The organism is Pseudomonas sp. LBUM1643 (genome assembly GCF_059716215.1).
Map to the genome: position 1 here is coordinate 6,106,191 of NZ_CP166813.1, position 360,326 is coordinate 6,466,516.

320 protein-coding genes, 1 other RNA gene and 4 pseudogenes (1 of these 325 only partly in view) are annotated in these 360,326 nt (G+C 58.5%); 128 read left to right on the forward strand and 197 right to left on the reverse strand.

Annotation, left to right across the window (positions count from 1 at the left end; all coding sequences use genetic code 11):
- The 3 genes from ACA063_RS27630 to ACA063_RS27640 form a co-directional block, all read left to right on the forward strand.
- A protein-coding gene (locus tag ACA063_RS27630) for a GMC family oxidoreductase (RefSeq protein WP_497664088.1) crosses the window boundary here: on the forward strand, positions 1–718 show its end. Its footprint begins 878 nt before the window's first position; only the last 718 of its 1,596 coding nucleotides appear in the window; the start codon falls outside the window, past its left edge; its stop codon occupies positions 716–718.
- 115 nt (positions 719–833) lie between these two features.
- Positions 834–1,313, forward strand: coding sequence for a pantetheine-phosphate adenylyltransferase (coaD, locus tag ACA063_RS27635; RefSeq protein WP_045059801.1), 480 nt, complete (start codon positions 834–836; stop codon positions 1,311–1,313).
- A gap of 102 nt (positions 1,314–1,415) precedes the next feature.
- On the forward strand, positions 1,416–1,667 hold the full coding sequence (locus ACA063_RS27640) for a YfhL family 4Fe-4S dicluster ferredoxin (protein ID WP_162439378.1): 252 nt from the start codon (positions 1,416–1,418) through the stop codon (positions 1,665–1,667).
- A gap of 134 nt (positions 1,668–1,801) precedes the next feature.
- On the opposite strand, the gene ACA063_RS27645 is transcribed toward ACA063_RS27640, so the two are convergent.
- Genes ACA063_RS27645 through ACA063_RS27655 form a run of 3 tightly spaced genes read right to left on the reverse strand, consistent with a single transcriptional unit; the run spans position 1,802 to position 3,850 of the window.
- Positions 1,802–2,125 carry a multidrug transporter gene (locus tag ACA063_RS27645; RefSeq protein ID WP_162439379.1) on the reverse strand — a complete coding sequence of 108 codons (324 nt, stop codon included), beginning with the start codon at positions 2,123–2,125 and terminating at the stop codon, positions 1,802–1,804.
- Between the two features lie 54 nt (positions 2,126–2,179).
- On the reverse strand, positions 2,180–2,992 hold the full coding sequence (gene mutM / locus ACA063_RS27650) for a bifunctional DNA-formamidopyrimidine glycosylase/DNA-(apurinic or apyrimidinic site) lyase (RefSeq protein ID WP_497664089.1): 813 nt from the start codon (positions 2,990–2,992) through the stop codon (positions 2,180–2,182).
- A 42-nt stretch (positions 2,993–3,034) separates the two neighbouring features.
- Positions 3,035–3,850: an HDOD domain-containing protein gene (locus ACA063_RS27655; RefSeq protein ID WP_194691118.1), complete on the reverse strand. Its 816-nt coding sequence runs from the start codon at positions 3,848–3,850 to the stop codon at positions 3,035–3,037.
- Between the two features lie 207 nt (positions 3,851–4,057).
- On the opposite strand from ACA063_RS27655, the gene ACA063_RS27660 reads away from it, so the two are divergent.
- The 4 genes from ACA063_RS27660 to ilvD all read left to right on the forward strand — a co-directional run bounded on the left by ACA063_RS27660 (position 4,058) and on the right by ilvD (position 9,609).
- Positions 4,058–4,603, forward strand: coding sequence for a type 1 glutamine amidotransferase domain-containing protein (locus tag ACA063_RS27660; RefSeq protein ID WP_497664090.1), 546 nt, complete (start codon positions 4,058–4,060; stop codon positions 4,601–4,603).
- Positions 4,604–4,821: 218 nt separating this feature from the next.
- Positions 4,822–6,018 (forward strand): class I SAM-dependent rRNA methyltransferase, encoded by a 1,197-nt coding sequence (locus ACA063_RS27665; protein WP_157712544.1) that lies wholly within the window; start codon positions 4,822–4,824, stop codon positions 6,016–6,018.
- Positions 6,019–6,309: 291 nt separating this feature from the next.
- On the forward strand, positions 6,310–7,509 hold the full coding sequence (locus ACA063_RS27670) for an MFS transporter (RefSeq protein ID WP_497664091.1): 1,200 nt from the start codon (positions 6,310–6,312) through the stop codon (positions 7,507–7,509).
- Positions 7,510–7,767: 258 nt separating this feature from the next.
- Positions 7,768–9,609: a dihydroxy-acid dehydratase gene (ilvD, locus tag ACA063_RS27675; protein WP_497664092.1), complete on the forward strand. Its 1,842-nt coding sequence runs from the start codon at positions 7,768–7,770 to the stop codon at positions 9,607–9,609.
- A 154-nt stretch (positions 9,610–9,763) separates the two neighbouring features.
- Here ilvD and ACA063_RS27680 read toward each other — a convergent pair whose 3' ends face one another.
- On the reverse strand, positions 9,764–10,819 hold the full coding sequence (locus ACA063_RS27680) for an HAD family hydrolase (RefSeq protein WP_490145812.1): 1,056 nt from the start codon (positions 10,817–10,819) through the stop codon (positions 9,764–9,766).
- A gap of 241 nt (positions 10,820–11,060) precedes the next feature.
- Here ACA063_RS27680 and ACA063_RS27685 point away from each other — a divergent pair, with 241 nt between their 5' ends.
- The gene (locus ACA063_RS27685; protein ID WP_497664093.1) at positions 11,061–12,452 is read left to right on the forward strand and encodes an L-cystine transporter; all 1,392 of its coding nucleotides are present in this window, start codon (positions 11,061–11,063) and stop codon (positions 12,450–12,452) included.
- Between the two features lie 41 nt (positions 12,453–12,493).
- On the opposite strand, the gene ACA063_RS27690 is transcribed toward ACA063_RS27685, so the two are convergent.
- Positions 12,494–13,006 carry a dihydrofolate reductase gene (locus ACA063_RS27690; RefSeq protein WP_497664094.1) on the reverse strand — a complete coding sequence of 171 codons (513 nt, stop codon included), beginning with the start codon at positions 13,004–13,006 and terminating at the stop codon, positions 12,494–12,496.
- 85 nt (positions 13,007–13,091) lie between these two features.
- On the opposite strand from ACA063_RS27690, the gene ACA063_RS27695 reads away from it, so the two are divergent.
- Both ACA063_RS27695 and ACA063_RS27700 read left to right on the forward strand, forming a co-directional pair.
- Complete coding sequence (locus ACA063_RS27695; RefSeq protein WP_497664095.1) at positions 13,092–14,462, forward strand: DUF2868 domain-containing protein; 1,371 nt, start codon at positions 13,092–13,094, stop codon at positions 14,460–14,462.
- The gene (locus tag ACA063_RS27700) at positions 14,455–15,828 is read left to right on the forward strand and encodes a GTPase/DUF3482 domain-containing protein (protein WP_497664096.1); all 1,374 of its coding nucleotides are present in this window, start codon (positions 14,455–14,457) and stop codon (positions 15,826–15,828) included. Before ACA063_RS27695 ends, ACA063_RS27700 begins: the two co-directional genes overlap by 8 nt.
- A gap of 167 nt (positions 15,829–15,995) precedes the next feature.
- Here ACA063_RS27700 and ACA063_RS27705 read toward each other — a convergent pair whose 3' ends face one another.
- The 7 genes from ACA063_RS27705 to ACA063_RS27735 form a co-directional block, all read right to left on the reverse strand.
- Positions 15,996–16,571: a phosphonate degradation HD-domain oxygenase gene (locus tag ACA063_RS27705; RefSeq protein WP_497664097.1), complete on the reverse strand. Its 576-nt coding sequence runs from the start codon at positions 16,569–16,571 to the stop codon at positions 15,996–15,998.
- Positions 16,571–17,704, reverse strand: coding sequence for a TIGR03364 family FAD-dependent oxidoreductase (locus ACA063_RS27710; RefSeq protein ID WP_497664098.1), 1,134 nt, complete (start codon positions 17,702–17,704; stop codon positions 16,571–16,573). The genes ACA063_RS27705 and ACA063_RS27710 overlap by 1 nt, the downstream gene beginning before the upstream one ends.
- Before the next feature lie 245 nt (positions 17,705–17,949).
- Positions 17,950–18,975 carry a putative 2-aminoethylphosphonate ABC transporter substrate-binding protein gene (locus ACA063_RS27715; protein ID WP_497664099.1) on the reverse strand — a complete coding sequence of 342 codons (1,026 nt, stop codon included), beginning with the start codon at positions 18,973–18,975 and terminating at the stop codon, positions 17,950–17,952.
- A gap of 32 nt (positions 18,976–19,007) precedes the next feature.
- A complete protein-coding gene (locus tag ACA063_RS27720; protein WP_497664100.1) occupies positions 19,008–20,732 on the reverse strand; it encodes a putative 2-aminoethylphosphonate ABC transporter permease subunit in 1,725 nt (574 codons plus the stop codon).
- Positions 20,732–21,808 (reverse strand): putative 2-aminoethylphosphonate ABC transporter ATP-binding protein, encoded by a 1,077-nt coding sequence (locus ACA063_RS27725; protein ID WP_497664101.1) that lies wholly within the window; start codon positions 21,806–21,808, stop codon positions 20,732–20,734. Before ACA063_RS27725 ends, ACA063_RS27720 begins: the two co-directional genes overlap by 1 nt.
- 244 nt (positions 21,809–22,052) lie before the next feature.
- Positions 22,053–22,916, reverse strand: coding sequence for a LysR family transcriptional regulator (locus ACA063_RS27730; RefSeq protein WP_497664102.1), 864 nt, complete (start codon positions 22,914–22,916; stop codon positions 22,053–22,055).
- 16 nt (positions 22,917–22,932) lie between these two features.
- On the reverse strand, positions 22,933–25,212 hold the full coding sequence (locus tag ACA063_RS27735; protein WP_497664103.1) for a heavy metal translocating P-type ATPase: 2,280 nt from the start codon (positions 25,210–25,212) through the stop codon (positions 22,933–22,935).
- A gap of 85 nt (positions 25,213–25,297) precedes the next feature.
- Between ACA063_RS27735 and cadR the strand changes: the two genes are divergently transcribed.
- Positions 25,298–25,747 carry a Cd(II)/Pb(II)-responsive transcriptional regulator gene (cadR, locus tag ACA063_RS27740; protein WP_497664104.1) on the forward strand — a complete coding sequence of 150 codons (450 nt, stop codon included), beginning with the start codon at positions 25,298–25,300 and terminating at the stop codon, positions 25,745–25,747.
- Between the two features lie 149 nt (positions 25,748–25,896).
- Here cadR and ACA063_RS27745 read toward each other — a convergent pair whose 3' ends face one another.
- The 3 genes from ACA063_RS27745 to ACA063_RS27755 all read right to left on the reverse strand — a co-directional run bounded on the left by ACA063_RS27745 (position 25,897) and on the right by ACA063_RS27755 (position 28,589).
- On the reverse strand, positions 25,897–26,868 hold the full coding sequence (locus tag ACA063_RS27745; protein WP_497664105.1) for a thymidylate synthase: 972 nt from the start codon (positions 26,866–26,868) through the stop codon (positions 25,897–25,899).
- A gap of 48 nt (positions 26,869–26,916) precedes the next feature.
- Positions 26,917–27,723, reverse strand: a complete 807-nt coding sequence (gene lgt / locus ACA063_RS27750; protein ID WP_497664106.1) for a prolipoprotein diacylglyceryl transferase — start codon at positions 27,721–27,723, stop codon at positions 26,917–26,919.
- An 83-nt stretch (positions 27,724–27,806) separates the two neighbouring features.
- Positions 27,807–28,589, reverse strand: a complete 783-nt coding sequence (locus tag ACA063_RS27755; protein ID WP_162438376.1) for a sulfite exporter TauE/SafE family protein — start codon at positions 28,587–28,589, stop codon at positions 27,807–27,809.
- A gap of 134 nt (positions 28,590–28,723) precedes the next feature.
- On the opposite strand from ACA063_RS27755, the gene ACA063_RS27760 reads away from it, so the two are divergent.
- Entirely contained in the window at positions 28,724–29,470 is a 747-nt protein-coding gene (locus ACA063_RS27760; RefSeq protein WP_497664107.1) for an NRDE family protein, read from the forward strand.
- Positions 29,471–29,637: 167 nt separating this feature from the next.
- Here ACA063_RS27760 and ptsP read toward each other — a convergent pair whose 3' ends face one another.
- Together ptsP and ACA063_RS27770 are read right to left on the reverse strand one after the other, a co-directional pair.
- Positions 29,638–31,917 (reverse strand): phosphoenolpyruvate--protein phosphotransferase, encoded by a 2,280-nt coding sequence (gene ptsP / locus ACA063_RS27765; protein WP_497664108.1) that lies wholly within the window; start codon positions 31,915–31,917, stop codon positions 29,638–29,640.
- A 22-nt stretch (positions 31,918–31,939) separates the two neighbouring features.
- On the reverse strand, positions 31,940–32,419 hold the full coding sequence (locus tag ACA063_RS27770) for an RNA pyrophosphohydrolase (protein ID WP_007945562.1): 480 nt from the start codon (positions 32,417–32,419) through the stop codon (positions 31,940–31,942).
- A 143-nt stretch (positions 32,420–32,562) separates the two neighbouring features.
- On the opposite strand from ACA063_RS27770, the gene ACA063_RS27775 reads away from it, so the two are divergent.
- Positions 32,563–33,219, forward strand: coding sequence for a histidinol-phosphatase (locus ACA063_RS27775; RefSeq protein WP_162438379.1), 657 nt, complete (start codon positions 32,563–32,565; stop codon positions 33,217–33,219).
- 112 nt (positions 33,220–33,331) lie between these two features.
- Here ACA063_RS27775 and ACA063_RS27780 read toward each other — a convergent pair whose 3' ends face one another.
- Both ACA063_RS27780 and ilvA read right to left on the reverse strand, forming a co-directional pair.
- Entirely contained in the window at positions 33,332–33,757 is a 426-nt protein-coding gene (locus tag ACA063_RS27780; RefSeq protein ID WP_497664109.1) for a DUF2269 domain-containing protein, read from the reverse strand.
- 39 nt (positions 33,758–33,796) lie between these two features.
- Entirely contained in the window at positions 33,797–35,311 is a 1,515-nt protein-coding gene (gene ilvA, locus ACA063_RS27785; RefSeq protein ID WP_497664110.1) for a threonine ammonia-lyase, biosynthetic, read from the reverse strand.
- 343 nt (positions 35,312–35,654) lie between these two features.
- Between ilvA and rpiA the strand changes: the two genes are divergently transcribed.
- On the forward strand, positions 35,655–36,329 hold the full coding sequence (gene rpiA, locus ACA063_RS27790) for a ribose-5-phosphate isomerase RpiA (RefSeq protein ID WP_497664111.1): 675 nt from the start codon (positions 35,655–35,657) through the stop codon (positions 36,327–36,329).
- A 145-nt stretch (positions 36,330–36,474) separates the two neighbouring features.
- On the opposite strand, the gene ACA063_RS27795 is transcribed toward rpiA, so the two are convergent.
- From ACA063_RS27795 to ACA063_RS27810, 4 genes are all read right to left on the reverse strand, one after another.
- Entirely contained in the window at positions 36,475–37,392 is a 918-nt protein-coding gene (locus ACA063_RS27795; protein ID WP_497664112.1) for an SdiA-regulated domain-containing protein, read from the reverse strand.
- 117 nt (positions 37,393–37,509) lie between these two features.
- Entirely contained in the window at positions 37,510–38,442 is a 933-nt protein-coding gene (locus tag ACA063_RS27800; protein WP_497664113.1) for an SdiA-regulated domain-containing protein, read from the reverse strand.
- A 130-nt stretch (positions 38,443–38,572) separates the two neighbouring features.
- A complete protein-coding gene (locus ACA063_RS27805; RefSeq protein WP_497664114.1) occupies positions 38,573–39,238 on the reverse strand; it encodes a fumarylacetoacetate hydrolase family protein in 666 nt (221 codons plus the stop codon).
- Between the two features lie 37 nt (positions 39,239–39,275).
- A complete protein-coding gene (locus tag ACA063_RS27810; protein ID WP_497664115.1) occupies positions 39,276–40,670 on the reverse strand; it encodes a D-2-hydroxyglutarate dehydrogenase in 1,395 nt (464 codons plus the stop codon).
- Positions 40,671–40,874: 204 nt separating this feature from the next.
- Between ACA063_RS27810 and serA the strand changes: the two genes are divergently transcribed.
- The gene (gene serA / locus ACA063_RS27815; RefSeq protein ID WP_162438387.1) at positions 40,875–42,104 is read left to right on the forward strand and encodes a phosphoglycerate dehydrogenase; all 1,230 of its coding nucleotides are present in this window, start codon (positions 40,875–40,877) and stop codon (positions 42,102–42,104) included.
- Positions 42,105–42,166: 62 nt separating this feature from the next.
- On the opposite strand, the gene ACA063_RS27820 is transcribed toward serA, so the two are convergent.
- Positions 42,167–42,592 carry a DUF4399 domain-containing protein gene (locus ACA063_RS27820; protein ID WP_497664116.1) on the reverse strand — a complete coding sequence of 142 codons (426 nt, stop codon included), beginning with the start codon at positions 42,590–42,592 and terminating at the stop codon, positions 42,167–42,169.
- Between the two features lie 133 nt (positions 42,593–42,725).
- Here ACA063_RS27820 and ACA063_RS27825 point away from each other — a divergent pair, with 133 nt between their 5' ends.
- Positions 42,726–43,313: a transporter substrate-binding domain-containing protein gene (locus ACA063_RS27825; RefSeq protein WP_497664117.1), complete on the forward strand. Its 588-nt coding sequence runs from the start codon at positions 42,726–42,728 to the stop codon at positions 43,311–43,313.
- Positions 43,314–43,414: 101 nt separating this feature from the next.
- On the opposite strand, the gene ACA063_RS27830 is transcribed toward ACA063_RS27825, so the two are convergent.
- Positions 43,415–43,900, reverse strand: a complete 486-nt coding sequence (locus ACA063_RS27830) for a 2-thiouracil desulfurase family protein (protein WP_497664118.1) — start codon at positions 43,898–43,900, stop codon at positions 43,415–43,417.
- 2 nt (positions 43,901–43,902) lie between these two features.
- Entirely contained in the window at positions 43,903–44,535 is a 633-nt protein-coding gene (locus ACA063_RS27835) for a 2OG-Fe(II) oxygenase (RefSeq protein WP_162438391.1), read from the reverse strand.
- Between the two features lie 108 nt (positions 44,536–44,643).
- Between ACA063_RS27835 and ACA063_RS27840 the strand changes: the two genes are divergently transcribed.
- Positions 44,644–45,381, forward strand: coding sequence for a DUF2059 domain-containing protein (locus ACA063_RS27840; RefSeq protein WP_497664119.1), 738 nt, complete (start codon positions 44,644–44,646; stop codon positions 45,379–45,381).
- A gap of 120 nt (positions 45,382–45,501) precedes the next feature.
- Here ACA063_RS27840 and bipL read toward each other — a convergent pair whose 3' ends face one another.
- Entirely contained in the window at positions 45,502–46,449 is a 948-nt protein-coding gene (bipL, locus tag ACA063_RS27845; RefSeq protein ID WP_497664120.1) for a phospholipase BipL, read from the reverse strand.
- Positions 46,450–46,545: 96 nt separating this feature from the next.
- On the opposite strand from bipL, the gene ACA063_RS27850 reads away from it, so the two are divergent.
- Both ACA063_RS27850 and ACA063_RS27855 read left to right on the forward strand, forming a co-directional pair.
- Positions 46,546–47,127 carry a DUF6436 domain-containing protein gene (locus ACA063_RS27850; protein ID WP_497664121.1) on the forward strand — a complete coding sequence of 194 codons (582 nt, stop codon included), beginning with the start codon at positions 46,546–46,548 and terminating at the stop codon, positions 47,125–47,127.
- A gap of 114 nt (positions 47,128–47,241) precedes the next feature.
- Positions 47,242–49,653 (forward strand): penicillin acylase family protein, encoded by a 2,412-nt coding sequence (locus tag ACA063_RS27855; protein WP_497664122.1) that lies wholly within the window; start codon positions 47,242–47,244, stop codon positions 49,651–49,653.
- Positions 49,654–49,779: 126 nt separating this feature from the next.
- Here the strand turns inward: ACA063_RS27855 and ACA063_RS27860 are convergent, their stop codons facing one another.
- On the reverse strand, positions 49,780–50,745 hold the full coding sequence (locus ACA063_RS27860) for a GlxA family transcriptional regulator (RefSeq protein ID WP_497664123.1): 966 nt from the start codon (positions 50,743–50,745) through the stop codon (positions 49,780–49,782).
- A gap of 319 nt (positions 50,746–51,064) precedes the next feature.
- On the opposite strand from ACA063_RS27860, the gene ACA063_RS27865 reads away from it, so the two are divergent.
- Complete coding sequence (locus ACA063_RS27865; RefSeq protein ID WP_497664124.1) at positions 51,065–51,706, forward strand: HD domain-containing protein; 642 nt, start codon at positions 51,065–51,067, stop codon at positions 51,704–51,706.
- Between the two features lie 125 nt (positions 51,707–51,831).
- On the opposite strand, the gene ACA063_RS27870 is transcribed toward ACA063_RS27865, so the two are convergent.
- The 8 genes and pseudogenes from ACA063_RS27870 to ACA063_RS27905 all read right to left on the reverse strand — a co-directional run.
- Entirely contained in the window at positions 51,832–52,722 is an 891-nt protein-coding gene (locus ACA063_RS27870; protein ID WP_194690991.1) for an ABC transporter permease subunit, read from the reverse strand.
- Positions 52,719–53,600, reverse strand: a complete 882-nt coding sequence (locus ACA063_RS27875) for an ABC transporter permease subunit (RefSeq protein ID WP_178114308.1) — start codon at positions 53,598–53,600, stop codon at positions 52,719–52,721. Before ACA063_RS27875 ends, ACA063_RS27870 begins: the two co-directional genes overlap by 4 nt.
- A gap of 35 nt (positions 53,601–53,635) precedes the next feature.
- On the reverse strand, positions 53,636–54,778 hold the full coding sequence (locus ACA063_RS27880; protein WP_162438400.1) for an ABC transporter ATP-binding protein: 1,143 nt from the start codon (positions 54,776–54,778) through the stop codon (positions 53,636–53,638).
- Positions 54,779–54,851: 73 nt separating this feature from the next.
- The gene (locus ACA063_RS27885; protein WP_162438401.1) at positions 54,852–55,949 is read right to left on the reverse strand and encodes a polyamine ABC transporter substrate-binding protein; all 1,098 of its coding nucleotides are present in this window, start codon (positions 55,947–55,949) and stop codon (positions 54,852–54,854) included.
- Between the two features lie 236 nt (positions 55,950–56,185).
- Positions 56,186–57,283 (reverse strand): polyamine ABC transporter substrate-binding protein, encoded by a 1,098-nt coding sequence (locus ACA063_RS27890; RefSeq protein WP_162438434.1) that lies wholly within the window; start codon positions 57,281–57,283, stop codon positions 56,186–56,188.
- Between the two features lie 196 nt (positions 57,284–57,479).
- Positions 57,480–58,844: an aspartate aminotransferase family protein gene (locus ACA063_RS27895; protein WP_497664125.1), complete on the reverse strand. Its 1,365-nt coding sequence runs from the start codon at positions 58,842–58,844 to the stop codon at positions 57,480–57,482.
- A gap of 58 nt (positions 58,845–58,902) precedes the next feature.
- Positions 58,903–60,261 carry a glutamine synthetase family protein gene (locus ACA063_RS27900; protein WP_494375917.1) on the reverse strand — a complete coding sequence of 453 codons (1,359 nt, stop codon included), beginning with the start codon at positions 60,259–60,261 and terminating at the stop codon, positions 58,903–58,905.
- A gap of 127 nt (positions 60,262–60,388) precedes the next feature.
- Positions 60,389–60,661 (reverse strand): annotated as a pseudogene (locus tag ACA063_RS27905) (gamma-glutamyl-gamma-aminobutyrate hydrolase family protein); the annotation flags it as partial.
- Between the two features lie 278 nt (positions 60,662–60,939).
- On the opposite strand from ACA063_RS27905, the gene ACA063_RS27910 reads away from it, so the two are divergent.
- On the forward strand, positions 60,940–62,316 hold the full coding sequence (locus ACA063_RS27910) for a glutamine synthetase family protein (RefSeq protein WP_010466681.1): 1,377 nt from the start codon (positions 60,940–60,942) through the stop codon (positions 62,314–62,316).
- Between the two features lie 226 nt (positions 62,317–62,542).
- Positions 62,543–63,181: a TetR/AcrR family transcriptional regulator gene (locus ACA063_RS27915; protein WP_497664126.1), complete on the forward strand. Its 639-nt coding sequence runs from the start codon at positions 62,543–62,545 to the stop codon at positions 63,179–63,181.
- 150 nt (positions 63,182–63,331) lie between these two features.
- On the opposite strand, the gene ACA063_RS27920 is transcribed toward ACA063_RS27915, so the two are convergent.
- The 9 genes from ACA063_RS27920 to ACA063_RS27960 form a co-directional block, all read right to left on the reverse strand.
- A complete protein-coding gene (locus tag ACA063_RS27920; protein WP_003229256.1) occupies positions 63,332–63,547 on the reverse strand; it encodes a TOBE domain-containing protein in 216 nt (71 codons plus the stop codon).
- Between the two features lie 35 nt (positions 63,548–63,582).
- The gene (ssuB, locus tag ACA063_RS27925) at positions 63,583–64,389 is read right to left on the reverse strand and encodes an aliphatic sulfonates ABC transporter ATP-binding protein (RefSeq protein WP_497664127.1); all 807 of its coding nucleotides are present in this window, start codon (positions 64,387–64,389) and stop codon (positions 63,583–63,585) included.
- Entirely contained in the window at positions 64,386–65,168 is a 783-nt protein-coding gene (gene ssuC / locus ACA063_RS27930) for an aliphatic sulfonate ABC transporter permease SsuC (protein ID WP_497664128.1), read from the reverse strand. Before ssuC ends, ssuB begins: the two co-directional genes overlap by 4 nt.
- 8 nt (positions 65,169–65,176) lie before the next feature.
- Positions 65,177–66,325 carry an FMNH2-dependent alkanesulfonate monooxygenase gene (gene ssuD, locus ACA063_RS27935; RefSeq protein WP_497664129.1) on the reverse strand — a complete coding sequence of 383 codons (1,149 nt, stop codon included), beginning with the start codon at positions 66,323–66,325 and terminating at the stop codon, positions 65,177–65,179.
- A 25-nt stretch (positions 66,326–66,350) separates the two neighbouring features.
- Positions 66,351–67,316, reverse strand: a complete 966-nt coding sequence (locus ACA063_RS27940) for a sulfonate ABC transporter substrate-binding protein (RefSeq protein WP_497664130.1) — start codon at positions 67,314–67,316, stop codon at positions 66,351–66,353.
- An 88-nt stretch (positions 67,317–67,404) separates the two neighbouring features.
- Positions 67,405–67,998, reverse strand: coding sequence for an NADPH-dependent FMN reductase (gene ssuE, locus ACA063_RS27945; RefSeq protein WP_497664131.1), 594 nt, complete (start codon positions 67,996–67,998; stop codon positions 67,405–67,407).
- Between the two features lie 353 nt (positions 67,999–68,351).
- Positions 68,352–68,990: a peroxiredoxin gene (locus ACA063_RS27950; protein WP_162438410.1), complete on the reverse strand. Its 639-nt coding sequence runs from the start codon at positions 68,988–68,990 to the stop codon at positions 68,352–68,354.
- Between the two features lie 182 nt (positions 68,991–69,172).
- Complete coding sequence (locus ACA063_RS27955; RefSeq protein ID WP_497664132.1) at positions 69,173–70,546, reverse strand: OprD family porin; 1,374 nt, start codon at positions 70,544–70,546, stop codon at positions 69,173–69,175.
- A 371-nt stretch (positions 70,547–70,917) separates the two neighbouring features.
- Complete coding sequence (locus tag ACA063_RS27960; protein WP_497664133.1) at positions 70,918–72,246, reverse strand: OprD family porin; 1,329 nt, start codon at positions 72,244–72,246, stop codon at positions 70,918–70,920.
- A 352-nt stretch (positions 72,247–72,598) separates the two neighbouring features.
- Here ACA063_RS27960 and tauA point away from each other — a divergent pair, with 352 nt between their 5' ends.
- On the forward strand, positions 72,599–73,588 hold the full coding sequence (gene tauA, locus ACA063_RS27965) for a taurine ABC transporter substrate-binding protein (RefSeq protein ID WP_497664134.1): 990 nt from the start codon (positions 72,599–72,601) through the stop codon (positions 73,586–73,588).
- A gap of 99 nt (positions 73,589–73,687) precedes the next feature.
- On the opposite strand, the gene argA is transcribed toward tauA, so the two are convergent.
- A complete protein-coding gene (gene argA / locus ACA063_RS27970) occupies positions 73,688–74,986 on the reverse strand; it encodes an amino-acid N-acetyltransferase (RefSeq protein WP_162438414.1) in 1,299 nt (432 codons plus the stop codon).
- Between the two features lie 267 nt (positions 74,987–75,253).
- A complete protein-coding gene (gene argE, locus ACA063_RS27975; RefSeq protein WP_497664135.1) occupies positions 75,254–76,417 on the reverse strand; it encodes an acetylornithine deacetylase in 1,164 nt (387 codons plus the stop codon).
- A 156-nt stretch (positions 76,418–76,573) separates the two neighbouring features.
- On the opposite strand from argE, the gene ACA063_RS27980 reads away from it, so the two are divergent.
- Positions 76,574–77,941: a CYTH domain-containing protein gene (locus ACA063_RS27980; RefSeq protein ID WP_497664136.1), complete on the forward strand. Its 1,368-nt coding sequence runs from the start codon at positions 76,574–76,576 to the stop codon at positions 77,939–77,941.
- Positions 77,942–78,048: 107 nt separating this feature from the next.
- On the opposite strand, the gene ACA063_RS27985 is transcribed toward ACA063_RS27980, so the two are convergent.
- Positions 78,049–78,513: an Lrp/AsnC family transcriptional regulator gene (locus ACA063_RS27985; protein WP_162438417.1), complete on the reverse strand. Its 465-nt coding sequence runs from the start codon at positions 78,511–78,513 to the stop codon at positions 78,049–78,051.
- Between the two features lie 126 nt (positions 78,514–78,639).
- Between ACA063_RS27985 and ACA063_RS27990 the strand changes: the two genes are divergently transcribed.
- The 5 genes from ACA063_RS27990 to ACA063_RS28010 all read left to right on the forward strand — a co-directional run bounded on the left by ACA063_RS27990 (position 78,640) and on the right by ACA063_RS28010 (position 82,728).
- Positions 78,640–78,978, forward strand: coding sequence for an ACT-like domain-containing protein (locus ACA063_RS27990; protein ID WP_497664137.1), 339 nt, complete (start codon positions 78,640–78,642; stop codon positions 78,976–78,978).
- Between the two features lie 90 nt (positions 78,979–79,068).
- Entirely contained in the window at positions 79,069–80,853 is a 1,785-nt protein-coding gene (gene tfpB / locus ACA063_RS27995; RefSeq protein WP_497664138.1) for a type IV pilus assembly ATPase TfpB, read from the forward strand.
- 110 nt (positions 80,854–80,963) lie between these two features.
- Positions 80,964–81,884, forward strand: coding sequence for an SPFH domain-containing protein (locus ACA063_RS28000; RefSeq protein WP_008150402.1), 921 nt, complete (start codon positions 80,964–80,966; stop codon positions 81,882–81,884).
- Positions 81,885–81,892: 8 nt separating this feature from the next.
- Positions 81,893–82,342: an NfeD family protein gene (locus ACA063_RS28005; protein ID WP_497664139.1), complete on the forward strand. Its 450-nt coding sequence runs from the start codon at positions 81,893–81,895 to the stop codon at positions 82,340–82,342.
- A gap of 68 nt (positions 82,343–82,410) precedes the next feature.
- Complete coding sequence (locus ACA063_RS28010; RefSeq protein ID WP_150712997.1) at positions 82,411–82,728, forward strand: DUF2388 domain-containing protein; 318 nt, start codon at positions 82,411–82,413, stop codon at positions 82,726–82,728.
- A gap of 227 nt (positions 82,729–82,955) precedes the next feature.
- Here the strand turns inward: ACA063_RS28010 and gcvP are convergent, their stop codons facing one another.
- The 10 genes from gcvP to ACA063_RS28060 form a co-directional block, all read right to left on the reverse strand.
- Positions 82,956–85,829 carry an aminomethyl-transferring glycine dehydrogenase gene (gene gcvP, locus ACA063_RS28015; RefSeq protein ID WP_497664140.1) on the reverse strand — a complete coding sequence of 958 codons (2,874 nt, stop codon included), beginning with the start codon at positions 85,827–85,829 and terminating at the stop codon, positions 82,956–82,958.
- Positions 85,830–86,121: 292 nt separating this feature from the next.
- Positions 86,122–86,505, reverse strand: a complete 384-nt coding sequence (gcvH, locus tag ACA063_RS28020) for a glycine cleavage system protein GcvH (protein WP_497664141.1) — start codon at positions 86,503–86,505, stop codon at positions 86,122–86,124.
- Between the two features lie 48 nt (positions 86,506–86,553).
- Complete coding sequence (gene gcvT / locus ACA063_RS28025) at positions 86,554–87,636, reverse strand: glycine cleavage system aminomethyltransferase GcvT (RefSeq protein WP_497664142.1); 1,083 nt, start codon at positions 87,634–87,636, stop codon at positions 86,554–86,556.
- A 156-nt stretch (positions 87,637–87,792) separates the two neighbouring features.
- Positions 87,793–89,409 (reverse strand): ABC transporter permease, encoded by a 1,617-nt coding sequence (locus tag ACA063_RS28030; protein ID WP_497664143.1) that lies wholly within the window; start codon positions 89,407–89,409, stop codon positions 87,793–87,795.
- 140 nt (positions 89,410–89,549) lie between these two features.
- Complete coding sequence (locus ACA063_RS28035) at positions 89,550–90,554, reverse strand: extracellular solute-binding protein (protein WP_162438425.1); 1,005 nt, start codon at positions 90,552–90,554, stop codon at positions 89,550–89,552.
- Positions 90,555–90,770: 216 nt separating this feature from the next.
- Positions 90,771–91,988 carry a 2-octaprenyl-3-methyl-6-methoxy-1,4-benzoquinol hydroxylase gene (locus ACA063_RS28040; protein WP_497666595.1) on the reverse strand — a complete coding sequence of 406 codons (1,218 nt, stop codon included), beginning with the start codon at positions 91,986–91,988 and terminating at the stop codon, positions 90,771–90,773.
- 9 nt (positions 91,989–91,997) lie between these two features.
- Complete coding sequence (locus ACA063_RS28045) at positions 91,998–92,483, reverse strand: DUF4442 domain-containing protein (RefSeq protein ID WP_162438427.1); 486 nt, start codon at positions 92,481–92,483, stop codon at positions 91,998–92,000.
- Complete coding sequence (gene ubiH / locus ACA063_RS28050) at positions 92,476–93,663, reverse strand: 2-octaprenyl-6-methoxyphenyl hydroxylase (RefSeq protein ID WP_497664144.1); 1,188 nt, start codon at positions 93,661–93,663, stop codon at positions 92,476–92,478. The genes ACA063_RS28045 and ubiH overlap by 8 nt, the downstream gene beginning before the upstream one ends.
- Positions 93,660–94,994, reverse strand: coding sequence for a Xaa-Pro aminopeptidase (pepP, locus tag ACA063_RS28055; protein WP_497664145.1), 1,335 nt, complete (start codon positions 94,992–94,994; stop codon positions 93,660–93,662). The genes ubiH and pepP overlap by 4 nt, the downstream gene beginning before the upstream one ends.
- Before the next feature lie 27 nt (positions 94,995–95,021).
- A complete protein-coding gene (locus ACA063_RS28060; RefSeq protein ID WP_162438430.1) occupies positions 95,022–95,582 on the reverse strand; it encodes a YecA/YgfB family protein in 561 nt (186 codons plus the stop codon).
- 128 nt (positions 95,583–95,710) lie between these two features.
- Between ACA063_RS28060 and ACA063_RS28065 the strand changes: the two genes are divergently transcribed.
- The 4 genes from ACA063_RS28065 to ACA063_RS28080 all read left to right on the forward strand — a co-directional run bounded on the left by ACA063_RS28065 (position 95,711) and on the right by ACA063_RS28080 (position 97,134).
- Positions 95,711–95,920: a TIGR02449 family protein gene (locus ACA063_RS28065; protein WP_003177365.1), complete on the forward strand. Its 210-nt coding sequence runs from the start codon at positions 95,711–95,713 to the stop codon at positions 95,918–95,920.
- A complete protein-coding gene (locus ACA063_RS28070; protein ID WP_007942435.1) occupies positions 95,917–96,234 on the forward strand; it encodes a cell division protein ZapA in 318 nt (105 codons plus the stop codon). The genes ACA063_RS28065 and ACA063_RS28070 overlap by 4 nt, the downstream gene beginning before the upstream one ends.
- A gap of 30 nt (positions 96,235–96,264) precedes the next feature.
- A non-coding RNA gene (gene ssrS, locus ACA063_RS28075) (6S RNA) lies at positions 96,265–96,443 on the forward strand.
- A gap of 85 nt (positions 96,444–96,528) precedes the next feature.
- The gene (locus tag ACA063_RS28080; protein WP_497664146.1) at positions 96,529–97,134 is read left to right on the forward strand and encodes a 5-formyltetrahydrofolate cyclo-ligase; all 606 of its coding nucleotides are present in this window, start codon (positions 96,529–96,531) and stop codon (positions 97,132–97,134) included.
- A gap of 34 nt (positions 97,135–97,168) precedes the next feature.
- On the opposite strand, the gene ACA063_RS28085 is transcribed toward ACA063_RS28080, so the two are convergent.
- Positions 97,169–97,321 (reverse strand): hypothetical protein, encoded by a 153-nt coding sequence (locus ACA063_RS28085; RefSeq protein ID WP_497664147.1) that lies wholly within the window; start codon positions 97,319–97,321, stop codon positions 97,169–97,171.
- A gap of 195 nt (positions 97,322–97,516) precedes the next feature.
- Here ACA063_RS28085 and ACA063_RS28090 point away from each other — a divergent pair, with 195 nt between their 5' ends.
- Positions 97,517–97,966: an EVE domain-containing protein gene (locus ACA063_RS28090; protein WP_497664148.1), complete on the forward strand. Its 450-nt coding sequence runs from the start codon at positions 97,517–97,519 to the stop codon at positions 97,964–97,966.
- A 74-nt stretch (positions 97,967–98,040) separates the two neighbouring features.
- Here ACA063_RS28090 and ACA063_RS28095 read toward each other — a convergent pair whose 3' ends face one another.
- Positions 98,041–98,448: a flagellar basal body-associated protein FliL gene (locus tag ACA063_RS28095; protein WP_497664149.1), complete on the reverse strand. Its 408-nt coding sequence runs from the start codon at positions 98,446–98,448 to the stop codon at positions 98,041–98,043.
- A 150-nt stretch (positions 98,449–98,598) separates the two neighbouring features.
- Here ACA063_RS28095 and ACA063_RS28100 point away from each other — a divergent pair, with 150 nt between their 5' ends.
- The gene (locus ACA063_RS28100) at positions 98,599–99,576 is read left to right on the forward strand and encodes an NADPH:quinone oxidoreductase family protein (protein WP_007899393.1); all 978 of its coding nucleotides are present in this window, start codon (positions 98,599–98,601) and stop codon (positions 99,574–99,576) included.
- Between the two features lie 64 nt (positions 99,577–99,640).
- Here the strand turns inward: ACA063_RS28100 and ACA063_RS28105 are convergent, their stop codons facing one another.
- Entirely contained in the window at positions 99,641–100,285 is a 645-nt protein-coding gene (locus ACA063_RS28105) for an energy transducer TonB (RefSeq protein WP_497664150.1), read from the reverse strand.
- Between the two features lie 295 nt (positions 100,286–100,580).
- Here ACA063_RS28105 and glpT point away from each other — a divergent pair, with 295 nt between their 5' ends.
- Positions 100,581–101,930: a glycerol-3-phosphate transporter gene (glpT, locus tag ACA063_RS28110; RefSeq protein WP_162440466.1), complete on the forward strand. Its 1,350-nt coding sequence runs from the start codon at positions 100,581–100,583 to the stop codon at positions 101,928–101,930.
- On the opposite strand, the gene ACA063_RS28115 is transcribed toward glpT, so the two are convergent.
- The 5 genes from ACA063_RS28115 to trxA form a co-directional block, all read right to left on the reverse strand.
- On the reverse strand, positions 101,906–102,574 hold the full coding sequence (locus tag ACA063_RS28115) for a gamma-glutamylcyclotransferase (protein WP_497664151.1): 669 nt from the start codon (positions 102,572–102,574) through the stop codon (positions 101,906–101,908). The two genes, glpT and ACA063_RS28115, sit on opposite strands and share 25 nt — an antisense overlap.
- Before the next feature lie 207 nt (positions 102,575–102,781).
- On the reverse strand, positions 102,782–103,750 hold the full coding sequence (locus ACA063_RS28120; protein WP_497664152.1) for a CDP-6-deoxy-delta-3,4-glucoseen reductase: 969 nt from the start codon (positions 103,748–103,750) through the stop codon (positions 102,782–102,784).
- Positions 103,750–105,216, reverse strand: coding sequence for a 4-hydroxy-3-polyprenylbenzoate decarboxylase (gene ubiD, locus ACA063_RS28125; RefSeq protein ID WP_497664153.1), 1,467 nt, complete (start codon positions 105,214–105,216; stop codon positions 103,750–103,752). The genes ACA063_RS28120 and ubiD overlap by 1 nt, the downstream gene beginning before the upstream one ends.
- A gap of 138 nt (positions 105,217–105,354) precedes the next feature.
- Positions 105,355–106,614: a transcription termination factor Rho gene (rho, locus tag ACA063_RS28130; protein WP_007942421.1), complete on the reverse strand. Its 1,260-nt coding sequence runs from the start codon at positions 106,612–106,614 to the stop codon at positions 105,355–105,357.
- A gap of 248 nt (positions 106,615–106,862) precedes the next feature.
- On the reverse strand, positions 106,863–107,192 hold the full coding sequence (trxA, locus tag ACA063_RS28135; RefSeq protein WP_003177349.1) for a thioredoxin TrxA: 330 nt from the start codon (positions 107,190–107,192) through the stop codon (positions 106,863–106,865).
- Between the two features lie 398 nt (positions 107,193–107,590).
- On the opposite strand from trxA, the gene ppx reads away from it, so the two are divergent.
- Positions 107,591–109,093 carry an exopolyphosphatase gene (gene ppx, locus ACA063_RS28140; RefSeq protein ID WP_497664154.1) on the forward strand — a complete coding sequence of 501 codons (1,503 nt, stop codon included), beginning with the start codon at positions 107,591–107,593 and terminating at the stop codon, positions 109,091–109,093.
- 221 nt (positions 109,094–109,314) lie between these two features.
- On the opposite strand, the gene ppk1 is transcribed toward ppx, so the two are convergent.
- Positions 109,315–111,537, reverse strand: coding sequence for a polyphosphate kinase 1 (gene ppk1 / locus ACA063_RS28145; protein WP_497664155.1), 2,223 nt, complete (start codon positions 111,535–111,537; stop codon positions 109,315–109,317).
- A 17-nt stretch (positions 111,538–111,554) separates the two neighbouring features.
- Entirely contained in the window at positions 111,555–112,568 is a 1,014-nt protein-coding gene (gene hemB, locus ACA063_RS28150) for a porphobilinogen synthase (RefSeq protein WP_497664156.1), read from the reverse strand.
- Between the two features lie 208 nt (positions 112,569–112,776).
- On the opposite strand from hemB, the gene ACA063_RS28155 reads away from it, so the two are divergent.
- A complete protein-coding gene (locus ACA063_RS28155) occupies positions 112,777–113,409 on the forward strand; it encodes a DedA family protein (RefSeq protein ID WP_497664157.1) in 633 nt (210 codons plus the stop codon).
- Here ACA063_RS28155 and ACA063_RS28160 read toward each other — a convergent pair.
- On the reverse strand, positions 113,390–114,625 hold the full coding sequence (locus tag ACA063_RS28160) for a sterol desaturase family protein (protein WP_497664158.1): 1,236 nt from the start codon (positions 114,623–114,625) through the stop codon (positions 113,390–113,392). The two genes, ACA063_RS28155 and ACA063_RS28160, sit on opposite strands and share 20 nt — an antisense overlap.
- A 115-nt stretch (positions 114,626–114,740) precedes the next feature.
- On the opposite strand from ACA063_RS28160, the gene elbB reads away from it, so the two are divergent.
- The gene (elbB, locus tag ACA063_RS28165; RefSeq protein WP_497664159.1) at positions 114,741–115,409 is read left to right on the forward strand and encodes an isoprenoid biosynthesis glyoxalase ElbB; all 669 of its coding nucleotides are present in this window, start codon (positions 114,741–114,743) and stop codon (positions 115,407–115,409) included.
- A 79-nt stretch (positions 115,410–115,488) separates the two neighbouring features.
- Here elbB and ACA063_RS28170 read toward each other — a convergent pair whose 3' ends face one another.
- The 5 genes from ACA063_RS28170 to ACA063_RS28190 all read right to left on the reverse strand — a co-directional run bounded on the left by ACA063_RS28170 (position 115,489) and on the right by ACA063_RS28190 (position 121,562).
- Positions 115,489–115,944: a YaiI/YqxD family protein gene (locus ACA063_RS28170; RefSeq protein WP_017341414.1), complete on the reverse strand. Its 456-nt coding sequence runs from the start codon at positions 115,942–115,944 to the stop codon at positions 115,489–115,491.
- Between the two features lie 97 nt (positions 115,945–116,041).
- Positions 116,042–117,940 carry an FTR1 family protein gene (locus ACA063_RS28175; RefSeq protein ID WP_497664160.1) on the reverse strand — a complete coding sequence of 633 codons (1,899 nt, stop codon included), beginning with the start codon at positions 117,938–117,940 and terminating at the stop codon, positions 116,042–116,044.
- Positions 117,941–118,223: 283 nt separating this feature from the next.
- Positions 118,224–118,856 (reverse strand): LysE family transporter, encoded by a 633-nt coding sequence (locus ACA063_RS28180; protein WP_497664161.1) that lies wholly within the window; start codon positions 118,854–118,856, stop codon positions 118,224–118,226.
- Positions 118,857–119,070: 214 nt separating this feature from the next.
- Entirely contained in the window at positions 119,071–119,652 is a 582-nt protein-coding gene (locus tag ACA063_RS28185; protein ID WP_497664162.1) for a mechanosensitive ion channel domain-containing protein, read from the reverse strand.
- Positions 119,652–121,562 (reverse strand): ATP-binding cassette domain-containing protein, encoded by a 1,911-nt coding sequence (locus ACA063_RS28190; protein WP_497664163.1) that lies wholly within the window; start codon positions 121,560–121,562, stop codon positions 119,652–119,654. The genes ACA063_RS28185 and ACA063_RS28190 overlap by 1 nt, the downstream gene beginning before the upstream one ends.
- A 50-nt stretch (positions 121,563–121,612) precedes the next feature.
- Here ACA063_RS28190 and ACA063_RS28195 point away from each other — a divergent pair, with 50 nt between their 5' ends.
- Positions 121,613–122,077 carry a TIGR02444 family protein gene (locus tag ACA063_RS28195; protein WP_497664164.1) on the forward strand — a complete coding sequence of 155 codons (465 nt, stop codon included), beginning with the start codon at positions 121,613–121,615 and terminating at the stop codon, positions 122,075–122,077.
- Here ACA063_RS28195 and ACA063_RS28200 read toward each other — a convergent pair.
- Positions 122,074–123,246, reverse strand: coding sequence for an AlgP family protein (locus ACA063_RS28200; protein WP_497664165.1), 1,173 nt, complete (start codon positions 123,244–123,246; stop codon positions 122,074–122,076). The genes ACA063_RS28195 and ACA063_RS28200 overlap by 4 nt on opposite strands.
- Positions 123,247–123,438: 192 nt before the next feature.
- Here ACA063_RS28200 and ACA063_RS28205 point away from each other — a divergent pair, with 192 nt between their 5' ends.
- A complete protein-coding gene (locus ACA063_RS28205) occupies positions 123,439–124,104 on the forward strand; it encodes an FKBP-type peptidyl-prolyl cis-trans isomerase (RefSeq protein ID WP_497664166.1) in 666 nt (221 codons plus the stop codon).
- 58 nt (positions 124,105–124,162) lie between these two features.
- Here ACA063_RS28205 and rsd read toward each other — a convergent pair whose 3' ends face one another.
- From rsd to ACA063_RS28240, 7 genes are all read right to left on the reverse strand, one after another.
- Positions 124,163–124,621 (reverse strand): sigma D regulator, encoded by a 459-nt coding sequence (gene rsd / locus ACA063_RS28210; protein ID WP_162436706.1) that lies wholly within the window; start codon positions 124,619–124,621, stop codon positions 124,163–124,165.
- A 178-nt stretch (positions 124,622–124,799) separates the two neighbouring features.
- A complete protein-coding gene (locus tag ACA063_RS28215) occupies positions 124,800–125,351 on the reverse strand; it encodes a disulfide bond formation protein B (RefSeq protein WP_497664167.1) in 552 nt (183 codons plus the stop codon).
- A 229-nt stretch (positions 125,352–125,580) separates the two neighbouring features.
- Complete coding sequence (locus ACA063_RS28220; RefSeq protein ID WP_497664168.1) at positions 125,581–126,819, reverse strand: heme biosynthesis protein HemY; 1,239 nt, start codon at positions 126,817–126,819, stop codon at positions 125,581–125,583.
- Positions 126,816–127,970: a uroporphyrinogen-III C-methyltransferase gene (locus ACA063_RS28225; RefSeq protein ID WP_497664169.1), complete on the reverse strand. Its 1,155-nt coding sequence runs from the start codon at positions 127,968–127,970 to the stop codon at positions 126,816–126,818. The genes ACA063_RS28220 and ACA063_RS28225 overlap by 4 nt, the downstream gene beginning before the upstream one ends.
- A 16-nt stretch (positions 127,971–127,986) precedes the next feature.
- Complete coding sequence (locus tag ACA063_RS28230; protein ID WP_497664170.1) at positions 127,987–128,754, reverse strand: uroporphyrinogen-III synthase; 768 nt, start codon at positions 128,752–128,754, stop codon at positions 127,987–127,989.
- The gene (gene hemC, locus ACA063_RS28235) at positions 128,751–129,692 is read right to left on the reverse strand and encodes a hydroxymethylbilane synthase (protein WP_497664171.1); all 942 of its coding nucleotides are present in this window, start codon (positions 129,690–129,692) and stop codon (positions 128,751–128,753) included. Before hemC ends, ACA063_RS28230 begins: the two co-directional genes overlap by 4 nt.
- A 137-nt stretch (positions 129,693–129,829) precedes the next feature.
- A complete protein-coding gene (locus ACA063_RS28240) occupies positions 129,830–130,576 on the reverse strand; it encodes a LytR/AlgR family response regulator transcription factor (RefSeq protein ID WP_162436695.1) in 747 nt (248 codons plus the stop codon).
- A 461-nt stretch (positions 130,577–131,037) separates the two neighbouring features.
- Here ACA063_RS28240 and argH point away from each other — a divergent pair, with 461 nt between their 5' ends.
- The gene (gene argH, locus ACA063_RS28245) at positions 131,038–132,432 is read left to right on the forward strand and encodes an argininosuccinate lyase (RefSeq protein WP_497664172.1); all 1,395 of its coding nucleotides are present in this window, start codon (positions 131,038–131,040) and stop codon (positions 132,430–132,432) included.
- Positions 132,433–132,539: 107 nt separating this feature from the next.
- Here the strand turns inward: argH and ACA063_RS28250 are convergent, their stop codons facing one another.
- A complete protein-coding gene (locus ACA063_RS28250; RefSeq protein ID WP_497664173.1) occupies positions 132,540–133,199 on the reverse strand; it encodes a glutathione S-transferase family protein in 660 nt (219 codons plus the stop codon).
- 125 nt (positions 133,200–133,324) lie between these two features.
- On the opposite strand from ACA063_RS28250, the gene ACA063_RS28255 reads away from it, so the two are divergent.
- The 3 genes from ACA063_RS28255 (at position 133,325) to ACA063_RS28265 (ending at position 137,128) form a co-directional block, all read left to right on the forward strand.
- Positions 133,325–133,609 carry a hypothetical protein gene (locus tag ACA063_RS28255; protein WP_008150274.1) on the forward strand — a complete coding sequence of 95 codons (285 nt, stop codon included), beginning with the start codon at positions 133,325–133,327 and terminating at the stop codon, positions 133,607–133,609.
- 228 nt (positions 133,610–133,837) lie between these two features.
- The gene (locus ACA063_RS28260) at positions 133,838–134,083 is read left to right on the forward strand and encodes a TIGR02647 family protein (protein ID WP_162436692.1); all 246 of its coding nucleotides are present in this window, start codon (positions 133,838–133,840) and stop codon (positions 134,081–134,083) included.
- Between the two features lie 207 nt (positions 134,084–134,290).
- On the forward strand, positions 134,291–137,128 hold the full coding sequence (locus ACA063_RS28265) for a class I adenylate cyclase (RefSeq protein ID WP_497664174.1): 2,838 nt from the start codon (positions 134,291–134,293) through the stop codon (positions 137,126–137,128).
- A 6-nt stretch (positions 137,129–137,134) separates the two neighbouring features.
- Here ACA063_RS28265 and rnk read toward each other — a convergent pair whose 3' ends face one another.
- The 3 genes from rnk to cyaY form a co-directional block, all read right to left on the reverse strand.
- Positions 137,135–137,545 (reverse strand): nucleoside diphosphate kinase regulator, encoded by a 411-nt coding sequence (rnk, locus tag ACA063_RS28270; RefSeq protein ID WP_162436690.1) that lies wholly within the window; start codon positions 137,543–137,545, stop codon positions 137,135–137,137.
- 156 nt (positions 137,546–137,701) lie between these two features.
- Entirely contained in the window at positions 137,702–137,920 is a 219-nt protein-coding gene (locus ACA063_RS28275) for a DUF1289 domain-containing protein (RefSeq protein ID WP_162436689.1), read from the reverse strand.
- 4 nt (positions 137,921–137,924) lie between these two features.
- The gene (gene cyaY / locus ACA063_RS28280; RefSeq protein ID WP_162436688.1) at positions 137,925–138,257 is read right to left on the reverse strand and encodes an iron donor protein CyaY; all 333 of its coding nucleotides are present in this window, start codon (positions 138,255–138,257) and stop codon (positions 137,925–137,927) included.
- Positions 138,258–138,643: 386 nt separating this feature from the next.
- Here cyaY and lptM point away from each other — a divergent pair, with 386 nt between their 5' ends.
- From lptM to ACA063_RS28310, 6 genes are read left to right on the forward strand one after another with little or no spacing between them, the layout of a single operon-like run.
- Complete coding sequence (lptM, locus tag ACA063_RS28285; RefSeq protein ID WP_497664175.1) at positions 138,644–138,817, forward strand: LPS translocon maturation chaperone LptM; 174 nt, start codon at positions 138,644–138,646, stop codon at positions 138,815–138,817.
- Between the two features lie 9 nt (positions 138,818–138,826).
- Positions 138,827–140,074, forward strand: a complete 1,248-nt coding sequence (gene lysA, locus ACA063_RS28290) for a diaminopimelate decarboxylase (RefSeq protein WP_052964521.1) — start codon at positions 138,827–138,829, stop codon at positions 140,072–140,074.
- A 4-nt stretch (positions 140,075–140,078) separates the two neighbouring features.
- Positions 140,079–140,909, forward strand: coding sequence for a diaminopimelate epimerase (gene dapF / locus ACA063_RS28295; protein WP_497664176.1), 831 nt, complete (start codon positions 140,079–140,081; stop codon positions 140,907–140,909).
- Between the two features lie 13 nt (positions 140,910–140,922).
- Positions 140,923–141,648, forward strand: a complete 726-nt coding sequence (locus ACA063_RS28300) for a DUF484 family protein (RefSeq protein ID WP_162436685.1) — start codon at positions 140,923–140,925, stop codon at positions 141,646–141,648.
- Positions 141,649–141,650: 2 nt separating this feature from the next.
- The gene (xerC, locus tag ACA063_RS28305; RefSeq protein ID WP_497664177.1) at positions 141,651–142,550 is read left to right on the forward strand and encodes a tyrosine recombinase XerC; all 900 of its coding nucleotides are present in this window, start codon (positions 141,651–141,653) and stop codon (positions 142,548–142,550) included.
- On the forward strand, positions 142,547–143,248 hold the full coding sequence (locus ACA063_RS28310) for an HAD family hydrolase (protein WP_497664178.1): 702 nt from the start codon (positions 142,547–142,549) through the stop codon (positions 143,246–143,248). The genes xerC and ACA063_RS28310 overlap by 4 nt, the downstream gene beginning before the upstream one ends.
- A 159-nt stretch (positions 143,249–143,407) precedes the next feature.
- Here ACA063_RS28310 and sutA read toward each other — a convergent pair whose 3' ends face one another.
- The 4 genes from sutA to glnK all read right to left on the reverse strand — a co-directional run bounded on the left by sutA (position 143,408) and on the right by glnK (position 146,185).
- Positions 143,408–143,731 (reverse strand): dormancy-specific transcriptional regulator SutA, encoded by a 324-nt coding sequence (sutA, locus tag ACA063_RS28315; RefSeq protein ID WP_094470027.1) that lies wholly within the window; start codon positions 143,729–143,731, stop codon positions 143,408–143,410.
- A gap of 102 nt (positions 143,732–143,833) precedes the next feature.
- Positions 143,834–144,259 (reverse strand): secondary thiamine-phosphate synthase enzyme YjbQ, encoded by a 426-nt coding sequence (locus tag ACA063_RS28320; protein WP_007989493.1) that lies wholly within the window; start codon positions 144,257–144,259, stop codon positions 143,834–143,836.
- Between the two features lie 211 nt (positions 144,260–144,470).
- Positions 144,471–145,808, reverse strand: coding sequence for an ammonium transporter (locus ACA063_RS28325; RefSeq protein WP_497664179.1), 1,338 nt, complete (start codon positions 145,806–145,808; stop codon positions 144,471–144,473).
- 38 nt (positions 145,809–145,846) lie between these two features.
- Positions 145,847–146,185, reverse strand: coding sequence for a P-II family nitrogen regulator (glnK, locus tag ACA063_RS28330; protein WP_002555808.1), 339 nt, complete (start codon positions 146,183–146,185; stop codon positions 145,847–145,849).
- Between the two features lie 417 nt (positions 146,186–146,602).
- Between glnK and ACA063_RS28335 the strand changes: the two genes are divergently transcribed.
- Together ACA063_RS28335 and ACA063_RS28340 are read left to right on the forward strand one after the other, a co-directional pair.
- Entirely contained in the window at positions 146,603–146,863 is a 261-nt protein-coding gene (locus tag ACA063_RS28335) for an accessory factor UbiK family protein (RefSeq protein WP_162436681.1), read from the forward strand.
- A gap of 428 nt (positions 146,864–147,291) precedes the next feature.
- Positions 147,292–147,813, forward strand: a complete 522-nt coding sequence (locus tag ACA063_RS28340; RefSeq protein WP_497664180.1) for a BRO-N domain-containing protein — start codon at positions 147,292–147,294, stop codon at positions 147,811–147,813.
- Positions 147,814–147,824: 11 nt separating this feature from the next.
- Here ACA063_RS28340 and ACA063_RS28345 read toward each other — a convergent pair whose 3' ends face one another.
- Positions 147,825–148,088, reverse strand: a complete 264-nt coding sequence (locus tag ACA063_RS28345) for a HigA family addiction module antitoxin (protein ID WP_497664181.1) — start codon at positions 148,086–148,088, stop codon at positions 147,825–147,827.
- 258 nt (positions 148,089–148,346) lie between these two features.
- On the opposite strand from ACA063_RS28345, the gene ACA063_RS28350 reads away from it, so the two are divergent.
- Complete coding sequence (locus ACA063_RS28350; protein ID WP_497664182.1) at positions 148,347–149,840, forward strand: YifB family Mg chelatase-like AAA ATPase; 1,494 nt, start codon at positions 148,347–148,349, stop codon at positions 149,838–149,840.
- A 130-nt stretch (positions 149,841–149,970) separates the two neighbouring features.
- Here the strand turns inward: ACA063_RS28350 and ACA063_RS28355 are convergent, their stop codons facing one another.
- Positions 149,971–151,947 carry a methyl-accepting chemotaxis protein gene (locus tag ACA063_RS28355; RefSeq protein WP_497664183.1) on the reverse strand — a complete coding sequence of 659 codons (1,977 nt, stop codon included), beginning with the start codon at positions 151,945–151,947 and terminating at the stop codon, positions 149,971–149,973.
- A gap of 185 nt (positions 151,948–152,132) precedes the next feature.
- Positions 152,133–153,053: a LysR substrate-binding domain-containing protein gene (locus tag ACA063_RS28360; RefSeq protein WP_497664184.1), complete on the reverse strand. Its 921-nt coding sequence runs from the start codon at positions 153,051–153,053 to the stop codon at positions 152,133–152,135.
- Positions 153,054–153,210: 157 nt separating this feature from the next.
- On the opposite strand from ACA063_RS28360, the gene ACA063_RS28365 reads away from it, so the two are divergent.
- Positions 153,211–154,605: a NorM family multidrug efflux MATE transporter gene (locus ACA063_RS28365; RefSeq protein ID WP_497664185.1), complete on the forward strand. Its 1,395-nt coding sequence runs from the start codon at positions 153,211–153,213 to the stop codon at positions 154,603–154,605.
- Positions 154,606–154,677: 72 nt separating this feature from the next.
- Here the strand turns inward: ACA063_RS28365 and ACA063_RS28370 are convergent, their stop codons facing one another.
- On the reverse strand, positions 154,678–156,351 hold the full coding sequence (locus ACA063_RS28370; protein WP_497664186.1) for a putative bifunctional diguanylate cyclase/phosphodiesterase: 1,674 nt from the start codon (positions 156,349–156,351) through the stop codon (positions 154,678–154,680).
- Positions 156,352–156,614: 263 nt separating this feature from the next.
- Between ACA063_RS28370 and rep the strand changes: the two genes are divergently transcribed.
- On the forward strand, positions 156,615–158,624 hold the full coding sequence (gene rep / locus ACA063_RS28375; RefSeq protein WP_497664187.1) for a DNA helicase Rep: 2,010 nt from the start codon (positions 156,615–156,617) through the stop codon (positions 158,622–158,624).
- Positions 158,625–158,693: 69 nt separating this feature from the next.
- Entirely contained in the window at positions 158,694–159,266 is a 573-nt protein-coding gene (locus tag ACA063_RS28380) for a xanthine phosphoribosyltransferase (RefSeq protein ID WP_150745167.1), read from the forward strand.
- A 129-nt stretch (positions 159,267–159,395) separates the two neighbouring features.
- Here ACA063_RS28380 and ACA063_RS28385 read toward each other — a convergent pair whose 3' ends face one another.
- The 6 genes from ACA063_RS28385 to dadA form a co-directional block, all read right to left on the reverse strand.
- A complete protein-coding gene (locus ACA063_RS28385; RefSeq protein WP_497664188.1) occupies positions 159,396–161,318 on the reverse strand; it encodes an acetyl-CoA hydrolase/transferase C-terminal domain-containing protein in 1,923 nt (640 codons plus the stop codon).
- A gap of 211 nt (positions 161,319–161,529) precedes the next feature.
- Positions 161,530–161,943 carry a c-type cytochrome gene (locus ACA063_RS28390; protein WP_497664189.1) on the reverse strand — a complete coding sequence of 138 codons (414 nt, stop codon included), beginning with the start codon at positions 161,941–161,943 and terminating at the stop codon, positions 161,530–161,532.
- A 182-nt stretch (positions 161,944–162,125) separates the two neighbouring features.
- A complete protein-coding gene (locus tag ACA063_RS28395; RefSeq protein WP_064680419.1) occupies positions 162,126–162,674 on the reverse strand; it encodes a cupin domain-containing protein in 549 nt (182 codons plus the stop codon).
- A gap of 126 nt (positions 162,675–162,800) precedes the next feature.
- Positions 162,801–163,874, reverse strand: a complete 1,074-nt coding sequence (gene alr / locus ACA063_RS28400; RefSeq protein ID WP_497664190.1) for an alanine racemase — start codon at positions 163,872–163,874, stop codon at positions 162,801–162,803.
- An 89-nt stretch (positions 163,875–163,963) separates the two neighbouring features.
- Positions 163,964–164,317 carry a RidA family protein gene (locus tag ACA063_RS28405; RefSeq protein WP_497664191.1) on the reverse strand — a complete coding sequence of 118 codons (354 nt, stop codon included), beginning with the start codon at positions 164,315–164,317 and terminating at the stop codon, positions 163,964–163,966.
- Positions 164,289–165,593: a D-amino acid dehydrogenase gene (gene dadA, locus ACA063_RS28410; RefSeq protein WP_497664192.1), complete on the reverse strand. Its 1,305-nt coding sequence runs from the start codon at positions 165,591–165,593 to the stop codon at positions 164,289–164,291. The genes ACA063_RS28405 and dadA overlap by 29 nt, the downstream gene beginning before the upstream one ends.
- Positions 165,594–165,749: 156 nt before the next feature.
- Between dadA and ACA063_RS28415 the strand changes: the two genes are divergently transcribed.
- The gene (locus ACA063_RS28415; protein ID WP_003177284.1) at positions 165,750–166,238 is read left to right on the forward strand and encodes an Lrp/AsnC ligand binding domain-containing protein; all 489 of its coding nucleotides are present in this window, start codon (positions 165,750–165,752) and stop codon (positions 166,236–166,238) included.
- A gap of 140 nt (positions 166,239–166,378) precedes the next feature.
- Here ACA063_RS28415 and ACA063_RS28420 read toward each other — a convergent pair whose 3' ends face one another.
- Complete coding sequence (locus ACA063_RS28420; RefSeq protein WP_007947437.1) at positions 166,379–166,732, reverse strand: YkgJ family cysteine cluster protein; 354 nt, start codon at positions 166,730–166,732, stop codon at positions 166,379–166,381.
- Positions 166,733–166,879: 147 nt separating this feature from the next.
- Between ACA063_RS28420 and ACA063_RS28425 the strand changes: the two genes are divergently transcribed.
- Positions 166,880–168,190 (forward strand): NAD(P)/FAD-dependent oxidoreductase, encoded by a 1,311-nt coding sequence (locus tag ACA063_RS28425; protein ID WP_497664193.1) that lies wholly within the window; start codon positions 166,880–166,882, stop codon positions 168,188–168,190.
- A gap of 131 nt (positions 168,191–168,321) precedes the next feature.
- Here ACA063_RS28425 and ACA063_RS28430 read toward each other — a convergent pair whose 3' ends face one another.
- Positions 168,322–168,567 (reverse strand): DUF1127 domain-containing protein, encoded by a 246-nt coding sequence (locus tag ACA063_RS28430; protein WP_497664194.1) that lies wholly within the window; start codon positions 168,565–168,567, stop codon positions 168,322–168,324.
- A gap of 179 nt (positions 168,568–168,746) precedes the next feature.
- Between ACA063_RS28430 and ACA063_RS28435 the strand changes: the two genes are divergently transcribed.
- Both ACA063_RS28435 and ACA063_RS28440 read left to right on the forward strand, forming a co-directional pair.
- Positions 168,747–170,180: an aminotransferase-like domain-containing protein gene (locus tag ACA063_RS28435; protein WP_497664195.1), complete on the forward strand. Its 1,434-nt coding sequence runs from the start codon at positions 168,747–168,749 to the stop codon at positions 170,178–170,180.
- A gap of 60 nt (positions 170,181–170,240) precedes the next feature.
- Positions 170,241–171,809 carry a phospholipase D family protein gene (locus tag ACA063_RS28440; RefSeq protein WP_497664196.1) on the forward strand — a complete coding sequence of 523 codons (1,569 nt, stop codon included), beginning with the start codon at positions 170,241–170,243 and terminating at the stop codon, positions 171,807–171,809.
- Between the two features lie 147 nt (positions 171,810–171,956).
- On the opposite strand, the gene ACA063_RS28445 is transcribed toward ACA063_RS28440, so the two are convergent.
- Positions 171,957–173,099 (reverse strand): MFS transporter, encoded by a 1,143-nt coding sequence (locus ACA063_RS28445; protein WP_497664197.1) that lies wholly within the window; start codon positions 173,097–173,099, stop codon positions 171,957–171,959.
- A gap of 263 nt (positions 173,100–173,362) precedes the next feature.
- A complete protein-coding gene (locus ACA063_RS28450; protein WP_497664198.1) occupies positions 173,363–174,856 on the reverse strand; it encodes an aldehyde dehydrogenase in 1,494 nt (497 codons plus the stop codon).
- A 228-nt stretch (positions 174,857–175,084) separates the two neighbouring features.
- On the opposite strand from ACA063_RS28450, the gene ACA063_RS28455 reads away from it, so the two are divergent.
- Positions 175,085–175,447, forward strand: coding sequence for a cupin domain-containing protein (locus tag ACA063_RS28455; RefSeq protein WP_497664199.1), 363 nt, complete (start codon positions 175,085–175,087; stop codon positions 175,445–175,447).
- 193 nt (positions 175,448–175,640) lie between these two features.
- Complete coding sequence (locus ACA063_RS28460) at positions 175,641–175,919, forward strand: peptidase inhibitor (protein ID WP_497664200.1); 279 nt, start codon at positions 175,641–175,643, stop codon at positions 175,917–175,919.
- An 82-nt stretch (positions 175,920–176,001) separates the two neighbouring features.
- On the opposite strand, the gene rpmG is transcribed toward ACA063_RS28460, so the two are convergent.
- A complete protein-coding gene (gene rpmG, locus ACA063_RS28465; RefSeq protein ID WP_007894709.1) occupies positions 176,002–176,157 on the reverse strand; it encodes a 50S ribosomal protein L33 in 156 nt (51 codons plus the stop codon).
- An 11-nt stretch (positions 176,158–176,168) separates the two neighbouring features.
- Positions 176,169–176,402: a 50S ribosomal protein L28 gene (gene rpmB / locus ACA063_RS28470; RefSeq protein WP_007894701.1), complete on the reverse strand. Its 234-nt coding sequence runs from the start codon at positions 176,400–176,402 to the stop codon at positions 176,169–176,171.
- 446 nt (positions 176,403–176,848) lie between these two features.
- Here rpmB and ACA063_RS28475 point away from each other — a divergent pair, with 446 nt between their 5' ends.
- The gene (locus ACA063_RS28475; protein WP_497664201.1) at positions 176,849–178,435 is read left to right on the forward strand and encodes an ABC transporter substrate-binding protein; all 1,587 of its coding nucleotides are present in this window, start codon (positions 176,849–176,851) and stop codon (positions 178,433–178,435) included.
- 66 nt (positions 178,436–178,501) lie between these two features.
- Here the strand turns inward: ACA063_RS28475 and radC are convergent, their stop codons facing one another.
- Positions 178,502–179,176, reverse strand: a complete 675-nt coding sequence (gene radC, locus ACA063_RS28480) for a RadC family protein (RefSeq protein ID WP_497664202.1) — start codon at positions 179,174–179,176, stop codon at positions 178,502–178,504.
- A 135-nt stretch (positions 179,177–179,311) separates the two neighbouring features.
- Here radC and coaBC point away from each other — a divergent pair, with 135 nt between their 5' ends.
- The 4 genes and pseudogenes from coaBC to argB all read left to right on the forward strand — a co-directional run bounded on the left by coaBC (position 179,312) and on the right by argB (position 183,652).
- Positions 179,312–180,520, forward strand: coding sequence for a bifunctional phosphopantothenoylcysteine decarboxylase/phosphopantothenate--cysteine ligase CoaBC (gene coaBC / locus ACA063_RS28485; protein WP_497664203.1), 1,209 nt, complete (start codon positions 179,312–179,314; stop codon positions 180,518–180,520).
- A 5-nt stretch (positions 180,521–180,525) separates the two neighbouring features.
- Positions 180,526–180,981 carry a dUTP diphosphatase gene (dut, locus tag ACA063_RS28490; protein ID WP_497664204.1) on the forward strand — a complete coding sequence of 152 codons (456 nt, stop codon included), beginning with the start codon at positions 180,526–180,528 and terminating at the stop codon, positions 180,979–180,981.
- A gap of 323 nt (positions 180,982–181,304) precedes the next feature.
- Positions 181,305–182,708, forward strand: a pseudogene (locus tag ACA063_RS28495) (phosphomannomutase/phosphoglucomutase); the annotation flags it as partial.
- Between the two features lie 38 nt (positions 182,709–182,746).
- Positions 182,747–183,652, forward strand: coding sequence for an acetylglutamate kinase (argB, locus tag ACA063_RS28500; RefSeq protein ID WP_010465204.1), 906 nt, complete (start codon positions 182,747–182,749; stop codon positions 183,650–183,652).
- A 202-nt stretch (positions 183,653–183,854) separates the two neighbouring features.
- Here the strand turns inward: argB and pyrE are convergent, their stop codons facing one another.
- Complete coding sequence (gene pyrE, locus ACA063_RS28505) at positions 183,855–184,499, reverse strand: orotate phosphoribosyltransferase (protein WP_054048446.1); 645 nt, start codon at positions 184,497–184,499, stop codon at positions 183,855–183,857.
- Positions 184,500–184,581: 82 nt separating this feature from the next.
- On the opposite strand from pyrE, the gene crc reads away from it, so the two are divergent.
- Positions 184,582–185,361, forward strand: a complete 780-nt coding sequence (crc, locus tag ACA063_RS28510) for a catabolite repression control protein Crc (protein WP_007934608.1) — start codon at positions 184,582–184,584, stop codon at positions 185,359–185,361.
- Positions 185,362–185,526: 165 nt separating this feature from the next.
- Here crc and gltS read toward each other — a convergent pair whose 3' ends face one another.
- The 3 genes from gltS to rph form a co-directional block, all read right to left on the reverse strand.
- On the reverse strand, positions 185,527–186,732 hold the full coding sequence (gltS, locus tag ACA063_RS28515; RefSeq protein ID WP_497664205.1) for a sodium/glutamate symporter: 1,206 nt from the start codon (positions 186,730–186,732) through the stop codon (positions 185,527–185,529).
- Between the two features lie 440 nt (positions 186,733–187,172).
- On the reverse strand, positions 187,173–187,541 hold the full coding sequence (locus tag ACA063_RS28520) for a DUF4870 domain-containing protein (protein WP_162436655.1): 369 nt from the start codon (positions 187,539–187,541) through the stop codon (positions 187,173–187,175).
- A 28-nt stretch (positions 187,542–187,569) separates the two neighbouring features.
- A complete protein-coding gene (gene rph, locus ACA063_RS28525; RefSeq protein WP_162436654.1) occupies positions 187,570–188,292 on the reverse strand; it encodes a ribonuclease PH in 723 nt (240 codons plus the stop codon).
- A 260-nt stretch (positions 188,293–188,552) separates the two neighbouring features.
- Between rph and ACA063_RS28530 the strand changes: the two genes are divergently transcribed.
- The 6 genes from ACA063_RS28530 to ACA063_RS28555 all read left to right on the forward strand — a co-directional run bounded on the left by ACA063_RS28530 (position 188,553) and on the right by ACA063_RS28555 (position 193,844).
- Positions 188,553–189,416: a YicC/YloC family endoribonuclease gene (locus tag ACA063_RS28530; protein WP_194690921.1), complete on the forward strand. Its 864-nt coding sequence runs from the start codon at positions 188,553–188,555 to the stop codon at positions 189,414–189,416.
- A 12-nt stretch (positions 189,417–189,428) separates the two neighbouring features.
- The gene (gene gmk / locus ACA063_RS28535) at positions 189,429–190,049 is read left to right on the forward strand and encodes a guanylate kinase (RefSeq protein WP_497664206.1); all 621 of its coding nucleotides are present in this window, start codon (positions 189,429–189,431) and stop codon (positions 190,047–190,049) included.
- Between the two features lie 167 nt (positions 190,050–190,216).
- The gene (gene rpoZ / locus ACA063_RS28540) at positions 190,217–190,480 is read left to right on the forward strand and encodes a DNA-directed RNA polymerase subunit omega (RefSeq protein WP_007894670.1); all 264 of its coding nucleotides are present in this window, start codon (positions 190,217–190,219) and stop codon (positions 190,478–190,480) included.
- Between the two features lie 57 nt (positions 190,481–190,537).
- Positions 190,538–192,643 (forward strand): bifunctional GTP diphosphokinase/guanosine-3',5'-bis pyrophosphate 3'-pyrophosphohydrolase, encoded by a 2,106-nt coding sequence (gene spoT, locus ACA063_RS28545; RefSeq protein ID WP_497664207.1) that lies wholly within the window; start codon positions 190,538–190,540, stop codon positions 192,641–192,643.
- A gap of 24 nt (positions 192,644–192,667) precedes the next feature.
- Positions 192,668–193,048 carry a RidA family protein gene (locus tag ACA063_RS28550; RefSeq protein WP_025130815.1) on the forward strand — a complete coding sequence of 127 codons (381 nt, stop codon included), beginning with the start codon at positions 192,668–192,670 and terminating at the stop codon, positions 193,046–193,048.
- A 55-nt stretch (positions 193,049–193,103) separates the two neighbouring features.
- Entirely contained in the window at positions 193,104–193,844 is a 741-nt protein-coding gene (locus ACA063_RS28555) for a hypothetical protein (protein ID WP_497664208.1), read from the forward strand.
- A 139-nt stretch (positions 193,845–193,983) separates the two neighbouring features.
- Here ACA063_RS28555 and ACA063_RS28560 read toward each other — a convergent pair whose 3' ends face one another.
- Positions 193,984–194,841 (reverse strand): SDR family oxidoreductase, encoded by an 858-nt coding sequence (locus ACA063_RS28560; RefSeq protein WP_497664209.1) that lies wholly within the window; start codon positions 194,839–194,841, stop codon positions 193,984–193,986.
- A 189-nt stretch (positions 194,842–195,030) separates the two neighbouring features.
- Here ACA063_RS28560 and exbB point away from each other — a divergent pair, with 189 nt between their 5' ends.
- From exbB to ACA063_RS28590, 6 genes are all read left to right on the forward strand, one after another.
- A complete protein-coding gene (gene exbB, locus ACA063_RS28565; RefSeq protein WP_497664210.1) occupies positions 195,031–196,005 on the forward strand; it encodes a tonB-system energizer ExbB in 975 nt (324 codons plus the stop codon).
- A gap of 6 nt (positions 196,006–196,011) precedes the next feature.
- Positions 196,012–196,440, forward strand: a complete 429-nt coding sequence (gene exbD / locus ACA063_RS28570) for a TonB system transport protein ExbD (RefSeq protein ID WP_419113980.1) — start codon at positions 196,012–196,014, stop codon at positions 196,438–196,440.
- Positions 196,437–197,186: a TonB family protein gene (locus tag ACA063_RS28575; RefSeq protein WP_162436646.1), complete on the forward strand. Its 750-nt coding sequence runs from the start codon at positions 196,437–196,439 to the stop codon at positions 197,184–197,186. The genes exbD and ACA063_RS28575 overlap by 4 nt, the downstream gene beginning before the upstream one ends.
- A gap of 301 nt (positions 197,187–197,487) precedes the next feature.
- Entirely contained in the window at positions 197,488–198,417 is a 930-nt protein-coding gene (locus ACA063_RS28580; protein ID WP_162436645.1) for a hydrogen peroxide-inducible genes activator, read from the forward strand.
- A 9-nt stretch (positions 198,418–198,426) separates the two neighbouring features.
- The gene (recG, locus tag ACA063_RS28585) at positions 198,427–200,502 is read left to right on the forward strand and encodes an ATP-dependent DNA helicase RecG (RefSeq protein ID WP_497664211.1); all 2,076 of its coding nucleotides are present in this window, start codon (positions 198,427–198,429) and stop codon (positions 200,500–200,502) included.
- Positions 200,503–200,580: 78 nt separating this feature from the next.
- Positions 200,581–201,981: an aminoacyl-tRNA deacylase and HDOD domain-containing protein gene (locus ACA063_RS28590; protein ID WP_497664212.1), complete on the forward strand. Its 1,401-nt coding sequence runs from the start codon at positions 200,581–200,583 to the stop codon at positions 201,979–201,981.
- Positions 201,982–202,201: 220 nt separating this feature from the next.
- Here the strand turns inward: ACA063_RS28590 and ACA063_RS28595 are convergent, their stop codons facing one another.
- Positions 202,202–202,585, reverse strand: a complete 384-nt coding sequence (locus tag ACA063_RS28595) for a helicase (protein WP_133835380.1) — start codon at positions 202,583–202,585, stop codon at positions 202,202–202,204.
- Positions 202,586–202,938: 353 nt separating this feature from the next.
- Between ACA063_RS28595 and ACA063_RS28600 the strand changes: the two genes are divergently transcribed.
- The 4 genes and pseudogenes from ACA063_RS28600 to ACA063_RS28615 all read left to right on the forward strand — a co-directional run bounded on the left by ACA063_RS28600 (position 202,939) and on the right by ACA063_RS28615 (position 206,115).
- Entirely contained in the window at positions 202,939–203,235 is a 297-nt protein-coding gene (locus ACA063_RS28600; protein WP_497664213.1) for a DUF6124 family protein, read from the forward strand.
- A gap of 207 nt (positions 203,236–203,442) precedes the next feature.
- Positions 203,443–204,791: pseudogene (locus tag ACA063_RS28605) on the forward strand (DUF6861 domain-containing protein).
- A gap of 11 nt (positions 204,792–204,802) precedes the next feature.
- The gene (locus tag ACA063_RS28610; RefSeq protein WP_497664214.1) at positions 204,803–205,420 is read left to right on the forward strand and encodes a GAD-like domain-containing protein; all 618 of its coding nucleotides are present in this window, start codon (positions 204,803–204,805) and stop codon (positions 205,418–205,420) included.
- Positions 205,421–205,497: 77 nt separating this feature from the next.
- Entirely contained in the window at positions 205,498–206,115 is a 618-nt protein-coding gene (locus tag ACA063_RS28615) for a GAD-like domain-containing protein (protein WP_497664215.1), read from the forward strand.
- Here the strand turns inward: ACA063_RS28615 and ACA063_RS28620 are convergent.
- The 19 genes and pseudogenes from ACA063_RS28620 to ACA063_RS28710 all read right to left on the reverse strand — a co-directional run.
- Positions 206,112–207,005 (reverse strand): annotated as a pseudogene (locus tag ACA063_RS28620) (serine/threonine-protein kinase); the annotation flags it as partial. The gene ACA063_RS28615 and the pseudogene ACA063_RS28620 overlap by 4 nt on opposite strands.
- A 29-nt stretch (positions 207,006–207,034) precedes the next feature.
- Positions 207,035–207,763: a PP2C family protein-serine/threonine phosphatase gene (locus tag ACA063_RS28625; RefSeq protein WP_497664216.1), complete on the reverse strand. Its 729-nt coding sequence runs from the start codon at positions 207,761–207,763 to the stop codon at positions 207,035–207,037.
- Positions 207,763–211,266, reverse strand: coding sequence for a type VI secretion system membrane subunit TssM (tssM, locus tag ACA063_RS28630; protein WP_497664217.1), 3,504 nt, complete (start codon positions 211,264–211,266; stop codon positions 207,763–207,765). Before tssM ends, ACA063_RS28625 begins: the two co-directional genes overlap by 1 nt.
- Positions 211,266–212,156: a type IVB secretion system protein IcmH/DotU gene (icmH, locus tag ACA063_RS28635; RefSeq protein ID WP_497664218.1), complete on the reverse strand. Its 891-nt coding sequence runs from the start codon at positions 212,154–212,156 to the stop codon at positions 211,266–211,268. Before icmH ends, tssM begins: the two co-directional genes overlap by 1 nt.
- A gap of 5 nt (positions 212,157–212,161) precedes the next feature.
- Complete coding sequence (tssK, locus tag ACA063_RS28640; protein WP_497664219.1) at positions 212,162–213,493, reverse strand: type VI secretion system baseplate subunit TssK; 1,332 nt, start codon at positions 213,491–213,493, stop codon at positions 212,162–212,164.
- A 2-nt stretch (positions 213,494–213,495) separates the two neighbouring features.
- A complete protein-coding gene (gene tssJ, locus ACA063_RS28645; protein WP_497664220.1) occupies positions 213,496–213,996 on the reverse strand; it encodes a type VI secretion system lipoprotein TssJ in 501 nt (166 codons plus the stop codon).
- A 5-nt stretch (positions 213,997–214,001) separates the two neighbouring features.
- The gene (gene tagH, locus ACA063_RS28650) at positions 214,002–215,192 is read right to left on the reverse strand and encodes a type VI secretion system-associated FHA domain protein TagH (protein WP_497664221.1); all 1,191 of its coding nucleotides are present in this window, start codon (positions 215,190–215,192) and stop codon (positions 214,002–214,004) included.
- Positions 215,193–215,209: 17 nt separating this feature from the next.
- Positions 215,210–215,350 carry a type VI secretion protein gene (locus ACA063_RS28655; protein ID WP_162436630.1) on the reverse strand — a complete coding sequence of 47 codons (141 nt, stop codon included), beginning with the start codon at positions 215,348–215,350 and terminating at the stop codon, positions 215,210–215,212.
- A 72-nt stretch (positions 215,351–215,422) separates the two neighbouring features.
- Positions 215,423–216,940, reverse strand: a complete 1,518-nt coding sequence (locus tag ACA063_RS28660) for a sigma 54-interacting transcriptional regulator (RefSeq protein WP_497664222.1) — start codon at positions 216,938–216,940, stop codon at positions 215,423–215,425.
- 8 nt (positions 216,941–216,948) lie between these two features.
- A complete protein-coding gene (gene tssH / locus ACA063_RS28665; RefSeq protein ID WP_497664223.1) occupies positions 216,949–219,549 on the reverse strand; it encodes a type VI secretion system ATPase TssH in 2,601 nt (866 codons plus the stop codon).
- Between the two features lie 13 nt (positions 219,550–219,562).
- The gene (gene tssG, locus ACA063_RS28670; RefSeq protein ID WP_497664224.1) at positions 219,563–220,570 is read right to left on the reverse strand and encodes a type VI secretion system baseplate subunit TssG; all 1,008 of its coding nucleotides are present in this window, start codon (positions 220,568–220,570) and stop codon (positions 219,563–219,565) included.
- Complete coding sequence (tssF, locus tag ACA063_RS28675; protein WP_497664225.1) at positions 220,534–222,321, reverse strand: type VI secretion system baseplate subunit TssF; 1,788 nt, start codon at positions 222,319–222,321, stop codon at positions 220,534–220,536. The genes tssG and tssF overlap by 37 nt, the downstream gene beginning before the upstream one ends.
- 19 nt (positions 222,322–222,340) lie before the next feature.
- Positions 222,341–222,748 carry a type VI secretion system baseplate subunit TssE gene (gene tssE, locus ACA063_RS28680; RefSeq protein WP_497664226.1) on the reverse strand — a complete coding sequence of 136 codons (408 nt, stop codon included), beginning with the start codon at positions 222,746–222,748 and terminating at the stop codon, positions 222,341–222,343.
- 13 nt (positions 222,749–222,761) lie between these two features.
- The gene (gene tssC / locus ACA063_RS28685) at positions 222,762–224,237 is read right to left on the reverse strand and encodes a type VI secretion system contractile sheath large subunit (RefSeq protein WP_497664227.1); all 1,476 of its coding nucleotides are present in this window, start codon (positions 224,235–224,237) and stop codon (positions 222,762–222,764) included.
- Between the two features lie 27 nt (positions 224,238–224,264).
- A complete protein-coding gene (gene tssB / locus ACA063_RS28690) occupies positions 224,265–224,768 on the reverse strand; it encodes a type VI secretion system contractile sheath small subunit (RefSeq protein ID WP_497664228.1) in 504 nt (167 codons plus the stop codon).
- Between the two features lie 32 nt (positions 224,769–224,800).
- Positions 224,801–226,357, reverse strand: coding sequence for a type VI secretion system protein TssA (gene tssA, locus ACA063_RS28695; RefSeq protein ID WP_497664229.1), 1,557 nt, complete (start codon positions 226,355–226,357; stop codon positions 224,801–224,803).
- Between the two features lie 440 nt (positions 226,358–226,797).
- On the reverse strand, positions 226,798–227,073 hold the full coding sequence (locus ACA063_RS28700) for an HU family DNA-binding protein (RefSeq protein ID WP_003213368.1): 276 nt from the start codon (positions 227,071–227,073) through the stop codon (positions 226,798–226,800).
- A 192-nt stretch (positions 227,074–227,265) separates the two neighbouring features.
- Complete coding sequence (locus ACA063_RS28705; protein ID WP_497664230.1) at positions 227,266–228,414, reverse strand: NAD(P)/FAD-dependent oxidoreductase; 1,149 nt, start codon at positions 228,412–228,414, stop codon at positions 227,266–227,268.
- A gap of 19 nt (positions 228,415–228,433) precedes the next feature.
- Positions 228,434–228,601: a rubredoxin gene (locus tag ACA063_RS28710; protein ID WP_007954349.1), complete on the reverse strand. Its 168-nt coding sequence runs from the start codon at positions 228,599–228,601 to the stop codon at positions 228,434–228,436.
- 200 nt (positions 228,602–228,801) lie between these two features.
- Here ACA063_RS28710 and ACA063_RS28715 point away from each other — a divergent pair, with 200 nt between their 5' ends.
- On the forward strand, positions 228,802–229,365 hold the full coding sequence (locus ACA063_RS28715; RefSeq protein ID WP_497664231.1) for a chorismate--pyruvate lyase family protein: 564 nt from the start codon (positions 228,802–228,804) through the stop codon (positions 229,363–229,365).
- Positions 229,365–230,255, forward strand: a complete 891-nt coding sequence (ubiA, locus tag ACA063_RS28720; protein WP_497664232.1) for a 4-hydroxybenzoate octaprenyltransferase — start codon at positions 229,365–229,367, stop codon at positions 230,253–230,255. The genes ACA063_RS28715 and ubiA overlap by 1 nt, the downstream gene beginning before the upstream one ends.
- Positions 230,256–230,400: 145 nt before the next feature.
- Here ubiA and ACA063_RS28725 read toward each other — a convergent pair whose 3' ends face one another.
- Positions 230,401–230,793, reverse strand: a complete 393-nt coding sequence (locus ACA063_RS28725; RefSeq protein WP_497664233.1) for a COG4315 family predicted lipoprotein — start codon at positions 230,791–230,793, stop codon at positions 230,401–230,403.
- Positions 230,794–230,945: 152 nt separating this feature from the next.
- On the opposite strand from ACA063_RS28725, the gene phoB reads away from it, so the two are divergent.
- The 3 genes from phoB (at position 230,946) to ACA063_RS28740 (ending at position 234,466) form a co-directional block, all read left to right on the forward strand.
- On the forward strand, positions 230,946–231,635 hold the full coding sequence (gene phoB / locus ACA063_RS28730) for a phosphate regulon transcriptional regulator PhoB (RefSeq protein ID WP_008007735.1): 690 nt from the start codon (positions 230,946–230,948) through the stop codon (positions 231,633–231,635).
- A gap of 80 nt (positions 231,636–231,715) precedes the next feature.
- Entirely contained in the window at positions 231,716–233,002 is a 1,287-nt protein-coding gene (gene phoR / locus ACA063_RS28735; protein WP_497666596.1) for a phosphate regulon sensor histidine kinase PhoR, read from the forward strand.
- Between the two features lie 123 nt (positions 233,003–233,125).
- Positions 233,126–234,466: a hemolysin family protein gene (locus tag ACA063_RS28740; RefSeq protein ID WP_497664234.1), complete on the forward strand. Its 1,341-nt coding sequence runs from the start codon at positions 233,126–233,128 to the stop codon at positions 234,464–234,466.
- Positions 234,467–234,707: 241 nt separating this feature from the next.
- Here ACA063_RS28740 and ACA063_RS28745 read toward each other — a convergent pair whose 3' ends face one another.
- The 8 genes from ACA063_RS28745 to ACA063_RS28780 all read right to left on the reverse strand — a co-directional run bounded on the left by ACA063_RS28745 (position 234,708) and on the right by ACA063_RS28780 (position 245,439).
- Positions 234,708–235,604 (reverse strand): peptidoglycan DD-metalloendopeptidase family protein, encoded by an 897-nt coding sequence (locus ACA063_RS28745; RefSeq protein WP_497664235.1) that lies wholly within the window; start codon positions 235,602–235,604, stop codon positions 234,708–234,710.
- 162 nt (positions 235,605–235,766) lie between these two features.
- Positions 235,767–236,666 carry a response regulator gene (locus ACA063_RS28750; protein ID WP_497664236.1) on the reverse strand — a complete coding sequence of 300 codons (900 nt, stop codon included), beginning with the start codon at positions 236,664–236,666 and terminating at the stop codon, positions 235,767–235,769.
- Positions 236,667–236,830: 164 nt separating this feature from the next.
- Positions 236,831–237,592 (reverse strand): phosphate signaling complex protein PhoU, encoded by a 762-nt coding sequence (gene phoU, locus ACA063_RS28755; RefSeq protein WP_084317714.1) that lies wholly within the window; start codon positions 237,590–237,592, stop codon positions 236,831–236,833.
- 71 nt (positions 237,593–237,663) lie between these two features.
- Complete coding sequence (pstB, locus tag ACA063_RS28760) at positions 237,664–238,497, reverse strand: phosphate ABC transporter ATP-binding protein PstB (RefSeq protein ID WP_060540210.1); 834 nt, start codon at positions 238,495–238,497, stop codon at positions 237,664–237,666.
- A 145-nt stretch (positions 238,498–238,642) separates the two neighbouring features.
- Positions 238,643–240,313 carry a phosphate ABC transporter permease PstA gene (pstA, locus tag ACA063_RS28765; RefSeq protein WP_497664237.1) on the reverse strand — a complete coding sequence of 557 codons (1,671 nt, stop codon included), beginning with the start codon at positions 240,311–240,313 and terminating at the stop codon, positions 238,643–238,645.
- Positions 240,314–240,328: 15 nt separating this feature from the next.
- Positions 240,329–242,611, reverse strand: a complete 2,283-nt coding sequence (locus tag ACA063_RS28770; protein WP_497664238.1) for an ABC transporter permease subunit — start codon at positions 242,609–242,611, stop codon at positions 240,329–240,331.
- Positions 242,612–242,907: 296 nt separating this feature from the next.
- Complete coding sequence (locus ACA063_RS28775; protein WP_497664239.1) at positions 242,908–243,909, reverse strand: phosphate ABC transporter substrate-binding protein PstS; 1,002 nt, start codon at positions 243,907–243,909, stop codon at positions 242,908–242,910.
- A gap of 231 nt (positions 243,910–244,140) precedes the next feature.
- Complete coding sequence (locus tag ACA063_RS28780) at positions 244,141–245,439, reverse strand: MFS transporter (protein WP_162436610.1); 1,299 nt, start codon at positions 245,437–245,439, stop codon at positions 244,141–244,143.
- A gap of 364 nt (positions 245,440–245,803) precedes the next feature.
- Between ACA063_RS28780 and ACA063_RS28785 the strand changes: the two genes are divergently transcribed.
- Together ACA063_RS28785 and ACA063_RS28790 are read left to right on the forward strand one after the other, a co-directional pair.
- The gene (locus tag ACA063_RS28785) at positions 245,804–246,208 is read left to right on the forward strand and encodes an acyl-CoA thioesterase (protein ID WP_007896491.1); all 405 of its coding nucleotides are present in this window, start codon (positions 245,804–245,806) and stop codon (positions 246,206–246,208) included.
- 73 nt (positions 246,209–246,281) lie between these two features.
- Positions 246,282–247,181, forward strand: coding sequence for a D-hexose-6-phosphate mutarotase (locus ACA063_RS28790; RefSeq protein WP_497664240.1), 900 nt, complete (start codon positions 246,282–246,284; stop codon positions 247,179–247,181).
- 101 nt (positions 247,182–247,282) lie between these two features.
- Here ACA063_RS28790 and ACA063_RS28795 read toward each other — a convergent pair whose 3' ends face one another.
- From ACA063_RS28795 to ACA063_RS28815, 5 genes are all read right to left on the reverse strand, one after another.
- Positions 247,283–247,819, reverse strand: coding sequence for a DUF3299 domain-containing protein (locus ACA063_RS28795; RefSeq protein ID WP_497664241.1), 537 nt, complete (start codon positions 247,817–247,819; stop codon positions 247,283–247,285).
- A gap of 88 nt (positions 247,820–247,907) precedes the next feature.
- Positions 247,908–248,153 (reverse strand): GlsB/YeaQ/YmgE family stress response membrane protein, encoded by a 246-nt coding sequence (locus tag ACA063_RS28800; RefSeq protein WP_027926291.1) that lies wholly within the window; start codon positions 248,151–248,153, stop codon positions 247,908–247,910.
- 101 nt (positions 248,154–248,254) lie between these two features.
- A complete protein-coding gene (locus tag ACA063_RS28805; protein WP_497664242.1) occupies positions 248,255–249,337 on the reverse strand; it encodes a 5-(carboxyamino)imidazole ribonucleotide synthase in 1,083 nt (360 codons plus the stop codon).
- Between the two features lie 11 nt (positions 249,338–249,348).
- Positions 249,349–249,840, reverse strand: coding sequence for a 5-(carboxyamino)imidazole ribonucleotide mutase (purE, locus tag ACA063_RS28810; protein ID WP_017341565.1), 492 nt, complete (start codon positions 249,838–249,840; stop codon positions 249,349–249,351).
- Between the two features lie 333 nt (positions 249,841–250,173).
- Positions 250,174–251,091: a LysR substrate-binding domain-containing protein gene (locus ACA063_RS28815; RefSeq protein WP_497664243.1), complete on the reverse strand. Its 918-nt coding sequence runs from the start codon at positions 251,089–251,091 to the stop codon at positions 250,174–250,176.
- Between the two features lie 180 nt (positions 251,092–251,271).
- On the opposite strand from ACA063_RS28815, the gene aspA reads away from it, so the two are divergent.
- From aspA to ACA063_RS28830, 3 genes are all read left to right on the forward strand, one after another.
- Positions 251,272–252,696, forward strand: coding sequence for an aspartate ammonia-lyase (gene aspA / locus ACA063_RS28820; RefSeq protein ID WP_162436605.1), 1,425 nt, complete (start codon positions 251,272–251,274; stop codon positions 252,694–252,696).
- 431 nt (positions 252,697–253,127) lie between these two features.
- The gene (locus ACA063_RS28825) at positions 253,128–254,579 is read left to right on the forward strand and encodes an alanine/glycine:cation symporter family protein (protein ID WP_497664244.1); all 1,452 of its coding nucleotides are present in this window, start codon (positions 253,128–253,130) and stop codon (positions 254,577–254,579) included.
- An 87-nt stretch (positions 254,580–254,666) separates the two neighbouring features.
- Positions 254,667–255,656: an asparaginase gene (locus tag ACA063_RS28830; protein ID WP_497664245.1), complete on the forward strand. Its 990-nt coding sequence runs from the start codon at positions 254,667–254,669 to the stop codon at positions 255,654–255,656.
- Between the two features lie 90 nt (positions 255,657–255,746).
- Here ACA063_RS28830 and ACA063_RS28835 read toward each other — a convergent pair whose 3' ends face one another.
- Positions 255,747–256,145 carry a hypothetical protein gene (locus ACA063_RS28835; protein ID WP_497664246.1) on the reverse strand — a complete coding sequence of 133 codons (399 nt, stop codon included), beginning with the start codon at positions 256,143–256,145 and terminating at the stop codon, positions 255,747–255,749.
- A 339-nt stretch (positions 256,146–256,484) separates the two neighbouring features.
- On the opposite strand from ACA063_RS28835, the gene ACA063_RS28840 reads away from it, so the two are divergent.
- The 5 genes from ACA063_RS28840 to ACA063_RS28860 all read left to right on the forward strand — a co-directional run bounded on the left by ACA063_RS28840 (position 256,485) and on the right by ACA063_RS28860 (position 269,341).
- Entirely contained in the window at positions 256,485–257,477 is a 993-nt protein-coding gene (locus tag ACA063_RS28840) for an AraC family transcriptional regulator (RefSeq protein WP_497664247.1), read from the forward strand.
- Between the two features lie 259 nt (positions 257,478–257,736).
- Positions 257,737–258,768: a histone deacetylase family protein gene (locus ACA063_RS28845; protein ID WP_497664248.1), complete on the forward strand. Its 1,032-nt coding sequence runs from the start codon at positions 257,737–257,739 to the stop codon at positions 258,766–258,768.
- Positions 258,769–258,780: 12 nt separating this feature from the next.
- A complete protein-coding gene (locus ACA063_RS28850; RefSeq protein ID WP_497664249.1) occupies positions 258,781–259,881 on the forward strand; it encodes a polyamine ABC transporter substrate-binding protein in 1,101 nt (366 codons plus the stop codon).
- A 184-nt stretch (positions 259,882–260,065) separates the two neighbouring features.
- Positions 260,066–264,613 carry a dermonecrotic toxin domain-containing protein gene (locus ACA063_RS28855; RefSeq protein WP_497664250.1) on the forward strand — a complete coding sequence of 1,516 codons (4,548 nt, stop codon included), beginning with the start codon at positions 260,066–260,068 and terminating at the stop codon, positions 264,611–264,613.
- A gap of 183 nt (positions 264,614–264,796) precedes the next feature.
- Complete coding sequence (locus tag ACA063_RS28860) at positions 264,797–269,341, forward strand: dermonecrotic toxin domain-containing protein (RefSeq protein WP_497664251.1); 4,545 nt, start codon at positions 264,797–264,799, stop codon at positions 269,339–269,341.
- A 17-nt stretch (positions 269,342–269,358) separates the two neighbouring features.
- On the opposite strand, the gene pdxR is transcribed toward ACA063_RS28860, so the two are convergent.
- Complete coding sequence (pdxR, locus tag ACA063_RS28865; protein WP_497664252.1) at positions 269,359–270,909, reverse strand: MocR-like pyridoxine biosynthesis transcription factor PdxR; 1,551 nt, start codon at positions 270,907–270,909, stop codon at positions 269,359–269,361.
- A gap of 92 nt (positions 270,910–271,001) precedes the next feature.
- Between pdxR and ACA063_RS28870 the strand changes: the two genes are divergently transcribed.
- The 3 genes from ACA063_RS28870 to ACA063_RS28880 are packed head-to-tail and all read left to right on the forward strand — an operon-like array spanning position 271,002 to position 272,771.
- On the forward strand, positions 271,002–271,625 hold the full coding sequence (locus tag ACA063_RS28870; RefSeq protein ID WP_497664253.1) for an FMN-binding negative transcriptional regulator: 624 nt from the start codon (positions 271,002–271,004) through the stop codon (positions 271,623–271,625).
- A 10-nt stretch (positions 271,626–271,635) separates the two neighbouring features.
- Positions 271,636–272,082, forward strand: a complete 447-nt coding sequence (locus tag ACA063_RS28875; RefSeq protein ID WP_497664254.1) for a GNAT family N-acetyltransferase — start codon at positions 271,636–271,638, stop codon at positions 272,080–272,082.
- A gap of 17 nt (positions 272,083–272,099) precedes the next feature.
- Positions 272,100–272,771, forward strand: coding sequence for a GNAT family N-acetyltransferase (locus ACA063_RS28880; protein ID WP_497664255.1), 672 nt, complete (start codon positions 272,100–272,102; stop codon positions 272,769–272,771).
- Between the two features lie 101 nt (positions 272,772–272,872).
- On the opposite strand, the gene ACA063_RS28885 is transcribed toward ACA063_RS28880, so the two are convergent.
- Positions 272,873–273,151 (reverse strand): helix-turn-helix domain-containing protein, encoded by a 279-nt coding sequence (locus tag ACA063_RS28885; protein ID WP_497664256.1) that lies wholly within the window; start codon positions 273,149–273,151, stop codon positions 272,873–272,875.
- Positions 273,148–274,500 (reverse strand): type II toxin-antitoxin system HipA family toxin, encoded by a 1,353-nt coding sequence (locus ACA063_RS28890; protein ID WP_497664257.1) that lies wholly within the window; start codon positions 274,498–274,500, stop codon positions 273,148–273,150. The genes ACA063_RS28885 and ACA063_RS28890 overlap by 4 nt, the downstream gene beginning before the upstream one ends.
- A gap of 240 nt (positions 274,501–274,740) precedes the next feature.
- Between ACA063_RS28890 and ACA063_RS28895 the strand changes: the two genes are divergently transcribed.
- On the forward strand, positions 274,741–277,698 hold the full coding sequence (locus ACA063_RS28895) for an autotransporter outer membrane beta-barrel domain-containing protein (RefSeq protein WP_497664258.1): 2,958 nt from the start codon (positions 274,741–274,743) through the stop codon (positions 277,696–277,698).
- A gap of 182 nt (positions 277,699–277,880) precedes the next feature.
- On the opposite strand, the gene oadA is transcribed toward ACA063_RS28895, so the two are convergent.
- Together oadA and ACA063_RS28905 are read right to left on the reverse strand one after the other, a co-directional pair.
- A complete protein-coding gene (oadA, locus tag ACA063_RS28900; protein ID WP_162436592.1) occupies positions 277,881–279,689 on the reverse strand; it encodes a sodium-extruding oxaloacetate decarboxylase subunit alpha in 1,809 nt (602 codons plus the stop codon).
- A gap of 11 nt (positions 279,690–279,700) precedes the next feature.
- The gene (locus ACA063_RS28905; RefSeq protein WP_247289726.1) at positions 279,701–281,116 is read right to left on the reverse strand and encodes an acetyl-CoA carboxylase biotin carboxylase subunit; all 1,416 of its coding nucleotides are present in this window, start codon (positions 281,114–281,116) and stop codon (positions 279,701–279,703) included.
- A 190-nt stretch (positions 281,117–281,306) separates the two neighbouring features.
- Here ACA063_RS28905 and ACA063_RS28910 point away from each other — a divergent pair, with 190 nt between their 5' ends.
- Positions 281,307–282,269 carry a LysR family transcriptional regulator gene (locus tag ACA063_RS28910; protein ID WP_497664259.1) on the forward strand — a complete coding sequence of 321 codons (963 nt, stop codon included), beginning with the start codon at positions 281,307–281,309 and terminating at the stop codon, positions 282,267–282,269.
- Here the strand turns inward: ACA063_RS28910 and ACA063_RS28915 are convergent.
- Both ACA063_RS28915 and hexR read right to left on the reverse strand, forming a co-directional pair.
- Positions 282,211–282,423 carry a PA3496 family putative envelope integrity protein gene (locus ACA063_RS28915; protein ID WP_497664260.1) on the reverse strand — a complete coding sequence of 71 codons (213 nt, stop codon included), beginning with the start codon at positions 282,421–282,423 and terminating at the stop codon, positions 282,211–282,213. The genes ACA063_RS28910 and ACA063_RS28915 overlap by 59 nt on opposite strands.
- 176 nt (positions 282,424–282,599) lie before the next feature.
- Positions 282,600–283,466 (reverse strand): transcriptional regulator HexR, encoded by an 867-nt coding sequence (gene hexR, locus ACA063_RS28920; RefSeq protein ID WP_028620399.1) that lies wholly within the window; start codon positions 283,464–283,466, stop codon positions 282,600–282,602.
- Between the two features lie 364 nt (positions 283,467–283,830).
- Here hexR and ACA063_RS28925 point away from each other — a divergent pair, with 364 nt between their 5' ends.
- Positions 283,831–284,145: a hypothetical protein gene (locus ACA063_RS28925; RefSeq protein ID WP_497664261.1), complete on the forward strand. Its 315-nt coding sequence runs from the start codon at positions 283,831–283,833 to the stop codon at positions 284,143–284,145.
- A gap of 55 nt (positions 284,146–284,200) precedes the next feature.
- On the opposite strand, the gene ACA063_RS28930 is transcribed toward ACA063_RS28925, so the two are convergent.
- Positions 284,201–287,077: an EAL domain-containing protein gene (locus tag ACA063_RS28930; RefSeq protein ID WP_497664262.1), complete on the reverse strand. Its 2,877-nt coding sequence runs from the start codon at positions 287,075–287,077 to the stop codon at positions 284,201–284,203.
- A 258-nt stretch (positions 287,078–287,335) separates the two neighbouring features.
- On the opposite strand from ACA063_RS28930, the gene uvrD reads away from it, so the two are divergent.
- From uvrD to ACA063_RS28945, 3 genes are all read left to right on the forward strand, one after another.
- Positions 287,336–289,519, forward strand: a complete 2,184-nt coding sequence (gene uvrD, locus ACA063_RS28935) for a DNA helicase II (protein WP_497664263.1) — start codon at positions 287,336–287,338, stop codon at positions 289,517–289,519.
- 222 nt (positions 289,520–289,741) lie between these two features.
- Positions 289,742–290,614 (forward strand): TIM44-like domain-containing protein, encoded by an 873-nt coding sequence (locus ACA063_RS28940; RefSeq protein WP_490145711.1) that lies wholly within the window; start codon positions 289,742–289,744, stop codon positions 290,612–290,614.
- A gap of 136 nt (positions 290,615–290,750) precedes the next feature.
- Positions 290,751–291,158: an SMI1/KNR4 family protein gene (locus tag ACA063_RS28945; protein WP_110657681.1), complete on the forward strand. Its 408-nt coding sequence runs from the start codon at positions 290,751–290,753 to the stop codon at positions 291,156–291,158.
- Between the two features lie 60 nt (positions 291,159–291,218).
- On the opposite strand, the gene ACA063_RS28950 is transcribed toward ACA063_RS28945, so the two are convergent.
- The gene (locus ACA063_RS28950) at positions 291,219–292,982 is read right to left on the reverse strand and encodes a cation:proton antiporter (RefSeq protein ID WP_497664264.1); all 1,764 of its coding nucleotides are present in this window, start codon (positions 292,980–292,982) and stop codon (positions 291,219–291,221) included.
- 200 nt (positions 292,983–293,182) lie between these two features.
- Here ACA063_RS28950 and ACA063_RS28955 point away from each other — a divergent pair, with 200 nt between their 5' ends.
- A complete protein-coding gene (locus ACA063_RS28955) occupies positions 293,183–293,665 on the forward strand; it encodes an acyl-CoA thioesterase (protein WP_016772447.1) in 483 nt (160 codons plus the stop codon).
- Between the two features lie 46 nt (positions 293,666–293,711).
- On the opposite strand, the gene pdxY is transcribed toward ACA063_RS28955, so the two are convergent.
- Positions 293,712–294,584, reverse strand: coding sequence for a pyridoxal kinase PdxY (pdxY, locus tag ACA063_RS28960; protein ID WP_162437649.1), 873 nt, complete (start codon positions 294,582–294,584; stop codon positions 293,712–293,714).
- A gap of 120 nt (positions 294,585–294,704) precedes the next feature.
- Between pdxY and ACA063_RS28965 the strand changes: the two genes are divergently transcribed.
- Positions 294,705–295,118: a DUF3301 domain-containing protein gene (locus tag ACA063_RS28965; RefSeq protein ID WP_497664265.1), complete on the forward strand. Its 414-nt coding sequence runs from the start codon at positions 294,705–294,707 to the stop codon at positions 295,116–295,118.
- 85 nt (positions 295,119–295,203) lie between these two features.
- Here the strand turns inward: ACA063_RS28965 and ACA063_RS28970 are convergent, their stop codons facing one another.
- The gene (locus ACA063_RS28970; RefSeq protein WP_497664266.1) at positions 295,204–296,169 is read right to left on the reverse strand and encodes a CobW family GTP-binding protein; all 966 of its coding nucleotides are present in this window, start codon (positions 296,167–296,169) and stop codon (positions 295,204–295,206) included.
- A gap of 26 nt (positions 296,170–296,195) precedes the next feature.
- Here ACA063_RS28970 and ACA063_RS28975 point away from each other — a divergent pair, with 26 nt between their 5' ends.
- Positions 296,196–296,552 (forward strand): NADH:ubiquinone oxidoreductase, encoded by a 357-nt coding sequence (locus ACA063_RS28975; protein ID WP_497664267.1) that lies wholly within the window; start codon positions 296,196–296,198, stop codon positions 296,550–296,552.
- A 3-nt stretch (positions 296,553–296,555) separates the two neighbouring features.
- Here ACA063_RS28975 and zigA read toward each other — a convergent pair whose 3' ends face one another.
- Positions 296,556–297,761: a zinc metallochaperone GTPase ZigA gene (gene zigA, locus ACA063_RS28980; protein ID WP_497664268.1), complete on the reverse strand. Its 1,206-nt coding sequence runs from the start codon at positions 297,759–297,761 to the stop codon at positions 296,556–296,558.
- Between the two features lie 115 nt (positions 297,762–297,876).
- On the opposite strand from zigA, the gene folE2 reads away from it, so the two are divergent.
- A complete protein-coding gene (folE2, locus tag ACA063_RS28985; protein WP_497664269.1) occupies positions 297,877–298,773 on the forward strand; it encodes a GTP cyclohydrolase FolE2 in 897 nt (298 codons plus the stop codon).
- A 42-nt stretch (positions 298,774–298,815) separates the two neighbouring features.
- Here the strand turns inward: folE2 and ACA063_RS28990 are convergent, their stop codons facing one another.
- Positions 298,816–299,337: a DUF3617 domain-containing protein gene (locus ACA063_RS28990; protein WP_497664270.1), complete on the reverse strand. Its 522-nt coding sequence runs from the start codon at positions 299,335–299,337 to the stop codon at positions 298,816–298,818.
- Positions 299,338–299,467: 130 nt separating this feature from the next.
- On the opposite strand from ACA063_RS28990, the gene cls reads away from it, so the two are divergent.
- Positions 299,468–300,907, forward strand: coding sequence for a cardiolipin synthase (gene cls, locus ACA063_RS28995; RefSeq protein ID WP_497664271.1), 1,440 nt, complete (start codon positions 299,468–299,470; stop codon positions 300,905–300,907).
- Here cls and cfaB read toward each other — a convergent pair.
- From cfaB to hflK (ACA063_RS29020), 5 genes are all read right to left on the reverse strand, one after another.
- Positions 300,904–302,091, reverse strand: coding sequence for a C17 cyclopropane fatty acid synthase CfaB (cfaB, locus tag ACA063_RS29000; protein ID WP_497664272.1), 1,188 nt, complete (start codon positions 302,089–302,091; stop codon positions 300,904–300,906). The two genes, cls and cfaB, sit on opposite strands and share 4 nt — an antisense overlap.
- 184 nt (positions 302,092–302,275) lie before the next feature.
- Positions 302,276–304,195, reverse strand: a complete 1,920-nt coding sequence (locus ACA063_RS29005; RefSeq protein ID WP_497664273.1) for a cation-translocating P-type ATPase — start codon at positions 304,193–304,195, stop codon at positions 302,276–302,278.
- Positions 304,192–305,250, reverse strand: coding sequence for a protease modulator HflK (gene hflK, locus ACA063_RS29010; RefSeq protein WP_497664274.1), 1,059 nt, complete (start codon positions 305,248–305,250; stop codon positions 304,192–304,194). The genes ACA063_RS29005 and hflK (ACA063_RS29010) overlap by 4 nt, the downstream gene beginning before the upstream one ends.
- Complete coding sequence (gene hflC / locus ACA063_RS29015; RefSeq protein WP_497664275.1) at positions 305,247–306,293, reverse strand: protease modulator HflC; 1,047 nt, start codon at positions 306,291–306,293, stop codon at positions 305,247–305,249. Before hflC ends, hflK (ACA063_RS29010) begins: the two co-directional genes overlap by 4 nt.
- Positions 306,290–308,254, reverse strand: coding sequence for a protease modulator HflK (gene hflK, locus ACA063_RS29020; RefSeq protein WP_497664276.1), 1,965 nt, complete (start codon positions 308,252–308,254; stop codon positions 306,290–306,292). The genes hflC and hflK (ACA063_RS29020) overlap by 4 nt, the downstream gene beginning before the upstream one ends.
- A gap of 213 nt (positions 308,255–308,467) precedes the next feature.
- Here hflK (ACA063_RS29020) and lpdA point away from each other — a divergent pair, with 213 nt between their 5' ends.
- Positions 308,468–309,868 carry a dihydrolipoyl dehydrogenase gene (gene lpdA, locus ACA063_RS29025; RefSeq protein ID WP_497664277.1) on the forward strand — a complete coding sequence of 467 codons (1,401 nt, stop codon included), beginning with the start codon at positions 308,468–308,470 and terminating at the stop codon, positions 309,866–309,868.
- A 115-nt stretch (positions 309,869–309,983) separates the two neighbouring features.
- On the opposite strand, the gene ACA063_RS29030 is transcribed toward lpdA, so the two are convergent.
- Complete coding sequence (locus ACA063_RS29030) at positions 309,984–310,457, reverse strand: Lrp/AsnC family transcriptional regulator (protein WP_497664278.1); 474 nt, start codon at positions 310,455–310,457, stop codon at positions 309,984–309,986.
- 144 nt (positions 310,458–310,601) lie between these two features.
- Here ACA063_RS29030 and ACA063_RS29035 point away from each other — a divergent pair, with 144 nt between their 5' ends.
- Positions 310,602–311,231, forward strand: a complete 630-nt coding sequence (locus ACA063_RS29035) for a LysE family translocator (protein WP_497664279.1) — start codon at positions 310,602–310,604, stop codon at positions 311,229–311,231.
- Here the strand turns inward: ACA063_RS29035 and ACA063_RS29040 are convergent, their stop codons facing one another.
- The 7 genes from ACA063_RS29040 to ACA063_RS29070 form a co-directional block, all read right to left on the reverse strand.
- Entirely contained in the window at positions 311,232–313,403 is a 2,172-nt protein-coding gene (locus tag ACA063_RS29040) for a hypothetical protein (protein WP_497664280.1), read from the reverse strand. It lies immediately after the preceding gene.
- Positions 313,390–314,586: a DUF3142 domain-containing protein gene (locus tag ACA063_RS29045; protein WP_497664281.1), complete on the reverse strand. Its 1,197-nt coding sequence runs from the start codon at positions 314,584–314,586 to the stop codon at positions 313,390–313,392. Before ACA063_RS29045 ends, ACA063_RS29040 begins: the two co-directional genes overlap by 14 nt.
- Before the next feature lie 180 nt (positions 314,587–314,766).
- Positions 314,767–315,615 carry a class I SAM-dependent methyltransferase gene (locus ACA063_RS29050; RefSeq protein ID WP_497664282.1) on the reverse strand — a complete coding sequence of 283 codons (849 nt, stop codon included), beginning with the start codon at positions 315,613–315,615 and terminating at the stop codon, positions 314,767–314,769.
- The gene (locus ACA063_RS29055) at positions 315,609–316,766 is read right to left on the reverse strand and encodes an acyltransferase family protein (protein ID WP_497664283.1); all 1,158 of its coding nucleotides are present in this window, start codon (positions 316,764–316,766) and stop codon (positions 315,609–315,611) included. Before ACA063_RS29055 ends, ACA063_RS29050 begins: the two co-directional genes overlap by 7 nt.
- A complete protein-coding gene (locus ACA063_RS29060; RefSeq protein WP_497664284.1) occupies positions 316,763–317,653 on the reverse strand; it encodes a class I SAM-dependent methyltransferase in 891 nt (296 codons plus the stop codon). The genes ACA063_RS29055 and ACA063_RS29060 overlap by 4 nt, the downstream gene beginning before the upstream one ends.
- Positions 317,650–318,954 carry a glycosyltransferase gene (locus ACA063_RS29065; protein ID WP_497664285.1) on the reverse strand — a complete coding sequence of 435 codons (1,305 nt, stop codon included), beginning with the start codon at positions 318,952–318,954 and terminating at the stop codon, positions 317,650–317,652. The genes ACA063_RS29060 and ACA063_RS29065 overlap by 4 nt, the downstream gene beginning before the upstream one ends.
- Positions 318,948–320,603, reverse strand: a complete 1,656-nt coding sequence (locus ACA063_RS29070; protein ID WP_497666597.1) for a glycosyltransferase — start codon at positions 320,601–320,603, stop codon at positions 318,948–318,950. Before ACA063_RS29070 ends, ACA063_RS29065 begins: the two co-directional genes overlap by 7 nt.
- Before the next feature lie 427 nt (positions 320,604–321,030).
- On the opposite strand from ACA063_RS29070, the gene ACA063_RS29075 reads away from it, so the two are divergent.
- Genes ACA063_RS29075 through ACA063_RS29110 form a run of 8 tightly spaced genes read left to right on the forward strand, consistent with a single transcriptional unit; the run spans position 321,031 to position 330,038 of the window.
- Positions 321,031–321,945, forward strand: a complete 915-nt coding sequence (locus ACA063_RS29075) for a GDP-mannose 4,6-dehydratase (RefSeq protein ID WP_497664286.1) — start codon at positions 321,031–321,033, stop codon at positions 321,943–321,945.
- Positions 321,942–322,913 (forward strand): GDP-mannose 4,6-dehydratase, encoded by a 972-nt coding sequence (gene gmd / locus ACA063_RS29080; protein WP_497664287.1) that lies wholly within the window; start codon positions 321,942–321,944, stop codon positions 322,911–322,913. Before ACA063_RS29075 ends, gmd begins: the two co-directional genes overlap by 4 nt.
- A gap of 3 nt (positions 322,914–322,916) precedes the next feature.
- On the forward strand, positions 322,917–324,359 hold the full coding sequence (locus tag ACA063_RS29085; RefSeq protein ID WP_497664288.1) for a mannose-1-phosphate guanylyltransferase/mannose-6-phosphate isomerase: 1,443 nt from the start codon (positions 322,917–322,919) through the stop codon (positions 324,357–324,359).
- Complete coding sequence (locus ACA063_RS29090; protein ID WP_162437625.1) at positions 324,360–325,157, forward strand: ABC transporter permease; 798 nt, start codon at positions 324,360–324,362, stop codon at positions 325,155–325,157.
- Positions 325,157–326,419 (forward strand): ABC transporter ATP-binding protein, encoded by a 1,263-nt coding sequence (locus tag ACA063_RS29095; RefSeq protein WP_497664289.1) that lies wholly within the window; start codon positions 325,157–325,159, stop codon positions 326,417–326,419. Before ACA063_RS29090 ends, ACA063_RS29095 begins: the two co-directional genes overlap by 1 nt.
- A complete protein-coding gene (locus tag ACA063_RS29100; protein ID WP_497664290.1) occupies positions 326,416–327,792 on the forward strand; it encodes a glycosyltransferase family 4 protein in 1,377 nt (458 codons plus the stop codon). The genes ACA063_RS29095 and ACA063_RS29100 overlap by 4 nt, the downstream gene beginning before the upstream one ends.
- On the forward strand, positions 327,776–328,906 hold the full coding sequence (locus ACA063_RS29105) for a glycosyltransferase family 4 protein (RefSeq protein ID WP_497664291.1): 1,131 nt from the start codon (positions 327,776–327,778) through the stop codon (positions 328,904–328,906). The genes ACA063_RS29100 and ACA063_RS29105 overlap by 17 nt, the downstream gene beginning before the upstream one ends.
- Position 328,907: 1 nt before the next feature.
- Positions 328,908–330,038 (forward strand): glycosyltransferase family 4 protein, encoded by a 1,131-nt coding sequence (locus ACA063_RS29110; RefSeq protein ID WP_497664292.1) that lies wholly within the window; start codon positions 328,908–328,910, stop codon positions 330,036–330,038.
- Between the two features lie 173 nt (positions 330,039–330,211).
- Here the strand turns inward: ACA063_RS29110 and ACA063_RS29115 are convergent, their stop codons facing one another.
- From ACA063_RS29115 to ACA063_RS29125, 3 genes are all read right to left on the reverse strand, one after another.
- The gene (locus ACA063_RS29115; RefSeq protein WP_497664293.1) at positions 330,212–332,242 is read right to left on the reverse strand and encodes a pyridoxamine 5'-phosphate oxidase family protein; all 2,031 of its coding nucleotides are present in this window, start codon (positions 332,240–332,242) and stop codon (positions 330,212–330,214) included.
- An 18-nt stretch (positions 332,243–332,260) separates the two neighbouring features.
- Positions 332,261–332,887, reverse strand: coding sequence for a glutathione S-transferase family protein (locus tag ACA063_RS29120; protein ID WP_497664294.1), 627 nt, complete (start codon positions 332,885–332,887; stop codon positions 332,261–332,263).
- 126 nt (positions 332,888–333,013) lie between these two features.
- Positions 333,014–333,916: a LysR family transcriptional regulator gene (locus tag ACA063_RS29125; protein ID WP_497664295.1), complete on the reverse strand. Its 903-nt coding sequence runs from the start codon at positions 333,914–333,916 to the stop codon at positions 333,014–333,016.
- Positions 333,917–334,089: 173 nt separating this feature from the next.
- On the opposite strand from ACA063_RS29125, the gene ACA063_RS29130 reads away from it, so the two are divergent.
- Entirely contained in the window at positions 334,090–335,208 is a 1,119-nt protein-coding gene (locus ACA063_RS29130; protein WP_497664296.1) for a hypothetical protein, read from the forward strand.
- 128 nt (positions 335,209–335,336) lie between these two features.
- On the opposite strand, the gene glmS is transcribed toward ACA063_RS29130, so the two are convergent.
- From glmS to mnmG, 16 genes are all read right to left on the reverse strand, one after another.
- A complete protein-coding gene (gene glmS / locus ACA063_RS29135) occupies positions 335,337–337,169 on the reverse strand; it encodes a glutamine--fructose-6-phosphate transaminase (isomerizing) (protein WP_497664297.1) in 1,833 nt (610 codons plus the stop codon).
- A gap of 1 nt (position 337,170) precedes the next feature.
- Positions 337,171–337,947 (reverse strand): DeoR/GlpR family DNA-binding transcription regulator, encoded by a 777-nt coding sequence (locus tag ACA063_RS29140; RefSeq protein ID WP_162437616.1) that lies wholly within the window; start codon positions 337,945–337,947, stop codon positions 337,171–337,173.
- A gap of 195 nt (positions 337,948–338,142) precedes the next feature.
- Complete coding sequence (gene glmU, locus ACA063_RS29145; RefSeq protein WP_497664298.1) at positions 338,143–339,510, reverse strand: bifunctional UDP-N-acetylglucosamine diphosphorylase/glucosamine-1-phosphate N-acetyltransferase GlmU; 1,368 nt, start codon at positions 339,508–339,510, stop codon at positions 338,143–338,145.
- Between the two features lie 117 nt (positions 339,511–339,627).
- A complete protein-coding gene (locus ACA063_RS29150) occupies positions 339,628–340,053 on the reverse strand; it encodes a F0F1 ATP synthase subunit epsilon (protein WP_007969909.1) in 426 nt (141 codons plus the stop codon).
- A gap of 45 nt (positions 340,054–340,098) precedes the next feature.
- Positions 340,099–341,478: a F0F1 ATP synthase subunit beta gene (gene atpD / locus ACA063_RS29155; RefSeq protein ID WP_150630634.1), complete on the reverse strand. Its 1,380-nt coding sequence runs from the start codon at positions 341,476–341,478 to the stop codon at positions 340,099–340,101.
- A gap of 27 nt (positions 341,479–341,505) precedes the next feature.
- Complete coding sequence (gene atpG, locus ACA063_RS29160) at positions 341,506–342,366, reverse strand: F0F1 ATP synthase subunit gamma (RefSeq protein WP_150582364.1); 861 nt, start codon at positions 342,364–342,366, stop codon at positions 341,506–341,508.
- A 50-nt stretch (positions 342,367–342,416) separates the two neighbouring features.
- The gene (gene atpA / locus ACA063_RS29165; protein ID WP_008155713.1) at positions 342,417–343,961 is read right to left on the reverse strand and encodes a F0F1 ATP synthase subunit alpha; all 1,545 of its coding nucleotides are present in this window, start codon (positions 343,959–343,961) and stop codon (positions 342,417–342,419) included.
- A 21-nt stretch (positions 343,962–343,982) separates the two neighbouring features.
- Positions 343,983–344,519, reverse strand: coding sequence for a F0F1 ATP synthase subunit delta (locus ACA063_RS29170; RefSeq protein ID WP_059403768.1), 537 nt, complete (start codon positions 344,517–344,519; stop codon positions 343,983–343,985).
- A 12-nt stretch (positions 344,520–344,531) separates the two neighbouring features.
- Positions 344,532–345,002 carry a F0F1 ATP synthase subunit B gene (locus ACA063_RS29175; protein ID WP_008027535.1) on the reverse strand — a complete coding sequence of 157 codons (471 nt, stop codon included), beginning with the start codon at positions 345,000–345,002 and terminating at the stop codon, positions 344,532–344,534.
- Positions 345,003–345,058: 56 nt separating this feature from the next.
- Complete coding sequence (atpE, locus tag ACA063_RS29180; protein WP_002555987.1) at positions 345,059–345,316, reverse strand: F0F1 ATP synthase subunit C; 258 nt, start codon at positions 345,314–345,316, stop codon at positions 345,059–345,061.
- Positions 345,317–345,449: 133 nt separating this feature from the next.
- The gene (atpB, locus tag ACA063_RS29185; protein ID WP_162437614.1) at positions 345,450–346,319 is read right to left on the reverse strand and encodes a F0F1 ATP synthase subunit A; all 870 of its coding nucleotides are present in this window, start codon (positions 346,317–346,319) and stop codon (positions 345,450–345,452) included.
- A 16-nt stretch (positions 346,320–346,335) separates the two neighbouring features.
- Complete coding sequence (locus ACA063_RS29190; protein WP_162437613.1) at positions 346,336–346,743, reverse strand: F0F1 ATP synthase subunit I; 408 nt, start codon at positions 346,741–346,743, stop codon at positions 346,336–346,338.
- A gap of 148 nt (positions 346,744–346,891) precedes the next feature.
- Positions 346,892–347,764: a ParB/RepB/Spo0J family partition protein gene (locus ACA063_RS29195; RefSeq protein ID WP_497664299.1), complete on the reverse strand. Its 873-nt coding sequence runs from the start codon at positions 347,762–347,764 to the stop codon at positions 346,892–346,894.
- Between the two features lie 9 nt (positions 347,765–347,773).
- Positions 347,774–348,571, reverse strand: a complete 798-nt coding sequence (locus ACA063_RS29200; protein ID WP_497664300.1) for a ParA family protein — start codon at positions 348,569–348,571, stop codon at positions 347,774–347,776.
- 18 nt (positions 348,572–348,589) lie between these two features.
- The gene (gene rsmG, locus ACA063_RS29205) at positions 348,590–349,234 is read right to left on the reverse strand and encodes a 16S rRNA (guanine(527)-N(7))-methyltransferase RsmG (RefSeq protein ID WP_497664301.1); all 645 of its coding nucleotides are present in this window, start codon (positions 349,232–349,234) and stop codon (positions 348,590–348,592) included.
- Positions 349,231–351,129, reverse strand: coding sequence for a tRNA uridine-5-carboxymethylaminomethyl(34) synthesis enzyme MnmG (gene mnmG / locus ACA063_RS29210; RefSeq protein WP_497664302.1), 1,899 nt, complete (start codon positions 351,127–351,129; stop codon positions 349,231–349,233). The genes rsmG and mnmG overlap by 4 nt, the downstream gene beginning before the upstream one ends.
- 592 nt (positions 351,130–351,721) lie before the next feature.
- Here mnmG and ACA063_RS29215 point away from each other — a divergent pair.
- The 3 genes from ACA063_RS29215 (at position 351,722) to ACA063_RS29225 (ending at position 355,730) form a co-directional block, all read left to right on the forward strand.
- A complete protein-coding gene (locus ACA063_RS29215) occupies positions 351,722–352,228 on the forward strand; it encodes a sigma-70 family RNA polymerase sigma factor (protein WP_497664303.1) in 507 nt (168 codons plus the stop codon).
- Positions 352,228–353,175 carry a FecR domain-containing protein gene (locus ACA063_RS29220; RefSeq protein WP_497664304.1) on the forward strand — a complete coding sequence of 316 codons (948 nt, stop codon included), beginning with the start codon at positions 352,228–352,230 and terminating at the stop codon, positions 353,173–353,175. Before ACA063_RS29215 ends, ACA063_RS29220 begins: the two co-directional genes overlap by 1 nt.
- Positions 353,176–353,294: 119 nt before the next feature.
- On the forward strand, positions 353,295–355,730 hold the full coding sequence (locus ACA063_RS29225) for a TonB-dependent siderophore receptor (RefSeq protein WP_497664305.1): 2,436 nt from the start codon (positions 353,295–353,297) through the stop codon (positions 355,728–355,730).
- A 101-nt stretch (positions 355,731–355,831) separates the two neighbouring features.
- On the opposite strand, the gene mnmE is transcribed toward ACA063_RS29225, so the two are convergent.
- From mnmE to rpmH, 5 genes are all read right to left on the reverse strand, one after another.
- A complete protein-coding gene (mnmE, locus tag ACA063_RS29230) occupies positions 355,832–357,202 on the reverse strand; it encodes a tRNA uridine-5-carboxymethylaminomethyl(34) synthesis GTPase MnmE (RefSeq protein ID WP_497664306.1) in 1,371 nt (456 codons plus the stop codon).
- Between the two features lie 79 nt (positions 357,203–357,281).
- The gene (gene yidC / locus ACA063_RS29235) at positions 357,282–358,967 is read right to left on the reverse strand and encodes a membrane protein insertase YidC (protein ID WP_162437607.1); all 1,686 of its coding nucleotides are present in this window, start codon (positions 358,965–358,967) and stop codon (positions 357,282–357,284) included.
- A gap of 2 nt (positions 358,968–358,969) precedes the next feature.
- Entirely contained in the window at positions 358,970–359,215 is a 246-nt protein-coding gene (yidD, locus tag ACA063_RS29240; RefSeq protein ID WP_052966011.1) for a membrane protein insertion efficiency factor YidD, read from the reverse strand.
- Positions 359,208–359,609, reverse strand: coding sequence for a ribonuclease P protein component (gene rnpA, locus ACA063_RS29245; RefSeq protein WP_202027651.1), 402 nt, complete (start codon positions 359,607–359,609; stop codon positions 359,208–359,210). The genes yidD and rnpA overlap by 8 nt, the downstream gene beginning before the upstream one ends.
- Before the next feature lie 16 nt (positions 359,610–359,625).
- Positions 359,626–359,760: a 50S ribosomal protein L34 gene (gene rpmH / locus ACA063_RS29250; RefSeq protein ID WP_003213577.1), complete on the reverse strand. Its 135-nt coding sequence runs from the start codon at positions 359,758–359,760 to the stop codon at positions 359,626–359,628.
- Positions 359,761–360,326 lie beyond the last annotated feature (566 nt).

Genomic DNA, 360,326 nt, shown 5'->3' on the forward strand with positions numbered 1-360,326 from the left:
CCTGCACCTGGTCAACATGTCCGCCGGGTTGTTTGACGAGGTGATCAACCCGTTCTACGGCGCGCCGCAGTCAATTTACTCCGACCATTTCCAGTGGCCGGACGGCGCCACCGGCAAGATGTCCTACAAACTCGAAGTACCGCCATTGCACCCGGCGCTGGCCGCCACCCTGCTCGGTGGCTTCGGCAAGGAAAGCGCGCAGCACATGGAAAACCTGCCGCACACCCACGCCATGCTCGCACTGCTGCGCGATGGCTTTCATCCGGACAGCCCTGGGGGCAGCGTCGAACTACGCGGTGACGACACGCCGGTGCTCGACTACCAGGTTTCAGCCTACGCCTGGGACGGGTTACGCCGGGCGTTCCACAGCATGGCCGAGATCCAGTTTGCCGGTGGCGCCAAGGCAGTCATGCCTATGCACGCCGACGCTCGTTACGTGAAGACCCTGGCCGAAGCGCGCACGCTGATCGACAGTTTGAGCCTTGAGCTGTATCGCACACGATTGGGCAGCGCCCATGTGATGGGCGGTTGCGCCATGGGCGAAGACCCGAAAAACGCCGTGACCGACAGCCTGGGTCGTCATCACCAGATCAGCAATCTGTCGATCCATGACGGTTCGCTATTCCCCACCAGCATTGGCGCAAACCCGCAGTTATCGGTCTATGGATTGACTGCGCAATTGGCGACTTCATTGGCGGATCGTTTAAAAAACCCATGAACACGAGGAATATTCCCATCGTCTATAGTGCTTTCTTACCGAACAGGCGACTTGGCCGACCGGGAATGCTGCGATACCATCCGACTCCCCAACGGACTCCCGCCAGGACGACGCGATGAACCGAGTGTTGTACCCAGGTACCTTCGACCCTATTACCAAGGGCCATGGCGATCTGGTCGAACGCGCCTCGCGCCTGTTCGATCACGTGATCATTGCTGTCGCTGCCAGCCCGAAGAAAAACCCGTTGTTTCCCCTGGAACAACGCGTGGAGCTGGCCCGCGAGGTCACCAAACATCTGCCGAACGTAGAAGTTGTCGGCTTTTCGACGCTCTTGGCGCATTTTGCCAAAGAGAAGAACGCCAACGTCTTCCTCCGTGGTTTGCGCGCGGTGTCGGACTTCGAATACGAGTTCCAGCTGGCCAACATGAACCGCCAACTGGCTCCGGACGTGGAAAGTCTTTTCCTGACACCGTCCGAGCGTTATTCGTTTATTTCCTCGACGCTGGTCCGTGAAATCGCAGCGCTCGGTGGCGACATCACCAAGTTTGTGCACCCCGCCGTCGCGGATGCCCTGACCGAACGCTTCAAGAAGTAACGACCGCTCAAGCGGCGCCCGCGTGCACTGCGGGCGCCAATGCGGCACAATTGCGCGCATTGGTTTATAGCGCCCGGGCTGTCCGCCCTGGCTGGAGTTAGCATGTCCCTGATCATCACCGACGATTGCATCAACTGCGACGTCTGCGAACCCGAGTGCCCGAACGCCGCCATTTCCCAAGGCGAAGAGATCTACGTGATCGATCCGAACCTGTGCACGCAGTGCGTCGGGCATTACGACGAACCTCAATGCCAGCAAGTCTGCCCGGTGGATTGCATTCCACTGGATGAGGCGCATCCGGAGACTGAAGAACAGTTGATGGAGAAGTATCGGGTGATTACCGGTAAGGCTTGAACATTACGGCGTCTGTCCTGACGCCATCGCGAGCAGGCTCGCTCCCACAGGGGTCTTGCGGTCGACGCAGATCAAGTGTGGGAGTGAGCCTGCTCGCGATGGGACCATCAGGTACACCGCTGAGGTAACTGAAGTCACTCCCGCTGCTCAAACCCCTCCCCGATACACCCAAGACACCGCACAAACGCCGCCTTCGCCGGATCAACCACCAGCGCCTGCCCCGCATCGCCAATCCCGCCACCCAGCGCGGTGAACGGCAACGACAGCACAAACGCTCCTGCACCGATGACCGTCGCCACAACCAGCAAAGGCCGGGCGATCAGCAAGTCACCAATCATGGCGTAAGCCGGGGGATTCTGGATGGTGTAACGGGGGTCACCGCTGCCGCTACTATCCGCCAGCACCGGCGCGGCGATGCTCAGCAGTAAAACGACTGCAAGGGTTCGAAACGAATTCATGGCACGGTCCTTCGGCTAGGCAGTGAGAACTGTGACTATAGACCGTTGACGTTTTCAGGTCTGGCAGCGTGGGCAAAAGACGCTGGCGCGCTGCCCCAGCTTCACGTCCCGCAGCCCGGTCCCGCAGACTTTGCAATGCTCGCCCGCTCGGCCGTAAACGAACAGTTCTTGCTGAAAATAACCGGGCTGACCGTCACCGCCGATGAAGTCCCGCAACGTCGTACCGCCGCGTTCGATGGCATGGATGAGGATGCGCTTGATCTCGATCGCGAGTTTCAAATAGCGCGCCCGGGAAATGCTCTTGGCCTCGCGTCGCGGGTCGATACCGGCAGCGAACAGTGCCTCGGTCGCGTAGATATTGCCCACGCCCACCACCACCGCGTTATCCATGATGAACGGTTTCACGGCCATCGACCGTCCGCGAGACTGCTGGAACAAGCGCTCGCCGTCGAACAGCTCGGTCAACGGCTCCGGCCCCAGGCGAATCAGCAGTTCGTGATTGAGTGGATCAAGACTCCAGAGCATCGCACCAAAGCGCCGTGGATCGGTGTAACGCAGCGCCAGACCGGACTCCAGCTCGATGTCCACATGCTCATGCTTGGCCGCTGGCGAACCGGCTTCCACCAGACGCAAATTCCCGGACATGCCCAAATGGCTGATCAGGGTGCCGACTTCGGCATTGATCAGCAGGTACTTGGCGCGGCGTTCCACCAGCACGATGCGCTGACCGGACAGCCGAACGTCCAGGTCTTCGGGAATCGGCCAACGCAGCCGGCGATCCCGCACAATGACCCGACTGACACGCTGTCCTTCCAGGTGCGGGGCAATCCCGCGGCGGGTGGTTTCGACTTCCGGCAGTTCAGGCATGGCGTTCTCGAATCAGGCTCTGGCTCAGAGGAGGTTCAATACTCAGCGGTGATTGCCGAGGTCGCGAATCGTTTGTTTGAGGGTTTCGAAGTCGTAGTCCGAGAGGCCGACGTAATCGAGCACCAGATGGCTGATGCTGTTCCACTCATGGTCAATCTTCTGGTTGCCCAGCACTCGGTAAGACGCGCAAATATGCTCGGCCATTTTCAGGATCGCCAACAGATTTTTCAGCTGACTGTTGCGTGAAGACTCGTCACTGAAAATCGCCAGGGCATTGTGGTGATTGGCGATGGCGTGGCTGACATGCTCTGGCAAACGCCATGATTTGGCCGTGTAGTAACCGACAACTGCATGGTTGGTATTGAACAGGCTGTTCTCGGTGTCCACTACCCGGCATTCCGGGCTGGCATTGGCGTAGGCCTTTTCCAGAACGCTCATGTAGTCAGGGAAGCGCTGGAGCATCAGCGGCACGCCACAATCGTGGAACAAACCCAGCGCGTAGGCTTCGTCACCGGCCTGGCCACCGATGCGCTTGGCGAGGGTCAGGCAGGTCATCGCCACGTCCTGAGCGGTGTCCCAGAAACGGTTCAACGTCACGATGGTGTCATCGTTCATCTCGCCCTTGATCGACATGGCGTTGATCAGGTTAATGACGGACCGGCTGCCCAGCAGGTTCACCGCGCGCTGGATCGAGGCGATCTTGTTGGAAAGACCGTAATAAGGCGAGTTGACGATTTTCAACAGGGAACCGGACAGGCCGGGATCCTGGGAGATCAGCTTGGCGATCACCTCCAGGTCCGGGTCCGGCATGTACTGCTCCATCTGCAAATCCACCATGATCTGCGGCTGGGCCGGCACGCTGATGCCTTGCAGGGTCTGTTGAATTTGTTCGGTGGTCAGCTCTTGGGACATAAGTACACGCTCTTGGACAGGCGGCGATTCTAACCTTTATGAAGTTGGATCCGACACACCAGCCGGCACATCGGAGGAACTTTCATTCAGGCACAGGCTTCGGACTGAGTAATGCCCTCGGGCATCCACTTACTCACGTCAGGAGCTGTATTCATGTCCAATTCCCTGAATGGCAAACGTGTCGCAATTCTGGTGACCGATGGTTTTGAGCAGGTCGAGCTCTCCGGGCCGAAGAAGGCCTTGGAAGAGGCCGGGGCTCAGGTCGATATCCTGTCGGCCGAGGAAGGCCAGGTCAAAGGCTGGAATCACGACAAACCCGCGGACGACTTCAAGGTTGACGGTACCTTCAAGGCCACCAGCATCGATCAATACGACGCCGTCGTTCTGCCGGGCGGCGTACAGAACTCCGACACCATCCGTATCGACCAGGACGCCCAACACCTGGTTAAGACCGGTACGTCGGCCGGCAAGCCCATTGCGGTGATCTGTCATGGCGGCTGGTTGCTGATATCGGCCGGATTGGTCAACGGCAAAACCATGACCAGCTACAAGACGCTCAAGGATGACCTGGTGAATGCCGGCGCCCACTGGGTGGACAAGGAGGTGGTCAAGGACGGCAATCTCATCAGCAGCCGTCAGCCGGATGATATTCCGGCGTTCAATCGGGAGTTGATCAGCGCGTTGTCGGCCATATCTTGAGTTCGGCATAAACCCCTGTGGCGAGGGGAATGCAGTTCACTTAATCCGGCACTGTAACTGTGGCGAGGGAGCTTGCTCCCGCTGGGTCGCGAAGCGGCCCCAAAAGAGGGACTGCTACGCAGCCCAGCGGGAGCAAGCTCCCTCGCCACAGGTCTATCAGTGGAACCGAGGCGCTGTACAACACGCTATACTCCCGCTCTTTTTTCCGGAGCGACGTCATGTCCCTGCCTAGCCTGCGCCTCAAAGCCAACGCCGACCGTCGCCTGCGAAACGGCCACTTGTGGGTCTACAGCAACGAAATCGATGTTGCAGCGACCCCTTTGCACGGTTTCAAGGCCGGCGATCAGGCGATCCTCGAAGCCGCCGGCGGCAAGCCATTGGGCATCGTTGCCATGAGCCCGAACAATCTTATCTGCGCCCGCCTGCTGTCGCGCGACATCAAGTTGCCGCTGGACAAATCGCTGCTGGTGCACCGCCTGAACGTTGCCCTGTCTCTGCGTGACCGCCTGTTCGACAAGCCGTTCTACCGCCTGGTGTACGGTGATTCCGACCTGCTGCCGGGTCTGGTGGTCGATCGCTTCGGTGACATCCTGGTCGTCCAGATCGCCTCGGCGACCATGGAAGCCCATAAAGAAGACGTGATCGCAGCATTGACCCAAGTGCTCAAGCCAAGCGGCATCCTGTTCAAGAACGACTCCGCTGCGCGCGATGCCGAAGGCCTCAACCGCTACGTCGAAACCGTTTTCGGCCTGGTGCCGGAGTGGGTTGCGCTGGAAGAGAACGGCGTGAAATTCGAAGCGCCGGTCATTCAGGGCCAGAAAACCGGCTGGTTCTACGACCACCGCATGAACCGCGCACGTCTGGCGCCGTATGCCAAAGGTAAACGCGTACTCGACCTGTACAGCTACATCGGCGGCTGGGGCGTACAAGCTGCCGCGTTCGGCGCCAGCGAAGTATTCTGCGTCGACGCTTCGGCCTTCGCCCTCGACGGTGTCGAGCGTAACGCCGCCCTGAACGGTTTCGCCGAAAAAATGACCTGCATCGAAGGCGACGTCTTCGAAGCCCTGAAAGAACTGAAAGCCAGCGAAGAGCGCTTCGACGTGATCGTGGCCGATCCACCGGCGTTCATCAAACGCAAGAAAGACATGAAAAACGGCGAAGGTGCCTACCGTCGCCTGAATGAGCAAGCCATGCGCCTGCTCAGCAAGGACGGCATCCTGGTGAGCGCCTCGTGTTCGATGCACCTGCCGGAAGACGACCTGCAAAACATCCTGCTGACCAGCGCCCGCCACCTGGATCGCAACATCCAGATGCTGGAACGTGGCGGTCAGGGCCCGGATCACCCGGTTCACCCGGCAATTGCTGAAACGCGCTACATCAAGAGCATTACTTGCCGGTTGTTGCCGAACAGCTAACCGGTCGCCCTGCGGACGTTGCGTTGTCGGCACTGAAAACCAGGGTCGCTGTGCAACCCGACGCAGGCTGCGCCAGCTGCTACAGGGGTGTACGCGGTTCCTGTAGCAGCTGCCGAAGGCTGCGTTCGGCGGCGAAGCAGTGGCCATCAAGGCGCATGCCGATCCCCCTGATTGCGGGAGCGAGTCAAATCGCTCCCGCGACAGATTTACAAAAGCCACACACCTCCTGCATTGACTTCCATCTTCAGCAAGTCAACTCTCGGCCCCCCTCACGGATCGAGAGCGTTGTCGATGAACCCTTCCACGCACACCTCGAACAAATCGTCGCTCATCCTGCTATTGATGGGCATGACGCTTCTCGGTGTCTTCCCGCTGGACGTCGTACTCCCCTCTTTTCCCGCACTCTCTGACTACTTCCAGACCTCAGCCTCAGACATTGCCCTTTCTGTAAGCCTGTTCGCCATTGGCCTGGCGTTATCGGTGGTCCTTGTCGGGCCGCTGTCGGATTTATGGGGGCGCAGGAAGCTTTTGCTGACAGGTATCGTCATCTCAATGGTCGGTGCGACGGGCTGCCTGATTTCCAGCGAGTACAGTTGGTTTCTTCTGTTTCGCGTCATTCAGGCAGTGGGCTGTGGATCCTTCGTGCACTCACAGGCGCTTATCCAGGACTTGTTCGTGGGCAAGGAGCAGGAGCGAATGAGGATCTGGATGACCACCGCCGGAGGCGTGTTCATTTCCATCTCGCCGCTGCTGGGAACCTGGTTGCAATTGCACCTGGGTTGGGAAGGCAGCTTCTATGTTTTCATCGCGCTCGCAGCCATCGTCTGGGTGAAGGCCAACGCGCTGCTGCGGGACACTCCACCCCGTCGCGATGCATCACCAGGGCGCTTTTTCAGCGCTTATTGGCGGCTCTGTTCCGACGTACGCTTCATGGGTTATTGGCTTATTTCGGGCCTGGCGTTCGCCTGCCATTTTTCATTCATCGTCATTTCGCCCATCATTTTCATGGAGCGCCTGGCACTCTCGCCCTACGAATTTGCCTGGGCCTTGTTGCTGTACGGCGTGGCGTATGTGTTTGGTGGAATCGTCGCCAGCGCGCTGCATCGGCGATTACAGGCCAACACCCAGATCATTGTTGGCCTCGGACTGATTGCCCTGTCGGGGGTGGTCATGTTGTGGCTGGCGAATCAGTTCGGGCTCACGGCGACGGCAGTGCTGATCCCCATGCTCATTTGTACGGCCGGGACCACCATTGCCAGGCCCATCGCCAATTCCAGAGCCATGACCCTTCATCCGGAAGATGCGGGCACGTCCTCTTCCGTCGGCGGTGTCATGATCTTCATGTGCGGCGGCGTGATCAGCGTGGTGATCAATCTCGTGTCCGACGACCTGACCACTGCCCTCTCCTTCTGTTTTTTGATCCTGAGTGCCGTGGGGCTCGCCTTGAACGCGCTGATCGTGCGGCGCAATGTTGCCCTGACAGCGAACTGATACACACCGATCGTCATTCAACACGCGCCGTGAGCGCTGGATCAGCGCTTCCCGGCATTCCCTCCCGCCGCCAGCCGTGTAGAATCGCCACATTCATCGCCAGTCATCCCCCGGCGGGTTTATGAGCTCAAGCTGAAGCGCGCGGCGATCCCGCAAAGTTATCGGCAACTTCCGGACACACGGCCATTTCTGAGTGTTCCAGACGTCAATAGAAGCTCACTTCCCTTTTGATACCTGATTAGCCGCCCGGAGTGCTTCATGCCTGATTACCGCTCGAAAACATCCACCCACGGCCGCAACATGGCCGGCGCCCGCGCACTGTGGCGCGCCACGGGGATGAAAGATGACGACTTCAAAAAGCCGATCATCGCCATTGCCAACTCCTTCACCCAGTTCGTACCGGGCCACGTCCACCTCAAGGACTTGGGCCAACTGGTCGCCCGCGAGATCGAACGCGCTGGCGGTGTGGCAAAAGAATTCAACACCATCGCCGTGGATGACGGCATCGCCATGGGCCACGACGGCATGCTGTACTCGCTGCCAAGCCGCGAGATCATTGCCGACTCCGTCGAGTACATGGTCAACGCCCACTGCGCCGACGCCATCGTCTGCATCTCCAACTGCGACAAGATCACCCCCGGCATGCTGATGGCGTCCCTGCGCCTGAACATCCCGGTGATTTTCGTTTCCGGCGGCCCGATGGAAGCCGGCAAGACCAAACTCGCCTCCCACGGCCTCGACCTCGTCGACGCCATGGTGATCGCTGCCGACTCCAGCGCTTCTGACGAGAAAGTCGCTGAGTACGAGCGCAGCGCCTGCCCGACCTGCGGTTCGTGCTCCGGCATGTTCACCGCCAACTCGATGAACTGCCTGGTTGAAGCCCTGGGCCTGGCATTGCCGGGCAACGGTTCGACTCTCGCCACCCACAGCGACCGCGAACAGCTGTTCCTGCAGGCCGGCCGCACCATCGTCGAGCTGTGCAAGCGTTACTACACCGAGAACGATGAGTCGGTGTTGCCGCGCAACATCGCCAACTTCAAGGCGTTTGAAAACGCCATGACCCTGGACATCGCCATGGGCGGTTCCACCAACACCATCCTGCACTTGCTGGCCGCCGCCCAGGAAGCCGAGATGGAGTTCGACTTGCGCGACATCGACCGTCTGTCCCGCTTCGTGCCGCAACTGTGCAAAGTTGCGCCGAACATCCAGAAGTACCACATGGAAGACGTGCACCGCGCCGGCGGGATCTTCAGCATCCTCGGCTCGCTGGCCCGTGGCGGTTTGCTGCACACCGACCTGCCGACCGTGCACAGCAAGACCCTGGCCGAAGGCATTGCCAAGTGGGACATCACCCAGACCGACGACGAAGCCGTGCATCACTTCTTCAAGGCCGGTCCTGCGGGCATCCCGACGCAAACCGCGTTCAGCCAGTCGACCCGTTGGGAAACCCTGGATGACGACCGTGAAAACGGCTGCATCCGCAGTGTCGAGCACGCTTATTCGAAAGAAGGCGGCCTGGCCGTTCTCTACGGCAACATTGCGCTGGACGGTTGTGTAGTGAAAACCGCTGGTGTCGACGAGTCGATCCACGTGTTCGAAGGCAACGCGAAGATCTTCGAAAGCCAGGACAGCGCCGTACGCGGCATCCTCGCGGATGAAGTGAAGGCCGGCGACATCGTGATCATTCGTTACGAAGGCCCGAAAGGTGGCCCGGGCATGCAGGAAATGCTGTACCCGACGTCCTACCTGAAATCCAAAGGCCTGGGCAAAGCATGCGCCCTGCTCACCGACGGTCGCTTCTCTGGCGGCACCTCGGGCCTGTCCATCGGCCACGCTTCGCCGGAAGCAGCTGCAGGCGGCGCGATTGGTCTGGTGCAGGATGGCGACAAGGTGCTGATCGACATTCCGAACCGTTCGATCAACCTGATGATCAGCGACGAAGAAATGGCCGGCCGCCGTGCTGAACAGGACCAGAAAGGCTGGAAACCGGTCGAGAAGCGTCCACGCAAAGTGACCACCGCTCTCAAGGCCTACGCGCTGCTGGCGACCAGTGCCGACAAGGGTGCTGTGCGTAACAAGGCGATGCTTGACGGGCTGTAAGGCTTAACCGTCAAACAAAAATGCCCCGCCAAGTGCGGGGCATTTTTATTCACGCTGATCTTCTGTAGGAGCTGCCGAAGGCTGCGATCTTTTGACTTTTAAAAGCAAGATCAACAGATCGCAGCCTTCGGCAGCTCCTACAGTTGAATCCGAGTTACTGAATTTCTTCAGGCTTCACAATCACCCAATTCTTGTCCGCCGTCACCGGCAACCCTTCCTTGGCCTGCGCCGCTGCGTGCTTGGCCATCATGCCGTTAATCTGGGTCATGTATTTGTCTTTGCGGTTGATCCACAAGTGGATGCCGCCCTTGGCCACGTCGACGCTGTGGAACAGCATGTAACCATCGCTGGTCGGGGTATCACCGCCAACGAGTACCGGTTTTTTCCATTCATCGATGTAGGTCAGGATCGCCGCCTGCTTGCCGGCCATCCAGGTTGCCGGGGTCCACAGGTACGGGGTCAGTTCAAGACCAAGGTTGGCCTTTTCGTCATACTTGCCTGCCGTGATCTGCTTGCGCGCCGTGGTCAATTCGCCGGTCTTGGTGTCCTTGAGCAGCAGGCTCACGCCGATCACGTTCTGCGGTTTGACGTTGTAACCGTATTGCGGGTCGGAAGCGACCATGCGCACCAGTTCTTCGGAGGCGGCGGTCATGACGTAGACCTCGATACCGTTCTCCATCAGCTTGTTGTAGAGCTCCTGCTGACCGGTGAATATTTTCGGCGGGTTGACGTCCATTTTCTTGACGACATCGCCTTCGAAGTAAGTCGCCGGCACCGGTTTGCCGGACGCCATCAATTCATCGACATAGCCTTTGAGCTCTTTGAGCGTGAAACCCGAGAACACCTGGGCGACCCATGGGTAGCACACCATGTCGTCGAGTTCGCAGAGGCGGTAGTAGTAACTGAACAGACTTTCCTTGTGGTCGGCGGTGTCTTTGAACGGGATCAGTTTCAGGGAAGGATCAAGCTTTTCACGGGTGATCAGGCCCTTGTTTTCCATGTACGGCAGTAACGATTCTTCGAGGTCGTAGCGGTAACTGGTGTTGTCCATGTCGAACACCGCGTAATTACCCTTGTTAGCGTTGGCGGCAATCATTGCGTCCAGCGCCTTGGCCTGATCGGCGGGCCAATGCTTCAAATCCGTGGCGAATGCCTGGCCTGCGAGGCCAAGGCAGAGTGCGGCGAGTAGAAATTTCGGTGCGAGCTTCATCGACAGTTCTCCCTGAGTCAAAGAAACCGACGCTAACAAATAAATATGACGGTCCTCGTCTGTCAGCGACCGTTACCGCACCCATTGCGCCAGATGCATCCCTGAGAGCGACGCGCGCTTATTCCAAAAACGACAGTTGCGATACGTTTTTGGTATTAAATCATTAGTTTTCAAGCTGTTAGGCTTGCCGGTTCGCAGCTGCCCCGGAAGGCCGCTGGCACAAGTCTTTATCGGAGTCTCAATGAATCTGCCACTGATCCTCAATCTGCTGGTATTCCTCGCCCTGCTCTTTGGCCTGGCACAAACCCGCCACACTACATGGAGCCTGGCCAAAAAAGTCCTGCTCGCACTGGTACTGGGCGTGGCGTTTGGTGTGGCTTTGCACAGCATTTACGGTGCCGGCAACCCGGTACTGAAAGCCTCGATCGGCTGGTTCGATCTGGTGGGCAACGGTTACGTACAGTTGCTGCAAATGATCGTCATCCCGCTGGTGTTCGCCTCGATCCTCAGTGCTGTGGCCCGTCTGCACAACGCGTCGTCGCTGGGCAAGATCAGCTTCCTGACCATCGGCACGCTGCTGTTCACCACCGCCATCGCTGCGTTGATCGGTATCGGCCTGACCAACCTGTTCGGCCTGACCGCTGAAGGCCTGGTGGCTGGCACGCAGGAAATCGCCCGTCTGCAAACCATTCAGACCGACTACGCGGGCAAGGTCGCGGACCTGAATGTGCCGCAGTTGCTGCTGTCGTTCATCCCGCAGAACCCGTTCGCCGACCTGGCGCGCGCCAAGCCGACATCGATCATCAGCGTGGTGATCTTTGCCGCGTTCCTTGGCGTCGCTGCGCTGCAGTTGTTGAAGGATGACGTCGAGAAAGGTCAGAAAGTGATCAACGCCATCGACACCCTGCAAGCCTGGGTGATGCGTCTGGTGCGTCTGGTCATGAAGTTGACGCCGTATGGCGTGTTGGCGCTGATGACCAAAGTGGTCGCCGGTTCGAACCTGCAAGACATCATTAAGCTCGGCAGTTTCGTGGTGGTGTCTTACATCGGCCTGGGTCTGATGTTTGTAGTGCATGGCCTGCTGGTTTCGGCAGCCGGGATCAACCCGCTACGCTTCTTCCGCAAGATCTGGCCGGTGCTGACGTTTGCGTTCACCAGCCGCTCCAGCGCCGCGACAATTCCGCTGAGCATCGAAGCGCAGACCAGCCGCTTGGGCATTCCACAAGCCATCGCCAGTTTCGCCGCGTCGTTCGGCGCGACCATAGGCCAAAACGGTTGTGCCGGTCTGTACCCGGCAATGTTGGCAGTGATGGTTGCTCCGACCGTGGGCATTAACCCGCTGGATCCGCTGTGGATCGCGACACTGGTGGCGATTGTGACGCTGAGCTCGGCGGGTGTGGCGGGTGTCGGTGGTGGCGCAACGTTCGCCGCGCTGATCGTGCTACCGGCGATGGGCTTGCCAGTGTCACTGGTGGCGCTGCTGATTTCGGTTGAGCCGCTGATCGACATGGGTCGTACGGCTTTGAACGTCAGCGGGTCGATTGCGGCCGGTGCGATTACCAGCCAGGTGATGCAGCAGACGGACAAAGCACTGCTGAATGCGGATGAGCATTCGGAGTTGGTGCAGGCTTAAACACAACTTTGTGGCGAGGGGATTTATCCCCTCGCCACAGATCAGGCTTTTTCCCAGACTTCGAAGTTGTACGCAGGCTTATCGTCCACCGCTGGATTTTCGATATTGGAAACCAGTTTCCACTGCTCCAAATCGAATTCCGGAAACCACGCATCTCCTTCCGGGCTCAGCGCCACTCGCGTCAAATACAGCCGATTCGCCTGCGCCAACCCCTGCGCATACAGCTGCGCTCCGCCGATCAGCATCACCTCATCGACGCCCTGCCCGTTCGCCCATTCTTCTGCGCGCACCACGGCCGCCTCAAGCGACGGATAAACCTCCGCCCCCTCCAACTGCAGATCAGTCTGACGGCTGACCACGATGTTCAATCGTCCCGGCAGTGGACGGCCCAGGGAGTCCCAGGTCTTGCGACCCATGATGATCGGCTTGCCCAGGGTGGTGGCCTTGAAGTATTTGAAGTCCCCCGGCAAGTGCCAGGGCATGCTGTTGTCGACGCCGATCACACGGTTTTCACCGAGGGCTGCGATCAGGCTGAGAGGGAGTGATTTAGTCATGCCGGCGAGGATACCAGAGCGTCCCGTACCCCGATAAGCGCCACAGCGGTTATGCTCACCGTTCAATTGAGCGACGGGATGCCGCGTGACTGAACTGAATAACCTCTGGCTGACGGAAACCATTCGTTTGCGCGAAGAACACGCCGGCCCTCTGGATGATCTGGAAGCCAATCGACTGGCCCGCAGCGCTGGCGGCGACCTGCCGGCACGGATTCAACGCCGGGCCCTGTGGCTGGCTGAACGCGATGGACTGGCCAACGCCCTCAAGCATTGGCTACAAGGCGCACGATTGGCGCTGATTGTTCTCGCCGTACTGGCCGTGATCAGCGGCGCCGGCCTGGCATTTGCCGCGCTGGGTGACGGGCAGACACCGGTGAATGTGTTCTGGGCCCTGGGCAGCCTGCTCGGGCTGAATCTGATTTTGTTGCTCAGCTGGGCGCTGGGCCTGGTGTTTGCCGGTGAACACGGCGCCAGCCTAGGGCGCTTGTGGTTATGGCTCAGTGAAAAACTCGCCCGCGACGCTAAAGCCGCACAACTCGCACCTGCCCTGCTGCTGTTACTGCAACGACAGAAACTCAATCGCTGGGCGATCGGAGTGCTGGTCAACGGCTTGTGGTTACTGGCGATGCTCAGTGCGCTGGTGATGCTGCTGACATTGATGGCGACCCGGCGCTACGGCTTCGTCTGGGAAACCACTCTGCTCAGCGCCGACACTTTTGTCGCCATGACCCGCACCCTTGGCGCCCTGCCTGCCTTGCTCGGCTTCAATATTCCGACAGTGGACATGATTCGGGCCAGCGGCGATGCGGCGCTGAATATCGAAAGCGCGCGGCAGGCATGGGCCACATGGCTGGTCGGCGTGCTGGTGGTTTATGGCGTTCTGCCGCGCCTGCTGTTAGCGCTGTTCTGTCTGTGGCGCTGGAAAACCGGTCAGGCGAAATTGCGCCTGGATCTGAACCTCCCCGGTTACGCCCAACTGCGGGAAAGGTTGATGCCCACCAGCGAACGCCTGGGCATCAGCGATGCCGCGCCCGAGCATTTGCATCGTGTCGAAAGCGGTATCAGCGACCTGCAAAGCGACGGTGCGCTGTTGGTCGCCATCGAGCTGGATGATCAGCGCCCGTGGCCGCCACTACTGCCAAAGAACGTGAGCGATGCAGGTGTCCTCGACAGTCGCGAATCGCGCCACAAACTCCTTGAACAACTGAGCCGTTTCCCGCCCGCGCGCCTGGCCATCGCGTGCGACCCTCGGCGCTCACCGGATCGAGGCAGCCTGGCGCTGATCGCCGAACTCGCACGCAATGCCAGCGACACCCGCGTCTGGTTGTTGCAAGCGCCGCCCGGTGAAGCACTGGATGCCGAGCGCCTGGGTGACTGGCACGCCGCGCTGCAACAACTGGAACTGCCATTCGCCGACAGCGCGCCGACGAACTGGCTGGAGAACGGTCATGACTAAACCTTTGAAACTGGCAGTCGTGGGCCACACCAACGTCGGAAAAACTTCGTTGTTGCGAACCCTGACCCGGGACGTCGGGTTCGGTGAAGTTTCCCATCGACCGAGCACTACACGACACGTCGAAGGCGCACGCCTGTCGGTGGATGGCGAGCCGCTGCTCGACCTCTTCGACACGCCTGGACTGGAAGATGCCATCGCCCTGCTCGACTTTCTGGAACGTATCGAGCGACCCGGTGAACGCCTCGACGGCCCCGCCCGGCTGGCACGTTTCCTTGAAGGCAGCGAAGCGCGGCAGCGGTTTGAGCAGGAAGCCAAAGTCCTGCGCCAACTGCTCACCTGTGATGCTGGCCTCTACGTGATCGACGCCCGCGAGCCGGTGCTATCCAAGTACCGCGACGAGCTGGAGGTGCTGGCGAGCTGCGGCAAACCGCTGCTGCCGGTGCTGAACTTCGTGAGCAGCGCCAACCACCGCGAGCCGTCCTGGCGTGAAGCGTTAGCGCGCCTGGGTTTGCACGCACTGGTGCGTTTCGACAGTGTCGCGCCGCCGGAGGATGGCGAACGTCGACTGTATGAAAGCCTTGCGCTGCTTCTTGAAAACGCTCGGCCACAACTTGAGCGCTTGATCGCCGATCAGCAGGCTCAGCGCCTGGCCCGTCAGCAAAGTGCAGCGCGGTTGATTGCCGAATTGTTGATCGATTGCGCCGCCTGCCGACGCAGTGTGGTCAGCGATCCCGAGCAGGAACAACAGGCGATCAGTGAACTGCGCAAAGCGGTACGCCAGCGTGAGCAACGCTGCGTCGAGGCGCTGCTGAAGTTGTATGCCTTCCGCCCGCAGGACGCGGCAGCCAGTGATTTGCCGTTGCTTGACGGGCGCTGGGGTGACGACTTGTTCAACCCCGAAACCCTCAAGCAGTTGGGTGTGCGGGTCGGCGGCGGAATTGCGGCGGGCGCGGCAGCCGGGGCCGGGGTGGATCTGCTGGTCGGAGGTCTGACATTGGGTGCGGCCGCATTAGCCGGCGCCATTGCCGGCGGCGCCCTGCAAACCGCCCGTAGTTATGGCAGCCGGTTAATGGGCAAGATCAGAGGTCACCGAGAGCTGACTGTTGATGACAGCGTGCTGAGGTTATTGGCATTGCGCCAACGGCAGTTGCTGCAAGCACTCAATGCCCGCGGGCATGCGGCGATGGACAGCATTCAGGTGGCCACGCCACAGGACAAGACCTGGCGCGAAGGCAAGCTGCCTGAAGCACTGAACAAGGCCCGGGCTTATCCGCAGTGGTCGTCGCTGAATCCTCAGGCCAAGTTGAATCAGGCGGACAGGCAGGAGCAGATCGAAGCGTTGGCCGAAAAAGTGTTCGAGCCCTAGAAACACCTGTAGCAGCTGTCGCATGTGTAGCAGCTGTCGAGCCTGCGAGGCTGCGTTCGAGGACGAAGTCCTCGCAATCCCTGTGTACGCGAGCATGCCTGAACAACCGCGTTGCTGGTTTTACGACGGCTGCGCCGTCGGACGCAGCCTCGCAGGCTCGACAGCTGCTACAGGACATCGTTGCTTCGGGATAACACGTCGGCAGCCTTGCGCTTCAGAATGTCGAGATCCAGCACTGGCACATTCATCTCCTTGGCCATCTCATCCCACTGCCGCATGCGCAAACTGACCTCACACAACGGATCCTGCTGGAAGGCTTGCGCCTCTTCGCTCGTCATCACCCCGCCCTGATACTCAAGGGTCCTGCGACTGGCTTCACTCAAGCGCTCGTAGTACCCAGGCTCCTTGAGCGTCAGATAGCGCTTGGCCTGGACGTGGTACTCCACCAGCCGCGCCATGCGCTCACTGAAGCCGGCGCGTCGCAGATAATCCGCGCCGAGGCGTTCATGACTCACCACGCCGAAACCGCCCATGTTCTCGGCGCTTTCGGCAAGGCAGATATGCCCGATGTCATGGAAGAACGCCGCCAGCACCACTTCATCGTCGTAGCCTTCAGCCATGGCCCACTCGGCGGCCTGGGACATGTGCTCGATCTGCGACACCGGTTCGCCGATGTAATCGCTGCCGCCAAAGCGCTCGTACAGCGCAAAGACCTCGTCGATCACCTGTTCATGGCGCTCCATCAGTCCTCTCCCAACAACGTCGCGACGTTTCGCTCGGCCATCGCCGGACCGACGCTCATGCCGACGCCCGTGTGCATCAACGCCACACTCACCCCCAGTGCCGGGCGCAAGAACGAGAACGGCCCCGACCCGCGAGAACCGTAGACACCTTGCCAGCGCTCGACCACCTGGATCTTGCAGGCCAAGGTTTGCTCGGCCAGTTCGATCATCCAGTTGTCCACCTGCTCGGCGTTGAACGGTGAAGGGTCAATGCCGTAATGGTGCGAATCGCCAATGATCAGTTCGCCGTAAGGCGTCGGGCTGATCAGCAGGTGGATGCCGTTCTCATGCAGGTGCGGTTCGTCTCGCAGGATCTGCGCTTGCACTTCCGCTGCTTCTGGCAGATCGGCAAAGGCGCCGTAGTGCACGCAACTCAATCCAGTGAGCACCGCGTGCTGCAAGTTGAGGTTGATCTGCGGTCGGGCGCGGAGCATTTGCAGGCGGCAGATTTGCGGGTTGAGCGCAGCGATCGGCTCAGCCAGCAGGGTCTGATAGTCGTGGCCGGAGCAGACGATGATCTGTTGCGCAGTGAAGGTCCCGGCGGTGCTGTGCAAGCGCCCCGGTTCAATGTCACGAACGAGTGTGGAGAAATGAAATTCGACACCGAGTTCGCGGCGCAGGTAATCGATCAGGGCCGGAATCGCTTCTCGGGAATACAGTTGCTGATCGTCCAGACCGTGCAACGCGGCGCGGTGATGGCGGAACTGACCACCGTAGAGGTCACGCAATGCGGCGCCGCGCAGCAGGTCGACGCGGTAATCATGCTCGATGGCGCGGCCTTCGCAGAAGACTTCCAGCAGGTGTTCTTCCGCTTCGGTACGTGCGAACAGGTATGAGCCGTTGCGCTTGAGTTGCAAGCCAGCCACTTGGGCCCAATGGCCCCAGATCTCGCGGCTGGCTTTGGCGAGTTCAAGCATCTGGCCTGGCGGTTGACCCGTGACCAGCGCCTGGCCGAAGTTGCGCACCGAGGCGCCTATGGGTGTTGCGCTGCGTTCGAAAACACGGACCTTGAGGCCGCGTCTGGCGGCGGCGTAAGCGTGGGACATTCCGAGGATGCCCGCGCCTACGATCAGCATGTCGTTTCGTTGTGTCATGGAGAATTTCCCTGAATGGGAGACCTCTATCGCTAGCAGGCTAGCTCCCACAGGAAATCAGGGGGCTTCACAAAGTGTGTGTCCACTGAAGATCCAATGTGGGAGATTTTCCCTGAATGGGGGACCTCTATCGCTAGCCAGCTAGCTCCCACAGGAAATCAGGGATCTTCACAAAATTTGCGTCCACTGAAGATCCAATGTGGGAGCTAGCCTGCTAGCGATGAGGCCCTGTCAGACTATGAGAATTACTTGGCAGCCACTTTCTCGGACTTGCCGTCATACCGCTTGCGCCACTCGGTCAGGATTTCATCGCGATTCTTCGAGGCCCAGGCAAAGTCATTCTTGATCAGACGCTGCTCATAATCCGCCGGCAGTTCGGTCTGCGGCTTGGCGATTCCTGGCTGAGCGAGCACCGCGAAGTTCTCTTTATAAAGCTCCATCGCCGCCGGGCTGGCGGAGAAGTCAGCAAGCTTCTTTGCCGCTTCTTCATGCTGCGTGCCCTTGATAACGGCGGTGGCTTCGATCTCCCAGCCAAGGCCTTCCTTCGGCAGGATGATGTCCAGCGGTGCGCCCTGGCGTTTCAACTGAACGGCCGGATATTCGAAGGAGATACCAATCGGAAACTCACCCGATGCCGCCAGCTTGCATGGCTTGGAACCGGAGTGAACGTACTGACCGATGTTCTGGTGCAGGTCGTCCATGTACTGCCAGCCCTGCTTCTCGCCGAAGGTTTGCAGCCAGGCGCTGACGTCGAGGAAACCGGTGCCGGACGAAGCCGGGTTAGGCATGACGATCTTGCCTTTGTACTCAGGCTTGGTCAGGTCTTGCCAGCTCACAGGCTTGGTCAACCCCTGCTTCTCGGCTTCGACGGTGTTGAAGCAAATGGTCGCGGCCCAGACGTCCATGCCGACCCAGGCTGGTGGGTTGGCGGCGTCGCGGTAGTTGCCGCCGATCTTGCTCAGGTCCTTCGGTGCGTAGCTTTGCAGCATGCCTTGTTGATCGAGAATCGCCAGGCTCGACGCGGCCAGGCCCCACACGGCGTCAGCCTGCGGGCGGGCTTTTTCGGCCAGCAGTTTGGCGGTGATGATGCCGGTGGAATCACGCACCCACTTGATCTCGACGTCTGGATTGGCTTTTTCAAAAGCCTCTTTGTAAGTCTTCAGTTGCTCGGCTTCGAGTGCGGTGTACACCGTCAACTCGGTTTTCGCCGCGAAGGCGTTCAGGCTGAAAGCGGTGAGGACAGCAGCGGCCAGGGCCAAAGGCTTGAACATGGTGCAATTCCTGTGTGAGTTGAGGGTATGAATCAATGACCAGGCGCGGTCTGCCGCCAGGCCTGGGAGCGGCGCAGCAAGCCGCGCGAAGCCCAGGCCAGCAGCAGGGACACGCCCGCCGAGGTGAACAGAATCAGGGTCGACATCGCTGCCGCGCCGCCCACGTTGCCAGCGTCATCCATGTTCAGCACCGCCACCGCCGCGAGGATGGTGTCGGGGCTGTAGAGGAAGATGGCTGCCGAAACGGTGGTCATGGCGGAGACGAACAGGTAGCGCACGATGTCCAGCAGCGCCGGCAGGCAGATCGGTACGGTTACCCGCAGGTAGTGCCGATACAGCGGCGCCTTGAGCGACAGCGCGGCGGCTTCGAACTCGGCGTCGAGCTGGCGCAGCGCGGTGGTCGCGGTCATTTGTGCAGTGGTCAAATAGTGAGCAATGGTGCACACCACCAGCAATGTCATGGTTCCGTACAGCACGTGGAGCGGGTTGCCGGTGAGGTTGAAAAAGAAGACATAACCCAAACCCAACACCAGGCCCGGCACCGCCATCGGTACGAAACTGAGCATGCGCAGCGCCAGATTCAGGCCACGCTGCCCCTTGGTTTTTTCCATCAGGTAGGCGCCGGTGAAGATCAGTACGCTGCCGATCAATGCCGTGCACAGCGCCATCTTCACGCTGTTGCCATAGGCCAGCCAGCCGCCGCCCGCCGTGTCATTGAACTGGTAATGGTTAAGCGATAGCGACAGGTTGTAAGGCCAGAATTTCACCAGCGACGAGTACACCGCCATGCCGAACACCAGCAGCAACACCGCGCAGATCAGCATCACGATCGCCAGGTAGCAGCCGTCCCGCAGCTTTGACGGCGCCGGCTGAAAGACCTGCGCACGGCCACTCATGGAATCGCCGTGACGTCGACGCAGCCAGGCGTCGACACCAAAGCTGAACAGCGCCGGCAACAGCAGGACCATGCCGATCAAAGCGCCGCGACCGAACTGCTGCTGGCCGACCACCGCCTTGTAGGCTTCCAGCGCCAGCACTTGATAGTCGCCACCGACCACCACAGGCACGCCGAAATCGGTGATTGTCAGGGTGAACACCAGGCAGAACGCGGCGAACACCGCCTGACGGGTCGCAGGCCAGGTGATGCTGCGAAAAGCTTTTGCAGGGCTGGCACCCATGCTGGAAGCGGCATCGAACAGGCGCGCATCCGCTAGAGAAAGGGCTGACAGCAAAATCATCAAGGCGTGTGGGAAGGTGTAGATGACCTCCCCCAGCACAATGCCCCAGAAGCCGTAGATATTGTCCGAGAGCAGGCCGCGCAGCATGCCCTGGTTGCCGAACAGATAAACCAGCGCAATACCCGGCAGCATCGACGGCGCCATCAACGGCAGCAGCGACATGCCGCGCCAGATGCCCTTGCCTGGAATCAATGTGCGTTGCAGGGCGTAGGCAAACAGGTAAGCCAGCGGGACGACAATGGCCGCGACGCTGAGGGAAACCTTCAGACTATTGCCCAACAGCCAATGAAAATTGGCACTGGTCACCAACTCACGGGCAGCGACCAGTCCGCCGCCCTGCCCGGCTTCAGAACTGAACCCGCGCCAGAAGATCGCCAGCAACGGCATCAATACCGCGACGCCAAGCAGCATCAGCAACAGTACTTTGCCGCCAACCACGAACACCCGGTCGCCAATCTCGGCACGGGAGGTCTGCCGAACCTGCTTATGCGGTATCGGCAGCGCGATGTTCGCGCTCATCAGGCAAACACCTGCAGGCTGCGTGGAGGCAAGGCGACCATGATGTGCTGTGCACCGAGACGCGGCATGGCTTCCGGTGCGAGTTCCGCCAGCAGCGCATGGCCCGGCAGTTGCTCGAGCTCGAAGCTCATCCGGCAACGATTGCCGAGGAAGGTGATTTCGCGAACCTTGGCCGCAAACATGTTTTCCTCATGCACCGGCGGGTTGACGTTGATGGCTTCAGGGCGGCAGAACAAACGGCCCGACGCGGTTTTGGCACTGCCGTCGGCCAGGCGCATGTTCATCCCGCCGACCTGCGCATGGCTGTCACTGTTGCGGCTGAACGGCAGCCAGTTACCCTGGCCGACGAACTCCGCCACAAACGGCGTCGCCGGGCGATCATAGATTTCTTGCGGGGAGGCGTACTGCTCGACCTTGCCGTTGTTCATCACAGCGATACGGTCGGCCATCAGCATGGCCTCGTCCTGATTGTGCGTGACCATCAAGGTGGTGACGCCGAGGTTGCGTTGCAGCTGGCGCAACTCGGTGCACAGGTGCTCGCGAACCCGGGCATCGAGGGCCGACATCGGCTCATCCAGCAGCAGTAACGAAGGGGCCGGCGCTAACGCTCGGGCCAGAGCGACGCGTTGTTGTTGGCCGCCGGACAATTGGCCGGGGTACTTTTTTTCACTGCCTAGCAGGCCGACCAGTTCCAGCATCTGGCCGACGCGCTTGCGCACTTCGTCGCGACCACTGCCCGCGAGGCCGTAGGCAATGTTCGCTTCGACGGTGAGATTGGGGAACAGCGCGTAGGACTGAAACAGAATGCCGTAGTCACGCGCCTGCGGCGCCAGGTGGGACACGTCGCGATCACCGAGGTACAACTCACCGCTGTCCTGTTTTTCAAGGCCGGCGATGCAACGCAGCAAAGTGGTTTTGCCACAGCCCGACGGGCCGAGCAGGCAGACCAATTCACCCGCGGCGACGTCGAGGGAAACGTTATCCAGTGCAGTGAAAGCGCCAAAGCGTTTCTGCACGCCGCGCACCTTCATCGGGGCGCCGGGGTTGGTCAGGGCAGTTGCGATCGCGTTGTTCATGGACAGGCCTCATCAAGCAGATGAAGGCCATCCTAGGGATGTAATGCGTCCGTCATGTGGCAGTGAGGCAAAAACGGCTGATAGTGGTATTCAAGGATTTTGGTTGGAGAGCACAGGCAGTGATTACCTGTGGCGAGGGGATTTATCGGAATGCCGCACCACCCCGTTCGGCTGCGGAGCAGTCGCAGATTTAAGGGCCGCTGCGCTGCCCAACGGGGATAAATCCCCTCACCACAGGGATCTGCTACGCCGGGGCCATTTCCTGCGCCAACCCCAGAAACGCCGCCGGCAGCCGCGCGCCTTTGCGTTCCTTGAGGCAATACAAATACTCGGAAATCTGCGGTGCATTCTCGATGGTCAACACGCGCAATTTCGGGTCATGGGGCACTTCCTGGCGGGCAATGATGCTGATGCCGATGTTGCGCAGTACCGCCTCACGGATCGATTCCCGACTGCCGATCTCCAGCAGCGGTCCGAAACTCACCCCGGCGCTGGACAGCAGTTCTTCGGTCAATCGCCGAGTGGTAGACCCGGACTCGCGCATCAGCAAGGTGTGCCCGGCCAGCGCACTCAGCGGCACATGGTCATGCATGGCCAGCGGATGATTGCGATGCACCGCCAGCACCAGCGGATCGCTACCGAGCACCCGGCGAATCAGCCGCGCATCATTGAGCAACTGCGATGACGCTGCGACATCCACCCGATACTCTTCCAGCGCTTCGAGCACCTGCTGGGAGTTGCCGATCTCTACCGACACCTCCACCTGGGGCAAGCGCTCACGGAAGGTTTTGACCAGATCGAGAATGTAATACGGTGCGGTAGCCGCTATGCGCAACGTGCCCTGCACCTGACCGCTGTTACGCAGGAAGAACTCGATGTCAGCCTCTTGCTGCATGAGCGCCTTGACCATGGGCAGCAGCCGCGCACCTTCCTCGCTGACGCTGAGGCGCCGGCCGCCACGGTAGAACAGCTCAACCGAATATTGGCTTTCCAGATGCCGAATCTGGGTCGTCACCGTTGGCTGACTCAGGCCGAGCTTTTTCGCTGCCAGGGTAATGCTGCCCAGGCGGGCTACCATGTAAAACGCCTTCAGCTCGGCACTCAGCACACCCTTTCCTCATCGCTTATTTGCGCAACAGGCGCAAGCCGTTGAATACCACCAACAGGCTGACGCCCATGTCGGCGAACACCGCCATCCACATGGTGGCGATCCCGGCGAAGGTTACCCCAAGAAAGATCGCTTTGATGACCAATGCCAGGGCAATGTTTTGTTTAAGGATGGTCGACGTCTGCCGCGACAGGCTGATGAAAGCCGGAATCTTGCGAAGATCGTCGTCCATCAGGGCTACATCAGCGGTTTCGATAGCGGTATCGGTGCCGGCTGCCGCCATGGCAAAACCGATCTCGGCCCGTGCCAGGGCAGGCGCATCGTTGATACCATCACCCACCATGCCCACTCGATGCCCCTGGGCATAAAGGGCTTCGATGGCTTGCAGTTTGTCGGTCGGCAGCAGATCGCCCTGGGCCTGATCGATGCCCACTTGAGCGGCAATCGCTTGCGCGGTGTGGACGTTATCCCCGGTCAACATCACGGTTTTGATGCCCAGGTCGTGCAGCTGCTGGATGGCTTCGCGGCTGGATTCTTTGACCGTATCCGCTACGGCAAACAATGCCAGTGGCCCGGACTTGTCGAGCAACAGCACCACGGATTTGCCCTGCTTTTCCAGCGCGAACAGCTTCTCTTCCAGCTCGGGCGAACACAGGCCCAGCTCTTCCACCAGGCGATGGTTGCCCAAGTGATACGTCTGCCCCTCGATCTCGCCACGAACACCGCGACCGGCCAGCGCTTCGAAGTTATCCACAATCAGCGGCGCGAATTGCTTATCCACCGCTGCATTGGCAATCGCCAGCGACACCGGGTGATCCGAACGACCGGCCAATGCGGCTGCGACGGCTGGGGCGGTACCATCGACCGAGGGGTCGAGCGACAGGTAATCGGTCTGCACCGGTTTGCCGTGGGTGATGGTGCCGGTCTTGTCCAGCGCCAGGTAATCGAGCTTGTAACCGCCCTCCAGGTAAACGCCGCCCTTGACCAGAATCCCTTTGCGCGCGGCCGCCGCGAGGCCACTGACGATGGTGACCGGTGTAGAAATCACCAGCGCACACGGACAGGCGACGACCAGCAGCACCAATGCCCGGTAGATCCAGTCGAACCACAGCGCCCCCATGAACAGCGGCGGAATAACCGCGACCGCCAGGGCGAAGATGAACACCGCCGGGGTATAGATTTTAGAAAACTGGTCGACGAACCGCTGGGTCGGCGCCCGCGAGCCCTGGGCCTGTTCGACGGCATGAATAATCCGCGCCAGCGTTGAATTGTTGGCGGCGGCGGTCACGGCATACTCGAGAGAACCTGCCTGATTGATCGTGCCGGCGAACACCTTATCGCCGACAGTTTTCTCCACCGGCAGGCTTTCGCCGGTGATCGGCGCCTGATCGATGGTAGAGCTGCCGGATACCACTTCGCCGTCCAGCCCGATTCGCTCGCCGGGACGCACCCGTACTCGCGCGCCCAGCTCGATGGCTTTGACGTCCTGCTCCATCCAGCTGCCGTCCGCCTGTTGCACCGTGGCCTTTTCAGGCGTCATCTGCATCAAGCCGCCGATGGCGTTACGCGCCCGGTCGAGAGATTTGGCCTCGATCAATTCGGCCACGGTAAACAGGAACATCACCATGGCTGCTTCCGGCCACTGGCCGATCAGGATCGCACCCGTTACTGCGATGCTCATCAGCGCGTTGATGTTCAAATTGAGGTTCTTGAGGGCAATCCAGCCTTTTTTGTAAGTGGTCAGGCCGCCGCTGAGGATCGAGATCAGCGCGATAACCGCCACCACCCAGTCCGGTGCAGCACTGGTGAAGTGGATGACTTCTGCCGCCAGGGCGGCAACGCCGGACAGGGCCAGCGGCCACCAGTGTTTTTTCTCGGCTGCGGGGGCTGGCGCTTCAGTGCCCTGCTCCAGCGGTTCGGCGACCATGCCCAGCGACTTGATCGCGTCGATGATTGGCGCGGTGCTCGGCAGGTCGTGCGTCACGCCCAACACCCGGTTGATCAGGTTGAATTCCAGCTGCTGGACGCCAGCGAGCTTGCCCAGCTTGTTCTGGATCAGCGTCTGCTCGGTCGGGCAGTCCATTGCGTCGATGCGGAAACTGCTCAGCCGTGCGCCGTCGGTCGGCGTATCGCTCAGCTTGATCAGCGACGGCGCGGCCACTTTGGAGGAGCAGCAGGAATCGCCGTGGCCGCCGTGGTCATGCTTCTGTGCAGGCTGCAACGTGTGGCTGTGATCGTGATCGTGATCGTGATCGTGATCAGTCTTGTGTTTGTGGGTGTGAAGGGAATCGCTCATCGGGTCGCGTCCATGAAGGTGCCTGTTGCCAAGTAAAGACCCTGTAGCCACTATAGGGTCAAGCACCCTTTTGGAGATTGCCATCATGAAGATCGGAGAACTGGCCAGACTCACTGACTGCGCCGTGGAAACCATCCGCTACTACGAGCGCGAACACCTGCTGCCAGAGCCGGCCCGCAGCGATGGCAATTATCGCGTTTACACCCAGGCCCACGCCGAGCGCCTGACCTTTATCCGCAATTGCCGCACCCTCGACATGACCCTCGAAGAGATCCGCAGCCTTCTCGCCTTGCGCGATAGTCCGCAGGACCAGTGCCAAAGCGTGAATGCGCTGGTGGATGAACACATTCATCACGTCAAGGCGCGGATCGATGGGCTGATGGCGTTACAGGCACAACTGATCGACCTGCGCCAACGCTGCGGCGAGGGGCCGGACAGCGAACAGTGCGGGATTTTGCAGCGGCTGGAAGTGAGTGGCGGGGTTGTGGCGACGGAAACGGAGCATTCGCATGTCGGCCGTAGTCACGGCCACTGAAACAGCCCTCCATGCTCGCCGCTGCATCGGCCACGAACACGGCCCCCTGTAGGAGCTGCCGAAGGCTGCGATCTTTTGATCTTGATCTTAAAAAACAAGATCAAAAGATCGCAGCCTTCGGCAGCTCCTACAGGGGACTGCGTGACGCGTTACACCGCCATCGGCGCGGTCATCGGCGGGTGATGCTCGTAGCCTTCCAGCGAGAAATCACTCGGCTCGATCTGCTCCAGCCACTCCGGCTGATAAACACCCGTTTTGGCGAACTCCGGCACACGATCACTGATGACCAGCTTCGGCATCGGGAACGGCTCGCGCTTGAGTTGTTCGTTCAGCATGTCCAGGTGGTTTTCGTAGACGTGGGCGTCGCCGATGAAATAGGTAAACCAGCGCGGTGTGTAACCGGTCAGGCGACCGATCAGGCTCAGCAGCGCGGCGCCTTCAGTCAGGTTGAACGGCGTGCCAAGGCCCAGATCGTTCGAGCGGATGTAGAGGGTCAGAGAGATCTCTTTGGTCTCGACATTCGGGTGGAACTGATAAAGCAGGTGGCAAGGCGGCAGGGCCATTTCATCGAGTTGGGCGACGTTCCAGCCATGGAACAGGATACGACGGCTGCCCGGGTCCTTGATGATGGTGTCGACGCACTGGCGAATCTGGTCGATTGCCTTGTACAGCACCACGTAGGCCTGACCGTCTTCTTCGCCTTCGGCGATCTGGCGGTAGCCCTGGCTCAAGGTCTGTTCGATAGCGGCTTTATTGCTGACCGGGATCTGCTTGTACGCCGGCCATTTGCGCCATTGCACCCCATAGATCTCGCCGAGGTCGTCTTGACCCTGACGGAACGGGTTAGCCAGCCATTGAGCGTTTTCGTTGGCGTTCTGATCCCAGACTTTACAGCCCAATTCGCGGAATTCGGCGGCGTTGTTCACGCCACGCAGAAAACCGCACATTTCACCGATAGCCGATTTGAACGCCATCTTGCGGGTGGTGATCGCCGGGAAACCTTCCTTCAGGTCATAACGCAGCATCGCGCCAGGAAAGCTGATGGTGTTCACGCCAGTGCGGTTGGCCTGCTTGGTGCCATTCTTGATGACGTGGGCGACCAGTTCGAGATATTGCTTCATGAATTACCTGTGTCCTTGAACCCGGAGCCGTCGCCCCGGGGTTCGAATTTATACGGCCGCCGCAGGCGTTGCCGGAGCGCGGTGATACGCCAGCCAGATCAGGAACAACCCGGCGAGAATCATCGGTACGCACAGTACCTGGCCCATGGTCAGCCAGTTCCAGGCCAGATAGCCCAGTTGCGCGTCCGGAACGCGGACGAATTCGACGATGAAACGGAAGATGCCATAGAACAGTGCGAACATGCCGGAAACCGCCATGGTCGGCCGCGGCTTGCGCGAGTACAGCCACAAGATCAGGAACAGCGCCACGCCTTCGAGCGCGAACTGATACAGCTGCGACGGGTGGCGTGCCAGTTGTGCCGGGTCGGTCGGGAAGACCATTGCCCATGACACGTCGGTTGCCTTGCCCCACAGTTCGGCATTGATGAAGTTGCCGATGCGCCCGGCGCCGAGACCAATCGGCACCATCGGCGCGACGAAGTCCATCAGCTGGAAGAACGACTTGCCGTTCTTTTTACCGAACCACAATGCCGCCAGCATCACGCCGATGAATCCGCCGTGGAACGACATGCCGCCCTTCCATACTTCAAAAATCAGTGTCGGATTAGCCAGATAAGCACTCAGGTCGTAGAAGAGCACATAGCCCAGACGGCCACCGACGATGACACCCATCGACATCCAGAAGACCATGTCGGAGAGTTTCTCCTTGGTCCAGGTCGGGTCGAACCGGTTCAGGCGACGGGACGCCAGCAGCCAGGCGCCGCCAATGCCGATCAGGTACATCAAGCCGTACCAGTGGATTTTCAGCGGACCGATGGCCAGGGCCACCGGATCGATCTGCGGGTAAGGCAGCATTGCGACTCCTCGTTAGAGTTGAAACGTTCGAAATTCCCGGGCGACGCTGTCACGCCAGGATTAAGCCAGTATTGCGGAATGCGTCAGAGCAGAAAGCTCAAACCGACGCAGAACAGCAAAGCGGCAAACAGTCTTTTCAGCAACTTCGGCGAAAGCTTGTGTGCCAATCGAGCGCCGACGCGGGCGAAAAACATGCTGGTCAGGGCAATCCCGAGCAGCGCCGGCAAATAAATAAAACCGAGACTATGGGCCGGCAACAACGGATCGTGCCAGCCCAGAATCATGAAACTCAACGCACTGGCCAATGCAATCGGCAGACCGCATGCAGACGATGTCGCCACCGCTTGCTGCATCGGTACGCTGCGCCAGGTCAAAAACGGCACCGTGAGCGAACCACCACCAATGCCAAAAATCGCCGAGGCCCAGCCGATAACGCTGCCGGCCACGGTCAGACCGACTTTGCCGGGCACCGTTCGGCTGGCCTTGGGTTTGACGTCCAGGGCGAGCTGCACGGCGATGATCAATGCGAACACGCCAATGATCTTCTGCAGATTCGGGCCGGAAATCGCTTCGGCCGTCAGCGCGCCGAAACCGGCGCCGATGAGAATGCCGAGGGTCATCCACGCAAATATCGGCCAGCGCACCGCGCCGCGACGGTGATGCTCACGTATCGCATTGACCGAGGTAAAAATAATGGTCGCCAGCGATGTGCCGACGGCGAGATGGGTCAGGATCGACGTATCGAAGCCCTGCAAGGTAAAGCTGAACACCAGCACCGGGACAATGATGATCCCGCCACCGACCCCGAAAAGCCCGGCCAGCACACCTGCGCAGGCACCCAGCGCCAGATAGAGCAGAAATTCCATGGCCGTTTCCCGCACATCCCGAAAATAGGAGCGGCATGGTAACGGATGGATGCCCTTGGGCTCCACTGTGCAAGGCGATGGATCGACAGACGATGACTGCGTAGAGTGGGCAAAAAACACACAAGGACCACCTTATGTGCCTGATTGTTTTCGCCTGGCGCCCAGGTCACGCCCAGCCGTTGATCGTGGCGGCCAACCGCGACGAATTCTATGCCCGTCCCAGCCTGCCCCTGGCCCAATGGCCGGAATCACCGCACGTGCATGCCGGGCGCGATCTGGAGGCCGGGGGCACCTGGCTTGGCGTCGGTGCCAACGGCCGATTCGCCGCGCTGACGAACATTCGCGATCCTCATCAACCGCCAGCACGGAAATCCCGCGGTGAACTGGTGGCGCGGTTTATCAATGGCGACATGCCAATTGATGACTATTTAACCGACGTTGTAGGACGTTCGGTCGAATATGCCGGATTTAACCTGCTCGCCGGCAATACTCACGAGCTCTGGCATTTCAACTCGCGGGAAACTGAAGCGGTGATGCTGCAGCCGGGTGTCTACGGGTTGTCGAACGCGGGTTTGGATACGCCCTGGCCCAAGTTGCTGAAGGCACGGGCGGCGCTGGAGGACGCGCTGAATGATCCGCAGCCTGGGGCGTTGCTGGCGTTGTTGAATGATTCGCAGACGGCGGCGTTCGCCGAGTTGCCGGACACCGGGGTCGGGCTTGCTACCGAAACGTTGCTGTCGAGCGTATTTATTGCCAGCCCGACTTACGGAACGCGGGCGAGTACGGCGTTGATTGTTCAGGCGGACGGGACGCGCGTGATGGTCGAAAGGAGTTTCGGGCCGTATGGCGGGCATCTTGGGGAAGTGGAGATCAGGGTTTGAATGCTGAGATATATTGTGGCGAGGGAGCTTGTCGAATCGTCGCACCGTCCCGCTCGGCTGCGCAGCAGTCGTAAAAAACTGCTGGCAGGGTTTGTCTGAAGAAATGCAGGGGAGCGCTTCGCACTCCATCGGGAGCAAGCTCCCTCGCCAAAAGGTCCATCAGCGTTTCAGAGGGTTTTCGCCGAAGCCGGATTGATCATCCGCGCCAACCCGAGATTCTTAAGCGCCAACTGCAACGAGCTGTGGATAACTTGCGGGTTGTCGATGGTCATCAACTCGGCCAACAACTCCTTGGCCTTGCTCAGGTTAATCTGACGCAACATCCACTTCACTTTCGGCAAGTTGGTGGCGTTCATCGACAAGCTGTCGAAACCCATCGCCATCAGCAGCACCGCCGCTGCCGGATCGCCGGCCATTTCACCGCAGATACTCACCGGCTTGCCTTCGGCATGGGCATCACGGACCACGTTCTGCAATGCCTGAAGCACGGCCGGGTGCAGATAGTCGTACAGGTCGGCTACCCGGGGGTTGTTACGGTCGACGGCCAAAAGGTACTGGGTCAGGTCGTTGGAGCCGACCGACAGGAAATCCACTTGCCGCGCCAGTTCCTTGGTCTGATACACCGCTGCCGGGATCTCGATCATCACGCCAATCGGCGGCATCGGCACGTCGGTGCCTTCGTCGCGGACCTCACCCCAGGCCCGGTGAATAAGGTGCAGGGCTTCTTCGAGTTCGTGGGTGCCGGAGATCATCGGCAGCAGAATCCGCAGGTTGTTCAGGCCTTCACTGGCCTTGAGCATTGCACGAGTCTGCACCAGGAAGATTTCCGGGTGATCGAGGGTGACGCGAATACCGCGCCAGCCAAGGAATGGGTTGTCTTCCTTGATCGGGAAGTACGACAGCGATTTGTCACCGCCGATGTCCAGGCTGCGCATGGTCACCGGTTGCGGATGGAACGCGGCGAGCTGTTCGCGGTAAATCGCCAACTGCTCTTTTTCGCTCGGGAAGCGCTGGTTGATCATGAACGGCACTTCGGTGCGGTACAGACCGACGCCTTCGGCACCCCGCTTCTGCGCCCGCGCCACGTCCGCCAGCAGGCCGGTGTTGACCCACAGCGGCATGCGATGGCCATCGAGCGTTACGCACGGCAGGTCCCGCAGCGCATCAAGCCCGAGGGCCAGCTGCTTCTCTTCCTCGACCACTTCGGCGAACTGCTTGCGCAGTACGTCGCTGGGGTTGGTGTAGACCTCGCCGTGGTAACCGTCGACGATCATCTGGATGCCGTCGACTTTTGAGTACGGCAGGTCGACCAGGCCCATCACCGTCGGGATGCCCATGGCGCGAGCCAGGATCGCCACGTGGGAGTTGCCGGAACCCAGCACAGAGACCAGACCCACCAGCTTGCCTTCCGGCACCTCGCCAAGCATGGCCGGCGTCAGTTCTTCGCTGATCAGAATGGTGTTATCGGGGTAGACCAGGGTCTGCTGGCGCTCTTCCTGCAAATAGGCGAGCAGGCGGCGGCCAAGGTCTTTGACGTCCGAGGCGCGCTCACGCAGGTAGGCGTCGTCCATCAGTTCGAAACGGTTGACGTGCTCGGTGACCACCTGGCGCAGCGCACCCTGGGCCCACTGGCCGGTCTTGATCACGGTGGTGATTTCGCTGCCCAGCGAGGCATCGTCAAGCATCATCAGGTAGACATCGAACAGCGCACGCTCTTCAGGGCGCAGCTGCGTCGCAAGCTTGGCGGACAAGGTACGCATGTCGGCGCGAACGCCTTCGATGGCGGTCTTGAACAGGCCCAGTTCGGCGTTGATGTCGGTAATGTTCTTGTCTGGCACCACGTCCAGATCCGCCGGAGGCAACATGACCACCGCGGTACCGACCGCCGCACCCGGCGAACCCGGTACGCCGACAAACTTTGCTTCCTGGATACCCTTGCCCTGACGGCCAAGTCCACGGATCGAACCGGTGGCTTCAGCGTGGGCGATAACGCCGGCGAGCTGCGCGCTCATGGTCACGAGGAAGGCTTCTTCACCCTCATCGAACTGACGACGTTCTTTCTGTTGAATGACCAACACGCCAACAACGCGGCGGTGGTGAATGATCGGCGCACCGAGGAACGAGGCGTAACGCTCTTCCCCGGTCTCGGCAAAGTAGCGATAGCGCGGGTGATCCGCTGCATTTTCGAGGTTCAGGGGTTCTTCACGCGTGCCGACCAGGCCAACCAGACCTTCGTTCGGCGCCATGCTGACCTTGCCGATCGAGCGCTTGTTCAAGCCCTCGGTGGCCATCAGTACAAAGCGATTGCTCTCGGGATCAAGCAGATAGACCGAACAGACCTGGCTGCCCATGGCCTCTTTGACGCGCAACACAATAATCCCCAACGCCGACTTGAGATCCTTGGCGGAGTTAACTTCCTGGACGATCTTGCGCAGCGTATTGAGCATGGCTCGGGGTCGAACTCCGTCGTCAGTCGCGCGTTAAAAGGCGCGGGGCAAGCTCTTTGAGAGCGCGTCGATACACCTCGCGCTTGAATGTCACCACCTGGCCCAACGGATACCAATAACTGACCCAGCGCCAGCCATCGAATTCCGGTTTACCGGTCAAATCCATCCGCACCCGCTGCTCGTTGGAGATCAGGCGCAGGAGAAACCATTTCTGTTTCTGGCCGATGCACAGCGGTTGGCTGTGAGTCCTGACCAGACGTTGCGGCAAACGATAGCGCAACCAGCCCCGGGTGCAGGCGAGAATTTCAACATCTTCGCGTTCCAGGCCCACTTCTTCGTTCAACTCGCGATACAAGGCGTCTTCCGGCGTCTCCTGGGGGTTGATCCCTCCCTGTGGAAACTGCCAGGCATCTTGATTGATACGGCGAGCCCATAGCACCTGTCCGGCATCATTCGTGAGAATGATCCCGACATTGGGGCGGAAACCATCGGGGTCGATCACGGCAACAACCTCGCAAACGCATGTCGCCGCATTGTTCCACAAAGGTTGTGAAGGCAGCAACGAGCCGGCCTACCTTATGTGCACTCTTGTGAAAAGTCCGTATTCTGGACGCCTTTCTACAGACTTTTCAGCGAGTAACTGCAATGCGGCTGGCTTTATTCGACTTGGACAACACCCTTCTGGGCGGCGACAGTGACCACGCCTGGGGCGATTACCTGTGCGAACGCGGTTTCCTCGATGCCGTTGCCTACAAGGCACGCAACGATGAGTTTTATCAGGATTACCTGGCGGGCAAGCTGGATAACGACGCCTACCTGAACTTTTGCCTGGAAATCCTCGGCCGCACCGAGATGGCCACGCTGGACCAATGGCATCTCGATTACATGCGCGATTGCATCGAACCCATCGTGCTGCCCCAGGCCATCGAGTTGCTGGCCAAGCACCGCGACGCTGGCGACAAACTGGTGATCATCACCGCGACCAACCGTTTTGTGACCGCACCGATTGCCCAGCGCCTGGGCGTTGAAACCCTGATCGCAACCGAATGCGAAATGGCGGACGGCCGATATACCGGGCGCAGCACCGACGTGCCGTGCTTCCGTGATGGCAAGGTGACCAGGCTGAATCGTTGGCTGGAAGAGACCGGCTATTCGCTGGAAGACAGTTACTTCTACAGCGACTCGATGAATGATTTGCCGCTGCTGGAGCAGGTGACGAATCCGATTGCTGTCGACCCGGATCCAAATCTGCGGGCCGAAGCCGAGAAGCGTGGCTGGCCAGTGATCAGTCTGCGCGACTGATTACGCTATCGCTGGCAAGCCAGCTCCCACAGGGAGCTTCAGTGAACACAGATTTTGTGAACACCCGAAAAACCTGTGGGAGCTGGCTTGCCAGCGATTGAAGCAACGCAGTCTAAACAGGCTTCGCGCCCATCAATCCCGCGATGGCGATAAAACAGACAAAGCTCAACAACGCGAGAGCGAAGGTGAACTTGCCGCCCCCTCCCGGCACCTTGCGCAACGTGTTCAGCCGCACCAGCAGCCAGAACCACGCCAACGCTGCCACGGTATAAAGCACACTCGACGCCAGCAACCACGTCTGCCCCAACGGCCAGCCCACCAGGTGCACCATCCACCAGCCGGTGAACGGCATGCTCAACAGCGCCAGTCCCATCAAGACCCACACGAAAACCCGTGGCCGCTGTAATGTGCGGGCGGGTGCCGTAGCGTCACCTTTACGCCGCGTTTGCCACACCCATATCCCCAGCCCCAGCGCACAGCCCAACAATATGGCCGTTGCCGCGGTGTGCGCCATTTTCAAGGCGGTTAACGTTTCCATTGTTCGATATCCTTATGACCTGCCCATCAGCGTAGCCCCTCAGCCCAGAAACAGCAGATAGGCCGGGTTGTCGCTTTCGTCCCAGTACGGGTAACCAATCTCTTCCAGTGCCGCCGGTACCAGATGACGCTCGTCGTGAGGCACTTGCAGACCTGCGACCACACGCCCATCGGCCGCGCCATGGTTGCGATAGTGGAACATCGAGATGTTCCAGCGCCCGCCCAGCTTGTTCAGGAAGTTGAACAGCGCGCCCGGACGTTCCGGGAATTCGAAGCGCAGAATCACTTCATCGACAACATGTGCCGCACGGCCGCCGACCATATGGCGGATGTGCAATTTCGCCAGTTCGTTGTCGGTGAGGTCGAGTACCGGAAAACCCTGATCGCTGAGACTGGCGATCAATGCACTGCGCGGGTCGGTGTCCGGATGCGTCTGCACGCCAACGAAAATATGGGCTTCGCTGCCGGTGTTGTAGCGGTAGTTGAACTCGGTGATCTGACGTTTGCCGACGGCTTCGCAGAACGCCTTGAAGCTGCCCGGCTTCTCGGGGATGGTCACGGCGATGATCGCTTCACGCCCTTCACCCAGTTCGGCGCGTTCGGCGACGTGACGCAGACGATCAAAATTGACATTGGCGCCGGAGTCGATGGCCACGAAGGTATGACCGGTCACACCGTTCAGTTCGACATACTTCTTGATCCCGGCCACGCCCAACGCACCCGCAGGCTCCGTGATCGAGCGAGTGTCATCGTAGATGTCCTTGATCGCCGCACAGATTTCATCGGTGCTGACAGTGATCACGTCATCGACGTAATCCTTGCAGATCTCGAAGGTGTGCTGACCGATCTGCGCCACCGCGACACCGTCGGCGAAGATACCCACGGTCGGTAGAACCACACGTTCGCCGGCCGCCATGGCCGCTTGCAGGCAGTTGGAATCGTCCGGTTCCACGCCGATGATCTTGATTTCAGGTCGCAGGTACTTCACGTACGCCGCGATCCCGGCGATCAGTCCGCCACCACCCACCGGAACGAATATCGCGTCCAGACGCCCCGGGTGTTGGCGCAAGATTTCCATGGCCACCGTGCCCTGCCCGGCAATGGTGTGGGGATCGTCATAGGGGTGGATGTAGACGTAGCCTTTTTCGTCGACCAGCTTCAGCGAGTACGCGAGGGCTTCCGGGAACGAATCCCCGTGCAGCACCACTTTGCCGCCTCGCGAGCGCACGCCTTCCACTTTGATTTCCGGGGTGGTCTTGGGCATGACGATCGTCGCTTTAACGCCCAGCACTTTGGCTGCAAGCGCCAGTCCCTGAGCGTGATTGCCCGCGGAAGCCGTCACCACGCCACGAGCGCGCTCTTCGTCGCTCAGTTGGGTCAGCTTGTTGTAGGCGCCGCGAATCTTGAACGAGAACACCGGCTGCAAGTCTTCGCGCTTGAGCCAAATGTTGTTGCCCAGCCGCTCGGAGAGCTGGCGAGCAGTCTGCAATGGGGTTTCTACGGCAACGTCATAAACGCGCGAGGTGAGGATCTTTTTGACGTACTGTTCGAGCATCGGAAAGCATCACTGAGCGGGTTGGGCAGGGCCAAGGAGTCTAACCCGGCTTTCGGGCGGGCGACCACACTAAACAGGTGGTTTTGAGCGCCGCATAACCATTGTGGCGAGGGAGCTTGCTCCCGTTCGGCTGCGAAGCAGTCGTAAAACCTGTTTCTGGAATATGCCTGAAGAATTGCAGGGGAGCGCTTCGCACTCCAGCGGGAGCAAGCTCCCTCGCCACAAAAGCCAATCTGCCCCGCCCGCCAATCAACCCCGTCTGCCAATCGGGCAATGACCTGCCACATAGCCAAGCCTATAATGCCGGCCTTTCGTTCCCCCTCTTCGGCACCTCGGAGCCCGCATGACCCAGGATCAACTCAAACAGGCAGTGGCTCAAGCCGCCGTCGACTTCATCCTCCCGAAACTCGACGACAAGAGCATCGTCGGGGTCGGCACCGGCTCCACCGCGAACTGCTTCATCGACGCCCTGGCGAAACATAAAGGTGCGTTCGACGGCGCGGTTGCCAGCTCCGAAGCCACCGCCGCCCGCCTCAAAGGCCACGGTATTCCGGTGTATGAACTGAATACGGTCAGCGACCTGGAGTTCTACGTCGACGGCGCCGATGAAAGTGACGAGCACCTGAACCTGATCAAGGGTGGCGGCGCGGCGCTGACCCGCGAGAAGATTGTCGCGGCCGTGGCCAAGACCTTTATCTGCATCGCCGACGCCAGCAAATTGGTGCCGGTACTCGGCGAGTTTCCGCTGCCGGTGGAAGTGATCCCGATGGCCCGCAGCCACGTCGCTCGCGAGCTGGTCAAGCTTGGCGGCGACCCGGTTTACCGTGAAGGCGTGCTGACCGACAACGGCAACATCATCCTCGACGTGTTCAACATGCAGATCACTAATCCGGTGGAACTGGAAAAACAGATCAATGCGATTGTTGGCGTGGTCACCAATGGCTTGTTCGCGGCACGCCCGGCGGACCTGTTGTTGCTGGGGACCAGTGAAGGTGTGAAGACCCTGCGCGCGAAGTAAGCACGGTCGTCCACCTTTCCGTGGGCAAATGAAATACCTGTGGGAGCGAGCCTGCTTGCGATAGCGGACTGTCAGTTGATATCAATGTCGACTGATCCACCGCTATCGCGAGCAAGCTCGCTCCCACAGGGTATGTGTTTGTGCTTCAGGGTTGTATCGGCTTCTTGAACACGTAAAACAGGTTCGGCTCGCTCACCAGGTACATCGTGCCGTCGTCGTCCATGGCAATACCTTCCGCCTGCGGCACCGACTTCTTCAGACCCTGACGCCCCTTGTTCAGCGACATGGTGCTCAGCGGTCGCCCGTCCACGTCCAGTTCCAGAATCAGCCGCGACTCGTCGGACAATGCCATTAAGTGACCGCTGCGCTCGTCGTATTGCAGGCTCGACAGGTCTCGCACAAACATTCCCGCATCGCGTTTCGGGTTGTTGACTACGTGCACTGCGTAGGACTTTTCCGGATCGTAATGGGGAAAACCCTGCACTTCGTAGATCAGCATCGGGTTACGTTCTTTCGCGACGAACAGCCGTTTGCCCACCGAATCGTAAGCCAGCCCTTCGAAACCCGTGTTGCCACTCATGTGCACGCCAAGAGTGATCTGCTCGGCATCTGCCGCATCAAGGAAGGTGGTACTGGGCTCCAGATGAATCTTGATCAACCGTTGCTCGTACTCGTCAGTGATCACATAGGTGTCGGCGCTGATGAATTCCACCGCTTCCGGATCACCAAAACCGACCAGCGCGATGCGCCGGATGATCTGACCATCCAGCGACAGCTCGATCAGTTCGGAATTCTTGTTGGTGACGGTAAACAGGCTTTTACGGATGGGATCGTAGGTGAGCGCCGACACATCGTCGTCCAGACCATCGATGACCCGCGCCTCGACCGTCACCTGATAACGATCCAGACCGATGGAGAGTTCGCTCTCTGGTTGCCAAAGCGTGTGCAGGTTGAACCAGCCGCGTTCGAACAAACGCAGGTATTGGCCGATTGCGACCAGGACGATCAGCGCAATGACTGAGAAGATCAGGATTAGAGGTTTGGGACGGACCAATCGACGCATTCTGGTGTGCTCGGATTCAAAACAGGCGGATGAAATACCACGCCTGTCTGAACTGAAGCTTAATGGCCACTTGCCCTGTCCCACAACCACACAGAAGCATTCCTACACGCTCGGTTATCAGCGTTGCTTCTCGAAGCGATAAAACAGGTTGGGCTCGCTCACCATGTACAGGTTGCCCGCTTCATCCATGGTCACGCCTTCAGCCCGTGGAATGGTCTTCTTCAGACCATTGAAGCCACCCAGCAAGGTCATGAAACTGACCTGTTCACCTTTTTCGTCCAGTTCCAGCAACAGGTGGGAATCAGCTGACAGCACCAGGGTATGCCCGGTGCGGGGGTCGATGGCCAAGGCAGACAGGTTGCGGATGTCCAGTTCGTCACTGTCGAGCTTCTGTTTATCGCCAGCAAGGGTTTGGCCGTTGTCGCTGCTTTTCCAGGTAAACAACGCCGGCGGACGTTCTTCACCCAACAGCATCTGCTGATTGCGCGCATCCCAGACGATGGCTTCGAAGGCTTTGTTCTGATCTTTGGAAGGGCCGAGGTCGTACTTCGGGAAGTCGGCAATGTTCAATTCACGGGTTTGCGCATCGACTTTGACAATGGACAGCAAGTGCTCGCGCTCATCGACAATAGCCAGAAGACCATTATCCATCACCGTCAGGCCTTCTGGATTGCTCCAGCCCACCAACGGCATTTTGCGCAACACATCGCCCTGCAACGTCAGTTCGACCAGGAAGGGGTTCTTGCCCATGACCGAGAAAAGGGTCTTGGTTTGCGGGTTGTAGGCCAGATCGGACGCCTCGTCCTTTTCCATGCCTGGCAGCAACTTGGCGTCGATCACCGTCTGGTAATCCGGCAGCCAGATACTTTCCTGGCGTTCAGCCGGGGTTTCGAAACGCTCAAGCAGCCAAAGCACACCCCGGTCATCCCAATGCATGGCGAAGGCGAGGCCATAGGCGGCGGCCGCGGCCAGCAAAAGCCAGGAATACCAACGCATGAAAAAGCGCGGGCGGCGGGCAGGTTTCAGCGTGGGCAGCGGTTGGGTGGGCATCGAAGGATGATTCCAGGGATTTTGAGATAGCCCCTCTGTAGGAGCTGCCGCAGGCTGCGATCTTTTGATCCTGAAAAAACCAGATCAACAGATCGCAGCCTGCGGCAGCTCCTACAGAGGCTTGCGGTGGTTAACGGACGCTGGTGGTAAAGCTGCTGACGCCCGGCAATTCGATGACCAGTTCGTCGCCCACATTCAGCGGACCTACGCCCACCGGCGTACCCGTCAGGATCACATCACCGGCCTGCAGCGAGAAGCAGCCTGCCATGTGCTGGATCATCGGCACGATCGGGTTGAGCATTGCGCTGCTGTTGCCGTCCTGGCGAACTTCACCGTTGATGGTCAGGCGAATGCCGATGTCGGTCAGGTCAGCGAAGGTGCTGCCGGACACGAATGGAGCAATCACAGCCGCGCCGTCGAACGACTTGGCGATTTCCCACGGCAGGCCTTTGGATTTCAGTTCGGCCTGCTTGTCACGCAAGGTCAAGTCCAGTGCCGGAGCGAAACCGGAGATCGCATCGAGCACTTCTTCACGACTCGGCTTGGTCGACAGCGGCTTACCGATCAACACAGCAATTTCCGCCTCGTAATGCACTGAACCGCGCTCGGTCGGAATGCAGAAACCGCCTTCCAGCGGCACCACGCAACTGCCCGGCTTGATGAACAACAGCGGCTCGGTAGGAACCGGATTGTCCAGCTCCTTGGCATGTTCAGCGTAGTTGCGTCCGATGCACACGACTTTACCAAGCGGGAAGTGAATACGCGTACCGTCGAGATACTGGTGCTGATAGCTCATTGACCGACTCCTGATTCGTAGCTCTTAAGTTCTAAAGTCAAACAGCGAAGATCTTGCCCGGGTTCATGATGCCATTCGGGTCGAACACTGCCTTGACGGCTTTCATGTACTCGATCTCAACCGGGGAACGGCTGTAGGTCAAGTAATCACGCTTGGTCATGCCTACGCCGTGCTCGGCGGAAATCGAACCGTTGTACTTCTCGACGGTTTCGAACACCCATTTGTTCACGGTCGCACACTTGGCGAAGAACTCGTCCTTGCTCAGGTTTTCCGGCTTGAGGATGTTCAGGTGCAGGTTGCCGTCGCCGATGTGGCCGAACCAGACAATTTCGAAGTCCGGATAGTGTTCGCCAACGATCGCGTCAATTTCCTTGAGGAACGCCGGGACTTTCGAGACGGTGACCGAAATGTCGTTCTTGTACGGCGTCCAGTGGGAGATGGTTTCGGAGATGTATTCGCGCAGCTTCCAGAGGTTCTGCAGTTGGGTTTCGCTCTGGCTCATCACGCCGTCCAGCACCCAGCCCTGCTCAACGCAATGCTCGAAGGTTTCGAGGGCGTGATTGGCCACTTCTTCGGTGGTCGCTTCGAATTCCAGCAACGCGTAGAACGGGCAATCGGTTTCGAACGGAGCCGGAACATCACCGCGGGCCATGATCTTGGCCAGTGCCTTGTCGGAGAAGAATTCAAACGCGGTCAGGTCGAGCTTGCCTTGAAAAGCGTGCAGAACTGGCATGATCGAGTCGAAATCCGCCGTGCCGAGAACCATCGCAGTGAGGTTTTTCGGCGCGCGATCGAGGCGCATGGTTGCTTCAACCACAAAACCAAGCGTGCCTTCAGCGCCAATAAACAACTGGCGCATGTCATAACCGGTGGCGTTCTTGATCAGGTCGCGGTTCAGTTCCAGCAGATCGCCCTTGCCCGTGACAACCTTCATGCCGGCCACCCAGTTGCGGGTCATGCCGTAGCGAATCACCTTGATCCCGCCGGCATTGGTGCCGATATTGCCGCCAATCTGGCTCGAACCCGCAGAAGCGAAGTCCACCGGGTAGTACAGGCCCTTCTCTTCGGCGACGTTCTGCAGGTATTCGGTCACCACGCCTGGCTGGCAAACCGCGGTGCGGTCGGTCAGGTTCACGTCGAGGATCTGGTTCATGTAGTCGAAGGACACGACCACTTCGCCATTCGCGGCCACTGCCGCAGCGGAAAGCCCGGTACGACCACCGGACGGCACCAGCGCCACCTTGCGTTCATTGGCCCAGCGGACGATGGCCTGCACCTGTTCGGTGGTCTTGGGAAACACAATGGCAGTCGGGGCCGGGGCGAAATGCTTGGTCCAATCCTTACCGTAAGCATTCAGGGAGTCGGCATCGGTCAGCACCTTGCCAGGCTCAACCAGGGTCTTCAGCTCATCAATCAGGGCAGGATTGGTCATCGACAGAACTCTCGAACAATTCATGGTCATCCTGAGAACGCTTCACGTCGCAGGAATGAGTGTTTAGCGGGGTGCGTATGCTAGCATACCGACCCCGCAGGGTAGTGCCCAAAGGCTATTCTGCGGTGACGGCATAGTTGCCGTCCGGGTCAGCATCTGCTGGCTACTTCCTGCCAATTTTCTCCGGGATACAGGTTTACGCAGATGAGCAAGACTTCTCTCGATAAGAGCAAGATCAAGTTCCTTCTTCTCGAAGGCGTCCACCAATCGGCTGTCGACGTTCTCAAGTCGGCGGGCTACACCAGCATCGAGTACCTCACTGGTTCTCTGCCGGAAGCCCAGCTGAAGGAAAAGATCGCTGATGCGCACTTCATCGGCATTCGCTCCCGCACTCAACTGACCGAAGAGATCTTCGATCACGCGAAGAAGCTCGTGGCTGTCGGTTGTTTCTGCATCGGCACCAACCAGGTCGATCTGAACGCAGCTCGCGAACGCGGCATCGCGGTGTTCAACGCCCCGTATTCCAACACCCGTTCCGTTGCCGAGCTGGTGCTGGCCGAAGCGATCCTGTTGCTGCGCGGCATCCCTGAGAAAAACGCTTCCTGCCACCGTGGCGGCTGGATCAAGAGCGCCGCCAACTCCTTCGAAATCCGGGGCAAGAAGCTGGGTATCGTCGGTTACGGTTCTATCGGTACTCAGCTGTCGGTCCTGGCTGAAGGCCTGGGCATGAAGGTGTACTTCTACGACACCGTGACCAAGCTGCCATTGGGCAACGCAACGCAAGTTGCCAGCCTGACCGAACTGCTGGGCATGTCCGACATCGTCACCCTGCACGTTCCGGAAACCGCTGCGACCCAGTGGATGATCGGCGAGAAGGAAATCCGCGCCATCAAGAAGGGCGGCATCCTGATCAACGCAGCCCGCGGGACCGTGGTCGAGCTCGACGCACTGGCAGATGCGATCAAGGACAAGCACCTGATCGGCGCGGCCATCGACGTATTCCCGGTGGAGCCTCGCTCCAACGACGAAGAGTTCGAAAGCCCGCTGCGTGGCCTGGACAACGTGATCCTGACCCCGCACATCGGTGGTTCCACCGCAGAGGCGCAAGCCAACATCGGTCTGGAAGTCGCTGAGAAACTGGTGAAGTACAGCGACAACGGTACCTCGGTATCGTCCGTCAACTTCCCGGAAGTGGCCCTGCCGGCTCACCCTGGCAAGCACCGTCTGCTGCACATCCACGAGAACATTCCGGGCGTGATGAGCGAGATCAACAAGGTCTTCGCCGAAAACGGCATCAACATTTCCGGTCAGTTCCTGCAGACCAACGAGAAAGTCGGTTACGTCGTGATTGACGTCGATGCAGATTACTCGGAAATCGCCCAGGAGAAACTGCAGCACATCAACGGCACCATTCGTTGCCGTGTGTTGTTCTGATAGTGACTTGAGTGAAAAAAAGGGAGCTCCTCGGAGCTCCCTTTTTCATGCCTGTGAAACAGTTACTTCACAGTCACGGTGATCTTCTTCGACACGATTGGCGGATCGAACGGCATGTGGCCGCTGTCGCCCAGTTCAAGCTGCAAAGTGTGCTTGCCCGGTGCCAGTTTGACCTCGGCCTGGGTTTGCGCCTTCCCGAAGTGCATGTGGTTGGCGTCCATCGGAATCGGTGCGCCGGCAGCTGGCAGGTCTTTCACATCAATCAGCAGATGGTGGTGACCGGTGTTTTTGGTAACGTCGCCGGCAGGGGCAAGGGACACGTCCTTGACGCCGAACTTGACGGTGAAGGTTTCCGGGACGGTGGCGCCGTCTTCGGGAGATACGATGAACACTTCTGCACCCTTGGGGGCCGGAGTCGCAGCCATTGCCATCATCGAAGCACTCAACAACAGGCCTGCGAATGCTGCTCGTGACATAAAGGTTTTCATTCTCTTCTCCAGTTTTTCCGTAAAATCTGTGCAGTCATGACAACTTCATGACCATTTGTTGTCGAAGGCACTCGACAACCATAGCAAAGCGAGCCAAACCAAAGACTCGCGATAATGAATTCAAGGAGTGACCATGCGCTTGTTGCCTGGCCTGATCTGCCTGTTACCTCTTCTGAGCCCATTGGCTCATGCCGAACTGATTGACGACGTGAACGACCGCGGCGAATTGCGCATTGCCCTTGAGGCTAATACACCGCCCTTCAATTTCAAGGACGACGGGAAACTAACAGGCTTTGAAGTCGAATTGGGTCAGCTGCTGGCGAATGAGCTGGACGTGCGCGCCGACTTCGTCATCGTCGATTCCAATGATCTGTTGCCCGGCGTCGAAAGCGGCAAGTACGACGTTGCCATCAACCACATAGCAGTGACCCCGGAACTCAAGGATCGTTTCGACTTCAGCGAACCTTACAGTTACGCCAAAGCGGATTTGATCGCGCAGAAAGAAGAAGAGCCGCGCTCGATGCTGCTGGTTCAGACACTGGCGCAGGAGAAGCCCAAAACAGCTGCGCCGGTGAGCCTGGCGATTCCGTTTCAGAAGGGAAATCCGGCGTTTCATGCCAGCCTGGAGAATGCACTGGCGCGGATCAAGGCGGATGGGCGCCTGGAGGCGCTGTCGCAGAAGTGGTTGGAGGCGGACACGAGCGTCGCGCCGAAACCATAATTTCAGACTGATGCGCACCACTGTAGGAGTGAGCCTGCTCGCGATGGGGCCATACCTGCCGACATCGATGCCGGATGACGGGATGGGTTTTGTCTATGGCGTTAGTTCAGGGATGCTAACGCCATTGCCGCTTCTGGCAATTCCAGCTCGCTGAAGACCTGAACACCATGGCGCTTGAGCAACGCAGCCGTCACCCCTTCGCCACTGACCTTCACCCCACTGAACGTCCCGTCATAGGTCAGCAAGTTCCCACAGGACGGGCTGTTCGCCTTGAGCACGGCAATCCGGATGCCGTGCTTTTGCACCAGTTCCAGCGCCTGATAGGCCCCGGACAGAAACTGCGCGCCGACGTCCTCGCCCTCGGTGGTGATGACCGACACTTGTCCATCGAGCACTTTAGCGCCCTGCCCGCCCGGGATTTCCGCCGCAGCCCTCGGGGTCGGCAATCCTCCGGCAACTTCCGGGCACAAGGGTACGACCCGACCCTCGTCGATCCATTGTTGAAGCTGATCGAAAGGTCCGCTGGCGCCGCCGTCATAACGAACCCGGTGACCCAGCAGGCAACGGCTTACCAGTATCTTTTGCATGATCAGAACGGCTCGTTGCCGCGACGTCGGAACCAGCCCGTCAATGACAGGCGATTCCGGGTGGCTGGCATCACTTCGTGGGGGACTTCACCCGACAGGAACACCACCAGGCATCCGCCGACCGGCACCACATCGTGTTCAGTGCCTCCATTCAGGTACATGCGCAACTGACCGCCGTGCTCTGGCAGCCAGGCGTCATTCAGATAAACCACCGCCGAGACCATGCGGCGATCATCGTCGCGAAAGCGATCAACGTGCCGGAGGTAGAAAGCACCGGGCGGATAAAGCGCAAAATGGCTTTCGAAGTCTTCCAGACCCAGGTACAGGCCCCGATTCAACGCTTCGCGCAGGCTGTCCATCAACTGCAAATAGCTGTCACACGCCAATGCCTGACCGGGTTCGATCCACTGGATACGGTCACCCCTGATGCCCTCGCGAATCTCCGATGTCGGTCCGCGACCCACGGCTGCCGGGGCCAATTCACCTTCGGCCGCACGTTTATGGCACTCAGCCGCCAGTTCCCGGGTCAGACCCAGAGGCAGGAAAATATTCTGCTGTGACCAACCCTGTGTAGCCAGGTCGTCGACGATACGTAACAGCAGCGGATGATCAGAGGGTATTTGCATGGCGCGCATAGTATTCCTGTGCCTGCAAATCCGACAGAGCCGCGCAGCGGCTTGATACGAATTCTCGACAAGTCCGGATACCACACGGAGAATAGTCGCCTGCTGACAGGAGTCCCTATGCGCCGTTTGCTTTTCTCACTGTTGATGTTCTGCGTAATGCCCGCCTGGGCAGACGGCCACGATCAGCTGTACAAGGTCGCCGGCTGGCCGGAACAACGCGCGCACTTTAACGACGCCCTCTCGGCCGCCCAGCAGCGGTACCAGAACAGCCTGCCACCGGCGGTGTTTCAGGCATTGGTCAACAACAGCAATCAGCGTTTTGCCCCCCAGGCTGTCGATCAGCGTGCAGAGGCACAACTGCGCAAGGTGCTGGCCGACCCCAAGCCCGCGCTAACCTTTTTCCAGTCGCCGCTGGGCAAGAAAATCGTCGCCGCTGAGTTACTCGCGACCCGTCGTGATCAACTGGCAAAAAACGCCAAGGGCTTGCCGAAAATCGAGGCCAGCGACAGTCGCTTGCTCATCATCGGCCACCTGGCTCAGGCACTACCTGCCCGCGAGGCTGGCGCCGAGGTCAGCCTGGCAATTGCCGGTGTCGCGGCCGACAGTTTGAGTTCGATGATTCCGGGCTTGCTCGGCGGCGGTCAGGCTCAAGGCATGTTGAATGGTCAGCGCCAGCGCTTGATGGATCAGATTGGCAGCGACCTGAACAACACGCTGCTCTACGTTTATCGCGACCTGTCGGATAACGAACTGGAAGAGTTCGCCACCTTTGCCGAGTCTGCTGAAGGCAAGGCTTACTACCAGGCGGCGCTCGCGGCGATTCGGGCGGGGTTGGCGGTGGGGCAGAATCCTTAGCATCTAACTAATAGTTTTGGTGTCTGAAAGGCCTCATCGCGGGCAAGCCCGCTCCCACAGTTGACCGAGTTGTCAGCACATGTGGGAGTGAGCCTGCTCGCGATGAGGTCATAGCCGACGCTACAAATTCCGGCCTTTTATCCGCTTCGTCAAAAACCCGAAATATTCCGCTCTCAATGCCAGCGTCTCATTCGCCAGGTGATGCCGCGCCTGCGGCAACATCAACACCTGCGGCCGATCAAACTTGGCCTTCAGTACCCCAAGGTTGTGTTCCCAATCCACCGTCATGTCCGCCTGCCCCTGCACAATCAGTGGCCGACGCTGGCTGCTGGGAGCCGCCTCGATACGCTTGATCCAGCGCGCCAGCGCACCCACCCAGGCGGTCGGCAGACGTAGCGGCTGCAGCGGATCGGCTTGCAGGAAGGGCAAGAAATCCGGGTCGCTGGAGTTTTCGCTGAAGCGCCGGGCGATGGCTTTAACGAAGGGTCTGAGCAGGTAGTAACTCAACTGCGACCAGCCCCAGGCGCGTGGCCGGACCAGCGGCGACAGCAGGATCACCTGGCCCTGCGCCGGGCTGTCAGCACCCTGATTGAGCACATGATCGATCACGATCGCTCCACCCGTGCTTTGCCCGCACAAGTGCCACGGCTGCGGCATATCAAGGGACAGCGCCTCTGCGAAAAGCCCTTGCAGCGTGTCCTGGTACTCCGAAAAATCCATGATGCTCGCCCGCTCGCCACTGGACAGACCATGCCCCGGCAGATCGCAGGCAATCACCGCGAAGCCCTGGTCCAGCGCCCACTCGATCACATGCCGATACAGCCCGGTGTGATCGTAGAAACCGTGAAACAGAAACAGCGTCGCCTTAGCCCGAGCTGGCCACCAGAACTGGCTGACCACCTGATACCCATCGACCGCAAAACGGCCCAAGCCACTGCGCAGTTCACGTCCCGGGAAATCGAGGCCATAAAAACGCTGATAGGCAAGCGCCTCCACCGACAACGGCTGACCCTCGGCCAATGGCCGCAGGCTGTCGCGCAAATGATCGGGGGCGAAAGTGGCAGACATGAGTAATTCCAGCAGGTGAAACGGACTTTATGGGGCTGCGATATTCATCTGTCGAGGCAAGCATGGCAAGCTAGCCGACCTCTAAGGATGATACCCATGCGCCCGGCCTACCGCACCACACTGTTCGCCAGCTTGCTCGCCCTCGTGTGTGCCGCCGTGTTGTGGGCTGCCTACGACTGGTTTCAGGGGCGCTACCTGCGTGCGTTCAGCGAGCACACCGCCGTGTTCTCCGGCGACCCGCTGCGCCTGCCCGACGACCTTGCCGGTCCCGGCGCCATTCGCCTTGTGCACTTCTGGGACCCGGCCTGCCCCTGCAACGTCGGCAATCAACAGCACCTCACCGAACTGGTGGCTCGCTATGTGCCGCAAGGTGTCGAGTTTTACTCGGTACAAAAGCCCGGCAGTCACGGCCAGTTACCGAGCACATTGAGCAACCTCAAGACCATCACCGTGCTGCCCGGCTCCGAACAGATCCCCGCCAGCCCGGCCGTGGCGATCTGGGATCGCACCGGCAAGCTGGCATATTTCGGCCCCTACAGCGAAGGCCTGACCTGTAACTCAAGTAACAGCTTCATCGAACCGATTCTCCAGGCATTGAACGAAGGCCGCCCGGTGAGTGCCACGCACACACTGGCGGTGGGGTGTTACTGCCCATGGCCGGTCGATACACCGAAGTAGGGACAAACAAGGCAACACGAATCCCTCCTACGGGCGATGGGCCTATTCAGTAAGCCGTGTTAAACAGTGACGCCAGGGAATAGCTGCCACTAATAACAAGAACAAGGAATCAACATGAAACGTCTCCTGACCGCCCTCGTCCTGCTCCTTGTCGTGCTTGCCGCGGGTGCCGGCTGGTACGTCTACAGCAAGCAGCCGACACGCCAGGGCATGGTTGAACTGCAACACCTGCAGGGTTCGGTCACCGTGCGCTACGACGAGCGCGGCATCCCGCACATCCGCGCCGAAAACCAAACCGACCTCTACCGCGCGCTCGGCTATGTGCATGCCCAGGACCGTCTGTTCCAGATGGAAATCCTGCGCCGGCTCGCCCGTGGCGAACTGGCCGAAGTTCTAGGCCCGAAACTGCTCGATACCGACAAGTTGATGCGCAGCCTGCGCATTCGCGAACGCGCCGAAACCTACCTCGCCAACCTGGATAAACAGTCACCGGCGTTCATTGCCATGCAGGCCTATCTGGACGGTATCAACCAGTATCAGGACACCCATGCGAAACCTGCAGAGTTCGACGTGCTGGGCATTCAAAAGCGTCCGTTCACAGCCCAGGACACCATCAGCATCGCCGGCTACATGGCGTACAGCTTTGCCGTCGCATTTCGCACCGAACCCTTGCTGACCTACGTGCGCGATCAACTCGGGCCCAATTACCTGAACGTCTTCGACCTCGACTGGCAGCCCAAAGGCGTGCTGGCGAACAGTCACGGCGGCGCGGCGCCGGCCCTTGGCAGCGCGGACTGGAAGGACCTCAACACCCTCGCCCGCTTGAGCGAACAGGCACTGGCCGACAATGGTTTGCCTCAGTTCGAGGGCAGTAACGCCTGGGTCGTCGCCGGCAACCGCACCAAAAGCGGCAAGCCGTTACTGGCAGGTGATCCGCACATCCGCTTCTCCGCGCCGTCGGTGTGGTACGAGGCGCAACTCTCGGCACCCGGTTTCGACCTCTACGGTCACTATCAGGCCTTGATGCCATTTGCTTCGCTGGGGATGAACCGCGATTTCGGCTGGAGCATCACCATGTTCCAGAACGATGACATGGACCTGATCGCCGAGAAGGTCAATCCGGACAATCCCAATCAGGTCTGGTATCGCGGCAAATGGGTCGACATGGTAACCAGCGAACAACAGATCGCCGTGAAGGGTCAGGCGCCGGTCACCCTGGTGCTGCGCCAGTCGCCACACGGTCCGATCGTCAACGATGCGCTGGGCGCCAGCGTTGGCAAAACCCCGATTGCCATGTGGTGGGGATTTCTGGAAAGCCAGAACCCGATCCTCGAAGGCTTCTACCAGCTCAACCGCGCCGACACCCTGGCCAAGGCGCGCAGTGCCGCTGCCAAGATCCAGGCACCTGGCCTGAACGTCGTGTGGGCCAATGCCAAGGGCGACATCGGTTGGTGGGCGGCGGCGCAACTGCCCAAGCGACCTGCCGGCGTCAACGGCAATTTCATTCTCGACGGCAGCACCGCCGAGTCGGACAAGGATGGCTTCTACCCGTTCAGCGCCAACCCGCAGGAAGAAAACCCGGCGCGCGGCTACATCGTCTCCGCCAACTTCCAGCCCGTATCACCGACCGGCATGGAGATTCCCGGCTATTACAACCTGCCCGACCGTGGGCAGCAGCTCAATCGCCAGCTCAGCGACAAAGCCATCAAGTGGGATCTGGACGCCAGCCAGAAGCTGCAACTGGGCACCACCACCGGCTATGGTCCGCGACTGTTGGCGCCGTTGCTGCCGGTGTTACGTGAAGTCGTGAGTGACCCCGCCGAACTCAAACTGGTGGAGCAACTGGCGCAGTGGAAAGGCGATTACCCACTCGATTCCACCAGTGCCACGCTGTTCAACCAGTTCCTGTTCAACCTCGCTGACGCGACGATGCACGACGAGCTGGGAGACGCTTTCTTCGAAACATTGCTCTCGACTCGGGTGATCGATGCCGCACTACCGCGTCTGGCCGCGACTGCCGACTCGCCGTGGTGGGACAACCGCACCACCCTCGGCAAGGAAGCCCGCGCCGACACGGTCAAGACGGCGTGGCAGGCGAGCCTTGCACACCTCAAAACGACCCTCGGTACGGATGTCACGCAATGGCAGTGGGGCAAGGCGCACACGCTGACCCACGGTCATCCGCTGGGGCAGCAGAAGCCACTGGACCGGATCTTCAATGTCGGCCCGTTCGCAGCACCGGGCAGCCATGAAGTGCCGAACAATCTCTCGGCCAAGATTGGGCCGGCGCCGTGGCCGGTCACTTATGGTCCCTCGACCCGCCGACTGATCGACTTCGCCGACCCGGCCCACAGCCTGACCGTCAACCCGGTCGGCCAGAGCGGCGTGCCGTTCGATGGCCATTATGAGGATCAGGCTGAGGCGTACATCGAAGGGCTCTACTTCCAGGCGCATCTCAATGATGAGGAAGTGACGGCGAATACGCGCAGTACGTTGAAGCTGCTGCCGGCGCGGGGTGCCCAGTAAAATCTACGGGCTGGACTGGCCCCATCGCCAGCAGGCTAGCTCCCACAATGGAACTGCGCGCACCGAACCAAATGTGGGAGCTAGCCTGCTGGCGATGGGGCCCATCAGAACAACACAGGTTCTGGATCAAACCATCGCCGCAAAATTCAACCTGAACTGCTGCGGCGTCACACCAAGCCGCCTATTGAACACACTGCGCATGTGCTGTGCATCGCGGAAACCGCACTGATACGCCACTGTCTTGAGTGGCGAAGTAGTGCTTTCGAGCATCACCCGCGCCGCGTCCACCCTCGCCCGCTCGACAAACTCCGCCGGGGTGATTTTTGCTTCCTTGGCAAACACCCGGGAAAAGTTGCGGGCGCTCATGTTGGCGGCATTGGCCAAGTCGGCGAGGCTTAGATCGCCATTGAGATTTGCCAGAACGTAAAGCTGAACCAATGCCACCGCCGATGTCGGTTCAGCGTGCGGGGTCAGGAACGGGCTGAATTGCGATTGCCCACCCGAGCGCTGCGTGAACACGACCAGTCGTTTCGCCACACTCAACGCGACTTCCGGGCCGTGATCCTGGGCCAGCAGATACAGTGACAAATCGATCCCTGCGGTGACCCCTGCCGACGTAAAGAGCTCGGCGTCCTGCACGTAAAGACGATCGGCTTCCACCTGTGTCGACGGACACAACGCAGCCAATGCCGCCGCATCGCCCCAATGCGTCGTCACGGTCCGCCCCTCCAGCAACCCTGCCCGGGCGAGCATGAAGGCGCCGTTGCAGATCGAACCAAAGCGTTTCGCCCGCGCGCAGGCGTCACGCAGCCAGGCATCGAAAGCCGGGCTGAAATTCATGAAGGGCAACTGCGGCCCACCGGCCACCAGCAACAGGTCGTAAGCTTCCAGCGCCTCGCTGAAATGGCGATGCGCATTGAGCGACAAGCCGTTGGAACAAGGCATCATCCCGCGCTCGACGCCGATGACATCCAGCCGGTAGTGATCCTGCGGAGGCAGGAAACGATTGGCCTCGGAAAACACATCCATGGGGCCGGTAACGTCCAGGGACTGAACGCCGGCGAATACCACGATTGCGACGGTTTTACTCATGGCGGGAAACACCCTCAAAGGCCCTGACTGCACTTAATACCTGTAGCAGCTGCCGAGGCACGAGGCTGCGTTGCGTGTCCGCAGGACCGCCCTAGGGGCCGCTACGCAGCCCAACGCAGCCTCGTGCCTCGGCAGCTGCTACAGGGATGTGTGTGATCTGGCTTCCACGTTAGCCAATCCCGGCCTGACAAGCGAGGTTGGCGCGATATGCATGCTCATTGGCAAGGATCGCAGCCATGCATCGATTGTCCGCTCAGGGGGGCGGGAACAGACTTGTTCCATCAGCGCCGCCACGGCGTTCCCCACGAGGAAAGCACCCATGAGCAGCACCATCGCCGGTATCAAAATCCCCGACAGCGCATTGGCCAGGGCCACTACCGAGTACATTCGCGACGTCGAATCAGACTTGCTGTACCACCACTCCCGCCGAGTGTTTTTATTCGGTGCCTTGAGCGGTGAACGCAAGCAGCTTGCTTACAATCCCGAGCTGCTTTACGTCGGCGCGATGTTCCATGACCTGGGGTTGGTGGAAGGTCATCGCACCGACGATGAGCGCTTTGAAGTCGACAGTGCCAATGCCGCCAAGGCATTCCTGAAACCTTACGGTCTTTCGGATGACGACATCGAACAAGTGTGGCTGTCGATTGCCCTGCACACCACGCCGGGCGTGCCGCAACACCTGCGACCTAATGTGGCGCTGGTCACTGCCGGAGTCGAGATGGATGTGCTGGGTATCGACTACGCGGCATTTCCCAACGTGCAGCGAGAGGCAGTGGTGCATGCGCATCCACGGGGTGACGGGTTCAAGGAGTGCATCCTGTGCGCTTTCGCCAACGGTTTCAAACACAAGCCGGACACGACGTTCGGCACGGTGAACGCGGACGTGCTGGTGGACAGCCAGCCAGGGTTCAAGCCGATGAACTTTGTCGAGATTATCCGCCAGTCGCCTTGGGTTTCCTGAACCAAAAATCAAAAGATCGCAGCCTGCGGCAGCTTCTACATGTTGACCATACATCCTCGAAATATCGGGTGTACCATCCTTTGTAGGAGCTGCCGCAGGCCGCGATCTTTTGATCTAAAGCGCTATCAAACCGCTTCCGGCGCCTGTGCGCGACGCACGTCCGGTTGCTTCCACGAATCCGCAGCACTTTCTTCGATCGCTTGCTGAATCGCCTTCTTGCGCGACTCTTCGGCACGGCGGCTGAAGAACCAGACCAGGAACGTCACCAGCGACACCGCCAGCAGAATCAGGCTGGCCACGGCGTTGATCTCAGGCTTCACGCCCAGACGCACCGCCGAGAACACTTCCATCGGCAAGGTCGTCGACCCCGGGCCGGACACGAAGCTCGCCAACACCAGGTCATCCAGCGACAACGCGAAGGACATCATGCCGCCCGCCGCCAGCGAAGGGGCGATCATCGGGATGGTGATCAGGAAGAACACCTTCCACGGCCGCGCACCCAGGTCCATGGCTGCCTCTTCGATGGACAGGTCCAGCTCACGCAAACGCGCCGACACCACGACCGCCACATACGCCGCACAGAACGTCGTGTGGGCAATCCAGATGGTGACGATGCCGCGTTCCTGCGGCCAGCCAATCATCTGCGCCATCGCCACGAACAGCAGCAACAGCGACAGACCGGTGATCACCTCGGGCATTACCAGCGGCGCGGTGACCAGGCCACCGAACAGCGTGCGACCCTTGAAGTGGGTGATACGGGTCAGCACGAATGCTGCCAGCGTACCCAGCGCGACAGCCGCAATCGCCGTGTAGCAGGCGATTTCCAGCGAGCGCACCACCGAGCCCATCAGTTGGGTGTTGTCCATCAGGCCGACGTACCACTTGATCGACCAGCCGCCCCACACCGTTACCAGTTTGGAAGCGTTGAACGAGTAGATCACCAGGATCAGCATCGGCGCGTAGATGAACAGCAGACCCACTACCAACATGAAGCTTGAGAAACGGAAGCGTTTCATTCTTTGCCCTCCATTTCTTTGGCCTGGCTACGGTTGAAAAGAATGATCGGCACAATCAGGATCGCCAGCATCACCACCGCCAGGGCAGACGCCACCGGCCAGTCACGGTTATTGAAGAACTCTTGCCAGAGCACTTTACCGATCATCAGGGTTTCCGGACCGCCCAGCAGTTCCGGGATGACGAACTCGCCCACGACGGGAATGAACACCAGCATGCAGCCAGCGACAATGCCGTTCTTGGACAGGGGAATGGTGATTTTCCAAAAGCTGTTGAACGTGCTCGAACCCAGGTCGGACGCGGCTTCCAGCAGGCTGTTGTCATGCTTCACCAGGTTGGCGTAGAGCGGCAGGATCATGAACGGCAGATAGGAATACACCACGCCGATATACACCGCCAGGTTGGTATTGAGGATCTGCAGCGGCTCATTGATCCAGCCCATGGTCATCAGGAAACCGTTGAGCAGACCGTTGTTGCTGAGGATGCCCATCCACGCATACACGCGGATCAGGATCGCGGTCCAGGTCGGCATCATGATCAGCAGCACCAGCACCGTTTGCATCTCTTTGCGGGCGCTGGCGATGGCGTAGGCCATTGGATAACCGATCAGCAGGCAGAGGACGGTGCTGATCAGCGCCATCTTCAACGAGCCCAGGTACGCGGCGATGTACAACTCGTCGTCGCCGAGCATCGCGTAGTTGCCCAGGTTGAGCAGCACCTGCAGCTTCTGGTCAACGAAGTTATAGATCTCGGTGTACGGCGGGATGGCCACGTCGGCTTCGGCGAAGCTGATCTTCAGAACGATGAAGAACGGCAGCATGAAGAACAGGAACAGCCAAATGAACGGAACCCCGATGACCAACTGGCGGCCACCGGGAATTATTCGATTGAGGCGGCGTTTGAATTTGCGCATGTTCATGAGCGAAGCACCACGCCGCTGTCGTCTTCCCAGTACACGTAGACCTGATCACCCCAGGTCGGACGCTGGCCACGGCGTTCGGCGTTAGCCACGAAGGACTGCACCAGCTTGCCGCTTGGCAATTCGACGTAGAACACCGAGTGACCGCCGAGGTAGGCGATGTCGTGGACCTTGCCGCTGGACCAGTTGTATTCGCAGGTCGGCATGTCCGCAGTGACCAGAAGTTTTTCCGGACGGATTGCGTAGGTGACCGACTTGTCCTGCACCGAGGTACTGATGCCGTGGCCGACGTAGATTTTCCGGTCCAGGTCCTTGCAGGTAATAATCGCGTGACCTTCCGCGTCGTCGATCACTTCGCCTTCGAAGATGTTGACGTTGCCGATGAATTCGCAGACCAGGCGGCTGGTCGGGGTTTCATAGATGTCGATCGGGCTGCCGATCTGGGCGATCCAGCCCAGGTGCATGATCGCGATACGCTCGGCCATGGTCATGGCCTCTTCCTGGTCGTGGGTCACCATGACGCAGGTTACGCCGACGCGCTCGATGATCTCGACCAGCTCCAGCTGCATTTGCGAACGCAGCTTCTTGTCCAGCGCACCCATCGGTTCGTCGAGCAGCAACAGCTTCGGTCGCTTGGCCAGGGAACGTGCGAGCGCCACACGCTGACGCTGACCGCCGGACAACTGGTGCGGCTTGCGCTTGGCGTACTGGCTCATCTGTACCAGCTTGAGCATTTCAGCCACGCGAGCATCGACTTCAGCGGCGGGAATCTTGTCCTGCTTGAGGCCGAAGGCGATGTTCTGCGCCACGGTCATGTGCGGAAACAGGGCGTAGGACTGGAACATCATGTTGATCGGCCGCTCGTAAGGCGGCATGTCGGTGATGTCTACGCCATCGAGAAAAATACGCCCCTCCGTAGGCCGCTCGAAACCTGCGAGCATGCGCAGTAACGTGGATTTGCCCGATCCCGAACCGCCGAGCAAGGCGAAAATCTCGCCTTTCTTGATCTCCAGGGACACATCGTCCACGGCAATCGTCTCGTCGAACTTCTTCGTGACCCGGTCGATTTTGACCAACACCTGTTTAGGTGTCTGGTCGCCCTCGAGGGCTTTCTTATAGGCGCCGGAGGCAACTGCCATTTACGAAACTCCCAGAAAAAAAGAGTGCAGTTCGCTCAAGGTGAGCCAACCTTGGATAGTTTGAGCCTTGAAGCTATTTACCCGACTTGACCTTGGTCCAGCTGCGGGTCATCAAACGTTGAATGTTTGGTGGTAACTCGATGGACACATAGGTCTTGTCGAGGACGGCTTGCGGTGGATAAACCGCTTCGTCGGTGCGAATGGATTGCTCCATCAGCTTGTCCGACCCCGGGTTAGGGTTGGCGTAGCCGACGTAATCACTGACCTGGGCGATCACCTCAGGTTTCAGCAGATAGTTGATGAACGCGTGAGCTTCCTTGACGTTGGACGAGTCCTTCGGAATCGCCAGCATGTCGAACCACAGCGCGCCACCTTCCTTCGGAATCGAGTAAGCGATGTTCACGCCTTTCTTCGCTTCGTCGGCGCGGTTCTTGGCCTGGAACATGTCGCCGGAAAAACCGATCGCGATGCAGATGTCGCCGTTGGCGAGGTCCCCAATGTATTTGGAAGAATGGAAGTACGTGACGTACGGCCGCACGGCCAGCAACTTGGCTTCAGCCTTTTTGTAATCTTCGGGGTTAGTGCTGTTGGCGTTCAGGCCCATGTAGTTGAGGACCGTCGGCATCATTTCATCGGCGGAATCCAGGAAGGCTACACCGCAACTTTGAAGCTTCTTGATGTTTTCCGGTTCGAACAGCACGCCCCACGAATCGATCTTGTCGACGCCAAGCACTGCCTTGATCTTGTCGACGTTGTAACCGATACCGTTAGTGCCCCACAGGTACGGCACGGCATACAGGTTGCCCGGATCGTTCTGTTCCAGGCGCTTGAGCAGCACCGGGTCGAGGTTCGAATAATTGGGCAGCTGCGACTTGTCGAGCTTCTGGAAAGCGCCGGCCTTGATCTGCTTGCCGAGGAAGTGGTTGGACGGCACAACGACGTCGTAACCCGTACGCCCGGCCAGCAACTTGCCTTCCAGGGTTTCATTGGAATCGAAGACGTCATACACCGGCTTGATGCCGGTTTCTTTCTGGAAGTCCGCCAGGGTGGTCTGACCGATATAGTCCGACCAGTTATAAATATGCACTGTACCGGCAGCCTGGACACTGACAGCAAGTGTCAGTCCGGCACCGACCAGCAGGGCATTGCGCAACAAAGAAAAAATAGGCAAGTGGAGGTCCTCTAAAATTAGTTGGGCCCAAGTTGCCCCGTGTTACATGACAGCATTAGCGGTCCTGCAACAAAACCGGCGCGCAACTTACCCTCGAAAAACCGTTCCAGCAAACTTTATGAAGATCTGTAGCAGCTGCCGCAGGCTGCGTTCAACTGCGGAGCAGTTGTGCTGTTGAAAACAGCGGAGGTCCTTCGGACCTCAACGCAGCCTTCGGCAGCTGCTACAGGGTTTTCTTATTTACCCGATTTGATCTTGGTCCAGCTGCGGGTCAGGATCCGCTGCGTCGCGGCCGGCAAGTCGGCAATCGCGTACAACTTGGCCAGAACATCCGCAGGCGGATAAACGCCCGGGTCGCTGGTGATGTCTTTATCAACCAACGGTGTTGCCGCGGAGTTACCGTTCGGGAAGCGTACGGCGTTAGTGATTTCAGCCATGATTTCCGGCTTCATCAGGAAGGTCATGAACTTGTAGGCACCTTCGACGTTCTCGGCATCTTTAGGGATGGCGACCATGTCATAGAAGCTGCCGGCACCTTCTTTCGGAATGTTGTAGCTGACTTTCACCTTGTCACCGGCTTCAGCGGCGCGGGACTTGGCCTGGTAGATATCACCCGAGTAACCGATGGCTACGCAGATGTTGCCGTTGGCCAGGTCAGAGATGTACTTGGACGAGTGGAAGTAGCCAATCGAAGGACGGACTTTAAGAAACAGTGCTTCGGCTTCAGCCAATTGCTTCTTGTCCTGGCTGTCGGTCGGATAGCCCAGGTAGTGCAGCGCCACCGGAATCATCTCGGTTGGCGAATCGAGGACGCTGATCCCGCACGCTTTCAACTTAGCGGCGTTTTCAGGTTTGAAAATCAGGTCCCAGGAATTTGTAGGTGCATCAGCCCCCAGTGCAGCCTTGACCTTCTCGGCGTTGAAACCGATACCGATCGAACCCCACATGTACGGGAACGCGTGTTCGTTGCCCGGGTCACTGACCGATACCGCTTTGAGCAGATCCGGGTTCAGGTTTTTCCACAGAGGCAGTTTGGATTTGTCGAGTGTCTGATAGACGCCGGCCTTGATTTGCTTGGCCAGGAAGTTGTTCGACGGTACGACGATGTCGTAGCCGGACTTGCCTGCCAGCAACTTGGCTTCAAGGGTTTCGTTACTGTCGAATACGTCGTAGACCACCTTGATCCCCGACTCGGCTTCGAACTTCTTGACGGTATCCGGTGCGATGTAATCGGACCAGTTGTACACGTGCAGAACCTTGTCGTCCGCCTGAACTGCGCCTGCCATCACGCCCATCAGGGACATGGCGAGGAGGGTCTTGCCAGCTATCTTCATACCTAATGCCTTCATGGGTAATGCTCCAATTATTCTTCTTAACCACGTTCTTGTTAACCAAGAGCCAGCGGCCTTTCCTGGGCAACTAAAACAACGGGTAGTCTGGCAAGATACAAGGCAGGCTTTCAAGGAAAGACCCATCCTTTGTTTGCTCTGAGCGAAATGCGAATTTCACACCCCGCTCAGAGCCTAGCACTTAGGCTTGCAACGCACTCAGGGTCAGGTCCAGACACTTGCGTGCCTTGGTCACCAGCTCATCGATTTCCGCCTTGGTAATGACCAGCGGCGGAGCAATGATCATGGTGTCGCCCACGGCGCGCATGATCAGGCCATTTTCAAAACAGAATGTCCGGCAAATCATGCCGACGCCACGGCCTTCGTAACGCTTGCGAGTGGCCTTGTCCTGAACCAGTTCGATTGCCCCCAACAGCCCTACACCGCGCACTTCACCCACCAACGGGTGATCGCTCAGTTCCCGTAGGCGACTCTGCAAGTAAGGTGCCGTTTCTTCGTGAACGCGGTCGATAATTTTTTCGTCGCGCATGATGCGGATGTTTTCCAGCGCCACCGCAGCGGCCACCGGGTGACCGGAATACGTGAAACCGTGGTTGAAATCGCCACCCTCGTTGAGCACCGCGACCACGTCGTCACGCACGATCAAGCCACCCATCGGGATGTAGCCCGAAGTCAGGCCTTTGGCGATGGTCATCATGTCCGGTTTGAGGTCGTAGAAATCGGAACCGAACCACTCACCGGTGCGGCCGAAACCACAGATCACTTCGTCCGCCACGAACAGGATGTCGTACTTGGCGAGGATTTCCTTGATGCGCGGCCAGTAGGTGTCTGGCGGAATGATCACGCCACCGGCACCCTGGATCGGCTCGGCAATAAAGGCACCGACGTTATCCACGCCGACTTCCAGAATCTTTTCTTCCAGCTGATTGGCAGCCCATACACCGAACTCTTCCGGCGTCATGTCCCCGCCTTCAGCGAACCAGTAAGGCTGGGCGATGTGGACAATGCCCGGGATCGGCAAGTCGCCTTGTTCGTGCATGTAGGTCATGCCACCCAGGCTCGCGCCGGCCACGGTGGAACCGTGATAACCGTTCTTGCGGCTGATGATGACTTTCTTTTGCGGCTGACCCTTGATCGCCCAGTAGTGACGAACCATACGCAGCATGGTGTCGTTACCTTCGGACCCGGAACCGGTGAAGAACACGTGATTCATGCCTTCAGGCGCGATGTCGGCGATGGCCTTGGCCAGCTCCAGAACAGGCGGGTGAGCGGTCTGGAAAAACAGGTTGTAGTAAGGCAGTTCGCGCATTTGCTTGCTGGCGGCATCGGCCAGTTCATCGCGACCGTAGCCGATGGCTACACACCACAGGCCGGCCATGCCGTCGAGGATCTTGTTGCCTTCACTGTCCCAGAGGTAAACGCCCTTTGCGCTGGTGATGATGCGCGGGCCTTTCTCTTTCAGTTGCTTGAAGTCACTGAATGGGGCCAGGTGGTGGTCGTTGCTCAGTGCTTGCCACTCACGGGTTTGCGGATTGTTATTGGTCATGCGAATTCTCCTAAGTTTGCAGTGAAGGCGCGACTATTTCCTGTCGCGCCGCAGCGCATCAGACGGCGAAGAGCAGGAATTCCCGTTCCCACGAACTGATCACGCGCTTGAAGTTTTCATGCTCGGCCCGCTTGACCGCGACGTAGCCAGTGATGAATTTTTTGCCCAGGTATTTCTCGACAGTCGCGCTGTTTTCCATGCGTTCCAGCGCGTCTTCGATGGTCAGTGGCAGGCGCAGGTTGCGGCGTTCATAGCCTCGCCCTACCACCGGCGCACTCGGGTTCAGCCCCTCGACCATGCCGATGTAACCGCAGAGCAGGCTCGCGGCGATCGCCAGGTACGGGTTGGCGTCAGCGCCCGGAAGGCGGTTCTCCACTCGACGGTTCTGCGGACCGGCATCCGGAACCCGCAGGCCCACGGTACGGTTCTCTTCGCCCCACTCCACGTTCACCGGTGCCGAGGTGTCCGGCAGGAAGCGGCGGAACGAGTTGACGTTCGGCGCGAACAGCGGCAACAACTCGGGGATCAGCTTCTGCAAGCCGCCGATGTGGTGCAGGAACAACTGGCTCATGGTCCCGTCTTCATTGGAGAAGACGTTCTTGCCGGTCTCGATGTCGATGATGCTCTGGTGCAAGTGCATCGCACTGCCTGGCTCGCCGGTCATGGGCTTGGCCATGAAGGTCGCGGCCACGTCGTGCTTGAGCGCGGCTTCACGCATGGTGCGTTTGAACACCAGAATCTGGTCCGCCAGGGACAGGGCATCGCCGTGACGGAAGTTGATTTCCATCTGCGCCGTGCCGTCCTCGTGGATCAGCGTGTCGAGGTCCAGCTCCTGCAGTTCGCACCAGTCGTAGACATCTTCGAACAGCGGATCGAATTCGTTGGCGGCTTCAATAGAGAACGACTGACGACCGATTTCCGGGCGACCGGAACGCCCGATAGGCGGTTGCAACGGGTAGTCCGGGTCGTCACTGCGCTTGGTCAGGTAGAACTCCATCTCCGGCGCCACAATCGGCTGCCAGCCTCGGTCGGAATAGAGTTTGAGGACCTTCTTGAGCACGTTGCGCGGCGACAGCTCGATCGGATTGCCTTGCTTGTCATAGGTATCGTGGATCACCTGGGCGGTCGGCTCGATGGCCCAAGGCACCAGGAACACCGCGTTCTGATCGGGGCGGCAGATCATGTCGATGTCCGCCGGGTCGAGCAGTTCGTAATAGATGTCGTCTTCGACATAGTCACCGGTCACGGTCTGCAATAGAACGCTCTCGGGCAGTCGCATGCCTTTTTCAGCAATGAACTTGTTGGTCGGCGAAATCTTGCCCCGGGTGATCCCGGTCAAGTCGGCGATCATGCATTCGACTTCTGTGATCTTGTGGTCTTTCAACCAATCGGTGAGCTGGTCGAGGTTGTTACTCATAAATGCCTCTAGGCTTTGAGTTTCCTGACTCTTGTAAGTCAGGCGATGTTTGACGCATCGGCGTCGCGTTGAAATGTGTGTCTGCGACAGGCTATCGTGCTTTTCCGTATCGCGCGGCAAATACCAGGCGTGCAGAATCGCAAGCGGTGCCCTGCGTGAAAGCCGGGCCGCCATTGTGAATCGGATCTATATTGAATGAAGTAACCGTAATGGGGGTGCCATCAAGGCTGTCCAGAATATCGGACGGGAACAGCCGGTTCGTCATGGACGCAAGAATCATCGGCAGACCCGAAGCCGCTGAGGCTACGGTGCGGACGTTAATATCGCCACTGATGTGATAAGCATGCAGACCGATATGCGCAGAGCAGTCGGTGACGCCGATTAACGGCAGGCGAGACATGAAGCACCCCGGTATTATTGCTGTTATGGGTTTGATTCGAGCTTAGCCTTGTTCATTTTTTTACACAACACCCCCGTAAAAAATACAACACGGCCCGCTCAAGCTTGCGGACGCCAAGACGTCCAAAGGCAAAAAAACGCCCCAAAGTGCCTCAAAAATGCCTTTCGAGCGCTTTTTTAGGGCAAAAAAGGCCTCGCTTGACTTCGGCATGCCGTTCGGGTTGACTGAAACCCGAAGAGATCAATGATTGATATTTTTAACAACAAAGGTGTTGCATCATGTCGGTACCCCCGCGTGCCGTTCAGCTTAACGAAGCGAACGCGTTCCTTAAGGAACATCCTGAGGTTCTGTACGTTGACCTTCTGATTGCAGATATGAATGGTGTGGTGCGCGGCAAGCGCATTGAACGCACCAGTCTCCACAAGGTTTACGAGAAAGGCATCAACCTGCCGGCCTCTCTATTTGCTCTGGATATCAATGGCTCGACGGTGGAAAGCACCGGTCTGGGTCTGGACATCGGTGATGCTGACCGAATCTGCTATCCAATCCCTGACACCCTGTGCAACGAGCCTTGGCAGAAGCGCCCTACCGCGCAACTGTTAATGACCATGCACGAACTCGAAGGTGAACCTTTCTTCGCGGATCCCCGTGAAGTCCTGCGCCAGGTTGTTACCAAGTTTGACGAGATGGGTCTGACGATCTGTGCCGCATTCGAGCTTGAGTTCTACCTGATCGACCAGGAAAACGTTAACGGTCGCCCACAGCCTCCTCGTTCGCCGATCTCCGGCAAACGTCCGCACTCGACACAGGTCTACCTGATCGACGACCTCGACGAATACGTCGACTGCCTCCAGGACATTCTGGAAGGTGCGAAAGAGCAAGGCATCCCTGCCGACGCCATCGTCAAGGAAAGTGCTCCGGCGCAGTTCGAAGTGAACCTGCACCACGTGGCCGACCCGATCAAAGCGTGCGATTACGCTGTATTGCTCAAGCGCCTGATCAAGAACATCGCCTACGACCATGAGATGGATACCACCTTCATGGCCAAGCCTTATCCAGGCCAGGCGGGTAATGGTCTGCACGTCCACATCTCGATTCTTGATAAAGATGGCAAGAATATTTTTGCCAGCGAGGATCCCGAGCAGAACGCCGCACTGCGTCACGCGATCGGCGGTGTGCTCGAGACCCTACCGGCGCAGATGGCTTTCCTCTGCCCGAACGTCAACTCCTACCGTCGTTTCGGCGCACAGTTCTACGTGCCGAACTCGCCGTGCTGGGGTCTGGACAACCGTACCGTAGCGATTCGGGTACCGACCGGCTCTTCCGATGCCGTTCGTATCGAACACCGCGTTGCGGGTGCCGATGCCAACCCGTATCTGTTGATGGCTTCGGTGCTGGCAGGCGTGCATCATGGCCTGACCAACAAGATCGAGCCGGGCGCACCCGTAGAAGGCAACTCCTACGAGCAGAACGAGCAAAGCCTGCCGAACAACCTGCGTGATGCACTGCGCGAGCTGGACGACAGCGAAGTCATGGCCAAGTACATCGATCCGAAATACATCGATATCTTCGTGGCCTGCAAGGAAAGTGAGCTGGAGGAGTTCGAACACTCCATCTCCGACCTTGAGTACAACTGGTACCTGCATACCGTTTAAGTGGTTGCAGCAAACAGAAACGCCGCCGGCTTTACAGTCAGCGGCGTTTTTTTATGGCCGCCTTCGGCGGATCGCTAGCAGGCTAGCTCCCACAGGGATTTTCGGTGTACACAGAATTCATGTTCACTGGAGATCAACTGTGGGAGCTAGCCTGCTAGCGATGGCGCCCGGGCAGACAATACAGATGCCTGCTCGTACAATGCCCGCTGCCCCGCAGGAGAGTTCAATGACGCGCCCCGCCACCATCCGCAAACCCCGCGCACGCAGCCAGGCGCGGATCGACTCGATCCTCGACGCCGCCCGTACGCTGCTGGCCGCCGAGGGCGTGGCCAGTTTGTCGATCTACAGCGTCGCCGAGCGCGCAGAAATCCCGCCCTCTTCCGTTTACCACTTCTTCGCCAGCGTCCCGGCCCTGCTCGAAGCGTTGACCGCGGACGTTCACGCCGCCTTCCGAGCCTGCCTGCAAGCGCCCATCGACCACCAGGCCCTAAACGGCTGGCGTGACCTGTCACGCCTGGTGGAACAGCGCATGCTCGCGATCTACGACGAAGACGCCGCCGCGCGCCAGTTGATCCTCGCGCAACACGGATTGACCGAAGTCACCCAGGCCGACCGTCAGCACGACATCGAACTCGGGGACCTGATGCACAAGCTGTTCGACCATCACTTCGAGCTGCCGAAGTTGCCGACCGATGTCGATGTGTTTGCACTGGCGATGGAGCTGGGGGATCGGGTGTATGCCCGCTCGGTGCAACAACACGGGCAAATCACGCCGCGCATGGCTGAGGAAGGGATGCGGGTGTTTGATGCGTATCTGGGTCTGTATTTGCCGCCGTATCTGCACAAGCGCGCTGTACTTGCCTGAAATTCATCCGCCTCACTGACCCCATCGCGAGCAGGCTCACTCCTGCATTTGATCTCAGGCGAACACAACATTTGTGTTCGACAAAATCCCCTGTAGGAGTGAGCCTGCTCGCGATGGCCGCGCTGCCGATCTCACTGACTGCCGACACCCTTACAACTTGGCGATCGACACCTCGGTGGATTTCACGAACGCGATCACTTCGCTGCCGACCACCAGCTCCAGCTCTTTCACGGAGCGCGTGGTGATTACCGATGTGACGATGCCCGAAGCTGTCTGAACGTCGATTTCAGAAAGTACGTCACCCAACACGATTTCCTTGATCGAGCCTTTGAACTGGTTACGAACGTTGATGGCTTTGATAGTCATGATGTTGATTCCTGTCAGTTGAGGTGAAATTTGAGTTATTGCGCCCAACGCAGTTGCGTGGGCAATGGTGAAACGGGTTCCGGTTCCGGCGGTTCACCGGGCAGTGCGAGCACACGATTGAGGACTTCGGTTTCCAGCGCTGCCAGCCGATGGGAGCCGCGGACGCGAGGTCGCGGCAGTTCCACATGCAGGTCGAGGCCGACTTCACCGTCTTCGATCAGGATCACCCGATCGGCGATCGCCACCGCTTCACTGACGTCATGGGTGACCAGCAGCACAGTGAATCCATGCTTCTGCCAGAGCCGTTCGATCAGTTGCTGCATTTCAATTCGCGTCAGCGCGTCCAGTGCGCCCAAGGGTTCGTCCAGCAGCAGCAAACGCGGTTGATGGATCAGCGCACGGGCCAGCGCCACACGTTGCTTCTGTCCACCGGACAGGGCCGCCGGCCACTCATTGGCGCGGTCCGCCAGGCCCACCGACTCCAGGGCTTCCAGTGCCTGTGGCCGCCAGTTGCCCGTCAGCCCGAGGCCGACGTTATCGATCACCTTCTTCCATGGCAGCAGACGCGCTTCCTGGAACATCAAGCGGGTGTCTTCCCGTGCATCGCTCAGCGGCGCGGAACCGGCCAGCAATTCACCGCCCGTGGGTTTGTCGAGACCGGCGAGCAAACGCAGCAAGGTGCTTTTGCCGCAACCGCTGCGACCGACCACGGCAACAAACTGACCTGCCGGAATATGCAGGTCTATCTCGCGCAATACTTGCCGCGAACCGAAGGTTTTCTGCAGCTTGCGCACTGCCAGCGGAATACCGCGCAGCAGGCGTGGAGGTTGTTGAGCGGTCATGCGGCACCTCCTTTATGGACCTGATAGGCCGGGTGCCAGCGCAGCCAGACACGCTCAAGTCCACGGGCCGCGAGGTCGGCCAGTTTGCCGAGCACTGCGTACAGCAGAATCGCCAGCACCACCACGTCGGTCTGCAAGAACTCCCGGGCATTCATTGCCAGGTAGCCAATACCGGAGCTGGCGGAAATGGTTTCTGCCACGATCAACGTCAACCACATGAAGCCCAGGGCGAAGCGCACGCCGACCAGAATCGAAGGCAATGCGCCCGGCAGGATCACCTGACGGAAGAGGCTGAAACCCGACAAGCCATAACTGCGCGCCATCTCCACCAGCGCCGGGTCGACGTTGCGGATACCGTGATAGGTGTTGAGGTAGATCGGGAACAACGTGCCCAACGCCACCAGGAAAATCTTCGCCGACTCGTCAATGCCGAACCACAGGATCACCAGCGGAATCAGCGCCAGGTGTGGCACGTTGCGGATCATCTGCACCGAACTGTCGAGCAAGCGCTCGCCCCATTTCGACAGGCCGGTGATGAAACCCAGCACCAGGCCGATGCTGCCGCCAATGGTGAAGCCCAGCGCCGCCCGCCAGCCGCTGATCGCCAGATGCGTCCAGATTTCGCCACTGCGAACCAGGCTCACGCCGGCTTCGATGACGGCAATGGGCGCCGGCAGAATCCGCGTCGATAACCAGCCCGCCGACACCGACAACTGCCATACCGCCAGCAGCAACACCGGCAACGCCCAAGGCGCCAGGTTGTGGATAACTTTCTTCATGGCGCGCCTCAGCTCTGCGACGCGGCTTTAGGGAGGATATCGTTGGCCACCATCTCGCCAAACGGGCTGACGTAGTTGGCACCCTGAGGCAGCTGCGGGCGTTCGATGTCCAGGTACGGGAACAACAGTTCCGCGACCCGGTAGGATTCTTCCAAGTGTGGATAACCGGAGAAGATAAACGTGTCGATGCCCAGGTCCGCGTATTCCTTCACGCGGGCAGCCACGGTCGGACCGTCACCCACCAGTGCCGTGCCGGCACCGCCACGCACCAGGCCAACACCGGCCCACAGGTTGGGGCTGACTTCGAGGTTGTCGCGGTTGCCACCGTGCAGGGCGGCCATGCGTTGCTGGCCGACCGAATCGAAGCGCGCCAATGATGCTTGAGCGCGAGCGATGGTGTCGTCATCGAGATGGGAGATCAGTCGATCCGCCGCTTGCCACGCTTCTTCGTTGGTTTCGCGGACGATCACGTGCAGGCGAATACCGAAGCGCACGGTACGCCCGAGCTTGGCGGCTTTGGCGCGAACCTGTTCGATCTTCTCGGCAACGGCGGCCGGCGGCTCGCCCCAGGTCAGGACCATTTCCACCTGTTCTGCGGCGAGGTCTTGTGCCGCTTCCGACGAGCCACCGAAGTACAGCGGCGGACGCGGTTGCTGGATCGGCGGATAGAGCAACTTGGCGCCCTTCACACTGATGTGTTGACCGTCGTAATCGACGGTTTCGCCTTCCAGTACACGACGCCAGATGCGGGTGAATTCCACCGAGGCCTGATAGCGCTCCTCGTGGGTCAGGAACAAACCATCGCCGGCCAATTCTTCCGGATCACCACCGGTTACCAGGTTGAACAGCGCACGACCGCCGGACAAGCGATCCAGGGTCGCGGCCTGACGCGCTGCCACCGTCGGGGAAATGATCCCGGGGCGCAGGGCGACGAGGAATTTCAAACGCTGGGTCACCGGAATCAGCGACGCTGCCACCAGCCACGAGTCTTCGCAGGAGCGACCGGTAGGAATCAGCACCCCGCCGAAGCCCAGACGATCCGCCGCTTGGGCGACTTGCTGCAGATAACCGTGATCAACGGCGCGAGCGCCTTCGGCGGTGCCAAGGTAATGGCCGTCGCCGTGGGTAGGCAGGAACCAGAAGATATTGAGGCTCATGGAGTGGTCTCCTTAGGAAATCGATTTACGGTGCTTTGGCAACGGCCGCCGGCGGCGTCCAGATCACGTCTTTGATGCTCAACGGCTTGGGAATCAGCTTGAGCTGGTAGAAGCTGTCGGCGATTTTCTGTTGGGCCGCGACCACTTCCGGGGTCAGGAACAAAGCGCCGTAGCCCTGGCGTTTCACCGAGGTCAGGGTGATGTCTGCCGACAGACCGAGCAGTGGCGAAACCTGTTTGGTTACGTCCTCAGGATTGGCTTTTGACCACTCGCCAACGGCGCGCACTTCTTCCACCAGGGTCTTGATCACCTCAGGATTTTTCTGTGCGTAAGGCTTGGTCGCGAGGTAGAACTGATGGTTGTCGACGATGCCTTGACCATCGCGCAGGGTGCGCGCTTGCAGTTGCTGTTCGGCGGCGGCCTGGTACGGGTCCCAGATCACCCAGGCATCGACACTGCCACGCTCGAACGCAGCGCGGGCGTCGGCAGGCGGCAGGAAGACGGTCTGGATGTCGGTGTATTTGAGGCCGGCGTCTTCGAGTGCACGGACCAGCAGGTAGTGAACGTTGGAGCCTTTGTTCAGGACGACTTTTTTGCCTTTGAGGTCCTGCACCGATTTGATCGGCGAATCTTTCGGCACCAGGATCGCTTCACTGCGTGGCGCCGGCGGTTCATAGGCGACGTAGAGCAGATCAGCGCCAGCAGCCTGGGCAAAAACCGGTGGGGTTTCGCCCGTCACGCCGAAGTCGATGGAGCCGACGTTCAGGCCTTCAAGCAGCTGCGGGCCACCGGGAAATTCAGTCCATTGCACGTCCACGCCTTGGGCCGAGAGGCGTTTTTCAAGCGTGCCTTTGGCCTTGAGCAGCACCAGGGTGCCGTACTTCTGATAACCGATTCGAAGCGTCTCGGCCTGAGCTTGAGTAATGGCGCCGAAGGTGACAGCCGCAGCAAACAGAGCGACCAGACCACGACGCAAAATGACAGTGCGCATAGCGCTCTCCTTTTGCAGTTGGGTTTTGGCTGCACCTGCTTGACCGTTAGCGGCTGAGTAAGGTGAGTACATCAAATTCAGATGGGACTTAAATGCTCCAGCGAGCACTCAACAAACGTTCATTCAACACGTTCGGATCAATGGGCTTCGGGCGTCGCGCCATGGCGCTGAAAAACAGTTCCAGCGACTCATTCAGGCGCTGTTCCAGTTCCGGTGCCAGTTGCGCCTGAGCGCTGCCTTCACCGTAAGCGATCTGGCTGTCTTCGGCGAAAATCCCGTGAAGCATTTCCTGGGCTTTCAATGCCGAGAGCACCGGTTTAAGCGCGTAATCCACCGCCAACATATGAGCGATGCTGCCGCCCGTTGCCATCGGCAACACCACTTTATGGGCCAGGGCCCGCTCGGGCAGCAGATCCAGTACGGTCTTCAACGCACCGGAAAACGATGCCTTGTACACCGGTGTGGCGATCAACAGGCCGTCGGCGTTTTCAATCTGTTGCAGCAGGTCGATCACCTTCGGACTGTCGAAGCGTGCGTGCAGCAAGTCTTCGGCCGGGAAGTCCCGCACCTGGTAACTCACCACTTCCACACCCTGCTCCTGCAACCAACGTTGAGAGCGGTCCAGCAGCACCCCGGAACGGGAGCGTTGGCTCGGACTGCCACCGAGTGAGACGACCAGCATTCGGATGATTCCTTGAGCGTTATTGGCGATTCGCAGTGTGCGATCTCGCTTTAATGGGGTGACCTTAACAGGTGATTGTTATATCCATAAATCATATTTATTCATTTGGTTATGCAATTAAGAGATATACAAGAACACGAACGCCAGGCGAAAAAAAAGGCCGTGGAAACGGCCTGAAATCCCCTGCTTTGTGGATGCTGTTCAATCTTGGCGCTGCGGCGTCTGGTAGACCGCCTTCGCGGGCAAGCCCGCTCCCACACGGGTTTGTGGTTTGCCAAATAGCTGTGATTCACCCCAATCCATTGTGGGAGCGGGCTTGCCCGCGATGGCGATATCACCAGCGCTGCAGATATTTACCTGTTCGGCTGCGGCGTCAGGCGCAGGTACGGCTTCACCGCGCGATAGCCCTTGGGAAAGCGTTTCCTGATTTCATCTTCGTCCTTGAGCGACGGCACGATCACCACTTCATCACCGTCCTGCCAGTTGGCCGGGGTCGCCACTTTGTAGTTATCGGTGAGCTGCAGCGAGTCGATTACCCGCAGGATTTCGTGGAAGTTGCGACCGGTGCTCGCCGGGTAGGTGATGGTCAGTCGCACTTTTTTGTTCGGGTCGATCACGAACAGCGAACGTACGGTCAGCGTGTCGTTGGCATTCGGATGGATCAGGTCGTAGAGGTCCGATACCTTGCGGTCGGCGTCGGCAAGAATCGGGAAATTCACGAGGGTATTTTGGGTCTCGTTGATGTCCTCGATCCATTTGTGGTGTGAGTCCACAGGGTCCACTGACAGCGCGATGGCCTTGACGCCGCGCTGGGCGAATTCGTCTTTCAACTTGGCGGTGAAGCCCAGCTCGGTCGTGCACACCGGGGTGAAGTCCGCCGGATGGGAGAACAGCACGCCCCAACTATCACCCAGCCATTCGTGGAAGCGAATGGTGCCGGCGCTGGAATCCTGTTCGAAATCGGGGGCGATGTCGCCAAGTCTGAGGCTCATGGTGCTGCTCCTGGTGAGTGCTTGATGAGCTCAACTGTGCCTGTGTTTTTTATCTATTAAAAAGAATAAATATCGATTTGTTTAGATCGTAAAAGAATATAAATCCCCGTTTGAAAAACGCAAAAAGCCCCGCCCGGCGTCATACCGGGCGGGGCTTTTTTCATCAGTTACGCGAGCGCTATTTACAGCAGCGGGAGCGAGTAGCTGAGGATCAGACGGTTTTCATCCTGGTCGCGTTGACCCGGGATGTCGTTGCGCCACATAGCGTTTTTCCACATCACGCCGAAGTTCTTCAGTGGGCCTTCTGGCACGACGTAAGCGACGGTCAGGTCGCGTTCCCACTCGGAACGGCCGCTGCCCGAAACACCACCACCTGCGGTAACGGTGTCGATGTTGTCGCCACGCAGGTAGACGATGCCGGCGGTTGCGCCTGGCAGGCCAACCTTGGCGAAGTCATACGAGTAGCGTGCTTGCCAGGTTTTCTCGCCGGCACGGCCGAACTTCTGGATTTGCATGTCGGTGATGGTGTAGTTCGACGAACCGTCGCCCTGGTTCAGCCACGGGAAGTCGCTGCTGCCGTTGCTGTACTGCCAACCGCCGCCGAAGGTGTGACCAGCAACGGTGTACAGGAACAGACCGCTGTACAGGTTGTTGTCGACGCTACCGCGACCGCTTGCTGCGCCGGAGTAATTACCGCTGCTGTAATAAGCAGGGGTATTAGCGTTGGCACCGTCATCGGAGCTGTTGAAGTAACGGAAATCCGACTTCAGAACGCCCGGGCCGATTGCCCAGTTGTGAACCAGACCCAGGAAGTGCTGCTTGTAGAAATCTTCCAGGTTGCCGTAGTAGTACTGGGCCGTCAGGTCTTTGGTGATCTTGTAGTCACCACCGGCGTAGATGAACTTGTTGCTGTCGCGACCGGTGATGGTCGGGCTGTTCGCGCCACCAATCGACAGTTGCTCATTGTTGCTGGAGTTACGACCCTTCACCGCTTCGATCTGACCGCCAACCAGCGTCAGGTCTTTGATATCGCCGGAAGTGATCTGACCGCCCTGCCAGGTTTGTGGCAACAGACGACCGTCGTTGGTCACGATCACCGGGTTCTTCGGCTGCAAGGTGCCCAGCTTCAGTTCGGTCTGGGAAATCTTGGCTTTGGCAGTCAGGCCCAGGCTGGAGAAGTTATCGACCGCTTCGCCGTTGGACTTGCTTGGGAATACGGTGCCGCCATAAGAGGTCGCCGTCGCGCCGTTGGTGCCACCACCGGAATCCAGTTTGATTCCCAGCAGGCCGATAGCGTCGAGACCGAAGCCAACAGTACCTTGGGTGTAACCGGAGATGAAGCGCAGGTCAAAGCCTTGGCCCCATTCTTCGTTCTTGCTTTGAACACCGGCAGCTTTGTTGGCAGGTGTGCCAGCAGCGCTGTCGCGGTTATCCGTGTTGATGTAGAAGTTACGCAGCCCCAGAGTGGCCTTGCTGTCTTCGATGAAACCAGCGGCGCCTGCGTGCTGCGCCACAACCCCTACGGCCACGGCCAGGGCCAAGGTCGACTTGTTCATTGTTTCGCTCCTCTCGTTCTAATTTTTTCGGTCCAGAATCGAATGCTCTGAATCCTGAAGTGCAGGGTGACCGCAAACCGCAAAAACACAGGTCAACGCGCTGATGCGTCTAGCTCGGGCGTTCGCCCAATGGAAACGGGCCCGCATGGTAAACGGATAATAATTTATTTCATTCTTTTTCATGCCATTTCGGAATTAACGAGTGGCATTTAATAGCGTCAGGACCCCTCTATCGGCCCCGGAGGGATGCACTTTAGGGGTTTGCACTAAAAGCTAAAAAGAATAATAAATTCCATAGCAAGACCAAATTGGAATATGAAAAAAATGCCGAAAAAAACCCCACCGCGAGGCAGGGCTTTTCCCGTATTGGATTACAGGAAGCTATACGTGTAGTTGAAGATCAGACGGGTCTGGTCTTGTGCGGAAATATTGGTATCGCCGCGGTAGGTCCCGTGACGCAGGGTAGTACCAAATCCTTTGAGTGCGCCGGTCTGGATCACATAATCCACCCGCAGGTCACGTTCCCACTCGGTCTGGTCTTTGCCAACGCCGTTGGTGGCCTTGATGTCCTCGCCACGCAGATAAGCCGCCGAGGCCTTCAGGCCTGGAACACCCAGAGAAGCGAAGTCAAAGGTGTACTGGCCGAATGTGGTGTTCTCGCCCGCACGTACGAAGCCGTTGATCATGGCGTCGGTGAACGAGTAAAAGCTCGCACCGCCGGCGCCTTCGTTGCGACCGTTGCCGTCGACTACGTTGCCCTGGTTCAGGTAGACGAAACCACCGTCATCGCTGACACGCTGATGGCCCAGCAAGAAAGCGTTCGGACCCAGGGTATAGGTGAACATGGCACTCCAGGTCTGGTTATCCACCTCGCCCGGGTTCTTCGCGTAACCGCCGTTATTGTTGAAGCGGTAACCCGCATCACCATTCTTGCCGTCGGAGCTGCTGTCGAAATAACGCAGGTCAGTCTTGAACGACTGGGTGGCGCTGATTGGGTAGACGTGTACCAGACCCAGGAAGTGCTGCTTGTAGTAGTCTTCCAGATTCGCGTAGTAGTACTGCAGCATCAGGTCTTTGGTGACCTTCCAGTCCGCACCGCCGTACTGGAATTTGTTGCTTTCTTCGGTGCCACCAGCCACCGCCAGGCCGGTGGTATTCGACGACGCGCGACCTGCCGCATGCTCAAGCTGGCCGACGTTGAACGTGACGTTGTCGATTTCCTTCGAGGTGATGGTGCCGCCTTCGAAGGTCTGTGGCAGCAGACGACTGTCGTTCGCGATCAGTACCGGCATGTTCGGTTGCAAGGCGCCACCAAGGTGGGCCTCGGTTTTCGAGATGCGTGCCTTGACGTTACCGGCTACGCGGCTCCACGGATCGGATGCCGAACCGTCAGTGTCACTGGGGAAGAATGAGTTGTTATCCGGGTGATGACCGCGACCACCGTCCAGATGGATGCCCACCAACGCCTGGGCGTCAAAGCCGAAGCCGACCGTGCCTTGAGTGAAACCCGACTGGTAATCGAATTTGAAGCCCTGAGCAGTTTCACGTTGGTCGTTGGCAGTGCCTTCGCGGGTGTCAGCGTTGTAATACATGGTGCGCGAACTGACGGAAGCCTTGCTGTCTTCAATGAAACCGGCGGCGCCTGCCTGCTGCGCCATTACCCCTACGGCCACGGCCAGGGCCAAGGTGGACTTGTTCATTTTTTAAGCTCCTCTCGTTTCTAATTGTTGTATTCCTGGCCCTGGGTCAAATGCCCGAGATCCTAGGATTGGCGATTAGCGCCAGACCGTGACCTGCAAGTCAATCGTAACCGTATGTGACTACGACCATGGTCTAATCCCTGTGCATCCGGTGCTTGCACATCGATGCGTCGTGCATAAATCCAACCGGAAGCTTCCGATGTTTTTTTATATCTTTTAGGAATTGAGCGCAGTGCGCCCGGCTCAGTGAAAGCGAACCTATAAGCTAATTCCTAAATGATATTTATTGGCTATTTTTTAGATCGATTAGATTTAACGGAAACCCGTATTTCCTCTCATCGAAGACCCGGCCATGACTATCAAGCGCGCACTATCCAATCGAATTGTTACAGTTTGTGTATCCACACTGTTTTCTTTCAGCGCTCTGGCGGCGGATCTCACCGTCGGCTACCAGACCGGTATCGACCCGAGCAAAGTGCCTCAGGCCGATGGCCTTTATGAGAAGACCATCGGCCAGAAAATCGACTGGCGTCGTTTCAACAGCGGCCCTGAAGTCGTCACCGCCATCGCGTCCGGTGACGTGCAGATCGGCAACCTCGGCTCCAGTCCGCTGGCGGCCGCCGCTTCGCGCAACCTGCCGATCGTGGCGTTCATTGTTTCTGCCCAGATCAATGCGGCTGAGGCGTTGGTCGTACGCAACGGCAGCGGCATCAACAAACCGGAAGATTTGATCGGCAAGACCATCGCCACGCCATTCGTTTCCACTTCCCACTACAGCTTGCTCGGCGCTTTGAAACACTGGGGGCTGAACACATCGCAGGTCAAAGTGGTGAACCTGCAACCCGCGGAAATCGCGGCCGCCTGGAGACGGGGTGACATCGACGGCGCGTTCGTCTGGTCCCCGGCCTTGGGAGAAATCCGCAAGACTGGCAAGACGTTGACGGATGCCGCACAGGTCGGCCAGTGGGGCGCGCCGACCTTCGAAGTGTGGGTTGCACGTAAGGACTACGCGGAGAAGCATCCTGACGTGATCGCAAAATTCGCCAAGGTCACCCTGGACTCGTTCGCTGATTATGCCGCGCACAAAGACAGCTGGACGGCTGACTCGGTGCCTGTACAAAAAATCGCCAAACTGACCGGTGCCAATGCCGCCGACGTTCCGGAGTTGCTGGCCGGTTCGGCGTTCCCGGACGCCAAGGCTCAACAAACCACTGCGCTGCTGGATGGCGGCACAGCCAAGGCGATTGGCGAGACGGCGAAGTTTTTGAAGGAACAAGGAAAGGTTGAAACGGTACTGCCCGATTACTCCGGGTACGTCAGCTCGAAGTACGTGCAGGAGTAAACAAAATCCCCTGTAGGAGCTGCCGCAGGCTGCGATCTTTTGATCTTTAAAGACAATCAAAAGATCGCAGCCTGCGGCAGCTCCTACATTGGATCGACGTTACAAGGTTTTTTCGAAGATCTTCGAATTACGCTGATAGTTGTACAGCGACGCTCGCGCCGATGGCAGACGCTCTACGCTGCTCGGCACAAAACCGCGCTCACGGAACCAGTGAGCGGTCCGGGTCGTGAGAACGAACAAGGTTTTCAGTCCCTGATCCCGGGCACGGGTTTCGATGCGCTCCAGCAGTTCATCGCCGCGACCGCCATGACGGTACTCCGGGTTCACCGCCAGACACGCCAACTCTCCCGCATCCGAATCGGCAATCTGATACAGCGCCGCGCACGCGATGATCATGCCTTCGCGCTCGACCACGCTGAATTGCTCGATCTCGCGCTCCAGCACCTCGCGGGAACGACGCACCAGAATCCCCTGCTCTTCCAGCGGACTGATCAGGTCCAGCAAACCGCCGACGTCTTCAATCGCCGCTTCGCGCACGATCTCGAATTGCTCCTGGGCCACCAGCGTACCGCCGCCGTCCCGGGTAAACAGTTCGGTCAGCAGCGCACCGTCTTCGGCGTAGCTGACGATATGACTGCGCGCCACGCCGCCACGGCAAGCCTCGGCGGCGGCATCGAGTAGTTCAGCCTGATAGTTGCTACCCAGACGCTGTAGATGCGCCGGCACTTGTTGAGGACGCAATTCACGCACCAGACGACCGTTTTCATCGATCAAGCCCAGATCGGCGCCGAACAGCAGCAGCTTGTCTGCAGCCAGTTCAATAGCCGCACGCGTCGCGACGTCTTCGCAAGCGAGGTTGAAAATCTCCCCGGTCGGCGAGTAGCCCAGCGGCGACAGCAGCACGATGGAGCGCTCGTCCAGCAGGCGATTGATGCCTTTGCGGTCGACCCGGCGCACTTCGCCGGTGTGGTGGTAGTCCACGCCTTCCAGTACACCGATCGGCCGTGCCGTGACGAGATTGCCGCTGGCGACCCGCAGACGTGAACCCTGCATAGGCGATGAAGCCATGTCCATGGACAACCGCGCCTCGATGGCGATGCGCAATTGGCCAACGGCATCAATCACACACTCAAGGGTCGCGGCATCGGTGATGCGCATCCCATGGTGGTAATGCGGCGTCAGGCCACGCGCGGCAAGGCGGGTTTCAATCTGCGGACGGGAACCGTGGACCAGCACCAGTCGCACGCCCAGGCTGTGCAACAACACCAGGTCGTGAACGATGTTGCCGAAGTTGGGGTGTTCAACCCCATCGCCGGGCAGCATGACGACAAAGGTGCAATCGCGGTGGGCATTGATGTAAGGCGAAGCGTGACGGAGCCAATTAACGTATTCGGGCATGAACCTGGGCCTGTAATAAATAGCAGCCAAAAAATGGGCGAAACAGAAAACGCACAGCGGGCTGGTGGTTATCGTCGGAACAGGCTTGGCGACACGCGCGCTCTCCTCATGAATACGGGTTTGATGACCGGCAATTTATACGGCTCGGTCGTTTACAACAACGAACCCTGTGGGAGCGAGCCTGCTCGCGATAGCGGTGTAACAGCCACTGGAATGATGACTGATGTACCGCTATCGCGAGCAGGCTCACTCCTACAGGGATTGCGCTCAACTGACTGGCGATGTGGCTGGAGTCAGGCAGTAATGTTCAATCAGTTGACGTAATAGATGCACCGTAGGCTGCAAACGTGACATTTCGAGGTATTCCCCCGGCTGGTGTGCGCAGGCGATATCACCTGGGCCCAGCACCAATGTTTCGCAGCCAAGGCGCTGAAGATAAGGCGCTTCGGTGCCGAACGCTACTGCTTCGGCCTGATGACCGGTGAGCTTTTGTGCAATCCGGACCAACTCGGCGTCCTCGTCCTGCTCGAAGGGCGGCACTTCAGGGAACAGCGGCGCGTAGTCGATCTTCACCTGATGGCGTTCGGCAACCGGTTTGAGCCTCGCCAGAATTTCCGCACGCAGCGCTTTGGGATCCATGCCCGGCAGCGGTCGCAGATCAAATTCCAGCGAACATTGGCCGCAGATGCGATTGGGGTTGTCGCCGCCATGAATGCAGCCGAAATTCATCGTCGGGGTCGGCACGCCAAACTGCGGATTACGGAACTCACGTTGCCACAGCAGGCGCAGGCCGCGCAGTTCGCCAATGGCATCGTGCATGGCTTCAAGGGCGCTGTGACCCAGACGCGGGTCCGAGGAGTGGCCGCTCTGGCCGAGAATATCGATGCGCTCCATCATGATGCCTTTGTGCATGCGGATCGGCTTCAGCCCGGTCGGCTCGCCAATAACCGCGGCACGACCCAATGGGCGTCCGGCTGCTGCCAGCGCGCGAGCGCCAGACATCGAGCTTTCTTCATCACACGTGGCAAGAATCAGCAGCGGTTGCTTGAATGGCTGGTCGAGCAACGGCAGGACCGCCTCGATGGCCAAAGCGAAAAACCCTTTCATGTCGCAACTGCCAAGTCCTACCCAGCGGCCATCGACTTCGGTCAGCTTCAACGGATCGGTCTGCCACAGCGCCTCGTCGTACGGCACGGTGTCACTGTGCCCGGCCAATACCAGCCCGCCGGGGCCGGAGCCAAAACTGGCGAGTAAATTGAATTTGCCGGGACTGACCTGTTGAATGTCGCAGGCGAAACCCAGGTCACCCAGCCATGTCGCCAGCAAATCGATCACCGGGCGGTTGGTTTGATCGAGCCTGGGCTGGGTGCAGCTGACAGACGGTGCAGCGATCAACGCGGCGAATTGATCTTTCATGGACGGCAAAGGCATCGCTGACTCCAACTCCCGAATAGATATCCATCATAGAACCATCCGGCGACAGGAATAAACCGTCGCGGCACGTACCAACTCTCACTCCTGTACACTGCACGGCCTTGGCAGCCACACATTCCCCCGGCTGCGCTCCCGATCCTGGATTTTCCGGCCATGCAGAAAGAAACCGAAATCAAACTCCGCGTCAGCCGCGAAACCCTCGCTGCTCTGCGCGAGCACCCGCTACTGAAAAAACGCAACAAAAGTGGCTGGGAACGCCGTGAACTGATGAACCAGTACTTCGACACGCCTGAGCGCGACCTGGCCCGTGCCAAGGTTGCCCTGCGCCTGCGCCGCGATGGCGAAGAAGTGATTCAGACGCTCAAGACCCGCGGCCAAAGCGTTGCCGGCCTGTCCGAGCGCAACGAGTACGACTGGAACCTGCCCAAAGCCAAGCTCGACGTGAAGAAACTCGACGGCGAATGCTGGCCCGAGGAACTGGCCGAGCTGGACAAGAAAACCCTGAAGCCGATTTTCACCACCGATTTCGTCCGCGAGCGCGCCGAGATTGCGTGGGGCCGTGGCAAGACCAAAGTGGTCATCGAGGCCGCACTGGACTTGGGCCATGTCGTTGTCGGCAAGCAGAAAGAAGAAATCTGCGAGCTGGAACTGGAATTGCGCGAAGGCGAACCGGCTGCCCTGCTTGAACTGGCCGCCGAGCTGGCCGCCACCCTGGCACTGATGCCGTGTGACATCAGCAAGGCCGAGCGTGGTTACCGTTTGTACGACGCCAACAGCTATTCGCTGAGCCTGCCAGCACCGCAGATCACTGCCGAAACACCACTGGATGATGCGTTTGCCGCCCTGAGCTGGCATCTGCTGGGCAGCAGCCAGCGCCTGGCTGAGCAGTATCGCTTCAATGGTCATTGGCGACTGCTGCAGGACTGGGTCGAGAACCTCGCTGAAATGCGCGCGCTGCTCAGCAGCCTGGGCCAGGCCGCGCCGCGTCAGTCGACTCACGATCTGCGTGTTGCGCTGGATGCCTTGCTGGAAGACTGGCGTCCGCTGGTACAAGCTGGTCAGGATGACGAAGACGTGCGCAAAGCGGCTCCGGAGCAGTTCCTCGAAGAACTGGAAGATCCGCGTTGGGGCTTGTTCTCGCTGAACACGTCGCGCTGGTTGCTTGCGCGTTCCTGGACGACTGATCGCAACGTTCGCGGCAATCGCCAGGGCGCTGCGCAACTGGGCAGCTGGCTGCCACGTTTGCTGGGTGAAGAGGCAACATCCCTTCAGTTGCAGCGCTACCAGCAACAACCGGAAGACCTGGCCGAACAACTCCCACGCATCGAGCGTATTCAGGCCTGGATGCACCATGCCCGCGGTGTGCTGGAGATCCCGGAAATGGATCGCCTGTACGGCGAGCTGAACAAACTCGCACAACTGGCGAACGAGCCGATTACCGATGAATCGCTGGACGCGCGCAAGCAGCAGGCGATTGCGGTGTATCAGAACCGCGCCTGGAAAATGTTGTTGCGCATGTAAGGCTTGTGGCGAGGGAGCTTGCTCCCGCTGGAGTGCGCAGCGCTCCCATCATTTTGGGGCTGCCCAGCGGGAGCAAGCTCCCTCGCCACACAAGCGCTCTGCCAGTCTTAAACTGGCAGGCTCGTTGTCGACTTGATCTCCGACAACGCCACAATCGAGTTCACCTCCTGTATCCCCGGCACCATCGATAGTTTTTCGAAGAAGAAACGCTCGTACGCCTCAATGTCCGCCGTGACGATCCTCAGCAAAAAATCCACCGACCCCATCAGCACATAACATTCCAGCACCTCGGGAAAGCCCCGAATGGCTTCAGTGAACTCAGTGAAGTTCGAACGCCCATGGGCGTTGAGTTTGATCTCGGCAAAAATCTGCGTGTTCAGCCCGATTTTCTTCCGATCAAGCAGGGTTACCTGCCCTCGAATGATCCCCTCCTCTTTCATCCGCTGAATACGCCGCCAGCACGGAGATTGCGACAGCCCTACCTGCTCGGCGATCTGCGCACTCGACAGGGAAGCGTCTTCTTGCAGCAACGCGAGAATCTTGCGGTCGTACCCATCCAGATCGCTGTGCATAAAAAAACCTGATCTCACTATGTTCTTGAATTGTTCGATTCGATCATTCTCAAATAAGCCCCATCATAGATAAGAAATGCCCCGCTTCGAATGTAAAAATTTCCCCAGTGATTTTGGAGAAAAAACATGCCGCATCTGGAAGCCGTCAACACCCCGTGCGTTCGCGCCGATGTCTGGAACGTCGGCAACGCTCACTGCCGGGTCCACTACCAACTGCTGGCCGAGGCCGAACCGGATTTGCTGTGTCGCGCCCTGAATCTGTTCGCCTTGCAGTTTCTGACGCCTGAGCAAGTCAACGTGCAACGGACCGACGATCTGCTGTCCATCGACATCGTCATGGAAGGTCTCAGCTGGCATCGCGCCCAAGTGATTGCGGAAAAATTACGCAACCTGATCAGTGTGTGTTCGGTCGATCTGCAAAGGGCTGATTCGGTCTGGGAGGCACCGGCTCAAGCGACAGGTTGAAAGAACTCGATACGGCTTCGTCGGGTAGTGGCCCAACGGTCGGCGGCAGCGCGACTATCCTTTGCGGACTGTTGTTCATGAGGAGCCCGCATGTCCGTTCAACTCGCCATTCAGGACCGCTGGCTGGATCTCAATGATTTGCTGCGCGAACTGGTCGCCCAGGGCTTTATCAGCCAGGACTCGGCCGAGCACGCGCTCAATGCCCGACGTCGCCATGCTGCCAATGGTCAACTGCATCCATTGGAGTTCATCGCCAGCCAACACCTCGACGATCTCAGCCGTCCCGGCAAACACCTCGATCTGGAAGGTCTGACCCTTTGGTTGTCGCAGCAGGCGGGCCAGCCTTACCTGCGCATCGACCCGCTGAAAATCAATGTCGCGGCCATTACACCGCTGATGTCCTACGCCTTTGCCCAACGCCACAAGATCCTCGCGGTTTCCATCGACCGCGACGCCGTGACCGTGGCCAGCGCCCAGCCTTACGTCAATGGCTGGGAAGCCGACCTGACCCATGTGCTGAAATTGCCGATCAAGCGTGTCGTCGCCAACCCGGTGGACATCCAGCGCTTCAGCGTGGAGTTTTTCCGCCTGGCCAAATCAGTCAGCGGCGCGAGCACAGGCGATGCACAGTCAAACACCCTGGGCAACTTCGAACAGTTGCTCAATCTCGGTGCCAGCGATCAGGAACCGGATGCCAATGACGCGCACATCGTCAACATCGTCGACTGGCTGTTCCAGTACGCTTTCCAGCAGCGCGCCAGCGATATCCACATCGAACCACGGCGCGAGCAAGGCACCGTACGTTTTCGCATCGACGGCGTGCTGCACAACGTCTATCAATTCCCGCCGCAGGTGACCATGGCGATCGTCAGCCGGCTGAAAAGCCTCGGACGGATGAACGTTGCGGAAAAACGCAAACCCCAGGACGGCCGGGTGAAAACCAAGACGCCGGACGGCGGCGAAGTCGAACTGCGCTTGTCGACGTTGCCGACGGCGTTCGGCGAAAAGATGGTCATGCGGATATTCGACCCGGAAGTGTTGCTCAAGGATTTCGACCAGCTGGGGTTTTCCGCCGAGGACTTGCGCCGCTGGCAGGACATGACCCGCCAGCCCAACGGCATCATCCTCGTGACCGGCCCGACCGGTTCCGGCAAGACCACGACGCTCTACACCACCCTCAAGAAACTGGCGACGCCCGAGGTCAACCTCTGCACCATCGAGGACCCGATTGAAATGGTCGAGCCGGCGTTCAACCAGATGCAGGTCCAACACAACATCGACCTGACCTTCGCCGCCGGTGTTCGTGCGCTGATGCGGCAAGACCCGGACATCATCATGATCGGCGAGATCCGTGACCTCGAAACTGCAGAAATGGCGATCCAGGCCGCACTCACCGGCCACCTGGTACTGTCGACGCTGCACACCAACGACGCGCCCAGCGCCATCAGCCGCCTGCTTGAACTCGGCGTGCCGCACTACCTGATCAAAGCCACGGTGCTCGGCGTCATGGCCCAGCGTCTGGTGCGAACCTTGTGCTCGCACTGCAAGGCACCGCTGACCCTGAGTGAAGAAGACTGGCAGACCTTGACCAAACCCTGGCAGGCGCCCTTACCGGGAAATGCGCAGCGCGCCATCGGCTGCCTCGAATGTCGCGACACCGGTTATCGCGGGCGTGCCGGGGTGTATGAAATCATGCAACTGACTGACGGCGTCAAAGCCCTGATCAACCTCGACACCGATTTGCTGGCCATTCGGCGCCAGGCCTTCAAGGAAGGCATGCGCAGCTTGCGACTGTCGGGCGCGCAGAAGGTAGCAGCAGGTTTGACGACCATCGAGGAAGTGCTTCGAGTCACCCCGCAGAGCGAGCAAAAATAAATCCTTTGTCGCTTGATGATGCAACGGCCGACTTACGGTACTTATCCCGACCCGGCACCGCTACACTTCTGCGATCGTAATTTCGTTGCTTCACTCAACAGGGAATCGTTATGCAGATTGGTAGCGTGCTTTTACTTTTTGTCGGCCTGGTGGTCGCCATTCTGTTCATGGGCTTCAAGGTCGTGCCCCAGGGTTATCAATGGACGGTCGAGCGTTTCGGCCGTTACACCAACACCCTCAAACCCGGCCTGAACATCATCATCCCGGTCATGGACCGCATCGGTCGCAAGATCAACGTGATGGAAAGCGTGCTGGATATCCCGCCTCAGGAAGTCATCACCGCCGACAACGCCACGGTGCAAATCGATGCGGTGTGCTTCTTTCAGGTGGTCAACACCGCCCAGGCCGCCTACGAGGTGAACAACCTCGAACACGCGATTCGCAACCTGCTGCAAACCAACATCCGTACCGTGCTGGGTTCCATGGAACTGGACGCGATGCTCAGCCAACGTGACGGCATTAATGAAAAGTTGCTGCGCACCGTCGATGAAGCCACCGCACCGTGGGGCATCAAGATCACCCGGATCGAGATCAAGGACATCAGTCCACCTGCCGACCTGATGGCGGCAATGTCGGGGCAGATGAAGGCCGAACGAATCAAGCGTGCACAGATTCTTGAAGCCGAAGGCCTGCGCGCCGCGGCGATCCTGACTGCAGAAGGCAAGAAGCAGGCACAGATCCTGGAAGCCGAAGGGGGTCGTCAGGCCGCATTCCTCGAAGCCGAAGCCCGTGAACGTCAAGCCGAAGCCGAAGCCCAGGCCACTAAAGTCGTTTCGGAAGCCATCGCCGGCGGGAATGTGCAAGCGGTCAACTATTTCGTTGCCCAGAAGTACATTGATGCGCTGGGCAAGCTGGCCTCGGCCAACAACAGCAAAGTGATTCTGATGCCACTCGAGGCCAGCTCGATGATCGGTGCAGTCGGCGGCATCGGAGAAATCGTCAAGGCCACGTTCGACAACAAGAAAGCCTGAGGCGCGCTATGTGGGCATTCCTGCAACATCTATCGTTCTGGGACTGGCTGGCATTAGGCACGTTGCTGCTAATTCTTGAAGTGTTCGGCGCGGGTGGCTACCTGCTGTGGATCGGCATGGCCGCAGCCGCAGTCGGTGTACTGACCTTTCTATTGCCGGGGATGACCTGGGAAATGCAGTTTCTGCTGTTTGGTCTGCTCTCGATCGCCACGGCACTGTATTGGTGGCACCGCCAGCGCAGCGCAGTGCGCCAGAGTGATCAGCCAAACCTGAATCTGCGGGGTCAGGAATTGATCGGTAAAACCTTTGTGGTGCATGAGGCGATTGTCGACGGACGCGGCAAGATCAAGGTCGCGGATGGCGTGTGGATGGCCAGAGGGGCAGACGCCGCTCTTGGCAGCCGTGTTCGGGTGATCGGCCAGCAAGGCGCTATTTTGCTGGTCGAACCGGAGCAATAGGCCGCTATGGAACTCGATTGCCTGATTGGCAATCCAACGCCGTAGTTAATCCAGTGGAGTCACCCATCATGCGTCTCAAACTTGCTGTCGCTACCATCGCTTTGTTGTCCCTTCCAGTCGGTTCAGCGATGGCTGACAGCTTTTGGCGTAACGTTCTCTCATCCGGTGCCACCACCGGCTCGACCTACCTGACATTCAAGGATCACAAGCTGATCATTGCAGCCCAGGACGATGCTGGCAGCTTCGTCGCCAGCGACGGCGGAATCCGCGGCCCGTACCTGGAAGCCGCCATGCAAAAAGTCCGGGCCGACAACCCAGGCCTGCAGGCCACGGACATGGAACTGGCCAATGCGATTCTGGCGAAAAATGCCGTAGCTTCTGAGTAATTGCTGCCAATAAAAATGCCGCTCACATGAGCGGCATTTTTTTGCACAACGCCTCGGGCCGCCTTTTGAGCAGAGCCTCACTACCCTGTAGGAGCTGTCGAGTGCAACGAGGCTGCGATCTTTTGACCCTGTTTTTAAAAGATTAAAAGATTAAAAGATCGCAGCCTCGTTGCACTCGACAGCTCCTACAGGTGCGAGGTTGCAACGGGATCGACCGGGCTGCAAATTCAGCGGTATTCATCCACCGGAACGCAGGCGCAGAACAGGTTTCGATCGCCATAAACGTTGTCCACCCGGTTCACTGCCGGCCAGTACTTGTGAGCCTTGGTGTGTGCATCCGGCGTCACTGCCTGCTCGATGGTATAGGGCCGTTCCCACACCCCTGTGACATCCGCCAACGTATGCGGCGCACCTTTGAGTGGGTTGTCCTCGGCCGGCCAGTTGCCGTTCTGCACTTCGGTGATTTCCGCGCGAATGCTCAACATCGCGCCGATAAACCGGTCCAGCTCGGCTTTTGACTCGCTTTCGGTCGGTTCGACCATCAAGGTCCCCGGGACCGGAAACGACATGGTCGGCGCATGGAAGCCATAATCCATCAGCCGCTTGGCGACGTCTTCTTCGGTGATTCCGGTCAGCGCCTTGAGTGGTCGTAAGTCGAGGATGCATTCGTGAGCCACACGCTCATTGCGTCCGGTGTAGAGCACTGGAAATGCGCCAGACAGATGCCGAGCCAGGTAATTGGCCGCGAGAATCGCCACCTCGCTGGCATCCGCCAGTTGCGGCCCCATCATGGCGATGTACATCCAGCTGATGGGCAGAATGCTTGCGCTGCCCCAAGGCGCGGCACTTACCGCGCCGTTCTGCGGCAGAGGACCGTCAATCGGTATCACCGGGTGGTTGGCCACGAACGGCGCCAGATGCGCCCGCACACCAATAGGCCCCATACCCGGGCCTCCACCGCCGTGCGGAATGCAAAAGGTTTTGTGCAAATTCATGTGAGAAACATCAGCGCCAATGTCCGCCGGCCGCGCCAGCCCGACCTGAGCGTTCAGGTTGGCGCCATCCATGTACACCTGGCCACCCTGGCTGTGGACAACCTCGCAAATCTCGCTGATGCCCTCCTCATACACGCCGTGGGTCGACGGATAAGTCGCCATCAGACAGGCGAGTTTATCGCCGGCGGTCGCTGCTTTGTCCTTCAGGTCATCCAGATCGACGTTGCCCGCCTGGTCACACTCGACGATCACCACGCGCATGCCGGCCATTTGTGCCGACGCGGGATTGGTGCCGTGTGCCGAGGACGGAATCAGGCAAATATCCCGTGCGCCCTCATGGCGGCTCTCGTGGTATTTGCGAATCGCCAGCAAGCCTGCGTACTCGCCCTGAGCGCCGGAGTTGGGCTGCATGCAGATCGCATCGAAACCGGTAATTGCGCAAAGCCAGCGCTCCAGCTCCTCGATCATCAGCGAATAACCGACGGCCTGCTCTTTGGGCGCAAACGGGTGCAGATTGGCGAACTGCGGCCAGGTGATCGGGATCATCTCGCTGGTGGCATTGAGTTTCATGGTGCAGGAACCCAGCGGAATCATCGACTGATTGAGTGCCAGGTCCTTGTTTTCCAGCTGTTTGAGATAGCGCAGCATCTCGGTTTCGCTGTGATGGGCGCTGAACACCGGGTGGCGCAGATAAGGCGAGGTGCGCAGCAGTGCGTCCGGAATGCCGACCGAGAGCGTTTCAGCATCCAGTTCATCGACCTTGAGCCCATGATCGGCACCTAGAAACACGTCAAACAGCTTGGCCACGATGGATTCGTCGCAAGTCTCGTCCAGGCTCAGGCCCAGTTTCCCGCGCCCCAGAATGCGCAAATTGATCCGGGCGGCGTTGGCACTTTCAATGATCGCGGTTTGAGTGCCACCGACCTCCAACGTCAGAGTGTCGAAGAAGTGTTGATTGATTCTCGTGATGCCATGTCTCTCAAGCCCCGTCGCCAGGATGCAGGTCAGGCGATGAACCCGCTGGGCAATTCGTTTAAGGCCTTCCGGACCATGGTAGACCGCGTAAAAGCTGGCGATATTGGCGAGTAATACTTGAGCAGTGCAAATGTTCGAGTTGGCTTTTTCCCGTCGGATATGTTGCTCGCGGGTTTGCAGGGCCATGCGCAAGGCGACGTTGCCGCGAGCGTCTTTGGAGACACCGATGATCCGTCCCGGAATTGCACGCTTGTATTCATCACGACTGGCGAAGAACGCCGCGTGTGGTCCACCGTACCCCATTGGCACGCCGAATCGCTGGGAGGAGCCGAAGACCACGTCTGCACCCAATTCCCCTGGCGGCGTCAGCAACAGCAGGCTTAGCAGGTCGGTTGCGACGCAAGCCAGCGCTTGCTGGGCATGCAACTGGTCGATCACCGGCCGCAGATCGCGAATTTCGCCATGGGTGTCGGGATACTGCAGCAGCGCACCAAACACCTGGTGCTGCTTCAAGTTGTCCACCGCGTCGATGATCAGCTCGAAACCGAAGCCTTCTGCACGGGTCTGCACCACAGAAATGGTCTGCGGATGGCAGTTTTCGTCGACGAAGAACAGATTGCTTTTGGACTTGGCAACCCGTTTGGCCAGCGCCATGGCTTCTGCTGCGGCGGTTGCTTCATCCAGCAGTGAAGCGTTGGCCAGTTCCAGACCCGTGAGGTCGATGATCAATTGCTGGAAATTCAGCAGCGCCTCCAGCCGTCCTTGGGCAATCTCTGGCTGATACGGCGTGTAGGCGGTGTACCAACCTGGATTTTCCAGAACGTTTCGCAAAATCACGGCCGGCGTGAGGGTGCCGTGGTAGCCCATGCCGATCAGGCTGGTCCAGACCTGGTTCTGTTCGGCGTAACCCCGAAGCTTGGCCAGGGCGGCCTCTTCGTCTAGGGCGGGCGGGAGATCGAGCTCCCGGTTCAGGCGAATTCCCGGTGGCACCGTCTGTTCGATGAGCTCTATCCGGCTGCCAACACCCAGACTGTCGAGCATCGCCTGTTGCTCAGCGGCATCAGGCCCGAGGTGGCGGCGAAGAAAGGCATTGGGGTCGCGTAACTGGCTCAAGGACGGCAACTGGGACATGACGGGCTCTCTCTTGACTGGCGCTCTGCGTCGATGCAACACGGTCAAACCAGCATAGCAGTCAGTGCCACAGTGCCCTTTGAAGATCAAAAGATCGCAGCCTGCGGCAGCTCCTACAGGGAATCGCATTTCAATGCGACGCCCTTTGTAGATCAAAAGATCGTCCGCAACACGGTAACGCCTACAGGTGAATGCATTCCCCGGTAGGAGCTGCCGCAGGCTGCGATCTTTTGATCTTGATCTGCACAAAAAAGCCCCGACAGGTCGGGGCTTTGGGGGTGACGCTAAACGCTTACTCGCCGATGGCAGCCTTGTAGCCAGCCGCGTCGAGCAGCTTGTCCAGGTCGGCAGTGTTGCCTGGCTTGAGTTTGAAGATCCAGGCGCCGTACGGGTCGGAGTTCAGCAGCTCCGGGTTAGCGCTCAGTTCTTCGTTGACTGCGATCACTTCACCGGCCACCGGGGAGTAAATGTCGGAGGCGGCTTTTACCGACTCAACGACCCCGGATTGATCGCCCGCAGCGAAGACGGTTCCGACTTCGGTCAGCTCTACAAACACCACATCGCCCAGCGCTTCCTGCGCGTGATCGCTGATGCCCACGGTGACGGTGCCATCGGCTTCCAGACGGGCCCATTCGTGACTTTCGGCAAAACGCAGGTCGGCAGGAATATCGCTCATGTTCTGTGTCCTCAAAAAATGGTCAGCGGTCATGCCCGCCGGAAAAGGTTAGATCAAGGTTTTGCCGTGGCGTACGAAGGTCGGTTTGACCACTCGGACCGGGTACCACTTGCCACGGATTTCCACTTCTGCGCGGTCGGCTGTCGCCATCGGCACGCGCGCCAGTGCAATAGACTTGCTTAGCGTAGGAGAGAAACTACCACTGGTTATCTCTCCTTCGCCAACATCGGCGATCCGAACCACCTGATGAGCGCGCAATACCCCGCGTTCTTCAAGCACCAGACCGACCAATTTGTGCTGAATACCACCGGCTCGCTCGGCTTCCAAAGCAGTACGGCCGATGAACTGGCGAGTGGCCGGCTCCCAGGCAATGCTCCAGGCCATATTGGACGCCAGCGGCGAAACATCCTGGTGAATGTCCTGGCCGTACAGGTTCATCCCGGCTTCGACCCGCAGGGTATCTCGCGCGCCGAGGCCGATCGGCGAAATTCCCGCGCCGACCAGATCGTTGAAGAATCCGGGTGCCTGACGGGCTGGCAGGATGATTTCCAGACCGTCTTCACCGGTGTAGCCGGTGCGCGCGATGAACCAGTCACCGTCCGGCAAACCTTCGAAAGGCTTGAGCATCTGGATCAGGTTGCCGCGAGACTGGGTGACGAGCTCGGAGATCTTGTGTCGGGCCTGTGGTCCCTGAATGGCCAGCATCGCCAGCTCCGAGCGCTCATTGAGCGTGACATCGAAGCCGCCGACATGGGACTGCATCCAGGCCAGGTCCTGATCGCGAGTGGACGCATTGACCACCAGACGATAACCGTCTTCAAGACGGTAGACGATCATGTCGTCGACGATGCCGCCATGCTCATTGAGCATAGTGCTGTACAGCGCGCGTCCCGGGCTGTGCAGTCGTCCGACGTCATTGCTCAGCAAATGCTGGAGCCAGGCTTTGGCCTGGGGGCCGCCGATATCGATCACGGTCATGTGGGATACATCGAAAACCCCGCAATCGCGGCGCACCTGATGGTGTTCCTCGACCTGCGAGCCGTAATGCAGAGGCATATCCCAACCGCCAAAATCGACCATCTTCGCGCCGAGGGCGAGATGAAGGTCATACAGAGGCGTACGCTGTCCCATGGGTTTCTCCTTCCGGGCGTGGCGAAGGTGCGGGCAAGTACTGCACGGAGTGAAAGCCTTGAAATAGAGGGCTTTCAGCCGATTTCAGCGACCTGGTCTGTAGGACATGCCGCACCGAATGCCGCGCATTGTAGCTGCAAGGTGTAGGACTGACACCTAGGCGTTTCGATGCGCTGAACGTCGGATCAATCCGATGACCGGTAACAACCCGACCAGAACCAGGGTCAGCGCCGGCAACGACGCACGCGCCCACTCACCCTCGCTGGTCATTTCAAAGATGCGAACCGCCAGCGTATCCCAGCCAAACGGGCGCATCAGCAGGGTTGCGGGCATTTCCTTGAGCACATCGACGAACACCAGCAACGCAGCGCTCAATGTTCCAGGCAGCAATAACGGCAGATACACTTTGAAAAATAGTCGAGGTCCACTGACGCCCAGGCTACGTGCCGCTTCGGGCAAAGATGGCCGTATTCGCGCCAGGCTACTTTCGAGCGGTCCGTAGGCCACCGCGATGAACCGAACCAGATACGCCAGCAACAATGCCGACAGACTGCCCAGCAGCAAGGGCTTTCCAGCGCCCCCCAACCAGCCTGACAACGGAATCACCAGTTCTCGATCCAGATAACTGAATGCCAGCATGATCGACACGGCCAATACCGAACCGGGCAGCGCATAGCCGAGGTTGGCCAGACTGACACCGGAGCGGATCGCCTGCGTGGGTGCCAGTCGACGGGCAAACGCCAAGACCAGGGCCACGCTGACGGTGATCAATGCAGCGATGCCGCCCAGGTAGAGGGTATGAAGGATCAGCCCGGCATATCGCTCATCCAGGTCAAAGCGTCCGCGCTGCCAGAACCACACGACCAGTTGCAGCATCGGAATGACAAAGGCGCACGCGAACACCAGGCCGCACCAGCTCATGGCCGCCATGGCTTTGAATCCGCGCAGGTGGTACAGCGCTTTGACGCGCGGTCGTTCGTTGCTCGCCCTGTTGGCCCCGCGTGCTCGACGCTCGCCGTACAGCACGACCATCACCACCAGCAGCAACAGGCTGGCCAATTGTGCCGCCGTGGAAAGGCTGAAGAATCCGTACCAGGTTTTGTAGATGGCAGTGGTGAACGTATCGAAGTTAAATACCGACACGGCACCGAAATCCGCCAGGGTTTCCATCAGCGCCAACGCCACGCCTGCACCGATTGCAGGTCGCGCCATCGGCAACGCGACTCGCCAGAATGCCTGCCACGGGGATTGTCCGAGAACACGGGCTGCTTCCATCAAGCCTTTGCCTTGGGCGAGGAATGCCGTGCGCGCCAACAGGTAAACGTAAGGATAGAAAACCAGCACCAGCACCAGAATCACGCCACCGGTCGAACGAACTCGGGGCAGCCGCAGACCCGTGCCGAACCATTCGCGCAGCAGGGTTTGCACGGGGCCTGCAAAATCCAGCAAGCCAACAAAGACAAATGCCAGAACATAGGCGGGAATCGCGAACGGCAGCATCAGTGCCCAATCCAGCCAGCGCCGACCGGGGAATTCGCAAAGACTGGTGAGCCAGGCGAGGCTGACACCGAGCAAGGTCACGCCGACACCCACACCGACCACCAGGGTTAAGGTGTTGGCCAGCAGCCGTGCCATCTGGGTGTCCCAGAGGTGGGACCAGATTTGAGTGTCGATGGTTTGCCAGGAGAGAAACAGGACGCTTAGTGGCAGCAGGACCAGCGCAGCGATGGCGAAGACCAGGGGATACCAGCGGCGTTGGGCGGGGTGGGCCAAGGAAGCGCTCTCGCGGGGAAATCGTGCAGTGTAGGGAAAACGCAAAAAGATCGCAGCCCCCGACAGCGCCTACAGGGTGTAGGTCATCCCATGTAGGCGCTGTTGGGGGCTGCGATCTTTTGCTCTTTACAACAACAGGCTCAGTTCCAGCCAGCGCGATCCATCATGCGAATCGCTTCAGCCTGACGCTTGCCCGCGATTTCCACCGGCAAGGTGTCCGCGACAAACTTGCCCCAACTCGCCACTTCAGCGGAGGGCTGAACAGCCGGGTTGGCCGGGAATTCCTGGTTTACGTCGGCAAAGATCTTCTGCGCTTCAGGTGTGGTCATCCACTCAACCAACGCCTTGGCTGCTTCTGGATGCGGCGCATGCTTGGTCAGGCCAATGCCCGACAAGTTGACGTGCACACCACGGTCACCCTGGTTTGGCCAGAACAGCTTCACCGCCAGATCCGGCTTCTGCTTGTGCAGGCGGCCGTAGTAGTAGGTGTTGACGATGCCGACGTCGCATTGGCCAGCGTTGATCGCTTCCAGCACCGCGATGTCGTCGGAGAACACGTCGGTGGACAGGTTATTCACCCAGCCTTTGAGGATTTTTTCGGTTTTGTCCGCGCCGTGGACTTCGATCATGGTGGCGGTCAGGGACTGGTTGTAGACCTTCTTCGCCGTACGCAAGCACAAGCGACCTTCCCAGTTTTTGTCGGCCAGGCCCTCGTACGTCGTCAACTCGCCCGGTTTCACGCGGTCGGTGGAGTAGGCGATAGTCCGGGCACGCAGGCTCAGGCCGGTCCAGGCATGGGCGGAAGAGCGGTATTGCAGCGGAATGTTGGCGTCGATCACCTTGGAGGTGAACGGTTGGAGGATGCCCATCTGCTCGGCTTGCCAGAGGTTCCCGGCATCGACGGTGAGCAGCAGGTCGGCGGTTGCGTTCTCGCCTTCGGCCTTGATGCGTTGCATCAGCGGCGCTTCCTTGTCGGTGATGAATTTGATTTTCACCCCGGTTTTGGCGGTGTAGGCATCGAAGACCGGCTTGATCAGCTCGTCGATCCGGGAGGAGTAAACCACCACTTCGTCGGCGGCCTGGGCGGCGGTGCTGCCAATCAGGGTCAGGGCGATTGCAGTCAGTAGACGCTTCGGTGCCAACATGGGAGCGATCCCTCGATAGAAAAGTGAGGGCAAATGATAAGGACTCACATTTACCATCTCAATCGATCCGTTGCTGGAGGAGTTACCAGATGTTGCACGCCCCAAAAATGGTGTTGGACCCGTTCACTGTAGGAGCTGCCGCAGGCTGCGATCTTTTGATTTTGATCTTAAAAAAATCAAAAGATCGCAGCCTTCGGCAGCTCCTACAGGGGTAAGTCAGGCCTTGGCCAGCGCTGGCAAATCCCCGGTCAACCCCAGAGCCTCACGCACAAAGAGCGCCTTGGCCTCTGGCATCTGATCAACCAGCTTCAACCCGGCATTGCGCAGCCAGCGCATCGGCAACGGATCGGCCTGGAACAACCGCTCGAAACCTTCCATCGCCGCCATCAGGGCCAGGTTATGAGGCATGCGTCGACGCTCGTATCGGCTCAGCACTTTGACATCCGCCAATTGCTCGCCGCGAGCGGCCGCTTGCAGCAGTACTTCGGCCAGCACGGCGGCATCAAGGAACCCAAGGTTCACGCCCTGCCCCGCCAGCGGGTGGATGGTGTGGGCCGCATCGCCGATCAGCGCCAGGCCTTGCTGGACATAACGCTTGGCATGGCGCTGACGCAAAGGCACGCACAAACGCGGATCAGCATTTATCACCTTGCCAAGCCGGCCTTCAAAGGCCCGCTCCAGCTCCCGACAAAAGCCTTCTTCATCCAGCGCCATCAAGCGCTCGGCTTCACTCGGGGTGGTCGACCAGACGATCGAACACCAGTCCTGCTGTCCATCGCGCTCCAGTGGCAGAAATGCCAGCGGCCCGTTATCGGTGAAGCGCTGCCAGGCGGTCATCTGATGGGGCTGGGTACTGCGTACGCTGGTGACGATGGCGTGGTGCAGATAATCCCATTCCCGCGTCGCCATGCCGGTCAGGCGCCGCACTGCCGAGTTGGCACCATCTGCAGCGATTACCAGGGGAGCCCGCAACGTGCGGCCATCAGCAAGGGTCAGCAGCCAGTCATCCCCGGAGCGACGCATCTGCTCCAGGCGAGCATTGGCCAGCATGCCCAGGTCGCAGTCATGCAAGCGGTCGAGCAAAGCGTCCTGAACCACGCGGTTCTCGACGATGTGCCCGAGTACTTCGGCATGCACGCTGGCGGCCGAAAAGTGAATTTGCCCGGTCCCGCTGCCGTCCCAGACATGCATGTCTGAATAAGGACTGCTGCGTCGGTTTTCGATGCCTTCCCAGACACCCAAACGTTGCAGAATCCGCTGGCTGGCGGTCGACAAGGCACTCACTCGCGGCTCGAACGGTGCCTCGCTGTCGAACGGTTTGACGCTCATGGGGCTGCCGTCCAGCAGCAGCACTTCCAGCCCGCTGTCCTGCAACGCGAGCGCCAGGGCGCTGCCGACCATTCCGGCCCCGACAATCAGCAGATCTGCGCGCATGTCCATGCTTTAAGCCTGTCTCGCTTGCGGCTTGAGCCGCACGTAAAGGGTTTTCCCGACCCGCGCCACCAAGTGACCCGCGCCGTCATGAATATCGACCTGCAATTGCGGCAGGTATTTTTCGCCATCGGCGGTCTGCCGGCGAATCTCATCGAGCAAGGTGTCGTCGATGGTGAAGCGGGCGAACACCGGACCTTTGCCCGGCGAAATGAAATCAATATCAGCGGCCTTGTCCCAAACGATGTAACGGTGGCCCAGGTTTTCCATGAGCATCAGCATGAAAAACGGGTCGACCATCGAGTACAGGCTGCCGCCGAACTGGGTGCCGACGTAATTGCGGTTGTACCAGCTCAGGCCCATGGACACCCGAACATCGCGAAAATCTTCGCTGATGTGCTGCACCCGCACACCGGCGCCGAGATACGGTGGGTAGAAAGTCATGGCCCAACGCATCAACCGCGCTTTTGCGAACCTGCTGGTGAGCCACTTAAGCATCTGGACGGGTACCCAAACCCATGGCCTGCCGGGCAAACCAGCGCTTGGCTGGCGGCAACAGATCGAGACCGAGCAGACCGAGGTTACGGCCCAGGGAAACCAGCGGCTGGGTGCTGCCGAAAAGACGGGTCACTTGATCGGAGAAGCCTACAGTCAGGTTTTGATCCAGACGCTGGCGCTCGCGGTACGCCTGCAATGTGGCGAAGTCGCCAGGCGCTGTCTCGCTCGCCAGCAACGCATCGGCCAGCGCCTGAGCATCACGCAGCGACAGGTTGAAGCCTTGTCCGGCAATCGGGTGCAGGCTGTGAGCGGCGTTGCCGAGAATCGCCAGATGCGGGCGCACCTGTTCTTCGGCTTCGATCAACGCCAACGGGTACAAATGCCGCGCGCCGACTTGTTTCAGCGTGCCGAGGCGATAACCGAACACCCCCTGCAATTCGCTGAGGAATGCGCGATCGTCCAGCGCCGCCAGCCGTTGCGCGTCCATGCCCAGACGCGTCCAGACCAGGGCGCAGCGATTGTCCGGCAGCGGTAGCAACGCCATCGGGCCGTCGTCGGTAAACCGCTCGAAGGCCACGCCGTTGTGGGATTCGCTCGGGGTAATGTTGGCGATCAGCGCACTCTGGTTGTACGGACGCTTCTTGATGCCGATGCCCAACTGCTCGCGCAGCCCGGAACGACCGCCATCCGCCAGGACTGCAAGGTCACATTCCAGGGTGGTTTCATCGTTGAGGGTCAGGCGATAGCCGTCGGTCAGCGGTTCCATCCGGGTGACTTCAGCAGGACAGCGCCAGCTGATCACGTCCTTGTCCAGACCTTGCCAGAGGCATTGACCGAGCCAGGCGTTTTCCACCACATACCCGAGTGCCGGAACGCCCTCTTCCATCGCCGACAACCGCGCGGTGGAAAAGCGTCCGCGATCTGAAACATGAATCTGCTTGATCGGCTCGGCGCGGCGGGAGATTTCCTGCCACACGCCCAGCCGCTGATAAATTTGTCGGGCGCCGAAAGATAGCGCCGACGACCGGGCGTCATAGCTCGGTTGATAGGTGTCACCCGGCGCAAACGGCTCGATCAGCACGATCTTCCAGCCTCGCGCCTTGGCCCCGGCCTGCAATGCCAACGCCAGACTGGCGCCGACCAGACCACCCCCGATGATTGCCAGATTGACCCGACTCATGCCGCTTGTGTCCGTGCAGCGGCCATCAAGGCCTCAATCTCGGCGACTGTTTTCGGCACACCTTGGGTCAGGATTTCACAACCGTTTTTGGTCACCACTACGTCGTCCTCGATGCGCACGCCAATGCCGCGCCATTTTTTCGCTACGTTCTGGTTGTTCGGGGCGATGTAGATACCCGGTTCCACCGTCAGCGCCATGCCGACCTCCAGCACGCGCCATTCACCGCCGACCCTATATTCGCCGACGTCATGCACATCCATGCCCAGCCAATGACCGGCGCGGTGCATGTAGAAAGCCTTGTAGGCTTCGCTGGCAATCAGCTCGTCTACGTCACCCTGCAACAGACCCAGCTTCACCAAACCCGAAGTGATCACCCGGACCGTGGCTTCATGGGCTTGATTCCAGTGTTTGTTCGGGGCGATTTCGGCAAAGGCGGCTTCCTGCGAAGCCAGCACCAACTCGTAGATCGCCTTTTGTTCAACTGAATACTTGCCGTTAACCGGCCAGGTACGAGTGATGTCGCTGGCGTAGCAATCGATTTCGCAACCGGCATCGATCAGTACCAGGTCACCATCCTTGAGGACGGCGTCATTTTGCTGGTAATGCAGGATGCAGCTATTGCGCCCCGCCGCGACAATCGAACCATAGGCCGGCATCTTCGCCCCGCCTTTGCGGAACTCGTAGTCGAGCTCGGCTTCGAGGCTGAACTCATACAACCCTGCCCGGCTGGTCTGCATCGCGCGGATGTGCGCCTGGGCGGAAATCCGCGCGGCCTCGCGCATCACCTTCACTTCTGCCGCCGATTTATACAGGCGCATGTCGTGCAGCAGATGATCCAGGGCAACGTATTCGTTCGGCGGCTGGGCGCCAAGGTGCGCTTTGGAGCGGATCACGTTGATCCAGTCCATCAGGTGCCGATCGAACTCAGGGTTACTGCCCATGGCCGAATAGACCCGGTCGCGGCCTTCAATAAGGCCCGGCAGGATGTCGTCGATGTCGGTGATGGGAAAGGCATCGTCAGCACCGAAGTCGCGAATGGCGCCTTCCTGACCGGCGCGCAGACCGTCCCACAACTCGCGTTCGGCGTTGCGCTCACGGCAGAACAGGATGTATTCGCCATGCAGGCGTCCGGGCATCAACACGAGAACAGCCTGGGGCTCGGGGAAACCGCTCAGGTACTGAAAATCGCTGTCCTGACGGTAGACGTGCTCGACGTCGCGATTGCGGATAGCAACCGCAGCGGCGGGCAGGATGGCGATGCTGTTGGGTTCCATCTGCGCCATCAAGGCCTTGCGGCGACGGCTGTATTCCGATTTCGGGATATGAATCATGGGCAGATGGCGTTCCCTGGCAGTCGATTAATGCAGTGACGGCTTGGCAGCAGCAGGCGCATCCGGCTTTTTGGTTTCGCTGAACAGCAGCAGCGGTGCAACGCGCAGGTACTCCATCACTTCCATGTAGTCGCTTTCACCGTCGTCGGACTCTTCCAGAGCGTCTTGCACCTGGGAAATGGCCGCCAGATCCTGCAGGACTTCCGTGGCTTCGGGGCTCAGCATGCTGCTGTCACGGCAGTTCAGGCCGAAACCGCTGAGGAAGCCCTGGCACCATTGGCCCAGTGCAGCGGCACGGTCAGCCAGCGGCTCGTCATCGGTGGGCAGCAACAACACGACGGTCACGTCGTCGCCGGTAAGCTCGCCTTTGACCATCTCCTGCAAGCCGATCAAGGCATTGCGGACGTTATCCTGCGGCTCGCTTTCGAGCAGTTCGGCGGCATCGACCAGCCAGCCTTCGGCATCGAAGCCGGCACCGGCGCAACTGCGACCGAGCAACAGGCCATGCAGTTCGGCAGGCGAGACGTTATGACCGCTGGAAGTCAGCAGGGTGGTGAAGGCTTGGTACGGGGAATTCTGAATGGGCATGGGCAGCTAGGCGCCAGACGGCGCTATGTCTAGAATGAAGGCCTTGTATCCTACATCGACAGACTCGCCAAGACTATTAAAGGCTGTCCGCCAGCTACCACACTCTAGACACAATCTCAGTGGACACAATGGAAGACACAGACCTGCAAGCGCTGATGGCGAGACTCGAGTTGCTAATTGACCGAGTCGAGCAACTAAAGAGCCAAAACGGACTCCTATTAGCTCAGGAAAAGACCTGGCGCGAGGAACGCGCGCACCTCATTGAAAAAAATGAAATCGCCCGGCGTAAGGTCGAATCGATGATTTCGCGCCTCAAGGCCCTGGAGCAAGACTCATGAGTTCAAGCAATAGCGTTACCGTGCAGATCCTCGATAAAGAATATTCGATCATCTGCCCCCAGGAAGAGCGCAGCAATCTGGTGAGCGCCGCCCGTTACCTGGACGGCAAGATGCGCGAAATCCGCAGCAGCGGCAAAGTCATCGGCGCCGACCGCATCGCCGTGATGGCTGCGCTGAACATCACCCACGATCTTCTGCACAAGGAAGAACGCCCGGATGTGCAGGCCAGCGGCTCGACGCGAGAGCAGGTTCGCGACCTTCTGGATCGTGTCGATCTGGTGCTCGCGACCGATCCGGACGTCACCAAGGGCTGAAACGTGAAACAGCTTGAGGTATACTCGCATCACTCCCTGGGGTGCTTGCCAGTTGACCACGTCCCTGAGCCGATTCGCACTACCCTGGAGGCTGCACGTTGGGCTGGTGTGCATGTCCGCTAGACGGAAAGCCTTAAAGCCTACTGCATCTTCCACCTTGAACTTTCGGGTTCAAGGGCTAAGTCAGCAGCGGTTCATCCGGGGAGCCTGATTCCAGTCCGATGCCGGTTTAAATACCGGCATCGGCTTTTTTACGGGTACGATTTGAGTATCCGCCCTCCCGAGCCCGAATTCATGACCGAACCTGCGCTGCTTCCCCGCCCGCAACTTCGACGCATGCTGCGCAAGGCCCGCCGCGCACTCACACCCAGTCAGCAACGCAAGGCCGCTCGCGGGCTGTACAAGCAATTGGCCCAGCACCCGCTGTTCCGCCGCGCCAGACACCTCTCTCTTTATCTACCCACCGATGGTGAAATAGACCCGCGCCTGCTGCTGCGTGCCGCTCAACGTCGGGGCAAAGCGACTTACCTGCCGGTGCTCAGTGCCTGGCCGCGAACCAAAATGGTGTTCCAGCGGATCCGTCCAGGCGAAAAGCTCATACCCAACCGCTTCCGCATTCTTGAACCCAGGCACAACGTTGCCCGACAACGAAAAGTCTGGACGCTGGACCTTGTGCTGTTGCCGTTGGTGGGGTTTGACGATGTCGGCGGACGACTCGGGATGGGTGGCGGCTTCTACGATCGAAGCCTGGCGTACATGGCCCGACGCAAAAACTGGCGCAAGCCGACGCTATTGGGACTGGCCCATGAATGTCAGAAGGTGGAGCGGCTGGCTCAGGCGAGCTGGGATGTGCCGTTGCAAGGAACGGTAACGGACAAGGCGTGGTATTTCGCAGGCTAGACGCCACTGGTATCAGCGGCGTCGAAAGACAGTTTTAGCGTTTGTAAGCCGACGGCTGTTGTTGCTGGGCGATTTCAATCGGCGCATCGGGAGTGTTGTTCCACAGGCTTTGGGCATAGCCGGTGGTCACGACGCCGAGACCGAACAAAATAACCAATATCCATAGTAAATCCGGTTTGCGTTTCATCGATTGCCCCCCAAAGGCACATCAACACGATGACAGCAGCGGTTTCCGTTGTAGGCCGTGCAGCAGCGTCAAGCTAAGAAGGCCGGCATTTTGCGACAACGTGACCCTACACGCAAACGCTGGCGTCAACCGACTGTCGGTTTGTCATAAAATTGCCTGACAACTTGCCCACTCAACCCGCAAGGAGCAAAAACCATGGCCTATTGGCTGATGAAATCCGAGCCCGACGAGCTCTCGATCAAAGATCTGGAGAAGCTTGGCAACGCGCGCTGGGACGGTGTTCGCAACTACCAGGCGCGCAATTTTCTGCGGGCCATGGCGGTGGGTGACGAGTTTTTCTTTTATCACTCCAGTTGCCCTGAGCCAGGTATTGCCGGGATCGGAAAGATTGTCGAAGCGGCGTATCCGGACCCGACTGCGCTGGAGCCAGAGAGTCATTATTACGACCCAAAGGCCAGCGCAGAGAAAAACGCCTGGAGCGCGATCGATGTCGCGCATGTCGAGACGTTTCCCAAGGTGCTTAAGCTGGATTACCTGAAACAGCAGACTGCGCTGGCCGAGATGCCGCTGGTGCAGAAAGGCTCGCGACTGTCGGTGATGCCGGTGACCGCTGAGCAGTGGGCCACGGTGCGAGCGCTTTTGTAGGAGCAAGGCTTGCCCGCGATGGCGATCTGGAGAACGCTACCGCGAGCAAGTTTTTGCTCCTACAGGATCCAGGATTACTGGATGATCAGGTTGTTGAACAACAAATCCTCGACCACCGGCTTGCCGGTCTCGTCATTCATGATTTGCTGGGTCTGCCTCAAGGCCTCCTGACGAAGCTTTTCCTTGGCATCCACATTGTTCATCGCCTCAGTCGTTTGCTGGGCAAACAACGCCACCAGTTGATTGCGAATCAACGGTTCATTGGCCTTGACCAGCTTGCTCGCCTCATCCCCCGTCACACGTAACGCTACATCAGCCTTGTAGACCTTGAGCTTCGGCGTCCCGTCCAACCCATAATTGCCCACGAACGGCGGGCTGAGGGTGACGTAGTTGACCTTCGGCGCTGCCTCTTCCTTGGCTTCTTCGGCAATGGCTGCAACAGGCAGCGACAAGGCCAACATCAACATGATCCACGCTTTCACAATTCGCTCCTTATCCGGTTTGCGGCCTAGCATAACGACCCCTTCCTCAAGCACAAGCTTATGGCTGGTTATCAGGGCGGGGCATGCTCGTTGACCCATCGACTCACACACCTACACTTATCGGCCATCACTCCCAAAGGAATAGCCCTGATGAAAGCCGTGCTGTGCAAAGCCTTCGGCCCTGCCGAATCGCTGGTGCTGGAAGACGTCGCCAGTCCTGTCGCGAAGAAGAATGAAATCCTGCTGGACGTACATGCCGCCGGGGTGAATTTTCCCGACACGCTGATCATCGAGGGTAAATATCAGTTCAAGCCGCCCTTCCCGTTTTCCCCGGGCGGTGAAGCGGCGGGAGTGGTCAGTGCGGTGGGCGAGAAAGTCAGCCATCTGAAAGTCGGCGACCGGGTCATGGCCCTGACCGGCTGGGGCAGCTTCGCCGAACAGGTGGCCGTTCCCGGCTACAACGTGTTACCGATTCCACCGTCCATGGACTTCAATACCGCCGCCGCCTTCAGCATGACCTACGGCACGTCGATGCACGCGCTCAAGCAACGAGGCAATCTGCAACCGGGTGAAACCCTGCTGGTGCTCGGCGCATCGGGCGGTGTCGGGCTGGCCGCTGTGGAAATCGGCAAGGCCATGGGCGCTCGTGTGATTGCCGCCGCCAGCAGCGCGGAGAAACTGGCCGTGGCCAAGGCGGCCGGTGCAGATGAATTGATCAACTACAGCGAAACCAGCCTCAAGGACGAAATCAAGCGCCTGACCGATGGTCAGGGTGCGGACGTGATTTACGATCCGGTCGGCGGCGACCTGTTTGACCAGGCCATCCGCGCCATTGCCTGGAACGGCCGCCTGCTGGTGGTGGGTTTCGCCAGCGGGCGCATTCCCGAATTGCCGGTAAATCTGGCCTTGCTCAAGGGTGCCGCGGTCGTCGGCGTATTCTGGGGTTCGTTCGCGCAACGTCAACCGCAGGACAATGCCGCGAACTTCCAGCAGTTGTTCGGCTGGTTCGCTGAAGGGAAGTTGAAGCCGTTGGTGTCGCAGGTGTACCCGCTGAGCAATGCCGCGCAGGCAATCAATGATCTCGGCCAGCGCAAGGCCGTCGGGAAAGTGGTGGTGCAGGTTCGTTAAGCTAACTCGAATGAGGTGATCCAGGCGGCGGCAAAGTAGTCCGGATCACCGATTCCTCACGCTACTAAAGCAACTTCCGAATCTCCTCCGGCAGCAAGCTCATGTACTTGCGCACAGGGCTTGCCCTGCATTGCTGGACAATCGTCGGTACACGCTTGTTCAGCTTTGCAATCCATTCCAGGCGCTGTTCCCTGGGAAGCTGGGTGGTATGAAATACGTTCGACAGATAAGCCCGGGTGTAATGAAACGGTCTGGCATCAATCCAGGCGTACTCCGGGGCATGGAGCAACTCTTCGTTAATGTCGCGGCACTTCAGTTCTTTGATCCACTGATTGGTGTGAATGGGCGAAGTCAGATCCAGTCGGAATAGCAGCGGCGCGACCACTTCCAGCTCAGACGGTCGATCACCTTCCACTGACCACGGCTTGAACCGCCACTTCTCTATCGCAACTTTGGAAGCTTCAGCCAGATCGGGATCGTCGGCCTTCAGAATCTTCACCCTGTTAACGGAACCATCGGCATTAACATAAAAGCTGACTCGAACATCGCCGGTAACCCCGGCCCGCTGTTGAGCCCTTGGGTAAACAGGCCTGGGGTTGTCCTCCGGAATCAACAGCACTTCCTGCGCCTTGATCTCCACTGCCAACACCAGCAAAAGCAAAATGGCTAACCGCCGCATACCGCTCTCCTCCATGAATAAAAATTCCACAACTGCTTCCTGCAAAGGTTACGGCTCCACGACCTGAAACAGAACGTCACGACTTCCTGTTTGAACGAAGGATCCTTCCGAGAAACGTCCGTTAAATCGAGAAGACGCAGGACTGAATGACGCCAAGGTAACGTTTCCCACAACGTCCTGTACTTACGTCTGAGCGACATGTTCGTAAAAGAACATGCGATCTTCAATATTTCCGCTGTTTGACCCATGCGAACCGGTGCTATTTTCGGTAACGAAACTGTAACATTCGCATCCGCAGTCAAAACAAGAAAACTGGAGCTCTTGAATGTTTGCTTTCTTTCGTCCTGCCGCACATCAGGCTCCATTGCCTGACGAAAAAATAGACAGCACCTACCGACGTCATCGCTGGCAAATTTTTGCCGGGATTTTCATCGGCTATGCGGGTTACTACCTGCTGCGCAAAAACTTCTCCTTGGCCATGCCCTATCTCATCGAAGAGGGTTACACCCGCGGTGAATTGGGCCTGGCGTTGTCGGCCATTGCCATTGCTTACGGCTTGTCCAAGTTCCTGATGGGCATCGTTTCCGACCGCTCCAACCCGCGCTTCTTCCTGCCGTTCGGCCTGCTGGTGTCGGCGGGGGTCATGTTCATTTTCGGCTTCGCTCCGTGGGCGACGTCAAGCGTGACCATCATGTTCATCCTGCTCTTCATCAATGGATGGGCGCAGGGCATGGGCTGGCCGCCGAGCGGGCGAACCATGGTTCACTGGTGGTCACAGAAAGAACGCGGTGGCGTGGTGTCACTGTGGAACGTGGCGCATAACGTTGGCGGAGGCCTGATTGGTCCGCTGTTCCTGCTCGGCATGGGCCTGTTCAATGACTGGCACGCCGCATTCTATGTGCCCGCCGCAGTCGCGTTGGCGGTAGCGGTATTTGCCTTCGCTACGATGCGCGATACCCCGCAATCGGTCGGCCTGCCGCCCATTGAGAAGTACAAGAACGATTACCCGGAAGGCTACGACGCCAGCCACGAAGAAGAATTCAGCGCCAAGGAAATCTTCGTCAAGTACGTGCTGCGCAACAAGATGCTCTGGTACATCGCCTTGGCCAACGTTTTCGTTTACCTGTTGCGCTACGGCGTACTGGACTGGGCGCCGACCTATCTGAAGGAGGCCAAGGGTTTCTCCGTGGATAAAACCTCCTGGGCGTATTTCTTCTACGAGTGGGCCGGTATTCCGGGCACGCTGCTGTGCGGCTGGATGTCGGACAAGATCTTCCGTGGCAACCGTGGCCTGACCGGCATGGTGTTCATGGCCCTGGTGACCGTGGCGACACTGGTGTACTGGCTGAATCCGGCCGGCAACCCAACGGTGGATATGATCGCGCTGGTTTCGATCGGCTTCCTGATCTACGGCCCGGTCATGCTGATCGGTTTGCAGGCACTGGAACTCGCGCCGAAAAAAGCGGCGGGTACTGCGGCAGGTTTCACGGGGCTGTTCGGCTATCTGGGCGGTTCGGTCGCGGCCAGTGCAGCGATGGGCTACACCGTGGACCATTTCGGCTGGGATGGCGGCTTCGTTCTACTGATCGGCTCGTGCCTGCTGGCAATGGCGTTCCTCGCCCCCACGCTGTGGCACAAACAAGTGGCCAGTCAGGGCCGTGAAGCGGTCGCCTGATCGCCCGATGACTTGCAGCGTTTGAGCCGCGCCTCCAGATTTCGGTCTGGCATGGCGTGGCTGCGCAGGGCGTGTGCGGTCTGCTCGACATAATCGCGAGTCGTGCCGTAACGTCCGCAAGCGCTTTCGAATACCTGGCTCAGCACATGATCCGGCAAGTTGCCGGCATAGCTGGGCAGGTGCCGCTCCAACACAAAGCTCAATGCCTGAACCTGGCTGCCGTCTTCGAGACGGCAGTTGAGCCAGTGTGGGCGATAGGACGGGAATGGCATTTCGCGTTGCCACAGGGCGTAAAGCGACGCATCAAGTTGCTCTTCGGGCAAGCGATAGGCGAAACCGCTGCAAGAGCCGCCACGATCCAGACCAAAGACCAGACCCGGCACTTCCGGTGTGCCGCGATGTTCGTGGGACCACAGGTACAGACCGCGATGATAGCCATGCACTCGGCCGCGCACACGTTCTACGGCCGGGCATTCAGGGCGCCAGATCAACGAACCATAAGCGAACAACCAGACCGGCCCGCCTTTGTGGCGCGCCATGGTCGACTGCATCGAGCTGAGCAATTGTTCGTGAGTGAGCTGCGGCCCCAGATCGAGCCGCGGAGGGTAAGCCAGATTCATAAAAGCAGATTCAATGGCGCTCATGGCGATTAGCGTTCAGCTCCCCGCGAGTGAAGAATTACTTAATAGAACGCACCGCTGTAACAATAAGGCACATATGTTTTAAGGCAATTTAAGTGCCATGGCACAGTTCTTTAAAAGTTGCCTTTGATAGATATAACCTACCGGTATTTACAAGATTCTATAAATACCGATCGGCTATATGGTGAGTTATAACGAATAGAGCGAGGATCAAGATCGAGGCGCGTACGCAAATACGTCGGCGCGCATCTGATGAGCATCCATCCCCGCTTCGACCAGCGCATCCAGCGTGCCATAGACCATCGCTGGAGAACCGCTCGCGTACACATGCAGTGGCTTCAGGTCCGAAAAGTCCTCGCATACCGCCTCATGCAGCATGCCGCAGCGCCCTTCCCAGCCGCATTGATCGCTAACGACTTTGTGCAGGAACAGGTTCGGCAATTTCAGCCATTCATCCCAATGCTCGATTTCATAGAAATCTTCGGGACGACGCACGCCCCAATACAGATGGACTGGATGTTTGAATCCCGCAGCCCGGCAATGCTCGATCAGGCTATGGATCTGACCCATGCCCGTGCCAGCGGCAATCAGCACCAGAGGACCATCCGGCAATTCCGCCAGATGCGTATCACCGAACGGCATCTCGATGCGCACCAACGGGTTGCGTTGCAACTGCTCGATCAGGTTGAGCGCACTACTTTCGCGCGCCAGCACATGGATTTGCAGGTCTCGTCCCGCGTGCGGAGCCGAGGCCAGGGAAAATGCGGATTTTTCGCCGTTCTCGCGCTCGATCATCAAATACTGACCGGCGTGGTAGCGAGGTGGTTTGCCGGCGGGCGCTCGCAGGCTGACTCGCCAGGTGTCACCGCCGACGTCCCTGCACTCAATGACCTGACACGCCAAACTGCGCACCGGCAATTCTCCCAGCGCGAGCACGCCATCCCACAGCACGATGCAGTCTTCCAGCGGCTCTGCTATGCAAGTGTAGAACTCGCCGTGGTCGCGCACATTGCCGGTCTGCTCGACCCGACCTTCCACCAACAGTGCAGCGCACACATGGCAATTGCCGTTGCGGCAGCTCTGCGGGCACTCATAGCCCAGGCGCCGCGCTCCATCAAGAATCCGCTCGCCGGGCAGAATCTCAAGCACTGCTCCGGAAGGCTGCAAGGTTACACGCATCAATCTATTCCTAACTGATTCCAGATGGCATCGATCCGTTGGGTCACGGCTTCGTCCTTGACGATAACCCGGCCCCACTCGCGGGTGGTTTCGCCCGGCCATTTATGCGTGGCATCGAGCCCCATCTTCGAACCCAGGCCGGACACCGGCGAGGCGAAGTCGAGGTAGTCGATCGGCGTGTTGTCGATCATCACCGTGTCGCGCTTGGGGTCCATGCGCGTGGTGATGGCCCAGATCACGTCGTTCCAGTCCCGTGCATTGATATCGTCGTCACAGACGATAACGAACTTGGTGTACATGAACTGTCGCAAAAACGACCAGACACCCAGCATTACCCGCTTCGCATGGCCGGGATAGGACTTCTTCATGGTCACAATGGCCATGCGGTACGAGCAACCTTCGGGCGGCAGGTAGAAGTCGGTGATCTCCGGGAACTGCTTCTGCAGGATCGGCACGAACACTTCGTTCAGGGCGACACCCAAAATCGCCGGCTCATCTGGGGGACGGCCGGTGTAAGTGCTGTGGTAGATCGGCTTGATGCGATGGGTAATGCGCTCGACGGTGAATACCGGGAAGCTGTCGACTTCGTTGTAGTAACCGGTGTGGTCGCCATACGGACCTTCGTCGGCCATTTCGCCCGGATGGATCACGCCCTCAAGGATGATCTCGGCGGTGGCCGGTACCTGCAGGTCGTTGCCACGGCATTTCACCAGTTCGGTGCGGTTGCCCCGCAGCAGACCGGCGAAGGCGTATTCGGAGAGGCTGTCAGGGACAGGCGTCACGGCACCGAGGATCGTTGCCGGATCAGCGCCCAGGGCCACAGACACCGGGAACGGCTGACCAGGATGCTTCTCGCACCACTCACGATAATCCAGCGCGCCGCCACGGTGGCTCAACCAGCGCATGACGACCTTGTTGCGACCGATCACTTGCTGACGGTAGATACCCAGGTTCTGGCGATCCTTGTTCGGACCTTTGGTGACCGTCAGGCCCCACGTGATCAGCGGGCCGACATCGCCGGGCCAGCAGGTCTGCACGGGCAGCATCGCAAGGTCGACGTCATCGCCTTCGATGACCACTTCCTGGCACACCGCGTCTTTGACGACTTTAGGCGCCATGGCGATGATCTTGCGAAAAATCGGCAGTTTGGACCAGGCGTCTTTCAGGCCTTTCGGTGGCTCGGGTTCCTTGAGGAACGCCAGCAGCTTGCCGATTTCGCGCAACTCGCTGACCGCTTCGGCGCCCATACCCAGCGCGACGCGCTCGGGGGTGCCAAACAGGTTGCCGAGTACAGGAATGTCGTAGCCCGTAGGGTTTTCGAAAAGCAGGGCCGGGCCCTTGGCGCGCAAGGTGCGATCGCACACTTCGGTCATTTCGAGCACTGGGGACACCGGAACCTGGATGCGCTTGAGTTCGCCGCGCTTTTCCAGACCGCTGATAAAGTCGCGCAAGTCGCGATACTGCATGCGTGAGCCTCGTATTGCCGTGGCGTTCGGGGTTGGCAGTTTAGCGCCGAACCCTACTGTTCAGAACAACGAACTGCCGTTCATCAAAAATCAGATAGCAAAAAGCCGGGTTTCCCCGGCTTTTGCTGGTCTATCGACTTACTTGCGTTTCATCGACAGGAAGAACTCATCGTTGGTCTTGGTCGTTTTCAACTTGTCGACCAGGAACTCGATGGCAGCGATTTCGTCCATCGGGTGCAGCAGCTTGCGCAGAATCCACATGCGCTGCAACTCGTCGTCGGCCGTCAGCAACTCTTCACGACGGGTGCCGGAACGGTTGATGTTGATGGCCGGGAAAACGCGTTTTTCAGCGATACGACGATCCAGAGGCAGTTCCATGTTGCCGGTGCCTTTGAATTCTTCGTAGATCACTTCGTCCATCTTCGAGCCGGTTTCAACCAGCGCGGTGGCGATGATGGTCAGCGAACCGCCTTCCTCGATGTTCCGCGCGGCGCCGAAGAAACGTTTCGGTTTCTCCAGGGCGTGGGCATCGACACCACCGGTGAGTACCTTGCCGGAGCTCGGGATCACGGTGTTGTAGGCGCGAGCCAGACGGGTGATGGAGTCAAGCAGGATCACCACGTCTTTCTTGTGTTCGACCAGGCGCTTGGCCTTTTCGATCACCATTTCGGCAACCTGCACGTGGCGGGTTGGCGGCTCGTCGAACGTCGAGGCAACTACTTCGCCGCGCACGGTGCGCTGCATTTCGGTTACTTCTTCCGGACGCTCATCGATCAGCAAAACGATCAGGTGAACTTCAGGGTTGTTACGAGCGATGTTCGCCGCGATGTTCTGCAGCATGATCGTCTTACCGGCTTTCGGCGGTGCAACGATCAGACCGCGCTGGCCTTTGCCGATCGGGGCGCACAGGTCGATTACGCGACCGGTCAAGTCTTCGGTGGAACCGTTGCCGGCTTCCATCTTCATGCGCACAGTCGGGAACAGCGGGGTCAGGTTCTCGAAGAGAATCTTGTTTTTCGCGTTCTCGGGACGATCGTAGTTGATCGTGTCGACCTTGAGCAGCGCGAAATAACGCTCGCCTTCCTTTGGAGGGCGGATCTTGCCAACGATGGTGTCACCGGTGCGCAAGTTGAAACGACGAATCTGGCTTGGCGAGACGTAGATATCGTCAGGGCCAGCGAGATAGGAAGCGTCAGCGGAGCGAAGGAAGCCGAAGCCGTCCTGGAGAATCTCCAGCACGCCATCACCGGAGATTTCCTCGCCGCTTTTAGCGTGCTTTTTGAGCAGGGAGAAAATCACGTCCTGCTTGCGCGAACGGGCCATATTTTCTATGCCCATCTGTTCGGCCAATTCGAGCAGTTCGGTAATCGGCTTTTGCTTGAGTTCAGTCAGATTCATATAGGAATGACGTAATCATTTATGGAGGGGGGAAATTAAGCTTTTGGCTTAATGAGGCCGCGCCGCAGAGAAGGCGACAGGATCGCGTACTTATTCGAAAAGGAGTGCGTCGGCGACGGCTAGCAGGGGGCAATGGAGAAACCAGTGCGGGGCCGAATGTACCACCTGAGTTTCGGAGCGTCTAGCCCTCAATAACGAAAAAGCCCCGCAATTAGCGGGGCCTTTTTTCGGACACTTTACATCGACACTTAGATGTTGGCGTCGAGGAAAGCAGCCAGTTGCGACTTCGACAGTGCGCCGACCTTGGTCGCTTCAACGTTTCCGTTCTTGAACAGCATCAGCGTCGGGATACCACGCACGCCATGCTTGGCCGGAGTTTCCTGGTTCTCGTCGATGTTCAGTTTGGCAATAGTCAGCTTGCCTTTGTAGGTTTCTGCAATCTCGTCCAGAACAGGAGCGATCATTTTGCAAGGGCCGCACCATTCAGCCCAGTAGTCGACCAGTACAGCGCCTTCGGCCTTGAGTACATCGGCCTCGAAGCTAGCGTCGCTAACGTGTTTGATAAGATCGCTGCTCATGGAAGTCTCCAGGTTGTAAGCAAAAAAACGTGGCCCATCATAGCTGCCCTTCCCTCGTTCAGGAAGGTGCAGATGATTGAGTCTCGCTATGGTGCTGCATGAGTTTGGGTATAGCTCAAGTCAAGGAGCGGTGGGAGCGAAGGTGGTCATTTCGGTAGGCTATTGAGCATTTGGTACTTTCGAGGCAGCCATCGCGAGCAGGCTCGCTCCCACAGTTGTTTTGCGCTGCCCCGGTATCGTGCAGCAACATGAAACCCTGCGGGAGCGAGCCTGCCCGCGATTGACCACCTTGCGGCCACCAGCTTTCCTGCGCCGGATCAATGCTTTGAACACTGCGCGTTGGCGGCAGCGTTTGATCGTGGCACGATGTCGAGGTTATCGACCGAGACCCCCTGACCATGCCGCAATCCCAAGCCAAGAATCTGTCCCTGATCGCCGCAATCGACCTGGGCTCTAACAGCTTTCACATGGTCGTGGCCAAGGCCCAGAACGTCGAAATCCGTATTCTCGAACGTCTCGGGGAGAAGGTTCAGCTGGCCGCCGGCATCGACGATGAACGCCAGCTCAACGAAGAATCCATGCAGCGCGGTCTGGACTGCCTGAAGCGCTTTGCCCAACTGATCAACGGTATGCCTTTGGGTGCCGTGCGAATCGTTGGCACCAACGCCCTGCGTGAAGCCCGCAACCGCGGCGAATTCATCCGCCGCGCCGAAGCCATTCTCGGACACCCGGTAGAAGTCATCTCCGGCCGTGAAGAAGCTCGCCTGATCTACCTTGGCGTGTCCCACACCCTCGCTGACACCCCGGGCAAACGCCTGGTGGCGGACATCGGCGGCGGCAGTACTGAATTCATCATCGGCCAGCGCTTCGAACCGTTGCTGCGCGAAAGCCTGCAAATGGGCTGCGTAAGCTTCACCCAGCGCTATTTCAAGGACGGCAAGATCACTCCGGCCCGCTACGCCCAGGCGTACACGGCGGCGCGCCTGGAGATCATGAGCATCGAACACGCCCTGCACCGCCTGACCTGGGATGAAGCCATCGGCTCCTCGGGCACCATCCGTGCCATCGGTCTTGCGCTGAAGGCCGGCGGTCATGGTACCGGCGAGGTGAACGCCGAAGGCCTCGCCTGGCTCAAGCGCAAGCTGTTCAAACTGGGCGATGTCGAGAAAATCGATTTCGAAGGCATCAAGCCCGACCGTCGGGCGATCTTCCCGGCCGGCCTGGCAATTCTTGAAGCGATCTTCGATGCCCTCGACTTGCAACGCATGGACCACTGTGAAGGCGCCCTTCGCGAAGGTGTGCTGTACGACCTGCTGGGCCGTCATCATCACGAAGACGTCCGTGAGCGCACGCTCAGCTCGTTGATGGAGCGTTATCACGTCGATCTGGAGCAGGCCGCACGGGTTGAACGCAAAGCGCTGCACGCGTTCGACCAAGTCGCCGAAGACTGGGATCTGGATGATGGCGTCTGGCGCGAATTGCTTGGCTGGGCAGCCAAGGTCCATGAAGTGGGCCTGGACATCGCTCATTATCATTACCACAAGCACGGTGCCTACCTGATCGAGCACTCCGACCTTGCCGGATTCTCCCGAGAAGACCAGCAAATGCTCGCGTTGCTGGTGCGTGGTCATCGACGCAACATTCCAAAAGACAAGTTTGCCGAGTTTGGTGATGACGGCATCAAGCTGATTCGCCTGTGCGTCCTGTTGCGCTTTGCGATTCTGTTCCATCACATTCGCGGCACCCAGGAAATGCCTCAGGTAATACTGCGCGCCAACGGCGATAGTCTGGATGTGTTGTTCCCGGCCAACTGGCTGGACGAAAACCAGCTGACTCAGGCTGATTTCGCGCTGGAAGCGGAATGGCTGACGCGGGTTGGGTTCGTGCTCAACGTCCGCTAAAGATTTTGATCGCCACCAAACACCTGTAGGAGCTGTCGAGTGAAACGAGGCTGCGATCTTTTGATCTTTATTTTACTGGGCGACTGAAAAGCAAGATCAAAAGATCGCAGCCTCGTTTCACTCGACAGCTCCTACAGGGAGCCAGTTCGACATGAACTCTCGGTGAAAACAAAAAGGGCGATCCATGTGGATCGCCCTTTTTTTGCCTCGACTAATGCGCGTTAACGCACTGCCAGAATCGGACTGCCCAGCCGCTCCAGCAATGTGGCCTGGGCACTGCGCGGGTTCTGGTTGCCGGTCGGCGTGTTGCGGATGTAGCGACCGTCAGACTGCAGGCTCCAGCTGTGAGTGTTATCGGTGAGATAAAGCTCCAGCTCTTTCTTGACCCGCATGACCAGCTTCTTGCCCTCCACCGGGAAACAGGTCTCGACGCGCTTGTCGAGGTTGCGCTCCATCCAGTCGGCACTGGACAGGAACATCTGTTCTTCGCCGCCATTGAGGAAGTAGAAGACCCGGGTGTGCTCCAGGAAGCGACCGATGATCGAGCGCACGTGAATGTTGTGCGAAACCCCGGCGATACCGGGACGCAGGCAGCACATGCCACGCACCACCAGATCGATACGCACCCCGGACTGGCTCGCCTTGTACAGTGCGCGAATGATCTTCGGATCGGTCAGCGAGTTGAACTTGGCGATGATGTGCGCCGGTTTGCCGTCGAGGGCGAACTGGGTTTCCCGGGCAATCATGTCAAGCATGCCCTTCTTCAGCGTGAAGGGTGCGTGCAGCAGCTTCTTCATGCGCAGGGTTTTACCCATGCCGATCAACTGACTGAACAACTTGCCGACGTCTTCGCACAAGGCGTCGTCCGACGTCAGCAGACTGTAGTCAGTGTACAAACGGGCGTTGGCCGCGTGGTAGTTACCAGTGCCCAAGTGCGCGTAACGCACGATTTCACCGGCTTCGCGGCGTAGGATCAGCATCATCTTGGCGTGCGTCTTGAAGCCGACCACACCGTAGATCACCACTGCGCCGGCTGCCTGTAGACGGCTGGCAAGTTGCAAGTTGGACTCTTCATCGAACCGCGCACGCAACTCGATTACCGCGGTGACTTCCTTGCCGTTCCGCGCGGCATCGACCAGTGCATCAACGATTTCCGAGTTCGCGCCGGAGCGGTACAGCGTCTGACGGACCGCCAGTACATGCGGGTCCTTCGCGGCCTGACGCAGCAGGTCGACGACCGGCGTGAAGGACTCGAACGGGTGCAGCAACAGGATGTCCTGCTTGCTGATCACGCTGAAGATGTTCTCGCTGTTCTGCAGCAGCTTCGGGATCTGCGGCGTGAACGGCATGTATTGCAGCTCGCGCTGGCTGTCCAGGCCGGTGATGCTGAACAGACGGGTCAGGTTGACCGGGCCGTTGACCTGATACAGCTCGGTTTCGTGCAGGTTGAACTGCTTGAGCAAGTAGTCGGACAGGTGTTTTGGGCAAGTGTCGGCCACTTCCAGACGCACCGCGTCACCGTAGCGACGGGAGAACAACTCGCCGCGCAGGGCGCGGGCCAGGTCTTCCACGTCTTCGGTATCAACCGCGAGGTCGGCGTTTCGGGTCAGGCGGAACTGGTAGCAGCCCTTGACCTTCATGCCCTGGAACAGGTCATCGGCGTGCGCGTGGATCATTGACGACAGGAACACATAATTGTCGCCAGCGCCGCCCACTTCTTCCGGCAACTTGATAACGCGTGGAAGAAGACGGGGTGCCGGAATGATCGCCAGACCGGAATCGCGACCGAAAGCGTCGATGCCTTCGAGCTCGACGATGAAGTTCAGGCTCTTGTTCACCAACAGTGGAAACGGGTGCGTCGGGTCGAGGCCGATCGGGGTAATGATCGGCGCGATCTCGTCGCGGAAATAACGGCGCACCCAGGTTTTGATCTTGGTGGTCCAGTGACGCCGACGGATGAAGCGGACCTGATGCTTTTCCAGCTCCGGCAACAGAATGTCGTTGAGGATCGCGTACTGGCGGTCGACGTGGCCGTGTACCAGCTCACTGATGCGCGCCAGAGCCTGATGGGGTTGCAGGCCGTCGGCACCGGCTTGTTCACGGGCGAAGGTGATCTGCTTCTTCAGGCCGGCAACACGAATCTCAAAGAACTCGTCCAGGTTGCTGGAGAAGATCAGCAGGAACTTCAGCCGCTCCAGCAATGGGTAGGACTCATCCAGCGCCTGCTCCAGCACGCGGATGTTGAACTGCAGTTGCGAGAGCTCGCGGTGGATGTACAGGCTGCTGTCATCCAGGCCGGGAATGGCAATCGCCGGCGCCGCCGAAACGGGCTCGGCCACTACCGTGGGGGGAGCAGGCTCAAGTTCCGGTGGCGTTTCGGCGATTTGCTCAACCACGGGTTGAGCTTCTTTTACGGCAACTTCAGTGAGTCCTTCGGTATTCATGACCTTTTCCTGGAGGGCTATTTTTGCTCTCGTAGCAATTGAGCGGCACGGACGGCAAAGTAAGTCAGGATGCCATCGGCGCCTGCACGTTTAAAAGCGGTCAGGGATTCGAGGATAACCCCTTCGCTCAACCAGCCATTCTGGATTGCCGCCATGTGCATGGCGTATTCGCCGCTGACTTGGTAAACAAACGTCGGTACTTTGAATTCTTCTTTGACCCGGTAAAGGATGTCCAGGTACGGCATGCCTGGCTTGACCATGACCATGTCCGCGCCTTCTGACAAGTCCGCCGCCACTTCGTGCAGGGCTTCGTTGCTGTTCGCCGGGTCCATCTGATAGGAGGCCTTGTTGGCCTTGCCCAGGTTCAGCGCCGAACCGACCGCATCGCGGAACGGCCCGTAGTACGCGCTGGCGTACTTCGCCGAGTAAGCCATGATCCGCACGTTGACGTGATCGGCCAGCTCCAGTGCTTCGCGGATCGCCTGGATCCGACCGTCCATCATGTCCGAGGGGGCCACCACCTGGGCGCCCGCTTCGGCGTGGGACAAGGCCTGTTTGACCAGTGCATCGACGGTGATGTCGTTCTGCACGTAGCCTTCTTCGTCGAGGATACCGTCCTGCCCGTGGGTGGTGAACGGGTCCAGGGCGACGTCGGTGATCACGCCAAGCTCCGGGAACTGCGCTCGTAGCGCTCGGGTGGCGCGCTGGGCAATACCGTTCGGGTTCCAGGCTTCGGCGGCGTCCAGGGACTTGAGTTCCGATGGTGTCACCGGAAACAGTGCCAGCGCCGGAATCCCCAGCTCGACCCACTTGGCCGCCTCTTCCAGCAACAGGTCGATGGTCAGGCGTTCTACGCCCGGCATCGAGGCCACCGCTTCACGGCGGTTTTCACCGTCCAGCACAAACACCGGCAGGATCAGGTCATCGACGGTCAGAACGTTTTCACGGACCAGTCGACGCGAAAAATCATCACGACGGTTGCGACGCAGGCGGGTTGCAGGAAACAAACGATTGGCGGGGGTGAAACTCACGGCAGACTCCTGAGCCCGTGCTGACGGGCGAGCGTGACAGTTATAAGCGGGCATTATGACCGTCGTGTGACAGTTATGTGCACTCCCATATTCTGTAGCCATATTCCATTGTCCTTGTAGGAAATGTTCACGTCGAGACACATTTGGACACTTTCATGAATGTGCACGAAGGGTTAGGCTGCGCGTTCATTTCGCCAGCACCCAGACAATGCTCCAGCAATTTCTTCAGGAATTCGGGTATTTCGCCCTCTTTCTCGGCACGTTCTTCGAAGGCGAAACCATTCTGGTGCTCGCGGGTTTCCTCGCGTTTCGCGGATACATGGATATCAAGATCGTCACCATCGTGGCGTTTTGTGGCAGTTACGCGGGTGATCAGCTGTGGTACTTCCTGGGGCGCAAGCACGGGCGTAAGTTGCTCGCGCGCAAACCACGCTGGCAATTGTTGGGTGATCGGGCGCTGGAGCATATCCGCAAGCACCCTGACATCTGGGTCCTGAGTTTTCGGTTTGTCTACGGTTTGCGCACCGTCATGCCCGTGGCGATTGGCCTGTCGGGCTATCCGCCGGGACGCTATCTGTTGCTGAACGGCATTGGCGCGGCGATCTGGGCAAGCGCGCTGGCAGCGGCGGCCTATCATTTCGGCGCGGTGCTTGAAGGCATGCTCGGCAGCGTCAAGAAATACGAGCTCTGGGTGCTCGGCGCCCTGCTGGTGCTGGGTGTCGGCCTGTGGCTGCGCCGGCGCTTCAAGAACGCTCGCCTGGCCAGGAAAGTCTACGCTGACGAACAAGCCCTGAAGGCCGAACAGGCCAAAGCTGACGTGACTAAGACGCCAACCGAGTAACCCGGTCTCTGCAACAGTAGAGCCCGATCCCGCTGAGCAGGCTGTAACTCAGCAGCGCGATCCAGCCCACTGCACTGGCGGGCCACAGCCCGACCATCGGCGCCAGCCATACCAGCGGCACGTTCGAAGCCAGCCTCAGCAGCTCAAGCTTCACCGCCCACGGCCGATTCTCCAGGGCGACGCCCAACGTGAACAATCCCAACGCCACCGCGCCCCAGCCGAGCACCAGTGCGGCGGTCGACAGGCTTCGCTCCATATTCATCAAGTAGCTGCCAAGCGCGATGTAGACGCAAAACTGCAGCGCCACATACACCTGCTGACGCCCGTCCAGAGGCACTTCAAACTTGCGGAACTGACTCAGGTCCGGCTTGCTCATCGGGTAGCTTGCCGCGACATCTGCCGGGCGCCATCCGGTGCGCATGAACCAGATGCGCAGCTTGTCCCACTTGCTCTGCGTCCGTCGCGCGTCATCCCACAACTGCACGTAAAACTGCACGTTCGCCCACAGTGGATTCCAGCTCGCGAGCGGTGTTGTCACACCGAAGATAACCGGCTCGTTGTCGTCTTCTTCCTGGAACGAGCCAAACAGACGGTCCCAAATAATGAACACACCGCCATAGTTGCGATCCATGTAGAGAGCGTTCTGTGCATGGTGAGCCCGATGATTGGATGGCGTGACAAAAAACCACTCGTACCAGCCAAGCTTGGGGATGTGTCGGGTATGCACCCAGAATTGGTAAAGCAGGTTCAGCGCCGCGACGCTGATGAACACCAGCAGCGGTACGCCCAGCACGGCCATGGGCAGGTAGAAAATCCAGCTCAGCAAAAAGCCGGTGCTGGTTTGGCGCAAAGCCGTGGAGAGGTTGTAGTCCTCGCTCTGGTGATGCACCGAATGCGCGGCCCAGAGGATGTTGCGTTCATGGCCCATGCGATGCAGCCAGTAGTAGCAGAAATCGTAAAGGACAAAGGCAAACACCCAGACCCAGACGCTGTCGGCAGACAGCTCGAACAGTGCCAGATGCTTGAGCGCATAGGCATAAGTCAACAGCCCGACACCCTTGGTCAGCAGGCCCGTGGTGGTCGACAAAACACCGGTACTGATGCTGTTGATCGCGTCGGCGATCCGGTAATTGCTCATCCCGCGCCAACGGTCAGCCAACAGCTCTACGGCGATCAGCACCAGGAAAAACGGAACGGCATACAGAATGAGGTCCATGACGCGTCCTGATCGGGATCTTGAACACAGATCCTAGGTGTAGCCGCCCATTATCCCTATGGCAACCGATGACAAATTAGTGGACATTTAGCGCCATAAATCAGGAGAAAAGCCCATGAGCAAAAAAATTGCAGTGATCCTTTCCGGCTGTGGCGTTTACGACGGCGCCGAAATCCACGAGAGCGTGATCACTCTACTGCGATTGGACCAGCGCGGCGCTCAGGTGCAGTGCTTTGCCCCAAACATCGCGCAGCTGCATGTGATCAACCATCTGACGGGGGAAGAAATGCCCGAGTCGCGCAATGTGCTGGTGGAATCCGCGCGAATTGCACGGGGCAATATCAAGGACATTCGCGAAGCCAGTGTCGATGACTTCGACGCGTTGATCGTGCCGGGCGGTTTCGGAGCGGCGAAGAATCTGTCGAACTTTGCCATCGAAGGCGCCGGCTGCACGGTGCACCCGGACGTTCTGGCACTGACCGAAGCCTTCGCCGAAGCCGGTAAGCCAGTCGGGCTGATCTGCATTTCTCCGGCGCTTGCGGCGAAAATCTATGGTCCTGGCGTGACCTGCACCATCGGCAACGATGCCGAGACTGCTGCCGCCATGAACAAAATGGGTGCGACGCACGCGGATTGCGCGGTGACTGACATCGTTGAGGACAAGGCGCGCAAACTGGTGAGCACTCCGGCTTACATGCTGGCGCAAAGCATTGGTGAAGCTGCATCGGGAATCAACAAACTGGTCGACCGCGTGCTTGAACTGACCCACGAAAACGATGTTTAAAGGAAAGATCAAAAGATCGCAGGCTGCGCCAGCTCCTACGTGGACCGGATGCGCACCTTTTTAGGAGCCTGCGATCGTTTCAGGGCTTGCGGGTAAGGCGTGTCAGTATTCGATCCAGCGCATTGGCAAACGCTTGCTTCTCGCGCTCGCCAAACGGCGCTGGACCACCGCTCATCTGGCCTTGCTCACGCAGATCGGTAAACAGGTTACGCACCGCCAGTCGATCGCCCATGTTCTGTGCATCGAATTCCTTGCCACGAGGATCCAGCGCAGCGACGCCCTTCTTCACCAGCCGGTCAGCCAGCGGAACATCACTGCAGATCACCAGCTCGCCAGGCACCGCGTGTTCCACCAGGTAATCATCTGCCGCATCCGGGCCACTGGGCACCACAATTAATTTCACGAGGGCCAGCCCCGGTTTGATTTGCGGCTGTCCAGCCACGAGCACCACTTCGAACTGGCGCTTGAGGGCGAACTTCACGACCAGGTCTTTTGCCGCTCGAGGGCAGGCGTCGGCATCGATCCAGACACGCATTGGGTGTTCTCCTGTAAAAAGCATCTCGGGCAAGCGTTGTTCCTACAGATACGACCTGTGGGAGGGCTTGCCCGCGATTGTGAGCGCAGCGAATGCTTTAGGAAACCTGAACCCGCCGCTTCTCCGCCAACCAACTACGGCCATACAGGACAATAATCGCAATGATCGCCGCCGCCTGCGCACTCAGCGAATAGGCGTCAGCGTGGATGCCCAGCCAGTCGAAGTCAAAGAACGGCACGGGATGGGTGCCAAAGATGCCGGCTTCCTGCAATGCCTTCACGCCATGCCCGGCGAACACCACTGACAACGCGCACAGCAGACCAGCGTTGATGCCAAAGAACAACGACAGCGGCAGTTTTGCCGAGCCTCGCAGGATCACCCAGGCCAACCCGACCAGCAGCACCAGCGCCGTTGCTCCGCCGGCCAGCACCGCGTTATGACCGGCAGGGCCCGCCTGCAACCACAAGGTTTCGTAGAACAGAATGACCTCGAACAACTCGCGGTACACGGAGAAGAACGCCAGCGTCGCGAACCCGAAACGCCCACCACCGCCCACCAGGCTGCTCTTGATGTAATCCTGCCAGGCCGCAGCATGACGGCGATCGTGCATCCAAACGCCGAGCCACAGCACCATGACGCTGGCAAACAGCGCCGTCGCACCTTCGAGCAATTCGCGCTGGGAACCGCTGACATCGATCACATACGCCGCCAGCGCCCACGTGGCCAGACCCGCCAGCAGCGCCAGGCCCCAACCCACGTTGACGCTGCGCACGGCAGATTGCTGGCCGGTGTTACGCAGGAACGCGAGGATCGCCGCCAGCACCAGAATCGCTTCCAGGCCTTCGCGCAACAGAATCAACAGACCGGAAATGTAGCTCAGGGACCAACTCAGGCCGTCACTGCCCAACAGACCGGCCGATTCCTTCAATTTGGTTTTCGCCATGTCCAGACGCTGCTGAACCTGGGCCACTGGCAAACCATCCTGCAACGCCTGGCGGTACGCCATCAGCGATTTTTCAGTGTCCTTGCGGACGTTGGCGTCGACGTTGTCCAGGGAGCTCTCGACCAGTTCGAAGCCCTCCAGGTAAGCCGCTACCGACAAGTCATACGCCTGATCGTGATCGCCCGCACGGTAGGCCGCGATGCTCTTGTCCAGAGTCGCTGCCGTGTAGTCGAGCAGTTGCGCCGGCCCGCGCTTGGCCTGCGGTGGCTGAGCTCGCTGCGCACGATAGACCCCTGCGGCTTGCAGTCCTTCGGCGGCCTGCACTTCAGCGGGCGTTTGCCGGGACAGGTCAGCAATGTTGTAGGTTTTCTCAGAGGTCGCAGCAGCCGGATCGGCGCTGAAGCTGGCGATATAGGTCGCCAGGTCCCAGCGCTGACGATCGTCCAGTTGATCTGCAAAGGCTGGCATATCGGTGCCTTCGATACCCAGGCCCAGCGTGCTGTAGATCGCGTAGAGACTCAGGTGATCCATGCGTGCGCTGTCGCGCAAATTGGATGGCGGCGGCGTCAGACCAACGCCCGCCGGACCGTCGCCTGCGCCCGCATCACCGTGGCAGACCGAACAATGCTGTGCATACAGCGGCGCACCCCGGGTCGGATCGGGTGTAATGATCGGCGCCTGACTGACTTCGTAAGTGACGGCGAGTTTTGCACCGAGCTGCCGCGCCTGACGGCTGACATCTGCGCCGTCCTGACGATCTGTAACGGCACTGCGCAATGCGCGGAGGCCCTGCTCCAGCCCGGCTTGCTCCGACTTGGCGGGCATCGCGACGATCAGGCCTTGCAGCGCTTTTATGGAATCCAGCTGCGCGTGGTATTTGGATTCATTGATGACCTTGCCCGCCTGGACCGTTTGCGGATAGTCGGCGCCAATGTAATCGAGCATGTGCAGCGCTTGTGGCGCGCCTTCCACCGTGTCGGCCAGCAGTTGGGAACTGCCGAACGCCGCGAGCGATAACACGAGCCAGGCCAGTAGTCGTGATGGGGCAATCATGAATGAATCTCAATTGGAAATACGAAGTTACACATTGTTCACTTCGAATCCCATTCACTCAAGCTTTGTTCGCTGATACCGGACGTTCTGCGCAGATTCGGAGCAAGGGTCAATGCACAGTTGGCGTAGTTTTTTGTGGCGAGGGAGCTTGCTCCCGCTGGGCAGCGAAGCGGCCCTAAAAAACGGGCCTGCTGCGCAGTCCAGCGGGAGCAAGCTCCCTCGCCACAGGCTTCGCGTAAGGCTTAACTGTATGCAGTGACCACCTTATTCAGGCCCGCAGGCTTTACACCGCCGCCTTGCGCAGCGTCGCCATGAACGCAGCCGCGCCAATGAAAAGTCCGGCAAACGTACGATTCATGCGTTTTTGCTGCGTGGGTGTGCGCAGCAGTCGCAGCACCTTCGATGCCAGGCCTGTGTAGCCGGCCATGACGATCAGATCCACGCAGACCATGGTGACGCCGATGATCAGGTATTGAGCCAACAGCGGCGCATGCGGGTCAATGAACTGCGGCAGCACCGCCAGCATGAATATCAGTGCCTTGGGGTTGCTGATGTTGACCAGGAAGCCGCGGAACACCAGGGCCATCGGCTTGCCGATCTGACGTATCGCCGCATCGTCGCTCATGTCACTGGGCAGCGCGCGCCATTGCTTGATCGCGAGGTAAACCAGGTAGGCAACGCCGAACCATTTGATGGCATAGAACGCCGTGGCCGACGCGGTGAGGATCGCACCTACACCCGCACCGACGATTGCAATCTGCACCGCCAGGCCCAGCTGCAAGCCGAGAGCGTTCCAGTAACCGCGCCAGAAACCGTATTGCAGACCACTGGACATCGACGCAATAGCGCCGGCACCGGGGGACAGGCTGATCACCCAGCAGGCGGCAAAGAACGCCAGCCATGTTTGAAGCTCCATTGCACACCTCGACTCAGACTCGTGACAGACGTCTAAGCTAATGCGGCTCTGGGCTGATGACTAATGATTTTTTTGCAGGATGTTGCGACTACGGGACGTGCTGAGGGCCTGGAGGGGGCGTCGTCTGACAGACCGTCATCGCGAGCGTGATCGACGCGCTCCCGTTGTGGGAGCGAGCCTGCTCGCGATGACGGAATGTCATGCAACGGAAAAGCTATTTTTCAAACCCGCTCGAAGGAAACACATCACTTCCGCGCCAGCGTCGAACCGAGCGCTGGAAGAACAGGCTATTGGGTACTTGCACCATTGCGCTGCCGGTACCGAGTTCTTCGGCCTCGATCAACGTGGTGTAGAGCAGGTTGATTGCCACCACCCGACCTCTGACGCCCGGCTTGTCAGTAGTGTCCACCAGCTCGACCACATCACCGATGCGAAACGGGCCGACCGTAAAGATCAGGATGGCGCAAAGCAGATTGGAGAGCACGCTCCACATGGCGAAGAACGCCACAGCCGCTACGGCAACGAAACCGGACAATGCCGTCCAGAGCACCGTGGCCGATACCCCGAGTCGTTCCAGCACAAAGATCAGCGCACTGCCCATGATCAGCCAGCGCAGACCGCCCCGCAGCGGCAATAGCAACTGCGGCGGAAACGGATAACGCTCGCCCAGACGGTTCAGGCATTTGGCGACAAAGCGCTGGGCGATGTAACCCGCCAACAGGATCAGCAGAATCTGCACAACCAGCCAGATCGGTTCGATCCACACAGCCGACAGCGGTACCCTGAACGCTTCCATCAGGACAGCGCCTCCAGCTCCGCCTGCATGCTTTCGAGCAATTCGAGGGCTTCCATCCAGGCTTCCTCCAGCTCGGCTTCACGCACCTTCAGCTTGGCTTGTTCAGCCAGCAGATCCCGCAATTCGTTCTTGCGCGCCGGTTCGTAAATATCACTGTCACCAAGGCTGGTATCGATCTTCGCCAGTTTCTCGTGAAGCTTGCCCAGTTCAGCTTCAAGCTTGTCAGCTTCGCGCTTGTGCGGCGCCAGTTGCTGACGCAATGCAGCGGCAGCCTGACGTTGGGCCTTCTTGTCGGTCTTGTCCGGATTGACCGGGGTGTTGCTGACCGGCGCATTGCGCTGACGATAATCCACCAGCCAACGGGTGTAATCCTCCAGATCGCCGTCGAACTCCTCGACCTTGCCATCCGCCACCAGATAGAAATTGTCGGTGGTGCTTTTGAGCAGATGACGATCGTGGGAGACCACCAGTACCGCGCCCGAGAACTCTTGCAGCGCCATGGTCAGTGCAAGACGCATTTCCAGATCGAGGTGGTTGGTGGGTTCGTCGAGCAGCAACAGGTTCGGCCGGCCCCAGGCGATCAACGCCAAAGCCAGACGGGCCTTCTCGCCACCGGAAAAATTCAGGACAGGCTCGTCGATGCGCGCCCCACGGAAGTCGAAACCGCCGAGGAAATCGCGCAGCGTCTGTTCCCGCTCGGTCGGCGCCAGGCGCTGCATATGCAGTAATGGGCTGGCCTTGGAGTCGAGCGAGTCCAGTTGATGCTGGGCAAAATAGCCAACCACGGTGTTCTCGCCACGGGTCAGGCGCCCGGACAATGGCTCGAGCTCACCGGCAAGGTTTTTGATCAGGGTCGATTTACCGGCACCGTTGGGGCCGAGCAAACCGATGCGCGCACCGGGGGTCAGTTGCAGCTTGACCTTCTCCAGCACGGCTCGCTCGCCGTAACCCAATCGTGCTTCGGAGATGTCAATCAACGGGCTGGAGATCTTGTGCGACTCGCGGAAAACAAAGTCGAACGGCGAATCAACGTGGGCGGCGGACAATTCTTCCATCCGCTCCAGCGCCTTGATCCGGCTCTGCGCCTGACGGGCCTTGGTGGCCTGGGCCTTGAAGCGGGCGATGTAGCTTTCCATGTGCGCACGTTGCGCCTGCTGCTTCTCGTACGCCTGCTGCTGCTGGGCCAGACGCTCGGCACGGGCGCGCTCGAAGGCGCTGTAGCCACCGCGATACAAGGTGATCTTGCGCTGATCGACGTGCGCCACGTGATCGACCACGGCATCGAGGAAATCCCGGTCGTGGGAAATCAGCATCAAGGTGCCGGGATAGCTTTTCAGCCATTCTTCGAGCCAGATTATGGCGTCGAGGTCCAAGTGGTTGGTCGGTTCGTCGAGCAACAACAGGTCCGATGGGCACATCAATGCCTGCGCCAGGTTCAGGCGCATCCGCCAGCCACCGGAGAAATCTCCAACCTGACGATCCATTTGATCGTTGGTGAACCCCAGACCGGCCAGCAGCTTGCGCGCCCGGGCGTCGGCGGTGTAACCGTCGGCACTGTCGAGTTCAGCGTGCAGGCGGGCCTGAGCGGCACCGTCATGGGCCGCTTCGGCCGCGGCGAGGTCACGTTGCACCTCACGCAGGCGCAGGTCACCATCGAGCACGTAGTCGACCGCGATGCGATCGAGGGTGTCGATCTCCTGGCGCATGTGGGCGATGCGCCAGTCCGCCGGCAAGAAGCAATCACCCGAATCCGGGTGCAGGTCGCCCAGAAGCAAGGCGAACAGGCTCGATTTGCCGGCGCCGTTGGCACCGATGAGGCCGGCTTTGTGGCCGGCGTGCAGGGTCAGCTCGGCGTCTTCTAGCAGACGTTGAGGGCCACGCTGTAAAGTCAGGTTCTGAAGTCGAATCATAATGGCGGCGGAGTCTACCAGCTTCGCTCGCAACTGGCGCGAGTAGCACCATGTCCTCTGACCTGTGGAGCTTTTCCCTTACCACGTACGCCCGACCCGGCGTTGAACAGGCATGCCTGCAGTTGCAGGCGGCGGGTGCGAACGTATGCCTGCTGCTATGTGGGCTGTGGCTGGATCAACGGAAGGTCGAATGCAGTGAGCAGCGATTGCAGCAGCTTCGACGCGTAGCGGAGGATTGGGACGCAGATGTTGTGCAGCCACTTCGAGCATTGCGTATGCAATGGAAAGCCGTCGCGGCCGAAGATGCCGATCTGGATGCGTTACGCGAGAAAGTGAAGGCGCTGGAACTGGAAGCCGAGCAACGCCTGTTGCTGCGACTGGAGCAAACGGCGCAGCGTTGGCCGCAAGACGAGGTGACCGCTTTATCGGCCTGGCTGGAAAGTATCGCGGCGGACACCGCCAACCTGGACCGCGACGCGCTGCATCAGCTGCGCGTCGCGGCGACCGGCACTTAGGAAGCGCTGGTCGGCGTGGTGCTGGTGCTCGACGAAGCGGCTGGCGTTGGCGCCGGCGAGGTAGTCGAGGTAGTGGCGGCTGGAGCAGTCGAAGCCGAAGCAGAAGCAGAAGCAGACGGTGCTGCAGCTGCTGGTTTGGCTGCTGGGGCAACGGTCGGTTTCACAGCAGCAGCCGGCTTTTTCACGGCAGGTTTTGCTGCAGGCTTGGCCGCAGGTTTTGCAGCCGGTTTGGCGGCGGCAGGTTTGGCGGCTGGTTTCGCAGCTGCAGGCTTGGCGGCAGCGGCCGGTTTCGCAGCAGCAGTTTTTGCAGCCGGCTTGGCGGCAGGCTTGGCCGCAGCTTTTGCAGCAGGTTTAGCAGCTGGTTTTGCCGCCGGCTTGGCAGCGGTTTTTGCCGCTACAGGTTTCGCGGCAGGCTTGGCAGCCGGTTTCGCAGCAGCCGTTTTAGCAGCAGTTTTAGTAACTGGTTTTGCCGCTGGCTTGGCAGCGGTTTTTGCAGCTACAGGTTTTGCGGCGGCCTTGGCAGCCGGCTTCGCAGCAGCGGTTTTAGCCGCTGGTTTTGCGGCAGGTTTCGCAGCTGGTTTGGCAGCAGCTGTTTTCGCCGCAGCAGGTTTGGCAGCGGCAGCTCTTGCAGCTGGCTTGGCGGCAGCAGTTCTGGCGGCAGGTTTTGTTGCAGCTTTCACTGGTGCTTTGGCGGCAGCTTTAACCGGTGCTTTTGCAGCAGCTGGTTTGGCAGCGGCTTTCTTGGCAGGTGCAGAAGCAGGCTTGGCTGAACGCAGGGACAACGCCTTGCCGACAGCCTCTTGTACACGACCGACGCCCTGGGCCAGTTTCAGGCTTTCTTGAGCATCGCGCTTGAGTTGCAGAATGTAGGTACGCGTTTCGGATTGACGATCCTTGAGGGCATCGAGCAGGTCCTCAAGTTCTTTCACCGCACCCTTGGCTTTGGTCTGTGCCTTGGCCTTTCCGGCGGACGCCGCATCTTGCAATTTGGTGCGGGACTTGTGCAGTTTTTCCTGCGCTTTTCCGCGCTGCTTTTCCAGTTTGGCGAGCAGTTTTTCAGCATCAGCCAAGGCTTGAGAACAAGCGGTTTCCAAATGTTCGAGCAAGCTGCCCGAAAGTTGTTGGAGTAAGTGCAACGGGGTATTTACAGGCTTCTTGGTGGCCGACATGGTTTACCTCCTGGCTGACGTGGGTGCGGCTCATACTAGACCTCTGCTGACACCGCCGCTAGGTCATCTTGACAGTATCGAAAGCACTACGTTGCAAAGGATCGAAAATCTTCTGCGCCCGCGTAAAACCAGTTCACCGTTAAGCGTATTTACCCTGGCATAATCTGCCGCATCTCAGGCCGGAGAGTGCCCATGTCGCGTCACCTTTTTTTATCGTTGTGCGTGTTTTTTTCCGTCGCGCAAGCTGCCGAAAAACCCACAGAAAATGACGCCCATGATCTCGCGTACAGCCTGGGTGCGAGCCTCGGTGAACGCCTTCGCCAAGAGGTTCCGGACTTGCAGCTGCAGGCGTTACTGGAAGGCTTGCAGCAAGCGTATCAAGGCAAGCCGCTGGCGTTGAAAGACGAGCAGATCGATCAGATTCTGGCCGAGCACGAAGCGCAGATCGCGGAGCAACCGGCCATACCGCAAAGCGAAGTCGCACTGGAAAGAGAGCAGCGATTTCTCACCGAAGAAAAAGCCAAGCCGGGTGTACGTGAGTTGGCGAACGGAATTTTGCTGACGGAGCTGACACCCGGCACCGGCGCCAAAGCCGGACCGAACGGCAAAGTTCAGGTGCTGTACATCGGACGCCTTCCCGACGGCTCGGTGTTCGATCAAAACAGTCAGCCGCAGTGGTTCAGCCTCGACAGCGTGATCACCGGTTGGCGCACTGCCCTGCAGAATATGCCGGTCGGCGCGAAATGGCGTTTGGTAATTCCGTCAGCCCAAGCCTATGGCGCGGACGGTGCCGGCGACTTGATCGCGCCGTTCACACCTTTGGTGTTCGAAGTAGAATTACGCGGCGCTACGGGTTAAACGGCGTGCACAAAAAAACGGCGCGCAAAGCGCACCGTTTTATCCTGCGAGAAGAGATTCAGGCCTGAACCGAATCCTCTTCCTTGTGAGCGGTGTGAAGCACTTCGATCAGGCAGTCTTCCAGTTCGAAGCGTTCATGCAACAAGCCACCCAGCTCTTTGAATTTCTCAGCGACACATTGACCGGCATCACACAGGTCGTTGAACGCGAGCAGCTTCTCGGTGATGACGTCGATACGAGGGTAAAGGGTCTCGGCCAACTCCAGCCCACGAGTATCGCCAAATGCCTTGGCTTCACCGGTCAACTGTTCGTAGATCTCGAAATGTCCCGCCGATACGTAATCGACCAGCACTCCGCAGAATTCCTGCAACGGCTTTCGGTTCTCGCCCAGAGCCTCAGGCTTGGCGCCGAGAGCATCATAGGCCCGAACCAGTTCGTGACGCTCCTGCAACCAGCGATCGATCAGCAGATGCACTCCACCCCATCGTTCTTGAGCATTCTGACAACTTTCGAGCATGGTGATCTCTCTTCCCTTGTGGGTCATGCTGCCCTACACCTGTCGCACACTTGAAGATCAAGGATCGGCCAGGCAGAGCGTCATTCGAGCAACATAATTCCAATGACACGTGCGGGCCAGATTATGCCCGCGCGACTATCGCTTCAAGGTACGCAGGAGAGAAAGTTCATACAAGTGTTTAATCTCCCGCCAGGGCCCGGTGCGACGACTCGCCGCTGAGTGGTCGACGAAACGCGAACCAGAGCAGCCGCTGCATCTGCGCGCCCGCTAAAACCATCACGGCGACGAAGAACAACAAACTCCATTCCGGGATACTCAAGTCGAACAATGTCCAGGATATTTGCGCGCACTCGGCGGTGCCCTTGAACAATTGCTCCACCCTGCTCAACCAGGGTGCGTCCTTGAAAACCTCAGACAGACCGGACGAGCAATCGGACAAGTAACGCAGCGGATCACTCTGCAAAACCACTTGCCGCCAAGCCGTGACCATCCCCCCCAAGCTGCAGATAGATACAAGCAGCCAATACAGGAAAGTGCCGAGGCGCCCGGGACCCTGCACCGCAGCCAGCAGACAAAAGCTGGTCAGCAACGCCAGGCTGCCTCGCTGCATCAGGCACAAACCGCAAGGCTTGAGGCCGACCGCATATTCCAGGTAATAGGAAACGCCCAAGGCCAGAGCACCTGCGATAAACGCCATGAAAAACAAGGATCGTGAGCAGGCCAAAGACATGGCTTTTCCGTAACAGTAAGAGACAAGCGTTTACGTTAGAGGAAAGAGAGGCGGCGTTTCAAGGGATGCCAGCAGGGACAGGTCTATAGAGGTCGAGGGAATTGCCGACAGGATCTGGAGGATCAGGTGTAGCCCTTTGTAGGATGTTTCCTGCAAAGGACCACAAGGGAATAAATCTGACAGCTGAGGGTAATTTTTCGGAGAGGGAGCGGGCTCCCTCATCACAAAATCATGCGTGTACTGGTACCGGGAGCGGTGCTGCCAGCAAGCGTTCATCCAGTAGACCCAAACCTTCCTGGAACAGTTGATTGCTGCGTTCGGTATCGCCCAACTGTGCCAGCAGCCGCGCCAGCTCGGCGCAGGCTTCAGGGTTGCGCTGCACTCGCAGACTGCTCTCAAGATAGTCTCGGGCTTTGCCCCACAGGCTGCTTTGCAGACACAGGCGCCCCAGCGTCAGCAGCAGGCTCGGGTCAGCCGGATGGTCCTTGAGCCAGCCCTCGGCGGTTTGCAGTTGACGCGCCGGATCATTGCCTCGAACAAGTCCATACAGTCTGGCCAGATGGCTGTCATAGCTACGCTTGAGCGCCGTGCGCAAAACTTCTTCAGCTTCAGCCTGGGCGCCTAGCTGACGCAATTGCTCTGCGTAGGCGAGCACCAACGGCGGCTCCTGGCGCTGCGCCGAGGTCAGTTGCTGCCAGGCGCGATTGAGTGACTGCAAGCCGACGGTTCCGTCTTCCTCCCGATGCGCGGCCAGCGAGAGATTTTCTCCCCAGGCACGGCGCTCCAGTTCTGCCAGTTCGGAGGGGGGCAGAACCTTGTCCTTACGCAGCTCTGGCAACAAACGAATCACGGCGGACCAATCGCCGCGTTGTTGATGCAGGCGTTGCAACTGACGCAAAGTCTGGACGTTATGCGGATGACGTTCGTGCATGGCTTGCAGGGTGACGAGTGCGCCTTCGGTGTCTCCACGGTCGGTTTGCAGTTGCGCATGGTTCAGGGCAATGGCCAACTCTGCCTGAGGCTGACGCTCCAGCGCGCGCTCGAGCAGGTTATCGCTCTCTTCGTACTTGCCCTGTTCGTTCGCAGCGCGGGCAGCGCCGAGGTAGTAAAGAAGCGGTTGACGCTCAGCTTCTGCCGCGCGATGAAGATGACGCTGCGCGCTGGCCCAGCGACCCTCCGCCAGATCAAGTTGACCGTGTTCGATGGCCACCTGAACACGGCGGCTGCGGTTACGCCGCGACCACGGGTTGACCACGCCACTGGAGGTCATCACGAGCTCGATCAACGCCTTGATGCCCCAGAACACCAGCCAGAGCACCGCAACCAGTGCCAGGGTCGCCCACAGGCTCGACTCGAAACGGAAGCTTTTGTAGGCGATCAGGACATAACCGGAATGCTCGGCAATGGCCAACCCAAGTGCCGCCGCCGCAGCGATCACCAGAAACACGATCACATAGAGGCGTTTCATGGCGTGGCCTCCTGCGCTGTGTCTGCAGCAGGTTTGGGCATCGGTTTGATCGAATCCTCGGCGTTCACGTTACGCCGCTCCAGATACCCCTGGACTGCGCTCAGTGTGCCGGTCAAATCCGGAGTGACGACAGTGACAGGTTGCTTGCTCAGCTCGCCAACCTGCTCAAGCATTACCTTGCTCTGGGGGTTATCCGGGTTGAAATTACCCTTGAGAACATCCCGCGCTTCGGCCAGCGCCTGAGTGTAAACCGCCGCCTGACCATTGAGCGCCGCCCATTGTGCCTGCTCCAGCGCCAGGCTCAACGCCAGGCGAACCTGGCTCAGGCTCTGCCCTGCGAGTAACGGACGGACATTTTTGTCGGCATTGAAATCGATGCGAATGTAACGCGAGATCTGGTCCCACCATTGAGCCCAGCGACTGGCGCCATCGCCATCGGCGGTAAGCCCCAGCAGCGATTCGCCACGGTCTTTGTACTCCGGCGCCAGCTCGGTGAGGCTGATGACCTGGTCACGCAGAGCCCCCAGGCGCAGGAACAAACCGGTGCGATCAGGCTGTTCGGTACTGCGCAGCGCAACCAGCGTTTTGGCCACTTGCTCGCGAGCTGCAAATGAACCCGGATCGTTTTGCTCGCGCAAAATCTCATCCGCACCCTGAACCAGGGCCTGGGCGCTACTGATGTCTTGCAGTGCGGAAAGACGCAGGCTGGCCAGGCGCAGCAAATGCTCAGCCTCCGCCAGACGCCAATCCTTGCGGCTGGCACCGAGTACGGTTTCCAGGCGCTGGTTCAGGCGTTGCTGATCGCCTTGCAGCTGAGTCACCAGACGGCTGCGAGCTTCAAGTTCGTCGGCAGGGGGAAGCTGCTCAAGCCGGGCGCTAAGACGCTGTTCATTGAGCTTCAGGCTCTGGGCCTGGTCGTTCAACGCCTGCACCTGACTAAGCTGCTGCTGGTTGTTGGCTTGCAGGTGACGCACCTGCCAGACTCCCCAGCCGCCGACGGCGACACCGGCGGCGCCCAACAGCAGAGCGACGATTGCCAACCCATTGCTACGGCGCTCCACTGGCGCGGGTGGTTCAGTTTGAACCGGTGCTTCTCCTGGCGCGTCGAGCACCGGCAGGACGTCATCTTTAGGCAAGGCTGTTTCGCTCACGTGTCCATCCTTTGCATTAGAGAACGGGTTCGGGATGCTCCCGCAACGCCGTCAGCAAAGCCGCGGCACTGGCGCCACGACAATCCACAACTATTTGGGCCCCGGCGGCGCACGCCAGCTCGGCGACCCTGGGGCTTGGAACAAACAACGGCAACCTCGCCAATTGCGGCCATGCATCGCCAGCCAATTGGTGCAGGTGCTCAAAACCCTGTCCACTGCTGACCACCAGCCCGTTCAAGCGTTCCGCCTGAATCCGGTCGGCAAGCGTTCCCGGTGGGTAGTGAGGCAGCTCGCGGCGGTACAACTCCAGATACTCGACACTAGCACCAAGCTCGCGCAAACGCTCAGCCAGCAACTCCCGACCGCCCTCCCCGCGCATGATCAACACACGAGGCTTGTTCCGGGTGATTGCCTCGGACAACGAGGCCAGCCCGAGCAAGGCTTCGCTGTCATCACCTTCCTGCGGGAAGCTGGCGTCCAGTCCATGTTCTTCCAGAATCCGGGCAGTCGCGGCACCCACGCTGAACCACTTCGGAACGGGCGTCTGTGGACAATACTGGCTGACCAGATTCACCGCGATCCGGGCTGCGGGCTTGCTGACTACGATCACTGCGCAGAAGCGATCCAGATCCTGAATCACTTCGCGCATTGTGTCCGAGACCGGCATCGGCGCTATGTCCAAAAGCGGCAAGCTGCTGCTGAAAATTCCCGCTTCGGTCAGAACGCTGCTCAGCGCCGCCGACTCATCCGCCGGACGCGTCAGCAGCAGGCGCCAGCCAGTCACTCGTGGCCTGCCTCGCCGTAGACTGCTTTGAGAATGTCGTTGGCGCCCTGACTCAAGAGGTCTTCAGCGACTCGCACGCCCAGGCTCTCGGCATCATTGCGCGGTGCTCGGCTTTCGGCAGTGAGCAACAGCCCGCCGCTCGGATCACCCACCAGGCCACGCAACCAGATCTGCTCGCCTTCAAGCACGGCGTAGCAGGCGATCGGCACTTGGCAGCCGCCATTCAGATGTTTGTTGAGAGCTCGTTCCGCGGTCACGCGGGTGGCGGTGTCCTGATGATGCAGGGGGGCCAGCAGCGCGTGAATCTCACTGTCGACGCTGCGGCATTCAATGCCCACTGCGCCCTGGCCACCGGCGGGCAGGCTGTCGTCGACACTGATTGCTGAGGTGATGCGATCTTCGAAGCCCAGGCGAATCAGGCCGGCAGCAGCAAGGATGATGGCGTCGTATTCACCCGCATCGAGCTTGGCCAACCGCGTGTTGACGTTGCCACGCAGGAAACGGATTTCCAGGTCCGGGCGACGGGTCAGCAATTGGGCCTGGCGGCGCAGGCTGGACGTACCGACGATGCTGCCTGGCGGCAGATCTTCAAGGCTGGCGAAAGTGTTGGAAACGAATGCATCGCGTGGATCTTCACGCTCGCAAATGCAGAACAGCCCAAGACCTTCCGGGAAGTCCATTGGCACATCCTTCATGGAGTGCACGGCAATATCGGCTTCGTTTTCCAGCAGCGCGGTTTCCAGTTCTTTGACGAACAGGCCTTTGCCACCGATCTTCGACAGTGGCGAGTCGAGCAGCTTGTCGCCGCGACTGACCATGGGTACCAACGTCACAAGCAGACCTGAATGGGCCTCTTCGAGACGGGCTTTGACGTATTCGGCCTGCCACAGGGCGAGAGCACTTTTGCGGGTGGCGATGCGGATTTCGCGAGAGGACATGGATCAATCCGTACTGAATAGATACGGCGGATAATAACAGCTCAGCCAAATCCGCTTTGACTTGTATCAGAAACAGCATGGCCTCCCTGGCCCTGGATGTCCTGCAATGGGTGCGCAACACGCCGGTGAACAGCGGATTAAAGCTGTTGCATCATCTTTCGAACGCCTGCTACATGGCGGCGACTGACGATCAAGGCATCACCGTTCAAGCCTTTGAGGAACAGTTGAAAATGCCCCAGAGGTGTTCGTTGCAAACGCTCGATGCGTTCTCGGGCAACCAGTGCGTTGCGATGAATACGCACAAATCGGTCGCCGAACTCATCTTCGAGTGCTTTGAGCGGTTCATCCAGCAACACTTCGCCGCCTTCGTGGCGCAAAGTCACGTACTTGTGATCCGCAATAAAATAAACCACCTGGTCCAGCGGAATCAGCTCGATGCCTTTTCGAGTGCGAGCGCTGATATGGCTGCGTGGACCACTGCCAGTCTCGGCGGCGGGACGGGTTAATGCTGCAAGCTGAACGCGATTGGGGCGCTCGGCCTTTTTTAATGCTTCATGAAGTTGTTCTGTGCGCACAGGTTTCACCACATAGCCTACGGCGCTGGCCTGTAAGGCTTCCACGGCAAATTCATCGGGCCCTGTGCAAAACACCACGGCGGGCGGGGTTTCGCGTTCGCACAATCGCGCAGCCACTTGCAAGCCATCGAGGCCTGGCATCCGGATATCGAGCAACACGATATCCGGTTTGTGGCTGTCAATCAGTGCCAACGCCTCTTCGCCGTTCGTGGCGCTGGGCTCCAGGACGCTGTATCCCTCGAGTTCGCCGACCATTCGGCTCAGGCGCTCGCGGGCCAAGGGTTCGTCATCAACGATCAGGACATTCATATTGCGCTGGATTCCTGCGTGAGTCTCGCACAAGGATAGCGTAGACAGGTGAAGTGACGTCCGTCACCGCGATCCACGCTAAGACTAGCGCGAGGGCCAAAAAGTGCCGCTGGAACGACGGCTAAATTTTCATCTGCCGGGCGTTTGGCGGCCCAGGCCCGCGTTGGCGAGGCATCGCCGTAGGGTTTGCTGATACACAATATGAACACCCCCTCTTCTTATAGTCGTTTTACAGCGCCCGGAAGTGCGCTGATCCTTCTGTCCAACTGTAGACGGTTGCCGGGACGATATTGCTCAATCGAAAAATATCGTTGCGCAAATCACGACAACCCCTGATCCGAGTATGGACCGCTCTGCGAGAAAAAAACCTGTCGACCAGCGTCAACGACAGGATTGGCAACCCTGTTATTATCCGCGACAGCTTTCAACGTCACTTTTTTCCAGCCGATACGAGCGAATTCATGAGCACTGACAAGACCAATCAGTCCTGGGGCGGCCGCTTCAGTGAACCCGTCGACGCCTTCGTCGCCCGCTTCACCGCCTCCGTCACCTTCGACCAGCGCCTGTATCGCCACGACATCATGGGCTCGATCGCCCACGCCACCATGCTGGCCAAAGTCGGCGTGCTGACCGATGCCGAGCGCGACAGCATCACCGATGGCCTGAAAACCATTCAGGGTGAAATCGAGGCCGGCCAGTTCGACTGGCGCATCGACCTCGAAGACGTGCACATGAACATCGAAGCGCGGCTGACCGATCGGATCGGCGTGACCGGTAAAAAACTGCACACCGGCCGCAGCCGTAACGACCAGGTGGCTACCGATATCCGCCTGTGGTTGCGGGACGAAATCGACCTGATCCTGGCCGAGATCACTCGCCTGCAGCAGGGTTTGCTGGAGCAAGCCGAGCGCGAAGCTGGCAGCATCATGCCAGGCTTCACTCACCTGCAAACCGCCCAGCCAGTGACCTTCGGGCACCACATGCTGGCCTGGTTCGAGATGCTCAGCCGCGACTATGAGCGCCTGGTAGACTGCCGCAAACGAACCAACCGCATGCCGCTGGGCAGTGCTGCACTGGCGGGCACCACCTACCCGATCGACCGTGAGTACACGGCTCAGTTGCTAGGCTTCGACGCGGTCGGCGGCAACTCTCTGGACAACGTGTCGGATCGCGACTTCGCCATAGAATTCTGCTCGGCTGCGAGTATCGCGATGATGCACTTGTCGCGATTCTCCGAAGAGCTGGTGCTGTGGACCAGCGCCCAGTTCCAGTTCATCGACCTGCCAGACCGCTTCTGCACCGGCAGTTCGATCATGCCGCAAAAGAAAAACCCGGACGTTCCCGAGCTGGTGCGAGGCAAGACTGGCCGCGTATTCGGCGCCCTGATGGGCTTGCTGACCCTGATGAAAGGCCAGCCATTGGCCTACAACAAGGACAACCAGGAAGATAAGGAGCCGCTGTTCGACGCCGCCGACACGTTGCGCGACTCGCTACGGGCGTTTGCCGACATGATCCCGGCGATCAAACCGAAACACGCGATGATGCGTGAAGCGGCGTTGCGCGGTTTTTCCACCGCGACCGACCTCGCCGACTACCTGGTTCGCCGTGGCCTGCCGTTCCGCGATTGCCACGAAATCGTTGGCCATGCCGTGAAGTACGGCGTGGAAAGCGGGAAAGATCTGGCGGAAATGAGCCTGGAAGAACTGCGCAAGTTCAGCGACCAGATCGACCAGGACGTGTTCGCGGTGCTGACCCTTGAAGGCTCGGTGAATGCCCGTGACCATATCGGCGGCACGGCGCCGGCGCAGGTCAAGAAGGCTGTGGCGCGCGGTCAGGCACTACTCGCCAGCCGCTAAAAGCATCGCGAGCGGGCTCACTCCTACATTGGATTGATGGTGAACACCTTGAATCCAGTGTGGGAGTGAGCCCGCTCGCGATAGCTGACTTCACAACACTGCAAAACTCATTTCTTGGACGCAACCATTGCCATAAACGCCGGCATCGCTGCTTCCTTGTCCTTCGCGATCCGCTGCACGTTCGGGTTCTGCTCCAAACGCTCCAGCAGCGCTTTCGCCGCAGGCATCTCAGCCAGCAAATCCAGATCAAACAGCTTCTTTGCCACCGCGCAAGCCAGCGGCACGCTGTACAGAAAATACAAATCCGCCACACTCAAGCTGTCCCCTGCGACATAAGGGGCGAACTTGCCGTGCCTGCCCAACGAGGCAAACCCCAGCAACAGCTCAGCCTTGGTCTTCTCCTTGATCGCATCCGGCAGCGGCATACCAAAAAATGCCTCACCGTAGGAGGCTCGCCCCGGAAGTTCGATGTACAGCTCGATTTCCTTGGCCAGGGCCAGGACCTGCGACCGCTCAAAAGGATCGGTCGGCAACAGCGGCACGCCTGTCTGGCTCTGCTCGATGTATTCGAGAATTACACTGGTTTCATTGATGAAACCTTGCTCGACCTCCAGAACAGGTACCTTGCCACGCGGGCTGATCGCCAGCGCCTCGGGGCTGGTGCCCGCATAGAACGGCACCTCTTCAAACGGCAGCCCTTTTTCCAGCAGTGCCAGTTTGACCATGTTGTAGTAGTTGCTGACGGAAAATCCATAAAGCTTGAGCATCACAAAGCCTCCAGGCCGTGCGGGGTTGGCAGTGCCTGTTTTATAGAACGCCGAAGCTGTTTCTGCCAGCAGCATCACGACGCTGAATGCAGGTAAACTGCCCGTCTTAACTTGAGGAGCCTGCCATGAGCGAGCCAACTGATATCGAGATTGACGAAGAAGAGTTCGCCGAGAACACCCTGGTTGAAGCAATCGAAAACCAGATCGAAAGCGACAACCCGCCGGCGGCCAAAGCAACCTTCAACAAACTGACCCTCGTGGGTTACGAGCGTGAAGAAATCCTGAACTTGATGGCCCACGTATTGGCGGTGGAAATCGACGCGATCCTCGAAGAAGACCGCGCGTTCAATACCGAATGGTACGAAGCAGCGTTGCGTGCATTGCCGGAATTGCCGCCAGAAAAGAAGTAAGCCAATCCCCGTGTGGGCGCGGCAAATGCCCGCTCCCACACAGATTGTCACCAATCAAACCTGCCTTCCCCAAGACCCTGACTACACTGGTACGCACCCCGCTGCCGCCCTACCTGCCGGGGAATGCTGCCCCAGGTGAAAAACCCTGTCGCGAGCACTGGACATGCCGCACGAGTGGGATCACCTTAGGGGCGCTGTCGTCCAATTCCTAGAAAGTCTGGAGTCCTTATGTCGTTTACCCCTGAGTTGGTTGCCGAACTGGAAATCCTCGCACTCTTCCCCCTGGACAGCTCCCAGGAAGGTTTGAAAATCCATCAGACCGCTGCCCCGAAAGCCATCGCCGCTGCCCGACGCCTGTATGAAAAAGACCTGATCGACCAACCCGATGGCGGTTATCTGACCAGCCTGGGTCGTGACGCTGCGCAAAATGTGCAAACAGTACTGACGATTTTGAACGTAGAAGAAACTGCCTGATACGCACTGCATCGCCCACGGGAACCCCTTTCACGGGATTTCCGCGGGCCTGTTTCGTACCTGCCCTGCTATCTGCCGTCGCCCTGCGATAAAAATCTGACGCCAGAAATACAAAATCAGCTAAAAAGTCCCGGGACCGAGGCGCTAAACTGCCCCTCATCCTTGAGACCCCCTACGTCCGTGCCTCGCGAGCCGGTTTGAGCTGACATGACCCGCAACCATGAAATCCGCCCCGACCTGGACGAAGGGATCGACCGCAAGGTGTTGAGCCAGCTGCGCGCCCGTTTTCTGAAGCTCAACGAAGGTCGCATGGCCCGCGCCATGGAAGGTTTGTCGACCCGCCAACAAACCGTGCTGACGCTCCTGCCGCTGTTCTTTCACGTTAATCATCCGCTACTGCCCGGTTATGTCTCCAGCAGTACACCGGCCGGTTTATCGAACTACGAACCTGATGCCAATACTCTCGCAGAAGCCCAGCGCCTGACCCGATCGTTTTCCTACAAGCCGCGTCATGGCAGCAACCCGCCGCGACCGATTCACGGCCTGTTCCTGATGGGCAGCCTCGGCACGCTGGCTCAGGCCGATCAGAGCGATATGGACGTCTGGGTCTGCCACGCAACGGATCTCGGCGAGAACGAACTCAACGAGCTGCGCAAAAAATGCCAACTCCTTGAGGTATGGGCGGCCAGCCAGGGTGCCGAGGCGCACTTCTTTTTAATCGACTCGGCGCGCTTTGTTCGCGGCGAGCGGGACACACATCTCAGCTCCGAGGATTGCGGCACAAGCCAGCACTACCTGTTGCTCGACGAGTTTTACCGCACCGCGATCTGGTTGGCGGGACGTACACCGATCTGGTGGCTGGTGCCAGTCTACGAAGAAGCGAGTTACGACCGGTATACCCATACACTGATGTCCAAGCGATTCATTCGCGCCGATGAAACGCTGGACCTCGGGCACTTGGCCTACATCCCTCCCGGCGAATTCATCGGTGCCGGGCTCTGGCAGCTGTTCAAGGGCATCGAATCGCCTTACAAATCGGTGCTGAAGCTGCTGTTGATCGAGGTCTATGCCAGCGAACACCCCAGGGTTCATTGCCTCAGCCTGCGTTTCAAGCAAGCGGTTTTCGCCAATCAGCTCGACCTTGACGAGCTGGACCCTTATGTCGTGGTCTACCGACGCATCGAGGAATACCTTACAGCCCGTGGCGAGCTGGAACGCCTGGAATTGGTACGCCGCGCGCTGTATTTGAAGGTCAATCGCAAGCTCACCGGCAGTAGCCGCACCCCGAGCTGGCAGCGTTCACTGCTCGAACGCCTGGCCCGTGAATGGCAATGGGACGCTCGCCAGCTGGCCTTGCTCGATAGCCGTAGCCAGTGGAAAGTCCGCCAGGTCAGCGCTGAACGGCGAGCGCTGGTGAGCGAGTTGAATTACAGCTACCGGTTCCTGACCCAATTCGCGCGCAATGAACAAACCGTCAGCCTGATCAACAGGCGTGACCTCAACGTACTGGGACGACGGTTGTACGCGGCGTTCGAGCGCAAGGCGAACAAAGTCGAATTTGTTAACCCGGGCATCGCACCGGACCTGGCCGAAGACACGCTCACCCTGGTGTACGCGGCGAACAAGAAAGAACCAGGGCAAACCCAATGGGGCTTGTACAACGGCAGCCTGACTACCCATGAGTGGGAGCATTTCGCCCCGATCAAGCGCAGCCGCCAATTGCTGGAACTGTTGACCTGGTGTCACCGTAACGGCGTGATCGACAGCAGCACCCGTCTGGCCTTGCATCCGGGCGGCAGCGATATGAGCGAGTTCGAGTTGTTCAACCTGCTCGGCAGCCTTCAACAGAGCATCGCCCTGCCCCTGACCACCGTCGCCGAAGAACCGCTGCTGCGCGCCAGCGTGCCCAGCGAGGTGCTGATTCTGGTCAACGTCGGAGTCGACCCGCTCAAGCACCATCGCGACCTGAACATTCTGATGACAACCGAACGCACCGACTCACTGAGTTACGCCGGTGTCCGGGAAAACCTGGTGCTAACCCTAGACCAGATCACCCTGAACAGCTGGAATGAAGTGCTGGTCAACCGCTTCGATGGCCCCCATGCGCTGCTCGACTGCCTGCGCGACTACCTCAACAACTTGCCGAGCGGGCCGCGACAACCGAAGTTGCGCGTACGGTGTTTCTGCCATAACCGCGCGCAGTTCATTGCGCAGCGGGTTGAGGACATCCTAGACACTGCGCAGAACCTGCTGTTGAGCCAGCTCAATCATCGCTACCTGATTCAGGTGCAGCAGCATTACCACGTCATGGAACTGGTGCCCGGCCAGGTCAAGCACGTCGCCCTCGCTACGCTCCCGGCACTGGTCGACTACCTGGGTGCCGAGCGAACTCGCTACAGCCCGCTGCACCTGGATCCGATGGCGCTGGAAGACCAGGATCTGGCCTTGATTCTGCCGATGGGTCAGCCGGATTGCATCCAGGTGTTTTACCGGGTTCACGACGATCAGGCCGATGTGTACGTGCTGGATGAATTCGATGCCCTGTGGCAACAGCGATTGCCCTATCACGACGACCAAAGCTTGCTGGCGCCTGTGCAACGGTTCTTGCAGTCGATTCTGTATCGACGTGACGCGTTGCTGCCGCTGAACACCGCTCAGCCGATGGATATTAATTATTACCAATTGCTGCCATCAGGCCCGGTCAGGGCTCGCCGGGTTGAAGTCCGACCCGCCCCACAAACCCCCGCCAACAAACCGTTCTATGACGTGCAGGCCATCGTCGGCAAAGCTGCGCCGGGCACAGTGCACATCACGTTGTATTGCAATCAGCAGGAGTTTTCAGAGCTGGAACATGGCGACCAATTGTTCAAAAGGGTCGCCCGAGAGATTGTCGAGCAGCGACGCGAAACGGAGCGCTATCGCTGCTACATCACCGATCTGGACCTGACGGGCCTGCTCGGTGACGGGCAGAGCTCAAGCAATGTGTATCTGCGCTACAAGTCTGACCTGGAGCGCGCATTAAACGAGGCGCTCGAGCAGTTTTGAACGGTTTTACTCCGGGAAGTCGCCGCCATTGGCAGGCTGGGATTCGACTTCCAGCAGTGTCAGTTTCAAGGTTTTGCCACCAGGCGCTGGCCAGTCGATGTGCTGCCCGACCTTGAGGCCGAGCAACGCGCTGCCAACAGGCGCCAGAATGGAGATCTTGCCTTCGTCGGCATTGGCATCCTTCGGATAGACCAACGTCAGGTGATAGTCCTTGCCGCTGCTTTCTTCACGGCAATGGACTTTGGAGTTCATGGTCACGACATCGGCGGGCACATCTTCGTGGCCGACCAGAGTATCGGCGCGATCCAGCTCGGTTTGCAGCGCGATAACGCCCGGCAGCGAGTCATCCAGGCTGTCGATCAGGCGTTCCAGACGTTGTACGTCCAGTCGGGTAAGGGTGATGGAAGGTGCGGTCATGATCAGGGCAGACTCCTTTCTTCTGCACGAAAAAAGCAAAACCCCGCCAGAAAAAGGCGGGGTTTTCACGAACCTCGATGAGTTGAGGTGTATCCGGACACTATCACAGCTCAATAAATATACAAGCCAGGGGCGACCAAGGCCTGACGCGGATCATTATGCCAAGGTTTTGCGCTGCGCCGCCTGGGCGCAAATGACCCGACGACGATCGTCGTCTGCCGAGCGCCATTCGCGAATGTCTTCGACATGGCGAAAACATCCCAGGCAGACCTTCTGCTCGTCCAGCCGACAGACCCCGCTGCAGGGCGAAGCCACCGCCGGGCTGACATTGCTGTAGAGCGGCTTGGGCGGACGAACAGACACAGGCTGGGTCACGATCTCACAAGCCTTCGAAATCGAGTTCGACGCCGGCCTGCTGAACAACGATGCGCTCCAGCATTTCGCCCAGCTGCTCTTCGCTCTTGTCGCACATCCAGCGCTCGCTCTCGGCGTCGTAGTCAAAGTGAAAACCACCCGACACGGCCGCCAGCCACAACTGACGCAAAGGTTCCTGACGGCTGAAGATCAACTGGCTGCCATTTTCGAACTTCACGGTCAGTACACCGGCCGAACTTTCCAGGTCGATATCCAGGTCGCTCTCGTCGAAAATATCCTCCAGCGTTTGCTGGGTAGCATCGACCAGATCGTGGAAACGGGCTTCGGTCAAACTCATTACGGCAACCTCAAAAAGTGTCTACTCACGCTCGAGCGCCGCACGATACGGCCGAGCCCCGGTGATTGCAAAGGATAACGCTGAACTTGTGGGAACGGGCCTGTGGCGAGGGGATTTATCGAAACGTCGCACCGCCCCGTTGGGTCGCGAATCGGCCCTGATTTTCGGGTTCCGGTGCATATCAGAAAAATCGCACTCACCGGTTTTGCGACTGCTTCGCAGCCGAACGGGGATAAATCCCCTCGCCACAGGCCCGCCCCAACGGGGTTGCGCATAACTGACAGACACCATGCACAGCCCCGCCGGACGGGAGCGCCGTCGCATAGGCAAGCTGACGGGTGGCCGGTATACTCCGGCGCAATTAAAGCATTTTCAAGGATTTCGCCATGAAGCGCCTGATCTCTTCCCTTGCTGCGCTCCTCGCGGTTGCCTGCCTGGTATCGGCCTGCGGTCAAAAAGGCCCGCTGTACCTGCCTGACGATAGCCAGGACCCGGCCGAGCAGGCCAAGTCGTCGCAGCAGCAGCCTGCATCCAAAGCACACAAGCACGACGTCTACTAAGGGAACGCCATGGACGCTTTTAACTACCGTGACGGTGAACTGTTCGCGGAAGGTGTTGCCCTGTCCGCCATCGCCGAGCGCTTTGGCACACCGACCTACGTTTACTCGCGCGCGCACATCGAAGCTCAGTACCTGGCTTACGCCGATGCACTGGCCGGCATGCCGCACCTTGTCTGCTTTGCAGTCAAAGCCAACTCCAACCTGGGTGTACTGAATGTCCTGGCGCGTCTCGGCGCCGGTTTTGACATCGTCTCCCGTGGCGAGCTGGAACGCGTGCTGGCCGCTGGCGGCAGCGCTGACAAGATCGTGTTCTCCGGCGTCGGCAAGACCCGTGACGACATGCGCCGCGCCCTGGAAGTCGGCGTGCATTGCTTCAACGTCGAATCCACCGACGAGCTGGAACGCCTTCAGGTCGTGGCCGCCGAGCTGGGCGTTCGCGCGCCGATCTCGCTGCGCGTCAACCCGGACGTCGATGCCGGCACTCACCCGTACATCTCCACCGGTCTTAAAGAAAACAAGTTCGGCATCGCCATCGCCGACGCCGAAGACGTGTACATCCGCGCCGCGCAACTGCCTAATCTGGAAGTGGTCGGCGTCGATTGCCACATCGGTTCGCAACTGACCACCCTGCCGCCGTTCATCGATGCACTCGACCGCCTGCTGGGCCTGGTTGACCGTCTCGGCGATTGCGGCATCTACCTGCGCCACATCGACCTCGGTGGTGGCCTGGGCGTGCGTTATCGCGATGAAGAGCCGCCACTGGCTGCGGACTACATCAAAGCCGTGCGCGAGCGCCTTGACGGTCGCGACCTGGCGCTGGTGTTCGAGCCGGGCCGCTTCATCGTCGCCAACGCCGGCGTGCTGCTGACCCAGGTCGAGTACCTCAAGCACACCGAACACAAAGACTTCGCCATCGTCGATGCGGCCATGAACGACCTGATCCGCCCGGCGCTGTATCAGGCCTGGATGGACGTCACTGCCGTGCGCCCTCGCGACTCCGCTGCGCGTGCCTACGACATCGTTGGCCCGATCTGCGAGACCGGCGATTTCCTGGCCAAGGATCGTCAGCTTGCTCTGGAGGAAGGCGATCTGCTGGCTGTGCATTCGGCCGGCGCCTACGGGTTTGTCATGAGTTCCAACTACAACACTCGCGGCCGCGCCGCAGAAGTGCTGGTGGACGGTGATCAGGCATTCGAAGTGCGTCGCCGTGAGACGGTAGCCGAGTTGTTTGCTGGCGAAAGCCTGCTGCCGGAGTAAAACCATGCTGCTGCGTTTTACCAAGATGCACGGCTTGGGTAATGACTTCATGGTCCTCGACCTGGTCAGCCAGCACGCGCACATCCTGCCCAAGCATGCCAAACAATGGGGCGATCGGCACACTGGTATCGGTTTCGACCAGTTGCTGATTGTCGAAGCGCCGAGCAATCCGGATGTGGATTTCCGATATCGGATCTTCAATTCAGACGGCTCCGAAGTGGAACAGTGCGGCAACGGTGCGCGCTGTTTCGCCCGCTTCGTACTCGACAAGCGCCTGACCGCGAAACGGCAGATCCGCGTCGAAACCAAAAGCGGCATCATCGAACTGGACATCCGCAGCGACGGCCAGATTGGTGTGAACATGGGCGCGCCACGCCTGGTGCCGGCCGACATCCCGTTCGATGCGCCGGAACAGGCCCTGAGCTACCAGATCGATGTCGATGGCACGCCGGTCGAACTGGCCGCCGTGTCCATGGGCAATCCTCATGCGGTGCTGCGCGTCAGCGACATCAACAATGCGCCGGTGCATGAGTTGGGACCGAAAATCGAACACCACCCGCGCTTCCCGGCACGGGTCAATGTCGGTTTTCTCCAGGTCATCGACCGCAACCGCGCACAACTGCGCGTCTGGGAACGCGGGGCCGGGGAAACCCAGGCGTGCGGAACCGGCGCCTGTGCGGCCGCAGTGGCCGCGATCAGCCAGGGGTGGATGGATTCGCCGCTATTGATCGACCTGCCCGGCGGGCGTCTGTCCATTGAATGGGCAGGCCCTGGCCAACCGGTGATGATGACCGGCCCGGCAGTTCGTGTTTACGAAGGACAAGTACGTCTTTGAGTGAGTCAAACCCATGACCGACAAGCCCCAGGTTCCCGCCCTACAGCCCGACGAATCCCCTTCCGAAAGCCTTGAGGCGGCGGCGATTGCCGCGTACCTGGAGGCTCATCCGGACTTTTTTGTCGCGCACGAAGAACTACTACCGTCCTTGCGCATTCCGCATCAGCGAGGGGACACCATCTCGCTGGTCGAACGCCAGATGACCATCCTGCGCGACCGCAACATCGAGTTGCGTCATCGTCTCTCGCATTTGATGGATGTCGCCCGCGACAACGATCGCCTTTTCGACAAGACCCGCCGCTTGATTCTCGCGCTGATGGACGCCAACAGCCTCGAAGACGTGGTGATCAGTGTCGAAGACAGCCTGCGCCAGGACTTCCAGGTGCCCTTTGTCAGCCTGATCCTGCTCGGTGACAACCCGATGCCGGTCGGCCGCTGGGTCACTCATGCCGACGCGCAGACAGCCATTGGCGGCCTGCTCTCGGAAGACAAAAGTGTCAGCGGCAGCCTGCGCGAGCATGAACTGGACTTCCTGTTCGGCGAGGAGCAGCGCAAGCAGATCGGCTCTACCGCCGTCGTCGCCATCAGCTATCAAGGTATCCACGGTGTTCTCGCTATCGCCAGCCGCGACCCACAGCACTACAAGAGCTCCGTGGGTACGCTGTTCCTGAGCTACATCGCTGAAGTCATGGGTCGCGTGCTGCCAAGGGTCAACAACTCCCTGCGCTCGGTACGTTAACCATGGAACGGCAACTGGACGCTTACTGCGAACACCTGCGCAGTGAGCGACAGGTGTCGCCTCACACGCTGTATGCCTATCGCCGCGACCTCGACAAAGTCCTGGGCTGGTGCATCAAACAGAACATCGGCAGCTGGGCGGCCCTGGATATCCAGCGCCTGCGCAGCCTGATCGCTCGCTTGCACGCCCAGGGCCAATCGTCCCGCAGCCTGGCGCGACTGCTGTCCGCAGTGCGCGGGCTGTACCACTATCTGAATCGCGAAGGCTTGTGCGACCACGATCCGGCCAACGGCCTGGCACCGCCCAAGGGTGAGCGCCGCCTGCCAAAAACCCTCGACACGGACCGTGCGCTACAGCTGCTTGAAGGCGCGGTGGAGGATGATTTCCTGGCGCGTCGGGATCAGGCCATTCTGGAGCTGTTTTATTCTTCCGGGCTGCGACTTTCGGAGCTGACCGGCCTCAATCTGGATCAGCTGGACCTGGCTGACGGCATGGTCCAGGTCCTGGGCAAGGGCAGCAAGACGCGACTGTTGCCAGTGGGTAAAAAAGCCCGCGAAGCCTTGGAGCTGTGGCTTCCGTTGCGGGCCATGACCAACCCGGCGGACGATGCGGTATTTGTCAGCCAGCAAGGTCGACGCCTGGGTCCGCGCGCGATTCAGGTACGGGTCAAGGCCGCCGGCGAACGCGAGCTGGGGCAGAACCTGCACCCACACATGCTGCGACATTCCTTTGCCAGCCACTTGCTGGAGTCTTCGCAAGACTTGCGCGCGGTGCAGGAATTGCTCGGCCACTCGGACATCAAGACCACCCAGATCTACACCCACCTGGACTTCCAGCACCTGGCGACGGTCTACGACAGTGCCCATCCACGGGCCAAACGCATTAAGGGCGATGATTCATGACTCTCCAACTGATCACCTTCGACCTCGACGACACGCTCTGGGACACCGCCCCGGTGATCGTCAGCGCTGAAGCGGTATTGCGCGCCTGGCTGACCGAGCATGCGCCTAACCTCGGCGCGGTGCCGGTGGAACATCTGTGGGCCATTCGCGAACGCATCCTGAGCATCGAACCAAACCTCAAGCACCGCATCAGCGCCTTGCGTCGACGCGTGTTGTTCCAGGCGCTGGAAGAAGCCGGCTACCCTCACGCAGAGGCGTCTGAACTGGCCGATCAGAGTTTTGAAGTGTTCCTGCATGCCCGGCATCAGCTGGAAATCTTCCCTGAGGTGCAACCCACCCTGGAACTGCTGGCCAACCATTACGCACTCGGCGTGGTCACCAATGGCAACGCTGACGTGCGCCGTTTAGGGCTTGCGGACTACTTCAAGTTCGCGTTGTGCGCCGAAGACATCGGCATCGCCAAGCCCGACGCCCGGCTGTTCCATGAAGCCTTGCAGCGCGGTGGCGCCACGGCCGAGACGGCGGTGCACATCGGTGATCATCCGGGTGATGACATCGCGGGGGCACAGCAGGCTGGCTTGCGGGCGATCTGGTTTAATCCGGCGGGCAAAATCTGGGAAGCGCAGAAAGCACCGGATGCCGAGATTCGTAGCCTCACCGAATTGCCGGCGTTGCTGGCTCGGTGGAATTCAATTTAATTTTGTGGTGCCTTTAAAAGATCGCAGCCTTCGGCAGCTCCTACATTGGATTGTGTACACCTGTAGGAGCTGCCGAAGGCTGCGATCTTTTGACTTTCAAGTTAGGCATGAAAAAGCCCGCAGCGACGGCGGGCTTTTTCAGCAAGCAAGGGCAGACGCTTAGATAGGCCGACTGCCGTACTTGTTATCAGGCTTCTTGGGAGGATCGGCGACCACATTGGCCTCCACTTCCTGCACCTTGCCGCCCTTGGCCAGGAACTCTTCCATGGCCCGCGCAAGCGCATCACGCTCTTTGTTCTTCGCTTCGACGCTCGGCAGCTCGTCGACCGAAACCGCAGCCTTGGCTTTGCCTTTTGCGGTCGGAACGGGCGTTTCACCGCCATCGTCTTCAGCGACGTCTTCCGCCGCTGCTTCCAGACCTTCTTCGGTTTCGTCGTCGTCGCCTACTTCGAGGTCGTCGTTTTCCAGATCATCGTCGCTCATGTTCTACCTCATGACTTGCGAAAAGCAGATTAGTTATAGCCCAGCTTCACCGTCTGTCGACGGCTGCCAGAAAAAATTCAACCGCCATTGGTGACCAACGGCTTATGCCCCTTCACCGTGCACGGTGGCGAGGACTTTACGAGCACCGCCATGATCACGGTGCTCGCCCAGATAAACGCCTTGCCAGGTTCCCAACGCCAGTCGGCCTGCCGAAATCGGCAAACTGAGCTGACAGCCAAGCACGCTGGCCTTGAAGTGCGCCGGGAGGTCGTCCAGGCCTTCGTCGTTATGCTCATAGCCGTCTGTTCCTTGTGGGATCAGACGATTGAAAAATCGTTCGAAGTCGCGACGTACCGCCGGATCGGCGTTCTCGTTGATGGTCAACGACGCCGAGGTATGCTGCAGCCACAAATGCAACAGACCGACCCGGCATGCCTTGAGTTCAGGCAGGCCAGCGAGTAACTCGTCCGTTACCAGATGAAAGCCTCGGGGCCTCGCCCGCAAGGTAATCAGAGTCTGTTGCCACATACAGTTCTCCGCACGTTCGGGGCGCATTCTAGCGCGCTCTGGGAAAAAACAAAGGCCCTAATATTCCTTCAACGTTGTAAGCGATTGACCGTACAAAATTGCCTGTTGAAAAGGTGTCGAAAGCTGACAGAAAAAACCTTTCAGCCTCACCATCAATGACAAATCCCGGACAAAAAAATGCCCGGCGAACCGGGCATTTTTTTGCGCGTACTTACAAGTTGTAGCCGCGTTCGTTGTGCAGTGCCAGGTCGAGACCGACCGCTTCCTCCTCCTCGGTCACGCGCAGACCCATGATGGCGTCCAGGACCTTGAGGATGATGAAGGTGACGATCGCGGTGTAGATCACCGTAAAACCTACCCCTTTGCACTGAATCCAGACTTGTGCGGCGATGTCGGTCACAGTGCCGAAACCACCCAGGGACGGTGCAGCGAACACACCGGTCAGGATCGCGCCGAGGATACCGCCGATGCCGTGTACGCCAAATGCGTCCAGCGAATCGTCATAACCGAGTTTGCGTTTCAACGTGGTAGCGCAGAAGAAGCACACGACGCCCGCTGCCAGACCGATCACTAGCGCACCCATTGGGCCCACGGTGCCAGCGGCAGGAGTGATTGCAACCAGACCGGCCACAACACCCGACGCAATACCCAGAGCACTTGGTTTGCCGTGAGTAATCCACTCAGCGAACATCCAGCCCAATGCAGCGGCAGCGGTTGCGATCTGGGTGACCAGCATCGCCATACCTGCAGTGCCGTTTGCTGCAGCAGCAGAGCCGGCGTTGAAACCGAACCAGCCTACCCACAGCATTGCAGCACCCATCAGCGTGTAACCGAGGTTGTGCGGAGCCATCGGAGTGGTCGGGAAGCCTTTGCGCTTGCCCAGTACCAGGCAGCAAATCAGACCTGCCACACCGGCGTTGATGTGCACAACGGTGCCGCCAGCGAAGTCCAGCACGCCCCAGTCCCACATCAGGCCGCCGTTACCGGACCAGACCATGTGCGCGATCGGCGCATAAACCAGGGTGAACCAGATGCCCATGAAGATCAGCATGGCGGAGAACTTCATCCGCTCGGCGAAAGCACCGACGATCAACGCAGGGGTAATGATGGCGAAGGTCATCTGGAAGGTGACGAACACCGCCTCAGGGAACAGCGCCGCAGGCCCGGTCAGGCTGGCTGGCGTGATGCCGGCGAGGAACGCCTTGCCCATGCCGCCGAAGAACGAGTTGAAGTTGACGACGCCCTGCTCCATGCCGGTAGTGTCGAACGCAATGCTGTAGCCATAAATGACCCACAGAATGCTGATCAGACCGGTAATGGCGAAGCACTGCATCATCACGGAAAGAATGTTTTTGGACCGAACCATGCCGCCGTAGAACAGCGCGAGGCCGGGAATGGTCATGAACAGCACGAGGGCTGTCGAGGTCAACATCCAGGCGGTGTCGCCGGAGTTGAGGACTGGGGCCGCCACTTCGTCTGCCGCCATAGCCAGGCTGGGCATTACGAGGGACAACAGGGCTCCTAGCCCTGCGAATTTACGCAGAGTCATATTGTTTTCTCCTGGGGCGTTGGGTTTGTGGCGGCTTTTTAGATTGCGTCGGTATCGGTTTCGCCGGTACGGATGCGAATCGCCTGTTCCAGATTAACCACGAAGATCTTGCCGTCACCGATCTTGCCGGTGTTGGCTGCCTTGGTTATCGCCTCGATAACCCGATCAAGATCCTTGTCGTCAATGGCGACGTCGATCTTCACCTTTGGCAGGAAATCGACCACGTACTCCGCGCCGCGATACAGCTCGGTGTGACCCTTCTGCCGACCGAAGCCTTTGACTTCAGTAACGGTAATGCCCTGCACGCCGATCTCGGACAGCGACTCGCGCACGTCGTCCAGTTTGAACGGCTTGATGATGGCAGTGACTAGCTTCATGAAAACTCTCTCCCGAATTGGTGGACTTGCCCCAGGAAAACAAACCCGACTCAAGTCTAAGCGCAGTGCCTGGCTTTGTAACGCATCGTCGGCCTTACCTGCCCGTCCGACGCCAGTTAACCGCTCCTGACGAAACACTTCCCCGTTCCGCTCGGCGCACTGCATTCGTCACAGCGACTGCATCAGTGCATGGGTCACTAGGCACTAAGCAGAAAGCTTGCCATCTCCACAAAAACCACTGAATTCAATCCATTGGCCTCAGCGACCGACCACTTCACACGAATGGCCCGCCGTATACGCACAACAACGGTGCGATGCCGTCCGTCCGCATGCGCGAAAAGCGTGCACCCCTGCCATCGAGATTGACTATAGACACTGCGTGATACACTGCCCGCCATTGTTTCCAGGACCTTTCCCATGCTCGCGCCCAAAGACTTCCTTGACGCCCTGACGGGCACCGCCTCCCGCCTCTTCAGCGGCGACACTCCACTGCCGAAAAGCGAAATCGAAAGCCAGTTCAAGGCGTTGTTGCAGAGCGGCTTCAGCAAGCTGGACCTGGTTAGCCGGGAAGAGTTTGATAGCCAGATGGTCGTACTCGCACGCACCCGTGCGCGGCTGGAGAGTCTTGAAGCGAAAGTCGCCGAGATGGAAGCTAAGCTAACCCCGCCAACCGAATAAACGCCGCAAACCCTGTGGGAGCGGGCTTGCCCGCGATGGCCTCACCACAATTTTAATGACACCAAACTGCTTCCCTGTAGGAGCTGCCGCAGGCTGCGATCTTTTGATCTTAAAGCCTGCAAACATCCCGGCAACGTCCTACAAAATTCTCATCCGCCGTCCGATTGCGCCGCACAGCTCCGGTTCCTAAGCTCACCCACTGCTGAATGTTCAGCACTGGGTTTGGCGACCTGGAGACCCCCGAAGCAGCAAGACACACTCGGACAGGGAAATTTCCCGTCCCGATTTATGGCGGCTGTGCGTAGGAGACCTTCGGGTCTGCCGGAATTCGGGCGTCGCCGGTTCGCCAACCCACGCATAGCTGCCACCCTTTTCGTTTGGCGACGATTAGAGGCGGTTTTTCTCCACTCGACTCCGAGATTTGCACCATGGATGAAAACTATCTAACACCCCACGTCTTCACCCGCCACAAACTCCACCTCCACGCCCTCCTCCTCGAAAACCAACCCTGGTTCAGCGCCCGCGACTTAGGCCGTCTCATCCGCCTCTATATCGACGAACGCACCCTTCGAAAACTCGACCCGGACCAACACCAATCCGCTCGAACGCTCATCCACGGCAGCCTGGAAAACACCCTGCTGATCAGCGAATCCGGCGTCTACGCACTGCTCGTCTACCACTACTGCCCCGAATACCGAAACCTGCGCGAATGGCTTACACACGACGTGGTGCCAGCACTCCGAGACGCAGAGCAACCGACCTCAACCGAGCGACCGGTGCTGAGCCTGTTGAATTGGCCAGAGATGTCGTTGAGCTTGCTGCACTGGAACAACCAGCCGTGGATTCGATTGCAGGACGTGCCACATGTACTGCCTGAACGGAAGGCACCAATACCGACAATCAATACGCCGTGGTGGAGGCGAGCTTCGCAAGTGCTGCAATCGCTATAGGTATTCAAGGTTTATCCACGCCCAATTTCGGCCCTACACTGATCGTAGGTCGATTGGAGATTCAGCCAGAACTCGGGCGTGGTGTTCAGATGGCTAGATAATTTCCTCGCCAGAACAGTACTGACGCCTCGCTGCTGCCTCACAAAGTCGCTCACTTTGGCTTCAGACTCGCTCATAGAGCGAGCCAAAGCCTCAGGCGAAATACTCAGTGGCTTCAAAAACTCTTCGCCAAGAATCTCACCAGGATGAATTGGGCGCATCCCGTTCCTCTTCATTCACGCCTCCTGTGGCTGCATTTAGCGAGATCATAAGCATCCACTTTCTCCCGACAAGTCCGTTTACGCTCTTTCACCGATGTCCTTCACCTATCTCGGCACGGTCCTACAAAAAGCGGCTCTGGTGCCTGATTTATAACTCCAACCAGCAACATCCAGTGAAAGTTCGTCCGCGTAATCGCCCCACCAAATCCCTACTCCCCGACTACCCTTCAAGAACCCGCAGGAAGCGGCCCCCGTACAAATCAAGGAACGACCATGTCCCTCTCCATCGTCCACAGCCGTGCCCAGGTTGGCGTGGAAGCACCTGCCGTTACCGTAGAAGTCCACCTCGCCAATGGCTTGCCATCACTGACGATGGTCGGCTTACCCGAGGCTGCAGTGAAGGAAAGCAAGGACAGGGTACGCAGCGCGATCATCAATTCGGGGCTGCAGTTTCCGGCGCGGCGCATCACGCTGAATCTCGCGCCGGCAGATCTGCCCAAAGATGGCGGACGGTTTGATCTGGCGATTGCCTTGGGGATTCTTTCGGCCAGTGTCCAGGTGCCGGCGCTCACACTGGATGACATCGAGTGTCTGGGAGAGTTGGCGCTGTCAGGCGCGGTGCGTGCCGTGAGAGGCGTGCTACCGGCAGCACTGGCTGCGCGCAAGGCCGGTCGTTCGTTGATGGTGCCGCGGGCAAATGCCGAGGAGGCTTGTCTGGCTTCGGGCCTGAAGGTGATTGCGGTGGATCACCTGCTGGAAGCCGTTTCGCATTTCAATGGTCATCTGCCCATTGCCCCTTACGTTTCCGATGGACTGATGCATGCCAGCAGGCCCTACCCGGATTTGAACGAGGTCCAGGGCCAAATGGCGGCCAAGCGTGCCTTGCTGATTGCCGCAGCAGGTGCGCATAACCTGTTGTTCAGCGGCCCCCCGGGGACGGGGAAGACGTTACTCGCGAGCCGACTGCCAGGCTTGCTGCCACCGCTGGCCGAGAGCGAAGCACTGGAAGTCGCGGCCATCAAGTCGGTGGTCAGTTGCGTTCCCTTGAGTCACTGGCCACAGCGCCCGTTCCGGCAGCCCCATCACTCGGCTTCCGGCCCTGCATTGGTCGGCGGAGGCTCGAAACCGCAACCCGGCGAAATTACCCTTGCCCATCACGGCGTACTGTTTCTGGACGAGCTTCCCGAGTTTGATCGCAAAGTATTGGAAGTGCTGAGGGAGCCATTGGAGTCGGGACATATCGTGATCTCCCGGGCCAAAGACCGGGTGCGGTTTCCGGCTCGCTTCCAATTGGTGGCGGCGATGAATCCTTGCCCCTGTGGATATCTTGGCGAGCCCACGGGCCGCTGCTCCTGCACGCCGGACATGATTCAACGCTATCGCAACAAGTTGTCAGGCCCGCTGCTGGATCGTATCGACCTGCACCTGACCGTCGCCCGGGAAGCCACTGCGTTGAATCCCGCGTCCAAACCAGGAGATGACACCGCAACGGCGGCCGCTCTGGTTGCCGAAGCTCGGGAGCGACAGCACAAGCGTCAGGGCTGCGCGAATGCGTTCCTCGATCTGCCGGGTTTGCGCGCCCACTGCACGTTATCCACAGCGGATGAACACTGGCTGGAGTCTGCCTGCGAACGGCTGACATTGTCGCTGCGTTCGGCCCATCGGTTGTTGAAGGTAGCGCGCACATTGGCGGACCTTGAGCAGGTCGATGAGATTACACGGGGGCATTTGGCGGAGGCGTTGCAGTATCGGCCAGCTACGCAGTAAGTCTGGAAAACGAGTCGCGCCCATCGCGAGCAGGCTCGCTCCCACAGGGTATGCGTCGCTCAAGAGCTTTCTGAACGACACAAATCATGTGGGAGCAAGGCTTGCCCGCGATGGCGATCTCAGAAGCAACTCACCGAAACCGGTCAACCTCGGAACGCAACTCCGCCGCCAGGCTTTCCAGCTCTTTGGCCGTCACCGCCAGGTTCGACACCACTTCGCGCTGCTCACTGTTCGCCAACGCAATGCTTTGCAGGTTGCTACTCAGCAACGTTGCCGTGCTGCTCTGCTCCTGGGTCGCCGTGGTGATGGCGGCAAACTGCTGACCCGCCGAGCGGCTCTGCTCATCGATCCGCGCCAGCGCCGTGGCGACATTGGCGTTACGCGACAAGCCTTCCTGCATCAGCACATTGCCCTGTTCCATGGTGCTGATGGCGTTGCCCGTCTCTTGCTGGATGCTTTGAATCATCACCGAGATTTCATCCGTCGCCTGACGCGTACGTGAAGCCAGATTGCGAACCTCATCGGCCACTACCGCAAACCCACGCCCTTGCTCACCGGCACGGGCAGCTTCGATCGCCGCGTTCAGCGCCAGCAGGTTGGTCTGTTCGGCAATCGAAGTAATTACCCCCACGATGCCGCCGATTTCCTGCGAACGCTGACCCAGGGTGTTGATCACGGTCGCGGTACTGTTCAGTGCGCCAGCGATTTGCTCCAGAGACGAGGACGCTTCCTCCATCGATGTACGACCGATCCGCGTTTGTTGTGCGTTCTCTTGAGCCAGGCGCTCGGTGCTGCCCATGTTGTCGGCAATGTTCAACGAGGTCGCACTGAACTCCTCCACAGCACCGGCCATGCTGGTGATTTCGCCCGACTGCTGCTCCATTCCTTCGTACGCGCCGCCAGACAACCCGGATAACGCCTGCGCGCGTCTATTGACCTCTTCCGAGGCTTTGCGGATGTGTTCCACCATGGTCGACAGCGCCTGACTCATCTGATTGAAAGCCCGGGCCAACTGACCGATTTCGTCGTGGCTCGACACGTTCAGGCGCACGCTCAAATCACCTGCACCCAAGGCTTCGGCCTGACGCACCAGATCGCCCAGCGGCGCGAGCTTGCTACGCAACAGCCAGACCGCCGAACCCACCGCAATCAACATGGCCAGCAGGCTGCCAATTGCCAATCGAATCCCGACGCTCCAGGTCACCGCGTTGATTTCAGCTTTCGGCATGCTCGCAACCACCGACCAGGGGCCGCCCTCAAACGGCACCGCCACGCTGTAGAACGCTTCGGACTTGTCGCTCCAGAAATCGCCCGTGCCCGGTGTCTTGGACAGCGCCATGATGGCCGGAACGGCTTGATCCAGCGCTTGCACACCAGCGATCGGCACCAGCCACTTGCCCTGCTCATCCAGCAACGCCAACGATCCCGTTTGACCAATCCGGAAACGCTTGAGGTTGGCAAATTGCGCATTTTGCGCATCGGTGTAATCGAATCCTACAAACAGCACGGCGATGACCTTCCCGCCACTGTCACGTACAGGGGTGTATTGCGTCATGTAGGACCGTTCGAAGAGCAAGGCGCGACCGACGTAGCTTTGCCCCGCCATCAGGCGTGCATAAGCCGGATGCGCGTGATCGAGCAGCGTACCGATGGCCCGCGTGCCGTCCTGTTTGCTCAGGGACGTACTGACGCGGATAAAGTCATCGCCGTTGCGCACGAACAACGTGGCGACGCCGGCGGTCATTTGCTTGAACTCGTCCACTTCGCTGAAGTTGTTGTTCAGCACTTCGCTGCCCAGGTGCAGGCCGGGTGTCTGTACGCCGGCCACCGTCACCGGCTCATCAGGATGCAGACTCAAACCGACGCTGAAACGCTTTTCGAACAACCCGCTGAGGCGCTGGGTGCTTTCGCGCAACGTACCGTGGAAGGTGCTCAACTGATCGGCCAGCAGCCGGGCTTCACTGGCCAGGTGTTCTTCGCGGGTGGCGAGGTTGGCTGTGTCCAGCGAGCGCAACGCGAACAGCGTACTGCCGCTGATGACCACCGCCAGTATCACGGCCAGCGCTAGCCCCAGTTGTGAGGCGATCCGGGCACGAGGTTGAGACATGACTGCTCCTGGCCGAGTGACCGGATCATCCTGATCGCAACGCACACTCAGCAAAATTTCTAATAATGGGAATTCGGTCGAACCTGCACGAAGGTTCCACCTGCAGACTTTCGGCGGCAAAGCTGAATACTTGAGTGATTCACCGGGAGATAGCTCAAAGCCGTCATTGCGACGGCTCTATCGATTCAGCTCAAATGCTCGACATCGGGCAACTCCATTGCCCGAACTTCGCCCTGCAGGAAATCACTGAGTCGGCGCATTCGTTCGCCGCCGGGGCGGGTTTTCGGCCAGACCAGGTAATATTTCTCACCGCTGGCGACAGCCGTCGGCCACGGCAAACTCAGGCGCCCTTGCGCCACATCCTCAGCCACCATCAGCAGATCGCCCATCGACACACCATACCCGCGCGCCGCGGCGATCATGCCCAGCTCCAGCGTATCGAATACCTGCCCACCCTTGAGCGACACCTGATCGGCCATACCCATGCGCTCCAGCCAGTTGCGCCAATCGCGGCGATCCGGCGTCGGGTGCAGCAATTCAGTGTTGGCCAGGCGCGTGACATCCCAGGGTTGTTCGTTCAAAAGGTTCGGCGCGCCGACCGGGATCAATTCTTCAGGAAACAGATAGCTCGCCTCCCAGTCAGGCGGGAAATGCCCGTTGCTCAGCAACACGGCGCAGTCGAAGGGCTCGTCGTTGAAATCCACCGAGTCGACGTCCATCCAGGCGCTGGTCAGCTGCACTTCATTGCCCGGTTGCAGATGACGGAAGCGACTCAGTCGTGCCAACAGCCAGCGCATCGTCAAGGTCGAGGGGGCCTTCATGCGCAAGACGTCGTCTTCCGCGCGCAAGGTATTGCACGCCCGCTCAAGCGCAGTGAAGCCTTCGCGAATCCCCGGTAATAGCAAACGCGCTGATTCGGTCAACTGGAGGTTTCGGCCACTGCGGTGAAACAGTCGACAGGCAAAATGCTCTTCGAGCGTACGAATGTGCCGACTTACAGCGCTTTGAGTGATCGAAAGCTCTTCCGCGGCCCGGGTAAACGAGCTGTGGCGCGCAGCCGCTTCGAAGGCGCGAAGGGCATACAAGGGAGGAAGACGACGGGACATCGGGAACGCTCCTGCAACTGCGCAACATGAACCAGACCAAACTATTCTGCATGAGTTTTAATCATGCGACCCATCCTTTTTATCCCTTTGTGCAATCCCCTGAGAGCGCCGAGAATCGACGGTCTACTGTTCCCTATGAAAATCGAGCGTGATGATCATGAAGCATCCAGCGCGTGTTGAACTCTGGGCCATTCTGCGGCTGGCGGGGCCGTTGATTGCCTCGCAGTTGGCGCACATGCTGATGGTCCTCACCGATACGTTGATGATGGCGCGCCTGAGTCCCGAGGCGCTGGCCGGCGGTGGTCTGGGGGCGGCCGCCTATTCCTTCGTGGCATTTTTCTGCATCGGTGTAATTGCTGCGGTCGGCACCCTGGTGTCTATCCGCAAAGGTGCAGGCGATACCGTTGGGGCGGCGCGACTGACACAGGCCGGTTTGTGGCTGGCGTGGTTGATGGCGCTGGTGGCGGGCTTGCTGTTGTGGAACCTCAAACCGGTGTTGTTGCTGTTCGGTCAGACCGAAACCAACGTCCAGATGGCTGGCCAGTTTCTATTGATCCTGCCGTTCGCCCTGCCCGGTTATCTGAGCTTCATGGCCCTGCGCGGCTTCACCAGTGCGATCGGCCGGGCGACGCCCGTCATGGTCATCAGCCTCGCCGGTACGGTCGCTAACTTCCTGCTCAACTATGCGTTGATCACGGGCATGTTTGGTCTGCCGAAAATGGGCCTGGTGGGGATCGGACTGGTCACGGCCATTGTCGCCAACCTCATGGCAGTGGCACTCGCGCTGCACATTCGCCGGCATCCCGCGTACGACGCTTATCCGTTGCGCGCGGGCCTGTCACGGCCTAATCGTCAGTACCTCAAAGAGCTGTGGCGCCTGGGCCTGCCCATTGGCGGCACCTACGCGGTGGAAGTCGGGCTGTTTGCCTTTGCCGCGCTGTGCATGGGCACGATGGGCAGCACGCAATTGGGGGCGCATCAGATCGCGCTGCAAATCGTTTCAGTGGCGTTCATGATTCCGGCGGGACTCTCCTATGCGATCACCATGCGCATCGGCCAGCATTACGGCGCGGGGCAACTGCTGGATGCACGGTTGGCAGGTAGGGTCGGCCTGGCCTTCGGGGCGATAGCGATGCTGGGTTTCGCGATGGTGTTCTGGCTGCTGCCAAATCAGCTGATAGGTTTGTTTCTGGACCACAACGACCCGGCGTTTCGCCCGGTCATCGAGCTGGCCGTGAGCCTGCTGGCGGTAGCGGCGTGGTTCGAGCTGTTCGACGGCACGCAGACCATTGCGATGGGCTGCATCCGTGGGCTCAAGGACGCCAAGACTACGTTCCTCGTGGGACTGGGTTGCTATTGGCTGATCGGCGCGCCGGCCGCCTGGTGGATGGCCTTCCATTTGAACTGGGGGCCAACGGGGGTCTGGTGGGGATTGGCCCTGGGCCTGGCGTGCGCGGCGGTGAGCCTGACGCTGGCGTTTGAGTGGAAGATGAAGCGGATGATTCGGCGGGAGCCATCCTCACAGCGTTTCGAGGCCATTCAAACCGAATGAGATGCCCGGTGGGAGCTTTTGTGGCGAGGGAGCTTCTCCCTCGCCACAAAAAACGCCCAGTTCAGTCTGGGATCAACTCACGACTTCCAATGCAGACTGCTGGCTCGAACCAAACGTCAAATACTCAACCAGTTCCGCCAACGGCAGCGGCTTGCTGATCAGGTATCCCTGCACCTGATCGCAACCAAACCCGCGCAACAGATCCAGCTGTGCCGCGGTTTCCACCCCTTCGGCAACCACTTCCAGGTTGAGGTTATGCGCGAGGTTGATCATCGCGTGGACCAGTTTGCGATTTTCCTCACGCTCTTCCATGCCGCCGACAAAGCTTTTGTCGACCTTCAGCAAGGCAATCGGCAGGCTGTTGAGGTGCACGAACGACGAAAATCCGGTCCCGAAATCATCGAGTGAGAAGCGTACACCCAGTCGTCCGAGGGCATCCATTGTCTGCTTCACCAGATCGCTGCGGCGCATGACCGCCGTTTCGGTCAACTCGAACTCCAGCCACTGCGCCTCGACGCCGCGCTCGACGATCAAGCGACTCAATGTCGGCAGTAGCTGGCTGTCCTGAAACTGCCGGAATGACAGGTTGATCGCCATGTGCAACGCTGGCAGACCGCGCTCGCGCAGCGCCTGCATGTCACGCAACGCACGGGAAATAACCCAGTAACCCAGCGGCACGATCAAACCGCTTTGCTCGGCCAGCGGGACAAATTCGCTCGGAGGCAACAAGCCACGCTCGGCATGCCGCCAGCGCACCAAGGCTTCGAGGCCGACGATTTGCCCGTCCGCAAGATTCAGCCTGGGTTGGTAATGCAGCTCCAGTTCATCCCGACGCAACGCCCGGCGCAGCTCGCTTTCGAGGTCGGCCATGCTGCGAGCATTGCGGTTAATGCGTTCGTTGAAGATGTGGAAGGTACAGCCCTGCGTGCTCTTGGCCTGCTGCATCGCGATGTGGGCATGCCACATCAGCGGATCGGCACCGGCCTGGGCTCGGGCGTGGGCAATACCCAGGCTGGAACCGATCAACAGGCTTTCGCCGTCGACCCAATAGGGCTCGGCCAGCGCTTCGGTAATTCGTTCGGCCATCCATTCCGCGCGTTGAGGGGCGCGACGGGTGTCGATCAGCAAGGCAAATTCATCGCTGCCCAGCCGCGCCAGCTGATCGCCGGCCTCAAGCTGGCTTTTCAACCGCGCGACGACTTGCAGGATCAACCGGTCGCCAGCCTGATGGCCAAGGGCGTCGTTGGCATGACGGAAGTTGTCGAGGTCCAGGTGACCGAGCGCCAGGCCACGGCCGTCGTTTTCCACCAGCCGTGCCGCTAGCAACGTCTGGAACCCCTGCCGGTTGGCGATGCCCGTCAACGGGTCTTGCTCGGCCAGGCGCTGCAGGGTGTTTTCCAGCAGACCGCGTTCGCGCACATGGCGCAGGCAGCGACGCAACATGCCCGAATCCAGTACGTCGCGCACCAACCAGTCACTCACACCATCGGGTGGTGAAACGGGTTCGTGTTCGAGCAGCAATACAGTCGGCAGAGTGCATTGGCCTGGCAGCGGCGCCAGTGCAGGAATCGTCAACAACACCGCATTGCGGTTGTCATCGAACAGACTGCTGACCGACTCCCAGCTCGGCGCGCTGATCAGCACGGCCGAGCTCCCCATCGGAGCCAGACACTCGCGCAACAACGCTGCCCACGCTGGCTCTTCGGCCAGTAGCAGCAAACGCAAGGGTTCGACAGGCGTAGACAAGCTAGCTCCCTAGACTCTGCAAAGAGGTGGCGACGGGCATTATGCCGCGCCGATAACCAATGACCAAATGACATCAATTATCAAACGAGGCTTTTGTATCAGGAATTACGAACATTAGACGCAAATTAATCATGCATCCTGCGTGAAAGTATCAAAACCGGCAAATAGAGATCGCGTGTTGCGTCACAAGTCGGAGAGAGCAGCACAATTCGCTGAGCCTGTTAAAATGCCGGCCCATTTCGCAAACGACTCCCTGATTCCGTATGTCCCGACTCAATCCCCGGCAGCAAGAAGCCGTGAGCTACGTCGGCGGCCCTCTTTTGGTGCTCGCCGGCGCAGGCTCCGGCAAGACGAGTGTGATCACACGCAAAATTGCGCATTTGATCCAGAACTGCGGCATTCGCGCCCAGTACATCGTCGCAATGACCTTTACCAACAAGGCCGCGCGCGAGATGAAGGAACGGGTCGGCACGCTGCTCAAGGGCGGCGAAGGCCGCGGCCTGACGGTGTGTACCTTCCACAACCTGGGCTTGAACATCATCCGCAAGGAACACGTTCGCCTGGGCTACAAGCCCGGTTTTTCAATCTTTGACGAGACCGACGTCAAAGCCTTGATGACCGACATCATGCAGAAGGAATACTCGGGCGACGACGGCGTCGACGAGATCAAGAACATGATCGGCTCGTGGAAAAACGACCTGATCCTGCCGCCCGAAGCCCTGGAAAACGCGCGCAATCCCAAGGAGCAGACCGCCGCCATCGTCTATACCCACTATCAGCGCACGCTCAAGGCGTTCAACGCGGTGGACTTCGACGACCTGATCCTGCTGCCGGTAAAGCTGTTTCAGGAACACGCCGACATTCTCGAGAAGTGGCAGAACAAGGTCCGCTACCTGCTGGTGGACGAATACCAGGACACCAACGCCAGCCAGTATTTGCTGGTGAAGCTGCTGATCGGCACGCGCAACCAGTTCACCGTGGTGGGCGACGATGACCAGTCGATTTATGCCTGGCGTGGCGCGCGCCCGGAAAACCTGATGCTGCTCAAGGACGATTACCCGTCCCTGAAAGTGGTAATGCTGGAGCAGAACTATCGCTCCACCAGCCGCATCCTGCGTTGCGCGAACGTGCTGATCTCCAATAACCCGCACGAATTCGAAAAGCAGCTGTGGAGCGAGATGGGTCACGGCGATGAAATCCGCGTGATCCGTTGCCGCAACGAAGATGCCGAAGCCGAGCGTGTGGCCGTTGAGCTGTTGACCCTGCACTTGCGCACCGACCGGCCGTACAGCGACTTTGCGATCCTGTACCGCGGTAACTACCAGGCCAAATTGATCGAACTGAAGCTGCAGCACCACCAGATTCCCTATCGTTTATCTGGCGGCAACAGCTTCTTCGGACGTCAGGAAGTGAAAGATCTGATGGCCTACTTCCGCCTGATCGTGAACCCGGACGACGACAACGCCTTCCTGCGGGTGATCAACGTCCCACGCCGGGAAATCGGTTCGACCACGCTGGAGAAGCTGGGTAACTACGCCACCGAGCGAAAGATCTCGATGTACGCCGCCACCGACGAAATCGGCCTGGGCGAGCATCTGGACACCCGTTTCACCGATCGCCTTTCGCGATTCAAGCGCTTCATGGACAAAGTCCGCGAGCAGTGCGCCGGCGAAGACCCGATCTCTGCGCTGCGCAGCATGGTCATGGACATCGACTACGAGAACTGGCTGCGCACCAACAGTTCCAGCGACAAGGCCGCCGATTACCGCATGGGTAACGTCTGGTTCCTGATCGGGGCGTTGAAAAACACCCTCGAGAAGGACGAGGAAGGCGAAATGACCGTCGAAGATGCCATCGGCAAACTGGTGCTGCGCGACATGCTGGAACGGCAGCAGGAAGAGGAAGACGGTGCCGAAGGTGTGCAGATGATGACCTTGCACGCCTCCAAGGGCCTGGAATTTCCCTACGTGTTCATCATGGGCATGGAAGAGGAAATCCTTCCGCACCGCTCCAGTATCGAAGCCGACACCATCGAAGAAGAACGCCGCCTGGCCTACGTCGGCATTACCCGCGCGCGTCAGACCCTGGCTTTTACCTTCGCTGCCAAGCGTAAGCAGTACGGCGAGATCATCGATTGCGCACCGAGTCGCTTCCTTGATGAGTTGCCGCCGGACGACCTGGCCTGGGAAGGCAACGACGACACGCCCGTAGAAGTCAAAGCCGTTCGCGGCAATACCGCATTGGCGGATATACGCGCGATGTTAAAGCGCTAGAATTGAGCACTTTTTAACCGAACACTTTTTACAAGCTAGGCGCATACCGCGTCAGTAGAGGAAAGCTTCATGGAAGCACTGCACAAGAAAATTCGCGAAGAAGGCATCGTGCTTTCCGATCAGGTCCTGAAGGTCGACGCCTTTTTGAACCACCAGATCGACCCGGCCCTGATGAAGCTGATCGGCGACGAGTTCGCCACGCTGTTCAAGGACTCGGGCATCACCAAGATCGTGACCATCGAGGCCTCAGGCATTGCTCCGGCCATCATGACGGGCCTGAACCTTGGCGTGCCGGTGATCTTTGCGCGCAAGCATCAGTCTCTGACCCTGACCGAAAACCTGCTGTCGGCGACCGTTTACTCGTTCACCAAGCAGACTGAAAGCACGGTAGCGATCTCGCCGCGTCACCTGACCAGCAGCGACCGCGTACTGATCATCGATGACTTTTTGGCCAACGGTAAGGCGTCCCAGGCGCTGATCTCGATCATCAAACAGGCCGGCGCGACCGTGGCCGGTTTGGGTATCGTGATCGAGAAGTCGTTCCAGGGTGGGCGTGCCGAGCTGGATGCACAGGGTTACCGCGTTGAATCCCTGGCCCGGGTGCTGTCGTTGAAAGATGGCGTTGTAACGTTCATCGAATAATCCGCCCCTCCGCGTTACCCCTGTGGGAGCCAGCCTGCTGGCGATGACATCGTGTCAGTCACACTCTTCATGACTGACAGACAGTCATCGCCAGCAGGCTGGCTCCCACAGTTGGTTTTGCGCTGGGCGTTATTGCGCGGTGGCTTTAAGGCCGGTGAGCAATAGCCGCTGAAACAGATCCTCTTTCAAACCCTCCGGACTCGTCAGTTGCATCCGTTCCAGATGCGCGGGAAATTCCGACGCTGGCGGCGCATCCAGCGCAGCCTTGCCCAGTTCCAGTATCTCCGTGAGCTTGAACTTGCTCTTCAACCAGTTCAGCGCCCGCAACACATCCCGTTCCTGCGCGGTGAAATCACACCCCAGCGGATACTCGGGAAACAACTGCGGATGTCGGGCCTGAATGTCCTGCAAGCGCTGCGCAGTGTTGTCGGTGAATCGCGGATCCATGCGGAAATCCTTGGGCAATTTTCCGACCTTCTGCGCCTGCTCGATCAAGTCCGACTGAAAACGTGAATCGCTGATGTTCAGCAGCGCTTCGATCACCGCCGCATCGTTTTTGCCGCGCAGATCAGCGATGCCATACTCGGTGACCACGATGTCGCGCAGATGCCGTGGAATGGTGCAATGGCCGTATTCCCAGACGATGTTTGAGCTGACCTCCCCACCCGCCTCCCGCCAGCTGCGCAAAATCAGCACCGAACGCGCCCCTTCCAGCGCATGGCCCTGGGCGACGAAGTTGTATTGCCCGCCCACCCCGCTGAGCACCCGCCCGTCTTCCAGCTGATCGGCTACACCGGCGCCCATCAGGGTCATGGTGAACACGGTGTTGATGAAGCGAGCGTCGAGGCGCTGCAAGCGCTTGAGTTCTTCCTGACCGTAGAGCTCGTTGATGTAGCTGATGCGGGTCATGTTGAATTCGAGCCGTTTGCTTTGCGGCAATTCACGCAAACGCTCGTAGTAGCTGCGCGGCCCGAGGAAAAATCCGCCATGCACCGAGATGCCGTCACTCTGTGCGGCCTCATCCAGGGTGCCGGCATTGGCCTGTAGCTGCGTCGGTACGTCGGGATACACCTTGCGCCGTACAATCCCGGCGTCGGCCAATACCAGCAAGCCGTTCACGAACATTTCACTGCAACCGTACAGCCCTTTGGCGAATGGCTCGACGCCCCCTTCGCGGTCGATGAGTTGCGCCCACTGGCTGAGATTGATATCCGCCAGAAGCGCCTTGTAACCGTCGTTGTCGGCTTGCCGCGCCAGCAGTGCGGCGGTCAGCGCGTCCCCCATGGAACCGATACCAATCTGCAAGGTACCGCCATCGCGCACCAGCGTACTGGCATGCAACCCGATGAAGTGATCCTGAAAACCCACCGGCATGTTGGGCGTCGAGAACAGGGTGGTGCTGTCCTTTGCGTCGATCAAAAAGTCGAACGCATCGATGCCGATTTCTGCGTCACCGGGCATGTAGGGCAAGTCGTTGTGCACCTGGCCCACCATCAGGATCGTCTCTCCCGCTTCTCGGCGCTTGGCGATCATCGGAAACAAGTCGAGGGTGATGTCCGGGTTGCAGCTCAGGCTAAGACGGTCGGGGTGTTCGCTGTGGCTGGCCACCAGCTGCGCGATCAGGTTCAACCCGGCGGCATTGATGTCGCGCGCTGCGTGGCTGTAATTGCTACTGACATAGTCCTGTTGCGCCGATGCACTGTGAAGCAGGCTGCCGGGTTGCATGAAGAATTGCTGGATATGGATGTTGGGCGGCAAGTTGTCTTTTTGCAGGTCCGAGAGAAATGCCAATTCCGGATAGTCTCCGAAAACCCGTTCGATAAAGGGTTCAAGGAAACGCTTCTGCAAGCCGTCGCCCAAAGAAGGCCGCCCCAGGCACAGCGCGGTATAGATCGTCAGCTGGCGCTCAGGCAGTTGCGCGACGCGCCGATACAGCGCGTTTACGAAGTGGTTGGGCTTACCCAACCCCAAAGGCAGGCCCATGTGGATATGTGCCGGCAACCGCGCCAGGACATCATCGACCGCTTGCTCGATAGAACACAGCTGCACCATCTGATCCTCCCTTACATTCCGTGAATTGGGGTTGGACCGAGCTTGCCGCGTCTTTGCTGCAATGAAAAGTAGGAGCTGCCGCAGGCTGCGATCTTTTGATCTTGTTTTTAACAATCCACATCAAAAGATCGCAGCCTGCGGCAGCTCCTACAGGGGAACAGCAGGTACAAAAAAGCCGCTCGAAAGCGGCTTTTTGCTGAAAAATGAGAGCTTATTTCAAGCCGGACATTTTCTCGATGGCGCCTTTGAGATCCGCATCCGAGCAATCAGCGCAGGTGCCTTTTGGCGGCATTGCATTGATCCCGGTGATCGCTTTGGCCAGGATGCCGTCGAGGCCGCCCTGGTGATCAGCACGTTCTTTCCACGCTGCAGTGTCACCAATCTTTGGCGCGCCCAGCAGGCCGGTACCGTGGCAAGCGTTGCAATGCTTTGCAATGATCGAGTCAGGTGTCTTGGCATCACCGCCGCCGGCAGAAACCGCAACGTCCATACCCTTACATTCTTGACCTGTTACACAGACCTGGCCAACTGGCGCAAGGCGCTTGGCAATATCGTCGGAGGTCGCAGCTTGAGCGCTGACAGCCCATAGGGCCAATACAGTTGCTGGTGCAGCCAGCATTTTCATAATTAGATTCACGCGTTCACCCTCAATGGTGGCTAGTCACGCCTACGGCCACGGTTCGCAGGCGGGCGCAAGTATAACGGTAAGCCCGTCACACTGAAACAACCCCAAAGTCGAAGGGGTCTTGTCGCACGGCGTTAAAACAGTTCGGGCACCTCGGCGATGCTGGCAGGGCGCCTCTTCTCTTAAAAGTTCGCGGGTGTCGCTGCGCTGATTAGTCGCGCCGGCGCATCGAACGGATTACGGAATCGGTGCGGCTTGGTACTTTCAAAGTAGTAGCTGTCGCCGGCTTCGAGCACAAAAGTTTCAAGCCCGACCACCAGTTCCAGTCGCCCTTCCAGCAAAATTCCGGTTTCCTCGCCCTCATGGGTGAGCATCTCTTCACCGGTATCGGCGCCCGGTGGATAGATTTCATTGAGGAAGGCGATGGCGCGACTCGGGTGGGCCCGGCCGACGAGTTTCATGGTCACTGCGCCATCGGAAATATCGATCAGCTCGTTGGCTTTGTAAACGATCTGAGTCGGTTTTTCCTGCAGGATTTCTTCGGAAAAGAACTCGACCATGGACATGGGAATTCCGCCCAGTACTTTCCTCAGCGAACTGATCGAGGGGCTGACGCTGTTCTTCTCGATCATCGAAATAGTGCTGTTAGTGACGCCCGCACGTTTGGCGAGCTCACGCTGGGAAAGGCCTTTGAGCTTTCGGATGGATTGCAGTCGTTCACCGACGTCCAAGCTTGCGCCTCCAGAATTCAGGTTGTTGAAATATTGAGCGTTATCATGGCGACAGCGTTCAGTATTTACAACACTTGGTCCTGATTCCGGTTCGACGACGTAATTCCTGGCAGGCCTATTGGCGCTTTAAACCCCGGAATAGAGCTTCGGCACTCGGCGCAGGTTGCAGAAAATCTGGTAAGGGATAGTGTCGGCGGCTGCGGCGACTTCACTGGCGAGGATGTTTTTCCCCCACAACTCGACAGTCGAACCCAGCCCGGCTTGCGGCACATCGGTCAAATCGATGCACAGCATGTCCATCGATACCCTTCCAATCAGTTGGCTGCGCTGCCCGGCAACCATAACCGGCGTGCCGGTTGGCGCCTGACGTGGATAACCATCGGCATAACCCATGGCAACCACGCCCACACGCATCGGTTTCGGCGTGATGAATTTGGCGCCGTAACCAATCGGTTCGCCAGCGGGAAGCTCACGTACGCAGATCACCTTGGATTCGAGCGTCATGACCGGTTGCAAGCGCGAAGCTACGGTGTTGGCTTCTTCGAACGGCGTCGCTCCGTAGAGCATGATGCCCGGGCGCACCCAATCGCTTGGCACCTGAGGCCAACCCATCACCGCTGGCGAGTTACGCAAGCTGACTTCAGCCGACAACCCTTTGCGCGCTGCTTCAAATACAGCAACCTGGTCAGCGCTGCTTTGATCGTGCAACTCATCGGCACGAGCGAAGTGGCTCATCAGGACAATCTTCGCAACCTTGCCACTGGCCAGCAGTCGTTGATACGCCGCTTGATAATCCGCCGGATGCAGGCCGACCCGGTGCATGCCTGAATCAAGCTTGAGCCAGACGGTGATGGGCTTGCCCAGTGCTGCTTTTTCGATGGCTTCGAGCTGCCACAACGAATGCACGACACACCAGAAATCATGCTCGACGATCAACGCCAGCTCATCAGCCTCGAAAAAACCTTCCAGCAGCAACACCGGGGCACGAATACCCGCAGCACGCAGTTCGAGCGCTTCTTCGATACAGGCCACGGCAAACCCGTCCGCCTCGGCCTCCAACGCCTGGGCACAACGCACTGCGCCATGACCGTAGGCATCTGCCTTAATTACGGCAAGGGCCTTGGCCCCGGTGATTTCGCGGGCAATCTGGTAATTGTGACGCAGGGCTTGAAGGTCGATCAGGGCACGGGCAGGTCGCATGGCGGCAGACTTCTGGTCGGTCAATGGAATAAAAAACCGGCGCTGGCTGACGGAGTGAACCGCCAGTAGCACCGGGAGAGGGATCTTGCTTATGGCAGAGCGGCTACAACCGAGAGCTCAACCAGAATTTGCGGATTGCACAACTTCGACTCGACGGTGGCACGGGCCGGCGCAACGCCTTTTGGCAGCCACTTGTCCCACACCGCATTCATGCCCTGGAAGTGCGCATCAATGTCTTTCAGGTAAATCGTCACCGACAGCAGGTGGCTCTTGTCGGTCCCGGCCAGATCCAGCAAACGCTCGATGTTGGCGAGTATTTCACGGGTTTGCTGTTCAATCCCGGCGTTTAAATCGTCGCCGACCTGCCCCGCCAGATACACGGTGCCGTTATGAGCGACGATCTGACTCATGCGCTCATTGGTGAGCTGGCGCTGGATTGCCATGTTTTGCGGACTCCTGAATTTTTTTGCCGTAACGGGAAATATCGAGGCCTTCGGCGCTGATCTGCGGCGTTTTCTTTGCCATCAGGTCGGCCAACAAGCGACCGGAACCACACGCCATGGTCCAGCCAAGCGTACCGTGACCGGTGTTCAAGAACAGATTGCTGAACGGTGTGGCCCCTACGATTGGGGTTCCGTCCGGCGTGGTTGGACGCAGGCCGGTCCAGAAGCTCGCCTGGGTCAGATCACCGCCCTGAGGATAGAGGTCGTTGACGATCATCTCCAGGGTTTCGCGTCGACGCGGGTTCAGCGACAGGTCAAAACCGGCTATCTCAGCCATGCCGCCCACACGGATGCGGTTATCGAAACGGGTGATCGCGACCTTGTAGGTCTCGTCGAGAATGGTCGAGGTCGGGGCCATCGCCGGGTTGGTGATCGGCACGGTCAGGGAGTAACCCTTGAGCGGATACACCGGGGCCTTGATGCCCAGCGGCTTGAGCAGTTGCGGCGAGTAGCTGCCGAGGGCCAGCACATAGCGGTCAGCCGTTTCCAGTTTGCCGTCGATCCACACGCCGTTGATGCGATCACCGGCGTAGTCGAGCTTCTGGATGTCCTGGCCAAAGCGGAATTCCACACCCAGTTTCACGGCCATTTCAGCCAGGCGAGTGGTGAAGATCTGGCAGTCGCCGGTCTGGTCATTTGGCAGGCGCAGTGCACCGGCGAGGATGTCGGTGACGCTGGCCAGGGCCGGTTCAACCCGAGCAATACCGGCGCGGTCGAGCAATTCGAACGGCACGCCGGACTCTTTCAACACGGCGATGTCTTTTGCGGCGCCATCGAGCTGGGCCTGGGTGCGGAACAGTTGGGTCGTACCGAGGCTGCGGCCTTCGTAGGCGATGCCGGTTTCGGCGCGCAATTCGTCGAGGCAGTCACGGCTGTACTCGGACAGGCGGACCATGCGCTCCTTGTTCACCGCGTAACGGCTGGCGGTGCAGTTGCGCAGCATTTGCGCCATCCACAGGTACTGATCGATGTCGGCAGTGGCTTTGATCGCCAGCGGTGCGTGACGCTCCAGCAGCCACTTGATGGCCTTGAGCGGAACGCCCGGTGCGGCCCACGGCGAGGCATAACCTGGCGATACCTGCCCGGCGTTGGCGAAACTGGTCTCCATCGCAGCGGCCGGCTGACGGTCCACCACCACCACTTCAAACCCGGCACGGGCCAGATAATAAGCACTGGCTGTACCGATGACGCCGCTACCCAAGACCATAACGCGCATTTTCATATCCCTCATCGCGGTTTACCGCTGACGTTTGTTGTATTCAGCATTGATGTGCGCAGTGTAAAAAAGTTTAGGCAGTGCATTTCACTATATAAGTGCCTATATTTGGCGACAATTCTCGGCAAAAACCCTTTTCACGGAGGCGCATCCCCTATGCGTACCAACACTCAGACCAAACGTGAGCTGGACAAGATAGACCGCAACATCCTGCGGATCCTGCAAGCGGACGGACGCATCTCGTTTACGGAGCTTGGGGAAAAGGTCGGGCTCTCGACCACGCCCTGTACCGAGCGGGTCCGGCGGCTGGAGCGCGAAGGGATCATCATGGGCTATAACGCCCGGCTCAATCCGCAACACCTCAAGGGGAGTCTTCTGGTGTTCGTCGAGATCAGCCTCGACTACAAATCCGGCGATACTTTCGAAGAGTTCCGGCGTGCGGTGCTGAAGCTGCCCCACGTATTGGAATGCCACCTGGTGTCAGGGGATTTCGACTATCTGGTGAAGGCACGAATTTCCGAAATGGCTTCGTACCGCAAATTGCTGGGCGACATCCTGCTCAAACTGCCGCATGTGCGCGAGTCCAAGAGCTATATCGTGATGGAAGAGGTGAAGGAGAGCTTGAGCTTGCCGATTCCGGACTGAGACGTTGTGGTGTCTGTTCAGACCCCATCGCTAGCAGGCTAGCTCCCACGGTTGATCTGCAGCGGACACACATCCCGGGCATGACACAGATCCAGTGTGGGAGCTAGCCTGCTAGCGATTACAGGCGACTCGGTCTTCCCTCAGACAAGGACCTGCCGGGTCGACGCCATGTATTCATGGATCTGCTTCTCGACCCGCGGATGAATCAGCTCAACTGGCCCGCGTCCATTGGGGCATGGCAAAGTTTTGGTCGTACCAAACAGTCGGCAAATCAACGGACGCTCGTCATACACCGTGCAGCCATTCGGGCCCAGGTGCACACAGTTGAGCTCATCCATCGCGGCATCCTGCTCCGCACGGGTCTTGCGCGGCAGACGGGACATTTCTTCCGGCGAAGTAGTCACCGGACCGCAGCAATCATGGCAGCCGGGCACGCACTCGAAAGAGGGTATCTGCTGTCGCAGGGTGCGGATTTTCTGACTGTTGCAGCTCATCGAAGCGATGACCGATTGCGAAATAGAGCGCAATTCTGACGCAAAAGCCCTGATCCAGACAGCAGCAACCGACCAGTGTTGCCCGTGCTTGAAGGTCCGGCTTATGCTCCGTCAAATTTTCCAAACACAAGAATCAGGAACACGCACATGAATGCCCGTGCCCAGCAACCTGCTCCTGGCCAGCACACGGCCTCTTACTACGCCGCCAGCAGCCTGCCTCAGCCTGATCTACCGATGCTCGAAGGCGAAGTGGTCACCGATGTGTGCGTGGTCGGGGGCGGGTTTTCCGGGTTGAACACCGCGCTGGAACTGGCTGATCGGGGCTTCAGCGTGGTGCTGCTTGAAGCCCGCAAGATTGGCTGGGGTGCCAGCGGACGCAACGGCGGGCAGTTGATTCGCGGCGTCGGCCATGGCCTCGATCAATTCGCCAATGTGATCGGCGCGGACGGCGTGCGCCTGATGAAGCTCATGGGGCTGGAGGCCGTGGAAATCGTCCGTCAACGCGTCGAGCGCTTCCAGATTCCGTGTGACCTGACCTGGGGCTATTGCGATCTGGCGAACAAGCCAGGTGATCTGGAAGGTTTCGCTGAAGACGCCGCAGAACTGCGCAGCCTCGGCTATCGCTACGAAACCCGTCTGCTGCAAGCCAATGAAATGCACTCGGTGGTAGGGTCGGACCGCTACGTCGGCGGCCTGATCGACATGGGCTCCGGGCACTTGCATCCACTCAACCTGGCACTTGGCGAAGCGGCGGCCGCACAGCAACTCGGAGTGAAGCTGTTCGAGCAATCAACGGTGACGCGCATCGACTACGGCACAGAGGTGAAGGTTCATACCGCCCACGGTTCGGTACGCGCCAAAACGCTGGTGCTGGGCTGCAATGCCTACCTCAATGATTTGAATCCCGATCTCAGCGGCAAAGTGCTGCCCGCCGGCAGCTACATCATTGCCACCGAACCCTTGAGCGAAGAACAGGCCCATGCGCTGCTGCCGCAAAACATGGCGGTGTGTGATCAGCGGGTGGCGCTGGATTACTACCGCCTCTCGGCAGACCGACGCTTGCTGTTTGGCGGCGCCTGCCACTATTCAGGACGCGATCCGAACGACATCGCCGCGTACATGCGACCGAAGATGCTCGAGGTGTTTCCACAATTGGGCGGTGTGAAGATCGATTTTCAGTGGGGCGGCATGATCGGCATCGGCGCCAACCGTCTCCCGCAGATCGGCCGGCTCAAGGATCAGCCGAATGTGTATTACGCCCAGGCTTACTCGGGACATGGGGTGAATGCCACGCACCTGGCGGGCAAGTTGTTGGCTGAGGCGATCAGCGGGCAGCAGGGTGGAGGGTTCGATCTGTTTGCCAAAGTGCCGCATATCACGTTCCCGGGCGGCAAGCATTTGCGCTCGCCGTTGTTGGCGTTGGGAATGTTGTGGCATCGACTTAAAGAGTTGGTTTGACCCCCAAATCCAAGGATCAAAGACGCCCAATGTAGGAGCTGCCGCAGGCTGCGATCTTTTGATGTTGCTTTTAAGATCAACATCAAAAGATCGCAGCCTGCGGCAGCTCCTACAGGGGACCGCGTGTCATATCACAGGTGCCAGAACGGCTTAAGCCCCTCCTCCCGCGCCTGCTCCCGACTCAGCCCGACATCCTTCAACTGCTCCGGCGTCAAGTCCAGCAACGCCTTGCGCGTGTGCAGACGATGCCAGAACAAGTTCCAGCGACCCAGGCACGAAGGCGCATTGCGCATCATCGCCTCACGCGTGCCATTCTTTTGCCCTGCCGCCAGTTCCTGACTGTGTAACGTCAGCCGCACATCGCTCAAGCCGTTCATTTTGATTGCTCCTGTTTACTTGGGTAGCCAGAGCTTTCATGATGCGCGGGAGGCAAAAAGCAATACAGATTCAGCAACACTGTATTAACTCCATACAGATTCCACGTATTACCGTCTGAATCCAATATTTTCGACCCATCTGTACTGGTTAACCGAATCACCCACACCGAGACTGCGCCATGACCCTTTACGTCAACCTCGCCGAATTGCTCGGCACGCGTATTGAACAGGGCTTCTATCGCCCCGGTGACCGGCTGCCATCGGTGCGGGCCTTGAGTGTCGAGCACGGCGTGAGCCTGAGCACGGTTCAGCAAGCCTATCGGGTGCTGGAAGACAGCGGATTGGCAATGCCGAAACCCAAATCCGGCTACTTCGTTCCGGTCAGTCGTGATCTGCCTGAGCTGCCGGCGATTGGCCGCCCCGCTCAGCGGCCGGTGGATATTTCTCAGTGGGATCAGGTGCTGGAACTCATTCGCGCAGTACCGCGCAAGGATGTGGTGCAACTGGGCCGGGGCATGCCCGATATCACCACCCCGACCATGAAACCCTTGCTGCGCAGCCTCGCCAGAATCAGCCGTCGGCAGGACATGCCCGGCCTGTACTACGACAACATTCACGGCACCCTCGAATTGCGCGAGCAGATTGCACGCCTGATGCTCGACTCCGGCTGTCAGTTAACTGCCGCCGAGCTGGTTGTGACAACCGGTTGCCACGAAGCCCTGTCCACCAGCATTCGGGCGATTTGCGAGCCGGGTGACATCGTGGCGGTGGATTCGCCGAGCTTTCATGGCGCCATGCAAACCCTCAAAGGGCTGGGCATGAAGGCCCTGGAAATCCCCACGGATCCGCTCACCGGGATCAGCCTCGATGCGCTCGAACTGGCATTGGAACAATGGCCGATCAAGGTCATACAGCTGACCCCCAACTGCAACAACCCGCTGGGCTACATCATGCCGGAGTCACGCAAACGGGCGTTGTTGACGCTCGCACAGCGTTTCGACGTGGCGATTATCGAGGACGATGTGTATGGCGAACTGGCCTACACCTATCCACGACCGCGCACGATCAAATCCTTCGACGAAGACGGCCGCGTCCTGCTGTGCAGTTCGTTTTCCAAAACCCTGGCGCCCGGATTGCGCATCGGCTGGGTGGCGCCGGGCCGTTATCTGGAACGCGTGCTGCACATGAAATACATCAGCACCGGTTCCACGGCTCCGCAGCCGCAGATCGCGATAGCAGAATTCCTCAAGGCAGGACACTTCGAGCCGCATTTGCGGCGGATGCGTACACAATATCAACGCAATCGCGACTTGATGATTGACTGGGTCACACGCTACTTCCCGGCCGGTACTCGCGCCAGTCGGCCCCAGGGCAGCTTCATGCTCTGGGTCGAATTGCCGGAAGGGTTCGACACCCTGAAACTGAATCGCGCGTTGCACGATGAAGGCGTACAGATCGCCGTCGGCAGCATTTTTTCCGCCTCGGGCAAATACCGCAATTGCCTGCGGATGAACTACGCTGCCAAACCGACACCCCTGATCGAAGAAGCTGTTCGCAAGGTGGGCGCGGCGGCCATCAAGCTGCTGGCAGAAACTGACGGCAACAACGACTGACCTTTATCCGGAAACCAGCGTCCATATGCCGACCCCAGCCGCCAAACGGAACGATCCTACGTGAGAGCCAGACAGCCCCTGCTCGCTTTTTTGCTATTCGCCTTGCTCCTGAGCGGCTGTGCCAGCTTCGATGTTCAACGCGAACCGAGCCAGGCGCTACCCGCCAGCGATTCGTCATTTGGTCGTTCAATCCAGGCTCAGGCCGCGCCCTACGAAGGGAAGTCGGGCTTTCGCTTGCTAACCAATAGCAGCGAAGCCTTCATGGCCCGCGCCGAGCTGATCCGCAATGCCCAGAGCAGTCTTGATCTGCAGTACTACATCGTTCATGACGGCATCAGCACCCGCATGCTGGTGGAGGAATTGTTGAAGGCGGCCGACCGTGGCGTGCGGGTGAGAATCCTGCTCGACGACACCACCAGCGATGGTCTGGACTGGACTATAGCCACGTTGGCGGCGCATCCACACATCCAGATCCGCCTGTTCAATCCGCTGCACTTGGGCCGCTCAACGGGTGTTACACGGGCGATGGGCCGACTGCTCAACTTGTCGCAGCAACACCGGCGTATGCACAACAAATTGTGGCTGGCGGACAACAGCGTGGCCATCGTTGGCGGCCGCAATCTGGGGGACGAGTATTTCGACGCCAAGCCCAATCTGAATTTCACCGACATCGACATGCTCAGCGTTGGCCCGGTTGCCGAGCAGCTCGGTCACAGCTTCGATCAATACTGGAACAGCGCGCTGAGCAAACCCATCGACGCATTCCTGTCCAGTAAACCGACGCAAAAAGACCTGCAAGATACCCGGACGCAACTGGAAGCATCGCTGCAAGAGACCCGCAAGCAGAACCATGCGCTGTATCAGCAACTGATGACTTACACCACTCATCCGCGCCTGGATATCTGGCGCCGGGAGCTGATCTGGGCCTGGAACCAGGCATTGTGGGACGCACCGAGCAAGGTCCTGGCCAAGGGGGACCCCGACCCGCATCTGCTGCTGACCACTCAGTTGGCACCCGAGCTCAGGGGTGTGAGCAAAGAGCTGATCATGATTTCGGCTTACTTCGTTCCGGGCCAGCCAGGATTGGTGTACCTGACCGGCCGCGCCGATGCCGGCGTCTCGGTGAGCCTGCTGACCAACTCACTGGAGGCCACTGACGTACCGGCGGTGCATGGCGGTTATGCGCCTTATCGCAAGGCACTGCTGGAGCACGGCGTGAAGCTGTATGAATTGCGCCGCCAACCTGGCGAAGGTGGCGGCAGCGGACCGCATATTTTCTACAGCAAATCCTATCGGGGCTCTGATTCCAGCCTGCACAGCAAGGCGATGATTTTCGATCAGCAGAAATCCTTTATCGGCTCGTTCAACTTCGATCCGCGCTCGGTGCTGTGGAACACCGAAGTCGGCGTGTTGGTGGACAGCCCCGAACTCGCCGCGCATGTACGCAAATCAGCACTGGAAGGGATGGCGCCGCCCCTGAGTTATCAGGTGAAACTGGTCGATGATCGTCTCGTCTGGGTGACAGAAGATGATGGCAAGATGCACGTCCTGACCAAGGAACCGGGCAGTATGTGGCGCCGCTTCAACGCGTGGTTCAGTACGGCAGTCGGCTTGGAACGGATGTTGTAGCAACCGGAGCAGACGCTGATTCCTGTAGCAGCTGGCGAAGCTGTGGCGAGGGGATTTATCCCCGCTGGGTCGCGCAGCGGCCCCGATATCTTTACGACTGCTGCGCAGCCGAACGGGGATAAATCCCCTCGCCACACTGCTACAGGTTCAGGCGGGCTGTACGGCGCCAAATGCACCTTGTCGCAACAGTAGAATCACTAATCCGAACGCCCCCGCCGCCATTAACAACGGCAGCGCGTGGCCGCTGATCCACTGGCTGCCCGCACCCGCGGCCAGTGGCCCGATCAGGCAACCGATCCCCCACAATTGCGCGATATGGGCGTTAGCGCGGACCAGCGCATCATCACGATAGCGTTCACCGATGAGAATCAGCGACAAGGTGAACAGACCGCCCGCACTGGCACCAAACAGTACCCATAACGGCCAGATCAGCAGCGTATCGATCAACAGTGGAATCGCCAGACTGGACACCAACAGAATCACCGCACAACCGGTGAACAACGTGCGCCTCGACAAACGATCCGCCAGCGCGCCAATGGGCAACTGCAACAGGGCATCGCCGACTACCACGGTGCTGACCATCGCCAGGGCGATTTCGGTGGTGAACCCCTGACGCAGGCAATATACCGGCAACAAGGTCAGGATCATCGCTTCGAACGCCGCGAACAGCGAGACCGCCCAGGCGATCGCCGGTAGTCCGCGACAGAAGCCGAGCAAATCCTTGAAGGTCACACTGCACGCTTCGCTGGTGGGCGCCCCGCTACGGCCCAGCAACAAGAACGGTGCTGCCGTCAGCAAGCCGACGCCGACCCAGAAACCATAATCGTGATCAGTCCCCACGGCGCCCAGCAACAACGGTCCTGCCAACTGACTTAACGCGTAGGCGCTGCCATAGAGCGCGACCAGGCGTCCACGCCATTGCTCGACCACGAGCTGGTTGATCCAGCTTTCGCCGAGGATGAACACGAGGGTCAGGATCACCCCGATCATCAGCCGCAGCACCAGCCAGACGGGATAGGTGGGCAATATCGCCAGCAAGCCGATGGATAGCGCACCGGCCCAAAGGCAAATACGCATCAGATTGGCGGTGCCAAGACGCGCCGCCAGATGGCTGGAAATTTTCGCACCCAGCAATACGCCAATCGCTGGCATCGCCGCCATGACACCGATCGCAAACGAGCCGTAACCCCAGCTTTCCAGGCGAAACGACACCAACGGCATACTGACGCCCAAGGCCAGACCAACACTCAAGACAGACGCCAATACGGCGAAATACGTCGCCCAACGCATGCTCCACGCTCCTGTGGATATTATTTCTTCAGACTGCACAAAACACTGTGGGAGCGAGCCTTTGTGGCGAGGGGATTTATCCCCGCCAGGTCGCACAGCGGCCGCAAAACCTGCAACAACGCAGTATCAAACACACCGCGTGCACTGGTCTTGCGACTGCTTTGCAGCCGAACGGGGATAAATCCCCTCACCACAAAAGCTCGCTCCCACAAGGGATCTGTGTCGTTTGGGAGAACTGTTCTTAACAGGCCTCCCTCACTGACTTACAACTTGATCCAGGTCGCCTTCAGCTCGGTGTATTTGTCGAAGGCGTGCAGCGATTTGTCGCGGCCGTTGCCCGACTGCTTGAAGCCACCGAACGGCGCGGTCATGTCGCCGCCATCGTATTGGTTGACCCAGACGCTACCGGCGCGCAGTGCCTTGGCGGTCAGGTGAGCCTTGGAAATATCGGCAGTCCACACTGCAGCGGCCAAACCGTACGGCGTGTCGTTGGCAATCTGGACCGCTTCTTCAGCGCTATCAAAGGTGATAACCGACAGTACCGGGCCGAAAATCTCTTCCTGGGCGATCTTCATCGCATTGCTGACGCCGTCGAAAATCGTCGGTTCAACGTAGGTGCCACCAGTTTCCTGCAGAATGCGCTTGCCACCGGCCACCAGTTTGGCGCCATCGGCATGACCGGATTCGATATAGGACAGCACGGTGTTCATTTGCTGGGTATCCACCAGCGCGCCAACGTTGGTCGCTGGGTCCAGAGGATTGCCCGGCTTCCAGGTTTTCAGTGCCTCGATCACCAGCGGCAGGAATTTATCCTTGATCGAACGCTCGACCAACAGACGGGAACCGGCGGTGCAAACCTCACCCTGGTTGAAGGCGATGGCGCCGGCAGCCGATTCGGCGGCCGCTTGCAGGTCCGGGGCATCGGCAAACACGATGTTCGGGCTCTTGCCGCCGGCTTCCAGCCAGACGCGCTTCATGTTCGATTCGCCGGAGTAGATCAACAGTTGCTTGGCAATCTTGGTCGAACCGGTGAATACCAGCGTGTCGACATCGTTATGCAGGGCCAGGGCCTTGCCGACGGTGTGACCATAGCCCGGCAGGACGTTCAGCACGCCTTTCGGGATACCGGCTTCAACGGCCAGCGCAGCGATGCGGATGGCAGTCAGAGGGGATTTTTCGGACGGTTTGAGGATCACCGAGTTACCGGTGGACAGCGCCGGGCCGAGTTTCCAGCACGCCATCATCAAAGGGAAGTTCCACGGCACGATCGCGCCAACGACACCGACCGGCTCGCGGGTGACCAGACCCAACTGATCATGCGGAGTAGCGGCAACTTCGTCGTAGATTTTGTCGATGGCTTCACCGCTCCAGCTCAGGGCTTGCGCCGCGCCTGGAACGTCGATGTACAGGGAGTCGCTGATGGGCTTGCCCATGTCCAGCGTTTCAAGCAGGGCCAACTCTTCGGCGTGCTGTTTCAACAGGCCGGCAAAACGAATCATGGTGGCTTTGCGTTTGGTCGGCGCCAGGCGCGACCAGACGCCGGAATTGAACGTGGCGCGGGCGTTTTCAACAGCGCGCTGGGCATCGGCGGCTTCACAGCTGGCGATCTTGCCCAGCAGACGTCCATCGACCGGGCTGATGCACTCGAAGGTTTCGGCGGAGACAGCATCGGTGTATTCGCCATTGATGTAGGCGCGGCCTTCGATCTTCAGATCGCGAGCACGTTGTTCCCAATCGGCACGAGTCAGGGTGGTCATACGAGTGTCCTCCTCTTGTTGAATACGAGCGCCCAGCGTTCTTCGCAGACGCTCACAGGAATTCTGCCCGGCCAGCCAGCGTGTTCGGCCAAAGGCAACCGCCACCCTAAACCAGCGACAGGTCAAGTTTCAATATATTTGACATAAGGCCGGCAAACGGCCTTGCGATGTTCATTTTAATAAACATAGACTTTGCGCTTTCCAACGCAATCACTGGGGATTACAACAATGAGCATCCAGGACATCGTCGATTTCAGCCAAGCCAACACTCAGCCTGATCGTTACCGGCCAGACCCGGCAAAAATCCTCAAGGGCGACCCCGAGCAAGCGGTGTATAACCACTACAACAGCCCCTGTGGTCAGCTGAACGCGGGGGTTTGGGAAGGCGCGATCGGCCAGTGGCACGTGAACTTCACCGAACATGAGTACTGCGAAATCGTTCAGGGTGTTTCAGTGTTGCGCGACAACGATGGCAACAGCAAAACGGTGCGTGCGGGTGATCGTTTTGTCATTCCGGCCGGATTCCGCGGCACCTGGGAAGTGCTGGAGCCCTGCCGCAAGATCTATGTGGCGTTTGAACCAAAAGCCTGACACCAGCCCCGCTATCCCGAAAAGCCCGTCCATCGCGACGGGCTTTTTTCGTCAACCTGTCGTGTGAATCCGGACCGGCCTGCGTCGAGTGGCATACATAGTTACTGCACTCGGTTACGGACCATACCGGATGCTGTTTCAGCTACTGGCACCAGTAGTCAGAACCTCATTATTCACAGGGAAGCGAATTAACATGAGCACATTATTCAATACGAGCCTGCTGGCTGGATTCACCTTTGCAGCGAGCCTGACTTCGGTTCAGGCCGATACGTCACCGCAGCAATGCAATACACGGTGGGCGCAAGAAGACCTGGTCGGCCAGTACCTCACTCAGCAAAACAAGGAGAAGGCCCGCGTGGATTCGCGCGCGGCCAGTGTCGTGGTCAATCGTAATACTCCGGAATTCGAGCCCACCCGCTTACGAATTTTCACCGATATCAACGGCATGGTCATCCGGATGTACTGCGGCTGATTCGGCGTAATACCGGAAAACTGGCAACAAAAAAGGCCCGTATCTCGCGATACGGGCCTTTTCCGTAAGAGAGAAAAATCAATTACTTGATTTTGCCTTCTTTGTAGATCACGTGCTTGCGAACAACCGGATCAAATTTCTTGATCTCGATTTTGTCCGGAGTAGTGCGCTTGTTCTTGTCGGTAGTGTAGAAGTGACCAGTACCGGCGCTCGAAATCAAACGAATCAATTCACGCATGATTAGCTCCCTTAGATCTTGCCAGCTTTGCGGATTTCGGCCAGCACGACAGTGATGCCACGCTTGTCGATGATACGCATGCCTTTGGCAGATACGCGCAGACGCACGAAACGTTTCTCTTCTTCAACCCAGAAGCGGTGATGCTGCAGGTTCGGCAGGAAACGACGACGGGTTTTGTTATTTGCGTGGGAAATGTTATTCCCAGTCACCGGACCCTTACCGGTAACTTGACATACTCTCGACATGCCTCAGCCCTCTAAAACCACATGCCCAACCCGGCATGGGTTGGCCGCTTAATCTCTCAGTCATTTGGCGCCAGGCGCCGCGTTTCTTTAGAGGTCTTACCGGCTACACCTCCAGGTGAAGGAACCGGGCCCCTAGAAAAGAGCGCTGCTTTATACCAGAAAGACCACAGAGCAACAACATTCTGTGTGCGTTGAGTTGATAAAAACCCCATTTTTCGGGCGGTGAGCGCTTTGGATAAAGGCTGTGACCGATATCGACCGCTCGTCGCAGAGAATCGGCCAATGGGCCAATTTCAGATTTTCTCGATCTGTGCACACGGAAATCAGTCGCACATAGTCCCCCCAAAATGAAAAAGGGGATAGTCATTTGCAAAAGAGCCATCTAGGGTAAGCCTTTTCCAGACTGCACTTGCAGATGGGCCTTCGATCTGTAAAGGAATCCGACCATGCGCCTCGCTGCCCTACCCCTGTTACTCGCCCCGCTTCTGCTCAGCCCGCAGGCAATGGCCGCAGCCCTGAGCGTCTGCACCGAGGCCAGCCCTGAAGGGTTTGACGTGGTTCAGTACAACTCGCTGACCACCACCAACGCTTCCGCTGATGTGTTGATGAACCGGCTGGTGGACTTCGATACAGCCAGCGGCAAAGTCGTCGCCAGCCTGGCGGACAGCTGGGAAGTCACACCCGACGGTCTGACCTACGTCTTCAAATTGCACCCCAATGTGAAATTCCATCGAACGGACTACTTCACCCCTACCCGCGACCTGACCGCAGAGGACGTGAAGTTCAGCTTCGACCGCATGCTCGACCCGGCCAACCCGTGGCACAAAGTTGCCCAGAGCGGCTTCCCGCATGCTCAGTCGATGCAGCTGCCTGCGCTGATCAAGAAGATCGATGCGCTGGACCCACTGACGGTGCGCTTCACGCTTGACCACCCTGACTCGACCTTTCTGCCGACCTTGAGCATGGGCTTCGCTTCGATCTATCCGGCCGAATACGCCGACAAGCTGATGAAGGCCGGCACCCCGGAAAAGCTCAACAGTCAGCCGGTCGGCACCGGTCCGTTCATTTTCACGCGCTTTCAGAAAGATGCGTCGATTCGCTACAAGGCCAATCCGGACTACTTCGGTGGCAAGCCTGCGGTGGACCCGCTGATCTTCGCCATTACTCCGGATGCCAACGTGCGCCTGCAGAAACTGCGTCGTAACGAATGCCAGATCGCCCTGTCGCCCAAGCCTCTGGACGTGCAGGCCGCGCTGAAAGAGCCGACACTGAAAGTAGAAAAGACTGACGCGTTCATGACCGCGTTCGTGGCCATCAACAGCCAGCACCCCCCGCTGGACAAGCCGGAAGTACGCCAGGCTATCAACCTGGCCTTCGATAAGGCTAACTACATCAAAGCGGTGTTCGAAGACACTGCCGAGCCTGCCAGCGGGCCTTACCCGCCCAACACCTGGAGCTACGCCAAAGGCTTGCCCGGCTACGCTCACGACGCTGAAAAAGCCCGCTCCCTGATGGCCAAGGCAGGTCTCAAGGACGGTTTCCAGACCACGATCTGGACCCGCCCTTCCGGCAGCTTGCTTAACCCGAACCCAAGTCTCGGCGCGCAAATGCTGCAATCCGACCTGGCTCAAATCGGCATTCAGGCCGAGATCCGCGTGATCGAATGGGGTGAAGTGATCCGCCGCGCCAAAGCGGGCGAACATGACCTGCTGTTCATGGGCTGGGCTGGCGACAACGGTGACCCCGATAACTTCCTCACCCCGCAGTTTTCCTGCGCCGCGGTCAAGTCGGGCACCAACTTCGCGCGCTACTGCAACCAGGATCTGGACAAGCTGATCAGCGCCGGCAAGACCACCGGGGAGCAAGGTGTGCGCACCAAGCTCTACGAGCAGGCTCAGGCGCAGATCCAGCAACAAGCGCTATGGCTGCCGCTGGCGCACCCCACCGCATTCGCCCTGATGCGCAAGCAAGTCGAGGGATACGCTGTCAGCCCGTTTGGTCGCCAGGACTACTCGAAGGTCAACCTGAAGTAATCCACTTCGAGATTACCTGTGGGAGAGAGCGCGCTCCCTCCTACAGGAATCTCATTTTCGCCACAGTCACATCCAGCCGTACTCGGCCATGGACAGCGGGTCGCCGTCACCGACGATGAAGTGGTCAAGAACCCGCACATCAACCAGCAGCAATGCCTCTTGCAGGCGTTTGGTCAATCTACGGTCCGCCTGGCTGGGAGTGGCGTTGCCTGAGGGGTGGTTGTGGCAGAGGATCAGTGCCGCGGCATTGTTGGCCAGCGCACGCTTGACCACCTGCCGGGGATGGACGCTGGTGTTGTCGATGGAGCCGTGAAACAGCGCTTCAAAGGTCAGCACCTGATGCCTGGAGTCCAGAAACAGACAACCGAACACCTCATGCTGCTCATGGCGCAGCAAGGCTTTGAGGTAATCACGAACAGCTTGAGGATTCTCCAGCGCCGATTTGTTGCGCAAACGCTCGGCCATGTGCCGTCGACCCATTTCCTGAACCGCTTGCAGCTGTGCGAACTTGGCGGGACCGAGCCCCAACTCCCTGCTGAACGTCGGCTGATCCGCCTCCAGCAACGCACGCAGGCTGCCAAACTTGCTCAGCAAGTGACGCGCAACGTCCACTGCGCTCCTGCCAGACACACCGGTCCGTAGAAAAATTGCCAACAACTCTGCGTCTGAAAGGCTCGCCGAGCCCTGTTCAAGAAGCTTTTCCCGCGGTCGCTCGGCCGCCGGCCAATCGCGAATACTCATAGCACCTCCCTGTCTGTGGGCGCCGCTGTTCCATAGCGGTCGCTGTGATATCTTAGCCCATCTTTTTTGCAGGCGAATTCATCCCTGGGGAGGGGGTTTCGCCATGCAGTCACCAACGAATTGAAAGGCAGACCTATGCAGCGGCTGTATCGGAAACGCATTGTTCTGGGCGTCGGCGGCGGCATCGCTGCCTACAAGAGCGCTGAGCTGGTTCGCCGACTGATCGACCAGGGCGCCGAAGTGCGCGTGGTCATGACCCGTGGTGGCAGCGAATTCATCACGCCGCTGACCATGCAGGCGTTGTCCGGCCACCCGGTCCATCTGGACCTGCTGGACCCGGCAGCCGAAGCCGCAATGGGCCACATCGAGCTGGCGAAATGGGCCGATCTGGTGTTGATCGCCCCCGCTACCGCAGACCTGATCGCCCGCTTGGCACAGGGGATTGCCGACGACCTGCTGACCACGCTGGTGCTGGCCACTGATGCTGTTGTTGCCGTGGCGCCCGCCATGAATCAAGCCATGTGGCGCGACCCGGCAACCCAATCGAACCTGCAGACCCTCGAAAGTCGTGACCTGAAAGTCTTCGGCCCAGCCTCCGGCAGCCAGGCTTGCGGCGATGTCGGCATGGGGCGCATGCTCGAAGCCAACGATCTCGCCCAGTGCGCGGCGGACTGCTTCCAGCGTCAGGCGTTGACCGGCAAGCACGTGCTGATCACGGCCGGTCCAACCCAGGAAAACATTGATCCGGTTCGCTACATCACCAACCACAGCTCGGGAAAAATGGGCTTTGCCCTGGCCGAAGCAGCGGTTGAAGCGGGTGCCCGAGTGACCCTGATTACGGGCCCGGTCCACCTGCCAACGCCGGATCGCGTGACGCGAATCGATGTGGTCAGCGCCCGCGACATGCTCGCTGCCTGCGAAGCCGCAATCCCGTGCGATCTGTTTATTGCCTCCGCCGCAGTTGCCGACTACCGCCCGGAAGTCGTCGCGCCACAGAAACTCAAGAAAGATCCTACGAGCGGCGACGGCTTGTTGCTACAAATGGTGCGTAACCCGGACATCCTGGCCACCATCGCTACCCGTCCCGACCGTCCGTTCAGTGTCGGTTTCGCTGCCGAAACCGAACACCTGCTCGATTACGCCGCACGCAAGCTGAAAGACAAGAATCTCGATTTGATCGTCGCCAACGACGTCGCCAACCCGAGTATTGGCTTCAACAGCGAAGAAAACGCTTGCAGCGTGATCGACCGTGAACTACACGCCACACTTTTCGCCCAGACCAGCAAGAGCAAGATTGCCCGCCAGCTGATCACTTTTATCGCCGAACGTCTGAACCAGGTTTAATTTACATGCACGCTTTGCAAGCCAAGATCCTCGACCCACGCATCGGCAGCGAATTCCCGCTGCCACAGTACGCCACCCCAGGCTCCGCCGGCCTGGACCTGCGCGCCATGCTGGAAAAAGACACCGTCATCAAACCAGGTGAAACGTTGCTGATCCCGACCGGACTGTCGGTGTACATCGGCGATCCTGGCCTCGCCGCATTGATTCTGCCGCGCTCGGGCCTGGGTCATAAGCACGGTATCGTGCTGGGCAACCTGGTTGGCCTGATCGACTCCGACTACCAGGGCCCGTTGATGGTGTCCTGCTGGAACCGCGGCCAGACCGACTTCAATATGGTTGTAGGCGAACGTCTGGCTCAGCTGGTTCTGGTGCCAGTGGTGCAGGCGCATTTCGAGATGGTCGACGAGTTCGTCGAGACCGAGCGCGGCGCGGGTGGTTTCGGGCATTCAGGCAGCCATTGATCTGATAGATGCCTCACCTGTGGCGAGGGGACTTGCGCCTGTTGGATTCAAAGCGCTCACAAAACTTGTGATGACTTACAGGATTTTGGGGCCGCTACGCAGCCCAGCGGGAGCAAGCTCCCTCGCCACCTATTGCAAGAGTGTCATCTGCAGGATTTAACACTGGAAATCAAGGCAATGGACGGCCAAATGCTCAGCAAAACTGGCGTCATGGCCTTTTCGCACCACGAACTCTCCGCGGAAAACGCCGTCATACCCTTCAGTTTGAGACTGCCGGCGAGCTCTTCGCCGGCAAGCCCAATCACTTTCAAGATGGAGCATTTCCAGTAATGAGCAACCCAGCCCAAGTCCCACCCAAGTTCCCCGACAGCATTTTCCGCGCCTATGACATTCGCGGCACCGTCCCGGAATTCTTGAATGCTGAGACCGCTTATTGGCTCGGTCGCGCCATTGGCTCCCAGAGCCTGGCACAGGATGAACCGAATGTTTCCGTCGGCCGTGACGGTCGCCTGTCAGGCCCCGAGCTGGTCGAACAACTGATTAAAGGCCTGGCCGACAGCGGTTGCCACGTCAGCGACGTCGGCCTGGTGCCAACGCCTGCGCTGTACTACGCCGCCAATGTCCTCGCCGGTAAATCCGGTGTAATGCTGACCGGTAGCCATAACCCAGCGAACTACAACGGTTTCAAGATCGTTATCGCTGGCGACACCTTGGCCAACGAACAAATTCAGGCCCTGCACGAACGCCTCAAGACCAATAACTTGAGCCGCGGCAAGGGCAGCATCACCAAGGTCGAGATTCTCGATCGCTACAACACTGAAATCGTTCAGGACGTCAAACTCGCTCGCCGCCTCAAAGTCGTCGTTGACTGTGGCAATGGCGCCGCTGGCGTGATCGCTCCACAACTGATCGAAGCGCTGAACTGCGAAGTCATTCCGCTGTTCTGCGAAGTCGACGGCAACTTCCCGAACCATCACCCGGACCCGGGCAAACCCGAAAACCTTGTCGACCTGATCGCCAAGGTCAAGGAAACTAACGCTGACCTGGGCCTGGCGTTCGACGGTGACGGTGACCGTGTGGGCGTCGTGACCAACACCGGCAGCATCGTCTACCCGGACCGCTTGCTGATGCTCTTCGCCCGCGACGTCGTGGCGCGCAACCCGGATGCAGAAATCATCTTCGACGTTAAGTGCACCCGTCGCCTGACGCCACTGATCAAGGAATATGGCGGTCGCCCGCTGATGTGGAAGACCGGTCACTCGTTGATCAAAAAGAAAATGAAACAAACCGGTGCCCTGTTGGCCGGCGAAATGAGCGGCCATATCTTCTTCAAGGAACGCTGGTTCGGTTTCGACGACGGCATTTACAGCGCCGCGCGGCTGCTGGAGATCCTCAGCAAAGAAAAATCCACCGCGGAAGAGCTGTTTGCGACCTTCCCGGATGATATTTCTACGCCAGAAATCAATATCCATGTGACCGAAGAGAGCAAATTCAGCATCATTGATGCTCTGCACGATGCGACGTGGGGCGAAGGCGCTGACCTGACCACCATTGACGGCGTGCGAGTCGACTACGCCAAAGGCTGGGGCCTGGTTCGCGCGTCCAACACCACACCGGTGCTGGTACTGCGTTTCGAGGCCGATGACGAGGCTGAACTGCAGCGCATCAAGGATGTATTCAAAGTCCAGTTGAAGCGTGTTGCACCTGATCTCCAACTACCGTTTTGATTTAACGAAGCGCCTTTATTGAAGTGCCGGAGCCCTGAATGACCCTCGAACGCGAAGCCGCCGCCAACACCGCCAAGGTCCTGTCCGAAGCGCTGCCTTACATTCGCCGCTATGTCGGCAAGACGCTGGTGATCAAATACGGCGGCAACGCGATGGAAAGCGAGGAGCTGAAAACCGGCTTCGCCCGCGACATCGTCCTGATGAAAGCCGTGGGTATCAACCCGGTGGTGGTTCACGGCGGCGGCCCGCAAATTGGCGACCTGCTCAAGCGACTGTCGATCGAGAGCCACTTCATCGATGGCATGCGTGTCACGGACGCGCAGACCATGGACGTGGTGGAAATGGTCCTGGGTGGCCAGGTGAACAAGGACATCGTCAACCTGATCAACCGTCATGGCGGCAGCGCCATCGGCCTGACCGGTAAAGATGCCGAGTTGATTCGCGCGAAAAAGCTCACCGTCACGCGCCAGACGCCGGAGATGACCCAACCGGAAATCATCGACATCGGCCAGGTCGGCGAAGTGGTCGGGATCAACACCGACCTGCTGAACCTGCTGGTCAAAGGTGATTTCATTCCGGTGATCGCGCCGATTGGCGTCGGCGCCAATGGTGAGTCGTACAACATCAATGCCGACCTGGTAGCCGGCAAAGTTGCCGAAGCATTGAAGGCTGAAAAGCTGATGCTGCTGACCAACATCGCCGGCCTGATGGACAAATCGGGCACCGTCTTGACGGGCCTGACCACTCAGCAGGTCGACGAACTGATCGCCGACGGCACCATTTACGGCGGGATGCTGCCGAAGATCCGTTGCGCGCTGGAAGCGGTACAGGGCGGCGTGGGCAGCTCGTTGATCATTGACGGGCGCGTGCCGAACGCGATTCTGCTGGAAATCTTCACCGATACCGGTGTGGGTACGCTGATCAGCAACCGCAAGCGTCACTAAGCACTGGATGTAAAAAGACCCCGCTCAGCCTGGCTGAGCGGGGTCTTTTTTGCCCGCGATTCCTGCGGAGAACCCATCTATTTGTGGCGAGGGAGCTTGCTCCAGCCAGGCTGCGCAGCAGCCTCAAGATCTTGTGAGCGCTGCGCACTCAAGCGGGAGCAAGCTCCCTCGCCACACAGGCCTCCAAACAAGGGGATCGCGTTTAGACGCCGAACTGGGCGCGGTAGGCTTCAACCGCCGGCAGGTGTTGCTTGAGCTGCGGATCGTCCGCCAGGAACTCGAGCACCTGATTCAGGGAAACAATGCTGATGACCGGGATACCGAAATCACGCTCCACTTCCTGGATCGCCGACAGCTCGCCGTTGCCGCGCTCTTGACGGTTCAGGGCGATCAGCACGCCTGCCGCCTTGGCGCCGTCCTGGGAAGCGATGATCTGCATCACTTCACGGATCGCGGTGCCGGCGGTGATTACGTCGTCGATGATCAACACATCGCCAGTCAATGGCGCGCCGACCAGGCTGCCGCCTTCGCCGTGGGCCTTGGCCTCTTTGCGATTGAAGCACCATGGCAAGTCACGCTCATGGTGCTCAGCCAGGGCTACCGCAGTAGTCGCGGCCAACGGTATGCCTTTGTAGGCCGGGCCGAACAGCACGTCGAAGGAAATACCGCTCTCGACGATGGCTGCCGCATAGAAACGACCCAGTTGCGCCAGCGCCGAACCCGAGTTGAACAAGCCGGCATTGAAGAAGTAAGGACTGGTGCGCCCGGACTTCAGGGTGAACTCACCGAAGCGCAAAACGCCGCGATCGATGGCAAAACGAATGAAATCGCGCTGATACGCTTGCATGAAAAAAACCCCAAATACCACGGATTTAGCTAATTAGGTTGACGCCGTGTATCATACACGCACGCGATTTTTGGGGCCATTTATGCGGATCATCAGTGTGAACGTCAATGGTATTCAGGCTGCAGTGGAGCGAGGTTTGCTCAGTTGGCTGCAAGCACAGAATGCCGACGTCATCTGCCTGCAGGACACCCGCGCCTCCGCCTTTGAACTGGACGATCCAGCCTTCCAACTGGATGGCTACTTCCTTTATGCCTGCGAAGCCGAAGTTCCCGCCCAGGGTGGCGTGGCTTTGTATTCGCGGTTGCAACCGAAGGCTGTCATCAGCGGTCTCGGCTTCGAGACGGCCGACCGCTACGGGCGCTACCTGCAAGCCGATTTCGATAAGGTCAGCATCGCGACCTTGCTGCTTCCTTCGGGGCAGAACGGCGATGAAGACTTGAACCAGAAGTTCAAGCTAATGGACGATTTCGCCCGTTATCTGGATAAACAGCGACGCAAACGTCGCGAGTACATTTACTGTGGCTCGCTGTATGTTGCGCAACAGAAGCTGGATATCAAGAACTGGCGCGACAGCCAGCAGTCTCCGGGTTTCCTGGCACCTGAACGTGCATGGATGGACGAGATTGTCGGCAACATGGGCTATGTTGATGCCTTGCGCGAAGTCAGTCGTGAAGGCGATCAGTACAGCTGGTGGCCGGACAACGAACAGGCTGAAATGCTTAACCTCGGTTGGCGTTTCGACTACCAGTTGCTGACGCCAGGTCTGCGCCGCTTCGTACGCAGCGCACGTTTGCCACGTCAGCCACGGTTCTCGCAACACGCACCGCTGATCGTCGACTATGACTGGACGCTGACTATCTAAGCATCGTTTCGAAGGCAAGAACCGGCGTTACTCAGATTGCGTGAACACTCAGCAACCTGTTTGCCAGACGAAAAAATGCCCGTATCACATGATACGGGCATTTTTTTTAAGCTTTTTTGCGATGGAGGCTCGACCCTTTCAAAACAAGGTCACGTGGCATGAGCCTCAACCCGCGGCAAAAAACGGCAACGCCAAGTACAACTTGATCACGATCACATTAATGATGTCGATGAAGAACGCACCCACCATCGGCACCACCAGGAACGCAATTTGCGAAGGTCCATAGCGCTGTGTCACTGCCTGCATGTTAGCAATGGCCGTTGGCGTCGCGCCCAGCCCAAAACCACAGTGCCCCGCTGCCAGCACGGCCGCATCATAGTTCCTGCCCATTACCCTGAACGTCACGAAAATCGCAAACAGTGCCATGACCAAAGTCTGCGCAGCCAGGATCAGAAAGATCGGCAAAGCCAGTGCGGCCAGATCCCACAGCTTGAGTGACATCAAAGCGATAGCGAGGAAAAGTGACAAGCTGACATTCCCCAGCACAGACACTTCACGCTCAAACACCTGATACAGACCCAGTGCTGAAAGACCATTTCGTAGCAGGACTCCCACGAACAAAACGCAAACGAAGGTCGGCAGTTCAAACGCAGTTCCGTGCAGCAGGCCATTCAAGAGATTACCCGCCAGCAAGCTGACGGCGATCAGAGCAAGGGTCTCGATGAACGAGAAGGGTGTGATCGAGCGCTCTTTGTTGGGCTGCTCAAAGCCTTTTGGACACCGAGGCTTTCCGTGTTCGAGACCAGGTGTTTGAACACGCTTGAGGAGCAGGCGAGCAACCGGACCACCAATCAAACCACCCAGCACCAAACCGAACGTTGCAGAAGCCATCGCCAGCTCAGAGGCAGATGCCAGGCCGTACTTCTCGCTGAAAGTCGAACTCCATGCAGCACCGGTACCGTGCCCACCCGCCAACGTCACTGATCCGGTCAACAGCCCCATCAATGGATCAAGCCCTAACAGGGTGGCGAGCCCGATGCCCATGGCGTTCTGGACCACCAAGAGCCCCGTGACTGCCAGTACGAAAATCCCTACTACACGCCCGCCTTTCTTCAGGCTGGCGAAGTCTGCGCTCAAGCCAATGGTGGCAAAAAACGCCAACATCAAGGGCGTCTGCAGCGATGTATCGAAACGGACCTCAAATTCAATGGTTCGTAGAATCAAGAGAACCAAAGCGACCACCAGCCCGCCGGCTACAGGCTCGGGAATATTGTAGGCGCGTAAAAATCCGACACGAGTAACAAGTCCTCTCCCCAGCAAAAGTACTAAAGAGGCGGCCACAAGTGTTCCGTAAAAATCGAGTTCAATCATTGGGAAATTCTTACATGCACATTCAGAGGCGAACTTTTTACCTGGGCACGCCTGTTGAACTGGTTGAGACGTATCAACACGGGTTGATTTTAGATTCAGGGACCGTCAATGGTGTGAACAAGGCGTAATACCGCTGATAAATATTACGTCGAGCAACTTTATCAATCGCCCAGTCTCATTGCCAAGCCTAAGGGGAGACCTGCGGGCCGTAGTTGTGACTAAAAGTGTAAGAACAACGAAAACAGCTTTAATATGAGGAATTAACGGTAATGCCTTGTAAGACTAATCCGCAAACACTTGCGATAGCCGAATACCGTCAATGGCAATTGCTGCAATTGACTGAGGAATTTTATTTGATTTCAAAAAAACAAATGCCCCGTAAAATCCGGGGCATTCGTTTGAAAAGCTGATGAACCGTGCTTCACCAGTACACGACTTCGTTACTTGATCAATCGCCATGTAAAGGGATAACGATAAGGCACTCCTTCATTGGCTTTGACGCCCGCAATGATCGTCAACACCAATGCGCCAATCGCCACCAGACCCAACATGAAGAACCCGATAATCACCACCATGAGCAGGAAGCAAATGGCTGAAGCAATGGCGACAGTGATCTGAAAGTTCAGCGCTTCCTTGCCCTGTGCATCGACGAACGGGTCCATCTCGCGCTTCATCTGCCAGAGAATCAGCGGGCCGATCAGCGTACCGAATGGAATCCAGATCCCCAGCAGGGCCGAGAGATGACAAAACATCGCCCACTGCCGAACCTCTTTGCTCGGGATGGGAAGTAGCTGTTGCTCGTCACTCATGGCGTTCTCCTTGCTGGAGCGATTGCGATCAGTCGGCCAGTGCAGCCTTTTGTAGTTCGAAGATTTCGTTCATGCCCTTCTTCGCCAACTCAAGCATGGCGTTCAGCTCTTCAGGCTGGAACGGCGAGCCTTCGGCAGTGCCCTGAACCTCAATGAACCCGCCAGTGCTTGTCATCACCACGTTCAGGTCGGTTTCGGCAGCCGAGTCTTCCGGGTAGTCGAGGTCGAGCACAGGTTCGCCCTGATACATGCCAACGGAGACAGCAGCGATCATTTGCTTGAGCGGGTCGCCGCCTTTGAGGCCGCCGCGCTTTTTGATCACTTTCAAGGCATCAACCAGCGCAACCATGGCACCGGTGATGGACGCGGTGCGGGTTCCGCCGTCAGCCTGGATCACGTCGCAGTCGACGTAGAGGGTAACGTCGCCCAGCTTGGACATGTCCAGCGAAGCGCGCAGGGAACGACCGATCAGGCGCTGGATTTCCAGCGTACGCCCGCCTTGTTTGCCACGGCTCGCTTCACGCTGGTTACGCTCACCGGTCGCGCGCGGCAGCATGCCGTATTCGGCAGTCAACCAACCCTGGCCCTGACCTTTGAGGAAACGCGGCACGCCGTTTTCGACACTGACGGTGCAGATGACTTTGGTATCACCGAACTCGACCAGTACAGATCCCTCGGCGTGTTTGGTGTAGTTGCGGGTAATGCGGATCGAGCGGAGCTGATCGGCAGCGCGACCACTTGGACGTTTCATAGGGAATACCTGTACGGAGGACGGAAAACTGCCGAGCATTATAGAGCCGCACGCCCGGACTGGGCACTTCTAAAAAATCCTCCCGACGACTGAGACCGCTAAAAGCCGCTTTACCGACGGCCTGCAGCTCTTTGTCACGCCGTGTGTTTGGGCGCATCCGCCCCACTGAGCTACAATCCTGCGCCTTTGCTGCCTCTGGGCTTAAATTCATAGATAGCGGATTTTGGGTAACGCCTGGATCTGCATTGCGAGGTACCTCCATGGTGCACAGCATGACCGCCTTCGCCCGCGTCGAAAAAGCCGGCACCCAGGGCACCCTGAGCTGGGAACTGCGCTCGGTCAACAGCCGCTACCTCGAGCCTCACCTGCGCCTGCCGGAATCCTTTCGAGATCTCGAAGGCGCGGTCCGCGAAGCGCTGCGCCAGGGCTTGTCCCGGGGTAAGCTCGAATGCACCCTGCGCTTCACCGAAGAAAACACTGACAAGGCCCTGCAAGTCGACCGCGCACGTGCCGCCCAATTGGTCGCCGCCGCCGAGACGATCGCCAGCCTGATCAAAAACCCGGCGGCACTGAACCCGCTGGAAGTCCTGGCCTGGCCGGGTGTACTGGTGGGCGACGCGTCCGACCCACAGGCCTTGAATGCCGAAGCGCTGGCGCTGTTCAACGAGGGCCTGAAAGAACTCAAAGCCGGCCGCGAACGCGAAGGTGCAGAGCTGGCCCGATTGATCAACGATCGCCTGACCTCAATCGAAACAGACGTGGTCACTTTGCGTGAACTGGTTCCGCAGATGCTCGCGACCCAGCGCCAGAAAGTCCTCGACCGTTTTGCCGACATGAAGGCCGAGATGGACCCTCAGCGTCTGGAGCAGGAAATGGTCATGCTCGCCCAAAAGAGCGACGTTGCCGAAGAACTGGATCGCCTGAGCACGCACATCATTGAAGTTCGCCGGGTGCTCAAATCCGGCGGTGCTGCTGGTCGGCGCCTGGACTTCCTGATGCAGGAGCTCAACCGCGAAGCCAACACATTAGGCTCCAAAGCTTTCGATCCGCGCAGCACCCAAGCGGCGGTCAACCTCAAAGTGTTGATCGAGCAGATGCGCGAACAAGTGCAGAATATTGAGTAAGGCAAACCCGACATGACCCACAGCACCGGCACCCTGTACATCATTTCCGCGCCTTCTGGCGCGGGCAAGAGCAGCCTGGTCAAAGCCCTGACCGACGCTGATCCGGAGATCCGCGTCTCCGTCTCACACACGACACGCGCCATGCGCCCCGGCGAATCGAACGGCGTGAATTATCACTTCGTCGAACGCAGCGAGTTCGTGAAGATGATCGAACATGGGGATTTCCTGGAGCGCGCCGAAGTGTTCGGCAACCTCTATGGCACCTCGCAAAGTCATCTGCAGCAGACCCTGGATGAGGGCCACGACCTGATTCTGGAAATCGACTGGCAGGGCGCCGAACAGGTGCGCAAACTGATGCCCCAGGCCCGCTCGATCTTCATTTTACCGCCGTCTTTGCAGGCCCTGCACCAGCGCCTGACCCATCGCGGCCAGGACAGCGACGAGATCATTGATGGCCGCATGCGTGAAGCCGTCAGCGAGATGAGCCACTATGTCGACTACGACTACTTGATCATCAACGACAATTTCGCCCATGCGCTGGCCGATTTGCAGGCGATTTTCCGCGCAAATCAGCTCCAGCAGAAACGCCAGCAGCAACGTAACGGCAAATTGCTGGCTGAATTACTGGGTTGAACAGCTCTTCCCAAAACAGCTGCAAGGGCTTTACATTGGCACTTGCAGCGCGTTGAAGAGCTTGATCAAAAAATCAGCGCTTCCCTAAACGCTGGTGATTTTTTAAACTGTTGAGTCCGCTCGCCCAACCGGGCAGCGCGCATATTGCATTCGCTCCGAGGAATACCATGGCCCGCGTAACCGTTGAAGACTGCCTGAACCACGTGGAAAACCGCTTTGAGCTGGTCATGCTGTCCACCAAGCGTGCCCGTCAACTGGCCACCGGCGGCAAAGAGCCACTGGTCCAGTGGGAAAACGACAAGCCTACCGTTGTAGCCCTGCGTGAAATCGCTGAAGGCCTGATGAGCTACGAGTTCATCGCCAACGCTGAAATCGTCGAAGACGAACCGCTGTTCGCAGCGTTCGAGGACGAGTCCAACGAGGCCGTCTAAGCCTATGCCTGGTCGACGTAGCACGGCGCGGGGTCACAGCGAACGGCAGGAGTCATCATGCCGAGCATAGACGCCCTCGCCGATCGCTTATCGACCTACCTCGGCAAGGACCAGGTGAACCTGGTCCGCCGAGCGTATTTCTACGCCGAACAAGCCCACGACGGCCAGCGCCGCCGCAGTGGTGAGGCGTACGTTACGCACCCACTCGCGGTTGCGAATATTCTTGCCGACATGCATATGGACCATCAGAGCCTGATGGCGGCCATGCTGCATGACGTGATCGAAGACACCGGTATTGCCAAGGAAGCGCTTCAAGCGCAATTCGGCGAAACCGTGGCCGAACTGGTCGATGGGGTCAGCAAACTGACCCAGATGAACTTCGAGACCAAGGCCGAAGCCCAGGCTGAAAACTTTCAGAAAATGGCGATGGCCATGGCGCGCGATATTCGCGTGATCCTGGTGAAACTCGCCGACCGCCTGCACAACATGCGCACCCTGGAAGTCCTGTCCGGCGAAAAACGCCGCCGGATTGCGAAAGAAACCCTCGAGATCTATGCCCCCATCGCCAACCGCCTGGGCATGCACGCCATCCGAATAGAGTTCGAAGACCTGGGTTTCAAAGCGATGCACCCGATGCGTTCCGCGCGGATCTACCAGGCCGTCAAGCGCGCCCGGGGCAACCGCAAGGAAATCGTCAACAAGATCGAAGAGTCCTTGAGCCACTGCCTGGCCATCGACGAGATTCAGGGCGAAGTCAGCGGTCGCCAGAAACACCTCTACGGCATCTACAAGAAAATGCGCGGCAAGCGTCGGGCCTTCAATGAGATCATGGACGTCTATGCGTTCCGGATCATCGTCGACAAGGTCGATACCTGCTATCGCGTGCTAGGCGCTGTGCATAATTTGTACAAACCGTTGCCAGGGCGATTCAAGGATTACATCGCGATCCCCAAGGCCAACGGCTATCAGTCGCTGCACACCACGCTGTTCGGCATGCACGGTGTTCCGATCGAGATTCAGATCCGTACCCGTGAAATGGAAGAGATGGCCAACAACGGCATCGCGGCTCATTGGCTGTACAAATCCAGCGGTGACGAGCAGCCAAAAGGCACTCACGCTCGCGCCCGTCAGTGGGTCAAAGGCGTGCTGGAGATGCAGCAACGGGCCGGCAACTCGCTGGAATTCATCGAAAGCGTCAAGATCGACCTGTTCCCGGACGAAGTCTACGTATTCACGCCAAAAGGCCGGATCATGGAGCTGCCAAAAGGCTCCACGGCGGTCGACTTCGCGTACGCGGTGCACACCGACGTCGGCAACAGCTGTATTGCCTGTCGGATCAACCGTCGCCTCGCGCCGCTGTCCGAACCGCTGCAAAGCGGCTCCACGGTCGAGATCGTCAGTGCCCCTGGCGCACGACCGAATCCGGCATGGCTCAACTTCGTGGTCACCGGCAAGGCCCGTACCCACATTCGTCACGCGCTGAAACTGCAACGTCGCTCAGAATCCATCAGCCTGGGCGAACGCCTGCTGAACAAGGTCCTCAACGGCTTCGACAGTTCGCTGGAAAAAATTCCGGGCGAGCGCGTCAAGGCGATGATGGCCGAGTACCGCCTCGAACTGATCGAAGACCTTCTCGAAGACATCGGCCTGGGCAACCGGATGGCCTACGTGGTCGCGCGCCGCTTGCTCGGCGAAGGCGAACAGCTACCAAGTGCGGAAGGCCCACTGGCCATTCGCGGCACCGAAGGGCTGGTGCTCAGCTACGCCAAGTGCTGCACACCGATCCCGGGCGACCCGATTGTCGGTCACCTGTCCGCGGGCAAGGGTATGGTTGTGCACCTGGACAACTGCCGCAACATCAGCGAAATCCGCCACAACCCGGAAAAATGCATCCAGCTCTCCTGGGCCAAGGATGTCACCGGCGAATTCAACGTCGAGCTGCGCGTCGAGCTGGAACACCAGCGGGGCCTGATTGCTCTGCTCGCCAGCAGCGTCAACGCGGCCGATGGCAATATTGAAAAAATCAGCATGGACGAACGCGACGGTCGTATCAGCGTGGTCCAACTGGTGGTCAGCGTGCACGACCGCGTGCATCTGGCCCGTGTGATCAAGAAACTGCGTGCGTTAACCGGGGTGATTCGCATCACCCGCATGCGCGCATAGCCCACCCATTACAAGGAGTCATTCATGACCAAGACTGTTATCACCAGCGACAAGGCCCCGGCCGCCATCGGCACTTACTCCCAGGCGATCAAGGCTGGCAACACCGTCTACATGTCCGGTCAAATCCCTCTGGACCCAAAAACCATGGAACTGGTGGAAGGCTTCGAGGCCCAGACCGTTCAGGTATTCGAGAACCTGAAGTCCGTGGCTGAAGCAGCCGGCGGTTCCTTCAAGGACATCGTCAAACTGAACATCTTTCTCACCGACCTGAGCCACTTCGCCAAGGTCAACGAGATCATGGGCAAGTACTTTGAACAGCCTTACCCTGCTCGCGCCGCCATCGGTGTGGCCGCCCTGCCAAAGGGTTCGCAGGTTGAAATGGATGCCATTCTGGTCATCGAGTAATGCGTCCGGCGCAGCCCCAAGGGTTGCGCCGTCTTCGTTCTGAAAGGATTTCACAATGCGCCACGCGCTAGCTTTTTCGCTGGTCGCCCTACTCTTGGGCGGATGTGCCAGCAACCCTGCCGACCGTGACGTCAGCGGCACCTGGATCAATCAGGTGGCAATCGACGCTGCCTCCAAAGGCACTCCCCTGCGTGAAGCGCTCCAGGCTTATGGCCCGAACCTGGAATGGGACGTCAATACCAAGGCCCTGCAGGCACGCTACACCAACGGTTTCGAAAACGTCGAAGGCAAGCTGCTGGGCGAAGAGTCCGGCGCCTGGAAAGTCGACTTTTATGGCAGCTCTGCCAGCGAGCTCAAGCGTGATGGCAACCAAATGACCCAGGCCGCCAGCGACAATGAGCCCGAGCAGGTTTTCGACCGCGCAGTGATCCCTGTGCCGGAAGGCGCACCGATGGGCGCCAGCTTCGAACGCGCACTGTATTCGGCCTATATGGGCGGTAGCTGGAAAGTGCTCAGCGGCCCCGGTGAAGGCAATACCGTACAGTTCCAGGCCGATGGCCAGGTGGCCGGCCTGCCCGGCGCTGATCGCTACGCTTTGTGCCTGGCCGGCGATTGCGCCTCGATGAGTGGCGGCAACGACAATATGTGGCTGCAACTGAACGGCCAGGGCAATACCTGGATTTTTGCGCGCAAGGGCAAGGAGCTGGAGATTTTGCAGGCCGCCAATACCGCGCAGGCAGACGAAATGCCGCAGTTCACGCCGGGCGATCGCAAATGGTTGCTGGAAAAGCAGTAACCCGGGTCTAACTGCAAAGCAGGTCCCCATGTGGGAGCGAGCCTGCTCGCGATGGCGGAACAACTCAACGAAGATGTTGAATGTTTGGGCCTCATCGCGAGCAGGCTCGCTCCCACAGTTGTTTCAGGGTGTAAAGGGATTAGCTGCGGCCTTCAAGAATAGCGGCGTAACCTTCGCGATAACTTGGGTACTTCGGCTCCCACCCAAGGGATTTCGCCCGCGCATTACTGCACTGCTTACTGCCAGTGCGACGCACGCTCTCCTCCTCACTCCACTCAGTCACACCCAGATACTCACGCAACCAGCCCACCACTTCCGCCAGCGGTGCAGGCGCATCGTCGACGCCAATGTAAACATCATCCAGCGCCACACCACGGCTCTGCGCGTCCAGCAAATACGCCAGCAACCCCGCCGCATCATCAGCGTGAATCCGATTGCCATACAACGGCGGATCGACTGCCACACGATAACCGCGACGAACCTGAGTCAGCAGCCATTCGCGGCCCGGACCGTAAATGCCGGTCAGACGAACGACGCTGGCGGGGATACCGCTCTGCAGCGCTACTTGCTCTGCTTCCAGCATCAATCGACCTGAATAGCCAGTCGCAATAGTCGGCGAAGTCTCGTCGACCCACTCACCGTCCTGCTGTCCATACACACTGCTGCTGGAAACAAACAGCAGCCGATCAGGCACCTGCCCATAGTCGCTCAGCCACTCCAGCACATGCTGCAAACCCTGCACATAAGCAGCGCGGTAACCGGCTTCATCGTGATCGGTGGCCGCCGCGCAATACACCAGGTAATCCACGGCACCGACCGGCCAGGTTTCAGGGCAGTCTTCATTGAACAAGTCGCCGGCAATACCGATTACACCGTCCGGCAAACGTGAAACGTCCCGACGCAGGCCATGAACCTGCCACCCTTTTGCCAGTAGTTGCTTGGCCAAACGGCTGCCGACATCGCCGCAACCGGCAATCAAAACAGAAGGCGCGGACATCAGAAAACTCCTCTCGCAAAGGCACAGACTAGCGTCGACAAAGGACGAGCGGCTAGCAATGAAGGAAAAAAAGATACTCTATTACTTTTGTTAACAAGAATTACTTGCAATAATGCCCGCCACTTTTGTTCTCGGCCTTGCGAGGCCTGGAAGAACATTTACCGTCTTTTTCTCTCAGGTCCGGCCAGCATGACACGCAATCAATCCCCCGCTTCGCCAACCAAACGACCTCGCGCCTGGAGCGCTGTGGCTGCCCTGCTGCTCAGCTTGATGCTGGCGCCGACCGCCGCACTCGCCGACGCACAGGCACCTGCCACACCGGCCGCTGCTGAAGCTCCAGCACCAGCTGATCACGCTATGCCTGCAGTGACGCCGGTTGCAACGGACCCGGCCCAGGCAGTCGACACCAACGCCGAAGACGTGCCGGAAGTACTCGAAGCCGACAACACCCTGGGCATGGCCCATGACCTGTCGCCTTGGGGCATGTATCAGAACGCCGACATCATCGTGAAAATCGTGATGATCGGTTTGGCCATCGCGTCGATCATCACCTGGACGATCTGGATCGCCAAGGGCTTTGAGCTGATGGGCGCCAAGCGTCGTCTGCGCACTGAAATCGTCCACCTGAAAAAAGCCACCACCCTTAAAGAAGCCAGCGCAACGGCAACCAAGCCAGGCACCCTCGCCAACCTGCTGGTACACGACGCCCTGGAAGAGATGCGCCTCTCGGTCAACAGCCGCGAAAAAGAAGGCATCAAGGAACGCGTTGCCTTCCGCCTTGAGCGTCTGGTTGCAGCCTGCGGTCGCAACATGAGCAGCGGCACCGGCGTTCTCGCAACGATCGGTTCCACCGCGCCGTTCGTGGGTCTGTTCGGTACCGTGTGGGGCATCATGAACAGCTTCATCGGCATCGCCAAAACCCAGACCACCAACCTGGCTGTCGTGGCACCCGGCATCGCCGAAGCTCTACTGGCAACTGCGCTGGGTCTGGTGGCCGCGATCCCGGCCGTTGTGATCTACAACGTCTTTGCCCGCTCCATCGCCGGTTACAAGGCGCAAGTGTCCGATGCCTCGGCCGAAGTCCTGCTGCTGGTCAGCCGTGACCTCGATCACCTGCCGACCACCGAGCGCTCCGCGCAACCCCACGTGGCCAAAGTAGGGTAATCAGCCATGGGCTTGCATTTAAAAGAAGGCGCAGACGACGATCTCGCCGAGAACCACGAAATCAACGTCACGCCGTTCATCGACGTGATGCTGGTACTGTTGATCATCTTCATGGTGGCCGCTCCGTTGGCAACCGTGGACATCAAGGTGGACCTGCCGGCCTCGAGCGCCAAGCCGGCGCCGCGGCCAGAAAAGCCGGTGTTCCTCAGCGTAAAAGCTGATCAGCGTCTGTTCCTTGGTGAAGACGAAGTGAAAGCCGAATCACTCGGCGCCACGCTGGACGCCAAGACCCAAGGCAAGAAAGACACGACGATCTTCTTCCAGGCCGATAAAGGCGTGGACTACGGCGACCTGATGAGCGTGATGGATGCGCTGCGTGCTGCCGGTTACCTGAAGGTTGGCCTGGTCGGACTCGAGACGGCAGCCAAAAAATGATCACGACGCGCCATAAGCTGACGCGTTACAGCGGGAGCCTGGCCGTGGTGCTGGGCGTCCACGCGCTGGCCATTGCGCTGGCGCTGAACTGGACCGCGCGCCCACCGATCGAGTTGCCACCGCAGGCAATGATGGTCGAGTTGGCGCCCGTTCCAGCCCCGCCACCACCGGCACCGCCGAAGGTGATAACGCCGCCACAGCCACCTGCACCGGTGGAAGAACTGCCGTTGCCGAAACTCGCTGAAGCGCCGAAACCCACGATCTCCGTACCGAAACCGGTCAAACCCAAGCCAAAGCCTCAACCGCCCAAGCCTGTGGAGAAAAAACCGGAGCCGCCGAAAGAGAAGCCGTCGGAAGAGAAGCCAAGCGACGCGCAACCGACCCAGGCACCGACGGATAAATCCGCTCAACCGGCACCCGGCCCATCGCCCGCGCAACAAGCGGCGAAAGCCAGCTGGCAAGGCACCCTGCTCGCTCACTTGGCCAAGTACAAAAAGTACCCGGCCAGTGCGCAGGCACGGGGCAAGGAAGGCATGAACCGTCTGCGCTTCGTGGTCGATGCTGAAGGCAACGTGCTGTCGTTCGAACTCGTAGGTGGTTCCGGCAATGCCGACCTGGACCGAGCGACCATGGAAATGATCCGCCGCGCCCAGCCGCTGCCCAAGCCACCGGCCGACATGCTGAACAACGGCTCCATCGAAATCGTTGCACCGTTTGTTTACTCGTTGGAGAAACGCCGGCGTTAAACATTGCCCCTTGTAGCAGCTGGCGCAGCCTGCGTTCGGCTACGAAGTAGTCGTCAAACCTGCAAATGCGGTTTAGCTGAAAAACCGTGACGCTTGATATCACGACTGCTTCGCAACCTAACGCAGGCTGCGCCAGCTGCTACAGGGGATGCGCAAGCCATAAAGGCACCGAAAGGTGCCTTTTGCGTATCCGTCACCCTCAAACCGCATTGCCCTGTGTCACTCAACACTCTCAGTCTGATAACGTGCGTCTATCGATTGCAGCCGTTATGCTTGGCTCGCAACTTCATGGACGCTCGCTATGACTCTCACAGAATTACGCTACATCGTTACCCTCGCCCAAGAGCAGCATTTCGGCCATGCGGCCGAGCGTTGCCACGTCAGTCAGCCGACCCTGTCGGTGGGCGTGAAAAAGCTTGAAGACGAACTCGGTGTGCTGATTTTCGAGCGCAGCAAGAGCGCCGTGCGCCTGACGCCGGTCGGCGAAGGCATTGTTGCCCAGGCACAAAAAGTCCTGGAGCAAGCCCAAGGCATCCGTGAACTGGCCCAGGCCGGCAAGAACCAGCTGACCGCCCCGCTTAAAGTCGGCGCGATCTACACCGTCGGTCCTTACCTGTTTCCGCACCTGATCCCACAACTGCACCGGGTCGCCCCGCAGATGCCGTTGTACATCGAAGAAAACTTCACCCACATCCTGCGCGACAAGCTGCGCAACGGCGAGCTCGACGCAATCATCATCGCCTTGCCGTTCAACGAAGCCGACGTGCTGACGTTGCAGCTCTATGACGAGCCGTTCTACGTGCTGATGCCGGCCCAACACTCGTGGACACAAAAAGAGTCCATCGACGCCAGCTTGCTCAACGACAAAAGCCTGCTGCTGCTCGGCGAAGGTCACTGCTTCCGCGATCAGGTGCTGGAAGCCTGCCCGACCCTGGCCAACGGCAAGGACGGCGCCAAGCACACCACGGTGGAATCCAGTTCGCTGGAAACCATTCGCCACATGGTCGCGTCCGGTCTCGGGATTTCGATCCTGCCGCTGTCGGCCGTGGACAGTCATCACTACGCCCCGGGCGTGCTCGAAGTTCGCCCGCTCACGCCGCCAGTACCCTTCCGCACCGTGGCCATCGCCTGGCGCGCCAGCTTTCCGCGTCCGAAGGCCATTGAAATCCTCGCCGACTCGATCCGCCTGTGCTCGGTGGCCAAGCCGCCAGCGCCGGTGGTTGCCGGTTAAGTTGCGGCCATGACCGAGTTGTCGCAAGTGTCGGTGACGGCACTCAAGGGTGTCGGCGAAGCCATGGCCGAGAAGCTGGCCAAGGTCGGCCTGGAGAATCTCCAGGATGTACTGTTCCACCTGCCGTTGCGTTATCAGGACCGCACACGCGTGGTCCCGATTGGTCATTTGCGACCGGGCCAGGATGCCGTGATCGAAGGCACCGTCAGCGGCGCTGACGTGGTCATGGGCCGCCGCCGCAGCCTCGTCGTGCGCCTGCAGGACGGAACCGGCGGGCTCAGCCTGCGCTTCTACCATTTCAGCAACGCCCAGAAAGAAGGCCTTAAACGCGGCACGCGGATTCGCTGCTACGGCGAAGCGCGGCCCGGCGCGTCGGGTCTTGAGATCTATCACCCGGAATATCGCGCCATTACAGGCGACGAACCGCCGCCGGTGGATGAGACCCTTACCCCGGTATACCCGCTTACCGAAGGCCTGACCCAACAGCGCTTGCGTCAGTTGTGCATGCAAACCCTGACGTTGCTCGGCCCCACCAGCCTGCCCGATTGGCTACCCACCGAACTGGCCCGCGACTATCAACTCGCGCCGCTGGCCGATGCGATCCGTTACCTGCATCACCCGCCAGCCGATGCCGATGTCGATGAACTCGCCCTCGGGCATCACTGGGCGCAGCACCGGCTGGCCTTCGAAGAGCTGTTGACGCATCAACTGTCCCAGCAGCGTCTACGAGAAAGCATGCGTTCCTTGCGCGCGCCGGCGATGCCCAAAGCGACAAAACTACCGGCCAAATACCTGGCCAATCTCGGCTTCGCACCGACCGGCGCCCAGCAACGCGTGGGCAACGAAATCGCCTACGACCTCAGTCAGCGCGAGCCCATGCTGCGGCTGATTCAGGGTGACGTCGGTGCGGGCAAAACCGTCGTCGCAGCCCTCGCTGCGTTACAGGCGCTGGAAGCCGGCTATCAAGTCGCGCTAATGGCGCCCACCGAGATCCTCGCCGAGCAACACTTCATCACCTTCAAGCGCTGGCTCGAACCCTTGGGCATCGAAGTCGCCTGGCTGGCGGGCAAACTAAAGGGCAAAAACCGTGTGGCAGCCCTGGAGCAAATCGCCGGTGGCACACCGATGGTGGTGGGTACGCACGCACTGTTTCAGGAAGAAGTGAAGTTCAAGAACCTGGCGCTGGTGATCATCGACGAACAACACCGTTTTGGTGTGCAGCAGCGTCTGGCATTAAGACAGAAAGGTGTCGGTGGGCGAATGTGTCCGCATCAACTGATCATGACCGCGACCCCCATCCCCCGGACGCTGGCCATGAGCGCCTACGCCGACCTCGACACCTCGATCCTCGACGAGCTGCCGCCTGGTCGTACACCGGTAAACACCGTGTTGATCACCGACACCCGACGCGTCGAAGTCATCGAACGCGTGCGCGGTGCCTGCGCCGAAGGTCGTCAGGCCTATTGGGTGTGCACGCTGATCGAGGAGTCTGAGGAGCTCACCTGCCAGGCCGCCGAGACCACTTATGAAGACCTCACTGCCGCCCTTGGTGAACTGAAGGTCGGGCTGATTCATGGCCGCATGAAGCCTGTCGAGAAAGCGGCGGTAATGGCCGAATTCAAAGCCGGCAACCTGCAATTGCTGGTCGCCACCACCGTGATCGAAGTAGGCGTCGACGTACCGAACGCCAGCCTGATGATCATCGAAAACCCCGAACGCCTGGGACTCGCGCAACTCCATCAATTGCGCGGTCGCGTCGGCCGAGGCAGTGCCGCCAGTCATTGCGTGCTGCTCTACCATCCACCGCTGTCACAGATTGGACGTCAGCGCCTGGGCATCATGCGCGAAACCAACGACGGTTTTGTCATCGCCGAAAAGGATCTCGAGCTGCGCGGCCCCGGCGAAATGCTCGGCACCCGTCAGACCGGCCTGCTGCAGTTCAAGGTCGCCGACCTGATGCGCGATGCCGACTTGTTGCCCGCCGTGCGCGACGCCGCCCAGGCTTTGCTCGAACGCTGGCCGGATCATGTCAGCCCGCTGCTCGACCGCTGGCTTCGCCATGGGCAGCAATACGGCCAAGTGTGAGCACCGTCGCAGTTTCCGGACCACCGTGTTAAACATGATGGTTATACTCCTGCAACTGTTCGAGAACGGATCCAACCCATGACTGACGCTGCCCTCGCCCCGGAAACCACGCCTGCTCCGTCTGCCGTTCGGCTGCTGCTGGACAAGGTGGGTATCGCCTACGATGAAGTCGTCGACCACCACGGTTTAAACGCTGCGCGCAAAGTGCAGGCCGTCCTGGTGGACGATGCCGTCGGGTCACTCATGGTGTTGTTCCCGCAGAGCCAATTGCTGGACCTCAATCGCCTCGCCGAACTGACCGGTCGACGCCTCACGGCCGTGTCGACGGAACGTCTTGAGCGCCTGCTCGGCAAACACAATCTGAGCATGCTGCCGGGTTTGCCATCGCTCACCACCGCACCCTGCCTTTACGAAGAGAGCCTGCTGCGTGAGCCCAAGCTGCTGATCAACTCAGACACGCCTGGGGTGTTGCTGGAAGTTACCCGCGAAGACTTCAAGACCCTGCTGACCAAAGCCAGCGCTGCCAACTTTGGTGAAGCGCTGACCAGTATTCGCCCGAACCTCGACCGCCCCGACGATGACCGCGAGGAAATTACCCAGGCCGTCCAGGCATTCACCGCGCGGCGCATTCAGCAACGTCTGGAAGCGACCATCGAAATTCCACCGCTGGCCGCCACCGCGCAGAAAATCATCAAGCTGCGGGTCGATCCCAACGCCACCATCGATGACATCACCGGCGTCGTCGAAACCGACCCGGCCCTGGCCGCACAAGTCGTCAGCTGGGCGGCCTCGCCGTATTACGCCTCGCCGGGCAAGATTCGTTCAGTGGAAGACGCCATCGTCCGGGTGCTGGGTTTCGATCTGGTCATCAACCTGGCGCTGGGCCTGGCCTTGGGCAAAACCCTGAGCCTGCCCAAGGATCGCCCGCAACACACGACGCCTTACTGGCAGCAGTCGATCTACACTGCCGCCGTCATCGAAGGCCTGACCCGCGCCATGCCCCGCGCACAGCGCCCGGAAGCCGGCCTGACCTACCTCGCCGGCCTGCTGCACAACTTTGGCTATCTGCTGCTAGCCCACGTATTCCCGCCACACTTTTCGTTGATCTGCCGCCACCTGGAGGTCAACCCGCACCTGTGCCACAGCTATATCGAACAACACCTGCTGGGTATCAGTCGCGAGCAAATCGGCTCATGGCTGATGCGCTACTGGGACATGCCCGATGAACTGGCCACGGCCCTGCGCTTCCAGCACGACCCGACCTACGACGGCGATTACGCCGAGTACCCAAACCTTGTGTGTCTGGCAGTGCGCCTGCTGCGCAGCCGCGGTATCGGCTCCGGCCCGATCGAAGACATCCCCGACGCTCTGCTTGAACGCCTGGGCCTGAGCCGGGACAAAGCCAACGACATCGTCAGTAAAGTCCTCGAAGCCGAAGTGCTGCTGCGCGAACTGGCTTCGCAGTTCAGCCAGCACTGAAACAACACGCGGGCGGTGGGAACGGCTTGCCCGCGATGAATACAGCCCGGTCCCCTGTGGCGAGGGAGCTCGCTCCCGCTGGGCTGCGCAGCAGCCGCAATCCAGCCAACACGTTAATCCTGAAAGTCTCCAGTCTTAGGGTTGGGGGCCGCTGCGCAGCCCAGCGGGAGCAAGCTCCCTCGCCACAAATGCCTGCGTCTTCGCACTAGCTTACTGGACCTCAAGCCTTAGGCTTGGCCTTCCTCGGCTTCAAATACTTGGTCAGCCCCTGAAACCAGATCACCAGCGCCGGGTTGCCTTTGATCTGAATCGACTTGTCCTGAATCCCCGTCATGAACGCCAACTGCTTGTTCTTCGCCTGCATTGTGGCGAAGCCATACGCGGCGTCTTTAAAGGCAATCGCAAACGCCGGCTCGGCATACACACCGGACTTACTGGTGATGCGCTGATCTTTCACACGGAAATGCCGTGCCACTTTCCCATCCAGGGTCTGTAGTTGAAACACCAATTCCTTGTCGCCCAACTGCTGCTGAAACGCAGGATTAGTCCGACTGGCCTTACCCATCAACAAACCCAGCATCCACAGAAGAAAACGAAATTTCATGCGCACAGCCTCAAGAGAAAAATGAACGGCCGGCGCAGTGTAGCGGCTTCATCCAGGAACGCCACCATCGCGTAGTGTTAGAGGAAGATGGCGTGGTTTTTGACGCTGATGACTACCAAGTCATTGACGAGACGAGGTCCTCAGAGCTTTCTGTAGGAGCTGCCGCAGGCTGCGATCTTTTGATCTTGATACCCTCAATGTTCTGGGAAATTTCCTGCAACACGCAGTGCCCTCCATGAACTATCCGCATTTCTACTTCTTCATTAACCTCTGACCGTCATCGTGAAATCGGCGACCGGATGTGCAAGTCCGTAATTCGGGAAAACACTTGTCAATCCATGAGGTTTATCACTTTGAAAACATCAGACCCGCGATCCACCGAACAGAAGGTATTCAGGCCTAAAACCCGAAATGGCGAGCCTTTCACTGTCTCCCACGACATCAACACAGAAGCCCTCCTCGCCAACGCCTCCGAAGATCTTCTGTCCATAAGCGCCATCGCCGCCAACCTGGCCGACGATGTCGAAGGCCGAAGCCGCTCGGTCGCCTTGGCCATCAGCAGAATGGCCGACGGGGTATATCTACTCGTGGAACGCGCGCTGGATCACATCGACTCACCGAACTCAGCGGTGCCTCCAGTCAAGGCATAAGAGAGATATCCAACTGTGGGAGCACAGCTTGCTCCCACAGACAGCCCGTGATGTCACGAATGCAACATTCTGAAATATCGGAAGCGTCCCACCTCAGTCAGCGATCCTTCCTACATCTCCCCTTTCAATAGCTTGTTAGCGTCTTCCGGCGATGGACACCGGCGTTTTTGGTGCACTAACGGGCGAAATTGTCAGGGAGACACTCGAATGTTTTTAGGGCGAATCGTGCCCACGTGGCACGAGATAGAAAGCCGTATTGCTGAGCAGATGGGTTACCAGGGCGGTGCCACCTATCGCACGCAATTCAATGAGCGTGCACCTTCCCTTTCTCTCAACATCCGTCGTATCAGCAGCGTCAGGTCTGCGTTCATTCAAGCGGAATGGGAAGCCGGACGGTTACTGAGGCAACGTTTCTCTGACCTCGATATCGCCAGCGTCCTCAACGAATTGATTGAAGTCGTCACGCAGATGGCAATGATCGTTGCCGGTAGCGTCCTGGTCGGTGGCGCCATCGGCGCCGGTACAGGGGCGTTTTTCGGCGGAGTTGGCGCCCTTCCCATGAGTGCCGCCGGCGCGGCAATGGGCTTGCAAGTCAGCACCTGGATACTGGGCATACTCGGCCTGACGTCCATTGCCGAGTTTTCGTCGAGGGTTTGCCGCGCATTGGCGAGTATTACCTGACCGGCATCAACATCGCGTGGGAAGGCGCGCGCGGCGAGGAAGGGTTAAACCCGTTTAGCCAGGACGATCCATTCGCCCAGGACAGGGCCGCCCATCACATCGCGCAGGGGCATGTGGAGGTTGTCGTCCTGCTGCTGGGAGCCATCGTCGCTTATATCACCCGTGGTCGAGGAAACGCAAACGTCCTCGCCCAGGAAATGCGAGCGAGCCCCAAGGGTGCGCAGTTAGCCCAGTGGATGCTCAAGCACGAAGACGCACTGAAAAAACGACCCGACCTACAAACCGCCGGACCGCGCAAAGGTGCATTCGCCCGGCAGGAACCTGAGCCACCCACTAATCGTCCCTCTGGGAAAGACAAGAACACCCCCCGTGACAAACCGAACGCCATGCCGCTTCATAAAGTCGAATGCTTTAAAGCGGACAAGATGCCAGCGTCTAAAATCGGAGAGTTCGAGCGGCAGTTGAAGGGGCAGGAGGACGGGCTGAATCGGCTGACGGTTGATGAGTATCTGGAGAATATTGCGAATCCGGTGAAGCGAAGTCAGGCAGCTGCTAGGCGGGCTAGAAAGGATCTACAAAATAAGTTGCAAGAACGTATTCAAGAAGAGCTTTTGCAGACGATGAGCGCCAAAGCTGCAAGAACAGAGAGCATAAATCAAGCTAAGGAAACCATGTCGAACCTTGCAGGGCTTCATAATCCTGATTTGAGCGCAGGAGGCAGAGATGTCATTGCGGACTTTGGTGATCGACAGGTCAACTCTAGTATCGGCCCTCAATGGCGGTCAAAAATCGCACGATTGAAAGAAAGTGCGGAAACTACACCAGCCTCTTTACGCAAAAGAACATACCTCAATGTCAAACTTCATAAGTGCTAAAGGGAAAAGTAATGGATGAGATATTTTCCATATTCTTGGAGACGTTTGGCAAGCCAATCGACCGACAAGAAGTTCCGATATCCAGCATCGAACGCTACAGAGGAAAGTTACCCAATCAGTTACTTGAATACTGGGAGGAGCATGGTTGGTGCGGTTATGCAGACGGCATTTTTTGGATAGTGAACCCGCAAGAATATGAGGGTGTGGTAGCGTCCTGGCTTGAAGGTACGAAATTTGAGACGTTTGATACTTACCATTTAATTGCACGCAGTGCCTTTGGCGATTTATATCTTTGGGGCGAGCAAACGGGTGCCTCCCTCAAGATAACCAGCATCCTTTCTCGTTTTACAACCCACACGTCTATATATACAGGAGAGCAAATGGATAAAGGACTTCGCTCCTTTATACTGTCTAGGCAAGTGGACTCTAACGATTACGGCGACCTGTTCAAGCCAGCGAAGAAAAAGCTCGGCACCTTGCGCCACGACGAGATGTACGGTTTTGTTCCAGCGTTCATGCTCGGCGGCTCGGACAATCTCGAAAACCTTGAGAAAGTAAAAGCGGTAGAACATCTAACAATCCTGTCGCAAATCGCCGAGCTTCAGCCCTATAGTTTTTCAGACCTATAAACCCATATTCCTGCGTGGAAGCGCATCAGCTTTTAATGCTCATTTGCATAAAGCTCTAAAAACAAAAGGAGCGTCACGTGGATAAAGTATTTGCTAGATTCATAGAAAAATTTGGCGGGCCTATTGATAGACAAGAGGTCCCGCTTTCAAGTATTGAACGATATAGAGGAAAAATTCCTAACCTGTTGTTGGAGTATTGGGCCGATCATGGATGGAGCGGCTACGGTGATGGAATATTTTGGTTGGTCAATCCGCAAGAGTACGAGGAAGTTGTGGAATCATGGATTACAGGGACAAAATTCGAAAAGCTTGACATATACCACTTGATAGCCCGTAGTGCCTTTGGAGATTTATATCTCTGGGGAGAAACAACGGGGTTTTCACTCAAAATAACAAGCATCCTCTCTCGATGTGTTTTCCAGAAATTCGAACTTAATAGTGAAGAGATGGATAGAGAGCTACAAGGCTTTCTGTTATCCAGAGAAGTAGACACCAATAACTACGGCGACCTGTTCAAGCCCGCGAAGAAAAAGCTCGGGACTCTGCGCCACGACGAGATGTACGGTTTTGTTCCAGCGTTCATGCTCGGCGGCCCGGATACCCTCGATCATCTGGAAAAAGTAAAAGCCGTAGAACACCTGACAATTCTGTCGCAAATCGCCGAGCTTCAGCCCTACAGTTTTTCAGACCTTTAACGCCGGGGTGCCCTGAACCAACGCCGCAACTCAAATAACGACCGGCCACCCAGCACCTCCCGCAATTCGGCAGCCGTGACAGTTCGCTGCGACACATCAGACGCCAGCGCTTTACGAAACACCGCCCAACAGCGTCTCGGCAGGTTCCTTGGCGCTCGCAGTTTCACCAGCGGTCGTTCATCACGAGCCTTATCCGAAGGTAAACGCCGAAATGGATGTCTCCCCTCCGCCAATTCATAGATCACGCACGCTACCGCAAAAACATCAGCGCTGGAGGTCATCGGCTCACCCTCCAGCAGCTCCGGTGCAGCATAGGCTGGAGTCCAGGCGTTGAAACGGTTGCGGCTCAGGTGCGGCAGGCCGGGCAGCACGCCTTCCTCGGCTTGCCCCAAGCCAAAATCGAACAAGCGCACGCCGTCATCGCTGAGCATTACATTGCTCGGTTTCAGATCGCCGTGCAGCACACCACGGGAATGGGCGTAAGCCAGTGCGTCGAGGAGTGGCAGCGCGATCTCGCGCAGTTCGTCCCACGGCAGTCCCAAGGGCCGCTCGCAAAGCAGTTTGTCCAACGTCGGTCCACGCATGAGCTCCATGGTGATGAAGGCCCGCTGGCAATTTGTATCCACTTCAAAGGTTTGCAAACGCACGACGTTGTCGTGGCGCAGGCGCCGAGTCAAGGCGAATTCGCTGTAGAGCAGGCTGCTGGCGTCAGGTGATTCACAGAAGGCTTCGCTGAGCATTTTCAACGCGATGCAAGGGTCGGGATCGTCGAACTGTTCGCGCAACAAATCACGTGCCCGGTAGACCGTGCCCATGCCGCCGGCACCGAGCAGTCGCTCGATGCGGTAGCGGCCGGCAAGGACCTCGGGCAACTCACCCATGCCAGCTCGGGAGGATGTCGACGCGGGTGAAAGCTCACTCATTGTCGAATCACTACGGCTGTCAGATTGTCCCGAGCCGGGCTGTCCAGCGCAGCGTTGAACAGCTGCTGCAGCGCGACCTGTGGCGAGACCTGGCTCAGGGCACTGGCCAAGCCGTCAGCGCTCACCTCCTGATAAAGACCATCGCTGCATAACAAAAACGCATCGCCCGAATAGACCTCGAATTCGAGCATGGCCAAGGTCAGGTGTTCGCTCGCACCGACGGCGCGGGTCAGCGCATGGGCACCGGGTTGCGCCCTGGCCTGCTCGATGCTCATGTGCTGCTCATCGATCAATTGCTGTTGCAGTGAATGATCCCTGGACAGCTGGAACAACCGTTGCCCCCTCCACAAGTAGCAGCGGCTATCACCCGCCCAGAGACACGCGGCGCGATTGCCTCCGATCAACAGCGCCACGACCGTGCTGCCCATGACGCTGTCGCGGCACCCGGCGGTGAGGGTCAACTCCTGACCCAATCGACGATTGAGCCAGCGCAGGCAGTTGCGCACCTCATTGACCCGATCGTCGAAACTTTCCTGAGCCGGCAATTCCGCCAGGCTGGCGACGATCAACTGACTGGCGATATCACCTCCCTGATGACCGCCCATGCCGTCCGCGACCACCCATAGCCCTTGTTGTGGGCAGTCAAGGAATGCATCTTCGTTGCGCCTGCGGATCTTCCCCTTATCGGTGCGCGCAGCGCTGCGCCAGGGACTGACCCTCTGCATCAGAGCTGCACCGGCAGGCGGAAGGTTCGCAAAACGCCCATGTCGAACGGGTTCGGCATGCGCTGGCTCATCAGGAGGTAGTTGGTGCGAAGACCGCCCAGGTCCGCTTTCAGCACCATCACGTCACGACCGTCGAGGTACTCGGTCTGCATCAGATCGAACAAACGAAACAGCGACCACGGGCCCGTGTTTTTTTCGATACCGATCGGTCGACCGACCATTTTGTCGAGGACGAGGCTGGTGCGCCCACCCTCGGCATCGGTCGGCCATGTGAAGGAGGCAGGCGTGATTGGGCCGTGACGATATTCCATGGTCTCGTTGCCGAACTTGAATTCGGAACGGCTGACGGACGGGTCGAGGGTGTATGGCTCCAGCCTGAACCGCACTTTAGGCTCGCTCGGATGCTCGGCGAAAAAGCTCTGGCGGATTACGTGAGCGGTGGCCATCTGGTCGAGGTAGACCCTGGACATCGGCAGGCTGCGCCCGTCAATGCTGCGCAGGCGATAGTTGCCTGGACTGCCGCTGACGAAAGGCCTCATGTAGCTTTCAAAAAAACGATCGACAACCCCCTGTGCCATGAAGAACTCACGGAAGTCGTTGAGTGCAACGTCGCTGGTGCTGTGGGCGCTAAACGGATAACGCTTGTTGATCCCTTTGCCGTAGAAGCTGTACAGCACGCCCTGATATCGCTGGTTCAGGTACTGATACGCATCGTTGAGCACAAGCTGCCAACTGTCTTCGGCCAACACGTTGAACCACGCGCTGATCGGGCGCGGCAAGCGGCCCGCTGTCGTGCGCAAGTGGCTCAAGGCATCACGCTGACCGCCCATGCGCGTCTTTGCCATGACAAACGCTGCGTGATCCGGGGTGCTGGAGCGGGCCAGGCTAGACAGTTGCTGTTGAACGTCATTGACCGCCTGCAGCACAGGGGTCAAATCCGCGGTCGGACCGTCGTTTTCATCCAGCAGACGGTGCAATGGTTCGAAGCGACGTTGCAGGGATTGGCGGGCGGTGTCGGGTAGAGTCTTATCCACATTCGCTGCCACGCTGGAGGCCTTGCCCGCCACTGCCGTGGCAAGCTTGCCCAATTTGCCGCCCTTCTCAGCCAGCTCAGCCGCGGCACCTGCCGCGCCATCAAGGATCTCCGGGATTACCGCAAAGCGAGTGTTCTCACGCACTTCCACCAGCAGTTGCAGCAAGGGCGAACTGGCCGAGGTCAAGCCGGCCAATTGTTCGGCGCCGTCGCCGGCGTGAGTGATGGGTTGTAATGCAACCTTCCCGAGCGCTTCGCCCCATAGATGGGTGTAGTCGCGAAAATACAGCTGCTCCAGCTCGACCATGAGGCGACGCAAATCCATGCCGCTGATGCCCGCGCCCTCTCCCAGCACCCAGTTGTCACGCAGGATGTCAGTGACTAGCGTCGCGCCCTGGACCGAAAAGTATTGCTGGTAAGCCTTCTTTGTATAGAACCCCGGAATCACGTAATCGGTACCGACAAACAAAGCGCCCTGCGGTCCCAAATGTTGACTGAAACGGTAGTCAGGCAGATGGCGGGCCTGCTCGCGGAGCGTGCGGTAAACAACGTTGGCCAGCGATTCACTGCGCAGTACCTGACGTGCCTGCGCCACCAGTTGATCGTTGAGCGGGTAAGCAAACGGCTTTTTCAACAACCGCTCAAAGTGGTCGGCCAGAGCGTTCTGCACCACGGTGTTGCCGGTGTAACGCTGGGACCAGTCAGCAGCCACCCAATCCTTTAGCCACTCGACCTCTCGACGATCTTCCATGTTGAGCATCAGGTACGCACGCAGGCTGTTGAGCAGACGTTCGCGATCCTTTATGTTGACGCGGATCTGGCTCTCCAGAAGGGTCGCTATGCTTGGCAGCAAGTGCGTTTGAAGCTCACGCTCGTAGGCCGCCACAATGATCGGTCTGACTTCGGCACCCTGATACAGACCTGCACGCTCGTGGTACGAGACATCCTCCCTTTCAGGGAAGACTCGAGTCGCCGCATAAGCAGTGTCGAGTCGCTTGAGTGCCGCCATCGAATCAGCACCTGCAGTGACTTCAGATCGCTGCTGGGTCCAGGTCTGTGCGAGTGAACGCAGTTGTTCCAAACGCTCGTGGTTAGCCGAGTAACTGGCTGCCCACAACAGGCCGAACACGCCCAATGCAGTCAGTGCGCCGAGGTACAAAGCCCGCTGGCCCCAATGAATGCGTCTGCGCTCGCGCGTGTCCAGACCGGCAAGATCAGCCTCGGGGAAAATCACCCGGCTGATCATCTGGTGAATAAAGCGTGCGCCAATGATGCGACGGTTTGACGAGGCGAACTTGCTCATGTCCCGGAGCGTGTTGCTCAGGTGAGGCGCGCTGGTCAGGTAGAAGCCTCGCAGCTGGCTCACACGTTGATAGCGATTACCGGTGAACGCCTTTTCAACGAACAGACACAGGCCATCGCCGATCAGCCCCAGTTGGTGCGGAAAGTCGAGAATGCGGCCGCGATGCAGAGCGTCACGCTCCTGATGCATGCGCAGGATCACCTGGCTGTTCAGGCGACGCAGCAGCGTTTCGAATTCGCTGCGCACTATGCTCGCGTCCGTATCGCGCAGGTCTTTACCCAAAGTCGCGCCCAGCACCTGGTCGCTGTCTTCACGGGTCAGTTGATCGAAGAATTCGTCGAACCCTGGCAGTTCATCCGCCTTGGTGATCACCAGGTAGACCGGCACATTGACGTGCAGCCGCTGCTGAATTTCCTGCAAGCGGGCACGCACCTGATCGGCCACGCTTTCCAGCATGCCCCGGTCCGCGCCGAACAGCAGGTGTACCGGTAACGTGACCAGTACGCCATTGAGCGGACGGTTGCGACGCCGCTGACGCAGCAGGTCGAGCAGCGTTTTCCAGGTGTTGCCAGCCATACCATCCTGCTGGCTCAGGTAGCGTCCGGCCGTGTCGATCAGGATGCCGTGCTCGGCGAAATACCAGTCACAGTGTTCCGTGCGCAGCACGTCTTGGGTGGATGTGCGGTCAAGCGTGTTGATCGGAAACTCGAGGCCTGAGGACACCAGCAGACTGGTCTTGCCGCTGCTCTGCGGGCCAAGCAAAACGTACCAAGGCAGATCGTCGCGCCAGCGCTCACTGCGACCACGATAGAGGCTTGAGGTTTTCAAGGTTGCTAAAGCGGCTTTGAAACGTCGCCTCAATTCTTTTCGCTCGGTGTGGCTTTGCTCTTCCTGGCCTTTGCGCCTCCAGCCTTCTTCACTGTCTTCTATGGTTTTCTTGCGTATGCCTACTCGCCAGTTGACGTACACCATGCTCAGTCCCCAGAGCAGGCTCAGTACGCTGATTGTCAGCAGCCGTGATGTGGCACTTTCCCAGAATTTATGGTCATCCACTGCCAGCAACGGGCCCAGGCCCCACACCAACAGCGCTATCGAGAAGACCAGCAACAAGCTCCAGACCCAGGTCTGAAGCAAAAATATGCCGGTTTTTTTGAAAAGTTTTTTCATCACGCGCCCCTATTTGACCGCTGCGCCATCGGCGAAACCGGTGCTGGATCAAGCGGTAAAAAAGGTTGCACAACGGTGTCGCGTTGCTCACCCAGCACCCGGTCGAAGCTTGAATACATCACCACCAGACACACCGTCGTAAACAGCGCCACCCACCACCAGGGAACGATGCGCACCAGGCTGCTGCGTTGCTCCTTGAGGCCTTCCCATTGCGGGGATAACTGAAGCGAAACATCACCGCGCAGATGTCGAATCTGCCGGTAAAGCGCGTCGCTGACCTGCTGAAGTTCCAGGGTTCCACGGGGCTGAACCCGGTATTTACCTTCGAACCCGAGAGACAGGCACAGGTACATCAACTCCAGCATCGGCAGGTTCTTGGCCGGGTCTTTCGACAGCCGCTCAAGCAGCAGGAAAAACTTTTCACCGCCCGACGTTTCTTTGTGAAAGCGGCTTAGCAGGCTCGTTTGCGACCACTGGCTTTCCTTGCCCCAAGGCGTCGTTACCACGGCTTCGTCAATCACGGTGCACAGCACATAACGGGCAGAGGAAACCTGGCCATTCTCGATACCGTTATGCAGCGCTACTTTTGCGAAGCTTTCCAACTCTTCACACAGGCGAACGTTAAGGCTTTGCAAATCTTCGCAGACCTCACCGCTTTTCAGCCGGGCCACTTGCGACAGCAGTCGGGACGCCGCTGTCACAAGCGAGTTGAAGCCGATGTTGTACGTTTCAACCGGGCGCTGGGCAGCCGCATAAATCATCCGGTCCTGCAGCTGTTCGATGCGTGGAGGCGTAGTCGAATTCGTCAGCGGGCTCGACGCTGGGTGGCGGCCGTCGTGGTCCACCAGGACGGTTCTATCGTCATGCTGGAGTTCCGTATCCTTACTCATGTCGGTCAGTTCCTGATGGCCCAGAATTTCAATTCAAGCTCGGCAAATTCTCCCGACACGTGGAACGCGAAGCCGCCAGAGCGCTCGAGTTGCGCCTGGTCTTCGGCACTGAAATCAAGAATGAAATAGGTTTTGCTGGCATGAAAGGCAATTTGCCGGGGGGCTACCGGCAGAGGCCTGACCTTGATACCTGGAAGGTGCAGGTTGACCAGTTGGCGAATGCTTTCTACCGGACCGACCTTGAGGTGAGCCGGCAGACGGTGGCGCAATTCCTCCGGGTCGCAGTGGGCGCTGGCGGCCAGTACAAACGACGCTGAGCCTAGTAGTGTGTGGTCGTTTAAAGGCGAGACGATGATGCCATACTGCCGCGCTTGCAGCTCCAGTTCGATCGCATGCTGTTCGAGCACCATCGACAACACCTGACGAATCTCTTCCATCAATTTTCGAAAACTCGAGCCTTGATCGCTGTGCTGATAACGGCTGTCCAGACGTGGACGTTTACTGTCACTGGAAAACGCCGCCAGATCACCGAGCAACATCAGCAGCGCTCGATACAAGGCCTCGGGGTGAACCTGTTCCAGACCGAGGTAGTGACGCAGCAGGAGCTCCGTGCGGTTGATCAGTTGCAACATCATGAAGTCGCCAACTTCCGCGCCCGCGACCTTGCCATTCGAGCGGATCCGCTCTGCCAGGGCGTCGCCCCGATGACCGAGCATGCTGATCACTTCTTTGAGACACGACAGCAGGTAACTGGAGGAATGCGCCTGAATGAAGGTGGGAACGAAGTCCGGGTCGAGGCTGATAATGCCGTCGGGCGTGGTGTCGAGCACTTCGCAAACTTTCAGCTTCACGTACGCCTGATCACTCTGCTGATCGCCTAGCAACAGCCGAAAGTCCGGGCGTGCACAGCTGACCTGACTGGAAGATCCCTCGCCGGCATTGGAGTCTGCCACTGCTGCGTCATACACGGTGTAGCGCGCCAGGACGTCCGACTGCTCGGGTCGACGAGCCTCGATGTGATTGCCGGTGACGAGTGCCAGCGCCAGGTAGGCCGGCGTGTTTGCGGTATTGGGAGGCAGGACGAGTGCCAACGGCTCCGACGTGCTGCCCAACTCGAACAGACTGCCGTCGGGCAAAACTCCGCTGGCATGGCTGATCACCAGCTTGCCCATTTTGAGGAACTGCACATCGATGTCCAGGGTCAGGAAACCCCAGGTATAACCACCTAGCAACTGGGTGCGGGTTTTCATTTGGTGATCGTAGTAGCGGTCGCTGTGCTGGAAGTGTTGCGGGCGCAGCAGCATGCCTTCCTGCCAAATGACTTTATGCGAATTCATGATCAGTCATCCGTCCTGGCGAGCGTTTCTAGGGTGTTGCGAATACCGGTTTGATCGAGGATCAAATCAGTCACGGTGAGGCTCATTGGGGTGATTGGCACGGTGTATCGCCATTGGGTTTGCGCCAGATCACGGTAGGCCGCGAGTACAGCGACGTAGCGGCTATCGGCTTGCAGCGCGAGCTTGAGTTCGATGCGTTCCCCCGGTCGCAATTCAAGCTCCTCAATGACCACCAGATCAGGGGCCAGGCTTTCTTTGCCGCGCTCATACAGACTGAAGAAATCGGCGTTCTCGAAAGCCACGGGATGTTTGAGCTCGAACAATCGAATGACGATCGGTGACGGACGTCCATTGAGATCCGGGTTCAGTTGATCGCTGGCGGTGAGTTTCAGGTCGAGCTTGGTCAGGCGCGAGTACGGCGACAATGACGTACAACCTGACAGCAGGATCAGAATCACCAGCGCAGCCAATGTCTTGAAGTCAACGAAAGAGCAGCGAGACATGCGCGTCATCCCCGTTGGTCAACGTGAAGGGTCGAGATCAGGCGAACCTGTTCTTCGTAGGCTTGAGCAAAGTCACGAGCAAGCAACCGCTCGCTCCACTCATCGTCCTGACGCAGGGCCTGGTGATAACGGCCATAAGCCTTCCACCGGCTGCCAGCAGTCGTGAACAGTGGCTGTTGGTCGCGCTCAAACCGCAGGGTCAGTTGCGAGGGCGAGAAGTGCTCGAGCGCCCCTCGAATCGCAGCACGACTGGCGGCCAACAGCGCCACCTGATGCGTCTGTAAATCACGAAATGCCCGGGAGAGAACCTGTTCGGCCGGATACTGGCCAGGCTTGCTGGTCCGCAACAGAATGCCCAGTGCCTCCCCGGCATCGACGCTGAGTTTCAGCGGATTGTTGTAGATCCCCTGAACGGTGGTCTGGGCCAGGCGCAGCTCATTTTTCAATTCGCTGTGGGTACGCAGGCTTTGCTGCAAGCCATCGACGCTTTGATTGAGCAAGCGAGCAGCGTCCAGCGCGAGGTTTTCGCGCGCATCGTGGTCCAGCTCCTTCAGGTCTATGCCCAATGCGGTACCGAAGCGCTCCCAGAAGTCCTGGCTTAGGCGATCTACAGCGTTCTGTGCCGGAGCTGGCATCGGTTCCGACGGTGCCTCTACCAACTGCGGCACCTTTAGGTTTTCCCTGTCGATACGGGCGTAGTCGGCGCGTGGTTGGGCATCCCCAATCAGCATGCGCGGCGTGATCAATTCATCAATGTCGGTGTTCGCAAGCGCTTGCTGATCAAGGGCCTTCAACGGATCCAGTTCGAGGAAAGCATCGTCCGGAATCACGCTGACCGCAGCGACCTGACTGGCGACTTCATAGGTCGTGGGTACACCGATCAGTCGCGCATGAATTTCGTAACTCCCCAGGAAGTAAACGCTGTCATGTTCAATACGCACCGCTTCGCCTTTATGCAGGTGCGTACCGTTTTCACTCGTCCGGATGCCATTGCGGCTGGTGTCGGTGATAAAAAACGCACCGTCGTGGCAGGTCACCAGCGCATGGCTTTTGGACAAGTGGCGCTTGCGATCCGGAAGCACCCAGTCGCAGTTCTCTGCTCGGCCGATCGTGCCACCCGCCTGTTTGAAGGTCTTGTGCCAAAGCTCCGTGGGCACGAATTCCTTGGCGTTCTGGATGTCGAGAACCAGTTCCATCGTCTTGCTCCTTGTGATCACTTGCCGCGATTGACTGCTTGCGGATCACCCAGAGGGCGATAGGTGTCGTCGTTGAATTTGTAGTTGCCGCTACAGCCGCCGAGGCCACATAGAACAACGAGGGTCAGCAGAACAGCGTGCCGGTGACGAACAGGCATCAGAGGGTCTCCAGGGCGGTGAAAGTGGATGCGAGGCGAAGGGCAAGCCTCCTTGAATGGCAGAAATCGAGCTCAACCATTGATGTCGCACGCGCTGATGTTCAGTCGATCAAGTCGATACAACAGCGTGCGGCGTGGCAGTCCCAGCTCTCGGGCAGAAGCGGTCTGGTTACCGGCGTTCTTGCGCAGGCACTCGACCAGCAGGCTGCGTTCGACCTGCGCCATTCGTTCACGCAGGTGAGCACTGCCGGCATGCGCTATGACATCCGTACGCAGGGAGAAATGCTCAGGCAGCAACTCGCCGCCCTCACAGAGCAGAACCGCCCGCTCAACCAGGCTTTTGAGTTCGCGAACGTTGCCCGGAAAGGCATAAGCTGACAGGTGAGCCAGTGCCGCCTCTGACCAGCGCACGGTATCGCGTTGCAGGAACGCGCAGGCCTTTGCGGCAAAGTGCCGAGCCAGTTCCGGGACGTCTCCAGCGCGGTAACGAAGGGCCGGCAATTCGATCGGGAATTGCGCGAGGCGGTAGTACAGGTCCTCACGAAATTTTCCTTCGCGGACCAAGACCGCCAAGTCGCGGTGAGTCGCGGCAATGATGCGCACATCGACCTTGTGGGTATCGTTGCAACCCAGCGGGCGGATTTCGCCCTCCTGAAGTACGCGTAACAACTTGGCTTGCAGGGACAGCGGCATATCGCCAATTTCGTCCAGCAACAAGGTTCCACCATTTGCGGCATCAAATAGTCCTGGCCGATCGCGGTCAGCGCCCGTGAAAGCACCTTTGCGATAGCCGAAGAGCTCACTTTCCAAAAGACTTTCGGGAAACGCTGCACAGTTCTGCACGATGAAAGATTTCGCACGCCGTGCCCCGCCATCGTGAATCGCTCGCGCGATCACTTCCTTGCCCGTGCCCGTCTCGCCGCGCAGCAGCACGGTGTATGGGCTGTTCAAGACTTTATTGATCAGCGAACACATCTGACGCATGGCCGGGCTTCTACCGATCAATCCGAAATCCCTGGCGCTCGGAATGTTGATCGACATGGGCTGTGACTCAACCGCAGGCCCACGTAAACGTTGCAGCAAGTGCAGTTGACCGAGCACGAACGAACCCAGCTGGGCGAGTGAATCGGCGAAGCCTCGCAGCTCGATGTGTCGAGGACTGGCACACACCAGCAAGCCTTCGACGCTCTGTTGCTGATTGACCAGTGGCACGCACAGAAATGACTGCCAAGGCAGGTTCTGCGGGGGCAGAAAATCGCTTTTGTGCAAGGTGCCACTCAACTCAGTGAGACAGACCACGCGATTGTGACTCAGGGCAAATTGCAGCAATTGCTCAGCGCTGTAATCGGTCGACAGGCTTGTCGCGTCTCTGGGTTGCAGAATGCCGTTCAGGCATTCAGTCGCGATTCCAAGGCAGGTACTGGATGTATCCAGCAGGTACAACTGCGCCAGTTCGCAACCGGTAAGCGTGCCTAACCCGCGCACGAGGTCGCTGAGCAGCGCGGCGCTGTCTGCCGATCGGGAAAGGCTGGAGAACTGGGCCAACAAGGCCTCGGCATACGCCAGCGGCTGTGGCAATTGAGTGAACATGACACCCATCAGACGAACTCACAGGTAACGCAGGAGGTGTCGTCGAGCGTTGCGTGAACACGGCTGAGACTGTCCCCGACCGCCATTGCTGCAATCAAGCGATCAGCCACCAGCGGCAGTACGTGCAGTTCCAGCAAGTGGTCGATCAGACGAGCGCCGCTATCGCTTTGCTGGCAGCGTTCGGCCAGGTGATCGACAAGGCTGCGCGAGTACGTGAATTCCAGTTGACGACTACTCAGCCGTTCGCCCAATCGACCCAGTTTGATTTCAATCAGCTCGCGCAAGACCGGGCCGGCAACCGGGTGGTAAGGCACCACGCGCATACGCGCCAACAACGCCGGTTTGAAGTGTTTGCCGAGAACTGGCCGAATGGTTTCTTCGAGCATTTGCGCAGTGGGCTGCGCACCGTTTTTGCAGAGCTCACCGATGCGTTCGCTGCCAAGGTTCGACGTCATCAGGATCAACGTGTTGCGAAAATTGATCTCGCGCCCTTCCCCATCGTTGGCCACACCTTTGTCGAAGATTTGGTAGAACAGGTTCAGCACGTCCGGGTCGGCTTTTTCGACTTCGTCGAGCAGCACCACCGAATACGGCTTCTGGCGAACGGCCTCGGTGAGCATGCCGCCCTCCCCGTAACCGACGTAGCCCGACGGTGCACCGATGAGGCGCGAAACGGTATGTTTTTCCTGGAACTCGGACATGTTGATCGTGGTGATGAAACGATCGCCGCCGTACAGCAAGTCAGCGAGCGCCAATGCAGTTTCGGTTTTCCCGACACCGCTAGGGCCGACCAGCAGGAACACACCCACTGGCGCGTCGGGGTTGTTGAGGCCGGCCGCCGCCGCACGCATCGAGCGGTCCAACGCTTGAACCGCTTGTTCCTGACCACGGATACGAGTGCCAAGGTCGGTGGCGAAACTGGCGACCCTGGTGTTGTGCTCACGGGCCAGTTGCGCCAGCGGGACGCCGGTCCAGGCACTGATCACTTCGGCCACCAGGCGTGGGCACACTTCAAAACTCACCAGGCGCTCGTTGACTTGCGCAGCGGTCAGGGCACGGTGAGTGTCGTGCAGCGCGGCTTCCAGTCCTTCGACACGTTGAGCCTGCTCCAGGGTTAACTCTTCGAGGGAGCTTTGCCGCGCTTTAGCAAGTTGTTGACGCAGATCCAGAAGGCGTTCTGCCTGTTCTTTCTGCTCAATCCAAAGGGCCTCGATATGCATGACGTCGCTTTGAACGACGGCTAAACGACTCTCCAGTGCGGCCAGCGCCGGATGGTCGATCGGCAATCCTGCTTCGGCATCGCGCCGCAGTGCCAGCCGCTGGCAGCGACCTTCGGCCAGCTCGCCACGCAGGCGTTCAAGGCTAGGCGGAGCAGCTGCAAGGCTGATGCGCACACGGGCGCAAGCGGTGTCCAGAACATCGACGGCCTTGTCCGGCAGCTGACGGCCCGTGAGGTAGCGGGCGGACAATTCGGCGGCCGCGACGACCGCGTCATCGCGAAGATAAATGCCGTGACTTTTTTCGTAGACTTGCGCAAGCCCACGCAGAATCGTCACTGCGTCGCTGACGGTTGGTTCGTGCAGGTGAACCGGTTGGAAACGTCGGGCGAGCGCCGGGTCTTTTTCGAAGTACTTCTTGTATTCCGCCCAGGTCGTGGCGGCGATGGTGCGCAACTCGCCACGCGCCAGGGCCGGCTTGAGCAGGTTGGCCGCGTCGGAGCCGCCCGCATTGCCGCCCGCGCCGATCAGGGTATGGGCTTCATCAATGAATAGAACAATGGGTTTCGGTGAAGCGTTGACCTCATCAATCACGCCTTTGAGGCGGCGCTCGAATTCGCCTTTAACGCTGGCACCGGCCTGCAAGAGTCCCATATCCAAAGACAGGAGTTCGACATCTTTAAGAACGTGCGGCACTTCACCCGCCGCGATGCGCGAGGCCAGCCCTTCGACAATGGCCGTTTTGCCGACACCAGCATCACCCACCACAATCGGGTTGTTTTTGCGGCGACGAGCCAGGATGTCGACCATCTGACGGATCTCGCTATCGCGACACAGCACCGGGTCGATCAGGCCATCGCGAGCTTGTTGGGTCAGGTTGTGGGTGAATCGCGCAAGCAGAGACTCACCCGACACATCCGGTTTTCCGGGGACCACTTGCTCTGTGCAAGACAGGGCATATGCTTTCAGTCGTTCAATGTTCAGCCTGGACAACAACGCCTGATAGCGGCTACCGGCATAACGCATCGGGTTGCGCAGCAACGCGAGAATCAACGCACCTTGTTCGACCTGGATTTGACCCAGCTCAAGGTTGGCCACCAGCAAGGCGTCCTGCAGCCATTGCACCAGTTCCGGGGCGAACACCGGGTTGCGTGAAGCGTTGTGCTCAACGCGTGATTGCAGGGCGCTACTCATTTCCCCTGCGTCGATGTCGGCATCGCGCAGCGCCTTCGCCAAGAGGCCTTGTGGGCGTTCCAGCAAACCCAGCAGCAGGTCTTCGACGAGTATTTTGCTGCCACCACGGGCGACACATCGTTCGGCAGCGCTTTCCAGGTCGCGACGCGTTTCGACGTCCAGTGCCTGAATCAAGAGTTGCAGGTCTACGTTGATCATGTGTCTCACATCCTTAATGAATTTTGCTGTCCAGGGTCACCACGCCGTCCGCCTGTTCGCGGCCCAGCCAACTGGTCCAGCCCAGACGACAGACGTTCGGTTCGCCGATGCGCAGCTCGCGGATTTCGTCCTTGCACAGGACCAGGCGAATGTCGTAATCGAGGGGGTCGCGCAGGGTGAAACGCACCAGCGCGCAGAGCGGTTGGTAGCCAATACCGATCGGCAGGAATTCGTGAAAGCGCTGCCAATCGAGCTCGCGAATGTGAATACGGAATTTGCCGCTGCGATCGCGGACGTGTTCGCCCAGCACCAGATCGTCTCCGAGCACGCTGTTACTGCAACCCAGGCGATTGCGCTGTTCGCCGAGGATCTCCACGCGACGCTCGATGCACTGCTCGATACTCAATTCGGCATGCTTGAAGTAGTAACGCAGCACTGCCTCAATCAAGGCTGCCGAATGCGCTCGCAAGCTGAGCAGACCGAGGTACGGCAACAGGCGTTTCCAGTTCAGTTCCCGAGCCCGGCGCAGCTCTTTGCTGCCGAGCCCGATCAGCGCAAACAATTGCGCGGAAAACGGGTCGAGAGCGCCGCTCTGAAAGCGTGCGCAGTAGCGGTACTTGCGCCAGATCAGCAGCATCAGCCGATGCAGGCGATGATGGAACAGGTCGAGAAAGTCGCGGGTCGTGTTCCCTTCTTCGCTATCGCCTAACGCCTGTTCACTATAGAACGCCGGCAGTGGTGAACCCGACCCCACCAGGCTGACAAGGTTGAAACGCAGGCGCGCACGCAACAGTCCGTGTTCTTCAAAAAACTCCACGCGATCAACGTCACTGCCAGGGAACCCGAAGCCCGGGTTGGCCTGAAATTCCAATTGGTCATACAGATCATCTTCGCTCAAATGCGGGTGTACATCGCGCAGCCGGTCAACCACCAGCAGCACGGCCTGGAACAGCGAATACTCGCGTATTACCTGGGTCAGCCCGCTCAGAGCAGGGGCTGCAGGCCCATGCGGGGTGTCCATTGGTACACGTCTCCTTGTGTGCTGAGTACCCGCAGTTCGTGGTACGAATTAAGACTGGCGTAAAGCGCGAAGAACTCGTTGAGCACAGACCCGAAAACGAAAAGGTCGCCCTCGCCGATATACCCTTGCGGGTCGATAGTCAGCTCGGTGCGCAACCCACGAATCGGTAAACCCCGGTGCAATCGATCGACGTGTTCGTGCCTGATCGACTTGAGTCCACCCAACAATCGTTTGCTGACTTTCTCTGCCTGCTGATCGTAATGACGCGGCAGGTCGTAGGTTTCGAGAATCACCTTCAACGCGTTGACGTCAGCCAGCGAGAGATAGTTGAGCGACATGTTGCTGATCAGCTTCCAGAGGAAGTCACTGTTCAGCGGTGGAGCGAAACTCGACGTGGCCGAGGTGATGTTGCGAAAGCTCAGGAACTCCGGCGTCTTCACACCAGGCTTGCAGATATCACCAAGCTTGAGCTTGCGCGGTAGATTCTGGTTGGTGCATACCAGCTCGATCGACAGGGTTTCCGTCGCATCGGCGTGGCGAATGCCAAAACTGAGATGGGTGTCGAGCCCGTCATGCAGGGAGGATGATCGTTGGCGAACGCTGTAATACGAACGGCTGGTGGGAACATCGAAACTCGAGTCGTGCTCGAAAGACTCGAAGGGGACATAGTCTTGAAATCCAGCATTCCCCGCCTTCCAGCCCTTCACGGTTTCCACCGAGAACACACCGCAGTTTTCCTGGTCGTATTCGGCCGGCAGCAACAGGTATTCATCCTGTTTGCCATCGAGGCGAATGGGCAGTGCATCGTGATTGAACAGGTTGACGATCGGCGTGCAGTAGAGCTTCACATTCTCCAGCGTCGGGCGCAGTCGCTGGATACCACTTTTGCGAATGTCGAAACGCAATTCCAGGCCGCGCATCCGTTTGAGCACGTCCTCAGGCAAGGCATTCAGGAGATCGAGACCATTGACGTCAACGAACAGGAATTTATCCTGAAAGGCGAAATATTCTTGGAGGTAGCGATAGCCGCGAAAGGTATTCAGCGGATACGGAATCAGCGCTTCCTCTTCAGCAAAACCCACCGGTTGCACACGGTCACCCGGAATAGTGAATGCCAGGGGTGTGTCGCTTTCACCATCGACTGGCATACCTGCGCCATCCAGGGGAATCAGCTCGATACCTTGCAGATTGCGCAATACGCCAAGGTATAGCAGCTGGGTAATGTAGCGCTCACCGGCGAAATGCAGACGCAGTCGACTCAGGTCCAACTCGCCAAGGTGACCCTCAGCGCTCATCGCCAACCGCAAGCTCAGCAGCGCTCCGTCGCCCTTGATCGAGTAGTTCAGCGCTACCAGCTCCAGTGGCAGCACCTCAGTGGGATAGCAGGTGCGGAAGCGACAAATCACATCGTCGACTGGCACGCTCTCCACCGGTGTGTCGCGCTCGACCATGACGGCGGGTCCGGAACGTTGCAACGGGTCGAATTGCAACATGCTGAACGCCGGCAGCGGCCGCATGTAGTTGGGCCACAGCAGGTGCATCAATGAATGACTGAGCTCCGGCAATTCGTCATCGAGTTTCTGGCGCAGGCGACCGGTCAGAAATGCAAATCCTTCGAGCAGACGCTCCACATCCGGATCTCGTCCGGCCTGCCCCAAAAACGGTGCCAGTGCAGGACTACGCTCAGCGAATCGACGCCCTGACTGGCGAAGTGCAGTGAGCTCACTTTGGTAGTAGTGGTTAAAGGACATGATGGGTACCTGTGTGTCGTTAGCTGACCTTGACCTGACCGCTACCATCGAGCTTCGCGGCGAAAGCGACCTGCTGCTTTAAGCCTTCGACGTGCAGCAGGGCTTCGATACGGAATGTGAGGCGTAGTTGATCGTCCTCACGCGGCAAAGAGATCACACGAACATCGCGCAGACGCGGTTCATAGGCTTCGATGAAGTGTTCGATGGCCCGGCGCGCCTGACTCAGGGAGTCGTGCAGGCTCAAGCGCATGTCATTCAAATCAGGCAAACCGTAGTCGGACAGTGTCTGCACACTGCCCAATCGGGTGCTGAGCATCTTGGCCAAATGAGCAGCCACCGACGCCACAACGCACATATCGTGGCGTGAGCCGACACGTTTTTGCGCGTCGCCGTTCAGGCGTTCAAACAGGCTGCCATATCCGGTCATGGGTGCTTTTCGCTCAACCTTTATCCAGCTTGCCAACCAGCGACAGGGTGAAATCAGCCCCCATGTACTTGAAGTGCGGGCGCACATTCAGGCTGACGCGATACCAGCCCGGCTCGCCCTCGACATCACCGACGAGGACCTGGGCCGCGCGTAGTGGACGACGCCCACGCACTTCAGCGCTTGGATTTTCCTGGTCGGCCACGTACTGGCGAATCCACTTGTTGAGTTCCAGTTCGAGGTCGGTACGTTCTTTCCAGGAACCAAGTTGCTCGCGCTGCAGCACTTTCAGGTAGTGAGCCAGTCGGTTGACGATCATCATGTACGGCAGTTGCGTACCGAGCTTGTAGTTGAGCTCCGCCGTCCGGCCTTCGTCACTGATGCCAAAGAGTTTGGGTTTTTGTACCGAATTGGCCGAGAAGAACGCGGCGTTGTCGCTGCCTTTGCGCATCGTCAGGGAGATGAAGCCTTCGTCCGCCAACTCGTATTCGCGACGGTCGGACACCAGAACCTCGGTCGGGATCTTGGTTTCGATTTCACCCATGCTTTCGAAGTGATGCAACGGCAGGTCTTCCACCGCACCGCCACTCTGCGGACCGATGATGTTCGGGCACCAACGGAATCTGGCGAAGCTGTCAGTCAGCCGGGTGCCAAATGCATAAGCGGTGTTGCCCCACAGGTAGTGCTCGTGATTGTTGGCGACCGTTTCTTTGTACACGAAGGACTTGATCGGATTTTCTTGCGGGTCATACGGGCTGCGCAGCAGAAAACGCGGCACGGTCAGGGCGACGTAGCGGGCATCTTCTGATTGACGAAAGCTCTGCCATTTGGCGAATTGCGGGCCGTCGAAGTGATCCTTCAGGTCCTTCATGTCCGGCAGACCGGTGAAGCTTTCCAGACCAAAGAAGTTCGGGCCGGCAGCGGCAATGAACGGTGCATGTGACATGCAGGCAACGCTGGACACGTACTGCATCAGCTTCACGTCCGGCGAGCTTGGGGACATGAAGTAATTGGCAATGATCGCACCCACCGGGTTTCCGCCAAATTGACCGTACTCGGCCGTATAGATGTGCTTGTACAGGCCAGCCTGCATCACCTCTGGCGAGTCTTCAAAGTCGTCCAGCAAGTCTTCTTTCGAGACGTTGAGGATTTCAATCTTGATGTTTTCGCGGAAGTTGGTGCGATCGACCAGCAATTTGAGGCCCCGCCACGACGACTCCATGGACTGGAAACCCGCGTGATGCAGGATTTCATCCATTTGAAGACTAAGCTTGGCGTCGATCTCGGCGATCATGCGATCGACCATGGCTTTCTTCACTGGCTCGCCGTTGTTCTGCGGCTTGAGCAACTCTTCAATGAATGCCGATACACCACGCTTGGCGATGTTGTACGCATCGTCGTCCGGGGTCAGCCGGGTTTCGGCAATGATGCTATCGAGAATGCTGTATTCGCTGATCTCGTTGATGTTCTGCTGCGTTGCACTCGTGCTCATAGTTTGGCTTCCTTGGCTGATGGAGACTCAGGCGTTCGAGACGTTGGTGTTCAGGCCTAACTCACCCAATACGCGGCCTCGGGATTCGTCATCGGCCAGCACGTCTTCGATGGCTTTGCGGAAGGCAGGCGCATTACCCAGCGGACCTTTCAGGGCGACCAGCGCATTGCGTAGCTCCATCAGTTTTTTCAGTTCTGGCACTTGCTCGACAAGGCTGGCCGGATTGAAGTCCTTCATGGATTTGACGTGAATCTTCACTGCCAGCTCTTCGGTGGCGTTTTCATCCTGCAGGCGATTCGGAACGCTCAACGTCAGCTGTAGCTCCTGCTTGGCGAGCACTTCGTCGAACGTCGTCCTGTCGATGCTGATCGGCTTGCGATCTTCAACTTTGCGTTCGTCCTTGCGATGGGTGTAGTCGCCGATGACCAGCAATTTCAGCGGCAGCTCAATCTCTTCCTGACTGCCGCCGATGGCAGGTTTGAAGGTGACGTTGATGCGTTCTTTAGGGGCGACAGAGCCTTCTTTGGCCATGGCTATTTTCCTTATGGTGTTGGCCCTGGGGCCTAATCGAGTACCACTTCAAGGTCGAGGTGGCACAACCGGCGATAAATCTCTTCCTTGCGCTCACGCACCTCATGGTTCTGCGGCAACAACTCGCAGCAGCTATGTAGTAGATGCAGCACTTCCAGGACAAGATCGGGCTCCCAGCCACCGAGGCCTGAGTCCTGCAATGTCTGGTCGAGGGTTTCGAGTTGGGTCTTGGCCAGTTCGTATTTCTTGGCCGAGATGCAGAGCCGGGCGAGCGTTAACTGCCAGAAAAACCGCGAGCGACCGCCCTGAGCGCTTTGAAGCCCCTGCTTGAGCTTTTGCACGGCGACCTTGAGCCCATCCTTGCGCAAGATCGGCAGCGCTTCTTCGAGGGCCGACTCCCACTCGGGCTGGTTCTCAGTTGCCTCAATGGGGAGTGGCGTACTGGCGGGTTGCAGATGCGGCATGACATGGCCGGCAATCCACGCACGGGTGGCGGGATCGGCAAAAGGTGCGCCATCTTGGAAGCGCAATTCGATCAGTCCAGGCAGGCGCTCGATCAATTGCGCAAACTGAACCTCCACCTCGCGCATCGCCGACTCGGCGTTCAGACCCTGCAAACATTCCCAGGCCATTCGGTGACCGTCGAACCAGAACGGCGCCTTTGACAGGCTGGCCTCGAGGTCCACCAGAAGATCGGCATACCGCGCCTGGTCGTAACGTTCCTGATAAGTTTTGAGTCGATCAGCCGGGAGCCCGCGTAGCGAAGTGATTTGCTCGCCATTGCGATCCGGCAATGCATCGACGGACAACCACAGCAACATGCGATTGAGTCGCAAGGCCCGCAGATCCGTGGCCTTTTGCTTGAGCCACCAGGCACACAACGGACGGGCACTTTCCTGCTGTGCACGCAGCGCCTTTTGAGCGTCTTTTTCGTTGTCGATGGGCTCGTTGGTGACGAGCAACTGCGCAGCGACTTGTTTGACCTGGGCTATCGCGGTGCCGATGACACCGGGCTCCGGTTGATTGTCCGCAGCGCGCTGCACCAGATTTTTCAAACGTCGGGCGATTGGCAGGAGTAAGGGGGCTTCATTCCCCAAATGCTGGGTGCACGCCGTATCGAGACCTTCCAGATGCTCTACCAGTTGGCGGAACAGTGGCAGTTGCTCTTTGAGCGGAATGTGTTCGTTCAGCACTTGGTCGAGACGGGGTATCAACCAGCTGATGGCAGCGGAACGGGTGCGCGCCTTGCCCGGGTAAATGTCTGGCCAGTGGTGTTCGCACAGGTGGTGCAGCAAACCAAGCCCGGCCAGCAAACCTTGGTACGACTCGCGCTGATACAGCGCCCACGTCAGCCATGCACCGACCCGCAAGTCCTTGGACTGGGTACGTAGCAGGCTTTCACTGTTTTCGCGGATTTTCAGCCAGTCGATGTGACCGCTTTCGTGCATGGATTGGGCTTTGCGAAGCTCACTTTCCAATGCCTCATATTCGTTCGAAAAGCGAACGTCCTCGCCCGCGAAACGCCCATCGATAACCGGGGTTTTGGCGAGTTCAAAATAATAGGCCGATAGCTTGCTGGAGTAAGTCACGAGTACTTACGCCCGGTAGAAAAAAATGTCGTCAGGGTTGTATCTGAATTAGTCCGATCTGGACCTGCATGCTTATTTAACATTTACGCCACCGCAACTAAGTCAGTCCCCGTTCAGGTGGCGAAACTTACTCTACGATGATTTGATTTGTATGTAGGAAGAGTCGCTTTCTGGCGATTTACATTCAACATAAACCTGCAGGACCCGTATTCATTGGTGCTTAGTTACTTGCATAAAAATGATTACACCTATTGAACTGAGCAACTTTTTGCGCAGCGACCGACAACTTCGCCACCTAACATTTTGAAATCACAATTCGTACCATCGAACTAGGTTACGTATAAAACAAAATGTAACGCGCAAAAAAAATGGGTACCCAATTTTAATTGGCGTACCCATTTTTTATCCCGCTCCCGCGCTACGCAGGACGTCGGTCGGTGTTACGGATTAACGCTGTCTTTCAACGATTTGCCTGGTTTGAACGCAACCGTGTTGCTTGCCTTGATTTTCACTGGCTCACCGGTTTGCGGGTTTTTGCCGGTGCGGGCACCGCGGTGGCGTTGCAGGAAGGTACCGAAGCCCACCAGCGTGACGCTGTCCTTGCGGTGCAGAGCGCCGGTGATTTCTTCGAGAACGGCGTTGAGGACGCGGTTGGCCTGCTCTTTGGTGAGATCTGCTTTTTCCGCGATTGCAGCGGCGAGTTCTGGTTTACGCATTAGTGAAGCCCCTTTGACGGTTTTTTGTTGTTATGTCCGTGCTGTTCTCGTTGGAACAGCGCCAAAAGCGCCGCAGGTGCTCTACTCTGCGGCAGACGGGAGTGAGAATGGCACGCAGCGGGGAGCCGCGCCAGTCTCGGCGCGACGTTTGTGGGGGCAAAGGCGGGGTGATTCCGACAGAACGACCAGTATTTACGCCAGCAGCGCAGGAAGCTCTTTGTTCAGTGCCAGTTTCTCCATCACCGCTGCACCGGTCAGGGCGTAACCGAGCAGTTTGCCGTCGGCATCGCGGCACAATGCCTTGATGTCCGGGCCCTGCCCTTCGACGGTCCAGACACCTTCCTGACCGCGTGGCGGAGGGGAAACAACCAACGGGCATACCGGCGTTTTGACGGTAATCGGCATCGCCCCGTAGTTCACTACGGTGGGGTTGCCGGCAAGGGTTTGAGCCAGTGCTCTGGCACAACTCATGAGCGGCATGACGTACAGCAGATTCAACCCGTCGACCTCGGCACAATCTCCCAGCGCGTAGATGTTGGCGTGGGAGGTTTTCAGGTGCCGGTCGACCACGACGCCACGGTTGACCTGAACACCGGCAGCGGCGGCCAGATCGATGCGCGGGCGCAAGCCGATGGCCGATACCACGACGTCACACGCAATGACCTGACCGTCGGACAGATGCGCTTCCAGCCCGTCAGCCACTCGCTGCAAGCGATTGAGCACCGGCCCAAGGTGGAAGCGTGCACCGAGGCTTTCCAGCCCGGCCTGAACCGCTGCGGCAGCTGCCGGGTGCAACAGGGTCGGCATGACTTGTTCGCAAGGTGCAACCAGTTGCACCTCGTAACCACCGAGCATCAGGTCGTTGGCAAATTCGCAGCCGATCAGCCCGGCGCCGAGCAACAACACGCGACGTTTACCGGCCGCTGCTGCGCGAAAGCGCGCGTAGTCTTCCAGATCGTTGATCGGAAACACGCTGTCAGCCGCATCACCTTCGATGGGTACGCGCACGGTTTCGGCACCCCACGCCAGGACCAGATCACGGTAGATCACCGATTCTTCGCCGATCCACAAACGCTTGTGGCCTGGATCAATGCCGCTGATCCGTGTGTGAGTGCGCACTTGAGCCTTCAATTGCTCGGCCATGGCACCGGGCTCGGCCATGCTGAGGCCATCAGCGTCTTTGTTCTTGCCGAAGCCGGTGGACAACATCGGTTTGGAGTAGGAGCGACCATCATCTGCGGTAATCAGCAGCAGCGGGGTTTCGCCATCGAGTTTGCGAAACTCTCGGGCCAGGTTGTAGCCAGCCAGGCCAGTGCCAACGATCACGACAGGTGCGTTCATTCCTTACTCCTCTGTTTGCTTAGTTGATTTCAATCATTTCGAAATCCATCTTGCCGACGCCGCAGTCCGGGCACAGCCAGTCTTCCGGCACGTCCTGCCACAGCGTGCCCGGCGCAATGCCGTCGTCCGGCCAGCCGTCGGCTTCGTTATAAATCAGGCCGCAGACCACACATTGCCACTTTTTCATTCAGATACTTCCTCAGGGTTCAGGCTTTTGCCGGCGCGAACGGTCAATGATTGAAGCGCTGCCGTCCGGCTCAGGGCGTTTTGTACTGATCGGGCCCGGCAGATGCAAGCCTGTTCGACGCAACGCCATGCCGGATCAATCAAAATCGCCGACTGACATGGTAAGCTCGCCGCCTCATTTGCTGCCAATAATGACTCACTGTGCCGCACTCAAAATCCCCCTGCCCGGCCCCGCTCTGGCGTCCTCAAAGCCAACTGACGCCCCTCCCCGACACGTCTACCCTCGACTGGCTGTTCGATGAAGGTTCACTGACCCGACGGTTGATCCGTCTGTCGAATGACGGGTTCAGCGTCTCGCCTTTGTTCGAAGGCTGGCAACCGCTGCGTGACGACGAATGTGTTGCGCTGGACCTCGCTGAAGGCAGCGAGGGCTGGGTGCGCGAGGTGTATTTGCGCGGACACGGCGAGGCCTGGGTATTTGCCCGCAGCGTGGCGGCGCGCAGTGCGTTGCAGGGCGACGGGTTGCACATGGACGAATTGGGCAGCCGCTCTTTAGGTGAACTGCTGTTTTGCGATCACGCCTTCCAGCGCCGCGCCATTGAGGTTTGTCACTATCCAGAGCAATGGTTGCCGGCGGAGTGTCGGTCGCCGGAGCTGTGGGGCCGTCGCTCGCGTTTCGACCGTGGCGCCCTGAGCGTGCTGGTGGCCGAGATCTTCCTGCCGACTTTATGGGCGGCCGCCCGCGCCCATCCGGAGAATTGCTGATGTATCAGAGCCTGCTCAAGTCCCTGAATCGCGTAAACCCTCGGGCGTGGGATTTCATTCAGCTGACCCGCATGGATAAACCGATCGGCATTTATCTGCTGCTCTGGCCGACGCTGTGGGCGCTGTGGATCGCTGGCAAGGGTTCGCCTTCGCTCGCCAACATTGTGATCTTTGTTCTTGGCGTCGTGCTGACCCGTGCCGGTGGTTGCGTGATCAATGACTGGGCAGATCGCAAGGTCGACGGTCATGTGAAACGCACGGAACAGCGTCCTCTGGTCAGCGGCAAGATCAGCTCGAAAGAAGCCTTGGTGTTTTTTGCGGTGCTGATGGGCGTGAGCTTCCTGCTGGTGTTGTGCACCAACGCGGCGACGGTCTGGCTTTCGTTCGGCGGCCTCGCGCTGGCATTCAGTTATCCGTTCATGAAGCGCTACACCTATTACCCGCAAGTGGTGCTCGGTGCGGCGTTTTCCTGGGGGATGCCGATGGCGTTCACCGCCGAAACCGGGGAACTGCCGGCGGCAGCGTGGTTACTGTGGATCGCCAACCTGCTGTGGACGGTGGGTTACGACACCTATTATGCGATGACTGATCGCGACGACGACCTGAAAATCGGCGTGAAATCGACAGCAATTCTGTTTGGTGAAGCGGACCGGGTGATCATTCTGACGCTGCAAGGGCTGGCACTGGGTTGCCTGTTGCTGGCCGGGTCGAAATTCGAACTCGGAGGCTGGTTCCACCTCGGGTTGCTGGCGGCGGCGGGTTGTTTTGCGTGGGAGTTCTGGTACACCCGTGGCAAGGACCGGATGCGTTGCTTCAAGGCGTTTTTGCACAATCACTGGGCAGGGTTGGCGATTTTTGTGGGGATTGTGCTGGATTACGCGTTGCGTTGAAGTCACTACAACCACGTGGCGAGGGAGCTTGCTCCCGCTGGGCCGCGAAGCGGACCCAAAAATCTGCGAGCGCTGCGCACTCGAGCGGGACGGTGCGGCGACCCGACAAGCTCCCTCGCCACAGGAGACACAAGCTACTACTAGGTTACATTTTCGGTCCGCTGTTGGTGATGACATGCCAGACGTCCTTCATTTTGTCGCCTTCCTTATCTCCAGGTTTCTTGTCCTTCATGAAGTAGTACAGCGGTTTGCCCTTGTAGGCCCACTGCATCGTGCCGTCGTCACGCTTGACGATTGTCCAGTCACCTTCAGCCTTGGCACCCGCTTCCGCCTTTAACGGTGGCCAGTTTTCCGCGCACTGACCGGTGCACACAGACTTGCCGCCCGTATCCTTGTCGAAGGTGTACAAGGTCATGCCTTTATGGTCGACCATCATGTCGCCTTCCATCATCGCAGGCTCAGCCGCGAAGGCCATTGATGGCAAAGCCAGGGCGGCTGCCAGCATCAGGGCTTTAAGGGATAGCGTGTATTGAGTCATGGAAACCTTCTTTTGTGGTTGTCAGGGTTCGGACTTAGAGCTTAGTTCAGGTTCATGACAATCGCAGGGCGACTAAAATACTGTCACACGACTGCAATAATTCCGTTATCTAATGCGGCGCAAGACAGTTAAATGACAAGAGGATTAAAGGCATGGTTGGCAGGAGCATTCTGATCGTCGACGACGAAGCGCCCATTCGCGAAATGATCGCCGTTGCGTTGGAAATGGCCGGCTATGACTGCCTGGAGGCTGAGAACTCCCAGCAGGCTCATGCCATTATCGTCGACCGCAAACCGGACCTGATCCTGCTCGACTGGATGTTGCCCGGTACGTCCGGCATCGAACTGGCCCGCCGCCTCAAGCGCGATGAGCTGACCGGGGACATTCCGATCATCATGCTCACGGCAAAGGGCGAGGAAGACAACAAGATCCAGGGTCTTGAAGTCGGCGCCGATGACTACATCACCAAACCCTTTTCTCCCCGCGAGCTGGTGGCGCGCCTCAAGGCCGTGCTGCGGCGTGCAGGGCCGACGGACGGCGAATCGCCGATCGAAGTCGGCGGACTGCTGCTGGACCCGATCAGCCACCGAGTCACCATCGACGGCAAACCTGCTGAGATGGGCCCGACCGAATACCGCTTGCTGCAATTCTTCATGACTCACCAGGAACGCGCCTACACCCGTGGCCAACTACTGGATCAGGTGTGGGGCGGCAATGTTTATGTCGAAGAACGCACGGTCGATGTGCACATCCGTCGTCTGCGCAAAGCCTTGGGTGATGCTTACGAAAATCTGGTACAAACCGTGCGCGGCACCGGCTACCGGTTCTCTACCAAGGCCTGACCCGGACTTTTCCCGCCCGACAAGCTGACAAGGACGCGCTTCAAGTGAACCAAAACTGGCATGGCACCCTGATTCGCCACATGCTGCTACTGGTCACCGCCTGCCTGGTGATCGGCTTGATTACCGGCTATTACGGCTGGAGTCTCGCCGCAGGCCTGGGCCTTTACCTGGCCTGGACTCTCAAGCAATTGCTGCGTCTGCACGAGTGGTTGCGCCTGCACAAACCCGATGAAGCACCGCCAGACGGCTATGGCCTGTGGGGCGAAGTGTTCGACAGCATCTACCACCTGCAACGCCGTGACCAACGTGTCCGTGGACGTCTGCAAGCCGTGATCGACCGGGTTCAGGAGTCCACCGCTGCCCTTAAAGATGCAGTGATCATGCTCGACACCGACGGCAACCTCGAATGGTGGAACCGCGCGGCGGAAACCCTGCTAGGTCTCAAGACACCCCAGGACAGCGGTCAGCCCGTGACCAACCTGGTGCGCCATCCGCGCTTCAAGGAGTACTTCGAGCAGGACAGCTACGCCGAGCCGCTGGAAATCCCCTCGCCGACCAACGATCGCCTGCGCATTCAGCTGTACATCACCCGCTACGGCAACAACGAGCATTTGATGCTGGTGCGCGACGTGACGCGCATCCATCAGCTGGAACAGATGCGCAAAGACTTTATCGCCAACGTTTCCCACGAGTTGCGCACACCGTTGACGGTGATTTGCGGCTACCTGGAAACCCTGCTCGATAACGTCGAGGAAGTGAACCCGCGCTGGACCCGCGCCTTGCAGCAGATGCAGCAACAAGGCGGACGCATGCAGACGTTGCTCAATGATTTGTTGCTACTGGCCAAACTGGAGGCCACCGATTACCCCTCGGACAACCAGCCCGTGGCCATCGACGGCTTGCTGCAGTCGATCAAGAGCGACGCGCAGCAACTGTCCGATCAGAAAAATCATCACATCACCCTCGAAGCCGATCCGACGATCCAGCTCAAGGGCAGCGAAGCCGAATTGCGCAGTGCATTTTCCAACTTGGTGTTCAACGCGGTGAAATACACCCCGGCCGAGGGCAAAATCCGCATCCGCTGGTGGGGCGATGAACAAGGTGCGCACCTGAGCGTGCAGGACTCCGGCATGGGCATCGACAGCAAGCACCTGCCGCGCCTGACCGAACGCTTCTACCGGGTCGACTCCAGCCGCAACTCCAACACCGGCGGCACCGGGCTCGGGCTGGCGATCGTCAAACACGTGCTATTGCGCCACCGCGCACGGATGGAAATCAGCAGCGTACCGGGCCACGGCAGCACGTTCACCTGCCATTTCGCACCCGCCCAAGTCACCAAAACCCTGGTCATCAGTACCACTGACTGATACCGGCCAGCACTCGCCACTAGGCAATCGACCAGTCAGCCGCTACATTGGCTGACTTGTGCCTGCGCTTCAGGTACACATTTCCCCTTTCTTTCGAATACACGGAACCCGCAAAACTCCATCATGGACCCATCCCCTGGCTTGACCCTCGCGACACTCTTCGCCGATTTCGGCATGATTCTTTTTGCTCTGATCCTGGTTTTGCTCAACGGCTTTTTCGTTGCGGCGGAATTCGCCATGGTCAAATTGCGCTCGACCCGGGTTGAAGCCATCGCCGAGAAGAACGGCTGGCGCGGGCACATCCTGCGCACCGTTCACAGTCAGCTCGATGCGTACCTCTCGGCGTGCCAGCTAGGTATCACCCTCGCCTCCCTCGGCCTCGGCTGGGTCGGTGAACCGGCGTTCGCCCACATCCTCGAACCGCTGCTGGAAGCCGTCGGCGTGCAGTCGGCCGAAGTGATCAAAGGCGTGTCGTTCTTCGCTGCCTTCTTCGTCATTTCGTACCTGCACATCGTGGTTGGCGAACTGGCCCCGAAATCCTGGGCCATCCGCAAACCAGAGCTGCTGTCGCTGTGGACCGCCGTGCCGCTGTACCTGTTCTACTGGGCCATGTACCCGGCCATCTACCTGCTCAACGCCAGCGCCAACACGATCCTGCGGATCGCTGGCCAGGGTGAACCCGGCCCGCATCACGAGCACCATTACAGCCGTGAAGAACTGAAGCTGATCCTGCACTCAAGCCGTGGTCAGGACCCTAGTGACCAAGGCATGCGTGTATTGGCTTCGGCGGTGGAAATGGGCGAGCTGGAAGTGGTCGATTGGGCCAACTCCCGGGAAGACCTGGTGACGCTGGAGTTCAACGCGCCGCTGAAGGAAATCCTGGCGATGTTCCGTCGTCACAAGTTCAGCCGTTATCCGGTGTACGACAGCGATAGCCAGGAGTTCGTCGGCCTGCTGCACATCAAGGACCTGTTGCTGGAACTGGCGGCGCTGGACCATATTCCCGAGTCGTTCAACCTCGCCGAACTGACCCGTCCACTGGAACGCGTTTCCCGTCATATGCCGCTCTCGCAACTGTTGGAGCAGTTCCGTAAAGGCGGTTCGCACTTTGCACTGGTTGAAGAAGCCGACGGCAATATCATCGGTTACCTGACCATGGAAGACGTGCTGGAAGTGCTGGTCGGTGATATTCAGGACGAACACCGCAAGGCTGAGCGCGGGATTCTCGCGTATCAACCGGGCAAGCTGCTGGTGCGCGGTGACACTCCTCTGTTCAAGGTCGAACGGCTGCTGGGTATCGATCTGGACCACGTTGAGGCCGAGACCCTCGCCGGGCTGGTTTACGACAGTCTGAAGCGGGTGCCGGAAGAGGAAGAAGTGCTGGAAGTCGAAGGGCTGCGGATCATCATCAAGAAGATGAAAGGGCCGAAGATTGTTCTGGCCAAGGTGTTGATGCTGGACTGATGCGGGCTTGCTCGTCCTGCTGGACCTGCTGGACCTGCCAGTCCTACTGGACCTGCTAGTCCTGCTAGTCCTGCTGGGCTTTTGTGGTGAGGGGATTTATCCCCGTTGGGTTGCGAAGCGACCCCATCAGTTAGAAGCATTGGGGGACGGCTTCGCCGTCCAACGGGGATAAATCCCCTCACCACGGATAAATACCTGCACCTCAGATAAATTCCCCACACACATTAGATTCCTGCCAATTTCATTGTTTGCCCAACGCAAAGTTGGGAAAACCCCCTACCGGCTGACTGAACTGGTACGGAATCGACACCAACCCCAATCCGGTATTGCGCTGCACCACGAAATGCAGGTGCGGCCCGCTGCTGTTGCCGGTATTGCCTGACAGTGCCAGGGCGCTGCCCACTGCCACACGCTGCCCCTCCCGAACGTTCACCGAACCCTGCATAAGGTGCAGGTACACGCCCATCGTCCCGTCATCGTGCAGCACGCGCACAAAATTACCTGACGGATCGGTCCCACGGCCGGTCTGACTGTTCTCGGTTTTCACCACCACCCCGCCCCTGGCCGCAATGATCGGCGTGCCCTCAGGCATGGCGATGTCGATGGCGTAGCGGTTCTTCGGGCCGAAATGGCTGTATTGACCATTGGCACCCTGACTCAGGCGAAACGGGCCACCACGCCACGGCAACGGGTATCGGTAGGCCATGGCAGCGCCTGAGGGGTCGCCCAGGGAGTATTCGAATTTCGGGGTATACGTCAGCGGCCTTCCCGCCTGGGTAGCCGTCAGCAGCGCCAGGCGAATGTTGCTGCGTGCCGGCATCACCCGGCGAATCGGTCGACTTGGCGCGCCGCTGACGTTTTTCAGACCAGCGAAACTCAGCTCGATCTCCACCGGGGCATAGAGGTCATTGCGCACGAAGACGCTGTCGGCGCCCTTTTGCTTCTTGATGTCCAGGTACACCTGTCCCCCAAGGTTCTCGACCATGCGATCGCGAAAAACGAACACTTGTGAGCCCTTCGTGGGGCGGTCGCTGTAGGAGACCACGCCGTTCGCGTCTTTGGATTTGTAGATCGTCATGGCCACAGCCGAGGTGGAGGCCATGAAAAGACCACAGAGAAAAATCAGGCGCACGAGCATAGGCAAGGGTTCTATCGAGGAAGGCCTGGGGAGGAGCCTAGCAGCTGCAATGGACCCGTGGAGGTGGCAGATGTTTCAAGTTCGGCCGTTCAGGGGATAGGTGGTGAATGTGAGCCCCCTTCGCGACCTGTTCGCGAAGAGGTCTATCAGGCAACGAGATACCTACGCGCCCGGAATGAAGTGTTTCTGCACCGTGCCCCGAGCAATCAATCGGGAAATGTAGTCGAGTTTCTGCGCGTCCTGATCCACAAAACGGAAGGTCAGCTGCAACCATTCACTGTCAGGCTTGGGCTCGTAGGCGACGATGGCGTGCAGGTAACCGTTCAGGCGGGCGACTTCGGCATTGTCACCCTGCTCCAGGTCGAGCACGGCACTGTCGAGCACTTGTGGCAACGCATCGGTACGCTTCACCACCAGCAGCGCTTCCTTGAGGCTCAAGGCCTTGATCACGCATTGCTGAGTACCACTCGACAGGCGCAACTGGCCTTGACCACGACCGGACGTGATGGCTGCCCCGGCGCTTACCTTGACTGGCGGGGTGTTCAGCAGACCACGTGACGGTGCCGGCGCGGGCGAGGCAGTGACCACGGTGGCCTGGCCGCCGGTCAAGGCGTTCAGGGAATCGTTACCGAAGGCCGAGTTCACTTTCACCGGGGCGCTGTTCATCAACGCGTCGAGCTTGCCGACCTTGTTCAACGCCTGCTTGACCTTGGTCAGCAGTTGCTCGTTGTTGAAAGGCTTGCTGACGTAGCCGGAAACACCGGCCTGAATCGCCTGGATGACATTCTCTTTGTCGCCGCGACTGGTCACCATGACAAAGGGCATGGTCTTGAGATTGTCCTGCTCGCGGCACCAGGTCAGCAGTTCCAGACCGGACATTTCCGGCATTTCCCAGTCGCACAGCACCAGGTCAAACACTTCTTTTGTCAGCAAGGTCTGCGCTTTCTTGCCGTTGATCGCATCTTCGATCCGAATGCCCGGAAAATAGTTACGCAGGCACTTTCTCACCAGGTCACGAATGAATGAAGCATCGTCCACGACCAACACACTGACCTTACTCATCCATCACCCCTTCAAAACCCCGGCAAGCGTAGCGCATTGCTGATGGCATATTGCCAAAACCCTCAGTCACGCCGGGACTTTTCGTTCACGGGTGCTGTTGTCGAATACATAGGCCACAAACAAAAACGCCCGACCAAAAGGCCGGGCGTTTCTCTTGGGCAAACTTACTTATCGTCAACTTTGCCCGGAACATTAGCGGTTTCACCACTTGTGCCTTCAACTTCTTCCTTCATGCGCTTCAGGCCCAGGTGACGCACATCGGTGCCACGGACCAGGTAAATCACCAACTCGGAAATGTTGCGCGCGTGATCGCCAATCCGCTCCAGCGAGCGCAGTACCCAGATAATGCTCAAGACCCGCGAGATAGAGCGCGGGTCTTCCATCATGTAGGTCGCCAGTTCACGCAGCGCGGTCTTGTATTCGCGATCGATGATCTTGTCGTACTGGGCCACCGACAACGCCAGGTCGGCGTCGAAACGGGCAAAGGCGTCCAGGGCATCGCGAACCATGTTGCGCACCTGGTCGCCGATATGACGCACTTCAACGTAACCGCGTGGTGCTTCGCCTTCTTCGCACAGCTGAATGGCGCGACGAGCGATTTTGGTCGCCTCGTCACCGATGCGCTCCAGGTCGATCACCGACTTGGAGATGCTGATGATCAGCCGCAAGTCGGAGGCCGCCGGCTGACGGCGGGCCAGAATGCGCAGGCATTCTTCGTCGATGTTGCGCTCCATCTGGTTGATCTGGTCGTCGATCTCGCGAACCTGCTGGGCCAGGCCGGAGTCGGCCTCGATCAGCGCGGTGACCGCGTCGTTGACCTGCTTTTCCACCAGGCCGCCCATGGCCAGAAGGTGGCTGCGCACTTCCTCGAGTTCGGCGTTGAACTGGGCGGAAATGTGATGGGTAAGGCCTTCTTTACTAATCATGTTGGCGTCCTTGGAGCGTCCGGTAAGGTGCGGTGGACCGCAGCGTCAGTTCAGTGAGCAACCAGCACCTGCTAGCCGTAACGACCGGTGATGTAATCTTCGGTCTGCTTCTTCGCCGGATTGGTGAACAACGTATCGGTGTCGCCGAATTCCACCAATTTGCCCATGTACATGAACGCCGTGTAGTCGGAAACCCGCGCGGCTTGCTGCATGTTGTGGGTGACGATGACGATAGTGAATTTCGATTTCAGTTCGTAGATCAGCTCTTCGACTTTCAGCGTGGAGATCGGGTCGAGTGCCGAGCACGGTTCATCGAGCAGCAACACTTCCGGCTCTACGGCGATGGTACGGGCGATCACCAGACGTTGCTGCTGACCACCGGACAGGCCGAGTGCCGACTCGTGCAGGCGGTCTTTGACCTCGTCCCACAGCGCCGCGCCTTTCAAGGCCCACTCAACGGCTTCGTCGAGTACACGTTTCTTGTTGATGCCCTGGATGCGCAGGCCGTAAACCACGTTTTCGTAGATGGTTTTCGGGAACGGGTTGGGCTTCTGGAACACCATCCCGACACGACGACGCAGCTCGGCCACGTCTTCGCCCTTGCGGTAGATGTTGTTGCCGTAGAGGTTGATCGCACCTTCCACACGGCAGCCATCGACCAGGTCGTTCATGCGGTTGAACGTGCGCAGCAGCGTGGACTTGCCGCAGCCGGACGGGCCGATGAAAGCGGTCACGCGCTGTTTCGGAATGTTCATGCTGACGTCGAACAGCGCTTGTTTGTCGCCGTAAAAAAGGCTCAGGCCCGGAACTTCGATGGCCACAGTTTCCTGCTCGAGGCTGAGGCTCTGCTTGTCGCGGCCCAGGGCAGACATGTTAATGCCGTGGGTATGTGTTTCGTGCTGCATGGGAGGCTCCCTGTGCTAACAAATTCGGTTCAGTTTTTGTGGGAGCCAGCCTGCTGGCGATTCAGCCAACGCGGTTTGACAGTGAAACCGCGGTGATGCCATCGCGAGCAGGCTCGCTCCCACATAAAAATCAGTGCTGCAAAAATCAGCTATCCAGCGCTTTGTACTTCTCGCGCAGGTGGTTACGGATGTAAACGGCAGACAGGTTCAATGTGGCGATCACCAGTACCAACAACAGCGCTGTGGCGTACACCAGCGGTCGCGCCGCTTCAACGTTCGGGCTCTGGAAGCCGACGTCATAAATATGGAAGCCCAGGTGCATGATCTTCTGGTCAAGGTGAAGGTACGGGTAGTTGCCGTCCAGTGGCAGCGACGGTGCCAGTTTCACCACACCTACCAGCATTAGCGGCGCCACTTCACCGGCGGCGCGAGCCACGGCCAGGATCATGCCGGTCATCATCGCCGGGCTGGCCATCGGCAGCACGATCTTCCACAAGGTTTCGGCCTTGGTCGCGCCGAGGGCCAGCGAGCCTTCGCGCACGGTCCGCGGGATCCGCGCCAGACCTTCTTCCGTGGCCACGATCACCACCGGCACCGCGAGCAGCGCCAGGGTCAAAGAAGCCCAGAGCAGACCCGGCGTACCAAAGGTCGGCGCAGGCAACGCTTCGGGGAAGAACAACCGGTCAACCGAACCGCCCAGTACGTAGACGAAGAAACCCAGACCGAACACGCCGTAAACAATCGCAGGCACACCGGCCAGGTTGTTCACCGCGATGCGGATAATCCGGGTCAAGGCGTTCTGTTTCGCGTACTCACGCAGGTAAACCGCCGCCAGCACGCCGAATGGCGTCACGATCATCGCCATGATCAGGGTCATCATCACGGTGCCGAAAATGGCCGGGAAGATCCCGCCTTCGGTGTTCGCTTCACGCGGGTCGTCGCTCAGGAACTCCCAGACCTTGCTGAAGTAAAAACCGATCTTGGTGAAGGTCCCCATGGCGTTCGGTTGGTAGGCATGCACCACTTTGCCGATGCCGATTTCGATCTCTTTACCGTTGGCGTCGCGGGCCGTCAGGCTGTCGCGATTGAACTGGGCATGCAGATCGGCCAGACGCGCTTCAATGTCCTGATAACGGGCGTTCAGTTCTGCGCGCTCGCCATCCATGTCAGCTTGCGCTGTGGCATCAAGAGTGCCTGCCAGCTCGAGTTTACGACCATGCAGACGGATGCGTTCCAACCCGGCGTTGATTGCGCCGATGTCGGCTTTTTCCAGAGTCTTGAGCTCGGCAGCCAGCTTGTTGACTCGCTCCACACGTGCCTGCAATTCAGGCCACGCCGCCTCGCCTTCGGCGATGACCTTGCCGTCCTGTTTGACGTTGACCAGATAGCCGTAGAAGTTGCCCCACTCGCGACGCTCAATCGCCATCAACTCCGGCGGCGTCTTCTGGTTGGTCAGCCACTCACCCACAATCCAGGTGAAGTCGCTGCCGTTCAGGTCACGGTTGCCGACCTTGATCAGCTCGCGGGTCATGAACTCCGGGCCCTGATCGGGCACCGGCAGGCCAGCGCTTTTGAGGCGCTCACGAGGGACTTCTTCTTTCTGCACCACTTCGCCAATAACCAGGTGATTAGCCTGGCCCGGCACGTCGTAGCTGGCGTGGATCAGGTCTGCCGGCCAGAAATGGCCCAGACCACGCACGGCAATCACTGCCAGCAAGCCAATGGTCATGATGACGGCGATGGACACCGCGCCACCGCTGATCCAGACGCCTGGGGCGCCGCTCTTGAACCATCCGTTCAGGGAGTTCTGTTTCACAGACTTCTACCTTTCTTAAAGCGACGAGTATTTCTTGCGCAGACGCTGACGAATCAGTTCCGCGAGGGTGTTCATGACGAAGGTGAACAACAGCAGCACCAGCGCCGAGAGGAACAGCACGCGGTAGTGGCTGCCGCCGACTTCCGATTCGGGCATTTCCACCGCGACGTTGGCAGCCAGAGTGCGCAGGCCTTCGAACAGGTTCATTTCCATGACCGGGGTGTTACCGGTGGCCATCAGCACGATCATCGTTTCACCGACCGCACGACCCATGCCGATCATCAGCGCCGAGAAAATGCCCGGGCTGGCGGTGAGGATCACCACGCGAGTCATGGTTTGCCAAGGCGTGGCGCCGAGGGCCAGGGAGCCCAGGGTCAAGCCGCGTGGCACGCTGAACACGGCGTCTTCGGCAATGGAGTAGATGTTCGGGATCACCGCGAAACCCATCGCCAGGCCAACTACCAGTGCGTTGCGCTGGTCGTAGGTGATGCCCAGGTCGTGGGAGATCCACATGCGCATGTCGCCGCCGAAAAACCAGGTTTCCATGTACGGGCTCATGTACAACGACAACCAGCCCACAAACAGAATCACCGGGATCAGGATCGCGCTTTCCCAACCGTCCGGCACTTTCAGACGAATCGACTCAGGCAGGCGGCTGAAGGTGAAACCCGCGACCAGGATGCCGATCGGCATCAACAGCAGCAGGCTGAAAATGCCGGGCAGGTGTCCTTCCACATACGGCGCGAGGAACAGGCCCGCGAAGAAGCCGAGGATCACCGTCGGCATCGCTTCCATCAACTCGATCACCGGCTTGACCTTGCGACGCAGGCTCGGTGCCATGAAGTAGGCGGTGTAGATGGCCGCCGCAACAGCCAGTGGCGCAGCCAGCAGCATGGCGTAGAACGCGGCTTTCAAGGTGCCGAACGTCAGTGGCGCCAGGCTCAGTTTGGGTTCGAAATCGGTGTTGGCTGCGGTCGATTGCCAGACGTATTTCGCCTCGTCGTAGTTCTCGTACCAGACTTTGCTCCACAACGCGCTCCACGATACTTCCGGGTGCGGGTTGTCGAGCAACAGCGGTTGCAGCTTGCCGCCGGCTTCCACGATCACGCGGTTGGCCCGTGGCGACAGACCGAAAATGCCTTGGCCTTCGACCACCTGATCCACCAGCAAGGTGCGGTGGGCGGTGCTGTGGAAGACGCCAAGCTTGCCGGAAGCATCGAGCGCAATAAACCCTTTGCGACGCTCTTCGGCAGTGATTTCAACAATTGGCGTGGTGCCCATCTGGAAGGTACGAATCTGCTTCAGACGCTGCTCGCCATCCGGATCGCGGGCCATGAACCACTGGGCCAGACCACCCTTGGAGTCGCCGAGGATCAGCGAGATACCGCCAACCAGTTGCGTACTGGCTGTGATTTGCGCTTCGCCATCATCAAGCAGTTTGTAGCGACCATTGAGGCTCTTGTCCCGCAGGCTGAACACGTCGGCCTGAGCGCGACCGTTGATCACGTATAACCACTGTTGGCGCGGGTCGACGAAGATGTTTTTTACCGTCTCGGTCATCTGCGGCAGATCGATACGTTTCTGCTCGTTGGTGACTTCGCCGGTCATCATGTTTTCTTCGCTGGTGAGCGAAAGAACGTTGAGCTGCGAACCGGTGGAGCCGACCAGCATCAGGGTCGAGTCCGTCGCGTTGAGGCTGACGTGCTCCAGCGCCCCGCCCGCTTCGTTGAGCGCGATCGGGGTTTCGCCGTACGGGTATTCAATGGCTGGCGAGATAGTCTTCTTGCCGTCCGGGTACGAGACTTTATAGGTGTGGCGGAACACCAGGGCCTGGCCATTGGAAAAACCAACCGCGACCAGAGGGGAACCCGGCTGATCTTCGGCGATGGAGGTGACCTGGCTGCCCGCTGGAACCGGCAATTCGACACGCTTGAGTTCTGCGCCACTGTCGATATCAAAGAACAGCGCCTGCCCCTTGTCGGAAACCCGCATGGCGACCTGGTTCTGTTCTTCCAGGGAGATCATCAACGGCTTGCCGGCATCTTGCATCCAGGCAGGCGTGATCGAGTCCTTGACGGTCAGATCGGCTCCCTGGAACAGCGGGGCAACAACGTAGCCGAGGAAGAAGAAAATCAGCGTGATCGCGCCGAGAACAGCGAGGCCGCCAACGAGGACGTACCACCGCGTCAGACGGTCTTTAAGCGCGCGAATACGGCGCTTGCGCTGCAGCTCAGGCGTATTGAAATCAATTCGCTTGGGGGGATTTGTAGTCATTGTGGAATTGGCCAGATCATTCATTCGCACACCCTAGCGATCCTGTATGACAGAAAGATGACAGTGCAGTGACGCGACAAATCCGCCACCAGCAGGGAGCTGGCAGCGGATCTAAAATTTGGGGGTGGCCGCTTAATTCTGTGGCGAGGGGATTTATCCCCGTCGGGCTGCGAAGCAGCCCCATAACTGATGATCACGATCTTTCAGATACATCGCATTCACCGGCCTTGCGACTGCTTCGCAGCCGAACGGGGATAAATCCCCTCACCACACAAGCCAAGCGACCACACAGGTCCGGGGCGTACCCCGGGCCTAGGGTTTTACTTTTTTACGACTTCAGCGCCGCCTTCCTGCAGACCCAGGTCAGCTAGCGCTTTAGCAGCTACTTTGGCTGGCAGTGGGATGTAACCGTCTTTCACTACCACTTCCTGGCCCTGTTTCGACAGAACCAGCTTCACGAACTCGGCTTCCAGCGGAGCCAGAGGCTTGTTCGGGGCTTTGTTGACGTAAACGTAGAGGAAGCGGGACAGCGGATACTTGCCGTTCAGGGCGTTTTCTTCGGTGTCTTCGATGAAGTCAGTGCTGCCTTTCTTGGCCAGTGCAACCGTCTTCACGCTAGCGGTTTTGTAACCGATGCCCGAGTAACCGATGCCGTTCAGCGAGGAGCTGATCGACTGCACGACCGAAGCCGAACCGGGTTGTTCGTTGACGTTTGGCTTGTAGTCGCCTTTGCACAGGGCTTCTTCTTTGAAGTAGCCGTAGGTGCCGGATACCGAGTTACGACCGAACAGTTGAACCGGCTTGTTGGCCAGATCGCCGGTCACGCCCAGGTCACCCCAGGTTTTCACGTCGGCTTTAGCGCCACACAGACGAGTGGACGAGAAGATCGCGTCGACTTGTTCCATGGTCAGGTGCTGGATCGGGTTGTCTTTGTGCACGAACACCGCCAGGGCATCCACGGCAACCGGGATAGCGGTTGGCTTGTAACCGTACTTCTGCTCGAAGGCAGCCAGTTCGGTGTCTTTCATTTTGCGGCTCATCGGGCCCAGGTTAGAGGTGCCTTCAGTCAGCGCAGGTGGCGCAGTGGCGGAGCCAGCGGCCTGAATCTGGATGTTTACGTTCGGGTATTCTTTTTTGTAGTTCTCAGCCCAGAGGGTCATGAGGTTCGCCAGGGTATCGGAGCCGACGCTGGACAGGTTGCCCGACACACCAGTGGTCTTGGTGTAGCTCGGGATAGCAGGGTCAACAGCGGCAACCGCGTTGGCAGTCGCAACGCCAGCAGCGACAAAAGTCATTGCCGCCATCAAACGCTTCAGTTTCATGCCTTACTCCTAGCAGATAGGGTGTGTTAAGTCGGGGCCAAGTATCGGCAGGTCGTATGAACACTCTATGGCTGAAATATGACAATTGGATGAAAGGCCATCATTCGAGGTTTATCGGATAATTCATGCGCCCTGATCGCCAGCAGGCTGGCTCCCACATTGGAATGCATTTCAATGTGGGAGCCAGCCTGCTGGCGATAGGGCCGGTACATCTGCAGACAGTTTCGGGGATCAGCGCCCCTTCTTCCAGAGATACCCACCCACCAAAATCCCGACACCACAAATAATCGCGACGTAATAGGCTGGGCCCATCGGGCTCTCCTTCAGCAGCAGCGTCACCACCATCGGCGTCAAACCACCGAAAATGGCGTAGGCCAGGTTGTAGGAGAACGACAATCCGCTGAAGCGGACCACTGCCGGAAAGGCTTTGACCATCACATACGGCACTGCGCCAATGGTGCCGACCAGCAGACCGGTCAAGGCATACATCGGGAACAGCCAGTCAGGGTGATTGAACAGGCTGTGATAGAAAGTCCACGAGCTGATCAGTAGCGCAGCGCTGCCAAACACAAACACCCGTCCCGCGCCAAAGCGGTCGGCCAGCGCACCTGAAGCGACACAACCCAGGCTCAGGAACACAATGGCCAGACTGTTGGCCTGCAACGCGGTGGTTGGCGCGAAGTGGTAGACGGTCTGCAGCACGGTCGGGGTCATCAGGATGACCACGATGATGCCGGCAGACAGCAACCAGGTCAGCAGCATGGAGATCAGGATCGCCCCTCGGTGGTCACGCAATACAGCCTTCAGCGGCACTTCTTCGGCCAAAGCTTTACGCAATTGCAGCTCGGCAAACACCGGGGTCTCGTGTAACCAGCGGCGCAGGTAAACAGAGAACAGGCCGAACACACCGCCCAGCAGGAACGGGATCCGCCAGGCGTAGTCGGCGACTTCCACCGGGGTATAAATGCTGTTGATGGCCGTGGCGACCAACGAGCCCAGCAGGATACCCGCCGTCAGACCACTGGTCAGTGTGCCGCAGGCATAACCGATATGTCGTTGCGGTACGTGTTCGGAAACGAAGACCCACGCCCCCGGCACTTCACCACCAATCGCAGCGCCCTGAATGACCCGCATCAGCAGCAACAGGATCGGCGCCCACATGCCGATCTGTGCGTAAGTCGGCAACAAACCCATGATCAGGGTCGGTACGGCCATCATGAAAATACTGAGGGTGAACATCTTCTTGCGACCCAGCAGGTCGCCGAAGTGCGCCATCACAATGCCGCCCAACGGGCGAGCCAGGTAGCCCGCGGCGAAAATGCCGAAGGTTTGCATCAGGCGCAGCCACTCAGGCATGTCCGGGGGGAAAAACAGCTTGCCCACCACCGTGGCAAAGAACACGAAAATGATGAAGTCGTAGAACTCCAGCGCACCGCCCAGAGCGGACAGCGATAACGTCTTGTAGTCGTTGCGGGTCAGCGGACGTGCGGATTGTGTGGGCTGCGCGATATTCGAAGGCGCTGTGGTCATGGCAAGGGCTTCTCTTATAGTCGGATCTGCAACCCCAACAACGCTGGCGAGGGCTTGGGCAGGTCCGGCACGATAACAAATTGTTCGAAAAAGCACATAGATGTGCATATTTGACGGTCAAAATGAGAACCGGACGGTCGTCTCGGAGTCTACCGACCGATATACTCGCAATCTTGCAATGGCTGGAAAGGGTTGCTGTGCGAAAACGCCTGCCGGGGTTCATAGGCGATTTCGCAGAGTTTCCCTTTAGGCGCCTTACGAAAAACGTGACGAACGTAGTATGTTCGGGGCTGAATCGTTTTTTCTGAGACGGCTATTCACCTGAAGTACCAATGAAGAGTTACGGGTCAGAGGCACCCCCGGCATGATAGAGCTCGAACAAGAAGATCCAATCCCGCAAGGCGACCTGGCCTTGCAAATCACCGCACTTCCACGCGAAACCAACGGCTTTGGCGATATTTTCGGCGGCTGGCTGGTGGCGCAGATGGATTTGGCTGGCACCGCAATGGCCAGCAAGGTTGCCGGTGGCCGCGTGGCGACCGTTGCAATCGACCGCATGGCGTTTCTGGTACCGGTGGCAGTGGGCGCTCAGCTCTCCTTCTATACCCAGGCCCTGGAAATCGGCCGCAGCTCGATTCAGATGATGGTCGAAGTCTGGAGCGACGACCCGCTGTCCAGCGAGTGGCGTAAAGTGACCGAAGCCGTGTTTGTATTTGTCGCGATCGATGGCAGCGGACGCACGCGTTCGGTTCCGCCAAGAGCCCGCTGACCAACAGCCCCGTTAAACCCGGCGGCTGTTTCGCGGTCCATTGCAGTCATTGTTCCTGATCGAGAGTTGCCCCATGAGTACGCCCAACGTAGAAGCCATGAAACTGGATGAACTGAACTGCTGGCGCATCCGCCACGGTCAGGCGGAATTGCTGGTCGCCCAGCAAGGCGCGCACATCCTCAGTTATCAAGTGGCCGGCCAACCGCCGGTGATCTGGCTCAACGACGAGGCGGTGTTCAAGACCGGTAAGAGCATCCGCGCCGGTGTTCCGGTGTGCTGGCCGTGGTTCGGCAATTTTGCGCGCAACCCTCAGAGCGTTCAGGCGATGCGCGTCAGCAACGAAGAACCCACGGCTCACGGGCTGGTGCGGGCAATGGACTGGGAGTTGGGCGGCATCGAAACCGAGGGCGAAAGCCTGAAGGTCGAATTCCTCCTGCCCTACCCCGAAGGCGGATTGCCGGGCTGGCCGCATCAAGTGGATCTGAAACTGAGCATTCGTCTGGATGAGCAGTTGCACATCAGCCTGACCAGCCAGAACCAGGGAACCGAAACCGTCACCATCAGCCAGGCGTTGCACAGCTATTTCGCGGTGAGCGACGTACGCAATGTGCACGTCGAAGGGCTGGATGGGTTGAGCTATATCGAGACCCTGGACGACTGGAAGACCGTGACTCAATCCGGTGACCTGCGCTTCAGCGGCGAGACCGATCGGATCTACCTCGACACCCCGGCGCAGCTGAGCATCGTCGACCCGACCTGGAAACGGCGTATCGAGTTGACCAGCGTCGGCTCACGCACTGCCGTGATCTGGAACCCCTGGATCGAGCGCGCTGCGGCGTTCAGCGACATGGCTGATGATGGCTGGCAGCGCATGCTGTGCATCGAGACGGCGAATGTGATGGGTGATGTGGTGGCATTGGCGCCAGGGGCCAGCCATACACTCGGCGTCAGCATCGCCAGCAAGCCGCTTTAAGATCAAAAGATCGCAGCCTCGTTTCACTCGACAGCTCCTACTGATATCGGCGTAGGAGCTGTCGAGTGAAACGAGGCTGCGATCTTTTAAGCCAACCTGAATTACAGATCTGATTCCTGCACCACCCGCACCTTCGCCGCATCCAGCGCATACGCCGCGTCGGCCAGGTCATTGTTGACCTTCTCGACCTTCAACGTTCCGGTCACCCACAGCGGCGTGTAGATATCGTCCAGCTTCAAGCCCTTCGGATACCTCACCAGCACCAACTGATTAGGCGGTGGTGGCGGCACGTGAATGCAGGCGCCAGGGTATGGCACGAGGAAGAACAGCGTGCTGCGCCCCTTCGCGTCGCTTTCCAACGGCACCGGGTAACCGCCAATACGGATGTTCTTGTCGTTCATCGACGGTACGGTTTTGGTGGAATACATCACCGCCGGCAACCCCTTGCTCTGCTTCATGCCACCCTTTTGGGTAAAGGTGCCATCGCTTTCGGGGGAGTTGTGATCGATTTCGGGCATGGCCTCGAGGGCTTTCTGGTCCGACTTGGGCATCAGTTCGAGCCAGTCGGTTTCCGGCAACTCGCTGCCGTGGACCAGGCTGGTTCCCAGTAAAAGAAAGGTCAACAGAAGACGGCGCATGAACGTGCTCGGATAAGAAAGGGATAACGAATCGCCGAGCATTTTAGCCCTCCCGGCTTGCGCAGCCGAGAGGACTTTGTCGCCTGGATCAGTTCTTTTTGATCAGGCCGTAGATCACCAGCAACACCACGGCGCCCACCAGCGCACCAATAAAGCCTGCGCCTTCGCCAGCGTGGTAGATGCCCAAAGCCTGGCCGCCATAAGTGGCCGCCAACGAACCGCCAATACCGAGCAGGATGGTCATGATCCAGCCCATGCTGTCGTCACCTGGTTTCAGAAACCGGGCCAGCAGGCCGACGATCAAGCCGATAAAGATGGTTCCAATAATTCCCATGACATTTCCCTCTGAGTAAGTGACTAAAGCCTAGTCAGACTTTTGCATACTGCCATGAGAGAACGGCGGTCCTTGAATGGTTCCGCCGCCGTCAGATGAAACTATTCAGCAATGAGCGCCTGGACCTTGATGATCTGCTGCTCCAGCGTGGCTTTGTCGGCGCAGCGCAGGTTGGCGTGACCGACCTTGCGACCCACCTTGAACGCCTTGCCATAGTGGTGCAGATGGCAATCGGCAATCGCGATCACTTTCTCTACCGGTGGAACGACGCCGATGAAGTTGAGCATCGCGCTCTCGCCGACCTTGGCCGTCGAACCCAGCGGCAGACCGGCAACGGCCCGCAAGTGGTTTTCGAACTGGCTGCACTCGGCGCCTTCGGTGGTCCAGTGTCCGGAGTTGTGGACCCGCGGGGCGATTTCGTTGGCCTTGAGGCCACCGTCGACTTCAAAGAATTCGAATGCCATCACGCCAACGTAGTCCAGCTGCTTGAGCACGCGGCTGGAGTAGTCTTCAGCCAAGGCTTGCAACGGGTGGTCGGTGCTGGCCACGGACAGTTTCAGAATGCCGCTGTCGTGGGTGTTGTGAACCAGCGGATAGAACTTCGTTTCACCATCGCGAGCACGCACGGCGATCAGAGAGACTTCACCGGTGAACGGTACAAAGCCTTCCAGCAGACAGGCAACGCTGCCCAGCTCGGCAAACGTACCGACCACATCTTCAGGTTTGCGCAGCACTTTCTGACCCTTGCCGTCGTAACCCAAGGTGCGGGTTTTCAACACGGCCGGCAGACCGATCGAAGCCACGGCGGCGTCCAGATCGGCTTGCGACTGAATGTCAGCGAACGCCGGGGTTGGAATACCCAGGTCCTTGAACATGCTCTTTTCGAACCAGCGATCGCGGGCGATGCGCAGGGCTTCGGCACTCGGGTACACCGGAACGAATTGCGACAGGAATGCCACGGTTTCGGCCGGCACGCTTTCGAACTCGAAAGTCACCAGATCGACTTCATCGGCCAGCTGACGCAGGTGGTCCTGATCGCCGTAATCGGCCCGCAGGTGTTCGCCCAACGCAGCGGCGCAAGCATCCGGCGCCGGGTCGAGGAAAGCGAAGTTCATGCCCAGCGGAGTACCCGCCAGCGCCAACATGCGACCCAACTGGCCGCCACCGATTACACCGATCTTCATCGTCAACAACCTCAGGCGATGCGTGGGTCTGGATTTTCCAGGACGCTGTCTGTCTGCTCAGCACGGAAAGTTTTCAACACCGCATGGAACTGCGGATGCTTGGCGCCCAGGATACTCGCCGACAGCAATGCGGCGTTGATCGCGCCAGCCTTGCCGATGGCCAGAGTGGCAACCGGAATGCCCGCGGGCATCTGCACAATAGAGAGCAGGGAATCGACGCCCGACAGCATCGACGACTGCACCGGCACGCCGAGCACCGGCAGGTGGGTTTTGGCCGCACACATGCCCGGCAAGTGGGCCGCGCCGCCGGCACCGGCGATAATCACCTCGATGCCACGCGCCTCGGCCTCTTCGGCATACTGGAACAGCAGATCCGGGGTGCGGTGGGCAGAGACCACTTTCACCTCGTATGGAATGCCGAGCTTTTCCAGCATATCGGCGGTGTGGCTAAGGGTGGACCAATCGGACTTGGAGCCCATGATCACGCCAACCAGTGCACTCATCGTCGTGCCTCATCTCTCTGGGCGCCCGCAGGCGCGTCAAAAAACAACAAGCCACGCAGAATGCGTGGCTTGATTGTACGAAAAATGGCCGGTCGTGACCGGCCGAAGGCCGCGCAGTATACCTCAATGGAGCAGATAAACAGCCCCCGTTACGACCATCTGTCATACGGCGCAAAGTGCCGGTTTTACTGACTTTAAGGTCAGCTGAAGAACAACACAAATCCCCTGTGGGAGCGAGCCTGCTCGCGATAGCGGTGGGTCAGTCACTATTGATGGTGAATGTTAGTCCGTCATCGCGAGCAGGCTCGCTCCCACATTGGATCTTTACCGGTTTCAAGAACCGGTTGTGCCTTGCGCGGCGCCACCTTCAAGCTTGCGCCACAACAACCGCACGTTGGCTTTGCGCACCAGTGCACAGCGGTACAACCGGATCTCGAGCGGCACATGCCATTGCGCACCGCCGCAGACCACCAGCTCACCGCGCGCCAGTTCGGCGCGCACGCTGAGTTGCGGAACCCACGCAATGCCCAAACCTTCCAGCGCCATGCTTTTCAGACTGTCCGCCATGGCCGTTTCATAAATGGTGGTGAAGCGCAGCGCGCGCTGGCGCAGCAGCATGTTCACCGAACGACCCAAAAACGCACCGGCGCTGTAGGCCAGCAACGGCACACTCGCCTCGCCTTCGAGATCGAACAGCGGCTTTCCGTCGGCATCCGCCGCGCATACCGGCAGCATTTCGGTATGCCCAAGGTGCAGCGACGGGAAAATCTCGGGATCCATCTGCAGCGCTGCATCCGGATCGTAAAACGCCAGCATCAAGTCGCAGCCACCTTCACGTAATGCATGCACCGCGTCGCCAACGTTGGTCGCCACCAGCCGTGTGGCGATGTTCAGGCCTTCGTTACGCAGCTGAGCAATCCAGCGCGGAAAGAAGCCCAGCGCCAGCGAGTGAGCAGCTGCCACTTGCATCACTTCGCCCTGCCCACCCTCCAGATGATGCAGGTGACGCAACACTTCACCGAGTTGTTCGACCACGGTTCTCGCAGTCACCAGAAACAGCTGCCCCGCCGCAGTCAGTTCGATGGGGGTGCGCGAACGATTGACCAGTTGCAGACCCAACGCCGTTTCAAGGCTGCGGATTCGGCGACTGAACGCCGGCTGCGTCACAAAGCGTCGCTCCGCCGCCTGGGAGAAGCTGCGCGTCGCGGCCAGGGCGCTGAAGTCCTCAAGCCATTTACTTTCCAGATTCATCACGCCCTCCCGGACACGCACCAAATTAGGTCGCACGCTCGCCGCAATCACGGCGTCACACGGGCATTATGCCGAATTTGCATAGGGCAGTGTTTAAAGGCATTGGCCGAAAATTCTCTACAAGCCTAGCATTTGCGGTGTTCCGGCACAGACCGGGTCCATATCGAGATGATTTCTATCATGTCCTCCGCTGCATCTTTCCGCACAGAAAAAGACCTGCTTGGCGTACTCGAAGTACCGGCTCAAGCGTATTACGGCATCCAGACCCTGCGAGCGGTGAACAACTTCCGTCTCTCCGGCGTTCCGATTTCGCACTATCCGAAGCTGGTTGTCGGTCTGGCAATGGTCAAACAGGCCGCCGCTGACGCCAACCGTGAGCTGGGTCACCTGAGCGACGCCAAGCACGCAGCTATCAGCGAAGCCTGTGCACGACTGATCCGCGGCGATTTCCACGAAGAGTTCGTGGTGGACATGATTCAAGGCGGCGCTGGCACTTCAACCAACATGAATGCCAACGAAGTCATCGCCAACATCGCGCTGGAGGCCATGGGTCACCAGAAGGGCGAATACCAGTACCTGCACCCGAACAACGACGTGAACATGGCGCAGTCGACCAACGACGCCTATCCGACCGCGATCCGTCTGGGTCTGCTGTTGGGTCACGACGCCCTGCTCGCCAGCCTCGACAGCCTGATCCAGGCGTTCGCTGCCAAAGGTGAAGAATTCAGCCACGTATTGAAGATGGGCCGTACCCAACTGCAAGACGCTGTGCCGATGACCCTGGGCCAGGAATTCCGTGCGTTCGCCACCACCCTGGGTGAAGACCTGGCACGCCTGAAAACACTGGCGCCAGAGCTTCTGACCGAAGTGAACCTGGGCGGCACCGCCATCGGTACCGGCATCAACGCCGATCCGCGTTACCAGCACCTGGCCGTTCAGCGCCTGGCACTGATCAGCGGTCAACCGCTGGTTCCAGCGGCCGACCTGATCGAAGCCACGTCGGACATGGGCGCCTTCGTACTGTTCTCCGGCATGCTCAAGCGTACCGCCGTCAAACTGTCGAAGATCTGCAATGACCTGCGCCTGCTGTCCAGCGGTCCACGTACCGGCATCAACGAAATCAACCTGCCAGCGCGTCAGCCAGGCAGCTCGATCATGCCAGGCAAGGTCAACCCGGTTATTCCGGAAGCCGTGAACCAGGTAGCGTTCCAGATCATCGGTAACGATTTGGCGCTGACCATCGCAGCCGAAGGCGGCCAGTTGCAACTGAACGTGATGGAGCCGCTGATCGCGTTCAAGATCTTCGACTCGATCCGCCTGCTGCAACGCGCCATGGACATGCTGCGCGAGCACTGCATCGTCGGCATCACCGCCAACGAAGCGCGCTGCCGCGAACTGGTCGAGCACTCGATCGGCCTGGTGACTGCGCTGAACCCGTACATCGGCTATGAAAACGCCACCCGTATCGCCCGCATCGCCCTCGAAAGCGGCCGCGGCGTGCTGGAGCTGGTGCGCGAAGAAGGCTTGCTCGACGACGAAATGCTCGCCGACATCCTGCGTCCGGAAAACATGATTGCTCCGCGTCTGGTGCCTTTAAAGGCTTGACCAAACGCTGTAGTTACCGCTCACCAGGTCGAGGGACTAGACACCTCTCACCTTTTGAGGGCTTGGGGATTTATTCCCCAGGCCCTTTTTTTTAAAAGCAAAAAGATCAAAAGATCGCAGCCTTCGGCAGCTCCTACATTTGAAATGCATTCCCCTGTAGGAGCTGCCGAAGGCTGCGATCTTTTGATCTTGCACCACCTCCGTGCAGACGGGCGCCGCACTCATCGGTATAGTGCCGCCCCTCTTCGCATGAGCGGTCGTCGGTAACGAGGCCACAACCCATGCGAACCCCGAACTAATAACAAACCCGCAATTTGGAACCGGGACGAAACCTTCGCCTCGCCTGTTTTGCCGCGCGCAATCCGGTGTAACGCGATGTTTCCGCTCCGCCCAGCATGTTGCTCTACATAAAAAACAGCGAGGAATACTCCATGCTCGAAGTCATTAACGACTTCCTCTCAGGGAAAGTACTGATCGTGCTCATTGTCGGGCTCGGTAGCTACTTCACGATCCGCTCGCGTTTCGTACAACTGCGTCACTTTTTCCACATGTTCGCGGTGTTCCGCGACAGCCTCAAAAGCAGTGCCGGCCAACTCAGCTCCTTTCAGGCCCTGATGCTCAGCCTGGCGGGTCGTGTCGGTGCAGGCAACATTGCCGGTGTCGGCATCGCCGTTACCCTGGGTGGCCCGGGCGCGGTGTTCTGGATGTGGGTGACCGCGCTGGTCGGCATGTCCAGCAGCTTCTTCGAATGCTCCCTCGGCCAGCTCTACAAGCGCTGCGACTCCGACGGCACCTACCGTGGCGGCCCGTCTTACTACATCCAGCACGGCCTGCAAAAACGCTGGCTGGGCATGATCATGGCGTTCCTGCTGCTGATCACCTTCGGCTTTGCCTTCAACGGCCTGCAGTCCCACGCCGTCACTCACTCGCTAAACAACGCTTTCGGCCTCGACACCACCTACACCGGCATCGGTCTGGCCGTGCTGTTGGGCCTGGTGTTCATCGGTGGCATCAAGCGCATCGCCAAGGTCGCAGACCTGCTGGTACCGGTGAAAACCCTGGTGTACATCGGCGTGACCATCTACGTGATCGTGCTGCAATTCGATCAGGTGCCAGGCATGTTGATGACCATCGTCAAAAGCGCTTTCGGTCTCGATCAGGCCTTCGGCGGCCTGATCGGCAGCGCGATTGTGATGGGCGTGAAGCGCGGCGTGTTCGCCAACGAGGCTGGTCTGGGCAGTGCGCCTAACGTGGCCGCCGTGGCGTCGGTCGAGCACCCGGTGGCGCAAGGCGTGGTTCAGGCATTCAGCGTGTTCCTCGATACCTTCGTGATCTGCACCTGCACCGCATTGCTGATCCTGCTCTCGGGCTTCTATACCCCAGGCTTCGAAGGCGACGGCATTGCCCTGACCCAGAACTCCCTGGCCGCCGTGGTCGGTGACTGGGGCCGCATGTTTATCTCGGTCGCGTTGGCGTTATTCGTGTTCACCTCGATCCTCTACAACTACTACCTGGGCGAGAGCAACCTGCGCTTCCTGATCGGCGAAAACCGTAAGGCGCTGATTGGCTACCGCGCATTGGTCCTGGTGCTGATCTTCTGGGGCGCTATCGAGAACCTTGGCACCGTGTTCGCGTTCGCCGACATCACCATGACCATGCTCGCCTTCGTGAACCTGATCGCGCTGTTTCTGCTGTTCAAGGTCGGTATGCGCATCCTGCGTGACTACGATGACCAGCGTGCTGCCGGCATCAAGACGCCGGTATTTGATTCGAGCAAGTTCCCGGACCTGGACCTGGATCTGAAAGCCTGGCCAGCGCATCCGCCAGCAGCCGCTCTGAAGGCAGAAGCTGAGCCGCAAGGCGTACCCGCAGCGCAACGCTGATCGGTTAAAGTTCTCGATACCCTATGTAGGAGTGAGCCGGCCACTGGTTCGCTCTTACAGGGAAGTCATTGCTCTCGGAGAACCAACATGAATTCCTCGACCTACCCCGCCGCCCAGCACGTCATGGTGCTCTACACCGGTGGCACCATCGGCATGCAAGCGAGTGCACACGGTCTGGCCCCGGCGTCCGGTTTCGAAGCACGGATGCGTGAGTACCTGCACAGCCAGCCTGAATTGGTGGTGCCGCAGTGGCGCTTTCGCGAGATGTCGCCGTTGATCGACAGCGCGAACATGTCACCGGCTTACTGGCAGCAATTGCGCGAAGCGGTGGTCGACGCTGTTGATGTGAAAGGCTGCGACAGCGTGCTGATCCTTCACGGCACGGACACCCTCGCCTACAGCGCCGCGGCCATGAGTTTTCAATTGCTCGGCCTGCACGCTCGCGTCGTTTTCACTGGTTCCATGCTGCCCGCTGGCGTGACGGACAGCGATGCCTGGGAAAACCTGAGCGGCGCGCTGGTGGCCCTTGGGAAAGGTTTGGCACCGGGCGTACACCTGTACTTCCACGGCGAACTGCTGGACCCGACCCGTTGCGCGAAAGTACGCAGTTTTGGGCGCCATCCGTTCAAGTTGCTGGCGCGTCAGGGTGGCGGAACGAAAGCGACCACCCTGCCGCCGCAGCTCAACTACAACCAGCCTAAACAACTGGCCAACGTTGCCGTGCTGCCGTTATTCCCGGGGATTGGCGCCGAGCAGCTGGATGGCTTGCTGAACAGCGGTATCCAGGGTCTGGTGCTGGAGTGCTATGGCAGCGGTACCGGGCCAAGCGACAATCCGGCATTTCTCGCCGCGCTTTCGCGAGCGCGAGACAACGGTGTGGTGGTTGTCGCGGTAACGCAGTGCCATGAAGGCGGCGTTGAGCTGGATCTCTACGAGGCTGGCAGCCGGTTGCGTGGTGTCGGCGTGTTGTCAGGTGGCGGCATGACCCGCGAAGCGGCGTTCGGCAAGATGCATGCACTGATGGGGGCGGGGCTCGAAACCGCTGAAGTGCGGCAATTGATTGAACTGGATCTGTGAGGTGATCTGTATAGAGTCTGAATCGTACTAATTTTAGTGGACTAGCGCTGACAATGTAACTCTCTTTAAAAGAGGGTTACATTGTCAGCGCTAGAACGGATCAATACTGAAAAGCCCATCCGTCAGGTTGACGTACGGACTTTCACTTGGCATCTGAATGCTAAAGCTACCATGCGCCGAATAGCGCTCCTCGTCATAATTAAACGTTAATCTCCCAGTCGCCGACGTATAGGGTACGCCCTCGACAAATAATATCAGCCATGTCGATCCGTTGGGTATGATAACTTCCTTCCCATAATTTTCCGTTGACGTTCTAATCCGGACACCGTTTTTAGAAGGAAGCTCCCCTACTCTATTAAAAATTGCCTCCATCATAGTACCGCTACCACTTATATCGTACGCCGAGTAAACAAACTCCTGATTGTCCATCGTGACTTTAAGTTGTCCTGCAAAAAGCCCTACTTTTTTTCCAATTTTTTGCGAATCCATTTTTCATCATCCCACTGAAAGTAAGAATAAATGTGCGTTGCAATTTCACGCTAGCTCTCGTCTCTCATTGGGTCAAATAAAATACGCATAAAAACCAACACTCTAATAAGCCACAAGTGAGATCTGACCAACGGCAACCAATCACACGAACAACTGACACTTATGACAGTAGATTCATTAATTTAAATACTTCAAAATAAATAGGCGTGGAGCCACATACTACCAACAGGAGCATTTATATAATTAAAAACTTCTCCTTATTAGGTGCTCTTATTAGAGATCAATAAAACGGGCGCAAATGTTGCATAGTTTCAAGCCTGACCAACGCCGGACGACCGAATGCTCCACTCCCACCTCACCACCCTCAATGCTGTTTCTCTGGTGCTCAACGCCTTCAAGGGCCAAGGCCTGTCCAGCGAAGCGCTGCTCGCCGGCAGCGGTATCAGTGCAGCGGACCTGAACCGGGCAGACACGCGCATCACCACCAACCAAGAGATGCAAGTGTGCGCCAACGCTGTGGCGCTCAAGCGCGATATCGGCCTGGAACTGGGGCGTCGGATGCACGTTTCTTCCTACGGCATGCTCGGTTATGCACTGCTCACCAGTGCCACCTTCGGTGACGCGTTACGTCTGGCCATGCGTTATCCGGCGCTGTTGGGAACACTTTTCGAACTGAGCCTGGAAGAAGACGGCGAGCGTATCTGGTTCGTGGCCGCCGATTACCGAGAGAATCCGGCGCTGGCCGTGTTCAACGCCGAGTTTTGCCTGGTGTCGCTGAAAGTCATCTGCGACGACCTGCTCGGGCATTCGCTGCCGTTGCTGGCGACTCGCTTCGAGCATGGTGCGCCAGACTATCAGGCGACTTACGCCGAGCACTTCAACTGCCCACTGCACTTCGACGCCCGGGACAACGCCTTCGCGTTCGACAAACGCTGGCTCGACGAACCCTTACCGCTCGCAGACGTTATCACCCACCAGGCCATGGCCGAACGCTGCCGCAAACAAAACACCGAGTTCACCGGGCGCCAGGCCTGGCTGGGGCGGATTCGTCAGTTGCTGCGCGCGCAGTTGAATGCAGCGCCGGGGCTGGAAGGTCTGGCGCAACAGATGAATTGTTCAGCACGCACCTTGCGCCGGCATCTGAAGGATCTGGGGTGCAGCTATCAGGAATTGCTCGACGAATTGCGCTTTGAGCAAGCCAAGTTGATGCTCTGTGAAGATCAGCTGCCGATCTACCGGATCGCCGAAGCGCTGGGATTCAGCGAGACCGCGAGCTTTCGCCATGCGTTCGTGCGCTGGAGTGGCGTGGCGCCCAGTCAGTTCCGGCCTTGATATGTGGCGAGGGAGCTTGCTCCCGCTGGTCTGCGCAGCAAACCCGAATAAAACGCCGCATTTCTCACTCCAGATAGCAGGGTTACCGGATTACGACTGCTGCGCAGCCGAGCGGGAGCAAGCTCCCTCGCCACAGAGGGGCGAATTTCGGTCAACTATTTTGGCCACATAAATCCCCTTTTGGCCTTTCCTGCCGTTCTCCCAAACGCCTTGCGCCGCAAAACTGTGTTCAACCGAATCAGCCTGCGGAGAACAAGAAATGCTGACGATCTACTCGGATGACCACCATCTGCACCACGGCCGTTGTGAACTGATCGACGGGCAACTCAAACCCTGCTTCGAGATGCCCTCCCGTGCCGACCATGTCCTGCAACGGGTGCAACACCAGCAACTGGGTCCCGTGGAAGCGCCGAAAGATTTTGGCCTCGACCCCATCGCGCGCATCCACAGCCGCGACTACCTCGACTTCTTCAAAAGCGCGTGGGCACGCTGGACTGAATTCAACACCGACGGCGACCTGCTGCCCTACACCTGGCCAGCGCGGACCTTGCGTGCGATCAAACCCACCAGCCTGCACGGCCAACTGGGTTATTACAGCTTCGACGGCGGTGCCCCCATTACCGCCGGTACCTGGCAAGCAGCGTACAGCGCGGCCCAGGTTGCATTGACCGCACAGGCAGAAATCCAGCGCGGCGCCCGCAGTGCATTCGCCCTGTGCCGCCCGCCGGGACACCATGCTGCCAGCGACTTGATGGGCGGTTATTGCTACCTCAACAACGCCGCCATCGCCGCCCAGGCGTTCCTCGATCAAGGCCACAAAAAAGTCGCGATCCTCGACGTCGACTACCACCACGGCAACGGCACACAATCGATTTTCTACGCGCGCAGCGACGTGCTGTTCACCTCGATCCACGGCCACCCGGAAGCTGAATTTCCGTTCTTCCTCGGCTATGAGGACGAGCTCGGCGAAGGCGCGGGTGAAGGCTTCAACTTCAACTACCCTTTGCCGGCGGGCAGTGGTTGGGACAGCTGGAGTGCCGCGCTTGAGCAGGCGTGCAAAGAGATCGAAACCTACGGTGCGGACATCGTCGTCGTGTCCCTGGGCGTCGACACGTTCAAGGACGATCCCATTTCGCAGTTCAAACTCGACAGCCCGGACTATCTGGCCATGGGCGAGCGCATCGCCAAACTGGGCAAGCCGACACTGTTCGTGATGGAAGGTGGTTACGCCGTCGAAGAAATCGGCATCAATGCCGTGAACGTACTCGAAGGTTTTGAAAGCGCTCAATAAGGAATAAAAACAATGAACAGACTCAAGCGCCTTATGGCCCCGATGCTGTGCGCCTCGGTGCTCAGCGGAGCCGTTCACGCTGAAGAGCGAACGTTGCGCGTCTACAACTGGTTCGACTACATCACCCCCAAGGCACTGGAAGATTTCAAGGCCCAGAACACCCAGACCAAGCTGGTCTACGACATCTTCGATACCAACGAAGCCTTGGAAGCCAAGCTGCTGACGGGCAACTCCGGCTATGACGTCGTGGTGCCTTCCAACGTGTTCCTGGCCAAGCAGATTGAAGCCGGAGTGTTCCAGCCGCTGGACCGAAGCAAACTGCCGAACTGGAATCACCTCGATCCCAAGTTGATGAAGCTGATCGAAGCCAACGACCCGGGCAACAAGTTTGCCGTGCCATACATGTACGGCACCATCCTGATCGGGTTCAACCCGGACAAGGTCAAAGCCGCCCTGGGTGATAACGCACCTGTCGACAGTTGGGACCTGATCTTCAAGGAGGAAAACCTCAGCAAGCTCAAGCAGTGCGGCGTCGCCCTGCTCGATTCGCCGTCGGAGATCCTGCCGCTGGCCCTGCAGCATCTCGGCCTGGACCCCAACAGCAAGAAGCCGGCGGATTACGCCAAGGCTGAAGCGTTGCTGATGAAAATCCGTCCGTACATCACTTACTTCCACTCCTCCAAATACATGGCCGACATCGCCAACGGTGACATCTGCGTCGCCGTCGGTTACTCCGGCAGCTTCTCCCAGGCCGCCAACCGCGCCAAGGAAGCCAAGAACGGTGTGGTCGTCGACATGCGCTTGCCGAAGGAGGGTGCGCCGATCTGGTTCGACATGCTCGCGATTCCAAAAGGCGCGAAGAACACTGAGGATGCCTACACCTTCATCAACTACCTGCTGCAACCGCAAGTGATCGCGCCTGTCAGCGATTTCGTTGGCTACCCGAATCCTAACAAGGACGCTACGCAACTGGTCGACCCGGGCATCCGTAACAACCCGAACCTGTACCCGACCGACGCTGCCATGGAAACGCTTTACACCCTGCAACCCTTGCCGCGTGATGCAGAACGCGCGCGGACGCGCGCCTGGACGAAGATCAAATCCGGGACCTGAAACAATCGCGCAAGCAACACCTGGGGCCGCCGCTGCTGCCCTATCGCCTGAAGACCCGCGTATTCGCGGGTTTTTTTTGACTGCTATAAATACCTACCACACCCCTGGATTCACCGCCTTTTACCTTCGATGCCATCGCCAGGATTGACACGTTCGTCCTGATACCAGCACCGAAGGAAACAACATGACAGACAACACCCTCGACAGCCGCAGCACCGACCCTCTGGTGGAAAAAAGCAATCTGATCAACCAGATCAGCCACGGTCCGACGCTCCATGAAGTCGCTTCGACCTTGCTGCGTCAAATGCTCAAAGAACACTACGCCGACCTGGATATCGACCCCGAAAACGCGAAAGTCGGTACCCCGCAGTGGCAAGTGATCGACGACGAGATCCAAGGTGGAACGATCGATTATGAATCGCTGAGCCACGCGGTGGTTCGGCACGCGCTTGGTGGTACAACCGCGGACTACCTCGAAGGCGAACACTTTCTGACCCTGGAGCCGCAGGCTGATGACCCGATCCAGCTCTCGGTTGGCATCGAGGACATCGCTCAAACGATCAATGCGACAGTTGCTCTGTTGTTCATCGAGTTCCAGGAGCGCCAGCTGAACTTCTGGAATGAAAAAGAGCATGAACTTCCACGCTGGCAAAAACTGTCCGACTCGCTGCGAAAAGTGCTGAATGTAAAACAGGTCAAGGGTTGGGACGCAGACGAATGCGCCATGGCACGAGAGGTCTTCACCGACCCGGACAGAACCACGCGCAAAAACGTAACCGCTGGCTTTTCGGCTATTCAGGCCTGCCTGATCGATATCGACGTCGTCGAAAGTGGCATACCCAGGCATCTCCTGGTCGGCGGTGCACTGGTGATCAAGGCAACGTATCTCAAGCGCCAGCTCATCACCCTGTACACGATCGACCGTGGCTACGAATCCTTCAGTTCGCTGGAAGCGCTCGGAAGCTCGCTTCCTGAGCGGATCGAGTCGGTGCCGCAGGGCGTCTCGCTGGAATGGCGATTGTTCGAGCCCGACGGCAACGTACTCGACCATATGGCCTGGTCGTTGGTGTCGTCGCAAATAGACAGCATTGGTGCACTGAAAAATGCCGAGGCGTATACCGAAGTGCCTGACCCAAAAAACGGACTCGATGCTCGCGAGCAATCTCGATTCCAACAACTCGACGCGGCAATCCCGGACTGGTTGCGCAATGCTCCAGCCAACGATATCGATGATTACCGGCGTTATGTCACCGCCTTGGGAAAACTGTATCGAAAACCCAAGTACAAGACCGCCAGAACCGAAATACCTTCCATCAACCAATACGCTCACAAAGCGATGCGTGACGCGATCATTGCCGATAAAAGCGCGACAGGGGCCGCGACGCTGCCTTGGGACGATTTACGTATCGCCTACGTCAATAGCTTTACCGTTGATAATTTCACGCTGCCCAACCCGCACGATCAACACACTGAAACACTGGCCGAGTTCGCGCTGGAAAACGAAGCGCCTTACATGGCAACCCTTTCATTCAAAAATGGTGTGCCGGTTCCGGACTGGCTGACACCGGCATTTCTCACCCGAATGGCGACCAAAGTTGACATTGGCAGTGCCTATCCGGCACACCTGAAGAAAATGTTGATCGACGACCCGGCCACCTCCCAACGCCAGGCGAATTTCTATCGCGATCAATTACGCTGGCTGTTACCGCTCAAGACACTGGAAGGGAAGATCCAACAGGAAGGGGGTATCGACGAGCAAGGCTATAAAACCATCTGCACATGGATGGAATCTGCCCCTGGAAACGCGAACCCCATCGCAGTCTCCCCCCTTACCCTGATGCCGCAACACCGTTTGATCAGCACCAGCGACACCGTGACCAACATGTACATTATCAATCCTCGCAACGCTGCCTACGGTCCCTGCCTGCTCTACCGTCCCCTGCAGGATGTGCCGTTGATACAGTTTCCCTCGCGGCAGAATTTGCTTTATGCCCTGCACCAACCCGGCGAGCTACGCGACTCGATACTGGCGTGGTTGGCAAACACAACGCTGAGCTTCGAGTATTCCCAGTACGTTTTTCCGGTTGGACTGCCGTCTCCTTGGCTGGTGGCTGAACAGTTGGTCAACCCGTTCCTGCGGGCCGATCAGTTCGGTCGGGTAGTCCTGGACACTCAAGCAATGACCGGGGACATCCACACGGCACTGTTCAGAAACAATACGCAGGCGTTGGTCACCCTTGCAGACCGCCAGTCGCAATCGAATGCCGAGCGGCGCTGGACCCTGTTGAAAGAAAGCAGCTGGGCGCTGTTCGGCGTCGCGAGCAACTTTTTCTGTGGTGCCCTCGGCACTGCCGTGTGGGTCTGGCAAGTTATCGAGCAAATTCAACAGGCCCTGGATGCCCATGAAAAAGGCGACAGCTTTAATGAGTGGAAATCCGAGGCGGACATTTTGTTGTCCCTGGGCATTCTTCTCACCCATCACGCAATGATGAGGCGTAAAGCGCTGTCCAGCGAGCCCGGCATTGCCCGCAAAGCGCTGCGAGAGCATGAGGCGCCATCCCCTGCGACCACCGCCGTCACGCTGGACACGGCTTCTCTTTCCGGCGAGCTGCCCTCGGCCCATGTGACTCTGGTAGATCCCGCCGGAACAGTCCCCCGTCGCTCGACATCAGAGCTTGTGGTCTATCTGGATGCACTCAAAGTCACGCTGCCAGACCTGAAAAACTTAGAGGCAAGCGAGGACATCAACACACCACGTTATCTGCATCATCTGGATGATAAAAAGTACGCCAAAGTCGGTGAGCGCTGGTTCTACGTCAGTGTCACCGAGGATGACCAAGTGCGGATCGTCGATCCCGATGACCCGACAAAATTTGGCCCGTTTTTGGCCAGTGACCATGAGGGGCGGTGGGTTCTGGACCAGCGTTTGCGATTGAAAGGCGGCGGGCCGAAAAGGGATCTCAAAAAGCTGAAGGAAGCGAATGAACATCGCAGAAATCAATTGAAAGTAGAGAGGGAGCTGTTCAAGCGCAAAAAGGCCAGGCCGGAGGATCCGGACGTGGAAGGCAGCGAACAACAGAAACAAAATGCTGTCACCAAGGCTCAGACAGAATTTCAAGCAGCCACGGGCGAGGCCCGTGATCGGCTGTTGGTGGTTCTCGTGGAAAAAATCGACGCAATGATCAGTGCTTATCGACGAGCCCTCGAGCAGCTGAGGGAATGGCATGCGCTGGGTGGCGGACCGAGCTACATGTCGGAATCGTTACGCATGCACACTGAGCTGGAGAAGTATCTTTCGCACTGGTTCTTCGTCAAGAAAAGTGAATATGTCCGGTTGACTCGTGATTGGCGCTCTGAAGTCTTGATAGAAGTACCGGCACGGGAAGTCCATGTCGACCAGGTGCAGCGAGCGACAGATTTGAGTCAGGCGATGGCCGAAAAACTGGTGCTTTCGCGAGAAGAACTCGGCACTTTGAACGCGCTCGGAATGCCAGGCCTCGAACGAGCCATTCAACTGCGCAAACTGGCGCCGTCCTTCACCGAATGGGAAATCAGAGCTAACGAAATCGGCATCTCCCAGGAGCTGTGCCTCGAAGAGCAGGCAAGCGCGACGATGACGCAAGCGCGTGATGACGTTGGGGATGTGATTGTCAGGGGAGCCACTGCTGCCCACCGGGTTGCAAAGTATCTGAAGAAAACACCCGACGACATCAGTCCCCAAAAGCAGATCGAAGAACTGAGCCGATTAATCGAAACCCTTGCCGACGTCGATCAGCGGTTTCGGGAATTGCCAGAAACCTACCCAGGCCATTTCAAGCAAGCCAGGCTCGACCATCTGCAGGGTCTCATCGACGGATTCGAAAAAAGCGCTCAAACACTACGCGCGGCCCTGCTGGCAGAAGTGCAACCCGCCAAACCGAAAGCGTCTGCCGGGCCCTCCAGGCAGGCAGCCCCGCCCCCGAAGGGCAAGGTCAAAAAGACCCGACCACGTCAACAGGCCAGCACTGAAACCCCAACGAATGAAGACACGCCCATTGGCGGCATTACATTGGATGCTCGTCATCAAGCGTTATCGGTGCTGAGTGACGCAGACATCATCATCGCCGCTTCCGATCTGTCTGAAGATGCAAACTCTTTTATTGAACGAACAAAAAAAGACGCCAGTCGACCCTCTCGAATACCTGCGGACATGCAGGACATATTCAATCAGCAAGCAAACAAACTTGAACAAAGCGCCACCAACGTTGACCAGGTTCTGTCACGTACCAAGGAATTTCCGGTGGCCAGTTTAGCGCCGGAGTTACGTGCCGCCGCGGTGAAAATGCGCACGTCCGGAAAACACGTGCGCGCCAGCCTCTACAAACTACGCAAGCCCACCCAAAGCATGTTCAGATGGTTGTATGAGAATGATCAGATTGAATTGCGTCGAGACAAAGGCCGAATAAAAACCGAACAGTTGGGCGACTACTTTCAGGAGTATCGAATTCTCGACAAAACAAACAAACAAAAGGAACTGTGGGTGGCTCATTTCCATTACCAGACTTTCAACAGCCCCCTGGACACTCCCACCACTGCTCACCTGAAAATTTCGGAAACCTATCTGAAAACGCTGACGCCAGAGCAGAAGAAAATACTGACCGCTGTCGAGCCCATCGACGGGGTATTTCGCAAGATAGATGACCCGGATCTGCGAAAACTGTTTTTTGATCTTGAACCCAAAGTCGACAACTGACGGGTAATCCTGACGGTGGCGCGAGGCGCCACCCTCTGGGCGCGTTTTGTCACCCCGCTCGTAAGGGCGGCTCCTGTTCCCCGGCGATAACTATCTACCACCTCCCCTCCTTCATGGACCTCTACCTTTCGGCGATAGCGCAGCCCCGCGGTCTGCGTATCTATTGGCAACAAGGAAACGGCCATGCCCGACACGAAATCCGAAGATATTTTGACCCATCTTGTTACCGGTCCCTCTATCAGGGAAGTGGCATCAAACACATTGCGCTCAGAGCTCGCCACCTTATACCCGACCCTGAATATCGATCCGGGGAACGCCATGGTGGTGACGCCCGTCTGGAACGTCATTGATGGTCAGGTCACGTCCGGCAACAGCCGATTCGAGTCGCTCACTGACGCCTTAGTGCGGCTCACCCTGAGCGCAAAAACCGCGACCTACATTGACGGCGAGCATTTTCTGACACTGCAACCGCACGTTAATCCAGCGATCCAGCTCCCGGTCAAAATCGATGCGATCGGCCGAATGATCAACCGCCTGATTCCGCTGCTGTTCGTCGCCTTTCAGGAGCAACAACTGGATTACTGGAACCAGGAAACCGAAGACGCAACACCGCACTGGCATCAACTGTCGAACTCACTGCGCAACCTCTGGAACATCACGCAGGTGTCTGACTGGGATGAAGACCAAAAGGCCATGGCGCTGAGCCTGTTCAACAGCCCGGATTCAACCACCCGACGCGACGACCCGTATAAATCAAAAGCCTGCCTGGTCGACATCGACGAGTCGCAGAAGCATCTGTGGGTGTTGGACGTAGCGGTCCTTGTGGGTACGGTAGGTAAGCGCACACTGGTACTCAGCCATTCGATTACCGAAGGCTTCAAGCAATACGACTCACTGGATTCATTTGGCGAGTCGTTGTCCGGTCGCTTCGATTCCCCGCCTCGCACAGGTCCGTTGCGATGGCGCCTGTACGAACCGACAGGCCATTTTTTCGACCATCAGGCCTGTGCCCTGATCGCACTCGAAATCGAGGCCATCGGCCAACTCAATGACTCGATTTCGGCAGGCGAGCTCACCCCTCGCATGACCGCCGAAAACGAACGCAAGGGCTTTCCCGAAGCGCGCTTCGACAAGATTCAGCGCATGTTGCCTGACTGGCTGAACAATGCCGAACCCGCGGATCTGACCCGCTATAGCCGACACTTGATGGACCTGGCCTTGCTTCGGGAAAAACACGCGGGCAAAACGTATCTGGATGACATTCCAGCGTTGTCGGCGTTCACCCTGAAAACGCTGCGGGACCGGGTGGTGAAAGATCATCCCGAGACCACCGATCCAAAGCTTGAAAACGTCGAGCTGAGCATCACCAGCCTTGAGGTTTACGGCACGTTCATCGTGCCGGGTAAAACCAATACCGTGACGATGTCGTTGACGGACCTGGCCCTGCAAAACCTGATTGCCGTGCCTTTGGGTAACAAAACCGTCCAACGAATTGACGGCGGCGCAGTGGAATCCTGGATGACGCCGGCGTATCTGGAGAAACTGGTCACTGACGTCAACATCGGTGAGGTCTATCCCACATTGATCAAACGCAAACTGCTCGGTGACACGAAGGAAACGCAGCGAAGACAGGAACTGTTCGCCAGCCAGCTGCGCATCCAGCTCCCGCTTCAAGCGCTGCAGCACAAGATTCGTGGCGAGGATGGAGTTGACGACCTGGGATACCAATACGTGGTCGCGGCGATGCAGGAAAAAGCCACCGACCGCTACGTGAGCGACCTGGAAATTGTCATTCGGCCACTCGCTTTCATTCCCGGAGGTCGCACCGACGACAAGGCCGATGAGGTCGCTAACATGTTCGTCATCGGACCAAAAGTCGCCAACAAAGGGCCTTGCCTGCTCTTTCGCCCACTACTCGAACACCCGCTTTTACAGTACCCCAGCGAAGCCAATCTGCTGTATGCGGTCAAACACAGCCCGACGCTTCGCCAGTCGGTGCTGGCCTGGTTGCCGGATGAGGTGCGCTTCAACTATTCCCAATACGTGTTCCCCGGTCGACTGCCGTCTGCCTGGACGTTGTCGCAATGGTTGGTCGACTCGACATCGGCCCTCGGCATGATGGGGGAAGTCAGACTGGCAACGACGCCACTTGCGCAACCCGCCCTGACGACACTGTTCACCGCCAATGCCAACGCGATGATCACGCTTGCGGATCGCCAGTCAGTGTCCAATGCACAGAGCCGTTGGGAGTCGCTCAAGCATGGGGCCTGGGCGCTGTTCAACATCGCACTGCCGTTTCTGGGTCGCACGGCTTCAACAGCGACCTGGATCTGGCAGATCATTGACGATCTGCATGAAGCCAATGAAGCCAGCGAAAAAGGTGACAGCGAACACACATGGGCCGCGCTGACCGACCTGTTTCTGTCTCTAGGCATGGTCCTTGCCCATCACGCCGCGACACGGCACAAACCGGCAGCGCGAGCGCTGAAAAAAGAGACAGCGCCCCTGGAAGAACCCGCTAAAACCATACCGGCGCCGACAATCACCCTGACGCGATCACCCGACGTCGCCGCGCAGCAGTTGCCTGAGGCTCACGCGACCACCTTGTACACCTCTGGCGCCCTCGCACGTACCGGGCTGGGGACGCTACTGGATGAACTGACCATTACAAAACCTGAAGGCCTGCCAAGCCCTGCGACCAAGGCGGGGCCTCACCGTTTTTTGAGCGGGCTCAATCAGAAGTGGTACGCCCAGGCCGGCCAACGCTGGTTCGAAGTGACCGTCAATGACAATGAATATGTGCAGATCATCGACACCCGTCAGTCTCCGCCGAAGTCTGGCCCCCTGCTGACTCATTCTGCAAAAGGAGAATGGTTCGTCGACACACGCCTGAGATTGCGAGGAGGGGGTCGCAAACGCAACGCACTGATACAGGAAAATGCACGACGAAAAGCCGAGTTGAAAGCGCAACTTAACAAGTTCGACACGCACAAACCCGCACTCAAGGCGGCGCTCGAAAAGGCGGAGAAAGAGGCTGTTGAGGTCGCACCGGGTGTCAGTGACACCCATCGTCAAAGACTGATCGAGACGCTGGACAGACAGCTGGTCGTCTACGGCGTCTACATTGATCAGCTCAAGGCTTTCAACGCGCTTGAATCCATTGCCAACTACCGCGAGGTATTAGTCAGCTGTCTGGATCAACAACTGTTGCTCACGAAGAAATGGTGCCAGCAGCAGGATCCCGTTTTTGGTACCTACATGCGCCGCTCATTGGCCCTGCTTGATGACGAGTCAACCGAACACACTCAAACGCCTCGCCAGACTCATCAACAGACCAGTGAACTGACCCAGGGATATATCGAAAAAATCGAGTTTGCCCACGCCCGGATCGAAGAGCTGAAACGGCTCGGCAGAGAAGCCGCCGAAATCGCCAGCGAATACACGGCAACGCTACCCAAATTTGATCTGCACGACCTGAAGCTGTTTCAGATCAGCCTCACACAAGAGCTTGCCCTGAATGACACCGACACCGTCGCGACCGGCGCTGCCCGTCAAACGATGGTAGCCCTTGTCGAAGATGTGGGTCTCACCATTCAGTCGTCATTGGACCTCGCCAAAGAAAATCACACCGCGACGCTGGCTGAACGCATCGAAGGGTTCAGTGATCTGGTGGAGCAGTTTGCAACCATCGATCAACGCGTTATCGACCTGCCCGGCGAGTACCCCGGGCAACTGTTGCAACCTCCATTGGACTTGATGCGTCAGCGTATCGAGGCCTTCAACGAGCGCGCAGTCAATCATCTGGGAAGCCTCCTGCAGGAGCGCAAGGCTCTCGAACCTGTTCCTGGCCCCTCTAGACCAACGAACGCCCCGCATCGACTTATCAAAACGCGGTTCAAAGGAACCGTCGTCGGCACGCCCAGAACGCGAGTGAACACCACTGACACCGATCTGGTCGACGTAACATCTCCACTGACGGGCAAGGTCATCGCCACGTTCCATGAGAAAACGCCGGGTGTCTGGGTTGAACATCTTCCCGACAAACCCTCGGAACCTGCCGCCAAGCGTGCATCGCTGGCTACCCGCCTTCAAGAAGGAGAAGCTTTGCTGACACAGCTGGAGCCGTTTATCCGAGCGACCGAGGCACACTCTAAAAACCTTCGGCGCATTCCCTTGGAAATCGAGGAGATATTCCATCAGCAGGCTGGCCGAATGGAAACGGCAGCCGCTGCCATCGAGCAAGCCCTCACCAATGCGAACGCCACCGAATCCGGTCCGGGCTCAGCGGCCGATGTCACCAAACGGCTGAGTGACGGAGCGACCGGACTGTACGAAAAAGGCAGCGATCTGCGTATCAGCATGACCAAAATACAGCCTCCCACTGCGGGACGTCTTGAGTGGCTGCACGGCAAAGGCCTGGTAAAGATCGAACGCATTGTCAAACCAGGACCGGACCATCAGCGCCTGAAAGGCCAGCGCAAGGACTTTATGGATGAATACGAGATACGCGATCAGGAAACCAACCAGGTACTTTGGTATGCGCATTTCCATTACCCGGCGTCAGATACGCCAAGAACAGCGTTCACTGCCGCGCACCTGAAGACTGTCGATCAGCGCAAGTTGGGCGGTGCACTCGAAAAGCGCGGGGAGCTGAGTGCGCTTCAGTCCATTGCCATTTACCGTGCCGAAATAGACCATCGACTGGCCGGCTCCCTGTTCCTCACATAACGGCTATCGCACATCGTTCATCGGCGCCAGAGTTTCTCCAGGCAGGCGAGCGCTTCGATGATGGCAGCTTCAGGCACCGCCGCAAAACCCAGGACCAGCCCGGCGCGCTGATCCTGCGGTTTACGCGTATCAGGTAGCCAGTAGCTGCTCAGGGGGTTGATCTCGATATCGGCACTCGCAGCTTTGTCGATCAGTTCCTTTTCGCGGGCGAGACTGTCGACTGCCACGGTCAGATGCAGCCCTGCCGCTACGCCTGGCAGGCTGCCAACGCCTTCGATGTCCTTCGGCCAGCCAGCCAGCAGGGTGTTGCGCCGGCTCAACGCCGCGCGGCGCATGCGGCGGATGTGCCGTTGAAAGTGTCCCGCGGCCATGAACTCGGCCATCACCGCTTGAGTACTGACCTCCGAGTGACGCACATCCACGGCGCGGCGCTGGGAGAACGCCTCTACCAACCCGATTGGCAGCACCAGATAACCCAGTCTCAGCGCCGGAAATGCAACCTTGCCGAAGGTCCCGACATACAGCACCCGCCCTTGCCGGTCGAGCGCAGCCAAAGGTGCCAGCGGTGCACCGCTGTAGCGGTATTCACCGTCATAGTCATCCTCGATGATCCAGCCGTCCGTGCGCTCAGCCCATGCCAGCAATTCCAGACGTCTAGCGAGGCTCATGATGACCCCGGTCGGATACTGATGAGACGGGGTGACGTACGCCAATCGGCAATCGCTCAGACCGTTCAGCTCAGCGCAATCAATACCTTCGTTATCCACGGACACCCCGTGCAACTTCGCCCCGGCCACAGCGAACGCATAACCCGCAGCGCGATACCCCGGATTCTCGACCGCGACGCCGTCTCCCGGCTCCACCAGCAGCTGTGCACAAAGGCTAATCGCCTGCTGCGCGCCACTGGTGATCACTATTTGCTCAGCGGAACACTGCATGCCCCGCGAACTGCGCAAATACGCAGCGATCAATCCGCGTAGTCGCTGATCGCCAGCCGGGTCGCCATAACACAGCTGCTGAAAATCCGGTTTGCGCCAGAAAGCCGCGTTGAGCTTGGCCCAGACCTCGAAGGGAAACAGATCGAACGCCGGAACACCGACCCTGAAAGCCCTCGGTGGACCACTGGGAGGCTTGGCTAAATGGTTCTTTTCAACCCGCTCCAAAGCCCCTCTGTGGATAACTTTACTGGATGGAATCACAGGTAAATCCAGCCAATTTGTGGATAAGGCTGTGGATAACCCTATTGAAAACCCTGTGGATAGTTTTGTGGATAGTTTTTTAGCCGGGAGGCTCGATTGTGGTAGCTGAGCGACATAAGTCCCATCACCCACACGTCCTTCGATAAAGCCCTCGGCATACAGCTGATCGTAGGCGCGCACCACGCTGTTGCGCGAAATCGAGAGCGCCGCTGCCAGATCCCGACTGGCCGGCAGACGCGTGCCGCTGGCCAATCGGCCATCCAGCACACGCACTCTCAATGCCTGATAAAGCTGACGGCTCAACCCTTGTCGGCGATCGAGTTCGATACCCGCAGGATTGAAGGACAGGGAAAGCGGCGCGTCCGTCATGACAATGGACCTATAAAATTTGTCGTTAATGGCTCTTACAACAGACCAATAGCCTGCCTAGGATGCAGGCATTCGACAAGGGAAATATCTCCATGTACACGCCACGTGCTTTTGCCATCGACGAGTTGTCCCAACTGCATGAACTGATACTCGCCAGCCGTCTCGCGATTTTGGTGACCCACGGTGAAAGTGGCCTGCAGGCCAGTCATGTACCGGTTCTGCTGCATCGCGAACAAGGCTCGAACGGTACGTTGTACGGACATTTGGCCAAAGCCAATTCACAGTGGAAGGACCTGCGCGACGGCGCCGAAGCCCTGCTGATTTTTGCCGGTCCCGACGCCTACGTCAGCCCTGGCTTCTACCCGAGCAAGGCCGAACACGGCAAAGTCGTGCCAACCTGGAACTACGTTGCGGTACACGCCTATGGCCTAGCCGAAACCTTCAGCGACGGCGGGCGGCTGCTCGACATCGTCAGCACTCTCACCGACCGTCATGAAGCTGGCCGCTCCCAGCCGTGGTCAGTGGCCGACGCCCCCGCCGATTACATCGACGGCATGCTCAAGGCCATCGTCGGTTTCGCCATTCCCATCGACCGTCTCGAAGGCAAACGCAAACTCAGCCAGAACCGCAGTCCCGCCGATATCTCGGGCGTGCGCGAAGGCCTGGCCGCCAGCCCCGACGTCAATGACCAAACCCTCGCTCGATTGATGCGCTAAGGAAATCACCATGAGTCAAGTCGACATTCGCCAAGTCACAGCCGACGATCACGCCGCCTGGCTGCCGTTATGGCAAGCCTACCTGCGCTTTTACAACACCGAGCTGCCGGAGGCGGTCACACAGAGCACCTGGCAGCGCATGCTCGATGCAAGCGAGCCGACTCACTCTGCGCTGGCGTGGGCCGATGGCAAAGCCGTCGGCATGGTGAACTTCATCTACCATCGCTCTAACTGGAGCATCGAAGACTCATGCTACTTGCAAGACTTGCTGGTGGTGCCTGAAACCCGTGGCACGGGCGTCGGCCGGCAATTGATCGAGTTCGTTTACGCCACGGCCAGGCAGGACGGTTGCTGCAAGGTTCACTGGCTCACTCACGAAACCAACGCCACCGCGATCCAGCTCTACGAGCGCATCGCCGAACGGCCCGGTTTTATCCAGTTTCGCAAAGCTATCTAAGGTTCAAGGAGAACAGCATGTCGACTTCACTCGCAAACTGGAAAGGTGCTCCAGCCCCGACGACTCAACTGATCGAAGGGCGTTTTATTCGCCTGGAAAAACTCGACCCGGCGCGTCACGGCGACGATTTGTTCAACGCTTTGCAAGGCCCGGGCGCCGATCCGAAGCTGTGGGATTATTTGCCCTATGGTCCTTTCCCTGAGCGCAGTGTTTTCGACGATTGGTTGAAGAATCACGCAGCCAATAGCGACCCGTATTTTTTCAGCGTGATCGACCGTGCAAGCGGTGAGGTGCAAGGCATCCTGAGCCTGATGTCGATCGTTCCCGCACAAGGCCGCATCGAGATCGGCCACGTGACCTTCGGTGCGCCGATGCAGCGTTCACCGAAAAGTACCGAGGCCGTCTACCTGCTGGCCAAAGAGTCCTTTGCGCTGGGCTATCGCCGCCTGGAATGGAAGTGCAACAACGGTAACGCTCGCTCCAAATACGCCGCCGAACGCCTGGGATTCAGTTTTGAAGGGGTTTTCCGCCAGCACATGGTGGTCAAAGGGCAAAACCGGGATACCGCCTGGTACTCGATTCTGGATTCTGAATGGCCAGCGATTGGGGCGGGTTTTGAGCGCTGGCTTTCTGATGAAAACCAGACGGATTCGGGGCAGGTGAAGACGCTGGCTGAATGCCGGAATTGATGGTTCAAACAGCAAAAGATCGCAGCCTTCGGCAGCTCCTACAGAGGATTAACGTACACCCGTCAGGAGCTGCCGCAGGCTGCGATTTTTTGATCTTGATCTTAGCTGAAATCACGTCGAATCCGCACCACACCCATCTTCAGTCCAAACGGTCTGAACACCGCATTCAACGATTTCAGCGTCTGATTACCCTCCCCGTGCTCGATATGCACGAGCGTGCGCACCGAAATTTTGCACATCTTCGCGAACTGGGTCTGGTGCAGGCCAGTGACTTCCACGCGCAATCGGCGAACGGCTTCACCAATCTCAAGTGTGCCTTGGGCGAGCCCTTCTTGAATGCTTTCGATGAGCTCAGTGCGCTCGGCAACGGTCATGCTCATTTCAAGTCCCACTCCTTCAAGCGCTGCTCCAGATTTTTCAACGCGATTCCCGGGTGATTCATTGTTGCGTCGGGTACACCACTGGCTGTCAAGATGTCAGGGAGCGCCGCCAAGCGTCGGGCATCCTCACGCAAACGCTCAAATGTTTGCGCTGTATCACCCAACTGCGCCAATGGATCATCCGGATCCGATAGGTCAGCCAATGCCCGGCACACACCAAGCCAATTAACCTCTCCCGCCCTCTCCAACCCTTTCGGCCACTTGGTGGTACGTGTCACGCCTTCATCATCCATCACCATCGGTGCCAGATCGTAAATCGGAGCCAGACGAAACGAGTCAGTGCCGCGGATGATGGCGGTATTGCGGCCGTGATTATCTGAGTTGCCGAGGATCTTATTGATCAGGTCTCGTCGCAGATAATCGGCAACGAGGTCCGGGATTTGATCTTCCTGACCCGCGTCACGCCAAAGTCCCGCCAGCAGTCGAATCACTTCGAGGTGGTCCATAGCACTACCGGGTGTTGTGATGTTTGCCAGCGAATAGATCGACTCCACGGCAAAACGCTCTACCCCCTCAGTAGTGACCCGGCGGTCAAAACGCTTCATCCATAAACTGGGTCTGGTTGCCTCTTCCAAGGCGAGCCCCTGCGCCTCCACCGTCTCAATCCCCAGGTTTTGCAGCGCCTTGTAGTAGTGGTACTCGCTTCTAAGGATGTCCTGATCAGTTTTCGTGCCTTTATTGCGGGCAAACTTCACGAACCAATGCTCGGTGACCTCTGCATCGTTCAGTACGGCATCGGGATACAAAAGACCTTTATTATTTTGAGCCAGCAATAGCTTCGGAGCCTCACCACCGGCCCCCGTTGCGCCACCAATGGCAGCACCTTGCTCATAGGCGTACTCAAGAAAACGATTATCGCGAGCGATGACGTCTTGACGCTCAAAACCCATCGACTCGCGCTGGTCTAAGGCCTCGGCAGATTCTTTTATCCGCATATTGCCGATCGGTGCCGGCGTGCTTCTGGCCAGTAGGAAAAGGTCAGCGCTGATGTCCGCGGGCTTGTGGCGTCCGAGGCGAGCCAGAAGAAACCTCTTCGCCGCACCTGCAGGCGCAATGTCATGCACAAATGCTGGCGCATTGGACCGACGTCCATCCCAGTCCAATGGAAATCTGGCACTCACCGCTTTGGCAAAAGGCGTTCCGATGGATTCATAGTTCTCGAAGAGGTAAGCCTGCTCATAGCCAAAGCTGCATCGGCTCTCAAAACCTTTTTCCGGGCTATCGAAGCTCAAGACCATGGCGTCTTGCCAAGTCCCGACCGTGTAAATTTGTACAATGAGGTTGTACATCGTTTCTTCACCTGCATTTAAATGCATTTATCAGCGCTAACCTCGCCCCATACATGCAATATAGTGCATTCATTCATCCAAGCGGATATTTATAAACGCATTAAATTGCAGATTAATGGGAATGTTGCAGCGCAAAAATGCAACAAATTGCAGATACATATACATGGAACCTCAGACATCATTCTGTAAAAACCCCCCGCTATAAAAGACCGCCTCGCTTATAACAAAAGGCCGTCCACCATGCCCTCCTCGCCCCAGCGCCTGGCCCTGATGATCGCTATGTTGATCAGCACCAGCGCCGTACACGCCAAGAACGTGCAGATCGACACCGCGACCACCACCGCTCAAACCCTGGGTGGCAGCGATACCCTGACCCTTTCGGCTCCCGGCAGCATCATCAACAACGGCAAGACGGTGAGCCTGAAAGACAGTACCAACGGTATCGGTGTGGTGATCGACAACTCGGGGCAGATCATTTCCACCGGTGGACGGGCGATCGACAGCAGCGGCGATCTGACCAAGGCGCGCAACTACAGCCTCTACAACCGCAGCGGCGGGCAAATTCTCGGTTTCAATGACGCACTGCGCATCGACAGCAACTTCGCCAGCGGCACGTTGCAGATCGATAACAGCGGCACCATTCGTTCCACGACGGGCCAGGGTCTGGACCTTGATGCCTTGCGCAGTGAGGGTGTCCAAACCACCATCATCAACCGCGCAGGCGGGCTGATTCGGGGCGATGCCAGCGACGGCATGAAGACCGGCGCGAATGCGACGATCACTAACTACGGCGAGATTTCCACCGGCGATTCGCACAATGCCGACGGGAAATACGACGGTATTGATATCGACACGGCCACCGGTGTGAGCATCACCAACTACGGCAGCATTTCTGGCGGCCGTCACGGCATCACGACTGACCTTGGCGCGACACTGGTCAATTATGGGGATATCACTGGCCGCAACGGTTCGGGTTTCGGTTCTGACGGCGACGGCACGGTGATTAACCACGGCACGATCACCGGCGCTTACTCAGGCCTGCAACCCAACGGCGATGGTGACGGTGTGGACATCGACAACATCGCCCACATCGAGAACTACGGCACCCTTCAGGGCGTTGGCGCGGGCGGTGTGGACAAGGGTGGTTTCGCCAATGGCAGTGAAGGCATTGCCTTAGGCGGTGGCTATGTATTGAACGCTAAAAATGCGCTGATCAGCGGCGCCAACAGCGCGATATTGGTAGACGACGGCAGCGGCGGTTCGGGTCAGGCGGCGACGACGCTGGAAAACTTCGGCACGATCCAGGGTCTCGATGGATTTGGTGTGAAGTTCGTCGGCGAATTCGATGACAACGTGATCAACGGCGGCACGATCAGCGCCAGCAACGGCCTGGCGCTGGACCTGGGCGGTGGCAACGACAGCCTGACGCTGCGCAACGGCAGTCGCTTCGTTGGCGTCGTGGATGGCGGCGCCGGTTACGACCGTGTGGTGATGGACGACGTCGCGGGTGGCCGTTTCGGCGAGAGTCGCCACTTTGAATGGCTGGAGGTCAAGCAAGGTGCCTGGACCTTGACCGGCAACGGCGATTTCAGCGACGGCGGCGCGGTCCGTAACGGCGCCACCTTGATCAATCAGGGTGGCATCGCCGGCAACCTGTCCGTCGACGCGGGCGGTGTGTATGCCGGCGGTGGTTCAGTGGGCAGTTTGCAGGTCGACGGGACCCTGCTGACCAACACCCAACTCGGCACCGCGACCATCACTCACGACCTGACGATGAGCAGCGGCGCAACACTGGCCTATGGCGTGAATGCCGATGGCAGCAGCGCGCCGGTGCAGGTCGGCGGCACGGCAAACTTGAATGGCGCAACCCTGGCGATTAATCCGGGCAGCGGCACCTACCCGTGGCAAAGCCAATACACGGTGTTGCAGGCCTCCAACATCAACGGCACCTTTGCCAAGGTCACCAGTGACTACGCATTCCTGACGCCGACGCTTGCCTACACTCCGAGCCAGGTCGATCTGACTTACACGCGCAACGATGTGGCCTTCAACGAATTCGCCGCCTCCGCAAACGGCATTCGCGCGGCCAACAGTCTGGCTTCTATCGGGAAAAACAACACGCTCTACAACGCCTTGCTCAACACCACCAGCACCACGGCCGGAAACGCGATCGAACAACTGGCCGGCACCAGCAACGCCGACCTGACCAGCGCGACGCTGGGCGCCAGCAGCCAGATCGGCACCAGCATGCTCAGTGCGATGCAGCAAATGGGTGGAGGCTCGGCTTTGATGGCGGGCCTGGAAAAACGCAACGCACCGGTGCTCGCGGCCACGGGCGTTCCCTCCGAAGCCCGCAACCTCAACGACCCGAACGCTCAGGGCCGTCTCTGGCTGCAGGCAATCGGCGGCTACGGCAAGCTCGATGGCGAACATGGCAGCAGTGATCTGGAACAACGCACGAAAGGCAGCGTGCTGGGCGCCGACTGGGCGCTTAATCCGCAATGGCGGCTTGGTGTACTGGGTGGCTACTCGAAAACGGACCTGGATGCCACGGGCTTCGATGGCAACGTCGAAAGCTGGCACGCCGGCGTGTACGCCTTGCATCAAAACGGCCCGCTCTCCTTGCGACTTGGCGCGGCGTATAGCGGCCATCAGGGTGAAAGCAAACGCACTGTCGCGTTCAGCGGCTTCAGCGACCGGCCAAAAGGCGATTACGACGCCGACAGCCAGCAAGCCTTTGCCGAGCTGGGTTACGCGATGGGCAGCGGCCGCCTCAGTGCAGAGCCGTTCGCCAGCCTGGGGTATCAGCGTTATCACCGCGACAGCTACACCGAAAAAGGTGGCTCGGCGGCGCTTCAAGTCGATCAACAAACCCAGGACAATTTCAGCAGCACCTTCGGTGTGCGCCTGGCCCACCTCAATAACCTGGAAAACGGCATGAGCCTCACGCCGCACATGACCGCTGGCTGGAAGCACACCTATGGTGATGTCAGCAATTCGACCCAACAGGCATTTGTGGTCGGCGGTACAGGCTTCAGCGTCGACGGCAGTTCGCTGGATCGTGACAGTCTGGTGCTGGAGGCCGGGCTGGATCTGGGCATTTCAGCGCGTCATTCGGTGGGGGTTGGCTACAGCGGGGAGATTGGCAGCAACAGCAGGAATCATGGGTTGATCGGGCAGTGGCAGATGTCGTTCTGATCATTAACTGACCGACACGGTCCTCTGTAGGAGCTGTCGAGTGCAACGAGGCTGCGATCTTTTGATCCTGTTTTTAAAGATCAAAAGATCGCAGCCTGCGGCAACTCCTACAGGGTGCAGGCAAAAAAAAAGGGGAGCACATGCCCCCCCGAGGTTTAAAGCGTTAAATCGAGGCTGTTAAATCAGCCTTCGATCTCGATCAGTATTTCACCCGGATTCACCCGGTCGCCCTTGGCCACGTGGATGGCGGTGACTTTACCGGCGATGGCGGCCTGAACTTCGGTCTCCATCTTCATCGCTTCGGTGATCAGCACAGCCTGGCCGGCTTTCACGGTGTCGCCTTCCTTGACCAACACGTCGACAATGTTGCCCGGCATGGTGGTGCTGACGTGGCCCGGTGCAGTGGCTTGCTTGCGCTTGCTGCTGCCGCCGCTGACGAACTCGTTGAGCGGCTCGAACACCACTTCTTCCGGCATGCCGTCGATGGACAGGTAGAAGTGACGCTTGCCTTCAGCCTTGACGCCGACACCGGTGATGTCGACGCGGTAGGTTTCACCGTGAACGTCGATGACGAATTCGGTCGGCACACCTTCGCCACCGGCCGAGGTCACGCCGCCCGCTTCGGGAATCGGCAGTAGCACTTCTGGAGTCAAGGTGCCGGCAGCGCGTTCTTCGAGGAACTTGCGACCGATGTCCGGGAACATGGCGTAGGTCAGCACGTCTTCTTCAGATTTAGCCACGGCGCCGATTTCGGCACGCAGCTTGGTCATTTCCGGCTTCAGCAAATCAGCTGGGCGGACGTCGATCACTTCTTCGCTGCCGATGGCCTGGCGACGCAGTTTCTCGTTCACGGTGCCCGGCGCTTTGCCGTAGCCGCCTTGCAGGTAGAGCTTCACTTCGTTGGTGATGGTCTTGTAGCGCTCACCGGCCAGCACGTTGAAGAACGCCTGTGTACCGACGATCTGCGAAGTCGGGGTCACCAGCGGCGGGAAGCCGAGGTCTTCACGAACACGCGGGATTTCGGCCAGCACTTCGCTCATGCGGTTCAAAGCGCCCTGCTCTTTCAACTGGTTGGCCAGGTTGGAAATCATCCCGCCCGGTACCTGGTTGACTTGAACGCGAGTGTCGACTGCGGTGAACTCGCTTTCGAACTGGTGGTACTTCTTGCGCACCGCGTAGAAGTACAGACCGATCTCTTGCAGCAGTTCCAGGTTCAGGCCGGTATCGAATTCGGTGCCTTTAAGCGCAGCGACCATTGATTCGGTGCCTGGGTGGCTGGTGCCGGATGCGAAGCTGGAGATCGCGGTGTCGATGTGATCGGCGCCGTTTTCGATAGCCTTGAGTTGGCACATGGTGGCCAAGCCAGCGGTATCGTGCGAGTGGATGAAGACTGGCAGCGACTGCTCGGATTTCAACGCCCGGACCAGTTCGCCCGTAGCGTACGGAGTCAGCAGACCGGCCATGTCCTTGATCGCCACCGAGTCGCAACCCATGGCTTCCATCTGCTTGGCTTGCGCCACGAAAGCGTCGATGGTGTGCACCGGGCTGGTGGTGTAAGCGATGGTGCCCTGGGCGTGTTTGCCGGCGGCTTTTACGGCCTCGATGGCCGTGCGCAGGTTACGCACGTCGTTCATGGCGTCGAAGATGCGGAACACGTCGATGCCATTGACCGCGGCCTTGGCAACGAAGGCTTTGACCACATCGTCGCTGTAGTGGCGGTAGCCCAGCAGGTTCTGGCCACGCAGCAGCATTTGCAGGCGAGTGTTAGGCAGTGCGGCGCGCAGTTGGCGCAGGCGCTCCCACGGGTCTTCTTTAAGGAAGCGCACGCAGGCGTCGAAGGTCGCGCCGCCCCAGCATTCCAGCGACCAGTAGCCGACTTTGTCGAGCTTGTCGCAGATCGGCAGCATGTCTTCGGTGCGCATGCGGGTGGCGAGCAGCGATTGGTGGGCGTCGCGCAGGATGGTGTCGGTTACATGAATCTTCTTGGACATTGTTTTATTCCTCACAGGCCTGCGTGGGCGGCGATGGCAGCAGCGATGGCCAGGGCCAGCTCTTCGGGTTTGCGCTTGATCGAGTAGTTGGTCAGTTCAGGGTGGGCTTCAACGAAGCTGGTGTTGAACTGGCCGCTACGGAATTCCGGGTTACGCAGGATTTCCTGGTAGTACGCGGCGGTGGTCTTGACCCCTTGCAGACGCATGTCGTCAAGGGCGCGCAAGCCACGGTCCATCGCCTCTTCCCAGGTCAGCGCCCAGACCACCAGTTTCAGGCACATGGAGTCGTAGAACGGCGGAATGGTGTAGCCGGTGTAGATCGCCGTATCGGTGCGCACGCCCGGGCCGCCGGGGGCGTAGTAGCGGGTGATCTTGCCGAAGCTCGGCAGGAAATTGTTTTTCGGGTCTTCGGCGTTGATCCGGAATTGCAGCGCGAAACCGCGGTGCTGGATGTCTTCCTGTTTCACCGAAAGCGGCAGGCCGGACGCAATGCGGATCTGCTCACGCACGATGTCGATGCCGGTAATTTCCTCGGTGATGGTGTGTTCTACCTGCACCCGGGTGTTCATCTCCATGAAGTACACCTCGCCCTCGGCGAGCAGGAACTCCACGGTGCCGGCGTTCTCGTAACCCACGGCTTTGGCTGCACGCACCGACAGATCACCAATATAGGCGCGCTGTTCCGGGGTCAGTTGCGGGCTTGGGGCGATTTCAATCAGCTTCTGGTTACGGCGCTGAATCGAGCAGTCACGCTCGAACAGGTGAACCACGTTGCCAAAGCTGTCGCCAAGAATCTGCGCTTCGATGTGCTTTGGATTGACGATGCATTTTTCCAGGAACACTTCCGCCGAACCGAACGCCTTGGTGGCTTCGGAAATAACGCGTGGGAACGCCTGTTCGAGTTCTTCACGGCTGTCGCAGCGACGAATACCACGACCACCACCACCGGACGTCGCCTTAAGCATCACCGGATAACCGATACGGTCACCTTCGATCAAGGCTTCGGCAATGTCGGCAACGTTGCCTTCGGTACCCGGGGTGACGGGTACGCCAGCCTTGATCATGCTGCGACGGGCTTCAGTCTTGTCGCCCATGCGGCGAATCACTTCAGCCGATGGACCGATGAACTTGATGCCACGCTCTGCGCAGATATCGGCCAGCTCGGCGTTTTCCGAGAGGAAGCCATAGCCGGGGTGCAAAGCATCGCAGCCGGTTTCCACGGCCAGATTCACCAGCTTGCGCGCATTCAAGTAACCGGCCAGTGGCTCGGCACCAATGCTGTGGGCCTCATCCGCACGCTTTACATGCAACGCATGGCGGTCGGCATCGGAATAGATCGCAACCGAGCGAATGCCCATTTCGGCGCAGGCACGCACGATTCGTACGGCAATCTCACCACGGTTGGCGATCAGGATTTTTTTTATCACTTGGAGGTTCCCTTGAGCCGGTGGTACCCACGACCTGCTAGACCAGGTCGACGCGTGACCAAATGTTTCAATTTAGTCGCGCCCCCACACTAGCGCTCACAAGGGATTAACAAAAATGAATAATAATTGGGTTAGCCATAAGTAAAGACTTATAGTCGTTGCATCAGCCTGCGGCAGGAGCGTTTCGATAATGCGTAAGTCATTGATGCGTATGACATTGCGTCAATTGCAGATCTTCAATGAAGTCTGTGATTTGAGGTCTTATAGTCGCGCGGCTGAGGAAATGTCTCTCACTCAACCGGCCGTCAGCCTACAGATCCGGCAGCTTGAAGAGCTGATCGGGCAGCCCTTATTCGATTATGTCGGCAAAAAACTCTACATGACGGAGGCCGCCGAAGCACTCCAGCGTGCCAGTCGGGACATTTTTGGACGCCTGGAAAACCTCGATATGCAGCTCTCGGACATGCAGGGATCGCTGCAAGGTCAGCTGAAGCTGGCCGTTGAGTCCAGCGCCAAATATTTCGTACCGCACCTGTTTGCCGCGTTCAAGCGTCAGCACCCGGAAGTGAATCTGCAACTGACGGTGGTCAATCGCGGGCAAGTCATCCGGCGCCTCTCCGACAACCGTGACGATCTGGTGATCATGTCGATGGTGCCGCAGGACATGGGCCTGGAATTCCTGCCGTTTCTGAATAACCCGATCGTGGCCGTGGCGCCGCCGGATCATCCGCTGTGTCACATGGGCCCGCTGCGCTTGCAAGATCTGGAGCCATACACACTGCTGCTGCGCGAAGTCGGTTCAGGGACGCGTCTGGCGTGTGAAGAGTATTTCAAAGAGAAACGCGTGCACTTCAACCAGACGCAGGAAGTCTCGTCAGCCGAAGCTCAGCGCGAGTGTGTGCTGGCGGGTCTGGGCGTGGCGTTGTTGACGCGCCACGCCCTGAACCTTGAGTTGGCGACGGGTGGATTGATCGAGCTGCCCGTCGAGGAGCTGCCGCTGTACCGCAGCTGGTGCCTGGTGCAGGCCAAGGCGAAACGGCTGTCACCGGTGGCGCACGCGTTCCTTGCGTTTGTTCGCAGCGAGCGAGTGCAGATCAGCGCGCTGGTTGAGCGTTTCGCCGCGAAGCTACCGGTGATGCCTGCCAGTAGTTGAGTTCCGGATCGTCAGGAATATCACCAATCTCTGCCAGAAGCTGGCGACGTTCGCAGCGATCTTCGATAGCGCGGCGGAACACCATGCGGCGCTGATCTTCTTGCTGACGGCGGGTTTTGACGGCGCTGTTGCGTTCTTCGTAGGGCTGGGCCATTTCGAGTCTCCCAAGGCGATTACGGGAGCTTCAAGATAGGCGCGAGGGATGACGGTTTGGCGGCGGGAGGGTTACAGGGAGATGAAAATTGAAAAGCAAAGATCGCAGCCTGCGGCAGCACCTACAGGGTAATGCGATCACCTGTAGGAGCTGCCGAAGGCTGCGATCTTTTGATCTTAGTCGTCGAGGGCTTTCACCGACTTGGGCGACAACCGCAAGCTGCGAAGGCTGCGCTTGACGCTCTTGAGGTGGTTCACCAGGCTCGGGCCTCTAGCCATGGCCACGCCCATCGCTAACACGTCGATCACCACCAGGTGGGCGATGCGCGACGTCAGCGGTGTATAGATCTCGGTGTCTTCATGGACGTCGATCGCCAGATTAACGGTCGACAGCTCCGCCAAAGGCGTCTGGCTCGGACACAAGGTGATCAACGAGGCGCCGCTTTCGCGCACCAGGTTCGCGGTGATCAACAGGTCTTTCGAGCGGCCGGACTGGGATATGCAAATCGCCACGTCTGTCGGCTTCAACGTCACCGCCGACATCGCCTGCATATGTGGGTCGGAATAGGCGGCGGCCGTGAGCAGCAAGCGGAAGAACTTATGCTGGGCATCCGCCGCCACCGCGCCGGAAGCACCAAACCCGTAGAACTCGACGCGCTGCGCCTGGGACATGAGCGTCACCGCTCGCTGCAACTCCACCGGATCCAGCCGCTCACGAACTTCCATCAGGGTATGCAGGGTGGTGTCGAAAATTTTCAGGCTGTAGTCAGCGACTGAATCATCTTCGTGAATCGCAAACTGCCCAAAACTCGCGCCAGCCGCGAGGCTTTGCGCAAGCTTGAGCTTCAAATCCTGAAAGCCGGAACAACCGATGGCGCGGCAGAACCGCACGATGGTCGGCTCACTGATGCCCACGCTGTGGGCCAGGTCGGCCATGGAACTGTGCATCACTGCCGCAGGGTCAAGCAGCACGTGGTCGGCGACCTTGAGCTCCGACTTGCGTAAGAGGTGGCGAGACTGGGCGATGTGTTGCAGCAGATTCAAAGGGCTGGACTCTTTGTTATTGGCAGGTGCCGGGGATGTAGCGCGTTTGTAGTTATACTACATGAATCGGCTTTTTGCCTGCCCAATGCGTAACCTGATCCCTCGATTTCAGGCGAGCTCGCTCCATGTAGCGCTCATTCCGGGGGCCGACTGCCTCCACGGAATGTCGAACGAAAGAATCACATCAACAGCTCAGTGACTTGCCAAGAGCCTTTTGTATTTTCAATTAAACTATCCAACCATGGCTCTTATTTATTTTTCCAGACTTACAAATTCACGCAACTGACAACTGTAACTACTGAGTCCATGCCGATATATTTATCTCGCAGGACGCACATTAATTTAATGACAGGAGTTACCGATCATGAGTATTAAAACAACCGGCTGGACCGCACAAATTGATCGCATGCCAGGCGCTCAGTCTTTTCGCACCTTTGGCACTGTAACCGTTGCCAACAGCGGCATTACGCCGAAATTGGTATTCATGCCAATGCAAGACAGGTCCTTTGACCTGCGCCTTGAACTGGTATTGGAAAAAGCGGAAGGCATGTCGCTACAAGTATTAACCGATAAGCACGTTGAATATAAATCGCTGGGGAACTCTAATGTCTCCGGCGTGAGTATTTTCTTTGAAGGCGAACTACTGCACCATATTGATGATGTATTGATTACCCATTAATACGCTCTCATGCATCAACGCTTCCTGTCAGAAGTTTAAAGCCTCTGACGGGAAGTTATTTCAGCATTGCCAGATCCTGATTGCGCAACAACACCGCCAACCCTTCTGCCTCTATCGGCTTGCTGATCAGATACCCCTGCACCTCATCGCAACGCTGCACCTTGAGAAAATCCAGCTGCTCCTGCCGCTCGACCCCCTCAGCCACTACCTTCAACGACAAACCATGTGCCATGGCAATGATCGCTCGGGTAATTTCTGCATCCGCGCTACCCTCGCTTAACCCGCGAATGAACGCCTGATCGATCTTTACATAATCGACAGGGATGCGTTTCAGGTAGCTCAGGGATGAATACCCCGTACCGAAATCATCGATAGCCAGTTTTACCCCGAGGTCGCGCAGTTGCTGGAAGGTAGAAATGATGTGCTCGACGCTGTCGAGCAATTGGCTTTCCGTCAGCTCCAGTTCCAGGCAATGCGGCGCCAGGCCGGTTTCTTCCAGAACCTGACGAACAAGGCTGACAAGCTTGCCTTGGCGCAATTGATGCACCGAAAGGTTGACCGACACCCGAATCGGCTCAAGCCCCTGACGTTGCCACTCGCAAGCTTGCCAGCACGCCTGACGCAACACGAACTCACCGATCGCGCCAATCAATCCGGTTTCTTCGGCAAGCCCGATGAACTCCGCAGGTGGCACCCGCCCCATGCTCGGATGATCCCAGCGAACCAAGGCTTCGGCGGCATTCAATCGACCGGAGGCCAGGCAAAGTTTGGGTTGATAAAACACATTGAGCTGCTTTTCTTCAACCGCTTTGCGCAGTTGGTTTTCGAGCTGCAAACGCTCCAGCGTGCTGGCCTGGAGACTTTCGGTGTAGAACTGGAAATTGTTCCCGCCCAAATGTTTTGCGTGCTGCATGGCAATGTTTGACTGACTGACAAGCGCGGAAATTTCCCGGGCATTGTCCGGGAACATGCTGATGCCCATGGACGCGCTGACCACCAGTTCATGACCCTCAACCGTAATCGGCAATCGCAACTTGGTCGACAACCGCGTCGCCACACGTGCCAGGCTCGACAAATTGCCGTAAGCGTCAAACAGCACGGCAAATTCGTCGCCCGACAAGCGCGCGATGGTGTCGGCCTCGGGTAACGCATTGATCAGCCGGCGGGCCATTTTCTGCAGCAACTGATCGGCCACTTCATGGCCGAGGCTGTCGTTGAGCAACTTGAAGCGGTCCAGATTGATATGCAGCAGCGCCAGACTGCGTCCGCCCTGACGCACACGCTGATGAGCCTCGCGCAAACGCTCGCGGAACAGCGACCGGTTGGCCAGCCCCGTGAGTTCGTCGTAATGGGTCAGGTAACGCATACGCTCTTCGGATTCTCGACGCGCCGAGAGATCAGCGAAGAAGCCGACGATATGGCTGACATGTCCCCGATCATCGCGCACCGCATTCAATTGCAGCCATTGCGGATACAGCTCGCCGTTCTTGCGGGTTTCAACCAGCTCACCCTGCCAACTGCCGTGCTGCTCCAGCCCCTGACGAATGGCCGCGTAATGACGACGTGCATCCCGACTGCACGGCAACTCGACGACGTTGCGCCCAAGCATGTCGTTGATGTCATAGCCGGTTACACGGCTGAACGCCTGATTGACCGCGATCAGGGTGTAATCAGGATCGAAAATCACGATGCCTTCACTGGCCGCTTCAAAAACCGTCGCCGCCAGTTGTCGCTGTGCTTCCTGACCTTTGCTGACACTGATGTCGCGGCGCGTTCCGACCATGCGCAACACCCGGCCACTTTCGCTGCGTTCAACGGCTCGCCCGCGATCCTCGATCCAGACCCAATGGCCATCGCCGTGACGCACGCGATACTCGATCTGATAATCCTCGCTGCGGCCCTTCAAATGCTCCACCAGCGCTCGCTTCAACGACGGCAGGTCTTCGGGATGCAAGCGCGGGTTCAGGTGACTGAGCAATGCCGTCACATACTCCGGAGCAATCCCGAACAGCTCCTCGAGTTGGGTGTGATGGACCTCATCGGTTTGCAGGTTCCAGTCCCACAACCCCAACTCACTCGCCTTCAGGGCCAGCGCAAGGCGCGCCTCGCTTTTGCTGAGTGCCTGATTGGCGGCGTCCAGTTCAAGGCTGCGCTGTGCCACGCGACTTTCCAGTTCGATCTGGATTTCCCGCAGCTCGTCTTCTGCACGGCGTCGTTGCTCAATCTCCTTGGCCAGCGTTTGATTCAGCCGATCGCCGATGCTTTGCGTCTGCTGCAGATGTTCGATCAGTGCCTGGTTCTGGAAACGTCGCAACAAACCGCGATCCATCAGCCGATTGACCTGCCAGGCGACCACGCTTAGGGCGCCGAGCAAAATCAGCCCGAACCAGCCCCAGCCCTGCTCTTGCTCATCGCCCCCCCAGAACAGATAGGCGATGGCCGGCAACAAACAGGGCAAGGTAAAGGAGAGAAACGCCGGCAGGCTCACCGCGTAAGCCACGCTGGCGGACAACGCGGCAGCACCGATCAGGCCGAACACCCAGGCCTGCTGTATGAAGTTGTCCGCCGGTACGAGGGCAATGCCAGCGCCCGCCAGGGTGAGACCGGTGAGGCTCGAACCAAGGAGAAACATGCGTCGCCAGACGGGATGAGCCTGACGATTGGGAATCGCCGAATCGAAGGCCGCGACCTGAATCACCCGCAACGCCACCAGCGACAGCAACCAGACAAGCCAGACGCTGACCAGAAAATATCGTTGAGGACTCCAGAGCAGGCCGGCACAGACCAGGCCATTGATCAGCATGAACAGCGTGGGCAGCAGGGACCCCTGATAAAGCAGGCGCGTGCGCTCCACCGCCATTTCCATGGCGTACTGTTTACGGATAACCCGGGGCTCCACGGTGGGGCCCGACAGGTCGGAGCTGAGGGTCATAGGCAATGTTCTTGTTCTTATAATGATGAGCATGGGCCCGAAACATCGAGGGGAGCATACACAAGCGAGTGCCCGGACCAAACTGCTTCGGATCATGAAAAATCCGAAATCCATCCCCCGATTCGTCTCTTGAAAGCCCCGGAGCGAGCCCCGCCAGCGCTTGCAGCCAGTGACCAACCGGTCGTCATCCATGCTTCTTTCATCGGTAAATGCAAAGCTCGGTTTGCCCGGTGTGACGGCGCACCCTAGAATGCCCCGATGCGCGATGATCTCTCCCTTCTGCTGAACTCCCTCAACGATGCCCAACGCCAGGCCGTAGCTGCCTCCGTGGGTCGTCAGTTGGTCCTGGCCGGTGCTGGTTCCGGTAAAACCCGAGTGCTGGTGCACCGTATCGCCTGGTTGATCCAGGTCGAAAACGCCTCGCCTCACTCGATCCTGTCGGTGACCTTCACCAACAAGGCCGCTGCCGAGATGCGCCATCGCATCGAGCAACTGATGGGGCTCAACCCGGCCGGCATGTGGGTGGGCACTTTCCACGGGCTGGCGCACCGCTTGCTGCGGGCGCACTGGCAGGAAGCCGGCCTGAGCCAGACCTTCCAGATCCTCGACAGTGACGACCAGCAACGGTTGGTCAAGCGGGTGATTCGCGAGCTCGGCCTGGATGAACAACGCTGGCCCGCTCGTCAGGCCCAGTGGTTCATCAACGGCCAGAAAGACGAAGGGCTGCGTCCACAACACATTCAAGCCAGCGGCGATCTGTTCCTGGCGACCATGCGCAGCATTTATGAAGCCTATGAGGCCGCGTGTTTGCGCGCAGGCGTCATCGACTTCTCCGAATTGCTTTTGCGCGCCCTCGACCTGTGGCGCGATCACCCCGGGCTGCTCGCGCATTATCAGAAGCGCTTCCGGCACATTCTGGTGGACGAATTCCAGGACACCAACGCCGTGCAATACGCCTGGTTGCGCCTGCTGGCCAAAGGCGGCGACAGCCTGATGGTGGTTGGCGACGACGATCAGTCCATCTACGGCTGGCGTGGGGCGAAAATCGAGAACATCTACCAGTACTCCGATGATTTCCCGGATGCCGAAACCATTCGTCTGGAGCAGAACTACCGCTCCACCGCCGGCATCCTCAAGGCAGCCAACGCCCTGATCGCCAACAACACCGGGCGCATGGGCAAAGAACTGTGGACCGATGGCGGCGAAGGCGAAGCGATCAACCTATACGCCGCGTTCAACGAACACGATGAAGCCCGTTATGTTGTCGAAACCATCGAAAGCGCGCTGAAAACGGGCTTGGCTCGCAGTGATATCGCGATTCTGTACCGCTCTAACGCCCAGTCGCGCGTTTTGGAAGAAGCCTTGCTCCGCGAGCGCATTCCGTATCGGATTTACGGCGGTCAGCGCTTTTTCGAACGGGCAGAAATCAAGAACGCCATGGCTTACCTGCGTTTGCTGGAAGGCCGGGGCAACGATGCGGCGCTGGAGCGGGTGATCAACGTTCCGGCCCGTGGCATCGGCGAGAAAACCGTCGAAGCGATTCGTGACCATGCGCGCCACAGCGATGTGTCGATGTGGGAAGCCATGCGCCTGCTGGTGGCCAACAAAGGCCTGACCGGTCGGGCTGCGGGTGCGCTGGGGGCGTTTATCGAACTGATCGAGAATCTCGCCGCCAAGTGCATGGAAATGCCTCTGCACTTGATGACTCAGACCGTCATCGAGCAATCCGGGCTTATCGCTTATCACGAAGCCGAAAAAGGTGAGAAAGGCCAGGCCCGGGTAGAAAACCTTGAGGAACTGGTCAGCGCCGCTCGCAACTTCGAGAACGCTGAAGAAGACGAGGACCTGACGCCACTGGCGGCGTTCCTCGGCCACGCGTCGCTGGAGGCAGGTGATACCCAGGCCGACGAGCACGAAGACAGCATTCAGTTGATGACACTGCACAGCGCCAAAGGGCTGGAGTTTCCTTATGTGTTCCTGGTGGGCATGGAGGAAGGTCTGTTCCCGCACAAGATGAGCCTGGAAGAACCCGGTCGTCTTGAGGAAGAGCGTCGCCTGGCCTATGTCGGTATTACCCGGGCCATGCAGAACCTGGTGATGACCTATGCCGAAACGCGGCGCCTGTATGGCAGCGAGACTTACAACAAGGTGTCGCGTTTCGTGCGCGAAGTGCCTAAAGGCCTGATTCAGGAAGTACGGCTGTCCAATAGCGTCAGTCGTCCTTTCGGTGGCGGCCAGCAGCAGAGCTCCAGCAGCCTGTTTGGCGGTAGCGAGATTCCGGATACCGGCTTCAGTCTTGGCCAGGCAGTGCGACATTCGGTGTTTGGGGAGGGTGTGATCCTGAACTTCGAAGGCGCCGGCGCTCAGGCTCGCGTCCAGGTGAATTTCAGCGAAGGCAGTAAATGGCTGATGCTGGGTTATGCGAAGCTGGAAGCGATCTAACCCGAACGTGATTCCATGTGGGAGCAATGTTTGCTCCCACAAAGGCCTATTCCTACCGAACTTATCCACTCCTCCTACAGACCAAAGTTAACAGGCCTTATTGCGCTGACTGAAGCTGAACCCAACCTGTCAGGCAAAAGCCCGAAACACTCTGCCGCTAGCCAGTAACACTTCAGCTGTGCAACATGGCGCGCGTGCCTTCCACAAATGGGAATTCCCTTTATGAAACGTTTTCTTAGCATCGCCATGGCGTTGTGCATCGGCCTGACGATGAGCCTGGACGCCAACGCCAAGCGCTTTGGTGGCGGCAAGAGCTCCGGCGCTGCGCCGACTCACCAGACCAGCCAAATGGCTCCTTCTTCTGCTGCAGGCGGCGCTGCTGCTACTGCGGGCGCAGCCGGTGCCGCTGGCGCTGCTGCAAAAGCCGGTGGCGCTTCGCGCTGGCTCGGCCCTCTGGCCGGTATCGCTGCCGGTGGCCTGCTGGCTTCCATGTTCATGGGCGGTGGCTTCCAGGGCATGCAGATCTTCGACATCCTGATCATGGCTGTCATTGCGTTCCTGATCTTCCGTTTCATTGCCGCTCGTCGTCGCAAGCAGCAAGAGCACATGGCTCCAGCTGGTCATGCACCGATGCAGCGTGAAGTGTTCGAACAAAAGCCTGCTGGCGGTTCGATCTTCGGCGGTTCGGCAGCGCCTGTAGCCGCTCGTCCGGTGATCAATGCACCGGCCTGGTTCAATGAACAGAGCTTCATCGAAGCGGCCCGCAACCACTTCCAGTCCTTGCAGCAGCACTGGGACGCGAACGAAATGGACAAGATTGCCGAGTTCGTGACCCCGCAATTGCTGGAGTTCCTGAAGCGCGAACGTGCCGATCTGGGCGACGCTTTCCAGTCCACCTACATTGATAACCTCAATGTGCAACTGGACGGCGTGGATGATCGTGCGGACAAGACAATCGCGACCCTGACCTTCAGCGGCGTGTCGAAAACTTCGCGCTTCGACCAGGGCGAAGTGTTCAGCGAAAGCTGGAACATGGAACGGCCGCAGGGCGAAAACCAGCCTTGGCTGGTGGCCGGTATCCGCCAGAACGGCTGATCCCTCCTGCGTTAAGCATGTTGTAATGAAAACCCCAGCCTCGGCTGGGGTTTTCTATTTCGCGGTTGCATCTATACCAAGCTACTGTATAAACCGCCCCAACTAAACCGCGCCATCAAGCAAGAGGATCCCGGACGTGGAAGAAATCATCGAACAACTGCGTGAAGCCAACGAACCGGTACCGGTCCCCTTGGAGCTGCCTGACGAAGACCAGTTGGTGGAAATCGAAGAACAACTGTTTATCGACATTCCATTTGTCTTCAGAGAATTTTTGCTGACCGTCAGCGACGTGGTCTACGGCAGCCTGGAACCCGTGACGGTCACCGACCCGCAATCCCACACCTACCTGCCAGACGTTGCCGCTAACGCCTGGGATGCCGGTGTCGATCGCAGCATGATCCCGATCTGTCAGGACGGTGACGACTACTACCTCGTTGAAGAGGATGGCACCGTGGTGCTGTGGCAGGCTGAAGAAGAGTTGATTGCCGAAGAAACCTGGGAATCGGTCTGGCACTGGGCGCGGGACGTCTGGCTGGAAAGCTGATACATCCCCGTGTGATTTTTGTAGTAGCTGGCGCAGGCTGCGCCCGCTGCTAGTCAGACTTCAGTGGCCGGACGCATCCTTGTGGTTGTCCAAGGTTTCCAGCAAAGCCACCTGCATCCGCGTGTGTACGCGGATGAACCAGCGCCAGAGCAGCGCCGCTACGGCCGCCGCCACCACCGCAACCAGCATCAGCAACTTGTTGGTCGGCAGAATACTGGCCGACAAGGCTGCCAGCAGCAGGAAAATCACCAGCAGCGAAAGAATCGGTATGACTTCAGAGATCACCCGACGCACTCGCTGTGTATGACGACCCGCCATCTCCGGCTTCACGCCCATCTCCGCTAACAGCATCGATAGCGCTTTGAGCTTGCGATAGGCCGCAATCAGGAACGGCAGAGACAATATCAACGCCCCGCCCCAGATCAGTGCTTTCTGCCAGCTCGGATCACTGATCCAGTCCGATAGATACGCGGACATGCGCTCGGCAAAAAAAGCGCCCGAGAAGAAAATCGCGATCACCAGCGCCAGATTGACCCCCACCTGCAACAGAATTCGCCGAATCATCGACGCCAGCAGCGCACCTTCGCCCTGTGGCTGGATGCTGCGCAGCCATTCACCGTACATCCCCAGCACCCGGCCGAGTCGCTGCGGCATTACAGCGGCCAGCTTGATCGACAGCGGATCGGCCGCGCGGATCAAATAGGGCGTCAGCAAGGTGGTGATCACCGAGACCGCAACGGCCACGGGATAGAGGAAGTTACTGGTGACCTGCAGCGTCATGCCCAGCGCCGCGATGATGAAGGAGAATTCCCCAATCTGCGAAAGCCCCATCCCGACTCGCAGGGACGTGCGCCCATCATTGCCGGCGATAAACGCGCCGAGTCCGCAAGACAGCATTTTGCCCAGCACCACAGCCACAGTGATCACAGCGATTGGCCAGGCGTATTGCAGCAGGATCAGCGGATCGAGCATCAGCCCGATGGCCACAAAGAAGATTGCACTGAATAAATCGCGCACCGGTTCGATCAAGCGCTCGATCTTCAGCAGTTGCCGGGATTCAGCCATGATCGCGCCGATCAGGAACGCGCCGAGGACCATGCTGTATTCGAGCTTGACCACTAACAGGCAGAAGCCGAAACACAACCCCAATACGGTGATCAACAGCATCTCGTTGCTTTCGAACTTGGCCACATAAGCCAACAGACGCGGGACCAGCAGAATGCCGATCACCAGCGCGACGATCATGAACAGCGACAGTTTGCCGACCGTGGAAAAGACCTCGCCGGAACTCACCGTACCGCTGACAGCGATACTCGACAGCAACGCGATAATGCCAATACCTAGGATGTCCTCCACGATCAGTACACCGAAGATCAGTTGCGCAAAGCGCTCGTTCTTCATCTTCAGATCGTTGAGCGCCTTGACGATGATCGTGGTCGAGGAAATCGCCAGGATCGCGCCGAGGAACAGGGAATCCATGGTGTTCCAGTCGAACCATCGGCCGATTTCGTAGCCGATCCAGATCATCAGCACGATTTCCAGGAATGCGGCGATAAACGCGGTGGCACCGACCTTGAACAGCTTGCGCAGGCTGAATTCCAGGCCCAGGCAAAACATCAGGAATATCACCCCGAGCTCAGCGAGGGTCTTGATGGTTTCCTCATCGTGGATGAGGCCGAACGGCGGTGTATGCGGGCCGATGATGAAACCGGCGACGATATAACCCAGGACTACCGGCTGTTTAAGCCGATGAAACAACACGGTGACCACACCGGCGACCAGCATGATGACTGCCAGATCCTGAATAAAACTGATCGCATGCATGGCGTGGGCTCCTTAAGACAGACTTTCGGAGGTTAACACCGCGACTTCCATCAGAAAGGCGGTGCAATATATGGAAACAGATAGATCGCGCGTGACGGCAGCCATGCGCCCGGCGTCCCGATAACAGTCGGTTTGAAAAAGCTGACCAGGCGCCCGTAGAGGTGCATTCCTTCATCACTGCCTTGAACCGTGAGAACGCTATGGAACCCGGAAACGCCCAACTGTCGATGACGGTATTGATGACCCCCGACATGGCCAACTTCTCTGGCAATGTTCACGGCGGCACACTGCTCAAATACCTGGACGAAGTTGCCTACGCCTGCGCCAGCCGTTATGCCGGTCGCTACGTGGTGACGCTCTCGGTGGATCAGGTAATTTTTCGCGAGCCGATCCACGTCGGCGAACTGGTGACCTTCCTGGCGTCGGTCAACTACACAGGCAACACCTCGATGGAGGTGGGTATCAAGGTCGTGACCGAGAACATTCGTGAGCGCTCGGTACGTCACACCAACAGCTGTTTTTTCACCATGGTCGCCGTGGATGACCAGCGCAAACCGGCCGCCGTTCCGCCACTGCAACCGCAGAACAGTGAGGACAAGCGTCGTTTTATGCAGGCACAGCAACGCCGCCAGATTCGTCAGGAACTGGAAAAGCGTTATCAGGAAATCAAAGGCGACGCTTGAATCAAAGATCGTCCGGACGCGGGCCGCGTTCGGACAATCTTTGCCATTACAGACTTATTGCAGTCGCCTCAAACCGTACTCGCGGATGGGCAATTCGATCCTGGGCCCGTACCAGTTCCAGCTCGTAGCTGGCGCACGCCTGGGTCTCGAGCAACACTTCATGCACCGCCGACGCCGTGAATTCAAATGCAGCCACCAGGCTGTCGCCTAACAGCACGCGCGCCAGGAACAACCCTGAGGTCAAGTCACCAACGCCCACCGGCTGACGCGGGAACGCCAACAGCGGTCGACGCAAATGCCAGCTGTTCTCCGCCGTTACCAGCAACATCTCGAAGACATCTGCCGGTTTGCCCGGGTAGTCCAGATGCTTGACCAACACCGCTTTCGGTCCACGCGCCAGTAGCGTACGCGCCATGGCAAGGCAATCGAATAGCGACTGCGGCTTGCGTCCCGAGAAGCTGTCCAGCTCCAGCTGGTTTGGACACATGAAGTCCGCGACGGCCGCCGCCTCTTGCAGCAGGAAATCGCTGACCTCCGCCGGCACGCTGCACCCCTTCTCCGGGTGCCCCATTACCGGGTCGCATAAGTACAACGCCTTGGGATTCATCGACTTGATTCGCGCCACGCCGGTCAGGATCGCGCGCCCCTGGGCCGCACTGCCAAGGTAACCGGAGAGCACAGCGTCGCAGTTACCCAGCTCACCAATCGCCGCGATCCCTTCGACCAGCTCGGGAATCTGGTGTGGCGCCAACACTTCACCGGCCCACTGGCCGTATTGAGTGTGATTGGAGAACTGCACGGTATTGAGCGGCCATACATTCACCCCGATCCGCTGCATCGGAAATACCGCGGCGCTGTTACCGGCGTGGCCGAACACCACGTGGGACTGGATGGCAAGTAGATGGGGCGTACGTTTCATGCGGTGAGTCTTCCGTACAACGATTGAAATTAGAGCCGCGCAGTATGCGACTAAACGCAGCCTGTACGACAGACCGGCGACGCAGTTAAGCTGGCACTATCTTGTTGGAGCACCCTGTTGATGCTGACCCTCGGAAATATCTTAGTGTTGATGCTGCTGGCCACCGCTGGCGCGTGGCTTTGGCACAACCACGGCCTGCGCGAGCGCGCGCTGGAGCGGGTCAAGCAGCATTGCGGCAAGCTTGGCATCGAGCTGCTGGATGGCAACGTCGCATTGAAAAAAATCGGATTTATCAAAGACGCGAACGGCAAACGGCGTTTGGCCAGGGTATACAACTTCGAATTCACCGTGACGGGTGAAACCCGCCACAACGGCACCATTACCCAGTTCGGCGCCCACAGCGCGCAAATAGAGCTTGCGCCCTACCCGATGCCCTTCGACGACACCGCAGCGGTAGTCGATGTGGTGAAACCACGGGCTGAGGTGATCGAGCTAAGCCAGTGGCGGCAAGAGCACACCAAGTGGCGTCCTTAAGTCAAAAGATCGCAAGCTGCTACAGCTCTAACGGAAAAATGCATTTCACCTGTAGGAGCTGCCGAAGGCTGCGATCTTTTGATCTTTAAATCACCCGACACCCAGCCATACCGCTCTGCAACGAATCCACGTCCTGCGCTTCACTGAAAATCAGCTCAATCCGCGAATCCTGTCGCCATTCACTGGGTCGCCAGTCCAGCACTGAGTTATCCAGTGCATTGCCCGATACCCATCCCTCAACACCGTGTATCACCAGCTTAGCCCGCTGCCAGTCGAGGCTTTCAAGCCATCGAACCACTCGCACAACATCAAATATCTGACCCGGATGCCAACGCCAGCCGATGCTCCAGCCGCCCTCCTGTTGCTGACTCAAACAGATCGGTATCGCAGGATCAGTCCACATAGCCGGCATCTGCGCCAAGCCTTTGGGTGCAATAAAGTTATCCACACCTGCCTCAGCCTTCGCATCAAGACCCGGTAAAGCACTCAAGGGCAGTACACCTTGCTGCGTCCAGTACAACGGCATGGCTGGCAGCCGCATGATGATCCGCGCTCGCTCATCCTCTCCCAGCGCCTCAGACTTGTTCAGCAACAACAGACCAGCGCTGCTCAGGGCCTCTTGTTGCGATTGAGGGAGCGGTTTACCGGCGGCGAGCGCCTGAGCATCCAGCACCAGCAAACACGGCTGAACCGCCAACACACCGAGCCACGGCGCCTCATTCAACTGCCGGAGCAGTTGCGCCGGATGCCCCAACCCCGACGGCTCGATGAACAGCCGATCAGGCCGCGCCTTGCGTAACAAACGTCCAAGCCCGACCTGAAAAGGCGCACCGTTTACGCAACACAAACACCCCCCGGCCACTTCACCCAGTGCGATACCATCGGCGTCCTGGGTCAACAACGCAGCGTCGAGGCCGATCTGGCCGAACTCGTTGATCAGCACCGCCCAGCGCTCTCCGGCAGGCCGTTGAGTCAGCAGGTGCCTGATGAGGCTGGTCTTGCCGGCGCCCAATGGGCCAGCAATGACATGGGTAGGAATGTTCTGCAGCATGGTTGAAGGATTCTAAGGGGGTAAAAATGCGGTTGATTGGATGGTCGTTACTGCTAGCACTGACTTCGGGCGAGGCCCTGGCCCAGGCATGTGTGGTACATAGCACAGGTGTACGGCTCGACGTAAAAGTCTGTCAGCAGAACCGCAACATCCCGCAGAAGCTATTTGCCGACGGGTTCTGCCAGCCGAATCTGCCGGGACAAGCAGTCGACGTGCAGTACGTGGATGCGTGTCCCGCCGGGGCATTTGGCGTCTGCAGCAATGCCCAAGTCGCCAATATGCCTTACCGGCAGGATATTCACTATTACGGTATAGCCACCGATGCGGCCTATTTGAAGCCGTTTTGCGAAGCCCAAAGCCAGGGCAGCTGGCTCAAGCCATGACCCTCAGGCGACCTCCTCGTACCACGGGCCGAACGGGTCCGTCAGCAATCGCCATCCCTCTTTGCCAAGCTTCATTTCGTCGTCAGTCAGCAGGCATTGGTCGAGTTGCGCATTCAGCTCGGTGAAGTCGATGTTCTGGCCGATGAACACCAGTTCCTGACGGCAATCACCTGTGGCGGCCGTCCAGTTCTTCATGATGTCGGCAGTAGTTTCTGCGTCCTGTGGCCACTGGTTTTTCGGTACAAAACGCCACCAGCGCCCAGCATAACCATAGCGCATCAAGCCACCTGCCTGAGACCAACTACCGGCGTCCATGTGCTTGCTTGCCAGCCAGAAAAACCCTTTGGAGCGCAGCAGTTTGCCGTTCTCCCACGATCCGTTGATGAAGTCGAAAAAACGCTGCGGATGAAAGGGCTTTCTCGCCCGATAAGCAGTGGAAGCGATGCCGTACTCCAGTGTTTCCGGTACGTGTGCGCCACGCAGCTCTTGCAACCAGCCGGGCGCCTGGGCGGCCTTCTCGAAATCGAAGCGACCTGTATTGAGGATCCTTTTCAGAGGGATTTCACCCATCACCATCGGGATGATCTGCGCCTGTGCATTAAGCCGCTCAAGAATCGCGATCAGTTCCTCGCGCGCGCTACTGCTGATCAAGTCGATCTTGCTGATGAGGATGACGTCGGCGAACTCGATCTGCTCGATCAACAGATCCGTGATGGATCGTTCGTCTGCTTCGCCCAGGGTTTCACCACGGGACGCGAGGCTTTCAGCAGCCTGGTAGTCGATCAGGAAGTTCACGCCGTCAACGACGGTGACCATGGTATCGAGCCGCGCAATGTCAGCCAGGCTCTGCCCGTCTTCGCCGCGAAAGGTGAAAGTTTCTGCCACCGGCAAGGGCTCTGAGATCCCCGTGGATTCAATCAGCAGGTAATCAAACCGACCCTCCTTGGCGAGTTTGCTTACCTCCTCCAGCAAGTCTTCGCGAAGGGTGCAGCAGATGCAGCCGTTGCTCATTTCCACGAGTTTTTCTTCGGCGCGATTGAGGCTGACGTCGCGTTGTACTTCGCTACCATCAATATTGATCTCGCTCATATCGTTCACGATCACAGCGACTCGCAAGTTCTCGCGGTTGCGCAATACGTAGTTGAGGAGCGTGCTTTTACCGGCGCCGAGAAAACCCGACAAGACGGTGACGGGGAGACGATGGGGCATCAGGCATTCCTCATAAAGGGTACGCGGGTCAGTGGAGCCAGTTCAGGAAAAAGGCGTAGGCGAGTTTAATGTAATAACATAACATGTCAAACCTGCTTCCACGACGGACCTGCTTATGAATGCGCTGACTCTGCCGGATATCGCCAAACAAGCTACACGCCAATCACTGCCACTCGATTGGGTAGGCATGTGTGGCATTGCACTTCCAGTCTTGATTGACAGGCAGCAACTCGCTGCAAAAGTTGACGCAGGCGTGAGTCTCGACAACGAAGAGGCGCGAGGCATTCATATGTCACGTTTGTATCTGGCGCTGGAAATGCTTGAAAACGATCCGCTGACACCTGCGCTGTTGCGCAGAATATTGGAACGGTTTATCGCCACGCATGAGGGGCTTTCCAACAATGCCTCTCTCAATATTCATACGGATTTACTGCTGAAAAGACCGGCGCTGGTCAGCCCGCTGAGCGGGTGGAAAGCCTATCCGGTTAGCATTCGGGCAAGTCTGAAAAATGGATTGTTCCACGTGGAACTATCAATAGACGTGTCTTATTCCTCAACATGCCCCTGCTCGGCAGCGCTGTCACGGCAATTAATCCAGCAACAATTTGCTAATGACTTCGGGGAGAGGTCACTCAATCTCGATGACGTATTGAATTGGCTTGGCTCTACAAACGGCATCGTTGCGACGCCTCACAGCCAACGCAGCACCGCACATTTGCGGCTGCGTTTAAACGATGACTGCAATGCGCTTCCGCTGATCGCGATCATCAATGACGCAGAAATGGCGCTCGGCACTGCGGTTCAAACCGCGGTTAAACGCGCCGACGAACAAGCCTTCGCTTTGGCGAACGGCCAGAACCTGATGTTCTGCGAAGACGCGGCTCGACGCCTGCACACCGCTCTGAAACGCCTTTCAACTATCAATGCTTTCAACCTGCGGGTCATTCACGCAGAAAGTTTGCACGCCCACGATGCCGTTGCAGAGAGCCGCTGGAATTGGGAGGCCGCATGATCCGATTCTGGAGTGCAGCTCCCCCGTTCACATCACCAGTGATCAGGCTCGCGGTTTAACCGTTCCGCAATCCTGACCTAGCCACACGGCACGACTTTCCAGACTGCCCTTTTGCTGGATACCCGTAGCGTTGAACGTACCGTTCACCTTGGTGGTGAACTCACGATCACTGAGGAACGTGGCAACGCCGGCACCTTGGGCTTTCGGACAGCTGAAACGGAATTTCCACTGATTGCCGCTGCGATCAGTGATTTCCTGTTTGCAGCCCGATTGCGGATCGGTAAGCGGAATATTGTCCGTCTTCACCTGCTCCGGTGTGAGGCACGCGCGTATACCTTTGCCACCCATGGTGATCCCCTGCTTTTCCAGCTGAGCGCGCTGTTCAGGGGTCATCTGACCTTGCAACTGACCGAGGATCAATTGCAGATCCGGCAGGTTCTGGTCATCGACCTTCATGTTGCTGGTGGTCAATTCCCACAAACCGGGCTGAAGCATCTGTGCCTGAGCGGCCAGAGGAAGTGCCAAACCCATCGCCATGGCCAAACCCAGCAGACGAATGTTCATCGAGTAACTCCTGATCAGTAGTGGCCGTTAGACGTCAGCCACAGGCTTCGGTTCATGGCCAATTAATTAGCGACATTCTGCACGGAACATGGTCTGTTAAGCACTGAATCTTCAGGAGCAAGGCTGCCCCATGGATTATTTTGGACCACACATTTTCGGCTACATGATCGCACTGCTTCACACGCTTGGCTCGATCGCCGCCATCCACGCCGTGCTGACTGTTCGCACCGCACAGGGATCCATCGCCTGGGCCCTCTCGCTGGTGTTCATTCCCTACTTCACGCTCATCCCCTATCTGGTGTTCGGTCGCAGCACCTTCGATGGCTACATCAAGGCGCGTCGCCAAGCCAACGAAGAAATGCGCAAAGCGATCTCCGAACTGAACTGGCGCCCTTGGGTAGAAGAAGCGCTCACCGCACGCGCTTCGAACGCCTATGCGTCCTTACGTGCAATGCCCAAACTGGGGCGTATGCCGTGCCTGGCCAACAATGAAGTGAGCTTGCTGATCAATGGTCAGGAAACGTTCGACGCAATCTTCGACGCCATCAGCCACGCCAAAGAAGCGGTTCTGATCCAGTTCTTCATCATCCACGACGACCGTCTCGGCCAGCGCCTGCAAAACCTTCTGTTGAAGAAAGCCGCCGAAGGTGTGGCGATTTATTTGTTGTACGACCGAATCGGCAGCCACTCGCTGCCCCACAGCTATGTGCAATCGTTGCGAGATGCAGGCGTCGAGGTTAAAGCCTTCGCTACCCGAAGCGGCTGGCTCAATCGCTTCCAGGTCAACTTTCGTAACCACCGCAAGATCGTCGTGGTCGACGGCGTGCTCGGCTTCGTCGGCGGACACAACGTCGGTGATGAGTACATGGGTGAAAAACCCCCGCTCGCCCCTTGGCGTGACACTCACGTCCAGGTGCGTGGCCCCGTGGTGGCCTGTATGCAGGAATCTTTTGCGGAAGACTGGTTCTGGGCCGCCCGCTCGCTTCCACCCCTGATCTTGCCGGATGTCTATCCGGATGATGGCGTACTCTGCCAATTGCTCGCCAGCGGCCCGGCAGACTCCTACGAGACCTGTTCGTTGTTCTTCGTGGAGGCTATTCACGCCGCGACGGAACGAGTGTGGATCACCAGTCCGTATTTCATTCCTGACGAAGCCGTATTTGCTGCCCTGCGATTGGCGGTGTTGCGCGGGGTGGACGTGCGCTTGCTGCTGCCTTCGCGGCCCGATCACCGTATCGTCTATGCCGCCTCCAGCCTCTACGCCTTCGAAGCGGTACGGGCCGGCGTGAGAGTATTCCGCTACCAGCCAGGTTTCCTGCATCAGAAAGTGGTGCTGATCGACAGCGAAATCAGCGCCATCGGCAGCGCCAATCTGGACAACCGTTCGTTCCGGCTCAACTTCGAAGTGATGCTGCTAACCGTCGACAGTGTGTTCGCCGGCGAAGTGGAACAGATGCTCAACGCCGACTTCGCCCAGGCTCACGAAATCGCCAAAGAAGAAAGCCGGCAGACCCACCGCCTGCAACAGGTCGGCATGCGGGTCGCCCGGCTCATTTCACCGATCCTTTAAGGCGTGTAGATGTCGTCGCGGGTCCATGGCAATTCATGGCTGCCATCGGGATGAGCTTTGACGGCCAGGATCTGGTGGAGATTGATCCAGCCCTTGGCGAACGCGTAAGCGCAGCCAGCCAGGTATAACCGCCAGATCCGCAATGCCTGCTCCGGCACCTGCTTGGCAGCCGCTTCGAGATTATCCTCCAGACGCTCACTCCAATGATCGAGCGTTCGTGCGTAATGCAGGCGCAAGCTTTCGACGTCGACAATTTCCAGACCCGCCTCACTGATTTCCGCAGAAATCATCGACAGGTGCGGAAGCTCGCCGTTAGGGAAGACATACTTCTCAATGAAATCACCGGCGCCACGTCCCACCGGACGGCCATCGGTGTGCTTGGCGGTGATGCCGTGGTTCATCACCAGACCGCCCTCTTTCACCGCGCCGAACAGAGTTCTGCAGTACTCGGCAAGGTTCGCATGACCGACGTGCTCGAACATGCCAACACTGACGACCTTGTCGAAACGACCGTCCTGAGGCAAATCGCGATAGTCGAGCAATTGAAGCTCCACCAGATCATCCAAACCTTCGGCAGTCACTCGCTCCCGGGCAAGGGCCAGTTGCTCTTTGCTCAGCGTGATGCCGAACACCTTGGCACCAAACTCCCGCGCGGCATACCGCGCCAGGCCACCCCAACCACAGCCAACGTCCAGCAGATAGTCGCCGGGTTGCAGGCGCAACTTGCGGCACAGATGGCGGAATTTTGCTTGCTGGGCTTGCTCGAGGGATTCGCTGCCGGTCTCGAAATACGCACATGAATAAGCCATGTCGCTGTCGAGCCATAGTTGATAGAACGCATTGGAAAGGTCGTAGTGGTAGGAGATTGCCTTGGCATCGGTTTCCTTGTCGTGAACCGTGCGAACAGGCTGATTGTCGTCATCCGCGCCCACCAAAGCCTGGCTCCACTCGTCAACGATGCGAATCACATCGCTGATTGAGCCCTCCAGTTCGAGCTTCCCTTCGACAAACGCCGCTCCTAGCGCGTCCAGGGTGGGATGAGTGAACTGGGTAACCATTTGTGGGTCCTTCACCACAATCGTGACGCTGGGCGTCGGCCCCAGATTGTATTCATGGCCATCCCAGAGTCGCAGGCGTAGCGGTAACTGCAGATTCTGTAAGGCCGGTGGAATGTGCGCGAGCATGGAGAATCCCCCTTGTTTCAGACGTCTGATTGAGAGGGTAGACCATCCTTGAAAAATAGCTGGCTATCGAATTAATAGCCGTTTTCTATGATTCACTCCGGCACTAAAACCACCGCCACGAACCCACAAAGTCCTTCGCCCTCACGCAGATGACTGCAAAGTTGGCTTACAGTTCTGAAAATGTTCACTGAGCGCTCATGTCCTCTTTCATTTTCAGCAGAGGTTCCTGAAAGCGCAGCAAACGCCCGGCGTTTCCCAGCACCAGCAACGTACTAAAGTTATGCAGCAAAGCGGCAATCATCGCCCCTGCGGCGCCGAGCCATCCAAACGCGGCGAAGGCGACGATTGCGAGGGTCCAGCCCAGACCAATAATCACGTTGACCTGCAATGTGTGGCGACATTGGCGGCTTAATCGCACACAAGTTCCGAGCCTGCGCAGGTCACTGCCGATCAGCACGATATCGGCCGATGCCAGTGCAATGTCAGCGCCGCCCGCACCCATGGCCACGCCGACTACGCCAGCCTTTAGCGCCAGTGAATCGTTGATCCCGTCGCCGACCACCATCGGCCGGAAGCCGCTGCCGATTTCCTTCAGCACACGATTCAGCTTGTCCTCAGGCAGCGCCTGCGCTTCGACATCTTTGATCCCCACCTCTTCAGCCAGGGTGTGCGCGACACTCTGGCGATCACCCGTCAGCAATAGCTGGCGACCCAAACCCAGTTCACGCAACTCGCTCAAGGCAAAACGCGCTTCGGGTTTGACGGTATCCGCCAGCAACAGCCAGGCGAGGAATTCTCCATCAAGCGCCAGGCCAGCAATCGGTCCGTCGTGTTCAGGAACAGGGCTGGCGGTAATGCCCAGTTGATCGAACAACTCTGGCCGACCCAGCGCGGCTTCCCCCGCCTCGGTCATTGCCACCACTCCAAGCCCCTGACGTTCACGAATGTCCGAGAGCAGCAGGAAATGCTCCTGGTCGACCAGGCCAGCGAGCGCACGGCTGACCGGATGACTGCTGGCGGCCCCAAGGCTGGCAGCCAGATTCAGGACCTGACTACGATCCTCCAGCGGACTGTCGATGGATTGCAGGCGCAAGGTGCCGAAGGTCAGCGTCCCGGTCTTGTCGACCACCAGCGATGTCAGATCGGCCAGCTCTTCCAGAAACGCAGAGCTGCGAATCAGGATGCCGTGTCGAGCCGCAACCGCCACGCCTGCGATTGCCGTAGCCGGCGCTGACAGCACCAGCGCGCAAGGACAAGCCGCCACCAATACCGCGAGCATCGCCTGCGCGTCATTGGTGATGAACCAGGTGACTGCTGCCAATAACAACACCAGCACCATGTAGCTGCCTGCGTAGCGTTCCAGCAAACGAGTAATCGGCGGCTTGGAACGCTCGGCGCTTTGCATCAACGCGATGACTTTACCCAACGTCGATTCATTGCCGGTGCGGGTCACTTCGATGCGCAACAGACCATCAAGGTTGATCGCGCCGCCAAACACCGGCATGCCGACACCGACCTCCATTGGCACCGATTCCCCGGTGATTGACGCCGTGTCGAGGCTCGCCTGACCGGACAGCACACGACCATCGGCCGGCACTCGATCACCGGCTCGCACCTCCACAATGTCGCCAGCTTTGAGCGTGCCATTGTCGACTTCGACGATGCCGCCATCAGCCTGGACCTTACGCGCATGACTACGTGTCAGTTGGCCCAGCGCATGAATGGCTTCCTGCGAACCGATGACACTGCGCTCTTCCAGTACGTGACCAAAGATCATGATGATCGGCAGCAAGGCGGCGGTCAGGAGATCGCCGGTAGCCCAGGCGCCCAGCATCGCCAATGCAATCAGTTGATCGGTGATGCCGTGCAAGCTGGGGTAACGCAGGCTGTACCAGGCCGAACGCATCACCGGTATGGCCACCAGCACGGAAGCAAATCCCAGCAGCAACTGACTGACGCCTGTCTGCTGGGGCGACAACCAGCGCCAGACCAGACCGAGCGTCAGCAGACCCAGAGCGAGCATCGCGAGGATCAGTTGGCGTGCGGCACTGCGTTGTTCAGCCGAGGACAACATGCTCGGTGCCGCGGCGGTTTGCGCAGTCATTGCGCAGCTCCCTGAATGATCAATCGGGAATCGTCTTTCGGGTTGACCGTGGTCACTGAACCGGCCTGACCGAGAATTGTTGGCATCCGTTCACGGTAAATGCGCAGGAGCATTTGTGGGTCGGTTCCTTCCTCCTGCGCTTTCGCCAGGCTTAAAACAGTCGCTGTGTCTGCCGAGGCTTTGGCCAGCCGTTCGCTCGCCTGGGCATGAGCCACTTGCAGCGAACGGTCGGCTTGCTGATTGGCGGTCTGGGTGAGTTTCTCGGCCTCGGTGCGCGCGTTGGCGACCGCTTTGTCGGCTTGCTGACTCGCAGTCAAAACGGCGTTGAACGCGTTGACCGCTGGCCCCGGCAGGCTCGATTGAACGTCGACGCGCGCCACCTCAATACCCATGCCCTGCCCCGTCGCCGTCAGTTCGGCCAAACGCTGGTTGATGCCTTGCACCAGATCACCCCGCAGTCGCTCGCGGCGTTCGGCCGCCTGATTGTCAGCACCGATAAGCTCGGGTCGTGCGACCAGAATGGTGTCCAGATCGCGAGCTGCCGTGAGGACGACGGCGCTGCGTGTCACCAACCGATCGAGCGCCGGCAGTACATGATCGCCTTGCAGGACGAAGGCATACGGGTCGGTGACTTTGTAGAACACCCTGACATCCAGTTGCACCAGTCCCGCATCCCCGGTCAGCAGGTAACCGGAGCCCGCTAGCGCATCGCTGATCGGCGTCGCAAAACTTGCCACTCGATCAGCCTGCAGGGCGACATCGCTGCGCAAGAGATTTTCTACTCGACGCTCGATAACACGGTCAGCCGCTGGCAGCAGGATTACTTGTTCAAACGGTCGCGGCCACGCGAGCAACAACCCCGCATTCTGAATCCGATCCAGCGCACCAAAGTGCAGAACCACCGCGCGGTTCTGCGGATCGATCTGCCGCACATTGGAAAACACCCACGCTAGCGCGGCCAACACCGTCACTGCGTATAACCCCAAAAATGCCAATCGCCCGGCTTGAATCCAGGGGCTGCTCAATTCATTTGTTCCACGTGGAACGCTTTTCATGGCTGCAACCCAGGCTTGTTTTCGAGCGTCGGCGGACCGTCCACCAACACGCGAAATGGCGCTGCATCCGTTCGCAAAATCAGCTTGGTTCCTGGCGTGACGATCGTTCCCAAGGTGTCCAGAGAGCGGAGTAAATTGTAGAGCTGCGGCGATTCCGCGTAAGCGCGACCATAAATCTGTGCAGCTTCAACCCGGGACTGGGCTTCGATGTCAGCTGCTTTGACCGTCGCATCCGCCTGAACGATGCGTGCATCACGTTCTGCGGCTGAGCGTATTTGCGCGGCTTCGCGCTTGCCGATCGCCGTACGTTCGGTCGCGATGGTTTCTCGCTCGGCGCGCATTCGATCGACCGTCGCGGTCAACGTCACCGAGGGCAATGTCAGGCGCTCAATACCCACCTGCAATACGCGCACACCGTAGGTCGCCAGCAACTGCTGATCGATTTGTTTGCGCAGTTGCGTTTCGAAGTCAGCGATATGGACCTGATTGGCGTCGGTGTTCACCAGGTTAGCCAGGTCGAAACTGCTGGCCGTGGTTTCCAGCGCCGAGCCGACAAACGTACGAATCTGCCGGGCCGCTTCATCCGGCTGATTCTGCACCGCGCGCATGAAGCGCTGAACGTTGTCCGGATCACCTTGCACCTGCCACGCGACATAGGCCTGGACGATGATCCGCAGACCGTCCCGGGTGCCGACATCCTGCAACCCGCTCGACGTAGTACGCAGTCGAAGATCGACAGGAATCGCCGCCTCGAACGGTGCCGGCCAGCGCCAGCCAAGACCCGGTTCAAGGAGCACTCGCGACGGGTTACCGAAGCGCGTAATTACCGTGGCCTCCCCGGAACGCACTTGCACCAGACTTGCCGCTGCGATGGCAAACGCTACCAGCAATGCCGCCCAGCCCATGCGTCGCCAAGGGAAAGGGCCCGCTTCCTCGGGAGCACCGTGGTGGTGGTGGTGATGGTGATGTCCATGGTGATGTCCGCCATGACCGTGTTCATGGCCGCTGTGGTCATCGTGATCGTGAGTATGCGACTGGCTCAATGGGCAACTCCTGGCTGAGCGATAGAGCGTGCTGGCACAGGGTCAGCTGGCAAGGTGAATGTACGGAGGTCGATGGTGGGTGCGTTACTACTGCCGCCCAGACGATGGTCGAGGATCAACAATCTGGCGTTGGCGAGACCTTGTGAGAGCTGACTTAAATACTGCTCCAGCACGAAGGCCTGACCGGCACTGGCGAAGGCTTTTTGTTCTGCAGAAAATTTCAGATCGGCAGCCTGTGCAGTCGCGTTGATTTCCAGGGCGTTGGCGGTCGCCTGATCGCGAGCGATGCTGGCCTGCAATTGCGCCTCATGGGTGGCCTGCGCCGCCGCACCACGCTCTCGGGAGATCAATGCTTGCGCGCCGATCTGCGCAGCTTGCACGCCGTGATAGGCATTGGCTGCGCCCGCCGGCGGGTGAATAGCCTCGACCACGGTCGCCAGAATTTCCACGCCACTGTTCAGTTTCGTCAGGTCCGCCTGCACCGACCGACCGATTTCTTCGCCCAGCCCTACCCTGTCATCACCGAGTAACCCATCCAGGGTGCGCGACGCAAAATCGTGAACCAGAATCCGGCTGGCTGTGCTGCGAATCAATGTGGGTATGTCAGCGCTGTTATAGGTCGCGGCCAGCGCCGCCTGATCAGTCAGGCCGATGCGATAGACAAAGCGCACGTCCATGTTAACGATCTGGAAGCTTTGTTTATCCGCGCGGCTACTGGCGATGACCTGGGATTTATCGTTCACATGACTGGCGTCCCACAAGCGATTGGCAGTCGCTGGGGCCGGGCCTTCCGCAGGGTCGGCCAGAACCGGTAACGGGTTGTCGCCGACACTGGTGGCCAACTCGTGAACTACGCCATTTTCAACGCCCAATACCCGACCCAGCGGCCACGGTAATCCGGCATGTAAACCAGGGCCAAAGACCTCCACCGGCTTGCCGAAACGTTCATAGATACCGCGCCCTTGCAGCGGTATTTCATGGATACCCGTCAGTGCCCAGCCAACAATCGACACGAAAACCACCACCGGTACAAACGCCCGGCGCATGAACGTGAAGGCCCAGATTTGCCGCAAGTCGATACCAAAGCGGTTATGCAATTCATGCTGCAGCGCCAGCAAGGGTTGCGGTGGCCAGCGCAGCATTTCAGCGACAAAGCTTCGCGCCAGCAAAGTCGGTTCGAGTTGCTCGCGGCGTGGACTGAACAACGACAGCACCGCGCGTAGCAGCAACTCGATCGCAACCAGTCCTGGCAGCAAACCGATCAGCACCGCCAGTCGCACGGGCCACACTGATGTCTCACCCGCAAACAACAGGCATAAAGCGCTTAGCACCAGGCAGATGATGGAGACGCGCGTCAGCTGTGCCAGCGAACCGGCTTCAGGCCATTGTGCGGTGTTTTCCTGGGCCAGTTGACGTTCGAACACTAACAACCCGAATGCCAGCAACAATGACAGCGCCGCGCCAACATGGGCCGCCAAGCCTAAGGCGGTGGGCGGCAATGCCAGGTTCCAGACCTGGCTCACGCTGAACAGCACCAGCAGAGCCCACCCGCCGAGCCACAGCGTCGGTGTGCCGATCTGCACCAGTGTGCGCAGCCATCGTTCATTGATGCGGTCCAGCAAGCGCTCATACCAGCCCATCGGCACAGGCTCGTCATCCGTAACGATGGCGGGCACCCCTGCTGACGGGTTTAACGCCCTCGCGCGCCATAGCGTCACGAATCGGGCCGATTGCAGGCCGGCAATCAGCACCAAAACTCCGGCGCTCTGATTGACCAGCAAGGCAGGCCAAGATGATTGCGCTGAAAACAGCCTTACAAAGAATGCCAGGAGCAACCCGGCAGCTGCGATTGCGCCCAGACCGATCAGCAGCTGACGCAATCGTCGCCCCTGGAAGACTGCCTGTTGAAAGCGCGGCAGTCCTGCGACTACCACCTCATCTGAATCGAGATCGACTTGCATACCACCTCAGATTGTTTCGCGCGGGGCTCAATTCGTTACGATATAACGAAAGTAGTGAAATATTTGTACTTAATTGCTCTATCAAAAGCGGCGCAAGCTGTCGCTTGGCTGAGGCCTTGACCGAAACCCGCGGCATCGCACATATTACGTTCGTAATTTTATCGACCAACTACTTTTAACCCTTCCCGATCCCTTTCGAGCCAGGAGTACAACATGAGCACTTATGACGTCGTGATTCTCGGCGGTGGCCCCGGTGGCTATAACGCAGCAATCCGCGCCGGCCAATTGGGCCTGAAAGCTGCCTGTGTTGAAGGCCGCGCCACACTCGGCGGTACCTGCCTGAATGTCGGCTGCATGCCCTCCAAGGCGCTACTACATGCCTCTGAACTCTACGAAGCGGCCGTGGGATCGGAATTCGCCAACCTGGGTATCGAGGTCAAACCCGTCCTCAACCTCGCCCAGATGATGAAGCAGAAGGATGAAAGCGTGACCGGGCTGACCAAGGGCATCGAGTTTCTCTTTCGCAAGAACAAAGTCGACTGGATCAAAGGCTGGGGGCATATCGACGGACCGGGCAAGGTCACGGTGACTGACAGCGCCGGAGGCAAAACCGAACTGAGTGCCAAGGACATCATCATTGCCACCGGGTCCGAGCCCACTCCCCTGCCGGGCGTCACCATCGACAATCAACGCATCCTCGATTCCACGGGTGCGTTGTCACTGGCCGAAGTGCCTAAGCATCTGGTGGTGATCGGCGCCGGCGTGATTGGCCTTGAGCTGGGTTCAGTCTGGCGTCGGCTGGGTGCGCAGGTGACGGTCATCGAATTCCTCGATCGCATCTGTCCCGGTGTGGATGCCGAGGCAGGAAAAACACTGCAACGTTCATTGAGCAAACAAGGCATCAGCTTCAAGTTGAGCTCGAAAGTCGTCAGCGCGACTACTTCAGCGAACGGCGTGCAACTCAGCGTTGAACCCTCGGCAGGTGGCACTGCCGAGTTGCTGGAAGCCGATTATGTGTTGGTGTCCATTGGGCGCAGACCCTTCACTGAAGGCCTGGGCCTGGAGAATGTAGGCCTGGCGACCGATAAACGCGGCATGCTCGAGAACAAGGGCCACCGCACGGAAGCCGCCGGGATCTGGGTGATCGGTGACGTGACCTCCGGGCCGATGCTCGCGCACAAGGCCGAGGACGAAGCCATGGCCTGCGTCGAGCAAATCGTCGGCAAGGCTGGCGAAGTCAATTACAACCTGATTCCTAACGTGATCTACACCCGGCCTGAGCTGGCGAGCGTCGGTAAAACCGAAGAGCAATTGAAGGCTGAAGGCCGTGCGTACAAGGTCGGCAAATTTCCTTTCACCGCCAACAGCCGGGCGAAGATCAACCATGAAACCGAAGGCTTCGCCAAAGTGTTGGCTGACGAGCGAACCGACGAAATTCTCGGCGTGCACCTGGTCGGCCCGAGTGTCAGTGAAATGATTGGCGAGTACTGCGTGGCGATGGAGTTCAGCGCGTCGGCGGAGGACATCGCCCTGACCTGTCATCCACACCCGACACGCTCTGAGGCGTTACGGCAGGCGGCAATGAATGTGGAGGGGATGGCGACGCAGATGTGATGGTTTACCGAAAGATATGTGTTGCCTGTTTGGCCCCCATCGCGAGCAGGCTCACTCCTACAGATGGATCTGTGAGAATTTGAGAGTTGCTTGCTCGCGATGGCAGCAACTCGGTCTACAGCGGCAAATGCTCCAATGGCAACGCGCCTGGCGCCTTGACGGTGTGAATCGCAAAGTTGCTGCGAATGTCACTTACACCGGGCAATTTCAACAAGCTCCCCGTCAGGAACCGGTCATAACCTCGCAGATCCGGCACCACGACTTGCAGCAGAAAATCCGATTCCCCCGACACAAGAAACGCCGAAATCACCTCGGGCAGCGCCGTTACAGCCACTCGAAACGCTTCGGCCTGTTCATCATTGTGACGCTCAACCTTGACCCCAACGAACACCGTCAGGCCCAGTCCGACTTCGTCACGGTCCAGATTGGCCTGGTAACCGCGAATGACACCCGCCTCTTCGAGCATCCGCACGCGCCGTAAACACGGCGATGCGGACAACCCGATTTCGTCAGCCAGTTGCACGTTACTCAATCGGCCGTCTCGTTGCAGCGCTGCGAGAATCTTACGGTCGTAGGCATCCAGTTTCATATTTGGCAGATTCCGATGGCTTGAGCGGAAATATGTAGCAGATTATGCCAATACAGAATGCATTAGAAGCAAACATCGCAACCACCTGCCCCACCCTTGCATCCTAGACTGTCCCTACCAAAATCGACGACGAACGGGTGCGACATGGATGGACTCTGGCTGTTTTTCATGGCGTTGGCGGTTGTGTATTTGCTACCGGGGCCGGACATGATTCTGCTTTTGCAAACCGGTGCGCGACAGGGCAGATCTGCTGCACTGGCGACCGCTGTAGGCTTGGGCATCGCCCGAGGTTGCCATGTGGCGCTGGCGGCGTTGGGGCTGGCGGTGCTGTTCAAGGCAGCGCCTTGGACGTTTGATGTAGTGCGACTGGCGGGCGCTGCGTATCTCTTGTGGATTGGTATCCAATGCTTGCGAACCACCCTGCTGCCAAACCTCGACAGCGGCGCAACGGCACCCGCAAAGACGCGGTGGCGTGAGGCGATTCAGCGAGGGTTACTCACTAACCTGCTGAACCCCAAGGCACTGCTGTTTTGCTCGGTACTGTTGCCGCAATTCATCGACCCTCACGCCGGGTCGGTGCTCGCGCAGTTCGCGGTACTCGGCGTGATGCTGGTCAGTGTCGGCTTGTTGTTCGACAGCGCGTACGCGCTGGTAGGCGCTGCGATGGGCCGATGGTTGCAACGCAGTCCTTCGGCTCAACGCTTGCAGCAATGGTTGTTTGGCAGTTTGCTGATTGGCTTCGCGGTGCGACTCACCTTTGTTCAGCAAGCGTGATCAAGCTCGCGCCTTGCGTTTGCGGCGATTGATCAGCACCAGAGCCAGCGCGGTAAACGCGACGACCCCACCCATCTCCAGCCATTTCTTGTAGGGCCGAAGCGTGGCGCGAACCGGACTTAATGCCTGGGTCACGTAACGTCTGTCGGCCTTCTCGAAATCTGGATAAGGGCAACTTTCACCGAAGAACACCGCCCATTGCACATAGGGCCCTTCTTTAACGTAACGTTGATAGAAGGCCTTTTTTTCTTCCGGATCGGAATTCCACCCAGTCGCCGCGCACAGTACCGCCGCGAAGGCCTGGCTCGTATGAGGCAAATGGTCGGCGGCTCGACTGGCCAGCGCATTGGCGACGTAGCGGTAGTGATAGCGCTTATCGGGTTGTGCGACGCTGGCTTGCTGACGGTTCACTTCCTCTTGAGCCACCAACGGGCCAACGTCCAGCTCACTACTTTCAAGGCTGTAATTGCCGCCAAAGGTCGCGTAATCCGGGGACATTTCGTAGCCCAGTAACTCCATGCCGTTATAACGAGCGAGTTGGGCGGCATGAAAATAAGCAAAGGCCCGCTTGGTTGGCCACCACTTCGATTCGGCATCGTTGCGTAACTCTGCGTACCACTTGGCTGGGGCGTACAACTTGATGCTGTCGAAATACGCTGGCGCTTCGTCGTAGCGCCCTTCCCGCAGCAAACGGCGCCCCAGCAGGTTACGCAACTTTGCTGAGACCGACAGAGGCGCGACATCGCTGTCTTCCTGACCGGAAGAGGTCGCCGCATAGTCAATAAGATCCTGCTGACTGAATGCTTTCGGCACCGGGACTTTGGTATCGACGTACTGTTTGAGTTCGTCGACGGTCAACACGCGCTCAGCCACGGTGGCGGCGTCGAGCCAGTAAATATCACCGCTGCGATAGAGCTGATCGAACGCCTGCAGATAATCACCGCGCTGCAAGGCCAGAATCGCGCTTTCACCCTCGACCCGACATTTCGGCTGCAATGTTTCATAGTCGAACTCCGGCGTGCGTCGACCCCCCCAGGATTCGGTTTGCGGGAATGCCTGAGCCGCCTTTGCATACGCTGCGGAGGCAGCGACCTTATCCCCATCGCGCAGTGCCAGTTTCGCCCGTAGCCACCATGCTAATCCTCCGTCCCCTGCGTGCTCGAGAAACGCTTTGGCGCTGGCGTAATCGCCTTGCTGATAATTGACAGCCGCCAGCCGATCAGCGTTTTCCAGGCTGCCTCGCGTGCTGTTTTGCAGCAGTTTGATCAGTTTCAGTTCATTGGGCGGCTGATCACCAAATGACCAACCCAGACGACTGATCAATGACGCGGTCACCAGTTGCTGCACCGGTTTTTCCGTGAGCAACTGCGCTAATGGTCCTTTGGGCATCGCGGCCAGTTCGGCGGTCAGCTGTTTCAATGAGCTGTAGCCCACCGGCGATCCATGAAGACTCTGCGTGGCATACAGCTCGATGGCGCTGTTCCAGTCGCCCGCCGTTCGAGCCACACGAGCTTCTTCGCCGAGGCTGGCAACGCCCAATTCCAGAGGATCGCTGAAGCCGTCGATGCTTAACTGTCGGGCCTGCTGGAACGCCTCACGAGCCTGAGACAGAAGCTCTGAGGCCGCGTCCGTATCGGCGCTCATCGCGAACAGTGCGCGGCCCAACGAGTACGCGGCCCAGGTGCTGCGCAATGCCCTTTGATCCGCTGGAAGCGCCAGCACTTTATGGAAATATTCGGTCGCGAGCGGGAAGTCCCCGGCGTTGAACGCTGCAGCGCCTGCCAGATACAACCTCAGTTCGACCGGTAAGTTCGCACCCTGCATTTCGACCTGATGCGCATCGGTCAGCCCGCGAAGCTGTTTCACCAATGCCTGCTGGTCTTCGGTCAAACCCGCCAGCTCGGCTTGGCTCCGTTGATCTACAAAGTCTGCCCCATCGCCGTAGCCGACATCAGGGGTGATGGTGGCCGCAGTCACGTTCTTGAGCCCGGCAATGGCATGCCCGAGGCGGCTGATCTCGAAGCGGAAATTACCTTCCGGCAGCTCCGCCAACGTCTGGGCACGGTTGTCGAGCAGGCGCATCGGAAAGTCCGGCCCGCAGGCCAGTGCTGAACCCAGCTGTAAGCCAAGACTCAGGCACATGAGATGACGGGGCCAGTTACGGGTGAACATTTGAAGCTCCTTGATCAATCTTTGCGCAACGAGCCCAACCGATGGCGCGTTGTTCGCCAGCGAGTATGCGACCCTCGCTCAGGCGCGTGAAGGTAAGCACATCCGGAGTCTGTTGCAACGCATAACCTGCCAGCGCATCGGCACCTTCACAGTTTTTCACGGCAAGCGTTACACGCGAGGGCCAGGCTCCGTCGAGATTGCCCTGGTTGATCACGCTGATGTCATTGAGACCTTCTTGCGTGGAGAGTTCGATCGTTAGGCGACGTTCTAATGCCTCACCCCGAGCCACGGCGCCCAAGGTCGTCAGGCTCCAGGCACGGCGGTCGTTTGCCAGCGGCAATCGGAACCAGATCAGGCCCGCCAGATGCGCGGGCGGATCTTCACGTAAATCACGAGCGAGCTCGCCGAGCTGTCGAGGATCAGCCATCAACTCTCGGCGCTCCCCGGCTCGCTCAATGGTTACTTCACTTTCCACAATCGGCGCACCCATGGTCTGCGGCAGCAAAGCAACGCCATAGGCGGGAAGTGCGAGATAAAACGGCTTCGACGTCACACGGCTCCATTTCTCGACCCATTTTTTGGTCTGTTCCACGTGGAACAATCCACGTTGCGGGTCGCTCACCGCGTGCACTTGCAACACGCTACTGTCCACAGTCGCCAAGAGGGCCGGCAACTCAGGGCTGTCGAGCCAGGCTGGCAAAGCGGTCATGCTTAGCGGCAAAGATGGAGGCAACGCGCTGCGCAAATCAGTCAGAAATTTACGATAGTCCGGAAGACGAGCGTTGCCCGCATCGTGGTCAATTTCCACGCCGGTGACGGTCAGCCCCTGCCCTTGCCAATCGTTGAGCAACTGCAAAATCTGCGCGTTGATTTCGGTCGGGTCGAGTGACCTGAGTTGACCATCGAGACGAATGACCGCAATCAGCGGTCTGGCGTCCCGTTTGAGCAAAGCAGGATCGATTCGCGCCCGGCTCCAGCCTGCTTGAGGGAATGCCTGCAATGCCAACACGCGCAGGGTGGAAAAATCTGCGCGGCTGTCTCTCAACGCGATTTCTTGTGCCGGTGTCCATTGGCGCTGCCAGACATAGAGTTGCTGATCGAGCGGCGGTGCTTCGGGTTGTTCGCAGCCATTGAGCAACAGCACCGAAAATAAAATTGCCCATGGGCGCACGCGGGAAAACATAAAACACCTTGAGCAAATGTGATTCTGTAGCAGCTGCCGAAGGCTGCGCAGCAGTCGCGAATCTTGATGCTCAGTTTAAAGGGATCTCGCGATACTTGAAATTGACGACTGCTGCGCACTCGAACGCAGCCTTCGGCAGCTGCTACAAGTGATTCATCGCGCATTGAAACGAGCAGGCTGCTACAGGTTTTCTCCCAAGGGCTTACGCGCAATGATCACCTGACTTTTCGCTACTACGGCATCCAGTGCCTGTTTGATCTGCGCACCCCTTGGCGAGGCAAGGATGGCCTGCCAGGTATCGGCCCAGTGATTGAGCAGCGGATGGTCAGCGTTGCTGAAATCAACCTTGGCTTCCCAGAACAACAGCATCCACATTGACCAGTAAAACCCGTACTGGCTGTGGCTGATCACCTCCAGCCCCGCGTCGCTGACCATGGTTTTGAACTGGTCTTCGCTGATGATGCGAATGTGGTTGGGCTTCTGGAAATACTCAGGGGCGGCAATGTCTTTCTGCAGGTCTTCAGAGCTTGGGTGCGGACAGCTGAGCAGGTACAGCGCGCCCGGCTTGCCGACTCGCACCAGCTCTGCGAGGAACTGCGCTGGATCGTCCACATGCTCGATGACCTCAGTCGACACGACGCGCGTGGCGGTTTCGTCAGCGATCCGCAGTGGGTTGCAGTCGGTGACATGGCACTCAACACCCCGGGCGGGCGTATCACTCAGCCGCTGGCGTGTTGCTTCGACCTTGGACGCGTCGATGTCCGCGATGATGATCTTTGCCCCGCGCATTGCGCAGAAGTGCACGTTGCCGCCGTCACCGCAGCCAACGTCCAGCAAGGTGTCCTCGGGCGTCACCGGGAAACCGGTGAACAGCTCGCCGGTTTCCTGATTGAACCAGCCACTGAGCATCGCGTCGTGCAAGCCGAGCATGTACGGATCGACCTTCCCCGGTGCGGGCACGACGGGCGCCACAACCGGTGGCACGGGAGCGGGCGTACCCGCCGTGAGTTTCTTTAAAAGGCTCAGCATGAGGTAGCTCCAGAGGAAGGGACGGCGGTTCGGGACAGGCTCAAGCGCTGCACCAGCGAGGCGCCTCTGTTACGCATGGGCATTTCGACGAATCGATAGTTGAGTTCGCTCAACAGCGCGATCAGGCCGAACGCGATCAGTAACGTCAAAAAGGGATGGCCCGCCGGGCTCGGCAGGTTCGCTTCCTGCAAACGGAAGATCACTTCACGCACCAGCAGGTAAGCCGGAATGTGGATCAGGTAGATCCCGTAAGAGCGGCTACCGACCCACGTCATCAGGTTCTTGAACAGCCCGCGAGGCATCAGGTAATCGCGATTGTAGGAGGCGATCCACACCAGCAGCGCACACAACAGCGCAATCACACCGATGCGATAACTGGTGAAAGTGAAACGGTCGGTGGCCATGAAATTGAGCGCCAGCGACACCCCTATCAACGCCGACAATCCGGCCCACGGACGACGCAGAAATGCCGGTTCCCAGCGCAGGTATGACGGCTGCGAACTCCACATCGCCAACAGCACGCCGAGGGCTAAAGCGTCGGTTCGGACCACCATCAATATTGGCGTGCGCAAGGTGAACAGCTGCACAGCGACCAAGACAAGTAACGCCCAGACCAGATGCTTGCGGCACACCAGAATCAGCAACGGGAACAGCAAGTAGAACTGCTCTTCCAGGGACAGGCTCCAGTACACAAAACTGGTGCCGTATTCGTAGTGGTAGAAGCTGTCGGCGAAACGGAAATTGGCGTACTGCGCGACACCCGCCAACGTCGCCTGCAGGTTCGCCTGCAAAGTGCCGAACGCACCGGAGCGGTTGAGAAAAATACACGCCAGCAACATCAGCGCCAGCCACAGCCACGCCGACGGCAGCAAGCGAAACGCCCGTCGCAGCCAGAAATTACGCGTCTGCTGCCAGTACTCCTGACGGGTGCTGCAACCCTGCAATGCCGGTATCAGGCTGCGCGCGATGACGAAGCCCGAAATAGCGAAAAACAGATCGACGCCCCACCAAGGCTGGGCGTACAGGGTGATGGCTTGCAGCAGCGGTACGCTGGCGGCAAACAGACTGTCCTGCAGGTGATGAAACAACACGCCCAGCACCGCAATACCGCGCAGCAGCTCGATGTCCATGATGCGTCTTTCGCTGCTCATGACGTCCTCCTGGACGAAGTCTGGGTCGCCAGTGGCTTGCGAGCGATGATCACCTGACTCTTGGGCATGAACTCATCGAGCATCTGCTTGATGGCCAGCCCGTTGGGTTGCACCAGGAGGTCTTGCCAGGTCTTCGCCCAGCTCTCCATCAGCGGTGGATACGGCGCCTGAATACGGTCACGCACGGCACCTCCCAAATCACGTCCGGCTGCCCGTTCACTGGCCCAGAAAAAGATCATGCCCATGACCCAGAAAAACCCGGTGGCCTGACGATGCTCGATCACCAGGCCGGCCTCTTCGACCAGGGCAGCGAACCGCTCGGGGGTAAAAATCTGCACATGGTTGGGTGACTGGTAGTAGCTGGCCGGGGCGATGCCCTTTTGCAGATGCTCACCCACCGGCGCCGGCACACTTAGCAAGTACAGCGCACCGGGCCGGCCCATCCGCACCAGTTCCGCCATGAAAGGTTCTGGCTGATCGATGTGCTCAAGCACTTCCATGCACACCACTTTGCTCGCGCAACCGTCGGCCAGCGGCAACGGCAAACTGTTACTGACGAGGCCAAGATTCGGTTTGTCCGATTGCGCCTCCACTTGCCGAGCCAGGTCACGAACCTTGTCGTGTTCACTGTCGGTGAAAATCACCGACGCGCCCTGGCGCACCGCAAACAACGTCGCCACGCCTTCGCCGCAACCGACATCCAGCAAGGTGTCATCGGCGGTAATGGCAAAGCCCTTGAGCAGTTCGCCGTTGTCACCGAGAAACCAGCCATCGAGCATTGCATCGTGCAAACCGACGTCACGGGGCGACACAGGACTGTCGGGAATTGACACGGGCAACGGCGCCGGCGGCGCGGGTCGCCACCTTGCCAGCAGACGCCGAATCATGCGCCGGACACGTCTGAGGTAAGCGATTTGCGATGCTCCAGCAGCTGTTCCAGAAACGCCTTCAGACGCAGTTCTGCACTGGCCTGACTGCAAAAACCCTCCAGCCTTTGGACCGCGTGGGCCGACATCCTTTCATAACGTTCGACGTCGTGTTTGGCGACGTCGTAGCTGACGCGATAGGCCGAACACAGCGAGTCCCAGTCAGTGACGTAACGCAAGGTGCGATACGCCACACGGGGATCGTGAGGCCAGGCGGTCAGCTCGTCGGTGGAGTCGACAATGAACGCATTCTCGCTGTCGACGTAGTCGGCCATGGCAGTGTTCAGAGGGGCGATTGCCGGTTTGCCGCAGGACATGAATTCCATCAGCGGCAAACATTGCCCTTCACCGTAGGAACAATTGACGACATAGCTGGTGGCCTCGACCAGACGTTCGTAATCGACATCTGCCAGATAGCCATGGATCAGCACGATGCGGCACTGATAGGACTGATTTTTGTACACGTGGTGCAGCATGTCGTTCAGCGCGTCGGCGATGTCATGGTGAGTGAGCTTGAGGACCAGAGTGGCATCAGGCGTATCGCGGAACGTGGTGCAGAACGCGCTGATCATGTCCTTCCAGTTCTTGCGCCCGTCATACGGATTGAACACCGAGGTGTAGATCACACCCTCAAGCACCAGTTCATGGTCACACGGCGGTCCGTCGAAAACGATGGGGGTGCCCTCGCGCAAGCGTTCAGGTCCGTAAGGCCGAACGTCTGCGGTGCGACTGTCGATCAGCAACCCGCGCAGGTTCAGACGGATGCTCTGCGCGACCGGGCGCTTTTCCAGTTGCTCGCCCAGCGCTGCGAAGCGGTCCCAGACTGGCGCCGCAATGGCGCTGATCGGGTAGCCAGGTCCCATCGCATTTCGGACAGCGTTGACTGTGTAACTTGAATGGGTGATGGCCATGCCGCTGGACGCCAACACCACTCGCCAGTCATGCCGGGGTTCTCCCTGCCAGCTCTCGGTGGGAATGGTGCTGAACTCCCAGGCGAACACGGGAATCGTCGGGCAGGCATAGTGAGTCGGTGTGCGGTGCGGCGGCGAGAAAGACAAGAACACGCAGTCCTCGCCCCTGCTTTGGCAATCGAAATACAACCGGTCAACCAGCTCGTCCGGGTTGCTGACTTCGATCACCTGGCCCAATCGCTCCAGCACCGGCCGAAACTCCTTGAGGACGAAGTAATAGCTGTATTCGGGCCGGCCCAGGTTCTGCTGAATATTGCTCTTGTTGGTTTCCGAATGAATGATGATCAGCATGATGCAGTCCCCGTTTCGGCAACCGTCGGGGTGATTTCGCTTGCAGTCGGCTTGCTGAAAAACTGCGCCAGACGCTGCTGCACGGGAGCGAAACTACAGTAGTCGCGCATACGTTCATTGGCGGCTTCAGCCATCGCGTGCCAGGCCTCTGGCCGATGCTTGGCCATGGCATAGCTGTCCTCGTAAGCGATTTTCAATGAGCCCCAGTCCGGGCGATGGCGCAAGGTGCGATAGAGGATGCGTGCATCTTCCGGCCAGATCGTTGGCTCCTGGCTGGACTTGACAACGAAGGCCACGCGGTCGTCGATGTAATCGCGCATTGCCGTGTGATTCGGCGCGATCACGGGTCGGGCGCAGGACATGAATTCCATCAATGGCAGGCACAGGCCTTCGCAGCGTGAAGCGTTGACGTAGAAACTCGCCGCGCCATAGAGCCGGGCAAATTCCTCGTCCTGCAGAAACCCGTGCATGACCACCACGCGGCAGGCAAACGGGGACAGCCGCGAAAGCAAGGTCATGAGTTCGACGTAATAGGTCGACAGATCGTTGTGGGTCATTTTCAGCACGAGCGTGGCGTCTTCTGCATCTCGTAGCGCCCAGCAGAATGCAGTGATCAGGTGGTGCCAGTTCTTGCGGCCGTCATCCGGGTTGAACACGCTGACATAGACGACGCCACTGACCTCGATGTCGACCACTTCACTGGCAGCAGGCAACGTCTCTTCCGGCGTTTCGAGCGCCTCGATGATCGGTGCTTCCAAGGGTTCCGGATCAGGCGGTTGCTGCGGTGGTGGCGGCGTCCGAAACCTGGCCAAAACAGGGCGTACGGCATCAGGGACCAGATCGCGAACAGCTTCGCGGTACCACATCAGCAGGTTGTGTTTGAGCAGGTACGGCACCGGGTGCTCACTCTCGGCCGACAGCGCCCGGTAGGCTTCACGCACGTAGTGGCGGGTGATGAACAGACGCCGGCGTACGGTGAGTGGGGGCGGTGCCGGAGGCTCAGGCTCAGGCTCAACTTCTGGTTCTAGTTCTGGCTCCGGCTCCGGCTCTACGATTTCCGGTAGCGGTGCGTCGACAACCGGCGCAATCAGGCCATCGGCGGACAAGCCCATTGAATGGCTATCGAGGATGCAGCCCTTGATTTGCAACGTGGTGCCAGGATTGATCGGCGTACCCGGATACTGCTGACGGATATCGGCGAAGCGTTCCCACAACGGCGTGGGCAACACCAGCACCGGAAAGTCTTCACCCAGGGTTCGGCGGATGGCTTGGGCGGTATGGGTGGACAAGGTGATGACCCGGCCCAGACGCGCCAAGGTCTGGCTCCAGTCGTGGCGCGGATCGTTGTCCCAGTACTCGGCAGGTATGCTGTCGAACTCCCAGGCGACCACGCACACCATCGGGCATTGCAGATCGGTCGGGGTCTTGTGCGGTGGAGAGAACGAAATGAACAGGCTGTCCTGACCGGCCTGTTGCAGCTGTCGGAACAGCGGATCGACATCGGCGGGGGACGACACGACATGAACCTGCCCCAGGCTTTCGAACAGCGGTCGATAGGCCTTGAGCACAAAGTAATAACTGTATTCCGGCCGGCCGAGACTCTGGGTGATGGAGCTGTCGTTGACGTCGGAGTAAAGAATGAAATTCATGGCATCCCACGGTGAAATCGCCATCCCGGCAACCTCACGCTATGACGGTGAAGCCACGGATCGGGCCAGCATTGCTGTCCTCGTCCATCGTCTTCGTGCCCGCCTTCGTTCTTGTTTTAGTGGTCAATTTCTCGCCGTTTCAGAGCGGCGTTACCGAACTCTGGATAATCGTGGCGAGGGGCATTCTAAACACATCCGTTGAGGATTCGTGAACCGCCCGGCGAGAATAAATAGGGCTACGCTAACGAGAACTGACCGGTCACGGATGGACTTGTTGAAATTGCCGCGCAATTGGCACAGATTGGCTACCAAACAACTACAACAAATCATTTCGCCTGTCTTTGGACCAAGGAAGCCACACGGTCCTGCAGACATCTCCGCATAGCCAATGGGGAATGGCCGAAATGTATGACCAAGGGGCTGCTGTTTGAAAAAGCGTCTGTTCGTTACGGGTCTGACTGGATTCGTAGGACAACACATCCGATCGCGTCTGCTGGCGGATACCTCGGATTGGGAGCTTCTGTCCGTCCCTTCCCGATACGATCTCAGCGAGCCCGCAAGCCTCGAAGGCTTGTGGCCACAAATGCCCGATGCGGTTATTCACCTCGCTGGACAGACCTTCGTTCCCGAAGCGTTTCGTGATCCTGCACGCACGCTGAACATCAACCTGCTGGGCACGCTCAACCTGCTCCAGGCTCTCAAGGCCCGAGGCTTCACCGGCACATTTCTGTACGTCAGCTCCGGTGATGTCTATGGTCAGGTCAGTGAAAACCAACTGCCGATCACCGAACTGCAACCACCCTGCCCCCGCAACCCTTATGCCGTGAGCAAACTGTCGGCGGAGTTCCTGAGCCTGCAATGGGGCTTGAGCGAAGGCTGGCCAGTACTGGTCGCCCGCCCGTTCAACCACATCGGGACAGGCCAGAAGGACAGCTTCGTCATCGCCAGCGCCGCACGCCAGATCAACCGGATCAAGCAAGGCTTGCAGGCCCCGCAACTGGAAGTCGGCGACATCGACGTCACCCGCGATTTTCTCGACGTGGGCGATGTGGTGTCGGCCTACCTGGCGCTGCTGGAAAAAGGCACTCCGGGGCAGGTCTACAACATTTGCTCGGGCCGTGAGCAAAGCATCCGCAGCTTGATCGAACAATTGGGCGACCTTGCCCAGGTCGACATTCAACTGATTCAAGACCCTGCACGACTTCGCCGCGCGGATCAGCGTCGGGTGTGCGGCAGCCCTGCCAGGCTCGTCCAGACCACGGGATGGGCGCCTGAAATCACAACACAACAAACCCTGCGGGCGATCCTGTCCGACTGGGAGAAACGGGTAAGACAAGAATGACAAAAAGTGCACTGATCACAGGGATCACCGGCCAGGACGGCGCTTATCTGGCCAGACTGCTGCTGGACAAGGGATATAAAGTCCATGGCCTGGTAGCGCGTCGCAGCAGCGATTCGCGCTGGCGTTTGCGTGAGATGGGGGTCGAGGCCGATATCGTTTACCTGGACGGTGACATGGCCGATGCCTGCTCGGTGCAGCGTGCGGTTATCAAGTCGGCCCCGGACGAGGTGTACAACCTGGCAGCGCAGAGCTTTGTCGCCGCCTCCTGGGATCAACCCGTCACTACCGGCATCGTCGATGGTTTGGGTGTCACCCATCTGCTCGAAGCGATCCGCCAGTTCAGCCCGCACACACGTTTCTATCAAGCCTCCACCAGCGAAATGTTCGGTCTGATCCAGGCAGAACGGCAGGACGAAAACACACCGTTCTACCCTCGCAGCCCTTACGGCGTTGCCAAGCTGTACGGCCACTGGATCACGGTGAACTACCGCGAGAGCTTCAACCTGCACGCCAGCAGCGGCATCCTGTTCAACCACGAGTCGCCCCTGCGCGGCATCGAGTTCGTCACCCGCAAGGTCACCGACGCGGCCGCTCGCATCAAGCAGGGCAAGCAGCAGGAACTGAGCCTGGGCAACATCGACGCCAAGCGCGACTGGGGTTTTGCCGGCGATTACGTCGAAGCCATGTGGCTGATGCTGCAACAGGACAAGCCCGACGACTTCGTGGTCGCCACCGGCGTGACCACCACCGTGCGTGAAATGTGTCGGATCGCCTTCGAGCACGTCGACCTGAACTACCGTGACTTCGTGAAAATCGACCCAGCGTTCTTCCGCCCGGCCGAAGTCGAAGTACTGCTCGGTAACCCGGCCAAAGCCCAGCGTGTGCTTGGCTGGAAACCAAAAACCGACCTGGATACCTTGATCCGCATGATGATGGATGCGGACATGAAGCGCGTCGCCAAGGAGTAGGCCATGCTGATACCCGTGATTCTTTCCGGTGGTGCAGGTACCCGGCTGTGGCCAGTCTCTCGTGAAGGCCACCCCAAGCCCTTCATGACACTGCCCGACGGCCAATCCTTGCTGGGCAAGACCTATCGGCGCGCAGCCAGCCTGCTCGACGGCTGGGGCGATATCGTCACGGTGACCAACCGTGACTATTACTTCCAGACCAAGGATCACTATCAGGATGCACAACTCGGCCGGCATCGCGGGCACTTTCTGCTCGAACCCACAGGCCGCAACACCGCCCCGGCAATCGCCGCGGCCGCCCTCTCCCTGCAGGCGCTGCACGGTGACGAAGCGATCATGCTGGTCATGCCCGCCGACCACCTGATCGTCGATGAAGAAGCCTTCAAGCTCGCCGTCGAACATGCCGTGGCGTTGGCCAGATCCGGGCATCTGGTGACTTTCGGTGTGGTGCCGACCGCACCGGAAACCGGCTTCGGCTACATAGAGACAGGGGCCGTACTGGACGAAAAAGACGCCGCCACCGTGCAACGCTTCGTCGAGAAACCGGACCTGCAAACCGCGACCCATTATCTGGAAAGCGGCAACTTCCTGTGGAACTCCGGGATGTTCTGCTTCTCGGTCGCCACCCTGCTTGCCGAACTCGAGATTCACGCCCCCGCGTTGCTGGAACAGACAAAAACCTGCATGGCCGCCAGCGTGCCGGTGGAAACCAGCTCAAGCCTGCAACAGGAACTGTCGCCTACGTTGTTCGCCGAGATCATGGATATTTCCATCGACTACGCGTTGATGGAGCGCTCCGAGAAAGTGGTCGTGGTGCCCGCCCGTTTCGACTGGAGCGACATTGGCTCCTGGGGCGCCGTCGCTGCGCTGGTGCCGGCAGATGCGCAAAATAACCGCGCCGCCGGCGAAGCCATTTTCATCGACAGCCACCACAACTTCGTCCAGAGCGAAGACCGGTTGGTGGCCGCTGTGGGTGTGGAAAACCTGATCATCATCGACACCGCCGACGCGGTTCTGGTCGCCCACGCCGACCGTGCCCAGGACGTGCGCCGGGTGGCCAAGCAGCTCAAGGATAAAAAGCACGAAGCCTATCGGCTGCACCGCACGGTCAGCCGGCCATGGGGCACTTACACCGTGCTCGAGGAAGGCCCGCGCTTCAAGATCAAGCGGATCGTGGTCAAGCCTGGCGCCAAGCTGTCATTGCAAATGCACCATCACCGCAATGAACACTGGGTGGTGGTCGAAGGGATGGCCAAGGTCACCAACAACGGTACCGGCACCCATCTGGTGGCCAAGAACGAATCGACGTTTATTGCCGCGGGTCACAAGCATCGCCTGGAAAACCCTGGCGTGATCGACCTGGTGATCATCGAAGTGCAAAGCGGCGAATACCTGGGAGAGGACGACATCGTCCGCTTCGAAGATCAATACGGCCGGACGGTATGAATGCTGCGTAATCTTTACCAATCGTTGTGGAGTTACCGGGGATTTATCCTCGGCAGCGTCAAAAGAGAGTTTCAGGCGCGGTATCGCAACTCCCTGTTCGGTGCCTTGTGGACCGTGCTCAACCCGCTGTCGATGATTGTGGTCTACACGGTCATCTTTTCCACCATCATGCGCGCCCGGTTGCCGGGTGTGGATGACGGGTTGGCCTACAGCGTCTACCTGTGCGCCGGCCTGCTGACCTGGGGCCTGTTCGCCGAGATCACCACGCGCAGCCAGAGCATGTTTCTGGAAAACGCCAACCTGTTGAAGAAAATCAGCTTCCCGCGCATCTGCCTGCCGGTGATCGTGTTGATGAATGCGGGGATCAATTTCGCGATCATCCTGGGTCTGTTTCTCGGCTTTCTGCTGATCAGCGGACGCCTGCCCGGCATGGCGTTGCTGGCGCTTGTGCCACTGCTGATTCTGCAGGTGATGTTCGCTGCGGGACTGGGGATGATTCTGGGTGTGCTCAACGTGTTCTTTCGCGATGTCGGGCAGTTCTTCGGCATCTGCCTGCAGTTCTGGTTCTGGCTGACACCGATTGTTTATCCATTGTCGATCCTGCCACCGGGTATCCAGCGCTTGATCGGGTTGAACCCGATGACGGCACTGATGAACAGCTATCAGAACCTGTTCCTCTACAACCAATGGCCAAACTGGAACTCCCTGATCCCGCTGCTGGTCATCGGGCTGTTGTTCTGTGTGATGGGGCTGCGGCTTTTCCGCCAGCGTGTCGGTGAAATGGTGGATGAGCTCTGATGGGACATATACGCGTCAGTGGCCTGGGCAAGGCCTACAAGCAATACCCGAATCGCTGGAGCCGGTTGTTCGAATGGATGGTGCCGTTTTCCCGCACCCGCCATCACTTGCACTGGGTCTTGCAGGGCGTCGATTTTGAGATCCAGCCCGGCGAGGCCGTGGGCATCGTTGGCGTCAACGGCGCGGGCAAAAGTACTTTGCTGAAGATGATCACCGGCACCACCCAGCCGACCTGCGGGGAGATCCAATTGAAAGGTCGGGTCGCGGCGCTGCTGGAGCTGGGCATGGGGTTTCACCCCGACTTTACCGGGCGCCAGAACACCTTCATGGCCGGACAGTTGCTCGGCATGCAGGTAGAAGAAATCGAAGCGCTGATGCCGGAGATCGAAAGCTTTGCCGAGATCGGCGAAGCCATCGATCATCAGGTTCGTACCTACTCCAGCGGCATGCAGATGCGCCTGGCCTTTAGCGTGGCCACGGCACGGCGCCCGGACATCCTGATCGTCGACGAGGCGCTGTCCGTGGGCGACGCCTACTTCCAGCACAAAAGCTTCGATCGCATCCGCAACTTCCGCAAGGCCGGCACCACGTTGCTGATCGTGTCCCACGACCGCTCGGCGATCCAGTCGATCTGCGACACCGCCATCCTCCTGGAAAACGGCCGTATGGCCATGCGCGGCAAACCCGAAGAAGTGATGGATTACTACAACGCCATGCTCGCCCAGCGCGAGGGCCAGACGGTTCGTCAGGAGATGCTCGCCAACGGGCAGGTGCAAACCATTTCGGGCACGGGTGAAGCCGGCATCCTCAGCGTGCGCCTGCTCGACCCGAAGGGCCGCTCGGTAGAAGTGGCAGAAGTCGGTCACGCGATGGTGCTGGAGGTGCAGGTCGAAGTGCGCCAGGACATCGAGCGGCTGATCCTCGGCTTCATGATCAAGGATCGTCTCGGCCAACCCATGTATGGCATCAACACCCATCGTGTGGACAAGGCGCTCACCGACCTGAAGGCGGGCGAGCGTGTGACCTACCGTTTTGCCTTCGACATGCGCTTGGGCAAGGGTAATTACTCGGTGGCCTTGAGCCTGTCGCGTCTGGACTCGCACCTGGACCGCAATTTTGAATGGCGCGACTATGGGCTGGTGTTCCACGTGATCAACAATCGTCAGGAAGACTTTGTCGGCTGCTCGTGGCTGGAAGCGCAGACCAGCGTCACCCTCTCCAGCGACAAGGTCATCGAAAGTGATTCTGAGGTGCTGCAATGACCCGACTGCTGGTGGAGTGCACCTACGTCTTTGAACACCCTGACGCCAACTCGGGCATTCAGCGGGTCGTGCGCAACGTCATTCAGCAACTGCCAGCGGCAGACGCCCGGCGCGAATGCATTCCGGTAGTGATGATCAACGGCTCGCTGTTCGAGGTGAAAAGCCTGGCGCCGTTGAAGTCGCCAAAGATGGACTTGATGGCGCTGCGGGTGAAGCTCGAACAGATGGCCAATCTGTTCTGGCTGCGCCACCGCACCCTCGAAAGACGTCGCCCGTTCAGTGAATCGCATTTTGCCCGTCGGGTGCTTTACGTGGGTTGCCGCCTCGCTGCATTTGCGTGCTTGAGCCTGCCGATACGCCTGCTCAACCGGGCGCTGAAAGGCCAGAAAATCCCTGAGCGCTGCGTGCCGTTGCAGCACCGTGCCGGTGATCAACTGGTGCTGCTGGATTCGTCCTGGCATGCCAATTTTTTCCCCTTGGCCGAGCAGCTCAAGCGCGACGGGGTCGGCATCGTTTCGGTGATCTACGACCTGATTCCCCTGACCCATCCGCAGTTTTGCGATGCCGGGCTGGTGAAGGTGTTCAACGAATGGTTCGACTGGATCGCCCGCACCGCCGATGGCTATGTGGCGATCTCAACCACGATCCGCGATCAGGTGCGCCAGGAAATGGTCCGTCGGGTCGGTACCGCGCAGGTCGAGCAACGCTGGTTTGATTACTTCCACCTCGGCTCCGAACTCGACCTGAGCGACGCCCACGCTGCCGTCGATCAAGGCTTGTTGAATATGTTCAAGACACGCGAGCCGGTGTTTCTGATGGTCAGCACCATCGAGCCGCGTAAAAACCATGCGTACCTGCTGGACGCGTTCGAGCGCGCCTGGGCCGCCGGGTCCAAGGCTCGGCTATGCATCGTCGGGAAGATTGGCTGGAAGTGCGAGGCGCTGGTCGACCGGATTCGCCAGCATCCCGAATTAAACCGCCGCTTGTTCATGTTCAACGGGCTCTCGGACAAGAGCCTGGAGCACGCCTATTCCCACGCGACTTCACTGGTGTTCCCTTCCTACGTCGAAGGATTCGGATTGCCACTGGTGGAGGCCATGCAACGAGGTCTGCCAGCCATGGCCAGCGACATTCCGGTGTTTCGCGAAATCGGCGGCGACTACATGGCGTACTTCGATCTCGCCGACCCGCAGAGCCTCGCAGACCTGGTGGAAGGCATGGAGCGCAGCGGCGAGTTTCCTGCGGCCCTCAGCCTTGAAAACTGGCGGTGGCTGAGCTGGCGTGAGGCGAGCGCACAACTGGTCGAGCGCATCGAACGCAACCTGCACACCGAAACAAAAGTGCCTGAGAGCCAGCATGCGAATTGCCCTTAACGCCCGCATCCTGCAGGCCCCGCGCACCGGTATCGGCCATTACGTCGCCGAGCTGGTGAACGCCCTCGTCCATGAACCGGATATCGAACTGGCGCTGTTTCACGGCTGGGGCTGGAGTTCGGTGTTGCCCGACTCGGCAATGCCGGGTTACTCGCGACTGACGCCGCTGCTGCGACAAATCCCAGGGGCTTACCAGGCGCGACGCTGGCTGGAACAAAGGCGTTTCGACCAGAACCAAACCCAGGGCATCGACCTTTATCACGAGCCGAGTCTGTGGCCGCTGGCCTTCAATGGCCCGACGGTCATCACGCTGCATGACCTGACGCACCTGCATTATCCCGAAACCCAGCCACCGGCACGTCTGCGAGAAATCGAACGACGGCTGACCGATGGCGTACAGCGGGCCAAGCTGATTCTGACGGACTCGCAGTACGTCGCCGACGAAGCGCAGGCCTGTTTCGGCCTGCCGGCAGAACGCTTTGTAGTCGCACCGCTGGGCGTGGCGGCACGGTTTCGGCCAAGAGCGCCCGAGGCCATCAATCAAGTACTCAAGGCCCACGGCGTCGAGGCGCGGGAATACTTTCTGTGCGTTGGTACGCTGGAGCCTCGCAAGAACCTGACACTGGCCCTGCGTGCCCACGCCCGACTTCCGGAAACCGTGCGCCAGCGTTTCCCGTTGCTGATCGCCGGAATGGCCGGCTGGCAACGCGATCAATTCAATGACGAGCTGCGTGCATCCCTCGCCGCAGGCCAGGTGTGCTTGCTCGGCTACTTGCCCGATGAGGATCTGGCGCAGCTGTTGGCCGGCGCCCGGGCATTGGTCTTCCCTTCCCTGTACGAGGGGTTCGGCCTGCCGGTGCTGGAAGCCATGGCCAGCGGCACGCCGGTGATTCTGACGCGCCATTCGGCGATGCCGGAAGTCGCCGCAGACGCCGGCAATTACATAGAACCGGACGACCCGGACACCTTGCGCGATGCCATGACCCGGTTGATCGATGACCCGGCGCATTGGCAAGCCTGTCGCGAGGCGGGTTTGCAAAGAGCGAAGCTTTTTTCCTGGGAGCGTTGCGCGAATGTCACGGCCCGCGCTTACCGCCAGGCTTTGGGAGACTGATATGCGTGTTCTGCACTTTTATAAAACCTACTTGCCCGATTCCATGGGCGGTATCGAACAAGTCATCTTCCAGATGAGCGAAAGTGGCGCTCGCCACGGTGTGGAGAGCACGGTACTAACGTTGAGCAACAACCCGGCGCCGGGCGTTATACAGATCCGCGAGCATCAGGTTCACCAGGCGAAGATGGATTTTCAACTGGCCTCCACCGGTTTCTCCTACAGCGTGTTCAAGCAGTTCCGCGAGTTGGCGGCAGAAGCCGATGTGGTCAACTATCACTTCCCTTGGCCCTTCATGGACCTGGTGCATTTTTTTAGCGCCACCAAAAAGCCCTGTGTGGTGAGTTATCACTCGGACATCATTCGCCAACGCCATCTGCTCACACTCTATCGTCCGTTGATGCGTCGATTCCTGGACAGCGCCGATCGAATTGTCGCGGCCTCCCCCAACTATTTTCACACCAGTGATGTGCTCAAGGACTACCGCGAAAAGACCCGCGTCATCACCTACGGCCTGGACAAGGCAGGTTATCCACAGCCCGATTCCGCGCGCACCGAACGCTGGCGCAAACAATTGGGAGACAAGTTCTTCCTCTTTGTTGGCGTGATGCGCTACTACAAAGGGCTGCACATCCTGCTCGATGCCATGCAGGGCGTGAATTATCCCGTGGTGATCGTGGGCGCAGGCCCTCTGGAAAAAGAACTGCACGCACAGGCCAAAGCGCTGGGCTTGAAGAATCTGCATTTCCTCGGTTTCCTGGGTGATGAAGACAAAGTGGCGCTGCTGGAGTTGAGTTACGCGGTGGTGTTCCCGTCGCACCTGCGATCCGAAGCGTTTGGTATCTCGCTGCTCGAAGGCGCGATGTTCGGCAAGCCGATGATCTCCAGTGAAATCGGCACCGGCACCAGTTACATCAACATCAACAACGAAACCGGGATCGTCGTGCCACCGAGTAATCCACAGGCGTTTCGGGAAGCGATGCGCACGCTTTGGGAAAACCCGACACTGGCCGCGCAAATGGGCGTGAAGGCGCAAGCCCGCTATCGGCAGTTGTTCACGGCCGATGAAATGGGCCGTAAATGGGCGGCGTTGTATGAGGAATTGTTGGCCGAAAAAACACTGGCCTATGCCTGATTTTGATTTTTTTGTCTGTGGAAATTGTGGAACCTGTAGGACCTTTAGGACCTTTAGGACCTTTAGGAGCTGTCGAGTGAAACGAGGCTGCGATCTTTTGATCTTTAATAAACAAAATCAAAAGATCGCAGCCTCGGTTCCCTCGACAGCTCCTACAGGGGGCCTAGGGGGGGTTACAGATCGAGCACCAAGGGTTGCGAACCTTGCGCAGGAACAGCGCAACAAATCAGCACATCGCCGTCATCCGGAAGCTCCGCAGGCACCTGTGGATAATTGACCTGGCCGCTGATCAACCGCGTCTTGCAGGTTCCGCATGAGCCACCGCGGCAACTGAATTCCGGGCGCAACCCGCGGCTTTCCGCCAACTCCAGCAAACTGCCACCGTCAGGATGCCAACGAGCTTCCTTGGCTGAGCGCTCGAAGACCACCGGAACTGAAGTGGTCGCGGCCGGCGGTTGCTCGATGACCAATGCGTCGGGGTCTGGCTGACGGCGCAAGGTGGAGGGCCCGAAAGTTTCGGCATGAATCCTGGCATCGCGAATGTCCATATCGCGCAGGCTGTCGTACAGACCTTGAGTAAAACTGCCCGGACCGCAGAGGACAAAATCCAGCTGATCGTAGTCTTCCACCTCAAGGAGGGTCTTGATCAACGCGGTATCGATTCGTCCCGTCAGGTCAAAATCTTCGCCCTCTTGCACGCCTGCCTCGGGTTGGCTGAGCACACGCAGTACCCGTACCGCATCGCCGGCACCTTCGAGCAACTGATCCAGCTCAGCACGAAAAGGCAGGTCGGCCAAGGTGCGTGAACTCTGGAACAACCACGTAGGGCGAATGTGCCTTGTGCGCAGGCCTTGGTAGACCACCTCACGCAACATCGACAGCAATGGCGTTATGCCTACCCCGGCAGCCAACAGCACCAGCGGTCGACGCTCGTGAGGCGCCACCGTGAAATGCCCCTGCGGTGTGCGAGCCTCCAACAGATCGCCAACGTTCACTTGTTCATGCAGGTGCGACGACACCCGCCCTTCGCGTTTCACACTGATGCGGAAGAAATCATCGGACGGCGCGCTCGAAAGACTGTAGGTGCGGATGTGCACTTGTCCCTCAATGTTGAAGCGCAGCGGCAAATGCTGCCCCGCCTGAAACACCGGAAGCCCGGCACCGTCGGCAGGCTCCAGATAGATCGAGCGGATGTTGTGGCTTTGCGCTTCGATCCGTACCACCCGCATTGGCCGCCAACGATCGCCCAGCGCCTGGGCTTGTAGCCTTGCGGCAGCCTGCTCCCAGGTGCCAGTCATCAAACTGTTGGGTGAAACACCGTCAAAACGCCAGCGCAAAGCCAGCGCGGCGGGCCTGCGCACAACGCGCTCAACCTCGAATGTCCACAGGCGTTCAGCCCCTTGAAACGCCTCGACCTGCGGGCCTTCCAGGATGATTTCGGTGCGACCGCTGAGGTGCAGCAGATCTCCAGAATTGAAGTCGATGAACAGCAAACCGGCTCGCGGATTGAGGAGCAGGTTGCCCAGGGTATTGAAGTGCAGATTGCCGGCGAAATCCGGAATCGTCAGAAGATTGCCTTGTACCTGTACGAAACCAGCCTGGCCACCGCGGTGGGAAACATCCACCGAGCGCTCCCCATCGACGTCGACGTAACTGGCAACGAAGAAGGTGTCGGCGCTGGCGATCATGGCCTTTGCGGCTTCATCCAGACCATTCAAATGTTCAACGGTGAGCGTCGCCGGGTCCGCCAGCGGCACCGATCGAAACTGCCGCAGTTGGATGTACTGCGGGCAATTGCCGAAAGACTGGTCGACCATGACATCAAAGCCGTCGCCCGTCATGGCATCGATACGCCCGTTAATGCGGTTACGGCGTCGGGTGTGCAGTTCAATGCCCAGCAGGCCAATTGCGGCGCCTGGCTCTAACTGCGCAGGGTCATCGGAAGCCGGAACACTGTCGAAATGCAGCGTGCCTGGCGCAGGTGAACGCGCGAAACCTGGCGGCCCTTCAAGGATGCTGGCCCAAGGGTTTCCTTGCGCATCGACTGTCCCGTACAGCATGAACGGCAGTTGCTGATAGAACGTGCGGTGCTGGTCCGGCATCTCACGGCGAATGACCTTACGCCCGAACGCCTCCATGCGCTCGGCGACACCGACGTGAGCCTGCAACTGTCTTTCGCCAGCGTGCCAGGGTGAACGGTCCATATGGGCATCTCCCCTGCATCAGGCAGTGGTTTGCAAACCGGCGATGGTGCGCGGCATAGCGACAAAACCGGGCAAGGCTTCGACTCGGGCCAGCCAGGTGCGCACGTTGGCGTAATCATCGAGGGACACATTGCCTTCAGGCGCATGGGCAATGTAGCTGTAGGCAGCGACGTCGGCGATTGTAGGTTCGCTCCCGGCAAGCCAGGGCGTATCGGCCAGTTCGTGATCCATAACCTTGAGCAGGTCGTGAGCGCGAGTGATGGCTTCTTCCGCGTTGTATGGCGCACCGAACACCGTGATCAATCGAGCCCGGGCGGGACCAAAAGCAATTTGCCCAGCGGCGACCGAGAGCCAGCGCTGAATCTTCGCAGCCTTCACAGGATCGGTTGGCAACCAACGACCGTCCCCGTATTTCGTCGCCAGGTACACCAGAATCGCGTTGGAATCAGCCAGGACCACGCCCTGATCATCCAGTACCGGGACTTGCCCGAAGGGGTTGAGTGCAAGGTATTCCGGCTGCTTGTGCTCGCCCTTGGCCAGATCTACGAAGATCAGCTCCGTCGGCAGCTGCAGCAAGGACAGCATCAATTCGGCGCGGTGAGCATGGCCGGAACGTGGGAAGTTATAGAGCTTGATCGGTTGCATGGTCGTCTCCGAGGGAGAGGCGCCAGTAGAAAATTCAGCGCCGATAGCAGCCATCTTCCTTCAGTCGCCAAAACAACAGAATAACCACCCAATGCAATCCATTATTTCATCCAGTGAAATAAAGGTTTAGTCCTGCAAGGCTGGATCGTCACGCAGTGCCTGTACGGTGAAGTCCACGAAGCTGCGAACCCGTGCGGCGGCTTTACGTCCGCCCTGATAGACCACATGGATGGGCAATGGCGGTAGCTCGTACTGGGCGAGGACAATTTCCAATTCACCAGCCGCCACCTGGCTTGCCACCTGATAGGACAACACCCGGGTAAGCCCCAACCCCAGACAGGCTGCACTGATTGCTGCCTGATTTGCCGTCACGATCAGCCGCGGTTCCAGCCGAACGCTAAGCGAGTTACCCCCGTCGAGAAATGGCCACTGTCGCTGCTGACCCGTTGCAGATGTCGCTATCACCGGTAGCCGGGCAAGATCCTGCGGATGCAGTGGACGGCCGTTAGCTTCGAGGAATGCCGGTGAGGCGCAAATCACCCGGCGAACTTCTCCCACTCGAATCGCATGCTGGTTACTGTCGGCAAGCTCACCAATGCGCACCGCGACATCAACACCCTCTTCGACCATGCTGACGATTCGATCAACCAGCAGGGCATTAACGCTGACCTCTGGAAACCGGTTCAGATACGCCACCATGATTGGCGTGACAAAAAGGTCACCGAACAGCACTGGGGCTGTGATCGTCAATTGCCCACGAGGGTGGGCATGACTGCCTGCCGCCGAATCTTCGGCCTCCTGCACCTCGCTGAGAATTCTCCGACAATCTTCCAGGTAACGCTGGCCCGCTTCGCTCAGATGGACGCTACGAGTGGTGCGCGTGAGCAGCGACGTGCCGATACGCTTCTCCAGCGCGGCTACAGCCCGAGTGACGCTGGCTGCGGACATGCCCAAATGCCGCGCAGCTGCCGAGAAGCCTTGCGCTTGGGCGACGGCGGCGAAGACCTGCATTTCCTGGAAGCGGTCCATTTTTTGATTGACTCCTGAGCGAGATGATCACGCAGCTTATGTTTGACAGGTTGGTTATGTTATCGCCGACGGCAACAGGTTTGCCCAAAATTTGAGCGATTTACGACGGCGATTATGTTGCCCACTTGATATACAAACGACACACCAATAACTAACTTTGTGTAGGTATAAATATGCGCACCGTACCCGCTGCTCCACCATCATCATCATCATTAGTTAATTTTCGGCGAGAAATCGAAACATCGACACTTGCAACCCGTATGACTAAAACAACTCAATCTTCCGATAACTTAAAAAGACTAACGTGCAAAGACGATGGAATGCCCCACAAACGTCTTTCACGAATGAAAAAACTTTTAACCACCCCAATGAAATATCTAAATAAAAGTGACCCACCCGTTATGCACACGATGGAGCATCAGGGGATATTGCAACACGATACAAACTTCAACAACAAACAAAAAGCAAAATCCGAATCGCTGATAGCTGCACATATAATACGTAACCCTGCCTGTTGTGCGCAAACGGTAGAAAAAATCTGTAGCGCGATTTTTGAAATAATTAACAAAATCCATTCTGGGCCAAAGGGCGAGTACGAAAATAAATTCATTAGCCTATTTGAAGCAAAGGCAAGTGAAGAAGGTGCGTTTGGCAGAGTTGAGCATGGCATACCCGAAATGCTGACAGTCCTGAAGTCTGGGATAGATCCCATCTCTTTTACAAAGAAAATGGAAATAATAAGAGCATTTGGTGCGTTTATTTTCGACCATGCAGTCTTAGAGGTTGAAAATTATGGCTTCCTTCCGGTTGGAGAAGAGACGAAAGCCTTGATCACAAAACACTATCCTTCCCATTTACTCGAACACCGCGGACGTTCTGCAATCATCCGCACGGAAGCCAGGGAATACAGGGGAATAGTAGATAAAAACGAGTTTGACCTATTAAGCAAGGAAGACCAGACCAAGCTGACCGTTCCAGTTTTGAACAACACTCGGCCGGTCTTCAGAACCTTTACTCATGAAATCGGCGAAGATGGAAATAGAAATATTGAATCCCGATTCGTTAACCGAACATTTGACAACGATCTGCCATTGATAGCAACAATATCAGGAACCACTGCGTGTATTTTAGTATGCGCATACTCGCTATTTGAGACTTTAACAGAGAGCGAAGAAAAGGAACTGGCCATTGCGGCCGTCGGTAAAATAGTCGGAGGTGGCTATCATTCCATAACGGAAGTTTTAGACATAGCTTATCCTGGACTGGATCTAGTTCAAGCGCTTAATTTATAATCAAGACGGCGTAATATTTAACTAGCACGGCTATTTTTATAAAGGAAAACTTTAATATAATAGCGATCGCAAGAAAGCCCCTGTTATCGGGGCTTAGTTGACTTGTGTCGTTAACGCCTATGGATAACTTATTCCACAGTCACCGACTTCGCCAGGTTGCGTGGCTGATCGACGTCGGTGCCTTTCAACACGGCGACGTAGTACGACAGCAACTGCAACGGGATGGTGTAGAGGATTGGCGACAGGATGTCGTGGATGTGCGGCATGTGCACAACGTGCGTGCCCTCTCCGTTGGTCATGCCGGCCTTCTCGTCTGCGAAGACGATCAGCTCGCCGCCGCGGGCGCGAACTTCCTGAAGGTTGGACTTCAGTTTTTCCAGCAGCTCGTTGTTCGGTGCGACGGTCACCACTGGCATGTCGTTATCCACAAGCGCCAACGGGCCGTGTTTCAGCTCACCGGCCGGGTAGGCTTCTGCGTGGATGTAGGAAATTTCCTTGAGCTTGAGAGCCCCCTCCATCGCTACCGGGAATTGCGCGCCACGACCGAGGAACAGTGTGTGGTTCTTCTCGGCGAACAATTCGGCGATTTTCTCAACGGTGCTGTCCATGGCCAAGGCTTCACCCAGGCGAGTTGGCAGACGACGGAGCTCTTCGACCAAGGTGGCTTCGATGCCTTCGCCCAACGTACCGCGAACCTGGCCCAAAGACAGGGTCAGCAACAGCAGGCCGACCAATTGGGTGGTAAAGGCTTTGGTCGAGGCCACGCCAATTTCGCGACCGGCCTGGGTCAACAGGGTCAGGTCGGACTCTCGCACCAGCGAGCTGATGCCCACGTTGCAGATAGCCAGGCTGGCGAGGAAGCCCAGTTCCTTGGCGTTGCGCAGGGCTGCCAGCGTGTCGGCGGTTTCGCCGGACTGGGAGATGGTGACGAACAGCGTGTCCGGCTGCACAACCACTTTGCGGTAACGGAATTCGCTGGCGACTTCGACCTGGCACGGGATACCGGCCAGCTCTTCCAGCCAGTAACGGGCAACCATGCCGGCGTGGTAACTGGTGCCACAGGCGACGATTTGCACGTTGCGAACTTTGGCGAACAACTCGGCAGCCTGTGGACCGAATGCCTGTACCAGCACACCGTTCGGGCTTAGGCGACCTTCAAGGGTGCGTTGCACCACAGCCGGTTGCTCGTGGATTTCCTTGAGCATGAAGTGGCGGAATTCGCCTTTGTCAGCAGCTTCGGCGCCATCGCGGTACTGGACGCTTTCACGCTCGACAACCTGACCGTTTACATCCCAGATCTGCACGCTATCGCGGCGAATGTCGGCGATATCGCCTTCTTCCAGGTACATGAAGCGGTCGGTGACCTGACGCAGGGCCAATTGGTCGGAGGCGAGGAAGTTCTCGCCCATGCCCAAACCAATGACCAATGGGCTACCACTGCGGGCAGCGACCAGACGATCCGGCTGCTTCGCGCTGATTACGGCCAGGCCATAAGCACCGTGCAGTTCTTTGACAGTGGCTTTCAGCGCAACGGTCAGGTCAGGCAGGTCTTTGAGTTTGTGGTTCAGCAAGTGCGCGATGACTTCGGTGTCAGTGTCCGACGTGAACACGTAGCCCAGCGCTTTGAGTTGTGCACGCAGCGCTTCGTGGTTTTCGATGATGCCGTTGTGCACCACCGCCAGATCGCCAGAGAAATGCGGGTGAGCATTGCGTTCGCACGGAGCGCCGTGAGTTGCCCAACGGGTGTGGGCAATGCCGAGACGACCGACCAGAGGCTCTTCTTCCAAGGCCAGATCAAGCTCGCTGACTTTGCCAGGGCGACGCATACGCTCGAGCTTTTCGTCGTTGGTGTAGACCGCTACACCGGCGCTGTCATATCCACGGTACTCGAGGCGTTTCAGGCCTTCGAGCAAGATGGCGGTGATGTTACGTTCTGCGACTGCGCCGACAATTCCACACATGCTATTTCTCCTGACTGACAGCAGCGCAGATCAAAGTGATTCCGCGCGCCTGAATCTGATCGCGTGCTTCAAGCGGCAGGCGATCATCGGTAATAAGGGTATGGACACTGCCCCATGGCAGTTCCAGGTTTGGAATCTTGCGGCCGATCTTGTCGGCCTCAACCATCACCACGACTTCGCGAGCAACATCAGCCATGACTCGACTGAGTCCCAGCAATTCGTTGAAGGTGGTTGTACCGCGTACCAGGTCGATGCCATCGGCACCGATGAACAACTGATCGAAGTCGTAAGAGCGTAGTACCTGCTCGGCAACCTGCCCTTGAAAGGACTCGGAATGCGGGTCCCAGGTGCCACCGGTCATCAATAGCACCGGTTCATGTTCCAGTTCGCTTAACGCGGTAGCGACATGCAGGGAGTTGGTCATCACGACAAGACCCGGTTGCTGCCCGAGTTCTGGAATCATCGCTGCGGTCGTGCTGCCACTGTCGATGATGATCCGCGCATGTTCGCGGATTCGCGTGACTGCAGCGCGGGCGATGGCCTGTTTGTATTTCGAGATCGGTTGGCCGATGTCGGCGACCAGTTCTTGAGGCATGGTAATCGCACCACCGTATCGGCGAAGCAGCAGACCATTGCTTTCAAGTGCTGCCAGGTCCTTGCGGATCGTAACTTCCGACGTTTCGAAGCGCTTGGCCAACTCATCCACACTGACTTCGCCCTGCTCATTGAGCAAGGCGAGAATGTTATGGCGACGTTGTGGTGTATTGCGCTTCGACATGAGCGGGTAAGTTTCGTTTCGAAAGATAACGGAAGCAATCAAAACCTATTGGCGAAACTTCGTCAAGCGGGAAGCGATGAAAAGAGCGGTGTGGATAACTCCAAAAAAATCGCAGCCTTTAGCAGGCCCTACAGGAAATCTACTTTTACCTGGTAGGAGCTGTCGAAGGCTGCGATCTTTTGAACTGTGGATAACTCAGCTCTTCTTGATTTTTACCGGACGCTTCCAACCGTCGATATTTTTCTGGCGCGCTCTGCCCACAGCCAATTGTGCGTTATCCACATTCTGCGTGATGGTCGAACCGGCTGCAGTTGTTGCGCCGCTGGAGATATCCACAGGCGCCACCAACGAATTGTTGGAGCCAATGAACACGTCTTCACCCAAAACGGTTTTCCACTTATTCACACCATCGTAATTGCAAGTGATGGTGCCAGCACCGATGTTGGTTCGGGCACCGACCTCGGCATCACCGAGATAGGACAGGTGACCGGCTTTAGCGCCTTCGCCCAAATGAGCGTTCTTGAGCTCAACGAAGTTACCCACATGCGCGCGAGCTTCGAGCACGCTACCCGGACGCAAACGAGCGAATGGGCCGGCATCGCTGCCTTCACCCATGATCGCGCCATCAATGTGGCTGTTCGCCTTGATTACTACACCTTTGCGCAGGGTGCTGTCCTTGATCACGCAGTTCGGGCCGATCACCACATCGTCCTCAATGACGACTTTGCCTTCGAGAATCACGTTGATGTCGATAAGCACGTCGCGGCCGACGGTGACTTCACCGCGGACATCAAAACGTGCCGGGTCGCGCAGCGTTACGCCCTGAGCCATCAAACGAAGGCCGGTGCGAAGTTGGTAGTGACGCTCGAGTTCGGACAGCTGTTTGCGATCATTGGCGCCCTGTACTTCCATGGCGTCATGAGCTTGTTCGGTGGCCACGACCAGACCATCGCTGACCGCCATGGCAATCACATCGGTGAGGTAATACTCACCTTGGGCATTGTTGTTGGAGAGCCGACTCATCCAGCCACTCAGTTGCGCAAAAGGCATCGCCAGGATGCCGGTGTTGCCTTCAGTGATTGCACGCTGAGTTTCGTTGGCGTCCTTTTGCTCTACGATGGCTGTCACCCGACCTTGGGCATCGCGAACGATGCGGCCATATCCGGTCGGGTCGTCCAGTTCCACAGTGAGCAAGCCAAGCTGTTTGGCCGCGACTTTCTTCAGCAGACGCTGCAGGGTTTCAACTTCGATCAAAGGGACATCGCCGTACAGAATCAGCACGGTATCGGATTCGATGAAGGGCACCGCTTGAGCAACGGCGTGACCGGTCCCCAGTTGCTTGTCCTGCAGGACAAAATTCAGGTCATCCGCCGCCAGACGCTCACGTACCGCGTCGGCACCATGACCGATCACCACGTGAATGCGTTGTGGGTCCAGCTGCCGTGCAGTGTGGATAACATGGCCAAGCATGGAATTGCCGGCAATCGGGTGCAGTACTTTCGGCAGTGCCGAACGCATGCGAGTGCCTTGGCCTGCGGCGAGGATAACGATTTCTAGAGACATTACTGGCTACCAATCCTGGGTGGTCAGCGGCTGCGACCAGGTGATGAATATCGGAAAAGAAAAAAGGGTAGCCGAGGCTACCCTTTTTAATCAATCGCACAACAAAGTATCGACCTGTTAGTGGCCGAACTTCTTGCGGATTTGCTGAACGGTGCGCAGCTGTGCTGCGGCCTCGGCCAGACGTGCGGCGGCGGAACCGTAATCGAACTCCGCGCCCCGCTCATGCAAGGCCTTCTCGGCAGCCTTAACGGCTTCCTGAGCGGAGGCTTCGTCCAGGTCAGCAGCACGTTGCACAGTATCGGCAAGTACCTTGACCATGTTCGGCTGAACCTCGAGGAAACCACCGGAGATGTAATACACCTCCTCTTCCCCGCCCTGCTTGACCAGGCGGATCGGGCCCGGCTTGAGATTAGTGATCAGCGGCGCGTGACCCAGGGCGATACCAAGATCACCCAGTGCACCGTGCGCAATCACCATCTCGACCAGGCCGGAAAAGATTTCCCCTTCCGCGCTGACGATATCGCAATGGACTGTCATAGCCATCTGATTGCCTCAACCTAAATTAGCGCCCGTTGCCGGGCGCCGGGATTACAGTTTCTTGGCTTTCTCGATCGCTTCTTCGATGCCGCCGACCATGTAGAACGCTTGTTCTGGCAGGTGGTCGTAGTCACCGTTGAGGATGCCTTTGAAGCCAGCAATGGTGTCTTTCAGGGAAACGTATTTACCCGAAGCACCGGTGAAGACTTCAGCCACGAAGAACGGCTGCGACAAGAAACGCTGGATCTTACGAGCACGGTTTACCAACTGCTTGTCGGTTTCCGACAGCTCGTCCATACCCAGGATCGCAATGATGTCCTTCAGTTCTTTGTAACGCTGCAGAACATACTGTACGCCGCGAGCGGTGTCGTAGTGGTCCTGGCCGATTACGTTCGGATCCAGCTGGCGCGAAGTCGAGTCGAGTGGATCGACCGCTGGGTAGATACCCAGGGAAGCGATGTCACGGGACAGAACGACGGTGGCGTCCAAGTGGGCGAAAGTGGTCGCTGGCGACGGGTCAGTCAAGTCATCCGCAGGTACGTATACCGCTTGGATCGAGGTGATCGAACCGTTTTTGGTCGAAGTGATACGCTCTTGCAGAGTACCCATCTCTTCGGCCAGGGTCGGCTGGTAACCTACTGCGGAAGGCATACGGCCCAGCAGTGCGGATACTTCAGTACCGGCCAGGGTGTAACGATAGATGTTGTCGACGAACAGCAGAACGTCGTTACCTTCGTCACGGAACTTCTCGGCCATGGTCAGGCCGGTCAGTGCTACGCGCAGACGGTTACCCGGCGGCTCGTTCATCTGACCGTAAACCAGTGCCACTTTGTCCAGAACGTTGGAATCCTTCATCTCGTGGTAGAAGTCGTTACCCTCACGAGTACGCTCACCCACGCCGGCGAACACGGAATAACCGCTGTGCTCGATGGCGATGTTACGGATCAGTTCCATCATGTTTACGGTTTTGCCTACACCGGCACCACCGAACAGACCTACTTTACCGCCCTTGGCGAACGGGCAAACCAGGTCGATAACCTTGATGCCGGTTTCCAGCAGGTCGTTGCCGCCCGCTTGTTCAGCGAAGGTTGGCGCAGGACGGTGAATGCCCCAGCGCTCTTCGGTGTCGATCGGGCCAGCTTCGTCGATCGGGTTGCCCAGAACGTCCATGATCCGGCCCAGTGTCGCTTTACCGACTGGTACGGAGATGGCTGCGCCGGAGTCGGTGACTTCCAGACCGCGCTTCAAGCCCTCGGTGGAACCCATCGCAATGGTACGTACCACGCCGTCGCCCAGCTGCTGCTGAACTTCCAGGGTGGTGCCTGCATCGCTTTTTACACTCAAAGCGTTGTAGATGCTCGGTACGCTGTCGCGTGGAAATTCCACGTCGATAACGGCGCCGATGATTTGAACGATACGTCCGCTACTCATAGCTGGATCCTCTGAATATTTGAACCGTTAAACCGCGGCAGCGCCGCCGACGATTTCCGAGATCTCTTGGGTGATCGCAGCCTGACGCGCCTTGTTGTAGACCAGCTGCAAATCGCTGATCAAATCACCGGCGTTGTCGGTAGCGTTCTTCATCGCGATCATCCGCGCAGCTTGTTCAGCCGCGTTGTTCTCGACCACCGCCTGGTAGACCTGCGACTCCACGTAACGGACCATCAAGCCGTCAAGCAGCTCTTTGGCGTCCGGTTCGTACAGATAATCCCAGTGGTGCTTGAGTTCCTGTTCCGGGGTTGCCACCAATGGAATCAACTGCTCCACGGTAGGCTGTTGCGTCATGGTGTTGATGAACTTGTTGGACACCACGGACAGGCGGTCAATACGGCCGTCCAGGTAGGCATCCAGCATCACCTTGACGCTGCCGATCAGGTCATTGATCGACGGCTCTTCACCCAGGTGGCTGATAGCTGCTACGACGTTACCGCCGAAGTTGCGGAAGAAAGCCGCACCCTTGCTACCAACTACACACAGATCGATCTCGACGCCGTTTTCGCGGTTTACCGCCATGTCCTTGACCAGAGCCTTGAACAGGTTGGTGTTCAAGCCACCACACAGACCACGGTCACTGCTCACCACAACATAACCGACGCGCTTTACTTCACGGTCGAGCATGAACGGGTGGCGATATTCCGGGTTGGCGTTGGCCAGATGGCCAATAACCTGGCGGATGCGCTCCGCGTAAGGACGGCTAGCAGCCATGCGCATTTGTGCCTTGCGCATTTTACTGACCGCCACTTTTTCCATGGCGCTGGTAATCTTTTGCGTGCTTTTGATGCTCGCAATCTTACTGCGAATCTCTTTTGCGCCTGCCATGTAACACCTATCAGGTTAGCAAGCGGGAGCCTCGCGGCTCCCGCTGCGGCTTACCAGGTTTGGGTGGCCTTGAACTTCTCGATACCGGCTTTCATGCCAGCGTCGATTTCGTCATTGAAGTCACCCTTCACGTTGATCTTCGCCATCAAATCGGCGTGATCGCGGTTGAAGAAAGCAATCAGCGCTTGTTCGAAGCTGCCGATCTTGGCGATTTCAACGTCAGTCAGGAACCCACGCTCAGCGGCATACAGCGACAGCGCCATGTCAGCGATCGACATTGGTGCGTATTGCTTCTGCTTCATCAGCTCGGTAACGCGCTGACCATGCTCAAGTTGCTTACGGGTCGCTTCGTCCAGGTCAGAAGCAAACTGGGCGAATGCCGCCAGTTCACGGTACTGAGCCAGAGCGGTACGGATACCACCGGAGAGCTTCTTGATGATCTTGGTCTGAGCGGCACCACCCACACGGGATACCGAAACACCGGCGTTCACAGCAGGACGGATCCCGGAGTTGAACATGGCCGATTCCAGGAAGATCTGACCGTCGGTGATCGAAATCACGTTGGTCGGAACGAACGCGGAAACGTCGCCAGCCTGGGTTTCAATGATCGGCAGTGCGGTCAGGGAACCGGTTTTGCCGGTCACTGCGCCGTTGGTGAACTTCTCTACGTATTCTTCCGAAACGCGGGATGCGCGCTCCAGCAGACGGGAGTGGAGATAGAACACGTCGCCTGGGTAAGCTTCACGGCCTGGTGGACGGCGCAGCAGCAGGGAAATCTGGCGGTAAGCCACTGCTTGCTTGGACAGATCGTCATAAACGATCAGCGCGTCTTCACCGCGGTCGCGGAAGAATTCACCCATGGTGCAACCGGAGTACGGGGCCAGGAACTGCAGTGCTGCAGATTCCGAAGCGCTCGCGGCAACGACGATGGTGTTAGCCAGTGCGCCGTTTTCTTCCAGCTTGCGAACCACGTTAGCGATGGTCGATTGTTTCTGACCGATAGCTACGTAGACGCAGAAAATGCCGCTGTTTTTCTGGTTGATGATCGCGTCGATCGCCAGAGCGGTTTTACCGATCTGACGGTCACCGATGATCAGCTCACGCTGGCCACGGCCGACAGGAATCATGGCATCGACAGCCTTGTAGCCAGTCTGTACAGGCTGGTCTACCGACTTACGCCAGATCACGCCTGGAGCAACTTTCTCGACCGCGTCGGTCTCGGTGTTGTTCAGCGGACCTTTGCCGTCAACTGGGTTACCCAGTGCGTCGACTACGCGACCCAGCAGTTCCTTACCAACCGGAACTTCGAGGATGCGGCCGGTGCACTTGGCGCTCATGCCTTCAGCCAGAGACTGGTAGGAGCCCAATACTACGGCACCTACGGAGTCTTGCTCCAGGTTGAGAGCCATACCGAAGACGCCGCCCGGAAACTCGATCATCTCGCCGTACATAACGTCGGCCAGACCGTGAATCCGCACGATACCGTCAGATACGCTGACGACAGTGCCTTCGTTACGGGCTTGGGAGGTCACATCGAGCTTGTCGATGCGGCCCTTGATAATTTCACTTATTTCGGAAGGATTGAGTTGCTGCATTGCTCTGCTGCCCCTTCAAACTCAAGATTTCAATGCTTCGGCAAGGCTCGCGAGTTTGCCGCGAACCGAGCCATCGATAACCAGGTCGCCGGCGCGGATGACAATGCCCCCAATAAGGGATTTGTCTTCCTCGACTTGCAGGCGCACTTCCCGGTTGAGTCGTGCACTGAGAACCTTGGCGAGTTTGTCTTGCTGTTCTTGGTTCAATGCAAAAGCACTGGTCACTTCAACGTCTACCGATTTCTCTTGTTCGGCCTTGTACAGGTCGAACAGAGCGGATATCTCCGGCAAAAGCGGGAGACGGTCGTTTTCGGCAACGACGTGAATGAAGTTCTGTGCCTTGGCATCAAACTTGTCGCCGCACACGTCAATAAACGTGGCGGCCTTGTCTGCGCTCGTCAGTCGCGGGGCCTTGAGCACGCGCTGCATGGTGTCGTCTTGCGACACTGCTGCAGCCAGGCCGAGCATGGCTGACCAAGAGGCCAGTTGCTGGTGGGCCTGGGCGTGCTCGAAGGCTGCCTTAGCGTAAGGTCGGGCCAACGTGGTCAATTCTGCCATGATCGCCCTCGCTTAAATTTCAGCAGCCAGTTTGTTTACCAGCTCCGCGTGCGCGTTTTGATCGATTGTGGCACCCAGGATCTTCTCGGCGCCGCCAACGGCCAGTGCACCCAATTGGGCACGCAGCGCGTCTTTGACACTGTTCAGTTCCTGCTCGATCTCGGCCTGAGCCTGAACCTTCACACGGTCAGCGTCGATACGGGCTTTTTCAACAGCCTCTTCAACGATTTGGTTACCGCGTTTCTTGGCTTGCTCAATGATTTCGGCTGCCTGAGCTTTTGCTTCGCGCAGTTGCTGACCCGCTTTATCTTGGGCCAGCTCCAGGTCGCGAGCTGCTCGGGCGGCAGCGTCCAGTCCATCCGCGATCTTCTTCTGACGTTCGTGCAAAGCCGCGATGACCGGAGGCCACACGAACTTCATGCAAAACAGTACAAAAATGAAGAACGCAACGGACTGGCCAATCAGGGTTGCATTAATGTTCACGCCAACACCTCGCTCGTTCGTTGCACATCACACCAATTACTCGAAGGTTCGAGTAATTAGCCAGCGAGTTGACCAACGAATGGGTTCGCGAAAGTGAAGAACAGAGCGATACCAACACCGATCATGGTCACGGCGTCGAGCAGACCGGCGACGATGAACATTTTAACTTGCAGCATTGGAACCATTTCTGGTTGACGCGCTGCGCCTTCCAGGAACTTGCCGCCCAACAGGCCGAAACCAATTGCGGTACCCAGTGCGCCCAGGCCGATCAACAGTGCAACAGCGATAGCGGTTAGACCAACTACAGTTTCCATCTTTCCTCCCGACTTTTACGTCGTATGGTTTAGGTTTTTTAGATTTTAAAGCGGTAAAACAAATCGTTTCATAGCCCTGTTCGGGCACCCACCCGTTTGACCGGGTGGGACATCAGACTAGTCGAGACTGGTCTTAATGGTTCTCTTCGTGCGCCATCGACAGGTAGACGATGGTCAACATCATGAAGATAAACGCCTGCAGGGTGATGATCAGGATGTGGAACACAGCCCACGCCCACTGCAGTACTACGCCCAGGCCGCTAAGCCAGAGCAGACCGCTGCCGAACATCACAGCAATCAGAATGAAGACCAGCTCGCCGGCGTACATGTTGCCGAACAGACGCAGTGCCAGGGAGATAGGCTTGGCGATCAGCGTCACGAACTCCAGCAGGAAGTTCACCGGGATCAGCAGGGCTTGAAGGAAAATATTCTTGCTGCCGAACGGGTGCAGGGTCAGTTCGCCGATGAAGCCGCCGATGCCCTTGACCTTGATGCTGTAGAAAATGATCAACGCGAACACCGACAGGGCCATGCCCAGGGTAGCGTTCGGGTCAGTGGTCGATACGGCACGGAATGGAATGTGCGCATCACCAGTGATCAGGATGGCCAGCTGAGGAATCCAGTCGACCGGGATCAGGTCGACGGCGTTCATCAGGAAGACCCAGACGAAGATGGTCAGTGCCAGCGGTGCAATCACCGGGCTACGGCCATGGAAGCTGTCTTTCACGCTGCCATCGACGAATTCGACCAATACTTCAACGAAGTTTTGCAAAGCACCAGGTTGACCGGATGTCGCTTTCTTTGCCGCCATGCGGAAAAGAAGAACGAAAATCAGACCCAACGCGACCGACCAGCCGAGTGTATCGACGTGGAAAGCCCAGAAGCCCATTTCTTTGGCTTCTGCTGCGGTGTGGGCAAAACCCCACCCGCCAGTTGGGTGCTGACCGAAGGTCAGGTTCTGCAAGTGGTGCTGGATATAGCCCGAAGCGGTTGTCTCTGCCATGGTTGCCTCAAACGCCCTAAGGTCTCGAAAGTCTTGTTCTCATCAGCAGGGGCGCGAACCAGCTGACCAGTTGGGTCAACACGAAGACGCCGAATACAGCTAGCGGCGCCAATGGCTTCACACCTGCGAACGTCAATGCAAAGAGCACTGCCGTCAAAATCAGTTTGCCCGCCTCACCGGCATAAAAAGACCGGACGATGGCTTGGGCTGCTCGGGCGCCGGAAAACCGAAATGCCCTGTGAGCGAAATAAACATTGGGCAGCAAGGCTATCAGGCCTCCGCAAAGTCCTGAGTACCCGGCTACGACTCCATGCCAGTACCAGAGCGCCAAAGCGGCCAGCACCAAAACGACAAATTGAGCCAGTAAGACCGGAAAAACTGCCAGGCGATGGAACGGCAAGCGGTTTGGCGTGCGTCTTTCCATCACTATTGCTCTCCAATGGTCGGCTGCCAGAATTCAATAACTTGGCATAATTTGTGCCGACAAAATGCGCGCAGAGTATAGGGGCGGTTCTGCCCCTATTCAACTGTCAGGTAGTGATTTCCGACTGCACGCTACATGAGGAAATGTTTCAGCGAATGTGTGCGAGCACACCCTGAAGCTCATCGAGGGAGTTGTAACCAATCACCAACTGCCCCTTCCCCTTCTTTCCGTGTCGGATCTGCACCGCAGAGCCTAGGCGCTCGGCCAGGCGCTGCTCGAGTCGGGCGATATCCGGGTCCGGTTTAACCGGTTCGGCAGGCTCTTGTTTGCCACTCAACCACTGGCGAACCAGTGCCTCAGTCTGGCGCACAGTCAGCCCCCGTGCGACAACATGTCGCGCCCCTTCAACCTGTTGATTGTCAGGCAAACCGAGCAAAGCACGTGCGTGACCCATTTCCAGGTCACCGTGCGACAGCATGGTTTTTATAACTTCAGGCAACGCGATCAAGCGTAGCAGGTTGGCCACGGTTACGCGGGACTTGCCCACTGCTTCCGCAACCTGTTGCTGTGTCAGCTGGAATTCGTGCTGCAGTCGCTGCAGAGCGACCGCTTCCTCGATCGGATTGAGATCCTCACGCTGAATGTTCTCGATCAGCGCCATCGCGATAGCGGTTTCGTCCGGCACATCGCGGACCATGGCCGGAATGGTTTCCTGGCCAGCCTGCTGGCTTGCGCGCCAACGGCGTTCACCGGCAATGATTTCGAAGCGGCCACCGCCAATCGGGCGTACCACAATCGGCTGCATGACGCCCTGGGCCTTGATCGACTGCGCCAGTTCTTCCAGCGCTTGAGGGTCCATGTCTCGACGCGGCTGGTACTTCCCGCGCTGGATCAGGTCCAGCGGCAGGTGCTGCAGCTCACGCTGGTCTGCCTGCACCGCCTGCTCTTCCAGCGAACTGACAGTAGGACCACTCAGCAGTGCATCCAGTCCACGTCCGAGACCTCGTTTCTTGACGGCCATGGGAATTCCTTAAGTTGCCTGAGCGGCGGCGGTGCGTGAGTTTTTGCGTTGGCGGCGAACCATCTCGCCCGCCAATGCCAGGTAGGCAATGGCGCCTCGCGAAGACTTGTCGTAAACCAGCGCCGGCATGCCGTAGCTTGGCGCTTCAGCCAGGCGGATGTTGCGCGGAATCACGGTGTCGTAAAGCTGATCGCCGAAGTGTTCCTTGAGCTGCGCAGAAACATCGTTCATCAGGCTCAGTCGCGGATCGTACATAGTCCGCAAGAGGCCTTCGACCTTCAGATTCGGGTTCAGCAGCTCAGCAATACGCTTGATGTTATCCACAAGGTCGCTCAGGCCTTCGAGTGCAAAGTACTCGCACTGCATGGGGATAATGACCCCGTCAGCGGCCACCAGAGCGTTGAGTGTCAGCATCGAGAGCGAAGGAGGGCAATCGATCAGAATGTAATCGTAGTTTTCACGGATCGGCGCCAGCGCACTGCGCAAACGGCTTTCCTTCATCTGCATTTCCAGCAGAACCACTTCTGCGGCGGTCAGGTCACGGTTGGCCGGCAACAGCTGGTAGCCACCGTGCTCGGAGTAATGCATGGCCTGAGCCAGATCGCATTCACCGATCAACAGGTCGTAGACCGAGTTTTCCAGGCCGTGTTTATCCACACCGCTACCCATGGTGGCGTTGCCCTGTGGATCGAGATCGATCAACAGCACCCGGCGCTTGGTAGCAACCAGGGATGCTGCGAGGTTGATGCAGGTGGTGGTTTTACCCACACCACCCTTTTGGTTCGCAATCGCGAATACCTTAGCCATTCTTGCTTTTGTTCCCAATCATGCCGTGCGGCGCAGTATCAGCAGATGGCGTTGGCCTTGGCAACCAGGTACGGCCAGGGCGTGTTCGCTATCGAGGTGGAAGTCTGCCGGCAATGCTACCAGCTCATCGGCCGGATGAACGCCCTTCATTGCCAGCCAACGCGTATCGTTATCGCCGAGGTGACGAGTCCAGTTGGTGAAATTCTCCATGCTGCTGAATGCCCGGGAGATGATCCCGTTGAAGGGCTGTGCAGGCTGGAAGGATTCCACGCGACTGTGGATAACTTGCAAGTTATCCCGTTTGAGTTCGAGTTTGACCTGGGTGAGGAAGCGGGTTTTCTTGCCGTTGCTGTCCAGGCAGGTCACCTGGGATTCCGGGAACAGGATGGCCAACGGAATGCCCGGCATGCCGCCGCCGCTACCCACGTCCAGCCATCGACCGTTTTCGACAAACGACATCACGCTGAGACTGTCGAGCAAGTGCCGGGAGACCATTTCGTCCGGATCGCGGACGGCGGTCAGGTTGTAAGCCTTGTTCCATTTGATCAACAGGGCCAGATAGCCCAGCAACTGAGCGTGCTGGGACTCTGTCAGGGTGACACCGAGCTGGCGAGCACCTGTGGATAACTCTTCGGCGTGTTGCGAGGTGACCAACGAACTCAAGCGCTTTGCTCCAACTGACGGCCCGCGCCGCGTTTTTTCAAATGAATCATCAACAGCGAAATGGCTGCAGGAGTCACACCCGGAATACGCGAAGCCTGACCGAGAGTCTCTGGACGCGTAGCGCCGAGCTTGCTCTGGATCTCTTTCGAGAGGCCGGAAATGTTCGTGTAATCGATATCCACAGGCAATTTCGTGTCTTCACTGGCGCGCAGGCGAGCGATTTCATCCTGTTGACGATCGATATAGCCGGCGTACTTGGTCTTGATTTCGACCTGTTCAGCGACTTGTGGATCTTCTGCGCCTCCACCTGTCACGGCGATCAGACCAGCGTAGTCAATTTCCGGACGGCTCAGCAGATTGAGCAAATTGTATTCGTGGGTCAGCGGCGTTCCGAACTTCACGGAAATCGCATCGCCCTGCTCGGTACCTGGGCGAACCCAGGTACTTTTCAGACGTTGTTCTTCCAGCGTGATGCTTTCACGTTTGGTGCAGAAAGCAGCCCAACGCGCGTCATCGACCAGACCCAGCTCCCGACCTTTTTCGGTCAACCGCAGGTCCGCGTTGTCTTCACGCAGGATCAGGCGGTACTCGGCACGGGAAGTGAACATCCGGTACGGCTCTTGAGTGCCGAGGGTAATCAGGTCGTCAACCAGCACGCCGATGTACGCCTCGTCTCGACGCGGACACCAGGCGTCTTTGCCCTGTGCACGCAGCGCAGCATTGGCTCCGGCCAATAATCCTTGGGCACCGGCTTCTTCGTAACCGGTCGTCCCGTTGATTTGGCCAGCGAAGAACAAACCGCCAATCACCTTGGTTTCCAGGCTGTATTTCAGGTCACGCGGATCGAAATAATCGTACTCGATGGCATAGCCCGGCCGCACGATGTGCGCGTTTTCCATACCGCGGATCGACTGCACGATCTGCAATTGCACGTCGAACGGCAAAGAGGTGGAGATCCCGTTCGGGTACAGCTCGTTGGTCGTAAGTCCTTCCGGCTCGATGAAGACCTGGTGGCTCTCCTTGTCGGCAAAGCGATGGATCTTGTCTTCGATCGACGGGCAGTACCGAGGGCCAATGCCTTCGATCAGCCCTGCATCGGAATACATCGGCGAGCGGTCGAGGTTGGCGGCGATGATCTCGTGTGTACGGGCGTTGGTGTGGGTAATCCAGCAGCTCACCTGTTTGGGGTGTTGCTCCTTGGAGCCCATGAACGACATCACCGGGATAGGCGTATCGCCCGCTTGCTCGGTCATCACCGAGAAATCCACGGAACGACCGTCGATACGCGGTGGTGTACCGGTTTTCAAACGACCGACGCGCAAGGGCAATTCGCGCAAACGGTGAGCCAGAGCGATTGAGGGCGGATCGCCGGCACGGCCGCCGGAAAAATTCTGCATCCCGATGTGGATAAGTCCACCGAGGAACGTGCCGGTGGTCAACACCACTGAATCGGCGAAGAAACGGAGACCCATTTGGGTCACTACGCCGCGCACCTGTTCCTGCTCAACGATCAGGTCGTCGGCAGCTTGCTGAAATATCCACAGGTTGGGCTGATTTTCCAGTGCTTCGCGGACAGCGGCCTTGTAGAGAACCCGATCTGCCTGAGCGCGAGTGGCTCGTACGGCTGGTCCTTTACGGCTGTTCAAGACGCGAAACTGGATGCCGCCTTTATCGGTAGCCATGGCCATCGCGCCGCCCAGGGCATCGATTTCCTTGACCAGATGGCTTTTGCCAATCCCACCAATAGCGGGGTTGCAGCTCATGGCACCGAGGGTTTCCACGTTATGCGTCAGCAACAGGGTTTTAGCCCCCATACGTGCTGAGGCCAGTGCTGCCTCGGTACCGGCATGACCGCCGCCGATGACGATCACTTCAAAACGGGAAGGGAAATCCACCACGCACCTCGTGCCTGCTTCAGTTAGGTAATCAGGAATAGTTTGAGCTCAGGTTTTAGGACCTGGTCGACAAGTATAGGGACTTCGCCCTTCCTAAAGAACCCTTTGCACAAAATTTAACCAGCTGTGGAGAAGTCGGGATAATAGAAATTAAAAAGAGAGAAATTTATTAAATCTTTGTTTTTATGTTTATTTCTACTGAGGCTATTTTCTGTGGATAGATCTCTACAGGCCTTTATTATCAATATGTACAGAGGTTCAAAACCCTGTGTTCATGTGCCAATGAGTGCGTTGGATAACCGGTGTAAGCCTGTGGATTAAAGAGGTGGTTATCCACAGGGGTGGTTATATCCAGTTTTCAGGCCCTGTTATCAACTGCCCTTAGTGATGGTTATTCACAGGGCTTAATCCACAGAAATTGGCCAATCAGCTAAATCTCGGGCACAGAAAATTCGCCCTACGGTGTCATGGCGACTCATAAGCAGTTAATAAAATGGCCATCGAGCAGTCGATGCCTGGTAGCGGGACGCTATTGTGAGAAGGCGAAACAAAAGCTAATAATAGCCATTATCATTAACTCACCTATTCCACTATGCCCTTACCCTTTGATACGGCGGCAGTTCAGCAGATCTACGAGCAGCACCATTCCTGGTTGTATGGGTGGCTCAAGGGAAAGCTGCACGACGCTTGCGATGCTGCAGATGTTGCGCACGACACCTTCGTGCGCATCCTGGGAGCCAGAAATGCCGCACGGATTCGCGAGCCGAGAGACTATTTGGCGACAGTGGCGCGTGGGCTGGTGATCGACCGCTATCGCCGGCGCGCAATTGAAGTGGCGTATCTGGAATCGGTTGCTTCTCGTCCCGATGCCACCGCGATCAGTGAAGAGGATAAAGCCCTTATCATCGAAACCCTGATAGCTGTGGATAAAGCCCTGACAGGCTTGGGCGCAAGAGCGAAACGTATCTTCATGCTTTCACAGATCGACGGCCTGACTTATCAACAGATTGCTCTGGAGTTGGAGGTGTCGCTGACGACGGTAAAGAAACAAATGATTCGCGCTCTCACGGAATGTTCTCTGATTTTGGCGAGCGCATGATGTCAGTCGTCCCCGATCGAAAAATCTTCGAAGCTGCGGCCAGTTGGTACGTGCAGTTTGAAATAGAACCGCCTTCGCAGGCCCAACAGCAGGCCTGGCAGCATTGGGTCGAGAGCAATCCGGCGCATTTGGCAGCCTGGAACCAGATGGAGCAAATGCAACGACATCTGGGCGCCTTGCCTAAAGACCTTACCCGGCGCGCGCTTTCCTCGACCCAACATCGCCGCCAGGTGCTCAAGCTGTTACTTCTACTCGCCGGCACCGGATACGTTGGCTGGAACGTCCAGCGATACACCGCGCTGGGAACTGTATGGGCCGACTACGCCACTAAAGTCGGTCAACGAAAAAAGATAGAGCTCGCCGACGGGACCAGTCTGTACCTCAACACTCATACGGCAGCGGATGTCCTGTTCGATGGCCAGCAACGACTGATTCGTTTGCGCGCGGGAGAGATTCTCGTACGCACGGGCAAATCCGGAGATCCTCGTCCGTTTTTCGTCGAAACCCAGGAAGGCCGCATACAGGCACTGGGAACGCAGTTTTCGGTTCATCAATTGTCGGGGTCGACACGTGTCGGTGTATTGGAGGACCGCGTCAGCATTCAACCGGGTGATCAAACCACGAGTCCACGCATCCTGCGAGCTGGCGAAGGCGTCGATTTCGACAGCGCCAGTATCGGCGTGACTCGCCCATATCGCTTATCGGAAGCGGCCTGGATCAATGGTCAACTGATTGTCCTTAATGCATTTTTGGGCGATGTCATTCGAGAGTTGGGACGCTATCGCCCAGGGATCCTGCAATGTGATCCGCCCTCCTCGAGGTTACGTGTCTCCGGTACCTTTCGACTGGATTCCACGGACGCGGTACTGGCGAACCTACAGGCTTCACTCCCTATTCGCGTGCGTTATTTCACACGCTATTGGGTCTCGATCAGCCATGTCGTTTGATGTGCCCGAAGCCTCAAGAAAATAAATGCATGCCGGGGTTATCTTTTTTTAACCTGACACGGCCCTACAGGTAATCGCGATCAACGCGGCTCTTTGCCACCTTCAGGGCTTGATTTCCCATGCGACTTCCTACGTTTCGAAAGCGCTTTTCCCACCACTGCATTGCCTACAGCTTGTTGATGACCAGCGCGGCGAGTTGCGTGCTGGTCACCAGCAGTGCAGTTGCGGCCAGTGCCATTCAGCGCTACGCGATCGCCGCCGGTCCACTGGACAACGCATTGAGCCAGTTTGCCTCGGCAGCCAATGTGATCCTGTCGTTCTCGCCGCAACAAACAGCTCAATTGCGCACGCAAGGGCTGGTGGGAAGCTATTCCATCGAACAGGGTTTCTCATTTCTGCTGCAGGGCTCAGGATTACAGGCAGTACCCCAAGCTGCGGGCAGTTACATTTTGCAGCCGGTTTCCGACGCTGATTCGCTGGTACTCGGCGCTACAAACATCAATGCCACGCAACCGAATGAAATGAACCTGGATTACGCGGCGGATGTTGGTTACAACGCGAAGAACAGCCGGGTTGGCACCAAAACCAGCACCCCTTTGTCTGAAACTCCGCGTTCCGTCTCGGTGGTGACCAGCCAACGCATCAAGGATCAAAAATCCCAGACACTCACGGATGTACTCGGGTACGTACCGGGGATCTTCGCGCCACCGTTTGCTGCTGGCGATAGCCTTGCCGGAGACCTTTTCTTCATCCGCGGCTTTAATGCAACCGACTATGGCTATGGCCTGTTGCGCGATGGCTTGCGGGTGCAGGGCAATCGGTATGACACCAGTACAGAGCCTTATGGGCTGGAACGGGTCGAGATATTTCGCGGCCCGTCCTCTTTGCTGTATGGCGAAAACGCGCCAGGCGGATTGGTCAATCTCGTGAGCAAACGCCCGACTGCGGCCCCTCAGGGCGAAGTGCAGCTCAGCTACGGCTCCAACAACCGTCGTCAATTAGGCGTCGATGTCTCCGGGCCACTGAACGACAGCGGAAACATCCTCGGGCGAGTCGTGATGCTGGGACGCAACGCCGATACGCAAACCGATCACGTACCGGATGATCGGCTGTATATCGCTCCTTCGCTGACGCTCAACTTTGACGACTTCAATACGCTGACCCTGCTGGCCAATTACCAGAAGGATCACACCAACATGGAGCTCGGCCTGCCAGCAGCCGGGACGTTGCTTACCAACCCGAACGGCAAGTTATCCAAGGACACCATGCTCGGTGACCCGGACTGGAATACGTTCGAGCGGGAAACCTGGAGCACCGGATATGAATTTACCCACAGCTTCAACGACGATTGGCAGTTCCGGCAGAACTCGCGCTATATGCAGTCGCGAATAACCCGCCACGAAACCTGGCCGGGTAACCTGAACAACGCAGGATTTGGCACGCGCCTGAACGTGACGGCCTATGATCGTTTCAATAAGTCGATGGTGTACTCGCTGGATAACCAGTTGGAAGGGAAATTCCAGGTGGGTGAGATGGAGAACACGGTGTTGTTCGGTGGCAGCTTCGACCGTACCTCATTCAATCAGGACTGGAATGCCGGTTTCGTGGGTCCTATCGATATCTACAATCCCGTCTACCTGCGCGATCCTCTGACGCCGATTGCGGTGCAAAACACGTTGCTGGAACAGCAGATGAAAGGTGTTTATGCGCAGATCCAAAGCAAGTACGACCATTGGCTGTTCCTCCTGGGTGGTCGTCAGGATTGGGTCGACAGTGATTTCCGCGACAAAGTCGCCTCGGCCAGCAACATCAGTTCTGAAGACAAGAAATTCACCTACCAGGGTGGCGTGATGTACCAGTTCGACAACGGCTTGACGCCCTATGTGAGCTATTCCACAGCGTTCGTTCCGGTGCAGCAGATTTCCAACTCGGGAGCGCCGCTGGACCCGATCACCAGCAGCCAATATGAAGTGGGCCTGAAGTACGAACCTATCGGTTGGGACACCGCCATCACCGCCTCGGTGTATGACTTGCGTAAAAAGGACGACACCTACTTCGATGCCACTACCTCGACTTATCGCCAAGTGGGCGAGAGCCGTTCCAAAGGTGTGGAACTGGAGCTCAATAGCAATTTGACGCCCAACCTGAACGTGACGGCGGCTTACACCTATACCGATGCGCGAATCACCAAAGACGCGGCCAATTCATTGGTCAAAGATCATCAGATGACGGGTGTACCGCGCAACCAGGCTTCTGTCTGGGCGAAGTACCGCTTCCTCGAAAGCAGCCTCAAAGGACTCTACGTCGGAGGGGGTGTGCGTTATTTCGACAGTGCGTTCGCGTACACCTCGCCTTCACTCTACGGAAAGCTTGATGCGGGTGACGTGACGTTGGTGGATGCCGCGATCGGTTATCAGCTCGATCGCAACTGGACGTTCGACGTGAATGCGAAAAACCTGTTCGACAAGGAATACGTTTCTGGCTGTAACGATGCAGGCCGTTGCTACTGGGGTGAAAGCCGGACGCTATTGGGCTCGGTGTCCTATAACTGGTAACGAAACGTGGGCTGTGGATAAGTTACCAACAGCACCTCCGGAATTTGCCAGCGAAGAGCAATTGTATTCGCCTTCGCTGGCAGGTCTGGTTCCCGTATTGGTTACTTGCCGATACAGAAACTGGAAAAAATCCGGCCCAGCAAATCATCGGAGCTGAAGGCACCGGTGATTTCTCCCAAGGAATGTTGCGCCTGTCGCAAATCTTCCGCCAACAGCTCACCTGCCCCCGCCAGCGTCAACTGTGCGCGCCCGTGTTCAAGCGATGCACTTGCATGGCGCAACGCCTCAAGGTGACGCCGGCGAGCGCTGAAGCTGCTTTCCGAGGTCTGCTCATAGCCCATGCAAGCCTTGAGATGATCGCGCAGCAGTTCCAGCCCTGCACCTGCGGACTTGGCACTCAAGCTAATAGTGACGTGGCCATCTTCGCTGACTTCCAGGGCAATAGGCTCGCCGGTCAGGTCCGCCTTGTTGCGAATCAAGGTGACCTTGGCGGGATCTGGGCGAACTTCCAGAAATTCCGGCCATAACGCGAAAGGATCGAGCGCTTCCGGTGCGGTGGCGTCTACGACCAGCAGCACTCGATCTGCTTCACCAATGGCTTTCAATGCCCGTTCCACACCGATTTTTTCCACATGATCGTCGGTGTCGCGCAAACCTGCAGTGTCGACGACATGCAGCGGCATGCCATCGATGTGGATATGTTCGCGAAGGATATCCCGGGTGGTCCCGGCAATCTCTGTGACGATGGCAGCTTCGCGGCCGGCCAGGGCATTAAGAAGACTGGATTTCCCTGCGTTCGGTCGGCCGGCAATCACAACCGTCATCCCGTCCCGAAGCAACGCACCCTGGCCGGCTTCACGCAGCACTGTGGATAACTCATCCCGTACTTTATCGAGCATGCTGAGGACATGACCATCGGCCAGGAAATCGATTTCCTCTTCTGGGAAGTCGATTGCCGCTTCCACGTAAATCCTTAAGCCGATCAATTGCTCGGTCAAGTTATGCACACGTTCTGAAAATGCGCCTTGCAAGGAACGCAGTGCATTCCGGGCAGCCTGTGCAGAACTGGCCTCGATCAAGTCGGCGATCGCCTCGGCCTGGGCCAGGTCGAGCTTGTCGTTAAGGAATGCACGTTCGCTGAATTCACCCGGTCGAGCCAACCGGCAGCCCAGTTCCAGGCAACGCTTGAGCAGCATGTCCAGAACCACGGGGCCGCCGTGTCCCTGAAGCTCAAGCACATCTTCACCGGTAAATGAGTTTGGACCCGGGAAATACAGCGCAATCCCTTGGTCCAGTACTTCTTCGTCGTTACCCAGAAACGCACCGTAATGGGCGAATCGAGGTTTAAGTTCACGGCCGCTGAAGGCTTTGGCCGCGACACTGGCCAGCGGTCCTGAAATTCGGACGATGCCCACACCACCGCGACCTTGTGCGGTGGCGACAGCAGCGATGGTTTCACGAGGAACGCTCATAAACCGATATCCAGACAAAAGTGACAGATAGCAAAACGCCCCACTAGGGGGCGTTCTGAGTGGTTATCCACAGTGTAAATCAGGCAGCTGCTTTAGTAGCCGCTTCGACTTTACGCGTGATGTACCACTGTTGGGCGATGGACAGGCAGTTGTTCACTACCCAGTACAGCACCAGACCAGCCGGGAACCACAGGAAGAAGAAGGTGAAGATGATTGGCATCAGCTTCATCACCTTGGCCTGCATCGGATCCGGAGGTGTCGGGTTCAACTGCTGCTGGATGAACATGGTTGCGCCCATGATGATCGGCAGAATGAAGAACGGATCCTTGATCGACAGGTCAGTAATCCACAGCATGAACGGCGCTTGGCGCATTTCAACGCTTTCCAGCAGAACCCAGTACAGCGAGAGGAAAACCGGCATCTGCACGAGGATTGGCAAGCAACCACCCAGCGGATTGATCTTCTCTTTCTTGTACAGCTCCATCATGGCTTGCGACATTTTCTGCCGGTCGTCGCCATGTTGCTCTTTCAGCGCGGCCAGTTTCGGTGCCACTGCGCGCATGCGGGCCATGGATTTGTAGCTGGCAGCCGACAACGGGAAGAAGATCCCTTTGATCAGCATGGTCAGGAAAATGATCGACCAACCCCAGTTACCCACCAGCGCGTGGATGTGTTGCAGCAACCAGAAGATAGGTTGGGCAATGAACCACAAGATGCCGTAGTCGACCGTCAGTTCCAGACCTGGGGACAACTCTTTCAGTACAGCCTGGCTTTTCGGGCCGGCATACAGAACGGCACTGGTTTCAGCTTTGGCACCTGGCGCGACGGTAATCGACGGACCGGTGTAGCCAATGATGTAGTTGCCTTTGCTGTCTTTACGGGTCTGGACGATGTTGTTTTCGCCCTTGGCTGGAATCCAAGCAGTCACGAAGTAGTGCTGCAACCAGGCAACCCAACCCCCGCTGACGGTTTCTTTCAGCTGAGCCTTGTCCATGTCCTTCATGGACACTTTCTTGTACGGCTCGTTACTTGTCCACAGGGCTGCACCCAGGTATGTCGCGGTACCGGTGGCCGTTGTGGAAGATGGATCCGCGCTCGCGTCACGTTTCAGCTGAGCGAACATCGCGCCAGACCAAGGCTGAGCGCTTTCGTTGTCGATCAGGTAGGAAACGGTTACGTCGTACAGGCCACGTTTCACAGTGAAACGCTTGATGTAGTTGACGCCGTCCTTGCTGAACTTAAGGTCCACGACCAATTGGTCCTGTCCGTCAGCCAGCTGGTAAACCTTCTTCTCCGAGGAATAAACCGGACGGCCGGCAGGACTTGCGTCCGGGCCGTTGGTGCCGATCAAACCGCTTTGAGCCAGATAAGTACGTTCGTTGCCGTTATCGAACAACTGGAACGGAATTTCCGGATGATCCTGGCGACGGGGATACAGCGGCAGAGTCAGCTGGGCAACATCACCACCTTGTGGATCGATTGCCAGATCAAGTACGTCCGTTTTGATACGGATGAGATCTTTGCTAACAGCTACTGGCGTTTCAGCAGGTGCCGTTGCACTGGCATCGCTTGTGGCGCGTGGAATGTCGTCACTGACAGAAGCATTATTGCCAGTCGCCGTATCCGGTAGGCCCGGTGCGGTAGTACTGGAAGCAACATTCTGAGTCGGCAGGGCAGTTTGACCGTAGTCCTGGTTCCATTTAAGGACCATAACGTAGGCCACGATTGCCAGGGCGACGATCAGGATCGTGCGTTTGATATCCATGATTACTCGGCCATCGAAGAAGAACGGGAGGTAGGGATAGATGGAACCGGGTCATAACCACCGGGATTCCACGGATGACAGCGACCTAAACGACGAAAGGTCAGCCAGCCACCGCGCAGAAGGCCATGATTTTCTATGGCTTCATACGCGTAGCAGGAACAACTGGGGTAGAAACGACAGTGACTGGCCATCAGAGGACTAATGGCATAGCGATAAAACTGGATCGGAACGAGTGCCAGTTTACGCATCGGTACTGTCTACCCCTACAGTTTCGGTTTTGACTGCTGGTACCGGCGTGCTGCGTGCCAGACGCTTCCAGAGTTTGCCGAAATGCTGAATCAATTCGGGGTTTTCTACGTCACCCAAACCTTTGCGCGCGACGATAACTATGTCCCAGCCGACCAGTGAATCCTGGTGCAGACGGAACGATTCGCGCATCAGACGTTTGAGGCGATTGCGCTCGACGGAGAGCTTTACGCTCTTTTTCCCGATAACCAGCCCGAGACGGGGGTGATCAAGATCGTTGTTGCGCGCAAGGAGCAGGAGATTTTTCCCCGGAACCTTGCCGGTAGGGGAGTCAAAGACTGCCTTGAAATGCCGGGGGGTAAGCAGACGCTTTTCCCGACTGAAGTCCTGACTCACCTCCAGTGCCGGCTTATCAAACTGCCAGACGCGCACGACCTTTGGCGCGACGACGCGACAGAACGGCGCGACCGTTTTTGGTAGCCATACGAGCACGGAAGCCGTGAGTACGAGCGCGTTTGATAGTGCTTGGTTGGAAAGTACGTTTCATTGTCGTGTTACCTGGTTCGTCCACAACGGGCCGGAATGGCCCCCGTTTTAAGAGACCGGGGATTCTAGAGAAAGCAAGCCTCTAGGTCAATTTCCAACCAGCGTTTCCTTATAAATAGATCTCAGGACGTTTTGCTGATCACCAGGCCTCGGTAGATATAGAAATAAAGAAGGAAAGTATTTAAAGCTCTTTTGTAAAGCTTATAAAAGCTAGGGGCACCGTTATCTGTGGATAACTGCCACCAGCCCTTTAAATGCCTGATGTACAGAGAATGACAACTACCGTGGTAAACGGTGGTAACCCTGTGCTGCACTGTCGGATAAGCTGTGTGTGAAAGGCGGAGTTATCCACAGGCAGGTTATCCACCGAGTTTCCCCCCTACTTGTACAACGACCTTAGGGGCGGTTATCCACAGAGCTTATGCACAGACCGCTTGTCGCCTTTTTTCCGCATAAAGCGTTGATTGCTATTGGAAGCTGAGCAACCTACGTGTGGATAAGTCGGCGTCTGGCCGCTACAATGGCCGCTTGTTTTTGCCTCACCGGCTTTCAACTTAGGGGATATCC

Excerpts from the sequence above, each read along its gene's own strand:
- phoB (WP_008007735.1), top strand. The coding sequence starts at position 230,946 with ATGGTTGGCAGGAGCATTCTGATCGTCGACGACGAAGCGCCCATTCGC.
- ACA063_RS28415 (WP_003177284.1), top strand. The coding sequence starts at position 165,750 with ATGCGTACCAACACTCAGACCAAACGTGAGCTGGACAAGATAGACCGC.
- ACA063_RS28875 (WP_497664254.1), top strand. The coding sequence starts at position 271,636 with ATGAGTCAAGTCGACATTCGCCAAGTCACAGCCGACGATCACGCCGCC.
- ACA063_RS29045 (WP_497664281.1), bottom strand. The coding sequence starts at position 314,586 with ATGTTTTCCCGCGTGCGCCCATGGGCAATTTTATTTTCGGTGCTGTTG.
- ACA063_RS28910 (WP_497664259.1), top strand. The coding sequence starts at position 281,307 with ATGCGTAAGTCATTGATGCGTATGACATTGCGTCAATTGCAGATCTTC.
- ACA063_RS29110 (WP_497664292.1), top strand. The coding sequence starts at position 328,908 with ATGCGTGTTCTGCACTTTTATAAAACCTACTTGCCCGATTCCATGGGC.
- ACA063_RS27800 (WP_497664113.1), bottom strand. The coding sequence starts at position 38,442 with ATGCCCACCCAACCGCTGCCCACGCTGAAACCTGCCCGCCGCCCGCGC.
- ACA063_RS29125 (WP_497664295.1), bottom strand. The coding sequence starts at position 333,916 with ATGGACCGCTTCCAGGAAATGCAGGTCTTCGCCGCCGTCGCCCAAGCG.
- ACA063_RS29065 (WP_497664285.1), bottom strand. The coding sequence starts at position 318,954 with ATGCTGATCATCATTCATTCGGAAACCAACAAGAGCAATATTCAGCAG.
- crc (WP_007934608.1), top strand. The coding sequence starts at position 184,582 with ATGCGGATCATCAGTGTGAACGTCAATGGTATTCAGGCTGCAGTGGAG.
- ACA063_RS29170 (WP_059403768.1), bottom strand. The coding sequence starts at position 344,519 with ATGGCAGAATTGACCACGTTGGCCCGACCTTACGCTAAGGCAGCCTTC.
- yidD (WP_052966011.1), bottom strand. The coding sequence starts at position 359,215 with ATGCGTAAACTGGCACTCGTTCCGATCCAGTTTTATCGCTATGCCATT.
- tssB (WP_497664228.1), bottom strand. The coding sequence starts at position 224,768 with ATGGCCAAAGAAGGCTCTGTCGCCCCTAAAGAACGCATCAACGTCACC.
- tssC (WP_497664227.1), bottom strand. The coding sequence starts at position 224,237 with ATGAGCACGAGTGCAACGCAGCAGAACATCAACGAGATCAGCGAATAC.
- ACA063_RS27670 (WP_497664091.1), top strand. The coding sequence starts at position 6,310 with ATGAACCCTTCCACGCACACCTCGAACAAATCGTCGCTCATCCTGCTA.
- dapF (WP_497664176.1), top strand. The coding sequence starts at position 140,079 with ATGCTGCTGCGTTTTACCAAGATGCACGGCTTGGGTAATGACTTCATG.
- ACA063_RS27805 (WP_497664114.1), bottom strand. The coding sequence starts at position 39,238 with ATGAGCTATCAGCACCAGTATCTCGACGGTACGCGTATTCACTTCCCG.
- ACA063_RS28065 (WP_003177365.1), top strand. The coding sequence starts at position 95,711 with ATGGAAGACACAGACCTGCAAGCGCTGATGGCGAGACTCGAGTTGCTA.
- ACA063_RS29120 (WP_497664294.1), bottom strand. The coding sequence starts at position 332,887 with ATGCAACCGATCAAGCTCTATAACTTCCCACGTTCCGGCCATGCTCAC.
- uvrD (WP_497664263.1), top strand. The coding sequence starts at position 287,336 with ATGCGCGATGATCTCTCCCTTCTGCTGAACTCCCTCAACGATGCCCAA.
- ACA063_RS28060 (WP_162438430.1), bottom strand. The coding sequence starts at position 95,582 with ATGCCCATTCAGAATTCCCCGTACCAAGCCTTCACCACCCTGCTGACT.
- xerC (WP_497664177.1), top strand. The coding sequence starts at position 141,651 with ATGGAACGGCAACTGGACGCTTACTGCGAACACCTGCGCAGTGAGCGA.
- ACA063_RS28100 (WP_007899393.1), top strand. The coding sequence starts at position 98,599 with ATGAAAGCCGTGCTGTGCAAAGCCTTCGGCCCTGCCGAATCGCTGGTG.
- ACA063_RS28555 (WP_497664208.1), top strand. The coding sequence starts at position 193,104 with ATGCGCCACGCGCTAGCTTTTTCGCTGGTCGCCCTACTCTTGGGCGGA.
- ACA063_RS28740 (WP_497664234.1), top strand. The coding sequence starts at position 233,126 with ATGGACCCATCCCCTGGCTTGACCCTCGCGACACTCTTCGCCGATTTC.
- tssG (WP_497664224.1), bottom strand. The coding sequence starts at position 220,570 with ATGGACACCCCGCATGGGCCTGCAGCCCCTGCTCTGAGCGGGCTGACC.
- cls (WP_497664271.1), top strand. The coding sequence starts at position 299,468 with ATGGATTATTTTGGACCACACATTTTCGGCTACATGATCGCACTGCTT.
- ACA063_RS28300 (WP_162436685.1), top strand. The coding sequence starts at position 140,923 with ATGACCGACAAGCCCCAGGTTCCCGCCCTACAGCCCGACGAATCCCCT.
- ACA063_RS28250 (WP_497664173.1), bottom strand. The coding sequence starts at position 133,199 with ATGCTCAAGCTTTATGGATTTTCCGTCAGCAACTACTACAACATGGTC.
- ACA063_RS28750 (WP_497664236.1), bottom strand. The coding sequence starts at position 236,666 with ATGAGTAAGGTCAGTGTGTTGGTCGTGGACGATGCTTCATTCATTCGT.
- cyaY (WP_162436688.1), bottom strand. The coding sequence starts at position 138,257 with ATGAGTTTGACCGAAGCCCGTTTCCACGATCTGGTCGATGCTACCCAG.
- ACA063_RS28845 (WP_497664248.1), top strand. The coding sequence starts at position 257,737 with ATGCTGACGATCTACTCGGATGACCACCATCTGCACCACGGCCGTTGT.
- rpmH (WP_003213577.1), bottom strand. The coding sequence starts at position 359,760 with ATGAAACGTACTTTCCAACCAAGCACTATCAAACGCGCTCGTACTCAC.
- ilvD (WP_497664092.1), top strand. The coding sequence starts at position 7,768 with ATGCCTGATTACCGCTCGAAAACATCCACCCACGGCCGCAACATGGCC.
- ssuD (WP_497664129.1), bottom strand. The coding sequence starts at position 66,325 with ATGAGCCTCAATATCTTCTGGTTCCTGCCTACCCACGGCGACGGCCAT.
- ACA063_RS27720 (WP_497664100.1), bottom strand. The coding sequence starts at position 20,732 with ATGAGCGCGAACATCGCGCTGCCGATACCGCATAAGCAGGTTCGGCAG.
- ACA063_RS28455 (WP_497664199.1), top strand. The coding sequence starts at position 175,085 with ATGAGCATCCAGGACATCGTCGATTTCAGCCAAGCCAACACTCAGCCT.
- ssuC (WP_497664128.1), bottom strand. The coding sequence starts at position 65,168 with ATGAAGAAAGTTATCCACAACCTGGCGCCTTGGGCGTTGCCGGTGTTG.
- ACA063_RS28420 (WP_007947437.1), bottom strand. The coding sequence starts at position 166,732 with ATGAGCTGCAACAGTCAGAAAATCCGCACCCTGCGACAGCAGATACCC.
- ACA063_RS27820 (WP_497664116.1), bottom strand. The coding sequence starts at position 42,592 with ATGAAAACCTTTATGTCACGAGCAGCATTCGCAGGCCTGTTGTTGAGT.
- ACA063_RS28970 (WP_497664266.1), bottom strand. The coding sequence starts at position 296,169 with ATGCTGCAGAACATTCCTACCCATGTCATTGCTGGCCCATTGGGCGCC.
- ACA063_RS28915 (WP_497664260.1), bottom strand. The coding sequence starts at position 282,423 with ATGGCCCAGCCCTACGAAGAACGCAACAGCGCCGTCAAAACCCGCCGT.
- dadA (WP_497664192.1), bottom strand. The coding sequence starts at position 165,593 with ATGCGCGTTATGGTCTTGGGTAGCGGCGTCATCGGTACAGCCAGTGCT.
- purE (WP_017341565.1), bottom strand. The coding sequence starts at position 249,840 with ATGAGTGCACTGGTTGGCGTGATCATGGGCTCCAAGTCCGATTGGTCC.
- ACA063_RS28385 (WP_497664188.1), bottom strand. The coding sequence starts at position 161,318 with ATGGTGCAGCTGTGTTCTATCGAGCAAGCGGTCGATGATGTCCTGGCG.
- ACA063_RS28205 (WP_497664166.1), top strand. The coding sequence starts at position 123,439 with ATGTCGCGTCACCTTTTTTTATCGTTGTGCGTGTTTTTTTCCGTCGCG.
- rpiA (WP_497664111.1), top strand. The coding sequence starts at position 35,655 with ATGACCCAGGATCAACTCAAACAGGCAGTGGCTCAAGCCGCCGTCGAC.
- ACA063_RS28830 (WP_497664245.1), top strand. The coding sequence starts at position 254,667 with ATGAATTCCTCGACCTACCCCGCCGCCCAGCACGTCATGGTGCTCTAC.
- ACA063_RS27665 (WP_157712544.1), top strand. The coding sequence starts at position 4,822 with ATGTCCCTGCCTAGCCTGCGCCTCAAAGCCAACGCCGACCGTCGCCTG.
- ACA063_RS28115 (WP_497664151.1), bottom strand. The coding sequence starts at position 102,574 with ATGAGCGCCATTGAATCTGCTTTTATGAATCTGGCTTACCCTCCGCGG.
- ACA063_RS28080 (WP_497664146.1), top strand. The coding sequence starts at position 96,529 with ATGACCGAACCTGCGCTGCTTCCCCGCCCGCAACTTCGACGCATGCTG.
- ACA063_RS28550 (WP_025130815.1), top strand. The coding sequence starts at position 192,668 with ATGACCAAGACTGTTATCACCAGCGACAAGGCCCCGGCCGCCATCGGC.
- gmk (WP_497664206.1), top strand. The coding sequence starts at position 189,429 with ATGACCCACAGCACCGGCACCCTGTACATCATTTCCGCGCCTTCTGGC.
- ACA063_RS27725 (WP_497664101.1), bottom strand. The coding sequence starts at position 21,808 with ATGAACAACGCGATCGCAACTGCCCTGACCAACCCCGGCGCCCCGATG.
- ACA063_RS28580 (WP_162436645.1), top strand. The coding sequence starts at position 197,488 with ATGACTCTCACAGAATTACGCTACATCGTTACCCTCGCCCAAGAGCAG.
- tssM (WP_497664217.1), bottom strand. The coding sequence starts at position 211,266 with ATGAAAAAACTTTTCAAAAAAACCGGCATATTTTTGCTTCAGACCTGG.
- ACA063_RS28700 (WP_003213368.1), bottom strand. The coding sequence starts at position 227,073 with ATGCGTAAACCAGAACTCGCCGCTGCAATCGCGGAAAAAGCAGATCTC.
- rho (WP_007942421.1), bottom strand. The coding sequence starts at position 106,614 with ATGAATCTGACTGAACTCAAGCAAAAGCCGATTACCGAACTGCTCGAA.
- ACA063_RS28950 (WP_497664264.1), bottom strand. The coding sequence starts at position 292,982 with ATGCATGCGATCAGTTTTATTCAGGATCTGGCAGTCATCATGCTGGTC.
- serA (WP_162438387.1), top strand. The coding sequence starts at position 40,875 with ATGAGCAAGACTTCTCTCGATAAGAGCAAGATCAAGTTCCTTCTTCTC.
- ppx (WP_497664154.1), top strand. The coding sequence starts at position 107,591 with ATGCCGCAATCCCAAGCCAAGAATCTGTCCCTGATCGCCGCAATCGAC.
- ACA063_RS28175 (WP_497664160.1), bottom strand. The coding sequence starts at position 117,940 with ATGATTGCCCCATCACGACTACTGGCCTGGCTCGTGTTATCGCTCGCG.
- ACA063_RS27940 (WP_497664130.1), bottom strand. The coding sequence starts at position 67,316 with ATGCGCACTGTCATTTTGCGTCGTGGTCTGGTCGCTCTGTTTGCTGCG.
- ACA063_RS28435 (WP_497664195.1), top strand. The coding sequence starts at position 168,747 with ATGACCCTTTACGTCAACCTCGCCGAATTGCTCGGCACGCGTATTGAA.
- ACA063_RS28710 (WP_007954349.1), bottom strand. The coding sequence starts at position 228,601 with ATGAAAAAGTGGCAATGTGTGGTCTGCGGCCTGATTTATAACGAAGCC.
- ACA063_RS29100 (WP_497664290.1), top strand. The coding sequence starts at position 326,416 with ATGACCCGACTGCTGGTGGAGTGCACCTACGTCTTTGAACACCCTGAC.
- atpA (WP_008155713.1), bottom strand. The coding sequence starts at position 343,961 with ATGCAGCAACTCAATCCTTCCGAAATAAGTGAAATTATCAAGGGCCGC.
- argE (WP_497664135.1), bottom strand. The coding sequence starts at position 76,417 with ATGCCTTTGCCGTCCATGAAAGATCAATTCGCCGCGTTGATCGCTGCA.
- ACA063_RS27755 (WP_162438376.1), bottom strand. The coding sequence starts at position 28,589 with ATGGAATTTCTGCTCTATCTGGCGCTGGGTGCCTGCGCAGGTGTGCTG.
- pdxR (WP_497664252.1), bottom strand. The coding sequence starts at position 270,909 with ATGACGGACGCGCCGCTTTCCCTGTCCTTCAATCCTGCGGGTATCGAA.
- argA (WP_162438414.1), bottom strand. The coding sequence starts at position 74,986 with ATGCCCGAATACGTTAATTGGCTCCGTCACGCTTCGCCTTACATCAAT.
- ACA063_RS27870 (WP_194690991.1), bottom strand. The coding sequence starts at position 52,722 with ATGAAACGCTTCCGTTTCTCAAGCTTCATGTTGGTAGTGGGTCTGCTG.
- folE2 (WP_497664269.1), top strand. The coding sequence starts at position 297,877 with ATGAATGCGCTGACTCTGCCGGATATCGCCAAACAAGCTACACGCCAA.
- ACA063_RS28655 (WP_162436630.1), bottom strand. The coding sequence starts at position 215,350 with ATGCCTGTTCGTCACCGGCACGCTGTTCTGCTGACCCTCGTTGTTCTA.
- ACA063_RS28255 (WP_008150274.1), top strand. The coding sequence starts at position 133,325 with ATGAGCGAGCCAACTGATATCGAGATTGACGAAGAAGAGTTCGCCGAG.
- ppk1 (WP_497664155.1), bottom strand. The coding sequence starts at position 111,537 with ATGAATACCGAAGGACTCACTGAAGTTGCCGTAAAAGAAGCTCAACCC.
- rsd (WP_162436706.1), bottom strand. The coding sequence starts at position 124,621 with ATGCTCGAAAGTTGTCAGAATGCTCAAGAACGATGGGGTGGAGTGCAT.
- ACA063_RS29190 (WP_162437613.1), bottom strand. The coding sequence starts at position 346,743 with ATGGAAAGACGCACGCCAAACCGCTTGCCGTTCCATCGCCTGGCAGTT.
- glmS (WP_497664297.1), bottom strand. The coding sequence starts at position 337,169 with ATGTGTGGAATTGTCGGCGCAGTCGCAGAACGTAACATCACCGCCATC.
- ACA063_RS28770 (WP_497664238.1), bottom strand. The coding sequence starts at position 242,611 with ATGAATGATCTGGCCAATTCCACAATGACTACAAATCCCCCCAAGCGA.
- ACA063_RS27660 (WP_497664090.1), top strand. The coding sequence starts at position 4,058 with ATGTCCAATTCCCTGAATGGCAAACGTGTCGCAATTCTGGTGACCGAT.
- ACA063_RS27850 (WP_497664121.1), top strand. The coding sequence starts at position 46,546 with ATGCGCCCGGCCTACCGCACCACACTGTTCGCCAGCTTGCTCGCCCTC.
- ACA063_RS27880 (WP_162438400.1), bottom strand. The coding sequence starts at position 54,778 with ATGGCAGTTGCCTCCGGCGCCTATAAGAAAGCCCTCGAGGGCGACCAG.
- lysA (WP_052964521.1), top strand. The coding sequence starts at position 138,827 with ATGGACGCTTTTAACTACCGTGACGGTGAACTGTTCGCGGAAGGTGTT.
- ACA063_RS28890 (WP_497664257.1), bottom strand. The coding sequence starts at position 274,500 with ATGTACAACCTCATTGTACAAATTTACACGGTCGGGACTTGGCAAGAC.
- zigA (WP_497664268.1), bottom strand. The coding sequence starts at position 297,761 with ATGCCCCATCGTCTCCCCGTCACCGTCTTGTCGGGTTTTCTCGGCGCC.
- ACA063_RS28590 (WP_497664212.1), top strand. The coding sequence starts at position 200,581 with ATGACTGACGCTGCCCTCGCCCCGGAAACCACGCCTGCTCCGTCTGCC.
- trxA (WP_003177349.1), bottom strand. The coding sequence starts at position 107,192 with ATGAGCAGCGATCTTATCAAACACGTTAGCGACGCTAGCTTCGAGGCC.
- ACA063_RS28800 (WP_027926291.1), bottom strand. The coding sequence starts at position 248,153 with ATGGGAATTATTGGAACCATCTTTATCGGCTTGATCGTCGGCCTGCTG.
- lpdA (WP_497664277.1), top strand. The coding sequence starts at position 308,468 with ATGAGCACTTATGACGTCGTGATTCTCGGCGGTGGCCCCGGTGGCTAT.
- ACA063_RS28860 (WP_497664251.1), top strand. The coding sequence starts at position 264,797 with ATGCCCGACACGAAATCCGAAGATATTTTGACCCATCTTGTTACCGGT.
- exbB (WP_497664210.1), top strand. The coding sequence starts at position 195,031 with ATGACACGCAATCAATCCCCCGCTTCGCCAACCAAACGACCTCGCGCC.
- glpT (WP_162440466.1), top strand. The coding sequence starts at position 100,581 with ATGTTTGCTTTCTTTCGTCCTGCCGCACATCAGGCTCCATTGCCTGAC.
- ACA063_RS28070 (WP_007942435.1), top strand. The coding sequence starts at position 95,917 with ATGAGTTCAAGCAATAGCGTTACCGTGCAGATCCTCGATAAAGAATAT.
- cadR (WP_497664104.1), top strand. The coding sequence starts at position 25,298 with ATGAAGATCGGAGAACTGGCCAGACTCACTGACTGCGCCGTGGAAACC.
- ACA063_RS27700 (WP_497664096.1), top strand. The coding sequence starts at position 14,455 with ATGACTAAACCTTTGAAACTGGCAGTCGTGGGCCACACCAACGTCGGA.
- rep (WP_497664187.1), top strand. The coding sequence starts at position 156,615 with ATGTCCCGACTCAATCCCCGGCAGCAAGAAGCCGTGAGCTACGTCGGC.
- ACA063_RS29030 (WP_497664278.1), bottom strand. The coding sequence starts at position 310,457 with ATGAAACTGGATGCCTACGACCGTAAGATTCTCGCAGCGCTGCAACGA.
- ACA063_RS28795 (WP_497664241.1), bottom strand. The coding sequence starts at position 247,819 with ATGCGCCGTCTTCTGTTGACCTTTCTTTTACTGGGAACCAGCCTGGTC.
- ACA063_RS29150 (WP_007969909.1), bottom strand. The coding sequence starts at position 340,053 with ATGGCTATGACAGTCCATTGCGATATCGTCAGCGCGGAAGGGGAAATC.
- ACA063_RS28180 (WP_497664161.1), bottom strand. The coding sequence starts at position 118,856 with ATGGAGCTTCAAACATGGCTGGCGTTCTTTGCCGCCTGCTGGGTGATC.
- ACA063_RS29095 (WP_497664289.1), top strand. The coding sequence starts at position 325,157 with ATGGGACATATACGCGTCAGTGGCCTGGGCAAGGCCTACAAGCAATAC.
- ACA063_RS28035 (WP_162438425.1), bottom strand. The coding sequence starts at position 90,554 with ATGTTGGCACCGAAGCGTCTACTGACTGCAATCGCCCTGACCCTGATT.
- rpoZ (WP_007894670.1), top strand. The coding sequence starts at position 190,217 with ATGGCCCGCGTAACCGTTGAAGACTGCCTGAACCACGTGGAAAACCGC.
- ACA063_RS28925 (WP_497664261.1), top strand. The coding sequence starts at position 283,831 with ATGAGTATTAAAACAACCGGCTGGACCGCACAAATTGATCGCATGCCA.
- ACA063_RS27760 (WP_497664107.1), top strand. The coding sequence starts at position 28,724 with ATGTGCCTGATTGTTTTCGCCTGGCGCCCAGGTCACGCCCAGCCGTTG.
- ACA063_RS27865 (WP_497664124.1), top strand. The coding sequence starts at position 51,065 with ATGAGCAGCACCATCGCCGGTATCAAAATCCCCGACAGCGCATTGGCC.
- ACA063_RS27855 (WP_497664122.1), top strand. The coding sequence starts at position 47,242 with ATGAAACGTCTCCTGACCGCCCTCGTCCTGCTCCTTGTCGTGCTTGCC.
- ACA063_RS28940 (WP_490145711.1), top strand. The coding sequence starts at position 289,742 with ATGAAACGTTTTCTTAGCATCGCCATGGCGTTGTGCATCGGCCTGACG.
- ACA063_RS28310 (WP_497664178.1), top strand. The coding sequence starts at position 142,547 with ATGACTCTCCAACTGATCACCTTCGACCTCGACGACACGCTCTGGGAC.
- ACA063_RS27985 (WP_162438417.1), bottom strand. The coding sequence starts at position 78,513 with ATGCACAGCGATCTGGATGGGTACGACCGCAAGATTCTCGCGTTGCTG.
- ACA063_RS28350 (WP_497664182.1), top strand. The coding sequence starts at position 148,347 with ATGTCCCTCTCCATCGTCCACAGCCGTGCCCAGGTTGGCGTGGAAGCA.
- hemC (WP_497664171.1), bottom strand. The coding sequence starts at position 129,692 with ATGTCCTCTCGCGAAATCCGCATCGCCACCCGCAAAAGTGCTCTCGCC.
- tssJ (WP_497664220.1), bottom strand. The coding sequence starts at position 213,996 with ATGTCTCGCTGCTCTTTCGTTGACTTCAAGACATTGGCTGCGCTGGTG.
- ACA063_RS27920 (WP_003229256.1), bottom strand. The coding sequence starts at position 63,547 with ATGACTATCAAAGCCATCAACGTTCGTAACCAGTTCAAAGGCTCGATC.
- ACA063_RS29105 (WP_497664291.1), top strand. The coding sequence starts at position 327,776 with ATGCGAATTGCCCTTAACGCCCGCATCCTGCAGGCCCCGCGCACCGGT.
- ACA063_RS28425 (WP_497664193.1), top strand. The coding sequence starts at position 166,880 with ATGAATGCCCGTGCCCAGCAACCTGCTCCTGGCCAGCACACGGCCTCT.
- tauA (WP_497664134.1), top strand. The coding sequence starts at position 72,599 with ATGACTATCAAGCGCGCACTATCCAATCGAATTGTTACAGTTTGTGTA.
- oadA (WP_162436592.1), bottom strand. The coding sequence starts at position 279,689 with ATGTCCAAGAAGATTCATGTAACCGACACCATCCTGCGCGACGCCCAC.
- ACA063_RS29050 (WP_497664282.1), bottom strand. The coding sequence starts at position 315,615 with ATGCTGAGCCTTTTAAAGAAACTCACGGCGGGTACGCCCGCTCCCGTG.
- mnmE (WP_497664306.1), bottom strand. The coding sequence starts at position 357,202 with ATGAGCGTTCCTCGTGAAACCATCGCTGCTGTCGCCACCGCACAAGGT.
- ACA063_RS28870 (WP_497664253.1), top strand. The coding sequence starts at position 271,002 with ATGTACACGCCACGTGCTTTTGCCATCGACGAGTTGTCCCAACTGCAT.
- ACA063_RS27915 (WP_497664126.1), top strand. The coding sequence starts at position 62,543 with ATGACGCGCCCCGCCACCATCCGCAAACCCCGCGCACGCAGCCAGGCG.
- gmd (WP_497664287.1), top strand. The coding sequence starts at position 321,942 with ATGACAAAAAGTGCACTGATCACAGGGATCACCGGCCAGGACGGCGCT.
- ACA063_RS28450 (WP_497664198.1), bottom strand. The coding sequence starts at position 174,856 with ATGACCACCCTGACTCGTGCCGATTGGGAACAACGTGCTCGCGATCTG.
- ACA063_RS28390 (WP_497664189.1), bottom strand. The coding sequence starts at position 161,943 with ATGAAAATGCTGGCTGCACCAGCAACTGTATTGGCCCTATGGGCTGTC.
- ACA063_RS28085 (WP_497664147.1), bottom strand. The coding sequence starts at position 97,321 with ATGAAACGCAAACCGGATTTACTATGGATATTGGTTATTTTGTTCGGT.
- ACA063_RS27640 (WP_162439378.1), top strand. The coding sequence starts at position 1,416 with ATGTCCCTGATCATCACCGACGATTGCATCAACTGCGACGTCTGCGAA.
- tssF (WP_497664225.1), bottom strand. The coding sequence starts at position 222,321 with ATGTCCTTTAACCACTACTACCAAAGTGAGCTCACTGCACTTCGCCAG.
- ACA063_RS28780 (WP_162436610.1), bottom strand. The coding sequence starts at position 245,439 with ATGACCACAGCGCCTTCGAATATCGCGCAGCCCACACAATCCGCACGT.
- ACA063_RS27690 (WP_497664094.1), bottom strand. The coding sequence starts at position 13,006 with ATGACTAAATCACTCCCTCTCAGCCTGATCGCAGCCCTCGGTGAAAAC.
- ACA063_RS27745 (WP_497664105.1), bottom strand. The coding sequence starts at position 26,868 with ATGAAGCAATATCTCGAACTGGTCGCCCACGTCATCAAGAATGGCACC.
- ACA063_RS28745 (WP_497664235.1), bottom strand. The coding sequence starts at position 235,604 with ATGCTCGTGCGCCTGATTTTTCTCTGTGGTCTTTTCATGGCCTCCACC.
- ACA063_RS27735 (WP_497664103.1), bottom strand. The coding sequence starts at position 25,212 with ATGAGCGATTCCCTTCACACCCACAAACACAAGACTGATCACGATCAC.
- ACA063_RS28090 (WP_497664148.1), top strand. The coding sequence starts at position 97,517 with ATGGCCTATTGGCTGATGAAATCCGAGCCCGACGAGCTCTCGATCAAA.
- ACA063_RS28160 (WP_497664158.1), bottom strand. The coding sequence starts at position 114,625 with ATGGACCTCATTCTGTATGCCGTTCCGTTTTTCCTGGTGCTGATCGCC.
- ACA063_RS28445 (WP_497664197.1), bottom strand. The coding sequence starts at position 173,099 with ATGCGTTGGGCGACGTATTTCGCCGTATTGGCGTCTGTCTTGAGTGTT.
- rpmG (WP_007894709.1), bottom strand. The coding sequence starts at position 176,157 with ATGCGTGAATTGATTCGTTTGATTTCGAGCGCCGGTACTGGTCACTTC.
- ACA063_RS29070 (WP_497666597.1), bottom strand. The coding sequence starts at position 320,603 with ATGAATTTCATTCTTTACTCCGACGTCAACGACAGCTCCATCACCCAG.
- ACA063_RS28190 (WP_497664163.1), bottom strand. The coding sequence starts at position 121,562 with ATGATTCGACTTCAGAACCTGACTTTACAGCGTGGCCCTCAACGTCTG.
- atpD (WP_150630634.1), bottom strand. The coding sequence starts at position 341,478 with ATGAGTAGCGGACGTATCGTTCAAATCATCGGCGCCGTTATCGACGTG.
- ACA063_RS28855 (WP_497664250.1), top strand. The coding sequence starts at position 260,066 with ATGACAGACAACACCCTCGACAGCCGCAGCACCGACCCTCTGGTGGAA.
- ACA063_RS29115 (WP_497664293.1), bottom strand. The coding sequence starts at position 332,242 with ATGGACCGTTCACCCTGGCACGCTGGCGAAAGACAGTTGCAGGCTCAC.
- ACA063_RS28955 (WP_016772447.1), top strand. The coding sequence starts at position 293,183 with ATGGAACCCGGAAACGCCCAACTGTCGATGACGGTATTGATGACCCCC.
- ACA063_RS28785 (WP_007896491.1), top strand. The coding sequence starts at position 245,804 with ATGATAGAGCTCGAACAAGAAGATCCAATCCCGCAAGGCGACCTGGCC.
- ACA063_RS28850 (WP_497664249.1), top strand. The coding sequence starts at position 258,781 with ATGAACAGACTCAAGCGCCTTATGGCCCCGATGCTGTGCGCCTCGGTG.
- argH (WP_497664172.1), top strand. The coding sequence starts at position 131,038 with ATGAGCACTGACAAGACCAATCAGTCCTGGGGCGGCCGCTTCAGTGAA.
- ACA063_RS28625 (WP_497664216.1), bottom strand. The coding sequence starts at position 207,763 with ATGCAGAGGGTCAGTCCCTGGCGCAGCGCTGCGCGCACCGATAAGGGG.
- ACA063_RS29200 (WP_497664300.1), bottom strand. The coding sequence starts at position 348,571 with ATGGCTAAGGTATTCGCGATTGCGAACCAAAAGGGTGGTGTGGGTAAA.
- lptM (WP_497664175.1), top strand. The coding sequence starts at position 138,644 with ATGAAGCGCCTGATCTCTTCCCTTGCTGCGCTCCTCGCGGTTGCCTGC.
- tssH (WP_497664223.1), bottom strand. The coding sequence starts at position 219,549 with ATGATCAACGTAGACCTGCAACTCTTGATTCAGGCACTGGACGTCGAA.
- gcvT (WP_497664142.1), bottom strand. The coding sequence starts at position 87,636 with ATGGGACAGCGTACGCCTCTGTATGACCTTCATCTCGCCCTCGGCGCG.
- ACA063_RS27835 (WP_162438391.1), bottom strand. The coding sequence starts at position 44,535 with ATGCGCGCCATGCAAATACCCTCTGATCATCCGCTGCTGTTACGTATC.
- ACA063_RS27955 (WP_497664132.1), bottom strand. The coding sequence starts at position 70,546 with ATGAACAAGTCGACCTTGGCCCTGGCCGTGGCCGTAGGGGTTGTGGCG.
- ACA063_RS29215 (WP_497664303.1), top strand. The coding sequence starts at position 351,722 with ATGCCCTTACCCTTTGATACGGCGGCAGTTCAGCAGATCTACGAGCAG.
- bipL (WP_497664120.1), bottom strand. The coding sequence starts at position 46,449 with ATGTCTGCCACTTTCGCCCCCGATCATTTGCGCGACAGCCTGCGGCCA.
- ACA063_RS28120 (WP_497664152.1), bottom strand. The coding sequence starts at position 103,750 with ATGCGTGTAACCTTGCAGCCTTCCGGAGCAGTGCTTGAGATTCTGCCC.
- ACA063_RS28365 (WP_497664185.1), top strand. The coding sequence starts at position 153,211 with ATGAAGCATCCAGCGCGTGTTGAACTCTGGGCCATTCTGCGGCTGGCG.
- pyrE (WP_054048446.1), bottom strand. The coding sequence starts at position 184,499 with ATGCAAGCGTATCAGCGCGATTTCATTCGTTTTGCCATCGATCGCGGC.
- ACA063_RS28725 (WP_497664233.1), bottom strand. The coding sequence starts at position 230,793 with ATGACTCAATACACGCTATCCCTTAAAGCCCTGATGCTGGCAGCCGCC.
- mutM (WP_497664089.1), bottom strand. The coding sequence starts at position 2,992 with ATGCCTGAACTGCCGGAAGTCGAAACCACCCGCCGCGGGATTGCCCCG.
- aspA (WP_162436605.1), top strand. The coding sequence starts at position 251,272 with ATGTCCTCCGCTGCATCTTTCCGCACAGAAAAAGACCTGCTTGGCGTA.
- ACA063_RS27890 (WP_162438434.1), bottom strand. The coding sequence starts at position 57,283 with ATGAAGATAGCTGGCAAGACCCTCCTCGCCATGTCCCTGATGGGCGTG.
- dut (WP_497664204.1), top strand. The coding sequence starts at position 180,526 with ATGCACGCTTTGCAAGCCAAGATCCTCGACCCACGCATCGGCAGCGAA.
- ACA063_RS29130 (WP_497664296.1), top strand. The coding sequence starts at position 334,090 with ATGCGCACCGTACCCGCTGCTCCACCATCATCATCATCATTAGTTAAT.
- ACA063_RS28835 (WP_497664246.1), bottom strand. The coding sequence starts at position 256,145 with ATGGATTCGCAAAAAATTGGAAAAAAAGTAGGGCTTTTTGCAGGACAA.
- ACA063_RS29035 (WP_497664279.1), top strand. The coding sequence starts at position 310,602 with ATGGATGGACTCTGGCTGTTTTTCATGGCGTTGGCGGTTGTGTATTTG.
- ACA063_RS29055 (WP_497664283.1), bottom strand. The coding sequence starts at position 316,766 with ATGAGCAGCGAAAGACGCATCATGGACATCGAGCTGCTGCGCGGTATT.
- ACA063_RS27910 (WP_010466681.1), top strand. The coding sequence starts at position 60,940 with ATGTCGGTACCCCCGCGTGCCGTTCAGCTTAACGAAGCGAACGCGTTC.
- ACA063_RS27715 (WP_497664099.1), bottom strand. The coding sequence starts at position 18,975 with ATGTTCAAGCCTTTGGCCCTGGCCGCTGCTGTCCTCACCGCTTTCAGC.
- ACA063_RS28345 (WP_497664181.1), bottom strand. The coding sequence starts at position 148,088 with ATGAAGAGGAACGGGATGCGCCCAATTCATCCTGGTGAGATTCTTGGC.
- argB (WP_010465204.1), top strand. The coding sequence starts at position 182,747 with ATGACCCTCGAACGCGAAGCCGCCGCCAACACCGCCAAGGTCCTGTCC.
- ACA063_RS29060 (WP_497664284.1), bottom strand. The coding sequence starts at position 317,653 with ATGATTCGGCGTCTGCTGGCAAGGTGGCGACCCGCGCCGCCGGCGCCG.
- ACA063_RS27980 (WP_497664136.1), top strand. The coding sequence starts at position 76,574 with ATGCAGAAAGAAACCGAAATCAAACTCCGCGTCAGCCGCGAAACCCTC.
- ACA063_RS28560 (WP_497664209.1), bottom strand. The coding sequence starts at position 194,841 with ATGTCCGCGCCTTCTGTTTTGATTGCCGGTTGCGGCGATGTCGGCAGC.
- ACA063_RS28355 (WP_497664183.1), bottom strand. The coding sequence starts at position 151,947 with ATGTCTCAACCTCGTGCCCGGATCGCCTCACAACTGGGGCTAGCGCTG.
- ACA063_RS29090 (WP_162437625.1), top strand. The coding sequence starts at position 324,360 with ATGCTGCGTAATCTTTACCAATCGTTGTGGAGTTACCGGGGATTTATC.
- ACA063_RS27900 (WP_494375917.1), bottom strand. The coding sequence starts at position 60,261 with ATGAGTAACAACCTCGACCAGCTCACCGATTGGTTGAAAGACCACAAG.
- ACA063_RS28610 (WP_497664214.1), top strand. The coding sequence starts at position 204,803 with ATGGATGAGATATTTTCCATATTCTTGGAGACGTTTGGCAAGCCAATC.
- ACA063_RS28010 (WP_150712997.1), top strand. The coding sequence starts at position 82,411 with ATGCGTCTCAAACTTGCTGTCGCTACCATCGCTTTGTTGTCCCTTCCA.
- atpG (WP_150582364.1), bottom strand. The coding sequence starts at position 342,366 with ATGGCAGGCGCAAAAGAGATTCGCAGTAAGATTGCGAGCATCAAAAGC.
- ACA063_RS28265 (WP_497664174.1), top strand. The coding sequence starts at position 134,291 with ATGACCCGCAACCATGAAATCCGCCCCGACCTGGACGAAGGGATCGAC.
- ACA063_RS28340 (WP_497664180.1), top strand. The coding sequence starts at position 147,292 with ATGGATGAAAACTATCTAACACCCCACGTCTTCACCCGCCACAAACTC.
- exbD (WP_419113980.1), top strand. The coding sequence starts at position 196,012 with ATGGGCTTGCATTTAAAAGAAGGCGCAGACGACGATCTCGCCGAGAAC.
- ACA063_RS28530 (WP_194690921.1), top strand. The coding sequence starts at position 188,553 with ATGGTGCACAGCATGACCGCCTTCGCCCGCGTCGAAAAAGCCGGCACC.
- pstB (WP_060540210.1), bottom strand. The coding sequence starts at position 238,497 with ATGCAGCACGAAACACATACCCACGGCATTAACATGTCTGCCCTGGGC.
- ACA063_RS28335 (WP_162436681.1), top strand. The coding sequence starts at position 146,603 with ATGCTCGCGCCCAAAGACTTCCTTGACGCCCTGACGGGCACCGCCTCC.
- ACA063_RS27960 (WP_497664133.1), bottom strand. The coding sequence starts at position 72,246 with ATGAACAAGTCCACCTTGGCCCTGGCCGTGGCCGTAGGGGTAATGGCG.
- ubiD (WP_497664153.1), bottom strand. The coding sequence starts at position 105,216 with ATGCAGTATCGCGACTTGCGCGACTTTATCAGCGGTCTGGAAAAGCGC.
- ACA063_RS27840 (WP_497664119.1), top strand. The coding sequence starts at position 44,644 with ATGCGCCGTTTGCTTTTCTCACTGTTGATGTTCTGCGTAATGCCCGCC.
- rpmB (WP_007894701.1), bottom strand. The coding sequence starts at position 176,402 with ATGTCGAGAGTATGTCAAGTTACCGGTAAGGGTCCGGTGACTGGGAAT.
- cfaB (WP_497664272.1), bottom strand. The coding sequence starts at position 302,091 with ATGCTCGCGCACATTCCACCGGCCTTACAGAATCTGCAGTTACCGCTA.
- phoU (WP_084317714.1), bottom strand. The coding sequence starts at position 237,592 with ATGATTAGTAAAGAAGGCCTTACCCATCACATTTCCGCCCAGTTCAAC.
- tfpB (WP_497664138.1), top strand. The coding sequence starts at position 79,069 with ATGTCCGTTCAACTCGCCATTCAGGACCGCTGGCTGGATCTCAATGAT.
- ACA063_RS29005 (WP_497664273.1), bottom strand. The coding sequence starts at position 304,195 with ATGACTGCGCAAACCGCCGCGGCACCGAGCATGTTGTCCTCGGCTGAA.
- ACA063_RS28975 (WP_497664267.1), top strand. The coding sequence starts at position 296,196 with ATGCGGTTGATTGGATGGTCGTTACTGCTAGCACTGACTTCGGGCGAG.
- ACA063_RS27780 (WP_497664109.1), bottom strand. The coding sequence starts at position 33,757 with ATGGAAACGTTAACCGCCTTGAAAATGGCGCACACCGCGGCAACGGCC.
- alr (WP_497664190.1), bottom strand. The coding sequence starts at position 163,874 with ATGCGACCTGCCCGTGCCCTGATCGACCTTCAAGCCCTGCGTCACAAT.
- ACA063_RS28185 (WP_497664162.1), bottom strand. The coding sequence starts at position 119,652 with ATGGAAGCGTTCAGGGTACCGCTGTCGGCTGTGTGGATCGAACCGATC.
- ACA063_RS29195 (WP_497664299.1), bottom strand. The coding sequence starts at position 347,764 with ATGGCCGTCAAGAAACGAGGTCTCGGACGTGGACTGGATGCACTGCTG.
- ACA063_RS28000 (WP_008150402.1), top strand. The coding sequence starts at position 80,964 with ATGCAGATTGGTAGCGTGCTTTTACTTTTTGTCGGCCTGGTGGTCGCC.
- ACA063_RS29220 (WP_497664304.1), top strand. The coding sequence starts at position 352,228 with ATGTCAGTCGTCCCCGATCGAAAAATCTTCGAAGCTGCGGCCAGTTGG.
- ACA063_RS28460 (WP_497664200.1), top strand. The coding sequence starts at position 175,641 with ATGAGCACATTATTCAATACGAGCCTGCTGGCTGGATTCACCTTTGCA.
- ACA063_RS28930 (WP_497664262.1), bottom strand. The coding sequence starts at position 287,077 with ATGACCCTCAGCTCCGACCTGTCGGGCCCCACCGTGGAGCCCCGGGTT.
- ssuB (WP_497664127.1), bottom strand. The coding sequence starts at position 64,389 with ATGACCGCTCAACAACCTCCACGCCTGCTGCGCGGTATTCCGCTGGCA.
- ACA063_RS28965 (WP_497664265.1), top strand. The coding sequence starts at position 294,705 with ATGCTGACCCTCGGAAATATCTTAGTGTTGATGCTGCTGGCCACCGCT.
- pepP (WP_497664145.1), bottom strand. The coding sequence starts at position 94,994 with ATGATTCATATCCCGAAATCGGAATACAGCCGTCGCCGCAAGGCCTTG.
- tssE (WP_497664226.1), bottom strand. The coding sequence starts at position 222,748 with ATGACCGGATATGGCAGCCTGTTTGAACGCCTGAACGGCGACGCGCAA.
- gcvP (WP_497664140.1), bottom strand. The coding sequence starts at position 85,829 with ATGTCCCAGTTGCCGTCCTTGAGCCAGTTACGCGACCCCAATGCCTTT.
- ACA063_RS28260 (WP_162436692.1), top strand. The coding sequence starts at position 133,838 with ATGTCGTTTACCCCTGAGTTGGTTGCCGAACTGGAAATCCTCGCACTC.
- ACA063_RS27895 (WP_497664125.1), bottom strand. The coding sequence starts at position 58,844 with ATGACCAATAACAATCCGCAAACCCGTGAGTGGCAAGCACTGAGCAAC.
- ACA063_RS28595 (WP_133835380.1), bottom strand. The coding sequence starts at position 202,585 with ATGAAATTTCGTTTTCTTCTGTGGATGCTGGGTTTGTTGATGGGTAAG.
- ACA063_RS28575 (WP_162436646.1), top strand. The coding sequence starts at position 196,437 with ATGATCACGACGCGCCATAAGCTGACGCGTTACAGCGGGAGCCTGGCC.
- coaD (WP_045059801.1), top strand. The coding sequence starts at position 834 with ATGAACCGAGTGTTGTACCCAGGTACCTTCGACCCTATTACCAAGGGC.
- ACA063_RS28660 (WP_497664222.1), bottom strand. The coding sequence starts at position 216,940 with ATGTTCACTCAATTGCCACAGCCGCTGGCGTATGCCGAGGCCTTGTTG.
- ACA063_RS28805 (WP_497664242.1), bottom strand. The coding sequence starts at position 249,337 with ATGAAGATCGGTGTAATCGGTGGCGGCCAGTTGGGTCGCATGTTGGCG.
- spoT (WP_497664207.1), top strand. The coding sequence starts at position 190,538 with ATGCCGAGCATAGACGCCCTCGCCGATCGCTTATCGACCTACCTCGGC.
- recG (WP_497664211.1), top strand. The coding sequence starts at position 198,427 with ATGACCGAGTTGTCGCAAGTGTCGGTGACGGCACTCAAGGGTGTCGGC.
- lgt (WP_497664106.1), bottom strand. The coding sequence starts at position 27,723 with ATGCTGCCTTACCCGCAGATCGATCCGGTGGCCCTGGCCATCGGTCCG.
- atpB (WP_162437614.1), bottom strand. The coding sequence starts at position 346,319 with ATGGCAGAGACAACCGCTTCGGGCTATATCCAGCACCACTTGCAGAAC.
- ACA063_RS27775 (WP_162438379.1), top strand. The coding sequence starts at position 32,563 with ATGCGGCTGGCTTTATTCGACTTGGACAACACCCTTCTGGGCGGCGAC.
- ACA063_RS28200 (WP_497664165.1), bottom strand. The coding sequence starts at position 123,246 with ATGTCGGCCACCAAGAAGCCTGTAAATACCCCGTTGCACTTACTCCAA.
- tssK (WP_497664219.1), bottom strand. The coding sequence starts at position 213,493 with ATGAATTCGCATAAAGTCATTTGGCAGGAAGGCATGCTGCTGCGCCCG.
- ACA063_RS28705 (WP_497664230.1), bottom strand. The coding sequence starts at position 228,414 with ATGAACGCACCTGTCGTGATCGTTGGCACTGGCCTGGCTGGCTACAAC.
- ACA063_RS28320 (WP_007989493.1), bottom strand. The coding sequence starts at position 144,259 with ATGTGGCAACAGACTCTGATTACCTTGCGGGCGAGGCCCCGAGGCTTT.
- ACA063_RS27680 (WP_490145812.1), bottom strand. The coding sequence starts at position 10,819 with ATGAAGCTCGCACCGAAATTTCTACTCGCCGCACTCTGCCTTGGCCTC.
- ACA063_RS27860 (WP_497664123.1), bottom strand. The coding sequence starts at position 50,745 with ATGAGTAAAACCGTCGCAATCGTGGTATTCGCCGGCGTTCAGTCCCTG.
- ubiA (WP_497664232.1), top strand. The coding sequence starts at position 229,365 with ATGTATCAGAGCCTGCTCAAGTCCCTGAATCGCGTAAACCCTCGGGCG.
- ACA063_RS28885 (WP_497664256.1), bottom strand. The coding sequence starts at position 273,151 with ATGAGCATGACCGTTGCCGAGCGCACTGAGCTCATCGAAAGCATTCAA.
- ubiH (WP_497664144.1), bottom strand. The coding sequence starts at position 93,663 with ATGAGTCGGGTCAATCTGGCAATCATCGGGGGTGGTCTGGTCGGCGCC.
- ACA063_RS29085 (WP_497664288.1), top strand. The coding sequence starts at position 322,917 with ATGCTGATACCCGTGATTCTTTCCGGTGGTGCAGGTACCCGGCTGTGG.
- ACA063_RS28360 (WP_497664184.1), bottom strand. The coding sequence starts at position 153,053 with ATGTCCCGTCGTCTTCCTCCCTTGTATGCCCTTCGCGCCTTCGAAGCG.
- elbB (WP_497664159.1), top strand. The coding sequence starts at position 114,741 with ATGAGCAAAAAAATTGCAGTGATCCTTTCCGGCTGTGGCGTTTACGAC.
- ACA063_RS28380 (WP_150745167.1), top strand. The coding sequence starts at position 158,694 with ATGGAAGCACTGCACAAGAAAATTCGCGAAGAAGGCATCGTGCTTTCC.
- ACA063_RS27825 (WP_497664117.1), top strand. The coding sequence starts at position 42,726 with ATGCGCTTGTTGCCTGGCCTGATCTGCCTGTTACCTCTTCTGAGCCCA.
- pdxY (WP_162437649.1), bottom strand. The coding sequence starts at position 294,584 with ATGAAACGTACGCCCCATCTACTTGCCATCCAGTCCCACGTGGTGTTC.
- ACA063_RS28215 (WP_497664167.1), bottom strand. The coding sequence starts at position 125,351 with ATGTCTTTGGCCTGCTCACGATCCTTGTTTTTCATGGCGTTTATCGCA.
- ACA063_RS28040 (WP_497666595.1), bottom strand. The coding sequence starts at position 91,988 with ATGCGCGCAGATCTGCTGATTGTCGGGGCCGGAATGGTCGGCAGCGCC.
- ACA063_RS28790 (WP_497664240.1), top strand. The coding sequence starts at position 246,282 with ATGAGTACGCCCAACGTAGAAGCCATGAAACTGGATGAACTGAACTGC.
- coaBC (WP_497664203.1), top strand. The coding sequence starts at position 179,312 with ATGCAGCGGCTGTATCGGAAACGCATTGTTCTGGGCGTCGGCGGCGGC.
- gltS (WP_497664205.1), bottom strand. The coding sequence starts at position 186,732 with ATGATTGAACTCGATTTTTACGGAACACTTGTGGCCGCCTCTTTAGTA.
- ACA063_RS28880 (WP_497664255.1), top strand. The coding sequence starts at position 272,100 with ATGTCGACTTCACTCGCAAACTGGAAAGGTGCTCCAGCCCCGACGACT.
- ACA063_RS27710 (WP_497664098.1), bottom strand. The coding sequence starts at position 17,704 with ATGACACAACGAAACGACATGCTGATCGTAGGCGCGGGCATCCTCGGA.
- ACA063_RS28220 (WP_497664168.1), bottom strand. The coding sequence starts at position 126,819 with ATGAAACGCCTCTATGTGATCGTGTTTCTGGTGATCGCTGCGGCGGCG.
- ACA063_RS28840 (WP_497664247.1), top strand. The coding sequence starts at position 256,485 with ATGCTCCACTCCCACCTCACCACCCTCAATGCTGTTTCTCTGGTGCTC.
- ACA063_RS28990 (WP_497664270.1), bottom strand. The coding sequence starts at position 299,337 with ATGAACATTCGTCTGCTGGGTTTGGCCATGGCGATGGGTTTGGCACTT.
- ACA063_RS27830 (WP_497664118.1), bottom strand. The coding sequence starts at position 43,900 with ATGCAAAAGATACTGGTAAGCCGTTGCCTGCTGGGTCACCGGGTTCGT.
- ACA063_RS27810 (WP_497664115.1), bottom strand. The coding sequence starts at position 40,670 with ATGACCAATCCTGCCCTGATTGATGAGCTGAAGACCCTGGTTGAGCCT.
- ssuE (WP_497664131.1), bottom strand. The coding sequence starts at position 67,998 with ATGCTGGTCGTCTCACTCGGTGGCAGTCCGAGCCAACGCTCCCGTTCC.
- radC (WP_497664202.1), bottom strand. The coding sequence starts at position 179,176 with ATGAGTATTCGCGATTGGCCGGCGGCCGAGCGACCGCGGGAAAAGCTT.
- atpE (WP_002555987.1), bottom strand. The coding sequence starts at position 345,316 with ATGGAAACTGTAGTTGGTCTAACCGCTATCGCTGTTGCACTGTTGATC.
- ACA063_RS28005 (WP_497664139.1), top strand. The coding sequence starts at position 81,893 with ATGTGGGCATTCCTGCAACATCTATCGTTCTGGGACTGGCTGGCATTA.
- ACA063_RS27645 (WP_162439379.1), bottom strand. The coding sequence starts at position 2,125 with ATGAATTCGTTTCGAACCCTTGCAGTCGTTTTACTGCTGAGCATCGCC.
- ACA063_RS29225 (WP_497664305.1), top strand. The coding sequence starts at position 353,295 with ATGCGACTTCCTACGTTTCGAAAGCGCTTTTCCCACCACTGCATTGCC.
- sutA (WP_094470027.1), bottom strand. The coding sequence starts at position 143,731 with ATGAGCGACGATGATCTGGAAAACGACGACCTCGAAGTAGGCGACGAC.
- glmU (WP_497664298.1), bottom strand. The coding sequence starts at position 339,510 with ATGTCTCTAGAAATCGTTATCCTCGCCGCAGGCCAAGGCACTCGCATG.
- yidC (WP_162437607.1), bottom strand. The coding sequence starts at position 358,967 with ATGGATATCAAACGCACGATCCTGATCGTCGCCCTGGCAATCGTGGCC.
- ACA063_RS29140 (WP_162437616.1), bottom strand. The coding sequence starts at position 337,947 with ATGTCGAAGCGCAATACACCACAACGTCGCCATAACATTCTCGCCTTG.
- ACA063_RS28170 (WP_017341414.1), bottom strand. The coding sequence starts at position 115,944 with ATGCGTGTCTGGATCGATGCCGACGCCTGCCCTCGAGCGGCAAAAGAC.
- rnk (WP_162436690.1), bottom strand. The coding sequence starts at position 137,545 with ATGACCGCACCTTCCATCACCCTTACCCGACTGGACGTACAACGTCTG.
- hflK (WP_497664274.1), bottom strand. The coding sequence starts at position 305,250 with ATGAAAAGCGTTCCACGTGGAACAAATGAATTGAGCAGCCCCTGGATT.
- ACA063_RS27705 (WP_497664097.1), bottom strand. The coding sequence starts at position 16,571 with ATGGAGCGCCATGAACAGGTGATCGACGAGGTCTTTGCGCTGTACGAG.
- ACA063_RS29040 (WP_497664280.1), bottom strand. The coding sequence starts at position 313,403 with ATGTTCACCCGTAACTGGCCCCGTCATCTCATGTGCCTGAGTCTTGGC.
- ACA063_RS28430 (WP_497664194.1), bottom strand. The coding sequence starts at position 168,567 with ATGAACGGCTTGAGCGATGTGCGGCTGACGTTACACAGTCAGGAACTG.
- rph (WP_162436654.1), bottom strand. The coding sequence starts at position 188,292 with ATGAAACGTCCAAGTGGTCGCGCTGCCGATCAGCTCCGCTCGATCCGC.
- ACA063_RS28195 (WP_497664164.1), top strand. The coding sequence starts at position 121,613 with ATGTCCTCTGACCTGTGGAGCTTTTCCCTTACCACGTACGCCCGACCC.
- ilvA (WP_497664110.1), bottom strand. The coding sequence starts at position 35,311 with ATGCTCGAACAGTACGTCAAAAAGATCCTCACCTCGCGCGTTTATGAC.
- tagH (WP_497664221.1), bottom strand. The coding sequence starts at position 215,192 with ATGGAACTGGTTCTCGACATCCAGAACGCCAAGGAATTCGTGCCCACG.
- ACA063_RS28520 (WP_162436655.1), bottom strand. The coding sequence starts at position 187,541 with ATGAGTGACGAGCAACAGCTACTTCCCATCCCGAGCAAAGAGGTTCGG.
- ACA063_RS27685 (WP_497664093.1), top strand. The coding sequence starts at position 11,061 with ATGAATCTGCCACTGATCCTCAATCTGCTGGTATTCCTCGCCCTGCTC.
- ACA063_RS27990 (WP_497664137.1), top strand. The coding sequence starts at position 78,640 with ATGCCGCATCTGGAAGCCGTCAACACCCCGTGCGTTCGCGCCGATGTC.
- ACA063_RS28240 (WP_162436695.1), bottom strand. The coding sequence starts at position 130,576 with ATGAATGTCCTGATCGTTGATGACGAACCCTTGGCCCGCGAGCGCCTG.
- gcvH (WP_497664141.1), bottom strand. The coding sequence starts at position 86,505 with ATGAGCGATATTCCTGCCGACCTGCGTTTTGCCGAAAGTCACGAATGG.
- ACA063_RS28405 (WP_497664191.1), bottom strand. The coding sequence starts at position 164,317 with ATGGCAATCCAGCGCCAGCTCACCAATGAGCGCATGAGTCAGATCGTC.
- glnK (WP_002555808.1), bottom strand. The coding sequence starts at position 146,185 with ATGAAGCTAGTCACTGCCATCATCAAGCCGTTCAAACTGGACGACGTG.
- ACA063_RS28475 (WP_497664201.1), top strand. The coding sequence starts at position 176,849 with ATGCGCCTCGCTGCCCTACCCCTGTTACTCGCCCCGCTTCTGCTCAGC.
- ACA063_RS28895 (WP_497664258.1), top strand. The coding sequence starts at position 274,741 with ATGCCCTCCTCGCCCCAGCGCCTGGCCCTGATGATCGCTATGTTGATC.
- ACA063_RS28045 (WP_162438427.1), bottom strand. The coding sequence starts at position 92,483 with ATGCTTAAGTGGCTCACCAGCAGGTTCGCAAAAGCGCGGTTGATGCGT.
- ACA063_RS28815 (WP_497664243.1), bottom strand. The coding sequence starts at position 251,091 with ATGAATCTGGAAAGTAAATGGCTTGAGGACTTCAGCGCCCTGGCCGCG.
- ACA063_RS28775 (WP_497664239.1), bottom strand. The coding sequence starts at position 243,909 with ATGAAACTGAAGCGTTTGATGGCGGCAATGACTTTTGTCGCTGCTGGC.
- ptsP (WP_497664108.1), bottom strand. The coding sequence starts at position 31,917 with ATGCTCAATACGCTGCGCAAGATCGTCCAGGAAGTTAACTCCGCCAAG.
- ACA063_RS28155 (WP_497664157.1), top strand. The coding sequence starts at position 112,777 with ATGCTCCAGCAATTTCTTCAGGAATTCGGGTATTTCGCCCTCTTTCTC.
- ACA063_RS28325 (WP_497664179.1), bottom strand. The coding sequence starts at position 145,808 with ATGACTCTGCGTAAATTCGCAGGGCTAGGAGCCCTGTTGTCCCTCGTA.
- hflK (WP_497664276.1), bottom strand. The coding sequence starts at position 308,254 with ATGCAAGTCGATCTCGATTCAGATGAGGTGGTAGTCGCAGGACTGCCG.
- ACA063_RS27795 (WP_497664112.1), bottom strand. The coding sequence starts at position 37,392 with ATGCGTCGATTGGTCCGTCCCAAACCTCTAATCCTGATCTTCTCAGTC.
- ACA063_RS28825 (WP_497664244.1), top strand. The coding sequence starts at position 253,128 with ATGCTCGAAGTCATTAACGACTTCCTCTCAGGGAAAGTACTGATCGTG.
- phoR (WP_497666596.1), top strand. The coding sequence starts at position 231,716 with ATGCTGCTACTGGTCACCGCCTGCCTGGTGATCGGCTTGATTACCGGC.
- icmH (WP_497664218.1), bottom strand. The coding sequence starts at position 212,156 with ATGAGTAAGGATACGGAACTCCAGCATGACGATAGAACCGTCCTGGTG.
- ACA063_RS27950 (WP_162438410.1), bottom strand. The coding sequence starts at position 68,990 with ATGAGCCTCAGACTTGGCGACATCGCCCCCGATTTCGAACAGGATTCC.